308 protein-coding genes and 1 tRNA gene (1 of these 309 running past the window's edge) are annotated in these 332,535 nt (G+C 63.5%); 185 read left to right on the forward strand and 124 right to left on the reverse strand.

What is annotated here, in order from left to right; translation table 11 throughout:
* Positions 1 to 137 carry the 5' portion of a hypothetical protein gene (locus RUGAMON1_RS16345; protein ID WP_020700711.1) on the reverse strand. It extends 145 nt beyond the left edge of the window, so only the first 137 of its 282 coding nucleotides appear in the window; it begins with the start codon at positions 135 to 137; the stop codon falls past the left edge of the window.
* Positions 134 to 607, reverse strand: coding sequence for a MarR family winged helix-turn-helix transcriptional regulator (locus RUGAMON1_RS16350; RefSeq protein ID WP_445231493.1), 474 nt, complete (start codon positions 605 to 607; stop codon positions 134 to 136). The genes RUGAMON1_RS16345 and RUGAMON1_RS16350 overlap by 4 nt, the downstream gene beginning before the upstream one ends.
* Before the next feature lie 80 nt (positions 608 to 687).
* Here RUGAMON1_RS16350 and RUGAMON1_RS16355 point away from each other — a divergent pair, with 80 nt between their 5' ends.
* From RUGAMON1_RS16355 to RUGAMON1_RS16410, 12 genes are all read left to right on the forward strand, one after another.
* Entirely contained in the window at positions 688 to 1,602 is a 915-nt protein-coding gene (locus tag RUGAMON1_RS16355) for a DMT family transporter (RefSeq protein ID WP_445231494.1), read from the forward strand.
* Between the two features lie 7 nt (positions 1,603 to 1,609).
* A complete protein-coding gene (locus RUGAMON1_RS16360) occupies positions 1,610 to 2,569 on the forward strand; it encodes a GlxA family transcriptional regulator (RefSeq protein ID WP_445231495.1) in 960 nt (319 codons plus the stop codon).
* Between the two features lie 141 nt (positions 2,570 to 2,710).
* Positions 2,711 to 3,955 carry an acetylornithine/succinylornithine family transaminase gene (astC, locus tag RUGAMON1_RS16365; protein ID WP_445231496.1) on the forward strand — a complete coding sequence of 415 codons (1,245 nt, stop codon included), beginning with the start codon at positions 2,711 to 2,713 and terminating at the stop codon, positions 3,953 to 3,955.
* 93 nt (positions 3,956 to 4,048) lie between these two features.
* A complete protein-coding gene (gene astA, locus RUGAMON1_RS16370) occupies positions 4,049 to 5,086 on the forward strand; it encodes an arginine N-succinyltransferase (RefSeq protein WP_445231497.1) in 1,038 nt (345 codons plus the stop codon).
* Positions 5,087 to 5,099: 13 nt separating this feature from the next.
* Positions 5,100 to 6,158 (forward strand): arginine N-succinyltransferase, encoded by a 1,059-nt coding sequence (astA, locus tag RUGAMON1_RS16375; protein ID WP_445231498.1) that lies wholly within the window; start codon positions 5,100 to 5,102, stop codon positions 6,156 to 6,158.
* Entirely contained in the window at positions 6,151 to 7,623 is a 1,473-nt protein-coding gene (astD, locus tag RUGAMON1_RS16380) for a succinylglutamate-semialdehyde dehydrogenase (protein ID WP_445231499.1), read from the forward strand. Before astA (RUGAMON1_RS16375) ends, astD begins: the two co-directional genes overlap by 8 nt.
* Before the next feature lie 9 nt (positions 7,624 to 7,632).
* Positions 7,633 to 8,970: an N-succinylarginine dihydrolase gene (gene astB, locus RUGAMON1_RS16385; protein ID WP_445231500.1), complete on the forward strand. Its 1,338-nt coding sequence runs from the start codon at positions 7,633 to 7,635 to the stop codon at positions 8,968 to 8,970.
* A 120-nt stretch (positions 8,971 to 9,090) separates the two neighbouring features.
* Complete coding sequence (locus tag RUGAMON1_RS16390) at positions 9,091 to 13,803, forward strand: NAD-glutamate dehydrogenase domain-containing protein (protein WP_445231501.1); 4,713 nt, start codon at positions 9,091 to 9,093, stop codon at positions 13,801 to 13,803.
* A gap of 4 nt (positions 13,804 to 13,807) precedes the next feature.
* Complete coding sequence (locus RUGAMON1_RS16395; RefSeq protein WP_445231502.1) at positions 13,808 to 14,797, forward strand: succinylglutamate desuccinylase; 990 nt, start codon at positions 13,808 to 13,810, stop codon at positions 14,795 to 14,797.
* A 91-nt stretch (positions 14,798 to 14,888) separates the two neighbouring features.
* The gene (locus RUGAMON1_RS16400; RefSeq protein ID WP_445231503.1) at positions 14,889 to 15,434 is read left to right on the forward strand and encodes an EF-hand domain-containing protein; all 546 of its coding nucleotides are present in this window, start codon (positions 14,889 to 14,891) and stop codon (positions 15,432 to 15,434) included.
* 62 nt (positions 15,435 to 15,496) lie between these two features.
* Entirely contained in the window at positions 15,497 to 16,006 is a 510-nt protein-coding gene (locus RUGAMON1_RS16405; RefSeq protein ID WP_445231504.1) for a DUF1993 domain-containing protein, read from the forward strand.
* A 348-nt stretch (positions 16,007 to 16,354) separates the two neighbouring features.
* A complete protein-coding gene (locus RUGAMON1_RS16410; protein ID WP_445231505.1) occupies positions 16,355 to 17,821 on the forward strand; it encodes an APC family permease in 1,467 nt (488 codons plus the stop codon).
* Between the two features lie 195 nt (positions 17,822 to 18,016).
* Here RUGAMON1_RS16410 and RUGAMON1_RS16415 read toward each other — a convergent pair whose 3' ends face one another.
* Positions 18,017 to 18,274: a hypothetical protein gene (locus RUGAMON1_RS16415; protein WP_445231506.1), complete on the reverse strand. Its 258-nt coding sequence runs from the start codon at positions 18,272 to 18,274 to the stop codon at positions 18,017 to 18,019.
* 246 nt (positions 18,275 to 18,520) lie between these two features.
* Between RUGAMON1_RS16415 and RUGAMON1_RS16420 the strand changes: the two genes are divergently transcribed.
* Entirely contained in the window at positions 18,521 to 19,828 is a 1,308-nt protein-coding gene (locus tag RUGAMON1_RS16420; protein WP_445231507.1) for a sensor domain-containing diguanylate cyclase, read from the forward strand.
* A 160-nt stretch (positions 19,829 to 19,988) separates the two neighbouring features.
* Here RUGAMON1_RS16420 and RUGAMON1_RS16425 read toward each other — a convergent pair whose 3' ends face one another.
* From RUGAMON1_RS16425 to RUGAMON1_RS16435, 3 genes are all read right to left on the reverse strand, one after another.
* Positions 19,989 to 20,912 (reverse strand): EamA family transporter, encoded by a 924-nt coding sequence (locus RUGAMON1_RS16425; protein ID WP_445231508.1) that lies wholly within the window; start codon positions 20,910 to 20,912, stop codon positions 19,989 to 19,991.
* Between the two features lie 48 nt (positions 20,913 to 20,960).
* On the reverse strand, positions 20,961 to 23,129 hold the full coding sequence (locus tag RUGAMON1_RS16430; RefSeq protein ID WP_445231509.1) for an FUSC family protein: 2,169 nt from the start codon (positions 23,127 to 23,129) through the stop codon (positions 20,961 to 20,963).
* 86 nt (positions 23,130 to 23,215) lie between these two features.
* Entirely contained in the window at positions 23,216 to 24,904 is a 1,689-nt protein-coding gene (locus RUGAMON1_RS16435) for a M14 family zinc carboxypeptidase (protein ID WP_445231510.1), read from the reverse strand.
* A gap of 207 nt (positions 24,905 to 25,111) precedes the next feature.
* On the opposite strand from RUGAMON1_RS16435, the gene RUGAMON1_RS16440 reads away from it, so the two are divergent.
* Positions 25,112 to 25,882 (forward strand): hypothetical protein, encoded by a 771-nt coding sequence (locus RUGAMON1_RS16440; protein ID WP_445231511.1) that lies wholly within the window; start codon positions 25,112 to 25,114, stop codon positions 25,880 to 25,882.
* A gap of 11 nt (positions 25,883 to 25,893) precedes the next feature.
* Here RUGAMON1_RS16440 and RUGAMON1_RS16445 read toward each other — a convergent pair whose 3' ends face one another.
* The 6 genes from RUGAMON1_RS16445 to purB all read right to left on the reverse strand — a co-directional run bounded on the left by RUGAMON1_RS16445 (position 25,894) and on the right by purB (position 32,212).
* Positions 25,894 to 26,460, reverse strand: a complete 567-nt coding sequence (locus RUGAMON1_RS16445) for an NADPH-dependent FMN reductase (RefSeq protein ID WP_445231512.1) — start codon at positions 26,458 to 26,460, stop codon at positions 25,894 to 25,896.
* Positions 26,461 to 26,564: 104 nt separating this feature from the next.
* On the reverse strand, positions 26,565 to 28,718 hold the full coding sequence (locus tag RUGAMON1_RS16450; protein WP_445231513.1) for a S46 family peptidase: 2,154 nt from the start codon (positions 28,716 to 28,718) through the stop codon (positions 26,565 to 26,567).
* 165 nt (positions 28,719 to 28,883) lie between these two features.
* Entirely contained in the window at positions 28,884 to 29,450 is a 567-nt protein-coding gene (locus RUGAMON1_RS16455) for a YceI family protein (protein WP_445231514.1), read from the reverse strand.
* A 22-nt stretch (positions 29,451 to 29,472) separates the two neighbouring features.
* Entirely contained in the window at positions 29,473 to 30,024 is a 552-nt protein-coding gene (locus RUGAMON1_RS16460) for a YceI family protein (protein ID WP_445231515.1), read from the reverse strand.
* Positions 30,025 to 30,048: 24 nt separating this feature from the next.
* Positions 30,049 to 30,573 carry a cytochrome b gene (locus RUGAMON1_RS16465; RefSeq protein ID WP_445231516.1) on the reverse strand — a complete coding sequence of 175 codons (525 nt, stop codon included), beginning with the start codon at positions 30,571 to 30,573 and terminating at the stop codon, positions 30,049 to 30,051.
* A gap of 262 nt (positions 30,574 to 30,835) precedes the next feature.
* Complete coding sequence (gene purB, locus RUGAMON1_RS16470) at positions 30,836 to 32,212, reverse strand: adenylosuccinate lyase (RefSeq protein ID WP_070272303.1); 1,377 nt, start codon at positions 32,210 to 32,212, stop codon at positions 30,836 to 30,838.
* 107 nt (positions 32,213 to 32,319) lie between these two features.
* Here purB and RUGAMON1_RS16475 point away from each other — a divergent pair, with 107 nt between their 5' ends.
* From RUGAMON1_RS16475 to RUGAMON1_RS16500, 6 genes are all read left to right on the forward strand, one after another.
* Entirely contained in the window at positions 32,320 to 32,928 is a 609-nt protein-coding gene (locus RUGAMON1_RS16475; RefSeq protein WP_445231517.1) for a glutathione S-transferase N-terminal domain-containing protein, read from the forward strand.
* A gap of 3 nt (positions 32,929 to 32,931) precedes the next feature.
* Positions 32,932 to 33,978, forward strand: a complete 1,047-nt coding sequence (locus RUGAMON1_RS16480) for a LacI family DNA-binding transcriptional regulator (protein WP_445231518.1) — start codon at positions 32,932 to 32,934, stop codon at positions 33,976 to 33,978.
* A 153-nt stretch (positions 33,979 to 34,131) separates the two neighbouring features.
* Positions 34,132 to 36,429 (forward strand): TonB-dependent receptor, encoded by a 2,298-nt coding sequence (locus tag RUGAMON1_RS16485; RefSeq protein WP_445231519.1) that lies wholly within the window; start codon positions 34,132 to 34,134, stop codon positions 36,427 to 36,429.
* Positions 36,419 to 38,290, forward strand: a complete 1,872-nt coding sequence (locus tag RUGAMON1_RS16490; RefSeq protein WP_445231520.1) for an alpha-amylase family protein — start codon at positions 36,419 to 36,421, stop codon at positions 38,288 to 38,290. The genes RUGAMON1_RS16485 and RUGAMON1_RS16490 overlap by 11 nt, the downstream gene beginning before the upstream one ends.
* Before the next feature lie 34 nt (positions 38,291 to 38,324).
* The gene (locus tag RUGAMON1_RS16495) at positions 38,325 to 39,281 is read left to right on the forward strand and encodes a PfkB family carbohydrate kinase (RefSeq protein ID WP_445231521.1); all 957 of its coding nucleotides are present in this window, start codon (positions 38,325 to 38,327) and stop codon (positions 39,279 to 39,281) included.
* Positions 39,278 to 40,612 (forward strand): MFS transporter, encoded by a 1,335-nt coding sequence (locus RUGAMON1_RS16500; protein ID WP_445231522.1) that lies wholly within the window; start codon positions 39,278 to 39,280, stop codon positions 40,610 to 40,612. The genes RUGAMON1_RS16495 and RUGAMON1_RS16500 overlap by 4 nt, the downstream gene beginning before the upstream one ends.
* On the opposite strand, the gene bfr is transcribed toward RUGAMON1_RS16500, so the two are convergent.
* A complete protein-coding gene (bfr, locus tag RUGAMON1_RS16505) occupies positions 40,609 to 41,082 on the reverse strand; it encodes a bacterioferritin (protein WP_445231523.1) in 474 nt (157 codons plus the stop codon). The two genes, RUGAMON1_RS16500 and bfr, sit on opposite strands and share 4 nt — an antisense overlap.
* A gap of 162 nt (positions 41,083 to 41,244) precedes the next feature.
* Here bfr and RUGAMON1_RS16510 point away from each other — a divergent pair, with 162 nt between their 5' ends.
* Together RUGAMON1_RS16510 and RUGAMON1_RS16515 are read left to right on the forward strand one after the other, a co-directional pair.
* The gene (locus RUGAMON1_RS16510; RefSeq protein ID WP_445231524.1) at positions 41,245 to 41,925 is read left to right on the forward strand and encodes a Fe2+-dependent dioxygenase; all 681 of its coding nucleotides are present in this window, start codon (positions 41,245 to 41,247) and stop codon (positions 41,923 to 41,925) included.
* 68 nt (positions 41,926 to 41,993) lie between these two features.
* On the forward strand, positions 41,994 to 42,518 hold the full coding sequence (locus tag RUGAMON1_RS16515) for a pyridoxamine 5'-phosphate oxidase family protein (RefSeq protein WP_445231525.1): 525 nt from the start codon (positions 41,994 to 41,996) through the stop codon (positions 42,516 to 42,518).
* Positions 42,519 to 42,522: 4 nt separating this feature from the next.
* Here the strand turns inward: RUGAMON1_RS16515 and RUGAMON1_RS16520 are convergent, their stop codons facing one another.
* Together RUGAMON1_RS16520 and RUGAMON1_RS16525 are read right to left on the reverse strand one after the other, a co-directional pair.
* Positions 42,523 to 43,242, reverse strand: a complete 720-nt coding sequence (locus tag RUGAMON1_RS16520) for an energy transducer TonB (protein ID WP_445231526.1) — start codon at positions 43,240 to 43,242, stop codon at positions 42,523 to 42,525.
* Between the two features lie 23 nt (positions 43,243 to 43,265).
* A complete protein-coding gene (locus tag RUGAMON1_RS16525) occupies positions 43,266 to 43,481 on the reverse strand; it encodes a (2Fe-2S)-binding protein (protein ID WP_116991964.1) in 216 nt (71 codons plus the stop codon).
* A 244-nt stretch (positions 43,482 to 43,725) separates the two neighbouring features.
* Here RUGAMON1_RS16525 and RUGAMON1_RS16530 point away from each other — a divergent pair, with 244 nt between their 5' ends.
* The 5 genes from RUGAMON1_RS16530 to RUGAMON1_RS16550 all read left to right on the forward strand — a co-directional run bounded on the left by RUGAMON1_RS16530 (position 43,726) and on the right by RUGAMON1_RS16550 (position 46,874).
* Complete coding sequence (locus RUGAMON1_RS16530; RefSeq protein ID WP_445231527.1) at positions 43,726 to 43,998, forward strand: FeoA family protein; 273 nt, start codon at positions 43,726 to 43,728, stop codon at positions 43,996 to 43,998.
* A gap of 3 nt (positions 43,999 to 44,001) precedes the next feature.
* Entirely contained in the window at positions 44,002 to 45,903 is a 1,902-nt protein-coding gene (gene feoB, locus RUGAMON1_RS16535; protein WP_445231528.1) for a ferrous iron transporter B, read from the forward strand.
* 2 nt (positions 45,904 to 45,905) lie between these two features.
* Positions 45,906 to 46,181, forward strand: coding sequence for a DUF6587 family protein (locus tag RUGAMON1_RS16540; protein WP_445231529.1), 276 nt, complete (start codon positions 45,906 to 45,908; stop codon positions 46,179 to 46,181).
* A gap of 99 nt (positions 46,182 to 46,280) precedes the next feature.
* The gene (locus RUGAMON1_RS16545; protein ID WP_445231530.1) at positions 46,281 to 46,436 is read left to right on the forward strand and encodes a BrnT family toxin; all 156 of its coding nucleotides are present in this window, start codon (positions 46,281 to 46,283) and stop codon (positions 46,434 to 46,436) included.
* Positions 46,437 to 46,526: 90 nt separating this feature from the next.
* On the forward strand, positions 46,527 to 46,874 hold the full coding sequence (locus tag RUGAMON1_RS16550) for a BrnA antitoxin family protein (protein WP_445231531.1): 348 nt from the start codon (positions 46,527 to 46,529) through the stop codon (positions 46,872 to 46,874).
* Here the strand turns inward: RUGAMON1_RS16550 and RUGAMON1_RS16555 are convergent.
* Positions 46,858 to 48,468, reverse strand: a complete 1,611-nt coding sequence (locus RUGAMON1_RS16555) for an FMN-binding glutamate synthase family protein (protein WP_445231532.1) — start codon at positions 48,466 to 48,468, stop codon at positions 46,858 to 46,860. The genes RUGAMON1_RS16550 and RUGAMON1_RS16555 overlap by 17 nt on opposite strands.
* Positions 48,469 to 48,619: 151 nt before the next feature.
* Here RUGAMON1_RS16555 and RUGAMON1_RS16560 point away from each other — a divergent pair, with 151 nt between their 5' ends.
* Positions 48,620 to 49,291, forward strand: coding sequence for a glutathione S-transferase (locus RUGAMON1_RS16560; protein ID WP_445231533.1), 672 nt, complete (start codon positions 48,620 to 48,622; stop codon positions 49,289 to 49,291).
* A 4-nt stretch (positions 49,292 to 49,295) separates the two neighbouring features.
* Here RUGAMON1_RS16560 and RUGAMON1_RS16565 read toward each other — a convergent pair whose 3' ends face one another.
* Both RUGAMON1_RS16565 and RUGAMON1_RS16570 read right to left on the reverse strand, forming a co-directional pair.
* Positions 49,296 to 49,691 (reverse strand): type II toxin-antitoxin system VapC family toxin, encoded by a 396-nt coding sequence (locus RUGAMON1_RS16565; protein WP_445231534.1) that lies wholly within the window; start codon positions 49,689 to 49,691, stop codon positions 49,296 to 49,298.
* Complete coding sequence (locus tag RUGAMON1_RS16570; protein ID WP_445231535.1) at positions 49,688 to 49,921, reverse strand: hypothetical protein; 234 nt, start codon at positions 49,919 to 49,921, stop codon at positions 49,688 to 49,690. Before RUGAMON1_RS16570 ends, RUGAMON1_RS16565 begins: the two co-directional genes overlap by 4 nt.
* A 129-nt stretch (positions 49,922 to 50,050) precedes the next feature.
* Between RUGAMON1_RS16570 and RUGAMON1_RS16575 the strand changes: the two genes are divergently transcribed.
* Positions 50,051 to 50,827 (forward strand): 5'-3' exonuclease, encoded by a 777-nt coding sequence (locus RUGAMON1_RS16575; RefSeq protein ID WP_445231536.1) that lies wholly within the window; start codon positions 50,051 to 50,053, stop codon positions 50,825 to 50,827.
* Positions 50,828 to 50,857: 30 nt separating this feature from the next.
* On the forward strand, positions 50,858 to 51,295 hold the full coding sequence (locus RUGAMON1_RS16580; protein WP_445231537.1) for a response regulator: 438 nt from the start codon (positions 50,858 to 50,860) through the stop codon (positions 51,293 to 51,295).
* A gap of 110 nt (positions 51,296 to 51,405) precedes the next feature.
* Here RUGAMON1_RS16580 and mnmA read toward each other — a convergent pair whose 3' ends face one another.
* Positions 51,406 to 52,512, reverse strand: coding sequence for a tRNA 2-thiouridine(34) synthase MnmA (gene mnmA, locus RUGAMON1_RS16585; protein ID WP_445231538.1), 1,107 nt, complete (start codon positions 52,510 to 52,512; stop codon positions 51,406 to 51,408).
* A gap of 14 nt (positions 52,513 to 52,526) precedes the next feature.
* A complete protein-coding gene (locus RUGAMON1_RS16590; protein ID WP_445231539.1) occupies positions 52,527 to 53,024 on the reverse strand; it encodes an NUDIX hydrolase in 498 nt (165 codons plus the stop codon).
* 305 nt (positions 53,025 to 53,329) lie between these two features.
* Between RUGAMON1_RS16590 and RUGAMON1_RS16595 the strand changes: the two genes are divergently transcribed.
* The 4 genes from RUGAMON1_RS16595 (at position 53,330) to RUGAMON1_RS16610 (ending at position 57,158) form a co-directional block, all read left to right on the forward strand.
* Positions 53,330 to 54,442 (forward strand): Re/Si-specific NAD(P)(+) transhydrogenase subunit alpha, encoded by a 1,113-nt coding sequence (locus RUGAMON1_RS16595; RefSeq protein WP_445231540.1) that lies wholly within the window; start codon positions 53,330 to 53,332, stop codon positions 54,440 to 54,442.
* 25 nt (positions 54,443 to 54,467) lie between these two features.
* Positions 54,468 to 54,800, forward strand: a complete 333-nt coding sequence (locus RUGAMON1_RS16600; RefSeq protein WP_217942466.1) for an NAD(P) transhydrogenase subunit alpha part 2 — start codon at positions 54,468 to 54,470, stop codon at positions 54,798 to 54,800.
* Positions 54,797 to 56,275, forward strand: coding sequence for an NAD(P)(+) transhydrogenase (Re/Si-specific) subunit beta (locus RUGAMON1_RS16605; protein WP_445231541.1), 1,479 nt, complete (start codon positions 54,797 to 54,799; stop codon positions 56,273 to 56,275). The genes RUGAMON1_RS16600 and RUGAMON1_RS16605 overlap by 4 nt, the downstream gene beginning before the upstream one ends.
* Positions 56,276 to 56,393: 118 nt before the next feature.
* Complete coding sequence (locus RUGAMON1_RS16610) at positions 56,394 to 57,158, forward strand: SDR family oxidoreductase (protein WP_116991978.1); 765 nt, start codon at positions 56,394 to 56,396, stop codon at positions 57,156 to 57,158.
* A 241-nt stretch (positions 57,159 to 57,399) separates the two neighbouring features.
* On the opposite strand, the gene RUGAMON1_RS16615 is transcribed toward RUGAMON1_RS16610, so the two are convergent.
* From RUGAMON1_RS16615 to RUGAMON1_RS16630, 4 genes are read right to left on the reverse strand one after another with little or no spacing between them, the layout of a single operon-like run.
* On the reverse strand, positions 57,400 to 58,530 hold the full coding sequence (locus tag RUGAMON1_RS16615) for a UbiH/UbiF/VisC/COQ6 family ubiquinone biosynthesis hydroxylase (protein WP_445231542.1): 1,131 nt from the start codon (positions 58,528 to 58,530) through the stop codon (positions 57,400 to 57,402).
* Entirely contained in the window at positions 58,527 to 59,864 is a 1,338-nt protein-coding gene (locus tag RUGAMON1_RS16620; RefSeq protein ID WP_445231543.1) for an aminopeptidase P N-terminal domain-containing protein, read from the reverse strand. Before RUGAMON1_RS16620 ends, RUGAMON1_RS16615 begins: the two co-directional genes overlap by 4 nt.
* On the reverse strand, positions 59,864 to 60,598 hold the full coding sequence (gene murU / locus RUGAMON1_RS16625; RefSeq protein WP_445231544.1) for an N-acetylmuramate alpha-1-phosphate uridylyltransferase MurU: 735 nt from the start codon (positions 60,596 to 60,598) through the stop codon (positions 59,864 to 59,866). The genes RUGAMON1_RS16620 and murU overlap by 1 nt, the downstream gene beginning before the upstream one ends.
* A gap of 10 nt (positions 60,599 to 60,608) precedes the next feature.
* The gene (locus tag RUGAMON1_RS16630) at positions 60,609 to 61,676 is read right to left on the reverse strand and encodes an aminoglycoside phosphotransferase family protein (protein ID WP_445231545.1); all 1,068 of its coding nucleotides are present in this window, start codon (positions 61,674 to 61,676) and stop codon (positions 60,609 to 60,611) included.
* 107 nt (positions 61,677 to 61,783) lie between these two features.
* Here RUGAMON1_RS16630 and RUGAMON1_RS16635 point away from each other — a divergent pair, with 107 nt between their 5' ends.
* The 4 genes from RUGAMON1_RS16635 to rsmA all read left to right on the forward strand — a co-directional run bounded on the left by RUGAMON1_RS16635 (position 61,784) and on the right by rsmA (position 67,475).
* The gene (locus tag RUGAMON1_RS16635; RefSeq protein WP_445231546.1) at positions 61,784 to 64,045 is read left to right on the forward strand and encodes an LPS-assembly protein LptD; all 2,262 of its coding nucleotides are present in this window, start codon (positions 61,784 to 61,786) and stop codon (positions 64,043 to 64,045) included.
* Positions 64,046 to 64,142: 97 nt separating this feature from the next.
* The gene (locus RUGAMON1_RS16640; protein WP_445231547.1) at positions 64,143 to 65,597 is read left to right on the forward strand and encodes a peptidylprolyl isomerase; all 1,455 of its coding nucleotides are present in this window, start codon (positions 64,143 to 64,145) and stop codon (positions 65,595 to 65,597) included.
* A 19-nt stretch (positions 65,598 to 65,616) separates the two neighbouring features.
* Positions 65,617 to 66,696 carry a 4-hydroxythreonine-4-phosphate dehydrogenase PdxA gene (gene pdxA, locus RUGAMON1_RS16645; protein WP_445231548.1) on the forward strand — a complete coding sequence of 360 codons (1,080 nt, stop codon included), beginning with the start codon at positions 65,617 to 65,619 and terminating at the stop codon, positions 66,694 to 66,696.
* 8 nt (positions 66,697 to 66,704) lie between these two features.
* Positions 66,705 to 67,475, forward strand: a complete 771-nt coding sequence (gene rsmA / locus RUGAMON1_RS16650; protein WP_445231549.1) for a 16S rRNA (adenine(1518)-N(6)/adenine(1519)-N(6))-dimethyltransferase RsmA — start codon at positions 66,705 to 66,707, stop codon at positions 67,473 to 67,475.
* A gap of 191 nt (positions 67,476 to 67,666) precedes the next feature.
* On the opposite strand, the gene RUGAMON1_RS16655 is transcribed toward rsmA, so the two are convergent.
* From RUGAMON1_RS16655 to RUGAMON1_RS16665, 3 genes are all read right to left on the reverse strand, one after another.
* Positions 67,667 to 68,326, reverse strand: coding sequence for a hypothetical protein (locus RUGAMON1_RS16655; RefSeq protein WP_445231550.1), 660 nt, complete (start codon positions 68,324 to 68,326; stop codon positions 67,667 to 67,669).
* Positions 68,327 to 68,384: 58 nt separating this feature from the next.
* Positions 68,385 to 68,990 (reverse strand): hypothetical protein, encoded by a 606-nt coding sequence (locus tag RUGAMON1_RS16660; protein WP_445231551.1) that lies wholly within the window; start codon positions 68,988 to 68,990, stop codon positions 68,385 to 68,387.
* A gap of 143 nt (positions 68,991 to 69,133) precedes the next feature.
* Positions 69,134 to 70,546 carry a metallophosphoesterase gene (locus RUGAMON1_RS16665; protein WP_445231552.1) on the reverse strand — a complete coding sequence of 471 codons (1,413 nt, stop codon included), beginning with the start codon at positions 70,544 to 70,546 and terminating at the stop codon, positions 69,134 to 69,136.
* Positions 70,547 to 70,653: 107 nt separating this feature from the next.
* On the opposite strand from RUGAMON1_RS16665, the gene RUGAMON1_RS16670 reads away from it, so the two are divergent.
* Together RUGAMON1_RS16670 and hrcA are read left to right on the forward strand one after the other, a co-directional pair.
* Positions 70,654 to 71,361: an HAD family hydrolase gene (locus RUGAMON1_RS16670; protein ID WP_445231553.1), complete on the forward strand. Its 708-nt coding sequence runs from the start codon at positions 70,654 to 70,656 to the stop codon at positions 71,359 to 71,361.
* 68 nt (positions 71,362 to 71,429) lie between these two features.
* Entirely contained in the window at positions 71,430 to 72,446 is a 1,017-nt protein-coding gene (gene hrcA / locus RUGAMON1_RS16675) for a heat-inducible transcriptional repressor HrcA (protein WP_445231554.1), read from the forward strand.
* Between the two features lie 69 nt (positions 72,447 to 72,515).
* Here hrcA and fur read toward each other — a convergent pair whose 3' ends face one another.
* The gene (gene fur, locus RUGAMON1_RS16680) at positions 72,516 to 72,944 is read right to left on the reverse strand and encodes a ferric iron uptake transcriptional regulator (protein WP_116991991.1); all 429 of its coding nucleotides are present in this window, start codon (positions 72,942 to 72,944) and stop codon (positions 72,516 to 72,518) included.
* Between the two features lie 267 nt (positions 72,945 to 73,211).
* Between fur and RUGAMON1_RS16685 the strand changes: the two genes are divergently transcribed.
* The 5 genes from RUGAMON1_RS16685 (at position 73,212) to RUGAMON1_RS16705 (ending at position 76,220) form a co-directional block, all read left to right on the forward strand.
* Positions 73,212 to 73,862 (forward strand): outer membrane protein assembly factor BamE, encoded by a 651-nt coding sequence (locus tag RUGAMON1_RS16685; RefSeq protein ID WP_445231555.1) that lies wholly within the window; start codon positions 73,212 to 73,214, stop codon positions 73,860 to 73,862.
* Positions 73,863 to 73,878: 16 nt separating this feature from the next.
* Positions 73,879 to 74,685, forward strand: coding sequence for a 4-hydroxy-tetrahydrodipicolinate reductase (gene dapB, locus RUGAMON1_RS16690; protein ID WP_445231556.1), 807 nt, complete (start codon positions 73,879 to 73,881; stop codon positions 74,683 to 74,685).
* The gene (locus RUGAMON1_RS16695) at positions 74,685 to 75,359 is read left to right on the forward strand and encodes a MotA/TolQ/ExbB proton channel family protein (RefSeq protein ID WP_445231557.1); all 675 of its coding nucleotides are present in this window, start codon (positions 74,685 to 74,687) and stop codon (positions 75,357 to 75,359) included. Before dapB ends, RUGAMON1_RS16695 begins: the two co-directional genes overlap by 1 nt.
* A gap of 109 nt (positions 75,360 to 75,468) precedes the next feature.
* Positions 75,469 to 75,894 (forward strand): ExbD/TolR family protein, encoded by a 426-nt coding sequence (locus tag RUGAMON1_RS16700; RefSeq protein WP_445231558.1) that lies wholly within the window; start codon positions 75,469 to 75,471, stop codon positions 75,892 to 75,894.
* Positions 75,894 to 76,220: a barstar family protein gene (locus RUGAMON1_RS16705; RefSeq protein WP_445231559.1), complete on the forward strand. Its 327-nt coding sequence runs from the start codon at positions 75,894 to 75,896 to the stop codon at positions 76,218 to 76,220. The genes RUGAMON1_RS16700 and RUGAMON1_RS16705 overlap by 1 nt, the downstream gene beginning before the upstream one ends.
* On the opposite strand, the gene map is transcribed toward RUGAMON1_RS16705, so the two are convergent.
* From map to RUGAMON1_RS16720, 3 genes are all read right to left on the reverse strand, one after another.
* Positions 76,207 to 77,043 (reverse strand): type I methionyl aminopeptidase, encoded by an 837-nt coding sequence (gene map / locus RUGAMON1_RS16710; protein ID WP_445231560.1) that lies wholly within the window; start codon positions 77,041 to 77,043, stop codon positions 76,207 to 76,209. The genes RUGAMON1_RS16705 and map overlap by 14 nt on opposite strands.
* Before the next feature lie 59 nt (positions 77,044 to 77,102).
* A complete protein-coding gene (locus RUGAMON1_RS16715; protein ID WP_116991998.1) occupies positions 77,103 to 77,468 on the reverse strand; it encodes a VOC family protein in 366 nt (121 codons plus the stop codon).
* A 72-nt stretch (positions 77,469 to 77,540) separates the two neighbouring features.
* On the reverse strand, positions 77,541 to 78,293 hold the full coding sequence (locus RUGAMON1_RS16720) for a DUF6597 domain-containing transcriptional factor (RefSeq protein WP_445231561.1): 753 nt from the start codon (positions 78,291 to 78,293) through the stop codon (positions 77,541 to 77,543).
* A 72-nt stretch (positions 78,294 to 78,365) separates the two neighbouring features.
* Between RUGAMON1_RS16720 and RUGAMON1_RS16725 the strand changes: the two genes are divergently transcribed.
* The 14 genes from RUGAMON1_RS16725 (at position 78,366) to RUGAMON1_RS16790 (ending at position 96,283) form a co-directional block, all read left to right on the forward strand.
* Positions 78,366 to 78,854: a hypothetical protein gene (locus tag RUGAMON1_RS16725; protein ID WP_445231562.1), complete on the forward strand. Its 489-nt coding sequence runs from the start codon at positions 78,366 to 78,368 to the stop codon at positions 78,852 to 78,854.
* Between the two features lie 106 nt (positions 78,855 to 78,960).
* Positions 78,961 to 81,591, forward strand: a complete 2,631-nt coding sequence (gene leuS, locus RUGAMON1_RS16730) for a leucine--tRNA ligase (protein WP_445231563.1) — start codon at positions 78,961 to 78,963, stop codon at positions 81,589 to 81,591.
* Between the two features lie 11 nt (positions 81,592 to 81,602).
* The gene (locus RUGAMON1_RS16735; protein ID WP_445231564.1) at positions 81,603 to 82,184 is read left to right on the forward strand and encodes an LPS-assembly lipoprotein LptE; all 582 of its coding nucleotides are present in this window, start codon (positions 81,603 to 81,605) and stop codon (positions 82,182 to 82,184) included.
* A gap of 9 nt (positions 82,185 to 82,193) precedes the next feature.
* On the forward strand, positions 82,194 to 83,210 hold the full coding sequence (gene holA, locus RUGAMON1_RS16740) for a DNA polymerase III subunit delta (RefSeq protein ID WP_445231565.1): 1,017 nt from the start codon (positions 82,194 to 82,196) through the stop codon (positions 83,208 to 83,210).
* A gap of 11 nt (positions 83,211 to 83,221) precedes the next feature.
* Positions 83,222 to 84,487, forward strand: coding sequence for a glutamate-5-semialdehyde dehydrogenase (locus tag RUGAMON1_RS16745; RefSeq protein ID WP_445231566.1), 1,266 nt, complete (start codon positions 83,222 to 83,224; stop codon positions 84,485 to 84,487).
* An 8-nt stretch (positions 84,488 to 84,495) separates the two neighbouring features.
* A complete protein-coding gene (locus RUGAMON1_RS16750; RefSeq protein ID WP_445231567.1) occupies positions 84,496 to 84,912 on the forward strand; it encodes a CopD family protein in 417 nt (138 codons plus the stop codon).
* A 10-nt stretch (positions 84,913 to 84,922) separates the two neighbouring features.
* Positions 84,923 to 85,525, forward strand: coding sequence for a 2-hydroxychromene-2-carboxylate isomerase (locus RUGAMON1_RS16755; protein WP_445231568.1), 603 nt, complete (start codon positions 84,923 to 84,925; stop codon positions 85,523 to 85,525).
* A gap of 71 nt (positions 85,526 to 85,596) precedes the next feature.
* Complete coding sequence (locus RUGAMON1_RS16760; RefSeq protein ID WP_445231569.1) at positions 85,597 to 86,799, forward strand: THUMP domain-containing class I SAM-dependent RNA methyltransferase; 1,203 nt, start codon at positions 85,597 to 85,599, stop codon at positions 86,797 to 86,799.
* A gap of 126 nt (positions 86,800 to 86,925) precedes the next feature.
* Entirely contained in the window at positions 86,926 to 88,206 is a 1,281-nt protein-coding gene (locus RUGAMON1_RS16765) for a multidrug effflux MFS transporter (protein ID WP_445231570.1), read from the forward strand.
* A gap of 206 nt (positions 88,207 to 88,412) precedes the next feature.
* Positions 88,413 to 90,512 carry an HDOD domain-containing protein gene (locus tag RUGAMON1_RS16770; RefSeq protein ID WP_445231571.1) on the forward strand — a complete coding sequence of 700 codons (2,100 nt, stop codon included), beginning with the start codon at positions 88,413 to 88,415 and terminating at the stop codon, positions 90,510 to 90,512.
* A gap of 7 nt (positions 90,513 to 90,519) precedes the next feature.
* Positions 90,520 to 92,793, forward strand: coding sequence for a putative bifunctional diguanylate cyclase/phosphodiesterase (locus tag RUGAMON1_RS16775; protein ID WP_445231770.1), 2,274 nt, complete (start codon positions 90,520 to 90,522; stop codon positions 92,791 to 92,793).
* Between the two features lie 19 nt (positions 92,794 to 92,812).
* Positions 92,813 to 94,408: an SEL1-like repeat protein gene (locus tag RUGAMON1_RS16780; RefSeq protein WP_445231572.1), complete on the forward strand. Its 1,596-nt coding sequence runs from the start codon at positions 92,813 to 92,815 to the stop codon at positions 94,406 to 94,408.
* Positions 94,409 to 94,487: 79 nt separating this feature from the next.
* The gene (locus tag RUGAMON1_RS16785; RefSeq protein WP_445231573.1) at positions 94,488 to 94,730 is read left to right on the forward strand and encodes a hypothetical protein; all 243 of its coding nucleotides are present in this window, start codon (positions 94,488 to 94,490) and stop codon (positions 94,728 to 94,730) included.
* A 95-nt stretch (positions 94,731 to 94,825) separates the two neighbouring features.
* Positions 94,826 to 96,283 carry a flagellin N-terminal helical domain-containing protein gene (locus RUGAMON1_RS16790; protein WP_445231574.1) on the forward strand — a complete coding sequence of 486 codons (1,458 nt, stop codon included), beginning with the start codon at positions 94,826 to 94,828 and terminating at the stop codon, positions 96,281 to 96,283.
* Here the strand turns inward: RUGAMON1_RS16790 and RUGAMON1_RS16795 are convergent.
* Together RUGAMON1_RS16795 and RUGAMON1_RS16800 are read right to left on the reverse strand one after the other, a co-directional pair.
* The gene (locus tag RUGAMON1_RS16795) at positions 96,280 to 96,837 is read right to left on the reverse strand and encodes a DUF4865 family protein (RefSeq protein WP_445231575.1); all 558 of its coding nucleotides are present in this window, start codon (positions 96,835 to 96,837) and stop codon (positions 96,280 to 96,282) included. The two genes, RUGAMON1_RS16790 and RUGAMON1_RS16795, sit on opposite strands and share 4 nt — an antisense overlap.
* The gene (locus tag RUGAMON1_RS16800) at positions 96,834 to 97,235 is read right to left on the reverse strand and encodes a tautomerase family protein (protein ID WP_445231576.1); all 402 of its coding nucleotides are present in this window, start codon (positions 97,233 to 97,235) and stop codon (positions 96,834 to 96,836) included. The genes RUGAMON1_RS16795 and RUGAMON1_RS16800 overlap by 4 nt, the downstream gene beginning before the upstream one ends.
* A 102-nt stretch (positions 97,236 to 97,337) precedes the next feature.
* Here RUGAMON1_RS16800 and RUGAMON1_RS16805 point away from each other — a divergent pair, with 102 nt between their 5' ends.
* Positions 97,338 to 98,258 (forward strand): LysR substrate-binding domain-containing protein, encoded by a 921-nt coding sequence (locus RUGAMON1_RS16805; protein WP_445231577.1) that lies wholly within the window; start codon positions 97,338 to 97,340, stop codon positions 98,256 to 98,258.
* Here the strand turns inward: RUGAMON1_RS16805 and RUGAMON1_RS16810 are convergent.
* Positions 98,248 to 99,522 carry a M28 family peptidase gene (locus RUGAMON1_RS16810; protein ID WP_445231578.1) on the reverse strand — a complete coding sequence of 425 codons (1,275 nt, stop codon included), beginning with the start codon at positions 99,520 to 99,522 and terminating at the stop codon, positions 98,248 to 98,250. The two genes, RUGAMON1_RS16805 and RUGAMON1_RS16810, sit on opposite strands and share 11 nt — an antisense overlap.
* A 68-nt stretch (positions 99,523 to 99,590) precedes the next feature.
* On the opposite strand from RUGAMON1_RS16810, the gene RUGAMON1_RS16815 reads away from it, so the two are divergent.
* From RUGAMON1_RS16815 to RUGAMON1_RS16840, 6 genes are all read left to right on the forward strand, one after another.
* Positions 99,591 to 100,682: an SMP-30/gluconolactonase/LRE family protein gene (locus RUGAMON1_RS16815; RefSeq protein WP_445231579.1), complete on the forward strand. Its 1,092-nt coding sequence runs from the start codon at positions 99,591 to 99,593 to the stop codon at positions 100,680 to 100,682.
* 162 nt (positions 100,683 to 100,844) lie between these two features.
* The gene (locus RUGAMON1_RS16820; protein ID WP_445231580.1) at positions 100,845 to 101,471 is read left to right on the forward strand and encodes a PEP-CTERM sorting domain-containing protein; all 627 of its coding nucleotides are present in this window, start codon (positions 100,845 to 100,847) and stop codon (positions 101,469 to 101,471) included.
* 98 nt (positions 101,472 to 101,569) lie between these two features.
* Positions 101,570 to 102,082, forward strand: coding sequence for a phage tail protein (locus RUGAMON1_RS16825; RefSeq protein WP_445231581.1), 513 nt, complete (start codon positions 101,570 to 101,572; stop codon positions 102,080 to 102,082).
* Between the two features lie 27 nt (positions 102,083 to 102,109).
* Positions 102,110 to 102,649, forward strand: a complete 540-nt coding sequence (locus tag RUGAMON1_RS16830; protein WP_445231582.1) for a phage tail protein — start codon at positions 102,110 to 102,112, stop codon at positions 102,647 to 102,649.
* A 9-nt stretch (positions 102,650 to 102,658) separates the two neighbouring features.
* On the forward strand, positions 102,659 to 103,183 hold the full coding sequence (locus RUGAMON1_RS16835; protein WP_445231583.1) for a phage tail protein: 525 nt from the start codon (positions 102,659 to 102,661) through the stop codon (positions 103,181 to 103,183).
* 19 nt (positions 103,184 to 103,202) lie between these two features.
* Complete coding sequence (locus tag RUGAMON1_RS16840) at positions 103,203 to 103,613, forward strand: DUF6916 family protein (protein ID WP_445231584.1); 411 nt, start codon at positions 103,203 to 103,205, stop codon at positions 103,611 to 103,613.
* A 7-nt stretch (positions 103,614 to 103,620) separates the two neighbouring features.
* Here the strand turns inward: RUGAMON1_RS16840 and RUGAMON1_RS16845 are convergent, their stop codons facing one another.
* Positions 103,621 to 105,285, reverse strand: coding sequence for a methyl-accepting chemotaxis protein (locus RUGAMON1_RS16845; protein WP_445231585.1), 1,665 nt, complete (start codon positions 105,283 to 105,285; stop codon positions 103,621 to 103,623).
* Positions 105,286 to 105,555: 270 nt separating this feature from the next.
* Between RUGAMON1_RS16845 and RUGAMON1_RS16850 the strand changes: the two genes are divergently transcribed.
* Positions 105,556 to 106,134: an FxDxF family PEP-CTERM protein gene (locus tag RUGAMON1_RS16850; protein WP_445231586.1), complete on the forward strand. Its 579-nt coding sequence runs from the start codon at positions 105,556 to 105,558 to the stop codon at positions 106,132 to 106,134.
* A gap of 402 nt (positions 106,135 to 106,536) precedes the next feature.
* On the opposite strand, the gene RUGAMON1_RS16855 is transcribed toward RUGAMON1_RS16850, so the two are convergent.
* Positions 106,537 to 107,301: a hypothetical protein gene (locus RUGAMON1_RS16855; RefSeq protein ID WP_445231587.1), complete on the reverse strand. Its 765-nt coding sequence runs from the start codon at positions 107,299 to 107,301 to the stop codon at positions 106,537 to 106,539.
* A 326-nt stretch (positions 107,302 to 107,627) separates the two neighbouring features.
* On the opposite strand from RUGAMON1_RS16855, the gene RUGAMON1_RS16860 reads away from it, so the two are divergent.
* Both RUGAMON1_RS16860 and RUGAMON1_RS16865 read left to right on the forward strand, forming a co-directional pair.
* Positions 107,628 to 108,032 carry a DUF1249 domain-containing protein gene (locus RUGAMON1_RS16860; RefSeq protein ID WP_445231588.1) on the forward strand — a complete coding sequence of 135 codons (405 nt, stop codon included), beginning with the start codon at positions 107,628 to 107,630 and terminating at the stop codon, positions 108,030 to 108,032.
* A 67-nt stretch (positions 108,033 to 108,099) separates the two neighbouring features.
* Positions 108,100 to 109,683: a hypothetical protein gene (locus tag RUGAMON1_RS16865; RefSeq protein WP_445231589.1), complete on the forward strand. Its 1,584-nt coding sequence runs from the start codon at positions 108,100 to 108,102 to the stop codon at positions 109,681 to 109,683.
* A 69-nt stretch (positions 109,684 to 109,752) separates the two neighbouring features.
* Here RUGAMON1_RS16865 and RUGAMON1_RS16870 read toward each other — a convergent pair whose 3' ends face one another.
* Entirely contained in the window at positions 109,753 to 110,154 is a 402-nt protein-coding gene (locus RUGAMON1_RS16870; RefSeq protein WP_445231590.1) for a hypothetical protein, read from the reverse strand.
* Positions 110,155 to 110,517: 363 nt separating this feature from the next.
* Here RUGAMON1_RS16870 and RUGAMON1_RS16875 point away from each other — a divergent pair, with 363 nt between their 5' ends.
* From RUGAMON1_RS16875 to RUGAMON1_RS16890, 4 genes are all read left to right on the forward strand, one after another.
* Positions 110,518 to 111,753, forward strand: a complete 1,236-nt coding sequence (locus RUGAMON1_RS16875; protein WP_445231591.1) for a helix-turn-helix domain-containing protein — start codon at positions 110,518 to 110,520, stop codon at positions 111,751 to 111,753.
* Between the two features lie 735 nt (positions 111,754 to 112,488).
* Positions 112,489 to 113,616 carry a hypothetical protein gene (locus RUGAMON1_RS16880; protein ID WP_445231592.1) on the forward strand — a complete coding sequence of 376 codons (1,128 nt, stop codon included), beginning with the start codon at positions 112,489 to 112,491 and terminating at the stop codon, positions 113,614 to 113,616.
* Positions 113,617 to 114,222: 606 nt separating this feature from the next.
* Positions 114,223 to 114,963, forward strand: coding sequence for an EcsC family protein (locus RUGAMON1_RS16885; RefSeq protein ID WP_445231593.1), 741 nt, complete (start codon positions 114,223 to 114,225; stop codon positions 114,961 to 114,963).
* Between the two features lie 30 nt (positions 114,964 to 114,993).
* Entirely contained in the window at positions 114,994 to 115,755 is a 762-nt protein-coding gene (locus RUGAMON1_RS16890) for a hypothetical protein (protein ID WP_445231594.1), read from the forward strand.
* A gap of 673 nt (positions 115,756 to 116,428) precedes the next feature.
* Here the strand turns inward: RUGAMON1_RS16890 and RUGAMON1_RS16895 are convergent.
* Complete coding sequence (locus tag RUGAMON1_RS16895) at positions 116,429 to 117,088, reverse strand: hypothetical protein (RefSeq protein WP_445231595.1); 660 nt, start codon at positions 117,086 to 117,088, stop codon at positions 116,429 to 116,431.
* 148 nt (positions 117,089 to 117,236) lie between these two features.
* On the opposite strand from RUGAMON1_RS16895, the gene RUGAMON1_RS16900 reads away from it, so the two are divergent.
* The 4 genes from RUGAMON1_RS16900 to RUGAMON1_RS16915 all read left to right on the forward strand — a co-directional run bounded on the left by RUGAMON1_RS16900 (position 117,237) and on the right by RUGAMON1_RS16915 (position 121,973).
* Positions 117,237 to 117,746 (forward strand): hypothetical protein, encoded by a 510-nt coding sequence (locus tag RUGAMON1_RS16900; RefSeq protein WP_445231596.1) that lies wholly within the window; start codon positions 117,237 to 117,239, stop codon positions 117,744 to 117,746.
* Between the two features lie 145 nt (positions 117,747 to 117,891).
* Positions 117,892 to 120,081: a phage/plasmid primase, P4 family gene (locus RUGAMON1_RS16905; protein WP_445231597.1), complete on the forward strand. Its 2,190-nt coding sequence runs from the start codon at positions 117,892 to 117,894 to the stop codon at positions 120,079 to 120,081.
* Between the two features lie 120 nt (positions 120,082 to 120,201).
* Positions 120,202 to 121,341 carry a tyrosine-type recombinase/integrase gene (locus RUGAMON1_RS16910; protein ID WP_445231598.1) on the forward strand — a complete coding sequence of 380 codons (1,140 nt, stop codon included), beginning with the start codon at positions 120,202 to 120,204 and terminating at the stop codon, positions 121,339 to 121,341.
* A 419-nt stretch (positions 121,342 to 121,760) separates the two neighbouring features.
* Entirely contained in the window at positions 121,761 to 121,973 is a 213-nt protein-coding gene (locus RUGAMON1_RS16915) for a hypothetical protein (protein ID WP_445231599.1), read from the forward strand.
* A gap of 201 nt (positions 121,974 to 122,174) precedes the next feature.
* On the opposite strand, the gene RUGAMON1_RS16920 is transcribed toward RUGAMON1_RS16915, so the two are convergent.
* From RUGAMON1_RS16920 to RUGAMON1_RS16930, 3 genes are read right to left on the reverse strand one after another with little or no spacing between them, the layout of a single operon-like run.
* Positions 122,175 to 122,696 (reverse strand): hypothetical protein, encoded by a 522-nt coding sequence (locus RUGAMON1_RS16920; RefSeq protein ID WP_445231600.1) that lies wholly within the window; start codon positions 122,694 to 122,696, stop codon positions 122,175 to 122,177.
* A gap of 27 nt (positions 122,697 to 122,723) precedes the next feature.
* Positions 122,724 to 123,065 (reverse strand): hypothetical protein, encoded by a 342-nt coding sequence (locus RUGAMON1_RS16925; RefSeq protein WP_445231601.1) that lies wholly within the window; start codon positions 123,063 to 123,065, stop codon positions 122,724 to 122,726.
* A gap of 42 nt (positions 123,066 to 123,107) precedes the next feature.
* A complete protein-coding gene (locus RUGAMON1_RS16930) occupies positions 123,108 to 123,446 on the reverse strand; it encodes a hypothetical protein (RefSeq protein WP_445231602.1) in 339 nt (112 codons plus the stop codon).
* Positions 123,447 to 123,627: 181 nt separating this feature from the next.
* Here RUGAMON1_RS16930 and RUGAMON1_RS16935 point away from each other — a divergent pair, with 181 nt between their 5' ends.
* On the forward strand, positions 123,628 to 124,068 hold the full coding sequence (locus RUGAMON1_RS16935; protein ID WP_445231603.1) for a hypothetical protein: 441 nt from the start codon (positions 123,628 to 123,630) through the stop codon (positions 124,066 to 124,068).
* Positions 124,069 to 124,620: 552 nt separating this feature from the next.
* Here the strand turns inward: RUGAMON1_RS16935 and RUGAMON1_RS16940 are convergent.
* Positions 124,621 to 125,385, reverse strand: a complete 765-nt coding sequence (locus tag RUGAMON1_RS16940) for a hypothetical protein (protein ID WP_445231604.1) — start codon at positions 125,383 to 125,385, stop codon at positions 124,621 to 124,623.
* Between the two features lie 111 nt (positions 125,386 to 125,496).
* Complete coding sequence (locus RUGAMON1_RS16945; RefSeq protein ID WP_445231605.1) at positions 125,497 to 125,784, reverse strand: H-NS histone family protein; 288 nt, start codon at positions 125,782 to 125,784, stop codon at positions 125,497 to 125,499.
* Positions 125,785 to 126,310: 526 nt separating this feature from the next.
* Between RUGAMON1_RS16945 and RUGAMON1_RS16950 the strand changes: the two genes are divergently transcribed.
* Complete coding sequence (locus tag RUGAMON1_RS16950) at positions 126,311 to 127,327, forward strand: hypothetical protein (protein WP_445231606.1); 1,017 nt, start codon at positions 126,311 to 126,313, stop codon at positions 127,325 to 127,327.
* Positions 127,328 to 128,020 (forward strand): hypothetical protein, encoded by a 693-nt coding sequence (locus tag RUGAMON1_RS16955; protein ID WP_445231607.1) that lies wholly within the window; start codon positions 127,328 to 127,330, stop codon positions 128,018 to 128,020. It abuts the gene before it with no gap.
* A gap of 696 nt (positions 128,021 to 128,716) precedes the next feature.
* On the opposite strand, the gene RUGAMON1_RS16960 is transcribed toward RUGAMON1_RS16955, so the two are convergent.
* Positions 128,717 to 129,184, reverse strand: a complete 468-nt coding sequence (locus RUGAMON1_RS16960) for a hypothetical protein (RefSeq protein WP_445231608.1) — start codon at positions 129,182 to 129,184, stop codon at positions 128,717 to 128,719.
* Positions 129,185 to 129,451: 267 nt separating this feature from the next.
* On the opposite strand from RUGAMON1_RS16960, the gene RUGAMON1_RS16965 reads away from it, so the two are divergent.
* Positions 129,452 to 129,525: transfer RNA gene (locus RUGAMON1_RS16965), tRNA-Gly, on the forward strand.
* Between the two features lie 29 nt (positions 129,526 to 129,554).
* Here the strand turns inward: RUGAMON1_RS16965 and RUGAMON1_RS16970 are convergent.
* Positions 129,555 to 130,022, reverse strand: a complete 468-nt coding sequence (locus RUGAMON1_RS16970; protein ID WP_445231609.1) for a MarR family winged helix-turn-helix transcriptional regulator — start codon at positions 130,020 to 130,022, stop codon at positions 129,555 to 129,557.
* Positions 130,023 to 130,178: 156 nt separating this feature from the next.
* On the opposite strand from RUGAMON1_RS16970, the gene RUGAMON1_RS16975 reads away from it, so the two are divergent.
* On the forward strand, positions 130,179 to 130,598 hold the full coding sequence (locus RUGAMON1_RS16975) for an organic hydroperoxide resistance protein (protein WP_445231610.1): 420 nt from the start codon (positions 130,179 to 130,181) through the stop codon (positions 130,596 to 130,598).
* Entirely contained in the window at positions 130,595 to 131,599 is a 1,005-nt protein-coding gene (locus RUGAMON1_RS16980; protein WP_445231611.1) for an alpha/beta fold hydrolase, read from the forward strand. The genes RUGAMON1_RS16975 and RUGAMON1_RS16980 overlap by 4 nt, the downstream gene beginning before the upstream one ends.
* 83 nt (positions 131,600 to 131,682) lie before the next feature.
* Here the strand turns inward: RUGAMON1_RS16980 and RUGAMON1_RS16985 are convergent, their stop codons facing one another.
* Together RUGAMON1_RS16985 and RUGAMON1_RS16990 are read right to left on the reverse strand one after the other, a co-directional pair.
* Positions 131,683 to 132,564, reverse strand: a complete 882-nt coding sequence (locus RUGAMON1_RS16985; protein WP_445231612.1) for a hypothetical protein — start codon at positions 132,562 to 132,564, stop codon at positions 131,683 to 131,685.
* Between the two features lie 109 nt (positions 132,565 to 132,673).
* Complete coding sequence (locus tag RUGAMON1_RS16990; RefSeq protein ID WP_445231613.1) at positions 132,674 to 134,245, reverse strand: tryptophan halogenase family protein; 1,572 nt, start codon at positions 134,243 to 134,245, stop codon at positions 132,674 to 132,676.
* A gap of 250 nt (positions 134,246 to 134,495) precedes the next feature.
* Here RUGAMON1_RS16990 and RUGAMON1_RS16995 point away from each other — a divergent pair, with 250 nt between their 5' ends.
* Entirely contained in the window at positions 134,496 to 136,961 is a 2,466-nt protein-coding gene (locus tag RUGAMON1_RS16995; RefSeq protein ID WP_445231614.1) for a TonB-dependent receptor, read from the forward strand.
* Between the two features lie 154 nt (positions 136,962 to 137,115).
* Here the strand turns inward: RUGAMON1_RS16995 and RUGAMON1_RS17000 are convergent, their stop codons facing one another.
* Together RUGAMON1_RS17000 and RUGAMON1_RS17005 are read right to left on the reverse strand one after the other, a co-directional pair.
* Positions 137,116 to 138,492, reverse strand: coding sequence for an MFS transporter (locus tag RUGAMON1_RS17000; RefSeq protein WP_445231615.1), 1,377 nt, complete (start codon positions 138,490 to 138,492; stop codon positions 137,116 to 137,118).
* 103 nt (positions 138,493 to 138,595) lie between these two features.
* Positions 138,596 to 139,936, reverse strand: a complete 1,341-nt coding sequence (locus RUGAMON1_RS17005; protein ID WP_445231616.1) for a GH1 family beta-glucosidase — start codon at positions 139,934 to 139,936, stop codon at positions 138,596 to 138,598.
* Positions 139,937 to 140,168: 232 nt separating this feature from the next.
* On the opposite strand from RUGAMON1_RS17005, the gene trmB reads away from it, so the two are divergent.
* Positions 140,169 to 140,849: a tRNA (guanosine(46)-N7)-methyltransferase TrmB gene (gene trmB, locus RUGAMON1_RS17010; protein ID WP_020700835.1), complete on the forward strand. Its 681-nt coding sequence runs from the start codon at positions 140,169 to 140,171 to the stop codon at positions 140,847 to 140,849.
* Here trmB and RUGAMON1_RS17015 read toward each other — a convergent pair whose 3' ends face one another.
* From RUGAMON1_RS17015 to RUGAMON1_RS17030, 4 genes are read right to left on the reverse strand one after another with little or no spacing between them, the layout of a single operon-like run.
* Entirely contained in the window at positions 140,850 to 141,584 is a 735-nt protein-coding gene (locus tag RUGAMON1_RS17015) for a transporter substrate-binding domain-containing protein (protein ID WP_445231617.1), read from the reverse strand.
* Positions 141,584 to 142,093, reverse strand: a complete 510-nt coding sequence (locus tag RUGAMON1_RS17020; protein ID WP_445231618.1) for a hypothetical protein — start codon at positions 142,091 to 142,093, stop codon at positions 141,584 to 141,586. The genes RUGAMON1_RS17015 and RUGAMON1_RS17020 overlap by 1 nt, the downstream gene beginning before the upstream one ends.
* Before the next feature lie 40 nt (positions 142,094 to 142,133).
* Positions 142,134 to 143,912, reverse strand: coding sequence for an amidohydrolase (locus RUGAMON1_RS17025; RefSeq protein ID WP_445231619.1), 1,779 nt, complete (start codon positions 143,910 to 143,912; stop codon positions 142,134 to 142,136).
* Between the two features lie 14 nt (positions 143,913 to 143,926).
* Positions 143,927 to 144,823: a DMT family transporter gene (locus RUGAMON1_RS17030; RefSeq protein WP_217944877.1), complete on the reverse strand. Its 897-nt coding sequence runs from the start codon at positions 144,821 to 144,823 to the stop codon at positions 143,927 to 143,929.
* A 124-nt stretch (positions 144,824 to 144,947) separates the two neighbouring features.
* Here RUGAMON1_RS17030 and RUGAMON1_RS17035 point away from each other — a divergent pair, with 124 nt between their 5' ends.
* Entirely contained in the window at positions 144,948 to 145,874 is a 927-nt protein-coding gene (locus RUGAMON1_RS17035) for an AraC family transcriptional regulator (RefSeq protein ID WP_445231620.1), read from the forward strand.
* Here the strand turns inward: RUGAMON1_RS17035 and RUGAMON1_RS17040 are convergent.
* Both RUGAMON1_RS17040 and RUGAMON1_RS17045 read right to left on the reverse strand, forming a co-directional pair.
* Complete coding sequence (locus tag RUGAMON1_RS17040) at positions 145,864 to 146,367, reverse strand: DUF1993 family protein (RefSeq protein ID WP_445231621.1); 504 nt, start codon at positions 146,365 to 146,367, stop codon at positions 145,864 to 145,866. The genes RUGAMON1_RS17035 and RUGAMON1_RS17040 overlap by 11 nt on opposite strands.
* Positions 146,368 to 146,380: 13 nt before the next feature.
* The gene (locus tag RUGAMON1_RS17045; RefSeq protein WP_445231622.1) at positions 146,381 to 147,304 is read right to left on the reverse strand and encodes a LysR family transcriptional regulator; all 924 of its coding nucleotides are present in this window, start codon (positions 147,302 to 147,304) and stop codon (positions 146,381 to 146,383) included.
* Positions 147,305 to 147,427: 123 nt separating this feature from the next.
* Here RUGAMON1_RS17045 and RUGAMON1_RS17050 point away from each other — a divergent pair, with 123 nt between their 5' ends.
* Positions 147,428 to 148,075: an NADPH-dependent F420 reductase gene (locus RUGAMON1_RS17050; RefSeq protein ID WP_445231623.1), complete on the forward strand. Its 648-nt coding sequence runs from the start codon at positions 147,428 to 147,430 to the stop codon at positions 148,073 to 148,075.
* Positions 148,076 to 148,232: 157 nt separating this feature from the next.
* On the forward strand, positions 148,233 to 149,966 hold the full coding sequence (locus RUGAMON1_RS17055) for a putative bifunctional diguanylate cyclase/phosphodiesterase (RefSeq protein WP_445231624.1): 1,734 nt from the start codon (positions 148,233 to 148,235) through the stop codon (positions 149,964 to 149,966).
* Between the two features lie 12 nt (positions 149,967 to 149,978).
* On the opposite strand, the gene recQ is transcribed toward RUGAMON1_RS17055, so the two are convergent.
* The 3 genes from recQ to RUGAMON1_RS17070 all read right to left on the reverse strand — a co-directional run bounded on the left by recQ (position 149,979) and on the right by RUGAMON1_RS17070 (position 154,977).
* The gene (gene recQ, locus RUGAMON1_RS17060) at positions 149,979 to 151,802 is read right to left on the reverse strand and encodes a DNA helicase RecQ (protein ID WP_445231625.1); all 1,824 of its coding nucleotides are present in this window, start codon (positions 151,800 to 151,802) and stop codon (positions 149,979 to 149,981) included.
* A gap of 40 nt (positions 151,803 to 151,842) precedes the next feature.
* Positions 151,843 to 152,679, reverse strand: coding sequence for an undecaprenyl-diphosphate phosphatase (locus RUGAMON1_RS17065; protein WP_445231626.1), 837 nt, complete (start codon positions 152,677 to 152,679; stop codon positions 151,843 to 151,845).
* Positions 152,680 to 152,856: 177 nt separating this feature from the next.
* Complete coding sequence (locus RUGAMON1_RS17070) at positions 152,857 to 154,977, reverse strand: M36 family metallopeptidase (protein ID WP_445231627.1); 2,121 nt, start codon at positions 154,975 to 154,977, stop codon at positions 152,857 to 152,859.
* A gap of 203 nt (positions 154,978 to 155,180) precedes the next feature.
* Between RUGAMON1_RS17070 and RUGAMON1_RS17075 the strand changes: the two genes are divergently transcribed.
* Complete coding sequence (locus tag RUGAMON1_RS17075) at positions 155,181 to 155,516, forward strand: hypothetical protein (protein ID WP_445231628.1); 336 nt, start codon at positions 155,181 to 155,183, stop codon at positions 155,514 to 155,516.
* Here RUGAMON1_RS17075 and RUGAMON1_RS17080 read toward each other — a convergent pair.
* The 4 genes from RUGAMON1_RS17080 to RUGAMON1_RS17095 form a co-directional block, all read right to left on the reverse strand.
* Complete coding sequence (locus tag RUGAMON1_RS17080) at positions 155,468 to 158,029, reverse strand: cation-translocating P-type ATPase (RefSeq protein WP_445231629.1); 2,562 nt, start codon at positions 158,027 to 158,029, stop codon at positions 155,468 to 155,470. The two genes, RUGAMON1_RS17075 and RUGAMON1_RS17080, sit on opposite strands and share 49 nt — an antisense overlap.
* 147 nt (positions 158,030 to 158,176) lie before the next feature.
* A complete protein-coding gene (locus RUGAMON1_RS17085; protein WP_445231630.1) occupies positions 158,177 to 160,576 on the reverse strand; it encodes a TonB-dependent receptor in 2,400 nt (799 codons plus the stop codon).
* Between the two features lie 97 nt (positions 160,577 to 160,673).
* Entirely contained in the window at positions 160,674 to 162,872 is a 2,199-nt protein-coding gene (locus tag RUGAMON1_RS17090; protein WP_445231631.1) for a glycoside hydrolase family 88 protein, read from the reverse strand.
* A gap of 19 nt (positions 162,873 to 162,891) precedes the next feature.
* Positions 162,892 to 163,713, reverse strand: coding sequence for an NAD-dependent epimerase/dehydratase family protein (locus RUGAMON1_RS17095; protein ID WP_445231632.1), 822 nt, complete (start codon positions 163,711 to 163,713; stop codon positions 162,892 to 162,894).
* Positions 163,714 to 163,869: 156 nt separating this feature from the next.
* On the opposite strand from RUGAMON1_RS17095, the gene RUGAMON1_RS17100 reads away from it, so the two are divergent.
* The 6 genes from RUGAMON1_RS17100 (at position 163,870) to gudD (ending at position 172,734) form a co-directional block, all read left to right on the forward strand.
* Complete coding sequence (locus RUGAMON1_RS17100) at positions 163,870 to 164,862, forward strand: LacI family DNA-binding transcriptional regulator (protein ID WP_445231633.1); 993 nt, start codon at positions 163,870 to 163,872, stop codon at positions 164,860 to 164,862.
* A gap of 86 nt (positions 164,863 to 164,948) precedes the next feature.
* Positions 164,949 to 166,823, forward strand: coding sequence for a hypothetical protein (locus RUGAMON1_RS17105; RefSeq protein ID WP_445231634.1), 1,875 nt, complete (start codon positions 164,949 to 164,951; stop codon positions 166,821 to 166,823).
* Between the two features lie 7 nt (positions 166,824 to 166,830).
* Entirely contained in the window at positions 166,831 to 167,211 is a 381-nt protein-coding gene (locus RUGAMON1_RS17110) for a 5-carboxymethyl-2-hydroxymuconate isomerase (protein WP_445231635.1), read from the forward strand.
* A 17-nt stretch (positions 167,212 to 167,228) separates the two neighbouring features.
* Positions 167,229 to 169,136 carry a glycoside hydrolase family 2 protein gene (locus RUGAMON1_RS17115; protein WP_445231636.1) on the forward strand — a complete coding sequence of 636 codons (1,908 nt, stop codon included), beginning with the start codon at positions 167,229 to 167,231 and terminating at the stop codon, positions 169,134 to 169,136.
* A complete protein-coding gene (bglX, locus tag RUGAMON1_RS17120; protein WP_445231637.1) occupies positions 169,133 to 171,370 on the forward strand; it encodes a beta-glucosidase BglX in 2,238 nt (745 codons plus the stop codon). The genes RUGAMON1_RS17115 and bglX overlap by 4 nt, the downstream gene beginning before the upstream one ends.
* A gap of 17 nt (positions 171,371 to 171,387) precedes the next feature.
* Positions 171,388 to 172,734: a glucarate dehydratase gene (gudD, locus tag RUGAMON1_RS17125; RefSeq protein WP_445231638.1), complete on the forward strand. Its 1,347-nt coding sequence runs from the start codon at positions 171,388 to 171,390 to the stop codon at positions 172,732 to 172,734.
* 11 nt (positions 172,735 to 172,745) lie between these two features.
* Here gudD and RUGAMON1_RS17130 read toward each other — a convergent pair whose 3' ends face one another.
* Both RUGAMON1_RS17130 and RUGAMON1_RS17135 read right to left on the reverse strand, forming a co-directional pair.
* A complete protein-coding gene (locus RUGAMON1_RS17130) occupies positions 172,746 to 173,447 on the reverse strand; it encodes a substrate-binding periplasmic protein (RefSeq protein ID WP_445231639.1) in 702 nt (233 codons plus the stop codon).
* A 49-nt stretch (positions 173,448 to 173,496) separates the two neighbouring features.
* Positions 173,497 to 174,393, reverse strand: a complete 897-nt coding sequence (locus RUGAMON1_RS17135) for a LysR substrate-binding domain-containing protein (RefSeq protein WP_445231640.1) — start codon at positions 174,391 to 174,393, stop codon at positions 173,497 to 173,499.
* Positions 174,394 to 174,545: 152 nt separating this feature from the next.
* Between RUGAMON1_RS17135 and RUGAMON1_RS17140 the strand changes: the two genes are divergently transcribed.
* The 3 genes from RUGAMON1_RS17140 (at position 174,546) to RUGAMON1_RS17150 (ending at position 177,499) form a co-directional block, all read left to right on the forward strand.
* Entirely contained in the window at positions 174,546 to 174,671 is a 126-nt protein-coding gene (locus RUGAMON1_RS17140; RefSeq protein WP_445231641.1) for a hypothetical protein, read from the forward strand.
* Positions 174,672 to 174,813: 142 nt separating this feature from the next.
* On the forward strand, positions 174,814 to 176,418 hold the full coding sequence (locus RUGAMON1_RS17145; protein WP_445231642.1) for a M64 family metallopeptidase: 1,605 nt from the start codon (positions 174,814 to 174,816) through the stop codon (positions 176,416 to 176,418).
* A 382-nt stretch (positions 176,419 to 176,800) separates the two neighbouring features.
* Entirely contained in the window at positions 176,801 to 177,499 is a 699-nt protein-coding gene (locus tag RUGAMON1_RS17150; RefSeq protein ID WP_445231643.1) for a hypothetical protein, read from the forward strand.
* Here the strand turns inward: RUGAMON1_RS17150 and RUGAMON1_RS17155 are convergent, their stop codons facing one another.
* The 3 genes from RUGAMON1_RS17155 to RUGAMON1_RS17165 are packed head-to-tail and all read right to left on the reverse strand — an operon-like array spanning position 177,500 to position 179,598.
* Positions 177,500 to 177,808, reverse strand: coding sequence for a YkgJ family cysteine cluster protein (locus tag RUGAMON1_RS17155; RefSeq protein WP_445231644.1), 309 nt, complete (start codon positions 177,806 to 177,808; stop codon positions 177,500 to 177,502).
* A gap of 12 nt (positions 177,809 to 177,820) precedes the next feature.
* The gene (locus RUGAMON1_RS17160; protein ID WP_445231645.1) at positions 177,821 to 178,585 is read right to left on the reverse strand and encodes an alpha/beta fold hydrolase; all 765 of its coding nucleotides are present in this window, start codon (positions 178,583 to 178,585) and stop codon (positions 177,821 to 177,823) included.
* On the reverse strand, positions 178,582 to 179,598 hold the full coding sequence (locus RUGAMON1_RS17165; RefSeq protein WP_445231646.1) for a M14 family zinc carboxypeptidase: 1,017 nt from the start codon (positions 179,596 to 179,598) through the stop codon (positions 178,582 to 178,584). The genes RUGAMON1_RS17160 and RUGAMON1_RS17165 overlap by 4 nt, the downstream gene beginning before the upstream one ends.
* A 125-nt stretch (positions 179,599 to 179,723) precedes the next feature.
* On the opposite strand from RUGAMON1_RS17165, the gene RUGAMON1_RS17170 reads away from it, so the two are divergent.
* Both RUGAMON1_RS17170 and RUGAMON1_RS17175 read left to right on the forward strand, forming a co-directional pair.
* Complete coding sequence (locus RUGAMON1_RS17170) at positions 179,724 to 180,206, forward strand: hypothetical protein (RefSeq protein ID WP_445231647.1); 483 nt, start codon at positions 179,724 to 179,726, stop codon at positions 180,204 to 180,206.
* Positions 180,203 to 181,006: a DUF2145 domain-containing protein gene (locus tag RUGAMON1_RS17175; protein ID WP_445231648.1), complete on the forward strand. Its 804-nt coding sequence runs from the start codon at positions 180,203 to 180,205 to the stop codon at positions 181,004 to 181,006. The genes RUGAMON1_RS17170 and RUGAMON1_RS17175 overlap by 4 nt, the downstream gene beginning before the upstream one ends.
* Here RUGAMON1_RS17175 and RUGAMON1_RS17180 read toward each other — a convergent pair.
* Positions 180,990 to 181,922: a LysR family transcriptional regulator gene (locus RUGAMON1_RS17180; protein ID WP_445231649.1), complete on the reverse strand. Its 933-nt coding sequence runs from the start codon at positions 181,920 to 181,922 to the stop codon at positions 180,990 to 180,992. The genes RUGAMON1_RS17175 and RUGAMON1_RS17180 overlap by 17 nt on opposite strands.
* Before the next feature lie 95 nt (positions 181,923 to 182,017).
* Between RUGAMON1_RS17180 and RUGAMON1_RS17185 the strand changes: the two genes are divergently transcribed.
* On the forward strand, positions 182,018 to 182,455 hold the full coding sequence (locus RUGAMON1_RS17185; protein ID WP_445231650.1) for an ester cyclase: 438 nt from the start codon (positions 182,018 to 182,020) through the stop codon (positions 182,453 to 182,455).
* A gap of 15 nt (positions 182,456 to 182,470) precedes the next feature.
* Entirely contained in the window at positions 182,471 to 183,043 is a 573-nt protein-coding gene (locus tag RUGAMON1_RS17190; RefSeq protein WP_445231651.1) for a flavodoxin family protein, read from the forward strand.
* Positions 183,044 to 183,083: 40 nt separating this feature from the next.
* Here the strand turns inward: RUGAMON1_RS17190 and RUGAMON1_RS17195 are convergent, their stop codons facing one another.
* Together RUGAMON1_RS17195 and RUGAMON1_RS17200 are read right to left on the reverse strand one after the other, a co-directional pair.
* On the reverse strand, positions 183,084 to 183,782 hold the full coding sequence (locus RUGAMON1_RS17195) for a substrate-binding periplasmic protein (RefSeq protein ID WP_445231652.1): 699 nt from the start codon (positions 183,780 to 183,782) through the stop codon (positions 183,084 to 183,086).
* Positions 183,783 to 183,888: 106 nt separating this feature from the next.
* Positions 183,889 to 184,812: a LysR substrate-binding domain-containing protein gene (locus tag RUGAMON1_RS17200; RefSeq protein WP_445231653.1), complete on the reverse strand. Its 924-nt coding sequence runs from the start codon at positions 184,810 to 184,812 to the stop codon at positions 183,889 to 183,891.
* A gap of 119 nt (positions 184,813 to 184,931) precedes the next feature.
* On the opposite strand from RUGAMON1_RS17200, the gene RUGAMON1_RS17205 reads away from it, so the two are divergent.
* Entirely contained in the window at positions 184,932 to 185,807 is an 876-nt protein-coding gene (locus tag RUGAMON1_RS17205) for a PhzF family protein (protein ID WP_445231654.1), read from the forward strand.
* A 25-nt stretch (positions 185,808 to 185,832) separates the two neighbouring features.
* Here the strand turns inward: RUGAMON1_RS17205 and RUGAMON1_RS17210 are convergent, their stop codons facing one another.
* From RUGAMON1_RS17210 to RUGAMON1_RS17225, 4 genes are all read right to left on the reverse strand, one after another.
* Positions 185,833 to 186,666 (reverse strand): response regulator, encoded by an 834-nt coding sequence (locus RUGAMON1_RS17210; RefSeq protein WP_445231655.1) that lies wholly within the window; start codon positions 186,664 to 186,666, stop codon positions 185,833 to 185,835.
* Positions 186,666 to 188,741, reverse strand: coding sequence for an ATP-binding protein (locus tag RUGAMON1_RS17215; RefSeq protein ID WP_445231656.1), 2,076 nt, complete (start codon positions 188,739 to 188,741; stop codon positions 186,666 to 186,668). The genes RUGAMON1_RS17210 and RUGAMON1_RS17215 overlap by 1 nt, the downstream gene beginning before the upstream one ends.
* A 45-nt stretch (positions 188,742 to 188,786) precedes the next feature.
* Positions 188,787 to 189,518 (reverse strand): Crp/Fnr family transcriptional regulator, encoded by a 732-nt coding sequence (locus RUGAMON1_RS17220; protein WP_445231657.1) that lies wholly within the window; start codon positions 189,516 to 189,518, stop codon positions 188,787 to 188,789.
* 259 nt (positions 189,519 to 189,777) lie between these two features.
* A complete protein-coding gene (locus RUGAMON1_RS17225; RefSeq protein ID WP_332854039.1) occupies positions 189,778 to 189,993 on the reverse strand; it encodes a cold-shock protein in 216 nt (71 codons plus the stop codon).
* A 395-nt stretch (positions 189,994 to 190,388) separates the two neighbouring features.
* Between RUGAMON1_RS17225 and RUGAMON1_RS17230 the strand changes: the two genes are divergently transcribed.
* The 8 genes from RUGAMON1_RS17230 (at position 190,389) to RUGAMON1_RS17265 (ending at position 199,039) form a co-directional block, all read left to right on the forward strand.
* Complete coding sequence (locus RUGAMON1_RS17230; protein ID WP_445231658.1) at positions 190,389 to 190,775, forward strand: response regulator; 387 nt, start codon at positions 190,389 to 190,391, stop codon at positions 190,773 to 190,775.
* Positions 190,775 to 191,926, forward strand: a complete 1,152-nt coding sequence (locus RUGAMON1_RS17235; RefSeq protein ID WP_445231659.1) for an ATP-binding protein — start codon at positions 190,775 to 190,777, stop codon at positions 191,924 to 191,926. The genes RUGAMON1_RS17230 and RUGAMON1_RS17235 overlap by 1 nt, the downstream gene beginning before the upstream one ends.
* 176 nt (positions 191,927 to 192,102) lie before the next feature.
* Complete coding sequence (locus tag RUGAMON1_RS17240) at positions 192,103 to 194,985, forward strand: bifunctional diguanylate cyclase/phosphodiesterase (RefSeq protein ID WP_445231660.1); 2,883 nt, start codon at positions 192,103 to 192,105, stop codon at positions 194,983 to 194,985.
* 101 nt (positions 194,986 to 195,086) lie between these two features.
* Positions 195,087 to 195,731: a TetR/AcrR family transcriptional regulator gene (locus RUGAMON1_RS17245; RefSeq protein ID WP_445231661.1), complete on the forward strand. Its 645-nt coding sequence runs from the start codon at positions 195,087 to 195,089 to the stop codon at positions 195,729 to 195,731.
* A 169-nt stretch (positions 195,732 to 195,900) separates the two neighbouring features.
* The gene (locus RUGAMON1_RS17250) at positions 195,901 to 196,554 is read left to right on the forward strand and encodes a protein-L-isoaspartate O-methyltransferase family protein (protein ID WP_445231662.1); all 654 of its coding nucleotides are present in this window, start codon (positions 195,901 to 195,903) and stop codon (positions 196,552 to 196,554) included.
* 15 nt (positions 196,555 to 196,569) lie between these two features.
* The gene (locus tag RUGAMON1_RS17255; RefSeq protein WP_116992068.1) at positions 196,570 to 196,893 is read left to right on the forward strand and encodes a rhodanese-like domain-containing protein; all 324 of its coding nucleotides are present in this window, start codon (positions 196,570 to 196,572) and stop codon (positions 196,891 to 196,893) included.
* 87 nt (positions 196,894 to 196,980) lie between these two features.
* On the forward strand, positions 196,981 to 198,294 hold the full coding sequence (locus RUGAMON1_RS17260) for a TolC family outer membrane protein (protein WP_445231663.1): 1,314 nt from the start codon (positions 196,981 to 196,983) through the stop codon (positions 198,292 to 198,294).
* 145 nt (positions 198,295 to 198,439) lie between these two features.
* Positions 198,440 to 199,039, forward strand: a complete 600-nt coding sequence (locus RUGAMON1_RS17265; RefSeq protein WP_445231664.1) for a hypothetical protein — start codon at positions 198,440 to 198,442, stop codon at positions 199,037 to 199,039.
* On the opposite strand, the gene gloA is transcribed toward RUGAMON1_RS17265, so the two are convergent.
* The 4 genes from gloA to RUGAMON1_RS17285 are packed head-to-tail and all read right to left on the reverse strand — an operon-like array spanning position 199,036 to position 201,525.
* Positions 199,036 to 199,443 (reverse strand): lactoylglutathione lyase, encoded by a 408-nt coding sequence (gene gloA, locus RUGAMON1_RS17270; protein ID WP_116992071.1) that lies wholly within the window; start codon positions 199,441 to 199,443, stop codon positions 199,036 to 199,038. The two genes, RUGAMON1_RS17265 and gloA, sit on opposite strands and share 4 nt — an antisense overlap.
* 58 nt (positions 199,444 to 199,501) lie before the next feature.
* Complete coding sequence (locus RUGAMON1_RS17275; protein ID WP_445231665.1) at positions 199,502 to 199,933, reverse strand: OsmC family protein; 432 nt, start codon at positions 199,931 to 199,933, stop codon at positions 199,502 to 199,504.
* 12 nt (positions 199,934 to 199,945) lie between these two features.
* Entirely contained in the window at positions 199,946 to 201,262 is a 1,317-nt protein-coding gene (locus tag RUGAMON1_RS17280; protein WP_445231666.1) for a PQQ-dependent sugar dehydrogenase, read from the reverse strand.
* Positions 201,263 to 201,273: 11 nt separating this feature from the next.
* Entirely contained in the window at positions 201,274 to 201,525 is a 252-nt protein-coding gene (locus RUGAMON1_RS17285; protein WP_332854031.1) for a hypothetical protein, read from the reverse strand.
* A 143-nt stretch (positions 201,526 to 201,668) separates the two neighbouring features.
* Between RUGAMON1_RS17285 and RUGAMON1_RS17290 the strand changes: the two genes are divergently transcribed.
* The 16 genes from RUGAMON1_RS17290 to cobA all read left to right on the forward strand — a co-directional run bounded on the left by RUGAMON1_RS17290 (position 201,669) and on the right by cobA (position 218,419).
* Positions 201,669 to 202,754 (forward strand): DUF3667 domain-containing protein, encoded by a 1,086-nt coding sequence (locus RUGAMON1_RS17290; RefSeq protein ID WP_445231667.1) that lies wholly within the window; start codon positions 201,669 to 201,671, stop codon positions 202,752 to 202,754.
* Between the two features lie 147 nt (positions 202,755 to 202,901).
* Positions 202,902 to 203,810, forward strand: coding sequence for an NAD kinase (locus RUGAMON1_RS17295; protein WP_445231668.1), 909 nt, complete (start codon positions 202,902 to 202,904; stop codon positions 203,808 to 203,810).
* A gap of 15 nt (positions 203,811 to 203,825) precedes the next feature.
* A complete protein-coding gene (recN, locus tag RUGAMON1_RS17300) occupies positions 203,826 to 205,478 on the forward strand; it encodes a DNA repair protein RecN (protein WP_445231669.1) in 1,653 nt (550 codons plus the stop codon).
* Positions 205,479 to 205,480: 2 nt separating this feature from the next.
* Positions 205,481 to 205,804: a DUF3592 domain-containing protein gene (locus RUGAMON1_RS17305; protein WP_445231670.1), complete on the forward strand. Its 324-nt coding sequence runs from the start codon at positions 205,481 to 205,483 to the stop codon at positions 205,802 to 205,804.
* A gap of 13 nt (positions 205,805 to 205,817) precedes the next feature.
* Positions 205,818 to 206,687, forward strand: a complete 870-nt coding sequence (locus tag RUGAMON1_RS17310) for a polysaccharide deacetylase family protein (protein ID WP_445231671.1) — start codon at positions 205,818 to 205,820, stop codon at positions 206,685 to 206,687.
* 47 nt (positions 206,688 to 206,734) lie between these two features.
* Positions 206,735 to 207,844: a ferrochelatase gene (gene hemH / locus RUGAMON1_RS17315; RefSeq protein WP_445231672.1), complete on the forward strand. Its 1,110-nt coding sequence runs from the start codon at positions 206,735 to 206,737 to the stop codon at positions 207,842 to 207,844.
* Positions 207,845 to 208,267: 423 nt separating this feature from the next.
* Positions 208,268 to 208,810 (forward strand): nucleotide exchange factor GrpE, encoded by a 543-nt coding sequence (grpE, locus tag RUGAMON1_RS17320; protein WP_445231673.1) that lies wholly within the window; start codon positions 208,268 to 208,270, stop codon positions 208,808 to 208,810.
* Positions 208,811 to 208,925: 115 nt separating this feature from the next.
* Positions 208,926 to 210,872, forward strand: coding sequence for a molecular chaperone DnaK (gene dnaK / locus RUGAMON1_RS17325; RefSeq protein WP_445231674.1), 1,947 nt, complete (start codon positions 208,926 to 208,928; stop codon positions 210,870 to 210,872).
* A gap of 176 nt (positions 210,873 to 211,048) precedes the next feature.
* Positions 211,049 to 212,179 carry a molecular chaperone DnaJ gene (dnaJ, locus tag RUGAMON1_RS17330; RefSeq protein WP_166106693.1) on the forward strand — a complete coding sequence of 377 codons (1,131 nt, stop codon included), beginning with the start codon at positions 211,049 to 211,051 and terminating at the stop codon, positions 212,177 to 212,179.
* 103 nt (positions 212,180 to 212,282) lie between these two features.
* Positions 212,283 to 212,960 carry a carbonate dehydratase gene (can, locus tag RUGAMON1_RS17335; RefSeq protein ID WP_445231675.1) on the forward strand — a complete coding sequence of 226 codons (678 nt, stop codon included), beginning with the start codon at positions 212,283 to 212,285 and terminating at the stop codon, positions 212,958 to 212,960.
* Positions 212,961 to 213,093: 133 nt separating this feature from the next.
* Entirely contained in the window at positions 213,094 to 213,717 is a 624-nt protein-coding gene (locus RUGAMON1_RS17340; protein ID WP_116992081.1) for an ANTAR domain-containing response regulator, read from the forward strand.
* 271 nt (positions 213,718 to 213,988) lie between these two features.
* The gene (locus RUGAMON1_RS17345) at positions 213,989 to 215,266 is read left to right on the forward strand and encodes a CmpA/NrtA family ABC transporter substrate-binding protein (RefSeq protein ID WP_445231676.1); all 1,278 of its coding nucleotides are present in this window, start codon (positions 213,989 to 213,991) and stop codon (positions 215,264 to 215,266) included.
* Positions 215,267 to 215,278: 12 nt separating this feature from the next.
* Positions 215,279 to 216,163, forward strand: a complete 885-nt coding sequence (gene ntrB / locus RUGAMON1_RS17350) for a nitrate ABC transporter permease (protein WP_445231677.1) — start codon at positions 215,279 to 215,281, stop codon at positions 216,161 to 216,163.
* 12 nt (positions 216,164 to 216,175) lie between these two features.
* Positions 216,176 to 216,982 (forward strand): ABC transporter ATP-binding protein, encoded by an 807-nt coding sequence (locus RUGAMON1_RS17355; protein ID WP_445231678.1) that lies wholly within the window; start codon positions 216,176 to 216,178, stop codon positions 216,980 to 216,982.
* Positions 216,982 to 217,653, forward strand: coding sequence for a type IV pili methyl-accepting chemotaxis transducer N-terminal domain-containing protein (locus RUGAMON1_RS17360; RefSeq protein WP_332854020.1), 672 nt, complete (start codon positions 216,982 to 216,984; stop codon positions 217,651 to 217,653). The genes RUGAMON1_RS17355 and RUGAMON1_RS17360 overlap by 1 nt, the downstream gene beginning before the upstream one ends.
* 10 nt (positions 217,654 to 217,663) lie before the next feature.
* Complete coding sequence (gene cobA / locus RUGAMON1_RS17365; protein ID WP_445231771.1) at positions 217,664 to 218,419, forward strand: uroporphyrinogen-III C-methyltransferase; 756 nt, start codon at positions 217,664 to 217,666, stop codon at positions 218,417 to 218,419.
* Here the strand turns inward: cobA and RUGAMON1_RS17370 are convergent.
* Complete coding sequence (locus tag RUGAMON1_RS17370) at positions 218,409 to 219,341, reverse strand: alpha/beta fold hydrolase (RefSeq protein WP_445231679.1); 933 nt, start codon at positions 219,339 to 219,341, stop codon at positions 218,409 to 218,411. The two genes, cobA and RUGAMON1_RS17370, sit on opposite strands and share 11 nt — an antisense overlap.
* Positions 219,342 to 219,390: 49 nt before the next feature.
* Positions 219,391 to 220,077 (reverse strand): transglycosylase domain-containing protein, encoded by a 687-nt coding sequence (locus RUGAMON1_RS17375; protein WP_445231680.1) that lies wholly within the window; start codon positions 220,075 to 220,077, stop codon positions 219,391 to 219,393.
* 176 nt (positions 220,078 to 220,253) lie between these two features.
* Between RUGAMON1_RS17375 and RUGAMON1_RS17380 the strand changes: the two genes are divergently transcribed.
* From RUGAMON1_RS17380 to RUGAMON1_RS17430, 11 genes are all read left to right on the forward strand, one after another.
* A complete protein-coding gene (locus RUGAMON1_RS17380; protein ID WP_445231681.1) occupies positions 220,254 to 221,294 on the forward strand; it encodes a sensor histidine kinase in 1,041 nt (346 codons plus the stop codon).
* A complete protein-coding gene (locus RUGAMON1_RS17385; RefSeq protein ID WP_445231682.1) occupies positions 221,295 to 222,047 on the forward strand; it encodes a LytR/AlgR family response regulator transcription factor in 753 nt (250 codons plus the stop codon).
* Positions 222,048 to 222,335: 288 nt separating this feature from the next.
* Positions 222,336 to 223,643: an MFS transporter gene (locus tag RUGAMON1_RS17390; protein WP_445231683.1), complete on the forward strand. Its 1,308-nt coding sequence runs from the start codon at positions 222,336 to 222,338 to the stop codon at positions 223,641 to 223,643.
* A 9-nt stretch (positions 223,644 to 223,652) separates the two neighbouring features.
* On the forward strand, positions 223,653 to 226,184 hold the full coding sequence (gene nirB, locus RUGAMON1_RS17395; protein ID WP_445231684.1) for a nitrite reductase large subunit NirB: 2,532 nt from the start codon (positions 223,653 to 223,655) through the stop codon (positions 226,182 to 226,184).
* Positions 226,185 to 226,194: 10 nt separating this feature from the next.
* Complete coding sequence (nirD, locus tag RUGAMON1_RS17400) at positions 226,195 to 226,542, forward strand: nitrite reductase small subunit NirD (protein WP_217944964.1); 348 nt, start codon at positions 226,195 to 226,197, stop codon at positions 226,540 to 226,542.
* Positions 226,539 to 227,753, forward strand: coding sequence for an NAD(P)/FAD-dependent oxidoreductase (locus tag RUGAMON1_RS17405; RefSeq protein ID WP_445231685.1), 1,215 nt, complete (start codon positions 226,539 to 226,541; stop codon positions 227,751 to 227,753). Before nirD ends, RUGAMON1_RS17405 begins: the two co-directional genes overlap by 4 nt.
* Before the next feature lie 17 nt (positions 227,754 to 227,770).
* Positions 227,771 to 230,494: a molybdopterin-dependent oxidoreductase gene (locus tag RUGAMON1_RS17410; protein ID WP_445231686.1), complete on the forward strand. Its 2,724-nt coding sequence runs from the start codon at positions 227,771 to 227,773 to the stop codon at positions 230,492 to 230,494.
* Positions 230,495 to 230,545: 51 nt separating this feature from the next.
* A complete protein-coding gene (locus tag RUGAMON1_RS17415; RefSeq protein WP_445231687.1) occupies positions 230,546 to 231,916 on the forward strand; it encodes a glutamine synthetase family protein in 1,371 nt (456 codons plus the stop codon).
* A 105-nt stretch (positions 231,917 to 232,021) separates the two neighbouring features.
* Positions 232,022 to 233,143, forward strand: coding sequence for an ABC transporter ATP-binding protein (locus RUGAMON1_RS17420; RefSeq protein WP_445231688.1), 1,122 nt, complete (start codon positions 232,022 to 232,024; stop codon positions 233,141 to 233,143).
* A gap of 14 nt (positions 233,144 to 233,157) precedes the next feature.
* Complete coding sequence (locus tag RUGAMON1_RS17425; RefSeq protein ID WP_445231689.1) at positions 233,158 to 234,066, forward strand: ABC transporter permease subunit; 909 nt, start codon at positions 233,158 to 233,160, stop codon at positions 234,064 to 234,066.
* Positions 234,063 to 234,908, forward strand: a complete 846-nt coding sequence (locus RUGAMON1_RS17430) for an ABC transporter permease (RefSeq protein ID WP_116992094.1) — start codon at positions 234,063 to 234,065, stop codon at positions 234,906 to 234,908. The genes RUGAMON1_RS17425 and RUGAMON1_RS17430 overlap by 4 nt, the downstream gene beginning before the upstream one ends.
* Here RUGAMON1_RS17430 and RUGAMON1_RS17435 read toward each other — a convergent pair.
* Together RUGAMON1_RS17435 and pdxR are read right to left on the reverse strand one after the other, a co-directional pair.
* Entirely contained in the window at positions 234,905 to 236,050 is a 1,146-nt protein-coding gene (locus RUGAMON1_RS17435; RefSeq protein WP_445231690.1) for an MFS transporter, read from the reverse strand. The genes RUGAMON1_RS17430 and RUGAMON1_RS17435 overlap by 4 nt on opposite strands.
* Positions 236,047 to 237,558 carry a MocR-like pyridoxine biosynthesis transcription factor PdxR gene (pdxR, locus tag RUGAMON1_RS17440; protein ID WP_445231691.1) on the reverse strand — a complete coding sequence of 504 codons (1,512 nt, stop codon included), beginning with the start codon at positions 237,556 to 237,558 and terminating at the stop codon, positions 236,047 to 236,049. Before pdxR ends, RUGAMON1_RS17435 begins: the two co-directional genes overlap by 4 nt.
* Positions 237,559 to 237,633: 75 nt before the next feature.
* On the opposite strand from pdxR, the gene RUGAMON1_RS17445 reads away from it, so the two are divergent.
* From RUGAMON1_RS17445 to RUGAMON1_RS17475, 7 genes are read left to right on the forward strand one after another with little or no spacing between them, the layout of a single operon-like run.
* Complete coding sequence (locus tag RUGAMON1_RS17445) at positions 237,634 to 238,386, forward strand: gamma-glutamyl-gamma-aminobutyrate hydrolase family protein (RefSeq protein WP_445231692.1); 753 nt, start codon at positions 237,634 to 237,636, stop codon at positions 238,384 to 238,386.
* Between the two features lie 19 nt (positions 238,387 to 238,405).
* Complete coding sequence (locus RUGAMON1_RS17450) at positions 238,406 to 239,776, forward strand: glutamine synthetase family protein (protein ID WP_116992097.1); 1,371 nt, start codon at positions 238,406 to 238,408, stop codon at positions 239,774 to 239,776.
* Between the two features lie 22 nt (positions 239,777 to 239,798).
* Positions 239,799 to 241,250, forward strand: a complete 1,452-nt coding sequence (locus RUGAMON1_RS17455; protein WP_445231693.1) for an aspartate aminotransferase family protein — start codon at positions 239,799 to 239,801, stop codon at positions 241,248 to 241,250.
* Between the two features lie 20 nt (positions 241,251 to 241,270).
* Positions 241,271 to 242,758 (forward strand): aldehyde dehydrogenase, encoded by a 1,488-nt coding sequence (locus RUGAMON1_RS17460; protein ID WP_445231694.1) that lies wholly within the window; start codon positions 241,271 to 241,273, stop codon positions 242,756 to 242,758.
* Positions 242,740 to 244,119: a type III glutamate--ammonia ligase gene (gene glnT, locus RUGAMON1_RS17465; protein ID WP_445231695.1), complete on the forward strand. Its 1,380-nt coding sequence runs from the start codon at positions 242,740 to 242,742 to the stop codon at positions 244,117 to 244,119. Before RUGAMON1_RS17460 ends, glnT begins: the two co-directional genes overlap by 19 nt.
* A 9-nt stretch (positions 244,120 to 244,128) precedes the next feature.
* On the forward strand, positions 244,129 to 245,466 hold the full coding sequence (locus tag RUGAMON1_RS17470; RefSeq protein ID WP_445231696.1) for a glutamine synthetase family protein: 1,338 nt from the start codon (positions 244,129 to 244,131) through the stop codon (positions 245,464 to 245,466).
* Positions 245,467 to 245,468: 2 nt separating this feature from the next.
* Positions 245,469 to 246,830, forward strand: coding sequence for an aspartate aminotransferase family protein (locus RUGAMON1_RS17475; protein ID WP_445231697.1), 1,362 nt, complete (start codon positions 245,469 to 245,471; stop codon positions 246,828 to 246,830).
* Here the strand turns inward: RUGAMON1_RS17475 and panB are convergent.
* The 6 genes from panB to RUGAMON1_RS17505 form a co-directional block, all read right to left on the reverse strand.
* Positions 246,827 to 247,678, reverse strand: coding sequence for a 3-methyl-2-oxobutanoate hydroxymethyltransferase (gene panB, locus RUGAMON1_RS17480; RefSeq protein ID WP_445231698.1), 852 nt, complete (start codon positions 247,676 to 247,678; stop codon positions 246,827 to 246,829). The two genes, RUGAMON1_RS17475 and panB, sit on opposite strands and share 4 nt — an antisense overlap.
* 95 nt (positions 247,679 to 247,773) lie before the next feature.
* A complete protein-coding gene (gene folK / locus RUGAMON1_RS17485) occupies positions 247,774 to 248,289 on the reverse strand; it encodes a 2-amino-4-hydroxy-6-hydroxymethyldihydropteridine diphosphokinase (protein ID WP_445231699.1) in 516 nt (171 codons plus the stop codon).
* Between the two features lie 18 nt (positions 248,290 to 248,307).
* Positions 248,308 to 249,696 carry a polynucleotide adenylyltransferase PcnB gene (pcnB, locus tag RUGAMON1_RS17490; protein WP_445231700.1) on the reverse strand — a complete coding sequence of 463 codons (1,389 nt, stop codon included), beginning with the start codon at positions 249,694 to 249,696 and terminating at the stop codon, positions 248,308 to 248,310.
* Positions 249,689 to 250,360, reverse strand: coding sequence for a histidinol-phosphatase (locus RUGAMON1_RS17495; protein ID WP_445231701.1), 672 nt, complete (start codon positions 250,358 to 250,360; stop codon positions 249,689 to 249,691). The genes pcnB and RUGAMON1_RS17495 overlap by 8 nt, the downstream gene beginning before the upstream one ends.
* Before the next feature lie 10 nt (positions 250,361 to 250,370).
* On the reverse strand, positions 250,371 to 251,057 hold the full coding sequence (gene hda, locus RUGAMON1_RS17500) for a DnaA regulatory inactivator Hda (RefSeq protein ID WP_161088999.1): 687 nt from the start codon (positions 251,055 to 251,057) through the stop codon (positions 250,371 to 250,373).
* Positions 251,058 to 251,105: 48 nt separating this feature from the next.
* A complete protein-coding gene (locus tag RUGAMON1_RS17505) occupies positions 251,106 to 252,200 on the reverse strand; it encodes an AI-2E family transporter (protein ID WP_445231702.1) in 1,095 nt (364 codons plus the stop codon).
* A 161-nt stretch (positions 252,201 to 252,361) separates the two neighbouring features.
* Between RUGAMON1_RS17505 and purM the strand changes: the two genes are divergently transcribed.
* Both purM and RUGAMON1_RS17515 read left to right on the forward strand, forming a co-directional pair.
* Positions 252,362 to 253,405: a phosphoribosylformylglycinamidine cyclo-ligase gene (purM, locus tag RUGAMON1_RS17510; RefSeq protein ID WP_116992110.1), complete on the forward strand. Its 1,044-nt coding sequence runs from the start codon at positions 252,362 to 252,364 to the stop codon at positions 253,403 to 253,405.
* A 72-nt stretch (positions 253,406 to 253,477) separates the two neighbouring features.
* Positions 253,478 to 254,689, forward strand: coding sequence for an alkaline phosphatase family protein (locus tag RUGAMON1_RS17515; protein ID WP_445231703.1), 1,212 nt, complete (start codon positions 253,478 to 253,480; stop codon positions 254,687 to 254,689).
* A gap of 364 nt (positions 254,690 to 255,053) precedes the next feature.
* On the opposite strand, the gene RUGAMON1_RS17520 is transcribed toward RUGAMON1_RS17515, so the two are convergent.
* From RUGAMON1_RS17520 to RUGAMON1_RS17565, 10 genes are all read right to left on the reverse strand, one after another.
* On the reverse strand, positions 255,054 to 255,446 hold the full coding sequence (locus RUGAMON1_RS17520) for a hypothetical protein (protein ID WP_445231704.1): 393 nt from the start codon (positions 255,444 to 255,446) through the stop codon (positions 255,054 to 255,056).
* Positions 255,443 to 255,811: a BPSL0067 family protein gene (locus RUGAMON1_RS17525; protein ID WP_445231705.1), complete on the reverse strand. Its 369-nt coding sequence runs from the start codon at positions 255,809 to 255,811 to the stop codon at positions 255,443 to 255,445. The genes RUGAMON1_RS17520 and RUGAMON1_RS17525 overlap by 4 nt, the downstream gene beginning before the upstream one ends.
* An 80-nt stretch (positions 255,812 to 255,891) precedes the next feature.
* Positions 255,892 to 256,170 carry a hypothetical protein gene (locus RUGAMON1_RS17530; protein ID WP_445231706.1) on the reverse strand — a complete coding sequence of 93 codons (279 nt, stop codon included), beginning with the start codon at positions 256,168 to 256,170 and terminating at the stop codon, positions 255,892 to 255,894.
* 9 nt (positions 256,171 to 256,179) lie between these two features.
* Positions 256,180 to 257,394 (reverse strand): 6-phosphofructokinase, encoded by a 1,215-nt coding sequence (locus RUGAMON1_RS17535; protein ID WP_445231707.1) that lies wholly within the window; start codon positions 257,392 to 257,394, stop codon positions 256,180 to 256,182.
* Positions 257,395 to 257,451: 57 nt separating this feature from the next.
* Positions 257,452 to 259,428 carry an alpha/beta hydrolase family protein gene (locus RUGAMON1_RS17540; protein ID WP_445231708.1) on the reverse strand — a complete coding sequence of 659 codons (1,977 nt, stop codon included), beginning with the start codon at positions 259,426 to 259,428 and terminating at the stop codon, positions 257,452 to 257,454.
* Complete coding sequence (locus RUGAMON1_RS17545; protein WP_445231709.1) at positions 259,425 to 261,443, reverse strand: alpha/beta hydrolase family protein; 2,019 nt, start codon at positions 261,441 to 261,443, stop codon at positions 259,425 to 259,427. Before RUGAMON1_RS17545 ends, RUGAMON1_RS17540 begins: the two co-directional genes overlap by 4 nt.
* A 72-nt stretch (positions 261,444 to 261,515) precedes the next feature.
* A complete protein-coding gene (locus RUGAMON1_RS17550) occupies positions 261,516 to 263,570 on the reverse strand; it encodes a sodium:solute symporter family protein (RefSeq protein WP_445231710.1) in 2,055 nt (684 codons plus the stop codon).
* A complete protein-coding gene (locus tag RUGAMON1_RS17555; protein WP_445231711.1) occupies positions 263,567 to 263,833 on the reverse strand; it encodes a DUF4212 domain-containing protein in 267 nt (88 codons plus the stop codon). The genes RUGAMON1_RS17550 and RUGAMON1_RS17555 overlap by 4 nt, the downstream gene beginning before the upstream one ends.
* Entirely contained in the window at positions 263,826 to 265,346 is a 1,521-nt protein-coding gene (locus RUGAMON1_RS17560) for a sensor histidine kinase (RefSeq protein WP_445231712.1), read from the reverse strand. Before RUGAMON1_RS17560 ends, RUGAMON1_RS17555 begins: the two co-directional genes overlap by 8 nt.
* Positions 265,343 to 266,023 (reverse strand): response regulator, encoded by a 681-nt coding sequence (locus RUGAMON1_RS17565; protein WP_445231713.1) that lies wholly within the window; start codon positions 266,021 to 266,023, stop codon positions 265,343 to 265,345. The genes RUGAMON1_RS17560 and RUGAMON1_RS17565 overlap by 4 nt, the downstream gene beginning before the upstream one ends.
* Before the next feature lie 182 nt (positions 266,024 to 266,205).
* Here RUGAMON1_RS17565 and recA point away from each other — a divergent pair, with 182 nt between their 5' ends.
* The 7 genes from recA to RUGAMON1_RS17600 all read left to right on the forward strand — a co-directional run bounded on the left by recA (position 266,206) and on the right by RUGAMON1_RS17600 (position 272,219).
* Positions 266,206 to 267,333, forward strand: coding sequence for a recombinase RecA (recA, locus tag RUGAMON1_RS17570; protein ID WP_445231714.1), 1,128 nt, complete (start codon positions 266,206 to 266,208; stop codon positions 267,331 to 267,333).
* Positions 267,334 to 267,408: 75 nt separating this feature from the next.
* Positions 267,409 to 267,861: a recombination regulator RecX gene (recX, locus tag RUGAMON1_RS17575; RefSeq protein WP_445231715.1), complete on the forward strand. Its 453-nt coding sequence runs from the start codon at positions 267,409 to 267,411 to the stop codon at positions 267,859 to 267,861.
* A 324-nt stretch (positions 267,862 to 268,185) separates the two neighbouring features.
* Entirely contained in the window at positions 268,186 to 268,770 is a 585-nt protein-coding gene (locus RUGAMON1_RS17580; RefSeq protein WP_445231716.1) for a DUF2889 domain-containing protein, read from the forward strand.
* 77 nt (positions 268,771 to 268,847) lie between these two features.
* Positions 268,848 to 270,017: an ADP-forming succinate--CoA ligase subunit beta gene (gene sucC / locus RUGAMON1_RS17585; protein ID WP_445231717.1), complete on the forward strand. Its 1,170-nt coding sequence runs from the start codon at positions 268,848 to 268,850 to the stop codon at positions 270,015 to 270,017.
* 13 nt (positions 270,018 to 270,030) lie between these two features.
* Positions 270,031 to 270,912, forward strand: coding sequence for a succinate--CoA ligase subunit alpha (sucD, locus tag RUGAMON1_RS17590; RefSeq protein ID WP_116992124.1), 882 nt, complete (start codon positions 270,031 to 270,033; stop codon positions 270,910 to 270,912).
* Positions 270,913 to 270,979: 67 nt separating this feature from the next.
* Positions 270,980 to 271,555: an FHA domain-containing protein gene (locus tag RUGAMON1_RS17595; RefSeq protein WP_445231718.1), complete on the forward strand. Its 576-nt coding sequence runs from the start codon at positions 270,980 to 270,982 to the stop codon at positions 271,553 to 271,555.
* Positions 271,556 to 271,751: 196 nt separating this feature from the next.
* Positions 271,752 to 272,219, forward strand: coding sequence for a pilin (locus RUGAMON1_RS17600; protein ID WP_445231719.1), 468 nt, complete (start codon positions 271,752 to 271,754; stop codon positions 272,217 to 272,219).
* A 62-nt stretch (positions 272,220 to 272,281) separates the two neighbouring features.
* On the opposite strand, the gene RUGAMON1_RS17605 is transcribed toward RUGAMON1_RS17600, so the two are convergent.
* The 5 genes from RUGAMON1_RS17605 to moaC all read right to left on the reverse strand — a co-directional run bounded on the left by RUGAMON1_RS17605 (position 272,282) and on the right by moaC (position 276,815).
* On the reverse strand, positions 272,282 to 274,702 hold the full coding sequence (locus RUGAMON1_RS17605) for a glycoside hydrolase family 31 protein (RefSeq protein ID WP_445231720.1): 2,421 nt from the start codon (positions 274,700 to 274,702) through the stop codon (positions 272,282 to 272,284).
* Positions 274,703 to 274,731: 29 nt separating this feature from the next.
* A complete protein-coding gene (locus RUGAMON1_RS17610) occupies positions 274,732 to 275,442 on the reverse strand; it encodes a flagellar brake protein (protein ID WP_445231721.1) in 711 nt (236 codons plus the stop codon).
* Between the two features lie 135 nt (positions 275,443 to 275,577).
* Positions 275,578 to 276,021: a PIN domain-containing protein gene (locus RUGAMON1_RS17615; protein ID WP_445231722.1), complete on the reverse strand. Its 444-nt coding sequence runs from the start codon at positions 276,019 to 276,021 to the stop codon at positions 275,578 to 275,580.
* Complete coding sequence (locus tag RUGAMON1_RS17620; RefSeq protein ID WP_445231723.1) at positions 276,012 to 276,206, reverse strand: hypothetical protein; 195 nt, start codon at positions 276,204 to 276,206, stop codon at positions 276,012 to 276,014. The genes RUGAMON1_RS17615 and RUGAMON1_RS17620 overlap by 10 nt, the downstream gene beginning before the upstream one ends.
* A 105-nt stretch (positions 276,207 to 276,311) precedes the next feature.
* Positions 276,312 to 276,815 (reverse strand): cyclic pyranopterin monophosphate synthase MoaC, encoded by a 504-nt coding sequence (moaC, locus tag RUGAMON1_RS17625; RefSeq protein ID WP_445231724.1) that lies wholly within the window; start codon positions 276,813 to 276,815, stop codon positions 276,312 to 276,314.
* A 112-nt stretch (positions 276,816 to 276,927) separates the two neighbouring features.
* Between moaC and RUGAMON1_RS17630 the strand changes: the two genes are divergently transcribed.
* Positions 276,928 to 278,598, forward strand: coding sequence for a M48 family metallopeptidase (locus RUGAMON1_RS17630; protein ID WP_445231725.1), 1,671 nt, complete (start codon positions 276,928 to 276,930; stop codon positions 278,596 to 278,598).
* Here RUGAMON1_RS17630 and RUGAMON1_RS17635 read toward each other — a convergent pair.
* From RUGAMON1_RS17635 to RUGAMON1_RS17650, 4 genes are all read right to left on the reverse strand, one after another.
* Entirely contained in the window at positions 278,573 to 279,157 is a 585-nt protein-coding gene (locus RUGAMON1_RS17635) for a DUF2946 family protein (RefSeq protein ID WP_445231726.1), read from the reverse strand. The genes RUGAMON1_RS17630 and RUGAMON1_RS17635 overlap by 26 nt on opposite strands.
* Complete coding sequence (locus tag RUGAMON1_RS17640) at positions 279,150 to 280,124, reverse strand: YheT family hydrolase (protein ID WP_445231727.1); 975 nt, start codon at positions 280,122 to 280,124, stop codon at positions 279,150 to 279,152. Before RUGAMON1_RS17640 ends, RUGAMON1_RS17635 begins: the two co-directional genes overlap by 8 nt.
* A 90-nt stretch (positions 280,125 to 280,214) precedes the next feature.
* Positions 280,215 to 280,640 carry a YybH family protein gene (locus tag RUGAMON1_RS17645; RefSeq protein ID WP_445231728.1) on the reverse strand — a complete coding sequence of 142 codons (426 nt, stop codon included), beginning with the start codon at positions 280,638 to 280,640 and terminating at the stop codon, positions 280,215 to 280,217.
* 33 nt (positions 280,641 to 280,673) lie between these two features.
* Complete coding sequence (locus tag RUGAMON1_RS17650; RefSeq protein WP_026334010.1) at positions 280,674 to 280,880, reverse strand: zinc-finger domain-containing protein; 207 nt, start codon at positions 280,878 to 280,880, stop codon at positions 280,674 to 280,676.
* A 137-nt stretch (positions 280,881 to 281,017) separates the two neighbouring features.
* Here RUGAMON1_RS17650 and RUGAMON1_RS17655 point away from each other — a divergent pair, with 137 nt between their 5' ends.
* From RUGAMON1_RS17655 to RUGAMON1_RS17710, 12 genes are all read left to right on the forward strand, one after another.
* Positions 281,018 to 281,764 carry an AzlC family ABC transporter permease gene (locus RUGAMON1_RS17655; protein ID WP_445231729.1) on the forward strand — a complete coding sequence of 249 codons (747 nt, stop codon included), beginning with the start codon at positions 281,018 to 281,020 and terminating at the stop codon, positions 281,762 to 281,764.
* On the forward strand, positions 281,757 to 282,086 hold the full coding sequence (locus RUGAMON1_RS17660; RefSeq protein WP_445231730.1) for a branched-chain amino acid transport AzlD family protein: 330 nt from the start codon (positions 281,757 to 281,759) through the stop codon (positions 282,084 to 282,086). The genes RUGAMON1_RS17655 and RUGAMON1_RS17660 overlap by 8 nt, the downstream gene beginning before the upstream one ends.
* A 67-nt stretch (positions 282,087 to 282,153) precedes the next feature.
* Positions 282,154 to 283,371, forward strand: coding sequence for a phosphoglycerate kinase (locus RUGAMON1_RS17665; RefSeq protein WP_445231731.1), 1,218 nt, complete (start codon positions 282,154 to 282,156; stop codon positions 283,369 to 283,371).
* Between the two features lie 193 nt (positions 283,372 to 283,564).
* Positions 283,565 to 285,016, forward strand: coding sequence for a pyruvate kinase (gene pyk / locus RUGAMON1_RS17670; RefSeq protein WP_445231732.1), 1,452 nt, complete (start codon positions 283,565 to 283,567; stop codon positions 285,014 to 285,016).
* A gap of 80 nt (positions 285,017 to 285,096) precedes the next feature.
* A complete protein-coding gene (fba, locus tag RUGAMON1_RS17675; RefSeq protein WP_445231733.1) occupies positions 285,097 to 286,161 on the forward strand; it encodes a class II fructose-bisphosphate aldolase in 1,065 nt (354 codons plus the stop codon).
* A gap of 121 nt (positions 286,162 to 286,282) precedes the next feature.
* Positions 286,283 to 287,176: a phosphoribosylaminoimidazolesuccinocarboxamide synthase gene (locus RUGAMON1_RS17680; protein ID WP_445231734.1), complete on the forward strand. Its 894-nt coding sequence runs from the start codon at positions 286,283 to 286,285 to the stop codon at positions 287,174 to 287,176.
* A 1-nt stretch (position 287,177) separates the two neighbouring features.
* Positions 287,178 to 287,675, forward strand: coding sequence for a 5-(carboxyamino)imidazole ribonucleotide mutase (gene purE / locus RUGAMON1_RS17685; RefSeq protein ID WP_445231735.1), 498 nt, complete (start codon positions 287,178 to 287,180; stop codon positions 287,673 to 287,675).
* Complete coding sequence (locus tag RUGAMON1_RS17690; RefSeq protein WP_445231736.1) at positions 287,675 to 288,889, forward strand: 5-(carboxyamino)imidazole ribonucleotide synthase; 1,215 nt, start codon at positions 287,675 to 287,677, stop codon at positions 288,887 to 288,889. Before purE ends, RUGAMON1_RS17690 begins: the two co-directional genes overlap by 1 nt.
* Positions 288,886 to 289,956 (forward strand): L-threonylcarbamoyladenylate synthase, encoded by a 1,071-nt coding sequence (locus tag RUGAMON1_RS17695; protein WP_445231737.1) that lies wholly within the window; start codon positions 288,886 to 288,888, stop codon positions 289,954 to 289,956. Before RUGAMON1_RS17690 ends, RUGAMON1_RS17695 begins: the two co-directional genes overlap by 4 nt.
* A 140-nt stretch (positions 289,957 to 290,096) precedes the next feature.
* Positions 290,097 to 291,635, forward strand: coding sequence for an alpha/beta hydrolase (locus RUGAMON1_RS17700; protein WP_445231738.1), 1,539 nt, complete (start codon positions 290,097 to 290,099; stop codon positions 291,633 to 291,635).
* Between the two features lie 184 nt (positions 291,636 to 291,819).
* Positions 291,820 to 293,241 carry an SGNH/GDSL hydrolase family protein gene (locus RUGAMON1_RS17705; RefSeq protein WP_445231739.1) on the forward strand — a complete coding sequence of 474 codons (1,422 nt, stop codon included), beginning with the start codon at positions 291,820 to 291,822 and terminating at the stop codon, positions 293,239 to 293,241.
* Between the two features lie 75 nt (positions 293,242 to 293,316).
* Positions 293,317 to 293,997 (forward strand): OmpW/AlkL family protein, encoded by a 681-nt coding sequence (locus tag RUGAMON1_RS17710; protein WP_445231740.1) that lies wholly within the window; start codon positions 293,317 to 293,319, stop codon positions 293,995 to 293,997.
* Between the two features lie 112 nt (positions 293,998 to 294,109).
* On the opposite strand, the gene RUGAMON1_RS17715 is transcribed toward RUGAMON1_RS17710, so the two are convergent.
* Both RUGAMON1_RS17715 and RUGAMON1_RS17720 read right to left on the reverse strand, forming a co-directional pair.
* Positions 294,110 to 295,294 (reverse strand): acyl-CoA dehydrogenase, encoded by a 1,185-nt coding sequence (locus RUGAMON1_RS17715; protein ID WP_152841027.1) that lies wholly within the window; start codon positions 295,292 to 295,294, stop codon positions 294,110 to 294,112.
* 95 nt (positions 295,295 to 295,389) lie between these two features.
* Positions 295,390 to 295,893, reverse strand: coding sequence for a flavin reductase family protein (locus RUGAMON1_RS17720; RefSeq protein ID WP_445231741.1), 504 nt, complete (start codon positions 295,891 to 295,893; stop codon positions 295,390 to 295,392).
* A 109-nt stretch (positions 295,894 to 296,002) separates the two neighbouring features.
* On the opposite strand from RUGAMON1_RS17720, the gene msrA reads away from it, so the two are divergent.
* Genes msrA through RUGAMON1_RS17735 form a run of 3 tightly spaced genes read left to right on the forward strand, consistent with a single transcriptional unit; the run spans position 296,003 to position 299,912 of the window.
* Positions 296,003 to 296,554, forward strand: a complete 552-nt coding sequence (gene msrA, locus RUGAMON1_RS17725; protein WP_445231742.1) for a peptide-methionine (S)-S-oxide reductase MsrA — start codon at positions 296,003 to 296,005, stop codon at positions 296,552 to 296,554.
* A gap of 18 nt (positions 296,555 to 296,572) precedes the next feature.
* Positions 296,573 to 297,628, forward strand: a complete 1,056-nt coding sequence (locus tag RUGAMON1_RS17730; protein ID WP_445231743.1) for an HD domain-containing phosphohydrolase — start codon at positions 296,573 to 296,575, stop codon at positions 297,626 to 297,628.
* A gap of 7 nt (positions 297,629 to 297,635) precedes the next feature.
* On the forward strand, positions 297,636 to 299,912 hold the full coding sequence (locus tag RUGAMON1_RS17735) for a PAS domain-containing hybrid sensor histidine kinase/response regulator (RefSeq protein ID WP_445231744.1): 2,277 nt from the start codon (positions 297,636 to 297,638) through the stop codon (positions 299,910 to 299,912).
* On the opposite strand, the gene RUGAMON1_RS17740 is transcribed toward RUGAMON1_RS17735, so the two are convergent.
* Entirely contained in the window at positions 299,846 to 301,177 is a 1,332-nt protein-coding gene (locus tag RUGAMON1_RS17740) for a class I SAM-dependent methyltransferase (protein ID WP_445231745.1), read from the reverse strand. The two genes, RUGAMON1_RS17735 and RUGAMON1_RS17740, sit on opposite strands and share 67 nt — an antisense overlap.
* 75 nt (positions 301,178 to 301,252) lie before the next feature.
* Positions 301,253 to 302,488 carry a pyridoxamine 5'-phosphate oxidase gene (gene pdxH, locus RUGAMON1_RS17745; RefSeq protein WP_445231746.1) on the reverse strand — a complete coding sequence of 412 codons (1,236 nt, stop codon included), beginning with the start codon at positions 302,486 to 302,488 and terminating at the stop codon, positions 301,253 to 301,255.
* 73 nt (positions 302,489 to 302,561) lie between these two features.
* On the opposite strand from pdxH, the gene tcdA reads away from it, so the two are divergent.
* The 3 genes from tcdA to cysK all read left to right on the forward strand — a co-directional run bounded on the left by tcdA (position 302,562) and on the right by cysK (position 304,988).
* Positions 302,562 to 303,404, forward strand: a complete 843-nt coding sequence (tcdA, locus tag RUGAMON1_RS17750) for a tRNA cyclic N6-threonylcarbamoyladenosine(37) synthase TcdA (RefSeq protein WP_445231747.1) — start codon at positions 302,562 to 302,564, stop codon at positions 303,402 to 303,404.
* A gap of 129 nt (positions 303,405 to 303,533) precedes the next feature.
* Entirely contained in the window at positions 303,534 to 304,004 is a 471-nt protein-coding gene (locus RUGAMON1_RS17755) for an FKBP-type peptidyl-prolyl cis-trans isomerase (RefSeq protein ID WP_445231772.1), read from the forward strand.
* A gap of 51 nt (positions 304,005 to 304,055) precedes the next feature.
* Positions 304,056 to 304,988 (forward strand): cysteine synthase A, encoded by a 933-nt coding sequence (cysK, locus tag RUGAMON1_RS17760; protein WP_445231748.1) that lies wholly within the window; start codon positions 304,056 to 304,058, stop codon positions 304,986 to 304,988.
* A 19-nt stretch (positions 304,989 to 305,007) separates the two neighbouring features.
* Here cysK and RUGAMON1_RS17765 read toward each other — a convergent pair whose 3' ends face one another.
* The 3 genes from RUGAMON1_RS17765 to RUGAMON1_RS17775 are packed head-to-tail and all read right to left on the reverse strand — an operon-like array spanning position 305,008 to position 307,408.
* On the reverse strand, positions 305,008 to 306,045 hold the full coding sequence (locus RUGAMON1_RS17765; protein WP_445231749.1) for a cation diffusion facilitator family transporter: 1,038 nt from the start codon (positions 306,043 to 306,045) through the stop codon (positions 305,008 to 305,010).
* Positions 306,042 to 306,368 (reverse strand): ArsR/SmtB family transcription factor, encoded by a 327-nt coding sequence (locus RUGAMON1_RS17770; RefSeq protein WP_332853957.1) that lies wholly within the window; start codon positions 306,366 to 306,368, stop codon positions 306,042 to 306,044. The genes RUGAMON1_RS17765 and RUGAMON1_RS17770 overlap by 4 nt, the downstream gene beginning before the upstream one ends.
* A gap of 53 nt (positions 306,369 to 306,421) precedes the next feature.
* Positions 306,422 to 307,408 carry a zinc-binding dehydrogenase gene (locus RUGAMON1_RS17775; protein ID WP_445231750.1) on the reverse strand — a complete coding sequence of 329 codons (987 nt, stop codon included), beginning with the start codon at positions 307,406 to 307,408 and terminating at the stop codon, positions 306,422 to 306,424.
* A gap of 90 nt (positions 307,409 to 307,498) precedes the next feature.
* On the opposite strand from RUGAMON1_RS17775, the gene RUGAMON1_RS17780 reads away from it, so the two are divergent.
* Positions 307,499 to 308,392, forward strand: coding sequence for a LysR family transcriptional regulator (locus RUGAMON1_RS17780; protein ID WP_445231751.1), 894 nt, complete (start codon positions 307,499 to 307,501; stop codon positions 308,390 to 308,392).
* Here RUGAMON1_RS17780 and RUGAMON1_RS17785 read toward each other — a convergent pair.
* Positions 308,389 to 308,994 carry a DJ-1/PfpI family protein gene (locus RUGAMON1_RS17785; protein WP_445231752.1) on the reverse strand — a complete coding sequence of 202 codons (606 nt, stop codon included), beginning with the start codon at positions 308,992 to 308,994 and terminating at the stop codon, positions 308,389 to 308,391. The two genes, RUGAMON1_RS17780 and RUGAMON1_RS17785, sit on opposite strands and share 4 nt — an antisense overlap.
* A gap of 86 nt (positions 308,995 to 309,080) precedes the next feature.
* Here RUGAMON1_RS17785 and RUGAMON1_RS17790 point away from each other — a divergent pair, with 86 nt between their 5' ends.
* Positions 309,081 to 309,629, forward strand: a complete 549-nt coding sequence (locus tag RUGAMON1_RS17790) for a TetR/AcrR family transcriptional regulator (protein WP_445231753.1) — start codon at positions 309,081 to 309,083, stop codon at positions 309,627 to 309,629.
* The gene (locus RUGAMON1_RS17795; RefSeq protein WP_445231754.1) at positions 309,622 to 310,254 is read left to right on the forward strand and encodes a GNAT family N-acetyltransferase; all 633 of its coding nucleotides are present in this window, start codon (positions 309,622 to 309,624) and stop codon (positions 310,252 to 310,254) included. Before RUGAMON1_RS17790 ends, RUGAMON1_RS17795 begins: the two co-directional genes overlap by 8 nt.
* Positions 310,255 to 310,266: 12 nt before the next feature.
* Here the strand turns inward: RUGAMON1_RS17795 and RUGAMON1_RS17800 are convergent, their stop codons facing one another.
* The 4 genes from RUGAMON1_RS17800 to RUGAMON1_RS17815 all read right to left on the reverse strand — a co-directional run bounded on the left by RUGAMON1_RS17800 (position 310,267) and on the right by RUGAMON1_RS17815 (position 312,796).
* The gene (locus RUGAMON1_RS17800; RefSeq protein WP_445231755.1) at positions 310,267 to 310,926 is read right to left on the reverse strand and encodes a hypothetical protein; all 660 of its coding nucleotides are present in this window, start codon (positions 310,924 to 310,926) and stop codon (positions 310,267 to 310,269) included.
* Between the two features lie 9 nt (positions 310,927 to 310,935).
* Positions 310,936 to 311,496 (reverse strand): hypothetical protein, encoded by a 561-nt coding sequence (locus RUGAMON1_RS17805; RefSeq protein ID WP_445231756.1) that lies wholly within the window; start codon positions 311,494 to 311,496, stop codon positions 310,936 to 310,938.
* Positions 311,497 to 311,502: 6 nt separating this feature from the next.
* Positions 311,503 to 312,231, reverse strand: a complete 729-nt coding sequence (locus tag RUGAMON1_RS17810; protein WP_445231757.1) for a P-loop NTPase family protein — start codon at positions 312,229 to 312,231, stop codon at positions 311,503 to 311,505.
* A gap of 73 nt (positions 312,232 to 312,304) precedes the next feature.
* Positions 312,305 to 312,796: a CinA family protein gene (locus RUGAMON1_RS17815; protein ID WP_116992177.1), complete on the reverse strand. Its 492-nt coding sequence runs from the start codon at positions 312,794 to 312,796 to the stop codon at positions 312,305 to 312,307.
* 290 nt (positions 312,797 to 313,086) lie between these two features.
* On the opposite strand from RUGAMON1_RS17815, the gene RUGAMON1_RS17820 reads away from it, so the two are divergent.
* Entirely contained in the window at positions 313,087 to 315,693 is a 2,607-nt protein-coding gene (locus RUGAMON1_RS17820; RefSeq protein ID WP_445231758.1) for an EAL domain-containing protein, read from the forward strand.
* On the opposite strand, the gene thiL is transcribed toward RUGAMON1_RS17820, so the two are convergent.
* Both thiL and RUGAMON1_RS17830 read right to left on the reverse strand, forming a co-directional pair.
* A complete protein-coding gene (gene thiL, locus RUGAMON1_RS17825) occupies positions 315,678 to 316,646 on the reverse strand; it encodes a thiamine-phosphate kinase (RefSeq protein ID WP_445231759.1) in 969 nt (322 codons plus the stop codon). The genes RUGAMON1_RS17820 and thiL overlap by 16 nt on opposite strands.
* Positions 316,647 to 316,664: 18 nt before the next feature.
* Positions 316,665 to 317,051, reverse strand: a complete 387-nt coding sequence (locus RUGAMON1_RS17830) for a hypothetical protein (RefSeq protein WP_445231760.1) — start codon at positions 317,049 to 317,051, stop codon at positions 316,665 to 316,667.
* A gap of 302 nt (positions 317,052 to 317,353) precedes the next feature.
* Here RUGAMON1_RS17830 and RUGAMON1_RS17835 point away from each other — a divergent pair, with 302 nt between their 5' ends.
* The 8 genes from RUGAMON1_RS17835 to RUGAMON1_RS17870 all read left to right on the forward strand — a co-directional run bounded on the left by RUGAMON1_RS17835 (position 317,354) and on the right by RUGAMON1_RS17870 (position 327,775).
* Positions 317,354 to 319,672 (forward strand): NADP-dependent malic enzyme, encoded by a 2,319-nt coding sequence (locus tag RUGAMON1_RS17835; protein WP_445231761.1) that lies wholly within the window; start codon positions 317,354 to 317,356, stop codon positions 319,670 to 319,672.
* A gap of 260 nt (positions 319,673 to 319,932) precedes the next feature.
* Complete coding sequence (gene gmd, locus RUGAMON1_RS17840; protein ID WP_445231762.1) at positions 319,933 to 320,976, forward strand: GDP-mannose 4,6-dehydratase; 1,044 nt, start codon at positions 319,933 to 319,935, stop codon at positions 320,974 to 320,976.
* 10 nt (positions 320,977 to 320,986) lie between these two features.
* Positions 320,987 to 321,904 (forward strand): GDP-mannose 4,6-dehydratase, encoded by a 918-nt coding sequence (locus tag RUGAMON1_RS17845; protein ID WP_445231773.1) that lies wholly within the window; start codon positions 320,987 to 320,989, stop codon positions 321,902 to 321,904.
* The gene (locus tag RUGAMON1_RS17850) at positions 321,901 to 323,082 is read left to right on the forward strand and encodes a glycosyltransferase family 4 protein (protein WP_445231763.1); all 1,182 of its coding nucleotides are present in this window, start codon (positions 321,901 to 321,903) and stop codon (positions 323,080 to 323,082) included. The genes RUGAMON1_RS17845 and RUGAMON1_RS17850 overlap by 4 nt, the downstream gene beginning before the upstream one ends.
* A 7-nt stretch (positions 323,083 to 323,089) precedes the next feature.
* Complete coding sequence (locus tag RUGAMON1_RS17855) at positions 323,090 to 324,214, forward strand: glycosyltransferase family 4 protein (protein WP_445231764.1); 1,125 nt, start codon at positions 323,090 to 323,092, stop codon at positions 324,212 to 324,214.
* 212 nt (positions 324,215 to 324,426) lie between these two features.
* Positions 324,427 to 325,146 carry a winged helix-turn-helix domain-containing protein gene (locus RUGAMON1_RS17860; RefSeq protein WP_445231765.1) on the forward strand — a complete coding sequence of 240 codons (720 nt, stop codon included), beginning with the start codon at positions 324,427 to 324,429 and terminating at the stop codon, positions 325,144 to 325,146.
* The gene (locus tag RUGAMON1_RS17865; protein WP_445231766.1) at positions 325,143 to 326,513 is read left to right on the forward strand and encodes a HAMP domain-containing sensor histidine kinase; all 1,371 of its coding nucleotides are present in this window, start codon (positions 325,143 to 325,145) and stop codon (positions 326,511 to 326,513) included. Before RUGAMON1_RS17860 ends, RUGAMON1_RS17865 begins: the two co-directional genes overlap by 4 nt.
* A gap of 95 nt (positions 326,514 to 326,608) precedes the next feature.
* A complete protein-coding gene (locus RUGAMON1_RS17870; RefSeq protein ID WP_445231767.1) occupies positions 326,609 to 327,775 on the forward strand; it encodes an aminotransferase class I/II-fold pyridoxal phosphate-dependent enzyme in 1,167 nt (388 codons plus the stop codon).
* A 110-nt stretch (positions 327,776 to 327,885) separates the two neighbouring features.
* On the opposite strand, the gene RUGAMON1_RS17875 is transcribed toward RUGAMON1_RS17870, so the two are convergent.
* From RUGAMON1_RS17875 to RUGAMON1_RS17885, 3 genes are all read right to left on the reverse strand, one after another.
* Positions 327,886 to 328,893, reverse strand: coding sequence for an HD domain-containing phosphohydrolase (locus tag RUGAMON1_RS17875; protein WP_445231768.1), 1,008 nt, complete (start codon positions 328,891 to 328,893; stop codon positions 327,886 to 327,888).
* A complete protein-coding gene (locus RUGAMON1_RS17880) occupies positions 328,890 to 332,300 on the reverse strand; it encodes an MHYT domain-containing protein (RefSeq protein ID WP_445231769.1) in 3,411 nt (1,136 codons plus the stop codon). Before RUGAMON1_RS17880 ends, RUGAMON1_RS17875 begins: the two co-directional genes overlap by 4 nt.
* A gap of 64 nt (positions 332,301 to 332,364) precedes the next feature.
* Positions 332,365 to 332,535, reverse strand: a 171-nt coding sequence (locus RUGAMON1_RS17885; protein ID WP_445231774.1) for an alpha/beta fold hydrolase, incomplete at its 5' end; no start/stop codon positions are given.

The raw sequence follows: 332,535 nt of genomic DNA on the forward strand, positions 1-332,535 counted from the left end.
CCGTCTTCGTTGCGCACGCCGATGATCAGCTTTTCCTGGCGGACTTCGTCAGGGGTGGACTGGTTCAGCAGCAGGTTGCCGATAATGTGTTTGTCGAATTTGGCAGGCTTTTTGCCTTCGAGCAGAGTCGTTTTCAAATGATTTCCTTGGTTGAGTCGCAGGTGGACGGGCATTCGGTATGGCCGGCCATGATTACAGTTTTAAGATCGCTCAGGGTTTTTTCAAGGGCGGCGTAGTCGTCTTCGCTGTAATGCGCGAACACTTTCCCGCTTTCCTTGACGACCGCGGGGAAGACCGTGCAGAACACCTGCTCGCCCTCCGCCGTCAGCCGGACAAAGAAGGAACGTTTGTCGCAGTCGTTGCGCTGACGCTCCACCAACCCTTTTTGTTCCAAGCGCTCGATCACGCCGGTCAGCGTACCCTTGGTGATCAGCGTCTTGTCGCCCAATTCTTTATAGGACATGCCGGGCGTATTGCCCAGCGTGGCGATGATATCGAACTGGGCGTGCGTCAAGCCGCTCTGGCGCACGTACTGGCCAGAGAGCCGCTCGTAGCTCTGTAAGCAATCGGCCAGCAGCCGGATGCTTTTCAAAAATCGTTCACCCATAGACCGGGATTATAGCCGGTTCGCACCGGCAATCTTGGCCGGTACTATAATGACGGACGCACATTCATAATAAAAAAACCATGCCTCAACACTTGCGCGGCATCGCCGCTTTGCTGATCGTGACCCTGGTATGGGGCACGACTTTCCCCGCGATGAAGGACATGACCGGCTACCTGTCGGCCAGCTGGATCGTGCTGTGCCGCTTCGCGCTGGCCGGCCTGCTGTTGCTGCCGTTTATGTGGCGCGCCAAGTGGAACGATATCCGCTGGGGCATCATCGCCGGCGCGGTGTTGTTCCTGTGCTACGTGTTCCAGATCGAGGGGCTGGCGCTGACCAGCTCCAACCGCAACGCCTTCGTCACCGGCTTGAACGTGCTGGTGCCGCCGCTGCTGGGCGTGCTGATGGGCGCGCGGCTGGAGCGCCGCATCGTCGTCGCGCTGGTGCTGGCGCTGGCCGGCCTGTTCGCGTTGTGCTGGGAGGGCAGCTTCACCTGGGGCCGCGGCGATACGCTGGCGCTGCTGTGCGCGCTGTTCTTCGGCATCTACGTCAAGTTGATGGAAACCACCACCCGCAAGGTCGAGAAGCTGATGGTGCTGACCGCCTCGCAGATCCTGACGGTGGCCGTGTGCGCCGCCGCGTGGCTGCTGATCCGCGAAGTGCCGCTGGGCTTTGCCGAGCGCAGCCAGGACTTGCCGGACTACGTGAGCTACATCTGGAAGGGCTTGCAGATGTACGGCCTGAACCTGGTCTACCTGGGCGTGGTCGCCACGGCCGCCATTATTTCGCTGCAAACCTGGGGCCAGAGCCACAGCAGCGCCAACGAAGCGGCCGTGATCTACGCCTTCGAGCCGGGCTGCGCGGCAATCTTCGCGTATTTCTGGCTGGGCGAGACGCTGGCCTGGAACGGCTTGCTGGGCGCGGTGCTGCTGATTTCCGGCATGATCGTCAGCCAGTGGAGCACCGAGCGGCCCGCCTCCGTGCTGGCTCCGGAGTAGGCGTCTTATGTCTTTCGATAATTTATCCCGCGTCACGCAAGAGCGGCCGTTGCGCATGCTGCTGGTGAACGCGGGCGAGGCCGATGCGATCACCTGGGCCGGCCTGGTGCAGCCGCTGCGCCTGGCAGCCGCCGCGCTGGGCCGCGACGTGCTGCATCTGGAAACCATGACGCCGGCGCAAGTGGTGCTGGCGCAGCCGGGCTGGCCGCCTCACAATCCCCACCTTGCCTTGCTGGTGGCCGACGAGGGGCAGTCGCCGCTGGCGCCCGAGTTGAGCCGCGCCGTCATCGAACGCTGCCGCTCGGCCGAATACTGGGGCGGCGTCGGCGCAGGCGTGCTGTGGCTGGCCGCCGCCGGCTTGATGGCGGGCGTGCGCATCGCGCTGCCGTGGGCACTGTACGCCGACACGGAAGGCATCTCCGAGCGCGCCATCCTGACCCCCCATCTGTTCGAGCTGGACGGCCGCCACCTGAGCTGCTGCGGCGGCGCCGCCAGCATCGACTTCTCGCTGACCCTGATCGAGCACCTGTTCGGCGCCACCGTGCAGGCCGGCATCAAGGAAAGCCTGTGCATCGAGCGCGTGCGCGGTCATGAGGAGCGCCAGCGGGTCGCCCTGCAGGCGCGCTTCGGCGCCTTGCAGCCGCGCCTGTCCGAGGCGGTGACGCTGATGGAAACCAATATCGAGGAACCGCTGTCCACCGACGACATCGCCAATCTGGTCGGCCTGTCGCGCCGCCAGCTGGAGCGGCTGTTCAAGCAATACCTGGGCAGCCTGCCGTCGCGCTACTACCTTGAGTTGCGCCTGCAACGCGCCCGGCAGTTACTGTTGGAAACCAATCATTCCATCGTGCAGGTCGGACTGATGTGCGGATTCTCGTCCGGCTCGCACTTCTCGACCGCCTTCGGCGCCCTGTTCGGCAATACCCCTCGGGAGGAAAGGCAGCGCAAGCTGATGCCACCTGTATAGACTGGTTGTTCTGACAAGCTTACTTTGCGGCCAAAAGTGAAAATCCTTGTCGCCATTTGAAAAGAGTTTTAGCATGCCGCTTTTTATAATGGGTCCACGCGGTGCTGTGCCGCGCCTTACCCAACATTGATAGGGAATGCCATGAACGCCAAGCTCGATACGACCGTAACCACCCGTCCTGTAACTCGTCAGACCTTTGATGAAGTTCTGGTGCCAACCTATGCACCAGCAGCGATGGTACCGGTCCGAGGCGCTGGTCTGGACCTGTGGGACCAGAATGGCAAGCACTACCTGGACTTCACCTCCGGCATCGCCGTCGCTTCGCTGGGCCATTGCAACCCGATCCTGGTCGAGGCGCTGACCCGCCAGGCCAACACCCTGTGGCACCTGGGCAATGGCTACACCAATGAGCCAGTGCTGCGCCTGGCCACCGCGCTGACCGAAGCGACCTTCGCCGACCGCGCCTTCTTCTGCAACTCCGGCGCCGAAGCCAACGAAGCCGCGCTGAAGCTGGCCCGTAAGTACGCCCACACCAAGTTCGGCGCGCACAAGTCGCGCATCGTGTCGTGCTACCAGTCGTTCCACGGCCGCACGCTGTTCACCGTGTCGGTCGGCGGCCAGTCGAAGTACACCGAAGGCTTCGAGCCGCTGCCGCCGGCGATCGACCACGTGACCTATAACGACATCGAATCCGCACGCGCCGCCATCGGCGACGACGTCTGCGCCGTGATCGTCGAGCCGCTGCAAGGCGAAGGCGGCGTGGTGCCGGCCGACAAGGCCTTCCTGCAAGAGCTGCGCGACCTGTGCACCAAGACCGGCGCGCTGCTGATCTTCGACGAAGTCCAGTGCGGCATGGGCCGTACCGGCGAGCTGTTCCACTACATGACCTACGGCATCACCCCGGACATCCTGACCTCGGCCAAGGCGCTGGGCAACGGCTATCCGATCGGCGCCATGCTGACCACCGACGAACTGGCCAAGACGCTGGGCGTAGGCACCCACGGCACCACCTATGGCGGCAACCCGCTGGCCGCGACCGTGGCGCTGACGGTGCTGGACACGATCAACCAGCCGGCCTTCCTGGCCCGCGTCAAGGAAGCCAGCGCCAAGCTGCGTTCGACGATGGAGAAGCTGGTGGCCGATTACTCGCAGGTGTTCACGCTGGTGCGCGGCGCCGGCCTGCTGCAAGGCCTGGTCGTGACCGATGCCTGGAAAGGTCGTTCGAAAGACATCCAGCGCGCCGCTGAAGCCAATGGCCTGATGGTGCTGATCGCCGGCATGGACGTGCTGCGTCTGGCCCCGGCGCTGATCGTCACCGACGCGCAGATCGCCGAAGCCGACCGCATCCTGCGCCTGTCGCTGGACGGCATGATCAAGGCTGCTTAAATAGCACCTACGGCGGCGGACCTGGTTCCGCCGCCTTTCATTTCAGCCCGGTGCTTTGTGCTCCGGGCTTGTGCGTTAATCTGAGGAGTTCCCATGTATGTAGTCCGTCCGGTAGAACTTGCGGATATTGCTGCCCTCGAAGCGCTGGCCGCAGTGACCATGCCGGGTGTGCACACCTTGCCGAAAACGCGCGAGAAGATCGCCGACATGATCGAGCGTTCGATCGCCTCGTTTGCCGCGCACGTCGACATCCCCAGCGAAGAATCCTACCTGCTGGTGCTCGAATCGCCGCAGGACAAGACCATCGTCGGTACCGCCGCGATCTTCGCCGCCGCCGGCTCCAACGGCACCTATTTCTCCTTCCGTAACGACGTGATCCAGCAGGTATCGCGCGACCTGAACATCAGCCACAGCGTGCACGCGCTGACGCTGTGCTCCGAGCTGACCGGCTATTCGCAGCTGTCGAGCTTTTACGTCGGTGAACGCGAACACGGCACGCCGGAAGCGGCCCTGCTGTCGCGCGCGCGCCTGATGTTCGCCGTGCTGGCGCCGCACCGCTTCGCCGACCGCTTCTTCGTGCCGCTGGCCGGCGTGACCGACGCCGACGGCGGTTCGCCGTTCTGGGATGCGCTGGGCCGCAAATTCTTCAAGATGGACTTCCTCGACGCCGAGCGCGTCATCGGCGGCGCGCGTAACCGCACGGTGATCGTCGAACTGATGCCGCACTATCCGGTCTACGTGCCGCTGCTGCCGGGCGACGCGCAGGCGGCCATGGGCCAGATCCATCCGTCGGGCGAGCTGGCGTTCAACCTGCTGACGGCCGAAGGCTTCGAAGCTGACGACTACATCGACATCTTCGACGGCGGCCCGATCCTGCAAGCGCACAAGAATTCGCTGCGCACCTTCAACGGCGCGCTGCAACGCCGCGTGACCACCGCCGCCGAATCGCCGGACCGTGGCCGCGAACCGCAACTGCGCTACGCCGTATCCTCCGGCTCCGAACACAACTTCCGCGCCGTGGTCACGCATTGCTCGGCGCTGGAATCGCAAGTCAATGTGGCGCTGACGGCCGACGTGCTGGAAGCGCTCCAGATCGCCGAAGGCGATACCGTCATCTGCGTCAGAATCTAAGAGTGGACCAACTATGCTAGTAGTACGCGCAATTACAGCCAACGACCTCGACGCCCTGTACGTGATGGCCACGCAGGTCGGCAGCGGCATGACCACCCTCAAGCCGGACATGAAGATGATGGGCGACCGCCTGGCGATCGCCGTCGCCTCGTTCGCCGAAACCATCCCGCCCGAAAAGCGCGACTACATGTTCGTCATGGAGGACACCGACAACGGCCGCATCGCCGGCGTGTGCGCGATCAAGGGCGCGGTCGGCCTGACGGAGCCGTTCTACAACTACCGTATCGGCACGCTGGTGCACTCCAGCCGCGAGCTGGACGTGTTCACCCGCATGGACACGCTGTACCTGTCGAACGACCTGACCGGCAGCACCGAACTGTGCTCGCTGTTCCTGGCGCCGGACTACCGCACCGGCAACAATGGAAAGCTGCTGTCGAAGAGCCGCTTTCTTTTCATCGCCCAGTTCCCGCACCTGTTCACCGAAAAGCTGATCGCCGAGATGCGCGGCTACCAGGAGGAGAGCGGCCGCTCGCCGTTCTACGAAGGCCTGGGCCGCCACTTCTTCAAGATGGACTTCGACCACGTCGACGACCTGACCGCCGTCGGCAAGAAGTCCTTCATCGCCGAACTGATGCCGCGCCAGCCGCTGTACGTGGCCTATCTGCCGGACGATGCGCAGCAAGTGATCGGCAAGGTGCACATGTCGACCGCGCCGGCGCGCCGCCTGCTGGAGCAGGAAGGCCTGTACTTCGAAGGCTACGTCGACATCTTCGACGCCGGTCCTGTGCTGCAGGCGCGCGTGTCGGAACTGCGCGCCATGCGTGAAAGCACGCTGGCCGAAATCGGCCTGACGACGGACTGGGATTCGGCCTGCGCGCCGGAATCCGCCGCCGCCGAACCGATGCTGGTGTCGAACACCACGCTCAAGGATTTCCGCATGATCCTGTCGCAATCGGTGCCGGTCAACGGCGCCATCGCGCTGCCGGAAGCCGAACAAAAACTCCTGCACTGCCATACCGGCGATACCGTGCGCACGCTGACCCTTAATTTGAGGAAGAATCCACATGTCTAAAGCACTGAGCAACTTCATTAACGGCGAGTGGCTTGCCGGTAGCGGCGCCGAACTGGTCACCATCGATCCGTCGAACGGCAAGCAGACCTGGGCCAGCAATGAATCGACCGCGCAGGACGTGGCTCACGCCTGCGCCGCCGCGCGCGACGCGTTCGAAGCCTGGGCATTGACGCCGCTGGCCGAGCGTATCGCCGTCTGCACCCGTTTCCGCGATCTGCTGAAGCAAGACGCGGAAGAGCTGGCGCTGCTGATCGCCGAAGAAGTGGGCAAACCGATGTGGGAAGCCCGCACCGAAGTGACCACCATGGCCAACAAGATCGACATCTCGGTGCAGGCCTACGGCGCGCGCACCGGCGAGACCCAGAGCAAGGTCGCTGACGGCGAGGCCGTGCTGCGTCACCGTCCGCACGGCGTGTTCGGCGTGTTCGGTCCTTACAACTTCCCCGGCCACCTGCCGAACGGCCATATCGTGCCGGCGCTGATCGCCGGTAACACCGTGGTCTTCAAGCCGAGTGAATACGCGCCACGCACCGCCGTCAAGACCGTGCAGCTGTGGGAAAAGGCTGGCGTACCGAAGGGCGTGATCAACCTGGTCAACGGCGGTCGCGACGCGGGCGTCGCGCTGGGCCAGAACGAGCTGCTGGACGGTGTGCTGTTCACCGGCAGCTGCCAGACCGGCACCGCGCTGCACAAGCAGTTCGGCGGCCAGCCAGGCAAGATGCTGGCGCTGGAAATGGGCGGTAACAATCCGCTGGTGGTGTGGGACGTCAAGGATATCGACGCCGCCGTGTTCATGGCGATTTCGTCGGCCTTCATCTCGGCCGGCCAGCGCTGCACCTGCGCGCGCCGCCTGATCGTCAAGCAAGGCGCAGAGGGCGACGCGATCATCGCGCGCCTGGTCGACGTGGCCAGCCGCCTGACCATCGGCGCCTCCGCCGCCGAGCCGGCGCCGTTCATGGGTCCTGTTGTTTCTGCTGCCATCGCCAAGCGCCTGGTGCAGGCGCAGGCCGACATGGTCGCCAAGGGCGGCAAGAGCCTGCTGGCGATGCGTCAGCTGGTTGAGAACACCGGCTTTGTCAGCGCCGGCATCGTCGATGTCACCGACGCCAAAGGTATTCCGGACGAAGAGTGGTTCGGCCCTCTGCTGCAGGTGATCCGCGTGGCGGACTTCGACAGCGCGATCAAAGCCGCCAACGCCACCGAATTCGGCCTGGCTTCGGCACTGATCTCGAATGACGAAAACCTGTGGAAGATCTTCCAGGTGCGCGCACGCGCCGGCATCGTCAACTGGAACCGTCCGACCACCGGCGCCGCCAGCAGCGCACCGTTCGGCGGCGTGGGCAAATCGGGCAACCATCGTCCGAGCGCCTACTACGCGGCCGACTACTGCGCCTACCCAGTCGCTTCGATCGAAAACAATGTACTTGAAATGCCTGCGAAACTGTCGCCGGGCATGCACTTCTAAGGAACTGACATGCGCGCACGCGAATTCAACTTCGACGGCCTGGTAGGCCCATCGCACAACTACGCCGGTCTGTCGTTCGGCAATGTGGCCTCGTTCAGCAACGTCAAGAGCGCTTCGAATCCGAAGCTGGCGGCGCTGCAAGGCCTGGCCAAGATGCGCGCGCTGGCCGCGCGCGGTTTTGGCCAGGCGCTGCTGCCGTCGCAGGACCGTCCGAATTTCCGCCTGCTGCGCAGCATCGGTTTCACCGGCAGCGATGCCGAGGTGCTGGCCAAGGCCGCCAAGGAATCGCCGGTGATCCTGGCGTGCGCGTATTCGGCCTCGCCGATGTGGACCGCCAACGCGGCCACGGTCAGCCCATCCGCCGACAGCGCCGACGGCCGCACGCACTTCACCGCCGCCAACCTGAATAACAAGCTGCATCGCGCCTTCGAGCACGCGCAGTCGGCGCGCTCGCTGCGCGCCATCTTCAAGGACGAGAAGCACTTCGCCGTGCATGATGCGCTGCCAGGCACGCCGGCATTCGGCGACGAAGGCGCGGCCAACCACACGCGTTTGTGCAAGGACCACGGCAGCGCCGCCGTCGAGATGTTCGTCTACGGCCGCACCGAGTTCGACGCCTCGGCATCGGCGCCGAAAAAATACCCGGCCCGCCAGACGCTGGAAGCGTCGCAGGCGGTAGCCCGCCTGCACGGCCTGTCGGCTGAACGCACCGTCTACATCCAGCAGAATCCGGACGTGATCGACCAGGGTGTGTTCCACAACGATGTGATCGCGGTCGGCAACGGCAATGTGCTGTTCTACCACGAGCAGGCGTTTGCCGACGAAGCGGGCGCGCTGGAACAGCTGCGCCGCGCGATGGGCGGCGTCGGCGCGGAGCTGAACGCGATCCGCGTCGATACCGCCAAGGTGTCGGTGGCCGACGCGGTGCACAGCTATCTGTTCAACAGCCAGCTGCTGAGCAAGGACAACGGCAAGATGGCGCTGGTGATTCCGCAGGAGTGCGAGGAAAACGTCGCCGTTGCGGCCTATCTGCAAGGTTTGGTCGCCAGCGGCAACGCGGTCGACGAACTGATTCACTTCGACCTGCGCCAGTCGATGCGCAACGGCGGCGGCCCTGCGTGCCTGCGCCTGCGCGTGGCGCTGACCGACGCCGAAGCGGCGGCCATGCATCAAGGCGTGGTGATGACCGAGGCGCTGTACCACACGCTGGTGGCATGGGTGGAGAAGCACTACCGCGACCGGCTGGAACCGTCCGACCTGGCCGATCCTGCGCTGGCGATCGAAGTGCACGCCGCGCTGGAGGACCTGAGCCGGATTTTGGGCTTGCCCGGACTGTATGATTTGTAAAACACCATCTCGCCCCCATATGGGGATTTGGTGTCTAATAGCGCTCAACCCAGCCGCGCAGCCACAAGCCGGCGCGGCGCCTGCAACATAAAATACACATAACGTATTGGAGAAGCAACGATGAAACAAATGCCACAAGACCTGCGTAAACAAACGCTGGAATTGGTCAACGCCAGCAAGCCGGCCAGCGACAGCACGCAAGTCGCCGCGCTGATCAACGCCTGGCTCGGTTCCCTGGACGACGAAGACCTGGCCGGCACCGTGCCCGATAGCCTGGCGCCGGTCCTGTGGGATGGTTTCACTCAAGCTTCCAAGCGCACCGGCTCCGGCGCGCAGATCGCCAAGCTGCGCTACGCGGATGGCCGCGGCGGCATGGCCACCGCGCTGCTGGTGCTGAACGACGACGTGCCTTACCTGGTCGATTCCATGGTCATGGCGATGCGCAAGCTGCGCGTGGGCGTCAACGGTGTATTGAACTCGGTGCTGCCGGTTGCGCGCAGCGCGGACGGCGTTGTCACCGCCGTTGGCCAGGCCGGCGCCAAACTCGAATCGTATGTCCTGTGCCTGCTGTCCGAAGACCTGCCTGAAGCGGAAATCGGCATGCTGGTCGAGCGCCTGGAAATGGTGTCGCGCGACGCCGCCGTGGTGCGCCGCGACAAAGCCGCGATGCAGGAACACTTCAGCCGCATCGGCGCAGAAGCCGCCTCGCATGGTGAAGAAGGCAAGGAAGTCGCCGCCTTCCTGGAATGGGCCAAGACCGAAGGCTTCGAGCCGTTCGGCTACGCCTACTACCAGGTCAAGCCGGGCGTGCGCGAACTGGAACGCGACATCCCTAGCCGCATCGGCGTGCTGCAGGATACCTCGCATCCGGTCTACGGCACCTGCCTGGCCAATATCCCTGGCGATTTCGACACGCTGTCGAAACGCGCCCACACGCTGTCCATCGTCAAGGCCGACGTTGAGGGCACGCTGCACCGCGACCAGCAGCTGGACTTCATCGGTATTCGCCACACGGACGCGCAAGGCGCGATCCTGGGCGAGTACTGCTTCGTCGGTCTGTTCACCCGCGCCGCCACCGCGACGCCGCTGAACCGCCTGCCGTTCGCGCGTGGCCGCGTGGCCAAGGTGCTGAGCATCGCCGGCGTGCGCCAGGAAGGTTTCCGCGCCGAGAAATTCATCGAGATCCTGGAATCGCTGCCGCGCACCGAAGCGCTGGAAGCGGAGCCTGAATGGCTGGCCGAAGTCTGCGGCGCCGTCGTATCGCTGTACAAGCAGCCGCGCACCAAGGTGTTCGCCCGCCGCGACGTGTACGCGCGCCACCTGAACGTGCTGGTCTACCTGCCGCGCGAGCGTTACAGCGCAAGCGTCGCTTCGTCGCTGGCCAAGGCGCTGCAAGCCAGCTCCGGCGCGCAGTATGTCAGCTCGCAGACGCTGGTGGCCGACGGCCCTCTGGCTCGCGTGTACCTGATCGCCCACGCCGCGCGCTATCCGCTGGACCTGGAAACCGACATCCAGCAGCCGCTGTTGTCGGTGCTGGACGGCTGGCACGACCAGTTCTCCGCGCTGGCCGACGCCGTGCCGGACGTGCCGCTGCGCGCCAGCCTGCGCAAGATGTGCGCCGCGCTGCCGATCGACTACGTCGCCACCACCGCGCCGGAAGCTGCCTTCCACGATCTGGGCACCATCCTGCGCAACACCGATCCGTCGCGCGTGGACGTGCGCGTGGAAACCGTGGCCGATGCGACCACCATTCGCCTGTATTCCGTCGACCGTGTACCGTCGCTGTCGACCATCCTGCCTGCGCTGCACAACGCTGGCGTGGCGATCGACCGTGAACAGGCGCACTCGCTGCGCGTGGACGGCCAACGCCACTTCGTCACCAGCCTGTCGGTGGATGCCGCCAGCGCCGCCAGCCTGGCCAAGGCCGACATCGTGCCGGTCGCGCAGGAACTGTTCGCGGCATTGTTCAACAACGAAGCCGAAGACGGCCGCCTGAATGGCCTGGTCATCGAAGGCGGCTTGAGCGTGCGCCAGGTACAACTGGTGCGCGCCTACATGAGCTACTGGCGCCAGACCGGCAGCCGTTTCTCGGTGCGCTACATCGCCGAGACGCTGCGCAAGCAGCCGGTGGTCGTCAAGCAGCTGGTGGACGCGTTCCTGCAACGCTTCAACCCTGCGCTGGATGCCGCCACCCGCGCCGCCGCACTGGATGCGCTGGCCGGCATCAAGAGCCGCCTGCCGGCGATCAACCACGCCGACAGCGAAGAAGTGCTGGGCGCGATGACCGACCTGATGGTCGCCACGCTGCGCACCAACTACTTCCAGAATAACCAGAAGGGCGACAAGATCATCTTCAAGTTCGACACCAGCAGCCTGTCGCTGGTGCCGGAACCGCGTCCATTCCGCGAGATTTTCGTGTTCTCGCGCCGCTTCGAAGGCGTGCACCTGCGCGGCGGCCCGGTCGCCCGCGGCGGCCTGCGCTGGTCGGACCGCATGGAAGACTACCGCACCGAAGTCCTCGGCCTGGTGAAGGCACAGATGGTGAAGAACGCCGTCATCGTGCCGGCCGGCGCCAAGGGCGGCTTCGTCTGCAAGCAGATGCCGAAGGACGCCGTGCGTGAAACCATCGCGGCCGAAGGCGAGGCGGTGTATCGCCTGTTCATCGCCAGCCTGCTGGAAGTGACCGACAACCGCGTGCTGGGCAAGATTGTTTCGCCGGCCGATACCATCTGCTACGACGAAAACGACCCGTACCTGGTGGTGGCCGCCGACAAGGGCACCGCGACCTTCTCCGACATCGCCAACGGCATCGCCGTGCAGCGCGGCTTCTGGCTGGGCGACGCGTTCGCATCGGGCGGCTCGAACGGCTACGATCACAAGAAGATGGGCATTACCGCCAAGGGCGCGTTCGAAGCCGTCAAGCGCCACTTCTACGAAATGGACCACGACATCCACGCCACGCAAGTGACGATGGTCGGCGTGGGCGATATGTCGGGCGACGTGTTCGGCAACGGCGCGCTGCTGTCGCGCAAACTGAAAATCGTCGCGGCCTTCGATCACCGCCACATCTTCCTTGATCCGAACCCAGACATGGAAAAATCCTTCGTCGAACGCGAGCGCATGTTCGCGCTGCCGCGCTCCTCATGGGACGACTACGACAAGGAACTGATCTCGGCAGGCGGCGGCGTGTACCCGCGCAGCGCCCGCAGCATCGAGCTGTCGCCGCAAATCCGCGCCGCGCTGGACATCGAGGAAACCTCGCTGCCGCCGGAAGAGCTGATGCACCGCATCCTGCTGGCGCCTGTGGACCTGTTCTACAACGGCGGTATCGGTACCTACATCAAGGCATCGACCGAATCGCACGCACAGGTGAAGGACCGCGCCAACGACAACATCCGCGTGGACGGCAACCAGCTGCGCTGCAAGGTCGTTTCCGAAGGCGGCAACCTGGGCGCGACCCAGGCCGGCCGTATCGAGTTCGCGCTGGCCGGTGGCCGCATCTTCACCGATGCGATCGACAACTCGGCCGGTGTGGATTGCTCCGACCATGAAGTGAACGCGAAGATGTGGCTGGACGTGGAAATGAACGCCGGCCAGCTGAGCGAAGCAGACCGCAACCGCGTGCTGAACGAAATGACCGCCGACATCGAGCGTCTGGTCCTGCGCGACAACACGCTGCAAACGCAGCTGCTGGTACGCGAAGCGCAGGCGCAGAACGACGCCGCCGTGCAGGATGGTTATGCCGCGCTGATCGCATCGCTGGAAGAAGAGGGTGCGCTGTCGCGTGAGCTGGAGCAGCTGCCATCGGTGGCTGAACTGGCGCGCCGCAAGGCCGACGGCCGTTGCCTGACCACGCCGGAACTGGCGGTGGTGATCGCCAACGTGAAGAACCGCTACAAACGCATTCTGTCGGCGCTGCCGCTGACGGACCTGAGCTGGGCCGAGTCGGTGCTGAAGCCGTACTTCCCGGATCTGCTGGTGGCTACCCGTCCTGCGCTGGCGCATCCGCTGGCCAACGCCATCCTGGCGACCGTGCTGGCCAATGAATCGGTCAACCGTTGCGGTCCGCTGATGCTGCGCCAACTGGCCGGCGAGCATGGCGTGGATGAATCGGATGTCATCCTGGCGTGGGGCCAGGCATGGTCCGCGCTGAACCTGGCGCCGATCTTCACGACGCTGGATGCGGATGCGCTGAAGGTGCCGCGCGCCGTGTCGATCAAGGTCGATGCGCGTACCCGCGTGCTGCAAAAATCGGTAATCGAAGGCGTGCTGACGGTGCCTGCCGACCAGCTTCGCGCCGGTGTCGCCGAGTTGACCAAGCTGTTCGCCAAGCCTGAAACGCTGGCGCAGCTGACGCCGGCCGACGGCCAGTCCGATGCGGACATCACCTCCGGCCTGCGCGCCGAATTCGTCCAGGCCTGGAAGGCTGTCGAGGCGATCGATGCGGTGGCGGCGTTTGTGTTTGCTGCGCTGTCGGTATCGCGTCCGGAAGGCATGGACCTGCCGGCGTTCCTGCAGGTTGGCCTGGCGCTGCGCGCGCAGGTCGGCATCGATACGCTGGAGCGCGGCCTGAAACTGCCGGCCACTACCCGCTCGCAAGAGCAGCTGCGCAGCTACGCACAGAACGCGCTGCGCCGCACGCAGCAACGCTTGCTGTCGCAGGTGCTGCAGCACGCGACCGGCGGCCATACTGCGGCGGAAGCGGTGGAAGTCGTGGCCAACACGCTGGGCTTGTCCGGCTACGCGGCGGCGACCGATCTGGAACAGGCGATGCTGGACGTTTGGGCTTTGTCCGAAGCGACCAACGCAGGCAACGCGATGCTGGCGGTGTAAGTAGATGAGCGATTTGCCCAAGGTTTTGCCGGAGTCTGTGCGCGCGCTGGCTGAAGCGGATTTCAGCGTTGTCGCGCAGCGCTTTTCGGCGGCCGGGTTTGTGGTGACGCAGCCGGCCGACGGTATCCTGACCATCAAGGCCGGGGGCGAACGTCCAAGCGTGCTGATTTCGGTCGGCGTGCACGGCGACGAAACGGGACCGATCGAGGTGGTGGCGTATCTGCTGGACGCCCTGTCGCAGCAGGCATCCGCGCTGGCGGTCAACCTGATGCTTTGCGTTGGCAATATCGGCGCGATCAGGGCCGGCAAGCGTTTCATCGATGCGGACTTGAACCGCATGTTCCGCAAGGAGCGCGGTTCGCTGGAAGGCACGTCCGAGGCGGCGCGTGCCGATGTGATGATCGCCGCGACCACGGCCTTCTTCGATGGCGCGGGGCCGGTGCGTTGGCATCTGGATCTGCATACGGCGATACGGCCGTCGGTGTATCCAACCTTCGCCATCGTGCCGGAACTGATCGCCGACCAGCCGCGCCGCGAGTTGATCGAGTGGCTAGGTTTGGCCGGCATCGGTGCGGTCATCATGAACCCGGCTTCGGTCGGGACGTACAGCTATTATTCGGCCGAGCATCACGCGGCGGCCGGCACCACGGTGGAGCTGGGGCGTATCGGCACGCTGGGGCAGAACGATCTGTCGCAGTTTGCCGATGCCTCGCTGGCGCTGGACGACCTGCTGCGCGGCGCGGCCAAGCGCGAGGCCAGGCAGCAGCCGCACGTGTTCAACACGGCGCGCCAGATCATCAAATTGAGCGACCAGTTCCAGATGGCGTTCGGCAAAGAGACGCACAACTTCACGGCGCTCAAGCAGGGCGAGGAAATCGCCCGCGACGGCGATACCATCTATACCGTTCAGCATCCAGAGGAGCTGGTGGTGTTCCCCAATCCCGACGTCCGTATCGGCCTGCGCGCCGGCCTGATGGTGGTGCGGGTCGCCTGATCTTTACGTCGCTTTACACTCTGCGGGGTCATGGTTACACGGATTAGTTCGTTAATAGGAACAACAGTGTCCTAACAGCGGAGTAATCATCATGACGACAGCAATCAGCGGCGCTTCAAGCGCCAGCACCCAAGCCACCACCTTCGATCCTGCGAAGGGCGCGGCGCGCTTTGCGGCCAAGGTATTCACCGACCTGGATGCCGACAAGGACGGCAAGGTCAATAAAGACGAATTCGTATCGGGCCTGGAAAAGAAAGGCGTGTCGGCAGACGACGCCACCAAGCAGTTCGATGCGATCGATACGCAGAAGAACGGCTCGATCACCCAATCCGATCTGGAGACCGCGATCAAGAGCGGCACCTTTGCGCCGCCGCGCCCCAGCGGTGATGCGGGTGGCGCCGGCGGTGCGCAGGGCGCCCAAGGCGGCCAAGGCGCGGGAGGCGCGCGCGGCGCGGGTGGCGGTGGCGGTGCAGGTGGCGTCAGCAGCGCAAGCAGCTCGACCACGACCTACGAAGCGGCCGACACCAACAAGGACGGCACGGTCTCCGCACAGGAGCAACTGGTCTACAGCATCGCCCATCCCGACAAAACGACCGACGCCAGCAAGATCGGCAACAACGTCGACCAGCTAGCCTGAGCGCCTCGATTGCACCGATTGCGCTACACTCGCAGTTCTCTATCTCATCTCTGGAGTTCGCGATGTCGCTATCGATGCATCAGGTTTCGGTGCCCGTGTTTGTGCGTGGCTTGAAGGTGTTGTCGGATTTGCTGGCGAAGGCCGAGGCTTATGTCGAGCAGCACGGCTCGGTGCCGGATGCGATGATTTCCGCGCGGCTGGCGGACGATATGCTGCCGCTGTCAGCGCAGGTGCAGCGCGCCAGCGATACATCGAAATTGTCGGTGGAGCGTTTGAGCGGCGTGCCTGCGCCCAAGTTTGAAGACAATGAAACCTCGTTCGCGCAATTACAGCAACGGATCGCCGATACCATCACTTACTTGGACAGCGTCGCCGAAAGCGACTTCGCCGGCGCCGAGGCGCGCGCGATCAAACTTAATTTTGGTTCGTTCCAGCCGGAGTTCCAGGGGGACGATTACCTGCTGACGTTCGCGTTGCCGAACTTCTTCTTCCACATCGTCACCGCCCACGACATCCTGCGCAACCAGGGCGTCCCGGTCGGCAAGCGCGATTATCTCGGGCCGTTCGCGTAGCGCTTAGCCGCGCACCAGCCAGGCCGCCAGCGTGCTCGCCAGACCCAGCAAAACAACGGCGGCGCCCATGACGGCAGGATGGAAACGCCGGGATACGGTAGGGATCTTTTGAATTGGCATGATGGGCTCTCTCTTGGCTTGATGTAACACTTGAACCTAGAGTAGCTTGACAACAATTTCCAATCTATACATCCCGCTGTATCAAAAGTAAGCAACTGTAACGGAGCCCTTGCCCCGCCTGGGGTCTCAGTTGTTTTTCTAACACAAAATTACTGTAATACGACAGGCCGGAAGGCCCTATAATCGCTTAGTTTTTTTGCCCGTACATATCTCCCACAAGGATTGCCTGTGAACCAAACGCTGGTCCAGAAACTGACCCGTACCAAGCCGGTCGATAACACAGTAGAAACTGCTCATACCAATAGCAATGGCCTGCACCGCTCCATAGGCTTGTTTCCCCTGACAATGATTGGTGTCGGCGCCACGATCGGCACCGGTATCTTCTTCACGATGGTGGAGGCCGTGCCGAAAGCCGGGCCCTCCGTGATCCTGTCCTTCCTGTTCGCCGCCATCACCGCCGGCCTGACCGCGCTGTGCTACGCCGAGCTGTCGTTCCGCATTCCGGCGTCCGGCTCCTCGTATTCCTTTGCCTACGCCACGGTCGGCGAGTTCCTGGCCTTCATCATGGCGGCCTGCCTGTTGCTCGAATATGGATTGGCGGCCAGCGCGACGGCGATCGGCTGGTCCGATTACCTGAACAACTTCCTGAACAACGCCTTCGGCTGGCATATCCCCGAAGTGCTGCGCTCGCCGATGATCGTCTCCACGCCCAAGGGCATCGAGTTCCACGCCGGGCATATCAACTTGCCGCCCGTGCTGCTGGTTGGCCTGTGCTGCCTGCTGCTGATACGCGGCACCAAGGAATCGGCCACCACCAACGCCATCATGGTGATGATCAAGCTGGCGATCCTGGTGTTCTTCGTGGTGATCGCGTTTGCCGGCTTTGATATAAACAATTTCCATCCATTCTTCAGCCCGGACAACGGCGTCCACATCACCGGCATGACCGGCGTGACGGCCGCGGCGGCGACGGTGTTCTTCTCCTTTATCGGACTCGATACCGTGGCCACCGCCGGCGAGGAAGTGCGCGATCCCAAGCGCAACGTACCGATCGGCATCCTGTCTGCGCTGGGCATCGTGACCGTGTTTTACCTGCTGGTGGCGGTGGCCGCGATGGGCGCGCAGCCTGCCTACAAGTTCGCCGGGCAGGAAGCCGGCCTGGCTGTGATCCTGCAAAACGTGACGGGCAAAACCTGGCCGGCGCTGGTGCTGGCGGCAGGCGCCGTGATCTCGGTGTTCAGCGTGACGCTGGTGACGATCTACGGCCAGACCCGCATCCTGTACGCGATCTCGAAGGATGGCCTGATCTCGCCATCGTTCCGCAAGGTCAGCCCGCGCACCGCCTCGCCGGTGCACAACACGCTGATCGTCTGCACGGTGGTCGGCCTGGTGGCTGGTTTCGTCGATGCGACCTTCCTGTGGGATATGGTCAGCATGGGCACGCTGACGGCCTTCATCGTGGTGTCGCTGGCGGTGCCGGTGATGCGCAAGAAGGAAAACGGCAAGGGCACCAAGGGCTTCCGCGTGCCGTTCGGCCCCTATGTGGTGCCGGGCCTGAGCATCGCCGCCTGCCTGTACCTGATGTTCGGCCTGTCGATGACGACCTACACCATCTTCATCATCTGGATGAGCGCGGCGGTGCTGACGTACTTCCTGTACGGCATGCGCAATTCGCGACTGAATCACGCCAAGTAAAACGCTTGGACGTAAAAAAGCCCCGGCCGCTTGCGCGTTACCGGGGCTTTTTTACATTCGATTGCTTACGCTTCTTCTTTGCCTGGCTTGGCGCCCAGGTAGAGGCGCAGAACGAGACCGGACAGGGCGATGGCGGCAGGCAGGTTTTCGATGATGGTCAGCATGGTGATCTCCAGAAAGTTAAATTCGGTTCAATTAGCCGCGCGACGCCATGTAGCGCAATTCGGCAGACAGGTTAGGGGAATGACGTTCGCAGTCATTGGCCAGGCGGTTCAGCCAGGACGAGGAAGCTTCGATCTGGCGTTGCGAAACAACCTCGTCCGCCACAACAACGGCTGGACGTGGTTTGACGGCGAACAGTGCGGCAACCAGCTGGCGTGCTGCGTTGGCAACATTGCTTGCGTAGCTAGGGGTGGCGAAGTCGTTGTAGGTCAGGTTGTTCGATGCGCTCATGAGAAGCTCCTTAAATGTTCGTTTGTTGCAGTGCAGTATGCGCGTCTTTCAGTAATAAATAAAATTTTGATTTATGATACTCGCCATAAGAAAACCATATAACTCTCGATTTTCCCTATGACGGAAGCGTTCTGAGCAGTAACTTTTTTCGCTTTGGATTTTTTACGAGTCGACCGCCATCAGGTATGATTACTGTCCAACTGGCAATAATTTGACGGAGCTCCGATGTCCCTGCGCACGAAATTCATGCTCGCTTTGCTACTGACCGGGCTGGCGGCGGTAGCGATGGTGGGTGGCCTGGCCTACGTGGGCATGAGCAAGAAGGTCGACATCATCCGGCGCCAGCACGCCGCCGACAGTTTTTACGAGGGCATGAGCGGCTACCTGCAAAAGTACGGCAGTTGGCAGGCCGCCACCAAGGCCGAGCCCTTCGACGATTTCATGCATAGCTATCACGAGGCGCAGGGCACGCGGCCACCGCCGCCGCCTGAGCAGGAGGGCGAGGAGCGCCAGGGGCCGCCGGAGGGCGAGGGACCGCCGCGCCCCGGCGATCGTCGGCCGCCGCGCCGTGGCGGTGGCGAGCCGCCGTTTCACTTTATCGTGGCGGACCAGGATTACCATGTGTTGTTGGGGGCCGGTGTGTACCGACCCGGCGAATTGCTGCCTGAATCGGCCCGCAAGGATGCGCGCGCCGTCAAGGCGGGCGAGCGGGTGCTGGCCTATATCTCTCCGGAGGGCATCTTCACGCCCAGCAAACAGGAACAGCAATACATGGATGCGATGCGCGAAGCGCTGTTGGCCGGTGTGACCGGCGCGGCGGCCTTGGCGCTGGTGCTGGGCGTTTTGCTGAGCCGGGGCCTGAGCCGCAAGCTCAGTCACCTGACCGGCGCGGTGCGCGCCATGCACAGCGGCTCGCTGCTGCAACGGGTGCCGGTGGAGGGCAAGGACGAAGTGGCCACGCTGGCCAGCGCCTTCAACGACATGAGCGAGCAATTGGCGCGCTCGCACGAGGAGCTGAAGGAGTCGCACCAGACCATCCTGGCGCAGGCCGAGCAGATGCGCGAACTAAGCGTGCGCGACGCCCTGACCAAGCTGCACAACCGCCGCCATTTCGACGAGCAGGCGACCACGCTGTTCAGCCACGCGGTGCGCTACAAGCGGCCATTGAGCGTGGTGATCGGGGATATCGATTTCTTCAAGCGGATCAACGACCAGTTTTCGCACGCCACCGGCGACGCGGTGCTGCGCCAGGTGGGCGAGATCCTGCGCAGTCACATGCGATTGAGCGACCTGGTGGCGCGCTACGGCGGCGAGGAATTCGTGATCGCCTACCCGGAGACCGAGCTGCCGCAGGCGGCGGCCTTGTGCGACAAGCTGCGCGACATGATCGAGAGTTTCCCGTGGCACGAGGTGCACCCGGATCTGAAGGTCACCATGAGCATGGGCGTGTACGCCGACCTGGCCGCCGGCACCGCCGAGGCGATGCTGCAAAAGGCCGATGCGTTGCTGTACCGCGCCAAGCAGACGGGCCGCAACCGCGTCTGCTTCGCTTGACGAGTGAACTGTAACAGTTAAATCGGGAGTGCTGTCCGCGTATGCGCCGCGCATGGCGGCGTTGCCAAGCCTCGCGATAGCCCGCTATCGCTGCGCCTTGGCGCCTTGCCCTGCACGCCGCCTACGCGTCCCTCACTCCCGATTCAACTGTTACAGTCCACTAGCCACGCCGGCCCAGCCAGCGCCCGCCGAACATGGTGCAGATCAGCGAGGCGACGATCAGCGCGATGCCGGCCCACTGCCAGCCGGTGATGACGTCGCCCAGCGCGAGCATGCCGGCGCTGATGCCGACCACCGGCACACCGAGGCTGAACGGCGCCACGCGGTTGACCGGGTGGCGCTTCAACAAGCGCGTCCACATGGCGTAGCCGAGGATGGTCGCCATCCAGCCCAGGTAGGCGGTCGAGATCCAGGTGGCCAGCGGCGCGCCGGTCCAGCTCCAGCGCGTGGCCGGATCGTCGAAGGCCAGCGACAGGCCGATGAACGGCAGGATCGGCACCAGGCTGCACCAGACCATGAAACCCACCACATCGAATTGCGGCGTGGCCTGCTGCGCGCGGCGCACGACGATGTTCGACGCCGCCCACATCGCGGCGGCGGCCAGGCAGAGCACAAAGCCGCCGGCGGTGGTGGCGCCCGCATGGCCGGGCTGCACGTAGTTCATGCCGAAGCAGACCAGGCCCACGGCGGCCAGCAGCAGACCCGCCTGCAGCGCGCGGCTGGCGCGTTCGTGCAGCAGCGCGAAGCCGAAGAAGGCGGTGAAGAACACCTGCGTTTGCAGGATCACGGAAGCCAGCGAGGCCGACATGCCGACCTTGAGCGACAGGAACAGCAGGCCGAATTGGCCGACGCCCTGGCACAGGCCATAGGCCACGATCCATTTCACCGGCAGCTTGGGCGGACGCACGAACAGGATCAGCGGCAGCACGGCGAAGATGTAGCGGGCGGCGCCCATCTGGAACGGCGTCAGGTCGCGCAGGCCGACTTTCATCGCGACGAAGTTCGTGCCCCAGATCAGGACTACGAACAGGGCGGAGACCAGGTCACGGGTGCTGAAGGCGGATGGGGAGGTGGAAGTGCTCATCCGGCCATAGTAGCAGGCCTGCGCCGGCGGCGCAGGCGCAGTGCCACGTCAGGCGACGTCGCGGACGATGGCTTCGCTGTGGACGATGATCTTGACGGCGTCCGCTTGCAGCAGGCGGATGCGGCGCTGCACCAGCGGCCAGCCGGACCACGGCACGCTGGCGCCGTCCACGCTGGATGCCGGATCGGCGGCAGGCGCGGTGGCGGGCGCCGTCTGCGCAGCCGTTGCGGATTGCGGCGACAGCGCCTGCGCCAGCGTGCGCACGACCTGCTCGTGGCTCTCGCGCAGCATGGCGTTGACGGGCGCGGTCGGCAGCTCCTTCACGTGGCGGCGCAGGATGGCGCGCAGCGCCGCCACGTGCGCCACCAGCAGGTAGTTCTGCACGATGAACAGGTTGATGTCCTCCACCGCGCGCTGCTTGCGGGCCGGCTCGTCGAGCATGCGCACCAGCGCGGAGCTGAGCGCGGCCAGGCTGTCCATCAGGCGCTTGCGTTCGATGCGGTAGGCGAAATCGTCCTTGCCCTTGCCTTGCAGCAGATCGAAGCTGGCCTGCATGTAGCGCAGGTTCACGTCCAGCACTTCGCGGACCAGGCGCGGCAGGGTTTGATATTCCCAGCTGGCCAGCACGAAGCTGAACGCCGTCGCCACCGCCGCGCCGATGAAGGTGTCGATCAGGCGTTCGACGATCAGGTCGTGGTTGCCCGGCGCGAGCAAGTGCATCTGCAACAGGATCATGATGCTGACCGCGATCGCCGCATAGCGGTAGCGCACGTAGATGAAGGTCGGCGTGGCCACCGTCGACAGGATCAGGAAGCCCAGTATCGCAGCCGGATAGTTCAGGTACTTGATGATCAGCGCCGTGATCACGCAGCCGATGATGGTGCCGACGATGCGGTCGCTGCGGCGCTGCTTGGTCATGCTGAAGCTGGGCTTGAGGATGATGACGATGGTCAGCACGATCCAGTAGCTGTGCGCCGCATACGGCAGCCACGAGGCCACCGCCAGGCCGACCGAGATCGCCATCGCCACCCGCAGCGAGAAGCGGAAGATCGGCGAATCGAAGCGCAGGTGCGACAGGATCATGCGCAGCTCGTACTTTTGCTGCGACAGGAAGGGACCCATGTCGGCGTCGACCCAGAACGGCGTGGTGTCGTAGACCTTCTGGCTGGCCTGGTGCAGCTCGACTATCATCTTGATGATGGCGCGGATCTTGTTGCGCTGCGCGCGCAGCACGGCCAGCGCTTCCTGCGCCGGCTTGCCTTCGTCCACACGCTGCTGCAAGGCCGCCAGCTCCGCCTCGATCGCGGCCAGTTCCGGCTCGTAGCTGATTTCCGGGTAGGAGGCCTTCTTGCGGGTGACGTCGTAGGCCACCGATTCGATATCGCGCGCCGCCTTGTAGGCCAGGTCGTGCAGCGTTTTCAGCACCGGCGAATCGGCCAGGTGCGCGCGCAGCTGCGCGTAGTCGGTGTGGGTCGACAGGATCAGTTCATACAGGTCCAGCATGCAGACGTGGGTCTGCACGACGATGGCGTCCTTGCTGTTCTGGTGGCTGCGCAGTATCAGGTCGCGCGAGGCTTGCTGGCGGTCGGCCAGCAGGCTTTGATGGCGTACCAGCTTGTTGAATTGTTCGGTGAGGTTGTAGCGGGTGTCGTAGAAGTCGGCCTTGATGTCGATGTAGGCGGCCAGCTCGAACAGCGCCTCGGCCAGCACCTGCTGCTTGATGCGGTGGCGCAGTATCCACGAGATGCCCATCGCGTAGGCCAGGTAGGCGACCGCGCCCAGCGTGAACAGGCCGGTATGGATGAAGGACTCGCGCGCCGTCATGTCGTGTTCCATCGACATGGTCATGATGAACAGCGTGGCCAGTTGCAGCGGCATCGACTTCTTGCCGTAGACGACCATCATGCAGGCCAGGAAGCTGATCGCCACCAGCATCGTCATCAGCAGCCAGTGCACCGGCGCGCACAGGCTGATCAACAGCGTGACGGCGCTGCACAGCAGCACCGAGGCGCTCATCTCGTTGAACTTGTGGCGCAGGGGGCTGGGCATGTCCATCAGCGCGGTGCACAGCGCGCCGATGCAGACCGTCATGGCGGTGGCCATGCCGGCGAATTGCAGCGTAATCAGGGTGACGCCGACCAGGCCCGCGGCAAAGCGCAGGCCCAGGTAAAAGTAATGGCTGTAGAAAAACGTGCGCAGGTTGAGTGCGTAATGCATGGCTATGGCCTTGTGGGCAGCTTGCATGCGCGCCGCGGGATCGCCGCCGCGCGCATGGGGTAACGCTAGTTGTTACTTGCGGGGACTTAGAGGACGGACAGCACCGGGTAACGGCGCCATTCCGGCTCTGCGTGGCGTTTGCCGTGTTCGAAGATGAAGCCCAGGACCTTGTCCTGGCTGGTCAGCAGCGCCGGATTGGCGGCCTTCCACTGTTCGAATTTCGCTTTCAGTTCAGGTTCGGTTTCCAGCATTTCCATCGCCAGGTCTTCGAACACGTAGTCGGAGAACGCTTCTTTTTTCTCCAGCACGCTGTTGAAGAAACCCCAGCGGAAGAAGGAGTCGTGGCCTTGCGGTTCCAGCGTTTCGACGGCGTAGCGGGCGTTGGCCTGCTTGAGCGGGATGAAGTAGTCGCCCGGCTGCACGGTAAAGCTGCCGGTGCGCGCTTCCAGTTCCACCACGTCGTGGTACATATGGCCTTCGTAGGCGTGCGGGCGCGAGGTGACGGCGGCGATGTGGTAATACTGCGCCTCGATGGTGGAGGCTTCGTCGAAGCGCGCCATTTCCACGCCGTTCCATTGCAGGCGCTCGATGACTTCGCGCCACGCTTGCGGGATCACATAGCCTTTCGGTGCACGCACGGTGACCGACGGCACGAAGCTGTTGTAGTAGGCGATGTCCTTTTCCCACGGCTGGCTGCGATCGTAGGACAGGCGCGTGTAGTCGCCCAGCAGGCTGGGGCTGCGCTTGGCCGCGTAGCCCTTGAAGCGGAAGGTCGATGGATGGGCTTCATCCATTTTCCAGCTGACGGTCCATTCCTTGGCGCTGGCGGCCTGCTCGCGCGCTTCGGCGCGCAGCTTGCGGATTTGCTCGCCGTGGGTGACGGTGAAGGCCATCGTCACGTCCAGCAGCGCGCGCATCGAATCGTAGCGGTCCTTGAAGGGCTTGAGCATGTGCGTCTCCGGCATGAAGCCGATCACGTGGTGCAGCGCCGCGAAGCCGGTCGAGAAGCGCGGCACTTCGAGGAATTCGGCGATGCCGTCGTCCGGCGTGTCCTGCACCGGATTGACGTACGGGCAGGTCGGCCAGCCTTTCGCTTCCATCTGCGCGTAGATGTGCGGCAGCATGGTCTCGCGCAGGAAGGGGCCGAGGCCGTAGCCCAGCTTGTCCGCCTGGGTGTGGATCAAGGTCATCGTGTACGGATAGTCGGCGCCGTTGGAGGTGTGGGTGTCGACCATCACGTCCGGGTCCCAGCTGGCGATCAGCTGGTTGAACAGCTGCGCGTTGAGCGTGTCGCACTTGATGAAGTCGCGGTTCAGGTCCAGGTGGCGGCTGTTGCCGCGGAAGCCGAACTGCTCCGGGCCGTCCTGGTTGACGCGCGAGGTGTTGGCGCGGTTGAGCGCGCCGTCGACGTTGTACAGCGGGACGAACAGCAGCACGGTCTTGCCCAGCGCGGCGAGGCGGGCCGGGTCGAAGCACAGGTCGCGCACGATGGCCATGCAGGCGTCCACGCCTTCGGGTTCGCCGGGGTGGATGCCGTTGTTGTTGAAGAAGACGGTGCGGCCTTCGGCCTTGATCTGGTTGCGGTCGAACACGCCGTCCGCGCTGACTACGCCCGCATGCACCGGGATGCCGCCGTCGGACGTGCCGATCTGTTCAAAACGCAGTACTTGCGGGAAGCGTTGCGCCAGCTCCTGGTAGAAGGCGATGCATTCGCTCCACAAGGTGGTCTGGTTTTGATTGCCTTTTTCGTAAGGCGTGGGCATTTCTGGGTGCATGGCAGTCTGGATCTCAGAGGGAGTTGAGGGGGAGGGCGCGTCGCGCTGGATAAGCACTGCGACACGCTGCCGAGGGCGGAATTGTATCATTCGTGCCCGATTTTTGAGCGGCGCCGGGCTAGCCGGGCGCAGGTTTTGCGTTGCTTCAAGAAAACTTTGCAGCGGTGGTGCTCTACTGGAGAACACGGACAAGGCCAGGAGAGAGCGATGGGCAACAGGTACGGTTTGCGCGCGGTGATCGTGATGGCCTTGCTGGCGCTGGGCTGCAGGGTGGGGCTGGCGCAGATCGGGCCGCGTTATGTGATCGAACTGGAAACTGCTGCGGCGCCGTTGCCGCCCACTGCGGCGGGGCGGGTGCGGCTGGCCGGCAAGGGGCTGGCGCTGATCCATTTCCAGGGGCTGAGCATACTGACGGCGGGCGCCGACGCGGATGCCTACAGCGCGGAAGCGGTGCGGCAGTGGCCGGCGGCCGACCTACTGCTGGTGACGCCCGCCGGCAGCGGCCGCTATGGCGGGGTGGCGCCGTTGGCGTCGCTGGGCAAGTTGCCGGTGATCGTGGCGGCGCCGGAGTCCGCCGCGCCGGTGTCCGCGGCGACGCAGTTGCCGACTATGCAGGCCGACGCGCCGCAGTTTTATCCGATGCAGACCTGGGATACGCTGCATCTGCGCAAGGGCAAGACGCGGCTGCGCGTCACGGCGCTGCCCGGCCAGCCCGGCACGGCGAACGTGGCGGGATTCATGCTGGAGGTGGGCAATAGCTGGGTCTCTTACCGGCTGTACGTCAGTTGCGAACACCTGGCGGCGGACGAGGCGGGCGCGCTGGCGCAACGCCTGCCGGGCGCCGACCTGGCGCTGCTGCCGGACCACAACGCGCCGCTGCTGCTGGCGCTGCAACGCGCGGCACGGCCGGCCGCTGGCGCAGCCAAGCCGGCCGTGCTGACCGAGGCCGGGCAGGCGTTCAAGGCGCTCAAGCGTTGATCATGCGTTGATCACTGCTTGACGTTGGTGTCGACCCAGGCGGCGAAGGCGGTCATGAACTTTTGCAGGAATTCCCTGGTGCTGTCGTTGTTCAACTTGCCGTTGTCGTTCAGCAGCTTGGCGGCGCCGCCGATATAGGCTTCCGGCTGCTGCAACAGCGGCATGTCGAGGAACACCATCGATTGGCGCAGGTGGTGGTTGGAGCCGAAGCCGCCTGTCGCGCCCGGCGACACGCTGACGATTGCGGCCGGCTTGCCGCTCCAGATGCTGCTGCCGTAGGGACGCGAGCCGACGTCGATGGCGTTCTTCAGCGGCGCCGGCACCGAGCGGTTGTATTCCGGCGTGACGAATAGCACGGCTTGCGCCGCCTGCATGCGCTGGCGGAAATGGGTCCAGGTTTGCGGCGCGGTGGCGCCGTTTTCCTCCAGGTCCTGGTTGTACAGCGGCAGTTCGCCGATCTCGACGATCTCCAGTTGCAACGAGGGCGGCGCCAGCGCGATCAATTCGTGGGCGAACTTGCGGTTGAGCGAATCCTTGCGCAGACTGCCGATCACTACGGCGACTTTTTTCGCGGCCATAACATCTCCTGAAGACGGTTGAGGGAAACCTTAATGTAACCGATCCATGAAAAAAACCACGCCGCGTTGCCGGGGCGTGGTTTCCTTGGTGAGGAGCGGAAGGCTTATTCGGCCTTCATTTCCTTCAGCAGGTTGTCGGCGTGGTCGACGTGTTTCATGTTCCACAGGATGTAGCGCAGGTCGACCTGGATGTCGCGGGTGTTGGCCTTGTTGAAGTCCCAGTCCGAGATGATGGAGTCGAGCGTGCCATCGAAGGCCAGGCCGATCCACTCGCCCTTGGCGTTCAGCGCGGCCGAGCCGGAGTTGCCGCCGGTGATGTCCAGCGTGGCCAGGTAGGCGACCGGCACCGACTTCAGTTTCGGATCGAGGTACTTGCCGAAGTCCTTGGCCTTGATCGCGGCCAGCTGGGCTTTCGGCGCGTTGAACTCGCCTTCGCCGGTGGCTTTGGCGGCCACGCCTTCGACGGTGGTGAAGGCCTTCCAGGTGGTGCCGTCGGCGCCGTGGTCGCGACCGGCGATCTGGCCGAAGGTCACGCGCAGGGTGCTGTTGGCGTCGGGGTAGACCGCCTGGCCCTTGCTGTGCATGAAGGCGATCTTGGCCTTCATGTAGTTGGCATAGGCTTGTTGCAGCTTGCCGCCCAGTTCTTCGTCTTGCGCTTCTTCCTTCATGTCCGACTCGTACATGGCCACGGCTGCCTTGATGAAGGCGTCGTTGCTGGCCTTGAACTCCGCCGGCGTCTTGCCGATCCAGCTGGTGCGCTCGGCGGCGTCGCCCAGCTTGCTGCCGGCGTACATCGTGTCCAGCACGGCTTGCAGGTCGGCCTTGCTCATGCCGTCCTTGATGCCGATGACGGCGTCGAAGTCGGCGTTGCGCTGGGCCGCCGGCAGGGCCGCGTATTTCGACAGGCTGTTGATCACCAATGCCTTGTCGACTTTTTCATCGTAGTTGCGCACCAGGGCTGCCACCGACGATTGAATGCGCGGCACGTCACGCACCTGGAAGCCGGACTTGCGTTCGGCGTCGGGCTTGGTGTTCTCGTTGGCCAGGCGGTACAAGGTGCGCGCGGTGTTCAGCAGGCGCGGCTTGGACGAGGACAGGAAGTAGTCGCGCTTGGTTTCGGCGTCGCGCTGGGCGATCAGCTTTTCCACCAGTTCGATGTCGCCGGCGTATTCGGCCTTGCGGGCCGGGTTGGCGTTGATCCAGGTCTTCAGCGCTTCGTGCTCGGCGGTTTTACGCTGGAGCATGTCGCTGCCGGCGTAGGAGTCCAGCATGCCCTGGCGGTTCTTGTAGTAGTTGTTGATGCTGGCCACTTGCGACGCGTATTTCAGCGCGGTGTCCTTGTTGTCCTTGGTGGTGTCGGCGATGATCGCCAGGTTTTCCGCCGAGGTCTTGACGAAGCTTGGGTAGCTCCAGTCGAAGGTGTAAGCCACTTCCGACGGCAGGCGGTGGCGGTTGGTGCGGCCCGGGTAGCCCAGCACCATGATGAAGTCGCCTTCCTTGACGCCTTCCTTGGCCAGCTTCAGGTAGTGCTGCGGAACGTAGGGGACGTTGTCCTTGCTGAAGTCGGCGGCCTTGCCGTCCTTGCTGACGTAGGCGCGGTAGAAGCCGTAGTCGCCGGTGTGGCGCGGCCACATCCAGTTGTCGGTATCGCCGCCGAACTTGCCGACGCCGGCCGGTGGCGCGTGCACCAGGCGCACGTCGCGGATTTCCAGTTGCTTGATCAGGTAGTACTCGAGGCCGCCGTAGTAGGACGAGACGGTGCAGCGGTGGCCTTCGTCTTTTTCGCACTCGGCCTGGATGGATTTCTGGTTCTTCTCGATCGCGTCGCTGCGCTTCTTGCCGCTCAGTTTGGCGACATCGGCGGTGATCACTTGCTTGCTGACGTCGGTGACGGCTTTGGTCACGAAGATGCGGCTGCCTGGGGCGGCCGGCAGCTCTTCGCCGAAGTTATGGGCCAGGAAGCCATTGGCCAGCAGGTCGCGTTCCGGCGTGGAGTTGTGCGCCACGCTGCCGTAGACGCAGTGGTGGTTGGTGGCGACCAGGCCTTGCGGCGAGACGAACGAGGCCGAGCAACCGCCCAGGCTGACGATGGCGCCCATCGGGAACTCGGTCAGTTTGGTCAGGTTGGCGGGGTCCAGTTTCAGGCCGGCGGCTTTCAGTTGCTTGGCTACTTGTGGCAGCTGTTGCGGCATCCACATGCCTTCATCGGCGTGGGCTGCGGTGCTCAGGATGGCGAGCGCGATCAGAGATTTATGCATGTTTGTCGTTGTTGAAGTGGTGGTAAAGGGAACAACGGCGGCAGTATAACGAAAAACCGGGGTCAGGTCTGACATTCGGACACGAGCTCTGCCGTAGCGGCTGCTACAGAAGAGTTCGTGTCCGAATGTCAGATCTGACCCCGGCGGGTTTGCAACTTAACTTGCTTAGTCGGCTTTGATGGCTTCGATCTGGATCGCCAGTTTGACTTCCGGCGCGAAGGCCGGAGTGCCGTAGTTCAGGCCGAAATCGGTGCGCTTGAACTCGGCCACGGCGTTGGCGCCGCAGACTTCACGCTTGTAGCGCGGGTGCATGATGCAGTTGAACTTGTCCACCTTCAGCGCCACCGGCTTGGTCACGCCCAGCAGGGTCAGCTCGCCTTCGACGCCGACCAGCTTGTCCCCTTCGAACTTGAACGATTTGCTCTTGTAGGTGATGGTCGGGAATTTTTCGACGTTGAACATGTCGGCCGTCTTGGCGTGGCTGTTCATCTTGTCCATGCCGAAGTCGATCGAGTCGGCCGCGATGGCGACGTCCAGCGCGCCGGTCTTGGCGGCGCGGTCCAGGGTCACGGTGCCGCTGGTCTTGTCGAACTTGCCGCGCCAGACCGACAGGCCCATGTGGTCGGCCTCGAAGCTCGGGTAGGTGTGCGTCGGGTCGATGTTGTAGGTGGCGGCGATGGCGGACGTGGCCGAGGCGGCCAGCAGGGTGGCGATCAGGATTTGCAATTTCATCTAACGGTCTCCGGGGTGAAAATTATTGGGCGACGACGTGGAACTTGATGGTCACTTCATCGGCGACCATGCCGGTGTCTTTCCATTCGCCTTCGCCGATGTTGTAGGCCAGGCGTTTGATCGGCAGCGCGCCTTCAAACACTTGCTTGCCGCCGTCGGCCTTGACCGTCAACGGGAAGGTGATGTCGGCGGTCTTGCCCTTGATGGTCAGCTTGCCGGTGACGGTGAGCTTGCCGGCGCCGGCGCTCTTGATCGACGACGACACGAAGGTCGCTTTCGGGAACTGGGCCGAGTTGAACCATTCCTTCTTCGCCACTTCCTTGTTCATGTCGGCGTCGCCCACGTCCAGGCTGGCGGTTTCCACTTCGACCGTGGCCTTGGAGGCGTCCGGCTTGGCCGCGTCGTAGTCGATGGCGACGGTGTATTTCTTGAACTTGGATTCGACCGGCACGTTCATCTGCTTGAACACGGCCGACACGGTGGACTTGGCCGGATCGGTTTTCAGGGCGGCGGCGCTGGCGGCCAGGGCGACACCCATCAGCGAGACGAGTGCGAGTTTTTTCATGGTTTTCATTGTTTGGCTCCAGTGGATGGGGGATTACGGCAGCATGCGTTTCAGCGTGGCGTCGCGGTCGATAAAGTGATGCTTGAGTGCGGCGAGGGCGTGGGCCACTACGGCGGCGGCCATCGTCATCGTCAGAACATAATGAACGGTTTTTAAGATCGGCTTAAGTTCGGCGTTCGGCTCGATGATGGCCGGCAGCTGGAACAGGCCCAGGTACACCACCGGCACGCCGGCCGCATAGGTGTACAGGTAGCCGGAAATCGGCACCGCGAAGATGAAAAAGTACAGCAGGTAATGCATGCCGTCGGCCACCTTGTGCTGCCAGGCCGGAATGCTGGCCAGTGGCGGCGGCGGTTTATTGGCCTTGCGCCACAGCAGGCGGATGGCGGCCACGCCCAGCACCGTCACGCCCAGCCATTTGTGCCAGGAATAGTATTTGAGCTTGGTGGGCGTGATGCCGTGGATGTCCACCATGGTCAGGCCGAGGAAGAAGGCGGCGATGATCAGCAGGGCGGTCAGCCAGTGCAGCAGCATGGCCGTTTTGGTGTAGCGTTGCATAAGCGTGAGCTCCAGAAAAATAGTACGTGTTAGGACTAATATACCAAAGAAACGAAATGCTTGCTGAGCCGGCGTAAAACCCCGCATGCTGTCAGCGATGCGCTTGCCGTACCGCTTAGGGGTCGGACCCCGTACGGGGTCCGGGGAGGGCTGCGCCCGCATCTCGCAGTGCGAGATGCCCCCGCCTGGCTGTGCGGGGTAAAAAAAAGCCCCCGGGACAAACGTCGGCGGGGGCTAGTGTAAAACAGTTTAGCGGGTTTGCTTAGATGGCTTTAGCCAGATCCGTCGCGATACCGATGTAGTTGGCCGGGGTCATGGCCAGCAGCAGGTCCTTGGCTTCCTGCGGGATCGCCAGGCCGGTGATGAAGTCGCGCAGCGCGTCTTTCGAGATGCCTTTGCCGCGGGTCAGCTCTTTCAGCTGCTCGTACGGGTTCTCGATGCCGTAGCGGCGCATCACGGTCTGCACCGGCTCGGCCAGCACTTCCCAGTTGGCGTCCAGGTCGGCTGCCAGGCGGGCGTGGTTCACTTCCAGCTTGTTCAGGCCGCGCAGGCAGCTGTCGTAGGCCAGCAGTGTGTAGCCCAGGCCGACGCCGATGTTGCGCAGCACGGTCGAATCGGTCAGGTCGCGCTGCATGCGCGAGACCGGCAGTTTTTCGGACAGGTGCTTCAGCACGGCGTTGGCCAGGCCCAGGTTGCCTTCCGAGTTTTCGAAGTCGATCGGGTTGACCTTGTGCGGCATGGTCGACGAACCGATTTCGCCGGCCTTGGTCTTCTGCTTGAAGTAGCCCAGCGAGACGTAGCTCCAGATGTCGCGGTTCAGATCCAGCAGGATGGTGTTGACGCGGGCGAAGGCGTCGAACAGTTCGGCCATGTAGTCGTGCGGTTCGATCTGGATGGTGTACGGGTTGAACACCAGGCCCAGGCGCTGCTCGATCACGTCCTTGGAGAAGTTGGCCCAGTCAAACGACGGGTAGGCCGACAGATGGGCGTTGTAGTTGCCGACCGCGCCGTTCATCTTGCCCAGGATTTCGACCTGCTCGATGCGCTTGATGGCGCGCTGCAGACGGGCCACGACGTTGGCCATTTCCTTGCCCAGGGTGGTCGGGCTGGCGGTCTGGCCGTGGGTGCGCGACAGCATCGGCACGTCGGCGTTGTCGATGGCGATTTCCTTCAGGCGGGCGATGACCTTGGTCAGCGACGGCAGCATGACGCTGTCGCGGGCCGCTTTCAGCATCATGCCGTGCGAGGTGTTGTTGATGTCTTCCGAGGTGCAGGCGAAGTGGATGAACTCCGACGCGGCCACCAGTTCCGGCACATCCTTGACCTGCTCCTTGAGCCAGTACTCCACGGCCTTGACGTCGTGGTTGGTGACGGCTTCGATTTCCTTGATGCGGGCGGCGTCTTTTTCGCTGAAGTCGCTGGCGATCTTGTCCAGCAGGGCGGTGCCCGCGGCCGAGAACGGTTTGATTTCAGCGAAACCGGCCAGCGACAACGCTTGCAGCCAGGAGATTTCTACTTTGACGCGGTGGTGCATGAAGCCCGATTCGGACAGGATAGGACGCAGCAGGTCGGTTTTACCGGCGTAGCGGCCGTCCAGCGGCGACAGCGCCGACAGCGTGGAGTAAGGAGTAGTGGTCATGATGGGAAGGAGGCAGGGTTAAAATTGCGCAAAGGTAGATTTTACCATTGGCCGGGCCTCGACCCTCCGATGTTATACTGGCACCTGCTCTTTCACTCTAAGCCTCTATGAAACTCATCGGTTCCCTCGCCAGTCCTTATGTACGCAAAGTTCGTGTTGTCCTGGCGGAAAAGAAGCTTGATTACCAGTTTGAACTGGAAAATGTGTGGGCCCCGGATACCACCATCGACAAGCTGAACCCGCTGGGCAAAGTGCCGAGCCTGGTCATGGAAGACGGCAACGTCATGATCGATTCGCGCGTGATGGTCGAATACCTCGATACGCTGACGCCGGTCTGCAAGCTGCTGCCGCCTAACGGCCGCGACCGCGCCGACGTCAAGTGCTGGGAAGCGCTGGCCGACGGCATGCTGGACGCCGCCATCATCGTGCGCCTGGAGCGCACCCAGCGTCCGCCGGAGCTGCAAAGCGAGGACTGGATGGCGCGCCAGATGCGCAAGGTGCAGCTGGGCCTGGCCTCGCTGTCGGAAAAGCTGGGCGAGTCGGCCTATTGCGCCGGCATCCATTACTCGCTGGCCGACGTGGCGGTGGGCTGCACGCTGGGCTGGCTGTCGTTCCGCTTCCCGGAAATCAGCTGGCGCGACGATTACCCCAACCTGGCGCGCCTGTACGACAAGCTGTCCGAGCGCCAGTCGTTCAAAGACACCGTGCCGCAATAAGCCATGCCCAAGACCACGCCGCCCGACGCGGACAGCTCCGCCCAGCAGCGGCGCCTGCAAATGGCCGACATCGCGCGGCTGGCCGGCGTGTCGACGTCGACGGTGTCGCGCGCGCTGGCCGGCAGCAAGCTGGTCAGCGAGGAGACGCGGGTGCGCATCATGGAGCTGGCCCGCTCGCTCAAGTACACCATCAACATCGGCGCGCAGAACCTGCGCATGAAGCAGAACCGCACCGTCGGCGTGGTGATCCCCTACGACTCGGCCACGCGCCAGCATTTGTCCGATCCCTTCTTCCTGTCGATGCTGGGCAGCCTGGCCGACGCGCTGACCGAGTTGGGTTTCGACATGCTGGTCTCTCGGGTGGACGCCGAGGAGCTGGACGCTGCCGCCGCGCCGTTCGACACGGGCCGCGTGATCGGCATCATCCTGATCGGCCAGTGGCGCCATCATGAGCAACTGAACCAGCTGGCCGCGCGCCATGTGCCGATCGTGGTGTGGGGCGCGCAGTTGCCGCAACAGCTGTACTGCACCGTCGGCGGCGACAACCTGAGCGGCGGTGAGCTGGCCGGCAAGCATCTGATCGCGCAGGGCCGCAAGCACATCGCCTTCTTCGGCGATATCAACCTGCCCGAAGTGGGCCAGCGTTATGCCGGCCTGTGCCGCGCGCTGGAGCAGGCCGGCATGGCGGTCGATCCGGCCTTGCAGGTGTCGGTGTCCTTCCTGCCGGAGGGCGGCCGGGAGGCGGTGCAGGAACTGCTGCGCCGCGGCGTGCCGTTCGACGCCGTGTTCGCCGGCAGCGACCTGATGGCCATGACCTCGATTAACACGCTGCGCCAGCATGGCTACGATGTGCCGGGGCAGGTCGCCGTGGTCGGCTACGACGATATCGAGCTGGCCGGCTATTTCCATCCGCCGCTGACCACCGTACAACAACCGATCCGCGAGGCCGGCCGGGCGCTGGTGTCCCAGCTGCTGGAGCTGATCGACGGCCGCCCCGCGCGTTCGTTGCAAATTCCTACCCAATTGATCGTTCGCAACAGTTCTGTCTGATTTATGCAACCGTTTGCATAGTCTTCCCAGTGTGGCAGTTAAATATATTTTTGCGGCGTTATGCAATCGATTGCATAAAATCGAAATCCGATGAATAATGACGTACCTGCTCAATTAAACAGCAGATCAAAACGACAATATCTGGAGACGACAATGGAACAACGCACATTCAAACTGGGCGGCATCGCTGCCGCTGTTGCAACGGCTGTCCTGCACATGGGCGGCGCTTCGGCGCAGGAAGCCGCACCGGCCGCGCCGGCCGATGGCCTGAACATGGAGCGCGTGGTCGTCACCGGCACCTCCGGCGGTTCCACCAAAATGAAATCGAGCGTGTCGATCAGTACCCTGGAAGGCGAGACCATCAAGAACGGCGCGCCGCTGAGCGCCGCCGAAGTGCTGCGCTCGGTGCCCGGCGTGCGTTCGGAATCGTCGGGCGGCGAGGGCAACGCCAACATCACGGTGCGCGGCGTGCCGATCTCGGCCGGCGGCGCGCGCTACGTGCAGATCCAGGAAGACGGCCTGCCGGTGCTGCAATCGGGCGATTTCAACTTCATCACGCCGGACAGCTACGTCAAGATCGACGGCACGCTGGACCACCTGGAAGTGGTGCGCGGCGGTTCGGCCTCGACGCTGGCGACCAATGCGCCGGGCGGCATCATCAACTTCATCACCAAGACCGGCGAGGAAAAGGGCGGCCATATCGGCATCAGCCACGGCCTGGGCTACGACGAGACGCGCCTGGACTTCGACTACGGCGCGCCGCTGTCGGACAAGACGCGCTTCTTCATCGGCGGCAACTACCGCACCGGCGAAGGCGTGCGCAAAACTGGCATGAGCACAGAGGACGGCGGCCAGATTCGCGGCAACATCACGCATGACCTGGACAATGGCTTCATCCGTTTGTCGTTCAAGCACGTCGACGACAAGTCGCCGACCGTGCTGCCGGTGCCGGTGCAGGTGGTGAACCAGCAGATCCAGGAAATCCCCGGCATCGATCCGCGCAAGGTGACGTTCTACTCGCCGTACTGGGTGCGCGATGTCACGCTGGGCAAGAACAACACGCCGGTGTCGACCAACGTCAACGACGGCCTGCACGTGAAGAGCGACACCGTCGGCCTGGAAGGTTCGTTCGACCTGGGCGACGGCTGGAACCTGAGCGACAAGTTCCGCACTTCCAGCAACAGCGGACGTTTCACCGGCGTCTTCGCCGGCAATAACGGCAAGGTCGGCAGCTATGTGTTCGCGACGGGGCCGAACAAGGGCAAGGCCTACAACGGCCGAGCCTTCTCCGCCGTGGTGTTCAACACCTCGATCGACGACGCCGGCAATACGCTCAACGACACCAAGCTGGCCAAGACCTTCAAGCTGGCCGACGGTTCCAAGCTGACCACCACCGCCGGCCTGTACCTGTCGACGCAGAAGCTGGCGCTGACCTGGAACTTCAACGAGTACCTGATGCAGGCCAGCGGCGACAAACCGGCGCTGCTGCAAACGGCCAGCGCCACGCCTGGCCTGGTCGGTCCGGCCTTCGGCGGCTGCTGCTCGCGCGCGGTCGACATGGAATACAAACTGACGTCGCCATACCTGAACGTGGGCTATGAAACCGGTCCGCTGAACATCGACGCCAGCGTGCGCCAGGACCGCCAGCGCGCCAGCGGCACGGCCAACATCGCCACCATGAGCGGCGGCGCGTTGCGCTACGATCCGGCCACGCAGCAGCTGGTCGACTACAAGATCAACCACAACTCGTATTCGGTCGGCGGCAACTACCGCATCACCGGCAACCTGGCGGCGTTCGCCCGCGTCAGCGACGGCGTGGCCTTCAATGCAGACCGCATCCTGTTCGGCACGCCGCTGGATGGCAGCGCGCCGATCAACATCAATACCGTCAAGCAGATCGAGGGCGGCGTGAAATGGCGCAGCGGCGGCGTCAGCACCTTTGTGACGCTGTTCCAGGCCAAGACCGACGAGAGCAACTACGAGGCGACCACGCAGCGCAGCACCTCCAACAAGTATGACGCCAAGGGTGTGGAGCTGGAAGGCGCCTATGCGTTGAACGACTTCCGCATCACCGGCGGCATGACCTACACCGACGCCAAGATCACCGGCACCGCGCCCGGCGACGTGGCGGTCATCGGCAACACGCCGCGCCGCCAGGCCAAGGTGGTGTACCAGATCGCGCCGACCTACACCTTCGGCCAGGCCACGATAGGCGCCAGCTTGATCGGCACCGGCAAGTCGTGGGGCGACGATGCGCACACCATCGTGCTGCCGGCGTACCAAGTGGTGAACGCCTTCGTCAACTATCACGTGACGGAGAAGGCTACCTTGTCGCTGAGCGTGAACAACCTGCTCAACAAGATCGGCTACACCGAAGTCGAAGGCGACGGCCATGCCGCCCGCTCCATCTCCGGCCGCGCCGCGAAAGTTAGTCTGTCCTATGCCTTCTAAAGTAATGTCGGGCCGCCTGCTGGCGACTCTTTCCGATGAGTTGCGGCCGCAGGCTGCGCAGCGGCTGGCGGCAGCGGAGCCGGTGCTGCGCCGGCTGCTGGCCGGCCTGTATGGCGAACGTGCCGATTTCGATGCGTGGCTAGGTGAACTGATGGAATCGCTGGGCGTGCTGTACCAGGCGCGGCCGGCGGAGTTGCGGACGCTGGATGCGCAGCGGGCGGCGCAGCCGGAGTGGTTCCTCAGCCAGCGCATGCTGGGTTACTGCGCCTATGTGCAGAACTTCGGCGGCGATTTGAACGGCGTGGCGGCGCGCATCCCGTATCTGCGGGAGTTGGGCGTCAGCTATCTGCACCTGCTGCCGTTCCTGCGTCCGCGCGCAGGCGAGAACGACGGCGGTTTCGCCGTCTCCAGTTTCGATGAAGTCGATCCTGCGCTGGGCAGCAATGCCGACCTGGATGCGTTGACGACGCAGCTGCGCGCCGCCGGCATCAGCCTGTGCTCGGACTTCATCCTGAACCACGTGGCCGACGATCACGCCTGGGCGCAAGCCGCCAAGGCCGGTGACGCCGGTGCGCGGGCGATGTTCCATGTGTTCCCCGACCGAGACATGCCGGACCGCTACGAGCGCACGTTGGGTCAGGTGTTCCCGCAGGTCGCGCCGGGCAATTTCAGTTTCGTCGAGGCGCTCGATGGCTGGGCGTGGACCACGTTCTACCCGTATCAGTGGGACCTGAACTACGCCAACCCGGCGGTGTTCGCCGAGATGGCCGCCGCGCTGCTGCGCCTGGCCAATCGCGGCATCGAAGTGTTCCGCCTCGATTCGACCGCCTTCCTGTGGAAGCGCGAGGGCACCAACAGCATGAACCAGCCGGAAGCGCACCAGATCCTGCAAGCCTTGCGGGCGATCGTCGACATCGTCGCGCCGGGCGTGCTGCTGAAGGCCGAAGCCATCGTGCCGACGCGCGAACTGCCGGCCTACCTGGGCAGCGCGGAAGCGCCCGAGTGCCACATCGCCTATCACAGCAGCCTGATGGCGGCCGGCTGGGTGGCGCTGGCGGAGCAGGGCACCGGCGTGCTGCGCGAAGTGATACGCAACACGCCCGCGCTGCCTGCCGCCGCGACGTGGCTCAGCTACGTGCGCTGCCACGACGACATCGGCTGGAACGTGCTGCGCGCCGAGGCCTCGGCCGACGGCGGTGATGTCGGCGACGGCGGCGCGGCGCGGCTGGCGCGTGTGGCGCGCTTCTTCAGCGGCGCGGAGGGCAGCTACGCCATCGGCGCCGCCTTCCAGAGCACCGATCCGAACGCGGCGCACGGCAGCAACGGCATGGCCGCGTCGCTGACCGGCTTGCAGGCGGCCGGCACCGACGAGGAGCGCGCGCTGGCGCTGCGCCGCATGCTGCTGTTGCACGGCCTGGCTTTGAGCTTCGGCGCGCTGCCGGTGCTGTACATGGGCGACGAGCTGGCGATGGAGAACGACTACAGCTATCAAGATCGCCCGCAGCACGCGATGGACAGTCGCTGGTTGCAGCGGCCGGTGTTCGACCAGCAGCGCTGGAAGCATCGCTACGACGTATCCACCGTGCCGGGGACGATGCATCAAGCGCTGGCAAAGCTGGTGCGCATACGCAGCCGGCACGATGCGTTGGCGGCCAACGCGCCCCGCGCGCTGCTGGCCGATGCGCCGGACGGCATGCTGGCGCTGGCGCGCGGCGAACGCTTCCTGACGCTGATGAATTTCTCCGGCCAGCTGCAAAGCTATGCGTTGCAAGGCGCATGGCGCGATTGCGTGGCGGAGCAGGTGATGGGCGGAACGCTGCTGCTGGAGCCGTATGCGATGTACTGGCTGGAACGCGAATAATATAGAATCGCCCAAGCAGGGCGTGGAGACAAGCATGACCCAACAAACCATTGCCGTATTCGGCGAAGCGCTGGTTGACGATTTCATCACCGAGCAGGTTGTCGGCGGTGCGCCGTTCAACGTCGCGCGCAATCTGGCCGCTTTCGGCGTGGCGACGCTGATGGTCACGCGTATCGGCGAGGACAAGAACGGGGCGCTGGTGCGCAACGAGTTCGAACGCTTCGACATGAGCGAGGCCGGCCTGCAAATCGATCCGCAGGAGGCCACCGGCCGCGTGGTGGTCGAGCGCAATGCGGATGGTCACCGTTTCATCATCCTGCCCGACCAGGCCTACGATTATGTGAGTACCGAGCCGGCATTGTCGGCGTTGGCGCAGACTGCGCCGGGCACGATTTATTTCGGCACCATGGCACAGCGGCATAAACGTTCGCGCGCGGCGCTGCGGGCGATGCTCGAGGTCTCCAGCGCGCAGCGCTACCTGGACCTGAACGTTCGCGATGGGCAGGTGACGGAACGCTGCGCTTTCGAGTCGCTGCACCTGGCGGACATCGTCAAGGTCAACGAGGATGAGCTCAAGGATTTGTTCAGCTGGTACACCCACACCAAGCCGGGCACCAAGGCCATCGACAGCGCCGAGATGGTGGACGCCTGCCAGGCGCTGATGCGCATCTTCTCGCTGCAAGGCCTGATCGTCACGCTGGGCGAGCGCGGCGCGCTCTACTTCGGCGATGACGGCGCCGTCATCGCCAACCAGGAGTGCCATGCGCCGGTGCGCATCGTCGACACGGTGGGCGCGGGCGACGCCTTCTCCGCCGTGTTCCTGTTCGGGCAGGCGCAGGGCTGGCCTATCAGTCTCACGCTGGCACGCGCCAATGCCTTTGCCGGCGCCATCTGCGGCATCTCCGGCGCGGTGCCGGCCGATATCGCGTTCTACCAGCCGTGGATCGTGGCCTGGCGCGGCGACGCGGTCTTGCCCGGAGCGGTCGCATGAAGCCGCGGCTGTCGTTCTGGCAGATCGTCAACATGAACATCGGCTTCTTCGGCATCCAGTTCAGTTTCGGTCTTCAGCAGAGCAGCATGAGCCCGATCTACAAATACCTGGGCGCGGACGAGGCCAGCCTGCCCTACCTGTGGCTGGCCGGGCCGATGACCGGCCTGCTGGTGCAGCCGCTGATCGGCGCCATGAGCGACCGCACCGTCACGCGCTGGGGGCGGCGCACGCCGTACTTCCTGATCGGCGCCATCCTGTGCAGCCTTGGCCTGCTGGCGATGCCGTTCAGCCCCACGCTGTGGATGGCGGCCAGCCTGCTGTGGATACTGGACGCGGCCAACAACGTGACGATGGAGCCGTACCGCGCCTTCGTCAGCGACAAGCTCGATCCGCAGCAGCATTCGGTCGGCTTCCTGACGCAGAGCGCCTTTACCGGCTTGGGACAAACACTGGCCTACCTGACGCCGTCGCTGCTGGTCTGGCTGGGCATGAACAAGGACGCCGTCAACGGCAGCCATATTCCGCACATCGTCATCGTCGCCTTTTTGATCGGTGCGGTGTTCTCGATCACCTCCGTGCTGTGGACCTTGAAGACCACGCCCGAACATCCGTTGAGCAGCGAGGAGCTGGAGCAGATCCGCGCGCGGCCGGCCGGCTGGCGGCACACGCTGGGCGACGTCGCCAGCGCGATCCGCGAGATGCCGCCGACGATGAAGCAGCTGGCCTGGGTCAAGCTGTTCCAGTGGTATGCGATGTTCTGCTATTGGCAGTACATCATGCTGTCGCTGTCGACCACCATCTACGGCACCACCGACCAGGCCTCGCAGGGCTTCCGCGACGCCGGCCTGTTGTCCGGGCAGGTGGGGGCGTTCTACAACTTCGTCGCGTTCGTGGGAGCGCTGGCGCTGGTGCCGTTCACGCGCCGCCACGGGCCGAAGATCACGCACAGCGTCTGCCTGGCGCTGGCCGGCGTCGGTATGCTGGCGATACCGATGATCCATACGCCGGCGCTGCTGTTCGTGCCGATGGTGGGCATAGGCCTGGCGTGGGCCAGCATCATGGGCAATCCGTATGTGATGCTGGCGGGCTGCATACCGCCGGAGCGCACCGGCGTCTACATGGGCATCTTCAATATGTTCATTGTGATCCCGATGATCATCCAGATCTTCACGCTGCCGCTGTACTACCGCAGCCTGCTGGGCGGGAATCCGGAGAACGTGATCCGGCTGGCCGGTGGCCTGATGCTGTGCGGCGCGCTGGCCGTGCTGGCGGTGAAAATAAAAAAGCCGCAGGCGAACCCACGGCTTGCAGAGGAAGCTAGTCCTGCTTAGTCTTCGCTCATCTGGCTTTGCAGGTAGTTCTGGATGCCGACCTTGCCGATCAGGTCCAGCTGCGTTTCGAGCCAGTCGATGTGTTCTTCGGTGTCTTCCAAAATCATCAGCAGCAGGTCGCGCGACACGTAGTCGGCGGCCTTCTCTGCGGCGGCGATGCCTGCCTTGACGGTGACCTGCGCGCCTTTTTCCAGCTTCAGGTCGCAGCCGATCATCTCTTCGGTGTTCTCGCCGATCATGATCTTGTGCATGGCTTGCAGGTTGGGCAGGCCGTCCAGCATCAGGATGCGGTCGATCAGTTTGTCGGCGTGCTTCATTTCGCCGATCGATTCTTCGTATTCCTTCTTCGCGATCTTCTCGAAACCCCAGTGACGGTACATGCGCGAGTGCAGGAAGTACTGGTTGATGGCGGTAAGTTCGTTGGTCAGCTGAGCATTCAGCAGTTTGATGACATCTGGGTCGCCCTTCATGGGAGGCTTTCTTAAGTGGTGATGGAATACTGACATTTTGCCACGAACCGGGCGCTTCCCACAGCAAGCTGTGCGAAAGTGTAGCAATATCCCCGGACTGAGATTGTTGGCGCAAATGAAAACAATTAACATTCCCATATCGCCGTGATGAAAGGATGTCCCATGATGCTGCATATCCCCGCCGTGCTGACCAAGCCGCAGGTGCAGGAGTTCCGCCAACGGTTGGCGCAGGCCGACTGGATCGACGGCCGCGGCACCGCCGGGGCGCAGAGCGCGCAGGTCAAGCGCAACCGCCAGTTGCCGGAGCTGTCGCCGCTGGCGCAGGAGCTGGGCGCCTTCATCACGCAGGCGCTGGCCAGCCATCCGCTGTTCTTCGCGGCGGTGCTGCCGCTGCGCATACTGCCGCCTTATTTCAACAGCTACGCCAGCGGCGAGCATTACGGCATGCATGTCGATGGCGCCATCCGCACGCGGCCCGGCACGGCCAACGCGATGCGGGCCGACGTGTCGTCGACGCTGTTCCTCAGCGAACCGGAGGAGTACGACGGCGGCGAGTTGATCGTCAGCGACGCCTACGGCACGCATGAGGTCAAGCTGGCGGCGGGGGACGTGATCGTCTATCCATCGAGCAGCGTGCACCAGGTGGCGCCGGTTACGCGCGGCGAGCGGGTCAGCTCGTTCCTGTGGGTCCAGAGCATGGTGCGCGACGATGCCAAACGCGGCATGTTGTTCGAGCTCGACCAGAATATCCAGAAGCTGCGCGCCGCGCATGGCGACAACGAGATCATGGTGGACCTGACCGGCCATTATCACAACCTGCTGCGCATGTGGGCCGATGTGTGAGGCAAGCCACAGAGGGCTGACACCGCCAGGGGTAGCATCGACTCTTTCCCCTACCGGAGTGCAGCGCCATGGACGCGACCAATGAAAATCATCACCAGGACTTGATCGGCGAGGACGCCGTCAAGAAAATCCGCGAGTTTGTCGGCAGCACGCCCGGCTGCTTCTTTTGCACCAGCGACGTGGCCGGCGGCCCCGGCGACGCGCGGCCGATGACGGCCTTGCAGGTCGATGAGCACGGCAATCTGTGGTTCGTCAGCGCCAGCGACAGCCTGAAGAACCTGGAACTGGCTGCCGAGCCGTCGGCCACGCTGTATTTCCAAGGCTCGGCCCACGCGGAGTTCATGCACCTGGAAGGCATCGCCACGGTGCTGCGCGATCCGGTCAAGCTGAAGGAGTTGTGGAGCTTTACGATGAAGACCTGGTTCACCGGCGGCGAGGACGATCCGCGCATCACGCTGATCAAGTTCGCGCCGACCTACGGCTACTATTGGGATACCAAGCACGGCAAGGCGGTGGCCAGCGTCAAGATGCTGATCGGCGCCGTGATCGGCAAGACCCTCGATGATTCCATCGAGGGCAGGCTGGACGTCTGAAGAATCAGCCCAGCTGGAAGTTGATCGGCACCAGCGCGTACACGGGAACCGGCTTGCCGTCTTCCATGTTGGGCTTGTAGAGGGCGCGCATGGCGGCCTGGCGGCCTGCTTCGTCGAGGTTGCTCGAGCCGGACGATTTGTGGATGACCACCTGCTCGGCCTGGCCTTTTTCGCCGATCAGCACGCGCAGGATGACGATGCCGGTCTCGCCCATGCGGCGCGAGATGTTTGGATACACCGCCTGCGGCGCGCGGATGTATTCGACGCCGGACACGGTTTTCGGCGCTGCCGCGACGGCCACGTGGGCTGGCGCCGGTGGCGCGGGCGGCGCGGCGACGGCGACCGGTTCGCTCGGGCGCGGTTGCGGCGGCGCAACGGTGATGGTCGGCTCGGTCTGGGCCACGTTCACCAGCGGAACCGGCGGAATGAAGGCTGGCGCCTGGCGCACGACCGGCACGGTCTTGGGCGGCGGCGCGGCCGGCTTGAGCGGCTCCGGCGCGGCGATGAAGGTGACGTTGACCACCTGCGGCAGGATCGCCTGCGGGACGTGGCTCAACATGCCCGACTGGAACATATAAAACCCGAACACATGCACCATGACGATGGCTGCCAGCGGCGCGAGCTTGCGGCCGCGCGTCTGCCATTGCGTTTTGAGCTGCGCGGCCAGGCCGGCATCGTCCGCCGCCGGCGTAGTTGCCGTGCGGCCATAGGTCATGGTGTTCATCGGGGCGATCTTAGTAGATGATCTTAGTTGCTGAAGACTGGGCGTTTCAGGACGGTTTCCTGGATCTCTGCGGTGGCGGCCAAGTGCTCGCTCAGGATTTCTTCGGCGCAGGAAAAGCACTGGCCGCAGCATGTCGCCACGCCCAGGTCGCGGCGCAATTCTTCCATCGACGTCAATCCCAATTCCACGGCTTGACGGATTTCACGATCAGATATGTTGTTGCAGACACATACAATCATTGATACCCCTTGCTAGGCATTACAAAAAGAATGAACTGACATGATTGCCTGTTGGCTACTTAATGCGAATCATTATCATTAATCGTATACTGCCTCAACTTTGAGCTAGATGCAAGCGCAAATAGAAGTAATTCGCATTACCGTTTATAATGCTAGTATCTTATTTCCGGCAAGAACGCGATCTTGCAGTTCGCCGGCAAGCCGCAGCGGCACTGGCCGGGCGGCGATTTGAACGGACTTCGCTATGACGCACGCAGCTCCCCTGATCACCCTCGATGCCCTGACGGTCGGCGCCAGCGCCACCGTGGTGCACATCGCTCCCGGCGACGACGCCCACGCCCATGATGGCGCCACGCTGGCGCGCCGGCTGATGGAGCTGGGCTTCGTGCCGGGCGAAAAAATCCGCATGCTCAAGCGCGGCATGCCGGGCGGCGAGCCGCTGGCGATCAAGGTCGGCAACTCGACGTTCGCGCTGCGCCGCTTCGAAGCGGCGCTGATCTCGATACAACCGGAATAAACCATGGGTGCAGCAGATATCGCGGCGCCGGTAGCGCCGATACTCACGACGACGCCGATGGTGGCGTTGCTGGGCAATCCGAATTGCGGCAAGACCGCGCTGTTCAACCGCCTGACCGGCGCGCGCCAGAAAGTGGCGAACTACGCCGGCGTGACCATCGAGCGCAAGGAAGGCTCGTTCCAGTCCACGGGCGGCAACGGCTTCCGCGTGCTGGACCTGCCGGGCGCCTATAGTTTGTCGGCCCATACGCCGGACGAGGCGATCACGCGCGACGTGGTGGCCGGCCTGCGCGCGGGCGAGCAGTCGCCGGACGTGGTGGTGTGCGTGGTCAACGCCACCAACCTGCGCCTGAACCTGCGCCTGGTGCTGGAAATTAAACGACTCGGCCTGCCGATGATTTTGGCGCTGAACATGGTGGACGTGGCCAAGAAGCGCGGCATCGTCATCGACGCCGACCGCCTGGCGCAGGAACTGGGCATGCCGGTGGTGGAAACCGTGGCGGTGCAGGCCGGCGGCGAGAAGTCGCTGCTGCGCGCGCTGGACGCGATGCTGCCGCTGCATGCGGTCAAGCCGCAGCCGCTGTCGGCGATCGACGCGGTCGGCGTGGAGGAGACGCAGCGCGAGGTGCGCCGCATCCTGGCGCTGGTCAGCAGCGATGCGCACGACACCGGCAACCTGACCGAGAAGATCGACAACGTGGTGCTGCATCCGGTGCTCGGCCCGGTGATCCTGGCGGTGCTGATGTTCCTGGTGTTCCAGGCGGTGTTCAGCTGGGCCAACGTGCCGATGGATATGATCAAGGCCGGCGTCGACAGCGTGGGCGCCATGCTGAAGGGCGCGATGGCCGATGGTTTGCTGCGCAGCCTGCTGGTCGAGGGCATCCTGGGCGGGGCCGGCAGCGTGCTGGTGTTCCTGCCGCAGATTCTGATTTTGTTCTTCTTCATCCTGATCCTGGAGGACTGCGGCTACCTGCCGCGCGCGGCCTTCCTGCTGGACCGGTTGATGGGCGGCGTTGGCTTGTCGGGGCGCGCCTTCATTCCGCTGCTGTCCAGTTTTGCGTGCGCGATTCCGGGCGTGATGGCGGCGCGCACCATCCAGAACCCGCGCGACCGGCTGGTGACGATCATGATCGCGCCGTTGATGACCTGTTCGGCGCGGCTGCCGGTGTATGCGCTGATCATCGCGGCCTTCATTCCGGAGCGCGAGCTGTATGGCTTTATGAGTCTTCAGGGGCTGGTGCTGTTTGTGCTGTACTTCGCGGGTATCGCTTCGGCGATGGCGGTGGCTTACGTCATGAAGCGCTCGATGGGTTCGAATCACAAGCATCCGCTGATGCTGGAGCTGCCGGCTTATCACTGGCCGCATTTGCAGAACCTGGCGCTGGGTCTGTGGGAACGCTGCAAGATCTTCCTGTCGCGCGTGGGCACCATCATCCTGACCTTGATGGTGCTGCTGTGGTTCCTGAGCTCCTTCCCTGGCGCGCCTGAAGGGGCGACGCATCCGGCCATCTATTACAGCATGGCCGGCATCCTGGGGCGCGGGCTGGAATATGTGTTCGCGCCGATCGGCTTCAACTGGCAGATCTGCATCGCGCTGGTGCCCGGCCTGGCCGCGCGCGAGGTGGCGGTGGGCGCGCTGGGCACGGTGTACGCGCTGTCGCAGAGCGGCGAGGAACTGGCGCAGTCGCTGACGCCGATCATCGCCAGCTCGTGGACCTTGCCGACCGCCTTGTCGCTGCTGGCGTGGTATGTGTTTGCGCCGCAGTGCATGTCGACGCTGAGCGTGGTGCGGCGCGAGACCAACAGCATCCGCTATCCGCTGATGATGGCCGGCTATATGTTCGCGCTGGCGTACACGGCGTCGTTCCTGACTTACCGTATTTCCCTGTTCTTCATCGGAGGCTGAGCATGTGGCAGCAAGTGATCGTGGCGTTGATCGTGGTGGCGGCCCTGGCGCATTTCTGCACCAAGTATTTGCCGGCGGCTTTGCGCAAGCAGATTGTCTATGTGCTGTCGCGGCGCGGCTACGACCAGAATAAACTGGCTAAACTGTTTAACACGAAATCGAGCTGCGGCGATGGTTGCGCCAGCTGCGGTTCCTGCGAGACCACGCCGTCGGCGTCGTCCGGCGCGCCCACCTCCGCGCCGCTCAAGCGCGTCATCATGCTGCGCGTGCAGCGCTGATTTCCCCTCCTCTGCGCCGGCGCAAACGTGCCGGCCACAGCCTGTTTAATCTTGTCCGCATAGCGATTGATTTCTCAATCTTTGCGGATAAGATGAAACATGGTGATCACCTTCGACCCCAAGAAAGACAAGCTCAACCAGCGCAAGCACGGCATATCGCTGTCTGCGGCGTCGGCGTTTGACTGGGATAACGCTGTCATCTGGACCGACCAGCGCTATCATTACTCCGAACTGCGCGAATGCGCACTGGGCTGATAGGAGATCGGCTCTATTTTTTGGTTTTTGTTGATGAATACTACGCGGCGCGCGTGATCAGCCTGCGCGAAGCGAGTGAGGTGAAACGTTATGCGCTCGAAAAAACATGACATCATTTGGCCGACTCCGGAGGAGGATGCGGCCATCTTGGCGGCCGCCTTGTCGGACCCGGATGCGCTGCCGCCGACTGAGGAAGAGCTGGCGCAATTTCGACCCTGGCGGACGCGATTTCTCGCGCCGGCCGGGTCGCCCACCGTGACGCTGACGATGGAATTCGATCGCGATACCATTGAGGCGTTCAAGCGGCAGGGCGACGACTGGCAGCAGGGTATCAACGCCGTGCTGCGCGAGTGGGCGGTCAAGCGGGATTATGTGGCCGACGTACTGGGCGATGCCTATCGCCAGTCGCACGCCGGCGATCTCAGCAAAGCGGATTGAACGATTCCGCCTGCGCCATCGGCCAGTACAGGCCGAACACCGGCGGCAGGCGTGACAGCTGGCTGGGGTCGAGCAGCTCGCCCGGCTCCAGGTAGGGCAGCAGCGCCGACACCAGCTTGACCTGGTTGGTCGAGATGCGCCGCACCAGGTGGTGCGCCTTCAGCTGCGACGGGTGCGTCAGGCCGGCGGCGGCGATCAGTTGGGCCAGCGCCTTCAAAGTGTTCTCGTGGAAGTTGGCGACGCGCCGGGTCTTGTCCGGCACCACCAGCGCGCGCTGGCGGGTCGGGTCCTGGGTGGCGACGCCGGTCGGGCAGCGGTCGGTGTGGCAGCTCTGCGACTGGATGCAGCCCAGCGCGAACATGAAGCCGCGCGCCGAGTTGCACCAGTCCGCGCCCAGCGCCAGGATGCGGGCGATGTCGAAGGCGGTGATGATCTTGCCCGAGGCGCCGATCTTGATCTTGTCGCGCAGGTTGGCGCCCACCAGCGTGTTGTGCACCAGCAGCAGCGCCTCCTGCAGCGGGGTGCCGACGTGGTCGGTGAACTCGACCGGCGCGGCGCCGGTGCCGCCCTCGCCGCCGTCGACCACGATGAAGTCGGGCGTGATGCCGGTGGCCAGCATGGCCTTGACGATGCCGAAGAATTCCCACGGGTGGCCGATGGCCAGCTTGAAGCCGGTCGGCTTGCCGCCGGACAGGGTGCGCAGGCGGTCGATGAAGGCCAGCATCTCGAGCGGCGTGCCGAAGGCCGAGTGCTTGGACGGCGAGATGCAGTCCTGGCCCATCGGCACGCCGCGCGTGGTGGCGATTTCAATCGTCACTTTCGCGCCCGGCAGCACGCCGCCGTGGCCCGGCTTGGCGCCCTGCGACATCTTCAGCTCGATCATCTTGACCTGCGGCGTGGTGGCGTTGGCGACGAAGTTCGCTTCCGAGAAGCTGCCGTCGGCGTTGCGGCAGCCGAAGTAGCCGGAGCCGATCTCCCACACCAGGTCGCCGCCGTTCTGGCGGTGGTAGGGGCTGATGCTGCCTTCGCCGGTGTCGTGCATGAAGCCGCCGGCCTTGGCGCCGCCGTTCAGCGCCAGGATGGCGTTGGCCGACAGCGCGCCAAAGCTCATCGCCGAGATGTTGAACACGCTGGCCGAGTAGGGCTGGGCGCGCGGGCAGTCCGGGTGGTTGCCGATCTCGATGCGGAAGTCGTGGTGCTGTTCGGGCGCCGGGCTGATCGAGTGGTTGATCCATTCGTAGCCGGGGGCGTAGACGTCGAGCTGGGTGCCGAAGGGGCGTTTGTCGGTGTCCATCTTGGCGCGCTGGTAGACGATGCTGCGCTGGTTGCGCGAGAACGGCTCGGCGACGGTGTCGTCTTCCAGGAAGTACTGGCGGATCTCGGGGCGGATCGATTCGAAGAAGAAGCGGAAGTGCGCCAGGATCGGGTAGTTGCGGCGCAGCGCGCGCCTGGTTTGCAGCAGGTCGGTGATGCCGACCACGACCAGCGCGGCGGCCAGCAGCGGGATCCACCATGGCGCCGCCAGCGCCAGCGAGGCGGCCAAGGTGACGATGGCGGCGTTGAACACGAGGTAGCGCGGGGAAAACAGTTTCATGGGTGCTCCGGTGGGCGGCTGATGGGGGCAGTGTACTGCTGTTTCTTATGGGAATCCATCAGTCTGTGGCGGGGCGGCGGCGCAAGCTTGCCAACAATGCTAAGCTAGCGGGATTGCGGCGCACGGCCGTTCTTTTTTTGGGAATTCCACCATGATCGTCGTCCACCATCTGAACAATTCGCGCTCGCAGCGCGTGCTCTGGCTGCTCGAGGAGTTGGGGCTGGAGTACGAGATCGTGCGCTACCAGCGCGACAAGAAGACCATGCTGGCGCCGCCGGAGCTGCGGGCCATCCACCCGCTGGGCAAGTCGCCGGTGATCAGCGACGGCGACATCGTGGTGGCGGAGTCGGGGGCGATTGTCGAGTATCTGGTCGAGACCTACGGCAACGGCAGGCTGGCGCCGCCGGCCGGCACGGCCGAGCGCCGCCGCTGGACTTACTTCCTGCACTATGCGGAAGGCTCGGCGATGGCGCCGCTGCTGATGAAGCTGATCTTCGACCGGGTCGAGACCAGCCCGGCGCCGTTCTTCGTCAAGCCGATCGCGCGCGGTATCGCGCAAAAGGTCAAGGCGGGCTACATCCAGCCGCAGATCGAGGCGCACCTGGATTACCTGGAGGCGGAGCTGAGCAAGACGCCGTGGTTCGCCGGCGCCGAGTTCAGCGCGGCCGATATCCAGATGAGTTTCCCGCTGGAGGCGGCCGCCGCGCGCGGCGGGCTGGACGAGCGCCGTCCCAATCTGATGGCCTTCCTCAAACGCATCCACAGCCGCCCGGCCTTCCAGCGCGCGCTGGAACGCGGCGGCCCGTACGAGCTGCTGAAGTAAGGCGCTACCAGATGGTTTGCACGTGCGGATAGGCACGTATCTTCTGGTCGGCGGTCACGATGGGAATGTCGAACAGTATGGCGGTGGCGACGATGATGCGGTCCGCCGGATCTTTGTGCAGACCCGGCGGGAGTTGAACGGAGGTTACGGCGATTTCATTGTCGACCGGAATGAAGCGCATACGGTCGATGGCCTCCACTGCGGCCAGCCAGCTGGCGAGGTCCAGCGGTAATCGTAGTCGATTGTGCTCAACCAGCAAGGCAATTTCCCAGAAAGAGAAGGCAGATATGCCGATTTTTCCGTCTTGCGCCTCTTGCGCTATAGCAGCCTTGGCGTTTGGCGAGAGTCTGGCGCTGCTGTCGCGCCACCAGATCAACGCATGCGTATCGAGCATGATCATTCGAATGGCTCATATCCGTCTGGCTCTATTGGCGAGACGATGTCGCCATCATTCAGTATCACGCCGCGCACCGGATCGTGCGTTATCGTGGGCCCCTGTTGGAACTTTCGTATTTCCATAACAGCGCGGCCATCCATCTCCACATAGAGCGGTCCGCCAGATTCGATCAGGCGTCGGTAGATAGCGGGTGCCTGTTCCCTGAATTCCGATAGCGAAATGGCGATAAGCATGGCCGCCTCCATCGATCTGCGTATGCTCAAATCATAGGCGGATTCGGTTTGGATGCAATGCCGATTCGACCAAGCTTTGAGGCAGGTCGGGTAAAATGATGGATTGAACAAGCCCGGAAGATGTTGAACATGGGTAGACTCCTTGCCATCGACGGCCTCAATATTGTGCGCCGCGTCTACGAAGCCAGCCCCGAACCCGATAGTGCCGAAAAGGCCGAGATCGCGCTGCGCCACGCGCTGTCCTCGTTCCGCAAACTGCTCAACGAGCACGAGCCGAGCCACGTGCTGCCGGCCTTCGACTTCGGCGGCCGCACCTGGCGCCACGAGCTGTACGCCGGCTACCGCGAGGCCCGCGCGCCGATGCCGTCGGCGCTGCGCGAGGCGCTGCCGGGCTTTTACGACAAGCTGCGCGGCGTCGGCCTGCATGTGGTGTCGCTGCCGGAAGTGGAGGCGGACGACGTGATCGGCACCGTGGTGCTGCGCTGGCTGGCCGACGGCCGCGGCGAGGCCACCGTGGCCAGCACCGACAAGGACTTGCACGGCCTGATCGCCCAGGGCGCGCGCGTGTGGGACCACTTCAAGGGCGAATGGCACGACCACGCCTGGGTCGAGCGGAAATGGGGCGTGCCGCCGGAGCAGCTGCCGGACCTGCTGGCGCTGATGGGCGACGCCACCGATTCCATCCCCGGCGTGTCCAAGGTCGGCGTCAAGAAGGCGGCCCGACTGTTGCGTACATACGGCACTCTGGACGGGATCATGGCCGGGGCCGGCATTCTGAAGGATACGCTGGGCGAAACTCTACGAAAAGAACGCGAAATGCTGTATCTTTCGAGACAATTGGTGCAATTAAAAACGGACGTGCGGGTCGGCGTGACCTGGAATATGCTGGCCTGGGACAAGAGCTGAGCGCACGCCCACTAAGACAAGGTTTGCAAGATGTTAAAAGCGGTCATTATCGACACCAGCGCCGTCGCGCGCGGCCTGCTCAACACGGTCCTGCTCGATGGCGGCTATGACGTGGTGGGCCAGACCCACACCTGCGCCAGCGGCCTGGCGCTGCTGATCAAGCACAATCCCCACATCGTCTGCATCGCCCGCGAGCAGATCGAGAACGGCGAGGATGTGGTGCGCGAGATCAAGACCGGCTGGCCGAAGGCGCTGATCTTCATGGTCTCGAGCGAATTCGACGCCGCCACCATCCAGGCCGCGCATGCGATGGGCGTGAACGGCTTCATCGTCAAGCCGTTCAAGGCCGACACCGTGCTCAATACCATCCGCAATACCGTGATCGCCATGGTCAAGCGCCAGCGCGCGGCGCTGGCCAAGGATAGTGCCGAAGCCGAGCCTGAAGCCGGCGAGTCCGGCGACGCTTAACCCGCAATGCGGCCCGAAGGGGTCTGGAGAGGGCTGCGCCCGCAATTCCTGCGGAATTGCCCCCGTACGGGGTCGGACCCCCGCGGCTGCGGTGCGGGGTGGCGGCCCAATCAGGCCGCGAAGGTCGAGCCGGCGATGATGCCGCCGCCGAGGCAAACGTCGCCGTCGTACAGCACGGCCGACTGGCCCGGCGTCACCGCCCATTGGGCGTCCATGAATTTCAACGCGAAATCGGAATCGCCTTGCGGGGCGATCTCGCACGCCACGTCGGCCTGGCGGTAGCGGGTCTTGGCCGACATCGCGCGCGCCGACGGCGCCTCGCCGGCGACCCAGCTGGCCTGGTCGGCGCTCAGGCTCGACGACAGCAGCCACGGATGGTCGTGGCCCTGGACGATGTACAGCGTGTTCTCGGCCACGTCCTTGCGCGCCACGTACCAGGCGTCGCTGCTGCCGTCAGGGTTCTTGTACGCCTTCATGCCGCCGACGCCGATGCCCTTGCGCTGGCCCAGCGTGTAGAAGCTCAGGCCCACGTGTTCGCCCACCACCTTGCCGTCCGGCGTCTTCATCGGGCCCGGCTTGTACGACAGGTAGCGGTTGAGGAATTCGCGGAACGGCCGCTCGCCGATGAAGCAGATGCCGGTCGAATCCTTCTTGGCGGCGTTGGGCAGCGCCAGTTTCTCGGCGATCTTGCGCACTTCGGTTTTCGGGATTTCGCCCAGCGGGAACAGGGTCTTGGACAACTGCGCCTGGTTCAGGCGGTGCAGGAAGTAGCTCTGGTCCTTGGTGTGGTCGACCGCCTTGAGCAGCTCGTGGCGCGCGCCGTTCTGGCGCACGCGCGCGTAGTGGCCGGTGGCGATCAGGTCGGCGCCCAGGTGCATGGCGTGATCCAGAAACGCCTTGAACTTGATCTCGGCGTTGCACAGCACGTCCGGGTTGGGCGTGCGGCCGGCCTGGTATTCGCGCAGGAAGTCGGCGAACACGCGGTCCTTGTATTCGGAGGCGAAGTTGACCGCCTCGATGTCGACGCCGATGACGTCGGCCACGCTGGCGGCGTCGATCCAGTCCTGGCGCGTGGAGCAGTATTCGGAATCGTCGTCGTCTTCCCAGTTCTTCATGAACAGGCCGACCACGTCGTAGCCTTGTTCCTTGAGCATCCACGCCGCGACCGAGGAATCGACCCCGCCCGACATACCGATCACGACTTTTTTCTTGCTCATCTTACTTTCCTGCCTTATCCATTCGCGGTGCTCACCGCTTCCTTGTACACCGAGGTGTGGGTTTGTATCAGTTCCAGCGGGGCGCGGCGCCCGGCCAGGTATTCGTCGACGCATTGCAGCACCGTCGGGCTGCGGTGACGGTCGGCGCAGGCGGCCAGTTCGTCGCGCGTGAGCCACATGGTGCGCAGGATGCCTTCGTCCAGCGGACGGTCATGCTTGGCGCCCGGCACGCCGCAGAAGGTGAAGCGCAGATACGTCACTTCCTCGCCGGTGCGGTTGGAGGTGTAGCGCGACATGTACATGCCCACCAGCGCGGTCGGCGTGAAGTCGTGCGCGGTTTCCTCCAGCGTTTCGCGGATCACGGCCTGCTCCAGCGATTCGTGCGGGTCGAGGTGACCGGCCGGCTGGTTGATGCGGATGCCGTCGCTGGTCTCTTCTTCGATCAGCAAGAATTTGCCATCTTTTTCGATGATGGCGGCAACAGTAACAGAGGGTTTCCAGATACGCGGCATGAGTCATCCTTGAAAGAGCCGACATTTTAGCCTGTTCCGGGCATTTGGTTTGAACCCGCCTGCACGGAAACATGGCTTCGTATTGAAAAACCTCAAGGTTTGTTGCGTTAATCCGTGTTTGACTGAGCGCTTTGTGCCAAATTCAGTGTTTTAGCGGCAATTCATGATAAATAGTAATAAATGATGTGATAAAACCGCTATTTATTGATCATTAGTTATTAAGTATGCTGGGGCCATCGAGGGGCGATGCTGTCCCGGCAATCCGTGTTAGATTCTAGTCAGTTTATCAATCCTTTGGAGGCACCATGAGAGTAGGCATACCGGCCGAGACGCGGCCGGGAGAAACCCGGGTTGCGGCAACGCCTGAAACAGTCAAGAAACTCGCAGCCAAGCATCAAGTGATCGTGCAGTCCGGCGCCGGGGTATCGGCATCGGTCACCGACGAGGCCTACGCGGCCGCCGGAGCACAGATAGTCAGCGCGGCGGAAGCCTTTGCGGCGGATGTGGTTTTAAAAGTGCGTGCGCCGAATGTGGAGGAGCGGGGGCTGATCGCCGCCGGCACGGTGGTGATCGGCATGTTGAATCCCTTCGACGCCGACAACAACGCGGCGATGGCGGCGGCCGGCTTGCAGGCCTTCGCGCTGGAGGCGGTGCCGCGTATCACGCGGGCGCAGTCGATGGACGTGCTGTCGTCGCAGGCCAACATCGCCGGCTACAAGGCGGTGATGGTGGCGGCCAACACGTACCAGCGCTTCATGCCGATGCTGATGACCGCGGCCGGCACCGTCAAGGCGGCGCGGGTGCTGATCATGGGCGTGGGCGTGGCCGGTCTGCAGGCGATCGCCACCGCCAAGCGCCTGGGCGCGGTGATCGAGGCGTCCGACGTGCGGCCGCCGGTCAAGGAGCAGGTGGAGTCGCTGGGCGCCAAGTTCATCGACGTGCCTTTCCTGACCGACGAGGAGAGGGAAATCGCCAAGGGCGTGGGCGGCTATGCGCGCTCGATGCCGGCCGACTGGATGCGCCGTCAGGCGGAGCTGGTGCATGAACGCGCCAAGCTGGCCGACATCATCATCACCACCGCGCTGATCCCGGGCCGCGCGGCGCCGGTGCTGATCTCCGAAGAGACGGTGAAGGCGATGAAACCGGGTTCGGTGATCGTCGACCTGGCCGTGTCGCAGGGCGGCAACTGCCCGCTGTCGGAGCTGAACAAGACCGTGGTCAAGCACGGCGTGCACATCGTCGGCGAGCCGGATCTGGCGACCTTGGTGGCGGCCGACGCGTCGGCGCTGTACGCGCGCAACGTGCTGGACTTCCTCAAGCTGATCATCGACAAGGAAGACAAGCTGGTGATCGACCGCGAAGACGAAATCATCAAGGCCACGCTGCTGTGCTCGGGCGGCGAGCTGTTACGAAAATAAGTAACGAAAAAATAAGGGGAAAACAATGGAAGTCAGCCACACCATCATCAATCTGATCATCTTCGTGCTTGCCATCTACGTCGGCTACCACGTGGTCTGGACCGTCACGCCGGCGCTGCATACGCCGCTGATGGCGGTCACCAACGCCGTCTCGGCGATCATCATCGTCGGCGCCATGCTGGCCGCTTCGCTGACCGAGGGCCTGATCGGCCAGGTCGCCGGCACCGTCGCGGTGGCGCTGGCCGCCGTCAATGTGTTCGGCGGATTCCTGGTCACGCAGCGCATGCTGGAGATGTTCAAGAAAAAAGAGCCGAAGGCGAAGCCTGTCGCGGCGGCCATCAAGGAGGAGCACGCATGAATTTCATCTCCATGAACCTGGTGACGATGATGTATCTCATCGCATCGGTATGCTTTATCCAGGCGTTGAAAGGTCTGTCGTCGCCGTCCACGGCGCGTACCGGTAATGCGTTCGGCATGTCGGGCATGGCGATTGCCGCCGTGACCACCATCGCGCTGATCCTGAAGCTGAAGGCGGAAGCCACGGCGGCAGCGGCGGCCGGCACTTCCGGCGGCATGGGCCTCGGCCTGGTGGCGCTGGGCGTGATCGTCGGCGGCGGCATCGGCGCGGTGCTGGCCAAGAAGGTCGAGATGACCAAGATGCCGGAACTGGTCGCGGCGATGCACTCGCTGATCGGCCTGGCCGCCGTGTGTATCGCGGTGGCCGCTGTGTCGGAGCCGCACGCTTTCGGCATCGCCGCCGTGGGCGAGGCGCTGCCGTTCGGTAACCGCATCGAGCTGTTCATCGGCACCTTCGTCGGCGCGATTACGTTCTCCGGTTCGGTGATCGCGTTCGGCAAGCTGTCGGGCAAGTACAAGTTCCGCCTGTTCCAGGGCGCGCCGGTCAGCTTCGCCGGTCAGCACATGCTGAACCTGATCCTGGCCATCGTCATGGTGGGCCTGGGCCTGGCGTTCTGCTTCGCCGGCGGTACCGAGCCGGCCTGGGTGCCGTTCCTGATCATGACCGCGATCGCGTTCGTGCTGGGCGTGTTGATCATCATCCCGATCGGCGGCGCCGATATGCCGGTGGTGGTGTCGATGCTGAACTCGTATTCGGGCTGGGCGGCTGCGGGTATCGGCTTCTCGCTGAATAACTCGATGCTGATCATCGCCGGTTCGCTGGTCGGTTCGTCCGGCGCGATCCTGTCCTACATCATGTGCAAGGCGATGAACCGTTCGTTCTTCAACGTGATCCTGGGCGGCTTCGGCGGCGCGCCGGTGGAGGCGGGTGCGGCGGGTTCGAAGGAACAGCGTCCGGTCAAATCCGGTTCGGCCGACGACGCGGCCTTCATCATGGCCAATGCGGAAAGCGTGATCATCGTGCCGGGCTACGGCCTGGCCGTGGCGCGTGCGCAGCACTCGCTGAAGGAACTGGTCGAGAAGCTGACCCACAAGGGCGTGACCGTGAAGTATGCGATCCACCCGGTGGCGGGCCGCATGCCGGGCCACATGAACGTGCTGCTGGCGGAGGCCGAGGTGCCGTACGACCAGGTGTTCGAGATGGAGGACATCAACGGCGAATTCGGCCAGACCGATGTGGTGCTGATCCTGGGCGCCAACGACGTGGTCAACCCGGCCGCCAAGGATCCGAAATCGCCGATCGCCGGCATGCCGATCCTGGAGGCGTACAAGGCCAAGAGCATCATCGTCAACAAACGTTCGATGGCTTCCGGCTATGCGGGTCTGGACAATGAGCTGTTCTACCAGGCCAATACGATGATGGTGTTCGGCGATGCGAAGAAGGTCATCGAGGACATGGTCAAGGCCGTGGAGTAGGGTTGAGCTACAATTCGTGATTCATAATTTGTGAACGGTCCGTTGGTGTTTGGCCGATTGATGGTGGGGTTGATGAAGCATACGATGGCTACATCAACCCACCTCAAGGAGTCTCACCATGAACCGCTTACAAAATAAAGTCGCCATCGTTACTGGCGCATCGTCGGGCATCGGCCGCGCTACCGCCAAACTGTTCGCCGCTGAAGGCGCACGCGTTGTCGTTGCAGCGCGCCGTCTGGCTGAATTGGAGTCGCTGGTGGCGGAAATCGTCGCCGACGGCGGCCAGGCCATCGCGCTGGCTGGCGATGTCACTTCCGAATCGTTCAATGCGCAACTGGTGGCCGCCGCTGTTGAAGCGTTCGGCCGGCTGGACATCGCTTACAACAACGCCGGCACGCTGGGCGAAATGGGCGCCACCACCGGCGTCTCGGAGCAGGGCTGGAGCGAGACCATCGCCGCCAACCTGACCAGCGCCTTCCTCGGCGCCAAGCATCAAATTCCTGAAATGATCAAGCATGGCGGCGGTTCGGTGATCTTTACGTCGACCTTCGTCGGCTACAGCTTTGCCTTCCCCGGCGTGGCGGCTTATGCGGCCAGCAAAGCGGGCCTGATCGGCCTGACCCAGGCGCTGGCTTCGGAGTACGGTCCGCAAGGCGTGCGGGTGAACTCGGTGCTGCCGGGCGCGGTCGATACGGCGATGTATCGCGATATGAACAACACGCCGGAATCGGCTGCCTTTGTCACCAACCTGCATGCGCTCAAACGCGTGGCGCAGCCTGAGGAACTGGCGCGCTCGGTGCTGTATCTGGCTTCGGACGACTCGTCCTTCGTCACCGGCACTGCTTCGCTGGTCGACGGCGGCGCTTCGATCACGCGGACTTGAGCGTAGATCAGCGCAGCGTACCTGTATGGGGTGGCGCTGCGCGCTCCTTCTGAAAAACCGTACTATTTCCGGTCTCTCTTTCCTTCTATTTTCCTTAATTCTTTTCTGATTTCCGTCCTTGGAAAATTAGAGAAGAAAATAGAGAAAACGAACGGAGAAGAGAGGGCGGAAATAGCGTGCTTGCTCCAAGGGAGCCGGCAAGACACCCCCGGTGTGTATTCTCAGGTCAACTGCGCTCAGGTCAACGTCGGCCGTACATCATCAACTCGGCCAGCACGCCGCGCGCGGGGCCGACCATGTCGATGGCGGCCAGCGACAGGCCCAGCAGCGCTTGCGCCGGCGAGTCGTTGGCGAAGATGCGGGCCATGGTGTCGGTCAGGCGCACGGTGGTGTTGCGGTCCTGGCGGCGCAGTTCGGTGAATTGCGCCAGCATCGTTGGGTTGGCGCCTTGCGCCAGCAGGCGCGCCAGCACGGCGACGTCGCGCAGGCCCAGGTTCAGGCCTTGTCCGGCCACCGGATGCAGCGTTTGCGCCGCGTTGCCGATGGCGACCGTACGCGCGCTGCTGCGCGGATCGGCGTTCAAGCCCAAAGGGAAGGCCAGCCGCGGCGAGGCGTGCGTGAAGCTGCCGACGCGTTCTCCAAACGCGGCGCCCAGTTCGGCCAGGAAGGCCGCATCGTCCAGTGCTTGCAAGCGCGCCGCCGTATCGGGCCGCACGCACCAGACCAGCGAATAGTCTTCGCCTTGCGGCAGCAGGGCCAGCGGGCCTTGTTCGGTAAAGCGTTCGTAGGCGCGGTGGGCGATCGGGCGGCTGCTGCGCACTTGCGCGATGATCGCGGTTTGCTGGTAGTCGCGGTGTTGGGCCTTGCTTTCCTGATCGCTGAACAAGCCACCTTCGGCCTGCACGACGATGGCGGCGGTGGCGCAGGCCGCGCCGGCGATGGTCAGCGCGACGGCGTCGGCGCTTTCATCGATGGCTTCAACGCGGGCGGGGCGCAGCGTGGCGATGCCGGCGCGTTGGCAGACCGCGCCCAGCGCCGTCACCAGATCGCCGTAGCGCAGGACGTAGCCGAGCGCCGGCAGTTTGTGTTCGTCGCGGTCGATCAGGCTGCGGCCGAACTGGCCGCGGCGCGACACGTGGATCTGGTGGATCGCGGTGGCGGCCACCGGCCATGCGCCGATTTCTTCCAGTATCTGCCGGCTGCCCCACGACAGCGCGATCGAGCGCGGGTCCTTGCTGGCTTGCTCCAGCGTCTTGGCGTCGATCAGGGCGATGCGTTGCGCCGGCATGCCGCGTTTGGACAGCAGTGCGGCGAGCGCCATGCCGGCCGGTCCCGCGCCGCAGATGGCGACATCAAAAGTTGTATCTGTCATTGCTGTTGCATCAGTTGTTCGATGTCGGCGACCGTCTTCGGCGCGGCGGCGCTCAGTATCGTGTAGCCGCCTTGCGTGACCAGCACATCGTCCTCGATGCGGATGCCGATGTTCCAGTATTCCTCCGGCACGCCTTCGGCCGGGCGCACATAGATGCCCGGCTCCACCGTCAGCACCATGTCCGCTTGCAGCGGGCGCGATGGCTTGCCTTCGGCCGCCGTGTCGCGGTACTGGCCGACGTCGTGCACGTCCATGCCCAGCCAGTGGCCGGTGCCGTGCATGTAGAACTGCAGATAGCTCTTGTTGGCGATGACGTCGGCGAGGCTGCCATGCGCGCCGGGGTTCAACAGCCCCAGATCGAGCATGCCTTGCGCCAGCACCTGCACCGCCGCCTCGTGCACGCCGGAATACGGCAGGCCGGGCGCGATCGCCTTCAGCGCCGCCGATTGCGCCGCCAGCACCAGTTCATACAGACGCTTTTGCGGCGCGCTGAAACGGCCGTTGATCGGATAGGTGCGGGTGATGTCGGAGGCGTAGCCATCGAGCTCGCAGCCGGCGTCGATCAGTATCAGGTCGCCGTCGCGGCTTGGCGCGTTGTTGGCGCTGTAGTGCAGCACGCAGGCGTTGGCGCCCGCCGCGACGATGGAGTTGTAGGCCGGCGCCTGCGCGCCGTTGCGGCGGAACTCGTACAGCAGTTCCGCTTCGATTTCGTATTCATACATGCCGGGCCGCGACGCGCGCATCGCCCGCGCGTGCGCCTGCGAGGAGATGGTGGCGGCGCGCAGCATGGTGGCCTGTTCGGCGGCGTCCTTGAACAGGCGCATTTCGTCCAGCAGCGGCAGCAGGTCGACCGCGCTGGCCGGCGGGCTGACGCCGGTGCGCGCCATGCGCCGCACGTTGGACAGCCACAGCTTGACCTGCGCGTCGAGGGCGCTGCCCAGCGCGTAGTACAGGGCCGGCGCGTCGGCCAGCAGCTTGCTGATTTCGCCGTCGAGGTCTTCGATGGGGTGGGCGGCGTCGAAGCCGAAGGCGGCGCGCGCGCCGTCCGGGCCGTGGCGGAAGCCGTCCCAGATTTCGCGTTCGACGTTCTTTTGCCGGCAGAACAGGATGGCGCGCGCCGGCGCATCGCCGCGCGCGGCCACCAGCACCAGCACGCTCTCGGGCTCGGCGAAGCCGGTCAGGTAGTAGAAGTAGCTGTCGTGGCGGTACAGGTATTCGCTGTCGCTGTTGCGCGCGACTTCGGGCGCGGTCGGCAGCACCGCCACCGCGCCGGGCGGCATGTGCGCCAGCAGGCGCGCGCGGCGGGCGGCGTGGGTTGGTATCCCGGCGTGCATCACTGCACGCCCTTGGCGGCCGGCAGGCGCATGGCCAGCGGCGCGTTGAGCAGGTCGAGCTGCTGCACGGTGCCGAGGTTGTGCCATTCGCCTTCGTAGACTTCGCCGCCGACCTGTTTTTTATCCGCGTAGGCGCGGATCAGCGGTCCCAGCTTGGCGTACTCGCCGGGCGCGATGCCGTCGAACATTTCAGGGCGGTAGACGCCGACGTTGCCGAAGGTCCATTTCGGCGAGCCTTCGTTGGTCAGCGAGTACATCGTCAGGCCGAAATCGCCCTCGGGGTGGAAGTCCGGGTTCGGCACCAGGTACAGCCAGCAGATGTCGCGCTGGTCGGCCGGGTAGGGATTGCCCCACATGTCCTTGTCGTGCAACACGTCCTTGACCTGCTCGAAGTCGAAGTAGGGCATGTAGATGTCGCCCGACACCGCCACGAACGGCTCCTCGCCCAGCAGGTGGCGCGCGGTGGCGATGCCGCCGGCGGTCTCGAGCGCGGTGCTCTCGTGCGAGTACATCAGCTGGGCGCCGAACTGGCTGCCGTCGCCCAGCGCCGCCTCGATCTGCTGGCCCAGGTGGGCGGTGTTGATGACGATCTCGGTGATGCCGGCCCGGACCAGGTTCAGGATATGCCAGACGATCAGCGGCCGGCCGCGCACCTTGAGCAGCGGCTTGGGCGTGGTGTCGGTCAGCGGACGCATCCGTTCGCCGCGTCCGGCGGCGAAGATCATGGCTTTCATGCGCGCCGCCTCAGAAGGTGTAGCCGACTTGCGGCTGCTTGTCTTCCAGCTGGTCGAGCAGGCGCACCAGCGGCCGCAGGTCCTTGTAGCGGCTGGCGGTCTTGCGCACGTAGTCCATCACGGTCGGCAGGTCGTTCAGGTACTGGGCCTTGCCGTCGCGGTAGTTCAGGCGGCAGAACAGGCCGAGGATCTTCAGGTGGCGCTGCAGGCCGGCGTACTCGAAGTCCTGGTAGAAGGCGTCGATGTCCTGGCTGACCGGCAGGCCGAGCGACTTGGCGTGCTGCCAGTAGCGGATCGCCCAGTCCAGCACCAGTTCCTCGTCCCACTGCACGTAGGCGTCGCGCAGCAGCGAGGCCAGGTCGTAGGTCATCGGGCCGTACAGCGCGTCCTGGAAGTCCAGCACGCCCGGATTGCCGGCGTCCATCCACATCAGGTTGCGCGAGTGGAAATCGCGGTGCACATACACCTGCTGCTGGGCGGTGACGTTGGCCAGGATGGCGTCGAACACCGCCTGCAGCTCGGCCGCCTGCTTGTCGCTCAGCGTGGCCTTCAGGTGCTGGCCGATGTACCACTCGGGGAACAGCTGCATTTCGCGCAGCATGAAGGCGCGGTCGTACTCGGGCAGCACGCCGGGCTGGCTGGTCAGCTGGAACTTGACCAGCGCCTCCAGCGCCTCGGCGTACATGGTCGAGGCGTTGTCGTGGTCCAGCACCTGCAGGTAGGTGGTCACGCCCAGGTCGGACATCAGCAGGAAGCCGCGTTCGTAGTCGGTGGCGACGATGCGCGGCACGCTGACGCCGGCATGTGTGAGCATTTCGTCAAGCTTGACGAAGGCCAGCACGTTCTCGCGCTCGGGCGGCGCGTCCATCACGACCAGGGTGGCGCCCAGCGCGGCTTGTTGATCGGGCAATACATCGACGCGGAAATAGCGGCGGAAGCTGGCGTCGGCCGAAGCCGGGCGCGCGCTGGCCACGTCGACCACGTTCAAGGTGGCCAGCCAGGCGGTCAGCTGCTGCAGACGCAGGTCTGGCGCGCCGCCGGAAGATGTATCGGAAGTTAAATTCTGTAATAAAGACATTAAGCGAGCCCTGGAAACCGGTGTTGGGTGAAGATTCCCATATAATAAGGGATTCAAATCAAAAAATCGCCTGCTATGGTGTTTCCTCCCTTCTTTTCATGAGTCGCATGCGCTGGCTACCGGCCCCCCCCACCTCCTCGCAACGCTGGGCTTACGCCCTGACTGCCCTCGTCACCGCCACGGCGGTGCCCAGCTACGCCCAGGGCGTGCCGCCGAAGGCGCGCGCGCCGCGCGTGGAGGACAAGAACGCGGTCACCACCATCCAGGCCGAGGACATCAGCGGCCGCCCCGAGCGCGAAATCACGCTGCGCCGGGACGCCGAGCTGGTCAAGGACAAGACCCGCGTCAAGGCCGATACCGCCTGCTACCGCCAGGTCGAGGACGAGGTCGAGGCCGAGGGCCATGTCAAGATCTGGCGCTTCGGCGACTATTTCACCGGCGACGAGCTCAAGCTGAACATGGACAGCGGCAAGGGCTATATGCTCAACCCCACCTACCAGCTGGAGGCCAACCACGCCCAGGGCAAGGCCGAGCGCATCAACTTCATCAATGAAGACGAGGCGGTGGTCGTCAACGGCACCTACAGCACCTGCCAGGGGCCGAACCCGGACTGGTACCTGCGCTCGAACACGCTGAACCTGGACTCGGGCCGCGACGTCGGCACCGCCGGCAAGACCATCATTTATTTCAAGGACGTGCCGATCCTGGGCACGCCGGCGATGTCGTTCTCGCTGTCGGGCGCGCGCCGCTCGGGCTGGCTGTCGCCGATGCCGGGCTTCGGCTCCAAGGGCGCGGCCGAGCTGACCGTGCCGTATTACTTCAACATCGCGCCCAACCGCGATTTGACGCTGTACCCGAAGATCATCCCGCGGCGCGGCTTCCAGCTGGGCGCCAACGCGCGCTACCTGGGCGAGACCGACGGCGGCCTGTACCAGGGCGAAACCTACCTGGAATACCTGCCGCACGACAAGCAGTACGTGCCGTCCACGCCGGGCGGCTCGACCGACCGCTGGACCATCCGCTCCAGCCACGCCCAGGACCTGACCAAGGACTGGTCGTACGGCTGGAGCATCCGCGCCGCCTCGGACAACAACTATCCGAGTGATTTCTCCAAGACCGTGTCGAGCTCGACCGAGCGCCAGCTGCTGCGCGAGCTGCGCACCGACTACCACGGCGACTTCTGGACGCTGACCGCGCGGGTGCAGAAATACCAGGTGCTGCAGGATCCGGAATCGACGATCGACCCCTCGCTGTTCGTGTCGCGCCCGTACGACCGGCTGCCGGCGATCAACCTCCACGCCGCCCAGTACGACGTGGCCGGCGGCTTCGACTGGGCCGTCGACAGCGAGCTCACGCGCTTCTACCACCCGACCCTGATCAACGGCACGCGGCTGGTGGCGATCCCGCAGCTGAGCTACCCGATCGTCGGCCCCAGCTACTTCGTCACGCCCAAGGTCATGCTCAACCTGGCCAGCTACCAGCTCGATTCCTTCGGCACGCAGGGCTCGGAAAACCTGTCGCGCGTGGTGCCGACGTTCTCGCTGGACTCCGGCCTGGTGTTCGAGCGCGACATCAAGTTCGGCCAGCGCGACATGACGCAGACCCTGGAGCCGCGCCTGTTCTACGTCAACACGCCGTACCGCGACCAGAGCAAGTTCCCGACCTTCGACACCGACGCCGCGACCTTCAACTTCAGCCAGATCTTCAGCGAAAACCGCTTCGTCGGCTCGGACCGCATCGGCGACGCCAACCAGCTGACGGCGGCGCTGGTGTCGCGCTTCCTTGACTCGGCCGGCGCCGAGACGCTGCGCCTGGCCTTCGGCCAGCGCTTCTACTTCCGCGACCAGCGCGTGCAGCTGGCCTCGACCACCCCGGTGGTCGATTCACGCTCGGACATGCTGCTCGCCGCCACCGGCCGCATCTCGGAAACCTGGGGCTTCGACAGCGCCGTGCAGTACAGCCCCAGCGAGAGCCGGGTGGTGTCGGGCAGCTACACCGTGCAGTGGTCGCCGGGCCAGAAGAAGGTGCTCAACGCCGGCTATCGCTACCTGCGCGGCAACTTCAAGAACATCGAGCTGTCGAGCCAGTGGCCGATCTTCCAGCGCTGGTACGGCGTCGGCCGGATCAACTACTCGCTGCAGGGCAAGAAGATCCTCGAGAGCCTGGTCGGGCTGGAATACAACGGCGACTGCTGGGTGTTCCGCATGGGCGCGCAGCGCTTCGTGACCACCCCGACCAAGGCGTCGACGCCGATCTTCTTCCAGCTCGAGCTGAACGGCCTGTCGCACCTGGGCGTGGGCAACCCGCTGGAAGCGATGAAGAACAGCATTCCCGGATATCAGCGTTTGAACGAAGGCTACGGCCGCTAAAGCAAGCCAACCCGGCGTCCGCCGCGCTGTCCAGGCAGCGGACGCTTTTTGATACTTTTACACCTGACTCATGAGCGTTCTTAAGATGAAGTTCGAAATGAAAATCCTCGCAGTCCTGTTGTGCACGGCCGCCCTGGGCGGTTGCAGCCTGTTCTCGAAGAAACCGGCGCCGGCCGCCGCCTCGGTGACGGCCGCGGCGCCGGCCGCCGCGTCCGCGCTCAACACCACGCCGGCCGCCGCCAGCGCCAAGGCGGTGGCCAAGGCCGACGGCAAGGGCTTCCTGCCGCCCGGCGAGTCGGGCAATGTGGCGATCGACTCGATCGTGGTGGTGGTCAACGACGACGTCATCACCCAGCGCGAGCTGGCCAACCGCATCAAGACCGTCACCGCCCGCATGAAGGCGCAGAACGTGCAGATGCCGGACCCGGCCGACCTGCGCCGCCAGCTGCTCGAGCGCATGATCGTCGAGCGCGCGCAGCTGCAGATGGCCAAGGAGATGGGCGTGCGGGTCGACGACCAGCAGCTCGACCGCGCCATCGGCCGCATCGCCGAGGCGCAGAAGCTGACCGTGCAGGACATGCGCAACCAGATGGAAAAGGACGGCACGCCATACGCCGCCTTCCGCGAGGATATCCGCGAAGAGATCATCATGCAGCGCCTGCGCGAGCACGAGGTCGACGCCAAGATCCAGATCTCCGAAGCCGAGGTCGACAGCTTCCTGGCCGCCGAGAAGGCCGCCGCCGCCGAACAGTTCGAGATCAACATCTCGCAGATCATGGTGCGCATCCCCGACAACGCCACCGCCGAAGTGATCGCCCAGCGCCGCGCGCGCGCCGAGGAAGTGATGCGCCAGCTGCGCACCGGCGCCGACTTCGCCAAGATGGCCGCCACCTATTCCGACGCCAGCGACGCCCTGCAGGGCGGCGTGGTCGGCTGGCGCCAGCCCGAGCGCCTGCCGCCGGTGTTCGCCGAGGCGCTGACCAAGCTCAAGCCGGGCCAGGTCACGCCGATCATCAAGAGCGTGGGCGCGTTCCACATTTTGAAGGCGGTCGACCGCCGCAGCCTGGCCGAGGCGCAAGCCGTGGCCGCGGTGCAGCAGTCGCACGTGCGCCACATCCTGATCAAGGTGACGCCGACCATGAGCGCGGCCGACGCCAAGCGCAAGCTGGCCGAACTGAAGGAGCGCCTGGACAACCACGCCGCCAAGTTCGAGGACCTGGCGCGGCTGGTGTCGAACGACGGCTCGGCCGCCAAGGGCGGCGACCTGGGCTGGCTGTATCCGGGCGACATCGTGCCCGAGTTCGAGACGGCGATGAACAACCTGAAGATCGGCGAAGTGAGCCAGCCGGTGGAAACCAGTTTCGGCATCCACCTGATCGAAGTGCTGGAGCGCAAGAGCGACGACGTCTCGAAAGAGCGCGAGCGCAACACCGCGCGCCAGGCCATCCGCGAGCGCAAGGTCGAGGAAGCGGCGGAGAGCTGGCAGCGCGAAGTGCGCGACCGCGCCTACGTCGAGTACCGCACCGACGACGGCGCCGCCGCCAACAAGTAAGCCACCAAGGAGAGCACGCGTGAGCGCCACTTTGCACACCGGGCGCAGCGCGCTGCGCCCCGCGATCGCCGTCACCGTCGGCGAGCCGGCCGGCATCGGCCCGGAGATCGCCATCCGCGCCGCCTGGGCGCGCCGCCACGAGGTCAACTGCGTGCTGCTGGGCGACGCCGCCTTCCTGGCGATGACGGCCAGCTACATCGATCCGGCGATCCAGTTGTCGGCGCTGTCCCTGCAGGCGGTGCGCAACGGCGGCCTGCCGCAGTTCGGCCCCGGCCGCATCAGCGTGATCGACGTGCCGCTGGCGGCGCACGTCGTGCCCGGCAAGCTGGACAAGGAAAACGGCCGCAGCGTGCTGGCCACGCTGGACGCCGCCATCGAAGGCGTGCGGGCCGGCTGGTTCGCGGCGGTGGTCACCGCGCCGCTGCAAAAGAGCACCATCAACGACGCCGGCGTGCCGTTCTCCGGCCACACCGAATACTTCGCCGACCAGACCGGCACCGCGCAGGTGGTGATGATGCTGGCCGGCCAGCCGCCGGCGCCGGCCGGCCAGCCGCTGCCGCCGCCATTGCGCGTCGCGCTGGCCACCACCCACCTGCCGCTGAAGGACGTCGCCGCCGCGCTGACCCGGGACGGCCTGGCGCGCGTGCTCGACATCATCGACCATGATTTGAAAACCAAGTTCGGCATCGCCTCCCCGCGCATCCTGGTGTGCGGCCTGAACCCGCACGCCGGCGAGGGCGGCTACCTGGGGCGCGAAGAGATCGACGTCATCGCGCCGGCCATCGCGGCGGCGCAGGCGCGCGGCATCGACGCCCGTGGCCCGTATCCGGCCGACACGCTGTTCCAGCCCAAATACCTGCAGGACGCCGACTGCGTGCTGGCCATGTACCACGACCAGGGCTTGCCGGTGCTTAAATACGCGACCTTCGGCCAGGGCATCAACATCACGCTGGGCCTGCCGCTGATCCGCACCTCGGTCGACCACGGCACCGCGCTCGACCTGGCGGAGCAGGGCCTGGGCCTGGCCGACTGCGGCAGCATGGCCGCCGCCATCGACACCGCGCTGGCCATGGCCGCCTCCACCTCACCTCTCAAATAAGAACAACCATGAAACACGTCGCCCGCAAACGCTTCGGCCAAAACTTTTTACACGATAAATACGTCCTCTCCAGCATCACCGAGGCGATCGCCCCGGCGCCGGACGACGCGATGGTCGAGATCGGGCCCGGCCTGGGCGCGATGACCGAGCAGCTGATGCGCACGCTGAAGATGATGCACGTCGTCGAGCTCGACCGCGACCTGGTGGCGCGGCTGGAAAAGACCTACAACCCGGCCAAGCTGACCATCCACGCCGGCGACGCGCTCAAGTTCGACTACGCCAGCATCCCGGTGCCGGCCGGGCAGAAGCTGCGCATCGTCGGCAACCTGCCGTACAACATCTCCAGCCCGCTGCTGTTCCACCTGGCGACGTTCGCGCCGCTGGTGCAGGACCAGCATTTCATGCTGCAAAAGGAAGTGGTGGAGCGCATGGTGGCCGAGCCGGGCAGCAAGACCTACGGCCGCCTGTCGGTGATGCTGCAATGGCGTTATGACATGCAGCTGCTGTTCGTGGTGCCGCCGGAAGCGTTCGATCCGCCGCCGAAGGTGGAATCGGCGATCGTGCGCATGATACCGGTGGCCCATCCGCTGGCGTGCGACGGCCCGACCCTGGAGGCGGTGGTGTTGAAGGCGTTCTCGCAGCGCCGCAAGGTGATCCGCAACTGCCTGGCCGGCATGTTCACCGAAGCGCAGATCGTCGAAGCCGGCATCGACCCGACCATGCGGCCGGAAACCGTGGGCCTGGCGCAGTACGTGGCGCTGGCCAACCTGCTCAAGTAAGCGCATAAAAAAAAAGCCCGCTGGTGAAAGCGGGCTAAATCCAATTCCTTTGCAAGAAGTGGAGGAGACAAATGAAGTATGCTGCGGCGCGGCATATAACGCAAGTTTATTTTTCGAATATCGAACATCACGATAACGTATAACTCTGCCGCCGCCGCGCCGCGCATGCCGCGCGGCGCTCCCCCTCCTGATTACTTCGGTTTGCAGCTCAGCGTGACGTTGCTGACGATGACGCCGTTGACCACGCCGGTGTTGTTGGCCAGCGAGCAGTTGATGTCGGCCGGCTGCGACAGGATGGTCACGCCGTAGGCCGAACCGTCCGGCACCGTCGAAGCAAACGCGAACTCGCCTTTGCCCAGCACGGTATCCTTGGCGTCGAGGCTGGAGACCGAAACCTGGCCGCCGGTCGAGCCGTTCAGCAGCACCACGACGCGCGGCACTGCGGCCACTGCGGCGGTGGTGGCGGTGGCGGCGACCGCCTCGGAGATGTTGAACAGGCCGATGAACGGGCCGCCCACGGAGTAGCTGTTCTGGACGCAGCTGATGTTGACGGCGATCGCCACCGTGTGGCCGGCCGAGCCGGAACCGTTCACCGCCTGGCAGGTCTGGTGCGCCGGATTGGCCAGCACGGTGACGTTGTAGTCGGTGCCGTACGGGATTTGCTTGGGCATCACGAAGCTGGTGGAGGCGGCCGCCACCGGCAGCTGGTCGGCGCCGTTGGCCAGCACCAGGCCAGGGTTGTTCAGGCCGGTGATGGTGCCTTGCACGGCGAATTGGGCCTTGCCGCCGCAGGCGGACAGCGCGGCGGCCAGCATCAGCGCCGTGACGGCGCTCAAAGTCGAAAATTTCATCAATTACTCCAAAAAGAGGCGGATCGGCCGGCCAGCGCGATGCGGACCGGCGCCGGGATTAGTTGCAGGTGACGGTCACGCCGGAGTAGTTCCCGCTCGGCATGTTGCCGACGTTGCTGGACAGCGTGCAGACCTGGGCCGGTTCTTTCGGCTGCGACAGGATGGTCACGCCGTAGGGCGAACCGTCGCCGACCATGGTGCCGAAGGTGAAGCTGACCGGCGCGCCGGCGCTGGCCGGCGGCAGCACGCTGACGGTGTCGGAGCCATTGGCCAGGATCAAGCCTTTGCTGCTGAGACCGGTCACGGTGCCGCCCAGTGTGTACGGGTTGGCCTGGCAGGTGAACTGGATCGAGTACGAGGTGTAGGCGTTGGCCTTGCCGACGTTGGTGGTGCCGACCGGTTTGCAGCTGCCGCCGGTGGGCGGGGTGAAAACGGTGACATTGAACTCTTCATCGACCGCCGCCAGCTTGGTGAACACAAAGCTGCTGGTGTTGGCGGGGACGGACAGTTTTTCACCGGTCTTGTTGTTGATCAGGACCAGGTCGGGCTTGGTCAGACCGGTGACGGTGCCGGACAGAGCCAGGTTGCCATTGCCGCCGCCGCAGGCGTTCAGCAAGGCGGCGCACACCAGGGCCAGGCCCGAACGCAGATACAAACTTTTCATAAAAATCTCTCTCCAAAACGAATAGGGCCCGGCAACACTCGGGTGCAGCATCTTACACGGAATGGCCCGTATTTTAGTGCATTTGGTCAGCCCGGGCCGCTAAGCGATGTAACAGCTTGTGACACTTGCGGCCGCATCGCGGCCTATTTGACCTGCGCCAGCGCGCAGCGCGAGCGCCTGCCGTCGAGCCGGCAGCTGTTGCGCACCCGCCCTTGCAGGTCGTGCACCTGCACCAGCCACTGGTCGGCGCCGAGCCGCTCCATGCTCATGAAGCCGAAGCCGTCGACCCAGGAACTGAACTGTTCGACCACGGCGCCCGGCGCCGGCGTCGCGCCGTCCGGCAAGCGCTGCGGCAGCGGCACGGTGTCCTCGGCGGTGCCGGAAAAGCCGGATATGAACTGGCTCGGGTGGTCGCTGGCGAAGCTGACCTGTTCCCACAGATGCACATGGCCGGACAGCATGGCCTGGACGGCGGCCGGCAGCAGCTGCGCGTTGAGCGAGCCGAACGCTTGCTGCAGGCCGGCGTCGCCCGGCAGCAGCACCAGCGCGCCGTCGGCCTTGCGGTCGGCGCCCATGCCCAGCAGCGGATGGTGGGCGATGCCGAGGTTGCGCGGCGCCTGCTGCGCCAGCGCGTCCAGCTTGCGGTACAGGTCGCGGTACTTGTCGTAGCCCGGCTCGCCCGGCTTGAGGCCCTTCCAGGTGGTGTTGGCGGTGTCGAGCACCAGCAGCTGGGTGTCCTGGCCGATCGGCACGGCGTAGGGATCGCTGTAGTTGCCGCTGGCGTCGTCGGCGGCCAGGTTGCAGTCGCGCCCGGCCAGCAGCGGGCGCGGGTCGAGCAGGCGCCAGTAGCCCTGGCCGCCGCGCAGGCAGTTTTCGTGGTTGCCGCGCGCCATGACCCACGGCGCCGCCTGCAACAGCGCCGCGCCGGGCGCGAAGAAATCGGCGTTCCAGGCGTCCCAGCCGTAGCCCCAGGGGCTGCCGGCGCAACCGGTGTTGCCGTCCGGACAAGCGTTTTCGCGGTAGTGGTAGTCGCCCACGTGGATCACCAGCTCGGGGCGCCACGCGGCGGCGGCGGCCGCGATGGCGGCGAACGGATAGGCGGCGCCGTCGTTGCAGGCCTGGTAGCTGCGGCTGTTCTTTTGCAGGCGGCAGCCGGTGTCGCCGATGACGACGATGCGTTGCGGCGCCGCGCTCGGCAGCGGCAGCGCCCGGCCCAGCACGCTCGCGTGGCTGGCGCTGGACGGCAGCGGCGCCTCGCAGGTCAGCAGCGGGAAGGCGGCCGGCTTGGAGTCGGCCGCGGCCGACGGCGTGCTGCGCAGCGCCAGCGTGGCGGCCGGCGCGCGCACGGCCATCGGCTGCGGGCGCTGGTCGATGACGATGTCGGGGCAGGCGGGGGCGTCGATCAGCACGCGCGCCACCGCCGCGCCGTGCTCGCCCAGCACCACGAAGGAGGAAAAGGCCGGCGCCTGGCCGACGCCGGCGCAGCCGGTCAGCACGGCGCTCAGCAGGGGCGCCGCCCAGCGGCGGCAAGTCGTCACGAACGTTGTCAAAGGCACGGCGGCTCCAGCTTGGTAATCCGATAATTTACCATGCCGTCGCCGGCTCGTCGCCATCCCGCGATCGGTGCGACAATACGCAGATTCCACATTTCTGTCTGCCCGCCATGAGCCCACGCCGCCCGCACGTCCTGCTGTTCGACCTTGACGACACCCTGTGGCCGATCGCCCCGGTGATCGCGGCGGCGGAAACCAGCTGGCACGCCTGGCTGGCCGAGCACGCGCCGGAAGTGACCCAGCGCTACTCGATCGCCGAGCTGCGCGCGCGCCGCATGGCCTTGCTGGAGCAGCGGCCGGAGCTGGTGGTCGACCTGTACCGGCTGCGCCGCGTGGCGCTGGAGCAGGCCTTCGCCGAGGCCGGCGCCGACGCCGCCCACATCGACGGCGCCATGCAGCACTTCCACCTGCGGCGCAACGCCGTCACGCCGTACGCCGACGTGCTGCCGGCGCTGGCCGAGCTGCAGGCGATGCTGCGGCTGGGCGTGATCACCAACGGCAACGCCGATCTTGAAGTCATCGGCCTGCACCACCATTTCGAGACCGTGCTGGCCTCGGCGCGCTTCGGCCGCGCCAAGCCCGACCCGGCGATCTTCCTGGCCGCCTGCGCGGCGATGGGGGTGGCGCCGCAGGACGCAGTCTACGTCGGCGACGACCTGCGGCTGGACGTGCAGGGCGCGCAGGGCGCGGGCCTGCGCGCGGTGTGGATGAACCGGGCCGGCAGTACGGCGCATCTGGAGGCCGGCGTGGCGCCGGACGCCATCTGTGCAAGTTTCGATGCACTTCTGGCATGGGTGCGGGGGCAAATGCAGCATTGACGCCACGCAACGGCCCCTGTCCGGCGCAGAGCGTGCATAATAAGCAGAAATACCATCAGTGAATGAACATGCAACTCGAACCACGCGCACAAACCCTGCTCAAGGCTCTCGTCGAACGCTACATCGCGGACGGCCAGCCAGTGGGCTCGCGCGCCCTGTCCAAGATCTCCGGGCTGGACCTGTCGCCGGCGACCATCCGCAACATCATGGCCGACCTGGAGGAACTGGGCTACGTCGCCAGTCCCCACACCTCGGCCGGCCGGGTGCCGACGCCGCGCGGCTACCGCATCTTTGTCGACACCCTGCTGACGGTGCAGCACCTGGACGAGCAATCGGTCGAGGGCCGCATGCGGCTGCAGGCGCCGCAGCCGCAGAAGATGATCGCCAACGCGGCGCAGATGCTGTCGTCGCTGTCGCAGTTCGCCGGCGTGGTGCTCAGTCCGCGGCGCGAATCGGTGTTCCAGCAGATCGAATTTTTGCGGCTGGGGGAGAAGCGCATCCTGCTGGTGATCGTCGGCCCGACCGGCGACGTGCAGAACCGGCTGCTGCTGACCGACGTCGACTACAGCCCGGCGCAGCTGGTCCAGTCGGCCAACTACATCAACCAGAACTACGGCGGCCTGGCCTTCGACGAAGTGCACATGCGGCTGCAAAACGAAGTGCGCCAGCTGCGCGACGACATGGGCCGGCTGATGCAGGCGGCGGTGGAGGCGGGCAGCGAGGCGATGGCCGACAGCTCGGACGACATGGTCATCTCCGGCGAGCGCAACCTGTTGTCGGTGAGCGACCTGTCGTCGAACATGACGTCGCTGCGGCAGATGTTCGACATGTTCGAGCAGAAGACGGGATTGATGCAGCTGCTCGACGTTTCGAGCAAGGCCAGCGGCGTGCAGATCTACATCGGCGGCGAATCGAGCCTGGTGCCGATGGACGAGATGAGCGTGGTCACCGCGCCCTACATGGCCAACGGCAAGATCGTCGGCACCCTGGGCGTGATCGGCCCGACCCGCATGGCGTATGAGCGGGTGATACCGATCGTCGACATCACGGCCAAGCTGTTATCGAACGCGCTCAGCCATAACTAAACCCGGCAAGGCGGGGTCTGACCCCGTACGGGGTCAGACCCCAGGCTCAGTCGCCGTGCGGGGTGAAAATCAAGCGCGGTGCGGACAGGCGGTCTTGGTGCAGTTGCCGTAGATCGCCAGCGCATGCTCGGCGATCTTGAAGCCGCGCTCCTTGGCCACGATCTGCTGGCGCGATTCGATTTCCTCGTCGAAGAATTCTTCCACCCGGCCGCAATCGAGGCACACCAGGTGATCGTGGTGCGAACCTTCGTTCAATTCAAAGATCGCCTTGCCGGTCTCGAAGTGATTGCGGTTCAGCAGGCCGGCCTGCTCGAACTGGGTCAGCACGCGGTACACGGTCGCCAGGCCCACGTCCATATTGTCGGACAGCAGGATCTTGTAGACATCCTCGGCGGTCAGGTGGCGCACTTCGCTGTTCTGGAAGATGTCCAGGATTTTGAGGCGGGGCAGCGTAGCTTTCAGGCCGCTGGCCTTCAGGTCGGTAGGATTGTTGCTCATGATGGCGACTCTTAGTGTGATTGGCGATAGCGAGCCGACAGTTTAACGCACTCCGGCAGCCGCCGCACCATCGGCGCCGCGACGCGCCCTCCGGCGTGAAATTTACATTTGCAATGTTTTACAATTAATCTTTATAAAACAAGGACATAGTTCCGGATTTGCTGGATAATGCCATCTCTCCGAGTGCCCGCGCAGCCCCATCTCGCACCTTGTGCTTTATGATATAGCGTTTTTCGGCACTTCCGCTCGATCAGATTGAGGACAACCATGCGCGTCACCCAGGCTTTATCGCAGTCTTTGTTGCACCGTTTCACCCGTCGCGCGCCATTGCTCGCCGGCGCTGTTTGCGTCGCGCTGGCCGCGGGCGGCTGCGCGTCCAACACCACGCTGGGCGAGAAATCGACCGACGTGAAGGAAACCGGCACGACGCTGGACGCCAACAAGGGCGCGCAAACCACCACCATCACCAAGCTGCAGAAGTTCATGTGGTTCTTCTCGCCGTATCGCCCCGACATCCAGCAGGGTAACTTCGTCTCCGAAGAGATGTTGTCGCAGCTGAAGGCCGGCATGACGCGCGAGCAGGTCCGCTTCATCTTCGGCACCGCGCTGCTGACCGACCCGTTCCACGCCGACCGCTGGGACTACGCCTTCCGCATGGCCAAGGGCAACGGCGAAATCACCACCAGCCGCGTGATCGTGTTCTTCGACAAGGACGGCAAGGTGGCTCGCTGGGAAGGCGGCAACCTGCCGACCGAAAAAGAATACATCGCCCGCATCGCCGGCCCGGCGCCCAAGGTCAAGAAGGACCTGAGCGTGCCGGACGCGCGTCCGGTGGGCAACACCTCGCCGATACCGGCCGGCAGCGACAACTCCGCCGCCTCGCCGGTCGGCGTCACGGTGAACAACGACAAGAAATAAGCACGAGGACCGAAGCATGACAGACCTGAACATTGCCATCGCCGGCGCCGGCGGCCGCATGGGCCGCATCCTGATCGAAGCGGTGCTCGACGCGCCCGACGCCACCCTGTCCGGCGCGCTCGACCGTGCAGGCTCGGCCAACGTCGGCAGCGACGCCGCCGCCTTCCTCGGCAAGCCGGCCGGCGTGCCGGTGGAATCGGACCTGGCCAAGGGCCTGGCCGGCGCCCAGTTCCTGATCGACTTCACCCGTCCCGAAGGCACGCTGGAGCACCTGGCCTATTGCGCCGAGCACGGCATCAAGATGATCATCGGCACCACCGGCTTTGACGAAGCGGGCAAGGCGGCCATCGCCGAGGCGGCCAAGAAGACCGCCATCGTGTTCTCGCCCAACTTCAGCGTCGGCGTCAACGTCACGCTCAAGCTGCTGCAACAGGCGGCCAAGGCGCTGTCGACCGGCTACGACATCGAAGTGATCGAAGCCCACCACCGCCACAAGGTCGACGCCCCGTCCGGCACCGCGCTGAAGATGGGCGAAGTGCTGGCCGACGCGCTGGGCCGCGATTTGAAGGATTGCGCCGTCTACGCGCGCGAAGGCGTGACCGGCGAACGCGATCCGTCGTCGATCGGCTTCGCCACCATCCGCGGCGGCGACATCGTCGGCGACCACACGGTGCTGTTCGCCGGCACCGGCGAGCGCATCGAGATCAGCCACAAATCCAGCAGCCGCGTGACCTACGCGCACGGCTCGCTGCGCGCCTGCCGCTTCCTGGCCGACAAGGCCACCGGCCTGTACGACATGAACGACGTGCTGGCGCTGAACTGATGACCCCCAACCACTTCACCCTGGCCAGCTACTGGGAGCAGGGCGACACCATCAGCCACATCGTGGCGCTGGTGTTGCTGGCGATGTCGCTGGTGAGCTGGTTCTTCATCCTGGCCAAGAGTTACGCGGCGTGGCGCATCCGCCGCAGCGCGCCGGCCGTGCAGGCGTTCTGGGAGGCGCCGTCGATGCAGGACGGCGTCGCCGCGCTGACCCTGGCCGATCCCGAGCAGGTATTCCTGCCATTGGCGCAGCAAGGCGCCGCGCAGCTCAAGACCGCCGGCCGCGCCTCGCTGGGCGGCGAGATGGGCCATGCGGCCCAGGTGACCCGCGTGCTGCGGGTGGCGATCCAGCATTCCACCAACCGCCTCGAAGGCGGCCTGACCCTGCTCGCTTCCATCGGCGCCACCGCGCCGTTCGTCGGCCTGCTGGGCACGGTGTGGGGCATCTACCATGCGCTGGCCAATGTGTCGGCCAGCGGCACGGTGCAGATCGACAAAGTGGCCGGCCCGGTGGGCGAGGCGCTGATCATGACCGCCATCGGCCTGACGGTGGCGATCCCCGCCGTATTGGCGTATAACGGATTCAACCGCGTCAACCGGCTGACCCTGGCCGAGCTGGACGCCTTCGCGCACGACCTGCACGCCTACCTGACCACGGGTGAGCGTGCAAAATAACGGAGGGGGTCAGATCTGACATTCGGACACGGCCTCTGCCGTAGGCGTTGCTACGGAAGAGGCCGTGTCCGAATGTCAGATCTGACCCCCCGCTTTAAGAGGAGCGAGCATGAGCTTTGGCGCATTCAACCACCACCGCAATCCGGGGCCGATGGCCGACATCAACGTCACGCCGATGGTGGACGTGATGCTGGTGCTGCTGGTGATCTTCATCCTCAGCGCGCCGATGTTCACCCACGCCGTCAAGCTGGACCTGCCGAAGGCGCAGGCGCAAGCCAGCCCGCAGCAGGCAGCCACGGTCACGCTGTCGATCGACGGCGCCGGCAAAATATTCTGGAATAACGACCCGGTCGAGCAGAGCGTGCTGGAGGCGCGCCTGGTCGAAGCGGCCAAGCTGGAGCCGCAGCCGGAACTGCAGCTGCGCGCCGACAAGGACACCCGCTACGAAGTGGTGGCCCAGGTGATGGCGGCCGCGCAGTCGAATGGATTAACGAAATTGGGCTTCGTCACCGATCCCAAAAAGGAAAAAAAATAATGGCAACCGCAGAACTGAACGGCGCGGCGATCACCGACTTTGACGCCTTCCACGCCGCCTGCAAGGCCGCGCTGGGCTTCCCCGACAGCTACGGCAACACGATGGACGCCTGGGTCGATTGCCTGAGCTATCTGCGCGACGAAGACGGCATGAGCAAGTTCCGCCTGAAGCCGAACGAAGTGCTGGAAATTGTCATCACGGGCGCCGAGGCCATGAAGGCCGCCGTGCCGGATATTCTGGAAGAAGTGACGTACTGCGTGGCCGGCATCAACGAGCGATACGAAGACTACGGCGAAAAGCCGGCCCTGAAGCTTACGCTGCGCTAGCGGCGGCACCCGCAGGCACGGCGTTCGGGATCAGCGCCTTGGCGCCGGTCTCGCCCGGGGCCAGGGTCAGCACCTCGTAGCCGGTCTCGGTCACCAGCACCATGTGCTCCCATTGCGCCGACAGCGATTTGTCGCGCGTCTCGACGGTCCAGCCGTCGTTCAATTCCCTGGTCGCCGCCTTGCCGGCATTGATCATCGGCTCGATCGTGAACAGCATGCCCGGCTTGAGCACCACGCCCTGGCCCGGACGGCCGTAGTGCGCCACCTGCGGCTCCTCGTGGTAGACCATGCCGATGCCGTGGCCGCAGTAGTCGAGCACCACGCTGTAGCCGGCCTTCTCGGCGATGGTCTGGATCGCGAAGCCGACGTCGCCCAAGGTCGCGCGCGGCTTGACGGCGCGGATGCCGGCCCACATCGCCGCATAGGTGGTCTCCACCAGCTTGCGCGCTGACTTGGACGGCTCGCCGACGTAGTACATGCGGCTGGTGTCGCCATGCCAGCCATCCTTGATGACGGCGACGTCGATGTTGATGATGTCGCCATCCTTGAGGATGTGGTCTGCCGCCGGGATGCCGTGGCACACCACGTGGTTGACCGAGCTGCACACCGTGGCCGGGAAGCCGCCGTAGCCGACGTTGGCCGGCGTCACCTGCTGCACGTTGACGATGTAGTCGTTGCACAGCTGGTCGAGGTAGGCCGTGCTGACGCCCGCCTTGACGTGCGGCGCGATCATGGTCAGCACGTCGGCCGCCAGCTGGGCGGCGACGCGCGCCAGGACGATTTGCTCGGGCGACTTGATCAGGTTGGCGTTGCGACGGGACATGGGACTACCTCTTTCATTTTTTAAGCCGCGTATTCTGCCACAAATACGGGCAGCCGCCGCTAGCGCACCGCTTTCAAGTCGAAGTGCGGGTTGTCGATCAGGCAAAGCAGGTTGCCGAACGGGTCGGCCAGTTCGACCGTCTTGATGTTCTCGCCGACGTCCTGGATCGCGCCCTGCACGGTGGCGCCCAGCGCGACGATGCGCTCGACTTCGGCGGCGATATCGTCGACGCCCCAGTAGACCATGCTGCCGGTCTGGCCCGGCTTGCCGTCCGGGATCAGGCCCAGCTCGAAGCCACCGATGTTGAAGCCGACGTAGAACGGCTGGTCGAAGTAGGGCGCCGTATCGAATACCTTGCTGTACCAGGCCTTGGCGGCCGCCAGGTCGGTGACCGGGTAGGCCACGGTGCGTAATCCCTTGATCATGCTTGTCTCCACTGAGATGTTGAAAACATCATCTTGGCACAATGCCGCCGCCGGCGATTGTAAAAATGGAAGCTAGGCAGCCAGCAGGAAGCGCTCCGGCGCGCTGCCGGCGAACTCCTGGAAATCGTGGATCAGATGCGACTGGTCGAAATAGCCGCAGTCCAGCGCCAGTTGCGCCCAGTCCGGCGACGGCCCCGCCTTGAGTGCTGCCGTGGCGCGGCGAAAGCGGCAGATGCGCGCATACAGCTTGGGCGACAGCCCGACCCGCGCGCGGAACAGCGCCGCCATGTGCTGGCGCGACACGCCCAGCTGCGCCGCCAGGTCCTCGATGCGCAGGGCGCCGCCGCTGGCGTCCAGCGCGGCCAGGGCGCGGCGGATCAGCAAATCGCCCGGATCGCCGGCCGCGTTGGCGCCGCGCAGCCGCAGCAACAGCTGATGTTCGATCAAGGCGATCCGCTCGCGGTCGGACAGCTCGCAGGTCCACAGCGCGTCGGCCAGCCGGTCGGCATCGCTGCGGCCCCACAGCTGGTCGATATCGGCGCGCTGGTCGGTCAGCGCGTGCAGCGGCGCGGCCAGGAAGGCGCCCGCAGCGCCGGGCTTGAAGCGCACCGCCACCGTCCGCAGCGGCCCGCCGCTGGCCACCAGGATGGCGCTGCTCATCATGCCGACCGCGAAACCGGGCTGGCCGCCGTCCTGCCAGAGGATATCGACGCAATTATCCGGCAGCACCCGGTGCGTATGGGCACCGCCGGGCGCACGGGCGGCCCACATGCACTCGACATGCGCCGCCAGCGCCGGATGGGGAGGATATTCGCGGTAATACATCCGCACAGTATGCCACGCGCCCCGTTCCCGCCGATTCCGCTATGCTGGCCCGATACTGCAATCGGAGTCGTCATGAACAAATTGATCGCCATCTCGGCACTGGCCCTGAGCCTGCAAGCGCAGGCTGCGGCGCTGAAGGAAGTCACGCTGGACGAAGCCGGCAACATCCACCTGGTGACGGCGGCCGGCAAGGCGCTCAGCATCGACAACGGCGGCAAGGCCGCCAAGCCGCAGCTGTCGCCCGACGGAAACAGCGCCGCCTGGCTGTACATGGGTGAGCCGCCGGCCCAGGGCGAAAGCCTGTCCGGCTCCAGCGAACTGCGCGTCTACCGCGACGGCAAGACCCGCGCCATCCACTGCGGCCCCCTGATCCGCGACTTCTGGTACTGGAAAAAAGGCAGCCGGATCGCTGTCGACTGCGGCGGCAGCCACTTCGCCGGCCGCGAAGTCCTGTATGACGCCAAGTCGCTGAAACAGCTGGAAAGCTTTGTCCAGGCCGACGTTCCGGTCGAAAAACGCCCGGAATGGTCCAACTCCAGCGACCGCTACAAGCCGGATTGACGCCGGATTAAAGCAAGATCGGGCCCTTGCCGGGGCCGGCGCGCTCAGCAAGGGCATGAAACGGTATAATGTCCGGTTCATATACACTTATTGGCCGCACACCATCATGCAAGATAAATATAGTCCCGCTGACGTAGAAAAAGCCGCTCAATCCTACTGGAAAGCCATCGACGCCTATAAAGCCGTCGAACACGACCCGCGTTTCCCGAAAGGGAAGTACTACGCCTGTTCGATGCTGCCTTACCCATCGGGCAAGCTGCACATGGGCCACGTCCGCAACTATACGATCAATGATGTGATGTATCGCTATCTGCGCATGAACGGCTACAACGTGCTGATGCCGATGGGCTGGGATGCGTTCGGCATGCCTGCGGAAAACGCGGCGATGGCCAACAACGTGCCGCCGGCGCAGTGGACCTATTCCAACATCGCCCACATGCGCGAGCAGATGGAGTCGATGGGCCTGGCGATCGACTGGTCGCGCGAAATGACCGCCTGCAAGCCGGAATACTACAAGTGGAACCAGTGGATGTTCCTGAAGATGCTGGAAAAAGGCATCATCTACAAGAAGACCGGCACCGTGAACTGGGATCCGATCGACCAGACCGTGCTGGCCAACGAGCAGGTGGTCGACGGCCGCGGCTGGCGTTCCGGCGCGCTGATCGAAAAGCGCGAAATCCCGATGTACTACGCCCGCATCACCGACTATGCCGATGAGCTGCTGGCCTACGTCGACGACAAGCTGCCAGGCTGGCCTGAGCGCGTGCGTACCATGCAGACCAACTGGATCGGCAAATCGACCGGCGTGCGCTTCGCCTTCCCGCACCAGATCAAGGGCGCCGACGGCGAGTTGATCCAGGATGGCAAGATGTACGTCTTCACCACCCGTCCGGACACCGTGATGGGCGTGACCTTCTGCGCCGTGGCCGCCGAGCATCCGCTGGCGATCCACGCCGCGCAGACCAATCCTGAACTGGCCGCGTTCAACGCCGAGTGCAAGCTGGGCTCCGTGATCGAAGCCGACATGGCGACGATGGAGAAGAAGGGCATGCCGACCGGCTTGTTCGTCACCCATCCGCTGACCGGCGAGCAGGTCGAAGTCTGGGTCGGCAACTACGTGCTGATCACCTACGGCGACGGCGCCGTCATGGGCGTGCCTGCGCACGACGAACGCGATTTCGCCTTCGCCAAAAAATACAATCTGCCGATCAAGCAGGTCATCAAGGCCGAAGGCAAGGAGTTCTCCACCGACGCCTGGCAGGAATGGTACGGCGACAAGGACATCTCCATCGTCACCAACTCCGGCAAGTACGACGGCCTGCGCTACGCGGAAGCCGTCGAAGCCGTGGCCGCCGACATGGCAGCCAAGGCCCTGGGCGAGAAGAAGATCACCTTCCGCCTGCGCGACTGGGGCATCTCGCGCCAGCGCTACTGGGGCACGCCGATCCCGATGATCCACTGCGGTGATTGCGGCGTGGTGCCGGTGCCGGAAAAAGACCTGCCGGTGGTGCTGCCGGAAGACTGCGTACCCGATGGTACCGGCAACCCGCTGAACAAATACGAAGCCTTCCTCAAGTGCGACTGCCCGCAGTGCGGCAAGCCTGCGCGCCGCGAAACCGATACGATGGACACCTTCGTCGATTCGTCGTGGTACTACATGCGCTATACCTCGCCGGGTTCGGACAAGGCCATGGTCGACGAGCGCAATGACTACTGGATGCCGATGGACCAGTACATCGGCGGCATCGAACACGCCGTCATGCACCTGCTGTACGCGCGCTTCTGGACCAAGATCATGCGCGACTTCGGCCTGGTCAAGTTCGACGAGCCGTTCGTCAACCTGCTCACGCAAGGCATGGTGCTCAACGAGACCTACTACCGCGAAGACGCAGCCGGCAAGAAGACCTGGTTCAACCCGGCCGACGTCGACCTGACCTTGGACGACAAGGGCCGCCCGCAAGGCGCGACCTCCAAGGCCGACGGCAATCCGGTCAACATCGGCGGCACCGAGAAGATGTCGAAGTCGAAGAACAACGGCATCGACCCGGCCGCGCAGATCGACCAGTACGGCGCCGACACCGCGCGCCTGTTCACCATGTTCGCCTCGCCGCCTGAGCAGACGCTGGAATGGTCGGGCAGCGGCGTCGAAGGCGCCAACCGCTTCCTGCGCCGCGTGTGGGCCTTCGGCTACGCGCAGCGCGAGGCCATCGCCGCCGCCGGCGCGCCGCTGACCGCGACCGCCAGCACCGACGCCGGCAAGGCGCTGCGCCGCGAGCTGCACAAGGTGCTGCAGCAGGCCGACTACGACATCAAGCGCATCCAGTACAACACCGTGGTGTCGGCCTGCATGAAGATGCTCAACACGCTGGAATCGGCCAAGGACGCGGATGCCGCGTCGGTCGCCGAAGGCTACGCGATCTTCCTGCGCCTGCTGAACCCTGTCGCTCCGCACATCACCCACGTGCTGTGGGAAGAACTGGGCTACGCCAAGGCGCACGGCGACATCCTCAACGTGCAGTGGCCGCAAGTGGACCCGGCGGCGCTGGAGCAGTCCGAGATCGAAATGATGATCCAGGTGAACGGCAAGCTGCGCGGCAGCGTGGTGGTGGCCAAGACCGCCGACAAGGCAAGCATCGAAGCGGCGGCACTGGCCAACGAGGCGGTGCAGAAGTTCATCGAAGGCACGCCGAAGAAGATCATCGTGGTGCCGGGCAAATTGATCAACATCGTGGTTTAACTGGATAGCACATGCTTACTACTTCCGAGTTGTTCCGGCGCGGCCGTTTGTGCGCCGCCGTGCTGGCCGTGGCGCTGACCGTGTCGGCCTGCGGCTTCCATCTGCGCGGCGACGGCGGCCACTACACGCTGCCGTTCCCGTCGATGTACATCGGACTGCCGGAAGCGTCGCCGCTGGCGATCGATTTGAAGCGCAACATCCGCGCCAACGGCGGCACCACCGTCGTCAGCGCGGCCAAGGATGCGGACGGCGTGATCGAGGTGCTGTCCGACCCCGAGAAGACCCGCACCAAGACCATCCTGACGCTGAATCGCAATGGCCGCGTGAGCCAGTATCTGCTGTCGTACAACATCGTGTTCCGCGTACTGGACAAGCAGGGCAAAGAACTGCTGCCACGCACGCAGATCCTGCTGACCCGTCCCATCGACTTCAACGAAACCCAGTTGCTGGCGAAGGAACAGGAAGAAGCGCTGCTGTACAAGGATATGCAGACCGACCTGGTGCAGCAGATGATGCGCCGTATCGCGGCCATCAAGCCGCAGCAGATATCGCTGCCGCCGCCGCCGCCGCCGCCGCCGGCCCTCGGCCAGTAAGGACGCGCGATGCAATTAAGGTTGGAAGCGCTGGACGGCCATTTGACGAAGTCGCTGTCCCAGCTGTACGTGATCACCAGCGACGAGCATCTGCTGGCCCTGGAAGCCGCCGACAAGATCCGCAAGGCGGCGCGCGCGCAAGGCTATTCCGAGCGCGACGTGCTGACCGTGGAGCGCAGCTTCAAGTGGGGCGAGCTGTTGGCGTCCAACCAGGCGCTGTCGCTGTTCGGTGACAAGAAGCTGATCGAGCTGCGCATCCCGACCGGCAAACCGGGCAAGGACGGCGGCGCGGCGCTGCAGAATTATGTGAAAGATCTGAGTCCGGACAACCTGACCCTGATCACGCTGCCCAAGCTGGATTGGCAGACGCAGAAGGCGGCCTGGGTCGCCAGTCTGCAGCAGGCGGCGGTGTATATCGACATCGCCCAGATTGAGCGGGCGCAGTTACCCAATTGGATAGGCCAGCGCCTTGCCGCACAAGGGCAAAGCGCGGATAGACAGAGCATCGATTTCATCGCCGATCGCGTGGAAGGCAATCTGCTTGCGGCCCATCAGGAGATACAGAAGTTGGCCTTGCTGCACGAGCCGGGCAAGCTGACCTACGAGCAGGTGCACGATGCGGTGCTGAACGTGGCGCGTTACGACGTGTTCAAGCTCAGTGAAGCGATGCTGTCGGGTGATCCGGCGCGTCTGGTGCGCATGCTGGAAGGCTTGAAGGGCGAGGGCGAAGCGCTGCCGCTGGTGCTGTGGGCCGTGTCGGAGGAAATTCGCACGCTGCTCAAGCTGAAGTCGGGCATGGCGCAGGGCCGTCCGCTGGGTGCGCTGCTCAAGGAGTATCGTATCTGGGGACCGAAGGAACGGATGATGGAGCCGGCGCTGCGCCGCATCTCGCTGCCTGTACTGGAAGCGGCGATGAGGGACGCGGCGCAGGTCGACAAGATGATCAAGGGCTTGCGCGCCAAAGCGCATGCCGGCGACGCGTGGGACTCGATGCTGCAGCTGGCACTCAGGGTCGCACGCGGTTAGGAAAGCTAGCTATGGATATCAAGCACTACATGGAACAACTGGGCCAGCAGGCGCGCAAGGCATCGCGCGCCATGGCCCGTGCCGACAGCGCGACCCGCAACCGCGCGCTGACGCTGATCGCCGACGCGATCGAACGCGACGCCGACCAGCTGCGCGCCGCCAATCAGCTCGACATGGACGCGGCGGCCGCCAACGGCCTGGCGCCGGCCATGCTGGACCGCCTGGCGCTGTCCGACAAGGCCATCGCGACGATGGTGGAAGGCCTGCGCCAGATCGTCGCGCTGCCCGACCCGATCGGCGAAATCTCGGGCCTGAAATTCCGTCCGACCGGCATCCAGGTCGGCCAGATGCGCGTGCCGCTGGGCGTGATCGGCATCATCTACGAATCCCGTCCCAACGTGACGGTGGACGCGGCGGGCCTGTGCATCAAGAGCGGCAACGCCACCATCCTGCGCGGCGGCTCGGAAGCGATCCACTGCAACCGCGCCCTGGCCAAGCTGGTCAAGGAAGGCTTGCTGGGTGCCGGCCTGCCGGAAGACGGCGTGCAAGTGGTCGACACCACCGACCGCGCCGCCGTCGGCGCGCTGATCACCATGCCGCAGTACGTCGACGTGATCGTGCCGCGCGGCGGCAAGGGCCTGATCGCGCGCCTGATCGAAGAGGCGACGGTGCCGATGATTAAGCACCTGGACGGCATCTGCCACGTCTACATCGACGCCAAGGCCGACATGAAGAAGGCGCTGGACATTGCGTTCAACGCCAAGTGCCACCGCTACGGCACCTGCAACACCATGGAGACGCTGCTGGTGGCGCGCGCGATCGCGCCGGCGGTGCTGCCGGAACTGGCCAGGCTGTACGCGACCAAACAGGTCGAGCTGCGCGCCGATCCGGAAGCGATGGCGATCCTGGCCGGCTACCCGCAGCTGGTGGCCGCCACGGAGGAAGACTGGTCGACCGAATACCTGGCCGCGATCCTGTCGGTGAAGATCGTCGCCGGCATCGACGAGGCGATGGAGCACATCAACCATTACTCGTCCAAGCACACGGAAGCCATCGTCACCGAGGACCACACGGACGCGATGCGCTTCCTGCGCGAGGTCGATTCGGCGTCGGTGATGATCAACGCTTCGACGCGCTTTGCCGACGGTTTCGAATACGGCCTGGGCGCGGAGATCGGCATCTCCAACGACAAGCTGCACGCGCGCGGCCCGGTAGGTTTGGAAGGTTTGACTTCGCTGAAGTACGTCGTGTTCGGTCACGGCGAAACCCGTCAATAAGGAGACATATGCTCTGGATTAAAGCGCTGCACATTTTCTTCGTGATTGCCTGGATGTCCGGCGTGTTCTACCTGCCGCGCATCTTCGTCAACCTGGCGATGGAGAGCAACGAGGTATCGACCCAGCGCCTGCTGACGATGGCACGCAAGCTGTATCGGTTTTCGATGTGGCTGTCGGTGTTCGCGGTGGTGTTCGGCGTTATCCTGGTGTGGATGCAGTACGGCGCGCAGATGCCGCACTGGCTGCACGCCAAGCTGTTGTTCGTGGCGCTGGTGATCGGTTATCACCACGCGTGCGGCGGCATCCTGAAAAAGTTCGAGAAGGGCGTGAACACCCGCAGCCACAAGTGGTATCGCGTCTTCAATGAAATGCCGGTGTTTATGATGCTGGCGATAGTGCTGCTGGTTGTCGTCAAACCCTTCTGATCGGAGTGTCATGAGTAAAGTCTGCCAGTATTTTTTCGCCGCCCATTCGCCATGGACGTATCTGGGCCATGAGCGCTTCGTCGCCATGGCGCGCCAGCATGGCGTGCAGGTTGAAGTGCGTCCGGTCGACCTGGGCAAGGTGTTTGGCGTGTCCGGCGGCCTGCCGCTGGCCAAGCGCGCGCCGCAGCGCCAGGCCTACCGCCTGGTCGAGCTGACGCGCTGGTCGGAGTTCCTCGGCATTCCGCTGAACGTGCAGCCGAAGTTCTTCCCGGTGTCGCCGGAGCTGGCCAATCGGATGGTGATCGCCGCGCGCCTGACGCACGGCGTGGATGTGGCGCTGGCGTTGTCGTTCGCGGTGATGCGCGGCCTGTGGGCGGAAGACAAGAATATCGGCGACGAAGAGACGCTGGTGCAGATCGCCGGCAGCTGCGGCCTCGATGGCAAGGCGTTGATCAAGTCGGCGGAGACGGCCAGCGTGCAGGCCGAGTACGACCGCAATACGGAAGACGCGACGACGGCCAGCGTATTCGGCTCGCCGTGGTATGTGCTGGATGGTGAAAGTTTCTGGGGCCAGGACCGCCTGGACTTCCTGGAAAGAGCAATGCAGAAGTAAGTAGTGTAGTAAATGCAGCGCCGCGCCACTCGGGCGGCGCGCAATTTTTTTAACGGACAAAAGGTACACCTATGGCATCCTATTTTTGCCCATGCCCGCGCGGCATGGAAGCGGCGTTGGCCGAAGAACTGGGCGAAATCGCCCTGCTGAGCACCACCATGAAGGTGCACAACCAGGTACCGGGCGGCGTGCACTGCTCCGGCGACCTGCTCGATTCCTACCGCATCAATCTGCACTCGCGCATTGCGTCGCGCGTGCTGATGCGCATGGCCGTCACCGGCTACCAGAACGAAAACGACATCTACGACCTGGTGCTGGCGCAGCAGTGGGAAGACTGGTTCACCTACGACCACACCATCCGTGTCGACGTCACCGCCGTGAAGTCCCCGCTGAAAAGCCTGGAGTTCACCACGCTCAAAATCAAGGACGCCATCTGCGACCGCTTCCGCGACCAGTTCGACAAGCGTCCTTCGGTCAACACCAAGGAACCGGACATGCGCATCGTCGGCTTCCTCGACGCGCGCCAGTTCATCATCTATCTCGACACCTCCGGCGAAGCGCTGTTCAAGCGAGGCTGGCGTGAAGAAACCGGCGACGCGCCGCTGCGCGAGAACCTGGCCGCAGGCCTGCTGCGCGTGTCGGGCTGGAAGCCGGGCATGCCGCTGTTCGACCCGATGTGCGGCTCCGGCACCATCCTGTGCGAAGCGGCGCAGATGGTGCAGGGCATTCCGCCTGGCGCGCGCCGCCGCTTTGCCTTCGAAGCCTTCAACGACTTCGATCCGGCGCCGTGGAACGAGATGAAGAATTCGATCAAGGCCAATCCGCTGCCGGAGTCGCCGACCATCTTCGGCTCCGACATCTCGGGCGACATGGTGGAGATGACCCGCCACAACCTGAAGTGCGCCGGCATCATGTTCGACGTGCCGCTCAAGCAGATCGAGGCGCAGGAAGTGAAGGCGCCGACCGAGCAGCCGGGCATCCTGCTGACCAACCCTCCGTACGGCGAGCGTATCGGCGTGCGCGGCGACAGCACGCTGCCGGAAGACGAACTGGCCACCAGTTTCTACTCGGCGCTGTCGACCACCTTGAAGCAGCGCTTCGCCGGCTGGACGGTGTTCCTGTTCACGGCCGACCTGGGCCTGCCGAAGCTGCTCCGTTTGAAGGAATCGCGCAAGACGCCTTTCTTCAACGGCGCGCTGGAATGCCGCCTGTTCCGCTTCGATATGGTGGCGGGCTTCAACCGCCGCGAAGCCGCCAAACCCAAAGAAGTTTAAGCACCACGCGCTGTTGCGCGCCCTAACCCCGCAGGGCCACGCGGGGTCTGACCCCTCGGGGTCAGACCCCTGCCTCTGATTTGCGGGTTGGGTGCAAGCCGGCGCGCTACCGCCGGAAAGCACCGTATGTTCCCTACACCTCCCGTCAATCTTCCCCCAGATCCTGTCGCGGAGGTGCCGGAACCGCCGCCGTCGCACATGAAAGTGCTCAGCGCCGGCGCGCTGGCCGCCACGCTGGCGGCTTTGTCGATGCTGGGGCCTTTCTCCATCGACGCCTACCTGCCGGCATTCCCGAACATCCAGGCCACGCTTAACGCCACGCCGATCGAGGTCCAGCAAAGCCTGACCTTCTACATGCTGTCCTTCGCCTGCATGGTGCTGTGGCACGGCGCGCTGTCGGACGCCTTCGGCCGCCGCAACGTGGTGCTGGTATCGCTGGTGATGTTCGCCATCGGCACGCTGGGCTGCGCCGCCGCGCACAGCGTGCATTACCTGTGGGCCTTCCGCATCTTGCAGGGCATGTCGTCCGGCGCCGGCGTGGTGGTGGGGCGGGCCATCATCCGCGACTTGTACGAGGACGCCGCCGCCGCGCGGCTGCTGTCGATGGTGACGATGATTTTCTCGATCGCGCCGGCCATCGCGCCGATACTGGGCGGCTGGGTGGTCACGCTGTTCGACTGGCGGGCGATCTTCCTGGCGCTGCTGGCCTACAGCGTGCTGCTGTTCATCTACTGCTACCGCCGCCTGCCGGAGACGCTGCCGCGCGAAAAGCGCCATCCCTTCAATCCGCACTTCCTGCTGCGTAACTACGGCGAGATCATGCGCTCGCCGCTGTTCCACATGAAGTCCGGCGTGGTGGCCTTCAATTTCGCCGGCCTGTTCCTGTACATCTCGTCGGCGCCGGTGTTCCTGCCCCAGCACCTGGGGCTGGGCGCCTCGCAGTTCGGCTGGCTGTTCATTCCGTCGGTGAGCGGGATTTTCCTCGGCGCGCTGGCGGCCAACCGGATTGCCGGAAAGATGACATTTTCGCGACAGATAGGCATCGGTTTTTGTTTCCTGATGGCGGCGTCGATATTTAACGTTTGCTACCACCTGTTGCTGCCGCCGGCGCTGCCGTGGTCGGTGGCGCCGATGTTCTTTTATACCTTCGGCATGTCGGTGGTGGCGCCGGCGGCGACCTTGCTGGCATTGGACTTGTTCCCGCACATCCGTGGAACGGTGGCATCCTGCCAATCTTTCGCCGTCACCCTGCTCGGCGCACTGGTGGCGGGGGTGATTGCACCCTTCCTATCACACTCCGTGCTGTGGTTAGCCGCAGGACAGATGGCATTTAGTACCTCTGCTCTCGTTTTGTGGTTGACGTCGCGCTATTACCGGAGCATGCTTCTACGCCATCCGGGCCAATAATTATTAACGGCAGGAAATTGAGTTAGTTTAGAAAGAAATCTTACTTGCTGTTAAGTTACTACAAGACTTTATGTTAGTATAACTTTTTGGTAGAAGTTTTTTGCCCACGATTTTGCACAATGCACCCGGCCCAGAACCCGCTTGATACGATGCATCAACCTGACCATGATATTCGCAATCGCCTGCTGATTGCCCGTCTGCCGGCAATGCCGCAGATACTCATTAAGTTGATTGAGCACTTGCAGGCCGACGACGCCGGCATGCCGGAGCTGGCCGCCCTCATCGCCAAGGATGCGGCGATGACCAGCAAGATCCTCACCGTCGCCAACAGCTCGGCGTACCACCGCAATGCGCGCGTGGTCGGCCTGGAGCAGTCGCTGGTGTCGCTGGGCACCGACATGATCAAGACGCTGGTCATCAGCGAATCCGTGTTCCAGACCTTTAACAGCTTCCCGCATTCGAGCAGCACCGACCTGCGCGGCTTCTGGAAAGGTTCCCTGACCACCGCCGTCATCGCCCGCGACATCGCCAAGCAGATGGAGTACCCGCACGTCGAGGAAGCCTATCTGGCCGGCCTGCTGCACAACGTCGGCCGCCTGGCGCTGCTGGCCACCGCGCCCAAGGAATACGCCTTCAACTTCATGGCGCGCGACGACGAAGACCTGTGCGCCGTCGAACAGCGCACGCTGCAAATCACCCACTCGGAAGCGGGCGCCTGGCTGATCGAACGCTGGCACCTCGATTCCTTCCTGGCCGACAGCGTGCTGTATCACCACGAGCCGATATCGCGCCTGGAGTCGGCCCATCCACTGATCCGCGTGGTGCGCCTGGCGCACCTGCTGTGCTTCCACGAGGACCATAACCAGGCCATCGAGGAAGCCGGCCACCTGTGCGGCCTGGATGCGGAAAAACTGGAGCAGATCGTCAGCAGCGCCGCCCGCCAGGTGGAGAAGTCTGCCGCCTACCTGGGCATCGACCTGGCCGGCGCCGACGATATTCCGACGCCGACCGCCTATGCGGCGCCGATGGTCGATCCGGTGCAGCAGCGGCTGTCCGAGGAAGTGCGCAACATGGTGCTGGTGTCCGAGATGGGCCAGACCTTCGCGCGTCAGCAGGGCGAAGCCGGTCTGCTCGATGCGATGACGCGCTCGGCGCGCATCCTGTTCGATTTTGAAAACGCCGTGGTGCTGCTGGAGAATCCGACCGGCCACGCGCTGCACGGCACCGCCACCGGCGAGCAGCAGCAGCGGCTGGCCGAATTGGTGATCCCCCTGAACAAAGGCGGCGTGGTGGCCGAGGCGGCGACGGAACGCAAGCTGACCTTCGTCAGCCGCGAGGGTAACCCTCAGCAGGCCCTGAGCGTGGCCGAGGAACAGCTGTTCCGCATCCTCGGCAGCGAGGCCATGGTCTGCCTGCCGCTGGTGGCCAACCAGCGCTGCCTGGGCGTGTTGATCGGCGGCGCGCCGGCGTGGCAGATGGCCAGCTACCAGAAGCGCGAGCGCTTCCTGCAATCGTTCGGCACCCAGGCCGCCGCCGCGCTGGAAACGGCGATCAGCGAGCGCGGTCACGCCAAGCGCCAGATCGCCCATGTGGCCGAGGAATACCGCGAAGCCTCGCGCCGCGTGGTGCACGAGGTGAACAACCCGCTGTCGATCATCAAGAACTACCTGTCGGTCCTGGACGGCAAGCTGGCCAAGCGCGAGCCGGTGGTGGGCGAGATGTCCATCCTGAACGAGGAAATCGACCGCGTCGGACAACTGATCAACGGCCTGGCCGACCTGCAGCCGACCGAGAGCTCGCGCGTGACCGATGTCGGCCGCGTGGTGGACGACGTGCTGCGCCTGTTCCGCGCCACCGACTTCGTGCCGGCCTCGGTGCAGATCGTGGTGCGCATGCAGGAGGAGCCGGCCGAAATCGACGGCGACGCCGACCTGCTCAAGCAGATCCTGGTCAACCTGATCAAGAACGCCGTCGAAGCCCTGACCGACGGCGGCAAGATCGAAATCTCGAACCGCGGTCACGTCAACCGCGAACGCAAGCTTTATCTGGAACTGGTCGTCAGCGACACCGGTCCGGGGCTGTCGGCCGAGGTGCTGGCCAATCTGTTCTCCGCGGTGCGCAGCACCAAGGAAGGCGCACACCACGGCCTGGGACTGTCCATCGTCCACAGCCTGGTGAAGAAAATGCAGGGCCTGATCACCTGCCGGTCCGGTAAAGCGGGTACCACCTTCGAAATCCTGCTGCCCGCCCGTGGCAGCACCAGTCAAGTCGCCGGCGTGCAAACGCGGGTGATGGATTCAGTTTAAGGCCATGATGAACCTGAACCCAGCCAGCCTAACCGCTGTCACCGCGGACGACCACGCCCCCGTCGCCCTCTCCACCGATAACTGCCCGCGCATCCTGCTCGTAGACGACGAGCCGCGTTTGCTGTCATCCCTGTACGAACTGCTGCGCGACCGCGACTACCATCTGGTCACGGCCACCTGCGGCAGCGAGGCGCTGGCCCAGCTGACCAGGCTCAAATTCGACCTGATCCTGCTCGACCTGCGGCTGCCGGACATGAGCGGCCACGAGATCATGGACTTCATCAACGCCAAGGAGATCGACGGCGACGTCATCGTCATGAGCGGCGATGTCGGCATCGAGGCGGCCATCGGCGCCCTCAAGCGCGGCGCCTACGACTACCTGCGCAAGCCTTACAGCCGCGAAGAGCTGCTCAAGACGGTGGAGAACGCGCTGCAAAAGCGCCGCCTGGCCATCGACAACGAGCGCATCGCCTCCAAGCTGGAAAACTCGGAGAAGATGTACCGCTACCTGGTGGACAGCTCGCCGGACATCATCTACACCCTGAACCACGAAGGCAAGTTCACGTTCGTCAACGACCGCGTGCAGCAGCTGCTGGGCTTTACCCGCGAAGAGCTGATCGGCCGCCACTACTCGGTGCTGGTGCACGACGAAGACCAGGAGCGCGCGCGCTACGCCTTCAACGAGCGCCGCGTCGACGAACGCGCCTCGCGCAACGTCGAGCTGCGCCTGAAATGCAACGCCGGCAGCGGCATCGAACGCACCTTCAACAACACGCTGATGACGATTTCGCTCAACGCGATCGGCATGCACATCCCCGATCACGAAGTCAAAAAGCACGAGTTCTTCGGCACCTACGGCGTGGCGCGCGACATCACCGACCGCAAGCGCGCCGAGGAAGTGATCTCCTACCAGGCCTACCACGACATCCTGACCGACCTGCCCAACCGCATGCTGTTCAAGGACCGCCTCGGCCTGGCCGTGATCCAGGCCAAGCGCAAGCTGACCGAGCTGGCCGTGATGTTCGTCGATCTCGACCGCTTCAAGCTGGTCAACGACACGCTGGGCCACGTCAAGGGCGACGAGCTGCTGCAGCAGGTGGCCACGCGCCTGAAGGATTGCCTGCGCCGCGGCGATACGCTGGCGCGGCAGGGCGGCGACGAGTTCACCATCGTGCTGCCGGAACTGCGCGACCGCCAGGACGCCAAGGCCATCGCCGACAAATTCCTCGAAAGCCTGCACAAGCCGTTCGACCTCGATGGCCACGAGGTGCACATCTCGGCCTCGATCGGCATCGCGATTTATCCGGGCGACGGCGAGACCATCGACGAGCTGCTGCGCCATGCCGACATCGCCATGTACCAGGTCAAGGCGCTGGGCAAGAACGGCCACAGCTTCTATCACAACTCGATGCTGGACGTGTCGCACCAGAAGATCGCGCTGGAGCAGAGCCTGCGCAAGGCGCTGGAACTGAATGAGCTGGAAATGTACTACCAACCGCAGGTCGACGTGGCCAGTGGCCGCATCATCGGCGCCGAAGGCCTGATGCGCTGGAACCATCCGCAGCGCGGGCTGCTGTCGGCCGGCGAGTTCCTGCCGTTCGCCGAAGAGAATGGCCTGATGCTGCCGATCTCCGACTGGATGCTGGGCGCGCTGTGCCGCGACCTGCTGCAGTGGAACGCGGCCGGGGGCGAGGCGATCCGCCTGTCGCTGAACCTGTCGCCGCAATACCTGGACCGCGGCGACTTCTTCGAGAAGATGCGCGGCGCGCTGACGCGCTACGGCATTTCGCCGGCGCAGATCGAGGTCGAGATCACCGAGAACATCTGCATCCGCAATCCGCAGTACGCGATCGAGCAGCTCAACAAGTTGTGCCAGCTGGGCGTGTCGGTGGCGATCGACGATTTCGGCACCGGCTATTCGTCGCTGTCGTATCTGCACCGCTTCCCGATCCACACGATCAAGATCGACCAGTCCTTCGTCAAGGAGATCCACGACGAGAACGGCCACTACCCGGTGATTTTGGCGATCATCTCCATCGCGCGCGGCCTCGGCCTGCACCTGGTGGCCGAGGGCGTGGAGACCGAGGTGCAGGCGCGCTACCTGCAGGCGAACGGCTGCACCACGATGCAGGGCTATCTGTACCACCGGCCGATTTCACTGGCCAGCTTCATGGACGTGCTGCAGGACCAGGGCCGCCTGACGGCGATGCCTTCGGCGCACGTGCTGCACGTGGTTCCCAACCTAGACACCCAACCGGCAATGGTCGCGATCCAGGCCTGACGCAGCATAGAAAAACAGCATGACGAAATACGGTCCCAACGAAGCCGACGCAAATAGCGGCAGCACTTATACCGCCGAGTTCTTGCGCGTCAAGGGACTGGCCGAGCGTGGCGTCGCCAATGCCCAGCACAGCCTGGGCTTCATGTACTTCAACGGCCAGGGCGTGGCGCAGAGCTACGAGCTGGCGGTGGTCTGGTATCGCCAGGCCGCGCACTCCGGCCTGGAACACGCGCAGTACAACCTGGGCGTGATGTACCAGAAGGGCCAGGGCGTCGAGCAGAACTACCAGGAAGCGGCCGCGTGGTACCAGCTGGCGGCGGAGCAGGGCTATGCCGCCGCGCAGTACAACCTGGGCTGGCTGTACGCCAAGGGCCAGGGCCTGGACGCCGATACGAACAAGGCCATGTACTGGTTCAGCAAGGCGGCCGACCAGGGCGACGCCGGCGCGCAAAACAATCTCGGCATGATGTACGACACCGGCAAGGGCGTGCCGCAGGACTTCAAGCAGGCCATCGCCTGGTACCGCAAGGCGGCCGAGCAGGGCTATCCGCGCGCGCAGTTCAACCTCGGCCTGCGCTACGACAACGGCCAGGGCGTGCCGCAGGACGTGGGCCAGGCGATGTCCTGGTACCGCAAAGCGGCCGACCAGGGCTATGCGCCGGCGCAGTTCAACCTGGCGCTGCGCTTCGACAAGGGCGACGGCATCGCCCAGGACAGCCAGAAGGCCATCCTGTGGTATCGCCGCGCGGCCGAGCAGGACCACGCCAGCTCGCAGTTCAACCTGGGCCTGATCTACGACAACGGCCAGGGCGTGCCGCGCGACGAGCAGAAGGCGCTGGACTGGTACCGCAAGGCGGCCGAACAGGGCCACGCGGCGGCGCAGAACAATCTGGGCCTGCGCTACGATCACGGCCAGGGCGTGGCGCAGGATTACGAACAGGCGCAGTTCTGGTACCGCAAGGCGGCCGAGCAGGGCTTCCCCGGCGCGCAATACCACCTGGGCATGCTGTACGACGCCGGCCACGGCGTAGTGCAGGACCACCAGGAGGCGATCTTCTGGTACCGCAAGGCGGCCGACCAGGGCCATCTGCGGGCGCAGTTCGACCTCGGCCTGCGCTACGAAACGGGACGCGGCGTGCCGCGCGACGACCGCAAGGCCATGGCCTGGTACCGCCGCGCCGCCGAGCAGGACTACGCGGCGGCCCAGTACAACCTGGGCCTGCTGTTCGACAAGGACGACGGTCCGCAACCCGATTGCGCCCAGGCCAACGGCTGGTACGCCAAGGCGGCCGAGCAGGGGCATGCGCTGGCGCAGTTTACGCTGGGCCTGCGCTTCGACAACGGTCAGGGCCTGGCGCAGGATTATGCCCAGGCGCACCACTGGTATCTGCAGGCCGCCGGCCAGGGCCATGCGCGCGCGCAGTTCAACCTGGGACTGATGTTCATGGTCGGCCAGGGCGTGCGCGCCGATATCGCGCAGGCCTGGATGTGGCTGGCGATGGCCGAACGCGGCGGTTACGCCGCTGCCGGCCGCTACCTGAAAAATGCCGCCGCCCGCATGGACAGCCAGCAGCTGGCCCAGGCCCGCGAACGCCTTGAATTGCTACCTGGTTAAAATTATTCTGTAATAACGGTAGACACGATAGTTGTTTTATAGATAATGTATAAAAACCAACTTAAACATAGGGTGTCTCATGAATAAATTGTTGACCATCGCCATGCTTGCCAGCCTGGTGGGCCTGACCGCCTGCGCCACCGTGGACCAGCCTATCGTCCAGGCCGACGCTTCGGCGCCTGCCGCCAAGCCGTCCCAGGCCCGTCCGCTGACCGGCACCCGCATCCCTTCCAAAGGCACGGGCCAGGCTGTCTCGGCCACCGAAGGTTCCGACTATGACCGCGATTCGCGCGGCCAAGCCTCGCCTTACACCATCAAGTAAGTCCATCCTTGACCCGGGGCGGCTCAAGTCCCGTGGTTTGTTGCCGTTAGATAATCATCAACCATCGTTCCGTGATGATATCGAGAATCGGCGGCATGCAGATCAATACCAACCTCTCCTCCCTGAACGCCCAGCGCAGTTATGCGCTGTCGGGCGAGGATATGGCTGTGCGCCTGCAAAAACTCTCCAGCGGCCAGCGCATCAATTCGGCGCGCGACGACGCCGCCGGCCTGGCCATCAGCGAGCGCATGAGCGCCAGCATCAACGGCTTGCACCAGGCGCGGAAAAACATCAACGACGGCATTTCCCTGATCCAGGTGGCCGATGGCGCGGCCGGCCAGTTGCTGGACAATTTCCAGCGCATGCGCGAACTGGCGGTGCAGGCCGCCAACGCCACCAACAGCAAGACCGACCGCGCCGCCATCCAGGGCGAGGTGAACGCACTGGTCGCGTCCAACGTGGACATCGTCGCCGGCGCCCGCTTTAACAACCAGAGTTTGCTCGACGGGACGTTCTCGCAGCAGTTGCAGGTCGGCGCCGAGGCGAACCAGACGCTGAGCTTGGCCATCCCGGCCCTGTTGGTGCCGACCGGCACCAACAGGGCCAACGTCAGCGTCGCGCCGGAGCAGGCCACGGCGGTCGGCACGGCGGTGGTGGCCGCGATCGGCAATGGCGATCTGGTCATCAATGGCGTGGCGGTGGGGGCGTCGGCGGCCGGCGGGCAGCCGGGGCAGGGCGCCGCCAGCGCCTTCGCGGTGGCGGCCGCCATCAACGGCGCCAATCTGCGCAATGTGACGGCCAGCGCCGCCACCAGCGTGTCGGGCAACGTCGCCGCCATCGGCGCGCTGGCGGCGGCCAGCTTTTCCATCAACGGCGTCAACATCGGCGCCATCGCCGGCAACACCGCCGCGATCCGGGCCGCCAGCGCCGCCGGCGCCATCAGTGCGGCATCCGGCGCCAGCGGCGTGACCGCCAGCGCCGTCGGCGGCACGCTGACGCTCAGCGCCGCCGACGGCCGCGATATCGTCATCTCCGAATCCAATCCCGGCAGCGCCGGCTCGCTGGGCCTGGCCACGGGGGCGAACAAGGGCGTGGTCACCGTGACCGAAGCGGTGCGCCCGGGACCGCACTCGCTGTCCATCACCGGCGCCAATCCGGCGGCGGCGGGACTGAGCGCGGGCAGGCAGAGCTCGGTCGTGGTGGGGCCGCCGCAGGTGGTGCAGCAGGATGTGTACACCGGCGGCGAACCGGTGCAGGACTTGTCCACCTTCAGCGGCGCGTCCGATGCGCTGACCTACTACGACGGCAAGATCGACGAGTTGAGCAGCATCCGCGCCCAGCTGGGCGCGGCCAGCAACCGGCTGTCGGCGGCGGCCAGCAACGCCGAAAGCGGCGCCAACAACCTGGCGGCGGCGCGCTCGCGCATCCGCGATACCGACTACGCCAGCGAGACCGCGCTGTTGACCCGCGCCAGCATCCTGCGCCAGGCCGGCGCCTCGATGCTGGCCCAGGCCAACGTCCAGCCGCGCGGCGCCCTGCTACTGCTGCGCTAGTCCCGTCCCGGCGCCGACATATGGCCGATCCGGTAGCGCTGTTCGTACGGAAGCGGCGGCAGCGCCGGTTCCCCGCGCCACAGGCACAGTCGCACGATGCTCCAGCTGCCCGGTTCAAAGCCGATCACCACCGCCAGCGCGCCGCACTCGAGCGCGTGGCGCGCATGCTGCTCTTCCCTCAGGCGCAGCTGCGCCAGATCGCTGTGGGGCGCGATCGCCTCGACGCTGCGGGTGGCGTGGCGCGCCTGCCGCACCTCGGCGCCGACGCTGGCGTGCCACGGCGTCCAGGTGCGCACCGACGGCCAGCCGAAGGCCTGCGCCACGCCGGCGAAACCGGGACCGTTGAGGAAGTCGTGCATGCCCGCCTCGCTGTGCCACAGGTAGAACGGCGCATACAGGTTTTCCTTCGACTCGCCGCGTTCCGCGTACAGATAGGCCTTGAACGCCAGGTGCGGCAGCTGGTCCAGCAGCGGCCCCTTGCTGGCGATGCGCTCGCGCACGATGGCCATGTCGTAGTCGGCCGGCAGGCTGAAGCTGTATTGCATGGCGATCATGCCGGCCTCCACAGGCTGGCGGCCGGGGCCCCGCCGCTGAACGACCAGTCGTCGCCCTGCGAGCTCGACAGCACCACCATCACGTCCTGCGGCCGCAGGCCCGGCGCCTCGGCCAGCAGTTCGACCAGGCGGCGGTAGAAGGCCTGTTTCATTTCGGTGCTGCGCGGCTTGCCGGTGGTGATGTTGATCAGCACGAAGTCGTTCGAGCGCGGGCCGGCCGGGCTTTCGTAGTCGCGGTCGAAGACCAGTTCATGCGGCTCGTGTTGCTGGATGAGCTGGAAACGGTCTTTTTCCGGCACGTTGAAGGCCTCGACCATGGCGCGGTGCAGGCTGTGCGACAGCGCGGCCAGGTACTCGGGCGATTTTCCTTTCAGTAGAGAAATGCGACTCATGGGCATGATGGCCTCCGGTTTGGTGATTGACAGGCCCACAATACAGCGCTATTTTGATCCTGAAAATCAGGAATATTTTGATCGATGGTTCGATAAAACGGGATGGTTATGCGAAGAATTACTTTTGACCTGGATGTGTTGCGCACCTTTGTCACCGGCGTCGACCTGGGCAGCTTCGCCAAGGCGGCCGACCGCCTGGGGCGTTCGACCTCGGCCGTCAGCGCGCAGCTGAAGAAGCTGGAGGACCAGCTGGAGATGCCGGTGCTGCGCAAGGAAGGGCGCGGCATGGTGACCACCTCGGCCGGCGAATCGCTGCTGGGCTATGCGCGCCGGCTGCTGGAGCTCAACGACGAGGCGGCCACGGCGGTGCGCGGCGCCGAGCTGGCCGGCAGCGTGCGGCTGGGCATGCAGGAAGATTTCGGCGAGCACATCCTGACCGAAGTGCTGGGCCGCTTCGCCCGCGTCCATCCCAAGCTGCGCATCGAGGCCTGCGTGGCGCGCAACGCCGACCTGATGGCGCAGATGGCGGCCGGCCGGCTGGAGCTGGCGCTGGCCTGGAGCGATCCGGCGGTGGCCTCGCCGGCGCTGGCGCGCCTGCCGATGCGCTGGATAGGCGCGGCCGGCGTTGGCGCGGCCGACGGCGGCGCCTGGCCGGCCTGGAGCGGTCGCGGCGAACCCTTGCCGCTGGTGATGATGGACGCGCCCTGCATGATGCGCTCGGCCGCGCTGCACGCGCTGGACCGCGCCGGCATTCCGTGGCGCATTGCCTTCAGCAGCCCCAGCCTGGGGGGCGTGTGGGCGGCGGTGGCGGCCGGGCTGGGCGTGACGGTGCGCACGGTGGTCGGCCTGCCGCCGGCGCTGCGCGCGCTGGATCAGCCCGGCCTGCCGCCGCTGCCGGTGATCGGCCTGCGCCTGCACCGCGGCGCGGACGAGCTGAGCGCGCCGGCCCAGCGCCTGCACGACATCGTGCTGCAGGCGATCGCCGCGCAGCCGGCGCTGGCGCGCGCGACGGCCAGCCTTACTTCCTGAGGCCTGCGCCGGCCAGCTTGGCCACACCGGCCAGCGTGGTCTGCGCCGCGTTCAGGCCCAACAGGAAGTCCTTGTCAGAATAGGCGGTGTAGACGTCGGTCGGCTGGTGCCAGTTGGGATTCCAGCCGGCGCCGATCTGCTGGCCGCGCTCGTTCTCGCGCAGCGAGATCGAAGGCACCAGGTCCATGAACGGCGTCGAGTCGGTGTTGGTCATGTGGAAGCCGACGGCGGCCGGATAGTTGGTGGCGTATTTGTCGTTGGCGGCGCGCAAGGCCCAGGCCAGCCTGGCCGAGCCTTCGGCCTGCTGCGACACCGACTGGTACTCGATGTTGACGTCGGCCTCGCGCCGCTGCTCCGGCGGCGACACATAGACGGGCTGGCCCTTGGCGTCCAGCACCGCCTTGCCGGCCGCATCCAGTTTCGCGACCGGCATGCCGTGGTCCCACAACATCATGTCGTGCTGGATCAGGCCCAGCCATTTCGGCTCTGGATATTTGCCCGAACCCTTGGGCGATTCGATGCCCTGCAAGTCCTTGCGCTGCATGGCGTAGGCGGTGGCGCCGTTCAGGCCGGTCTCCTCGTTGTTCCACAGCGCGAAGCGGATCGAGCGTTCGGTCTGCACGCCGGGCGCGTTGAAGATGCGCGCCAGTTCCATCACCAGCGCGGTGCCGGAGCCGTCGTCGTTGGCGGCCTCGCCGAAACCGATGCCGTCCATATGGGCGCTGACGATGTACATTTCCTCCGGATGCGTGCTGCCGACCTTGGTGCAATAGACGTTCTCGCGCTGCGAGGTGCCGACCGGCGTCTGCTCGGCGTTCAGCGCGCGCAGTGCTTCATCGGGCTGGCGCAGTGGATCGGTGTTGACGCCGATCGCCGCGCGGTTGCCGAACAGGGTGCTGCCGCCCTGGCCGGCGGGACCGCCGGCGCCGCCGCTGGGGATGCCTGGCGCACGCTTGGCCGCGGGCGCGTCCGGCGCCGGCTGGGTGTACTGGTATTGCAGGCGTTCGGTGTTGCTGCAGCCGTAGGACTTGAGCTGGGCCTCGATCCAGTCCAGCGCCTGGCGGTTGCGCGCGGTGCCCTGGCGGCGGTCGCCGAAGCGCGTCAGGCTCTTGATGGTGGCCTTGTATTTTTCCAGGTCGAGCTGGCCGACCAGGGTGGCGATCGGATCGGCGGCGGCCGCGTTCTGCGCGTGGGCGAGCGGCGCGGCGACGGCCAGCGCGATAGTGAGGGTACTCAGGGTACGCAAGACGACAACTGGTTTCATGGACATCCTCAGGTTGGCCGAAACAGGCTTTGCCATTCTGCATCAAGATTGCGTAGACTGGGCGCACTATGAGAAAAATCGCCAAGGTGTCCATGTTTGCTGCATTGATCGTCGCCGCTTATCTCGGCCTGTGGCCGGTGCCCATCGTGCCGGTCAGCTGGACCGCGCCCACGCCGCCCGGCTATACGGGCATCCATGCGGTCAACCAGCGGCTGGCCGGTTTGCGGCAGATTTCGCTGGGCGGCGAGGTGGGGCCCGAGCATGTGCTGGCCGGACCCGACGGCAAGCTGTACACCGGCGTCCTCAGCGGCAAGATCCTGCGCATGAATGCCGACGGCGGCACGCTGGAAACCTATGCCGACACCGGCGGCCGGCCGCTGGGCCTGGACGTCGACGGCGCCGGCAACCTGATCGTGGCCGACGCCGTCAAGGGCTTGCTGTCGGTGGCGCCGGACCGCAGCGTCAGCGTGCTGGCGGACAAGGTCGGCGGCGAGCCGATCCGCTTTGCCGACGGCGTGGCGGTGGCGGCCAACGGCAAGATCTACTTCAGCGACGCCTCGCAGCGCTTCGGCCCGGTCCGGCGCGACACGATGGAGGCGGCCATGCTGGACGTGCTGGAACAATCGTCGACCGGGCGCGTGCTGGAATACGATCCCGCCACCAAGGCCACGCGCGTGCTGGCCGGCGGCCTGAGCTTCTCCAACGGCGTGCTGCTGAGCGGCGACCAGCGCTGGCTGTACGTGAGCGAGAGCGGCAAATACCGGGTCTGGAAGATCGCCGTCGACGCCGCCGGACTGGATGTGCGGGTGGCGTCGCCGCAGGCGCAGGTGCTGCTCGATAACCTGCCCGGCTATCCGGACAATCTGGTGCGCGGCGCCGGCGGCCGCATCTGGCTGGGCCTGTCCGGCCCGCGCAACGATCTCGACAAGATGGCCGACAAGCCCTGGCTGCGCAAGCTGATGCTGCGTCTGCCGCGTGCGCTGTGGCCCGAGCCCAAGCCCTACGGCCACGTGCTGGCGTTCACCGAGGACGGCCGCATCGTCGTCGACCTGCAGGACCCGGGCGGCGCTTCGCCAGTGACCACCGGCGCGACCGAGACTGCTGACCGGCTGTATATCCACAACGTCGGCGCCGGCAGCATAGGCTGGATGACACGCTGAAAAGTAATTGTCAATATGCTCATATATTGTTACTTCAATAAAAACAACGTTTGAGCAATATTTTTTCAAACCGCTATCATTATGATAATTTGTTGAAATTTTTACAGTAAAATAATCGCATTGTTGCTCGCCATATCTTTCAATCGTCTTTGAAGGTTAGCCATGCGTAAATTATTTTCTGCCTTGCTGTGCGCCGCCGCGTTCGGCGCCCCCTCCGCCTTTGCCGCCAACCTGGTCACCGACGGCGATTTCTCCTCCGGCACGCTGGCGGCCTGGACCCAAAGCGGCGACACCTCGGCGCAGACGGTCGGCTACGATTATTCCGGCTCGCCGAAGTCCAACCTGTTCGACATGGTGTTCAGCGATGGCGCCTATCTGAGCCCCGGCATCCTGGGCCAGCAGGTCAACACCAGCGGGCAGTATGGTCAGCTTGGCTCCCCATGGCACGATGTCTACACGCTGAGCTTCGACCTGCAGCGCTACCACGCGAGCATGACCGATCCGGTGGTCAACGAGTCCAAAGTACTGTTCGACGGCAAAGTCGTCTGGCAGCAGACCAACACGGACGGCGACTGGACCCACATCACGATCACCAATCTGTTGACCTACCATCCACAGACCTGGCTGCAATTCTCGAATCAGAACTATTACGACTACACGGCGATCGACCATGTGCTGCTGGAACGGACGGGCGTGATCGCCGTGCCGGAACCGTCGTCCGCGCTGATGTTGTCGTTGGGCCTGGGCATGCTGCTGGCCGGCTGCGCCAAGCGCCGCCGATCGTCCTGAGCCGGGCGCCATCCGCCTGAACGCCGTCAGCCGACGGCGCTTTTTCCCTACGCCGCCCGGCCTCGCCAACGCGGCCTCTCTCGCTACCAGGAGCCACCATGTCCGAACCATTTTTAGGCGAAATCCGCATGTTCAGCTTCGGCTTCGTTCCCAAGGGCTGGGCAAGCTGCAACGGACAAACGCTGTCGATTAACCAGAACCAGGCGCTGTTCGCCATCCTGGGCACCAGTTACGGCGGCAACGGCATCAACACTTTCGCGCTGCCCGACCTGCGCGGCCGCGTGCCGATGCACAACCCCCAGCCGGGGGCGATCGGCGGCGCCGCGCGCCACACCCTGACGACGGCGCAAGTGCCGCAGCACGGCCACGCCGTCAGGGCCGTCAACGACGTCAGCGCCACTGCGCTGCGCTCGACCAGTCCCAGCGGCAATTACTTCGACTCCATCCCGGCCGGCGGCGCCAACATCTACCACGGCTACGACGGCACTGCGACTTTGCATCCGTCCACGGTCAGCCCGGCCGGCGGCTCCGCGCCGCATGAAAACCGGCAGCCCTACGCGCCCAGCATGTTCTGCATCGCACTGACCGGTATTTTCCCTTCACATAATTAAGCTATCCCTGCTTTCAGGAGACTCTTCATGTCTTTCCCTTTTGTCGGTGAAATTCGTATGTTCGCGGGGAACTTTGCTCCGGCGGGTTGGGCATTTTGCGATGGCAGCCTGTGGCCCATCTCGGAGAACGAAGTGCTGTTCGCCCTAATCGGCACCACCTATGGCGGCGACGGCGTCGAGACCTTTGCCATGCCCGACCTGCGCGGGCGCGTGCCGGTCCATGTCGGCACGCTGCAAGGCGACACTTATCAGCTCGGGATGAACGGCGGCGTGGAGCAGGTCACGCTGACCGCCGCGCAAATGCCGGCCCACAGCCACGTGATCAACGCCAGCACCGCCGCGCCGCCGCTTGCCGCCGGCGCGATCAACATCACCGACGGCAGCAGCTGGGTGCCGGCGGCGCCGTCGCCCAAGCCCAAGGTGTACACCACGGCGGCGCCGAATTTGCTGATGGGCGCGGACACCATCGGCCCGAGCGGCGGTAGCCAGCCGCACGACAACATGGCGCCTTACCTCGCGATCCAGTTCATCATTTCGCTGTTTGGCATCTTCCCATCCCAAAGTTAAGGACTCGTCATGGCAGATCCATTCCTTGCTGAAATCCGTATGTTCGCCGGAAATTTTCCTCCCGTCGGTTGGGCCACCTGCGACGGCCAGATCCTGCCGATTTCGCAGAACACGGCCTTGTTCTCCTTGCTGGGAACCCAGTACGGCGGCGACGGCAAATCCACTTTCGCGCTGCCCAATCTGCGTCAGCGCGCACCGATGGGCGCCGGCCAGGGGCCGGGCTTGAGCGAGCGCTTCCAGGGTGAATCCGGCGGCCAGGCCAGCGTCGCGCTGACTGCCGCGGAACTGCCTGCGCACGCGCACGCGCTGCAGGCGTCCGGTTCGCCGGCCACCACCAACAGCCCGAACGGCAACACGCTGGCGGTGTCCGTCTCGCCGACGCCGCCGTACATCGGGCCGGCGCCCTTGCACCCGATGGGGCCGGCGGTGTTGAGCGGCGCGAACGGCGGCGGACAGGCGCACAACAATATGCAGCCCTACCTGGAGCTGAACTTTATTATTGCGTTGCAGGGCATCTTCCCACCGCGCAGCTAATCTTCGTCAAGGAGCGATTATGGAACGTCGAACATTTGTGCTGGCCACCGGCGGCTTGTTGGGCGGCAGCGGCCTGTGCGGCGCGGCCGAGCCGGCCAAGGCCAGGCTTGCTCCGCTGCCGGCCGCCGGCATCGTCGCGGCGCCGGCGGCCGGCAGCGCGGCGTATCTGCCGCTGGTGCAGGAGCGCTTCAATGTGTATCCGGGCGGGCGGGGTGTGGCGATGACGCTGCTGAGCGTCAAGCGCCACTTCGAGTCGGCCAAGGGCGACCAGTTTTCGCTGACCTTCGCGGTGGACGCCGGCCAGGCGCTGGCCAGCGGCGTGTACGAAGTCGAGCACGCCGACATCGGCAAGCAGACCGTCTATCTGCAACGCTCCGGCAACGGGCCGGAAGGCAATTACTACCGGGCCGACTTCAACTTGCTGAACTGAACCGGCGTCAGGCGCGCCGGGCCTGGCGCTGATCGCCTCGCCCCGCGCGCCCGGGCCGCGCGCGGTCCGGGGCGATCAGCGCCAGGCTGCCGGAGGCCTTGTCCGGCTTGCCCTGCGGCGGCAACTTGAACACTTCCAGCGCCTTGGCCACGGCCTGCGCCTGCAGGTCCAGCACGCCTGTGGCGGCCGAGGCTTCCTCGACCATCAGCGCGTTCTGGCGGGTCACCTCGTCGAGCTGCATGATGGCGTCCTTGACCTGGTTGACGCCGCTGCTCTGTGCGCGCGTCGAGCCGCTGATGTCGCCCATGATGGCGGCCACCCGGCCGATGGCGGCGATCACCGCGTCCATGTCCTGTCCTGCGGCGCTGGCCATGCCGGCGCCGATCGCGATCTTGCCGGCCGAGGCGTCGATTAGGGTCTTGATCTCCTTGGCGGCGGCGGCGCTGCGCTGGGCCAGGTTGCGCACCTCGCCGGCCACCACCGCGAAGCCGCGGCCGCTCTCGCCGGCGCGCGCCGCTTCCACTGCGGCATTGAGCGACAGAATGTTGGTCTGGAAGGCGATGCCGTCGATCAGGCTGATGATGTCGACGATCTGGCTCGACGAGGCGCGGATGTCGTTCATCGCGGCCACCACTTGCGTGACCGCCACGCCGGTGCGTTCGGCCAGCGCAGTCGCCTCGCTCGCCACGCCGCTGGCGGTGTTGACGTTGTCGGCGGTCTGGCTGACGGTGCCGGTGATCTGCCCCATGTGCGCCGAGGTCTGCTCCAGGTTGGCCGCCTGCGCCTCGGTGCGCGCCGACAGGTCGGCGTTGGCCGCGCGCACCTGGGTGGTGGTGCTGCGGGTCAGGCTGAAGTTGCTGCGGATGTCGACCAGGATCGACGCCAGGTTCAGGTTCAGCTGGCGCACGAACGCTTGCAGCTGGCCCAGCTCGTCGTGGCGGTCGACCGCCATGCGGGTGGTCAGGTCGCCGCCGGCCAGGATGCGGGCCGCTTCGATGCTGGCCTTGATCGGCGCGACCACCGCCAGGTGCAGATTGCGCCAGCTGTACAGGGCCAGCGCCACCATCAGCAGCGCCTGCCAGTGCAGGGCGCTGTCGGCATAGGGCCACAGGGCGTGGCCGGCGATCGTCAGTCCCAGCAGCGCCATGCCGCCGAAGCACAGGGCCAGGCGTTGCGCCAGCGTGATGTCGCGCAGCGCCTGAGACCAGCGGCGCCAGCCGCGCGCGGCGGCGGCGCCACGCACGATGCGGATGCCGTCCGGATTGCCGCCCTTGACGGTGCGGTAGAGCTGTTCGGCATCCTGGATCTGTTCGCGCTTGGGCTTGGTGCACACCGACATGAAGCCGGTGGTCTTGCCCTTTTCAATCACCGGCGTGGCGTTGGCGATGCACCAGAAATGGCCGCCGTCGTGGCAACGGTACTTGACCAGGCCGCGCCACGGCTGGCCCGACAGTACGGTGCGCCACATGTCGGCGTCCACCTCGGGCGGCATGTCGGCATGGTAGAGCGAGGTCTGCGGGCGGCCGTGCAAGGCTTCGTCGGCGTAGCCGCTGGCCTGGATGAAGGTGGAGTTGGCGTAGGTCAGGCGGCCCTGGAGGTCGGTGGTGGTGACGATGGGCTTGCCGTCTTCAAGGACGGTTTCGCGGCCGGCCGCTGGAGGTGTGCTGCGCATGGGCGATCCTGTGCGTGGGGTTGTCGAGGGTGGCTAGCATGCTAACAGATTCAGGTGTCAACTATTTCCCAGATGATATGATTTTTATCTGTCGCCCAACGAAATGGCATCGTGCTTTTTTACTACGAAAAGTTTCTCATATAACATGTGAATTATTTTTTTAAAAAGTAAGTTCCTGTATTGCAATCATTATGGTATATTTGCATCACTGAGTTGAAGCTACGCCCTAAGTCGTCATTGCAGCGCAATCACTACCCCAAGAGGACTATCTTGAAATTCTCGAAAATCGCAATCGCCGCCTGTGCATTTGCCGCTGCAATTGGTTCGACGCCTGCCGCCTTTGCCGCCACTGAAACCATCGTTCTGGGCAAAAGCAATGTCGTCGGTTTCGCCAGCCAGGACATGGCTCACCTGACGATCACCGAATCGGGTGCCAACACGGTGTGGACCCTGGCGGCCGATTGGAACAACGCGCTCAACACGAGCCACCCCTTCGTATTCGACCTGGAATTTTCCAATGCTAAGAGCGCCGCGCCAGTCAGTTTTAGTGCGCTTTCCGGCAGCACCATCGGGCTGGCGAATCACGGTCTCTCCGCCACTGCGGTGAAATTCCAGCCAGCCAACGGCAACGGCCGATTTACCGATGGCGAAACTGCCACGTGGATCTTCAAAAACACCACCCTGGGCGACTTCAGCGCTTTCCAGCTGCATGTCAACGCGCTGACGGCAAACGGTGGTTCGGTCAAGTTCACGCAACTGTCGGCAGTGCCGGAACCGGAAACCTACGGCATGCTGCTGGCAGGTCTGGGCCTGATCGGCTTCGCCGCACGCCGCCGCGCCGCCAAGTAACGCCATTGGCCGGCTGCGCGCCTGTCATGTTGGATTGAAAGCCCCGCTCGTCGGGGCTTTCGTCATATTGTCGACCCAGCGGCCGTGCGACAACGTTGTCAACATTGTCGAATCCCGCGTAGAATGCGTGGCATGCGGGTGTAGCTCAATGGTAGAGCAGAAGCTTCCCAAGCCCCGCCGCCTTGTTAAACCCCACTGTTCATGCGGGTTTTAAGCGCATGAATATGCGATCACACCAAAATCCCACCTTAATCAACAAGTTATCAGCCATCACATTTTCGACCCCACATCTAGTCGAAAAAGCTGCCGTTATGGTGTGATGGCTGACAGGAAATTCCGGGATAGTTAGGTGCAACTGGATGAAATTCCAGCGGCATTGAGTTATATGATCAAATAACGAAATTAATCGTCTTCGGTGTCTTCGCCGTCGCTATCTGCCGAGTCGTCACCGAAGTCGTCTTCATAGTCATCGCCAAAATCGTCATCTTCCTCATGCGCTTGACGGATTTCGGCGACATCATCGGCGTCAGGTGTCTCAGTAACAACAAACTCAGGATCGGACAGACCGGCAGGGCCGTTGCGCTGGAATACGACTTCACCAGCGTAGTCCAAGCGATCGTTGTTTCCGAAGAATTGCCTCTCCACATCGTCGTCGTAGTTGATCGTTACGGCAACAGGAAAAGAGACCGTTGTGTCGCTAATGTCGAGCGGGGATGCTGATGACATATCAACGCGCACAGTCACATCGTTTCTACCAATTGGCACGCGGGTTTTTTCTGCCTCGTAAGCCAATACACCACCGTCGACGACTGCGTCCTCGATCACAAAGTCCACAATGGCGCTTTCCAGTGATGAGATATCCGTATGGAATTCCATTTTTGCACTGGAGGCCCCAGCAACTGCGCTTATTACGCGATCCAGTTGATTTGTTGGATATCCCAACTCGACGATGCGCTCTGCCAATTTACGTTTATCGATGATGACGTGCAAATCATCAACAACCGCCTCATCATCGGCGTTTAATGCTTCATTTGTGTTGAAACCCATTGAAGCGGCGAGCAATTGGCGAGAATGTCCATTTGGCATTTTTTCGCCGAAAGTCTCGGGAGCGTCTTGAGTAAGACGATCACGCAGTGCAAAGACAATGGGAGTAAGATTGGTAGCCATTATATTTCCTTATGAAAGTGTATTGAAATTTTCGTGGACGTTGAGGTTTAGTCGACCACGCTTCAAATAACTTCAGCATGGAAAACATGGCGGTACAGGTACTCATGCGAAACATGAGAAAAAAGAGTTTTACAACGGCAATGCATTCGCTCTTGTTGGGCCTCAAAACCCGGGGGAGCATTCCTATATCTCGACTATAGCGCATCAGATCTAAAAAAGTCAAACAGTGTGGACGAGTGTACTTTGTAACTGTCGTACAAGGATCGCGTTGTCCGTTTGCGCTTTTCCATGGATGGTTCCCGTATTGCAATCAACGAGGAATCGGCATGGATCTCTATCAAGAAAACTATCGCAAGCTGCTTCAACTTCTGCCAGGCTTGCATGACATGAACGGACCAGCCAAGCTGACCGCGCTCGGCCACAGCGATGTCAATATCGATGTGATCGAGCGGCACAAGCACCGTTTGGTGCTTCGCATGAGCCACTATCTCGAACGCCTGCACGGCGCTGCGGTACCTGACCCTGATTTGACCATCGAGGTGTACTTGATGGCCGAGACCGTCGGCGTGTTGACCTACACCGATTGCTTCGGTTCGCGGAAAGTGTTCTGTCCGGAACTGATGGCTTTCAGCCCGTTGGCCAAGGCGGAGCTGAACCATTTTCTTGACCAGTGGTTGACGAAGATGATTGCGGATGGGCGACGTCAGCCGACGGCCCAGTTCACACAGTGAAGGACTTAGTTGCCGCTAATTGCCTCGGCCTGCACCTGAAGGGCCGTTCTGCACGTAGAATTCGTGGATGATCAACACGAAGTGTGTGCCCATGGCTAATAAGCGAAATGATAATTTTCCTCCTGATGTGATCAAAGTGTTGGAGCGGCGCGTAAATGGGAAGTGCTCTAACCCAGACTGTCGTGTACCAACATCTGGGCCGACTGCAGATGAAAAAAAGTCGAACAACATGGGCGTCGCGGCGCATATTAAAGCGGCATCGCCTGGCGGGCCACGATACGATAAGGATATGGGGTCTGAACTTCGTAAAGGAATTGGAAATGCGATCTGGCTTTGCTCTAACTGCTCAACGATTATTGACAAAGACTCTGTTCGTTATACTGTAGATTTGCTTCAACGGTGGAAGCAAAAAGCAGAAACGCTGGCACTGGAAGAATTTGGGAAATCACCGATTTCTCGGAATGATTATCAGGCTCTCCATGATGTCGTTTTTAGTAAATTAAAAAGATCTCCATTATCTAGCGCTGTTTCGGATATCTGTCGACTTAGTGCGGCTGAATTGGAGAGACTTGATCCCAGATTTTCTGTGGATGTCGAATATAAAGAAGGTAATACTTCGTATATCTTCAATGCAAAAAATCCAGTTGAAATTGTTTGGAACGTTCAAACAGGCTTTGAGATTGAATTCGCAAAAAAATTTAAAGATCTAGTGTCCCACGGAAAATCGCTGGAAATCGACTCTCGCGCAATGAAATTTGAGGGATCACCGCTATTTGATTTTAGTTCAAACATCAATGGCCGGTTGATTCTAACGTCTGTGGTCCGCAAGCCGGCAATTACAAAAATAAAATTAGAGACGACTGATAAAAATTATGAAAATAGTTTTGATGATATTTTTGGTGAAGTTGTCGGTGGCACTGAATCAATTACATTTTCCGGTTCGATGTTCGGCGGAATGTACTCACTTCAGCTCAGTTGTGACTTTGATACCAATGGGGCTGGGCATACTTCATCTGAAATTAATTTCGAAATCTGGGAAGGGAGATCTATAAAGTCATTGCCTTACTTTGATAAATTGTTCCAGCTCTACTCCGCTTATGTAGAGGAAAAAAATATGTGTTTGGCGGTTGAGGTAGAAGGAAGAACGCTATTAAGTGGCGGCCAGGTAAAACTGGGCAACAAGGAAAAGTGTTTGGAAATTTATGGACTATTACGACATCTAAGAAATGTCAGATATATTTTGAATGCGTTGAATTTAGATACCAAATTTAGTACCGAAGTTGAAGTTTCCTATGACGACTGGACAGCAGCAGAAGAAGTTTATCAATACCTTCATGCCTATTCTGGTCTAGTCGGAAATCAAATCGAGCCCTGCAAAATAGATATCACTATAGGTAGTGAAACAAATGATGAGCAAGCTCAGCAACTAACGGATGGTCGATTTGCGGCTATAAAATTGGAACGTCCTTGTAATTTACCATTGAACCTATTTGGTCTCCAGATCGCAAATGCTGTGGTAAGCATAATCTTTACAAGCGCGACGCTAAGGAATGAGATTCCGCTTCAGGTCTTGAGTGCTAATAAGAATGTCGAATTGGAAATTCATCCATCATCAGATTGTGTAGTTCACACCAAAATTACATATCACTAGGCTAGTCATGGACGTATAAGTGACACAAGATCTGCCTGTCAAATACAGGCAGATCTTTACAGAAAATTGTTATCCAAGCTTCGCCTTGATCAACTGATAGTACGTGCTGGCACCGGCCGCACTCAGCTTGGCTTCCGTGACGAACTGTTCGACGATCTGCTTGCGCGTGACATCCTGTTGCTTGGACATGCGCAGGTAGATGGCGGAGGCGATTTCCATCTTCGTCGGTGCTTTAGGCTTCTTCTCCGCTTTGACCGTAGGAGAAACGCTAGCATCGCTTTTTCCTTCATTCGCTGTCGTATCCGCCGTCGGCGTCGATGAAATCGGCGTAGAGGCGTTTTTAATCGGTCCAGCTCCGCTTGGCGATGCAGGTGCAACAGCTTGCGGCGTGGTCGTCGCGGCGGCAGGTGCTGCCGATTTCTGATCGGTCGTTGCCTTGGGCAGTTCGGTTGCAGTAGTCTTAGCGTTCATGATGTAGGCTCGCTTGGTTAAGGAGCCTTTACCATCAACAGTTTTCCACGACTAGGCAACGGCCAGGCAGCAGACCAGATTTTCGCGGCACATCATCGAATTGCACATTGGCTGTGACGGCATTTTCGCTGAGCAACCACCACAGTTCCCATCACACCCGTGAGGGCATCCGCCTAAGACCCGCATGAATCCTGGGGCGCTCAAGCTACGTTAGAAGCTTTGAGAGCCGCTTTGCGAGATCGATCTATTCATATCGCATTGGATATTTGATATAAATAGTTTATATTATTTTTATTGCGTCAGCATTTTCGATGCTGACGAACGTATCCATCAAGCCTAAAAATTGTGCGTTATCCTACACACATGACCTATCGAAATCACACACTTCCTAAACCAACCTCACCCCAAGATTTTGAAGCGATCTGTTTGGCGCTTTATCGGAAGACGTGGAGCGATCCAAATGCGCAGCTAAACGGTATATCTGGTCAACGTCAGAATGGTGTTGACATTTTCGGGCGTGACATCGCTAGTGGTAATGCCTATGGGGTTCAATGCAAAGTCCGCTCTAAGCGAATAACTTTCTCAGAGATTGAAGCTGAGATAGAAAAGGCCGAGGATTTTCTGCCTCGTATTCAGCACTTCATTATCGCCACAACGGCTGACCGAGATGGGGTTCTGCAAGCGAAGATACGGTCGCTCTCCGAAGCTAGGCGCGCGGTCGGCCAATTTTCCGTCCACATCGTTAGCTGGAACGATTTGACGGATATGCTTGACGAACACCGCAGTGTGGCAGCACGGTTCTTCTCGTTCTTGGAAGATGCTCCTCATTTAACCCAAACACCTGAATCGAACAAAAGCAGCGAAGGTCCCTTCGCACATCGAATTTCAAATGCGCTGACACTGCTGAATGAGAATCGCAAATATAACACCCTGACTGTATCGCGAGTTGCGGAAGCTCTACAGGCGGAGCGGGTAACTGATGTTTTGAAATACTTTGATGGCCGCCAAGAGCCACCTATTAGATTCATGCGAGACTTCGCCGCGAAGTTCGGAGTCAATGCAGAGTGGCTCATTCATGGTGAGGACGAAGCCTTCTATTGCAACGAGCCGATGGCCTTCAGTGCCCTGGATGCGATCCCATTTATTGAGGAGCATGGTCATGAGGAAATTTTTATCATCCGGTCAGATTCAGATTACGGTGAATGCGCGATTGTGGTTCGACTCGATTCGTGGCGCTACGTGACGATCAATGGCGTCTGGCATGTGAGCTCACATGTAGGCGGAACTGGCCGCTCCCAGATGGAAGACCTTTGCCTGTTCTTTGTTCATATGCTGCGCAAAAGAATCTCGTTCCGAGGCTTTGCGCTAGACGATGAGACCTTTTACAAACTCAAGGAAGGGCAGATCTACCCCGGTTCTGTACTTGAAGGCCGAAGCAGGGGCTCTGACTGGTGCGTGTCTCTTCTTGATTTTGAACACCGTGAGCCTCGCGCTTGCCACTATGGTGAATGGCATGGCCAGTCTTTCCTGGACGCGCAGAGCATCTTAAAAGAGACACTTAGCCCCGAAGCAAAAAAACAAATCCAATCAAATTGGTAATAGACACGTACTGTTTTCGATGAAATTTGCAGCTAGACAACTATCTCATTTCCCATCACACAGACTGCTCCGGCATCTTGCATCCAGCCTGCGCTGTGCGATTTCTTGGCTAGGTTAGAAGCTGCAAACGCTTCTGACGCAGCTTCATGTTCGAGTCTGACGCGCATGCGCTAGAAGCGCTGTACATCGACCAAAATGATTTATGCCGAAGAGCTAAGACTTACCCCCCCCAATTGCACCAATGCGGCAAAGTGCTGTTTGGGTAGGCAAGGCCGAAAGGGCTGGGCGAGCGTCAAATCGAATGCTAAAGTGCTATGGTTGGGTAAAAAATAGGAATAGAGAAATGCAATTTGGATCGTATCGAGTGCACACCAAGCATCGCGCTGGTAAGCCAACTGAAAAAGCTAGCATGTGGACAGTGGACAACTGGAAGGAAATTCAACTATTTTCCGACGCGAGTAGAAATGGTTGGGCGACACCCCTAAAGGGTTGGCTATGGTCAATTGATACGGTGAATGGAATGTCAGAGCTAGGAGTTGACATTTCAAATATTTGCTATATAGCGAAATTCAAGATAGATCACAACAATGAATGGCATGGGTATCCTGTTCATCCACGTGGTGATGACATCCCCCCAGATGCAGTTTTGGAATCTTGGAGGCTTAATTCGTATATTGACAGTACGGATAAGAAACGTATTAGGTCGGGGAGTTTTAAGAAATGACATATGATCGATTGAATATCAAGATCGAAGGCGAATTCATTGACTCGTTTTTGTACAGCGGTACACTATTTCTCGTTTGCGCAGACTCAAGGTTAATGATGTACGACTGGGAAGCTGTTTTGAAACGAACGATAAATTTAAATTCCGACGACGGCCAAGATAAATTAGATTTCTTGTTGGACTCTAGAAAAGGGTTTTCAGCCTATGAATCATCCTACTCGGACATAATAATAGAAGCGGGTCTTCTCTCAAAGCACCTACTTTTCGAAACTGGCCTGAATGAGTGGCCGACTGATATTAATGTTTATGCTAATAGATTTTACATGGCTGGTGAGAATGGCGTTGACGAAATTCCGTATGATTGGACGACCAAGCAGCTAAATATTAGAGAGAAATTTCGGGTATGGAATACTTACTCGTACAAGGTTTCTGCTAATGACTCGCACCGAATTGCAATTGCTGCTGGTCATAATGGCATCATATCAGCGTTGCCGCGAACCGGATATATAAAACGGGAAGACGTCTCAACGTTGTTAGAAGTCGACTCAAACGATTGTCAATGGATCGGCTCAAATCTCGTTGCAAATTCACTGCAAGGTTCCTACTTATCGATTTTCGCCGATTTGCCTGAACGCCCACATGGAAACGTACCACCGGAATACTGGAATAGTCTGGAGACGGCAAAGCGCCAGCCACCCATTAGCAAACAAATCAGTTATGACGAAGGCGAACCTCTTTATTCATGGCTTGGTGGGTCAAAAATATTCTCGCTGCTCACCAGTGGGGCTATCGCAGTAAGCCAAAGAGAAAAAAAAGGCTTGTCGATTGAAAATGGGGATAATGTAGATATCTTGAATATTGACCAAGGATTGCTTGAGACGCGCGACGTGCTATCTGCTCGAACAGGAGTTTTTGGAACAGTAATAGAAACAAATACTAAGTTGCTCTATGTTAATGATTCCGGTGTTGAAGTGATGGCTAGTAGACCTATATCCTGGCGAGTTTTCCCAAGGGCGAAGAGCTACGCTAACCATCTACACGTCGCGATGAATGATCACCTGGCAATCACCGCCTATTTCGGCTACGACTCCGGCAAGAACGACAACAAGTTTGGATTTGATGCGAACGAGATAACCTAGATGTGTAGTGCGATAGAGGGCGGTTTTTCTAGTTTGCAATAACGTGTGATTTATCTTGAAAAATTATCGAAATACGCTTGATTTTGCGAAAATAAGATTCGTTTCTGTTTGCGTTTTCGTCGAGAACAGTAGAGTTTAGCTCCGCCGTCACTCATGATGATCTATCGCATCACTGGCTACATCCAGGTGCTGATACTACGCAGGCCCGCACTGGCGCATGAATTTCGGCTGTAGGTGAGAAGGTCCGATGGCTCATGGCCTACCGGCAGACCCGAGCCGCGACAGCCTGCTACATTCGCGCCTCCAGCTGGAGACCCACACCCCAGAGGCCCGCATGGGCGCTCAGTTTCCGCCGGGACGTCAGAAGGTTTAATCTTTTCGCGCCTACCCTCGACAGTTACTGTGAGGGCAAAAGATGAAAATTTTCCCGGCGACGAGGACATTTTCTCATTGCTGGCGACCATTTCAGGTGCTTAGCTAAGATCTTCCTGTGTCGGTAGCAGGACAACCTAGTTAAATCCCTGTTGACCTAGGAGTGGGTTAATGACGTGCCACTTAGCCTGCTAAATTCTATCCAAATATCACGCTCCCTGAGAAGCATTGAAGATGCGTACTATTTTTTTGCCAACAGGAAATGTCTATGCTATGTTATGGCAAGGATCTCTAGTTCCACACAAACAACCTGTAAGGGAATACATGGCTAATGAATTGACGCAGAGTAAGATTATGCAGGCATTGGATTGGGCTTACGATAAAGCAGTGAATGGGGTAGCTGGTTTGGATTCTGCCGAAGAAATGGCAAACGAGTATCTAGCAGGCAAAGGAACCATTGAGGAAAAAATCGATTCCCTAATTCGCTGGCAAAATACGAAGGCTGGAACCTCAGGATTTATAACAGGCCTGGGCGGAATAATCACCATGCCAGTAACAATTCCTGCCAACATTGCATCGGTTATGTATGTTCAAATTCGAATGATCGCTGCTATAGCTAAAATGTGCGGCCAGGATTTGCATAGTGACCGAGTGAAAACACTTGTTTATGCGTGTTTAGCCGGCGATGCTGCGAAGGATATATTGAAAGATGTTGGTATCGTTGTCGGTACGAAAATGGCGACTAACGCTATAAAGAATATATCTGGAAAGACCATACTTGCTATTAATCAAAAAGTTGGATTTAGGCTTGTAACAAAATTTGGCGAAAAAGGCGTGATTAATTTAGTAAAAGTAGTACCGTTTTTTGGTGGTGTAGTTGGTGGAACGGTCGATGCTATTGCAACCAACTTGATTGGAAATGTTGCGCGTAACACTTTCGTCGCATGCATTGAAGACAATCCGGTTTTAAATTAAATTCTGTAAAACTGCTAAAAAGGAAATATCTTGGCTAGCTCTAGCGATAAAGACCGTTTGATTTGGTTTCTTCAGGAGCAAGGGCGTTCATCCAATAGAAACGTTCGTTCTACTCTAGGGCTCTCGGACGAAAAATACGCAAAAATACGTGAAGAATTACTTGACGCTGAGTTAATTGAAAAAGTTACCGGTCAGGGGGGAGGAGTACAGCTGACTTCCTCAGGTCTTAAGGTAAAGACTTTACAAAATACAAAATCCTCGGTGGAAAACGAAAAGGCACTATATGTCCCTTTTGTAAAAGTCTTAGAATCAGAATCTGAGGAGAATGAAGAGCCTGCGTTAATTATTGATACAAGTTCTTTGCGAAAGAGCGGAAAATGGTCAAATCCAGATATTTCTAAAATTTCATTAAGGAAATTTGATATTCTTCGAAGCCATAAAATTTTAATTACGACATATGAACTAAAGCAGTGGAAGCGTTGGAATATTGAGTCTGTCTTTGAAGCTGCATCGCATAGACGCTTTGCACATGAAGCTTATGTTGTTTTGGAGTGGGCTAAAAACGAACCAGTAGTTGGACTTGAAGAAATTATTGCGGTATGCAGTAGATTTGGCGTGCGGCTGTTGACACTACATCCATACTATAACTCCTTTAGATATGATATTCAACTAGAAGCTGAAAAGAATACGCCAACTGAAGATTACATGGAAGAATTCTTAGGTTACGTATTTGATAAAAACAAATCAGCTTATGAAAAATATGAGGAATTGTGTGAACTGATCGACATATAGCGGCTTAAATAGATTCCTGCTATTCAGATTGGGTATCGCCCCCGCGTCAATCGCATTCCCTACTTACATCCATCCGTCGATTCTAAGTAGACTTGCGTAAGCGCAGGGGCGTCTTTACGTTAAAAGATTTGATGGCTCATGACGTACTAGCCAGACGCCGCAACGCAAGAGCCATCTCATTCTCACCTGCATGCATTCACCCACGGGACCCAATGCCGCCTGGATACGCCCTTGAGGTGGGTAGGCCAGAAGGTTTATAGACTCATGGAGTACTCGCCTGATGCCCATTGCACGAGCCATCTCATTTCCACCTACATATCTTCGGCAGCTCCGCCCGGTGCCGCCTGGGTACTTCATTGGGGGGAGTAAGTTAGAAGGTTATTTAGCTTCTGACGCAATCGCACAGTGTCTGACACATACAATCGTATTTTTCATTTTTTCTTTTTTGCCAACCGTTTTTGTCACCGACTTGCTGGTTGGATCGAAGAAAAATCTAAAAAATGACGAAGATTGACGATTTCTCTATTTTTCTAAAACATATTGAATTCAAAGAAAAATATAATAATATTTTCTAAAATTCCCAAGACGTCGTCATTATCGTAATCACTCAATGTAGCCGCGAGTGGGCAACAGGGGCGCGCCATTGCCTCTAGCCATTTTGCAAGTGATTAAATTACGGGAATTGACCTTTTTCAATGTTCGCAATGGTTTTTTCTGCCATGACGTATAGACGTCTAGCCGTTGACTTTAATTTATCCTTTCGTCCTGTTTCACCTTCCTCGTTGGTCAAGATTTTTTCACTAATGTTTAAAGCAAGGCCAATATCATAGTAAGGCGTGCGTTTTCCATTTTCATCTATCTCATTGCGCATTTTATATACGGCCAGAGCTTTTGTTAGCGCTGGAACGTGCACTTTTGCGCCAATAGGAAACTTCGATTCAAAGTCTTCTGCACGCTCTCCGGTTTTCTTTTTGATATGTACCTTGAGTATTTCGGCAAAACTTTTAGTTAGCTGAGTTATTGTTGAGCCCGTATTGCATATTACGACCAAACCGTCGTCGTCCGCACCATCTCCCATCCAGTACGCTGCATCTTCAGCACTCAAAGCTTTCTTGCAATGAAACGCTTCCAAATTATTGGGACTAGTAACCTTGCCAGTTTTCCATTGCTCATAAGAAATATCCCTAACATCTCCAAACTCTTGATAGAGCTCGGCGAGTGGGCCAGAACCTCCATTTTCGCAGCACTTTAGGTATTTATCTGACAACTTCAAGAACTCAAATCGGAGGTTGTGCTTCGCTTCTTGAGCGGTCATATGGTCAATTTTTCTCATTTTTCACCTAAAAGTATACGTTCATTGTCGATGAATTATAGCGTATCGGGTGTAATTTGTATATTTTGTTGTCCGGTGAAATACTGAACTCCTCTTAACCAACCGAGAGTTCCAAGTGAAAAAATGTACACAATCTAAACCGACTTCTGTGAATAACGACGCAAGCAAAGCCGTGCAGGTAGCGACTATCGCAAAGGCCCAGCAGAAGAAATCGCGTCGTTCGAAAAAGCCGCGTGGCCGCGATAAATATCCCCCATATTCCGAGTTTAGCGATGCAGTAATTCATGCATTGGACAAGGCGGTAAAAACTTCGCTCGGCCATCGAGTTGAAGGCGAAATCCACATTGGCTTGGAAATTGGCTTCCACGAAAAAGCTCCAGGGGAAATTATCGCTTTTGCACTGACTCAAGTAGTGTGCACTCCAAACGTGGAAGTAATGCGATGCTTCGGCGTACCAGCTGCGGCCGCAAAAAACATACAGCGTGTACACGTCACAGAGGAATTTACCTATATGCTCGATAGCTATGACCTGAAATATGTTGATGTGATTGCCGCTGATCTCGCTCAAGAGGTTTTGATGATGCATGATGTGCTGGAAGATGATGCTAGGAAATGCTTCCGGGCCAGTAATCCTACTGCTGCCATGCCCGATTTCTAAACTGACGAAAATATCGGAACTGATAACGATATTATCTCTGTGCTAATAAAATGATTTGCAATGCGCTGACCTTTGCGCATTGCAAAAAAACCAAGAAATACTGCGAGCGCAGTAAGAATTAATACTGTCCAAAAAATTTTATTACATGAATTCATCTCTCATCAATTTTCCTGATACGACAGAAATTAATAAAATGTCGCTTTCAGAAGCAGCTCAAGCATATGCTCGCGCTGGCTTTGCAATATTTCCTCTTGTCCCGGGAAGGAAGATTCCTATTATTGCCGGTGGCTTTAAGTCTGCTTCCAGTGATTTGGAGCAGATCGCGGCCTGGTGGCCGCCCGGATCGATGAATAATATCGGTATTCCTACAGGAAAGCAGAATGACATTACCCTTATGGATATCGATGTGAAGAACGGAGCGCCAGGATTTGACTCGTGGGAGAAGCTTGGCAATGAAACCGGGGCGCTCAAGCCCTCACTCAGTAGCGATACGCCGAGCGGTGGCATGCATGTGGTTTACAAATCCACTCAAGGGATAAATATCGGTAACAAAGTAGGCTTTATGCCTGGTCTCGATGTACGCGGAGAGGGGGGCTATTTCGTCGCATCGCCGTCTATTGTGAACGGCAAACCCTATCAGTGGAAAAGTGGTGCTACTCAGTCTATCGAGATGCCAGAAGCTATGGTCCGCAAACTGACTGAGAAGCGTAGCCCTCATCCTACGCATGACTATGTAGGGACTGCTTTTGCCGAGCCTGTCAATGCTGGCAGCCGTAACGAGAAGCTGTTCCACCTTGCGCTCAGCCAGATGAAGGCAGGTCACTCCAGGGGCGAAGTAGAAGTATTTTCGGTCCGCGCCAATGAACTGTTCCAGCCCCCAATGGAAGTTGAAGAGGTGGTACAGGTCGTGGATAACGTGTTTCGTCTGTACGAGAAATCCGTGCACATGCATTGCACGGATAGCGGCAACGCTGCGAAGCTCGCGGAACTGTACGGCGACATGGTGCGCTATGTGATTGAGACCGATAGTTGGCTGCGGTGGAATGGCGTCTACTGGGAGCCAACCAGCTATGTTGTCATTCAAGGGTTGGCTAAGGACGTAGCAAAGACCTTGCACAAAGAGGCGGATGCAATGGATCAAGGGCCGGTGAAAACCCGCCTAAAAAAACATGCACTCGCCTCCGAAGGTGCCACGCGTATCAAGAACATGATCACGTTGTTCAAATCAGAACCGGGAATCGGGCTGCCGATCTCTAAATTGGATAGCGACGGCTTTCAGCTTGGCGTACAAAACGGCTATGTCAATCTTAAGACGGGCCAGTTCTGCGCACCAGACCAGTCCAAACTCATCACGCAGGTTGCCGGTACTGCTTTCGATTCCGAAGCAACTTGCCCACGGTGGGTTGCTTTCTTAGAGCAGGTGATGGGCGGCGACATGGAGCTCGTTACATATCTCCAGCGGTTGATTGGCTACTCACTTACCGCATCTCTCATTGAGCAGTGCATGGGCTTCGGGTATGGCTACGGTGCCAATGGCAAAAGCACATTCTTGAATGTAACCCAATCGCTGATGGGGGACTATGGCGCGCAGGCATCGGGCGATTTGTTGCTCGACCGCCAGCGTAACAGCAGTGGACCATCTGGTGACATCGCGAGCCTGAGGGGGAAACGGTTCGTGGCCATGAGTGAGGTAGATGAAGGGCGTCATTTCAGCGAAGCCCTTCTCAAGTCAATGACTGGAGGTGACCCGATTGTGGCACGTCATATGTATCAGAGCCAATTTACTTTTGTCCCGACTCATAAGATGTTCGTGGCGGGCAATCATAAGCCGGTTATTAAGGGAACGGATGAAGGTATCTGGCGTCGTATGCGCCTGATTCCTTTCCCGGTGTCGTTCAAGAAGGAGGATCGTGATCCGAATTTGGAGAGCAAGCTGAAAGCGGAGTTGCCAGGAATTCTGAACTGGGCCATTCGCGGATGCCTCGACTGGCAACGCCATGGCCTCCCAGTTCCTACGGCAGTGGCTGCTGCTACGGCGGAGTACCGCAGCGAAATGGACGTCGTAGGGTCATGGATTCGCGAATATTGCGTTGAAGGGCCATTCCTTGAAATGGTCTTCGATGAAGCATATGAATCTTTCTCCACATGGGCGAAAGACTACTTCGGGTTCAGCTACACCAAACGGAAGCTGGGAATGTTGCTTATTGAACGCGGGTACGAGAAGGCCAAAACTGCCAAGCGGAAATACATTGGCTTAGGCTTGCGCACGCCGTTGACTGAAGCTTTGCAAAAAAACGGCGAAAAGGCATCCGCATTAAAAATGTATCGCGACTAACGGTGGTCGCCTGCTGAGCCTTTTGTTCGCAGGAGGCTCAGCAGCTGCGTTGCGTCCCGCAGTTTTCTTTCATCGGAAATTGATGGATGGTCTTCATATGTATACTTCAGGGGTAACAACATGGCTCTGCATAAACGAGAAAATAGTAGTAACTGGTACTATCAGTTTCAAGTAAAAAATAAAAAATACGTGGGCAGCACCGGCACGGCAAACAAGACGAAGGCATTGCAGGTAGAGCGTGAAATGCGTAACAAGATCCACAGTGAAACTTATCTTGGCGAGGCTGAGGAAATTTCACTGCACGATGCCTTGGTAAAGTACCTGGAGCCACGCAAGAAATATTCGTACTATCGCGGCATGGAATCAATCTCTCGTAAGATGTTCGGCAGCAAACGTGATCCGAAAACCAAGCGTGAAAATCCATGTTACGGTCTGCCTCTGAATTTGTTCCTGCATGAGATCCAGACCAAGCACATCGAACGATTGGTAGCGAAGCGTAAGGCCGAGGGCGACAAGCCTGCGACGATCAAACACGAAATCGGCCTGATCAGTTCAACGCTGCGCGAGATGCAGCGACTTGGCTACAAGACGAATCGCGACGTTGTCTTTCCACAGTTAAAATCCGCTTATCGGCTGCGCTATCTCGATTCCAACGACGAAGCGGCATTGCTACGCGAACTCGATCCGAAATCACCGAGAAGCGGCGTTAAAGCGCCTCAGGATCGCACGCCTGAGATGCAACGTAATATCCAAGACAACTACGACTTGGTGATCATGCTTCTCGATACCGGCTGCCGCTATTCTGAGGCCGCGAACCTGCCATGGACCGCTGTGAATCTGGATGCCGGAACGTTGAACATCTACCGCAGCAAAGTCAACAATGAAGACGTGTTGTTCATGACAGATCGGTTGCGTGAAGTGATGGTACGCCGTCAGTCCGAACGACGAGCAGATGCACGCTACGTCTTTGAAAACAAAACAGGCATGGCACGTGGCTATGCCGCGCAGGGAATCAAGAAGGCGATGGATCGTGCCGGCGTAAATGATGCAGATGTGGTGAGAGAGAAGGGCGGTAAGGTTACGATGCACACGTTGCGCCATTCGTATGCCAGCAAACTCGTCAAGAACGGCGTCAGCCTGTTTGAAGTATCTGTGCTGTTGGGCCACAGTGATCCGAAGATGACGCAGCGCTACGCTCACCTTGCGCCAAACGACGCGAGTCGGAAGGCCGTTGACATCATCAATACGATGCATTCGTAAACGCTATGTCGTTGGAATAAGATTTTCTTTCCTACGGCGTTTTAAAGTAGCCCTTGTAGATACAGGCGAAACATGCGAATTTCCGTGCTAACTTAGCATGCTAAAAGTTGATAGATACGGACTGGGTTAAAACGGAAAATGCCCCTGCGAGGTGTCGCGTATCGTTTGCAAAATACAGAGAGTGACACCATCGAATCTACTCGCCGCATCGCGCTAACGCGGCGAATTTTTCGGCGTCATATTATTGGGAGCACGACATTTCGAAGTAAGCCTTATAGATACAGGCGAAACATGCGAATTTTCGCTGCCATTTAGTGAGCAAAAAAGTAGTTGATACTGTACTGGGGTAAAACGGAAATCGCCCCTTCGATGTAACGTAAATCTTCGCCTGATTCACCTTCAACTGCAACAGGAAGCGCATGCCGCAACTACTACAAAATATCGATGAGATCGGCCGCGCCAAGCAGCGCGACGTACTTTTCTTGGAATTTTCCAACAGCATGGGCCGCTACGAGTTGAATCCTGTGCGTGAAAAAATCCTGACGTGGTTCGACGCCAACGGCATCGTGTACGCCGAGTGTGGCGGCTACGCCAGCGAAGTGCGGGCAGAGCCATATCGCGGACAGATCTAGATTGACGTGCCGTATGACGTTAGTGATCCGTCGTACATGCAACTTGAAGCAATCTTAGAAAATGCTGATGGTTCGATGCGTTGGGAAGGCACGCGCTTCCTCTGCTATCCGCTGGATTACTGCATGCGAAACGCCAACCATGATACGCCTGGCTTTTGGGATCGATGGGCCGCTGATTTTTGAGATAGTTTGTTGAGCTAGTTACCGTCTCTCGCGCTCCTTACGGAGCAGATCGTCATATGTATCACCCGATTCACGCAATTTACGCAGCCCCTCGTCATATGACTCGTGCGTGATGAAATCGCCCGAGCTGTTTTCTTTGCCTAGGCAGAACGCTGCCAGCCAGCTTACACCGATGAGAACTGCACACATCGCTGCTTCATTATAGAACCAGGCATCAGCCGTAGTAGTATCTGAGAAAAATTTGGTGTAGGGCCAAGAGAAGAAGAACCAGTGTCCCTCCATTGGGTCAGGGCCACCGATAAAATTAGTCCAAAGGCACTGCACAAAGGTGATGAATATCCATGTCACCACAGCCCACATGAAGGCTTTAAGACCGAAGTGCCATTTCGCCTCGATGGAATACGCGTGGTCCTGATAGCGATCGATGTAATAGAGCACAAGTCCTGGGAAGAGCAGGTAGCCGGAAAGAATGACTGCTACCTTCAGTATTCCAGCGGCTAGTGGCAAATGTCGAATAATCGGAATGTCTTTAAGATCCATTCTCTTCCACCTCCCATGCTAGCTGAATCACTTCAGCAATTCAGATTGGCAATTAGGGCATTCGTAGATTTTCTTTGTGTTCTTGATGAGGAAATGAAAAACTACTGCTGCTGCAAATCCAAGCCACCAGGGAAACGAAAAACCAAACTGCTCTCTTGCAATGTAGAGGACGATGCCGAAGACAGCCAATAGCGAGAAGAACTTGATTGCCCAGCTTGATCCACTCACCATATCTTTTTCGCCTTTCACACCCATCAGACCCGAATATCCGCATTGCAGACAGGTGATATTTTCATGAGCTGTGTATTTGGCCAAGCTCTCCCTGATGTGCTCAGGTAAAATATTTCCGTTGTTGTTTTGGTTGTTCATTTTTATCCCAATTGAATTATGGTTTAGTAAAAATTCAAACTGCTATTGATGTTTCTTATCCTCAAAAACTGGGTGGCGATTTTTCGTAACAACGACTTTTGAACAATCGACCACCTGAATACGTCGGCCTGTTTGTAGTGCTGCTGCCGTCCAATTTTCATAAAGCTGTCCGTCGCATCGATACCTGAACTTGGTGCCATCAAATCGCAGATCTGGCATCGGGCCGCAGCTCTCGCACGGCACCTGAACATACTGCGGCGTGACTTCGAGCACCTCAACGAATTGAAAGCGTGCCTGCTCGGACTCGTCACGAGGCTTTTCTGTAGGACTGCTGATGGCTGCAATCGGAAGTGTGAGCAGAGCAAAAGTGATGATGCGCATACTGGATAACCCCTTGCTCAAAGCAACTTGCCGAATCTGCGCGTACACCCCATTGCGCCGCTGTAGTTGGAAACCACCATGCGGATAGTTCCCGATGGGAATAGTTTATAGTAACTTTGCGTTACCGTGCAAACGATATAGTTCTGTAGAGTTACTTTCATAGTCGGTAGCTTCCGGCAACATGGAAAACACCAATGAAAAGCTCAGGCAACAGTTCAGCGCGAGGCTGACGAAAGAGTTCACCCGCATAGGCTTGCCGGTTGCAAGTCCCACGCAGATTGCGCAGGAATTCAACGCACGCTACCCAGCGAACAAGATCGCGGCGCAAACGGTTCGCAAGTGGCTTCTTGCCGATGCGATACCCACGCAAGCGAAGTTGATGAACCTGGCCGAATGGCTAGAGGTGTCGGCAGAGTGGCTGCGTTTTGGCACTGGCAAGCGTAAGGCCGCGAAGGCTGGTGAGAAGCAGGCAGATGGTGAAGTCGGCGTTGTGGTCGTCGGCAAGCATCAGGCTGCCGTCGTGCCGGTTGTTGAGTTGCTGGCGAAACTGTCGCCGCAGAATATCCGCTTGGTGGAGGGCATTGTTCGCTGCGTTCTCGCCAGCCAGGAAAACGGATCGTAGTTGGCACTTGCGGCCAGCGTCAGAAATAGCAGTAGGCTGCGTTGAGGTTCTCGGCATTCGCATTGACGGTATCAGCACCATCAATGACCGAAAGCCCAGAATGACAAACAAAAAGCCATCCACTCGCAAGCACGCGCCGGCACGCCAATCCGTAAAACTGGACGCGGCCACACTCCGCAATATGGCCCATCAATCGGCATCCCCTGCCACAGACGATGGTACTGATAGCGCAGCGCTTCAGCCCGTCGTCGAACTGCTCGCGAAGCTGTCGCCGTCAAATGCGCAGCTGGTGGAAAACATCATTCGGTGTATCCTTGTTGAGCAAGAAAATAAAATACCGTAGTTCCATGAACGCTTTGACGTCGCGATCTCAGACCACGGGTTAAAATCGATTAGAAGCGTTTCTAAGGCGTGGAGCTTGAGAGAGATGCATCGACGCGCCGCGCTGAAATGAAATCAATTCTAGGCGTCTTAGAATCGATTTCTAACGGCGGACGATTGTTTGGTTAGTCGTAGCCTGGGGAAACTAAAACTCTATCTAAACCTTAATGTTCAAGAGGCAGAAGGCGATGTTTCGTTTCCGCCTTTAACTAATCCATACGTTTCAGGAAAGTCGAACTCAGTAAAATCATCACTCTTAAAGTATGACGTTACAAAATCTCGGAATACTAATTTTGCTGACATGAGCTTTTCAAATGAATGTTGAAGTTGCGATATCATTTGAGTAGTTGAATTGACCATAGTTCCATGGACCAGTGGCCCCAGTAGCTTCGCCAGCTCTTGAAGCGAAATGGCATTACCTGTCCCCAATCCGCTTTCTGCCAGCTTCGGCTGCAACAGCTCCCTATGCATCCGGGAACGTTCATTGATTACTCGGAAGGTCTCAACATAGCATTCCTGCGCCAAGTAAAGATCATACATAATCTGACGTCCTTCTCGCGACTTTAACAAGAAGCCGAACGATTCAAAATCGAAGAGGTTCCTTGACAGATCGAACTCTGATGCCGCAGGGATTTCAATAAATGCAACCGGGCTGTTTTCGCGTGGTGCGATCCATTCCCGTTGAAACAAGACTGTGGCGTTCAACTGCTGAAATAGGCAGAACAATATCCGGTGCGCGGCTAGCTGTTCCGTTTTTCGCTCCTCTCTTCTTCGAAGGGCAATTTGAGTGCAGAATGCAAGCATCGCGCCAACGAATGTCCCCAGCAGAGTGAGAAGAGCCTTTTCCCAAGTCTCCGATGTAGATGTAACGGCCGAGTGACTGACAGATGCGGCCGAGGCAGCCGCTGCGGCTGCAAGATTTATAGTATCAGTCATGGGAATTTGGCGCGTAATGAACGAATGAAGTGGTCGAATGCTCTGCGGCGTCGGGAGCCTGGGAGTTGCAACCAGATTGATACCAGGCTACCCCGTGGTACTAGTGCAGGACTACTTGATCAGATACTGATCCTTGTCTTTACCCTCCAGCCACTTCGGCGAACGGCCACGACCAGTCCAGGTCTCGCCGGTTGCACTATCCCGATATTTTGCTGCGACTGGATTGCGCGTCTTCGCGGCTTTCGTCTTGACGCCGCCGAGGTCTGCAACGGTCAAGCCGTAGTCCTTCATGATCGCGGCGATTTGTGCTTTCGCATCGGCGATCTCGTTCTTGCGTGCGGCTTCTGCGAGCTGTTGCAACTCGGCGATCTTAGCGGCGTATTCCTGATACGTGGACATGGATTTCCTTTGATGGTGTGGTAACAGATCATACTGTACGCGATTTTCTCAATACTATCCAAATGTAACGCAAGGAATTGATGCAGATATCTAGCGTTATGTATTAAACAAATGAAGCGTCAAGTCATAAAACATCTGTAGCACATTGCAGCATATTGACCGATCAAATCAGAATGAAAAGCCTTGCGCGCTACTTGTTAAATTAGCTTCATTCACCAAAGCCTATATTTCCATCGACAAATGTTGTTATTCTTCGTAGACTAGCTGTACCAAGAATTGGGCTGTGAATGAGACAGTTCGCCACTTCATAGGAAGCGGTTATGTCGCCGCAAACTCTTCTAGTTACAACTACAACATTGATGAAATTACCATATTTTTGCGATATGCCTGCCTAGCAGGACGGTCAATCGCTATCAATCTTCTAACTGCGGAAAGTAAAATCGCTCTGCTTGTAACAGCTATTATCATAGCTGGCTGACTTTTTTTGGGGGTTAGAGCCACGTTTCCTTTTACTGAGGAATTTATTTTGACAAAAAAAATATTTGTTGTTATGCCTTTCGTACACGCGAATGACCGTGATGAACAGGCATTGACTAAATTTTTTACAGACTATATCAAGTACCCAATTGAGAACGATTCAAAGCTGGGCGGAATATATTCTGTAATCCGCTCGTCTGATTCATTTTTGATGCTTGATCAAATAATTTCTGATTTGGGAAATGCTGACATTGTAATCTGTGATCTTTCGGGGGAAAATGCCAATCCGAATGTTATGTTTGAGTTGGGTGTTCGGTTGGCAGTGTCACACAAGCCTGTTATATTGATTAGGGAAAAGAAAGACAGTAATAAAAGAATTTTCGACGTAAGTGGATTATTTGCTCACGAATATTCGATGCAGGATACACGTGCACTTGATAGATTTTTGGTTTCGAAGGTTAGCGAATACGAGTTCGAGAATTTAAGCTACTCGTCTCCGATTCTAAAGATATTGAATCACGACGCGGCATTTTGGATGCAACTCCCTATCCGTAAGGCAAGTGCATTTTTGGGAGGAATAGCGAGTGCTGCAGAAGCGCACCTTCATGCATTTTCCAAAGCGTTAGCGGTGCATTTAATCAAAGCTGGACTGGTGGATGTAAGTATCTCTCCTGGCGTATCTTGCTATCGGGATATTGCCAATCTGAATGGCAGCGGAAGTTTGTTTGATAATTTTCAGTATAACATCACAGCGATTCCTTCATTAGACTCATATTTGTCATCAGTTTATCTTTTAGGTTTGATTGACGATGAAATTGAGCGTGGATTCAGGGAATATGCTATGAATTATTCACTGTATTTCAACAAAAGCAATTCTTCATATTTCTGGCCGTCAAAGTTTGAAGAGTGCTTTGCATATGCGTTTGAGACATTGATTTTAATGAATCTGGCTAGGCAAATAATAAAGACCCTCAACGTCAGAGCTGATTCTCTCGATCGAATTGGGTATGTTGAAAAATTCCACGAGGATTTGAATAAGAGTCACTTTAAAAAGGATGTTGGTTAAATGGCTGATTATATTCGTAAATCAATTTTATCCCAGGCTTATGCACATATTGAAGGTGTGAGCTTGGACCAAGGAATGAAAGCAGATTTTGAAGTTCAAATTGCAGAGTATCAAAAACCACGTGCAAAAATTTTACTTGGGAAAGAAATTATTCCAGAAATACGTACGCGTGATGGATCGTTGAAAGTCTATTCTACTGTTTATGGATCTTTGTCGGATGCTTTAGGGGAGTTCACTGATTTTCAACAAGCTTTGAATATGCTTTATGCCTCCTCAAAAATGCTTGCTGATGCATGCAATTTGGAAAGTTTGTTTCTGTCTAGAGGGAAAAAGAATGCTATGGTTCGCTCTGAGGCGAGGACTGGGATTGTGAAATCCACAAAGGACATGTTTGACAGGGTTCTTTTACTGATTGAGGCCAAGCAACCTGAGTCACATGTAAAAATCACCTCAAATATTGCTGATATCGAGAAGAAAGTTATTTTTCTGAATGAACAATTGGACTATGGCCGTGATAAAGAACTGATTTGGTCTAAATTTTCTCCTTTATTGAAGAAACTATCTTCCACAATTCATAAATCTCAAGTTTCTCCAAATAGCGATCGACTTACTATGTATAAAAATACGTTGACGGACATAAGTAAGCAAATAGAAAAATTTAGAATTCAAGGCGATAGAGATGATGAGCTATAGTTGGTTTTTTAACCTTCGAAAAAGCGGTATCAGTAGCAGTTGCCTCGGGAGCTAGCTTTCAATACGGTGATCGTTTCGCAGCGTTTTACTTTCAGTACACACTGGGTCCGTCATCTGCGATGCATAGCGCGGAACTGGCATACGCCGCTGCTTTTGTGTGTGAGTATATGGGATTGTCAAGATAGCTTTGATGGATGCTGCGGGCCATCACACCTTGGTGAAGTTGGCCATCAGACTTTCGCTCACAGCAACCAAGCCGCAACGTTGTCAAAATCACGCAAACCCGCGTAGGATGCGTGGCACGCGGGTGTAGCTCAATGGTAGAGCAGGGGTTTCTCTATTGATAACGTCAATAAAGTTCGTTACTCATGCGCGTTTCAAGCACATGAGTTTGTGATCGCGGAAAACTTCAATTGAATCAAAAAGTCGGATGTCATCAAGATACAGCCGAGCCGATGGCTCTGCGATCCGGATTACCGAGGGCGCGGAGGGATCGACGCGGTGGGCGTAGGAGCGGTTGTGCTATTTACGGGAGTGGTGGCCACGCTGGCAATAGGCCCAGGATTTAGCCCTGAAGCACTACTGAAACTCTTTTCGAGAGCTTGTTCTTTGGGGCGGAGCTGCTGAGATGACGCATAGCTCTCATTTGCGCTCTGCCAGTTTTTGATTTTTTCAGTATCAGCCATGATTTCCCTATCAATTAAGTTTTAATCCCTGCATCGCTACAGCGATTCCGAGTACAACTGTCAATACAACCGCAAGCCCGAAAATAATAGCTGCTGAGGAATCCAGTGCATCAAGCAGAGACGCATCGGCGTGCTGATTTTGTGCCAACTGCATCACATACGTCTTGTTTTTCTGAAAGACCGCTAACAACAAGCCTATGCATACGATGAAACAAACAATCGCTGCTATGTAAAGTAGCAACATAGGTATCGTTTTAACGTTTGACATGAGCGAAACTAAAAGGGCGATTCCACCGCCTGAGAGTGCAAACATACTCTTGTCAAACTCTAATGATGTGTTAAACCAAGCATTAGTGCTTGCGGCGTAGTACTCCACTTTTTTCAGCTTCAACTCTTCGTCTGCCAGCAGCTGTTTCAAGGCCACAACTTCTTGTTGCAAATTTGCAATTTCCTCTAGTGGCGTAATTGGTGTGGTCATGAGGCAATTCTAGCTGAACTTCGACATGTTGGTACAACCTATCGATAGTCCTTGTTGGTGCGAAAGTTATGAGAACTGAGCTATCCAGAAGACAGCCCAGTCAACTAGCTCGGAAGATACTGTATGCGGAGTACTGATGGAGGCTCTTGACTTCGCCCGTTACGACAGCCATCACACCTCGGCGAAGTCGGCCATCACACTTTCGATCACAGCGGCCGTGCCGCGACGTTGTCAATCGCGTACAAACCCGCGTAGAATGCGTGGCACGCGGGTGTAGCTCAATGGTAGAGCAGAAGCTTCCCAAGCTTACGACGAGGGTTCGATTCCCTTCACCCGCTCCAGACTTGTATCGTGCCCCGCCTTCGGCGCGTCATGCCCGGCTGGCGCTTGCTTTGATCAGGTTGTCGCGCAGCGTGGCGACGGCCTGCTGCACCGCAGAGAATTCATCCGGCGTCAGGCCGCAAGCTTCCACCAGGTTCATCTTCAATCCCCGTTCGCGCAGCGCACGGCCGGCGTCGGTCAGGCTGACCAGCACCTGGCGTTCGTCGCCCGGATCGCGCGCGCGGCGCAGGTATCCCATCACTTCCAGCTTCTTCAGGATAGGTGTCAGCGTGTTCGATTCCAGGAACAGCTTCTCGCCCAGGCTGGTCACGGTCTGGCCATCCTGCTCCCACAGCGCGATGATCGCGATGTATTGCGTATAGGTCAGGCCCAGCTCGTCCAGGATGGGACGGTAGGCGCGGCCGAACGCCAGGTTGGCGGAGTAGATCGAAAAGCACAGGAAGTCCGCCAGCTTGCGTGCTTCGGTTGGGGCGGGGGCGGGGGCGTTGGCGGTCATGGCGATTCCTTCTTGGTCTGGATGTCGCAAATTATACATCGGATGCGATTTGATCGGAACTGCTTGACTTTGATTTTGGTTGCGATATTATTCGCCTCATCCGATTGCATCGGATGCGATTTAAATAACCGCCCATCAACTTCAAGGAAACCCGTCATGACCAAGATCGAACAAGTGCTGTACACCGGCAAGACCCACACCACCGGCGGCCGCGACGGCAGCGCCCGCAGCAGCGATGGCCGTCTCGACCTCAAGCTGTCGCCGCCCGGCGGCAGCGGCCAGGGCACCAATCCGGAACAGCTGTTCGCGGCCGGCTGGTCGGCCTGCTTCATCGGCGCCATGGGGCATGCGGCGCGGGCGATGAAAGTACAGCTGCCGCCGGACTTGGCGGTGGACGCCGAGGTCGACCTGGGCACGGCCGACGGCGCCTACCTGTTGCAAGCGCGTCTGAATATCAGCCTGCCGGGCCTGGAGCGCGAGGTGGCCCAGGCGCTGGTCGACGCGGCGCACCAGACCTGCCCGTATTCCAAGCTCACGCGCGGCAATATCAACGTCGAACTGGCGCTGGCAGCATGAATACCCGCCGCCGCAACCTGTTGACCGGCGCCTTGGCGGCGGTCGGTTTGGCCGCCGCCGAACTGCCGTTCGCCTCGCTGGCACACGCCGCCGAGGGACCGCGGCCGCTGGCGCCGATCAAACAAATCCGCGCCGGCGAGCTCGATGTGGGCTACTACGAAGCCGGTCCGGCCGACGGCAAGCCGGTGCTGCTGCTGCACGGCTGGCCATACGATATACACAGTTTCGCCGAGGTGGCGCCGCTGCTGGCGGCGCAGGGCTACCGGGTGATCGTGCCGCATCTGCGCGGCCACGGCAGCACGCGCCTCCTGTCGGACGCCACCTTCCGCAACGGCCAGCAGGCAGCGGTGGCGCTGGACATCATCGCGCTGATGGACGCGCTGAAGATCGACCAGGCGATCCTGGCCGGCTACGACTGGGGCGCGCGCACGGCCAACATCATCGCGGCCTTGTGGCCGCAGCGCTGCAAGGCGATGGTGTCGGTGAACGGCTACCTGATCAACAACCGCGAGCGCAACAAGCTGCCCTTGTCGCCGCAGGTGGAACACGGCTGGTGGTATCAGTTCTACTTCGCCACCGAGCGCGGCAAGGCGGGCTACCAGGCCAACCGCCGCGAGTTCGCCAAACTGATATGGCAGGCCAACTCGCCGCAGTGGCGCTTCGACCAGGCCACCTTCGAGCGCAGCGCGGCGTCGTTCGACAACCCGGACTACATCGCCATCGTGATCCACAACTACCGCTGGCGCCTGAGCGTGGAGTCGGGCGATCCGAAGTACGACGCGCTGGAGCGGCAGTTGGCCGCCGCTCCGGTGATCGCCGTGCCGACCATCACGCTGGACGGCGACAGCGACGGCGTGGCGCCGGCCACCGACGGCCAAGGCTATGCCGCCCGCTTCTCCGGCAAGCGCACGCACCGCGTCATCAAGGGCGTGGGCCACAACTTGCCGCAGGAAGCGCCGCAGGCGTTCGCCCAGGCCGTGATTGATGTCGACGCGTACTAGTGAACGAACAGCGCGATCAGGATGACGATGGGAAGGGGAATGCCGAGTAACAGCAGTAGTATCGAGCGCATCATATTCTCCGGTTAGATAGGGGCGTGCACGATGACGCGTGCGTGATCGCGGTTGCGGCCGCCCAGCGTGGCAAACAGGCTGGCGACGAAAGCACCCAGCAGCAGGGCGACAAACATCCACAAGGCGGAATGGGCGGCGGCCTTGCGGGCTTCCTCGGCGGCGGCCATCGCCTTGGCCTTGGTTTCATTGGCGGCCTGCGTTGCCTGCGCGTAGACCAGGTCCACGCGTTGCTCGGCGTCGGCCGGCGCCAGGCCGCTGCGCTTGGCGATCAGCTGCGCAAGATAGCTGCGGTCGTCGGCGTTGAGTTTGCCGGCCGGGAGGTCGGTGAGCAGGATGCGGTTGATCTCGTTGCGCTGGGCGTCGGTCGCGGCGTCGCCGTTGGGCGAACGCAGCAGCATGTCGGCGAAGTAGGTGTTGCTGCGGCCGCCGTCGCGCGCCAGGGCTGGCCCAGCGGCGCTGGCGACTGCGGCACCCGAGTCGATGGCGCCGCTGAGCACAGCGCGCACGCCGCCGCCCAGTACCGCCACGGTCATCAGCGTCGCCACCGCCCACGCCAGCAGGCCGTGCGCGGTGTCGCGGAAGTGCACTTCATCGCCATGGACGCTGGCCCATTTGACGCGCAGCCGTCCCGCCATATAGCCGCCGATGCCGGCGGCCGCCAACTGCACGAAGGCGATCCACGCGATGGCGGCGGTGCCCAGCGGTGTGGCGTTGTACTGGTAGGGCGATACCGACGACAGGCCGAGGCCCATGCCGAGTATCAGCAGGATGAAGGACAGCGCGGCTGCTGCGGCGGCGCCGGCGAACACGGCGCCCCACGAAACCCCGGAGGCGTAGCCGTCTCCGAGTTCGTGGCTGGCCATTGCGCCAGCATGTAGTGGTTGGGTATGCATGGTCTCTCCTGTGGTGTTGATTGATGTGGCGGAGACCATCATGCGGTGTGGACCGGCGCGCGTATGTTAGCGCCCGTACACTGGGCGCGTATTGCCTGCAAAATACCGGTCAGGCGGTCTTGCGCTCGCCGCGCTGGAGAAAGTGCTCGATCAGCGCGCGGTGTGTGGGCAGGTCGGCCAGCGCGCGCAGCGACATCTGCTCGATCATCTGGAACTCCTTGCGCGCCTCGTCGAAGCGCGGCAGCGTGCGCGCGTTGGCGTACTGCGCGGTCGGGTACTCCATCCCGTACAGCACGTACTGCCAGCTGGACGGCGGATACATCTCCAGGTCCACCACGAAGTCCATGCGGTGCGGCGCGCGGTTGCGCCACATCGACAGCTTGTCGCGCAGCGATTCCGGGATGCTGGCCGGGTCGGTGTTGTCGGTCCAGAAGGCGTTGTCCCTGCGCTGCGTGAGGCAGTAGTGCAGCTTGACGAAATCGACGATGCGCTCGTAGCGCGCCTTCATCATCTCGTTGTACACCTTGGCCACCGGCGCCAGGTCGCCGTCGTGCGGGAACAGGTAGCTGACCAGGTAGGCCGCCGTTTCGATCAGGCCGATGCCGGACGATTCCAGCGGTTCCAGGAAGCCGCCCGACAGGCCGACCGCCACGCAGTTCTTCACCCAGTGCTGTTCGCGGTAGCCCACATTGAGCTTGAGCTGGCGCGGATTGAGGCCGTCGCTGGCCGGGCCGATGTACTGGCGCAGCACTTCCTCGGCGCGCGCATCGTCGGTGTGGCGGCTGGAGTAGACATAGCCGATGCCGCGCCGCTGGTGCAGGCCGATGTCCCAGGTCCATCCCGCCTCGTGCGCGGTGGCGATGGTGTACGAGGGGATGGGCGCGTCCGCCGTAGCGTAGGGCACCTGCATCGCCAACGCGCGGTCGACGAACAGCGTGTCGTTGATGTTGCGGAAGGGCGTGCCCAGCGCATCGCCGATCAGCGCCGCGCGGAAGCCGGTGCAGTCGATGTACAGGTCGGCCGTCAGCACGCCGGCTTCCCTGGTGTGCACCGCGCCGATCGCGCCCTGGTCGTCCAGTTCCACCCGGTCCACCGTGGCCAGCACGTGGCGCACGCCCAGCGATTGCGCGTGGGTGCTGAGCAGGGCGGCGAATTTGCCGGCGTCGAAATGGTAGGCGTAGTTCAGCGGTCCCATGAAATCGGCGTCGTTAAAGCGCTTGGGGGCGTGCGCTGCGTCGGCCACCCGCTTCTGCATGGTGGCGGCGGCGGCGAAGCCCGCGCCCGGCGCGGCCGCGCCCTGCAGCCAGTAGGGCAGCAGCTCCGGGCCGCCGGGCCGCTGGCTGGGCAGGCTGAAAGGGTGGAAGTAGTGGTCGTTGCCGGGCGCGCCGGGAGGGCGCACCCAGTCGGTGAACTTGATGCCCTGCTTGAAGGTGGCGTGGCATTCGCGGATGAAGCGCGCTTCGTCGATGCCGATGGCGGCCAGCGTGCCGCGGATCGACGGGAAGGTGCCTTCGCCGACGCCGATGATGCCGATTTCCTTCGATTCCACCAGCGTGATGCGCACGCTGTTTTCGTCGGCGCCGGCGCCCAGGGTGCGGGCCAGGAAGGCCGCCGTCAGCCAGCCGGCGGTGCCGCCGCCGACGATCAGCACGTTTTTGACGGATGTTGGCATCGTTTTCATTTTATTTTGGTCTCCATCGGTAGAGTGTGCAGCCTCTCGAAACGCCGTCTGGCATGTCAGGGAAACAACGCCGCTACAATTTTTAAATTGACATCCGGGATTTGAATTATGTACCATGAAATCGATTTCACAAATAACGAAAACGTTTTCAGTGAATTTGAAAACGATTTCAAACAACATGAGATCGATTTCCACGATGATAAATGTGGCACGCCCAACCCCTCGGCGATCGCTACGCAAAAGGAGACTTATGAACGTCCACGTACCGCAGTCCGGGAAGCGCTTGCCGTCCCCGATCCAGTTGGCCATCCTCGCCCTGATGGCCGGCACCAGCGTCACCGCCTATGCGGCCACCCCGGCCGAAGCGCCGGCCCCCGAGCAGTCTATCGCCGTCGCCAGCGCCGCCGATAAAACTTCCTCGACCATCACCGAGGTGTATGTCACCGCGACCAAGCGTTCCACTTCGCTGCAAAAGACCCCGGTCGCGGTGACCGCGCTGAATGCAGCGGTGCTGGACGATAACCACGTGCAGACCCTGCAGGACGTGGTCAACCTGGTGCCAGGCTTCGCCGCCACCGGCCAGGGCGACCATGGCGTGATCACCATGACCTTGCGCGGCATCGGCAACGACAGCGCCAAGACCGAATACGCCGATCCTGAAGTGGCCAGCTTCGTCGACGGCATCTATTCGCCGCGTCCGGAAGGCGCGACCGCGCTGCTGTTCGACCTGGACGCGATCGAAGTGCTGCGCGGCCCGCAAGGCACGCTGTGGGGCCGCAACTCCACGGTTGGCGCAGTCAATATGCAGACCGTGAAACCGGAAATCGGCAGCAGCGCCGGTAACTTCGAAGCGGGCTACGGCAATTTCGCCCGCCTGGGCGCGCGCGGCGCGTTCAACATCCCGATCAGCGACACCATGGCGATGCGCGTGGCGGTGGTGCACGAGCAGCACAACGGCTACGTCAGCTATCAGAACGCGCCCAACCTGTCGCTGGCGGACCAGCATGCGGCGGCCGATCCGGTCATCGCCAAGTGGAACGCCGCCCATCCGGGCAACCCGATCGCCTTCCAGCCGATCAACCAGAACCTGTTCGTCAACAACAATCAGAAGTACAGCGCGCAGGACCAGAGCGCGGCGCGACTGAGCTTCCTGTGGCAGCCGACGCCTGGCCTGAAATGGAACGTCGCGTACGAGCACTACATGGACCGCGGCACGCCAAGCATGAACCTGATGCAAACCCCGCGCGCAGGCGAGGACTTCTGGTCGGCGCTGATCGATACGGCGCCTAGCGTCAATCGCGATTCGCACTCGGTGCGCAGCCGCGTCGACTACGAGATCAACAAGGACATCAGCCTGGCCTACATCGCCGGCTACTCGCGCTTCAACGGCTCATCGACCTTCGACCAGGATGGCGGCGCCAATATCCCGAACAGCTTCACCAGCAAGGCCAACGCCGCCGGCGGCGGCGGGTACCAGGCCAACAACACCGTCTGGTCCAAGTACAAGAACTACAGCCACGAACTGGAAATCCAGTCGACCGGCAAGCGTGATGTGGATTGGCTGCTTGGCCTGTACTACGCCAATGAAGACAACGGCATCCGTTTCGACATCCCGATCATGAACGGCACCCAGCAGGGCACCGTGAACTGGCAGGGTTCCTTCATCCAGCCCAAGGAAACCGTGGAATCGAAGTCCGTCTTTGGCCAGAGCACCTGGAATGCCAGCGATGCCCTCCACGTGACCGGCGGCCTGCGCTACACCTCGGATGAACGCAAGAACATCGGCGGCACCAACAACGGCTGGAGCAATTCGGACGCGCCGCAGATTCCGGTGAGCCCTTCGATGAATCCACTGGGCGGCGGCACCGGCTTCTCGACCTATCAGCATAACGACGGCGTGTTCAACGACCACAAGCTCACCGGCCTGGTACGCGTAAGCTACGAGATCGACAAGAACAACATGGTCTACGCCAGCGTATCGACCGGCTACAAGTCGGGCGGTTTGCAGGATGGCGGCGTGCCATACGGTTCCGAAACGATGACCAACTACGAAATCGGCTCGAAGAGCACCTTCCTGGGCGGCACGGTGCGGATGAACAATTCGGCGTATTACGAGAAGTTCAAGGACTTCCAGTTCAACGCGCCGGTGACGTATGCGGACGGCACCCGCGGCTTGGCAACCAACAATGCCGAAGGCGCCAAAGTATGGGGCCTGGAGACCGAAATCGCGGCCAAGATCACGCCGATCGACCGCGTGCAGTTCACCGCCGCGTACACCAACGCCACGCTGAAGCACCTGATCGGCGGCAGTAACGACTATGTGCTGCCGGCTTGCACGGTTCCAGGCATCACCAATCCGTGCCTGGACGTCAGCGGCAACACCATGCCGCACTCGCCGAAGTTCAGCGCGCAGATGATGTACCAGCACAGCTTCGCACTGGCCAACGGTACGCTGATCCCGCGCATCAGCGCGCACTACGAAACGGCCAGCTGGCTGAGCGTGTTCAACCTGGGTGAGCCGGACAAGCAGAAGTCCTACACCCGTACCGACCTTGGCCTGCGCTTCGATGCTGATTCGAAGTGGTACTTCGACGCTTATATCCGCAACGCGGAAGACGCGAAGATCAAGACCAGCGCGATGAACGCCAACGGCCCGTGGCAAGCGCAGTACCTGCCGCCGCGCACCTTCGGCATCAACGTCGGCAAGTCGTTCTAAGCAAAGAGTTTTTCATGTAGTCCCAGTGTTGTTGTAGTGGTCTTCCAGCCCCTCGTCCTGCAAAGGCCGAGGGGTTTTTTTGACTCCGGGTTGAGGCAACAAAAAAGACCGGCGTTTTTGGCGCCGGCCTTCTTTTAGATACTGCTTTGCGGGTTTAGTCTTTGTGGTGGAACGGTGCGTACCAGGTGACGATGAACGATGGGATCGTGGCGGCCATCACCAGCCAGAAGTAGTGCACATAACCTAAGGCCTGCTGCAAATGGCCGCTGACGATGCCGGTGACCATCATGCACAAACCCATCAGGCCCGTGCCGAACGCATAGTGCGTGGTGGTGTATTTGCCCGGCGCCAGCTGCTGCATCAGGTAGATCATGAAGCCCACCGAACCGAAACCAAAGAAGAACTTCTCGATCGCCACGCCGGCGCTGATGATCAGCAGGTCGTGCGGCTGGTAGATGCTCATCAGGAGGAAGGTCACGTTGGGGATGTTGACCGCGCAGCACAGCACGAACAAGGTTGCCGGCAGCCCGCGCCGCGCGACGAAGATCCCGCCCAGCAGGGAACCTAGCAGCACCGCGATCAGGCCATAGGTGCCGTAGATCAGTCCCAGCATCTCGTTCGACAATCCCAGTCCGCCTTGCGCCACCGGATCGACCATAAAGAAGGGCCCGATCTTTTCCAGCAGCCCGATACTGAGCCGGAACAGGAAGGCAAACAACACCATCAGCCACACGTCGCGCTTCTGGAAGAAAGTGACAAAGGAATCCTTGAGGATGAAGGCCGCTTCGGCCACCGACTTTGGCGCGTTCTCCGCCTTGGCGCCGTCCGGCATCACGCGCATATGCCACAGCGCCGCCACGATGGTGATCGCCGCCACGATGAAGAAGATGATGCGCCACGATTCGATCCACTCCGGCCCGAACACGCCGGCCTGGTGGTGGAAGTAGTGCGTATGCAGCCAGCCGCTCAAATACACCATGCCGCCCGAGGCGACGATGGGTCCGATGTTCCAGCTCAGGCTCTGGATGCCGCAGAACAGCGACTGCGTCTTGGCGTCCAACGAGGTGACGTACACGCCGTCGGACGCGATGTCCTGCGTGGCGCCGACCAGCGACAGCACGCCGAACATGAACACCATCACCACCATGTAGTCCGGCAGCGACATCGCCAGCGCCACGCCGGCGAAACCGAGGCCGATGATCAGCTGCGCGCACAGCACGAAGAACTTCTTGGTGCGGTACATTTCAACGAAGGGCGCGAACAGCGGCTTGATGGTGTAGGCCAGGATCAGGTAGCTGGCGTACTGCGCGGCCTGGCCGTTGTCCATGCCCAGGTTCTTGAACATGATGGAGGTGACGCTGGTGAGCATCATGTAGGTCAGCGCCATCGCGAAATACCCGCTGGGGACCCACAGCATCGGCGTGCCGCGCGCGAACATGGCGCGCAATAGCGATGGGGGTGGGCTGGCTGCGGCGGAGGCCTGCGGTGCTTGCTGTTCCTGCGGTGGCACGGCGGATGGTGCGGTTTGCATGATGTCGTCCTCGTTATTCTCGTTGGAGTGTAATGCATCAGGCTCTGCGGCCTGTAGAAAGGAAAACGCCGGCATCTGCGCCGGCGGGGATAAAACGCTTGCTCTAGGCCGCGTGCGCGGTGCGTTGCGGCCTTTGTTTCAGCAGGTACTCGCGGTACCAGTGCGCGCTGTGCTTCAAGGTCCGCTTCTGCGTCGCATAGTCGACGTGGACGATGCCGAAGCGCTTCGCATAGCCGGAGTTCCACTCGAAGTTATCGAGCAGGCTCCAAAGAAAGTAGCCCTGGATATCCACCCCCTGCAGGCGCGCGTCGTTCAGCGCCTTCAGGTGGCGCAGCACGAAATCGATGCGCGCGTCGTCCGGGATCTCGCCGTCGACGATCACGTCCGGGTTGGCCATGCCGTTCTCGGTGATGTAGATCGGCGGCAGATCGTATTCCGCCTTCAGTTTCAGCAGCAGCTCGGTCAGGCCGTCGGGGAAGATCTCCCAGCCCATGTCGGTGGTGCCCAGCTTCGCTTCCGGCTGGCGCGGCGGCGTCTCGGCCGAGCAGTAGGCGCGGAAGTAGTAGTTCACGCCGAGGAAGTCGATCTTGTGCTGGATGTCCTTGAAGTCGTTCTCGTGGATCTCCGGCGCGTTGTCGCCGTGGCCCTGCAGCGCCAGTTCCGGGTACTTGCCCTTGAAGATGGGGTCCATGAACCACTGCACCGAGCGGGCGTATTCGAATTCCGCCAGCGCCTTGTCGGCCGCGCTGTCGGTGGCCGCGTCGGCGGTCCACTGATTGAGCACGATGCCCAGCTGCGCCGGGCTGCCGACGGCGCGCATGGCCTGCATCGCCAGCCCGTGCGACAGCAGCAGGTGGTGCGATACCTGGATAGCCTGCTTGGGGTCCGCCACGCCCGGCGCGAACTGCCCGTTGCCGTAGCCCAGGTTGGCCGTGCACCATGGCTCGTTGTGCGTTGCAATCGTTTTCAAGCGCGAGCCAAAACGACGCGCCACTTCGCCGGCATATTCCGCAAAGCGGTAGGCGGTGTCGCGATTGAGCCAGCCGCCGTCGTCCTGCAGGCCCTGCGGCAGGTCCCAGTGGTAGAGAGTGACGTGGGCGTCTATGCCCTTGGCCTCCAGTTCGGACAGCAGGCGGTCATAGAAGGCGAAGCCGGCTTCGTTCCAGGCGCCTTTGCCCGTTGGCTGCACGCGCGACCAGGCCATCGAGAAGCGGTAAGCGTCCACGCCCATGCCGGACATGATGGCCACGTCTTCCGGGTAGCGGTGGTAGTGGTCGCAGGCGACGTCGCCGTTGCTGCCGTCGATGACTTTGCCGGGCGTGTGGCTGAAGGTGTCCCAGATCGACGGGCCTTTGCCGTCGGCTGCAGCGCCGCCTTCAATCTGGAAGGCGCTGGTGGCGACGCCCCAGATAAATGAGGAAGGAAATTGAGTGAAATCGGTCATGGGTAGTCGTTTTTGTGGATTAACAGGGTGCGAAACAGGGCATTTTGACGTTTGAAAACGATTTCACGCCTCCTGACTCGATTAGACCTCAAGTCAAACGGGGTGTCAATCTTTTGCTGAAGCGGGGTGCTGGAGATGGCGAAGGGGTGACTGATATAATGCTGCCTCATAATTCATCGACTCACTCCATCACATGTCTTCCGATACCCCTAAAGACGGCCCAGCGCGGCCGATGCTCTACGACCCGACCGAACACCGCATCCGCAGCTTCGTCACGCGTGCAGGCCGCCTGTCGACCGCGCAGGCGCGCGCGCTGGAGGAGTTGAGCCCGAAGTACATGATCGAATACGCCAAGACGCCGCTCGACTATGAGCAGGTCTTCGGCCGCAAGGCGCCGGTGGTGCTGGAGATCGGCTTCGGCATGGGCGGCACCACGGCGCACATCGCCGGCGTGATGCCGGAAAAGGACTTCATCGGCGTGGAAGTGCATACGCCCGGCGTGGGCAGTCTGCTCAAGCTGATCGAGGAACAGGGCCTGACCAACCTGAAGGCGATCCAGCACGACGCGGTGGAAGTGCTGAACCAGATGATCCCGGACGGCTCGCTGCATGGCGTGCATATCTACTTCCCGGATCCATGGCACAAGGCGCGCCACAACAAGCGCCGCCTGATCCAGTCGCCGTTCGTCAAGCTGCTGGTGCAGAAGCTGGCCGTGGGTGGCTACCTGCATTGCGCCACCGACTGGGAAGACTACGCGGTGCAGATGCTGGAAGTGCTGGGCGCGGAAGAAGGCCTGCAGAATACCGCCGACGGTTACGCGCCGCAGCCGGCCTATCGTCCGCTGACCAAGTTTGAAAACCGCGGCCTGAAACTGGGCCACGGCGTGTGGGACCTGGTCTTCACCAAGAAGTAATTATTTGCGCAGCCGGACGATGGCGGCGTTCAAGCGTTTGAACGTCTCGTCCGGCACCGACTTGCTGCACCACAGGCGACGCTCGTAGCCTTTGTACAGGTCGGAGAAGTAGATGCGCTTGTAGTGCGAGGCCGGATAGCCCGAGGCCTTGACCGCTTCCTCCAATTCCTCCTCCGTGATGAAGAAGTAATCGATGCTGTGCCGGCGCAGCATGTCCAGCAGCTGCTGGCTGTCCGCGCTGCTCGGGATGGTCGGCGTCTTGTAGCGCAGCAGGCCGCGGTCGATCGTCGTGCCGTAGGATGCGCCTTTTTTCACCACCACGCGCAGCTGCTTGTCGGTCAGCGTATCCTTCAACGCTTCCTCGTCGTGCATGGCGGGGTTGCCGCTCCAGGTCAGCGCGAATGGGCGCTTGTCCTCATACACCACTTCCGAGAATCTGCCGATGCGTTCGCGCTCCGGCGTTTGCAACCAGCCCAGCATGCAGGCGGGTTCCTGCTCGGCCGCCTGCATCAGCACCAGCTGCTGCTTGGCCGGCGTCTGGCGCACGACAAATGGAATGCCGGCCACGGTGAGCGCGGCGAGGGCAGGGGTGGCGGCATGGCCCGTCAGCACGCCGCGCGTGTCGGCATATTGCAGCGGCGGGCTTTGCGCGTAGTGAAGCACAAGCGGCTGGGCCGAGGGCTGGGCTGATACAGCGCCTGCCGCCATCAGCAGGGACAAAACGAACGTCTTCATCACTTTTCCAACGGCTCCATGTCCAGCACCACGACATAGGCCAGGTGGCCGCTCTGCCACACGCCACCGCCGCGCACCTGCGCCTCGCAGCTGGTGACCTGGCCTTCGATTTCCTTGTGCTTCAACAGCGCGCGGAAGGTCATGGATGCCTTGGGCGACAGGTAGCCCGTCATGCGGCCGTTGAGGAAGACCGCAACGGCGGCGCTTTCGTAGGGATTGACATCGTCCGGCACCAGCGTGGCCAGGTAGGGCGTTGCGGCGGCCTGGTCGCCGTGGTCGCCGGCCAGCGCCTTGAGCGTGGCCTGGTAGCGCGATTCGTTGACCACTTCGACCAGGAAGCGGCCGTCGTCGGACCAGTGCAGCGCGGGAGCGTCTTCCGGCAGCTTCGGTTCGTAGGGCGTGGCGGGACGCGCCGGCAGCGGCATCGGCTTGGCCGGATTGGTCTTGATGATTGCGTAGACCACCAGGCCGGTGACGGCAATGATCAGCAGGGAGATGACGAGTTCCATGGCGGGCCTGTTTATGCCTGTTTATCTAAAGGCCGACATCTTAACGCATGCCCCTGGCCTGATACACAATTTTGCCCCCCACCATAGTTTGCAGCACCTTGATGTTGGCGATGTCCTCGGCCGGGATGGTGAAGAAATTCCGGTCCAATACGATCATGTCGGCCAGCTTGCCCGGCTCCAGCGATCCGGTCAGCGTCTCCTGCCGCAGCGTGTAGGCGGCGTTGAGCGTGATGGCGCGCAGCACGGCGGCGCGCGGCATGCCGGGCTGCGGTCCCAGCGTGCCGGCGTATTCCTTGCCGGCGTCCGGCGCGGCGGTGCGGGTCACGCCGACCTTCAGCGCGAACCATTCGTCGAGCGGATCGACTGGCCAGTCGCTGCCATAGGCGATGCGCGCGCCGGCGTTCAGCAGCAGCGCCTGCGGCTCGACGATGGCGTAGCGTTGTGGGCCCATGTAGTCCTTCAGCGCGCCCACGGTGTCGGGCGCCGGTTTCCCCCACTGGAAGGACAGCACCGGCGTCACATCCAGCTTGGCGAAGCGCGGGTAGTCGGCCGGGGCGACGATTTCATCGTGCGCCAGCGCGGGGCGGACGTCCTTGCCGGCCGGCGTGGAGCGCAGGTATTCGATGGCGTCCAGCGATTCGCGCACGGCGCGGTCGCCGTCGACGTGGATGTGCGGATCGATGTGGGCGTTGGCCAGTTCCGTCAGCGTGGTCTTCAACGCTTCGGGTGAGAAGTAGCTGGCCGGGCCGGTGCTGGCGCCGGGCTGCCAGTCCGGCTTGTCCACCGTGCCCTTGTTGACCAGGTAGGGCTCCAGCATGGCGCCGGTGAAGGCCGGAGCGGAGATCACGCCGTCCATGAAGAGTTTGGCGTGGCGCACCTGCATCGACGGCGCGACCCTGGTCGGCCCCTGGTCGAACTGCGTCTGCTGCTTGAGCAGTTCGGCCACCGCGCTTTGCGGCGTGGCGCCTTTATCGAGGGCGATCAGCACAGCGAAGTGCGCGCGCGCCGTCAGCTTGCCCTGCCGGTGCAGGTCGGCGAAGGCGGTCATGGTTTCGGGATCGGTGTAGGCGTCGAGGAAGCTGGTGATGCCCTGCTTGCGCATCGCCGCCAGCGCGGCCTTGGAGGCGGCCAGGTTTTCGGCCACCGTCAGCGGCGGCAGCAGGTTCATCGCCATGTCCTGCGCGGCGTCTTCAAGCAGTCCGGTGGCGTCCCCCTTGGCGTCGCGGGTGATCTTGCCGCCGGCTGGATCGGGCGTGTCGCGCTTGATGCCGGCCAGTTGCACGCCTTTTGAATTGAGCAGCGCCGAGTGGCCGAAGGACGAGCGCACGATGACGGGGCGTTCGGTCTTCAGCGCGTCGAGCGTGGCGGCGGTGGTTTCCACGCCGTCCGGCAGCATCCCTTGCTGGAACCAGTTGACCACCACCAGCCAGCGGCCGGCGTCGGACTTCTTGTCCTTGTCCAGGCAGGCCTGGATGCGCGACTGGAATTGCGCGACGGTCAGCGCGGCGTAATCGAGGCTGCAATTGAGCAGGCGGCTGCCGCCCGATTGCGGGTGCATATGGCCGTCGACCAGGCCGGGCATCAGCATGCGGCCGTGCAGGTCGATGACTTTGGTCTTCTTGCCGGTCAGCGGCTTGGCGCCGGCATTGTCGCCGACGTAGACGATGCGGCCGGCGCGCACGGCCAGCGCCTGCTGCACGCTGTCCCTGGCGTCGACGGTGTAGATGTAGCCGTTGCGGTAGATGGTGTCGGCCGGCGGCGCGGCGGCGACCGCCGGTCCTGCGAGTGCCAGCATCAGCGCGGCGACGTATCGGTTCATGTATTCCCCTGTTTTTATGCGGCTCCCATCGCTTTGGTGCGCGGGGCCAGCGGCAGGAACGCCAGCAGATTCCCCGCCAGTACCAGCGCCAGCCCGGCCAGGGCCGTCGGCGTCCAGTGGTAGCCTTCGTAGATCGTTGAAATGGTCAGTGCCACGATGGGGAATAATACCGTGGAATAGGCCGCGCGGTCCGGTCCTATGCGGCCGACCAGCAACAGGTAGGCGGTGAAGCCGATCACCGAGCCGGGGATCGCCAGGTACAGCAGCGCGCCAACGTAGCGCGTGCTCGGCTCCAGCGCGAACGGCATGCCCAGCGCCAGCGCCGCCACGCCCAAGGTGGTGGAACCGATCAGCATGGCCCAGGTGTTGGTCAGCCACGGCGTCAGGCCCAGCGACTGCATGCGGCTCGACAGCAGGTTCCCGCACGAGAAGCACAGCGTGCCGCCCAGGGTCAGCGCAAGGCCCATCATCACCTTGCTGTCGTTCCAGTGGCCGGCCATCTGCGGTGAAAACAGCAGCACGATGCCGGTCAGGCCGAGCAGGGCGCCCATCATCACCTGGCGGCGGATCGGCCGGCCGAGGAAGATGCGGCCGTTGATGGCGTTCCAGATCGGCGCGGTGGAGAACACCACGGCCTCCAGGCCGCTGGTGATCCACTGGCTGGCGTAGTAGAAGCACAGGAAATTCAGGCAGAACAACGCCAGGCCCTGGGCGAACAGGTAGCGCCAGGCCTGGCGCGGCGGCCACCACGGCTTGCGGGTGACGAGCAAGAATCCCATCAGCACGGCGGCGGCCAGCCAGAAGCGGTAGGCGATCGACACCGGCGCCGGCACCACGCCCAGCTGGAAGGTGATGGCGATCCAGGTGGTACCCCAGATCAGGACGGTGAGCAGGTAGAGGAAGATATTCATGCCGCCAGCATGCCGGGTGCGCGCGGGCGGCGCTTGTCTGAAATTGCGCAAATCGGCCGGCCGCCAGCGGGGAGTGGGCGCTCCGTGCTAGACTTTAAGTCAACTCTTACTGAATGTTCGCGCCGTGCCAGCCCGCCCCTCCAACGCCACCGAAGCCACCCCCGCCCGCGCGCCGGACGGGTTGATTTCGCACGCGGTGTTCCGCACCATGTCCGAAACGGACGCGGTGCTGGAGCGTTTCGCCTGGCTGGGCGACGAGCTGGCGGTGGCCATCTGGCGCCGCGATACCGAGGTGGCCGAGACCAGCTACAACAAGCCGGGCCACCATACGCTGTCCTACTACATGGGGGGCGGCTATCGCACCGAACGCGACGAGCTGCCCGGCCTGTACGGCGCGCCGGAGCGCCTATGCACGCTGCCGGACTGGCACGAGTCCAGCTGGACGGTGCGCGGACCGCTGCGCTTCCTGCACGTCTACTTCCTGCCCGAGCATTTCACGCGACGTGCGGTGGTGGAGCTGGATCGCGAGCCGCGCGAGATTACGCTGGCCGACCGTACCTACTTCGAACATGAACGCATCGGCCGCCTGTGCGCCGGGCTGGCGAACATGTCATGGGAAGGCGCGGACGGCCAGCTGCGAGCCAACGAGGCGGCGCACGAGACCTTGAGCCACCTGCTGCTGTCGCAGTCGATGCCGCAGCACCAGCAGCGCGTGCGCGGCGGGCTGGCGCCGGTGGTGCGGCGGCGATTGGCCGATTACATCGAGGCGAATCTGGCACAGAACATCTCGCTGGGCATGCTGGCGCAACTGGCATGCATGTCGGAATACCACCTGGCGCGCATGTTCAGGATCTCGTTCGGTATGCCGCCGTCGGCGTGGATCGCGGCGCGCCGCGTGGAGCATGCGCGCCAGCTGCTGAAGACCACCGACCAACCCTTGCAGCAGATCGCCGACGCTTGCGGTTATGCGGACCTGAGCCACTTCAGCCACCGCTTCCGCGACAGCGTCGGTGCGCCGCCCAGCCGTTACCGCAGCATCGTTACGTCGTAGGCTTTTCGAACGAGAAGCCCGGCGCGTACAGGTGATAGCCGTCGAAGTCCTGCTTGCCGATATCCGCTCCGTGGCTGCGCGCGATCGCGTAGGCCATGCTGAAGTGGAAGTAGAAGTTGGGCAGGATGTAGAGGTTCAGATATTCGTCGCCGGGCAGCGCGATGTCGGCGAAGCCGGCGCGGTCATGGCACAGGCGTTCGGCCGCGCCGTCAAAGCGCCGCGCAGGAATCGCGGCGATGTAGGCGATGGTGTCGTCGATCTGCTTGGCCAGCGCGGCCAAGGACAGCTCGGCGCCTTCGAAACTCACCGGCGGCAGGTCCGCCAGCGGACAGCAGCCCCTCAGTGCGAAATTGCAGGTGGCCCGCACCTGCGAGGCAAACGGCAGCATCTCCGCATGTAACCGCGCCTTGAGGATCGCCGGATGCGGCTTCACTTTCTCGACCATGCCGGCCAGTTGGCCGAGATAGCGGGTAAAAATAATCGGTGTGTGCATAGTCAAAGCCAGGTTATTTGGCGGAGAGGATTTGCGGCAGATTCTGCGCGCGAAATGCCTCGACAACAAAATCGATAAAGACGCGCGTCTTCGCCGGCAGCAGTTTCTGGCTGGTGAAATACAGGGAGATCGCCCCGACATCGCCATACCAGTTCGGCAGCAAGCGCACCAGCGCACCGCTTTCCAGATACGGCGCGGCGTGTGGAACTGGTATCAACCCAACCCCAAGACCCAGCACCACAGCGCGACTGAGCGCATCCGGATCGTTGACCAGCATGATAGCCTGCTGCTTGGCCATGACTTCGGCGCCGGCGCTATTGCGCATGACCTGCGTCCGCAAACGACCCGTCAACGGAGAACGTATCACCACACTGGGGAACTCGGCAAGTCCGGATGGATCTTTAGGACGGCGCTTGCCCTGCAATAGCGCCGGCGCCGCCACCGCAATCAAATGTATGCGAGCCAGTTCGCGCGCCACCATACCGGGCGGCAGCTCAAAGCCGGCGCCGATGGCCGCATCGAAGCCGCCGGCGATCAGGTCCAGCGGACGGCTGTCGAACACCCAATCGGGTATCACGCCCGGATAACGTTCGAGAAACGCCGGCATCAGCGGCAGCAGATAATCCATGCCGAATCCCGGCGCGGCGCTCAGCTTCAACACGCCGGCCGGTTGCCCGGCGTTGACCTTGATGTCGGCAATCGCTTCCTGAATATTATCCAGACCGCCCTGTACCGAGTGCCGAAAACGTTCGCCCGCTTCGCTCAGCGTCAGGCCACGCGTGCTGCGCATAAACAGCCGCACCCCAAGATTGCGCTCCAGCAGCGCAACGTTCCGGCTCACTGCCGCCGGCGTCAAACCCAGCCGGCGGGCTGCGGCGGAAAAGCTGCCGCTCTCGGCGCTGCGCACGAAGGATTCCAGGTTGGCCAGGGTTTCCAAGACTTTGCCTTCAAGTGATGATTGAAACTGATTATAGTCGGTTGCTACTAACGCTGGAAGCGATCCAGCCCTAGAATTCAACTCAGCAAACAGTTTATCCACTTAATCTTTAAAGGAAATATCATGACTATCGGCATCATTGGCTCGGGCGCCCTCGGCTCCAACTTCGCTCGCATACTCGCTAAACAAGGACTCTCGGCCATCATCTCCAATAGCCGTGGGCCTGCCTCGCTGGCCGACCTGGTCAAAGAGCTGGGGCCGTCCATCAAGGCTGGCACGGTGGAAGAAGCTGCAAGCGCCGACATGGTGCTGGTTGCGGTCCGCTGGGTCGATGCGGAGAAAGTGCTGGGCAGCCTGCCCGCGTGGAACGGTCGCATCGTGATCGACGGCACCAACCCGGTGGAGTTCTTCGATCCCACGACGTCGCCCGATGCGAACGATGCCAGCAATCCGCTGGCGGCATATGGGATCAAGGCGGTCGATCTGGGCGGCAAGCACTCCAGCCAGGTCATCCGGCAATTGGTCCCTGGTGCACGCGTGGTCAAGGCGTTCAACCACAACGACGTCAATGTGCTGAAGGAGCCGGAGACGGCAGGCGGCAAGCGCGTGTTGTTCTACTCGGGCGACGACGCCGCCGCCAAGGCCGAAGTGCGCGGCATCATGGAAGGCGCCGGTTTCTTCCCGATCGACCTGGGCGCGCTGGACGTCGGTGGTCCGTTGGCGTCGCTGCCTTTTGGCACGCTGTCGACGCACAACTTCGTCCGGATCTGATCGGTCGTGACCTAGTCCATCTCGCGAGGTCCTGGTCCATCTCGCGAGGTGGCAGCCGTCGAAGTCTAAAGGAAATGAGCGTCGTATTGATCTGGCATATAAATCGCACATTCTATTTACGGTACTCTGGCCGATCGTCCTACAGTGGGAGATCGCCATGGCCACCAGAAAGAACCGCAGCACATTTCCCCTTCAGCCGACCGACAAAGCCAACCCCGGCTTGCTGGATGCGATATTCGCCTCGGCAATTGAATATGCAATTATCACCACCGACACAAGAGGGAATATCGTCTCTTGGAACAAAGGAGCGGAACTGGTATTTGGCTATTTGCCCGACGAGATAGTCGGCAAGCCACTCGCGCTCATCTTTACGTCGGAAGACAATGACAACGGCGTACCCGAGCGGGAGCTTAGCAACGCTCGCGATACCGGCCGCAGCGACGATGTGCGCTGGCACCGTCGAAAGGATGGTTCGGTTTTTTGGGCCGACGGCGTGATGACCCCGATCCGAAACTTCAACAGCGAGATCACCGGATATCTGAAAATTCTCCGTGACGAAACCGAACGCAGGCGGGTTGAAACGGAGCGTGCGCAAATGGCGCGGATTGATCTGTTGACCGGTGTGGGTAACCGTTCGGAGCTGGAGGAGCGACTGAAAGAAATGTCGGCAGCGGCGGTTCGCAATGGCAATTTGCTTCTATTCCATATCATGGATCTGAATAATTTCAAGCAGATCAACGACCGTTGGGGGCATCAGACCGGGGACAGATTGCTGCAGCACGTGGCGCGCTGTATTCGCAACACCATACGCGACTCCGACTTTGTCGCGCGTCTGGGCGGCGATGAATTTGTCGTGTTGCAGGCAAATGTGCATACACCCGAAGTCGGAGCAAGCCTGGCGCTAAAACTGATCGAGGCGCTGTCCAATCCATTTCAGCTCGACGGTCATGAAGTGGTCATCGGCGTCAGCATTGGTATCGCCGTCTTTCCAAGCGACGCAAACGACCAGGATGAGCTGATGCGCAAGGCTGATCTGGCCCTATACAAAATCAAGAATGAACGCAGTCATGGCGGCTACCATTATTACTCCAAGCAACTTGATGCCGAGGCACACAACAAGGCCGAGCTGATCGCCAGCCTGAAGCGCTCGGTGCAGGCGCATGCGTTTCGCCTGGAGTACCAGCCGCAAGTCGATGCCCTCAGCGAAAACATCGTGGCGGTGGAGGCTTTGCTACGTTGCCAGGACGCGGCGCTGGCAAGCCATCCGATTGAAGAGATTATCGCTCTGGCAATCGACTCGGGCCAGATGCTGGAGATCAGCTTATGGGTAGTGACGGAGGCCTGTGCGCAGTTCGCAAGATGGCAGGCGCAAGGTCTGACGGACCTTAAAATGTGCATCAACCTGTGTCCGCGCGAATTGCTCTATGCCGAACTGTCCAGTCATGTCGAGCGCATCCTGGAGGAAAACAAGCTGTCCGGGAAGGACATCGAGATCGAGATTACCGAGCATCAGGCGGTCGAAACCGATGGGCCAGGATCGGCGACGCTGGCGCGATTACGGTCGCTGGGCGTCACGATCGCCATTGATGACTTCGGGACCGGCTATTCGGCGCTCAGCAAGTTGCGCGGGCTGCCGGTGGACAAGGTCAAGCTTGACCGCTCTTTCCTGGAACGCATTCCTGCGGACCAGGACAGCTGCTCGGTCGTCAGCGCGATCATCACGCTGGCCCACACCCTGCGGCTGAAAATCATCGTCGAAGGGGTGGAGTCACCGGAACAGGTGTCGTTTTTCAGACGCGAGGGTTGTGAGATTTTGCAGGGCAATTTTTTCAGCAAGCCAGTTCCTGCCGAGACCATTTCGAAATTGCTGAAATTCCAGGTCGCAGACTGATGCTTGCCCGGCTTATTCCATCTCGCTGATCATGGCGACGATCTCGTCGCCGTAGGACGCCAGCTTTTTCTCGCCGACGCCGGAGATGCCGCGCAGGTCGGACAAGGTGGTCGGACGCGCCTTGGCGATCTCGCGCAGCGTGGCGTCGTTGAAGATGATGTAGGCCGCCACGTCGTGCGCGCGCGCCGTCTCCACCCGCCACCAGCGCAGCTTGTCGAAGATGGCCTGCTCGCGCGGCGACAGGTCGCTCTCCACATAACCCTTGGAGGCGCGGCCCGCGCTCTTCTGCTTGACCGGCTTCTGGTACTGGCGCAGCTGCACTTTCTGTCCGCCCTTGAGCACCGGCCGCGCGGCGTCGGTCAGTTTCAAAGAGCTGTATTGCTCATGGTCGACCGTCACCAGCCCGAGCGCGATCACCTGGCGCAGGATCGCGCGCCATTCCTGCTCGCTGCGGTCGGCGCCGATGCCGAACACCGACAGCGAATCGTGATGCCAGGTCTTGATGCGGTCCGTCTCGACACCGCGCAGCACTTCGATCACATGGCCGGCCGCGAAGCGCTGGTCGACGCGGTACACCGCCGACAGCAGCTTCTGCACCGGCACCGTGCCGTCGAACGACACCGGCGGGATCAAACAGGTATCGCAGTTGCCGCAAGGGCCGGAGGCTTCGCCGAAATAGTCGAGCAGGCGCACGCGCCGGCAGCTCAGCGTTTCGCACAGGCCCAGCATCGCATCGAGCTTGGTGCCCAGCACGCGCTTGAAGGTTTCGTCGGCCTCCGATTCGTCGATCATCCGCCGTTGCAGCACCACGTCCTGCAAGCCGTAGGCCATCCAGGCGCTGGACGGTTCGCCGTCGCGGCCGGCGCGGCCGGTCTCCTGGTAGTAGCCTTCGATACTCTTGGGCAGGTCCAGGTGGCAGACGAAGCGCACGTTGGGTTTGTCGATGCCCATGCCGAAGGCGATGGTGGCGCACATGACGATGTTCTCTTCGCGCAGGAACTTGGCCTGGTTGGCCGAACGCTTGGCGTGGTCCATGCCGGCGTGGTAGGCCATGGCCCGCACGCCGTTCTCGTTGAGGAATTCGGCGGTCTCCTCGACCTTCTTGCGCGACAGGCAGTAGACGATGCCGCAGTCGCCGCCATGCTCGGTGGTGATGAAGTCCAGCAGCTGCTTGCGGCCGTTGGCTTTCTCGACGATCTGGTAGCGGATGTTGGGACGGTCGAACGAGGACACGAACTGCATCGCGTCGCCCAGTTGCAGGCGGTGGACGATCTCGGCGCGGGTCTGCTGGTCGGCGGTGGCGGTGAGCGCGATGCGCGGCACGTTGGGGAACTGCTCGTGCAGCACCGACAGCTTGATGTACTCGGGCCGGAAGTCATGCCCCCATTGCGATACGCAATGCGCCTCGTCGATGGCGAACAGCGCGATCTTCGACGCCTGGAACAGGTTCAGGCAGCGCTCCGTCATCAGGCGCTCGGGCGCCACGTAGACCAGGTCGATCTCGCCGGTGCGCACCAGCCGCTCGATGCGGTTGGCTTCCTCGTAGGTCTGGGTGGAGTTGAGGAAGGCGGCGCGCACGCCCACTTCGGCCAGCGCGTCCACCTGGTCCTGCATCAGCGCGATCAGCGGCGAGATGACCACGCCGACGCCGTCGCGCACCAGCGCGGGTATCTGGTAGCACAGCGACTTGCCGCCGCCGGTGGGCATCAGGACCAGCGCGTCGCCGCCACCGCTGACATGGCCGACGATCTCCGCCTGCTGTCCGCGGAAGGCCGGGTAACCGAACACGGTTTGCAGCAGCTGAAGGGCGCGCTCGTTATTTTCCTGATGATCCATTTCTACTACTCGATTCCGACAACAAAACTACGACTAAGGTTTAATCGGCCCAGACGATCACGCCGGTGTAACCGGTGACCAGCACCATCAGGCCGAAGGCGATGCGATACCACGCGAACGCGGTGAAGGTGTGCGAGCTGATGTAACGCAGCAGCCAGCGCACGCACAGGAAGGCCGAGACGAAGGCCGCCACGGTGCCGATCGAAAACAGCGGCAGGTCGGAGGCCGACAACAGCGCGCGCTCCTTGTACAGCGAATACACGGTGGCGCCCAGCAGCGTGGGGATAGCCAGGAAGAACGAGAACTCGGTCGCCACCTTGCGCGACAGGCCGAAGATCATGCTGCCCATGATGGTGGCGCCGGAGCGGCTGGTGCCGGGGATCAGCGCGAACGCCTGGGCGATGCCGATCTTGATGGCGTCCATCGGCGTGATGTCGTCCACCGAATTGATGCGGGACATGGCCGGATTGGCTTTCTCGCGCTTTTCCACCCACAGGATGACGAAGCCGCCGACGATGAAGGCCAGCGCCACCGGCACCGGCGCGAACAGCTTGGCCTTGATGGCCTTGTTGAACAGCACGCCCAGCACGGCGGCCGGCAGGAAGGCGATCAGCACGTTGAGTGCGAAGCGCTGCTGTTTCGGGTCGCCCAGGCCGGTCAGCACGGCGGCGATGCGCGCGCGGTATTCCCAGCAGACGGCGAAGATGGCGCCCGCCTGGATGACGATCTCGAACACTTTCATTTTTTCTTCCATGCCGTGGAAGCCGAGCAGGTGTTCCGCCAGAATCAAATGGCCGGTCGACGAGATCGGCAGAAATTCCGTGAAACCTTCAACCAGGCCCATGATCAGGGCTTTGAGTGCGAGAACGATATCCATGAAGTAAGTTATAAGTTGGTGGGAGGGAGGCTCTGTCACAGCGCCGGGGTCGAAGCTTACCATGTTCGCCGCCTCCGATTCTGAATCTCACTCAAGCGTAATGCGGTTTTCGGCGGCCAAACGAAAAAACGCCCCGGAACGGGGCGTTGAAAGGAAGATATTTCGACCGCCGGGTGCTTACCAGCTGGCCTTGAGCGTGTACTTGCCGCTGGTGGCGCCGGTGCCGCCGCTGTAGTAGATCACCTTGGCGTACAGCGTGCCGGCGGTGCCGTAGCTCAGGCTGTCGGTCGCGCCGGTGCCGTTGGTGCTGGACGCCACCTTGGTGCCGGCGCTGTTGTACAGCTCCAGGTCGTAGTCCGAGCTGGCGTTCGGGGCCAGGCTCAGCGCCAGCGTTTTGCCCGATGGCAGCACGATCTTGTAGTAGTCGACGTCCGACGAGGCGCTCATCGTGCCGTTGACGGTGGTGCCGGCCGTGCTGACGGCTTGCGCGGTGGCGGTGGTGTTGTTGCTCTCCACTTCGCTGATGGTCGGGCCGCTGACCACCGACGACAGGATGTTCTGCGCCTCGAACTTGGCCTGGAAGGTGTTGGCGTAGGTCAGGTCGGACGGGAACAGCGTCTTGGCCGCGTTGACGATGGCGGTGGCCATGGCCGGCATCTTGACGTTGCTGCCCAGGCCGAAGTGCGCCTCCAGGATGATCTGGTCGATATTGGCGCGCGGCTTGCCGGCGGCGATCAGCGCCACCATCGACTGGTACAGCGGCGCCGACCACAATTCATCCGACTGGAAGCTGACGCCGCCCTCGGTCACCGACTGGTGCGCGGCGTAGGTCTTGCTGGCGTTGTACTTGGCGTCGGTGCGGTTCAGCATGCGGCCGTCCCAGCAGGCGCCGTGGCCGTCCCAGCTGAAGGCCCATTCCGGGTGGTAGATCTTGCCGTTCGGCGTGCTGTAGGAGTAGGACGCGGCCCAGTAGTCGCCGAAGCCTTCGCCCATGGCGCCGGTGTCGCCGCCGGTCCAGCTGCTGTTGATGTTGGCCTGGATGCCATGGCCGTATTCGTGCAGGATCACGTCCGCGTCTTCGCTGTCGTTCACGCAGCCGTGGCCGAAGGCCAGGTAGTCGGAACCGGCGGCGCCGCCGCTGTAGTGCGAGTTGTCGTCGCCGTTGACGCCGTCGGTGTCGACGTCCAGCGGACGGTTGATGATGGACTTGGTGCCGGTGAAGCCCAGCGACTGGATGTAGCGCTGGCTCTGGTCCAGGTGGAAGTAGACGTTGGTGTCGTCGAAAGCGTTGTTGCCGCGCTTGGCCGTCCACACGCCGTTGCTGGTGGTGCTGGGCGCGGTGGCCGGGGATTCGATGTTCTTGATGTTGACGAACGGACCGCTCAGTTTGTAGACGCCGCCGCTCACCGTCAGGTCGCGCAGGGTCTTGGTCGAGTAGGCGGCGTCGAAGGCGGAGGCGGGCGAGGTGTCGGTCAGCGCGTCGGTGTTCAGCACCGTGCGTGGATCGGGGTCGAAGGCGTAGCCGGAACCGTTGATGCCGGACGGCGTGACGGCGGCCACGGCGCCGCCTTGCAGGGCCTGGCGGCCATGCGTGCCCTGGCTGTCGCTGATCGCCTTGGTGGCGGCGTGGCGGTCCAGCACCGGGCCGGCCAGTTCGGCGCGCGCGTCCAGCGAGCGCTTGCCGCGGCGCGGCAGCGAGGTGGAGTAGGAAGCGATGACGGCGCCGTTATGCGCGTTCAGGAACTGCACGAAGCCGCCGGTCGGCATCTGCGCCTCGATGCGCACCTTGCGCGCCAGCTGCACGCCGTCCTTGGTGGTGACCCACACCAGTTCGGAGGACGGCGCGGCCACCAGCGGGTGCTGCACCTTCATATTGGTCCAGGCCTTGTCCAGCGCCTGGTCGTCGGTGATCTGGGCCTGGTTGTACAGCTGGTTGACGGCGCTGGCGTCGACCTTGTCGGAGATGTAGCGGGTTTCGTTGAAGATCTTTTGCAGCTGGCCTGTCTTGCTGATGGAGACGATGATCTCGGCCCGGTCCACCGGCAGGCCGCGCAGCATTTGCTGATAGTGGTAGTGCTTGCCGGTGAGCGATTCCTGCACTTTCACCAGTCCCAGGTTGTTCAGCGACGCCGGCAGGCCGAACTGGGCCGCGTTCTGGCGCAGCGCGTCCTCGGCCGTGGTGGCGGTGGTGCCGGAGAACAGCGTCAGGTTGTCAACGGAATAGCTGCCGGCGTGCGCGGAACCCGCGTAGGCCAGGACGATCAGGGATGCAATCAGGGGACGGGCGAATTGGCGCATGCTGCATGAACTCCTATAGGTATTGGTTTATTGGTTTCGGTATGCGAGCCTTGTGGGTGCCAAACGAGTATATCCACGCCTTTTTGCCATTTGTAAAATCGGGCGTTTTTAGACAGTTTTTCGGATTCTGTTAAAAATGAGACATAGCGGCGGCCCGCGCGCGGCGCTAAGATGGATCCCAAACCATCAACGAAAGGTCGCTTATGTACAGGCTGTTTTCCCTGCTCTTGCCGGTCGCGCTGGCGTCCGGCTGCGCGATGGCGCAGGCGCCCAAGCCGATCGAGGACGTGGAGCCGGAGGTGACGCAGCAGGTGGCCGCCGCCGTGGCGAACATGGCGGTCGATCCGGCGGCCGAGGCTGCGCCGTTGCTGCGCGCCTGTCCGGCACAGGCCGGGCCGCCGCTGGAACTGCTGCAGCGCACGGTCGACGGCGAAGAGCGCAGCTACCTGTACCGCACCCGCTGCGGCAAGGCGCTGTTGGTGTCGGCCACCTACGGCAAGAACCGCGCCATCAAGCGCCTGACGGTCAAGGCGGAATAAGACCAGCGCTTGATCAATTCGAACCACGCGATGCTCAACGCCGTCGCCATGCCGCACGCCAGCAGCAAGGCAGGGCCGGGCAGCGCAAACGCGAACAGCTCGCGGATGGTGTCCAGGCCAAGCACGGCCGCCAACAACAGCGTGGTCGCCAGGCTGATCCAGGCAAACGACCGGCCCGCCGCCGGCCGCCGCCGCCATGATGGCTGCGACCAGCTGCGGTTGGTGTGGATCAGCCCCAGGTTGGACAAGACTAGCGTCAGGAAAGTCGTGGTGCGCGCCATGTCGTCGGACTGGCCGGTCCCTTTGACGATCAGGTAGAAGCCGATCAGCATGGCCAGCAGGCCGCCCCCTTGCAGCAGGCCGCGTGCCAGGATCTCGCGGTCGAACAGATGCATGTCCGGCTTGCGCGGCTTGCTGGCCATGGCGCCCGCCTCGATGGGCTCCGCCTCGAAGACGATGGAGCAGGCCGGGTCGATCACCATCTGCAGGAACAGGATATGCACCGGCATCAGCAGCATCGGCCAGCCCAGCAGCACCGGCAGGATGGACAGGCCGACGATGGGCACGTGCACCGCGACGATGAACACGATGGCCTTGCGCAGATTGGTGAACAGGCGTCGGCCGTGCCGCACCGCCAGCAGCAGCGAGGAGAAGTCGTCCTTGAGCAGCACCAGTGCCGCCGCCTCGCGCGCGACGTCGGTGCCGCGCGCGCCCATCGCCACGCCGATGCTGGCCGCCTTCAACGCCGGCGCGTCGTTGACGCCGTCGCCCGTCATGGCGACCACCTCGCCGCCGTCGCGGAAGGCCCGCACCAGGCGCAGTTTCTGCTCCGGCGCGATGCGGCAAAAGACGTCGGTGTCCTTCAGCCGCAGCTGCAGCGTTGCCGCGTCCATCGCCGCCAGGTCGACGCCGGACAACAGGCCGCCCTGCGCGCCGGTGATGCCGGCCTGCCGCGCGATCGCCAGGGCGGTGGCGGGATGGTCGCCGGTAATCATCACCACCCGCATGCCCGCCGCGTGGCATTGCGCCACCGCCCGCGGAACTTCCGGCCGCAACGGATCTTGCAGCGCGACCAGGCCGAGGAAGACGAAATCGAAGACATGCTGATTGTCCGGCAGGTTGGCCGCAGGGAACGTGGCGCGGGCGACGCCGATCACCCGCAAGCCGTTATCGGCCATGGCCGCGACTTGCGCTTCGATGATGGCCGCGCGCGCCGGTTCCAGATGGCATAGATCGACGATGGCCTCCGGCGCACCCTTGGCGGCGATCAGATATTCCGAGCGGTCCGGCGATCGCCAGACGCGCGACATCGCCAGCATCTGCCGCGACAGCGGATAGTCGTCGATCAGCGCCCAGTCCGAATGCAGGTGTTCGGTGTTCGCCAGCAGGCGGGCGCCGGCCTGTACGATGGCCGACTCCATCGGATCGAACGCTTGCCGATGGCTGGCCAGGACCGCGTATTCCAGCAAGCTGTGCAACTCTTCCTGTAAAGCCGGGGCCTCCGGCGCCTGGCAGTCATAGTCCGACTGTTCCGACCAGAGCTGGACCACTTGCATGCGGTTGACGGTGAGCGTGCCGGTCTTGTCGACACAGAGGATGGTGGTCGCCCCGAGCAGCTCGATCGCGGGGATGCTGCGCGCCAGGACTTGTTCGCGCCCCAGCCGCCACGCGCCCAGCCCGAGGAACAGCGTCAGGATGACCGGCAATTCTTCGGGCAGTATCGCCATGGCCAGGGTCAGGCCGGCCAGCAAGCCCTGGAGCGCATCGCCGCGCAGCCACCAGTAGGCCAACGCCAGGCCGGCGGCCAGGCACAAGCCGCCGATGGCGACGGCCTTGACCACGCGTCGCGTTTCCAGCTGGATCGGCGTCAGTTCGCTGGCCGTTGCCGCCAGCGACGCGCCGATGCGCCCCAGCGCGCTGTTCGGCCCGGTGGCTATCACCAGTCCGCTCGCCGTCCCCTGGGTGATCAGCGTGCCGGAATACAAGCGGCTTTCCCTGGCATCGACCGCGTCGGCGCCATGCTTGGTCACCGGCACGGATTCCCCCGTCAGCATCGATTCGTCGACGGTCAGGTTCGATGCGGTGAGCAAGTCGATATCGGCGGGAACGCGATCGCCTTCCGCCAGAAGCACCAGGTCGCCGACCACCAGCTCCCGGCCGGCGATGCGTTCCTGCTTCCCGTCCCGTATCACCAGGGCGCGAGGGGAGGAAAGGTCGCGCAATGCGTTGAGCGAGTGCTCCGTGCGCCGTTGCTGGAAATACGTCATGCAGATAACGATGCCGACAAAGCCCAGCAGCATCAGCGCCTCGTTGCGGTCGCCCAGCACCAGGTAAATGCCGCCGCAGGCGACGAGCAGCAGGAACATCGGCTCGGAAACCACGTCCAGCAGCAGGCGCCAGGCGTTGCGCGGGCGCGAGGTGGGCAGTTCATTCGGCCCGTCGGCATACAGTTTTTCCGCTACCTGGTGAGCTGTCAGGCCTTCGCTGTTCCGCTGCGTCGCCGTGGTGTCCATATGATTCGCGAGAGAGTGGGTGGGTAACCGAATGAATATCGTTATCTTAAGTCACTTTTAAAAAAATCCCTCCGGCCACGCGGGGGAGCCGCGCCGACGGAGGGCGAAAGAGCGACCCGATGGCGGGGCCGCGAGGAGATGCTCGGTTTAGAACGTCATGTCCAGCCGGGCGCCGAAGTAGCGCTGGTAGTCGCGTGGCGGCAGCCATTCGGTGGTGTTGACCACCTGCGGCGTGTTGGGCGCCTTGCTGCTCCAGTTGCTGTTGGCATAGCCGTTGTTCAGGCCGGCCGCGTAGCGCTTGTCGAACAGGTTGTTGACCAGGAAGGTGAACTTGTAGCGGTCCTGCTTGTCCTTCACGCCGAAGCTCAGGTTGGTGATGCTGTAAGCGCCCTGCACCGTCATCGGATCCTGGTTCAGCGAGAACTGCGTGCGGCTCTGGTAGCGCGTGGTGGCCGCGACGAAGCCGTTGAAGCTTTGCGACGGCAGCACCAGGTCGTACTGGCCGCCCAGGTTGACCTTGATCTTGGGCGCGTTCGGCAGCGTCTTGCCGGCCAGGTTTTGCACATTGCTGTTGTTGTACTTCGGGCTGACCACGCAGCCAGGTCCGATCACGGTGCCGGTGCCGGTGGCGTTGAGCACGTTGTAGCACGGGCCGTTCTCGAAGGACTGGATGGTGGCTTCGGTGTAGGCGAAGCTGCCGTTCAGCTGCAGCTCGCGCGTGACGCGGATGCTGCCTTCCGCTTCCACGCCCTGCGTGCGCAGGCCGCCGATGCTGTTCAAGCCGGTGCGATAGGTGCCGTCGGCGTCGAAGAAGCTCGACGATTGCTGGAAGTTCGAGAAGTTGGTGCGGAACACAGCCATGCTGAACATCGCCCGGTTGTCCAGCAGGCTTTGCTTGAGGCCGATCTCGTAGCTCTTCGCGGTTTCCGGCTTGACGGCAGGCAGCTTGGCGGTGGCGGCCGTGAAGCCGGACGTCAGGTCGTAGGCCACACCCTTGTGGCCGGTCGAGGCCATGGCGTAGACCATGCTGTCCTTATTGATGCGGTGCTCCAGGCCCAGCTTGCCGGTGAAGCTCTTGTCGTTGTCTTCCTTGTGGTAGTACTCGGTCAGCGCGTGCACTTGCGGCGGCACCGTGTAGCGGCGGAAGTTGTAGCCGGTGTCTTCGTCGTTGTAGCGGCCGCCGAGGATCAGGCTGGTGTTCGGCACGAAGTCCCACGAGCCCTGGCCGTAGATGGCCTTGCTGATGTTCCAGGCGTCGGCGCCGTAGGAAGTGCCGTAGGCCTGGATCAGCGGCGCCTTGGTCAGTTCGCGGTTCAGCCAGTTCTTGCCGTACCACAGGCCGGCGACGTAGCGCACCGCGCCCTTGTCCGGCGAGGTCAGGCGCAGCTCCTGCGTGGTCGAGTGGACGTCGAACGAGCCGTACTGGAACAGGCCGCCGTGCATGCCGGTCGGCTGGCCGTTGGGCAGCAGCAGGAAGGGCAGGATGTCGATGTCGGTGTTGTCGTTGTCCTGGTAGTCGTCCATGTGGTAGCGGCCGTAGGACGAGATCGAGCTCAGCGTGTGGCCGGCCAGCGGGCCGTTGGGGTCGAAGGCCCAGTCCAGCTTGACGCCGGTGCCGACGTCATGGAACTTGCCGCCGGTCGGGTAATCGTTGCGCACGTCGCGGTTGCCCGGGCCGATGCTGATACCGTTCAATACCAGCGAGGCCGGCAGCTGCGGCGCGTTGCGGTAGATGCCGCCCGGCGACATATAGCTGTAGGCGTTGGAGCAGCAGAACTTCTCGGTGCGGTTGTAGTGCGGCGTCAGCGTCACGGTCAGCTGGTCGAGCGGAGTCCACTCCAGCTTGCCGCTGAGGTTGTCGCCCTTGCTGCCGTTCAGGTGGCCGCCGGTGCTCAGGTCGTTGAGCGTGCCTTGGTAGCTGGTCTTGCTGGCGGCCAGGCGCATGCGCAGCGTGTCCGACACGGCGCCGCCGACGCTGAAGCCGGCCCGCCATTCATGGTCGTCGGTCAGGTAGGTGCTGACGGTGGTCTTGAGCGGGCCGCCGATCGGCTTGGTGGTGATGTTGAGCGCGCCGGCGATCGAGCTCTTGCCGAACAAGGTGGACTGCGGTCCCTTCAGCACTTCGATGCGGTAGACGTCGGCCAGGTCCTTGAAGGCGCCGGCCTGCATGCCCTGCGGGATATCGTCGACGATCACCGAGACGTCGGCCTCGACGCCGATGCCCAGCGAGAAGGTGCCGATGCCGCGCATATTGATGCTGAAGTTGCCCGGCTGGCTGCCGTAGGACAGCGTCAGCGCCGGCGACAGCGACGGGATGTCTTCCAGGTCGCGCACGTTGGAGCGCTGCAGCACGGCGTCGCCCAGCACGGTGATCGAGGCCGGCACGTCTTGCAGGTTCTGGGCGCGCTTGTTGGCGGTGACGACCACCGATTCAAGCTTGCCGCTGTCGGCCGGGGTGGCCTGTTGGGCGGAGGCGGCGCTGAGGCCGAGCAGGGCGATAGCGACTGCGGCCGTGATGGGCCGCAGCGCAGGGATGGCAGGTTTCATGAAGTCTCCAGTTTTTATTAAGTGCTTTGTGGAATCGCTTCCACTTATGGTGAAAAAATACGCCGGCAATTTTGGGGACTGCCGGCGGTGGTGCGAATTATTGCGTGGTGACTGTCAGCGGGGCCTTCAGCTTTTGCGCGTAGTTGCGCACGTAGGCCTGCCATGCCGCGCCGTCGGCGAAGTCGCCGCTCTTGTTCCAGCCGGCGCCGAAGTAGTAGACGAAGGGCTTGCCCGCCTGGGCCGTGCCCAGTGTCAGCTGCTGGCCGTCGGTGACGGCGTAGCCGCTGGCGCCGGCCGGCAGGATCACGCCGCAGCCGATGATGCCGTCGTCGCCGTGTTGCGGCTCCCAGTAACTGGCCCAGCCGCCGGCGGCGTCGGTCACGTACGCTCCCTGGCCGTCGCGCTGCACGATACCCACGCCCACCGTCAGCGGGCCTTTACCGCCGGCGCTGTAGCGGCTTTCGACGCGGGTCATGTTGGAGCCGGCGTCGATCGAGAAGCGCTTCACTTCGGAGACCATGCGGCCCTTGCCGGCATCCCATTTGCCGAAACTGAGTTCGAACACGGAGCGCAGCGGGCCGTCGGCCAGCACCTTCCAGCTCTGGTAGTTGGACGAGTTATGCAGCGCGTTGTCCGCGTAGATGGTGGTGCCGCCGCAACCGCGGTTCTGGCCCACGTGGTAGTAGTCCAGACCTTCGCCGGCATCCTTGTGATAAGCGCCGTTCTTGTACCACTTGTCGACCACCGGATAGCGCACCCGCTTGACCCACACGTCCACGCCGCTGCTGATCAGGTGTTCTTTCGGATCCTTGATGATGGCCGGCCCGTAGACGCGGTGCACGGTGCGGTCGCTTTCCCACGCGAAGTCGTCCAGCCGTTCCGGCACGAAGCGCGCATGCGTCTTCACGTCGGCCGGCGGCGTGGCGGCCAGGCGCTCGGCCGGCAGCACCAGGTAGCGGCGCGTATCGCCGGCCGGCACGTTCACGGAGAACAGCAGATGCTTGCCGCGCTTGTCCTCAATGAGCTGGGAGTTGAGGATCGCCGAGGTGGACGCATCCATCACCACCGGCGCCTTGACGCCCGGGGTGACTTCCACCAGCTCGTCGCCGCGCAGGCCGTCGGTGCCGTTGGCCACGCTGACCGTCTGCGGCCTGGCCTTGTCCAGCACCGCCATGCGATACACCTCGCTGCCGGCCAGCAGGAAGCCGCCGACGCCATAGACCTCGGTGGCGTCGTTGTCGAACGATTTGGGATCCTGGCCGATCGGCTGTACGTGGGTTAGCTTGCCGTCGGCCTGCACGTTGGCCACCAGCGCGCTCCACACCTTCTGCACGGCGGGCTTGTAGGTCCTGGCATCCAGCAGGCCCTGGTTGACGCCCCATGCGAAGGCATACGCATACAGCGCCGAGCCGCTCGATTCCTTCAACGGATAGCTGGCCGCGTCCAGCAGGCTGGCGCGCCACAGGCCGTCCGGCTGCTGCAGCGTCAACAGCTTGGCCGACATTTCCTTGTACTGCTGCTCGAAGCGCGGACGGGCAGGGTGCTTGGCCGGCAGGTATTGCAGCATGCGCACCAGGCCACCCATCACCCAGCCGTTGCCGCGTCCCCAGTAGACCTTCTGGCCATTGGCTTCGCGCTTGTCGAAGTATTTGCTGTCGCGGAAGTAGAGGTGCGCTTCCTTGTCGTACAGGTAGTCCGACGTCGCCCACCATTCGCTGACGGCGAAGTCCAGGTAGCGCTGGTCGCCGGTGATGGCCCACAGGCGCAGCCAGGTCGGAGGGCCCATGAACAGCGCGTCGCACCACGACCAGCGTTCCTGGTTGCCCGGCACGGTGAAGTCCAGCGTGCCGCTGCGGCGGTTGGCCAGGATGTCGTCGAAGCTGGCGCGCATGGCGGCGATCATCTTCGGATCGCGCAATTGCAGATACAGCTCGGCGTAGGTCTGGCCGATGATGTGGTCATCCGCGTGGTAGTGGTTGGGCCCCAGTTTCCATTGATTCTTGTCGCCGATGGCGAGCATGGCGTCGCGGTATTTGCGGTCGCCCGAGATGCCCACCAGGGCCATGAAACCGGTATCGCCCACCGCCTGCGTCCAGTCGTCGGTGCGGTGCTTGCTGGGGTTGGCCAGCTGCCAGTCGGCCACGCGCTCCATCGCGTTCAACACCGCTTTCGGATTAATGGCGGCCGAGGGCGCGGCTGTCTCGGTGGCCGGTGCTTCGCCGGCGAATACTGGTGTTGCGGGCAGTGCGGCCACGAAGGCGGCCAGCACGGCGGCGTGCAGATACGTTGGTTTCATGTAAGCGTCTCGTTGAGTTTTATTTGTACATGGGTCCTGCGGTGACGAACGGGCCTCCCTGGTAGATGGTCGGCGCATCGCCGGCCGCCGGGTAGGCCGCGCTGTCGGGGAAATTGCCGGCGAACTGGCCGGAGCTGTGCTTGGGTACATAGCCCAGGTGCGAGGCGTGCTTGTTGTCCCACCACTTGGTCGGATTGTCCGAGGTGCCGAAGGTGATCGTGTGGCCCACGCACGGCGTGAACAGCGAACAGCGGATCAGCTCCACCAGGTCGTCGTAGGCCAGGTAGGTGACCATCATGCGGCTGTTCTTCGGTTCCGGGAAGGAGGAGCCGATGCGCAGGCAGACGGTCTCGGTGCCGAAGCGGTCGTAGTAGTAGCGCGACAGCGCTTCGCCGAAGGCCTTCGACACGCCGTAGAAACCGTCGGGACGCAGCGGCATGCTGGCGTCGACCAGCTGCGTGGTTTCGTAGTAGCCCACCACGTGGCTGGAGCTGGCGTAGATCACGCGCTTGACGCCGCACTTGTGCACCGCCTCGTACAGATGGTGCAGGCCGAGGATGTTGGCGTTCATGATGGGTTCGAACTTGTCTTCCACCGAGATGCCGCCGAAGTGCAGCACGGCGTCCACGCCTTCCATCATTTTCAGCACGCCGTCGCGGTCGCCCAGGTCGCCGATGACGATCTCCTCGCCTTCGCGCGCCGGGCCCAGGTCCTTGACGTCGTTCAGGCGCACCACGTCGGCCCAGGCCTTGGCGCGCTCGCGCAGGATGGTGCCCAGGCCGCCGCCGGCGCCGGTCAGGAGGATGCGTTTGAAAGGTTTTGCGCTAGAGGTAGTGGTCATTTTGAGTTTTGTAGTTAAACGTTTAATCGCAAGTATAGCGAATATTTTTTCGGGGTCAATCGCTTTCGTGTCAGTCGACGCATGGTCTGTGGCGGATTTGCCGTGCTAAGATCGAAGCGGATGGCCCATTAAAATAAAAATCGATTGACTGGATTGATGAAAAAACCCGTACCCACCATCCGCGACGTGGCCGCAGCGGCAGGCGTTTCCACCGCCACCGTGTCCAAGTTCGTCAACGGCGCGCAGCGTTTTTCGGCGGGCGTGGAAGCGACCATCACGCAGGTCATCGCCGACCTGGGCTACCGTTCCAACCCGCTGGCGGCGTCGATGATCACCGGCCGCACCAAGAGCATCGGCCTGTCGTTGCTGGACCTGGCCAATCCGCACTTCGCCAGCGTGGTCAAGGGCGCCAACCGCGTGGCGCAGCAGCACGGCTACACGCTGCTGCTGGTCGATACCGACGAAGACCCGGACCGCGAACGTCCCTTGCTGGAGGCGCTGAGCCGCCGCGTGGACGGCATGTTCGTCATCTCGCGCATAGCGGAATCGGAGATGGAGTGGATGATGGAGCTGGGGAAGCCGATGGTGTTCTTCGGCCACCTGGCGCAGCACGATATTCCATGGGTGGCGGGCGACGACCGTCGCGGCGCCTGCATGCTGGCGCGGCACCTTGTCGCGCAAGGGCACCGCAAGATCGCCTATCTGGGTTTCTCCAAATCGCGCCGTGACGAGGAGCGACTGGCCGCCATCCGGGAGTGTTTATCCGCGCATGGCCTGCCGCTGGCGGTGCATGACGCCGGCGCGCCGTCGGCGCAGGAGGGCGCGCGGGTGTGCTCGTCCATCATGCTCGGCGCCGACCATCCCGATGCGCTGATCTGCTACAACGACCTGATGGCGCTGGGTTTCATGAAAGCCGCGCAGACGCTGGGTTTCCGCCTGCCGGACGACATCTCGGTGGCCGGCTTCGACAACATTCAGTTTGGCGCCTACACCTCGCCGCCGCTGACCACCGTCGACCTGCAAAGTGAGCGATTGGGCGCCGCCGCGATGGAGCAGCTGATAGGCCGGATCGAAGGCAAGCCCGCCGCGGCGTTCAACATGATCGAGCCGCAGCTGATACTGCGCGGCTCCATCGCCAACCGCGTTTAACCGCGTTTTTTTCACATGACGCTTTACGTCTCCGGAAAAATCACATAACATCGGTTAAACGTTTTCCAAGAAGAGTCTGCCACCCCATGATTTCGACCCGATTCCGTCTTTCCTTGTTCGCACTGGCCGCCATGCTGGCCGCCGGCGGCGCAGCGGCGCAAACCGCCGCCAACTATGTGCCGCCGCAGGCGAGCGCGCCGATGAACCGCATCGTGCAGGACAACGCCTACCAGCAGCTGGACTACTTTTTCAAGAAGCTGGTGGCGGAAAAGGAGGCCATCGTCATCGACGGCTACGCGCCGTTCAAGGCCGGCGACAAATTCTTGCCGGGTAAAGTGGCGGCGGGCCTGGGTCACGTGCTGCTGAACAGCGCCAAGGACGATCCGGCGTTGCCGCAGCGGCTACGCGATTATCGCGACATCGCCGATATGACGGTCGGCATGGACAACCACACCTGGGGCATCTATTACTACATCGGCACGCTGGTCAAGCTGAAGGAAGCGGGCCTGCTGGAGCGGGCGGTCAGCCCGGCCACGCTGGAGAAACTGCGCAAGCAGCTGGACTGGCGCACCTTCGTCACCGTGCCGCAGTATGACTTGATTAACCTGCCGACCAACTACTACGGCGTGGCGTTCAGCATCGCGCGCCTGCGCATGCTGATGGGTTGGGAGGACGACAGCGGCAGCAAGATCCTGCTCGACAAAATGCTCACGCATTACAGAAAATACTCGGGCAAGTTCGGCTTCTCCGACGAGACCGACGGCGAAGGGCGCTTCGACCGCTACAGCATCCTGCTGATCGCGGAGATCTGCGAGCGCTTCCTGGAAACCGGCATGGAGCCGACTCCGGAACTGAAAGGCCTGCTGCGCAAGGCGGCCGACATCGCGCTCAATGTGAGCAACACCGCCGGCGACGGCTTCAGTTTCGGCCGCAGCCTCGGGCCGTATGGCGAGACGGCGCTGGTCGAGATCCTGTCCGTGTCGGCCTACCTGGATGTGCTGACGGCGGAAGAGAAGCAGTACGCGTATGCCTTCTCGTCGCGCGTCGCCGCCCGCTACATGGACTTCTGGTACGACCCGTCCATGCACTCGCTGGACATGTGGGGCAAGGGCCGCCGCACCGACGCCTATCGCGGCAAACACCGCATCCTGGGCGAGAATTTCTCGCTGCTGCACCAGCTGATCTACACCAACGACACCTGGAACAAGGCCGGCATGAAGGACGCGCCGCCCAAGGCCGACCTGCAGGCGTGGCTGGACAAGAACCGTCCGCAGTTCAGCACCACCACTTTCGCGCAGGGCGAGTACGACCGCGCGCTGACCGTTTTCCGCGACGGCAAGCACGTCGTCAGCCTGAACATCATCAACGGCGGCATCAGCCAGCATGACAATAGCCCGTACTATCCGCTGCCGTTCGCGCCGGGCATCGTCTCCGGCATCGCCGATAGCGGCGGTGCGCACCCGCAGCTGCTGCCCAAGTTCACCATGGCCGATGGCGCGCAGTTGATCGGCACCGCCTGGATCAAGGACATCAAGACCAGCCAGGCCGGCCAGCGCTACACCGTCAGCTATCGCCAGGATGAGCTGGACCGGCTGGGCAAGAAAAGCCCGGTCAAGGACGGCCGCATCAAGCTGCAAACCACCTACACGCTGGAACACGGACAGCTGACCCGCAACGACGTCTACACGCCGATGGGGGCGCAGGAAGTGGAGAAGATCACGCTGGAATTCGCGTCCTTCTCCGAGCAAGCGGCGATGGACGGCGGCACGGTCACTTTCGCCAAGGGGGACGTGGGCGAGTATAGCGTCTCCGGCCTCCAGCAATGCCAGGTCGCGCCGACCAATGGCAGCAAGGATTACATGGCGCCGTATGGGGCGATGAAGACGCTCGTCACCTGCAGCACCGGCAAGCTGACGATGAAGGAACCGCTGACGATCAAGTGGACCATCAAATACCACTAAGGACATCATGCCGCACTTAAAAATCGAATACACCGCCAATCTCGACGCGCACACCGACATCGGCGAATTGTGCAAGACGCTGTCGCACACGCTGGTGACGTTGAAGGACGCCGGCGGAACGCTGGTGTTCCCGCTGCTGGGCACCCGCGTGCTGGCCTATCCGGCCGCACAATACGCAGTGGCGGACGGCGAGCAGGGACGCGCCTTCGTCTACATGAACATGCGCATCACGCCCGGCCGCAGCGAGGAACTGGTCAATGCAGTCGGCGACGCCGTGCTGGCCGCCGCTCGCGCGCACCTCGCTTCCGCGTTGGACAAACTGCCGGTGCGCCTCACCCTGCATATCGACCCGACACCGCCTGCTTACGAAGGCAAATTCAGTAGTTAAAAAACTTGGAGACCTGGATGCGTAGTGTATTGAAGCTGCTATTGATGGCGGGCTGGCTGTCGGCGGCCTGGGCGCAGGACGACCAGGCCCCTGGCCAGGCGATGGTGGTGCCGGCCGCCGGCGCTGGCATCACCGTCGCCCCGGCGGCAGTGACGAAGCAGCCTCCGACGCTGCACAACATCTACGGCCGCACGCACCTTCTACTGGACGGCCGCTGGAACTACATCGTCGATCCCTACGAAGCGGGCTATTACAACTATCGCCATCAACCCTTCGACCAATCCGCCACAGGCTCCGGCGGCTTCTACGACGACCGCAAGCCCAAGGACAAAACCGAATCGGTCGAATACAGCTTCGACGGCTCGCCGACGCTGGCCATTCCCGGCGACTGGAACTCGCAGAACGCCAAGCTGGAAAACTACGAGGGAACGGTCTGGATGCGACAGCAGTTCCAGGCCGCCCCCAAGGACGGCAAGCGCTACTTCCTCTACTTCGGCGCGGTCAACTACGAAGCCCACGTCTACCTGAACGGCAAGAAGGTCGGCAGCCATAAAGGCGGCTTCACGCCGTTCCAGTTTGAAGTAACGGGCAGCCTGTTGAAGGGCCAAAACACCGTCATCGTCAAGGCTGACAACACCCGCCACCAGGACGACATCCCGACACTGAACACCGACTGGTGGAACTACGGCGGCATCACCCGCGACGTGCTGCTGGCCGAAACGCCGGACACCTACATCGCCGACTACCAGATCCAGCTGGCCAAGGGCGACATGGGCCGCATCGAAGGCTATGTGCAGATGACCGGCGCCCAGCGCTCGCAGGACGTGACGATCACCATCCCCGAGGCGGGCATCAAGGCCACCGTGCACACCGGCGCCGACGGCCGCGCGGCGATCAGCATCCCGCTGGCGAAAAACAGGATGCACTACTGGTCGCCGGAAGATCCCAAGCTGTACACCGTCACCATCGCCGGCACAACCGACAAGCTCAATGACCGCATCGGCTTCCGCACCATCGAAACTCGCGGCCAGGACCTGCTGTTGAACGGGAAGTCGGTATTCCTGCGCGGGATCTCGCTGCACGACGAAAACCCATTGATACCGGGCCGCCTGCGTGGCGAAGGCGACATGCGCATGATGCTGCAATGGGCCAAGGAGATGAACTGCAACTACGTCCGTCTGGCGCACTATCCGCACAGCGAAGAGATGATCAAGCTGGCCGACGAGATGGGCATCCTGGTATGGGCCGAAGTGCCGGTGTACTGGACCATCTCGTGGCAGAAGCCGGAGGTCTACGCCAACGCCAGCCAGCAGCTGACCGATTTGGTCACGCGCGACAGGAACCGCGCCAGCGTCATCATCTGGTCGATCGGGAACGAGACGCCGGTCAGCGATGCGCGCAATGTCTTCATGGGCAAGCTGGCCGACACCGTGCGCTCGCTGGACCATACCCGCCTGGTCGCCGCCGCGCTGGAAGTGCACCGCAAGGGCAACGAGGTGACGGTGGAAGATCCGCTGGCCGACAAGATCGACCTCGCCAGCTTCAACGAATACGCCGGCTGGTACTGGTCCGACAACAAGGAAATGCTGAAGTTCTCGTTCAAGGTCAATTACAACAAGCCGGTGATCATTACCGAATTCGGCGCCGACGCGCTGGGCGGCCTGCACGCCGACGGCGACACCCGCTGGAGCGAGGAGTATCAGGACCTGCTGTACAAGAACCAGTTCAAGCTGCTGGACGCTATCCCCGGCCTGCGCGGCATGACGCCGTGGGTGCTGACGGACTTCCGTTCGCCGCGCCGTCCGCACCCGTACTACCAGGACTTCTGGAACCGCAAGGGCCTGATCTCCGAAACCGGCAAGAAAAAGCTGGCCTTCTACACGATGAAGGCTTACTACGACCAAAAACAGCAACAATACAAATGACCATGAAAAAAACCACGCTTGCCCTGGCTGCGGCCTTGCTGCCGTTGCTGGCCCACGCGCAGGAAGCGCAGGAAGCGCAGATCGATCGCAAGGTCGCCGCGCTGATGAAGCAGATGACGGTGGCGGAGAAGGTCGGGCAACTGCACCAGATCTCCGGCCGCCTGGTCACCGGCCCGACCAGCAGCGACTACGCGGCTACGCTGGCCGATATCCGGCTTGGCAAGGTCGGCTCCATGCTCAACGTGAAAGGCGTGGCCGACACGCGCGCGATCCAGGCGCTGGCGCTGCAATCGCGGCTGCACATTCCGCTGCTGTTCGGCCAGGACGTGATCCACGGCTACCATACGGTGTTCCCCGTGCCGCTGGGCGAATCGGCGTCGTGGGACATGGAGGCGATCGAACAGTCGGCCCACATCGCAGCGCGCGAAGCCGCCGCCGCCGGCATTCACTGGACCTTCGCGCCGATGGTGGACGTGGCGCGCGATCCACGCTGGGGCCGCGTGATGGAAGGCGCGGGTGAAGACGCTTTCCTCGGTTCGGCCATCGCGCGCGCACGCGTGCACGGCTTCCAGGGCAAGCAGCTTGGCGCCACCGATTCCGTGATGGCCACCGCCAAGCACTTCGCGGCGTACGGCGCGGCGGTGGCGGGCCGCGACTACAACGCGGTCGACATGAGCAACCAACAGCTGTTCGAAGTCTATCTGCCGCCGTTCAAGGCCGCGCTGGATGCGGGCGCGGCGACGTTCATGAACTCCTTCAACACGCTGAACGGCATACCGGCCACCGGCAACGCCTTCCTGCAACGCGACATCCTGAAAGGCAGCTGGAACTTCAAGGGTTTCGTCGTCAGCGACTGGGGCTCGGTGCGCGAGATGGTGCCGCACGGTTATGCCAGCGACCTGGCCGACGCCTCCGTCAAAGCCATCAACGCCGGCAGCGACATGGACATGGAGAGCTACGCCCACATCAAGCACCTTGAGGACGCCGTCAAATCCGGCAAGGTGAAGATGAAGACGCTGGACGATGCCGTGCGCCGTATCCTGTACAAGAAATTCGAGCTTGGCCTGTTCGACGATCCGTACCGCTACTCGGTCGCCACGCGGGAAAAAGCCGTGCTGGCCGATCCGTCGCACCGCGCCGCCACGCTGGACGTGGCGCAGAAATCGCTGGTGCTGCTGAAGAACGAGGGCAAGACCTTGCCGCTGTCGCGCGCCGTGCCAAAGATCGCCGTCATCGGGCCACTGGCCGATGCGCGGCGCGACCTGGAAGGCGGCTGGGTGGTGGAGGGCGACCGCGCGCCCGTGGTCAGCATTCTCGAAGGCATCCGCAGCCACGCCGGCAAGGCGCAGGTCAGCTACGCGCCGGCCTGCGATAACCGCTGCGGCGGCACCGAGGGCTTTGCCGAAGCCGTCGCCACGGCATCGAAGGCGGACGTCGTCGTGCTGGCCGTCGGCGAGACCTGGGACTTGAGCGGCGAAGCCAAGTCCCGCACCGACATCACGCTGCCCGGCCATCAGGAGCAACTGTTCGCCGCGCTGAAGGCGACCGGCAAACCGATCGTGGTGGTGATGCTGGCCGGCCGCCCACTGGTGTTCAACACCATCGCCGAGCAGGCGGACGCCATCGTCTATGCATGGTTCCCCGGCAGCGAAGGCGGCAACGCGGTCGCCAACGTGCTGTTCGGCGACTACAACCCGTCCGCCAAGCTGCCGATCACCTTCCCGCGCAGCGTCGGCCAGATTCCGCTGTCGTACGCGCAGTACAACACCGGCCGCCCCGTCACCGATGAAAAGAACGTGGTCTACAAATCGGCCTACATCGATTCCGTCAACACGCCACGCTATGCCTTCGGCCATGGCCTGAGCTACACCGACTTCAAATACTCCGGCCTGACCATCAGCGGCAAGGAGATGTCGCCATCGCAGCAGGTCACGCTGTCGTTCGACCTGGCCAATACCGGCAAGGCCGAGGGCACCGAGATCGTGCAGCTCTACCTGCGCGACATGGTCGCCTCGGTCGTGCGGCCGGTGAAGGAGTTGAAAGGCTTCCAGAAGATCCATCTGCAGGCGGGCGAGCAGCGCCGCGTGAGCTTCACCATCGACCGCGAGTTGCTGTCGTTCTTCAACAGCCAGCTGGTATGGGGCGCCGAAGCCGGCGACTTCAAACTGATGGTCGGCAGCGCCTCCGACGATATCCGTCTTGAGGGCGCGCTCAAACTGCTTCCACCCAAATAACCAGAAGACCCCGACACATGAACAACCCACGTCAACGTAGCACCACGCCCGTCGTCACCGCCATGCGCGTGATCCCGGTCGCGGGGCAGGACAGCATGCTGCTCAACCTGAGCGGCGCGCATGCGCCTTACTTCACCCGCAACCTGCTGATCCTGACCGACAGCGCCGGCAACCAGGGCGTGGGCGAAGTGCCGGGCGGCGAAGCGATACGCGCCACGCTGGAAGATGCGCGGGAGCTGATCGTCGGCCAGCCGGTGGGCCACTACAACGCGGTGCTCAACAAAGCCCGAGCAGCCTTTGCGGACCGCGACAGCGGCGGCCGTGGTTTGCAGACCTTCGACCTGCGCATCGCGATCCACGCTGTTACCGCTATCGAGTGCGCGCTGCTGGATTTGCTGGGCCAGCACCTCGACGTGCCGCTGGCCGCGCTGCTGGGCGACGGCCAGCAGCGCGCGCAGGTGCCGATGCTGGGCTACCTGTTCTTCATCGGCGACCGCACCCGCACCGATCTGCCCTACGCCAGCGATCCCGGCGCGGCCGACCGCTGGTCGCGCCTGCGGCATGAGCCGGCGATGGATGCGCAGGCCGTGGTCGCGCTGGCGGAAGCGGCGTATGAACGCTACGGCTTCAAGGACTTCAAGCTGAAGGGCGGTGTGCTGCGCGGCGAGGAGGAAATCGAAGCCGTCACCGCGCTGGCCGAACGCTTCCCCGAGGCGCGCGTCACGCTCGATCCCAACGGCGGCTGGCTGCTGAAGGACGCGATCCGCCTGTGCCGCGACCAGGGCCACGTGCTGGCCTACGCCGAAGACCCTTGCGGGGCGGAGAACGGTTATTCGGGCCGCGAAGTGATGGCGGAGTTCCGCCGCGCCACCGGCCTGCCGACCGCCACCAACATGATCGCCACCGACTGGCGCGAGCTGGGGCACGCGATCCAGTTGCAGTCGGTGGATATCCCGCTGGCCGATCCGCACTTCTGGACCATGCAGGGTTCGGTGCGCGTGGCGCAGCTGTGCCATGAGTGGGGCCTGACCTGGGGCTCGCATTCGAACAATCACTTCGACGTTTCGCTGGCGATGTTCACGCACGTCGCCGCCGCCGCGCCGGGCAAGATCACCGCCATCGACACCCACTGGATCTGGCAGGACGGCCAGCGCCTGACCAGGGCGCCGCTGCAAATCAAGGGCGGCATGGTCGACGTGCCGGCCAGCGCGGGACTGGGGGTGGAGCTGGACATGGCGGAAGTGGAAGCGGCGCACCAGCGCTACCTCAACATGGGCCTGGGCGCGCGCAACGACGCGGTGGCGATGCAGTTCCTGATATCCGGATGGAGCTTCGACGCCAAGCGTCCGTGCCTGGTACGCTAGCTGGTCACCGTCTAGCGCAGGCGCAGCAGGCGCGCCAGTTCGCCGCTTTTCTCGATGGCGTCGATGGCGGTGTTGACCTCGTCGATGCCGGCGTTGCCCTGCTTGGACACGGCGCACATCGACTGATACTCGTTGACCACCAGCAGATGGTAGCCGGCCGGCAGCGCGCCTTTGGCGGCCTGGCTGTCGATCATGTTACGGGCGGCCAGAAAATAGTCGTAGCGGCCGGCCTGCCATTTGAGCAGCGTGAGGTCGGAGGAGGGGGCGTCGTCGCGGACGAACTCCGCGCCCAGGCGCTGTTCGACTTCGGGATAGCGGAAGCCCAGCACCGTGCCTATGCGCTTGCCTTTCAACTCGTCCAGCGTGCGCGGCGCCGGCACCCGGCTCGACGACACCAGCACTTCCGAGGTGGGGATGAAGGGTCGGCTCCAGTACACGTCACCCTTGACCCAGGCCGGCACATAGCCGCACAGGATGTCGCCTTCGCCGCTTTCCAGCGCGCCTATCATGCGTTTGCGCGGCAGCGAGAGGAAGCGCACCGGCCGCCCCATCTGCCGCGCCAGCGCCGTGCCCAGCGCCTCCTGGAAGCGGCTCAGTTCACGTTTGCCGGGGGCGGGGCGCTCTTCGCTCTTCTGCACATAGCGCAGCTCCTGCGCGGCCGATGCCGACGTCGCAAGCAGGAAAAGGGCGAGGAATCTGATGGATGAATTCATAAGCGCGCCGGTTGAGGTTCATTCAAGGTAGATCAATCGGGCCGCGCCGTCAATCCAGCGAGCGTTGCATCTCGTCGATCTCGTCCTTCAGCCAGGCGCGCAGGCGCGCTATCTTGGTCGTGCCTTCCTTGCTGCGGCTGACCACCAGCCGGTAGCCGCGCTGGTACGGGGCGCTGAAGCAGGCGATCCGCTTCAAGGCGCCGCTGCAGAGGTCTTCGTAGGCGATTGCGTACGAAACCAGGCTGATGCCCTGTCCCGCCAGCGCAGCCTGCGCCAGCACGGCGAAGTTGCTGTAGCTGCGCGAGAAATCGTATTGGCCTTTCAGGGCGCTGTTTTGCCGCAGCAGTTGTATCCATTCTTCGTTGCTGTGTTCATGCAGCAGCGGGAACCGCTGCAGATCGGCCAGCGTCAGCGCCTCCTGGCCGGGCGCCAGCAACGACGGGCTGTAGACCGCCACCAGCCGTTCGCGGAACAGCAGCTCGGGATCGCCGTCTTCGATCGGATGGAAGCGCAGCGCGGCGTCGGTGCTGCCGTCTTCCAGGTCGGCCAGGCGGTCGCTGGAATCGATACGGATGTCCAGCTCCGGATACAGCTTGGTGAAGCGGTGGATGCGCGGCACCAGCCACTTGATCGCCAGCGAATGGGTGGTGGAGATGCGCAGTATCTTTTCATCGTCGCCGTCCTGTAGCGCCACTACCTTGGCGCGCAGTTCTCCCAGCATGCGGGCCACCGCAGCCGCCAGTTCCTGCCCCTTGTCGGTCAGCGCGATGTGGCGCGGGTGACGCGTGAACAGCTCGAAACCTACCGCCGCTTCCAGCTGCTTGACCTGGAGGCTGATCGCCGCCGGCGTCTTGTGCAGCTCCTGGGCGGCCAGCTTGAAGCTGCCCCAGCGGGCGGCGCAGTCGAAGTCGATCAGGCCGGAAAGGGAGCGCAGCGGTTTGTTCATGTCGGGGTTAGGCTAATTTTTTCTTATTCATTGATCGAAAATTACTCGTTTGATCACAGGCGCTACAGCGAGGAAAATATACCTCATACGCTGATAAAACTCCATGAGTAAGGAATTTTCGATATCGGCGCCACATTCAACAGGAGGTTGCCATGTTCCAGACCCAAACCGTCACCCCGCCGTGCGTGTGCAAACCGGCCGTCCCATGCCCGGCGCCGGCGCCCAAGTTTTCAGCGGAATTGATGCGCATGCTGGCGCAATTGGTGATGTTGCGTTGATGTTGCTTTGATGCAGCGCAGCGGCGGCGCAACAGCCGGCGACGATGGCAGCAGGTTTGTGCAAGTTGCGCCGCATTGCACATCTGCGCCGCCGGCGACGGCGTGACAATCGGTGCTCCACTTAAAAAAATACGGAGACACCATGACCTACCTACGCATCACGGCGGCGCTGGCAGCGCTGCTGGCCGCCGGCGCCGCCAGCGCCGACAATATCTCGCTGCGCCTTAGCTACGCCGATGGCCGTAGCGGCCCGGTGTTCAGCGCCCGCCACGCGGAAATCGGCACCTTCGCCCTGACGCCCGACGTGCGCAACCAGGCGCCGGGCGCGCAATGGCGCGTGGTCGCGCGCGATGCGCAGGGCGCCATCCTGCATGAAGTGACCGTGGCCGCCGCCCAGCAGCGCCACGTCGAAGCGTTCAACCCCAGCACCGGCGCCATCGACATCGCAGAAACCGTGCGCCAGGCGAACGGCTCGTTTGAAGTATCGCTGCCGTTCGACAGCGCCACCGCCAGCGTCGAGGTGCTGCCGGTGCAGGCCAGTGGCGGCAAGGGCATGAGCGCCGCCGCTGCTGCTGCGCCGCTGGCGCGCTTCGACCGCGCCACCCTGGCCAAGCTGGCCGGCACTTCGCGCACCACGCGCGCCGCCGCGCTGACCCCGGCCGCCACCGCGACCACCATCCTCAGCACGGGGCCGGCCGCCGCGCGCATGGACTATGTGTTCATCGGCGACGGCTACACCGCTGCCGAAATGGGCAAGTGGCGCACGGATGCGCAAAAAGTCATCGACGGCTTCCTGGCCGACCCGCTGTTCGCCGCCAACCGCGCCAACATGAACGTGCGGCGCGTGGACGTGGCCAGCAACCAGTCCGGCGTGGATGAACCGGACAAGGGCATCTACCGGGACACCGCGATGGACGCCGCCTTCAACTGCTACAACATCGACCGGCTGCTGTGCGTGGATACCGACAAGGTGCACGATATCGTCGGCTCGGTGCTGGCGCCGGACGAACGCGACGTGATCATCGTGGTCGCCAACTCCACGCGCTACGGCGGCTCCGGCGGCGAGGTCGCCACGCTGTCGATGGCGCCCCAGTCGATCGAGATCGCGCTGCACGAGATCGGCCACACCGCGTTCTCGCTGGCCGACGAATACGACTACGGCACCTGCAGCCTGGATGGCGAGCCGGGCGAGCCCGATGTGACGATGAACGCCACCCGCAGCGTCAAGTGGCGCAGCCTGATCGCGGCCAATACGCCGGTGCCGACCACTGCCGGCGTGTATCCGAACGGCACCGTGGGCGTGTTCCAGGGCGCGCAGTACTGCACCAGCGGTAAATATCGTCCGACTGAAAACTCGCGCATGCGCATGCTGGGCTATCCGTGGCACGCGGTCAACGAGGGCGCGGCGCGCAAGGTGTTCGCGCAGTACAGCGGCGGCGCCGCCGGCGTGACGCAGACCGGCACCATTCCGGCCGGCGGCAGCGTCAACGTGCCCAATGTGAACCCGGGCTGGATACAGGCGGCGGCCGGCAACATTAGCTTGCAGCTGACCGGCAAGGTGGGCACCACCTACCAGCTCTATCTGTACCAGTACGGTGCGAACGGCTGGGCGCAAGTGGCTACCGGCACAGGTGCGGCGGCCAGTCCGTCGATCTCCTACAACGCCGCTGCGGGCTACTATTATGCGCTGGCCACCAGCGGCACCGGCGGCGCGTATTCGCTGACCTACAGCTACACCAAGCCTTAAGCGGAGCTGGGGCGCGTTCCAGGTCGTTCGGCTGGACGCTGCGCACGCCTGCCGGTTTGACATGTGCTGTACGTTGATAGAAAGGGAGGCAAGTCTTGGAACGGCTTGCTCACCTTTCGCTAAGACTATTGCAGCAGGTTTAGGATGTCAGTGCTTAAATTTGCGGCAATTTTGGTGTTGTGCGAAAATGAAGCATGGTTACCTCGAAATCAAAAGCTAAACCAGCGCACGGCTCTGTCCCCAAGGCGAAGCCTGGCGGAGTGAATTCCTCTGCCTCCACGACGGTGGCGAACCCCTATGCTATATCGGACAAAGCCGCCGCCTTGGCCGTGCGTCGCGCTGGCATTGTTACCGTTGGGGGCAAACTCTCTCGTGTTTACAAATGATTGAAGGGCGTTTGCTCGTCGTTTATCACGGTTGCGATATCACGACGAGAGACGATTTGGTTAGTGGCAAGCTTGCACATCTCGACCACAGCAAAAATCCCTACGATTGGCTAGGCCCTGGAGCTTATTTCTTTGAAGGGGATGCTAAGCGAGCGTTAATGTTTGCCAATGCATCCCACAACAACCCCACCAAGATGTACACCGCAAAGCCAATTGGCACGCCTGCAGTTGTGGGGGCGGTTCTTCGAGTCCAGCACTGGCTGGATATGACAACGCAAGAAGGCATCAACGAGTTCATTCTTGCTTATCCTGCGTTGCTGGCCGGTTTAGCAGCGACGGGCAACCCTGTGCCAAAGAACGCCGCTGCAAGTGAAGACGACGCCGACATAATTCTGCGGAAACTTGATAATGCGGTATTCACATTCATTCATGATATCCGAGCAAATAATTCGCCTCCATTGCCATCTTTTCAAGCGGTGCGAGGTGCTTTTTATCAGGGTGTCGAGGTAGCGCCGAAGTCAGGCTTCCGTGTAGGAACCCATGTTCAGATAGCTCTGCGCGACAATAGTTGTGTGGAAGGTTGGTTTCTTCCTAAGGGAGACAAGTTGCTGACGGGGCAGCAGTACCTTGAGGCTGTTGTAAAGCGCGAGCAAATGGCGACGAGTCGAAAGCCTAGGAAGCGCGCAGAAAAGTAGTCATTTTTTTTCTGAACTGCTTGCTTCAATCTTATCTGGGCTGGTGGCGCGCTCCAGGTCGGCCAGCCACAGCATGGCCGATTCGCGGTTGGCGCCGCACATCTCGGCCGACGGTTGCAGGCCGCCGCAGAAGGCCGGCCGTTCGGGACGGCCGAAGATCTTGCAGCGGTTGTCGTCGGCCAGCTGGACGCAGCGCACGCCCGCCGGCTTGCCGTCGGGCATGCCGGGAATCGGGCTGGTGATCGAGGGCGCCGTGCAGCAGGCGCCGCAGTTGGGACGACAGTCCAGGGTTGGCGAGGAAATATGCATAGGGGCGGTATTTTACGCCCCTTTTTCTTCGTCCAGCCATTTTGCGATCTGTGCCGCCACCCACGGGCCGTCGTCCAGCGGCAGGTCGTGGCCGGCGCCGGGGTGCACCAGCAGCGGCGCGTCCCATGCCTGCGCCAGCCGCAGCGAGCAGCGATGGTCGACCAACCGGTCGCCGGCGCCGGCCAGGACCAGCAGCGGCACGGCCGGCCGCGTGGCCGGCGCGCGGAAGCGGGCGGCCGACCACAGCTGGCGCAGCGCGTTGGCGCGCGTAACGGGAAATTCGCGCTGGTAGCCCAGCCAGCGTTGCAGCAGTTGTTCGCGTTCGGCGGCGCCGCCGGTGCGGCTGGTCAGGCGCAGGATCAGGCGCTCCTGGCGCTCGACGCCGCCGCGCAGCATCAGCTCGACGATGGACGGATAGTTCTGCCAGCGCAGCCGCTGGTGGAAGCGGCTGTACGGCCGCATGCTGGTGTTGATCAGCACGCAGCGTTCCACTTCGCCGGGATAGCGGCTGCTCCACTCCACCGCCGCCATGCCGCCCAGCGACAGCGCCAGCAGCGAGTAGGGCGGGGCGATGCCGCGCGCCTGCAGGTCGCGGCGGCAGTAGTCCACCATCTGCGCCACCCGCGTGACGCTGCGCATGGCGTGGCGCTCGCCGTTGCCGGGCAGGTCGGGCGTGACGATGGCGGCGTCCGGCAGCGCGGCGGCCAGCTGGCCGGGGAAGCCGCCCCAGTGGCGCTGTTCGCGCATCAGGCCGCGCAGCAGCACCCAGTTGCTCATGCGTCGTACCACTGCGCCAGCGCGCGGCGGTGCTGGACCTTGCGCGCCATTCCTTCCGGCATCCAGCGCCCGTGGCTGTTGGCCGCGCGCATCAGGAAGTCGAACCAGATCAGGTGGCGTCGCAGCACGCGCTGCAGGCGGTGCTTGGCGGTCGGGTTGAAGATGGCGATGCGGTCGAAGATCTGGCGCGGATTTTTCTTCACCCACAGCCACGAGCCCATCTCCAGCGTCAGCGGCAGGAACACCCGATCGCTGTAGCTGGTGCCGTTCAGGTACAGGTAGTCCCACAGGTCGCCGTGGGTGCGGTACTGGCGGCTCTGCGGCTCGAACACGTAGTTGTGGTTCGGGTAGCTCTGGCTGAACAACTGCTCCAGCGCGCCGATGTCGGCCAGGTGCGGAATCGGCGCCGTGGTGTGCGCGTGCGGGAACCAGATGCGGTCGCGCAGGCCGAAGCCGGAGTGGCAATCGAGCGCCATGCTGAACTGGCGCGACAGCAGTTCGCGTTCGACCAGTTCGCACACGGCCTGGCTTTCCGCTTCCATCGGCGCGCCGGCCTTGCCGCGGTACCACGGCAGGTGATGGCTGTAGCGCTGGCCGCCCAGCATGAACGGCACCTTGTCGACCGCGCTCAGCGGCGCATTGCGCATCAAGTCCACGCCTTGCGGATTGCAGCGCGTGGCTTGCCACATGCCGCCCGGGTTCACCAGCGGCATGAACACCAGCCGCATCGATTCGAGCTGCTGGTGCAGGGTGCTGTCCCAGCGCAGCCGCGCCAGCAGGCTTTCCATGAACGACAGGATGATCTGGGTGCCGATGCGTTCCAGCCCGTGGATGCCGCCGAAGAAGCCGAGCGCCGGCACGTCCGGGCTGGGGTTGCCCAGCGCGATGGTGTAGACCGGGAACTGGCGGCCGTCCATCGCCACCGTGCAGGAGGTGCCGACCTCCAGATGCCGCCCGCCTTCGTCGATCAGGCGCTTCAGGGTGATCAGTTCAGGCAGGTTCTTCTCGGGCATGGAAGCGGACGCAGAAAGGAGTGATCGACAGTGTAGCCCACTCGCCGCCACTTGGCGATTCGTATAAATGTTATGCATGTATTAATGTTATGCTTCGGGCACCAAGCACTTAACGGGAGACGGAATTGACAGCACATGCAGTACTTCGCAACACCATCGCCGGCGCCGTGCTGGCGCTGACCGCCGCCGCCGCGCTGGCGCAGAACGGCATATCCAACTTCACGCCCTCCGAGAAAATCTCGGTCGGCACCATGTCCATCCTGGCCGCGCCGGTGGTCAGCGTGGCCGCTTCGGGACATGGCGATTCCGGTCCGGCCGCCGGCTCGGTCGCGGTGGTCGCCGGCGGCGCGTATGTCGTCAGCGGCATTGCGCAGAGCGTGGCGGGCGGGGTCGAGGTGGTGTTGACGTCGGTCGGCTCGGCGGCCAAGCTGTCGGTCAAGCTGGCCGGCAAGACGGTCGACGCGATCGGCCTGTCGGTGGGCGCCACGGTGCAGGTGGTGTCGGAAACCACCGGCACCCTGCTGGTCGCATCGGGCAAGGTCGTGGCCTTCATTCCTAACGCATTGGGCGAGGCGCTGTTGTCGCAAAAGCGCCTGCCGCCGCAATGAAGGCGCGGGCGCTGCTGGGGGCGGTTGGCGTGATCGCCATGCTGGGCGCCGCGCCGGCGCATGCCGGCCGTTCTTGCGAAGAGCATCCGGTGACGCAGGTTTCGCTGACCGATGCGCTGGCCACCGGCCAGGCTTTGCAGGCGGCGCTGGACGCGACCGGCAGCGACGTGGCGCTGATCGCGCGTCAGGGCCAGGACCTGTCCAAGTATGGCTTGAAGTACAGCCATGCGGGCCTGGCGTTCCGCAGTGCGTCGGGGCAGCCATGGCGCGTGTATGAATTGCTCAACGAGTGCGGCACCGCCGATTCCGCGTTGTGGGTCGACGGCCTGGCGAATTTCTTCCTTGAGAACCCGTACACGCTGGACGCGTTGATGATCGTGCCGCCGCCGAAGCTGGCCGCCAAATTGGGCGAGGCCCTGCGCGATCCGGCGGCGCTGCATGGCTTCCACGGCAGCCGCTACAGCATGGTCGCGTATCCGTTCTCGACCAAGTACCAGAACTCCAACCAGTGGGTGCTGGAGGTGCTGGCCTCGGCCGAGGCCAGCGACTTCCGCATCCGCACGCGCGAGCAGGCGCAGTCGTGGCTGAAGATGGCCGGCTACACGCCGACCGAGATGCATATCGGTCCATTGACGCGGCTGGGCGGCCGCGTGTTCAAGGCCAATATCGCGTTCGACGACCATCCCAATGCGCTGCGTTTTTCCGACCGCATCAACGCCGTCACGGTCGATTCGATGCTGGCCTTTTTGCGCGCGCGCGACGAGGGCTGGACCGTGCAGGAACTCAAGGGACGCCGCTGACCCCATACAGCGCGCGGCACACCAGCGCGATCTGCTCGCGCAGCCAGCGCTGGGCCGGATGGGCGTCGTTGCGGCGATGCCAGTGCAGTACGAAGGGCACCGGCGCCAGCTCCAGGTCCGGCAGCGGCAGCACCGCCAGCGCGCCGGCCAGGCCGCTGGCATGCACCACGCCCTCCATCAGCGTGGCCAGCAGATCGCTGCCGGCGATGATGGCCGGCGCCGCGTACATCTGCGGCAGCGTGACGGCGATCTGGCGCCGGCGCTGCAACTGCGCCAGCTTGACGTCGACATGGCCGACGCCATCACCCTCCGGCGACACCAGCAGGTGCTGGCAGCTTAAAAAACGCGTGAGCGTCATTTTCTTTTTCGCCAGCGGATGGCCCTTGCGCGCCACGCAGACAAAGCGTTCCTCGAACAGCGGCAGGGTGGGAATGCGCGGCGTACTGCTGCCGGGCACACCGACCGCCGCATCGGCCTCGCCGGCGTCGAGCAAGGCCAGCGCATCCTCGCGCGCGCTGTAGGCCTTGATCCGCAGCGTGACGCCGGGCGCCTGCTGCGCCAGCCGCGCCAGCAAGGCAGGCAGCATGACGAAGGCCGGATGGTCGGACAGCGCCAGCGTGAAGCGCACCGTGGCCCGCGCCGGATCGAAGGCCTGCGTGAACTCCAGCGTGCGCTGGATGCTGGCCAGCGCCTCGCCCAGCGGGCCAGCCAGTTCCAGCGCGCGCGGCGTCGGCTGCAGGCCGCTGGCGCTGCGCACGAACAAGTCGTCCTTCAGCAGCAGGCGCAGGCGCGCCAGCGCCGCGCTCATCGCGGGCTGGGTGCGGCCGATGCGCACGCCTGCGCGCGTGACGTTGCGCTCGCAGATCAGGGCGTCGAAGGCCACCAGCAGGTTGAGGTCTATGCCATGTAAATCCATGCGGTGGATGATACTGCATATTCATTATCGATTGGACTTGCGTTGGTGCGGATTGCTACAGTGGCCGGGTCATTCACCGCTACAGAAAGCCCATCATGACCATGCAGGAAAACGGCCTGACCAAGGCCCAGCAGCAAGCCATCGAAACGCTGTACCGCGCCTTCAACGAGCGCAACCCCGACCTGCTCGACCAGGCGCTGACGCCGGACTGGCAGGATACGCCGCTCGGACCCGGCCAGCAGCCCGGCCTGGCCGGCATGAAACCGGTCGTCGCGATGTTCGGCGCCGCCTTCCCGGATGTGCACATCGCCATCCTCGATATTTTTGGCCGCGACGGCCGCGCCGCCGTGCGCGCGCAGATCACCGGCACCCATCGCGGCGAGTTTTTCGGCATCGCCCCCACCAATAAGGGTATTGCAATTGCTATTCATGAGTTTCATTATCTGGGTGCAGACCGCATCACCCATACCTGGCATCTGGAAGACTGGTTTGGCATGTTGAACCAAATCGGCGCCTGGCCTCCTGTTCATTAATTTTTCAAGGAAATCATGACCACTATTGCGATCGTTTATTTCAGCGGCTACGGCCACACCGTCAAACAGGCCGAGGCCGTGCAGGAGGGCGCTGCCGGCGTCGCCGGCGCGGAAGTGCAGGTGTTCCGTATCGACCAGAACGGCGACCTGGCCGAGGATGCGCTGGCCGCCATCGGCAAGGCCGACGCCGTCATCTACGGCAGCCCGACCTATATGGGCGGCCCGGCCTGGCAGTTCAAGAAGTTCGCCGACAAGTCGTCCGCCTCGTGGTTCGGCCAGGCCTGGAAGAACAAGGTCGCCGCCGGCTTCACCAACTCGGCGTCGGTCAACGGCGACAAGTTCTCGACCATCCAGTATTTCTGGACGCTGGCCATGCAGCACAGCCAGATCTGGGTCGGCACCGGCGTGATGCCGTCGAATAAAAAGGAGCACGGCCCGGCCGACGTCAACTGGACCGCCGGCTTCGGCGGCGCGCTGGCGATCTCGCCGTCGGACGCCTCGGCCGACGAGGCGCCGCGCAGCGGCGACCTGGAAACCGCCCGCCTGCTGGGCAAGCGGGTGGCGGAACTGGCGGCGCGCCTGGCCTGATCCGCAGGCGATGCCGGTGGGCGCGGCCGCGCCCACCTTTCTAGAACCATTTCTTTTGCAGCGCGGCGAACGTGCCGTTGGCCTTGATGACTTCAAGGCCCTTGCGAAAGCGTTCGACCAACAGATCGTCGGTCTTGGGCCCGAACGCCATGTAGCTGCCGCTGCTGCCCAGTTCGCTCAACTGCAGCGCCCGGACCAGTATTTTGGACGGGTCGCTGCCGTCGCGCCGCACGATGTCCGTCGCCACCATGTCGCTCATGGCCCACAGATCGACGCGCCCCAGCTTCAGTTTTTCGTAATTGGTTTTGGGCTGGGCGTTGCCATGCAATTGACGGCCCTTGACGAAGCCCTTCGACTCCAGGTATTGCTCGCGCGCATCACCGTTGATGGTGGCGATGTTGTAGCGCAGCGCGTCGGCCAGATTGTCGAGCTTGAGATTGCGTTCGCGCAGGGCGAACAAATAGGAACCGTCGGGCGGCGAGATCACGCCGACCCACTTGAACAGATGCTCGCGCTCGGAGGTCCGCATGATCGAGAAGATCAGCACGTTTTCCCCGTGCAAAGCGGTCGCATAGGCGCGCGCCCAAGGCATGACCTGGAAGTCGGCCGACACATCGATTTCCTTGAGCACGGCTTCGACGACCTCGGTGCTAAAGCCGGTGACCTTGCCGTTTTCCAGGAAATTGACGGGGCGATTTTCCTCCGTGACGCAGGTGACCGTGGTGGTGGTCGCGTTCACGGCGCTCGTCCAGCATATCAAGCTCATCCAGAGCAGCAAACGAAACATTTTCATTTCCAGATAGTCCTCTGGTGTGGCGTCAAGAAACTTGTTCGCCTGGCGGCCATTATACGAGTGTTTGCGTCGCCGTCGTCGCGGGCGAAGCTGCCCCCATCGACTCCTTGAACCAGTCGCGCAGGCGGACCACGTCTGCGCGGCTGTCCAGTTCCGGCGTGCAGACAAAATGATAGGCGTCTCCCGCCAGGGTCTGCTCGAACGGCATGACCAGCAAGCCTTCCGCCACGGCGTCCGCCACCAACACCACACTGACCAACACCACGCCGTTGCCGGCGATGGCGGCCTGGATCGCATGCATGCCGTCGGTGAAGCGCAAGCCGCCGCCGGTATCGATGCCGGTGATGCCGGCCTGCGCGCACCAGCGTTCCCAGTCGGGCAGCGGCAGCGGCGCCGTGCGGCCATCGATGTGGATCAGGCGCGCGTGCCGCAGGTCGTTGGCGTTGCGCAGATGCAGGCCCGGGCTGCACACCGGCGCGTAGCGGTCCGCCGCCAATGACGTGGCGGTCACGCCGGCAAACGGTCCCTTGCCGTAGCGGATGGCGATATCCACCGCGCCTTGCCTGAGCGGGACGACGGCGTCGGCAGCGTGCAGCCGCAGGTCCAAGTCCGGGAACAGGGCCTGGAGCTGTCCCAGTCGCGGCACCAGCCAGTGGCTCAGGAAGGCGGTGGTCGACGACAGCGTCAGTTGAGGCGCGCGCTGGCCGTGGCGCAGATCGTCCGCGACCCGAAGGACGCCGTCGAAAGCACGGACCGTGGCGTCGTACAGCAGGCGTCCGTCCGCCGTCAGGCTGACCGAGCGCGGCGTGCGGTCCAGCACGCGGACGCCGAGATCGGCTTCGAGCTGGCGTATCTGGTGGCTGATGGCCGTCGGCGTCACAAACAACTCGGCGGCCGCGGCCTTGAAGCTGGACAGCCGGGCCGTCGCTTCGAACGCGCGCAAGGACGCCAGCGGTGGCAGGCCACGAAAGGTCATGATGAATCCTGGTCATCTATGGATGAGAAATTCGATTTTGACACGAATCCGCGCGCGCACGACACTTGGCCATGCAAGCGAAAATGAAGATGACCTAAATTCATGACAAAGGAGCCCCCATGATGGCATTGAAAGCTGGATTAATTGACGTGTTCGCCGATGCCCCGTTGAGTGGCAACCCGCTGGCCGTGGTGGAGAGCGCCGACGGACTGGGGGAGGATTTGCTGCGCCGCATAGCCGGCGAGTTCAACCAGGCGGAAACCACCTTCCTGATGCGCAGCGAAAGGGCCGACTGGAAGCTGCGCTCCTTTACCGCGAGCGGCGCGGAAGTCAGCGGCGCCGGCCACAACGCATTGGGGGCGTGGTTATGGCTGGGCTACCACGGCGCGCTCGGGCCGCTGGAGACGCCGATCACGCTGCACCAGGAAATCGGCGGCGAGGTTCTGCCGATTACGCTGGAGCGGCGCGATGGCAGGATCTACGGCAGCATGCGGCAGGCGCCGCTCAGGCTGGGCGCGCCGCTGGCCGGCGTGGACGGCCTGGCCGCAGCCCTCGGGCTGAGCGTCGGGCAGATCCATGCCGCGCCGCCGCCGCGTGCGGCCGACACCGGCGCACCGCACCTGATGGTGCGGCTGCGGGACAGGGCGGCGGTCGACCAGGCGCGGCCGGCGGCGCAGCAACTGCTGGCGCTACTGGGACCGGCGGGCGCCGAAGGCTGCTATGTGTATGCCTTCGACGAGGCCGCGCCGGCAAGCGCCTACGCGCGTTTCTTCAATCCCACCGTTGGTCTGTGGGAGGACTCGGCGACCGGCACCGCCGCCGGTCCGTTGGCGGCCTACCTCGGCGCGGAAGGGCTGCTGGCGGAGGACGGCGGCCTGCTGATCGAACAGGGCGCGAGCATGGGACGCCCGAGCGTGCTGCGGGTGCGCCTGGCGCCCGATGCCGTGTTGTCCGGGACCGGCATCGTGGTGTTTCGCGGCACACTCGTCGTTTGACCGGAGACGGGCGCGCGGCGCCGGCTTACGGTAGCGGGTCGGCCGCCCGCGCGGTGATGTCCAGGCCGATGCCGCGATAGCCGATGAAGCGCCCGGCCTCGTCGAAGCGCGGTTCGCCGCTGACCTGCAGATACTGTCTGGCGCCGGCGGCATCGATGCGGTGGTAGACGAAATCGATGAAGGGCTCGCGCCGGGCGATCAGTTCATCGAGTTCCCGGCGCTGCCCGGCGTCCCGGCCGCCGGGCGTGGCGATGGCGGTCACGCCGTCGTCCGCCAGTTGCAGGTCGAGCATTTCCAGCACCGGCCCGGAGATATTGGTGAAGCGCCCCTTGGCGTCCTGTTCCCAGTACCAGTCGGACGACAGTTCGGTGAAGCTCTTGAAGCGCGCTTCGCTTTCCCTCAGCTCGGCGGTGCGCTCGATCACCGTCTGTTCCAGCAGCTGGTTGTGCTGCGCCAGCCGTTGGTACAGCAAGCGCACTTCCAGCATGTTGCGGATACGGGTTTCCACCTCCACCAAGTCGAACGGCTTGCTGATGAAGTCGCGGGCGCCCGCTTGCAGCGCCCTGAGCTTGTGATTCGGCTGCGCCGTCAGCACCAGCACCGGCAGGTAGCCGCTCGGTTCGATGGCCTGCAGCTGCGCCATGACGGCAAAGCCGTCCAGCACCGGCATCTGCAGGTCCAGCAGGATCAGATCGTAGCGGTGCGCGGCATGCAGGCCGGCGACCTCGGTCGGATCCATGGTGCTGCTGACGCGGGTGTAGCCCGCATTGCGCAGCAACTCGCACAGCAGCAGCACATTGGCGTGCTGGTCGTCGACGATCAGCACATGCGCCTGCAGCATTTCCGATAGCGCGATCATCAGCCTTGCTCCTTGTGGTCCAGCGCCTTGCCGGCCGCGTAGTCCAGCGCCACGTCGAGCGCCGTCATGAATTCGTTAATATTGATCGGCTTGGTCAGATAGCGGAAGAAGCCCGCGCTCAGACCATGATCGATGTCGGTTTGTATGGCGTTGGCGGACAGCGCCAGCACCGGGATGTGCGCGGTCAGCCGGTCGGCGCGCAGTATCTTCAGCGCATCCAGGCCGCTGATGCCCGGCAGATTGATATCCATCAGGATCACGTCGGGCAGCGCGCTGCGGGCGAGATCGATGCCGCCCTGGCCGTCGACCGCGGCCAGCAGCCGCAGGTCGCTGCGGCGTTCGATCAGCTGCTCCACCAGATTCAGGTTGGCCGGGTTGTCCTCGACATACAGCAGGGTGCGCAAGGCGGCGTGGGGCGCGCCGCTGGTGCGCTGCTCGGGCGCGGGCGCCGCCGTCTGCGGCGCGGCGGCGTTGCCGGCGGTGGTGGCCAGTTCGAACCAGAACGTGCTGCCTTCGCCGACCACGCTGTCGACGCCTATGGTGCCGCCCATCAGCTCCACCAGTTGCTTGGTCACCACCAGGCCGATGCCGGTGCCTTCGGCGCTGCCGGCTTCCTGGCCCAGGCGGTTGAACGGCTGGAACAGCTGCTTGAGCTGCTCGGCGGACAAGCCGATGCCGGTGTCGGCGACGCTGACGCGCAGCCGTCCGCCGGGCAGCGGCGTGCAGCGCACGCTGGCCTGGCCGTCTGCGCGGTTGTACTTGATGGCGTTCGAGAGCAGGTTGATCAGCACTTGTTTGATGCGGGTGCGGTCGGCGTGCACGTAGTATGGATCGGCGCCGGCCGGGAAGTCGATCGTGATGCCATGCGACAGGGCTTGCGGCGCGATCATCACTTCGCAATCCTTCAGCACCTCGGACAGCGACATCGATTCCTGCACCATCGACAGCTTGCCGGATTCGATCATCGCCAGGTCCAGGATCTCGTTGATCAGGCGCAGCAGATACCAGCCCCCTTTCAGGATTTGCTCGATGGACAGCTTCTGCGCCGGCGACGGCAGCGGGGTCGCGGTCTCCATCAATTGCGCAAAACCGAGCACGGCGTTGAGCGGCGTGCGCAGCTCGTGGCTCATATTCGACAGGAATTCGGATTTGGCCAGGTTGGCCTTTTCGGCCGCCGCGCGGGCGCCTTCGAGTTCGACGTTTTTCTCCTGCAGCACGCGCTCGAGCTGCTTGCGCTCGGCGATGTTGCGGGCGGCGGCGAACACGCCCTGCAGGGCGTTGTCGCGGTCATGGAAGGTGGTGGCGTTGTAGGACACCGGCGTGGCGACGCCGTCGCTGCCGAGCGCGACCAGTTCGCAATCGATGACCTTGCCGTCGCGCAGCACCTGGCTGATCGCCGCGTCGGCCTGCGCGGGGTCGATGAAATACGTCTTGAACGGCGTGCCGATCAGCTGTTCGCGGCTGCGGCCGGTCAGCAGCACCATCTGGTGGTTGACGTCGCTGATCAGGCCTTGCGGATCGCAGGTCATCAGCGCGTCGATATTCGATTCGATCAGGCTGCGCGTGTAGAACTGCTGGTCGCGCAGGCGCTGGTCCAGCACCGCCTGTTCCGCTTCGGCGCGTTTGCGCTCGGTGTTGTCGGTGCCGATCAGCAGATAGCCGATGATGGCGGCTGCCCCGTCGCGCAGCGCGCTGATCGAGACGCTGGCGGCGAGGCGGCCGCCATCCTTGCGCAGGAAGGTCAATTCAACGATGTCCTCGACGCCTTGCGCGGCCTTGGCCAGCAGCGCCGGCAGGCCCGGCGGCAGTTCGATGCCCAGCTCGCTGCGCAGCGCGGCGGCGCGCTGGCGCATTTCTTCGGCGTCGGCCAGGCTGTCGGGGGTGACCGTGCCGACCACCTCGCCGGCGTGGTAGCCCAGCATGCGCTCGGCGCCGACGTTAAATATCTGAATCACGCCAGCCGCGTCGGTCGCGATGTAGGAAAAATGCGCGTTGTTGAAGATGGCATGCTGAAGCACGTCGGTCTGCAACGGCGAGGAGAGGCGGCGGTCGCCGGTGTGCTGGTGAGTGTCCATAGCGCTTTCGCTGAAAGGGTGTGAGGGGGGACGCCGCGCGGGCGGCTATCGGAAAGCGCCGGCGGCGGGCGCGGCAGGCAGCAGGCGGGCGAATTCCCGCTTGACGACGTCGTAACATTCGCAGACATCCTGCTCCAGCCCGGCGCGCCGCACCACCGTGATATGGCCGCGCCGGTAGCTGATGTAGCCATTGCTCTGCAACTTGCCGGCGGCGACCGTCACCCCTTCGCGCCGCACGCCCAGCATATTGGCGATGAGCTCTTGCGTGATCTTGAGTTCGTTGGTCGGCAGGCGATCCAGGGTCAGCAGCAACCACCGGCACAATTGCTGCTCGACGGTGTGGTGGCGGTTGCAGACCGCCGTCTGCGACATCTGCGTCAGCAATGCCTGGGTGTAGCGCAACAGCAGACGCTGCAACGGACCGCTGCGTTCGAACTCTTGCAACAGGATCGCGGCGCTGAGGCGGTAGGCGACGCCGCTGGCCTGGACCACGGCGCGGCTCGGCGTCGAGTTGCCGCCCATGATCAGCGCCACGCCCAGCATGCCTTCATTGCCGACGCCGGCGATCTCGGACGAGCCGCCGTTTTCCAGCAAGTAGTGCAGCGAGATCACGGCGCTGACCGGAAAATACACATGGTGCTGGCGGTCGCCGGATTCGTACAAGGCATCGCCGACCAGCAGCGGAACAAGTTCCAGATGGGGCGCCAGGCGCGCGTAGTCTTCGGCGGGCAAGACCTTCAGCAGCAGGTTGCGTGTGGGATCGTTCAGATGAGTCATTAAATATTCCTAGTACGGAATATTTCAAAAACGAAAGACTCCTTGCTCAGCGTACCATGTAATTGCTGTTTCGCCCGCACGATAGGCGCCGGGCGCCACGCTGAAAACGGGGAAGCAAGCGCCGGACGTGTTGTTTTCAGGCGTCAAAAAGCCCGCGCAATGCGGGCTTTTTGAATGCGCAAGCCGTGCTAAACCATTTCCCCCGCACCCTGGCTATCTGCCAGGTGTCCGCGGCCGGTTGGAGCGTGGCCGGGCTCTGTTAGTTGACAACCTGGATGTTGCCTGCTTTTTCGCCCTTGGGGCCGACGCTGCGCTCAAACGACACGCGCTGATTTTCGGACAGGCTCTTGAAGCCGGTCGATTGGATGTCCTGGAAGTGGGCGAACAAGTCTGCGCCACCTGCATCCGGCGTAATAAAGCCGAAGCCCTTGGCGTCGTTGAACCATTTGACGATACCGGTTTGTTGAGTGCTCATGAGTTTTCCTTCAATGATAAAAATATAGGCGACATTGCCATGCAGGCACTTGGAACCAAGAAATTAAAACCGAAGGAGATAAAACTGGACGGCTTAGTATAAAGCCATGCGGAGTTGAGACCGACAAGATTACGACTTGATGCAAGTACGAGACTCACTATACATGGCTATCACCGGATTACCTAATGTTATATATATTTAATTCTAAAACACCGCATCCTGGTTTGATCGCGGCCCGGGGATTTTATATTGCCTCGCCGCGGCTATCATTCTGTTTGCGCAATGTACGGTAGCGTACGGATTTTAATCCTGTAATAGCTAACCCTGTAGAGGGGTCAGCTTTTCCCCCAGCCGATCATTTTCTTCGGTGCCAAAGGCTACAACCGGAGATGGCGATGATTTTAATAGTGGAAGACGATATTGATCTGGCGGAAACCTGCTCGATGTTATTGGAGAGTTCCGGCTACGAGGTGCGGGTGGCGCACGACGTTGAGGAGGCGCTGAGGAAAATCGGCGAGCAAAAGCCGGATCTGTTGATCTCGGACTGCATCATGCATGGCCGCACCGGCCTGGAATTAAGCCAGCAATTGCGCGAGCAATACAGCCGCAGTGCGTTGCCGATTCTGCTGATGAGCGGATCGTTGCGCAGCCAGGTCGCGTACGGCGACAGTTATGACGCTTTTATCGCCAAGCCTTTTTTGGCCGAATCCTTGCTGCTGCAGATAAAGAAACTATTGAATGAAGGCGATGCCGCGGTATTAAAGACGGGGCAGAGCGAATAATGAAATTATCCGGGTTTATCCTGTCGAATCTTGAACCGATATTAAAAGAATGGGAAGAGTTCGCGGCGTCGCTGGCGCCGCTGGAGGACGCGACCCGGGTCCAGTTGCGCGATCATGCGGCCGCCGTGCTGCGGGTTATCGCGCACGACCTTGATACGCCGCAGGAGGAGTATCAGAGCATTGCAAAGTCCAAAGGGCTGGCCAAGACTGCCGGCGCCGATACGGCGGCGGAAACCCATGCCGAGGAGCGGGTCGCGGCGGGATTTTCCGGTGAGCAGGTTATGGCGGAGTACCGGGCGCTGCGCTCGAGCGTGCTGCGCTTGTGGGCGCGCAGCACGGACCTGACGACGCCGGACGACTTTCAGGACATGATACGGTTTAACGAGGCGATCGATCAGGCCCAAACCGAGTCCATGGCCCGCTATTCACGCATGTTGCGGGAGGCACAGAACCTGTTCCTGGCCATCCTCGGGCATGACGTGCGCACGCCGCTCGGTGCGGTCAGCATGGGCGCCCAAGTGCTGCTGATGGACCAGACCTTGCCGTCCAAAGCGTTGAAAGTCGGATTGCGCATCCTGAACAGCTCGAAGCGCATGGACGCGATGGTACGCGATCTGCTCGATTTCTCGACCACGCACCTGGGCGAAGGGATACCCATCGATCCGCGCACGGTCGACCTGCTGGAAATCTGTCGCCACACCATGGATGAAGCCAAGACCTTCCACCCCGACCGCCAGTTCGAACTGACGGCGGACGGTCATTTCGTCGGCGCATGGGATGCGCAGCGCATGGGCCAGGCGTTTTCCAATCTGATCTCGAACGCGATTGAGCATAGTACGCCGGGCAGCGCGATCCGGGTCTCCATCGTCGGCCTGGCCAACGAGGTGGTCTATCAGGTGCAGAACCAGGCGGAACTGCTGTCGGCGACGAAGTTGCGGACGCTGTTCGACCCGATCAAACGGTTTGCGATTCGCCCGACAAGCGAACGGGTCGGAGCGCGCATGCAGAACCTGGGTTTGGGCCTGTATGTGGTGAAGGAAATCGTCAGCGCCCATGACGGCAAAATATCCGTCACTTCCAGCACCGATGGCGGCGTCACCTTTACTGTGCGTTTGCCGCGGCAAACGCCGCATCGCGGACTCGGCGGCTAAGCGCGGCGGCGCCGGGAAATTCAAATAATGCCTTCGGCCCGGTCGAACTGTGCAAGAATGAAACACGCGTCGGAGCGCTCAATATATCGACCGTCCATTGCTAAAATGGAAATGTATCTCTCTCACCATTTTCCGTCCCTCCGCTGAACCCTCGGAGCTAGAACAAGGAGAGCGCAATGCAAAGGCTCATACGGCGGGTGCGCTTTTCCGTGTCGCTGTCGGCCCTGCTGACCCTGCTTATCGGCCTGGCCTTGACGGCGGCCCTGTTCGTCACCGTCCGGCAAATCGAGGCGGCCCGGCAAAATGCCCAGTTCCAGCAAAACGCCAAGCTGCGCATCAACGCGGTGGTCGGCGGCATGCGCGACGCGGTCGCCCAGATCGAGGTGCTCAACCAGTTGTTTGCCACCTTTGGCATCATCAGCCGCGAACAGTTCCATCGCTTCACCGCGCCGCTGCTGGAGCGCTCGCCGCAAATGCTGGGGCTGTCCTTCCAGCGCCTGGTCCAGTCCGGCGACCGCGCCGCCTATGAAACGGCCATGCGCCGCCGCTATCCGGGCTTTGCGCTGACGGAGCTGGTGGACGGGCGCGTACGCCGCGCCGGCCCGCGCGATGCCTACCTCGTCATCGACTACCTGGAACCGCTGTTCGGCAATGAAAGCATGCTGGGACTGGATACGGCGCCGATGGCGGAGCTGGCCGCGGCGCGCCGCCTGTCGCGCGAGCGCGGCGGCACGGCCGCCTCCGGCATGCTGCCGCTGCTGTTCGCCAGCAGCAAGCCGGCTGGCTTCCGCGTGCTGTCGCCGGTGTTCTGGCAGGGCGCGCCGATCGACACCGCGGCGGCGCGCCAGCGCGCGGTGGTCGGTGAAATCGTCGCCGAGTTCCGCGCCGACGGCCTGCTTGAACCCGTGCTGCAGGCGCAGGGCTTCGCGCCGCAGCAAGGCATGAGCATGCTGTTGTATGCCGCGCCGGACGGCGTGGCGCCGCGCCTGATCGCGCGCTACGGCGATGTCCCGCCCGCCCGGACCGGCCCGGCCCAGGGCCGCTCCGTGTTGCCGCAGTGGCTGTTCTATGACCGCCCGGCGCCGGTGACGTTGCGCTTCGCGCTGGCCGACCAGGCCTTGCTGGTCGAGGCCAGCCAGGCGGAAATGTTCTTCGCCGACGGCCACAACGGGTCGCTGTACGCGCTGCTGGGCGGCTTGCTGTCGACCGCGTTGGCGGCGGCCTATGTGTATGCGCTGGTGTCGCGCATCGCCACCATCGAGCGGGTCACGCGCGAACGCACCGCCGCGCTGGAGTTTGCCAATCTGCGCCTGGCCGAGGACGTCGCCCAGCGCGCCCAAACCGAGCAGGGGCTGCGGCTGCGCGAGCGCGTGATCGAGGTGTCGGCCAACGCCATCATCCTGTGCAGCGCCCAGGCGCCGGAGTACCCGATCGAATACGTCAACCCGGCGTTCGAACGCATCACCGGCTTCAGCGCGCAGGAGGTGCTCGGACGCAGCCTGGATTTCCTGCACGGCAGCCAGCAATATCAGGGCAATATCGAGCAGATCCACACCGCCTTGCGCGAGCAGAGCGAAGGCCATGCGCTGGTGCGCCATCACCACAAGAACGGCGGCGGCTACTGGAGCGATCTGTTCGTGGCGCCGGTGCAGGACCAGAGCGGCGCCGTCAGCCATTTCGTGGTGGCCCAGTACGATATTTCGGCGGCGATGGGTTACGAGGCCGAGATCGAGTACCAGGCCACCCACGACAGCCTGACCGGCCTGGCCAACCGCAATTTGCTGCGGACGCGCTTGAATGACGCCATCGCCGGCGGACGGCGCCGCAACAGCTCGTTCTGGATCGCTTTCCTGGACCTGGACCGGTTCAAGTTCGTCAACGACACCCTGGGCCACGAGGCGGGCGACAGCCTGCTGAAAATCATGGCCGCGCGCCTGCTGGGCTGCGTGCGCGAAACGGACACCGTGGCGCGCCTGGGCGGCGACGAATTCATGCTGGTGCTGCCGGAGAATCCCGAGGACGGCACCGGCGTCGCCGTGCTGACCCGCATCATGGAGGCGGTGGCGCTGCCGATCCTGGTGCAGGACCACGAATTCTTCCTCACCTGCAGCGTCGGCGTGGCGACCTACCCGACCGACGGCGACAGCGCCGACAGCCTGACCCGCTGCGCCGACATCGCCATGTACCGCGCCAAGGAAATGGGGCGCAACGCCTTCCAGTTCTACACCGCGCAGATGAACGAGCGCACGCTGGACCGGCTGAAAATCGAGGCCGACCTGCGGCGCGCGCTGGAGCGCGAGGAATTCGTGCTGCATTACCAGCCGCAACTGAGCTTGAGCAGCGGCCAGATCGTCGGGATGGAGGTGCTGCTGCGCTGGAACCATCCGACCCAGGGCATGATCGCGCCGACCCGCTTCATCGGCTTGGCCGAGGACATGGGCCTGATCATCCCGATCGGCGCCTGGGTGCTGCGCACCGCCTGCCTGCAGACCATGGCGTGGCAGCGCGCCGGCTGGCCGGCGCTGCGGGTGGCGGTCAACCTGTCGCCGCGCCAGTTCGTCCAGCATACGCTGGTGCAGTCGATCGCCGACCTGCTGCGGGAAACCGGCATGATGCCGCAGCTGCTGGAGCTGGAATTGACCGAAGGCACGGTGATGAGCGATGTCGACAGCGCGATCGACATCCTGCGCGATCTGAAGGCGCTCGGCGTGCATATCTCGATCGACGATTTCGGCACCGGCTATTCCAGCCTGTCGTATCTGCGGCGTTTTCCCATCGATGTGCTCAAAATAGACCAGTCCTTCGTGCGTGAACTGAACATTGACGCCGACAGCGCCTCCATCGTGCGCGCCATCGTCACGCTGGCGCATAGCCTGCGCTTGCAGGTGATCGCGGAAGGCGTCGAAAACGAGGCGCAGCTCGATTTTCTGCGCTCCGAAGGCTGCGACCTGATGCAAGGCTATTATTACAGCCGTCCGATCAGTTCCGACCAGTTCGAGCAGCTGTTGCGCCTGGACCGGCGCCTGCCGACCCTGCCGGCCGAGCCGCCACGCCTGTAAGCCGGGCTGGCGCGGCCGGCCGCCGACGCTCGCGTTGCTTGACGCTGCCCGCCCTTGCGCTTATATTAATGACTTATAAGTAAGTTAAATCGAGTACACCCATGCAAGCCCCTCAAGATACGAAGCCACGCTGGGAGCGGCGCAAGGATGCGCGGCCGCAGGAATTGCTGGCGGCGGCGCTGGACCAGTTCGTCGAGCGCGGCTATGCCGGCACGCGCCTGGAAGACGTGGCCAAGCGCGCCGGCGTGTCCAAGGGCACGCTGTACCTGTATTTCGCCAACAAGGAAGAACTGTTCAAGGCCGTGGTGCGCGAGAACATCGTGCACGCCATCGGCGAGGCCGAGCAGGAAGCGGCCGGGTTCGACGGCCCCAGCGCCGAGCTGCTGCGCATTATCCTGATGAAATGGTGGAACCAGATCTGCGCCACCCACCTGGCCGGCATCACCAAGCTGATGCTTGCCGAAGGCAACAACTTCCCCGAACTGGCGCAGTTCTACAACGAAGACGTGGTGGCCCGGGGCAATGCCGTGATCGCCAGCGTGCTGGTGCGCGGCATCGCGCGCGGCGAGTTCCGCCCGGTCGACCCGGCCGTGATGACGCCGGTGCTGGTGGCCCCGGTGCTGATGTTGATGATGTGGACCCACTCCTTCATGCCGACCTGCGCGATGCCGGCGATCGACCCGCAAGCCTTCATGGCGACGCTGATCGACGTCACCCTGCGCGGCCTGGAAGCGCCGCAGCCGTGAGCCGCCCGCCCCGCGATTTGCGCCCAGCTTGCCATTTTGGTAGGTTCAACCCCCTTAAACTGCAGACTGTCGCAATTTTCCCCGAACCCGCCGTCATATCGTTAATATGTGCCTCGATGCCAGTTCAACGATAAAATGACGGATTATTTAATCCGACCAGAGTCATAAGATGAATATCGAACAAGCCCGCTTCAACATGATCGAACAGCAAATCCGCCCTTGGGACGTCCTCGACACGAGTGTGCTGGATCTGCTGATGGTGGTGAAACGCGAGAATTTCGTGCCGGCCGCGCACAAGGCGCTGGCGTTTGCCGACACCGAAATCCCGCTGCCGGGCGGCCAGGCCATGCTGAACCCGAAGGTGGAAGCCCGTCTGCTGCAAGACGTCAACGTCAAGAAGCATGAGAGCGTGCTGGAAATCGGCGTCGGCTCTGGCTACATGGCGGCGCTGCTGGCGCACAAGGGCCGCCACGTGACGGCGGTGGAAGTGTCGCCCGAGCTGAAAGCGCTGGCGGAAAAGAATTTGGCCGACAACGGCGTCACCAACGTGACTGTGGAACTGGGCAATGGCGCCCAGGGCTGGAGCAACGGCGCGCCGTTCGACGTGATCGTCGTGACCGGTTCGCTGCCGGAGCTGCCGCCGGCGTTGTTGCAACAATTGAAAGTGGGCGGCCGTCTGGCGGCCATCATCGGCCAGTCGCCGGCGATGAAGGCGCAGCTGATCACCCGCACCGGCGAAGCCGGCTACGACACGCGCACGCTGTTTGAAACCGACGTCAAAGCGCTGGCCTCGGCCACGCAGCCGTCGCAGTTCAAGTTTTAAGCGGGGCGGACCAGCATGCAGCAGATCACCGCTCTGGAACTGGCCGACTGGCTGGCGGACGATGCACGGCCCAGCCCGATGTTGCTGGACGTGCGGGAAAACTGGGAATTCGACACCTGCCGTATCGACGGCTCGGTGCAGATCCCGATGAATACCATACCGGCGCGCATAGACGACCTGGATGAGGATGCGGCGATCGTCTGCATCTGCCATCACGGCGCGCGCAGCATGCAGGTGGCCGCCTTCCTGGAGCGTAACGGCTTCGGCAAGATGGTCAACCTGACCGGCGGCATCCACGCCTGGGCGCTGCAAGTCGACAGCACGATGGCCAAGTATTAAGTGCCGCGACGCTAAAAATGAGCGCGGCGCTAAGGTAGTGTGTTTTTGATTTGATCAACTTTTTTGACGACTCCAACGGAGAATGCAATGCAGAGACCCCTTATCGCCGTGCTGATCACCAGCGCCTTCTTGACGCTCAACGCACAGGCGGCCGACCTGATCCAGGTATATCAGCAAGCGCTGGCCAATGACGCCACGTATGCCAGCGCCCGCTCGTCGCTGACCGCCGGTCAGGAACGGATTACCCAGGGGCGCTCCGGCCTGCTGCCGAACATTTCGGCCAGCGGCAGCAACGTGCGCAACAGCGGCGACCTCAGCACGCCGCTGGCCGGCACCTATTTCAAGAATGACGCCGATAATCACAGCAATTCCTACACCGTGCAATTGACCCAGCCGCTGTTCAACTGGGCCAGCTGGCAGACCTATCAGCAGAGCAAGCTGGCACAGGCCACCGCCGAAGCCACCTTCGCCCAGGCCCAGCAAGACCTGATCACCCGCGTGGCGCAGGCGTATTTCGACGTGCTGACGGCGCAGGACAACCTGACGTCGACCCAGGCGCAGAAAGTGGCAACCACCGAACAGCTGGCTTCGGCCAAGCGTAATTTCGAAGTCGGCACCCAGACCATCACCGATACCCACGAAGCGCAAGCGGCGTATGACCTGGTGGTGGCGCAGGAATTTGCCGCCATCAACGACCTGGACAACAAGCGCACCGCGCTGCAAGTGATCATCGGCCAGACGCCGGGGGAACTGGCGCCGCTGCGCACCGGCGTGACGATCAGCGCGCCGTCGCCGGCCGCGGTGGAACCATGGGTCAGTTCGGCCGAGGCGCAGAACTATGCCGTGGTGGCCGCCAAGCTGAACGTGGAAATCGCCAAGCGTGAAATCGAGCGCAACCGCGCCGGCCACATGCCGACCGCGAATCTGATCGCCAGCAACACGCACCAGTCGGTGACGTCGGTCCAGCGCAGCAACAACAACGCCATCGGCGTCAGCTGGAACGTGCCGATCTTCAGCGGCTTCGCCGTCACCAGCAAGGTGCGCGAAACCATCGCGCTGGAAGACAAGGCCCGCAACGACCTGGAAGCGACCAAGCGCGCCGCCTCGCAGAACGCCCGTTCGGCCTACCTGGGCATGAACAGCGGCCTGGCGCAGGTCAAGGCGCTGGAAGCGGCCGAAGTGTCGAGCAAGTCGTCGCTCGATTCGAACAAGCTGGGCTACCAGGTCGGCGTGCGTATCAACATCGACGTGCTGAACGCCCAGAAGCTGCTGTACTCGACCCAGAAGGATCTGGCCAAGGCCCGTTACGACACCATCATGAACGGCCTGCGCCTGAAGTCGGCAGCCGGTTCGCTGAAGGAAGACGACCTGGCGCCGATCAACGCCCTGCTGGCGCACTAAGCCGCGCCGAGGTCCACACGAAAACGCCGGCTGCACCGGCGTTTTTTTTCGTCTGCCGGCCTGCTCAAGCCGTATCGCGTGGACGGCAATGCCCGGACGTTGTACCATCCGGCGAATTGTTATCAAATAAATACAGGCCGCCGCCATGCAAACCGACTCTCCCGCCGTCCGCAGCACCGCAGGTACTTTGCTGACCTTGCTGCTGGCGCTGGTCGCGTCGGTCTGCATCGCCTGCGCCATTGTCTATGTCGCGCTGGACGCGATACCTTGTTCGTGGTTCGGTTCGACGTTCGAAGGCGCCTGCGGCTTCCGCGCCATGATGATGGGCGTGGCCGCCAGCGTGGCGCTGAGCGCGCTGCTGTTCCTGGTTTTTGTCGTGCTGTACTTCAGGTGGCGGCCGGCGGGCCCACCCGCGCCTATGCTGTCGGAGCAAGAATCGACGGACGCGCCGCGCCTGCTGCTACGCTGGCGCGCGGTGTTCGCGCTGTTGCTGGTGGCCCATGCGCTGCCGTTGTTGGACATGGTGGGGTTCCACTATCCGTGGCAATTCTCGTCCGGCCTGTGGTGGCTGGGCATGCTGTTGTTGTCGGTTAACGCGGTGATGGTCTACCTGGTCGCCAAACTGTACCAATACCAGCCGGCCGTGCTGGCGCTGGCGTCCGTGCTGATCGGCGTGATCGGCGCCATCGGCGTCTTCATCTTCCTGCATACGGCCGGCGGCAAAAGGCCGGCCGCAACAACTTAGAGTCCGGCGCCCTGACCGTCGAAACTGCGTTCGATCAATTCGATCTTGTAGCCGTCGGGGTCGGTGACGAAGGCGATCACCGTCGAGCCGCCCTTGACCGGACCCGGCTCGCGCGTGACGGCGCCGCCGTTGGCCTTGACGGCGCTGCAGGCGCTGACGATGTCGTCGGCCGAGATCGCGATGTGGCCGTAGGCGGTGCCCAGCTCGTAGCTGGTCTGGCCATAGTTGTAGGTCAGCTCGAGCTCGGCGTGCTCCGGATTGGAGCCGTAGCCGAGGAAGGCCAGCGTGTACTGGTACTCGGGATTGTCGCTGGTGCGCAGCAGCTTCATGCCGAGTACCTTGGTGTAGAAATCGATCGAGCGCTGGAGGTCGCCGACTCGCAGCATGGTGTGCAGAATACGCATAGAGGTCTTTCGTGGGAACGGAGAAACCAGAATTCTATGCGTTTTGCCGCAACCCTGCTCAGCTCTCCAGCCGCGCGTCCAGCGTGATGTGGGTGTTGAGCAGCTTGGAGACGGGACAGTTGTCCTTGGCCTTGAGCGCCGCCGCCTCGAATTTCTGCTGGTCGGCGCCGGCGATCCTGGCCACCAGGTTAAGGTGGACTTCGGTGATCGCGAAGTTGCCGTCCACCTTGTCGAGCGTGACGGTGGCCGTGGTGCTGAGGTTTTGCGCGGTCAAGCCGGCCTCGGCCAGGATGCCGGACAGCGCCATCGTGAAGCAGCCCGCGTGCGCGGCGCCGATCAGTTCCTCCGGATTGGTGCCGGGGCCGTCTTCAAAGCGCGAGTGAAAGCCATACTCGACGTTGTCCATGACGCCGCTTTGGGTGGAAATCTTGCCGCCGCCGTCCTTCAGGCCGCCGCTCCATACTGCCGAACCCGTGTGTTTGCTGCTCATGATGTTGACTCCTTATTTGCTTGCGGTTGTGGTAGCGGAAGGCGCCACGCGCCAGATGATGTTGCCGACGTCGTCCGCCACCAGCAGCGCGCCTTGTTTGTCGACCGCCACGCCGACCGGACGCCCATGCGCCTTGCCGGTGTTGTCGAGGAAGCCGAACAGGAAATCTTGCGGCGGGCCGGACGGCTTGCCGCCGGCGAAAGGCACGAACACCACTTTGTAGCCGCTGTGGGGCTTGCGGTTCCACGAGCCGTGTTGGCCGATGAACACGCCGCCCTGGTAAGAGCGGGGGAACAGGGCGGCGTCGTAGAACGCCAGCCCCAGCGAGGCGGTGTGGCCGCCCAGCGCATAGTCGGGCGCGATCGCCTTGGCCACCAGCTCCGGCTTCTGCGGCGAGACGCGGCGGTCGACGTGCTGGCCGTAGTAGCTGTACGGCCAGCCGTAGAAGCCGCCTTCCCGCACCGAGGTCATATAGTCCGGCACCAGGTCGTTGCCCAGCTCGTCGCGCTCGTTGACGGTGGTCCACAGGGTTTTGGTTTGCGGTTCCCAGCCCATGCCGTTGGCGTTGCGCAGGCCGGTCGCGTACAGGCGCGCCTTGCTGGTGGCGATCTCCAGCTGCCAGATGGCGGCGCGGCCGGTCTCGGCGTCGACGCCGTTCTCGCCGACGTTGCTGTTGGAGCCGACCGTGACGTACAGATACTTGCCGTCCGGGCTGGCGACGACGTTCTTGGTCCAGTGGTGGTTGATGGTGCCGGCCGGCAGGTCCATCACCTTGACGCCGGGCGTGTGGATAGCGGTCGCGCCCGGCTGATAGGGGAAGCGCAGGATGGCGTCGGTGTCGGCCACGTACAACTGGTCGCCGACCAGCGCCATGCCGAACGGCGAATTGAGGCCCGTGATGAACACGCTATGCGTTTGCGCGGCGCCGCTGGCGTCCAGCCCGCGCAGCAGCGTGATGCGGTTGGCCGACTCGCCGACCGCGCCGGCCTTCTTCATTTCATGTTTCATGATCGCGCCCTTGATGCCCTTGCCGTCGTCAGGCTTGGGCGGGGCGTTGGTCTCGGCCACCAGCACGTCGCCGTTGGGCAGCGTGTAGACCCAGCGCGGATGGTCCAGCCCGCGCGCGTAGGCGGTGACGTTGAAGCCGGGCGCGGTGCGCGGCCGGTCCTGGCCTTTCCAGGCGTCGACCGGCGCCACGTTGACGGTGGGGATCAGCGTGCGCTCCGGCTCCGGCAGCACGGCGTTCGGGCCGTAGCCGGTCGGATAGGTCTGGGCAAATACCGCTGGCGAGGCCAGCAAAGCGGCAATGGCCGCGTGGATGGATTTCATGGCGGCGCCGGTCAGTCGCGTTTGTTGCCGGGTTGCGGCTGGGCGGTGGCGGGGACGGGACCGGGGGCGCGGGTTTTTTCCACGCCGGGCTGGTTGTGCAGGTCGGTGTCGACCAGGCCGCGCTCGATGTCGCTGGCGGCCTGCTTCATGACGTTGCGCGGCTTGGCGTCCTGGGCGTCGGGCGCTTCGTCGCGCTCGTGCGGCAGGCGTTTGACGCCGTCGTTCTCGACCTTGGCGTCCGTGTTGACGTGCGCGTCTTTCATGACGTTCTCCAAATCCTGTGGTTGTAAGCCATCTTAACCAGTTGTTTTTTCCACCGTCGCAGCATTGAATCCTGACAACTATCGGCTGAAGTCGTTTATCATTTGTTCACTTTTTTCCACGCCTCTACGATCAGGATGTTTGCATGAGCACTGCTGTGACTTCGGAACACGACGCCCACGCGCCACCGGCCAATTGCCCCAACTGCGAGGCGGTGGTCAGCGGCCATTTTTGCTCGAACTGCGGCCAGGAAGCCATCCTGCACCACGCCAGCACGCGCGAGTTCCTGCACGAGTTCGTCGGCCACTATGTGGCGCTGGAGGGCAGGCTGTGGGGCACGGTGATGCGTCTGCTGTTCCGGCCGGGCGCGCTGACCCTGGAATACATCCGCGGCCGCCGCGTGCGCTTCGTGCAGCCGCTGCGCCTGTACCTGACGCTGAGCTTGCTGTTCTTCGCGATCATGAAGTTCTCCGGCGGCTTCAATCCGGGCGTGGGCGACAACGACAAGCCGGAGACGGTGGTGGCGTCCAGTACGGCGGACGCGGTCGGCAAGGTCGCCGATGCGCAGGCCAAGGCGGCCGAGAAGCTCCAGGCGCTGACGCCGGAAGAGCAGCATGGCAAGGCCGCCGCCGAAGCGGCGATCGGCGACATGCAAAAGGACTTCAAGCTGGAGGAATCGGCCACCGCCGCCGCGCGCGCAACGGCGAGCGACAAGGGCAAGGGCAAGGACCAGGAGATGAATGATCTCAACTTCACCGTGTTGGACAAGGACGGTGATTTCCTGAACCGCTGGCCCAAGCTCAGGCACAAATGGCAGGCGTTCGAAGACCTGCCGGGCGGCGAAAAGGGCAAGGTCTTCACGGAAGGCTTCTACCACTACGCGCCGTATGCGATCTTCTGCCTGATGCCGGTGTTCGCGCTGTTCCTCAAGGTGCTGTACCTCGGTTCGGGCAAGCGCTTCGGCGAGCACCTGCTGTTCGCGCTGCACACCAACGCCTTCGCCTTCTTCATCTACAGCGTGATCCTGCTGGTGCCGTTTGGCCTCGTTGGTTTCGTGCTGTGGTGCTGGCTGCTGGGCTACCTGCCGTGGGCCATGCGGCGCGTGTACGGCGGCAGCCGCTGGGGCGTGTTCCTCCGCTGGGGCACGCTGATGACCTTCTATTCGATGGCGATCGGCCTGGCGATCCTGCTGTCGATGCTGGGCGGGGTCATGACGCTCGGCGGCCACTGAGGTCCTTGCAGTCTGGCCGTCGGCACACTATACTGCGCAAAATACTGTTTAAATGTACAGTTGTGAGGCGGGCGGGCGATGGCAGAAGCCGGCGTTATGGGTTACTCTGCTGCGTGTCGCCGACCTCACCCTTTTGCCGAGATTTTTATGACCGCCACGCCCGCCGTTTATCAAACCATCGCACTGGTCGTGCGCCAGAATACCGACGGCATCGCCGAATCGGTGCGCAGCGTGGTCGATTTCCTGCAAAAGGACGGCTACACGGCGGTGTTTGAAGAGCAGACCGCCGCCCATCTCGGCTTCGAGATGGCGGGCGTGCGGGTGATGAGCGCCACCGAAATCGGCGCCCACTGCGACGCCGCCATCATCATGGGCGGCGACGGCACCATGCTGGGCATCGCGCGCCAGCTGGCGCCGTTCGACGTACCGCTGATCGGCATCAACCAGGGCCGCCTGGGCTTCATGACCGACATCCCGCTCGACGCCATGCTCGACGTGCTGCCCAAGATCCTGGCCGGCCGCTACAAGGCCGAGCGCCGCACGCTGCTCGAAGGGCGCGTGGTGCGCAACGGCGAAACCATCCACGTCGGCCTGGCCGTCAACGATGTCGTGGTGTCGCGCGGCGCCGGCGCCGGCATGGCCGAGCTGCGGGTCGACGTCGACGGCCACTTCATGTACAACCAGCGCTCCGACGGCTTGATCATCTCGACCCCGACCGGCTCCACCGCGTACGCGCTGTCGGCCGGCGGGCCGCTGCTGCATCCGAGCTTGGGCGGCATCGTGCTGGTGCCGATCGCGCCGCACGCGCTGTCGAACCGTCCCATCGTGCTGCCCGAGTCGAGCGCGATCGTGATCGAGATCGTGCGCGGGCGCGACATCTCGGTCAACTTCGACATGCAGACCTTCGCCAGCCTGGTCGCGCAGGACCGGATCATCATCCAGCGTTCGCCGCACTCGATCACCTTCCTGCACCCGGAAGGCTGGAGTTATTACAACACGCTGCGCGAAAAGCTGCACTGGAATGAACATCCTTCCGCCGAAGGCAAACTCAATTAACCTCACCAGGCCTCCATGCTCCGTACTCTGTCCATCCGCGATTTCGTCATCGTCGACACCATCGAACTGGAATTCTCCGCAGGCTTCACCGTCTTCACCGGCGAGACCGGCGCCGGCAAATCGATCCTGATCGATGCGCTGACGCTGGCGCTGGGCGGCCGCGGCGACGCCAGCGTGGTGCGCGAAGGCGCGGCCAAGGCCGACATCACGGCGGACTTCGCGCTCAGCGAGCAGGCGCGCGACTGGCTGGCCGCCAACGAGTTCGCGGTGGAGGAGGGCGGCGCGCTGCTGCGCCGCGTGATCGACAACGCCGGCCGCAGCAAGGCCTACATCAACGGCATCGCGGCGACGGCGGCGCAGCTGCGCGAGATCGGCGACATGCTGGTCGACATCCACGGCCAGCACGCGCACCAGTCGCTGATGAAGACCGAGGCGCAGCGCGTGCTGCTCGACAGCCAGGCCGGCGCCGGCGGCGATGTCAAGGCGGTGACGCTGGCCTACCGCGCCTGGCGCGCGCTGGGCAAGCAGCTGGAGGAGTTCGAGACCAACGCCGCCAACGTGCTGTATGAGCGCGAGCGGCTGGAGTGGCAGGTCAACGAGCTGGAAAAGCTGGCCGTCAAGCCGGGCGAGTGGGCGGAGGTGAGCAATGAACAGAGCCGCCTGTCGCACGCCGCCAGCCTGCTGGAGGGCGCGCAGGAGGCGCTGACGGTGATCTCGGAGGCGGAGGAGCAGCCGATCCTGTCGCAGCTGTCGTCGCTGAACCAGAAGCTGGGCAAGCTGGCCGGCATCGACACCGGTTTGCAAGCCATCGTCGACCTGATCGAACCGGCGCGCATCCAGTTGCAGGAAGCCGTGTATGCGCTCAACGATTACCTGGACCGGGTCGACCTCGATCCGGAGCGGCTGCGCAAGGTGGAGGCGCGGATGGATGCGATCCACTCGGCGGCGCGCAAGTTCCGCGTCACCGAAGAGCAGCTGCCGGAGGAGCACAGCAAACTGGCCGAGCGCCTGTCGCAGATCGCCGACGCCAGCGACATCGAAGGCTTGCGCAAGCAGGAAGAAAAACTCAAGGCCGCCTACATGGAGCAGGCGCAGCGCCTGTCCGGCACGCGCGCCAAGGCGGCCCGCCAGCTGAGCGACGCGGTCACCCAGGCGATGCAGGAACTGAACATGACGGGCGGCCGATTCGAAGTCGCGCTCAACGCCGGCGAGCCGGGCGCGCATGGGCTGGAGCAGGTCGAGTTCCTGGTGGCCGGCCATGCCGGCGTGGCGCCACGGTCGCTGGCCAAGGTGGCGTCGGGCGGCGAGCTGGCGCGCATCTCGCTGGCGATCTCGGTGATCACCTCGAACGCCACCACCACGCCGACGCTGATCTTCGATGAAGTCGACAGCGGCATCGGCGGCGGCGTGGCCGAAGTCGTGGGCCGCCTGCTGCGCCGGCTGGGCCAGGAGCGCCAGGTGCTGTGCGTGACGCACTTGCCGCAGGTGGCCAGCCAGGCCGGCCAGCACTTCCAGGTGGCCAAGGGCACGCTGGAAAACGGCAAGACCGCTTCGCGCATCGACGTGCTGGATGCCAAGGCTCGCGTCGAAGAAGTGGCGCGCATGCTGGGCGGCCTGGAAATCACCGCCACCACCCGCAAGCACGCCCGCGAATTACTGGCCTCCTGACGATGCCCTGGTGGCTGCCCTTGTTCATCGCGGCGCCGCTGGGCCTGGCCTGGTACGGTGTGCTGCTGGCGATGCAGCGAGCCAGGCTGGAGCGGGACGGCGTCGCCGCGGAGGCCACCGTCACACGTCTATACCAAACCGACGAAGGCTGGCAGGTGGAGTTCAGCTATATGCCGGCGGGCGCCACGGATGAAATCAAATGCAGCGACGGCATCGTGTTCTATCCTCCGGATCCCGGTCCTGCGGTCGGCTCCCGCGTCAAGATTCTGTATTTGCCCGCCAGGCCGCGAACAGCATGCCTGACCAACCCCTGGGCGCCGGCCTGACTATAATGGCGGCATGATCTCTTTCAAACTCTCTTACAAACGCGCGGCGCAGCTGTTCATCCTGCTGGCCGCCGCCTGTCAAGGCGCGCAGGCCGCCGAACCAATCCAGCCGGCGGCAGCGCCTGTACCGCAAGACGAATCGGCGGCGATCCGCCACCACCATTTCAAGCGCCTCAACGAGCGCCTGACCGTGGAGCCGGCGGTGCTGGCGAGCAGCTGCCGCTACGAGTCCGACATCGCCACGCCGCCGCCGCTGAACCGCGTCGCGCTGACGTTCGACGACGGCCCCACCGCGCCCGGCACCGACAACATTCTGGAAGTGCTGAAGAAGTACAAGGTCCACGCGACCTTCTTCATGATCGGCGAGAAGGCGCAGCAGTATCCCGAGCTGGTGGCCAGGGTGCGTGCGGCCGGCCACGATGTCGTCGCCAATCACTCGTGGAGCCATCCCAACTTCCACGACATCGACGTCGCCCGCCAGACCGGAGAAGTGCTGCGCACCGACAGCCTGACCGGCGCGGACGGCCCCAAGCTGTTCCGCTACCCGTATGGCAATTCGACCTGCGAGACCAACCAGCTGGTGCGCGAGCACGGCTACAAGATCGTCGGCTGGCATATCGACTCCTGCGACTGGGCCTACGACCGCACCGGCGCCATCGACGCGCGCGAAGCGATTTCCTGCGGCGTGCCGCCCCAGTTCATGAACGACTACGTCGGCCACGTGCTGGCCGCCGCCCGCGCGCGCCGCGGCGGCATCATCCTGATGCATGAAATTCATCCGCACACCTTGAAAAGCCTGGACGCCATCATCGCCGGCCTGCTGGCGGACGGGTTTGGCTTCGGCATGGTCACCGACGCCGATTTCCAACCATCGCTACGCTAGGCTAACTATAATGGCAAGCTGTCCTATACACGCTGCCATTGGCTTCCATGACCTTCTTAAAAGAACCTCCCTACAAGCACGGCACGGTTGGCCGTAGCGCCATCGTGCTGGTCAACCTGGGCACGCCCGACGCGCCGACCCGTTCGGCAGTGCGCCGCTATCTGAAGGAGTTCCTGTCCGATCCGCGCGTGGTCGAGATTCCGCGCGCCGTGTGGTGGTTCATCCTCAACCTGATCATCCTGCCGTTCCGCTCCGGTAAGTCGGCCAAGAAGTACGCGTCGATCTGGACCCGCGAAGGCTCGCCGTTGAAAGTCCACACCGACGCCCAGGCCATGCTGCTGCGCGGCGCGTTGGGCGAACGCGGCCACCAGAACCTGACCGTGGCGATGGCCATGCGCTACGGCTCGCCGTCGCTGCCCGAAGTGCTGGCCAAGCTGAAGGCCGACGGCGTCGAACGCATTGCCGTGCTGCCGGCCTATCCGCAGTATTCCGGCACCACCACCGGCTCGATCTATGACGCCGTGTTCGACCACTACGGCGCGGTGCGCAACATCCCCGAGCTGCGCTTCGTGCGCAACTACCACGACCATGACGGCTACATCCGCGCGCTGCGCCAGTCGGTGCAGGCGCACTGGGATGCCCACGGCCGCCCGGACAAGCTGGTGCTGAGCTTCCACGGCGTGCCCAAGCGCACGCTGATGCTGGGCGATCCCTACCACTGCGAATGCCTGAAGACCGCGCGCCTGCTGGCCGACGCCCTGAAACTGACGCCAGATCAATATGTCGTCACCTTCCAGTCGCGCTTCGGCAAGGCCGAGTGGCTGCAACCCTACACGGCGCCCACCATCGCCCAACTGGCGCGCGACGGCGTCAAGCGCGTCGACGTGCTGTGTCCCGGCTTCATCAGCGATTGCCTGGAAACCCTGGAAGAAATCGCGATGGAAGTGCGGCACGACTTCGAGCAGGCCGGCGGCCGCGAATTCCACTACATCCCCTGCCTGAACGAAGCGCCGGCCTGGATCGCCGCCCTGGCGGAAATTGCCGAACAGCACATGATCGGCTGGCCGACGCAGATGGTTGCATCCCAGCATGATGAAGTGAAGAAAGATGCGGAGATCGGCCGCGCCGCCGCCCTCAAACTGGGCGCCGCCGACTGAAAAGAGGCAATCTCGCCACAACTCCGTCCGGACAGCGTAATCAGCACTTGCGGGTGACGAGTGCCAGCCTGTTAAAATAGCCGGCTGAAGGGGAAGTCGGCATAGCAGATCCATGCCGTCGCCAAGACGATGTACACCAGGATGGATGCTGCGATCAGTGGCAACTTCATGGTGAGGCGCTCCCGGAAAACTGCCGCGACGGTTGTCATTAGTACATCTTAGCCGCTGCGGTGCAAAAAAGTAGAGCCTGCACAGACGAAGTTTTGTAACGCGTGTTACATGAGGCCGCTTGTGGGGCAGCGTGCGGTAGCGGTGATGAAATAACGGGCAGAATAACCCTTGAAAACATAGGTTATCGCCCCATTTGCTGCGAGTGCGGTAAGAAACGTAATGTCAAACAAATACGATAGTAGGAGTCTATAGATGCAAGATCAGGAAAACCAAGCCGTACCTAATCCAGAGGCGGCAGCAGCCGCTGCGTCGGCCCCGCCATCGAATGCTGACCAGCCTACGCTGGAGGAGCAGCTGTCGGCCACCGAAGCAAAACTGGCCGAGATGCACGACGCCTTCATGCGCGCCAAGGCCGACGGTGAAAACATCCGTCGCCGCGCCCAGGAAGACGTGGCCAAGGCCCATAAATTCGCCGTTGAAAGCTTCGCCGAAGCCATGGTTCCGGTCAAGGACAGCCTTGAAATGGCGCTCAAAGTCGAAACGCCGTCGATCGAATCGCTGAAGGAAGGCGTGGAAATGACGCTCAAGCAGCTGTCGTCGGCGTTCGAGAAAAACCGCCTGCTGGAGATCCTGCCAGCCCAGGGCGACAAACTGGACCCGAACAAGCACCAGGCCGTCGCCGTGGTGCCTGCCGACCAGGAAGCCAATACGGTAGTTTCCGTACTGCAAAAAGGCTATATGATCGCGGACCGCCTGCTGCGTCCCGCCATCGTGACTGCGGCGCAAGCAAAGTAGTGAGTCGCGGCAGTGCCGCGACGAACAAAAATTTCGTTGCACTAAGCACTTGAAAACATATAGCTTTTCCACATATTAGTACCATCTGAACTTTAGCAAATAAGGAAGAAAAATCATGGGTAGAATTATCGGTATCGATCTGGGAACCACGAATTCCTGCGTTTCCATCATGGAAAATGGTCAGCCAAAGGTAATCGAAAACGCCGAAGGCGCGCGTACGACGCCATCGATCATTGCTTACCAAGAAGATGGTGAAATCCTGGTCGGTTCGCCGGCGAAACGCCAGGCTGTGACCAACCCGAAGAACACGCTGTTCGCCGTCAAACGTCTGATCGGCCGCAAGTTCGACGAAAAAGAAGTGCAGAAGGACATCGGCCTGATGCCTTACTCGATCATGAAAGCCGACAACGGCGATGCATGGATCGGCGTGCGCGACAAAAAACTGGCGCCGCCGCAAATCTCGGCTGAAGTGCTGCGCAAGATGAAGAAAACGGCGGAAGACTACCTCGGTGAAGAAGTCACCGAAGCCGTCATCACCGTGCCTGCGTACTTCAACGACTCGCAGCGCCAGGCAACCAAGGATGCCGGCCGTATCGCGGGCCTGGACGTCAAGCGCATCATCAACGAACCAACCGCGGCCGCGCTGGCTTTCGGCCTGGACAAGACCGACAAGGGCGACCGCAAGATCGCCGTGTATGACTTGGGCGGCGGTACCTTCGACGTGTCGATCATCGAGATCGCCGACGTCGATGGCGAAAAACAATTCGAAGTGCTGTCGACCAACGGCGACACCTTCCTGGGCGGCGAAGACTTCGACCAGCGCATCATCGATTACATCATCGACGAGTTCAAGAAGATCAACGGCCTGGACCTGAAAAAAGATCCGATCGCCCTGCAGCGCATCAAGGCTTCGGCCGAGCGCGCGAAGATCGAACTGTCGTCGTCGCAGCAGACCGAAATCAACGAGCCGTACATCGCCATGGCGAACGGCGCGCCGGTCCACCTGACCCTGAAGATGACCCGCGCCAAGCTGGAATCGCTGGTCGAGGAACTGATCAACGCGACCATGGAACCATGCCGCATCGCGATCAAGGATGCCGGCGTCAAGGTCACCGACATCGACGACATCATCCTGGTCGGCGGTATGACCCGCATGCCTAAGGTGCAGGAAAAAGTCAAAGAGTTCTTCGGCAAAGACCCGCGCAAGGACGTCAACCCGGACGAAGCCGTCGCCGTTGGCGCCGCGATCCAGGGCTCCGTGCTGTCGGGCGAGCGCAAGGACTTGCTGCTGCTTGACGTCACCCCTCTGTCGCTGGGTATCGAAACCCTGGGCGGCGTGATGACCAAGATGATCCACAAGAACACCACGATTCCTACCAAGTTCTCGCAAGTGTTCTCGACCGCCGACGACAACCAGCCTGCGGTGACCATCAAGGTCTACCAGGGCGAGCGTGAAATCGCGGCCGGCAACAAGGGCCTGGGCGAATTCAATCTGGAAGGCATCCCGCCGGCATCGCGCGGCACGCCACAGATCGAAGTGACCTTCGACATCGACGCCAACGGCATTCTGCACGTCGGCGCGAAAGACAAGGCCACCGGCAAGGAAAACAAGATCACGATCAAGGCCAACTCCGGCCTGACCGAAGCCGAGATCCAGAAGATGGTGAAGGACGCCGAAGTCAACGCCGAAGAAGACAAGAAAGTGAAAGAGCTGGCCGAATCGCGCAACCAGGCCGACGCGCTGGTGCACTCGACCCGCAAATCGCTGACCGAATACGGCGACAAGCTGGAAGCCGGCGAGAAGGAAAAAATCGAAGCCGCGATCACCGACCTGGAAGGTTCGATCAAAGGCGGCGACAAGGCCGAGATCGACGCCAAGGTGGCATCGCTGTCGACCGCCTCGCAGAAGCTGGGCGAGAAGATGTACGCTGACATGCAGGCGCAGCAAGCTGCCGCCGGCGGCGGTGCCGAGGGCGCGCAGGCTGGCGCAGGCGCCGAGCAGGCCAAGCCGCAGGACGACGTGGTCGACGCCGACTTCAAAGAAGTCAAAGACAGCAAGTAAGACATGTCATTCCCGCGCAAGCGGGAATCCATGCTGAGCTGGACGAGGACACTCAGCATGGGTCCCCGCATGCGCGGGGACGACAGCGCCGAGCCGTGTGGCCGTGTAAGCGGCGCCGGCTCGGCTTTTTAGCATAAACAGTACATCAGTATTCAATACAGCAAGGTGCCGACAATATGGCAAAGCGAGATTTCTACGAGACACTTGGTGTCGCCAAAAACGCGTCGGAAGACGAGATCAAGAAGTCGTATCGCAAACTGGCGATGAAATACCATCCGGACCGCAATCCGGATAGCAAAGAGTCGGAAGAAAAATTCAAGGAAGTCAAAGAAGCCTACGAGATGCTGACCAATCCGGAGAAGCGCGAAGCGTATGACCGTTACGGTCACGCCGGCGTCGATCCGAACATGGGCGGCGGCGGTGGATTCGGCGGCGGCGCCGGCGGTTTCGGCGACGCCTTCGGCGACATCTTCGGCGACATCTTCGGCGGTGGCGGCCGTGGCCGCAGCCAGGGCCCGCAAGTATATCGCGGCGCTGATTTGCGCTATAACCTCGAAATTACGCTGGAGCAGGCCGCACACGGTTTCGACACCACAATTCGTGTACCATCGTGGGACAAGTGCGACACCTGCCACGGTTCGGGCGCCAAGCCCGGCACCTCGCCGGTCACGTGCTCGACCTGCGCCGGCCATGGCCAGGTGCGCATGCAGCAGGGCTTCTTCAGCATCCAGCAGACCTGCCCGAAATGCCACGGCACCGGCAAGATCATCCCCGAGCCATGCGCCGCCTGCGCAGGCCAGGGCCGCATCAAGCGCAACAAGACGCTGGAAGTGAAGATCCCGGTCGGCATCGACAACGGCATGCGTATCCGCTCGTCCGGCAACGGCGAACCGGGCACCAACGGCGGACCGTCGGGCGATTTGTATGTGGAAATCCACATCAAGCCGCATTCGGTGTTCCAGCGCGAAGGCGACGACCTGCATTGCGAAATGCCGATCTCGTTCGCCAAGGCGGCTTTGGGCGGCGACATCGAGGTTCCGACATTGTCTGGTAAAGTGTCGTTCACGATCCCTGAAGGCACCCAGTCGGGCAAGACCTTCCGCCTCAAGGGCAAGGGTATCAAGGGCGTGCGGTCCGGCTTCGCGGGAGACTTGTTCTGCCACGTGGCGGTCGAGACCCCGGTCAAGCTGACCGAGAAGCAGAAGGACATGCTGCGCGACTTCGAGAAGTTGACCACCGAAGGCGGCTCCAAGCACAGCCCGCAAAGCAAAACCTGGCGCGACAAGGTGAAGGACTTTTTTGAATAAAGGTTTCGAGTAACTGCGACGTCATGCAGACTTGGTAATATCGGACCGCCGCGCCACCCTTTTCGGGTGGACCGGCGGTCTTCTTATGTACGAGAGGAGCATTATGAGTGATCTGGACAACAGCAATTCCCCGTTGCGCGACCTGCTGGACAACAACCGCCGCTGGGCCGAATCGGAAGTCGAGCGCGACCCCGACTTCTTTAACCGCCTGGCGCAGCAAGCTTCGCCGGAGTACCTGTGGATAGGCTGCTCCGACAGCCGCGTGCCGGCGAACGAGCTGCTGGGCCTGGCGCCGGGCGACGTCTTCGTCCATCGTAACATCGCCAACGTGGTGGTGCACTCGGACTTGAACGCGCTGTCGGTGCTGCAGTTCGCGATCGATGTGCTGAAGGTCAAGCACGTCATCATCGTCGGCCACTACGGCTGCAAGGGCGTGCACGCGGCGATGACCGGCACCCGCGTCGGCCTGGCCGACAACTGGCTGCGCCACGTGCAGGACGTGCACCAGAAGCACGAGCGCTACCTCGGCGATGTGCTGACCAGCAAGCTGCGCGCGGAACGCATGTGCGAGCTGAACGTGGTGGAGCAGGTGTCCAACGTCTGCCAGACCACCATCGTCCAGGATGCATGGGACCGCGGCCAGAACGTCACGGTGCACGGCTGGGTCTACGGCCTGAAGGACGGCAAGCTGCACGACCTGGAGATGACCGTCACCGCCGCCCATGAACTGGCGCCGCGCGTGGCCAAGCGCCTGAGCGAGTACGACGCCGAAATCGGCTGATTCCCCGCGCGGCCCGTTGCTAAACACTAGCGGCGGGCCGCTTCCGCTGGCAAGTCAGCGGCTTTGTGCCGTAGAATGGATTGATTCTTGCTTGCATAAGAGTCATGAACCATCACAAAACCCCAGCATGACCATGAAACATTTACGCATTGTGGTCGTCAACACCATCATCCATGCCGGCGACGAGGATGACGAATCCCTGCGCGCGCAGGCCGAACGGGCGCGTGCGCTGCGCATCGGCTTGCTCGAAGCGGGCTACGACATCATCGCCTCGCTGCCGCCGGACATGTACCTGCCCGAGCGCATCGCCCAGCTGCAACCGGACATGATCATCGTCGACGCCGAATCCGACGCCCGCGACGTGCTGGAACATATCGTCATCGCCACCCGCGACGAGCGGCGCCCCATCGTCATGTTCACCGAGAGCGACGACACCGAGAGCATGGAGGCCGCCATGGCGGCCGGCGTGTCGGCCTATATCGTGGCCGGCCTGCAGAGCGACCGCATCAAACCGGTGCTGCAGGTGGCGCTGGCGCGCTTCAAGCGCGAGCAGAAGCTGCTGGACGAACTGTCCGACACCAAGAGCAAGCTGGCCGAACGCAAGATCATCGAACGCGCCAAGGGCCTGTTAATGGAGCGTCAACGTTTCACCGAAGAGCAGGCCTTTCAAAAGCTGCGCAGCATGGCGATGAGCAAGAACCTCAAGCTGTCCGAGGTTGCCCAGCGCATCCTGGATGTCGAAGACCTGTTGGGCTGAGGCCCGTCCAAAATGATGCACTGCGCAATAGCAGTGCGTTTTCTGCGCCATCCCATGGCGCTGCCATCCGCCTGATTCCTCCCGTCTCCCTCTTGAAACTTGCTGGCACAGACATTGCATAGCCTGTAAGCAAGCGCAACGATGCGCTTGCTGTACCTCGCCAACGGCGGTGAGGTCCACCAGACAACGACGTCTACACTCATGAATCCGTTCATGTTGGGTAGACTTTTTTTTTGCCGTTTTGTCTTGCTGACTACATGAGGGATTTGCGATGGAATATGAAGAGCCACAAGCAGGCACCGACCTGCCATCCGACACTGTGAACACCAAGCGTCGGCAAATCATTCATGGCGCAGGCCTGGTAGCGGGGGGAAGCATGTTGGGATTGGCAACAGGTGGGGTGTGGGCGGCGGGTTCGGACAAGCCGGAGAAGGAAGAAATCAAGATCGGCTTCATTCCGCTGACCGACTGCGCCTCGGTGGTGATGGCCTCGGTGCTGGGCTTCGATAAAAAATACGGCGTCAAATTCGTGCTGAGCAAAGAGGCTTCCTGGGCCGGCGTGCGCGACAAGCTGGCCAACGGCGATCTCGATGCGGCCCATGTGCTGTATGGCCTGCTTTACGGCGTGCAGATGGGCATCGGCGGCCAGAAGAAGGACATGGCGGTGCTGATGGGCCTCAACAACAACGGCCAGGCCATCACGCTGTCGAAGAAGCTGGCCGACAAGGGGGCCGTCGACGGCGCGTCGCTGGCCAAGCTGATGCAGACCGACAAGCGCGAATACACCTTCGCCCAGACCTTCCCGACCGGCACCCACGCGATGTGGCTCTACTACTGGCTGGCCGCCAACGGCATCAACCCGATGAAGGACGCCAAGGTCATCACGGTACCGCCGCCGCAGATGGTGGCCAATATGCGGGTCGGGAACATGGACGGCTTCTGCGTGGGCGAACCGTGGGGCCACCGCGCCATCATGGACGGCGTCGGCATCACCGCCACCACCACCCAGGACATCTGGAAGGACCACCCGGAAAAGGTGCTCGGCTCGACGCTGGAATTTGCCAAGAAGAACCCGAACACCTGCCGCGCGATGATGGCCGCCATCATCGACGCCGGCAAATGGATCGACGCCTCGCTGGCCAACAAGAACAAGATGGCCGAGGTCATCGCCGACAAATCCTACGTCAACACCAGCAAGGACGCGATCGACCAGCGCATCATGGGCCGCTACCAGAATGGCCTGGGCAAGACCTGGGACGACCAGAACTACATGAAGTTCTACAACGACGGCGCGGTCAACTTCCCGTACCTGTCGGACGGCATGTGGTTCATGACGCAGCACCGCCGCTGGGGCCTGCTGAAGGACGATCCGGACTACCTGGCCGTGGCCACCTCGGTCAACCAGATCGATTTGTACAAGGAGGCCGCGGCGATGACCAAGACGCCGGTGCCGAAAAGCCCGCTGCGCACTTCGAAGTTGATGGATGGTTCCGTATGGGACGGCAAGAACCCGAAAGCGTTCGCCGCCTCGTTCAAGATCAAAGCCTGATAGGGGAATGCCATGAACGCCATGCTCAAACCCGATAGCGCCGAACCGGTAGCAGCGGCGCCGATCCGCCGCCCACGTCGCCCGCTGGCCGCCAATTCCACGGCGCGCACGCGGCAGCAGGTATCCGCCACGGCGATGAAGATTGTCGCGCCCTTGCTGGGGGCTGCGCTGCTGGTGCTGGTCTGGCAGATCATCACCATCAAGAACAGCGCCTTCCCGACGCCGCTGGCGACCTTGCAGGAAGCGGTCAAGCTGTTCTCCGATCCGTTCTACAGCAAAAGCCCGAACGACCAGGGCATAGGCTGGAATATCCTGGCGTCCCTGCAGCGGGTGGCGGTGGGCTTCGGCCTGGCGGCGTTGGTGGGCATTCCGCTGGGCTTCCTGATCGGCCGCGTGCAGTTCATCGGCAGCATGTTCGGGCCGATCATCAGCCTGCTCAAGCCGGTGTCGCCGCTGGCCTGGCTGCCTATCGGCCTGCTGGTGTTCAAGTCCGCCAACCCTGCCGCCATCTGGTCGATCTTCATCTGCTCGATCTGGCCGATGATCATCAACACCGCCGTCGGCGTGCAGCGCGTGCCGCAGGATTACATGAACGTGGCCAAGGTGCTGAACCTGTCGGAGTGGAAGGTGCTGACCAAGATCCTGCTGCCGTCCGCGCTGCCCTACATTCTCACCGGCGTGCGGCTGTCGATCGGCACCGCGTGGCTGGTGATCGTCGCGGCGGAGATGCTGACCGGCGGCGTGGGCATCGGCTTCTGGGTGTGGGACGAGTGGAACAACCTGAATGTCCCGCACATCATCATCGCCATCGTCGCCATCGGCGTGGTCGGCCTGATGCTGGAGCAGGCGCTGATGGCGCTGGCCCGCGCCTTCACCTACGAACAAGTATCCAACTAAAGGACCACGATCATGGACGAGCCAAAATTCATCGACATCGAAGGCGTGGAGATGGTGTTCCATACCCGGAAGGGCGTGTTCCACGCGCTGCGCGAGATCGACCTGACGGTGCGCAAGGGAGAGTTCATCACGCTGATCGGCCACTCGGGCTGCGGCAAATCGACCTTGCTTAACCTGATCGCCGGCCTGCTCAAGCCCACGGACGGCGTGCTGTTGTGCGCCAACCGCGAGATCGCCGGGCCGTCGCCGGAGCGCTCGGTGGTGTTCCAGAACCATTCGCTGCTGCCGTGGCTGACCTGCTACGAAAACATCTACCTTGGCGTCGAGCGCGTGTTCGGCAAGACGGAAACGCGCAACCAGCTGCGCGAGCGCACCATGCAGGCGTTGGCGCTGGTCGGCCTGACGGCGGCGGAGTCCAAGCGTCCGCATGAAATCTCGGGCGGCATGAAGCAGCGCGTCGGCATCGCCCGCGCGCTGGCGATGGAGCCGAAGGTTCTGCTGATGGATGAACCCTTCGGCGCGCTCGATGCGCTGACCCGCGCGCACTTGCAGGACGAGCTGCTGAAGATCGTCGCCGCCACCAAGTCGACGGTGGTGATGGTCACGCACGATGTGGACGAGGCGGTGTTGCTGTCGGACCGCATCGTCATGATGACCAACGGCCCGGCCGCCACCATCGGCGAGATCGTCGACGTGCAGCTGGATCGTCCGCGCGACCGCGTGGCACTGGCGCAGGATGCGCGCTACACCGAATACCGCACGGCGGTGCTGGAGTTCTTGTATCGCAAACAGGCGCATCCAGCCAAGGAAGCCGCTTGATGGATATGACCACGCCCCCCATGGCGCCGGAAGGCGCCGCCAAGAAAGCGCTGACCGGCGAAGTGTTCGGCGCCTTGATCAATCTGTCGGGCCGCCGGCGCTTCACGTCGCAGCGCATCGTGCTGTATGCGCTGCTGGCGTCGCAGGGACACGCGGATGGCGCGGCCACCGCGCAGGAAGCACTGGCGCTGTTCCGTGGCGCCCACAAGTCGCTGCTGGCGGAGAAGGATGGTTTGCCGGGCGTGTTCTGTCCCGAGCTGCACGAGGCCTATTTCGGCAAGCTCGATGGCGACCGCCAGATCACGCACTTTGCCGATCTGGGCGAGCGCACCTTGAAGGCAATCGCACAAGGCTCCTCGCAGAGCGCGGAGCTGCTGGCGGAGCTGGTGGGCATCACCACGCCGACGCTGGCGATCCTCAACACGATCACCAGCATCTACGAAGAGCAGGCCAAGCTGAACGCGCGCCTGGTGCGCAAGCAGCTGCGCGGTGTGATCACCGATATCGATACGATCAACCGCCAGGCGCGCATGGTGGCCTTCAACGCGCGCATCGTCGCGGCGCGGGCGGGGCACGCAGGCAAGGAATTCTCGGTGGTGGCGGGCGTACTGTCCAATATCACCGGCGAGATCGATGAAATGGTCAGCGCAGCGCTGGCCGCCGCAGGTTAAGGAGAACATGATGGGCAGCGTAACCCTGGTAGGCGCCGGTCCCGGCGATCCGGAACTGTTGACGTTAAAGGCCGTCCGCGCCATCGAGCGTGCCGACGTGGTGCTGATCGATGATCTGGTCAACCCCGAGATACTCGGCTTCGCGCCTGCGACGGCACGGGTGATCCAGGTCGGCAAGCGTGGCGGCTGCGCATCCACGCCGCAGGAATTCATCGAGCGGCTGATGATCGCTGAAGCGCGCGCGGGGCACCGCGTGGTGCGGCTCAAGGGCGGCGATCCGTATATGTTCGGCCGCGGCGGCGAGGAGCGCGCATCCTTGCGCGCGCAGGGTATCGAGGTGGACGTGGTGCCGGGCATCAGCAGCGGGCTGGCCGCGCCGACCAGCATCGGCATCCCGCTGACGCACCGCTCGTGGAGCCAGGGCGTGACCTTCGTCACCGGCCATGGCAAGGATGCGGAATCGGAACCCGAATGGAAAGCGCTGGCGCAGAGCGGCCTGACGCTGGTGATCTACATGGGCGTGGCGCGCGTGGATGCGATCCAGGCCGGCCTGCTGGCCGGCGGTGCGGCGGCCGATACGCCGGTGGCGGTGGTGCAATCGGCCACGCGGGACAACCAGCGCCAGTTGCTCACCACGCTGGGCCAGCTGCCGCAGGCACTGCGCGACAGCGGCCTTGGCAGCCCAAGCATCATCGTCGTCGGCGACGTGGTGCGCTGCGCGGATGATTGGCAGGCCCTCGCCGCGCCCTTGCGCGCTAGCGCTTGACGCCTGAGCTTAACCACGCCGCCAGTCCGGCGACAAAGTCCTGCAGGTTGGCCTTGTCCGGTGCCTGCAGCGCATGGCCGGCGTTGGGGTATTCGACGAAGGTGAATTTCTTTTCTGGCTGGCCGGCGAAGTAATCCCGCAAGGCCCGCCCTGATTCGATGGCTTCGCTGTCGTCCTTCTCACCCATGGCGGCGATGATCGGTATATCCAGCTGCGCGTAGGTGGTCAATGGATCGTAGAACAGGTGCGAACTCCAGTAGCGATAGGCATGGCCGAAGAACTTCTTGTCCAGGCTTTGCGGGTCTGCCTTGATCGCGGCAAAGGTCTGCAGGAATATCTCGCGCGAGAAAGGCGATGCGTAGGGTGGCACGCCACGGTCGGCAAAGATCAGGAAGCTCTGGCTTTGCGGCAGGCCGCCACTGCCTCCCGTTGCAAGCCAGCCTATCTTCGGGCTGCGCAGCGCCACGATCGGCGCCACCGCCCCGCCTTCGGAGAAACCCAGCAGCGCCAGGCTGCGCGGGCCCAGGGCCTTCAACTTCGGTTCCTGTTCAATGAACGCCAGGGTATCGCTTACCCTGCGCTCCAGTGTATCGGCCTGGTTGTAGATTTCCGAGCATGCCTTTCCGTCCGCCCCTTTCTGGATGCCGATCTTTTCAAGGAAGTAGACATCCGCCGGCGCCGGATAGTACTCGAAGAAGAACGGGACGCGGCTGCCGAAGTCTTTGCAGCCCGATCCACTTAGCAGCAGGATAGGCGTCGCGGCCCCGTTGTTCTCGGCGTCGTGCAGATGGTAGTAGCGGCGGGTTTGCCCATCGATCTGGATCGTTGTTTCATCCAGTATGCGGGCGGCGAACGCCGACGTGGTCAGAAGGGTGGCGGTGGCCGCCAGTACGGCGATGCGGAGAGTTTGGCGTATGGTCATGGCCGCCAGCATAAGTCAGCCTTAAAATATCGTCAACAAATCGGCGGCGCTACGGGGCACATTGCGTGTACGAGGTGTCGAACCAACCTGCGGGCTTGCACTTTCCGTCCACCAGCGCCTGTATGCGCGCCGCGCGCTGTGCGTGCGCGGCTGGATGGCTGATGGGGTGATACCGATTCGGCGCCTTGATCATCGCCACCAAACCGATGAACTCCGGTTCCGCTAACTGCGCCAGCGGCTTGCCGAGATAGCTCTGCGCCGCAGACGCCAGTCCGTTCACTTGCCCTCCACGATTGGTGCCCATGTAGACCTCGGACACATACAGGGCTAGTTGCCTGTCCTTGGACAGCCTGGCGTTCAAGACCAGGGCCATGACGTCGCGTCCGAAGTCCACCTGCTTGCAGCAATTGAATACGCCGCGGTACAGCGTCTGCAACGCGCCCTCAATGCCGCCAAGGCTGCGCCCCGACAGAAATACCTGGCTAGCCACTGCGGAAGAAATCGTGGCGAGGCCCTGGCCTTCGGCAAGACTCAGGCCAGGGTGCTGGTAGAAAGTCGGGTCCTCAACCTTGAGCAGGATAGCTATCTGCCGCTCCGACAAACCGATTGCGGCAGTCGGCATGTTCGACATGGCGTCGCTTAACGATACCGCCGCCCAGCAGGCGGCGATGATGAGATGCGCGAGCAAACAAGCGAGGAATACGAGCATCCCCTTGCCGATCATCTTAAGCGTCATGGTTTCCCTTTTCTGTGTGGAGACGCCGATTCTGGACCTGACGGATAAACGCCATGGCGCCGATGTGACGAAATCCCGGTACGGCGTGACAGCGGCCGAATATCCCCCTGCTATACTCGCTGCCGATGAATACCGCGCCCTCCCTTATTGCCCCGTATGCGCCTTGGCCGGCTGCCGTGAAAACCATCTTCCTCAACGTGCTGGTCTGGCTGGCGATCAGCGGTTTCGGCGCGTTCGGGAACTACAACGACCACGCCACGCAAGGCTTCCTGAGTCTCTGGGCAAAATGGTGCGGCGAGTACGTGCCCATGACGGTGCTGAGCTCCGGCCTGTGCCTGGCGCTGGAGCGGTGGCCCGCATTGCTTGAGCGCCGCCGAAACGTGGTGGGATTGTTCATCGCGATCGTGCTCGTGTTCCAACCGCTCCAGTGGTTTTACATAGCCTGGGTGCGTGGCGATAGTCTGGAGGACGCTCGCCAGGTCCTGCTGAAGATGCGCCGCTACGGCTGGTTCATGAGCAGCGCCACCTTCGCCATCATCGTCGCCATCGGCAACTGGCGCCTGGCCAAGACACGCGAGCGCGCCTGGCAGCGGGCGCACACCGAAAACCTGCAATTGTCCCTGGCGCTGGAACAGCAACGCATGCTGGCCCTGCGGGCGCAGCTCGAGCCGCATTTCATTTTCAACGCGCTCAACGCGATCAGCGCCCTGGTCCGCAGCGGCGACAAGGCAGTCTCGCTGAACGGCATCAACCGTCTCAGCGACCTGCTGCGCTACGCCTTGTCGGCGAGCCTGCGCGAGCACGTCAGCCTCGGTGAAGAACTGCAGTTCGTCCAGGACTACACCGACTTGCAGCGCCTGCGCTACGGCGACCGTTTGCATATCAGTATCGATTGCGATGATGAGCTGCTGCATGCGGCCCAATGCCCACCGCTGTTGTTGCAGCCCTTGATCGAGAACGCACTGCGTCACGATCTGGATTGTCACGAGGGCGACAGCGATATCCGCGTCCGCTTCGAGCGGCAGGCGGCGGACCTGCTGATCACGGTCTCGAACCCCGTCAACGTGCACGCGCCGCCCAATCCCGGCACTGGACTGGGACTGGCAAATACGCGGGCGCGGCTTGTCATGTCAAATCCGCGCGCATCGCTGCACGCCGAGCGGCGCGGCGACCGGTTCTTTGCGGAGATTCGCTTGCCGCTGGCGGTGCAGGACTAAATGCCAGTCACTTATATCATCGTGGATGACGAACCGCCGGGACGCGCGAATCTGCGCCTGGCAATGGAATCCTGCCCGGACTGGCACTTGCTGGCCGAATGCGAAAGCGCCATCGCCGCCCGCAATGTACTGGCGACGGCCAGCGTCGATGTGATATTTTTGGATATCCAGATGCCACGGGAAACCGGCCTGGCGCTGGCGCGCGAGTTGAGCCGCTTACCTGCGCCGCCGCTGATCATCTTCGTTACGGCCTTTAACGCCTACGCGGTGGACGCGTTTGAAGTCCATGCACTCGACTATCTGCTTAAACCCATCGACGACAGGCGGCTGGCACAGACCGTCGAACGGGCGGCGCAAATGCTGCGATACCGCCAGCCCGAGGGCTATGGCAACGCCCTACGTGGCTACGTCGACTTCGCGCCAGACCGTTATCCCGCCGCGATCAGCGTGCGTTCGATCGGCTACATTGAGCAAATCCGGGTAGCTGACGTGCTGTGGCTCCAGTCTGCCGGCAACTACGTCGAGCTGCATCTGGCGTCGCGCAAGGTGCTGCACCGCATACCGCTCAGCCGACTCGAATCCCTCCTGAGGCCCGATGACTTCCTGCGCGTGCATCGCGCGGCGATTGTCCGGCGTGACCAGATCAAGCGATTATCGGTCGTCGGCGACGGGCGCTACCTGCTCACATTACGCTGCGATGCGCAGGTCCCGGTGAGCGAACGCTATGTCGACGCCCTGAAAGCTTGCATGTAATGCACCGCCTCGCGCACCGCCGGTGCGCACCGATAGCGTGCATCGTGCACCGCAACATAGCACGGCGCCAGTGCAAACCAGGCCCGCTGCGGCCTTCTCTCCCTGTAAACAAGCCTTGCGCGGTCTGGCACGGCTCTTGCAATACAGAGGCTAAGGGATCAACGGCGATCCCCCCGAATACAACCGCCGACCCAAAGACGGGGCGGCAGGACAACGGCGTCCGCCCAACCTGGTCTTAGGTGACCTTGGTTGCGCGGGCGCCTTTTTGTTTTCTGAACGGGATAATAAATGGCCACCAAAGCTACCAGCATCAAGCTCTTTTCGATTTCAACGCCTCAGATGCGGGCGTTCCACTTGACTTGGATGGCGTTCTTCGTCTGCTTCTTCGCCTGGTTTGCCTGCGCACCGCTGATGCCGGTGATTAAAGGTGAATTCGGCTTGAGCGTCGCGCAGATCGCCAATATCAACATCGCCGCCGTGGCCATCACCATCCTCGTGCGGCTGGTGGTCGGCCCTCTGTGCGACCATTTCGGTCCACGCAAAACCTATACGGGCTTGCTGCTGCTGGGTTCCATCCCGGTGATCGGCGTCGCCTTCGCGCAGAGCTACGAGAGCTTCCTGCTGTTCCGCCTTGGTATCGGCGCGGCCGGCGCCAGCTTCGTCATCACCCAGTACCATACCTCGGTGATGTTCGGGCCTAAGGTGGTGGGCACCGCCAACGCCGCAGCCGCAGGCTGGGGCAACGCCGGCGGCGGTGTGGCGCAAGCCGTGATGCCGCTGCTGATGACCGCCATGGTCATGCTGGGCGTGAGCGAAACCTACGGCTGGCGCGCCGCGCTGCTGGTGCCGGGCGTGCTGATGATCGTCATGGCCGGCGTCTACTACCGCTTTACGCAGGACTGCCCGCAAGGGAACTTCAGCGAACTGCGCGCAGCAGGCATCGCCATCGACGGCGGCGCAAAGAAAGGCGGCTGGGAGAGCTTCAAACTGGCCTCCGCCAACTACCGCGTATGGATGCTGTTCATCACCTACGGCGCCTGCTTCGGCATCGAGATTTTCATCCACAACATCGCCGCGATTTACTACGTCGATCACTTCAAGCTGACGCTGGCCCAAGCCGGCATGGCGGCGGGCAGCTTCGGCCTGCTGGCACTGTTCGCCCGTGCCCTGGGCGGCTGGGTGTCGGACAAATTCGCCGCCGCCGGCAACCTGAATAACCGCGTCACGCTGCTGTTCGTGCTGATGCTGGGCGAAGGCGCCGGCCTGCTGTTGTTCGCCAACGCAGGCACCGCCGCGCTGGCAATCGGCGCCATGCTGGTATTCGGCCTGTTCACCCATATGGCCTGCGGCGCGACCTACGCCATCGTGCCTTTCGTCGACAAGCGCGCCCTGGGCGGCGTGGCCGGCATCATCGGCGCGGGCGGCAACGTCGGCGCCGTGGCTGCGGGCTTCCTGATGAAAGGCCTGGGCAATGTGCAGCAGACGCTGAGCATCCTCGGCATCGTTGTCGCCGCATCCGCGCTGTGCGCACTGGCGGCCCGCTTCAGCAACAGCGCCGTCGAAGAAACCGCAACCGCCGCCGAGCTGGCAGCCTAAGAGGACATCATGAAGATTATCGTTATCGGCCACGGCATGGTTGGCCACAAATTCCTGGAGAGCCTGGCCAACAGCGGCGCCGCCCATCTGCAAGTGACGGTGCTGTGTGAAGAGCCGCGTCCCGCATATGACCGCGTGCACCTGTCCGAGTTCTTCTCCGGTAAATCGGCGGAAGACCTGTCGCTGGTGAAGCCAGGCTTCTTCGACCGTGACGACATGGTGCTGCGCCTGAACACCCGTGCCACCGGCATCGACACGGCCCGCAAAACCGTCACCACGGCCGACGGCAATGTGCTGGACTACGACAAGCTGGTGATCGCCACCGGCTCCTTCCCTTTCGTGCCGCCGCTGCCGGGCAAGGAGCGCAAGGACTGCTTCGTCTACCGCACCATCGAAGACCTGGAAGCGATGCTCGAATGCGGCAAGCGCTCCAAGACCGGCGTCGTCATCGGCGGCGGCCTGCTGGGTCTCGAGTGCGCCAAGGCGCTGCGTGACATGAAGCTGGAAACCCACGTGGTCGAATTCTCGCCGCGCCTGATGGCGGTGCAGGTGGACGACGGCGGCGCGCGCGTGCTGCGCCGTAAGATCGAAGAGCTGGGCGTGACCGTCCACACGGGCAAGAACACCACCGCCATCGTCGATGGCGTCGACGCCACGCACCGTATGGAGTTCGCCGACGGCGGCCACCTGGACGCGGACATGATCGTCTTCTCGGCCGGCATCCGCCCGCGCGACATGCTGGCGCGCGAGAGTGGCCTGACCATCGGTCCGCGCGGCGGCATCGAGATCAACAACAACTGCGTCACCTCCGACCCGGACGTCTACGCCATCGGCGAATGCGCGCTGTGGGGCGGCTTGATTTTCGGCCTGGTGGCGCCAGGCTACGAGATGGCGCGCGTCGCGGCCAAGCACATGCTGGGCGAAGCGGCGGAATTCGCCGGCGCCGACATGAGCACCAAGCTGAAACTGATGGGCGTGGACGTGGCCAGCATCGGCGACCCGCACGGCAAGGTCGAAGGCAGCCGCTCCTACCAGTTCACCGACGAGCGCAAACAGATCTACAAGAAGATCGTCGTCTCCGACTGCGGCAAGTACCTGCTGGGCGGCGTGATGGTGGGCGACGCCAGCGAATACGGCACGCTGCTGCAAATGATGTTGAACAAAATCGAACTGCCGGAATCGCCGGAGTTCCTGATCCTGCCGCAATCGGACGGCGCAGCCAAGCCCCGCCTGGGCGTGGACGCGCTGCCGGAAGGCGCGCAGATCTGCTCCTGCAACGACGTATCGAAAGGCACGCTGTGCGCAGCGGTGGCGAGCGGCGCCACCACCATCGGCGAACTGAAAAGCTGCACCAACGCCGGCACCTCCTGCGGCGGCTGCGTGCCGCTGGTGACGCAGGTGATGAAGGCCGAGATGAAAAAGCTCGGCATGGCCGTCAACTACCACGTCTGCGAACACTTCGCCTACTCGCGCCAGGAGCTGTTCCACCTGATCAAAGTCGGTCAGATCAAGAGCTTCGGCGACTTGCTGGCCAAGCATGGCAAGGGCCTCGGTTGCGACGTCTGCAAACCGCTGGCGGCCAGCATCCTGGCGTCGGTGTGGAACGACTTTGTGCTGAAGAAGGAACACGCCAGTCTGCAGGACACCAACGACTACTTCCTCGGCAATATCCAGAAGGACGGCACCTACTCGGTGGTGCCGCGCATGCCGGGCGGCGAAGTCACGGCCGACGGCTTGATCGCGGTCGGCACGGTCGCCAAGAAGTACGGCCTGTACACCAAGATCACCGGCGGCGCCCGTGTCGACATGTTCGGCGCCCGCGTCGAGCAGCTGCCGTTGATCTGGGAAGAACTGATCGCCGCCGGCTTTGAATCCGGCCACGCCTACGGCAAATCGCTGCGCACGGTGAAATCCTGCGTCGGTTCGACCTGGTGCCGTTACGGCGTCGACGATTCCATCGGCCTGGCGATCGAACTGGAAAACCGCTACAAGGGCCTGCGCACGCCGCACAAGATCAAGTTCGGCGTATCCGGCTGCACCCGCGAGTGCGCCGAGGCGCAGGGCAAGGACGTCGGCGTGATCGCCACCGAAAAAGGCTGGAACCTGTACGTATGCGGTAACGGCGGCATGAAGCCGCGCCACGCCGAACTGCTGGCGACGGACCTGGACAAGGCCACGCTGGTTCAGTACATCGACCGCTTCCTGATGTTCTACACCCGCACCGGCGACCGCCTGCAACGCACCAGCACCTGGCGCGAGAACCTGGAAGGCGGCCTGGATTACCTGAAGCAGGTCGTCGTCAACGACAAGCTGGGCATAGCCGCCGAACTGGAGGCCGATATGCAGCATGTGGTCGACACCTATGCATGCGAGTGGAAAGAAGCCGTCGAGAATCCAGAAACCCGCAAGCGCTTCCGCCACTTCGTCAACAGCGAAAAGGGCGACGAAAACGTGTTGTTCATGGAAGAACGCGGACAGATTCGTCCGGCCACCGTGGAAGAACGCAAGCGCGTGATTCCGATCGCAGTCAAGGCAGCTTGAGGAGAACTTTATGCATCGCGATATTCAAACCGATAACTGGATCGCCGTCTGCAACCTGGACGAGATCGTGCCCAACACCGGCGTGTGCGCCTTGTTGAACCAGCAGCAGGTCGCCGTGTTCCACGTGGACGACGGCAACCCGCGCGTGTTCGCCATCGATAACTACGATCCGAATTCCGAAGCCTCCGTGCTGTCGCGTGGCCTGGTCGGCAACCTGGGCGAACGCATCGTGGTCGCCTCGCCGATCTACAAGCAGCACTTCGACCTGCAAACGGGCGAGTGCCTGGAAGCGCCAGAGCATTCGGTCGGCATCTATCCCGCCCGTATCGACGGCGGCAAAGTCTGGGTAGGCCTGTGAAACCCGCGCTGGTCGTGATCGGCAACGGCATGGCCGGCATGCGTACGGTCGAGGAGCTGTACAAGCTGGCGCCGGACATGTACGACATCACCGTGTTCGGCGCCGAGCCGCACGGTAACTACAACCGCATCCTGCTGTCGCCTGTACTGGCGGGCGAAAAGAGCATGGAAGACATCATGCTCAATACGCGCGAATGGTACGTCCAGCATGGCATCACGCTGCACGCCGGCGATCCGGTCGAGCATATCGACCGCCGCAAGCGCATCGTGCGCGCGCGCTCCGGACTGGAAGTGCGCTACGACCGCCTGTTGATCGCCACCGGTTCCAAGCCTTTCATCATTCCCGTGCCCGGCCACCAGCTTCCCGGCGTGCTGGCCTTCCGCGATATCCAGGACGTGGAGACCATGCTGGCGATGGCGCGCAACCACCGTCATGCGGTGGTGATCGGCGGCGGCCTGCTGGGACTTGAGGCGGCCAATGGCCTGCAACGCCAGGGCATGTCGGTCACCGTGGTCCACGTGACCGACGCGCTGATGAACCAGCAGCTCGACAAGCCTGCCGCGCTGCTGCTGCAAAAGGCGCTGGAAGCCAAGGGCCTGAAGTTCATGATGAACGCGCAGACCGCCGAAATCGTCGGCCCGGACCGCGTGCGCGCGGTACGCTTCAAGGACGACAGCGAGATCCCGGCCGACCTGGTGGTGATGACCGCCGGCGTGCGTCCAAACATCGACCTGGCCAAGTCGGCCGGCCTGCATTGCGAACGCGCCATCGTGGTGGACGACACGCTGCAAACCTACGATCCGCGCGTGTACGCGGTGGGCGAGTGCGTGCAGCACCGCAGCGCGACCTTCGGCCTGGTGGCGCCGATCTGGGACCAGGCGCGCGTTTGCGGCGCCCACCTGGCCGGTGCCGGCGTGCGCCGCTATGTGCAGCAGACGTCGCCGACCCGATTGAAAGTGACCGGCGTGGACCTCTACTCGGTCGGCGATTTCATCGGCGGCGAAGGCAGTGAGGACCTGGTGCTGCGCGACGCACGCCGCGGCGTCTACAAGCGGCTGGTGTTGAGGGACGGGCGCGTGACCGGCGCCGTGCTGTATGGCGATGTCAAGGATGGCCCGTGGTACTTCAACCTGATTCAAAACCGCACCGACATTACGCCGATCCGGCAAAACCTGTTGTTTGGCGAAGCGCTTTCCGCGCGCGCCGCATGATTTGAGCGAGAAGCATCTTGAACCTGTCCACTGACCATCTAGCAGTACGCACCACCTGCGCCTATTGCGGCGTCGGTTGCGGTGTGCAGGCCACGCCCAAGGCCGACGGCACGATCGCCATCGCCGGCGACAAGCTGCATCCCGCGAACAAGGGCCGCCTGTGCGTCAAGGGTTCGGCGTTGGGCGAGACGACCGGCCTCGAAGGCCGCCTGCTGTATCCGCAAGTGCGCGATGCGGATGGCTTGCGCCGCGTGTCGTGGGATGCCGCGTTGGACAAGGTCGCCGACGGCTGGCGCGCCATCATCGCCGAGCATGGCCCGGACGCGGTGGCGCTGTACGTCTCCGGCCAGCTGCTGACCGAGGACTACTATGTCGCCAACAAGCTGATGAAGGGCTACATCGGCAGCGCCAATATCGACACCAATTCCCGGCTGTGCATGTCGTCGGCGGTGGCCGGCTACAAGCGCGCCTTCGGCGAAGACCTGGTGCCGCTGTGCTACGACGACCTGGAACTGGCCGACATGGTGGTGCTGGTCGGCTCCAACACCGCGTGGTGCCATCCGATCCTGTTCCAACGCATTCTCAAGGCCAAGGAAAGCCGGCCGGAGATGAAGATCGTCGTCATCGATCCGCGCCGCACCGCGACCTGCGAGCTGGCCGACCTGCACCTGCCGGTCAAGGCGGGCACGGACGTGTGGCTGTTCAATGGTTTGCTCAGCTACCTGGCGCGCATCGGCGCGGTCGATCCGGCGTTTGTCGGTCACCATACCAATGGACTGGATGCGGCGCTGGAAACGGCCAATGTCGATTGCAGCGATCCCGCCGCCGTGGCGAAGATCTGCCGCATCGAACTGCCGGTGCTGATGGAGTTCTACGAATCGTTTGCCTCCACGCGCAAGACCATTACCGCATTCTCGATGGGCGTCAATCAATCGTCGGCCGGAACCGACAAGGTCAACGCCATCATCAACTGCCACCTGATCGGCGGCCGTATCGGCAAGCCGGGCATGGGGCCGTTCTCGATCACCGGCCAGCCTAACGCGATGGGCGGGCGCGAAGTGGGCGGCCTGGCCAATATGCTGGCCGCGCACATGGACCTGGACCGCGCCGATCACCGTGAAGTGGTGCAAACCTTCTGGGATTCGCCGGCACTGGCCGCCAAGCCGGGCCTGAAGGCGGTCGACCTGTTCCAGGCGATTGAAGCGGGCAAGGTCAAGGCGGTGTGGGTGATCGCCACCAATCCGCTGGTCAGCATGCCGGACGCGGACCAGGTGCGGCGCGCGCTGGAGAAGTGCGAGCTGGTGGTCGCCACCGATATCATGCAGAACACCGACACCAACGCCTACGCCGACGTGCTGCTGCCGGCACTGGGCTGGGGTGAAAAAGACGGCACCGTCACCAATTCCGAGCGCCGCGTGTCGCGCCAGCGCGCCTTCCTGCCGGCGCCGGGCGAAGCGCTGCCGGACTGGAAGATTCTGTCGCTGTTCGCGCAGCGCATGGGTTTCGGCGGCTTCGATTTCTACGGCCCCCAGGGCGTGTTCGACGAACATGCGCGCCTGAGCGGCTTCCGCAATGCTATCGGCGACGTGCCGCGCGCCTTCGACATGTCCGGCCTGTCCGGCCTCAATCAACGCGAATACGACGAACTGGAACCCACCCAGTGGCCGGTGCGCCGCACCGCATCGGGCGAGCTGCAAGTCGAGGCCCGCCTGTTCAAGGACAACGTCTTTGCCCATGCCGACGGCAAGGCGCGCTTCATCGCCACCGCCACGCGCGCGCCGGCCAACGCCATTTGCGAAGACTTCCCGCTGACGCTCAACACCGGCCGCGTGCGCGACCAGTGGCACACCATGACGCGCACCGGAAAATCCGCCACGCTGGCCGACCACATCGCCGAATCCTTCGTCGACATCCACCCGCAGGACGCACTGCTGCACGGCGTGCGCGAGGGGGAACTGGCGCGCGTCAGCTCCGCATGGGGTGCGATGGTGGCACGGGTGCAGCACGGCGGCGGCATCCCGCGCGGCAGCGTATTCATTCCTATCCACTGGTCGGGCCAGACCTCGTCCGATGCGCGGGTCGGCGCCCTGGTCAACCCGGTGGTCGATCCGGTGTCCGGCGAGCCGGAATTCAAACACACGCCGGTGCGTATCGAGCAGTTCCGCGTGAACTGGCATGGCTTCATCCTGAGCCGGACCGAAATGAATCTCGACAGCGTGGCCCACTGGACGCGCATCCAGGGCCGCGAATTCGCCCGCTACGAGCTGGCCGGCCGCAATACGATCAAGGACTTTGGCGGCTGGGCGCGCGAGCTGCTGGGTGTTGCCGACTTGGACGCCGACTGGCTCGAATACGAAGACCGCACCGCCGGCGTGTACCGCGCCGTGCATGTGGTGAACGACCGCATCGAACAATGCATCTTCCTGTCGCCGCGCCAGGACATGCCATCGCGCGCCTGGCTGGCCAGCCTGTTCGTCAAGGATCTGCTGAGTGAGATCGACCGTGTCGGCCTGCTGGTGGGCATGCCGGTCGAGAAGGGCGCCGATACCGGTCCTACCGTGTGCTCCTGCTTCGGCGTGGGCCGCAACACGATCTGCAACGCCATCATCGAAAAGGACCTGAAAACGGTGCCCGAAGTGACGGCCTGCCTGAAAGCCGGGGGTAATTGCGGCTCCTGCGTGCCGGAGATCAAAAAGATTCTTGTGCAAACCCGCGTGGAGGCAGAGGAAGAAAGGTTGTAAACATGGTAAATTAGACCATCGATCGCTTGATCATGACTACCGAGAGCGAACATGTCTATCCGTGAAAATTTCTCCGATGCCGATATGGACCAGTGGCTCAACGAGAACCGAGTCACTGAAATCGAATGCCTGGTGCCCGATTTGACGGGCGTGGCGCGCGGGAAGATCCTGCCGCGCGCCAAATTCACCCAGGAGCGCGGCATGCGCATCCCCGAGGCGGTGCTGGGCATGACCGTCACCGGCAACTACCCGACCGAGAACGCGGCCTACGACCGCGCCATCTCCTCCACCGACCGCGACATGATCCTGCGCGCGGACCCGGGCAGCATCACCACCGTCCCCTGGGCCATCGACCCGACCGCGCAGGTGATCCACGACTGCTACTTCGCCGACGGCACGCTGGTCGATTTCGCCCCGCGCTCGGTGCTGCGCCGGGTGCTCAAGCTGTATGCCGACAAAGGCTGGCAGCCGGTGGTGGGCCCGGAGCTGGAGTTCTACCTGACCGAGAAGAACATCGATCCCGACTTGCCGCTGAAGGCGCCGGTGGGCCGCAGCGGCCGCGCCGAGACCAGTCGCCAGGTCTACAGCATCGACGCCGTCAACGAATTCGATCCGCTGTTCGAGGATATCTACGACTACTGCGCGCTGATGAACCTTGACGTCGACACGCTGATCCACGAAACCGGCGCCGGTCAGATGGGCCTCAACTTCCAGCACGGCGACGCGTTGGCGCTGGCCGATAACGTCTTCTACTTCAAGCGCACCTTGCGCGAGGCGGCCCTCAAGCACGATATGTACGCCACCTTCATGGCCAAGCCGATGGCGGGAGAGCCCGGATCGGCGATGCACGTGCACCAGAGCGTGAGCGACGCCGCCACCGGCCGCAATATCTTCAGCGCGGCGGACGGTTCGCCGTCGGCCCACTTCCGCCACTACATCGGCGGCCTGCAGCGCTACACGCCGTCGGTGATGGCGATCATGGCGCCGTATGTGAACTCCTATCGCCGCATCGTGCGCCACACGGCCGCGCCGATCAACATCCAGTGGGGCATCGACAACCGCACCGTGGGCTTCCGCATCCCGATATCGGGCGTCGAGCAGCGCCGGGTGGAGAACCGCATCATCGGCGCCGACGCCAATCCCTACCTGGCGATGGCGGTGACGCTGGCCTGCGGCTATCTAGGGCTGGTGGACCAGCTGGAGCCGACGCCAATGACCACCGCCAGCGCCTACGACCGGTTGTTCGAGCTGCCGCAAGGGCTGCCGCAGGCGCTGGAGCTGCTGCGACGCGAGGACCGGCTGCGCGATGTGCTGGGCGAGCGCTTCATCGACGTCTACACGGCGATCAAGGAACTGGAGCATCAGGAGTTCATGACCGTCATCAGCCCGTGGGAGCGGGAGCACCTGCTGTTGCATGTGTGATTTCGTCATTTATAATCACGGGTTCGACCAAGCGCGCGGCCAGCGGTCGGCCTAATTTTCACGGGTTTTCCCGTATATTATTGATATCATTTATATTTTAATAACATGACCCAAGAGCGAGAACCCTTCCTGCTGATCCGCAACCTGGTTAAGGAATTCGACGGCGTCCGCGCCGTCAACGATGTGTCGGTGGCGATCAACAAGGGCGAGATCTTTGCGCTGCTGGGGAGTTCCGGCTGCGGCAAGTCCACGCTGCTGCGCATGCTGGCCGGTTTCGAGACGCCGACCCAGGGCCAGATCACGCTGGGCGGCAAGGACATCGTTGGCGTGCCGCCGTACGAACGCCCGATCAACATGATGTTCCAGTCCTATGCACTGTTCCCGCACCTGTCGGTATGGGACAACATCGCCTTCGGCCTGCGCCGCGACGGCCTGCCGAAGGACGAAATCGCCGCCCGCGTGGAGCAGATGCTGGCGCTGGTGCAGCTGACCGCCTACGGCAAACGCAAGCCGCACCAGCTGTCCGGCGGCCAGCAGCAGCGCGTGGCGCTGGCGCGCAGCCTGGCCAAGCGTCCGCAGTTGCTGTTGCTGGACGAGCCGCTGGGCGCCCTGGACAAGAAGCTGCGCGAACGCACGCAGATGGAACTGGTCGGCATCATCGAGGAGGTGGGCGTGACCTGTGTGATGGTCACCCACGACCAGGACGAGGCCATGAGCATGGCGACCCGCATCGCCGTGATGAGCGAAGGCCGCATCCTGCAGGTGGGCGCGCCGGGCGAAATCTACGAAACCCCGAACTGCCGCTTCGTCGCGGACTTTATCGGCAGCGTCAACATGTTCAACGGCGCCGTGGCGGTCGATGAACCGGCGCACGTCATCATCGAAACGCCGGAAGGCCGCCACTATGTCACCCACGGCATCACCGGCACGATGGGCATGGAAGTGTCGGTCGCGGTGCGGCCGGAGAAAATCGCCTTGCAGGCGGAGGCGCCGACCGCGGCGCAGCGCGCCAGTGCCAGCGAGGACGGCTACAACTGCGTGCAGGGCGTGATCACGGCGATGGCCTACTTCGGCAACGAGACGCAGTACCACGTGCGCCTCGACAGCGGCATGACGCTCAAGGTCTCGCGCACCAACGCGGCCCGCCATGAAGATTCGGCGCTCAAGCGCGACCAGCGTGTCTACGCCTGGTGGGACGGCGCGGACGTCGTCGTGCTGACCAGCTAAGGCGGAGCGCAGCCATGAAATTTCTCAAGAACCTGCTGACGGGACGCTGGATCACCGGCCGCAACCTGGTGATCGGCGTGCCTTTCCTGTGGCTGACGGTGGCCTTCCTGGTGCCGTTCCTGATCGTGATGCGCATCAGCTTCACCGAGGCGGACACCGGCGGCAATCCCTTCGGCACCTTGATGACGATGGCCGACGGCGTCATCACGCTCAAGGTCAAGATATCCAACTACCTGTTCATCGCGCAGGACGAGCTGTATGCCTTGACCTATCTGAACTCGATCAAGTTCGCCGCCATCACGGCCGCGCTGTGCCTCATCATCGGCTACCCGTTCGCCTACTTCATGGCGCGCGCCAAGGCGACGGTGCGCCCGGTGCTGCTGATGCTGGTGATGATGCCGTTCTGGACCTCCTTCCTGCTGCGCATCTACGCGTGGAAGGGCATCCTGGCCAACAACGGCATCCTGAACCACTTCCTGATCAGCATAGGCGCCATCCCGGAGCCGCTGCATCTGATGAACACGCAGTTCTCGCTCATCATCGGCATGGTCTACGCCTACCTGCCGTTCATGATCCTGCCGCTGTACGCCAACCTGGTGAAGATGGACCTGCGCTTCCTGGAGGCCGCGGCCGACTTGGGCGCGACGCCGATGCAGGCGTTCTGGCGCATCACGGTGCCGCTGTCGAAGTCCGGCATCATCGCCGGCACCATGCTGGTGTTTATCCCGGCGGTGGGCGAGTACGTGATCCCGGAACTGCTGGGGGGGCCGGAAACGCTGATGATCGGCCGTCAGCTGTGGGACGAGTTCTTCACCAATAACGACTGGCCGCTGGCGTCCTCGGTGACGGTGGTGGTGATTCTGCTGATCCTGGTGCCGATGGCGATCTTCAATAAATACAAGGCAGAGGAGGACCGCCCATGAAAGGACATTCCAATTTCGTGCAGCGCTGGTTCGGGCGCGGCTGGCTGTCGCTGGGCTATCTGTTCCTCTACCTGCCCATCGTGGTGCTGGTGGTGTTCTCGTTTAACAGCTCGCGCCAGGACATGGTGTGGAGCGGCTTCTCGACGCAGTGGTATGCGGCGTTGATGGAGGATACGGAGATCATCAGTGGTTTCGGCCTGTCGCTGCGCATCGCGCTGCTGACGGCTTGCAGTTCGGTGGTGCTGGGGACGTTCGCGGCGTTTGTGCTGAACCGCTACCAGCGCTTCGCCGGCCGCACGTTGTTCTCGGGCATGGTCAGCGCGCCGCTGGTGATGCCGGAGGTGATCATCGGCCTGTCTCTGCTGCTGATGCTGGTGTCGGTGCAGAAGGCCTTCGGCTTCCCGGAGCGCGGCCTGGTGACGATCTGGCTGGGCCACACCCTGTTGGGCATGGCCTATGCGGCGGTGGTGGTGCAGTCGCGCCTCCAGGAAATGAACAAGTCGCTGGAGGAAGCGGCGATGGATCTCGGTTGCCGTCCGTACCAGGTGTTCTTCCTGGTGACGCTGCCGAACATCACGCAGGCGCTGGGTTCCGCGTGGCTGCTGACGTTCACGCTGTCGCTGGACGACGTGGTGCTGTCGGCCTTCCTGTCCGGCCCCGGCTCGTCGACCATGCCTATCGTGATCTTCTCGCGCGCGCGCCTGGGCCTGGACCCGCGCGTGAACGCGGTGGCGGCGTTGACCATCCTGGTGGTGTCGATCGGCGTGATCGCATCTAGCCTGTACATGGCGCGCAGCGAACGCCTGCGCCAGAAGCAGGTGGCCGCCGCAGCCAAGGGTTAGTCTACATAGCCCTGTTTGTATTCCCACCAGGCGCAGGCGACGAAAATCGCTGCGCCGCACCACAGCACCGCCGGTAGCGCATTGATGCCGGCGGTCTGCATCAACAGACCGGTCACCAACGGCCCGCCGCTGCTGGTCATTCCCCAGCTGGCATTGACCACGGCGCTGGCCGCGACCAGCGATTGCCCCTGGAAGCGCGCGCCGCACGCCACCAGCGACAGCATGTAGATCGCCCCCGCCACAGCGCCCAGCATCAGCAGCAGTATCCACCATAGCCACGGCGTGCCCGCCGCGAACGGCAGCAGCGGCAGCAGCACGCACACCGCGATGCCGCAGCCGGTGTGCACGCGCCTGCGGCCCACATGGTCGGCCAGCCAGCCGAAGGCGAATTGCAACGCGGTGTCGCCGACCAGCACCACGGTGGCCGACAGCAGCGCCAGTTCGGTGAGCATGCCCTGGCGGATCGCGTACAGCGGCAGCAGGCTCAATGCCAGCGTGTCGAACAGCGCGAAGAAGGCCGCGCCGACGGCGATCATCGGCATGCGCGGCAGCACCGCACGCCAGGAGACGTGCGGCTCGTCTTCTTCGACCTGGCCGTCGTTGGAGATCAACGCCATGCCGGGTAGCGCGAGCAGGAACAGCGCACCGCAGGCGGCGAACGGCCACGCGACCTTGCCTTCCAATCCCGCCACTAGCGCAGGGCCTATCAGCTGGAACAGCGTGAACGCGGTGGTGTACATGGCCACCACGCGGCCGCGCGAATTGACCGGCGCAAGATGGTTGACCCATGCCTCGCCGATGGTGAACAGCACGCCCATGCAGGCGCCGAACACGAAGCGCAGCGCACCCCACAGCAGCACGTTGTCGGTCGCTTCCATCAATGCGGTGGACAGCGCGCCGATGGCGATGGCGCCTGTCATGCAGCCACGCGGCCCGTGGCGGGCCACCCAGCGCGAGACGAAGGGTGTCGCCGCCAGGATGCCGAAGGCGCTGGCGGCGGTGATGATGCCGATGATGTCGGTGCCGATGCCGCGCTGGTCCAGCCGCAACGCCGTCAGTGGAATGGTGGCGCCCAGCCCCAAGCCGACCACGCCGATGCTGCTGACCAGCGCGCAGAAGTCTCGCCAAGGCATGTGCTTCATGCTGGTACTCCCGCTTCGATCAGGTCCGCCAGGATGCGGCCGTAGTGGCTGATCTTCTCCGGCGTGCAGTAGGCGTAGCCGACCAGCAGCCCGCGCCTGGTCGGCTGCGCGAGGTAGTAGGTGGAGAGTGCCTTGACGCGGATGTCCGCTGCGGCGGCCGCCGCTTCCAGCGCCACGTCGTCGGCATCGTCGGGCAGCTGCACCACCAGATGCAGGCCGGATTCCTCGCTGGAGATGGTCACCTTGCCGCGCAGCCGGGGCGCGAGCTGCTGCACCAGCGTGCGGCGCAGCAGCTCGCGGCGGGCGCCGTAGGTCTGGCGTATCTTGCGGATGTGAGTGGTGAAGTGGCCCAACGCGATAAAGTCCGCCAGCACCGCCTGCACCGTCAACTGGCCGGGGCGCTGCAGGTCGTACAGCGCGCTCTTGAAGCCATCGACCAGCGCCGGCGGCACCACCAGGTAGCCGACCTTGATGCCGGGGTAGAGCACCTTGGAAAAGGTACCCATGTAAAGCACGCGGTCGTCGATGTCCAGCCCTTGCAGCGCCGCCAGCGGGCGGCCGGTGTAGCGGAATTCGCTGTCGTAGTCGTCCTCCAGTATCCATGCATCCTTGCGCACGGCGATGTTGAGCAGCTCGCGCCGGCGGGCCAGGCTCATGACGGAGCCGGTCGGATATTGGTGCGACGGCGTGGCGTAGATCAGGCGCGGCTTGGTGGCCAGGTCCGACTCCTTCAGCACCATGCCGTCGTCGTCGACCGCGATCGGATGCAGTTTCAGTTCGCGCGACTGGAACACGCGGCGCGCGCCCCAGTAGCCGGGATCCTCGACCCAGGCGGTGTCGCCGGCGTCGGCCAGCAGCTGCGCGCACAGGTCCAGCGATTGCTGTGTGCCGGCCGTGATCATCACCTGGTCCACCGTCACCTTCACGGAGCGCGACAAGCGCAGGTACTCGGTGATGGCCTGGCGCAGCGGCAGGTGGCCGCCGGACTGGCCGTAGTCCAGCAGTTCGGTGCGCGCCTCGCGCCAGATGCGGTTTTGCAGCCGCTGCCAAAGTTTGAACGGGAAGGACGAGAAATCGTCTTCGCCCGGTGCGAAAGGCTGGATCTCGAAGCGCGGACCGGCGGCAAAGCTGGTCAATTCGCGCCCCCGTCGTGACAACCGCGCCGGGCGGCCCTGCGGCGATCCGCGCGGCACCGGGCCGGAGCCGCGCATGCTGGCGCGTTGCGCCTGCAAGTCCGCCACGTAGGTGCCGCTACCCAGCTGGCTGGTGACATAGCCCTCGGCCGCCAGCTGCTCGAACGCGGCGATCACCGTGTTGCGCGAGATGCCCAAGTCGCGCGCCAGGTCGCGGCTGGACGGCAGTTTGCTGCCTGCGCCCAGCAACTGGCGGTGGATCGCACTCTTGGCGGCTTCGTACAAACGGCGCTGCTGCGGCAGGCGCGGATGGAAGCCGGATTGCGCCAATGTCTGGGCTAGCAGATCGGAAGTTGGGGAGGGCGGATGCGGCATGGGGTTCAAAGTGGTTCCATCAATTTTAAACAAGTGGCACTCACAATGATACCAAAATAGGCATATGATGAAGCTATGCACAGCCCAATTGTCATCGTTCCCGCCTGTGTGAACCAGATCGGCGCCCATGCCAATCACACAGCCCAATTCAAATATGTCGCCGCAGTGGCCGATGGGGCGGGCTGCACGCCGCTCATCATGCCCGCCCTGGGCGCGTCCACCGATTTTGAGACGCTGCTGGCGCTGGCCGACGGCGTCATGCTGACCGGTTCCCCATCCAATGTGCATGCCAGCCTGTATGGGCAGGAAGTACTGGAGCCGTCGCTGCCGCAAGACGCGGCGCGCGACGCCACCACGCTGCCTTTCATCCGGGCGGCGCTCAAGCGCGGCATACCGCTGCTGGCGATATGCCGCGGCTTCCAGGAAGTGAACGTGGCGCTGGGCGGCACGCTGCACCAGGCGGTGCACAACGTGGCCGGCATGGCCGACCACCGCGAGCGCAAGGACCAGCCGCTGGAGCAGCAATACGCTGCCTCCCATCGCGTGCGATTGGAGCCTGGCGGGCAATTGGCGCGCATATTGGAAGGTGCGTCCGAGATCATGGTCAATTCGCTGCACGGTCAGGGCATCGCCCAACTGGCGCCATCGCTGGTCGCGGAAGCTCGCGCCGACGACGGCCTGGTGGAAGCCTACCGCGTAGCAAACGCCAGTAGTTTCGCGCTCGCGGTACAGTGGCACCCAGAGTGGCGCCTGGCGGAGAATCCAGATTCCGTCAGATTATTCAAGGCCTTCGGCGAGGCCTGCCACAACTATAAAAATCAACGCTAGAAAACAAAGAGAGAAAACCATGGCAATCCGCGAAAATTTTACTTATACCGACATGGACCTGTGGCTCAACGAGAAGCACGTCACCGAAATCGAATGCCTGGTCCCCGACTTGACCGGCGTGGCACGCGGGAAGATCCTCCCGCGCGGTAAGTTCACCCAGGAGCGCGGCATGCGCATCCCCGAAGCGGTGCTGGGCATGACCGTAACCGGCAACTGCCCGGTGGAAGACGCAGGCTACGACCGCGCCATCTCCACCACCGACCGCGACATGATCCTGAAGGCCGATCCGACCACCATCACGATGGTGCCGTGGGCCACCGACCCGACCGCGCAGGTCATCCACGACTGCTACTTCTCCGACGGCCGCCTGGTCGATTTCGCGCCGCGCTCCGTGCTGCGCCGCGTACTGAAGCTTTACGCCGACAAGGGCTGGAAGCCAGTGGTCGCACCGGAACTGGAGTTCTACCTGACCGCCAAGAACAGCGATCCCGATCTGCCTTTGAAACCGCCTATCGGCCGCAGCGGCCGCGCGGAAACCAGCCGCCAGGTCTACAGTATCGACGCGGTGAATGAATTCGATCCACTGTTCGAAGACATCTACGACTACTGCGACCTGATGAACCTCGACGTCGACACGCTGATTCACGAAATCGGCGCCGGCCAGATGGAGATCAACTTCCTGCACGGCGATCCGCTTGGCCTGGCCGACAAGGTGTTCTTCTTCAAACGCACCCTGCGCGAAGCGGCGCTCAAGCACGACATGTATGCCACCTTCATGGCCAAGCCGATGGCGGGCGAACCGGGTTCCGCGATGCACGTGCACCAGAGCGTGGTCGATGCCAAGACCGGCAAGAACATCTTCAGCGCCGAAGACGGTTCGGCCGCGCCGATCTTCAAGCACTACATCGGCGGCCTGCAACGCTACATGCCGTCGGCGATGGCGATCGTTGCGCCTTACGTGAACTCGTACCGCCGCATCGTGCGCCACACGGCGGCGCCGATCAACATCCAGTGGGGCATGGACAACCGCACCGTCGGTTTCCGCGTGCCGGAATCGGGTGTGCAGGATCGCCGCGTGGAGAACCGCATCATCGGTGCGGACGCCAATCCCTACCTGGCGCTGGCGGTCACGCTGGCTTGCGGCTACCTCGGCATGACCGAGCAGCTGGAGCCGACGCCGATGACCGTCGGCAGCGCGTATGACTTGATGGTCGAACTGCCGCAAGGTTTGCCGGAAGCGCTGCAACTGCTGCGCGGCGAGGACAAGCTGCGCAGCGTCCTGGGTGACCGCTTCATCGACGTCTACTCCGCCATCAAGGATCTGGAGCACCAGGAATTCATGACCGTCATCAGCCCGTGGGAGCGCGAGCACCTGCTGCTGCACGTCTGATCATTTCGAGATAGGAGCCATCATGTCGAACAATTCATTGGCGCCAAGCGCCGCATTGGTCGCGTCGGTCAAGGCCGCCGCGCGCCCGGAAGTGTATGACACCGCCGCCATCCAGAAGCTGGACACGGCCCACTATATGCACCCCTTCACCGACCACAAGGCGCTCGGCGAAAAGGGGGCGCGCGTGATGGTGCGCGGCGAGGGCATCTATCTGTGGGACTCGCAGGGCAAGAAGGTATTGGACGGCATGTCCGGCCTGTGGTGCGTCAACGTCGGCTACGGCCGCACCAGCATTTCGGAAGCGGTGTACAAGCAGATGGAGACGCTGCCGTTCTATAACAGCTTCTTCAACACCACCAATATCCCGGCGGTGGAGCTGGCGGCCAAGCTGGTGAAGATATCGCCGCCGCAGTTCAACCACGTCTACTTCACCGGCTCCGGCTCGGAAGGCAACGACACCAATCTGCGCATGGTGCGCCGCTATTGGGACGTGTTGGGCTACAAGGAGCGCCACACCATCATCAGCCGCCACAACGCCTATCACGGCAGCACCGTGGCCGGCGCGTCGCTGGGCGGCATGGACGGCATGCACGCGCAGGGCGGCTTGCCGATTCCCGGCATCGTGCATATCGGCCAGCCGAACTACCTGGAATCCGGGCGCGGCATGACGGAGGACGAATTCGGCATCGAAGCCGCATCGTGGCTGGAGAAGAAAATCCTGGAGGTCGGTCCCGACAAGGTCGCGGCCTTCATCGGCGAGCCGATACAGGGCGCGGGCGGCGTGGTGATCCCGCCGGCCACTTACTGGCCGGAGATCCAGCGCATCTGCGACAAGTACGGCATCCTGCTGATTGCCGATGAGGTGATCTGCGGCTTCGGCCGGCTGGGCAAGTGGTTCGCGTCCGAGCTGTTCGGCATCAAGCCGGACCTGATCACCTTTGCCAAGGGCGTCACCTCCGGCTACGTGCCGCTGGGTGGTGTGCTGGTTGGCGACCGTGTGGCCAATGTGCTGATCGAGCAGGGCGGCGAATTCAATCACGGCTTCACCTACTCCGGCCATCCGGTGGCGTGCGCGGCGGCTCTGGAGAATATCCGCATCATCGAAGAAGAGAAACTGGTCGAGCGCGTCGGCAATGAGACCGGGCCGTATCTGAAAAAGCGCTTTGCCGAGCTGGCGGATCATCCGCTGGTTGGCTATGCTGATAGCTGTGGCTTCGTCGCGGGCCTGAACCTGGTGCGCGTCAAGGGCGCGACCGTGCACGAGAACGTGCCGTTCGACGAGGAGCTTGCGGTGGGCATGGTCTGCCGTGGCTACATGTTCAACAATGGCATGATCATGCGCGCCGTCGGCGACCGCATGATCATCGCGCCGCCGCTGGTGATGAGCTGTGCGCAGATCGACGAAATGATTGCGCTGATCCGCCACTGTCTCGACCTGACCTACGCCGACCTCCAGCAGCGCGGCTGGCTGTAAATCCTGAAGTGGAGACGAATATGACGACAACATCCTGGCACGAGCGGGCGAGCAGCCTGCAAATCGACGGCCGCGCCTTCATCGGTGGCGAGCGCGTTTGGGCCAAATCCGAACAGCAGTTTGAAAACCTGTCGCCGATCGACGGCCGCAAGCTGGGCATGGTGGCGCGTTGCGACGGCGCCGATGTCGACCTGGCGGTGGCTGCGGCACGCGCGGCATTTGAAGACCGTCGCTGGGCCGGAAAATCGCCGGCGCAGCGCAAGCGCACACTGATCAAGTTCGCGGACCTGGTCCAGAAGCATGGCCCGGAACTGGCGCTGCTTGAAACTCTCGACATGGGCAAACCGATCAAGTACAGCCAGAGCGTGGACGTGGGTGCGACCGCCAATTGCCTGCGCTGGTACGGCGAGGCGATCGACAAGATCTATGACGAGATCGCGCCGACAGCGGCCAACAGCCTGGCGCTGATCACGCGCGAGCCGGTCGGCGTGGTGGCGGCCATCGTGCCGTGGAACTACCCGATGATCATGGCCGCGTGGAAGATCGCGCCGGCGCTGGCCGCCGGCAACAGCGTGGTGCTCAAGCCGTCCGAGAAGTCGCCATTGACGGCGCTGCGGCTGGCGGAGATCGCGCTGGAGGCGGGCATTCCGCCGGGTGTGTTCAATGTGCTGCCGGGTTACGGCCACGAAGCCGGCGCCGCTCTGGGCTTGCATATGGATGTGGACTGCATCGGCTTCACCGGTTCCACCCGTGTCGGCAAGCAGATCTTGCAGATGGCCGGACAGTCCAACCTGAAGCGGGCATGGACTGAATTGGGCGGCAAGTCGGCGAATATCGTTTGCGCCGATTGCCCGGACCTGGACAAGGCTGTGGAAGCGGCCATCGGCTCCATCTATTTCAACCAGGGCGAGAGCTGCAACGCACCTTCGCGCCTGTTTGTGGAAGCGTCGATCAAGGACCAGTTCCTCGAAAAGGCGATGGCGATGATGCCCGCCTTCCAGCCCGGCGATCCGCTCGACGAGAACACCGTCATGGGCGCCATCGTCGATGCGACGCAATTGAAGACGGTGATGGGTTACATCGAAGCCGGCCAGTCGGGCGGCGCCAAGCTGCTGTCTGGTGGTCGCCAGGCGCGCACCGACACCGGCGGCTACTACGTCGAGCCGACGTTGTTCGACCAGGTCGACAGCAGCATGACCATCGCGCGCGAAGAGATCTTCGGGCCGGTGCTGTCGGTGCTGAGCTTTACCGACGTGAAGGACGCGGTCAAGCAGGCCAATTCCACGCCCTACGGTTTGCAAGCCGCCGTGTGGACGGCCGATATCAGCAAGGCGATCCAGACCGCGCGTGCGCTGCGCGCCGGCACCGTGCACGTCAATCAGTATGACGGCGACGACATCACCGTGCCGTTCGGCGGCTACAAGCAGTCCGGCAATGGCCGCGACAAGTCGCTGCACGCTTTCGATAAATACACCGAGCTGAAAACCACATGGATACAAATCGGCTAGACGGTACGGCGGCCCGTTCGACGGACGAATTACAGCGCGAGCTGGCCGCGAAAGGCGTGCGCTTCGTGTTCGCGCAGTTCACGGACATCCACGGCGCCGCCAAGGGCAAGCTGATACCGCTGGTGCATCTGGACGATATCGTCTCGCCGGGCGCGGGATTCTCCGGACCGTCGATCTGGGGCACGGGCTTGCCGCGCACCGGTCCGCGTTCGGAATATTATGGCCGCGCCGATCTCTCCACTCTGAAAGTCATGCCCTGGTTGCCTGGCTACGCGCGCGTGGCGCTGGATGGCCATGTGGCGGGCGTGCCTTTCGACGCTTGTCCGCGTCAGGTATTGCGCAAGCAGGTAGAGCGGCTGGCGCAACGCGGCTGGACCTTGAACGCTGGCCTGGAGCCGGAGTTCTTCCTGCTGCAAAAAGGCCCCAATGGCTATGACGCCGAAGCCGCCGATGCGCTGGAAAAGCCATCCTACGACACCAAGAGTTTGCTGCGCCGCCGAGGCTTCATCGAGAAATTGACTACGTCGCTGGACCAGTGCGGCCTGGGCGTGTTCCAGATCGATCACGAGGATGCGACCGGCCAGTTCGAAGTCAACTACAAGTACGCCGACGCGCTCAAGGCCGCCGATAACTTCATGCTCTTCAAAATGGCGGCGCAGCATATCGCAGAGGAAGAGGGGCTGCTGTTTTCGATGATGCCCAAGCCGTTCGCCGAGCGTCCCGGCAGCGGCCTGCATTTCCATTTGTCGCTGGCGAACGTCGCCGGTAAGCCCTTGTTCGCGCTGGGCGAAGAGAAAGAGCAGAACGGACGCGATCTCGGCCTGTCGTCGCTGGCCTACCACTTCATGGCAGGTCTGCTGCATCACGCGCCGGCACTGACCGCGTTGTGCGCGCCGACCGTCAATTCGTATAAACGATTAATGTGCGGACAGTCGCTGTCCGGCACCAGCTGGGCGCCGGCCTTCATCGGCTACGGCGACAACAATCGCACTACGGTGGCGCGCGTGGTCTACCAGCGTATCGAATGGCGTTTGCCGGACAGTTCGGCCAATCCCTATCTGGCGCTGGCAGGCGTAATCGCGGCGGGACTGGATGGCATCGACCGGGCGCTGGAAGCCGCAGAGCCGGTCAATCAGGATGTGTACGAAATGTCGGACGCTGCGCGTGCGGAGCTGGGACTGAAGGTGCTGCCGCAGAATCTAGGTGTAGCCGCCGCCGCGCTGAAGGCCGACACCATGCTGGCCGACGCGCTGGGCGCGGATGTCGTCAACGAGTTTGTGGCGCTGAAGAGCGCCGAATGGATCGAATACAGCCAACACGTCAGCGCCTGGGAAACCACGCGTTATCTCGACCGCTTCTAGGAGCAAGCGATGAGCCAGGCCATGAAGGATTTTCTGCGTGACCGCAATATTCACGAGGTGGAGTGCGTGATCGCCGACATGACCGGCATCGCTCGCGGCAAGATCCTGCCCAAGGACTTGTTCCTCAGCGAGGGCGAGATGCGCCTGCCCAAGAGCGTGTTGCTCAACACCGTCAACGGCGAGCAGCCCAATAACCTGCCCTACGTCGGCGCCACCGATCCCGACATGATCTGCGTGCCGGACCTGGCCACGCTGCGGCAAGTGCCATGGGCTGCGGAAAACGTCGCGCTGGTGATCCACGATTGCCAGAACTTCGACGGTTCGCCGGTAGGCCTTTCGCCGCGCGCGGTGCTGCGCAAGGTGCTCAAGCTGTACGAGGAGCGGGGCTGGCAGCCGGTGGTGGCGCCGGAGATGGAATTCTACCTGGTCGCGCGTAGCAGCGATCCACACCAGCCGCTCACTCCTCCACTGGGACGCAGCGGCAAGACGGAATCCGGCCGCCAGTCGTATTCGATCGACGCCGTCAACGATTTCGATCCCTTCTTCCTGGAGCTGTCCACCTTCTGCAAGCAGCACGAGCTGGGCGTGGAGACGCTTATCCACGAAGCCGGCGCCGGCCAGATGGAGATCAACTTCACGCACGGCGATGCGCTCGAACTGGCCGACCGCGTGTTCCTGTTCAAGCGCGCGGTGCGGGAGACGGCGCTGCGGCATGGAATCTTCGCCACCTTCATGGCCAAGCCGATGGAGACGGAACCCGGCAGCGCGATGCACATCCACCAGAGCATATTGGACGCCGCGAGCGGCGCCAACATCTTTAGCCGCGCCGACGGCGAAGCCAGCGATTTATTCTTCAACTATATCGCGGGACTGGAGCAGTATGCTGCTGCGGCCACGTTGCTGTTTGCGCCGCACGTCAATTCGTATCGCCGGCTGTCGCGCTTCATGTCGGCGCCGACCAATGTGCATTGGGGTTACGACAATCGCACCTGCGGCATCCGCATCCCGAACTCCGCGCCGCTCAACCGGCGGGTGGAGAACCGCGTGCCCGGCGTGGACGTCAATCCCTACCTGGCGATGGCCGCCACGCTGGCCTGCGGTTATCTCGGTATGACGCAAGGCTTGACGCCGTCGCCGCCAACCGCCGACAGCGCAGAGCATGTACACGACCAGCTGCCGCGCAACCTGGAGGACGCCATCCTGCGACTGCGCGAATGCCAGCCGCTGAGCGAGATCCTGGGCGAGTTGTTCGTGCAGGCCTTCTGCGAAGTGAAGGAGCTGGAATTCGCCACCTACAGCCGCGTGATCAGCTCCTGGGAGCGCGAGCACTTGATGCTGCTGGTGTGACCATGGCCGGCACCCGCGACGGATTGAACTGGCCCCGCGCGCAGGCGCTGGCCGCCGCCGAACGCGCCAGCTACATCGCGCGCAATCCCGAATCGGCGCGATTGGCGGGGCAGGCCGCCCAGCACCTGCTGTTCGGCGTGCCGATGCACTGGATGAATGACTGGTCCACGCCGTTCGCGCTGACGGTGCGCGAAGCATCGGGCGCACGCTTCCGCGACGCAGACGGCCATGAGTACATCGATTTCTGCCTCGGCGACACCGGCGCCATGTTCGGCCACGCGCCGCAACCGGTGGCGCAGGCGATAGCGCGCCAGGCCGCGCGCGGCTACACCGCCATGCTGCCGTCGGAAGACGCGGCGCCGGTGGCGGCGGAACTGGCGCGGCGTTTCGGCCTGCCGTACTGGCAGTTCGCGTTGTCGGCCTCGGACGCCAACCGCTTCGTGCTGCGCTGGCTGCGTGCCGCGACAGGGCGCAGCAAAGTGCTGGTCTTCAACGGCTGCTACCACGGCACGGTGGACGATGTGTTTGTCGATCTGGTCGACGGCGTGCCGACGCAGCGCGACAGCTTGCTGGGGCAGGTGCACAAGCTCACGGATCATACGGTGGTGGTGGAGTTCAACGACCTGCCGACGCTGGAAGCGGCGCTAAAGCAGGGCGACATCGCCTGCGTGCTGGCCGAACCGGTGATGACCAACATCGGCATGGTACTGCCGCAGCCGGGCTACTGGGAGGCTGTGCAACAGCTCATCAAGCGCCACGGAAGCCTGCTGGTGATCGACGAAACCCACACCATCAGCAGCGGCCCCGGAGGCTACGCGCAGGCGCACGGCATGCAGCCAGACGCGCTGGTGGTCGGCAAACCGATTGGCGGCGGCATCCCGTGTGCGGCCTATGGATTTACTGAGGAATTGGCGCGGCGAGTGGAGAAGGCCAAGTATGACGCGCCACCCGGCCACTCCGGCGTCGGCACCACGTTAAGTGCCAACATGTTCGCGATGGCCGCGATGCGCGCCAATCTGGAGCAGGTGATGACTGAGCAGGCCTACCAGCACATGTTCGCGCTGGCAGCCCAACTGGCGGAAGGCTTGCGCGCCGTGATCGCGCGCCACAAGCTTCCGTGGTGCGTAACCCAGATCGGCGCCCGCACCGAATTCCAGTTCACGCCCACGGCGCCGCAAAACGGCACGCAAGCGCAAGCGACACTGGACAGCGATCTGGAGCAGATCATCCACCTCTACCTGCTCAACCGCGGCCTGCTGATCACGCCGTTCCACAACATGCTACTGGTATGCTCCAGCACCAGCGAGAACGACATCAAGCAGCTGCTGGGCGCGTTTGACGACTGCGTTCAGCAACTCGTTTAGAAGCAGTGTTCCAGCGCCGGGAAGCTGCCGTCCTTGACGGCGGTGACGTAGGCGGTGACGGCGGCGTCGATGCTGGTCTGGCCTTCCATGAAGTTCTTCACGAAGCGCGCTTTGCGGCCCGGGAACACGCCCAGCAGATCGTGCATCACCAGCACCTGGCCCGAACAGTCAGGCCCCGCGCCGATGCCGATCGTCGGTATCGCCAGCAGCTCCGTCACTTCCTTGCCCAGTTGCGTAGGAATCGCTTCAAGCACCAGCAGCGAGGCGCCGGCCGCTTGCAGTTTCAGCGCGTCCGCCTTCAACAGGTCGGCGCTTTCGATGGTCTTGCCCTGCACCTTGTAGCCGCCCAGCTGATGCACCGATTGCGGGGTCAGGCCGAGGTGCGCGCACACCGGCACCGAGCGCTCGGTCAGGAAGCGCACGGTGTCGGCCAGCCAGGCGCCGCCTTCCAGCTTGACCATGTGGGCGCCGGCCTGGATCAGTTGCACCGCGTTGTTGAAGGCGCTTTCCGGCGTGGCGTAGGCGCCGAACGGCAAGTCGGCCACGATCATCGCAGATTTGCTGCCGCGCGCGACGGCGGCGGTGTGGTAGGCCACTTCGGCCACCGTCACCGGCAGCGTCGACTGGTGGCCATTGCAGACCATACCCAGCGAATCGCCGATCAGCAGGATCTCTACGCCGCAGCGGTCCATCAGCGAGGCGAAGCTGGCGTCGTAGCAGGTCAGCATGGTGATCTTTTCACCGGCCGCGCGCAGGGTTGCCAGCGTGGGTATGGTGACTGCCTTGTTGGCGACCGCTTTGGCCGGTGCAGGTGCGGTGGTGGCGGCAGGCTTTTGGCTCGCGGCCATTTCGTTTCCTTGCAAATAACCAGACATGGGAAATCCTTTAAAGATGTGATGGCACGGCGATAGTGTAGTCCTGAATGCTATCGCGTGCAGGGGAGTCAAATAATGGGACTGATGCCCTGATCGGCTACCGCGGCGGCATAGTCCTGCGCCGCGCCCTGGCCGGGGATGTGGATGGCCGGCGCCAGTTCCAGCAGCGGCACCAGCACGAAGGCGCGTTCCGTCATGCGTGGATGCGGCACGGTCAGCGTGGCGCTGGCGATCTGCTGGTCGCCGTACAGCAGCAGGTCCAGGTCCAAGGTGCGCGGGGCGTTGCGGTAGGGCCGTTCGCGGCCGTGCGCCTGCTCGATGCCATGCAGCGCTTGCAGCAGCGCTTCGGCGTCCAGTGTGGTGGCGATGCGTGCCACGGCGTTGATGTAGTCGTCGCCGCTGGAGTCGATCGGCGCTGTACGGTACAGGCCCGACGCGACCATCAGCGTGCAGCCGGGCAGGCGTTGCAGGCGCTCCAGCGCGTCGGCCACGTTGCCGCGCGCATCGCCCAGGTTGGCGCCGATGCCGATGTAGGCGATGGTGAAGGCGAAGCCGTCTTCACCTGCTTGGTCGATGATGCTCATGATGCGTGACAGCGCAGTTTATTCCGCGCCGCCGTCGCCGCCGGAACCACCGGCGTTGCCGCCCTCGGCGCCGCCCTTGCTGCGGCCACTGCGACGCGGTGCGCGTTTGCGCTTGGCGCCGCCGGCGCCCGCAGGCTGGTTGGCCGTTGCGATCAGGTCCTCACGGGTGGCTTCGTCGCCTTCATAGAACGCGGTCCACCATTCGCCCAGCTCGGCGTCGATCTCGCCCGAGGCGCAGCGCAGCAGCAGGAAGTCGTAGCCGGCGCGGAAGCGCAGGTGCTCCAGCAGCTTGTGCGGCGACTTGCCGCTGCGGCGCTCGAAGCGCGGCTGCATCGACCAGATGTCGCGCATGTCGGAGCCGATCTTGCGTTGCAAGGCCAGCTTCTCGGTTTGCGAATCGAGCACGTCGTCGGCCGCCAGGTGCAGGGCGGGGATGGTCTGCTCGCCGGCGGCGCGGTAGGCGGTCCACTTCTCCAGCACCTGGTGCCACAGCAGCGACGCAAACAGGAAGCCCGGCGACACGGTCTTGCCGGCATGGATGCGGGCATCGGTCGAATCGAGCGCCAAGGTCACGAACTTGAAGCCCAGCGGCTGCTCCAGCACCACGTCCAGCAGCGGCAGCAGGCCGTGATGCAGGCCTTCCTTGCGCAGCTGCTGCAGGCAGGCCAGCGCCTGGCCGCTCATCAGGAGCTTGAGCATCTCGTCGAACACGCGCGCCGCAGGCACGTTGTCGATCAGCGAAGCCATGACCGGGATCGGCGCACCGGTATTCGGTTCGATGGTGAATTTGAGCTTGGCGGCGAAGCGCACCACGCGCAGCATGCGCACCGGGTCTTCGCGGTAGCGCGCTTCCGGCTGGCCGATGATGCGCAGCGTCTTGGCGCGGATGTCTTCCACGCCGCCGTGGTAGTCCAGCACCTGCTGGTTGGCCGGGTTGTAGTACATGGCGTTGATGGTGAAGTCGCGCCGCACCGCGTCCTCCGCCTGCGAGCCGAAGGTGTTGTCGCGCAGGACGCGGCCATGTTCATCCTTCGGCGCGTTGTCCAGCGTGGTGCCGCGGAAGGTGGTCACCTCCAGCAAATCCTGGCCGAACATCACGTGCACGATCTGGAACCGCTTGCCGATGATGAAGGCGCGGCGGAACAGGCGCTTGACCTGCTCCGGCGTGGCGTTGGTGGCGATGTCGAAGTCTTTCGGCTTCACGCCCAGCAGCAGGTCGCGCACGGCGCCGCCGACCACGAAGGCTTCGTAGCCCGCTTCCTGCAAGGTGCTGGTGACGCGCACCGCGTTCGACGACAGCAGGCGCGGATCGATGCCGTGGGCTTCAGGGCCCAGTATCACCGGCGTGCTGGTGTCGCGCGCCTTGCTCTTGGTACCGAGGATTTTGCGGATCAGTTTCTTAATCATTGAATAGGTCAATTAATGGCCAGCCTTGGGCTGTGGCATGCGTTTTCAGTGCGGCGTTGGGGTTGGTCGCCACCGGGTGGCTGACGATGGACATCAGCGGCAGGTCGTTGTGCGAGTCGCTGTAGAAGTGGACGGTGCCGAAGTCTTCCAGCTTCTTGTCCATCTTCGCCAGCCAGGCCTTGGTGTGCGTGACCTTGCCCGCGCCCTGGGTCGGCGTGCCGAGCAGCTTGCCGGTCAGCTTGCCGTCGGCGTCCGTTTCCGGCATCGCCGCGATCAGGTGCTCCACGCCCAGCGCCTTGGCGATCGGCGCGGTGACGAAGTGGTTGGTGGCGGTGACGATGGCCACCAGGTCGCCGGCGTCGACGTGCTTTTGCAGCAGCGCGCGCGCCGCAGGGCGGATCGCCGGCAGCACCACTTCGGCCATGTACTGCTGCTGCATCGCCTGCAGGCGCTCCTGCGGGAAGGAGGCCAGGGTGCCGAGCGAGAACTCCAGGTATTCCACCGGGTCCAGCGTGCCGGCCTGGTATTGGGCGAAGAATTCATCGTTGCGGCGGGCGAATTCGGCGGCGTCCACGGCGCCGATGCGCACCAGGAACTGGCCCCACTCGTAGTCGGAGTCGATCGGCAGCAGCGTGTGGTCGAGGTCAAATAAGGCTAAGTTCATGCAGGATTCGTCATTCTTTAGCTTCCGCCTGCAACCACTCGCGCAACAGCGGCAAGGTGATCGGGCGTTGGGTTTCGAGGGAATATTGGTCCAGCGAGTCCAGCATGGTCGACAACGACCGCATGTCGCGCTGAAAATGGGACAGCAAGTAGGGTATCACGCCGGGCGACAGCGTCAAGCCGCGGGCGGTGGCGGCGGCGGTCAGCGCGGCCACCTTCTCGTCGTCGGTCAGGCCGTGGATCTGGTAGATCAGGCCCCAGCCCATGCGGGTGCGCAGGTCCTCACGCACCGGCAGCACCGCCGGCGCCACCGCGCCGCTGCACACCATGAAGGCGTTGTTGGCGCGGATTTCATTGAACAGGGCGAAGGCGTCGATCTGTGCCAGCGGCGACAGCTTTTCGCAGTCGTCCAGCAGGTACAGGTCCACCTCCGGCGAGTAGACGAATTCGGACTCGATGGAAAACGGCGAGATATAGCGCGCGCGCAGCTGCTCGGCTTCGCCGCCGGCGCTGGCCAGGGCTTTCAGCAGGTGGGTCTTGCCGACGCCGCCCGCGCCCCACAGGTAGGCGAAGTGCTCGCGCGACGTGCGGTCGGCGAACTGCGCCATCAGCGCTGCCGCTTCGGCATTCTGTCCCACCTCGAACGATGCGAGGCTGTGCGCCTGGTCTGCGCCTAAATCGAGCACCAGTTGTTTCATGGCGTTCGCCTGTTTGTGATCTTTTGCATAACGTTTTTCTGTTCCACGTCACGCATTATAGAAGCTGCTGCTCAGGTAGTGGCGGCGGAGATGCTTAAATGCCACCATCAGCACCGCCGAAGCGGGCAATGCCAGCAGCACGCCGACGAAGCCGAACAGCTGGCCGAAGGCCAATAAAGCGAAAATCACCGCCAGCGGATTGAGGCCGATACGTTCGCCTACCAGGCGCGGCGTGAGGAAAAAGCCTTCGATCACCTGGCCGGCGCCGTAGATCACGGCCACCGCGATCACGCCGCTCCAGTCGGTAAATTGCAGCACCGCCGAAATCAGCGCCAGCACCAGGCCCAGGCCGAAGCCCAGGTAGGGGATGAACACCAGCAGGCCGGTGATGATGCCGACCGGCAGCGCGACGTCGAAGCCGGCGATCGCCAGCGCCACCGAGTAGTACACCGCCAGCACGAACATCACCAGCAGCTGGCCGCGCAGGTACTGGGCCAGCAGGGTGTCGACTTCCTCGGCCATGTCCATGGTGGCGCCTATCCAGCGGCGCGGCACGCAGCCGGCGATACGGGCCAGCATCGGGTGCCAGTCCAGCAGCAGGTAGAACAGCACCACCGGGATCAGCACCAGCGTGGCGATCCAGCCCAGCACCGCGGTGCCGCCGACGCGCGCCGAATTGAGCACGGCGCTCCAGATCTCCTCGCCACTGGTGGACATCTGCTGCGACACCAGCTTCTTGATGCCGGCGCTGTCGAGTCGCACCTTGACGCCCATTTCCTGCAATTTGGGGCCCAGCAGGTCGTTGGCCTTGGCCAGGAAGGCGGGGATCTGCGCCTGCAGCAGCGGGATTTCCTTTTGCAGCACCGGCACCACGATCAGCACCAGGGCGGCGATGGCGGCGAAGAACAGCACCACCACGATCAGCACCGCCAGCGCGCGCGGCACCCGCAGCTTCAGGCGGCCTCGCCGAACCTGTAAGTGGTCGAGGAAATCGACGCCGGGATTGAGCGCGTAGGCCAGGATGGCGGCGGCCAGGAAGGGCGTCAGCACCGGTCCCAAAGTGACCAGCAAGAAGAAGAATGCTGCCCAAACCGCTACCCAGAATGCCGTTTGCTTTTGCTCTACCGAGAGGGGAAATGGCATGGAAAGTGATTTAGATGGTTAAAAACGGCTGTTGGACGGGGCATTTTGATAAAATAGCGGATTGACCGGGTTGTTGTGCAGCTTTTTGCGCATTTTCGTAGCTTTTTACTACGAAACAGGTCTCCGCCTTCTATTTTACCGCCTCCGCTGCGAAATACACCATGAGCCAAACTTCTAATGTTTCCCTGTCCTACCGTGACGCCGGCGTCGATATCGACGCAGGCGACGCTTTAGTCGAAGCGATCAAGCCTTTTGCCAAGCGCACCATGCGCGAAGGCGTGATGGGCGGCTTGGGCGGTTTCGGCGCCATGTTCGAGATCAGCAAGAAGTACAAGGAGCCGGTGCTGGTCTCCGGTACCGACGGCGTGGGCACCAAGCTGAAACTGGCGTTCGAGCTGAACCGCCACGACACGGTCGGCATCGACCTGGTCGCGATGAGCGTCAACGACATCCTGGTGCAGGGCGCCGAGCCGCTGTTCTTCCTCGACTACTTCGCCTGCGGCAAGCTGGACGTGGCCATCGCGACCGACGTCATCAAGGGCATCGCCCAAGGTTGCGAACAAGCCGGTTGCGCGCTGATCGGCGGCGAAACGGCGGAAATGCCGTCCATGTACCCGGCCGGTGAATACGACCTGGCCGGTTTCGCGGTCGGCGCGGTGGAAAAATCGGCCATCATCGACGGCACCAAGATTGCTCCGGGCGACGTCATCCTGGGCCTGGCCTCGTCGGGCGTGCACTCCAACGGCTACTCGCTGGTGCGCAAGATCATCGAAGTGGCCAAGCCGGACCTGGAAGGCGACTTCCACGGCCGCAAGCTGGCCGACGTGCTGATGCAGCCGACCCGCATCTACGTCAAGCCGCTGCTGGCGCTGATGGCCTCGATGGAAGTCAAGGGCATGGTGCACATCACCGGCGGCGGCCTGGTCGAGAACATCCCGCGCGTGCTGCAGCCTGGCCTGGTGGCCGAGCTGAACGGCAAATCGTGGACCATGCCACCGCTGTTCACCTGGCTGCAACAGCACGGCGGCGTGGCCGACGCTGAAATGCACCGCGTGTTCAACTGCGGCATCGGCATGACCGTCATCGTCTCGAAAGAAAACGCTGCCGCCGCCATCGCCCAGCTGGAAGCGGCCGGCGAGACCGTCTACACCATCGGCGCGATCCGCGCCCGCGTCGGCGACGAACACCAGACCATCGTTGTTTAAGCGATAGCCTCTTTCCCAAAAGCGGACCACGCCCCGGCGTCGTCCGCTTTTTTTATGCCTGGACCCTGAATCATGAAATCAAGTTTTAAAAAACTGGCCGGCCTGTTGCTGCTGGCCGTGAGCTGCTGCGCCTCGGCGCACGCCGCGCCGCTGACGATCCTGGTGTCGATCGACGGCATGCGCGCCGATTACCTGGAGCGCGGCGTCACGCCCAACCTGAACCGGCTGGCCGCCGGCGGCGCGCGCGCGGTGGCGATGCGGCCGTCGTTTCCCTCGATTACCTTTCCGAATCACTACACGCTGGTCACCGGACTGCGCCCCGACCATCACGGCATCGTCGGCAACAACATGGATGACGCGGCGATTCCCGGCGTGCGCTTCAGCCTGGACAATCAGGAGGCCGTCACCGACCGCCGCTGGTGGGACCAGGCCGAGCCGGTATGGGTGACGGCCGAGCTGCACAGCATCCGCACCGGCACCCTGTTCTGGCCGGGGTCCGAGGCGCCTATCCACGGCGTGCGGCCGACCGTGGCGCCGCCGTTCGACGGCAAGCACCCGGCCGTGGTGCGGGTCGATCGCTTGCTGTCGTGGCTGGGACGCGCCGACGTCGAGCCGCTGGGCTTCGCCACCCTGTACCTCGATGACGTCGATCACGCCGGCCACACCTTCGGCCCGGACGCCGGGCAGACCACGCGGGCCGTGGCGCGGGTCGACCAGATGATCGGCCGCCTGCTGGACGGTTTGGCGCAACGCCACCTGGACGCCAACCTGGTCATCGTCTCCGATCACGGCATGGCGCCGGTCAGCGCCGCGCGCGTGGTGCGCATGGACCAGCTGCTGCAGGAGGGCAGCTACAGCAAGGTGGTCGGCGGCTCTTATGCGGGACTGGAAGCGGTGGCGGGACACGAGGCGGAACTGGCCGCCGCGCTGCTCAAGCCGCAGCAGCACATGCAGTGCTGGCGCAAGGGCGAGATGCCGGCGCGGCTGGCGTATGGACAGAATGCGCGCGTGCCGGCCTTTATCTGCCTGGCCGAAACCGGGTGGTTGCTGGAATTCAGCGACAAGAACGCCCAGAGCGTCAAGGGTGGGGCGCACGGCTACGACAACGTGGCGCCGGAGATGGCGGCGATCTTCATCGCCGCCGGCCCGGCCTTCAAGCCGGGTGTGGTGCTGCCGGCGTTCGATAATGTGGACGTCTATCCGCTGCTGATGCGCCTGCTGAAACTGACGCCGCTGCCGTCCGACGGCGACATCACGCCGCTGCTGCCGGCGCTGGCGCCGTAGTGTAAGCTGTAGTCACACACCGACTGCAGGAGTGGCTATGAGCGCGAGTATTTCAGAGCAGGCAATCTTGACCCGTTGGTGACATGGGAGCTGGCGCAATCGCTGGCCGATTTGTGCGATTGCGATGTCGACCTCATCGATCTCCGTGCCGCGTCGACGGTCCTGCAATATCAGGTGATCGCCACCGCCTCCCGCTTGTGGAACCGAGCAGACGCGGCGTGAGCGTCTGAGCTAAGTTAATTCGCGCTACTTACTTTCTTTGCTCCGGCGGTCGCGGCATGCCGCCTTCGGGCACGGCGACGACGATGTCGCGCATCTTCTTGCAGACGCGTTGAAAGACAGGATTTCTTTTGCTTGCAGCTGATCATCTGCAATGAAAAATAAATAATTGATCCGCTTGCCGTGAGGTCGCGGTACAGCGTTTCACCGCTGGTGCCTCTATCCTCAGGAAACGTTCTGTGCCGCTGAACAGGCAATCGAATTTGTAGGCGTATTTTGGTGCGTCGAGGTTCATACGCCAGGTTTGTAGCAGCTTGCCGTCGCGTTCGTACTCGTCGTCGGGGGCCATGATAGGCAAAGGGCGACCGTCGTCAATTTTCTCGCCAGCTGGATAAGAAAGCACGCGAACCGATTCAAGTCTGGTATTTGCCAAGCCCCATGAACTGGGAGCGACGGCCGGGCAGGCCAACGGTTTGGCCAGCGCGGGCGCCATCACGAAAAACGCCACTGCTGCAACAGAACGGAGTGAGATGTTCATTCGACGACCGAATAGAGTTCTGGACGCTGGGCCGCGCCAATTTTCCCGGACCGGCCAAAGTGGATGATACGTTCCACAGGTTTATGCGTGCGCCATTGATCAAATACCACGATGCCGCCCGGGACCGCTTTGACGAAAATAGCTGCATGGTTGCCATGTGCATGGTTCTGATATCGGCCTTTGACGAACGTGGCGATAACGGTACCTGAGGCGATTCGACCAGACTTTACGAGGTCAGCCACTTTTTCGCCTTCGGACCACAGCGACGCCGACGGCGCATTTGAAAACTCCTTTACCAAAGTGACACACTGGCCGTTGCCGACCAGTTCCTTTTGATCCGCATAATTGCGTGCGATATAAGGCATGATGAGCTCCTTTGACAGGGAGCTCTAATCGTAGCGCCGTGGCGTACTGTGGTCTTGAGCGAAATTAATCTGCGCTGCAACTATTTGCGCGGCTCCGGCGGTGGCGGCATGCCGCCTTCGGGCACGGCGACGACGCCTTCCCGCATCTTCTTGCAAACGCCTTTGATGTCCTCGCCGCGCCGGCCCTTGAAGGCGACCTTCGCACCCTCCGCCTTGCCCTTGCAGGCGTCGATCGCTTCCTGCGGCGGGCCGCGCTTGCCGTCGGGCGGCGGTGGCGGCTGGTTGGCGTTCTGCGCCGCGGCGCTCAATGTTGCGCCGGCCAGCATGGCCGGCAGCAGGCCGCGGTTGAAGTTGCCCATCGTCGTCTCCTATTTCTTCAGAATTTTTTCCACCGGCGACGGCCGCAGGCGGAACGCGTCCGGCATGCCGGAACCCAGCAGCGGGCGCAGGTACAGGCGGAAGGCGTCGGTCACGTCGGTGCCGCTGGCGCTGATGAACTCGTCCTCCATCACCCGCGTCTTGCCGGCCACGTCGGACAGCGCCATCAGCTCGTAGTCGACCGAGTAAAAACCGGTGCGCTTGATCGCCACCGAGCCGTCGCGCCCGCCCCACATGGCGAACTGCACCGCCTTCTCGCCGACCTCGCGCGCTTCGCGCTGGTCCACGTCCGACACGCAGCCGATGAAGGACCGTTGCAGATAGCCGAAGGTGTCGCCGCGCACGCGCTTGATGCCCAGCTTGGCCTTGATCTCGTCGCACAGTAAATCGGCCAGCGCGCCGGTTCCCGACAGCTGCACGTTGCCGTGCGCGTCGCGCTCGACTTCCTTGGCCAGCAGGCTGGCGATCGCCTCGCCGGACGCATCGTGGATGCCCTCGGACACGGCGATCACGCAGCGGCCATAGCGCGCATACGTGGCTTTGACGTCGGCCAGGAACTGCTCCAGCGAGAACACCCGCTCCGGCACGTAGATCAGGTGCGGACCGTCGTCCGGGAACTTCTTGCCCAGCGCCGAGGCGGCCGTCAAAAAGCCGGCATGGCGGCCCATCACCACGCCCACGTACACGCCCGGCAGCGCGGCGTTGTCCAGGTTGGCGCCGGCAAAGGCTTGCGCGACGAAGCGCGCCGCCGACGGGAAGCCCGGCGTGTGGTCGCTGCCGACCAGGTCGTTGTCTATGGTCTTGGGAATGTGGATGCTGCGCAGCGGATAGCCGGCCTTTTGCGCCTGTTCGCTGACGATGCGCACCGTGTCGGACGAATCGTTGCCGCCGATGTAGTAGAACTGCTCGATCTCGTGCGCGCGCAAGACCTTGAAGATTTCCTCGCAATAGGCCAGGTCCGGCTTGTCGCGGGTCGAGCCCAGCGCCGACGACGGCGTGGCCGCCACCAGCTCCAGGTTGTGGCTGGTCTCGCGGGTCAGGTCGACCAGGTCTTCGTTGATGATGCCGCGCACGCCGTGCAGCGCGCCGTAGACGCGGGTGACGTCGCGGAAGCGGCGCGCCTCCAGCACCACCCCCGCCAGCGACTGGTTGATGACGGCGGTCGGCCCGCCTCCCTGTGCGACCAAAATTTTTCCCGACGACATGCGCGCTCCTCCGTAGACGTTGAACAGGTTTGCTGCAACGAGACTATAGCGCGACTTTCAGTGCGCACCGATATTCTTGTCGAGAAAATGCTCGACCCGGGTCCAGAAATCGATGCGGTTCTTCGGCAGCGCCCAGCCGTGGCCTTCCTCCGGGTATTCGATCCACTCGGCGTTGGGATTGCCGGCCTTGACCGCGTCGTAGAACTTCAGCCCATGCGTGATCGGCACCCGCACGTCGGCGCCGCCGTAGGCCAGCAGCAGCGGCTGCGTCACGCGCGCGGCCTGGCGCAACGGCGAGGTGGCCTGCAACTGCGCCGCGTCCTTGACGCGGTCGCCGATCAGCGCCGGCATGCCGTACTGCTTCCAGCCCTGCGGCAGGTCCGAGGCGTAGCGCCAGCCGCTGTCGTACAGCAGGTCGATGTCGGTCACGCCCACCCAGTCGATGCCGCAGCGGTACAGGTCGGGATCGTTGATCAGCCCCATCAGGGTGGCGTAGCCGCCGTAGCTGGCGCCGGCAATGCAGATGCGCTTGGGATCGGCGGTGCCCTGGGCGATGGCCCAGCGCGTGCCGTCGGCGACGTCGTCCTGCATCTTCAGGCCCCATTGCTTCCAGCCGGCGCGGAAGTGGGCGTCGCCGAAGCCGACGCTGCCGCGAAACTCCGGCTCCAGCACCGCGTAGCCGCGGGTGGCCAGGAACTGCGCGTCGGCGTTCCAGTTCCAGCTGCCGCCGCGCATGAACGGGCCGCCGTGCACCAGCACCACCATCGGCAGGTTCTTGTCCTTGCCGCCCGGCGGCAGCGTCAGCCAGGCCGGGATGTCGAGGCCGTCGCGCGCGGCGTAGTGCACCAGCTCGCGGCTGCCCATCTCGGCCGGCTTGATCTGCGGCGCCAGGCTGCCCACTTCGCTCATGCGCTTGGTCTCGGTGTTGAACACCAGCGTGCGGCGCGGCTGCTTGTCCGAATACGATTGCACCAGCATCCACGGGGTTTCCGGCCGGCTGGGCGGGGTGATCAGGTTGATGGTGCCGGGCAGCATGGCGTCCACCGTCTGTTGCAGCGCCTTCATGCCGGCGTCGAACCAGACCGTGCCTTCGGCGTCGCTGTGCACGCGCACGCCCAGCAGGCGGTTGTTGCTGATGATCAGGTGGCCGTTGAAGTCGAAGCCCTCCAGCTCCAGCATCGGCTGGTCGGCCAGCTTGCCGTGGACCAGGTCGTAGCGGTACAGCGCGCTGCGGTCGCGGCCGGCGCGGCTGGTCACGTACAGCGTGCCGTCCGGGCCGAAGGCCAGCGGATCGAAGCCGCCCTTGCCGCCGGTGTAAGCGTTGAAGCTGGCCAGCGCGCGCCATTGTTCGGTGGCCGGATCGAGGTAGTGGATGGTTTCGATGTTCTGGTCCAGCGTCTCGACCAGGCGCGGCTGGCCGTGCTGGTCCAGCAGCCAGCCGCGCGCCACGCCGGGATGCTCGACCGCGTGGGTGATGCCGGTGCGCGTGTTCAGCCGCAGCAGGTCCGACGCCATCCGGATGCCGGCGCCGCGGATGTCGGCGTCGCTGACGTAGACCTCCTCGCCGTCCTGCGCGCCGGCCTGATCCAGCATGAAGGTGTGCCAGGGCAGCATGTCGCGGCCGCTGTCGCCGCTCTGGAAGAAGGGGTTGTTGCGCTTGGCCAGCTGGCGGAAGCGCTTGCCGTCGCGGTCGACCGCGAACAGGCCGGGGCCGAAGCGCACGTCGCGCTGGGCCACGGTCTTGTCGACCGTGCTGAACAGCAGGCGCTCGTTGTTGACCCAGTGCGCGCGGCCGATGTCGGTATCGGCGAACTGCGCCACCATGTGCGCGCTCAGGTCGCTCAAGTCGACCACCGCCAGGCCGTCGCGCTTGTCGTTGGCGCCGATGAAGGCGGCCAGATAACGGCCGTTGGGCGACAGCACGGCGCCGTTGAAGGCGGGATTGTTGAAGAAGCTGGCGATCGGCGGCGCGGCCTGCGCATGACAGGCGGACGCCAGCACGAACAGGCTCGCTAGTTTGCGCACGGTACTCATTGCGCCGCTCCCGGACCGATGTTCTTGTCGAGGAATTTCTCGACGCGCGTCCAGAAGTCGAAGCGGGTTTTCGGCAGCGCCCAGCCGTGGCCCTCGTCCGGATATTCGATCCACTCGACGTTGGAGTTGGTCTGCTTGACCGCCTTGTAGAACTTGGTGCCGTGCGGCAGCGGCACGCGCATGTCGGCGCCGCCGTAGGCCAGCAGCAGCGGTTGCTTGATGCGCGCCGCCTGCAACAGCGGCGAGGTGGCCTTCAGCTGCTCGGCATCCTTGACCGGGTCGCCCACCAGGTCCACCATGCCGTACTGCTTCCAGCCGTCCGAAAAGTCCGACGTATAGGCCCAGTGGCCGTCGTGCATCAGGTTGATGTCGGTGACGCCGGCCCAGTCGATGCCGCAGCGGTACAGGTCGGGATCGTTGATCAGGCCCATCAAGGTGGCGTAGCCGCCGTAGCTGGCGCCGGCGATGCAGATGCGCTTGGGATCGACGGTGCCCTCGGCGATGGCCCAGCGCGCGCCGTCGGCGATATCGTCCTGCATCTTCAAGCCCCATTGCTTCCAGCCGGCGCGGTAGTGGCGCACGCCGAAGCCCCGGCTGCCGCGGTATTCCGGCTCCAGCACGGCGTAGCCGCGCGAGGCCAGGAATTGCGAGTCCGGTTCCCATGCCAGGTCGCCGCCGCGCACATATGGGCCGCCGTGCACCAGCACCACCAGCGGCAGATTCTTGCCGCTGCCTTGCGGCACGGTCAGCCAGGCCGGGATGTCGAGGCCGTCGCGCGCCTTGTAGTGCACCATGATCTTGTGCGCCATCTGGGCCGGCTTGATGGCCGGGTAGCTGGAGCCGACCGCGTTCAGCTGCTTGCTGTCGCGGTTATACAGGAAGGTGCGCGACGGCCACACATCGCTGAAGGACGTGACCAGCACCCACGGCGCCTGCGGCCGCGTCGGCGGCGTCAGCAGGTTGATGGTGTTGGGCAGCATGGTGTCGATTTTTTCCTGCATCTCCTTCATGGCCGGGTCGAACCACACGGTGCCGGCGGCATCGGTCTGGTAGCGCACGCCCAGCATCTTGTGCTGATCCATGATCAGCTCGCCACGGAAGTCGTAGCCGTCCAGCTTGACGATGGGCTGTTCGGAGATCTTGTTGGTGGCGAGGTCGTAGCTGTGCACCGACGCCAGATCCGCGCCCTTGTTGACGATCACATACAGTGTGCCGTCCGGCCCGAACGCCAGCGGCGTGAAGGCGCCCTTGCCGCCGGTGTAGCTGTCGAAGCCGGTCAGTTTGCGCCATGCGTTGGTGGCCGGGTCGCGGTACCAGATTTCGCTGGTGCGGTCTTTCGAGGTGACCGTCAGGCGCGGTTCGCCCTTGTTATCCAGCAGCCAGCGCATGCTGTCGCCGGGACGGGCGATGGTGCTGGCCACGCGCCCGGTCAGCGTGTTGATGCGTTGCAGGTCGACATAGTCCAGCTGGCCGGGGCCGCTGATGCTCTTGTTGAGCACGTACATATATTCGGAGTCCTGCGGGCCGTCCTGGTCCAGCATGAAGGTGTGCCAGGGCAGCAGCTCGCGCGCCTGCATGCTGCCGGAGCCGCTGCTGATAAAGGGCAGGCCGCTGCGCATGGCCAGCTGGCGGAAGGCGGTGCCGTCGCGGTTGATCGCGTACAGGCCGGGCGCGTAGCGCTGGTCGCCCTGGGCCAGCAGATGGTCGGCGGCGGTGAAGGCCAGGCGCTCGTCGTTAATCCACTGGAAGCGGCCGATGTCGGCATCGCTGAAGTTGCCCACCACCTTGACGGTGTTGGCGCCCAGTTCCACCACGGCCAGGCGGTCGCGTTTGTCCTTGGAGCCGACCTTGACGGCCAGGTATTTGCCGCTGGGCGAGAGCAGCGCTTCGCTGAATTCAGGATTGCCGAAGAAATCCTCGACCGATGGACGGGCTGGCGGCGCGTCGGCGGCCTGGACGGCATGGAAGGACTGGCCGATGGCGCAGGCCAGCAGCAGGATGGTGCGAAGTTTCATAGGCGGTCTCGAAATAGGCTGTGCCGGCACAATAGCACCAAGTTATCAAATCCGCCACATGGGCTGTGTATCTTAAAGTTCGGGCGCCCGGATGTAGTCGACCAGCGCGCCGGTCTGGCGTTCCGGCGCCGGCGTCAGCAGGCTGACCGCGAGCATCGTCAGCAGCCCGGCCGGCACGCCGAAGATGCCGGCCGAGATAGGCGCGATATGGAACCACTGGCCGGCCGCGCTGCCGCCCAGGATGGGATTGGCGTGCAGCATGTAGTACAGGCAGACCGCGAAGCCGGTCGCCATGCCGGCCACCGCGCCCTGGTAGTTGGCGCGCTTCCAGAACACCCCCAGCACCAGCGCCGGGAACAGCGCCGAGGCCGCCAGCGAGAAGGCCGCCCCCACCAGCGACAGGATGTCGCCCGGCTTTTGCGAGGCGCCGTACGCGGCGATGAAGGCCACGCCCAGCAGCAGCAGCTTGGAGATCGTCACCCGCTTCTGGGTCGAGGCGCTGCGGTCGACCAGCTTGTAGTAGATGTCGTGCGACAGCGCGTTGGAGATCGCCAGCAGCAGGCCGTCGGCGGTCGACAGCGCGGCGGCCAGGCCGCCCGCCGCCACCAGGCCGGACACCACGTAGGGCAGGCCGGCGATTTCCGGCGTGGCCAGCACCAGCACGTCGGCGTCGATGGTGATCTCGGCCAGCTGCACGATGCCGTCGTGGTTGATGTCGCTGATGCTGAACAGCGGATTGGCCTTGTCCACGTTGGCCCAGTACGACACCCAGTTGGGCAGGTGCGCATAGTCGCTGCCGACCAGCGCGCTGTAGATGTCGTACTTGACCAGCACCGCCAGCGCCGGGATGGTCAGGTAGATCAGCAGGATGAAGAACAGCGTCCAGAACACCGACACGCGGGTCTCGTGCACCGACGGCGTGGTGTAGGAGCGCATCAGGATGTGCGGCAGCGCGGCCGTGCCCAGCATCAGGCAGAACACCAGCGCCAGGAAGTTGTTGCGCTTGATGTCCGAGGTTTCCTTGTCGCCCGGGTAGGGCGTGGCGTGCGGCGTGATCGGTTCGGCGCGGGCCAGGTTCTGCGCGCGCGCCTCGGCCCAGTCGTGCGCCGCCTCGTCGGCGCTTTTCGGATAGGCGATCAGGGTCCGCTCGGCGCTGCGGATCTCCAGCAGCGAAGCGTTGCGCAGCTTGACGCGGTCGAGCGTGCGCTGGACCTCGGCGCGGCCGGCCTCCCACGACGCCGGCAGGCTGCGGATGCGGGCGTCGAAATCGGCGGCGCGCTGGCGGAAGATGGCGCGCACCTCGGCCTCTTTCGGATCGTTTTGCAGCACGCTCTCGCGCGCGCTCAGCTTGGGCAGCAGCTTGCCGTAGGCGACCTGCGGAACCGGATTGTCGGTGTGCTTGCCGGACAGCCACACCGCCGGCATCAAAAAGGCCACCAGGATGATGATGTACTGCGCCACCTGGGTCCAGGTGATGGCGCGCATGCCGCCGAGGAAGGAGCACACCAAAATACTGGCCAGGCCGAGGAAGATGCCGACCGAGAAATCGACGCCGGTGAAGCGCGAGGCGATCAGCCCGACCGCGTAGATCTGCGCCACCACGTAGGTGAAGGAAACGATGATGGTGGCCGCCACCGCCAGGATGCGCACCGCGCGCCCGCCGCGGCCGTCGCCGTCGCCGCCACCGTAGCGGGCGGCCAGGAAATCCGGGATGGTGTACTGGCTGAACTTGCGCAGGTAGGGCGCGATCAGCAGCGCCACCAGGCAGTAGCCGCCGGTCCAGCCCATGATGTAGGCCAGGCCGTCGAAGCCGTGCAGGTACAGGCCGCCGGCCAGGCTGATGAAGCTGGCGGCGGAGATCCAGTCGGCGGCGGTGGCCATGCCGTTGAACATGGCCGGCACGCGCCGCCCGGCCACATAGTATTCGAGCACGTTGGAGGTGCGGCTGAGCACGCCGATCGACGCGTACAGCACGATGGTGGCGAACATGAACAGGTAGCCGATCCAGGTGCGCGACATGCCTTCCTGCTCCAGCACCGACAGCGCCACCAGGAAGCAGGCGAAGCCGGCCGTGAACAGCAGGTAGTAGCCGCGCAGGCGCTGGAAGAAGCTGCGGGCTGCCTTCATGCGCGCTGCCCCCTTGCTGCGGCGCGGTCCAGCTTGCGCATGCGCCAGGCGTAGACGGCCAGGATGGCCAGGTAGACCAGCGACGCGCCCTGCGCCGCCAGGTAGAACGACAGCGGCCAGCCGAACACGCTCAGGCCGGCCAGCTCGCGCGCGAACCAGGCGGCGCAGAAACCGGTCGCCAGCCAGACCAGCAGCAGGATGGCGGACAGGCGGCGCGTCTTGCGCCAGTGCTGTTCGCGGTTGAGCGGGGCGGTGTTATCCATAATACGGTGGCTCGTCTTCGGTTTCCGGCGGGCGTGGCGGCAACGGGAAGGTCAGCCGGAACAGCGCGCCCGGCAGCCTGGATTGCTGCGCGCGCGGATTGTTGTAGATATCGACTTCGGCGCCGTGCTGCTGGGCGATCTCGCGCACGATGGCAAGGCCCAGGCCGCTGCCCTCGGCCTTGTTGCCGAGGATGCGGTAGAAGCGCTCGAACACCCGCGCCCGTTCGGCCTGGGCGATGCCCGGCCCGGTGTCCTCGACTTCCAGATAGCCGTGCTCCTCGTCGCGGCGCACCCGCACGGTGACGCTGCCGCCGGCCGGCGTGTAGCGCAGCGCGTTGTCGATCAGGTTGGACAGCAGCTCGCGCAGCATGGTCGGGTTGCCGACGATCTGCACCGGCTCGGCCGGCGCTTCGTAGCCCAGGTCGATGCGCTGCGCGAACGAGGCCGGCACCCAGTCCTGCACCGCGCTGCGCGCCAGCTCCGACAATTCCAGCGGCAGCAGGGCGGTGCCGGCCTGCGGCTGGTTCTCGGCGCGTGCCAGGGCCAGCAATTGATTGACCAGGCGGGTGGCCGCCTCGGAACTCTTGGCCAGCTGCTCCAGCGAGCGGTGGATCTCGCCGCTGTCGGTCTGGCGCAGCGCCAGCTCGGACTGCATGCGCATGCCCGCCAGCGGCGTGCGCATCTGGTGCGCGGCGTCGGCGATGAAGCGCTTCTGCATCTCGATCGACAGCGACAGCCGCGCCAGCATGTCGTTGAGCGAATTGACCAGCGGCGAGATTTCCTCCGGCACCTGGTTGGAGGCGATCGGGCTCAGGTCGTCCGAGCTGCGCGCGCGTATCCGCTCCTGCAGCTGCGCCAGCGGCGACAGCCCGCGCGACAGCGCAAACCACACCAGGGCCAGCACGATGGGCAGGATGATGAACTGCGGCAGGATCACGCCCTTGATGATGGCGTTGGCCAGCTGGCCGCGTTTTTCCAGCGTCTCGGCCACCTGTACCAGCGCCAGCTGCGGCTCGTCGCCGCTGGCGTGCTCCAGCCGCACGTAGGCGTAGGCCACGCGCACCGGCGTGCCGTGCATGCTGTCGTTGCGGAAGCGTACGCTGCCGCGCGGCTGGTCGTCCTCGTCGATGACCGGCGGCGGCAGGTCGCGGTCGCCGTCGACGTGCTCGCCGCGCGGGCCCTGGATCTGGAAGTAGACGTTGTCGACATCGTCGGCGCGCAGGATGTCGCGGGCCGGGCCGGACAGGCTCTTGATGACCTTGCCGTCCACCGCGCGCACCTGCTGCGCCAGCACGGTGACGCTGTCTTCCAGCGCATGGTCGAACGGCTGGTTGGCGATGGACTTGGCCACCAGGTAGGTGATGGCGATGCTCATCGGCCACAACAGCAACAGCGGCGCCAGCATCCAGTCCAGGATCTCGCCGAACAGCGAGTGCTGGATGCCTTCGTCCGCCTCGGGCGCCGGCGGTTGGTATTCCAGATCCGGCGCTGGCGGTGCGACCGGCGGCGTCACTTGGGCGCGTCCGTATATTTTTCGAGACAGTAGCCGAGGCCGCGCACGGTGGCGATGCGGATGCCGCCGATCTCGATCTTCTTGCGCAGCCGGTGCACATAGACTTCGATGGCGTTGTTGCTCACTTCCTCGCCCCATTCGCACAGGTGGTCGACCAGCTGTTCCTTGGACACCAGCCGGCCGCTGCGGGCCAGCAGGATTTCCAGCAAGCCCAGTTCGCGCGCCGACAGGTCCAGCATCTGATCGTTGATGTAGGCGCTGCGGCCGACCTGGTCATAGCTCAGCGGCCCGTGCTTGACCACGGTGGCGCCGCCGCCGGCGCCGCGCCGGGTCAGCGCCCGCACCCGCGCCTCCAGCTCGGACAGCGCGAAGGGCTTGGCCATGTAGTCGTCGGCGCCCAGGTCGAGGCCGTTGACGCGCTGCTCGATCGAGTCCGCCGCCGTCAAAATCAGCACCGGCAGCAGCGAGGCGCGCGCGCGCAGGCGGCGCAGCACCTCCAGCCCGGACAGCTTGGGCAGGCCCAGGTCCAGGATCAGCAGGTCGAATTCCTGGGTCGACAGGGCGGTGTCGGCTTCCTGGCCGTTGCTGACGCAATCGATGGCGTAGCCGGACTGGCGCAGCGAGCGGGTCAGGCCGTCGGCCAGCACGCTGTCGTCCTCGGCAAGTAAAATTCGCATAATGTAGACACTCCAACACTGCGGCTGCAGAAGATTCTATTGTGTTTCATTTCGCGCAAGGTGGCGAGTTTTTGTGCAATCTCAAAATTGTTTAAAAATCGTGCTTGCATTAAGCACTGTTTTTTTATACAGTGCTGCCTGTACCGACGAATTTGCACCCACCTACTGGTTGAAAGAACATTATGGACGATAAAAAAGCTGTTGTACCTGCATCAGAAAAGGCCAAGGCGCTGGCTGCCGCGCTGGCCCAGATTGAGAAGCAATTCGGCAAAGGCTCCGTAATGCGCATGGACGCCAACGCCCCGATCGAGGACGTACAGGTCGTGTCGACCGGTTCGCTCGGCCTGGATATCGCGCTGGGCGTCGGCGGCCTGCCGCGCGGCCGCGTGGTGGAAATCTACGGTCCTGAATCGTCGGGTAAAACCACGCTGACCCTGCAAACTATTGCTGAAATGCAAAAGCTGGGCGGCACCTGCGCCTTCATCGACGCGGAGCATGCGCTGGACGTCGGCTACGCACAGAAACTGGGCGTCAACCTGCACGAGCTGCTGATTTCGCAGCCGGACACCGGCGAGCAAGCGCTGGAAATCTGCGACGCGCTGGTGCGCTCCGGCTCGGTCGACCTGGTGGTGATCGACTCGGTCGCCGCGCTGACGCCACGCGCCGAGATCGAAGGCGACATGGGCGATTCGCTGCCGGGCCTGCAAGCCCGTTTGATGTCCCAGGCGCTGCGCAAGCTGACCGGTTCGATCAACCGCACCAACACCCTGGTCATCTTCATCAACCAGATCCGCATGAAGATCGGCGTCATGTTCGGCAGCCCGGAAACCACCACCGGCGGCAACGCGCTGAAGTTCTACGCCTCCGTGCGCCTGGACATCCGCCGCACCGGCTCGATCAAATCGGGCGACGAGGTGATCGGCAACGAAACCAAGGTCAAGGTCGTCAAGAACAAGATTGCGCCACCGTTCAAGGAAGCGCACTTCGACATCCTGTACGGCGCCGGCACCTCGCGTGAAGGCGAGATTCTTGATCTGGGCGTGGAAGCGAAGATCGTCGAGAAGTCCGGTTCCTGGTACAGCTACAACGGCGAGCGCGTCGGCCAGGGCAAGGACAACGCCCGCATCTTCCTGCAGGAGCGTCCGGAGCTGGCGTGGGAAATCGAAAACAAGGTCCGCGAATCGCTGGGCGTGCGCGTACTGCCGCCGCTGGCCGCCGACAAGGGCGACACCGTGGTCAAGCTGAAATCGGTCGACAAGGCCGACAAGGCTGATAAAGCAGACAAAGGCGACAAGGCCGACGCCGCGTAATCAGCGTCCGCTTTATCCCGAACCACCGTCTTGCCTGTGCAAGCGGTGGTTTTCTCATTGTTCAGAGGTTTTTTAATGGCAGCACCGCAACTTAGCTTGAAGGGCCGCGCCCTGCGCTATCTGTCGATGCGCGAACACAGCCGCATGGAGCTGGCCCGCAAGCTGGCGCGCTACGCGGAAGAGGGCGACGACGTCGAAGCCCTGCTCGACCTGCTGGAAAAGAACAACTGGCTGTCGCAGGAGCGTTTCTCCGAAGCGCTGATCCACCGTCGCTCGGCCCGCTTCGGCAACAGCCGCATCGTCGCCGAGCTGCAAAGCCACGGCATCAAGGGCGAGGAACTGCAGGAACTGAAGGCCGGCCTGGCCGAAGGCGAGACCGAGCGCTGCGTCGACGTCTGGAACCGCAAGTTCGGCACCGTGGCCGCCGATCCGCAGGAACGCAACAAACAGATGCGCTTCCTGCTGCAACGGGGATTTTCCCAGCGCGCCGTGCAAACCGCCCTGAAAGGCGCGCCGGAAGACGAGTGAGACCTAACCCCAAATACAAAGGCTGGGGTCGGACCCGGCGGGTCCGATCCCTCCGTGCCGCCGTGCGGGGCGCGTGCCGCGCCGCACCATGCAATGTTTCCATGACTGAAATAAGACTGGTGAATTTCTTGTAAAAACGATCTCGAAACGGCCATTTTTCCTTCCAAAAGATATGTTCTGACGCAACTGGAGGTCTTGATGTGCTACACTTTTGGGGTTTTTGCAGCGCCGCAGGTGCGGTAGTTGTCCGTAGAAGCTGCGGACACGTGCGATTCAGCACATGGCTGCTTACTAAATTTCTGTCGCGAGAGCGGCATCGGTCTTATGTCCCTGTCAACCCCAGTTAACCGACGTGCGCTCCGGCACACGCGCGCAATTGCCGTCCAAGCGTACGCACGCGATGACGGGCTGTGGGATCTCGACGCCCATATCACCGATATCAAAACCATCGACACCGTGCTGGCCTCGGGCCCACGCGCTGCCGGCGCCCCTCTGCATGACCTGCACCTGCGTTTGACCGTCGATCTGCAACTGAACATCGTCGATGCCGAAGCCGCATCCGATGCCGTTCCGTATCCCGGCCACTGCGACACCATTGCCCCCGATTATAAAAAACAGCTCGTCGGCCTGAACCTGATGAAGGGTTTCCGCCACGAGCTCAAGCAACGCCTGGCCGGTACTTCCGGCTGCACCCATTTGACCGAACTGGCGCAGATCCTGCCAACGGCCGCGGTGCAGGCGTTCGCCAACGATGTCTGGTCGACCAACGACGCGGCGACCGAAAATGATGGCGTGCCGCGCCAGAAGCCGTTTCAACTCGACAAATGCCATGCCCTGCGCACCGACGGCGGAGCAGTGGCGCAGTTTTACCCGCGCTGGGTGGCCAAAGCAGCACCAGGTGGCGCGTAGCAATCTCTGCTTACTAGATTCACACATTTCGCAGTATCAACCGATTTTTACACATCAGCATCAGAAGGGAAGCCAGCATGAAAATCCATGAGTATCAAGGCAAAGAAATCCTCCGAAAATACGGAGTGACGGTTCCGCGCGGTATTCCGTGCATGTCCGTTGAAGAAGCAGTCAAAGCTGCTGAAACCTTGGGCGGCCCGGTCTGGGTTGTAAAAGCACAGATCCACGCCGGTGGCCGTGGTAAAGGCGGCGGCGTCAAAGTCGCCAAATCGCTGGAACAAGTCAAAGAATTCTCCGAGCAGATCCTGGGCATGCAGCTGGTCACGCACCAGACCGGCCCTGAAGGCCAGAAAGTACGCCGCCTGCTGATCGAAGAAGGCGCGGACATCAAGAAAGAACTGTACGTATCGCTGGTCACCGACCGCGTATCGCAGCGCGTTGTGCTGATGGCTTCCTCCGAAGGCGGCATGGACATCGAAGAAGTTGCCGAGTCCCACCCGGAACTGCTGCACTCGATCGCCATCGACCCGTCGATCGGCCTGACCGATGCTGAAGCCGCTGGCATCGCCGCCAAGATCGGCGTGCCGGAAGCTTCGATCGCCGACGCGGTCACCAACCTGCAAGGCCTGTACAAAGCCTACTGGGAAACCGACTCGTCGCTGGCCGAAATCAACCCGCTGATCCTGACCGGTTCGGGCAAGGTCATCGCTCTGGACGCCAAGTTCAACTTCGACGCCAACTCGCTGTTCCGTCAACCAGAAATCGTCGCTTACCGCGATCTGGACGAAGAAGATCCAGCTGAAGTCGAAGCATCGAAATTCGACCTGGCCTACATCTCCCTGGACGGCAACATCGGCTGCCTGGTGAACGGCGCCGGCCTGGCCATGGCCACCATGGACACCATCAAGCTGTTCGGCGGCGAGCCAGCCAACTTCCTGGACGTAGGCGGCGGCGCCACGGCTGAGAAAGTCACCGAAGCCTTCAAGATCATGTTGAAAAACCCAGGCCTGAAAGCCATCCTGGTCAACATCTTCGGCGGCATCATGCGTTGCGACGTCATCGCCGAAGGCGTGATCACCGCGGTCAAAGCGGTGTCGCTGAACGTGCCGCTGGTTGTGCGCATGAAGGGCACCAACGAAGACCTGGGCAAGAAGATGCTGGCCGATTCCGGTCTGCCTATCATCGCAGCCGACACCATGGAAGATGCAGCGAAGAGCGTAGTCGCCGCCGCTGCCGGTCAAGCTTAATTAAGGAATCAATATGTCCATTCTGATCAATAAAGATACCAAAGTCGTTACCCAAGGTATTACCGGCAAAACCGGTCAATTCCACACCCGCGGCTGCCGCGACTACGCGAACGGCAAAAATGCCTTCGTCGCAGGCGTGAACCCGAAGAAAGCCGGCGAAGATTTCGAAGGCATTCCTATTTTCGCTAACGTTGCAGAAGCGAAAAAAGAAACCGGCGCCAACGTTTCCGTGATCTACGTACCGCCAGCAGGCGCTGCCGCTGCGATCTGGGAAGCTGTCGAAGCCGAACTGGACCTGGCCATTTGCATCACCGAAGGCATTCCTGTCCGCGACATGATGGCGCTGAAAGACCGCATGGCCAAAGCAGGTTCCAAGACCCTGCTGCTGGGCCCTAACTGCCCAGGCCTGATCACCCCTGACGAAATCAAGATCGGCATCATGCCAGGTCACATCCACCGCAAGGGCCGTATCGGCGTGGTTTCGCGTTCGGGCACCCTGACCTATGAAGCAGTCGGTCAGCTGACCGCACTGGGCCTGGGCCAATCGTCGGCAGTCGGCATCGGCGGCGACCCGATCAACGGTCTGAAGCACATCGACGTCATGAAGATGTTCAACGACGATCCTGATACCGACGCGGTCATCATGATCGGCGAAATCGGTGGTCCGGACGAAGCCAATGCGGCTTACTGGATCAAAGACAACATGAAAAAACCGGTCGTCGGCTTCATCGCCGGTGTCACCGCTCCTCCAGGCAAGCGCATGGGCCACGCCGGCGCGCTGATCTCCGGCGGCGCCGACACCGCACAAGCCAAACTGGAAATCATGGAAGCTTGCGGCATCACCGTTACCAAGAACCCGTCCGAAATGGCGCGTCTGCTGAAAGCAATGCTGTAATAACAGTTCGCTTTAGTGTGAAATAATGAAGGGGAGCCTAGGCTCCCCTTTTTCTATGGAGAACAGATTGGCGAAGATCCTCATCTCGCGGGATGGACAGATAGAACAGCAAGTACAACTGAGCAAGGAGCGGATGACCATCGGCCGTCACCCGCGCAACGACATCGTGTTGACGCATCCGGCCGTCAGCGGCGACCACGCCGTCATCGTCACCATCCTGGACGACTCGTTCCTGGAAGACCTGCACAGCACCAACGGCACCTTCGTCAACGGCCACCGCATCGGCAAGCACTTCCTGCAGCACCAGGATGTGATCAAAATGGCCAAGTTCCAGGTCGAGTTCGTCGCAGACGGCGTGCGGCCCATGATGGCTGCGGCGCCCGTGCTGGCGCAAATCGAAGTATTAAATGGCAACAATGCCGGCAAGCAGATGGCGCTGACCAAGCCGCAGACCACGCTCGGCCGCGCCGGCGTGCAGGTGGTGGTGATCCATCGCCAGCCCGACGCCTACACCATCACCCACCAGGAAGGCGCGCAGCCGCCGCTGGTGAACGGCATCGCCCTGGGCAAGCAGGCCCAGCGCTTGAACCACGGCGACGTGATCGACCTCAGCGGCACCCGGATGGCCTTCCGCATCGCCTGACAATATTTGTCAGCGTCGGCCCTGGCTGACAAATTGCGGCCTGCCGACTGACAAAAAACGGCAGTCCGTGCGACCCAAAACGACAGTTTTTGGCATATTTTGTGGTTTTTTACCCAAAAAACAGGCTGGCACACCAATTGCTCATAGCTAAGTGTCCTACCAAATTTTGATGTTCAACACACCCCAGGAGTCGAAAATGAAATCCATGAAAATGATGAAGAAACAAGCCCAGGCCGGCTTCACCCTGATCGAACTGATGATCGTGGTTGCCATTATCGGCATTCTGGCCGCGGTCGCGATTCCAGCCTACAGCGACTACACCGTGAAAGCCAAGATGGCCAACGCCCAGGGCGCGGTCGACTCGATCAAGACTGCGGTGGCACTGTGCGCCCAGGAAGGTGGAGGGGATCTGACCGGTTGCGACGCCGGCGCCAAAGGCGTGCCGAACTTCACCCCAACCAAAGAAGTGGTCAGCGCCACCGTCAAGGATGGTGTGATCGTTGAGAAATTCGCCACCGGCGTCGGCAAAGGCATCGACGGCTTGACCGCGACCTTCACCCCAACCATCGCCGCCGGCGCCTCCAACGTCACCTGGAACGTGACCACCGACGTCACCAACACCGCAGCTCAGGGCGCACTGACCAAGAACAACGTCACCCCATAATATTCGAGCACTTACTCAGACGGCCCGGTCGAATTTTCGACCGGGCCGTTTTCATTTGGGCGCTAAGTACAGGGCACGATGCGTGTCGTTCGACTGAGCTTGGCCGGCGGCAGCTGTAGCGTCGCCAGCTGCCCCGATCCATCCGGCGTTGCGTTGTAGCGTTTGCCGTTCACGCTGTAGCACGTGTTGGCCCCTGCGCCATGCAGTGTGAGCCGCCATGAGCGCTGCCATGGCGCGCCACGGTAACTGCCACGCGCGGCGCCGATGCTCAGGCTGCGATGGGCGTCATCCCAGCGGATGGCGGTAGTCATCAGCTGGCCTTGTTTGCGATAAGCTTCGCTGACGTCGTCGTCCTCCTGCAACAGCGTGCTGCCCGATGCGCCGGTGTAGATGTCGAGCAGCATCCGCTGTTTGTCGGCGCCGGCGGTGCTGGTGGCATAGCCCTGGCGCGGCAGGATGGCGCCGGCCTTGACGAACACCGGTAGCAGGCCGCGCTCGGCGCCGACGCTGATCACCGTTCCGCCGGCAGCCGCTTGCTGCGGCGCTTGCCGCTGCCAGAAATCGTACCAGCGGCCTGGCGGCAGCCAGACTTCGGTGGCGCCGTCGCGGCTGGTGCGCGGCGCGACCAGCAGCGACGGGCCCCACATGTATTGCAGGTCGTGGCTCCACGCCGCGTCGTCATGTGGATAGTCGAGCAGCATGGCGCGCGCCATCGGCAGGCCGCTGGTCGCCGCCTCATGTGCCGCCGAATAAATGTAGGGCATCAGCTGATAGCGGGCTTGCGCAAACTGGTGCGCCGCCGCCTGTTCGCCGGCGCTGCGGTCCAGCGGCCAGCGCGACGGTCCCATGCCGTGCGGCTTCCAGATCGGCGCAAACGCGCCGAAGCCCATCGCCCATTGCTGGTAGAGGTCGGCGTCCGGACCCTGTTTGCTTTCCCAATCGTAGAATCCGCCCGCGTCATGGCCCCAGTACGGGAAGCCGGACAAGCCGGCCAGCTGCATGCCGCGAATCTGCATCTTCATTTCGTCGAAGTTGGGCTTGATGTCGCCGCTCCACAGCGAGGCATAACGTTGCGCACCTGCCGTCATGCCGCGCACCCACACATACGGGCGCCGGGTGATGGCCGACTTGTCCCAGCCGTCGCGCACCAGCGCCTGCGCGATCAGGAAGAACCAGTAATTGCGCATCTCCGCGAAGCTGCGGCCGTTGGCCAGTTTGGCATCCGCCGGCGCGCCGCCCATCTCGTCGAATTCGTCTATCCACAGCGCGTCGCCCGGATAGTGCAGCGCGGGGTCCAGCGACTTGCGGTACAGGACATCCCAGAACCACTGGCGGAAGGCCGGGTTGGTCTGGTCCGGCGCGCTGGTGGCGAAGTCGACGCCCGCTACGCCGGGCACGTTGAACTCGGGCTTCCAGCCTTCGCTGAATTCGAGGATGCAGCGGTTGACGTCGATGGTCGTGACCAGCCGGTTCTGCTTCAGCCATTGCGCGTATTCGGCCGGCTGCGGATAGCGGCCGCGATCCCATTCCAGATACGACTCGCAGCGCTTGCCGCCGCCGGCGCGCCAGCGGTTGTCGTTGACGATGTGGTCGATGGGGAAGCCGGCGGCGCGGTGCTCGCCGACCTTGCGCTTCCACCAGGCCTCGTCCGAGGGCGTGGCCGCATCGTGGTCGTGCGACTTGTCCGACAGCGCCAGGCCGAACATGGCCTTGGGCGGCAGGCGCGGCTTGCCGGTCAGTTCGACATAGTGCGCCAGCACCTCGCGCGGCGTCGGGCCGGCGATGAAATAGTAATCCATGCGGCCGGCATAGCCCTGTGTGTCGATGCCGAATTCATAGCGGCCGTCGGCGCCGAAATTGAAGCGGTTCTTGAACGTGCTGTTCAGGAAGACGCCGTAACCCTTGCTGGAAATATAGAACGGCACCAGCAGCGGCGCCTGCTGAATCTGTTCGCTGCCGTAGTTGCGGCCCAGTTCCTGGCCGCGCAGATCGATGGACTGGGCGCGGCCATAGTAGCCATGGCCCAGCGCGGTGAAATGCTCCGCCGGATCCGGCGCGAAGCTGCGCACGATGCTGCTGTCGCGCCATTCCAGGCCGCCTTGCTCCGTCAGCACCGGCGCGCCGGCCATCAGGTAGGTGACGGCCAGCGTCTGCCTGTCGATGACGAGGCGTAGCGGGGCGGCGCCCGGCAGCTGCAACGCCAGCGTGGCGCCTTGCCCGCTGACCTGCAGCGCGCCGCCATGCGGAAGCGCCTCGACCATCTCGTAGTAATTGTCGGGGAAGTAGTCCTCGCCCTTGCGTATCGTTTGCAGCCGGATCGCATGCGAGCCGTAGGGCGTGATGCGCAAGCTGGCGCCCGCCGCATCGGAGACGATCACGCTGGCGCCGCTGCGGACGTAGCGGGCATCCGCATGCGCAGGCGTGGGCAACGCACCGGCGAGCGCCACTGCGCCACGGAGGCATGCCCGATAAAATTCTCGCATATCCTCGTACCTCTTCCGGGAAGGGGGGATCAGACGATTTTCTGGCGGTCGGCGATCAACGCCTCGTAGGTCAGGTTTTGCAGCATGGTGTAGTGGACCGGATCCAGGTCGATGAACTGCACGCCGTAGGTGAACACCTCGGGCTTGTCGCCGGTGGCCGGCTTGACCACGTTGATGTTGCGGATGGTGGCGTTCGGATTGATGCGCACCTGGCGGTTGCCGGGCTGGGCGATCAGGTAGAACGACAGCCCGACCTGGGCCTCGTCGTCCGACAGCTTCTTGGCCGATTCGATCAGCGCGCCGGAAACGCTCAGGTTCACCAGGAACACGGAATTGGTGCCGGCCGGGGAAGACACCTGGGCCGGGATATCGACCTTGACCCGCATCGCCGCGCGCAGGCTGGTGCCCTGGATGGACTGCGGGAACGACAGGTGGACATAGAACAGCGGACGCGGAAATACCCGTTGCACCACGCAGGAGAAGGAGCAGACGTTGACGCCGGAGAAGACGCGGATGGTCAGCTTGTCGCCGTCGTTGAGGGCGATCGGTGCGCCATTCTCGAACGGAACCTTGACGATCATGTACTCATCCTTGGCCCAGCCGATCAGCGTGGAGAAGTGCTGGATCGGCTTGATCGTGCGGTGAGTGATGAACTGAATCCTGCCGCCCACCTGCAGGTTCATTTGCTCGAATTCGTATTCCTGAGTCTTGGCTTCGCTCGGTGGAGGGTTGCTGCTCATTCAAATTCTTTCTCGTATGCGCGAGGCGGGTACGGTGAGGCCTACGTCAAAAGATTACTTCAGTGACATTTATTATATACCCACCAAACAAAGGTAACAATCAGACAATAGGATGGGTTGCTATTTGGTCGCAGGTTAGCACGCTGGCGGCGGGGCAACGTTGAAAACCGTTGAATTTTGAAGCTCATAAGGGACACGGAGGTTGTTGCCTCTGAAGTCCTTCTTGTTGCGGGTTATGAGCAAACGCCCGGTCACGTTGGCCGTGGCTTGGATGACGGCATCGGGGAGGCGGATCTTTGGGGGATTGATTAAACTGCTGGCACGTATCCTGGCTGCTTCAGCCATGATGGCATCGCTAGTGTGGATGATTGTAAATGTCGCCAGAAAATCGCGGATCGACTGCATTTCGTGAGGGGTAATTTTACCCCAGCCAGCATCAGCCAAAGGCTTTGAGGCTACCTCCATCCAAGTGACGGCGCTGATACCTATATCGTCGAAATACCCGATTTCGGTCACAGCTTGTTGTATTCCGTTCAGTGCGTCGATCAGGATATTGCTGTCGAAAAGGGCTAATCGCATTCTGCCCGGACCTCGAGCTGATACTCCAAGCCATCCTCGGGAAATACTCCTTTGCCCTTCAATATGCCGAAAGCTGCGGTGATCGCCTTTTTGCGTGCCTCAAGCTTGGCAACAATATCAGGTTGTGCCGTTTGTTCGTCTGGCATGGTCGGCTTTTGATCTTGCTTTTCTGGGCGACGTTGCATTTCAACCTCCAGAATGGACCTTTGAAAGAGAAATTATAGGCCGCAGTATGTTCTCTGGCGCAGTTGTACACAATTATTTGATCTGGATCTACCTTGCTTAGCCGATCAGCTCGTTACGCTCCAATCGCCCGACTTGCCGCCATGCTTTTCCATCACGCGGATATCGGTCATGACCATGCCCCGGTCCACGGCCTTGCACATGTCGTACACGGTCAGCAGGCCGACCTGCACCGCCGTCAGCGCCTCCATCTCCACCCCGGTCTTGCCGTAGGTTTCCACCTGGGCCTTGCAGTGCACGCTGGAATGGGCCTCATCGGTCTCGAAATCGACCGTCACCCGGGTCAGCGCCAGCGGGTGGCACAGCGGCACCAGGTCGCTGGTGCGCTTGGAGGCCATGATGGCGGCGATGCGCGCGATGCCCAGCACGTCGCCCTTTTTGGCCGTGCCGCCGATGATGATGGCCAGCGTTTCCGGCTTCATGCGGATGCTGCCGCTGGCCAGCGCGGTGCGGTGCGTCTCGGCCTTGGCGCCGACATCGACCATGTGCGCCTGGCCGGAGCCGTCGAAGTGGGTCAGTTGATCGGCGGGCGCGGAGTTTTCGATGGTCATGGTGGGCTTTAAAACGTAACAAAATAATTCGTCGGCGGACGCCGTGCGTGAGCGCCCGAGTTGCGGGTATCATATCATCGTGAATACAAAACGCTCCCCCCGCTCTCTGCGCATGCGTGTAGTTGCCGCCGCGCTGCTGGTTGCCATGCCCCTGGCCATGGCGCAAGACGTTCTGGCGCCCGCCAAGATCCCGAACCTGCCCGCGCTCGGCGATACCGAACGCCAGGACCTGTCGCCGCTGATGGAGCGCAAGCTGGGCGAGGAAATCATGCGCGACATCCGCCGCGACCACGATTTCCTCGACGACGGTCCCATCCTCGAATACCTGAACAACTTCGGCAACTCGCTGGTCGCGGCCCGTCCCGGCGCGCGCGGCGAGGCCAATTTCGACTACTACTTCTTCGCCGTGCGCGATCCGCAGCTGAACGCCTTCGCGCTGCCCGGCGGCTTCATCGCCGTGCACTCGGCGCTGCTGCTGGCGGCGCAGTCCGAGTCCGAACTGGCCTCGGTGCTGGGCCACGAGATCGGCCACGTGGCGCAGCGCCACATCGCCCGCTCGATCGGCCAGCAGAAGCAGGACGCGCTGATCCCGCTGGCGGCGATGATCCTGGCGGCGCTGGCCTCCAAGGCCGGCGGCGACGCCGCCCTCGGCGTGTTCTCGGCCGGGCAGGGCCTGGCCATCCAGCGGCAGCTGAACTTCGGCCGCGACGCCGAGCGCGAGGCCGACCGCATCGGCTTCCAGATCATGGGCGCGGCCGGCTTCGATACCTCGGGCATGGTGGCCTTCTTCCAGCGCATGCAGACCGCGACCCGCAACTACAGCGACCTGGTGCCGGCCTATCTGCAAAGCCACCCGCTGACCACCGAGCGCATCGCCGACATCCAGGCCCGCATCCGCGAGCAGCCCTACAAGCAGCGCCAGGACAGCCTGGACTTCTACCTGGTGCGTTCGCGCGCGCGGGTGCTGCAGGATCCGAGCTCGGCCGGACTGGCCGAGGCCAAGGTGTTTTTTGAAGGCCAGATGCAGCAGGAAAACCGCCAGCAGGTCACCGCCGGCCAGTACGGCATGGCTTTCCTGTCGCTGAAAAAAGGCGATACCGCGCAAGCCCAGGTCTGGCTCGACAAGGCGCGCGCGACCTTCGACAAGCCGCCCGCCGCCGGCACCTTCAGCATGGCCGCGCGGCCGGCGCCGGATTCGATCTTCGTCAGCACCTCGATCGAGATCAAGCTGGCGCAGCCGGACAACAAGGCCATGATCGAAAAGGGACTGGCCGAGGCGGAAGCGGCGCACCTGCAGTTCCCGCTGTCGCGCGGCATCGCGCATCAATATGGCGAGGCGCTGATCGCGGCCGGCAAGCTGGAGCAGGCGGCCGTGTATCTGCGCGACCAGGTGCAGCTGTACCGCGAGGATCCCGATGCCTACGATTTGCTGGCGCAGACCTATTCCAAGCAGGGCAAGCTGGCTTTGCAGCATATCGCACTGGCGGAATCGTATGTATTGCAGGGCGGCGTGCTGTCGGCGCTGGACCAGTTGAGCTACGCGCGCAAGGCGCCCGACGCTTCCTTCTACGACCAGGCCGTGATCGATGCGCGCGAGCGCGAGTTGCAGGCCCGTCGCCGCGAGGAGCTGGGCGAGAAGGGCAAGAAGGATTTACGCGAGGCCGATACGCGCCCGGCGTTCAAGACGGAGATGCACGGCGGCCCGGAGCGCGCGGTCTCGGGCAATCCGCTCGACCGCCTGCGCCCGGAATCGAATCCTATGCCGGTGCGGACGGTGCGTTGACGTAGCCGAAGCGCGCCGGCAGTTCGGCGGCGGCCACGCGCTGCACGGCCACGCCGTCCAGCGTCAGCGCGCCGGACGCCGAACCGTCCATCCACGCCAGCAGGTCTTCATCGACCACGGCGGCGCCGTTCATTTTCAACAGTGGCAGCACGTGCGCGAAATCGCGGTCGTCCAGCTGCGCCACCACGGCGCCGCTGCGCAAGACCAGCGCCCCGCTTTCCGTCAGCACGACTTCCTCGACCGCCCCCAGCGCCGCGCCGGTGTGCAAGGCCCAGCCCTGCGCGGGATCGGTGCGGACGATGTAGGGCGTCGCTTCCAGCTGCACGTACACGCGCTGCGGACCGTTCTGGAAATACCAGCAGCCGCGCTCGTCGGCGGCGTAGTTGCGCACGATGAAGGCGACCAGCGCCGCGTGGTGCAGTTTGTCGCCGGGCAGGTTCAAATGCTGGGCGCGCTCGTCGCGCATGCGCCAGTTGCCGCGCGCATCCAGTCCCAGCCAGCCGTAGCAGTAGGGTACGTTGGGCCACTTGGCCAGCGCTTGCTTGACGATGTCATCCATGTTGTTCGGCCAGTGCGTCGTTGGTGGCGGTCACGCCTTGCATGAAGTGGATCAGGCGCTGCGGCAGCCAGTGCAGCTTGCCCGGCAGGCCGCCGACGGCAAAGCCCACATGGCCGCCCTCGGCAGGATAGTCCAATACCACGTTCGGCGCCGCACGTTGCGGCAGATGGCGGCCGGGCAGGAAGGGATCGTTCTTCGCGTTCAGCACCAGGGTCGGCACGGTGATGTCGTCGAGCACGTGCTTGGCGCTGGCGCGGTCCCAGTAATCGTCGGTGTTGCGGTAGCCGTGCAGCGGCGCGGTCACCACGTTGTCGAAGGCGTACAGGTCGCGCGCGGCGTGCAGCGCGTCGAGGTCGAACAGGCCGGGGAACTGCTGGAGCTTGGCGATGCACTTGGGCTTGAGCGTTTGCAGGAACATGCGCGTGTAGATCATGTTGAAGCCGCTCGACAGCGAGACGCCGCCCTGCGCCAGGTCCAGCGGCGCCGACACCGCGCAGGCGGCGTCGACAAAATCGGCCTGGTGCTGCGACTCGCCCAGCCAGCGCAGCAGCGCGTTGCCGCCCAGCGAGACGCCGGCGGCGTAGAACTTGCCGCTGCTGCGGCCGTGCAGGCGGCGCACGATCCAGTCGATCTCGGCGGCGTCGCCCGAGTGGTAGAAGCGCGGCGCTCGGTTGGGTTCGCCGGAGCAGCCGCGGAAATGCGGCACCGCGCCCGACCAGCCGCGCGCGGCCACGTCGGCCATCAGCGCCCGCGCGTAGTGGCTGTCGGACGAGCCTTCGAGGCCGTGGAACAGCACCACGAACGGCTGGCCCGGCTGGCCGTCGACAAAATCGACATCGACGAAATCGCCGTCCGGCGCCTCCCAGCGCTCGCGCCGGAACCGCACCGCCGGCTTGGCGATGCAGGTGGCGGGATAGATGGTTTGCAGATGGCCCGAAGGGAGCCAGAAGGGCGCCGTGTATTTCATTGCTGTCCGTTGATTGAGCCGAGCTTTCACCCCGATAAGGCGGGGTCAGACCCCGTACGGGGTCTGACCCCTGGTTGCCGCTGTGCGGGTTTAATGCAGGATCTGGCTGGGGGTATCGGCCGGCGTCGGACCGGGCGCCACCGACACGTGGTGCAGCACGATACGCCAGCCGCGCGGCGACTTGACGTAGACGTTGGTGGCGACCAGGTGCGCGGCATCGCCGCCGGCGGTGGTGCCTTCGACCAAGGTGTGCACCGAGCTCATCAGGTTGTGGGTTTCATGCAACTGCGACGGCACGATGTGCAGGCCGCCGTGTTCCAGGATCGCCGCCCACGAGCTGCGGATCGCCGCATGGCCGATCAGGCGCGGCCCGCCCGGATGTACGCAGACGATTTCGTCGTCGTCGGCCCACAGCGCCATCAGCGCATCGAGGTCGGCGCGGTTGAGCGCGTCGTAAAAAGCCGATTCGGTCTCGGCGGCACTGCCATTCAACTGCTTGACTCGCTTGGTGGGCATGCTGGCTCCGGGGCGCGTGGCTGGCGGTTATTATTAGTGGTGAGCGACGACGGTGCCCGGCTTCAGGCGATAGGCGGTGCCGCAGTACGGGCACTTGGCGATGCCGTCGTGGTTGAATTCCAGGAACACGCGCGGGTGGGACGACCACAGCGGCATGGCCGGGTTAGGGCAGTGGGCCGGCAAGTCCTTGCCCTCGAGCTCAACTGCGTTGGTGGCGGCGGACGTGTGGGCGTTGGTCATATTCGTGTGCTCCGTAAGGCTGAGGAAAACCACGATTTTAACGGATTCGCGCATTGAGCAAAAATCATCGGTAAAATAGCGCCTCTACAACCCCGGTGCGGCCCGCTATGTGGCGGGAATGACACACGACTACGCACATGACCGAATTGAGCAGCGCACCTCCCCCGCCCTACGTCGCCGAGCACCACGAACCCTCGTGGCGCGAAGGTCTCAAGACCGGTACTCCCACCCTGTTCGGCATCGGCGCCTGGGGCCTGGTGGTGGGCATCGCCATGGTCAAAAGCGGGCTGACCGTGCCGCAGGCGCTGGGCATGACCCTGCTGGTGTTCGCCGGATCGGCCCAGCTGGCGGCCTTGCCGCTGATCGCCTCGCATTCGCCGATCTGGGTCATTTTCGCCACCGCCTTTGTGGTCAACCTGCGCTTTGTCATCTTCTCGGCCCTGCTGGCGCCGCATTTCGCCCAGCTGCCGTGGCGCAGGCGCTTCGTGCTCGGCTACGTGGCCGGCGACATGACGGTCGCCATGTTCCTGCACAAATACCCCAGCGAGGCGCCGCAGGTGGGCAAGCTGTCCTACCTGAAAGGCCTGCTGTACCCGAACTGGGGCGCCTGGCAGGTCGGCTCGATCGCCGGCATCTTCCTCGGCAGCGCCGTGCCCGCCGAATGGGGGCTGGGCTTTGCCGGCACCCTGGCCATCATCTGCGTGATGATCCCGCTGGTGGTGGGCCGTCCCGCGCTGTGCGGCGTGCTGGTGGCCGGCGCGGTGTCGGTGCTGGCGGCCGGCCTGCCGTACAAGCTGGGCCTGCTGCTGGCCGTGCTGGTCGGCATGCTGACCTCGATGGCGATCGAAGAGGGTGTCGAAAAATGGAGAAAAAACCATGGCTGATTGGGAAGTCTGGATCATCATCGGCGTGCTGGCGCTGGCCACCGCCGCCACCCGCAGCTCGTTCTGGCTGATCGGCCAGCACATCACCATCCCCAAGCGGGTGCAGGAAATGCTGCGCTATGCGCCGGCCTGCGCGCTGGCGGCCATCGTCGCGCCGGACCTGATCATGATGGACAGCCATCCGCTGCTCGATTTGAGCAATCTCAAATTGGTATCAGGTATCGTTGCCACGATCTTTTATTTGCTGCGGCGCAATATGCTGCAGACAATTGTGTTCGGCATGGCTTTTTACACGGCTTTGCGGCTGATCAATGTATTTTAATAACAGTTAAATCCCCCCGTCCTTGCGGTAAAATAGCGCTCTTTCTTCAACTCGACCTTGGGTAGCCATGTCCGCTGTTTTGAACTTCATCCGTCTGCAAGATCTCATCGCTCAGAATGCGCTGCAAGGCAAGCGCGTTTTCATCCGCGCCGACTTGAACGTGCCGCAGGATGATAGCGGCAATATCACCGAAGATACGCGCATCCGCGCTTCCGTACCGGCCATCAAGGCGGCCGCGGCCGCTGGCGCCAAGGTCATGGTCACGTCCCACCTGGGCCGTCCGACCGAAGGCGAGTTCAAGCCGGAAGACAGCCTGGCGCCGGTTGCCGCGCGCCTGGCCGAGCTGCTGGGCCAGCCGGTCGAGCTGAAACAGAACTGGGTCGACGGCGCCGGCCTGGAATCGCTGCAGGCCGGCCAAGTGGTATTGCTGGAAAACGTGCGCGTGAACAAGGGCGAGAAGAAGAACAGCGACGAACTGGCGCAGAAAATGGCCGCTTTGTGCGACATCTACGTCAACGACGCTTTCGGCACCGCGCACCGCGCGGAAGCCTCGACGCACGGCATCGCCAAGTTCGCCCCGGTCGCCTGCGCCGGTCCGCTGCTGGCCGCCGAGCTGGACGCGCTGGGCAAGGCGCTGGGCGCCCCGGCCCGTCCGCTGCTGGCCATCGTGGCCGGTTCCAAGGTTTCGTCCAAGCTGTCGATCCTGAAGGCGCTGGCCGACAAGGTCGACAACCTGATCGTCGGCGGCGGCATCGCCAACACCTTCATGAAGGCCGTCGGCCTGAACATCGGCAAGTCGCTGGTGGAAAACGAGCTGGTCGAGGAAGCCAAGGCCATCATCGAGATCATGGCCCAGCGCGGCGCGCAGGTGCCGATCCCGGTCGACGTCGTCTGCGCCAAGGAATTCTCGCCAACCGCCGTCGCCACCATCAAGGACGTGGCTGACGTGGCCGACGACGACATGATCCTGGACATCGGCCCGAAAACCGCCGCCATCCTGGCCGCGCAGATCGGCGCCGCCGGCACTATCGTCTGGAACGGCCCGGTCGGCGTGTTCGAGTTCGACCAGTTCGGCGAAGGCACCAAGACGCTGGCGCTGGCCATCGCCGGCTCGAAGGCGTTCTCGATCGCCGGCGGCGGCGACACGCTGGCGGCCATCGCCAAGTACCACATCACCGAGCAGATCGGTTACATCTCGACCGGCGGCGGCGCCTTCCTGGAGTTCCTGGAAGGCAAGACCCTGCCTGCGGTGGAGATTTTGACGCAGCGTGCTGCGGCGCAGTAAAAATAGTAACTATAAAAGCACGGTCGTGCGGTGTAGCAAATTAACAGTAAAATCCAGTTAATGCCTGAGAAAGGTCTGAAATTTGTAGCTTTGCTACAAATTTTGGGCCCGAGCAACATAAACAGCGCAGCTTTTCCGGGTCTCCGCCGCACTTGCGGGGACTGTTCGCATGACCCAACGCTCAAGGAATACTATGTCCCGTGGTACCAAAATTGTTGCAACGATCGGCCCAGCCTCCACTGACTTCAACGTGCTGGTCAAAATGATACGCGCGGGCGTTGATGTCGTGCGCCTGAACTTCTCGCACGGCAAGGCCCAGGATCACATCGACCGCGCGCGCCTGGTGCGCGAAGCGGCGGCCGAATGCGGCCGCGAAGTGGCGATCATGGCCGACATGCAGGGTCCTAAAATCCGCGTCGGCAAGTTTGAAAATGGTAAGATTGACCTTGTGAACGGCGACAAATTCATCCTGGACGCGAAATGGGGTGAAAACGGCGAGCTGGGCAACCAGGAACGCGTCGGCCTGGACTACAAGGCGCTGCCGCAGGATTTGCGCGCCGACGACAAGCTGCTGCTGAACGACGGCCTGATCGTGCTGGTGGTCGACAAGATCGTCGGCCATGAGATTTACACCACCGTGAAAATCGGTGGCGAACTGTCCAACAACAAGGGCATCAATCGCCAGGGCGGCGGCTTGACCGCGCCGGCGCTGACCGCCAAGGACATGGAAGACATCAAGACGGCAATGAGTTTCCAGTGCGATTACCTGGCGATCTCGTTCCCGAAAAGCGCGACCGACATGGAAATGGCGCGCCAGCTGGCCAATATCGCCGGCGAGCCGTTCGGCCACAAGCCGATGATGATCGCCAAGATCGAACGCGCCGAAGCGATCCCTGTGCTGCAGGAGATCCTCGACGCTTCCGACGGCATCATGGTCGCGCGTGGCGACCTGGCGGTGGAAGTGGGCAACGCGGCGGTGCCGGCGCTGCAGAAGCGCATGATCCGCATGGCGCGCGAGTCGAACAAGCTGGCGATCACCGCGACCCAGATGATGGAGTCGATGATCTTCAACGCCGTGCCGACCCGCGCCGAAGTATCGGACGTGGCCAACGCGGTGCTGGACGGCACGGATGCGGTGATGACCTCGGCGGAAACCGCCTCGGGCCGCTATCCGATTGAAACGGTGGAAATGATGGCCGCCATTTGCGTGGAAGCCGAGCAGTCCGAGTACAACAAGCTCGACGCCGACTTCCTCAATGCGACCTTCACCCGGATCGACCAGTCGATCGCCTATGCCGCGCTGTTCACCGCGCACCACCTGGCGGTGAAGGCCATCGTGGCGCTGACCGAGTCCGGTTCGACCGCGTTGTGGATGAGCCGTCACAACATCGATACGCCGATCTTCGCGCTGACGCCGAGCGTGACGACCCAGCGCAAGGTGGCGCTGTATCGCAACGTGAAGGCCTACAATCTGCTGCAAAAGGCCGGCAGCGCGGAAGTATTGAAGCAGGCCGAGGATCTGCTGGTCGAGTACGGCATCGCCAAGAAGGGTGACATGATCGTCGTCACTTGGGGCGAGCCGATGGGCCAGGTCGGCGGCACCAATGCGCTGAAGATCGTCAAGGTTGGAGAATTTACCAAGTAAGTCCGGTAGCGCCGCCCTCGCGGAACGAGGGTGGCATGTGGCTCCGGCAACCAGGTTTTTTTATTGTTTGGAGTATTACCATGTCCCTCGTATCCATGCGCCAATTGCTGGACCACGCCGCTGAAAACGGCTATGGCATCCCTGCATTCAACGTCAACAATCTGGAGCAAGTGCAGGCCATCATGGCCGCGGCCGACGCCCTGAACAGCCCGGTCATCATGCAGGCTTCGGCCGGCGCCCGCAAATATGCCGGCGAAGCCTTCCTGCGCCACCTGATCGACGCCGCCGTCGAAGCCTACCCGCACATCCCGGTCGTCATGCACCAGGACCACGGCCAGTCGCCGGCGGTCTGCATGGCCGCGATCCGCTCCGGCTTCACCTCGGTGATGATGGACGGCTCGCTGGAAGCGGACGGCAAGTCGGTCGCTTCGTACGAGTACAACGTCGAAGTATCGAAAGAAGTGGTCAAGTTCTCGCACGCCATCGGCGTCACCGTGGAAGCCGAACTGGGCGTGCTCGGTTCGCTGGAAACCATGAAGGGCGACAAGGAAGACGGCCACGGCGCCGAAGGCACCATGACCCGCGAAATGCTGCTGACCGACGTGGCCCAGGCCGCCGACTTCGTGCAGCGCACCCAGTGCGACGCGCTGGCGATCGCCATCGGCACCTCGCACGGCGCCTACAAGTTCACCCGCAAGCCGACCGGCGACATCCTGGCCATCGACCGCATCAAGGAAATCCACGCCCGCATCCCCAACACCCACCTGGTGATGCACGGTTCGTCGTCGGTGCCGCAGGAACTGCTGGCCATCATCCGCGAATTCGGCGGCGACATGAAGGAAACCTACGGCGTGCCGGTTGAAGAGATCCAGGAAGGCATCCGTCACGGCGTCCGCAAGATCAACATCGACACCGACATCCGCCTGGCCATGACCGCCGCGGTGCGCCAGTACCTGTTCCAGAACCCGTCGAAGTTCGACCCGCGCGACTTCCTGAAACCAGCCCGCGCCGCCGCCGAGCTGGTCGTGCGCGCCCGCTTCCAGGCCTTCGGCTGCGAAGGCCAGGCGTCGAAGATCAAGGTCATCCCGATGGAAAAAATGGCCGAGCGCTACAAGGCCGGCGAGCTGTCGCAGATTGTGAAGTAAAATTCTGTTTTGGAACGGACCGATTCTCTCGGGAATCGGTCCATCTCTCTTGACCGGCTAGCAAGGTTTTCCCTGCGCCGGTTTTCGCTTTTCTATACCGCTAGTCTATCCACCTCCCGCTATGAACAGCCTTTACCAGACCTCCATTCACTCCCTGCCACTGCTCGGCCACGGCAAAGTCCGCGACAACTACGCAGTCGGCGACGACAAGATCTTGATCGTCACCACCGACCGCCTGTCGGCCTTCGACGTCGTCATGAACGAGCCTATCCCCGGCAAGGGCATGGTCCTGAACCAGATGAGCGATTTCTGGTTCGAGAAACTCGGCCACATCGTGCCGAACCACCTGACCGGCGTGGCGCCGGAATCGGTGGTCGCCGCCGACGAAGTCGAGCAGGTCAAAGGCCGCGCCGTGGTCGCCAAGCGCCTGAAGCCGATCATGGTCGAGGCGGTGGTGCGCGGCTACATCATCGGTTCGGGCTGGAAGGATTACCAGGACACCGGCAGCATCTGCGGCATCAAGCTGCCGGCCGGCCTGCAACAGGCTGAGAAGCTGCCTGAGCCGCTGTTCACCCCGGCCGCCAAGGCCGACCTGGGCGAGCACGACGAGAACATCAGCTTCGCCGACATGGAAAGCCGCATCGGCGCCGAACTGGCCGCCAAGATGCGCGACGTCAGCATCGCCCTGTACAAGGCCGCCGCCGACTACGCCGCCACGCGCGGCATCATCATCGCCGACACCAAGTTCGAATTCGGCCTGGACGACAACGGCGTCATGCACCTGATGGACGAAGTGCTGACCGCCGACTCGTCGCGCTTCTGGCCCGCGGACTCGTACCAGCCAGGCATGTCGCCGCCGTCGTTCGACAAGCAGTTCGTGCGCGACTACCTGGAAACCCTGACCTGGGGCAAAACCGCACCGGCGCCGGCGCTGCCTGCCGACGTCATCGACAAGACCCAGGCCAAGTACTTCGAAGCCATCGAGCGCCTGACCGGCCAGAAGCTGAAGGCATAACATGGATCAGAACAAGCCATTGGTCGGCGTCATCATGGGTTCGTCGTCGGACTGGGACGTGATGCAGAACGCGGTCGCCATCCTCAAGCAGTTCGGCGTGCCGTTTGAAGCGCAAGTCATTTCCGCGCACCGCATGCCGGACGAGATGTACGCCTACGCCAAGAGCGCCCGCGCCCGTGGCCTGCGCGCCATCATCGCCGGCGCCGGCGGCGCCGCCCACCTGCCTGGCATGGTGGCCGCGATGACCATCGTGCCGGTGCTGGGCGTGCCGGTGCCGTCCAAGTATCTGCGCGGCGAGGATTCGCTGCTGTCCATCGTGCAGATGCCCAAGGGCGTGCCGGTGTCGACCTTCGCCATCGGCGAAGCCGGCGCCGCCAATGCCGCGCTGACGGCGGTCGCCATGATCGCCGCCAACGACGACGCGCTGGCCGACAAGCTGGAAGCATTCCGCATCACGCAAACCGAAGCCGCCAAGGCCATGACTTTACCGCTGGAATAATGAGTAAATTGTTTTCACCTCAGTTGCAACCCCTGCTTCCAGCCGCCAATCCGCCAGCCTGGCTGGGTGTGATGGGCGGCGGCCAGCTGGGCCGCATGTTCGCCCAGGCCGCGCAGAGCATGGGCTATCAAGTGGCCGTGCTGGAACCGGCGGCCGATTGTCCCGCAGGGCAGGTCGCGCAGCGCCTGGTTGAAGCCGGCTACAGCGATGCCGCCGGCCTCGACGCGCTGGCCGCGCAATGCCTGGCCGTCACCACCGAATTCGAGAACGTGCCGGCCGACAGCCTGTCGCGCCTGGCGCAGCAAGTGTTTGTCGCGCCGAACGCGCACGGCGTGTCGGTGGCGCAGGACCGCATCGCCGAGAAACGCTTCTTCGTCGATTGCGCGTCCAGGTCGGGCGTGATGCCGGCGCCGCACAAGGTGATCGCCTCGCATGAGGACATCGCCGCCATCGGCGACGACCTGCTGCCGGGCATCCTGAAAACCGTGCGCATGGGTTACGACGGCAAGGGCCAGGTGCGCGTGCGCAGCCGCGAAGACGTGCGCGCCGCCTTCGACAGCATGGACGGCGTCACCTGCCTGCTGGAGAAGATGCTGCCGCTGGCCTACGAGGTCTCGGTGCTGACCGCCCGTGGCGCCGACGGCGAGTCGGTGGTCTATCCGATCGCCGAGAACGTCCACCGCGACGGCATCCTGTTCACCACCACCGTGCCGGGCCCGAACGTGTCGGAAGCCAGCGCCAGGGTCGCGCAGCAGGCGGCGCAAGCCATTGTTGCCGAGCTCGGTTATGTCGGCGTGCTGTGCATCGAATTCTTCGTGCTCACCGACGGCAGCCTGGTGGTCAACGAGATGGCGCCGCGTCCGCACAACAGCGGCCACTACACGATGGACGCCTGCGTCACCAGCCAGTTCGCGCAGCAGGTGCGCGCGATGGCGCGGCTGCCGCTGGGCGATGTGCGCCAGCATTCGCCGGCCGTGATGCTCAACATCCTCGGCGACGTCTGGTTCACCGACGACAGCGATACCACGCGCGAACCGGCGTGGGACCAGGTGCTGGCGCTGCCGGGCGCCTGCCTGCACCTGTACGGCAAGGACGATCCACGCCGCGCCCGCAAGATGGGGCACCTGACCTTCATCGCACCGACCCTGGCGCAAGCGCAGCAGCAGCTCGACGCCGCCTGCGCCATCCTGGTGATTGACAAGGCGGCACCGTGAAGCAGCCGGCCGCAACGGTAGCCGATCAGACCGCCATCGCGGCGGCGGCGGCGATCCTGGAGGAGGGCGGCCTGGTCGCCTTCCCCACCGAGACCGTCTACGGCCTGGGCGCCGACGCCGAGAACCCGGCGGCCGTGGCCCGCATCTACCAGGCCAAGGGCCGTCCGAACGACCACCCGGTGATCGTCCACGTCGCCCCCGGCGCCGAGCTCGACTACTGGGTCACCGACATCCCGCAGGAAGCCCGCCAGCTGGTGGCCGCCTTCTGGCCGGGACCGCTGACGCTGATTTTGAAACGCGCCAGCCACATTCCCGACGCCGTCTCCGGCGGCCAGGATACGGTCGGCATCCGCTGCCCGTCGCATCCGGTCGCGATCGCCTTGCTGAGCGCCTTCAAGGGCGGCAAGGGCGGCGTGGCCGCGCCGTCGGCCAACAAGTTTGGCAACGTCAGCCCGACCACCGCGCAGCACGTGCGCGACGAGTTCGGCCTGGACGAGCGGGACGACGGCGCCACCGACGGCGAGGCCTGCAGCGGCGCGCTGCTGAGCACCGTGCTCGAAGGCGGCGCCAGCCAGGTCGGCATCGAATCGACCATCGTCGACCTGTCGCGCCTGGCCACGCACGGCCCGGTGCTGCTGCGTCCCGGCCACATCAGCGCGCAGCAGATCGCCGACGTCATCGGTGCGCTGCCGGCCGCGCCGGACCAGGCCGCCCCGCGCGCCTCCGGCACGCTGGAATCGCACTACGCGCCGCGCACCCCGGTCACCATGCTGGCGCAAGCCGAGCTGACGGCCGCGCTGGCGCAGCTGCAGGCGCGCGGCGTCAAGGTCGCGCTGATCAGCCACGCCTTGCCGGCGCAGCCGCAGCCGCAATGCATGCTGCCCGCCGATCCGGCCGGCTACGCCTACGGCCTCTACGCCGCGCTGCGCGACATGGACCAGACCGGCTCCGACCTGATCCTGGTGGAGACCCCGCCGCAAGGTGCGCAATGGCTGGGAGTGAACGACCGCCTGCGTCGTTCGGTGTTCGGCTCGGCCGGCGTGATCGCGTCCCTGCTGACAAAATGAGACGTGGGCGTTGCGATACCACATGCGATGAGATTACTTTCCTGCTAAGCTAAAGCGTTGCCGGGAAAAAAAAGATTCCGGCAATCTTGACCTATCAGCAGGGGCAATTTTGCGCCCCGCACCTTATTCAAGGATGCGCCATGTTTAACGCCGCCCGTTTTTCCTTGATTTCCCTCGTCGTTTTATTGGCCTGCTGTGGCGGCGGCGGTTCCGCCGGCAACCAGACCGGCGGCAACGTGGTGACGCAGCAGCCGGTCCAGCTGCGCGGCGTGCCCATCGGCGGCGCCACGCTGGTGCCGGCCGCCATCGGCGGCGGCGCCATGGCCAACACCATCGATCCGGCCGTCATGAAGAAACTGGTCGATGGCGCCATCACCCTCGGCAGTTCCATGACCGGCACGCCGACCTGCGCCGTCACCACCTACACCCTCAAGTACCACACCGTCGATTCGGTGGCGGCCGACACCGACGCCAGCACCGCCATCATCGTGCCGTCCGGCAGCAACCCGGCCTGCCAGGGCGCCCGTCCGGTGATGCTGTATGCGCACGGCACGTCGCCGCGCAAGACCACCGACATGGCCAACCTGTCCGGCACCGAGGCGCTGCTGGTGGCGGCGATGTTCGCCACCCAGGGCTACATCGTGGTGGCGCCGAACTACGCCGGCTATGCCGGCTCGTCGCTGGCCTACCACGCCTACCTGGACGCCGACCAGCAATCCAACGACATGGTCGACGCCTTGCGCGCCGCCCGCAGCGTGTTCGGCAGCATCAGCGCCAACGCCTCCAGCCGGCTGATGGTGAGTGGTTACTCTCAAGGCGGCTTCGTGGCGCTGGCCACCCAGCGTGCGATGCAGATCAAGTACTCGAGCGAATTCACGGTGACGGCGGCGGCGCCGATGTCCGGCCCGTATGCGCTGCTGCAATTCGGCGACGGCATCTACGGCGGCGCGCCGACCATGGGGTCCAGCGGCTTCCTGCCGATGCTGATCAACGCCGGCCAGCGCGCCGGCGCCGCCATCTACAACAGCCTGGACGATATCTACGAAGCCAAGTACGCCACCGGCATCGATACGCTGCTGCCGGGCACGCAGGGCCTGGGTGACCTGGTCGCGGCCGGCAAGCTGCCGAACGATGTGCTGTTCGCGCAAGATTCCTTGCCGCAGGCGCCGGGCTACGCCTCCTATTTCGGCGCCGACCACCTGATGAAGACCAGCTACCGCAACGGCTACCTGGCCGACCTCAAGGCCAACCCCTGCAACGCCAGCCGCGGCGCGCCGCTGGCCTGCTCGCCGGCCCAGCCGCTGCGCAAATGGCTGCTGAGGAACGACCTGCGCACCTACACGCCGACCGTGCCGCTGTTCCTGTGCGGCGGCAACGAAGATCCGGTGGTGCCGTTCGCCAATACCGACGCCACCAGTGACTACTTCACCGCCCGCAGCATGGCTTCCGGCCTGCTGACGGTGCTGGACGTCGACGATTCGGCGCTGCTGGTGCCGTATCGCGCCACGCGCGCCGAATTCGCCGCCGCCAAGCAGGTGCTGCGCCTGTCCGTGCTGGCCGGTACTGGCTCGTCCGCCGCCGCCGACAAGGCCGTCAATGACTCCTATCACGCCGGCCTGGTCGCCCCATTCTGCCTCCGCGAAGCAAGAAACTTCTTCGATTCTGCACCAAGCCGGTGAAATCGATTTTGAGGTAAGTTGTCTCTATGAAAATACAGCCGAGCAACCGTTCTTTTTAGCCACACATACAGGGGGTTTTTATGTGCTCCCCTATACATTCCCGGATAAGGCTGGCATATTAGTTGGGTTGCGAATAGCACGGCCGTTCGTATCACACTATAAAAGAATTTTTCTAGGAGACAACATGCGTCATACTAAATTTGCACTTGCGGCAATGACCCTGGCCGTTCTTGCGGGTTGCGGCGGAACCGATCCCAAGCCCGGCGATCAGACCATCAAGAACAAGTACAGCAGCCAGGTTTCGTTCGGCGACAGCCTGTCCGACGTCGGCTCCTACGCCGTCGGCACGGTAGCCCAGCTCAAGGGTGGCAAATTTACGATCAATGGCGACAGCTCCGCCACCGTCTCCACGCTGACCGGCAAGAACTGGACCGAACTGGTCGCCGCCCAGCTGGGCGTTGCGGCCCCGTGCGCGGCGCTCACCGGCCTCGACGGCGACGCCACCAAAGGTTTCTCGGTAACGCCGACGGCCCACGCCAACTGCTACGGCTACGCCCAGGGCGGCGCCCGCGTGACCAACCCTGTCGGCCCGGGCAACAAGCTGACCGGCAGCCCGCTGGGCGCGCTGACCATCCCCGTCACCACCCAGATCGACAACCACCTGAAAGCCGTCGGCGGCAAGTTCAAGGGCGATGAAATGGTGTTCGTCATGGCCGGCGGCAACGACGCGCTGTTCAATCTGACCAAATTGAGCGTTGATGCCACGGCGGCCGGCACCGCTGCCGGCGCCAAGGCTGGCGCCGAGGCAGGCGCCGCCGCTTACGTCACCAGCCTGGTAGGCCAGCTGGCCGCCGGCGCCACCACCCCGCAAGCCGCCGCCGCCGCCATCGGCCAGGCAGCGCAAACGGAAGCGGCCCGCAGCGGCAGCACCCAGACCAGCATCACCCAGGTCGCGATCGGCACCGCCGCCGTCCAGCCGGGCAATTCGGCGGTCGCTGCGCAAGCGGTCTGGGGCCCGATGGTGGCCAAGGCCACGGCCGACGCCACCGCCGCCGGCACTGCCGCCGGCAACGCCGCCGGCGCCAAGGCAGGGGCTGATTATGCCGCCGCCCACGGTCCGGAGCTGATCGCCGCGATGGCCACCGCCGGTACCGAACTGGCCAACCTGGTCAAGACCAAGATCATCGCCAACGGCGCCAACTACGTCACCGTCAACAACCTGCCGGACGTGGCCACCACGCCGTCCGGCCGCGCCAAGCCGGAATCGCAGGCCCTGATCAACGCCATGGTGAGCGCCTTCAACGGTGCGCTGAGCACCGGCCTGGCATCGGAATCGAAAGTGCTGATCGTCGACGTGTTCTCGGTCAGCCATGACCAGGCCACCAACCCCGGCCCGTACGGCCTGACCAACGTAGCCGAGCCTGCCTGCAACCTGACCGCGCCGACCAACCCGCTGGGCAGCTCGCTGACGTGCAACGCCGGCAACGTCAAGGCCGGCGACATCAGCCACTGGTCCTTCGCCGACGAAGTCCATCCGACGCCGTTCAACAACCTGCTGCTGGCCCGCTACGTGGCCGAGAAGCTGGTCGTCAAGGGCTGGCTGTAATTCAGTCGTCGCAGGCAGCCGCCGCCTCCGGGCGGGCGGCTGCCGGACTCACAACACAATAAATCAGGAGACGATATGAAGAACACGGTAAAACTGCTGGCGCTGGCCGCCGCACTGACGGTGGCCTCGGCCGCATCGGCGCAACAGACCAAGGGCACCTGGCTGGGCACGCTGGGCATCAACAAGATCACGCCGAAAGTCGATTCGGGCGATGTGTCGGCGCCGGCGCTGCCGGGCACCAAGGCCGACGTCGGCTCGGACACCAAGCCGCGCTTCGCGATCGCCTACATGCTGACCGATAACATCTCGGCCGAGCTGGACCTGGGCCTGCCGTACAAGCATGACCTGGTCGGCGCGGGCGCCATCCAGGGCACGGGCAAGCTGGGCACCTCGGAAGTGCTGCCGCCGACCGCCTTCATCCAGTACCGCTTCCTGCCGGCCAACTCGATGTTCCGTCCGTACGTGGGCCTGGGCCTCACCTATGCGATGTTCCAGAAAGAGACCGGCTCCGGCCAGCTGACCGCGCTGCTCAACACCGGCGGCCCGGGCACCACCTTCAAGCTGGACGACAAGTGGGCGATGAGCTACCAGATCGGCGGCACGGTGAAGATCAACGAGAAATGGTTCATCGACGCCACCGTCATCAAAACCAAGCTCAAGAGCGTAGTGCACTTCTCGACCGGTCAGACCCAGGACGTGCGCCTCGATCCGCTGGCCGTCAGCGTCAGCATCGGCTACAACTTCAAGGGCTTCTAAGCTGTAAACGTAAAAACCGCCAGCCTGAACGCGCTCAAGATCGCGCTCAGTGCTGGCGGTTTTTTTACGCCCACCCCGACCCGGGGCGGGGTCAGACCCCAGGTTTTGGGGGTTACTGGAACGCCTGGATACCGGTCTGGGCGCGGCCCAGGATCAGCGCGTGGATGTCGTGCGTACCTTCGTAGGTATTGACCACTTCCAGGTTGACCATGTGGCGGATGATGCCGAACTCGTCCGAGATGCCGTTACCGCCCAGCATATCGCGCGCGACGCGGGCGATGTCCAGCGACTTGCCGCAGGAATTGCGCTTCATCATCGAGGTGATTTCCACCGCCGCCGTGCCGGCGTCCTTCATGCGGCCCAGCTGCAGGCAGCCTTGCAGGCCCAGCGTGATCTCGGTCTGCATGTCGGCCAGCTTCTTCTGCACCAGCTGGTTGGCGGCCAGCGGACGGCCGAACTGGTGGCGGTCCAGCACGTACTGGCGCGCGGTGTGCCAGCAATCCTCGGCCGCGCCCAGCGCGCCCCAGGCGATGCCGTAGCGTGCCGAGTTCAAGCAGGTGAACGGACCCTTCAGGCCGCGCACGTCCGGGAAGGCGTTCTCTTCCGGGCAGAACACGTTGTCCATCACGATCTCGCCGGTCACCGAAGCGCGCAGGCCGAACTTGCCGTGGATCGCAGGGGCGCTCAGGCCGGCCATGCCTTTTTCCAGCACGAAGCCGCGGATCGCGCCTTCATCGTCCTTGGCCCAGACCACGAACACGTCGGCCACCGGCGAGTTGGTGATCCACATCTTGGCGCCGCTCAACGAGTAGCCGCCCGGCACCTTCTTGGCGCGGGTGATCATCGAGCCCGGATCGGAACCGTGGTTGGGCTCGGTCAGGCCGAAGCAGCCGATCCACTCGCCGGTGGCCAGTTTCGGCAGGTATTTCTGTTTTTGCTCTTCGGTGCCGAACTCGTAGATCGGCACCATCACCAGCGACGACTGCACGCTCATCATCGAACGGTAGCCGGAGTCGATGCGCTCGACTTCGCGCGCGATCAGGCCGTAGGCCACGTAGTTCAGGCCGGGGCCGCCGTACTGTTCCGGAATCGTCGGGCCCAGCAGGCCCAGTTCGCCCATCTCGCGGAAGATCGAGGTGTCCATCTTCTCGTGGCGGAAGGCGTCCAGGATGCGCGGCGCCAGCTTGTCCTTGCAATAGGCGGCGGCGGCGTCGCGCACCATGCGCTCGTCGTCGGTCAGTTGCTGGTCCAGCAGCAGGGGATCATCCCAGTGGAATTGGGCGCGGGCTTGGCTCATAGTGGTCTCTCATTATGAAAATTGGTGAAGGCTGCCCGCATTCTATGCCGCGGCCACCGTAACGGCTTTTCAAATGGCGACACCAATTTCCGTTTTTAGCCCAGGCTGCCGAATTGGCCGCTATGGAAAATCAGCGGCGGGGAGGGGGAAAACTCGCACAGCTCGACCTCGCCGACGAAAATCACATGGTCGCCTTCCGGATAGCGGCTGCGGTTGTGGCATTCGAACCAGGCCGAGGCGCCCTTGAGGATGGGCTGGCCGGTGCGCGACAGCTCGTATTCGGTGTTTTCCCAAGGATCGATGCCGCGCGTGGCGAACTTTTTGGCCAGGTGCGCCTGGTCGGCCGACAGCACATTGATGACGTAATGCGAATTGCCGGTGAAGATGGGCATGCTGTTGGCCGTGGTCGCCAGGCTCCACAGCACCAGCGGCGGGTCCAGCGACACCGAATTGAAGGAGCTGGCCGTCAGGCCGCGGAACGTGCCGTCCGCCAGCCGGGTGGTGATGACGGTGACGCCGGTGGCGAACTGGCCCAGCGCCTGGCGAAAATGGCTGGTATCGAAGGGGCGCTGGTCGGCGCGGGGGGAACGAGTGTGCATGGTGGACCTGTGACTTTTCAGCCATTATGCCAAAGTTTACCGTGCGATAGCGTATTGGCGTGGTTTGCGTTACAGTGAACCCATGGGCATTCTTCTACGCGAGGGAGTCATGACGAGTCAGTCCGCGCCGGGCACGGCGCTCGAAACGGCCTATCTGGGCGGCGGCTGCTTCTGGTGCACCGAGGCGGTGTTTGCGCGCGTCAAGGGCGTTGTCCATGTCGAGTCCGGCTACACCGGCGGCCACCAGCCCGATCCCACCTACGAGCAGATCTGCGCCGGCGACACCGGCCATGCCGAAGTGGTGAAATTGCAATTTGATCCCGCCGTCATCAGTTATCGCGACCTGCTGGAAATCTTCTTCACCATCCACGACCCGACCACGCTGAACCGCCAGGGCAACGACGTCGGCACCCAGTACCGCTCGGTGATCTTCTACCAGTCGCCGCAGCAGGAAGCCACGGCGCGCCAGGTGATCGCGCAAATGGCCGGGGTGTGGGACGCGCCCATCGTCACCGAACTGGCGCCGGCCTCGACCTACTATCCGGCCGAGGCCTATCATCAGGATTACTTCAGCCAGCATCCGCTGCAAAGCTATTGCGCCTTCGTGGTCGCGCCCAAGGTCGCCAAGTTCAAGAGCACCTATGCGCACCGCTTAAAATAAAACAACAAGGGGACATGGATGAAGGTGGTGCTGGTCGACGATACCCATATCAACCTGGTGCTGATGTCGCGCCTGGTCGACAAACTGAAAGACGTGAACACGATCAGCTTCCAGTCGGCGCGCGAGGCGCTGACCTGGTGCAATGCCCATCCCTACGACCTGCTGATCGTCGACTACATGATGCCGGACCTGAACGGCCTGGAGCTGATCGCCCGGCTGGAGGCGCCGCCCGACCAGCGCCCGCCGGTGCTGATGGTCACCGCCAGCGTCGACGTCGACGTGCGCCACCGCGCGCTGGAAAACGGCGCCAGCGATTTCCTCATCAAGCCGATCGACAAGGTCGAGTTCCTGGCCCGCACCCGCAACATGCTGGCGTTGCGCAGCGCCACGCTGGCCTTGCAGCACCGCGCCAGCTGGCTGGCCGAGGAAGTGTCCAAGGCCACCGCCGAGCTGCGCGCGCGCGAGCAGGAAACCATCATGCTGCTGTGCCGCGCCTCCGAATACCGCGACCCCGAAACCGGCGCCCACATCCAGCGCATGGCGCACTATTCGCGGCTGATCGCCGAGCAGCTGGGCCAGTCCGAGGAGCAGCAGCAGGACGTGCTGAACGCCGCCCCGATGCACGACATCGGCAAGGTCGGCACGCCCGACCACATCCTGCTCAAGCCCGGCCGCCTGAACCCGGAAGAGATGACCGTCATGCGCCAGCACGCCGAGATCGGCTACAACATCCTCAAGGATTGCCAGGCGCGCATGCTCAGGCTGGCGGCCGAGATCGCGCTGACCCACCACGAGCGCTACGACGGCCAGGGCTATCCGCGCGGCCTGGCCGGCGAGGCCATCCCGCTGGTGGGCCGCATCGTCGCCGTGGCCGACGTGTTCGACGCGCTGACCAGCGTGCGGCCGTACAAAAAGGCCTGGAGCATGGAGGACGCGCGCCAGCACCTGCTGGACAACTGCAACACCCACTTCGATCCGCGCTGCGTGGAGGCGCTGCTGCAGCGCTGGGACGACGTGCAGGCCATCCGCGCCCGCTTCCGCGACGAGCCCGGCGCCGCCGCGCCGACGGCCTGACGCGGCCATGGACCAGGACCGCCACGTCGACCTGATACGGCAAGCGCTGGCCGCGCCCGTGACGTTGGACGCGCAGGAACTGGCGCGCCTGCTGGAGCCGCAACTGGCCGCGCTGGCCGAGATGGAGGCGGAAGTGCTCCAGCTGCGCTCGGCCAACGCGCTGCTGCGCAAGGAGAACCGCCAGCAGCGCGGCAACGTCGGCACCTGGCGCGACAAGCGCACCGCGCGCCTGGCCGGCCTGCAGCGCGAGCTGCACGCCGACCTGCAAGTGCAGCTGCGGGCGCCGTCCGAAGACCAGGCCGCCCGCGACCACCAGGAGCTGACCGAGCAAATTCTCGACCAGCTGCCCATCCCCATCTTCCTCAAGGACCGCGACGGCCGCTTCCTGCGCTTTAACAGCCGCTTCGAGGAATTCACCCAGCGCTCGCGGGCGGAAATCCTCGGCCGTACGGTCGACCAATTCGCCACGCCGCGCTGGGCCGCCGCCACCCACGAGGAAGACGAGCTGGCCTGGTCGTCCGGCCGCATGGTCACCACCGAGCGCCGCATGGCCACCTTCGATCCGCCGCTCGACGTGCTGGTCAGCCGCAAGGTCATCAACAGCGGCGGGCTGTCCTATATGCTGGGCTACTTCATCGACATCAGCGAACAGCGCGCCGCCCGCGCCGCCATGCAGCACGCGGTCGAATCGGCCGAGGCGGCCAGCCGCGCCAAAAGCGAATTCCTGGCCAATATGAGCCACGAGATCCGCACGCCGATGAACGGCATCCTCGGCATGACCGAGCTGGTGCTGGAGTCCGACATCGACGCCCACCAGCGCGCCGACCTGATGCTGGTGAAGGCCTCGGCCGACGCGCTGCTGCACATCGTCGACGACATCCTGGATTTTTCCAAGATCGAAGCGGGCAAGCTCGACATCGAGGAAGTGCCGTTCGACCTGCGCCAGCTGGTCGGCGACACGCTGCGCGCCATGAGCCTGCGGGCGCGGCAGAAGGGGCTGGCGCTGGCGGCCGAGATTCCGCCGGAACTGCCGCGCATCATGAAGGGCGACCCCGGCCGCCTGCGCCAGGTGCTGCTCAACCTGGTGGGCAACGCCATCAAGTTCACCGGCGAGGGCGGCGTGACGGTGCAGCTGTCGATCGCCGCCGAGCACGACGACCGCAGCGAGATCGTGTTCGCCGTGCGCGACACCGGCATCGGCGTGCCGCCGGAAAAGCAGCACATGATCTTCGAAGCCTTCGCCCAGGTCGACGGCTCGACCACGCGCGAGTACGGCGGCACCGGCCTCGGGCTGGCGATTTGCCGCCGGCTGGTGATCCTGATGCAGGGCCGCATCGACGTCCACAGCGCGCCGGGGCAGGGCAGCGTGTTCAGCTTTACCGTGCCCTTGCTGCACACCGGCGTGGCGCAGGCCGCGCCGCTGCCGCCGCTGGCCGTGCTGGCGCCGGGACAAAACCTGAACCGCAGCGCCCACGACGGCGGCCTGCTGGTGGGCGAGGGCGATCTTCCGCCAGCCGCGCCTGCGCCGGCATCCGCGCGCGGCGGCCTGCGCGTGCTGCTGGCCGAGGACAACCCGGTCAACCAGCGGCTGGCGATGCGGCTGCTGGAAAAGCTGGGCCACCGCGTCACGCTGGTCGACAGCGGCCTGGCCGTGCTGGAGCGCGCCGGCCAGGGCGGCTACGACCTGATCCTGATGGACGTGCAGATGCCGGGCCTGGACGGCCTGGCGGCCACCCGCCAGATCCGCCTGCGCGAATCGGCGCACGGCGGCCACGTGCCCATCATCGCGATGACCGCGCGCGCCATGAGCGGCGACCGCGAGCGCTGCCTGGACGCCGGCATGGACGACTACCTGGCCAAGCCGGTCGACAGCCAGCAACTGCGCGAGATGCTGCTGCGCTACCAGCCGGACAGCGGCCAGCAACTGCTGGACTGGCGCGGTGCGCTGCAAAGGCTGGACGGCGACGCCGAACTGCTGCTGGAACTGGCCGCGCTGTTTCTGCACGACGGCCCTCAGCTGTGGCAGGAGCTGTGCACGGCGCTGGCCTCGGGCGACCTGCAGCGCAGCACGCGCGCGGTGCACAGCCTGAAGGGCGTGCTGGTCAACTTCGGCGCGGCGCGCGCGGTGGCGCTGGCCGAGCAGCTGTCGGCCGCGCTGCACGCGGGCCAGCCGTGGCAACTGGCGTCCGGCCGGCTGGAGCCGGCCTTGCGGGAAGTCTACGTGGCGCTGAAAGACTTGATCGCCGGCGGCATCGACGCCATGGCCGCGCCGCCATCCTCCTGAAGCACGGTGAACGCCGGCATGCCGCCGTCGCCCAGCGCATAGTGCGCGCCGACGCCGGCCGGCTGCGGATACATATGCCGGCGCGACCACGGCAGCGCCGCGCTGCGCTGGCCGGCCTTGCGGCCGACGATCTGGTACAGGCTGATCCAGTCCTGCTCGAAGGCGTAGCTGCAGCCGGCCAGGTAGACGTGCCAGATGCGATAGCGCTTGTTGCCCGCCAGCGCCTGCACGCGTTCCGTGTTGGCCTCGAAATTGTCGGTCCAGATGGCGCAGGTGCGGGCGTAGTGGCGGCGCAGGTTTTCCACGTCGGACACTTCCAGCTTGCCCTGCTGCATGGCCTTCAGCACGTGGCCGATGTGCGCCAGCTCACCCTGCGGGAACACGTATTTGTCGATGAAGGCGCCGCCGCCGTAGGGCGTCTCGCCGTTGTCCGGATCGGTGGTGGTGATGCCGTGGTTCATCACCACGCCGTCCGCCGCCAGCAGCTTGTGGATGGCGGCGAAGTACTCGGGCAAGTGCTTGACGCCCACGTGCTCGAACATGCCGACGCTGGTGATGCGGTCGAACTGGCCGCGCACGTCGCGGTAGTCCTGCAGGCGGATCTCGACCAGCTGCTCCAGCCCGGCGCGCCGCACGCGCTCCTTGGCCAGCTCGTACTGGTTCTCCGACAGCGTGATGCCGACGCAGCGCGCTTGGTACTGCTGCGCCGCCCGTATCACCAGCGCGCCCCAGCCGCAGCCGATGTCGAGCAGCGTCTGGTTGGGACGCAGCTCGATCTTGCGCAGGATGTGGTCGATCTTCTTGGCCTGGGCGCTGGCCAGGTCCTCGTCGCCATCCTCGAAGTAGGCGCACGAATACACCATGGCCGGATCGAGGAACTGCTGGTAGAACTCGTTGGAGACGTCGTAGTGGTAGCGGATCGCCTCGGCGTCCTGCTGCTTGCTGTGGCCCATGCTGCGCACGATGCGGGCGAACTTGCCCTCGGCCTTGAGCGTGGTGCGCGCCAGCGCGTTGACGATGGCGATCATGTCGTGGGCGCGGCCCCTGACCTCGATCGCGCCCTCGACGTAGGCCGCGCCCAGGTTGGACAGCGACGGCGTCAGCAGGTAGCGCGCCGCCGACACATTGGGCAGGCGTATCGTCACGCGCGGCGCCTCGGTGGAAAAGTCGATCTGCTGGCCGTTCCACAATTCGATGCGCAGCGGCAGCGCGATTTGCTGGCGGATGCCGGCGATCCAGCTACTGAGACGGTTTTGTACGAACACGATCACACCTCCGAGTCCAGAAACGAAAAGACCACCGCAAGCGATGGTCTGGTGTTCCGCGACGGGGCGCTCCGCTTACGGCTGCAGGCGCTCCTTCACCCAGCTTCCATCTGCCTGTTTCACATACACGATCCGGTCATGGAAGCGCGAACGGCGTCCCTGCCAGAACTCGATGCGCACCGGATCGAGGCGATAGCCGCCCCAGTTTTCCGGCCGCACCGGATGCTCGCCGCCGACTGCGGCGGCCGCATCGTAATTGGCTTCCATCTGTTCCCGGCTGGCGATGCGCGCGCTTTGCTGCGAGGCGATCGCCGCGATCTGGCTCTTCACCGGCCGGCTGTAAAAGTACTTGTCGCTTTCTTCGATCGAGGTCTTGACGACCTTGCCTTCTATCCGTACCTGGCGTTCCAACTCGCTCCAAAAGAATAGCAGCGCGGCGTGCGGGTTGTCGCCCAGTTGGCGGCCCTTCTGGCTGCCGTAGTTGGTGTACCAGGTAAAGCCGCGCGCGTCGTACTGCTTGATCAGCACGATGCGCGAACTGGGCTTGCCTTCCGCGTCCACCGTGGCCACGCTCATCGCGTTCGGTTCGTTGACCTTGGCGCGCATGGCTTCTTCAAACCACTTGCCGAACTGGGCGATCGGATCGTCCAGCACATCGTGTTCCGTCAAACTGGCGCGGCCGTAATCGAGGCGCAGGTCGGCCAGCACCACGCCGTCCGCCACCGCGTCGACCACCGCCACCTGCTGCTGCTCCGGCACCTGGCTTTGCGGCAGATCGGGCGTGATGCCGCGCCGTACCTGCATCGCGCTACCCAGCTGCGCCATCTGCTCGGGGCTGAACAAACGCTTGGCCATCGGCGCGATGTTGGTTTCCTCGGTGACCATGTGGGCGGCGTAGCTGTCGCAGAAGCGCTGCACCTGCTCGGCCGACAGGGCGCTACCTTGTCCGTTGGCAATTTGTTCAAGTTGTGAATTAATTATATGCCAGTCTTTGTCCATCTGCTGGTGGTCGGCCAGGATGCCGGGCACCAGCTCGGCCAGCAGCGCGGCGTCGGCGTCGCGCGCGGTCGCCTGCAGCATCGGCACCAGGTTTTGTTCCTCGTCGTCGTGGTGCAGCGGGGCCGCCTGGTTGAAGTATTTCTGCACCGCCTGGGCGGCTTTCTGCGCCTCGGCGTCGGCGCCGTGCTTGGGCAGGTGGGCCAGCAGTTTTTGCAGGGTCTCCAATTGCTTGCGTATGCGGTCGTGGCAATGTTTCAAGACTGCTATCGGTTGGCTGAAGTCGGGGGCGGTGTCGTGCAGGGAAATGCTCATGGGAGGGCGCTCTGGCTGGGTGGGAAAGTCATTCTAAAATATTTTTCGCGGCGGCGTCCGTTAAAATGTCGGCATGAACTCCATAGCACCTACCCAATTCGACGATGTCGACTTCGAGCGCCGCTTCGGCGGCATCGCCCGCCTCTATGGCGAACGCGCGCTGGCGCGCTTCCGCAGCGCCCACGTGTGCGTGGTCGGCACCGGCGGCGTCGGCTCCTGGATCGTCGAGGCGCTGGCCCGCAGCGCCATCGGCCAGCTGACCCTGATTGATCTGGACAACGTCGCCGAGTCCAACATCAACCGCCAGATCCAGGCCCTGGGCAGCACCGTCGGCCAGGCCAAGATCAGCGCGCTGGCCGAGCGCATCGCCGACATCAACCCGTTCTGCGTGGTCAACCAGATCGAAGACTTCGTCACGCCGGACAACCTGGAGCAGATGCTGGGCGCCGGCCACTACGATTTCGTGGTCGACGCCATCGACGACGTCAAGGCCAAGGCCGCGATGATCGCCTGGTGCCGCCAGCACACGATGCCGATGATCCTGATCGGCAGCGCCGGCGGCCAGACCGACCCGACCCAGATCGCCGTGCGCGACCTGGCCCGCACCGAGCAGGAGCCGCTGCTGAAAAAGGTGCGCAAGGTGCTGCGCAGCCAGTACGGCTACCCGCGCGGCGAAAAGACCAAGTTCCATGTCGACGCCGTGTTCTCGATGGAGCCGCTGAAGTTTCCGGAAACCGGCGAGGTATGCGCGGTGGACGGCGACGAGCGCGCCGGCGGCGTCACCGGCCTCAATTGCGCCGGTTTCGGCTCGGCCATGGTGGTCACCGCCACCTTCGGCATGGTGGCCGCCAGCCAGGTGTTGCGCCGGCTGGCCGACAGCGCGCAACCGCCGGTAGCGCCGGCCGAAACGATGTAGATTGATTTAGATTTTATGCAGCTGGCTTGGCGGGTTTGCTATCATGGTGCGCGCTGGCACGGGGACCGTGCTATCCACAGACCACATCGAAAGAATACAACCATGACGCGTAGTTCCGTATTAGTAGCAATGCTGTGCGCGCTGGCGGCCTCCGTGGCCCAGGCGCAGACCCCGACCGCGCCGGTCGCTCCAGCCGATGTGCCGCCGCCGCCGCCGATGGTGGTCGGTTCGGCCACGCCCGGCCCGGCCGCCGAGCAGCTGATCGTCACCGACACCAAGCTCGGCACCGGCAAGGAAGCGACCACCGGCGCCACCGTCTACATGCACTACTCGGGCTGGCTGTATCGTCCGCTGGCCAAGGCCATGCACGGCAAGTTGTTCGATTCCTCGATTCCGCGCGGCGAGCCGCTCGACTTCGTGCTGGGCGCCGGCCGCGTCATCAAGGGCTGGGACCAGGGCATCCAGGGCATGAAGGTGGGCGGCAAACGCACGCTGATTATTCCGTCGGAACTGGCCTACGGCTCACGGCCGTCGCCGGGCAGCGGCATTCCGCCGAATTCCGCGTTGATCTTCGATGTCGAACTGATGGACGTGAAATAAGCGACGCAAATAGGCGTAGACTGGAACCTCCGTCCCATTCGGAGGTTCCTGATGAAGATAGCCAACGACGTAACCGAACTGATAGGCCGCACCCCGCTGGTGCGGCTGAACCGGTTGGCCAAGGGCAGCACCGCCCAGGTACTGGCCAAGCTGGAATACTGCAACCCGGCCCATAGCGTGAAAGACCGCATCGGCCTGTCCATGATCGAAGCGGCCGAAGCGGCCGGCCAGATCCGTCCCGACACCGTCATCCTCGAACCGACCAGCGGCAACACCGGCATCGCGCTGGCGATGGTGTGCGCCGCGCGCGGCTACCGCTGCACCTTGGTCATGCCCGACACCATGAGCCGTGAGCGCCGCATGCTGCTGCGCGCCTACGGCGCCGAGCTGGTGCTCACGCCCGGCGCCGAGGGCATGCTGGGCGCGATCCGCAAGGCCGAGGAGATGGTCGAACGCGACCCGCGCTACCTGATGCCGCAGCAGTTCAACAATCCCGCCAATCCCGATGTGCACCGCCGCACCACGGCCGAGGAAATCTGGGCCGACACCGACGGCCGCGTCGACATCCTGGTGGCCGGCGTCGGCACCGGCGGCACGATTACCGGCGTGGGCGAGGTGATCAAGGCGCGCAAGCCGGAGTTCCGCTGCATCGCGGTGGAGCCGGAAGCCTCGCCGATGTTGGCCAAGGGCACCAAGGGGCCGCACCCGATCCAGGGCATAGGCGCGGGCTTCGTGCCGGCCGTGCTCAATACCAAGGTGTACGACGAGATCATCGGCGTGAAGAACGACGACGCGTTCGCGACCGCGCGGCTGGCGGCCAGCCAGGAGGGGCTGCTGGTGGGGATCTCCTCCGGCGCCGCGCTGTGGGCGGCGCTGCAGGTGGCGCGGCGGCCGGAGAATGCGGACAAGATCATCGTGACGATCATCCCGTCCTTTGGGGAGCGCTATCTGAGCACGGCGCTGTACGCCAACCTGGCGGACTAAGCGCCTGTGTCAGACGGCATTAGTGCGGCTGCTCCTGCAGGCTGCACTCGTGGGCGGTGGTGCCGAGCCGCACTTGCAGCGTGCTGTGGTCGATGGAGAATTCCTCCTTCAGCTGCGCGCTGATGGCGTCCATCGCGGCGTCGCCCGGATGGCCGGCCGGCGTCACCAGCTGCGCCGTCAGCGCGTTTTCGGTGGTGCTCATCGACCAGATGTGCAGGTCGTGCACGTCAGTCACGCCGGGCTGCGCGCGCAGGAATTGCTCGACGTCGGCGTGGTCCAGGTTGTCCGGCACGGCGGCCAGCATCATGCGCATCGATTGCTTCAGCAATGACCAGGTACTGTAGACGATGATGGCGACGATGGCCATGCTGACCAGCGGGTCCAGCCAGTTCCAGCCCGAGTAGCGCACGATCACGCCGGCCACCAGCACGCCCAGCGAGATCGCGGCGTCGGCCGCCATGTGCAGGTAGGCGCCGCGGATATTGATGTCGTCCTTGCTGCCGGACATGAACAACCACGCCGAGAAACCGTTGACCAGGATACCCACACCGGCCACCACCGACACGGTCAGGCCGGCCACGGGTTCGGGGCGCACCAGTTGCTGCACCGCTTCCCACGCAATGCCGCCGCAGGCCGCCATCAGCAGCATGGAATTGAACAGCGCCGCCAGCATCGAGGTGCTGCGCAGGCCGTAGGTATAGCGGCCGTTCGGCATGCGCTTGGCCAGGATCGCCGCGCCCCAGGCCAGCATCAGGCCCAGCACGTCGGACAGGTTGTGGCCGGCGTCGGCCATCAGCGCGGTGGAGTTGGCCAGGAAACCGTAAAAGAATTCGATCGCCACGAACACCGTGTTGAGCACGATGGCGATGGCGAAGGCGCGGCCCATGGTGTTCGGGTCGCCGTGGTGGTGATGGTGGCCGCCGTGGCCATGGTCGTGCCCGTGATCGTGGCTGCAGGCCTTGGCTTTGGCCTTGGCCGGCGCGTGATCGTGGTCATGGTCGTGGTGATCATGATCGTGATCGTGGTCGTGGTCGTGATGATCGTGGTGCTTGCTCATGCTTCGTTCCCGTTGGAAGGTTCTGCGATATGTTCGAGCATATCGTTGAGTACGCCGCTGATATGGGCGTCGGCGGCGGAATAGAACACTTGTTTGCCCTGGCGCTCAGACTTGACAATGCGCGCAGCGCGCAGCAAACGCAAGTGGTGGCTGACCAGCGAACTGCTCAGCTCCAGCGAGGAAGCGATGTCGCTGACGGCGATCGGCGCCGCCACGCAGGCCAACACGATGCGCAGGCGCGTCGGATCGCCCAGCAGATGGAACAGATCGGCCAGCTGGGCGATCGCGGGATCGCAAACGGAATAGTCGTGTTGGCAGCTCATAATGCTAACAAGTGAATAGGTGTTCACATGTTAGCATGGAACGCGACGTCAGGCTACTGGTCGAGTTGCACCACCGCCTTGCCCAGTCCCGCGCCGGCGTCCAGGTAGCGGTGGGCGCTGACGATGTCGTCGAAGGCAAACACTTCGGCGGGACGGGCGTGGTACCGGCCTTGTTCCACCCGCTCGACGATGTCTTGCAAGGGCACTCGGTCCAGCTCGAACCCGGCCGTGCCGAACGCGAAGCTGCCGAAAAAGCTCAGCTGCACGCGCGGCGGCAAGTGCTGCAGCGGCAGGAAATTGCTGAGCGCTTCCAGCCCGCCGAGGAAGCCCGCCTGGCAAACCCGGCCCGGCCGCGCCGCCACGGCCAGCGAGTCGAGCAGGGTGGTATTGCCGATCAGGTCGAGCACCGCGTCGACGCCGGCCGGCGCCATCGCGCGCACGGCGCCGGCCACGCTGGGCTGCTCTTCGATGATGTGGCGCGCGCCGTTCTTCTTCAGCACGCTTTCGAGCTGCACCGGGCGGCGCGTGGTGGCGATCACCTGCGCGCCCAAGTGCGTCGCGATATTGCTGGCCGCCTGGCCCAGCGCGGAGCTGGCGCCGCGTATCAGCAATGTCTGTCCGGGCCGCAGTTCGAGGTTGTCGTGCAAGCAGGCCCAGGCGGTCGCATACGATTCCGGGATGGCGGCCAGCTCCGCCCACGGCAACGACGAACGCAGCGGCACCACATTGGCGGCGGGCACGCACACATATTCGGCATAGCTGCCGTTGATGCTGCGGCCCATGCCGCCCATGATGGCGGCGACCTTCTGGCCCGGCCGCAAATCGGTGCCGGGCGCGCTGGCCACCTCGCCGACGCATTCGATGCCCGTCACCCTGGCGACCTCGCCCCACAAGCCCCGCCGCATATAGCTCTCCGCGCGGTTGAGGCCGAACGCCTTGACGCGGATGAGGACCTGGCCGCTGGCCGGCACCGGCGTCGGCAGCTGAATCTGTTGCAACTGTTCTGGACCGCCGAACTGGGCGATGTGGATGGCGCGCATGAGGGTTCTCCTGTTGATGATCGAAGCATCACTGTAGGGAAGAACACATTCGGATAAAATTGAATAATTCCATCCATCTTTGTAGGATTTATGAACTCTGTCGGTTTTACGCTGCACGAGTTGGCATGTTTCCTGGCGGTGGCCGAGCTGGGCAGCTTTCAAAAGGCGGCGGTGCGCCTGCATCGCTCCCATCCCAGCGTGTTTGCCGCGATTGCCAGCCTGGAGCGGCAAATGGGGCTGGCGCTGCTGGACCGCAGCGGCTATCGCGTGGCCGTGTCCGCCGCCGGGCAGGCCTTCGTCGAGCAGGCCCGGCAGCTGCTCGACAGCGCCAGGCAGATGGAAATGCAAGCCCGGCAGATCGCGCTGGGCGAGGAGGTCAGGCTGGCCGTGGTGATCGGCGACCTGTGCCCTTTGCCGGCCACCTTGCGCCTGCTGCGCCAGTTTTTTGCCCAGTGTCCGGCGACCCGCCTCGACCTGCATTTCGAAGCCCTGTCCGGGCCGTGGGAGCGGCTGGCCAGCGGCGAGGCCGACCTGATCTTCCACCACCTCGACCAGGCCGACATGCGCTTCGAGGCGCGGCCGTGGCAGCGCGTCAAGCTGGTGCCGGTGGTCGCGCCCGGCTTCCTGGATTTCCCGCTGCACGAAACCATCACACCCGAGATGATGCGGCCCTACGTGCAATGCATGATACGCGACAGCGCGCGCGACAGCCCGCCGCGCGACTATTTCGTGGTGGACGGCGCGCGCCGCTGCACCGTGGCCGACCAGTTCATGAAGCGCGAGGTGATCCTGCAGGGCATGGGCTGGGGCCACATGCCCGGCTACCTGGTGGACGAGGACCTGGCGCAGGGACGGCTGCTGTCGATCGCCGGCAATCATTTCCGTGAAAGCGAGCTGGAACTGGTGATCGCGCGCCGCCGCGACATCGCCCACGGCCCGGTCGCCACCCGGCTGTGGGAGCATTTGCTGGCGAGCCTGGGCTAGCGGTCGGTCCCTTGCTGGATGCTCGAGACGATGATTTTTTCGTACAGCTCATACTGGCCGGCCGGCAGCACCGGCCGCAGCGTTTCCAGGCTTTTGCCGGCGTCGAACAGCCGTTCGACCGCCCAGCCGACCAGGTACAGCGCGGCCAGGCAGCCGCCCGCCGTCGCCACGTTGCCCACGCTCATGAACGGCCGCTGGTCCGGCTCCACGCCGGCCGCGCGCAGTGCGCTGCGCGCGTCGGGATGGGTGGCGGCCCGCCGGCCCGGGAGCAAGCCCAGCTGCGCCAGGATGAAGGCGCCGCCGCAGATGGAGCCGATCAGCTGCCGCGTCGGATCGAGCTGGAACGCCTGCATGAAGTCCGGGTCGGCGAGCGCCGCCGGCACGCCCTCCTTGCCGCTGGCGAACAGCACCACGTCGGCCTGGTTCGCCTCGGCCAGCGCGCCGTGCGTGTCCACCAGCAGGCCGTGGGCCGAGCGCAGCTGGCGCTGCTTGCCGACGATGCGCACTTGCCAGTCGTGGCGATTGCGGCCGAGGATATCCCACATCAGAAACAGGTCGATGTCGGTGAAATTGTCGAAGGCGACGAGGGCGATGGTCTTCATTGCGGCTCCATGGTTGGGGTAGGAAGCCGCAGTCTAGTCATGCCGGTGCTACCATACACAGTCTGTATGTTTTCGGGGTGAGAGCAGTGTTGACGCGTGACCATTGGATTGCAGCGGGCTTCGATGCCCTGGACCACGACGGCGACGCCGGCATCTCGGCCGAGCGCCTGGCGCGCCGGTTGAACGTGACGCGCGGCTCGTTCTACCATCATTTCCGCAGCCGCAACGATTTCGTCCATGCCTTGCTGGCGGCGTGGGAAGCCGACTACGCCGACCGCATGCTGGCCCATGCGGCCGCCGGCCGCAGCCTGGAAGAGGTGCTGGAACGCTACCTGGCGATCGCCGCCGAAAAACAACCGGGCCGCGAAACCGCCATCCGCGCCTGGGCGCGCCACGACCCGCTGGTGGCCGGCTACCAGCAGCGCGTCGACCAGACCCGGCTGACGTTCGCCATCAACGCCTGCCGCACCCGCGCTGATGCCTCGGTGGACGCCGACCTGGTGGGCCGCCTGGCGCACCTGTGCCTGATCGGCGGCCAGGAATCCGGCGACCGCATCCAGCCGTCCGCGTTTGCGCGGCGCGTGCAGGACGCCCTGGCCCTGCTGGGCAAATCACCCTTCCGTCATCGTGCCTGAACCCGTGCTGGACCTGAACCTGCTGGAGCGCTGGCTGGCCGGATGGAGCCTGGCGCGCGGCCTGCCGCCGCCGACGCGCGATGGCGGCGGACTGGTCGTCGAGGTCGGCTGGCCGGAGCAGCTGCGCCGCCACGTGTTCCTGGATGCGGGGCCGGCGCTGCAAGCTTGCGCGGCGCGCATCGATGAACCCTGCATCTACCTGAAGGCGGCGGTCGACACGGAAACCCTGCGGCGCGCGCTGCCGGCCCGCTGGACGATAGAGCAGCCACGCTATCTGATGCGCCGTTGCGCACCGATGGCGGAGCAGGCGGCGCCAGCCGGCTACACGATGCATCGAGGGATGGAGCATGGCGCGCATGTGGTGCGCTACGCCGGCGCGGACGGCCGGACGGCGGCGCTGGGCCGCGTGGTGCTCAATGAAGGAACGGCGATCTTCGACCGCATCGAGACGATGGAAGGGCATCGCCGTCTGGGGCTGGCCAGCGCCGTGATGTGCGCGCTGGACGCGCTGGCCGGCGATGTTGAGCGCCTGCTGGTGGCGACCGAAGCCGGCCGCGCGCTGTACGCCAGCCTGGGCTGGCAAGTGCTGGCGCCTTACTCGACGGCGGTGCTGGCCGGCGGCTGATTTGGGCGCGGCTCACGAATGCGGCGCGTCCTTGGCGGACCTGGCCAGCTTGTCCCGCAGATCCTGCAGGTTGCCGTCGGTGCTGGAGTAGGCGCTGATCATCTGCGACAGCATGCGGTAGATAGCCTTGGGATCGCCGTCGCCCATCTGTATGTCGCTGATCGTGTTCAACATGCCCGCGCCGTTGAGGAAGTTGTTGGCGCCGCTGCTGCCGATCGATTGCACGTCGCGCATATTGGCGTAAATGCCGGAGTAGCGCTCCAGCTGTGGCTGCGGCATCCAGCTGACCGCTTGGCTGGCGACCGCCACTTCCCAGGCCTCGCGGCGCAATGACGGCGACATGATGCTGAGCCCCAGCTTGTGCTGCTGCGCCAGCTGCTTGATCAGCAGCTGGCCATCGACCTTGCCCTTGATGCCGGCCAACAGCTGCTCGCTCGCCAGCTTTATTTTTTTCAGCTGATCGTTGTTGTGGCTCAGCGCTTCGTCGAGCTCCTTTACATTGATCTGGATTTCGGCGTCGATCTTGACGGCGGCTTCATGCGCCAGGTGGCGGTGGTGCAGCGTCTGCACGCCATGCTCCAGCGCCAGCGCGGTGGCGATACTGATCACGATCATCAAATATTCGCCGCCGAATTCCTTCAGGGTCTTGGCTTTGGGGACTTCAAAATGCATGCATCTTCCTTATTTTTGCAGTTCGGTCTGTAGCTGTTCGCGCACTTTCGGGTCCAGCTTCTGGATCGCCTTGTTCAGCTTGTCGGCGCTGGCCAGCGCGGCGCTTTGCTCGGCCGTCAGCCCCGGCTTGAAGAAGGCCGCCTGGCCGCCGAGCACCAGCAGCGCGCTGAGGACGGCGACGCCGGCGGCCGCGCCCAGCAACCGCAGTTCGCGCGGCGTGATGCCCGGCGTTTGGGTGGCGATCGGCCGCACCGGGCCGGCGGCGGGCGCCGGCGCGTAGGCGGACGGCGCGTCGGCTGCGCTCGCCACGCCGGCAACGGCTGCCGGTTCATTGGTGGCGTCCAGCACCGCCGGCTTGCGGCCGCCGGCTTGCTGCGCGCCCAGTCCGCCGGCCGCCCTGGCGTGCTGCACCAGTTCCTGCGAGGCGGCGTCGATCAGCGCGATGTGGCGCTCGACCGTCTCGGCCAGCACCGCCTCGTTCAGCGCCACCAGCGCGAACACCGGATCGTCGATGTCGATCTTGACGCCGGTTTTTTCAAAGACCAGGCTGCGCAGCTTGTGCTGATCCATGGCGGCTTACCATTCCACTTTGTCGAGTTGCTCGAACAAGTCGCGGAACACCACCTTGATGCGCTGCTTTTCCATCAGGTTGAACTTGTCGCTTTCCTTGACCTCGTTGGCGGTCAGGCGGGCCGTGTTCATCTTCTTGATGTCGGCGCCGAAGGTGTCGGCGTTGCGCGCCGACAGCACGATGCGGCCCTTCACGCGCGCCGAGTTGTCGGCATAGGTCTGCGATTCGGTGAACTGCTTGCCGGACGCCGATTGCAGCAGGCCGAAGTGCTCGTTTTCCCACAGCACCAGCGGCACCTTGGTCGACTTGGCGGTGGAGACGAAGCCCATGGCGGTGTCGTGCAGCGTGTCGCCGCCGCCGACGATGGTGTGGATGTAGACCTTGCGGCCCGATTCCTCCAGCAGCGAGAAGCAGTCGTTCTCGATCAGGTAGCCCATCAAAGGGGAAAAGGTGTTGGCGCCGTTGTCGATGACGCAGTTGCCGTCTTCTTCCAGGATGTCGATCATCAGCGCGTCGAAGCGCTTGGGGTCGATGGTGCGGCTGTCGGTCATCACCGGCACATGCTTGACGTCCATCGCCTTGTAGCGCGAGAAGGTCGCGTTCTCCTGGTCGGTGTCGTAGCAGCGCAATGGCGTCTCGTCCTTGCCCGCGATCCATTGCGCCAGGATGGTCGACACCAAGGTCTTGCCGATGCCGCCTTTACCTTGGAGAATAAAATGTACCGAATTTTGCATCAATTACTCCTGAATCGCTCGAATGCGTCGAGAGTAATTGTTTTGTGGCGGGATGGCAACCGCCAGTCCGCATTCAGTCAATAAACCGTAGCAGACCCTGCAACGCATGGATGACGGTCTGCTCGCGCACCGCCTTGCGGTCGCCGGCAAACACCAGCCGCTCGGTGTGCACGGTGTCGCCATTGGCCCAGCCGAAGCACACGGTGCCGACCGGCTTGCCCGGCACGGCGCCGGTGGGGCCGGCGATGCCGGTGGTCGAGACCGCCAGATGGGCGTTGCTGGCGCCCAGCGCGCCGCTGGCCATGGCCGCCGCCACTTCTTCGGACACGCTGCCCATCTGCGCGATCAGCGCGGCCGACACGTCCAGCATTTCGGTCTTGGAGGCGTTGGAGTAGGTGATGAAGCCGCAATCGAACCAGGCGGTCGAGCCGGCGATCTCGGTGATGGCCTGGGCCACGCCGCCGCCGGTGCACGATTCCGCGGTGGCCAGGATCAGGCCTTTCGCTTGCAGGGACTTGCCGACTTGCGCGGCCAGGTCGAGGATGGTGTCGCTGTTCGAATTCATGGGGATCTCCTTCTGTTGCGGCAATCTGCGGGCTGGCTTCCACTCTACCATGCACTGTGCAATCGATGCCAGCGATGCACGGATGATTTGCATGAACAGCAACATGCCAGAAAACATTAGACCGCCGATTTGAACTTGCGTACACTCGGAGGATAGCCCGGTCGCCGCTGCCCAAAAATCGCAGCAGTGCGCCGTCAATTGGGCAAACTGTTAAGCTTGCTCGGGAACAGGACGCGGTCCGAACCGGCCATGACGCCGGCTCATCAGGGACCATACGGAGGGCGCATCCCATGATCAGCCAGACCGACATCTTCAAGGCCAGCATCCTGATCGTCGACGATCAGCCGGTGAACGTGGAATTGCTGGAGTTCCTGCTCAGCTCCACCGGCTACACCAACGTCAGCTCCACCACCGACCCGCGCGTGGTGGCCGGCTGGCACGCCGAACACCAGTACGACCTGATCATCCTCGACATGCAGATGCCGGGCATGACCGGCTTCGACGTGATGGAGGCGATCCGCCCGCTCGAGACCGAGTCCTGGCTGCCGGTGCTGGTGGTCACCGCCCAGCCCGACCACAAGATCAAGGCGCTGGAACTGGGCGCGCGCGACTTCGTCAGCAAACCGTTCGACCCGGTCGAGGTGCTGACCCGCATCCGCAACATGCTGGAAGTGCGCCTGCTGCACCGCGAAACGCGCGGTTACAACACGCTGCTCGAGCAGACCGTGCGCGAGCGCACCGCCGAGCTGCAACGCTTCCGCAGCGCCATGGACGCCACCGCCGACGCCATCTTCCTGCTCGACGCGGACAGCGCCGAGCTGGTCGACGTCAACGACGGCGCCTGCCGCATGCTGGGCTATCCGCGCAGCGAGATGCTGGGCCAGACCGCCAGCCGCATCGGCCTGGGCGCGCCGGCCGCGCTGTGCGAACTGGCCGAGCGCCTGAGCGCTTTCACCGCCAGCGTCGTCCCGATGCGCCCGCCCGAACTGCTGGAGCTTGAGCTGATGCGGCGCGACCTGATCGCGGTGCCGGTGGAGCTGTACTGGCAGCTGTTGCGGCGCGCCGGCCAGCCGGCCATCCTGCTGGGCGTGGCGCGCGACATCAGCGAGCGCCGCCAGGCCGAGGAGCTGCTGCAGCACATGGCCCACTACGACAGCCTGACCGGCCTGCCCAACCGCACGCTGTTCTTCCAGACCTTGACCGACGCCGTCGCGCTGGCGCAGGAAAAGGCGTGGCGCATCGTGGTGCTGTTCATCGCGCTGGACCGCTTCAAGAACATCAACGATTCGCTGGGCGCGGCGCTGGGTGACGAGCTGCTGCGCCAGTTCAGCAACCGGCTGGTGCAGTGCGTGCGCATCCGCGACACCGTCGGCCGCATGGGCGGCGACGAGTTCGCGCTGATCCTGACCATGACGCGCGACCAGCAGGACGCGGTGCACATGGCCAACGAGGTGCGCGAGGCGCTGCGCCTGCCGTTCGACCTGGACGGCCACCCGGCCGCGCTCAGCGCCAGCATCGGCATCGCCATGTACCCGGACGACGCCACCGATCCGCACACCCTGGTCAAGTACGCCGACACGGCGATGGAGCGCGCCAAGCAGGCCGGGCGCGACGGCTACCGTTTCTTCACCGCCGGCATGAACGTGCAGGTGCTGGCGCGGCTGGACATGGAGCTGGCGCTGCGCCGCGCGCTCGAGCACAACGAACTGCTGCTGCACTACCAGCCCAAGGTCAACCTGCACAGCGGCGAGATCGCCGGCGCCGAGGCGCTGCTGCGCTGGCAGCGGCCGGGCTGCGGCCTGGTGTATCCGGCCGAGTTCGTGCCGGTGCTGGAGGATACCGGCCTGATCGTGCGGGTCGGCGCCTGGATCATCGACGCCGCCTGCCGCCAGATCGGCGCCTGGCTGCGCAGCGACGTCGGGCCGGTGCGGGTGGCGGTCAACGTCGCCAGCCGCCAGTTCATCGAGGGCGACCTCGAGCTGATGGTGCGCAGCGCGCTGCTGCGCCACGACGTCCCGCCCGAGCTGCTGGAACTGGAGCTGACCGAGACCGCGCTGATGTCCAACACCGAGCGCACCATCAGCGTGCTGAGCAACCTGAAGGCGCTGGGGCTGAAGGTGGCGATCGACGACTTCGGCACCGGCTATTCCTCGCTGGCGTACCTGCAGCGCTTCCCGATCGACAAGCTGAAGATCGACATCGCCTTCGTGCGCGACATCACCACCAACCCCAACGACGCCGCCATCGCCCAGGCCATCATCAGCATGGCGCACAGCCTGAAGCTGCGGGTGATCGCCGAGGGGGTGGAGACGCGCGCCCAGCTGGAATACCTGCGGCGCAGCCGCTGCGACGAGATCCAGGGCTATTATTTCAGCCGGCCGGTGGCGCCGCTGGAGATGGGCCAGCTGGTGCTGACGGGCCACTGCCTGCCGCCGGACCCGGCGCAGGAAGGCCAGCCGGCGCAGACGCTATTGATCGTCGACGACGACGTCAACGTGCTGTCCTCGCTGCACCGGCTGTTCCGCCGCGACGGCTACCAGATCCTGACGGCGGCCACGCCGGGCGAGGGTTTCGAGCTGCTGGCGCTGCACGCGGTGCAGGTGATCGTGTGCGACCAGCGCATGCCGGGCATGAGCGGCACCGAGTTCCTCAGCAAGGTCAAGGAGATGTACCCGGAGACGATACGCATCATCCTGTCCGGCTACACCGGGCTGGACGCGGTGCTCGATTCGATCAACCGCGGCGCCATCTACCGCTTCTACACCAAGCCGTGGGACGACACCCAGCTGCGCGACAACATCCGCCTGGCCTTCCACCACTACTGGCTGATGCACGGCAGCGGCCGGCTCGCGGGCCATCCGGGCGAGGACGTCACCGCGCTTCAGGAAGTGAAGTGATCGAAGCCGTGTAGTTGCAGCTCGAGCGCGGCGCCGGCGGCGTCCACCAGGCGCAGGCCGGGCGCGGCCTCGATGCGGCCGACGCGGGTGACCGGGGTGGCGACGCTGGCCGCCGCCGCCAGCACCGCCGCGCGCGCCGAGGCCGGCGCGGTGAAGCACAGTTCGTAGTCGTCGCCGCCGGCGGCGGTGTAGGCGCGCCGCAGCGCCGTCTCGCGCGTGGCCAGCACGGCGCCGGCCGGCAGCGCGTCGACGTCCAGCGTGGCGCCGACTTGCGACTGCTTGAGGATGTGCCCGAGGTCGCCCACCAGGCCGTCGGAGATGTCGATCGCCGCGTGGGCGATGGCCTGTTCCGCCAGCAGCATGCCGAGCGCCACGCGCGGCGTCGGCGTGTGCAGGCGCGGCGCGGCGGCCAGCAGGCTGGCGGCGTCCATGGTGTGTTCCAGGCGGTAGCCGGCCAGCGCCAGGCGGGCGTCGCCCAAGGTGCCGGAGATCCAGATATCGTCGTCCGGTTTGGCGGCGGCGCGGCGCAGCGCCTGGCCCGGCCGCACTTCGCCGAACACGGTGATGCAGATGTTGAGCGGGCCCTTGGTGGTGTCGCCGCCGATCAGTTCGATGTTGTAGGCGTCGGCCAGCGCGAACAGGCCCTTGGAAAAGCCGGCCAGCCAGTCGCGGTCGGCCGACGGCAGCGCCAGAGCGAGGGTGAAAGCGATGGGGCGCGCGCCCATCGCCGCCAGGTCCGACAGGTTGACCGCCAGCGCCTTGTGGCCGAGGCGGGCCGCGTCTTCGCCGGCAAAGAAGTGGCGGCCTTCGACCAGCATGTCGGACGAGATCGCCGTCTGCATGCCGGGCGTGGGCGTGAGCAGCGCGCAATCGTCGCCGATGCCGAGCGTGGCGCGGGCCGCGTGCTGCGGGCGCTGGAAGTATTCCTGGATGAGGTCGAATTCTGAGAGCATGCGTTATTGTACCTGCCGTCAGGCGGGGAGCGCGGCGTGCGGCGGCATGGTCTCGGCCGACAGGAACAGCCAGTCGTGGTTGGCCAGCCGGACCGCCACGCCGTCGACTTCGAAGCGGCCCAGCAGGTTGGGCGTGAAGAACAGCTGCGGCCCGGTCTCGTAGCCGGCGCCGGCCAGCAGGATCAGCAGCCGGCTGCCGGCCGCCTCGATGGTCAGCGCCTGTTCGCCCAGGTGCGTCAGCTTGCCCCGGCCGGTTTGCATCAGCCCGCCCAGCGAGCGGCTGTAGACGAAGGCCAGCTGCGTGCCGTCGCGCTGCCAGTCCAGCAGGCGGTCCCAGGCGGCGGACGGCGATGGCGCGCCGGTGGTGGCCGGCAGGCCGGAATTGTTGCTCATCAAGGTGGACATGGCGCTACTCCTGAAATGGGGCCGGTTCAGCTTACCGCCGCCCCGGCCGTCATCTGATTGGCAATTTCAATCAAATTTCATCACGCGATACAAAATAGTGATGGATGCGGAAAATTGATTATATTGGAGCTATTGATAGGTTATTGCCGCTAAAAACGTCAAAAATTCGGCTGATGTTGCCTTGAATCATAAATAATGCTGATATCTGTCATAGCTGTTGGTGAAAATACCTACTTAATTGAAAGAATTGGTCTGATAAAATCGGAAGCTTTCCGACAGTACAAACAGGAAGGCCGCACAGCATGGATTCGTCATCTGATAAAAAAGAAGAACTTCGTCAACAATTGCGCCTCGCGGCGCTCGAATACCACGAGTGCCCGACGCCAGGCAAGATCAGCGTCACGCCGACCAAGCAATTGACCAACCAGCGCGACCTGGCGCTGGCGTACTCGCCGGGCGTGGCCGCGCCGTGCGAGGAAATCGTCATCGATCCGGCCAACGCCTATAAATACACGGCGCGCGGCAACCTGGTGGCGGTCATCACCAACGGCACCGCCGTGCTGGGCCTGGGCAACATCGGCCCGCTGGCGGCCAAGCCGGTGATGGAAGGCAAGGGCGTGCTGTTCAAGAAATTCGCCGGCATCGACGTGTTCGACATCGAGATCAACGAGATGGACCCGGACAAGCTGGTCGACATCATCGCCTCGCTGGAGCCGACCTTCGGCGGCGTCAACCTGGAAGACATCAAGGCGCCCGAGTGCTTCTACATCGAGCGCCAGCTGCGCGAGCGGATGAAGATTCCGGTCTTCCACGACGACCAGCACGGCACCGCCATCATCGTCGGCGCGGCCATCATGAACGGCATCCAGTATGTGGGCAAGGACATCGCCAACTGCAAGCTGGTGGTGTCGGGCGCCGGCGCGGCCGCGCTGGCCTGCCTGGACCTGATCGTCGACCTCGGCTTCCCGCTGGAAAACATCTACGTCACCGACCTGGCCGGCGTGGTCTACAAGGGCCGCAAGGAATTGATGGACCCGGACAAGGAGCGCTTCGCCCGCGAAACCTCGGCCCGCACGCTGGCCGAAGTGATCAGCGACGCCGACATCTTCCTCGGCCTGTCGGCCGGCGGCGTGCTCAAGCAGGACATGGTCAAGGCCATGGCGCCCAACCCGCTGATCCTGGCGCTGGCCAACCCCAACCCGGAAATCCTGCCGGAAGACGTCAAGGCGGTGCGCGGCGACGCCATCATCTGCACCGGCCGCTCGGACTATCCGAACCAGGTCAACAACGTGCTGTGCTTCCCGTACATCTTCCGCGGCGCGCTCGACTGCGGCGCCACCACCATCACCCGCGAAATGGAAATCGCCGTGGTGCACGCGATCGCCGAGCTGGCCCACGCCGAGCAGTCCGACATCGTCGCCACCACCTACGGCTTCAGCAACCTGTCGTTCGGTCCCGAGTACCTGATCCCGATGCCGTTCGATCCGCGCCTGTTGATCAAGATCGCCCCGGCGGTGGCCAAGGCGGCCGAGGAATCGGGCGTCGCCACCCGTCCGATCAAGGACCTGCAAGCCTACGCCGACAGCCTGCAACAGTTCGTCTACCGCAGCGGCACCTTCATGAAGCCGCTGTTCCAGGTGGCCAAGAAGACCGCCGACGAGCTCAAGCGCATCGTCTACGCCGAGGGCGAAGAAGAGCGCGTGCTGCGCGCGGTGCAGGTGATCGTCGACGAGAAGCTGGCCCGTCCGATCCTGGTCGGCCGTCCGGCCGTGCTGGAGACCCGCATCACCAAGTTCGGCCTGCGCCTGAAGCAGGGCGTGGACTTCGACGTCATCAACCCCGACCACGACGAGCGCTATCGCGAATACTGGCAGGCCTACTACGAGCTGACCAGCCGCAAGGGCGTGACGCAGGAGTACGCCAAGCTGGAAATGCGCCGCCGCCACTCGCTGATCGGCGCCATGATGATCAAGAAGGGCGACGCCGACGGCATGATCTGCGGCACCTTCGGCACCACCCAGCTGCACCTGCACTACATCGACCAGGTGCTGGGCAAGCGCGACGGCGCCTGCGTGTACGCCGCGATGAACGTGCTGATCATGCCTGAGCGCCAGCTGGTGATGGTCGACACCCACGTCAACGAGAACCCCAACGCCAAGGAGCTGGCGGCGATCACCGTGATGGCGGCCGAAGAGATGCGCCGCTTCGGCCTGTCGCCGCGCGCGGCGCTGCTGTCGCACTCGAACTTCGGCTCGTCCAACAGCGAATCGGCGCAGAAGATGCGCGCCGCGCTGGAGCTGGTCAAGCAGATGGACCCGACGCTGGAAGTGGACGGCGAAATGCACGGCGACACCGCGCTCGACTCCAAGCTGCGCAACTCCATCATGCCGGGCACCACGCTGACCGGCGACGCCAACCTGCTGGTGATGCCGAACATCGACGCCGCCAACATCGCCTACAACCTGGTGAAGACGGCGGCCGGCAACGGCATCGCGGTCGGCCCGATCCTGCTGGGCTGCGCCAAGCCGGTGCACATCCTGACGCCGTCGGCCACGGTGCGCCGCATCGTCAACATGACCGCGCTGTGCGTGGTCGACGCGGTAGCCCAGCGCAAGGCCTAAACCCCAAACCCCGGGGGTCAGATCTGACATTCGGACACGACCTCTACCGTAGCCCGCGTTACGGTAGAGGTCGTGTCCGAATGTCAGATCTGACCCCCGCTGTTTTGTTGCTCGGAGATCAATTAAGTTTGGTCATCACTGCCGCTGATGGTAACAAGATGTAAGGAATGTAATCGATATAATTGGTGAGAAGTGGGGCATAGGCGCTCTGTTACAATAGCGGGTTGTAAAGTCACCCATGATTTGGATGGTCATTCACCATGAATAAAACAAAAAAAGCCCTGATTACGGGCATTACCGGCCAGGACGGCGCTTATCTGGCGGAGCTGCTGCTGGAAAAAGGCTATCAAGTCACCGGCACTTATCGCCGCACCAGCTCGGTGAATTTCTGGCGTATCGAGGAACTGGGCATCCAGTCGCATCCGAATCTGAACCTGGTCGAGTACGACCTGACCGACCTGGGCTCCAACATCCGTCTGCTGCAATCGGCGCAGCCGGACGAGGTCTACAACCTGGCGGCGCAAAGCTTCGTCGGCGTGTCCTTCGAGCAGCCGGTCACCACCGCGGAAATCACCGGCATCGGTCCGGTCAACCTGCTCGAAGCGATCCGCATCGTCAACCCGAAGATCCGCTTCTACCAGGCGTCGACCTCGGAAATGTTCGGCAAGGTGCAGGCCGTGCCGCAGAAGGAAGACACCCCGTTCTACCCGCGCAGCCCGTACGGCGTGGCCAAGCTGTATGCCCACTGGATGACCGTGAACTACCGCGAATCCTATGGCATCTTCGGCTGTTCCGGCGTGCTGTTCAACCACGAATCGCCGCTGCGCGGCCGCGAGTTCGTCACCCGCAAGATCACCGACTCGGTGGCCAAGATCCATCTGGGCCAGCTCGACGTGCTGGAACTGGGCAACCTGGACGCCAAGCGCGACTGGGGCTACGCCAAGGAATACGTCGAAGGCATGTGGCGCATCCTGCAGGCCGACCAGCCGGACACCTATGTGCTGGCCACCAACCGCACCGAAACCGTGCGCGACTTCGTCAACATGGCGTTCAAGGCGGTCGACGTGGCGCTGGCGTGGAGCGGCGCGGCCGACCACGAAATCGGCACCTGCAAGAAGACCGGCAAGGTGCTGGTGCGCGTCAATCCCAAGTTCTACCGTCCGGCCGAGGTGGAGCTGCTGATCGGCGACCCGGCCAAGGCCGAAAAGGAACTGGGCTGGAAGCCGCAGACCACGCTGGAACAGCTGTGCCAGATGATGGTCGAGGCCGACCTGCGCCGCAACAAAGCCGGCTTCTCCTTCTAAGGAAGCGATGATGGCTGCGCAAGGCATGGAGGGCACCGGCAAGCGGGCCCTGATCACGGGGCTGTCCGGTTTCACCGGCCGCTATGTCGAGCAGGAGCTGAGCGCCGCCGGGTACGAGGTGTACGGCACCATCACGCCCGGCCAGGCCGCCGGCGAGCGCCAGTTCGCCGTCGACCTCAACGACCGCGCCGGCCTGGCCGCCGTGGTGGCGCAGGTGCGGCCGGACGTGGTGGCCCACCTGGCCGCCATCGCCTTCGTCGGCCACGGCGACGTCGAGCAGATCTACCGCGTCAACGTGGCCGGCACCCGCAACCTGCTGGAGGCGCTGGCCGCCGCCGGGCACAAGCCGTCGGCCGTGCTGCTGGCCTCCAGCGCCAATATCTACGGCAACACCGACGTCGGCGTGATCGGCGAAGAGTTGCCGGCCGCGCCGGCCAACGATTACGCGGTCAGCAAGCTGGCCATGGAATACATGGCGCGCCTGTGGCAGGACAAGCTGCCGCTGATCGTGGCGCGTCCGTTCAACTACACCGGCGTCGGCCAGCATGAGAACTTCCTGCTGCCGAAGATCGTCGGCCACTTCCGCCGCCGGGCCGCCGATATCGAGCTGGGCAACCTGCACGTGTGGCGCGACTTTTCCGACGTGCGCATGGTGGCGCACAGCTACCGCCGCCTGCTGGCCGCCGGCCCCGCCGCCGCCGGCCAGACCTTCAACATCTGCTCCGGCCAGGCTTATTCGCTGGGCGAGGCGCTGGCCATGATGGCCGACATCGCCGGCTACCAGATCAACGTCCACGTCAACCCGGCCTTCGTGCGCGCCAATGAAGTGGTGCGCCTGGTCGGCGACAACCGCCGCCTGCAGGCCGTCACCGGCCCGCTGGCGACGGTGCCGCTGGCCGACACGCTGCGCTGGATGTACTCGGCGTGAGCGCGCTCCCGACCACGGCCGCGCGCGTGCTGCGCGTGGGCCTGTCCACCACCACCGCCGAACCGGCGCTGACCGGCGGCCGGCTCGACGGCATGGGCGTGTACAGCCGCGCGCTGCTCGAACACCTGCCGCAGGCCGGCGCCGAGGCGCTGCCGTTTTCCTTCCCGTCGCCGGGCGCGGCCGAGCGCCTGACGGTGGGCTGCGCGCTGCCGCTGTCGTTCCCGCTGGCGTCGCTGGGCAACCTGCTGCTGCCGAAGTCGGTGCACATGAACGTCAGCCGCCTGGCCGGCCGCGACGCGCCGCCGCTGGACCTGTTCCACGCCACCGACTACCGCATCGTGCGCATGGATTGCCCGGTGGTGGCGACCTTGCACGACGCCGTGCCGATCGCCCATCCGGAGTGGTGCCGGCCGCGCCTGCGCGGCCTGAAGAACTGGCTGCAGATCCAGGCCGCGCGCCGCGCCCAGCACGTGATCACCGGTTCGCACTACTCGATCCGCGAGCTGGTCGAGCACTTCGGCGTCGACCAGCGCAAGATCAGCGTGGTGCACCACGGCGTGCGGCCCGAATGGTTCGAGGCGCCGGCGGCCGAGGCGCGCGACGCCACGCTGGCGCTGCACGGCCTCAACCCCGGCTATTTCCTGTTCGTCGGCACGCTGCAGCCGCGCAAGAACGTCGGCCGCCTGCTGGAGGCCTACCTGGCCCTGCCGCCGGTGCTGCGCGCCGCGCGCCAGCTGGTGATCGTCGGCGCGCCCGGCTGGCTGTGCGACGAGCTGGTGGCGCAGATCAAGGCCGCCGGCCAGCGCGGCGAAAACGTCGTCTGGCTCAGCCAGCTGACCGACGACGCCCAGCTGCACCACCTGTACGCCGGCGCCGGCGCCTTTATCTTCCCGTCGCTGCACGAGGGCTTCGGCCTGCCGCTGGTGGAGGCCTTCGCCAGCGGCGTGCCGGTGGCCACCTCCAACGCCACCTCGCTGCCGGAAGTGGCGCAGGGCGCGGCGCTGGAATTCGATCCGCTGTCGGTGCCGGAGATCAGCGCCGCGATGACCGCGCTGGCGCGCGACGACGCGCTGCGCCAGCGCTGCATCGCCGCCGGCCGCCGCCGCGCGCTGGAACTGACCTGGGAGGCCGCGGCGCGCCGTACCGTCGCCGTGTACCACCAAGCCTTATCTGACTGAAGCCTTCATGCGCGTTCTCCATTTCTACAAGACCTATTACCCCGATTCCTGGGGCGGCATCGAGCAGGTGATACGCCAGATGTGCGTGAGCACCGGCCGCCTCGGCGTCACCAACGAAGTGCTGACCCTGACGCGCGACAGCGGTCCGGCCAGGATCGAGTTCGAAGGCCACACCGTGCACCGCATGCCGCTCGATTTCGAGATCGCCTCGACCGGCTTTTCGTTCGCCGCGATCCGCCAGCTGGCGCGCCTGGCGCGCGAGGCCGACGTGATCCACTACCACTTTCCGTGGCCGTTCATGGACCTGGCGCACTTCCTGGCGCGCATCGACAAGCCGACCGTGGTGACCTACCACTCGGACATCGTGCGCCAGAAGAACCTGCTGCGCGTGTACGGCCCGCTCAAGCGCTGCTTCCTGCGCAGCGTCGACACCATCGTCGCCAGCTCGCCCAACTACCTGGCCTCGTCGTCGGTGCTCAAGCGCTTCGAGCACAAGACGCGCACCATCACCTTCGGCCTGGACAAGGCGGTCTATCCGCAGCCGCCGGCGGCGCTCAAGCAACAGTGGCGCGAACGCTGCGGCGAGCGCTTCTTCCTGTTCGTCGGCGTGCTGCGCTACTACAAGGGCTTGCACATCCTGCTCGACGCCATGGCCAACGTCGACTACCCGGTGGTGATCGTCGGCGCCGGCCCGATCGAGAGCGAGCTCAAGGAACACGCGCAGCGCCTCGGCCTGACGCATGTGATGTTCGTCGGCGCGGTGGCCGAGCTGGACAAGGTGGCGCTGCTGGAGCTGTGCTACGCGATGGTGTTCCCGTCGCACCTGCGCTCGGAAGCGTTCGGCATCTCGCTGCTGGAAGGGGCGATGTACGGCAAGCCGATGATCTCCAGCGAGATCGGCACCGGCACCACCTACATCAACATCGACAACGAGACCGGGCTGGTGGTGCCGCCCGACGATCCGCCGGCCTTCGGCGCGGCCATGCGCACGCTGTGGGAGCAGCCGGAACGCGCCGCCGAGATGGGCCGCCGCGCCGAGGCGCGCTACTGGGAACTGTTCACCGCCGAGACCATGGCGCGCAACTACCACGCGCTGTACTGCGAACTGGCCGGCCGCCAGCGCGCTGCTTGATCTGGCGCAAGTTCGCCGCTGGCGGACGCGGCTATCATGGCGGTCGAACTCCGCGCCCTGCCGATGGTCCTCATCAATGACGCTGCCAAGACGGCGCCACCCCCTGTGCGACGCAACGACGTCGTCCGGGCGGGAGTTCACCACCGCAGCTCGCTTACCTCCGGCGCCGCAGGGTAGAATACCCGCCACCACCCTGAATCCCGGAGACCCGCGTGCGCTGCCTGGTTATTGAAGACGAAGCCGACACCTCGAACTACATCTGCAAGGGGCTGCGCGAAGCGGGCTACCTGGTCAGCGCCTGCGACAACGGCCCGGACGGCCTCGACCTGGCGGCCGGCAACGACTGGGACATCATCATCCTCGACCGCATGCTGCCGGGCCGCATCGACGGCCTGTCCATCGTCGACAAGCTGCGCGCGCTGGGCAAGCAGACCCCGGTCATCATCGTCAGCGCGCTGACCTCGATCGACGCCCGCGTGACCGGCCTGCGCGGCGGCGCCGACGATTACCTGTCCAAGCCGTTCGCCTTTTCCGAGCTGCTGGCGCGCGTCGAGGCGCTGCAGCGGCGCAGCGCGCCGGGCGCCGACAGCTCGCAGCTGCAGGTGGCGGACCTGAAGCTGGACCTGCGCACCCTGCGCGTCACGCGCGGCGCCAAGGTCATCACGCTGCAGCCGCGCGAATACCGGCTGCTGGAATACCTGATGCGCAACGTCAACCAGGTGGTGACCCGCACCATGCTGCTCGAATCGGTGTGGGACTACCATTTCGATCCGCAGACCAATGTCATCGACGTCCAGATCAGCCGCCTGCGCGCCAAGGTCGACAAGGATTTCCCCGTCATGCTGATCCACACGCTGCGCGGCGTCGGCTACCGCATGGGCGCGGCCCCGCCGGAAGACACCGAGCCGCCGGCCGGGGGCCGGCCCGCTTGATCACGCTGCGCGCCTCGACCGCCGCCCGGCTGGTGCTGGGCTACGGCCTGCTGGGCACGGCCTCCATCGTGCTGGTGTCGGCGGTGTTCTACCTCGGCACGGTGGGCGTGCTGGACCGGGATATCGACGCCCGCATCGTCGCCCAGTCGGACCGCCTGCTGGCCCATGCGGCCGGCCAGGCCCACGGCGCGCTGCTGGCCGAGGTGCGGCGCCAGCTGGACGACGGCATCGACAGCGACCTGGAGATCTTCCAGCTGCTGGCGGCCGACGGCCGGCCGGTGGCCGGCAACCTGGGCGCCTGGCCGGCGGCGCGCCTGGTCGACGGTCCGACCCTGCTCAGCACCGTGGCCACGCGCGGCGGCCGCCCGGCGCCGGCGCGGCTGTACCTGCGCCCGCTCGACGGCGGCGGCGTGCTGATCGTCGGGCGCGACCTGAGCGAGCAGGAAGCGGTGCGCGCCGTGATCTGGCACGCGCTGCTGGCCGGCGCCGGCGTGTCGCTGCTGCTGACGCTGGCCGGCGCGCTGCTGTTCCGGCGCGTGGTGGAGCGGCGCCTGGGGGCGATCCGCCGCACCGCCGCCCACATCGAGGCGGGCGACCTCAGTTCGCGCATCGACGTCAGCGGGCGCGACGAGTTCGCGCTGCTGGGGCGCGACATCAACCGCATGCTCGACCGCATCGAGCTGCTGATGGACGGCATCCGCCACGTCTCGAACGCCATCGCGCACGACCTGCGCACGCCGCTGGGCCGCGTGCGCAGCAAGCTCGACGACGCGCTGCGGCACCAGGCCACGGTGCCGGGCCTGACCTGCGCCGCGCACGACGCCATCGACGACATCGACGACCTGATACGCTTGTTCGAGCGCCTGCTGCAGATCGCCGAGGCCGAATCGGGCATGCGCAGCCGGCTGTTCGAGCGGCTCGACCTGGGCCACATCGCCACCGACATCGGCGAAATGTACGAGGCCAGCGCCGAGGACGGCGGCGTGAGCCTGACGGTGGACGCGCCCGAGCACCTGTACGTGGACGGCGACCGCAACCTGCTGGCCAGCGCCGTCGCCAGCCTGCTCGACAACGCCATCAAGTACGCCGGGCCGGGGCATGCGATCCATGTGCGCGCCGGCCTGTTCCACGGCGGCCTGGCCTCGATCGCGGTGCACGACAACGGCCCCGGCATCCCGCAGGCCGAGCGCGCCAAGGTGCGGCAGCGCTTCTACCGGCTGGACGACAGCCGCCACCTGCCGGGCAACGGCCTGGGGCTGGCCATCGTCAGCGCCACCGCGCTGGCGCACGGCGGCGAACTGCTGCTGGAGGACGGCGCGCCGGGCCTGGTGGCGCGCATCCTGCTGCCGCTGGCGCCGCCGTCCTGACTGCTATCCGATCGGTAATGTGACCGCAAGCCTGCGGTAAGCCGGCCGCCGCTAGCATGGAGGGTTACCATCTCAGGCTGGCCCCTTCATTCTCCATGCACGACTTAAGCGACATCGCCGACTGGCTCAAACACCACCCCGTCCATCCCGCCGCCGAGGCCGGCGACGAGCGGGTGGTGTCGTTCAGCAGCAACGACTACCTGGCGCTGGCGCGGCATCCGCAGCTGGTGGCGGCCGCCAGCGACGGCCTGCGGCGCTACGGTGTGGGCAACAGCGTATCGCGCCTGCACGGCGGCGACCTGGACATCTACCGCGCGCTGGAGGCGCGGCTCGGCGCGCTCCAGCACAAGGGCGACGCGGTGCTGTTCGTCACCGGCTACATGGCCAACATCGGCGTGCTGTCGTCGATCGTCAAGGCGGCCGCGCTGGCGCGCCTGCACGGCTACCGCGCCCGCAAGCGCCACAAGTACGCCTACTACTCGGACGAATACAACCACGTCAGCATCCGCGAAGGCATCCAGATGTCGGGCGCGCTGCGCTACAACTACCGCCACGGCGACATGAACCACCTGGAGTCGCTGCTGAAGGCGGGCGCGGCCGAGGGCAGCACGCCGATCATCGTCAGCGACGGCGTGTTCGCGATGGAGGGCACGCTGGCGCCGCTGCCGCAGCTGGTGGAACTGGCCGAGCGCCACGGCGCGCTGCTCTACCTCGACGACGCCCACGCGATCGGCGTGCTGGGCGCCAACGGTGGCGGCACCTCCGAGCACTACGGCTGCCACAGCCCGTGCATCATGCAGATGGGGACTTTGAGCAAGGCGCTGGGGGCGCTGGGCGGCTTCGTCGCCGTCGAGCGCGAGGTGGCGGACGTGATCCGCCTGACCAGCTCGGCCTACGGCTACAGCTGCGCGCCGCCGCCGGACCAGGCGGCCGCGGCGCTGGCGGCGCTCGACCTGCTGCGCGAGGAACCGCAACGGCGGTCGCGCCTGTGGGACAACCAGCGCTATTTCATCGACAAGATGGCGCCGCTGGGCTACACCATTGTGTCGACCCAGACGGCGGTCCTGCCGGTGCTGGTGGGCGAGGCCGAGACTTGCCAGCGCTATGCGATCGCGCTGCGCAAGGAGGGCATCCATGTGGACGCGGTGCAGTTCCCGGCGGCGCCGGTGGGCCAGGCACGGCTGCGCTTCATGATGAACGCCGGCCATACCCGCGCGCAGATCGACCACGTGGCCGGCGTGATGGCGCGCCTGGCCACCTGAGCCGCCGTCGTTCCCGCGCAGGCGGGAACCCATGCGCCGCATGGTCAGACGCGCAGTATGGAGGGAATTCAGGCAATGCCTGGATTCCCGCCTGCGCGGGAATGACGGGGTCAAGCGGCGCTGCGCTCCGCCCAGCGCTGCTTGACCTCCAGCAGCGCCGGCATCTGCGTCAGGAACAGGTCGACCAGATCGGCGTCGAAGTGCTTGCCGCGCTGCTGCTCCAGGTATTCCACCGCCTGCGCCAGCGGCCATTCCGGCTTGTAGGGACGGGCCGAGGTCAGCGCGTCGAACACGTCGGCGATGGCGACGATGCGCCCCACCAGCGGGATCTCGCGGCCGGCCAGGCCGTTCGGGTAGCCGCTGCCGTCCCACTTTTCGTGATGCGTCATCGCCACCTGGTGCGCCATCGCCAGCATGCCGCCCGGGTGCTGGCCGATGATGTCGCCGCCGATGGCCGCATGGGTCTGCATGATCTTCCACTCCGCCGTCTCCAGCGGGCCGGGCTTGCGCAGGATGCTGTCCGGGATGCCGATCTTGCCGACGTCGTGCATCGGCGCCGCGTGCAGCAGGTCGTCGGCCTCGGCCTCGCTCATGCCGGCCGCGCGGCCCAGGATGCGCGAGTAGTGGCTCATGCGGATCACGTGCAGGCCGGTTTCGTTGTCCTTGTATTCGGCCGCCAGCCCCAGGCGCTGGACGATCTCCAGCCGCGTGCGGGCCAGCTCGTCCACCCGCACCAGCGACAGATGGGTGCGCACGCGGGCGCGCACGATGGGCGGGCTGACCGGCTTGGTGATGTAGTCGACCGCGCCGGCGTCGAAGCCGACCACCTCGTCGCTGGCGTCGCTGAGCGCGGTGACGAAGATCACCGGGATGGCGGCGGTGGCCTGGTCGTCCTTCAATTGCCGGCACACTTCATAGCCGGTCATGCCGGGCATCATGACGTCGAGCAGGATCAGCTGCGGCCGCTCCTGGCGCGCCAGCTCCAGCGCGCGCGGGCCGTCCTTGGCGAACAGCAGGCGGTACTGGTCTTGCAGGATATGGCGCAGCAGCTGCAGGTTGCTGGCCTCGTCGTCGACGGCCAGGATCAGCGGCAGGTCGTTGGTGGGTGCTTTAATCATGGGTTCTCCTTGGCCAGATGGTCGGCCAATTCCAGCAGCGTAGCATGGGCCAGCGGAAAATCGAAATCGTTGAGTGCGGTGTGCAGCGCCGCCAGTTCCTGCGCCAGCGCGGCCGACAGGCCGGCGCCGCTCATGGCGTTGGCCAGCGCGGCCAGCGCGTCGTCGTCCAGCGCGCCGCGCCGCAGCGACGGCAGCAGCGCCTGCGCCGCCGCGTGCGCGCGTGGCGCGTCGAAGGACGGCGCGGCCGCGGCGGCGGCCTGTTCGCGTTCGCGCTGCACGGCGCGCGGGGTTTCGATCGCATGGATCGCGCTCAGCGCCGCGTCCAGCTGCGAGGTCAGCATGCGCTGCACCTGGGCCAGCTCGGTCGGCAGGGTGGCCGCGCCGGCCTCGCGCTGCGGCGAGCCGCACAGCTTTTCCGCCTGCGCCAGCGTGGCGGCCAGCTGCTCCAGCCCGAGGTTGGCGGCCACGCCGCGCACCTTGTGGCAGCAGGCCTGCGCTTCGGCCAGCCGGGTCTCGCTGTCGCTGGCGAACAGCCGCGCCAGAGACGTGGCGGCGTCGCCGTAGTCGGTGGCGAAGCGGTGCAGCGCCTGGTGGTATTTGACTTCGTCGCCGGACCAGCGCTGCAGGCCGGTCTTCTGGTTCAGCACGCGCGCGCGCAGCGGCGCGTCGGCGGCGGCCGGCGCCTGCTCCAGCGGCGGCAACGCCAGCACGCGGGCGATTTCATGCGACAGCGCATACCAGTCCACCGGCTTGGAGGCGAAGCCGTTCATGCCGGCGGCGGACGCGGCCTCGCGGTGCGCCGCCAGCACGCTGGCGGTCATGGCGACGATGGGGATGGCCGGCGCGCCGGCCGCGCGCTCGCGCGCGCGGATGGCGCGGGTGGCCGCCAGGCCGTCCATCAGCGGCATCTGCATGTCCATCAGGATCAGGTCGTAAGGGCGCTCGGCCGACAGGCGCACTGCGGCGGCGCCGTCGCCGGCCCGCTCCAGCGTGTGGCCGCGCTTGTGCATCAGCAGGGTCAGCAGTTCCAGGTTCTGCGGCACGTCGTCGGCCGCCAGCACCCGCAGCGGCGGCAGCGGATAGGCGCTGCGTTCGGCGGCCTGGCTGCTGTCGTTGCGGGCCGGATCGAGCGGCAGCCGGACGTGGAAGGTGGTGCCCTGGCCGGGCGTGCTCTCGGCCCACAGCTTGCCGCCCATCAGCGCCACCAACTGGCGGCTGATGGTGGTGCCCAGGCCGGTGCCGCCGAAGCGCCGCGTCATCGACGGGTCGGCCTGGGTGAAGGGATCGAAGATCGCTTCCAGCCGCTCCGGCGCGATGCCGATGCCGGTGTCCTGCACCGCGATCTCGAGCTGGCCCTGGGCCGCGCTGGCGCGCAGGCTGACGGTGCCGGCGGCGGTGAACTTGATGGCGTTGTCGAGCAGGTTGCCGAGGATCTGGCGCATGCGCAGCTCGTCGCCGTGCAGCCAGGGCGGCAGCGACGGGTCGTAGACGATGTCGATGGCCAGGCCCTTGCTGCGGGCGTTGCTGCCGAAGGTCGAGGCCAGCTCGTCGATCAGGCCCAGCAGGCTGTAGTCGTCCGGCTCCAGCTCCACCGCGCCCTTGTCGAGCTTGGCGGTGTCGAGGATTTCGTTGAGCAGGCGCAGCAGCGAGCGGCCCTCCTTGCGCACCGTGTCCAGGTGGCGCCGCTGGTTGTCGTCCAGTTCGGTGTCCAGCAGCACGTCGGTGAAGCCCAGGATGGCGTTCATCGGCGTGCGGATTTCATGGCTCATATTGGCCACGAAGCTGGCGCGCGCGGCCGCCGCCTGTTCGGCCGTTTCCTTGGCCTTGCGCAGCTCCTGCTCCATCTGGCGCCGTTCGCTGATGTCGAGGATGACGCCGTCGATCCAGCGCTGCTCGGGATCGCTCTCGTCCTGGGTGACGGCGCCGTGCTCCCACATCCAGCTGGCGTGGCCGTCGGCGTGGCGCAGCCGGTACTCGACCTGGTAGGCGCTGGTGTCGGCGACGGCGCGGTCGATCTCGGCCTCGACGCCGGCGCGGTCTTCCGGCACGATCAGGCTGCCCAGCGTGCGGCTGCGGCCCTCGCCGACGAAGTCGCTGGCCGGGTAGCCGGCCAGGCGCTCGATGCCGTCGCTGACGAACACCGGCGGCGCGTCGAAGCGCATGCTGCTGCGGAAGGAGATGCCGGGGATGTTGCCGATCAGCGAGCGGAACTGCTGCTCGCTGTCGCGCAGCGCCTGCATGATGGCGCGCCGTTCGCTGATGTCGGTGATGAACAGCACGAACAGGTCGCGCTCGGCCAGCCGCGCATGGCCCAGCGCGCGCCGGATCGGCACGCGGCTGCCATCCTTGCGCACGGCGATCACCTCGCTGCCCTGGCCGGGGATGGCCGAGTTCTCGGTGCGCAGGTAGTTGAGCAGGCCGTCGCGCTCGGAGCGCTGGGCGTCGTCCATCAGCACGCGGATGTTCTGGCCGACGATCTGGTCGCGGCGCCAGCCGAAGATGCGTTCGGCCGAGGCGTTGAACTCGTGGATCAGGCCCTCGCGGTCGACCGTGACCACGCCGTCGATGGTGGTGGTGAGCAGGGCGCGCATCCAGGCTTCGCTCTCGCTTTTCTGGCGGAACAGTTCGCGGTAGCGCAGCAGGCCGTTGGCCGACATGATGAAGATGGTGATGGCGATGGTGATCAGCGAGATCGCCAGCGCCAGGAAGGTGCTGCTCTGCTCGGGCGCGGCGCCGGGCAGCGGGCGGCCGGCGAAGCGCGCGGCCGCCATGCCGGTGTAGTGCATGCCGGCGATGGCGCAGCCCATGACGGTGGCGCTGAGCACGCCCAGCACGCTGGACGGCAGGCGGGTGTGCAGGCGCAGGCCGAAGCGCACCCACAGCGCCAGCGTGGCCAGCACCACCGCCACCACGATCGACAGGCCGAACATCAGCGGATCGTAGTAGAGGTCGAAGGACATGCGCATCGCCGCCATGCCGGTGTAGTGCATGGCGCCGATGCCGGCGCCGACCAGCAGGCCGCCCAGCAGCAGCGAGCCGGTGCCGATCTGGCGGCGGCTGATCAGGGACAGGGCGATGCCCGAGGCGGCCAGGCTGGGCAGCACCGACAGCATGGTGACCACGTGGTCGTAGTCGACCTCGGTGCACAGGTTGAAGGCCAGCATGCCGATGAAGTGCATGGCCCACACGCCGCAGCCCAGCGCCAGGCTGCCGGTGCCCAGCATGATGGCGCGCAGGCTGCGGCTCTTGCTGGACTGGGCCTGCGCCACCACCTGCAATCCCATCCAGGACGAAAAGATGGCGATCAGGATGGAGAGCAGCACCAGCGACGGCGTGTAGCTGCCGTATTGGATCAGGGACGGGTCGGAGGGGGGCGCGAACAGCCGCAGGAGAGTGTCGATATTCATAAGGTTTCCGCTGTGGCGAACTGGCACAGCAGAAACCTTATCACATAACAAGCAGCAGTCTGTATCAGGATTTGGCGAAGGCCAGGAAATCGGCGTTGAAGCGGTCCTTGTGGGTGTCGGTCAGGCCGTGCGGCGCGCCGGGGTAGGTGATCAGCTTGGCGTGCTTGACGATGGCGGCCGAGGCGCGGCCGGCGGCGTCGATCGGCACGATCTGGTCGTCCTCGCCGTGGATGAT

The sequence above is a fragment of the Duganella rhizosphaerae genome, assembly GCF_040364205.1.
Taxonomy (GTDB): domain Bacteria; phylum Pseudomonadota; class Gammaproteobacteria; order Burkholderiales; family Burkholderiaceae_D; genus Rugamonas; species Rugamonas rhizosphaerae.

Bases quoted from the DNA above. Each gene is read 5' to 3' on its own strand.
- RUGAMON1_RS16350 (WP_445231493.1), bottom strand. From the start codon at position 607: ATGGGTGAACGATTTTTGAAAAGCATCCGGCTGCTGGCCGATTGCTTA.
- RUGAMON1_RS16355 (WP_445231494.1), top strand. From the start codon at position 688: ATGCCTCAACACTTGCGCGGCATCGCCGCTTTGCTGATCGTGACCCTG.
- RUGAMON1_RS16360 (WP_445231495.1), top strand. From the start codon at position 1,610: ATGTCTTTCGATAATTTATCCCGCGTCACGCAAGAGCGGCCGTTGCGC.
- astC (WP_445231496.1), top strand. From the start codon at position 2,711: ATGAACGCCAAGCTCGATACGACCGTAACCACCCGTCCTGTAACTCGT.
- astA (WP_445231497.1), top strand. From the start codon at position 4,049: ATGTATGTAGTCCGTCCGGTAGAACTTGCGGATATTGCTGCCCTCGAA.
- astA (WP_445231498.1), top strand. From the start codon at position 5,100: ATGCTAGTAGTACGCGCAATTACAGCCAACGACCTCGACGCCCTGTAC.
- astD (WP_445231499.1), top strand. From the start codon at position 6,151: ATGTCTAAAGCACTGAGCAACTTCATTAACGGCGAGTGGCTTGCCGGT.
- astB (WP_445231500.1), top strand. From the start codon at position 7,633: ATGCGCGCACGCGAATTCAACTTCGACGGCCTGGTAGGCCCATCGCAC.
- RUGAMON1_RS16390 (WP_445231501.1), top strand. From the start codon at position 9,091: ATGAAACAAATGCCACAAGACCTGCGTAAACAAACGCTGGAATTGGTC.
- RUGAMON1_RS16395 (WP_445231502.1), top strand. From the start codon at position 13,808: ATGAGCGATTTGCCCAAGGTTTTGCCGGAGTCTGTGCGCGCGCTGGCT.
- RUGAMON1_RS16400 (WP_445231503.1), top strand. From the start codon at position 14,889: ATGACGACAGCAATCAGCGGCGCTTCAAGCGCCAGCACCCAAGCCACC.
- RUGAMON1_RS16405 (WP_445231504.1), top strand. From the start codon at position 15,497: ATGTCGCTATCGATGCATCAGGTTTCGGTGCCCGTGTTTGTGCGTGGC.
- RUGAMON1_RS16415 (WP_445231506.1), bottom strand. From the start codon at position 18,274: ATGAGCGCATCGAACAACCTGACCTACAACGACTTCGCCACCCCTAGC.
- RUGAMON1_RS16420 (WP_445231507.1), top strand. From the start codon at position 18,521: ATGCTCGCTTTGCTACTGACCGGGCTGGCGGCGGTAGCGATGGTGGGT.
- RUGAMON1_RS16425 (WP_445231508.1), bottom strand. From the start codon at position 20,912: ATGAGCACTTCCACCTCCCCATCCGCCTTCAGCACCCGTGACCTGGTC.
- RUGAMON1_RS16430 (WP_445231509.1), bottom strand. From the start codon at position 23,129: ATGCATTACGCACTCAACCTGCGCACGTTTTTCTACAGCCATTACTTT.
- RUGAMON1_RS16435 (WP_445231510.1), bottom strand. From the start codon at position 24,904: ATGCACCCAGAAATGCCCACGCCTTACGAAAAAGGCAATCAAAACCAG.
- RUGAMON1_RS16440 (WP_445231511.1), top strand. From the start codon at position 25,112: ATGGGCAACAGGTACGGTTTGCGCGCGGTGATCGTGATGGCCTTGCTG.
- RUGAMON1_RS16445 (WP_445231512.1), bottom strand. From the start codon at position 26,460: ATGGCCGCGAAAAAAGTCGCCGTAGTGATCGGCAGTCTGCGCAAGGAT.
- RUGAMON1_RS16450 (WP_445231513.1), bottom strand. From the start codon at position 28,718: ATGCATAAATCTCTGATCGCGCTCGCCATCCTGAGCACCGCAGCCCAC.
- RUGAMON1_RS16455 (WP_445231514.1), bottom strand. From the start codon at position 29,450: ATGAAATTGCAAATCCTGATCGCCACCCTGCTGGCCGCCTCGGCCACG.
- RUGAMON1_RS16460 (WP_445231515.1), bottom strand. From the start codon at position 30,024: ATGAAAACCATGAAAAAACTCGCACTCGTCTCGCTGATGGGTGTCGCC.
- RUGAMON1_RS16465 (WP_445231516.1), bottom strand. From the start codon at position 30,573: ATGCAACGCTACACCAAAACGGCCATGCTGCTGCACTGGCTGACCGCC.
- purB (WP_070272303.1), bottom strand. From the start codon at position 32,212: ATGACCACTACTCCTTACTCCACGCTGTCGGCGCTGTCGCCGCTGGAC.
- RUGAMON1_RS16475 (WP_445231517.1), top strand. From the start codon at position 32,320: ATGAAACTCATCGGTTCCCTCGCCAGTCCTTATGTACGCAAAGTTCGT.
- RUGAMON1_RS16480 (WP_445231518.1), top strand. From the start codon at position 32,932: ATGCCCAAGACCACGCCGCCCGACGCGGACAGCTCCGCCCAGCAGCGG.
- RUGAMON1_RS16485 (WP_445231519.1), top strand. From the start codon at position 34,132: ATGGAACAACGCACATTCAAACTGGGCGGCATCGCTGCCGCTGTTGCA.
- RUGAMON1_RS16490 (WP_445231520.1), top strand. From the start codon at position 36,419: ATGCCTTCTAAAGTAATGTCGGGCCGCCTGCTGGCGACTCTTTCCGAT.
- RUGAMON1_RS16495 (WP_445231521.1), top strand. From the start codon at position 38,325: ATGACCCAACAAACCATTGCCGTATTCGGCGAAGCGCTGGTTGACGAT.
- RUGAMON1_RS16500 (WP_445231522.1), top strand. From the start codon at position 39,278: ATGAAGCCGCGGCTGTCGTTCTGGCAGATCGTCAACATGAACATCGGC.
- bfr (WP_445231523.1), bottom strand. From the start codon at position 41,082: ATGAAGGGCGACCCAGATGTCATCAAACTGCTGAATGCTCAGCTGACC.
- RUGAMON1_RS16510 (WP_445231524.1), top strand. From the start codon at position 41,245: ATGATGCTGCATATCCCCGCCGTGCTGACCAAGCCGCAGGTGCAGGAG.
- RUGAMON1_RS16515 (WP_445231525.1), top strand. From the start codon at position 41,994: ATGGACGCGACCAATGAAAATCATCACCAGGACTTGATCGGCGAGGAC.
- RUGAMON1_RS16520 (WP_445231526.1), bottom strand. From the start codon at position 43,242: ATGAACACCATGACCTATGGCCGCACGGCAACTACGCCGGCGGCGGAC.
- RUGAMON1_RS16525 (WP_116991964.1), bottom strand. From the start codon at position 43,481: ATGATTGTATGTGTCTGCAACAACATATCTGATCGTGAAATCCGTCAA.
- RUGAMON1_RS16530 (WP_445231527.1), top strand. From the start codon at position 43,726: ATGACGCACGCAGCTCCCCTGATCACCCTCGATGCCCTGACGGTCGGC.
- feoB (WP_445231528.1), top strand. From the start codon at position 44,002: ATGGGTGCAGCAGATATCGCGGCGCCGGTAGCGCCGATACTCACGACG.
- RUGAMON1_RS16540 (WP_445231529.1), top strand. From the start codon at position 45,906: ATGTGGCAGCAAGTGATCGTGGCGTTGATCGTGGTGGCGGCCCTGGCG.
- RUGAMON1_RS16545 (WP_445231530.1), top strand. From the start codon at position 46,281: ATGGTGATCACCTTCGACCCCAAGAAAGACAAGCTCAACCAGCGCAAG.
- RUGAMON1_RS16550 (WP_445231531.1), top strand. From the start codon at position 46,527: ATGCGCTCGAAAAAACATGACATCATTTGGCCGACTCCGGAGGAGGAT.
- RUGAMON1_RS16555 (WP_445231532.1), bottom strand. From the start codon at position 48,468: ATGAAACTGTTTTCCCCGCGCTACCTCGTGTTCAACGCCGCCATCGTC.
- RUGAMON1_RS16560 (WP_445231533.1), top strand. From the start codon at position 48,620: ATGATCGTCGTCCACCATCTGAACAATTCGCGCTCGCAGCGCGTGCTC.
- RUGAMON1_RS16565 (WP_445231534.1), bottom strand. From the start codon at position 49,691: ATGATCATGCTCGATACGCATGCGTTGATCTGGTGGCGCGACAGCAGC.
- RUGAMON1_RS16570 (WP_445231535.1), bottom strand. From the start codon at position 49,921: ATGCTTATCGCCATTTCGCTATCGGAATTCAGGGAACAGGCACCCGCT.
- RUGAMON1_RS16575 (WP_445231536.1), top strand. From the start codon at position 50,051: ATGGGTAGACTCCTTGCCATCGACGGCCTCAATATTGTGCGCCGCGTC.
- RUGAMON1_RS16580 (WP_445231537.1), top strand. From the start codon at position 50,858: ATGTTAAAAGCGGTCATTATCGACACCAGCGCCGTCGCGCGCGGCCTG.
- mnmA (WP_445231538.1), bottom strand. From the start codon at position 52,512: ATGAGCAAGAAAAAAGTCGTGATCGGTATGTCGGGCGGGGTCGATTCC.
- RUGAMON1_RS16590 (WP_445231539.1), bottom strand. From the start codon at position 53,024: ATGCCGCGTATCTGGAAACCCTCTGTTACTGTTGCCGCCATCATCGAA.
- RUGAMON1_RS16595 (WP_445231540.1), top strand. From the start codon at position 53,330: ATGAGAGTAGGCATACCGGCCGAGACGCGGCCGGGAGAAACCCGGGTT.
- RUGAMON1_RS16600 (WP_217942466.1), top strand. From the start codon at position 54,468: ATGGAAGTCAGCCACACCATCATCAATCTGATCATCTTCGTGCTTGCC.
- RUGAMON1_RS16605 (WP_445231541.1), top strand. From the start codon at position 54,797: ATGAATTTCATCTCCATGAACCTGGTGACGATGATGTATCTCATCGCA.
- RUGAMON1_RS16610 (WP_116991978.1), top strand. From the start codon at position 56,394: ATGAACCGCTTACAAAATAAAGTCGCCATCGTTACTGGCGCATCGTCG.
- RUGAMON1_RS16615 (WP_445231542.1), bottom strand. From the start codon at position 58,530: ATGACAGATACAACTTTTGATGTCGCCATCTGCGGCGCGGGACCGGCC.
- RUGAMON1_RS16620 (WP_445231543.1), bottom strand. From the start codon at position 59,864: ATGCACGCCGGGATACCAACCCACGCCGCCCGCCGCGCGCGCCTGCTG.
- murU (WP_445231544.1), bottom strand. From the start codon at position 60,598: ATGAAAGCCATGATCTTCGCCGCCGGACGCGGCGAACGGATGCGTCCG.
- RUGAMON1_RS16630 (WP_445231545.1), bottom strand. From the start codon at position 61,676: ATGTCTTTATTACAGAATTTAACTTCCGATACATCTTCCGGCGGCGCG.
- RUGAMON1_RS16635 (WP_445231546.1), top strand. From the start codon at position 61,784: ATGCGCTGGCTACCGGCCCCCCCCACCTCCTCGCAACGCTGGGCTTAC.
- RUGAMON1_RS16640 (WP_445231547.1), top strand. From the start codon at position 64,143: ATGAAAATCCTCGCAGTCCTGTTGTGCACGGCCGCCCTGGGCGGTTGC.
- rsmA (WP_445231549.1), top strand. From the start codon at position 66,705: ATGAAACACGTCGCCCGCAAACGCTTCGGCCAAAACTTTTTACACGAT.
- RUGAMON1_RS16655 (WP_445231550.1), bottom strand. From the start codon at position 68,326: ATGAAATTTTCGACTTTGAGCGCCGTCACGGCGCTGATGCTGGCCGCC.
- RUGAMON1_RS16660 (WP_445231551.1), bottom strand. From the start codon at position 68,990: ATGAAAAGTTTGTATCTGCGTTCGGGCCTGGCCCTGGTGTGCGCCGCC.
- RUGAMON1_RS16670 (WP_445231553.1), top strand. From the start codon at position 70,654: ATGAGCCCACGCCGCCCGCACGTCCTGCTGTTCGACCTTGACGACACC.
- hrcA (WP_445231554.1), top strand. From the start codon at position 71,430: ATGCAACTCGAACCACGCGCACAAACCCTGCTCAAGGCTCTCGTCGAA.
- fur (WP_116991991.1), bottom strand. From the start codon at position 72,944: ATGAGCAACAATCCTACCGACCTGAAGGCCAGCGGCCTGAAAGCTACG.
- RUGAMON1_RS16685 (WP_445231555.1), top strand. From the start codon at position 73,212: ATGCGCGTCACCCAGGCTTTATCGCAGTCTTTGTTGCACCGTTTCACC.
- dapB (WP_445231556.1), top strand. From the start codon at position 73,879: ATGACAGACCTGAACATTGCCATCGCCGGCGCCGGCGGCCGCATGGGC.
- RUGAMON1_RS16695 (WP_445231557.1), top strand. From the start codon at position 74,685: ATGACCCCCAACCACTTCACCCTGGCCAGCTACTGGGAGCAGGGCGAC.
- RUGAMON1_RS16700 (WP_445231558.1), top strand. From the start codon at position 75,469: ATGAGCTTTGGCGCATTCAACCACCACCGCAATCCGGGGCCGATGGCC.
- RUGAMON1_RS16705 (WP_445231559.1), top strand. From the start codon at position 75,894: ATGGCAACCGCAGAACTGAACGGCGCGGCGATCACCGACTTTGACGCC.
- map (WP_445231560.1), bottom strand. From the start codon at position 77,043: ATGTCCCGTCGCAACGCCAACCTGATCAAGTCGCCCGAGCAAATCGTC.
- RUGAMON1_RS16715 (WP_116991998.1), bottom strand. From the start codon at position 77,468: ATGATCAAGGGATTACGCACCGTGGCCTACCCGGTCACCGACCTGGCG.
- RUGAMON1_RS16720 (WP_445231561.1), bottom strand. From the start codon at position 78,293: ATGTATTACCGCGAATATCCTCCCCATCCGGCGCTGGCGGCGCATGTC.
- RUGAMON1_RS16725 (WP_445231562.1), top strand. From the start codon at position 78,366: ATGAACAAATTGATCGCCATCTCGGCACTGGCCCTGAGCCTGCAAGCG.
- leuS (WP_445231563.1), top strand. From the start codon at position 78,961: ATGCAAGATAAATATAGTCCCGCTGACGTAGAAAAAGCCGCTCAATCC.
- RUGAMON1_RS16735 (WP_445231564.1), top strand. From the start codon at position 81,603: ATGCTTACTACTTCCGAGTTGTTCCGGCGCGGCCGTTTGTGCGCCGCC.
- holA (WP_445231565.1), top strand. From the start codon at position 82,194: ATGCAATTAAGGTTGGAAGCGCTGGACGGCCATTTGACGAAGTCGCTG.
- RUGAMON1_RS16745 (WP_445231566.1), top strand. From the start codon at position 83,222: ATGGATATCAAGCACTACATGGAACAACTGGGCCAGCAGGCGCGCAAG.
- RUGAMON1_RS16750 (WP_445231567.1), top strand. From the start codon at position 84,496: ATGCTCTGGATTAAAGCGCTGCACATTTTCTTCGTGATTGCCTGGATG.
- RUGAMON1_RS16755 (WP_445231568.1), top strand. From the start codon at position 84,923: ATGAGTAAAGTCTGCCAGTATTTTTTCGCCGCCCATTCGCCATGGACG.
- RUGAMON1_RS16760 (WP_445231569.1), top strand. From the start codon at position 85,597: ATGGCATCCTATTTTTGCCCATGCCCGCGCGGCATGGAAGCGGCGTTG.
- RUGAMON1_RS16765 (WP_445231570.1), top strand. From the start codon at position 86,926: ATGTTCCCTACACCTCCCGTCAATCTTCCCCCAGATCCTGTCGCGGAG.
- RUGAMON1_RS16770 (WP_445231571.1), top strand. From the start codon at position 88,413: ATGCCGCAGATACTCATTAAGTTGATTGAGCACTTGCAGGCCGACGAC.
- RUGAMON1_RS16775 (WP_445231770.1), top strand. From the start codon at position 90,520: ATGAACCTGAACCCAGCCAGCCTAACCGCTGTCACCGCGGACGACCAC.
- RUGAMON1_RS16780 (WP_445231572.1), top strand. From the start codon at position 92,813: ATGACGAAATACGGTCCCAACGAAGCCGACGCAAATAGCGGCAGCACT.
- RUGAMON1_RS16785 (WP_445231573.1), top strand. From the start codon at position 94,488: ATGAATAAATTGTTGACCATCGCCATGCTTGCCAGCCTGGTGGGCCTG.
- RUGAMON1_RS16790 (WP_445231574.1), top strand. From the start codon at position 94,826: ATGCAGATCAATACCAACCTCTCCTCCCTGAACGCCCAGCGCAGTTAT.
- RUGAMON1_RS16795 (WP_445231575.1), bottom strand. From the start codon at position 96,837: ATGATCGCCATGCAATACAGCTTCAGCCTGCCGGCCGACTACGACATG.
- RUGAMON1_RS16800 (WP_445231576.1), bottom strand. From the start codon at position 97,235: ATGCCCATGAGTCGCATTTCTCTACTGAAAGGAAAATCGCCCGAGTAC.
- RUGAMON1_RS16805 (WP_445231577.1), top strand. From the start codon at position 97,338: ATGCGAAGAATTACTTTTGACCTGGATGTGTTGCGCACCTTTGTCACC.
- RUGAMON1_RS16810 (WP_445231578.1), bottom strand. From the start codon at position 99,522: ATGAAACCAGTTGTCGTCTTGCGTACCCTGAGTACCCTCACTATCGCG.
- RUGAMON1_RS16815 (WP_445231579.1), top strand. From the start codon at position 99,591: ATGAGAAAAATCGCCAAGGTGTCCATGTTTGCTGCATTGATCGTCGCC.
- RUGAMON1_RS16820 (WP_445231580.1), top strand. From the start codon at position 100,845: ATGCGTAAATTATTTTCTGCCTTGCTGTGCGCCGCCGCGTTCGGCGCC.
- RUGAMON1_RS16825 (WP_445231581.1), top strand. From the start codon at position 101,570: ATGTCCGAACCATTTTTAGGCGAAATCCGCATGTTCAGCTTCGGCTTC.
- RUGAMON1_RS16830 (WP_445231582.1), top strand. From the start codon at position 102,110: ATGTCTTTCCCTTTTGTCGGTGAAATTCGTATGTTCGCGGGGAACTTT.
- RUGAMON1_RS16835 (WP_445231583.1), top strand. From the start codon at position 102,659: ATGGCAGATCCATTCCTTGCTGAAATCCGTATGTTCGCCGGAAATTTT.
- RUGAMON1_RS16840 (WP_445231584.1), top strand. From the start codon at position 103,203: ATGGAACGTCGAACATTTGTGCTGGCCACCGGCGGCTTGTTGGGCGGC.
- RUGAMON1_RS16845 (WP_445231585.1), bottom strand. From the start codon at position 105,285: ATGCGCAGCACACCTCCAGCGGCCGGCCGCGAAACCGTCCTTGAAGAC.
- RUGAMON1_RS16855 (WP_445231587.1), bottom strand. From the start codon at position 107,301: ATGGCTACCAATCTTACTCCCATTGTCTTTGCACTGCGTGATCGTCTT.
- RUGAMON1_RS16860 (WP_445231588.1), top strand. From the start codon at position 107,628: ATGGATCTCTATCAAGAAAACTATCGCAAGCTGCTTCAACTTCTGCCA.
- RUGAMON1_RS16865 (WP_445231589.1), top strand. From the start codon at position 108,100: ATGATCAACACGAAGTGTGTGCCCATGGCTAATAAGCGAAATGATAAT.
- RUGAMON1_RS16870 (WP_445231590.1), bottom strand. From the start codon at position 110,154: ATGAACGCTAAGACTACTGCAACCGAACTGCCCAAGGCAACGACCGAT.
- RUGAMON1_RS16875 (WP_445231591.1), top strand. From the start codon at position 110,518: ATGACCTATCGAAATCACACACTTCCTAAACCAACCTCACCCCAAGAT.
- RUGAMON1_RS16885 (WP_445231593.1), top strand. From the start codon at position 114,223: ATGCGTACTATTTTTTTGCCAACAGGAAATGTCTATGCTATGTTATGG.
- RUGAMON1_RS16895 (WP_445231595.1), bottom strand. From the start codon at position 117,088: ATGAGAAAAATTGACCATATGACCGCTCAAGAAGCGAAGCACAACCTC.
- RUGAMON1_RS16905 (WP_445231597.1), top strand. From the start codon at position 117,892: ATGAATTCATCTCTCATCAATTTTCCTGATACGACAGAAATTAATAAA.
- RUGAMON1_RS16910 (WP_445231598.1), top strand. From the start codon at position 120,202: ATGGCTCTGCATAAACGAGAAAATAGTAGTAACTGGTACTATCAGTTT.
- RUGAMON1_RS16915 (WP_445231599.1), top strand. From the start codon at position 121,761: ATGCCGCAACTACTACAAAATATCGATGAGATCGGCCGCGCCAAGCAG.
- RUGAMON1_RS16920 (WP_445231600.1), bottom strand. From the start codon at position 122,696: ATGGATCTTAAAGACATTCCGATTATTCGACATTTGCCACTAGCCGCT.
- RUGAMON1_RS16925 (WP_445231601.1), bottom strand. From the start codon at position 123,065: ATGAACAACCAAAACAACAACGGAAATATTTTACCTGAGCACATCAGG.
- RUGAMON1_RS16930 (WP_445231602.1), bottom strand. From the start codon at position 123,446: ATGCGCATCATCACTTTTGCTCTGCTCACACTTCCGATTGCAGCCATC.
- RUGAMON1_RS16935 (WP_445231603.1), top strand. From the start codon at position 123,628: ATGGAAAACACCAATGAAAAGCTCAGGCAACAGTTCAGCGCGAGGCTG.
- RUGAMON1_RS16940 (WP_445231604.1), bottom strand. From the start codon at position 125,385: ATGACTGATACTATAAATCTTGCAGCCGCAGCGGCTGCCTCGGCCGCA.
- RUGAMON1_RS16945 (WP_445231605.1), bottom strand. From the start codon at position 125,784: ATGTCCACGTATCAGGAATACGCCGCTAAGATCGCCGAGTTGCAACAG.
- RUGAMON1_RS16955 (WP_445231607.1), top strand. From the start codon at position 127,328: ATGGCTGATTATATTCGTAAATCAATTTTATCCCAGGCTTATGCACAT.
- RUGAMON1_RS16960 (WP_445231608.1), bottom strand. From the start codon at position 129,184: ATGACCACACCAATTACGCCACTAGAGGAAATTGCAAATTTGCAACAA.
- RUGAMON1_RS16970 (WP_445231609.1), bottom strand. From the start codon at position 130,022: ATGACCGCCAACGCCCCCGCCCCCGCCCCAACCGAAGCACGCAAGCTG.
- RUGAMON1_RS16975 (WP_445231610.1), top strand. From the start codon at position 130,179: ATGACCAAGATCGAACAAGTGCTGTACACCGGCAAGACCCACACCACC.
- RUGAMON1_RS16980 (WP_445231611.1), top strand. From the start codon at position 130,595: ATGAATACCCGCCGCCGCAACCTGTTGACCGGCGCCTTGGCGGCGGTC.
- RUGAMON1_RS16985 (WP_445231612.1), bottom strand. From the start codon at position 132,564: ATGCATACCCAACCACTACATGCTGGCGCAATGGCCAGCCACGAACTC.
- RUGAMON1_RS16990 (WP_445231613.1), bottom strand. From the start codon at position 134,245: ATGAAAACGATGCCAACATCCGTCAAAAACGTGCTGATCGTCGGCGGC.
- RUGAMON1_RS16995 (WP_445231614.1), top strand. From the start codon at position 134,496: ATGAACGTCCACGTACCGCAGTCCGGGAAGCGCTTGCCGTCCCCGATC.
- RUGAMON1_RS17000 (WP_445231615.1), bottom strand. From the start codon at position 138,492: ATGCAAACCGCACCATCCGCCGTGCCACCGCAGGAACAGCAAGCACCG.
- RUGAMON1_RS17005 (WP_445231616.1), bottom strand. From the start codon at position 139,936: ATGACCGATTTCACTCAATTTCCTTCCTCATTTATCTGGGGCGTCGCC.
- trmB (WP_020700835.1), top strand. From the start codon at position 140,169: ATGCTCTACGACCCGACCGAACACCGCATCCGCAGCTTCGTCACGCGT.
- RUGAMON1_RS17015 (WP_445231617.1), bottom strand. From the start codon at position 141,584: ATGAAGACGTTCGTTTTGTCCCTGCTGATGGCGGCAGGCGCTGTATCA.
- RUGAMON1_RS17020 (WP_445231618.1), bottom strand. From the start codon at position 142,093: ATGGAACTCGTCATCTCCCTGCTGATCATTGCCGTCACCGGCCTGGTG.
- RUGAMON1_RS17025 (WP_445231619.1), bottom strand. From the start codon at position 143,912: ATGAACCGATACGTCGCCGCGCTGATGCTGGCACTCGCAGGACCGGCG.
- RUGAMON1_RS17030 (WP_217944877.1), bottom strand. From the start codon at position 144,823: ATGAATATCTTCCTCTACCTGCTCACCGTCCTGATCTGGGGTACCACC.
- RUGAMON1_RS17040 (WP_445231621.1), bottom strand. From the start codon at position 146,367: ATGCACACACCGATTATTTTTACCCGCTATCTCGGCCAACTGGCCGGC.
- RUGAMON1_RS17050 (WP_445231623.1), top strand. From the start codon at position 147,428: ATGACTATCGGCATCATTGGCTCGGGCGCCCTCGGCTCCAACTTCGCT.
- RUGAMON1_RS17055 (WP_445231624.1), top strand. From the start codon at position 148,233: ATGGCCACCAGAAAGAACCGCAGCACATTTCCCCTTCAGCCGACCGAC.
- recQ (WP_445231625.1), bottom strand. From the start codon at position 151,802: ATGGATCATCAGGAAAATAACGAGCGCGCCCTTCAGCTGCTGCAAACC.
- RUGAMON1_RS17065 (WP_445231626.1), bottom strand. From the start codon at position 152,679: ATGGATATCGTTCTCGCACTCAAAGCCCTGATCATGGGCCTGGTTGAA.
- RUGAMON1_RS17070 (WP_445231627.1), bottom strand. From the start codon at position 154,977: ATGCGCCAATTCGCCCGTCCCCTGATTGCATCCCTGATCGTCCTGGCC.
- RUGAMON1_RS17075 (WP_445231628.1), top strand. From the start codon at position 155,181: ATGTACAGGCTGTTTTCCCTGCTCTTGCCGGTCGCGCTGGCGTCCGGC.
- RUGAMON1_RS17080 (WP_445231629.1), bottom strand. From the start codon at position 158,029: ATGGACACCACGGCGACGCAGCGGAACAGCGAAGGCCTGACAGCTCAC.
- RUGAMON1_RS17085 (WP_445231630.1), bottom strand. From the start codon at position 160,576: ATGAAACCTGCCATCCCTGCGCTGCGGCCCATCACGGCCGCAGTCGCT.
- RUGAMON1_RS17090 (WP_445231631.1), bottom strand. From the start codon at position 162,872: ATGAAACCAACGTATCTGCACGCCGCCGTGCTGGCCGCCTTCGTGGCC.
- RUGAMON1_RS17095 (WP_445231632.1), bottom strand. From the start codon at position 163,713: ATGACCACTACCTCTAGCGCAAAACCTTTCAAACGCATCCTCCTGACC.
- RUGAMON1_RS17100 (WP_445231633.1), top strand. From the start codon at position 163,870: ATGAAAAAACCCGTACCCACCATCCGCGACGTGGCCGCAGCGGCAGGC.
- RUGAMON1_RS17105 (WP_445231634.1), top strand. From the start codon at position 164,949: ATGATTTCGACCCGATTCCGTCTTTCCTTGTTCGCACTGGCCGCCATG.
- RUGAMON1_RS17110 (WP_445231635.1), top strand. From the start codon at position 166,831: ATGCCGCACTTAAAAATCGAATACACCGCCAATCTCGACGCGCACACC.
- RUGAMON1_RS17115 (WP_445231636.1), top strand. From the start codon at position 167,229: ATGCGTAGTGTATTGAAGCTGCTATTGATGGCGGGCTGGCTGTCGGCG.
- bglX (WP_445231637.1), top strand. From the start codon at position 169,133: ATGACCATGAAAAAAACCACGCTTGCCCTGGCTGCGGCCTTGCTGCCG.
- gudD (WP_445231638.1), top strand. From the start codon at position 171,388: ATGAACAACCCACGTCAACGTAGCACCACGCCCGTCGTCACCGCCATG.
- RUGAMON1_RS17130 (WP_445231639.1), bottom strand. From the start codon at position 173,447: ATGAATTCATCCATCAGATTCCTCGCCCTTTTCCTGCTTGCGACGTCG.
- RUGAMON1_RS17135 (WP_445231640.1), bottom strand. From the start codon at position 174,393: ATGAACAAACCGCTGCGCTCCCTTTCCGGCCTGATCGACTTCGACTGC.
- RUGAMON1_RS17140 (WP_445231641.1), top strand. From the start codon at position 174,546: ATGTTCCAGACCCAAACCGTCACCCCGCCGTGCGTGTGCAAACCGGCC.
- RUGAMON1_RS17145 (WP_445231642.1), top strand. From the start codon at position 174,814: ATGACCTACCTACGCATCACGGCGGCGCTGGCAGCGCTGCTGGCCGCC.
- RUGAMON1_RS17150 (WP_445231643.1), top strand. From the start codon at position 176,801: ATGATTGAAGGGCGTTTGCTCGTCGTTTATCACGGTTGCGATATCACG.
- RUGAMON1_RS17155 (WP_445231644.1), bottom strand. From the start codon at position 177,808: ATGCATATTTCCTCGCCAACCCTGGACTGTCGTCCCAACTGCGGCGCC.
- RUGAMON1_RS17160 (WP_445231645.1), bottom strand. From the start codon at position 178,585: ATGAGCAACTGGGTGCTGCTGCGCGGCCTGATGCGCGAACAGCGCCAC.
- RUGAMON1_RS17165 (WP_445231646.1), bottom strand. From the start codon at position 179,598: ATGCCCGAGAAGAACCTGCCTGAACTGATCACCCTGAAGCGCCTGATC.
- RUGAMON1_RS17175 (WP_445231648.1), top strand. From the start codon at position 180,203: ATGAAGGCGCGGGCGCTGCTGGGGGCGGTTGGCGTGATCGCCATGCTG.
- RUGAMON1_RS17180 (WP_445231649.1), bottom strand. From the start codon at position 181,922: ATGGATTTACATGGCATAGACCTCAACCTGCTGGTGGCCTTCGACGCC.
- RUGAMON1_RS17185 (WP_445231650.1), top strand. From the start codon at position 182,018: ATGACCATGCAGGAAAACGGCCTGACCAAGGCCCAGCAGCAAGCCATC.
- RUGAMON1_RS17190 (WP_445231651.1), top strand. From the start codon at position 182,471: ATGACCACTATTGCGATCGTTTATTTCAGCGGCTACGGCCACACCGTC.
- RUGAMON1_RS17200 (WP_445231653.1), bottom strand. From the start codon at position 184,812: ATGACCTTTCGTGGCCTGCCACCGCTGGCGTCCTTGCGCGCGTTCGAA.
- RUGAMON1_RS17205 (WP_445231654.1), top strand. From the start codon at position 184,932: ATGATGGCATTGAAAGCTGGATTAATTGACGTGTTCGCCGATGCCCCG.
- RUGAMON1_RS17210 (WP_445231655.1), bottom strand. From the start codon at position 186,666: ATGATCGCGCTATCGGAAATGCTGCAGGCGCATGTGCTGATCGTCGAC.
- RUGAMON1_RS17215 (WP_445231656.1), bottom strand. From the start codon at position 188,741: ATGGACACTCACCAGCACACCGGCGACCGCCGCCTCTCCTCGCCGTTG.
- RUGAMON1_RS17220 (WP_445231657.1), bottom strand. From the start codon at position 189,518: ATGACTCATCTGAACGATCCCACACGCAACCTGCTGCTGAAGGTCTTG.
- RUGAMON1_RS17225 (WP_332854039.1), bottom strand. From the start codon at position 189,993: ATGAGCACTCAACAAACCGGTATCGTCAAATGGTTCAACGACGCCAAG.
- RUGAMON1_RS17230 (WP_445231658.1), top strand. From the start codon at position 190,389: ATGATTTTAATAGTGGAAGACGATATTGATCTGGCGGAAACCTGCTCG.
- RUGAMON1_RS17235 (WP_445231659.1), top strand. From the start codon at position 190,775: ATGAAATTATCCGGGTTTATCCTGTCGAATCTTGAACCGATATTAAAA.
- RUGAMON1_RS17240 (WP_445231660.1), top strand. From the start codon at position 192,103: ATGCAAAGGCTCATACGGCGGGTGCGCTTTTCCGTGTCGCTGTCGGCC.
- RUGAMON1_RS17245 (WP_445231661.1), top strand. From the start codon at position 195,087: ATGCAAGCCCCTCAAGATACGAAGCCACGCTGGGAGCGGCGCAAGGAT.
- RUGAMON1_RS17250 (WP_445231662.1), top strand. From the start codon at position 195,901: ATGAATATCGAACAAGCCCGCTTCAACATGATCGAACAGCAAATCCGC.
- RUGAMON1_RS17255 (WP_116992068.1), top strand. From the start codon at position 196,570: ATGCAGCAGATCACCGCTCTGGAACTGGCCGACTGGCTGGCGGACGAT.
- RUGAMON1_RS17260 (WP_445231663.1), top strand. From the start codon at position 196,981: ATGCAGAGACCCCTTATCGCCGTGCTGATCACCAGCGCCTTCTTGACG.
- RUGAMON1_RS17265 (WP_445231664.1), top strand. From the start codon at position 198,440: ATGCAAACCGACTCTCCCGCCGTCCGCAGCACCGCAGGTACTTTGCTG.
- gloA (WP_116992071.1), bottom strand. From the start codon at position 199,443: ATGCGTATTCTGCACACCATGCTGCGAGTCGGCGACCTCCAGCGCTCG.
- RUGAMON1_RS17275 (WP_445231665.1), bottom strand. From the start codon at position 199,933: ATGAGCAGCAAACACACGGGTTCGGCAGTATGGAGCGGCGGCCTGAAG.
- RUGAMON1_RS17280 (WP_445231666.1), bottom strand. From the start codon at position 201,262: ATGAAATCCATCCACGCGGCCATTGCCGCTTTGCTGGCCTCGCCAGCG.
- RUGAMON1_RS17285 (WP_332854031.1), bottom strand. From the start codon at position 201,525: ATGAAAGACGCGCACGTCAACACGGACGCCAAGGTCGAGAACGACGGC.
- RUGAMON1_RS17290 (WP_445231667.1), top strand. From the start codon at position 201,669: ATGAGCACTGCTGTGACTTCGGAACACGACGCCCACGCGCCACCGGCC.
- RUGAMON1_RS17295 (WP_445231668.1), top strand. From the start codon at position 202,902: ATGACCGCCACGCCCGCCGTTTATCAAACCATCGCACTGGTCGTGCGC.
- recN (WP_445231669.1), top strand. From the start codon at position 203,826: ATGCTCCGTACTCTGTCCATCCGCGATTTCGTCATCGTCGACACCATC.
- RUGAMON1_RS17305 (WP_445231670.1), top strand. From the start codon at position 205,481: ATGCCCTGGTGGCTGCCCTTGTTCATCGCGGCGCCGCTGGGCCTGGCC.
- RUGAMON1_RS17310 (WP_445231671.1), top strand. From the start codon at position 205,818: ATGATCTCTTTCAAACTCTCTTACAAACGCGCGGCGCAGCTGTTCATC.
- hemH (WP_445231672.1), top strand. From the start codon at position 206,735: ATGACCTTCTTAAAAGAACCTCCCTACAAGCACGGCACGGTTGGCCGT.
- grpE (WP_445231673.1), top strand. From the start codon at position 208,268: ATGCAAGATCAGGAAAACCAAGCCGTACCTAATCCAGAGGCGGCAGCA.
- dnaK (WP_445231674.1), top strand. From the start codon at position 208,926: ATGGGTAGAATTATCGGTATCGATCTGGGAACCACGAATTCCTGCGTT.
- dnaJ (WP_166106693.1), top strand. From the start codon at position 211,049: ATGGCAAAGCGAGATTTCTACGAGACACTTGGTGTCGCCAAAAACGCG.
- can (WP_445231675.1), top strand. From the start codon at position 212,283: ATGAGTGATCTGGACAACAGCAATTCCCCGTTGCGCGACCTGCTGGAC.
- RUGAMON1_RS17340 (WP_116992081.1), top strand. From the start codon at position 213,094: ATGAAACATTTACGCATTGTGGTCGTCAACACCATCATCCATGCCGGC.
- RUGAMON1_RS17345 (WP_445231676.1), top strand. From the start codon at position 213,989: ATGGAATATGAAGAGCCACAAGCAGGCACCGACCTGCCATCCGACACT.
- ntrB (WP_445231677.1), top strand. From the start codon at position 215,279: ATGAACGCCATGCTCAAACCCGATAGCGCCGAACCGGTAGCAGCGGCG.
- RUGAMON1_RS17355 (WP_445231678.1), top strand. From the start codon at position 216,176: ATGGACGAGCCAAAATTCATCGACATCGAAGGCGTGGAGATGGTGTTC.
- RUGAMON1_RS17360 (WP_332854020.1), top strand. From the start codon at position 216,982: ATGGATATGACCACGCCCCCCATGGCGCCGGAAGGCGCCGCCAAGAAA.
- cobA (WP_445231771.1), top strand. From the start codon at position 217,664: ATGGGCAGCGTAACCCTGGTAGGCGCCGGTCCCGGCGATCCGGAACTG.
- RUGAMON1_RS17370 (WP_445231679.1), bottom strand. From the start codon at position 219,341: ATGACCATACGCCAAACTCTCCGCATCGCCGTACTGGCGGCCACCGCC.
- RUGAMON1_RS17375 (WP_445231680.1), bottom strand. From the start codon at position 220,077: ATGACGCTTAAGATGATCGGCAAGGGGATGCTCGTATTCCTCGCTTGT.
- RUGAMON1_RS17385 (WP_445231682.1), top strand. From the start codon at position 221,295: ATGCCAGTCACTTATATCATCGTGGATGACGAACCGCCGGGACGCGCG.
- RUGAMON1_RS17390 (WP_445231683.1), top strand. From the start codon at position 222,336: ATGGCCACCAAAGCTACCAGCATCAAGCTCTTTTCGATTTCAACGCCT.
- nirB (WP_445231684.1), top strand. From the start codon at position 223,653: ATGAAGATTATCGTTATCGGCCACGGCATGGTTGGCCACAAATTCCTG.
- nirD (WP_217944964.1), top strand. From the start codon at position 226,195: ATGCATCGCGATATTCAAACCGATAACTGGATCGCCGTCTGCAACCTG.
- RUGAMON1_RS17415 (WP_445231687.1), top strand. From the start codon at position 230,546: ATGTCTATCCGTGAAAATTTCTCCGATGCCGATATGGACCAGTGGCTC.
- RUGAMON1_RS17420 (WP_445231688.1), top strand. From the start codon at position 232,022: ATGACCCAAGAGCGAGAACCCTTCCTGCTGATCCGCAACCTGGTTAAG.
- RUGAMON1_RS17425 (WP_445231689.1), top strand. From the start codon at position 233,158: ATGAAATTTCTCAAGAACCTGCTGACGGGACGCTGGATCACCGGCCGC.
- RUGAMON1_RS17430 (WP_116992094.1), top strand. From the start codon at position 234,063: ATGAAAGGACATTCCAATTTCGTGCAGCGCTGGTTCGGGCGCGGCTGG.
- RUGAMON1_RS17435 (WP_445231690.1), bottom strand. From the start codon at position 236,050: ATGAAGCACATGCCTTGGCGAGACTTCTGCGCGCTGGTCAGCAGCATC.
- pdxR (WP_445231691.1), bottom strand. From the start codon at position 237,558: ATGCCGCATCCGCCCTCCCCAACTTCCGATCTGCTAGCCCAGACATTG.
- RUGAMON1_RS17445 (WP_445231692.1), top strand. From the start codon at position 237,634: ATGCACAGCCCAATTGTCATCGTTCCCGCCTGTGTGAACCAGATCGGC.
- RUGAMON1_RS17450 (WP_116992097.1), top strand. From the start codon at position 238,406: ATGGCAATCCGCGAAAATTTTACTTATACCGACATGGACCTGTGGCTC.
- RUGAMON1_RS17455 (WP_445231693.1), top strand. From the start codon at position 239,799: ATGTCGAACAATTCATTGGCGCCAAGCGCCGCATTGGTCGCGTCGGTC.
- RUGAMON1_RS17460 (WP_445231694.1), top strand. From the start codon at position 241,271: ATGACGACAACATCCTGGCACGAGCGGGCGAGCAGCCTGCAAATCGAC.
- glnT (WP_445231695.1), top strand. From the start codon at position 242,740: ATGGATACAAATCGGCTAGACGGTACGGCGGCCCGTTCGACGGACGAA.
- RUGAMON1_RS17470 (WP_445231696.1), top strand. From the start codon at position 244,129: ATGAGCCAGGCCATGAAGGATTTTCTGCGTGACCGCAATATTCACGAG.
- RUGAMON1_RS17475 (WP_445231697.1), top strand. From the start codon at position 245,469: ATGGCCGGCACCCGCGACGGATTGAACTGGCCCCGCGCGCAGGCGCTG.
- panB (WP_445231698.1), bottom strand. From the start codon at position 247,678: ATGGCCGCGAGCCAAAAGCCTGCCGCCACCACCGCACCTGCACCGGCC.
- folK (WP_445231699.1), bottom strand. From the start codon at position 248,289: ATGAGCATCATCGACCAAGCAGGTGAAGACGGCTTCGCCTTCACCATC.
- pcnB (WP_445231700.1), bottom strand. From the start codon at position 249,696: ATGATTAAGAAACTGATCCGCAAAATCCTCGGTACCAAGAGCAAGGCG.
- RUGAMON1_RS17495 (WP_445231701.1), bottom strand. From the start codon at position 250,360: ATGAACTTAGCCTTATTTGACCTCGACCACACGCTGCTGCCGATCGAC.
- hda (WP_161088999.1), bottom strand. From the start codon at position 251,057: ATGAAACAACTGGTGCTCGATTTAGGCGCAGACCAGGCGCACAGCCTC.
- RUGAMON1_RS17505 (WP_445231702.1), bottom strand. From the start codon at position 252,200: ATGCCATTTCCCCTCTCGGTAGAGCAAAAGCAAACGGCATTCTGGGTA.
- purM (WP_116992110.1), top strand. From the start codon at position 252,362: ATGAGCCAAACTTCTAATGTTTCCCTGTCCTACCGTGACGCCGGCGTC.
- RUGAMON1_RS17515 (WP_445231703.1), top strand. From the start codon at position 253,478: ATGAAATCAAGTTTTAAAAAACTGGCCGGCCTGTTGCTGCTGGCCGTG.
- RUGAMON1_RS17520 (WP_445231704.1), bottom strand. From the start codon at position 255,446: ATGAACATCTCACTCCGTTCTGTTGCAGCAGTGGCGTTTTTCGTGATG.
- RUGAMON1_RS17525 (WP_445231705.1), bottom strand. From the start codon at position 255,811: ATGCCTTATATCGCACGCAATTATGCGGATCAAAAGGAACTGGTCGGC.
- RUGAMON1_RS17530 (WP_445231706.1), bottom strand. From the start codon at position 256,170: ATGGGCAACTTCAACCGCGGCCTGCTGCCGGCCATGCTGGCCGGCGCA.
- RUGAMON1_RS17535 (WP_445231707.1), bottom strand. From the start codon at position 257,394: ATGTCGTCGGGAAAAATTTTGGTCGCACAGGGAGGCGGGCCGACCGCC.
- RUGAMON1_RS17540 (WP_445231708.1), bottom strand. From the start codon at position 259,428: ATGAGTACCGTGCGCAAACTAGCGAGCCTGTTCGTGCTGGCGTCCGCC.
- RUGAMON1_RS17545 (WP_445231709.1), bottom strand. From the start codon at position 261,443: ATGAAACTTCGCACCATCCTGCTGCTGGCCTGCGCCATCGGCCAGTCC.
- RUGAMON1_RS17550 (WP_445231710.1), bottom strand. From the start codon at position 263,570: ATGAAGGCAGCCCGCAGCTTCTTCCAGCGCCTGCGCGGCTACTACCTG.
- RUGAMON1_RS17555 (WP_445231711.1), bottom strand. From the start codon at position 263,833: ATGGATAACACCGCCCCGCTCAACCGCGAACAGCACTGGCGCAAGACG.
- RUGAMON1_RS17565 (WP_445231713.1), bottom strand. From the start codon at position 266,023: ATGCGAATTTTACTTGCCGAGGACGACAGCGTGCTGGCCGACGGCCTG.
- recA (WP_445231714.1), top strand. From the start codon at position 266,206: ATGGACGATAAAAAAGCTGTTGTACCTGCATCAGAAAAGGCCAAGGCG.
- recX (WP_445231715.1), top strand. From the start codon at position 267,409: ATGGCAGCACCGCAACTTAGCTTGAAGGGCCGCGCCCTGCGCTATCTG.
- RUGAMON1_RS17580 (WP_445231716.1), top strand. From the start codon at position 268,186: ATGTCCCTGTCAACCCCAGTTAACCGACGTGCGCTCCGGCACACGCGC.
- sucC (WP_445231717.1), top strand. From the start codon at position 268,848: ATGAAAATCCATGAGTATCAAGGCAAAGAAATCCTCCGAAAATACGGA.
- sucD (WP_116992124.1), top strand. From the start codon at position 270,031: ATGTCCATTCTGATCAATAAAGATACCAAAGTCGTTACCCAAGGTATT.
- RUGAMON1_RS17600 (WP_445231719.1), top strand. From the start codon at position 271,752: ATGAAATCCATGAAAATGATGAAGAAACAAGCCCAGGCCGGCTTCACC.
- RUGAMON1_RS17605 (WP_445231720.1), bottom strand. From the start codon at position 274,702: ATGCGAGAATTTTATCGGGCATGCCTCCGTGGCGCAGTGGCGCTCGCC.
- RUGAMON1_RS17610 (WP_445231721.1), bottom strand. From the start codon at position 275,442: ATGAGCAGCAACCCTCCACCGAGCGAAGCCAAGACTCAGGAATACGAA.
- RUGAMON1_RS17615 (WP_445231722.1), bottom strand. From the start codon at position 276,021: ATGCGATTAGCCCTTTTCGACAGCAATATCCTGATCGACGCACTGAAC.
- RUGAMON1_RS17620 (WP_445231723.1), bottom strand. From the start codon at position 276,206: ATGCAACGTCGCCCAGAAAAGCAAGATCAAAAGCCGACCATGCCAGAC.
- moaC (WP_445231724.1), bottom strand. From the start codon at position 276,815: ATGACCATCGAAAACTCCGCGCCCGCCGATCAACTGACCCACTTCGAC.
- RUGAMON1_RS17630 (WP_445231725.1), top strand. From the start codon at position 276,928: ATGCGTGTAGTTGCCGCCGCGCTGCTGGTTGCCATGCCCCTGGCCATG.
- RUGAMON1_RS17635 (WP_445231726.1), bottom strand. From the start codon at position 279,157: ATGGATGACATCGTCAAGCAAGCGCTGGCCAAGTGGCCCAACGTACCC.
- RUGAMON1_RS17640 (WP_445231727.1), bottom strand. From the start codon at position 280,124: ATGAAATACACGGCGCCCTTCTGGCTCCCTTCGGGCCATCTGCAAACC.
- RUGAMON1_RS17645 (WP_445231728.1), bottom strand. From the start codon at position 280,640: ATGCCCACCAAGCGAGTCAAGCAGTTGAATGGCAGTGCCGCCGAGACC.
- RUGAMON1_RS17650 (WP_026334010.1), bottom strand. From the start codon at position 280,880: ATGACCAACGCCCACACGTCCGCCGCCACCAACGCAGTTGAGCTCGAG.
- RUGAMON1_RS17655 (WP_445231729.1), top strand. From the start codon at position 281,018: ATGACCGAATTGAGCAGCGCACCTCCCCCGCCCTACGTCGCCGAGCAC.
- RUGAMON1_RS17660 (WP_445231730.1), top strand. From the start codon at position 281,757: ATGGCTGATTGGGAAGTCTGGATCATCATCGGCGTGCTGGCGCTGGCC.
- RUGAMON1_RS17665 (WP_445231731.1), top strand. From the start codon at position 282,154: ATGTCCGCTGTTTTGAACTTCATCCGTCTGCAAGATCTCATCGCTCAG.
- pyk (WP_445231732.1), top strand. From the start codon at position 283,565: ATGTCCCGTGGTACCAAAATTGTTGCAACGATCGGCCCAGCCTCCACT.
- fba (WP_445231733.1), top strand. From the start codon at position 285,097: ATGTCCCTCGTATCCATGCGCCAATTGCTGGACCACGCCGCTGAAAAC.
- RUGAMON1_RS17680 (WP_445231734.1), top strand. From the start codon at position 286,283: ATGAACAGCCTTTACCAGACCTCCATTCACTCCCTGCCACTGCTCGGC.
- purE (WP_445231735.1), top strand. From the start codon at position 287,178: ATGGATCAGAACAAGCCATTGGTCGGCGTCATCATGGGTTCGTCGTCG.
- RUGAMON1_RS17690 (WP_445231736.1), top strand. From the start codon at position 287,675: ATGAGTAAATTGTTTTCACCTCAGTTGCAACCCCTGCTTCCAGCCGCC.
- RUGAMON1_RS17700 (WP_445231738.1), top strand. From the start codon at position 290,097: ATGTTTAACGCCGCCCGTTTTTCCTTGATTTCCCTCGTCGTTTTATTG.
- RUGAMON1_RS17705 (WP_445231739.1), top strand. From the start codon at position 291,820: ATGCGTCATACTAAATTTGCACTTGCGGCAATGACCCTGGCCGTTCTT.
- RUGAMON1_RS17710 (WP_445231740.1), top strand. From the start codon at position 293,317: ATGAAGAACACGGTAAAACTGCTGGCGCTGGCCGCCGCACTGACGGTG.
- RUGAMON1_RS17715 (WP_152841027.1), bottom strand. From the start codon at position 295,294: ATGAGCCAAGCCCGCGCCCAATTCCACTGGGATGATCCCCTGCTGCTG.
- RUGAMON1_RS17720 (WP_445231741.1), bottom strand. From the start codon at position 295,893: ATGCACACTCGTTCCCCCCGCGCCGACCAGCGCCCCTTCGATACCAGC.
- msrA (WP_445231742.1), top strand. From the start codon at position 296,003: ATGACGAGTCAGTCCGCGCCGGGCACGGCGCTCGAAACGGCCTATCTG.
- RUGAMON1_RS17730 (WP_445231743.1), top strand. From the start codon at position 296,573: ATGAAGGTGGTGCTGGTCGACGATACCCATATCAACCTGGTGCTGATG.
- RUGAMON1_RS17735 (WP_445231744.1), top strand. From the start codon at position 297,636: ATGGACCAGGACCGCCACGTCGACCTGATACGGCAAGCGCTGGCCGCG.
- pdxH (WP_445231746.1), bottom strand. From the start codon at position 302,488: ATGAGCATTTCCCTGCACGACACCGCCCCCGACTTCAGCCAACCGATA.
- tcdA (WP_445231747.1), top strand. From the start codon at position 302,562: ATGAACTCCATAGCACCTACCCAATTCGACGATGTCGACTTCGAGCGC.
- RUGAMON1_RS17755 (WP_445231772.1), top strand. From the start codon at position 303,534: ATGCTGTGCGCGCTGGCGGCCTCCGTGGCCCAGGCGCAGACCCCGACC.
- cysK (WP_445231748.1), top strand. From the start codon at position 304,056: ATGAAGATAGCCAACGACGTAACCGAACTGATAGGCCGCACCCCGCTG.
- RUGAMON1_RS17765 (WP_445231749.1), bottom strand. From the start codon at position 306,045: ATGAGCAAGCACCACGATCATCACGACCACGACCACGATCACGATCAT.
- RUGAMON1_RS17770 (WP_332853957.1), bottom strand. From the start codon at position 306,368: ATGAGCTGCCAACACGACTATTCCGTTTGCGATCCCGCGATCGCCCAG.
- RUGAMON1_RS17775 (WP_445231750.1), bottom strand. From the start codon at position 307,408: ATGCGCGCCATCCACATCGCCCAGTTCGGCGGTCCAGAACAGTTGCAA.
- RUGAMON1_RS17780 (WP_445231751.1), top strand. From the start codon at position 307,499: ATGAACTCTGTCGGTTTTACGCTGCACGAGTTGGCATGTTTCCTGGCG.
- RUGAMON1_RS17785 (WP_445231752.1), bottom strand. From the start codon at position 308,994: ATGAAGACCATCGCCCTCGTCGCCTTCGACAATTTCACCGACATCGAC.
- RUGAMON1_RS17800 (WP_445231755.1), bottom strand. From the start codon at position 310,926: ATGCATTTTGAAGTCCCCAAAGCCAAGACCCTGAAGGAATTCGGCGGC.
- RUGAMON1_RS17805 (WP_445231756.1), bottom strand. From the start codon at position 311,496: ATGGATCAGCACAAGCTGCGCAGCCTGGTCTTTGAAAAAACCGGCGTC.
- RUGAMON1_RS17810 (WP_445231757.1), bottom strand. From the start codon at position 312,231: ATGCAAAATTCGGTACATTTTATTCTCCAAGGTAAAGGCGGCATCGGC.
- RUGAMON1_RS17815 (WP_116992177.1), bottom strand. From the start codon at position 312,796: ATGAATTCGAACAGCGACACCATCCTCGACCTGGCCGCGCAAGTCGGC.
- RUGAMON1_RS17820 (WP_445231758.1), top strand. From the start codon at position 313,087: ATGATCAGCCAGACCGACATCTTCAAGGCCAGCATCCTGATCGTCGAC.
- thiL (WP_445231759.1), bottom strand. From the start codon at position 316,646: ATGCTCTCAGAATTCGACCTCATCCAGGAATACTTCCAGCGCCCGCAG.
- RUGAMON1_RS17830 (WP_445231760.1), bottom strand. From the start codon at position 317,051: ATGTCCACCTTGATGAGCAACAATTCCGGCCTGCCGGCCACCACCGGC.
- RUGAMON1_RS17835 (WP_445231761.1), top strand. From the start codon at position 317,354: ATGGATTCGTCATCTGATAAAAAAGAAGAACTTCGTCAACAATTGCGC.
- gmd (WP_445231762.1), top strand. From the start codon at position 319,933: ATGAATAAAACAAAAAAAGCCCTGATTACGGGCATTACCGGCCAGGAC.
- RUGAMON1_RS17845 (WP_445231773.1), top strand. From the start codon at position 320,987: ATGGCTGCGCAAGGCATGGAGGGCACCGGCAAGCGGGCCCTGATCACG.
- RUGAMON1_RS17855 (WP_445231764.1), top strand. From the start codon at position 323,090: ATGCGCGTTCTCCATTTCTACAAGACCTATTACCCCGATTCCTGGGGC.
- RUGAMON1_RS17870 (WP_445231767.1), top strand. From the start codon at position 326,609: ATGCACGACTTAAGCGACATCGCCGACTGGCTCAAACACCACCCCGTC.
- RUGAMON1_RS17875 (WP_445231768.1), bottom strand. From the start codon at position 328,893: ATGATTAAAGCACCCACCAACGACCTGCCGCTGATCCTGGCCGTCGAC.
- RUGAMON1_RS17880 (WP_445231769.1), bottom strand. From the start codon at position 332,300: ATGAATATCGACACTCTCCTGCGGCTGTTCGCGCCCCCCTCCGACCCG.